Genomic DNA, 461373 nt, shown 5'->3' on the forward strand with positions numbered 1-461373 from the left:
CGGCGTGGCGCCCCGCCGACCGGGGACGGCTCACCGAGCAGCTCGGCGAGCACGGCATCGTGCACGTCCGCCCGCCACGGCAACCCGGCGGCGGCCATCTCGACGGCGATCAGCCCGCCGGCCGACTCGGCGGCGACCAACAGCCGGAACCGGCCGGGATGCCCGGTTGCCGAGATCCGGGTGACCTGGTCGGCGTACACCCGGGTCAACGCCTCGACGCCGGGGCCCGGCGGGCCCGGCAGCGTCTCGAAGAGCGCGCCCTGGCCGTGGCCGGGTGGCTCGGCCACCCGGGGTGGCGGGTCCGCCGGGACCGGCGTGCCGGTGAGCCGCGCCCAGGCGGCAGCCGCCGCGCGGGGCTCGCCCCACCGGCCGGCGTGGCCGAGCAGCAGCGCCTCGGTCAACTCCACGTCGTGGCAGCGGTCGACGCGGACCCCAGCGCGCATCAGTGCCGGGTAGATCGTCGCCGCCGACGCCCAGACCCACCGGGGGCGACCAGCCCGCTCCCGGTCGGCCACGGCCGCGGCCAGGTTGGCGACCGGCTCGGGCGGCGCGGTCGGCCGCCCGGCGGCGTCGAGGAGTTGCAGCACACCCCCGCCGAGTTCGTCCGCCACCACCGCCACCAGCACGAACGTGATTCTGCCTCGCCGGTGCGACACTCACCGGAGCGACACCCACGGGAGGCCAGCTCAGCAGCCACTCACGCGAAGGCGAATGGTTACTTGCCGACTCCGGCGGTGAGGCCGGACTGCACCTGTCGCTGGAAGACGATGTACACGACCAGCACCGGCAGCATCGCCATGGTGACCCCGGCGAACAGACCGGACCAGTCGGACTTGTAGCCCTGGTTGACCGACAGGTCGATCAGGCCCTGGGCGATGACCTGGTTCTTCGGTTCACCGGCGACGGACTGCATCAGCAGCGTCGGCAGGTACCACTGGTTCCACTGGCCGAGGACGTTGAAGATGCCGATGCTGATCAGGCCCGGCTTGGCCATCGGCAGCATCACGCTGAAGAACAGCCGGCTGTGCGAGGCACCGTCGACCAGGCCCGCCTCGGCGATCGCGGTGGGCAGGGTCCGGAAGAACGAGTGCATGAAGAAGACCGTGAACGCCAGCGACCAGGCAACGTAGACCAGGACCAACATGAGGTGCTTGTTCGGCCCGAGCGGCGAAAAGACCACACCGGTGTTGTAGACGCCCTTGAACAGCGGGACGGCGGCGAGGTAGACCGGCAGGGTGAGCCCGGACAGGAACATGTAGTAGATCAGCCGGTTGCCCGGGAACTCGTACCGGGCCAGCACGTACGCGGCCATCGAGCCGAGCAGCATCGTCAGGAAGACGCTGCCCGCCAGCACCAGTCCGGTGTTGAGGAAGAAGGAGCCGAGCTGCCCCTCGGTCCAGGCCCGGCCGAAGTTCTCCCAGCGCAGGCTGTCCGGGATCAGCGACAGCGGCTCCCGGATGACCTCCGAGTCACTCTTCAGGGCCGACATCAGCACCCAGACCAGCGGGTAGACGACCATGATCGCCCACACCAGCAGGAACACGTGGGAGAACCCGTTGAAGATCCGCGCGCCCGCGCCCCGGCCGGCCGGCTCGGAGCGCCGGGCGGACGGCGGGACCTGGTCGGGCCGGGTCCGGTCGGAGCTGTGGATCGCCGTACTCATCGTCACCAGTCTCCTCAGAACTCGATCCGCTCGCGGCGGGTGATCCTCAGCTGCGCCGCGGCCAGCATGATCGTGAAGATCGCCAGCGCCACACCCATCGCGCAGGCGTAGCCGAACTGGCCCTTCTGGAACGCGGTGAAGTTGAGCACGGACGCGAAGATCTCGCTGGCGTGGTTGGGGCCACCCTGGCTGGGCGTCATCACGAAGACCAGGGCGTACATGTCGAGGGCGATGAAGCCCAGGTAGACCCAGGCGACCGAGACCGTGTCCCGCAGCAGCGGCAGGGTGATGCGGAAGAAGGTGTGGAACCGACCGGCGCCGTCGAGGATCGCCGCCTCGTAGATGTCCTTCGGAATCGACTGCATCGCCGCGGAGAAGAGCACCATGTAGAAGCCGGCGCCGCTCCACACCGCGATCAGCAGCAGCCACCACAGCACCGCGGGGACACCGAGGAACGGTTCGGGGTCGTTGGTGAAGGCGATCGGGTTGTCGGCGTCGACCAGCCCGATCTTCATCAGGATTCCGTTGACCAGGCCCTGGCCGTCGGCCCGGTAGATCTGCTGCCACATGACCGCGATGACGACCAGGGACAACACCTGCGGGAAGAAGAAGATGACCTTGTACAACCCGGAGCCGAAGACGCCCCGGATGCCGGCCCTGTCCTCGCGTCCGCCCACGTTGAGCAGGAACGCGAGGAACAGGGCCAGCGCGATCGTGAACAGCGGCACGGTGATCAGGAAGAACACGTTGTGCCAGAACGCCTTCCTGATCAGCTCGTCGGAGAACAGCCGGACGTAGTTGTCCAGCCCGACGAACTGCTGCCGGTCGGAGTAGCCGCCCCAGTCGGTCAGCGAGTAGCCGGCCGCCTGTGCGAAGGGCCACACCACGTAGAAGAGGTACAGCGCGACGGGCAGGGCCAGGAAGCCTGTGACGAAACGCGCGACACCGTGCCGCATTGGACTCACTCTTTCCGTTCTGATCAGGCCGTACGGGTCTGCTTCGTGATCGACGAGTCCTGGGCGACCTTGTCGGCGGCCGCCTGCATCTTGTCGACGAACTGCTGGGCGGTCAGCCGGCCGGCCATCAGCTCCTCGGAGAGGTTCTGGCTCTCCTTGTCCAGATCGGCATAGAAGTTCCCGAACTTGACCGAGATGAGGTCCTGCGGAGCGTTCTTCATCAGCTCGTTCGCGCTGGCCAGCGCCGCGTCCTGGACGTTGTCCCCGGAACCCTTGGTGGAGGCGAGCGACTTGGTCAGCTCGGCGAACTTCGCCGAGCCGGCCTTGGAGAGCACCGCCCGCAGGAACTCCTTGGCGGCGGCCTTGTTCGGTGCCTTCGCCGGGACGACGATGCCCTCACCGGCACCGGCGTAGACGTCGTTCGGCGCCTTGTCGCTCGCCCCCAGGCCCCAGTAGTCCGACAGCTTCATCTCGAAACCCGGCGGAATGGTCGCCGCCATCTCGTTCTTGAGCCAGGTGCCGACCTGGATGAACGCGGCCTTGCCGTCCAGCCACGCCTGCTGCGACTGGGTGTGGTCGAGCTTGCCGGGCAGCAGCAGCTTGTCCTTGACCAGTTTCTCCCACGCCTGCAGGGCCGGCAGCACGCCGTCGGCCTTCCAGGCGTTCTCCTTGAGATTGTCGATGTCGATCACAGCCTGTTTGCCGGCGGACTTCCAGATCGTCGCCATCAGCGCCCACCGCGGGTAGTAGCCGTGCACGGCATCGTGGACGTACGGGGCCATGCCCTTCGCCTTGATCTTCGGCGCGAGGGCGAAGAAGTCGTCGAAGGTCTTCGGCGGCTGCCAACCCTCCTTGTCGAACAGGGCGGCGTTGTACCAGTTACCCCAGACGGTGTAGGCGATGTTCACCACGTAGAACTTGTTTTGGAAGGTGCCGTCGTTGACGGTGCCCGGCAGCAGCGTGTCCGCCACCGTGCCCTCGCTGTCCCACGCCGGGGCGGTGAGCAGGTCGTCCAGCGGCTCGATCGCGCCCTCGTTGACCAGCGTGCTGATGTCCATCATGTCGGCGCCGGAGTTCATGACGACGTCGCTGGGCTGAGTCGCCATCTTCGGCTGTTCTTCGGTCTTGATCTTCTGGGTGGAGCTCATGTTGACCGTGACGTTCGGGTGCTTGGCCTTGAAGATCACCTCGTCTTCCTTGGCCCACTGGTCACCCAGGCCGCCGTTGAAGATGACCACCTTGACCGCGCTGCCGTCCTGCACGCCGAACGGGTTGTCCTTGCTCTTCGTGCCGCCGGTGTCGTCGTTCTTGGCCGGCTCGCTGCCGGCGCAGGCGCTGAGCAGACCGGCGGCGGGGGTGACCAGCAGACCCGCGGCCGCGGCGCGACGCAGCAGGGTCCGGCGATTGAGATCAGGGGAAACGGACATGTGCGACTCTCCTTGGGATTCGGGTCAGGCGGTCCGCCGGAGGCGCCCGGCGTACCGCGACTCGAGGGCGTGGTTGTGCTCGTCCCCGCCGGGGACACTGGCGGAGAGGTAGATGGGCGGCACCTCCCCGGCCTGGTGGAACCGTCGTACGACCTCGGCGGTCAGCAGCTGCGCCAACAGCGCCGCGGTGACCGAGGAGACCGCACAGACCGCGCCGCCGCCCTCGAGCGGCAGCAGTGCGTCGCCGTACGGCGCGCCGTTGTCCAACACGACGTCGGCGAGATCGGCGAGCCGGCGGCCCGACGGGTGCCGGGAGGCGACCCGCGCCGTGTGCTCGGCCGAGGTGACCGCGATCAACGGGTGACCGCGCCCGGTGGCCAGCGTCGCCAGCTCGACCACCGAGCCGTTGATGCCGGACTGGGACGCCACCACGAACACGTCCGGCGGCTGCGGGGCCGCGAGGGCGTAGATCTGGTGGGCGATGGAGGGGTCGCGCTCCAGCTTCGGATCGGCGAGCACGCCGCGCGGCGCGTCCCCGTGCAGCACCAGGTCGTGGATGGTGAGCCGGTTGGTGGGGACCAGCCCGCCGGCACGAGCGACCAGATCAGCGGCGAACGCCTCGGAGTGCCCCGCCCCGAAGGCTTGCAGTACTCCGCCGGCCCGCAGGCTGGCGGCGACCAGGTCGGCGGCGGCGGCGAGCGCGTCGGCGCTGGTGTCGAGCAGCCGGTCGAGCACCGGCCGGACGGCCTCGGCGTACCGCTGAGCGCTGATCATGCGGTGGCCCCCTTCGCGGCCTTGTGCCCGTCGACGGCCTGGGCGGTGCGTCGGAAGGCCGCGTGCGCGCGGTCGTGGGTGCGCTGGGCGACCGCGATGTAGAGCAGGTCGAGCACGACGAGTTGGGGGTGCCGGGCCGACAGCGCGTCGGGCCGGAAGGTGGTGGCCTGGCTGGCCGTCAACAGCACGAGGTCGGCCAGTTCGGCCAGCGGCGAGCGGGGGAAACCGGTCACGGCGACCGTGGTCGCGCCGCGGCTGCCGGCCTCCGCGAGCATCTCGATGGTCTCCCTGGTCTGGCCGCTGTGCGAGACGCCGAGCGCGACGTCGCCGCCGCGCAGCAGCGCCGCGGAGGCCAGCCCCTCGTGGACGTCGTTCCAGGCCCAGGCGGCGACCCCGATGCGGTGCAGCATGAACTGCATCTCCTCGCCGACCAGGGCACTGCCGCTGGCGCCGAAGATGTTCACCCGACTCGCCCCGGCGATGGCCACCGCGGCGCGCTCCACCTCGGCGAGGTCGAGCAGCGCGGCGGTGTCGTGCATGGCCCGGGTGTCGGCGGCGATGATCTGGTCGAGCACCCGCCGCAGCGGGTCGTTGGGCTGGATCTCGCGCCCGATGTCGACGGTCCAGCCCGCCGAGCGGGCCCGCCCGGTCTCGGCGGCGATGCCCAGGCGCAGGTCCGCGTACCCTTCGAAGCCCATCGCCCGGCAGAAGCGGGTGATGGTGGCCGGTGAGGTCCCGCTGCGCTCGGCCAGCTCCACGATCGTCGCGCGGGCGGCGGCCTCCGGGTCGCTGAGCACGTGTTCGGCGACCCGCCGCAGCGCCCCGGTCAGGTCGCCGGCACCGGCCCGGACCCGGGCCAGCACACCGTCGGCTGCGCTCCCGACGACGCCCCGCCGGTCGGATCCGTCGGTGTCGACCATCGCGGTCCCCGCGGCGGTGTCCACCTCGTGATCAACCATCGGACGCCCTTTCGAAAGACTGTTAACTGTTAGTGGTAAAAGTTCTTACTGAAGGCCCCTCCGTGTCAAGGCCGTGGGCGAAGTTTTCAAACTGTTACCTGGCGCACAGCCGGACGCGAGGCGCCGCCCCCGTTACCTTTTTGATCGTCCCCAGCCGGGGACTGCTCGGTCGCCCGGCTCGGTATGACTAACCGCCCCTGTCGTACGCATGATCCGGGGGGTGTTGTCGCCGGGCCGGGTGGCGTCGGCGGACCGCTGATAGGGACCCGGCCGCCCCGCGTGCGGGGTAGGTCTCTTCGTAACGTGGATGCCGGCAGTCCGACGCTGACCAGCGGCCGAGCCACGGTAGCAGTTGGGGAGGCACAGCGTTGTACGACGAGTACGGCGTCTTTATCGGACTGGATGTCGGCAAGGAAGGACACCATGCGGTCGCGCTAACCCCGGAAGGGAAGCGGCTGCACGACGCTACGCTGCCCAATACCGAGGCCGGCCTGCGGAAACTGTTCGACAAGCTCGCCCGGCACGGCCGGGTCCTGATGGTGGTCGACCAGCCCGCATCGATCGGCGCGCTGCCCGTGGCGGTGGCCCGCGTGTGTGGGCATCAGGTGGCCTACCTGCCCGGCCTGGTCATGCGCCGACTGGCCGACCTGCACCCCGGCACCGCGAAGACCGACGCCCGCGACGCCTACGTGATCGCCGACGCCGCCCGCACCCTGCCGCACACGCTGCGCCGCGTCGACGCCGGCGACGACGCCCTCGCTGAGCTGGAAGTCCTGGTCGGCTACGACGACGACCTCGCCGGCGAGGTCACCCGGATCTCCAACCGGATTCGTGGTCTGCTCACCCAGATCCACCCGCCGCTGGAGCGGGTCCTGGGCCCGAAACTGCAGCATCCAGCCGTGCTGGAGCTGCTGTCGCAGTGCGGTGGACCAGCCGGGCTGCGCAAGGCCGGCCGGACGAAACTGGTCGAGATGGTCAAGAAGCGTGCGCCACGCATAGGCGTACGCCTGGTCGCGCAGATCCTCACCGCGCTCGACGCGCAGACCGTCGTCGTGCCTGGCACCGCGGCGGCCGAGACCGTCCTGCCGCGACTGGCTGACAACCTGCGTGACCTGCTGCACCAGCGTGACCAAGTCGCCGAACAGGTTGAGGGGATGCTTGATGCGCACCCTCTTGCCGGGGTCCTGACCTCGATGCCCGGCATCGGCGTCAGGACCGCAGCCCGCATCCTGCTCGAAGTCGGCGACGGCACCACCTTCCCCACCTCCGGCCACCTCGCCGCCTACGCCGGCCTGGCCCCAGTCACCCGCCGCTCCGGCACCAGCATCCGCGGCGAGCACCCACCCAAGGGCGGCAACAAGCAGCTCAAACGCGCGTTCTTCCTGTCCGCGTTCGCCGCCCTGACCGACCCGACCAGCCGCACCTACTACGACCGGAAACGCGCCGAGGGCAAGAAACACAACGCCGCCCTCATCTGCCTCGCCCGACGCCGCGTCGACGTCCTACACGCCATGCTGCGCACCAAGACCCCATACCAGCCGAAACCGGCGGACGAACCCCGCCTCGCGGCTTGACAAAACCCATAGGGACACCCCCCCGACACTTCCGGGCCCGGCCAGCATGAACGCACGTTGATCAAGGAGGTGGGCCAGCGCCCGACACCGTCGTGGTCGGTCTCCACGTCGGAGGTACGTCCACCCGTGCGACCGCCGCACCCCCGGGCGCCGAACCGGTCAAGGCCGGTCGAGCCCGTCCCGCCCGACGCTCTCGGGGATCAAACGGAGTCGGATACGGGAGGCTTGACGAGCCGCGCAACCGCAACCGCGGCGCGGTCGAGAGCTACGAGGCCAACTGCTCACCGGCGCAGGGAGCTGGCCTTGCGAGATCGACCCACCCGTCGGACTGGTTGATCTCCGACCACACCGCGTCGAGGGAAAGGCCGAGCACGTCGGCGATCGCAGCGATGGTCGGAAAGGCGGGGGTGGCCACGCGACCGGACTCGATCTTCCGAAGAGTCTCCGGCGAGACGCCCGCGTCCAGCGCGGTGCTGAGCATCGATCTCTGCCCCCTGGCGCGACGCAGGACGAGGCCGAGGCGCCGTCCGCGCTCGACCTCCGCGGGAGTGAGCGGCAACCTGACCATGGCTCCAATTCTAATACCGGGATACTATGGCCGGGATACTTATTGGCTACCCGAGTAGGGCGACGCGTGATCGAGATCCTGAACCCCACCGACCTGCCGCGAGCCAGGGAGTCAGGCGCCCTGGTCGCCGACATTCTGCAGACGCTGAGGAGTCGCTGCGGGGTGGGCACGAACCTCCTGGACATCAACCGGTGGGCGCAGGCCATGATCATTGATGCCGGGGCGCAGTCCTGCTATGTCGACTACGAGCCCTCCTTCGGACGCGGGCCGTTCGGTCACTACATCTGCACGTCAGTCAACGACGCCGTGCTGCACGGACGGCCCCGTGACTACACGCTCGTCAACGGCGACCTGTTGACGCTCGACCTCGCCGTCTCCCGAGGTGGAGTTGTCGCCGACTCCGCCATCAGCTTCATCGTGGGCGACGTGGAGCCCCCGGAGAGCGTCGCGTTGATCGACGCGACCGAGCGCGCGCTGAGCGCCGGGATCGCCGCGGCGGAACCGGGGGCTCGCGTCGGTGACATCTCCCATGCCATCGGCTCGGTCCTCAGCGAGGCGGGATATCTGATCAACACCGAGTTCGGTGGTCATGGCGTCGGATCGACGATGCACCAGGACCCGCACGTCTCGAACACGGGCCGGCCCGGTCGCGGATACCGGCTGCGCCCCGGGCTGCTGCTGGCGTTGGAGCCGTGGGTCATGGCGGACACCGTCGAGCTCGTCACCGATGCCGACGGCTGGACGCTCCGAAGTGCGACCGGCTGTCGGACAGCGCACAGTGAGCACACGATCGCCATCACCAGCGACGGAGCCGAGGTTCTCACCGTGCCGCGGTAGGCGCGACCGCGAGGTGAAGCATCGCCCCTATTCGACCATTGGCACCTGAACCCTGTTTCGCGAATACTTGGTCGTCAGTTCACTCGCGCCACCGCCACGGACATCGACACCGCGCCGGACGCCGGAGAGCCCACCGCCCGCTCCACCGGCATCACACGCTGACCGCGGCCCTCGATCCCGTGGCCCATGAATCCGTGGAGCGGGAGCCCGGTGGTCCAGCCCCTCGCGCTGCAGGCCGCACACCAGCTGCTGTCCGGCACCGGCACCCCCGCCCTGCCTGCTATGGCAGAATTGCAGGGCACGGCTCGATGGAACTGTGGTGGCCGGTTGAGCAAGGGAGGGCCGTGGCGGAATTGGCCGAGAAGTGTGCAGCCACAAACCGGTCCCGGGAGAAGTGGTAGTGGGCTCGGCCACGTCCTTTCGCAAGAAGGGTGTGATCCCTGGCTGTGTGGCGGCAGCTCTCGGTATCGCGGGTTTCCTGTACCGGGCGATTCTGATGGCGCTGGACGTGCCGCCGGCAAATAGCGACGAGGGCACCGCCGGGTTGGCTGCCCTGCACATCGGAGCAGGCCAGCACTGGCCGACGTTTTTCTATGGCCAGGACTACATGGGCACGTTCCACTCCTACGTTGCAGCCCCCCTGGTTCAGGTCCTCGGCACACAGTGGTGGGTGCTTCGTCTACCAGCGCTCGCCATGTATGTCGTTTTCCTTCTTCTCGTCTTCCGGCTGACGCGCACGCTCTACACACCGTGGTTCGCCGTCTTCACCATGGCGGTTCTGGCGCTCGGGTCCGATCGGGTTGTCAAGGATCAGATCATCGGAGCCGGTGGCTATTCCGATGTAGCTACCGCCACCGCCGGTCTCATGCTGGCATCTACCCTTCTTGCCCTGCAGCCGGAGAAGCGGCAGGTGACATTCGCGGTGTGGGGCGGGCTGGCCGGTTACATCGTCTGGACCCACTGGCTTGCGCTGCCGTACGTGGCCGCCGCGGTGCTGCTCGTGGTGTGGATGAGCCGATCAGAGTTGACGATGCGACGGGTGTCCCTGGCAGTTGCCGGATTTGTCGTCGGCGCAGCCCCGTTGATCTGGTTCAACATTCGCTCCGACCATCGCAACTCGATTTCCGTGTTGCTGTCCCTCAGCGGCACGACCGAGCCGGCCGCATGGTCGGACCGGCTGCATGGCGCGGTCATCCTCGGGCTGCCGCTCAGTTCCGGGATGTGCGCGCCGAGTCGCTGCGCGACCTGGCAGTTGTGGTGGGGGCCGACCTACCTGATCCTTATGGTCACGGCGGCGGCGATCGCGGTCTTGGCGATGCGCAACGCCGACCGGGACGAGCGTCGTTTGCATGCCGGTCGGCTCGCTCTCGTCGCCGGTGCTGCGATGACCCTGGCCGCGTACACCGCGAGCTCCTCGTCGGCGGCAGCACCGATCGAAAGCGCCCGCTACCTCCACTACGGGCTGGTGTCCCTGCCGGCTGTTCTCTGGCCGCTGTGGATCGGCGTCAGGTCCGCGGTCGGCCGCGTGGGGGCCGACAAGGCCGACGGCAGGAGCTCACCTCGACCCGGTGTGCCTGGCCCGAGCCGGAGGGGCGTCGTCCTGGCCGCCGGGTGTGTTGCGCTCACCGGCGCGGTTCTCGCTGGTCTGCTGGTCGCTACCGGGCAGCTTGTCGCCCATCGGTCGGTGTACGCGGCCAAAGCTGACGGGGAGCAGCAGCTGCTGGATCATCTGCAGGGCAACGGCATCAGGCAGATCTATTCCGAGTACTGGACGTGCAACCGACTCGCCTACCGAAGCGGGGAACAGATTCGCTGTGCGGTCCTCGACGAGAACCTCACGCCAGGTCTCGATCGGTACCGGCCGTACCGTGATCAGGTCCGGCAGTCGGAACAGGTTGCCTACGTCCTGCCCGCCTCGAGCGCCATGACGGACCGCTTTGCCCGATCCACCCCACCGGCGGTCGACGTTGTTTCGGTGCGCGACATCGCGGGCTATCAGATGTATCTCTGCCGCCAGACCCCGGAGCAGAACTGATTGAACCCGACGTGGTGAGGTCACCCGACGCGCCGGACGGCGGACGGCGGTTCAGGGCTGGCACCGCGCCACTGACCAGGCGGGCTAGGGTAGGGCTGACACATCGGCGCCACCGTGGAGATCCCCGTGAAGCTCTCGATCCTCATGCCGGTCTACAACGAGGAAGAACGCATCGCGGATGCCCTGAAGCAGGCATTGGCGGTCGACTACCCGTGCGAGATCGAACTGGTCGTGGTCGACGACGGCAGTCGGGACGGCACCGGGGAGATCCTCGGGCGGGCCGACGACTCGCGGCTGCGGGTGATCAGCCACCAGCGCAACGCGGGCAAGGGCGCGGCCATCAAGACGGCGGTGGACGAGGCCGAGGGTGAGTACATGGTCATCCTCGACGCCGACCTGGAGTACGACCCGCAGGACATTCCCCGCCTGCTCGCCCCGGTCCTCGACGGCCGCGCCAACGTGGTCTACGGAAATCGGACCTTCGGCAGCCACAGCGCCTACAGCTTCTGGTATGTGATGGGCAACAAGGGCGTCACGATGGTCGCCAACGTGCTCTTCAACTCCTACATCGGCGACCTGGAGACCTGCTTCAAGCTGATGCCGGTCGAGCTCTACCGCTCGCTGGGGATCCGGTCGCGCGGCTTCGGGATGGAGGCGGAGGTGACCGGCAAGCTGCTGCGCCAGCGGATCCGCCCCTACGAGGTACCGATCAGCTACCGGGCCCGCGGGCGCGAAGAGGGCAAGAAGATCACCTGGAAGGACGGCGTCGAGGCGCTCTGGATCCTCGGTCGGGAGCGCACCCGCCGCCGCCCCGACCCGCTGACCCACCGCTGAGACCGACCCGCCCCGCCGCCCCGCCGCGGGCTCGGCGGTCCGCCGGCGGTGGACGGCGTGGGTGGTGCGTCGCCCGAAGACCGACAGGCCACCGCCGCGGTCGCCTAGGCTGACCGCTATGGGCCGACTACGCCGGCTCGCCGACGCCACACCGCCGAGTCGGAACCGCTACGTCGACCTGCTGCGGGCGCTCGCCATCATCCTGGTCGTTCTCGGTCACTGGACGGTCACCGCCATCGGGCACGACGCCGCCGGCCAGCCGACCGGGCGTTCCGCGCTGCCCGACCTGTCCTGGGCGTACCCGCTGACCTGGGCGTTCCAGGTCATGCCGGTCTTCTTCCTGGTCGGCGGCTACGCCAACGCCGCCTCGCTGACCGCCCACCGCAGCCGGGGCGGTGACGCCACCGGCTGGCTGCTCGGTCGCAGCGCTCGGCTGCTGCGGCCGACCACCGTGCTGATCATCGTGCTCGCCACCGCGGCCCTGGTCGCCCGAGTCCTCGGCGCCGACCCGTCGCTGATCCGGACGGTCGTCTGGTCCGCCACCATCCCGGTGTGGTTTCTCGCCGCGTATCTGGCCGTGGTGCCGCTGACCCCACTGATGTACGGGCTGCACCGGCGCTACGGGCTGCGCGTACCAGTGGTGCTGGCCTTCCTGGTGGCGGTGGGCGACCTGGGGCGTCTGCTCGGCTCGGACGCCTCGGCCCTGTCGAACTACCTGTTCGGGTGGCTGGCCGTGCACCAGCTCGGCTTCGCCTGGTACGACGTCCACGCCGAAGGGCTGCGGCCACCGGGAGCGGGCGGCCGGGCGGCGCCAACGCCCGACGCGCCACCGGCGCCGCGCGGCGACCCCGGCGGACCGCCGCCGTCGGTCCGGTCGGCCGGTCTCCGGTCCCCGCGGCTCCCGTTGTCCCGGCGCGCCGGCTGGACCGCCATGCTCGGCGGAACCGCGGTGACGGTGCTGCTCACCGGGCCGGGTCCGTACCCGGTCACCATGATCAACGTGCCGGGCGAGCCGCTGAACAACGCCGCGCCGCCCAGCCTGGCGCTGCTCGCGGTGGCCACCGCGCAGGTCGGGCTGATCGTGCTGCTGCGTGGCCCCGCCGGTCGCTGGCTGCGCCGCGACCGCCCCTGGATGGCGGTGATCGCGGTCAACTCCGTCGTGCTGACCGTCTTCCTGTGGCACCTGAGCGCCACGATCCTCCTGATCGGGGCGCTGGACGCGGTGGGCCTGCTGCCGACCCCCGCGGCCGGCTCCGCCGCGTGGCTGGCCTGGCGGATCCCGTGGGTGCTGATGCTGACGGTGATACTGGCCGCCCTCGTCGCCGTCTTCGGCCCGGTGGAGGCCCGCACCGGCCGGCCACCGGCCGCCGAGTCGGCTGGCGGTGCCCCGTGGCGGCCCGCGCTCACCGTCGCCGGCTTCACCGCCGTGGTGTTCGCGCTGGTCGACAACGCGGTCGTGGCACCCACGGACGCGGAGCCGCTCGGGCTGCCCGTCCCGGCGCTGGTGGCGTACCTGGCCGGGGCCGGCATCCTGCGGCTGCTCAGGTCTGGGTGGGGAAGCCGAGGTTGACCCCGCCGTGACGCGGGTCCAGCCAGCGGCTGGTGACCACCTTGCCCCGGGTGAAGAACCGCACCCCGTCCTCGCCGTGCGCGTGCAGGTCGCCGAAGAGGGAGGACTTCCAGCCGCCGAAGGAGTAGTAGGCCATCGGAACCGGGATCGGCACGTTGATCCCGACCATGCCGACCTCCACCTCGTGCTGGTAGCGCCGGGCGGCACCACCGTCGTTGGTGAAGATCGCCGTACCGTTGCCGTACGGGCTGGCGTTCACCAGGTCCACCGCCTCGGCGTACGAGCCGACGCGGAGCACGGACAGCACCGGCCCGAAGATCTCGTCGGTGTAGATCGACATGTTCGGAGTGACCCGGTCGAACAGCGTCGGGCCGAGCCAGAAGCCGCCCGGCTCGCCGTCGGGCCGCACGTCCCGCCCGTCGACCACCGGCACCGCTCCGGCCGCCACGCCGGCCGCCACGTACGACCGGACCCGCTCGGCGTGCGCGGCGGTGACCAGCGGGCCCATGTCGCAGCCCCGCCGGCCGTCGCCGGTGCGCAGCCCCGCCACCCGCTCGGTGATCTTCGCAACCAGGGCGTCGGCGACCGGTTCGACCGCGACCAGCGCGGAGATCGCCATGCACCGCTCCCCCGCCGACCCGAACCCGGAGTTCACCGCGGCGTCGGCGGCCAGGTCCAGGTCGGCGTCGGGCAGCACCACCATGTGGTTCTTCGCGCCGCCCAGCGCCTGCACCCGCTTGCCCGCGGCCGACCCGCGCTGGTGGACGTACCGGGCGACCGGGGTGGAGCCGACGAACGACACCGCCCGCACCACCGGGTGGTCCAGCAGCGCGTCGACGGCCTCCTTGTCGCCGTTGACCACGTTGAACACCCCGTCGGGCAGGCCGGCCTCGACGAACCACTCGGCCAGCAGCAGCGCGGCACTCGGGTCCCGCTCGCTGGGCTTGAGCACCACCGCGTTGCCGGCGGCCACCGCGACCGGGACGAACCACAGTGGCACCATCACCGGGAAGTTGAACGGGCTGATCACCGCGACCACGCCCAGCGGCTGCCGGAGACTGTACGAGTCGACCTCGGTGGAGACGTTCGCACTGAACCCGCCGCGCAACGCCGACGGGATGCCGCAGGCGTACTCGATGACCTCCAGGCCGCGCTGCACCTCACCGGCGGCGTCGGCGAGCACCTTGCCGTGCTCGGCGGTGATCACCTCGGCGAGCCGGTCCCGCCTCGCGTGGACCAGCTCGCGGAAGGCGAACAGCACGGCCGTCCGCCTCGCCAGGGAGGCGTCCCGCCAGGTCCGCGCGGCGCACCCGGCGGCCTCCACGGCGACCGCGACGTCCGCGGCGCAGGCCAGTTCGACCTGGCCGGTCCGCGCTCCGCTGGCCGGGTCGAAGACATCCCCCCGCCGGGTGCACGCGCCGGAGAACCGTTTCCCGTCGACGAAGTGCCCGATCAGGTTCACGCCGTCACCTCGGCGGCGCACGAGCGGATCGCGTCGACCAGGATGGCCAGGCCCTCACGGGCCTCGTCCTCGGTCAGCGTGAGCGGCGGTCCCATCCGCAGCACGTTGCCGTACAGGCCGCCCTTGCCGGCGAGCAGCCCCCCGGCCCGGCACGCCTCGAAGACCCGGTTGGTCAGCGCCGGATCGGGCTCGCCGGTGCCCGGCCGCACGAGCTCGACGCCGAGCATCAGCCCCTTGCCGCGTATCTCGGCGACCGCCGGGAGGTCGCCCACCCCGGCACGCAGGCCGTCGGCGAGGATCGCCCCGGTGCGGGCGGCGTTGGCCTGTAGGTCGTGGTCGAGCAGGTAGTCCAGGACGGCGTTGCCGGCTGCGGTGGAGACCGGGTTGCCGCCGAAGGTGGAGAAGCTGATCGCCGGCACCGACTCGACCACCTCGGCCCGGCCGACCACCCCGGCCAGGGCGAAACCGTTGCCGATGCCCTTGGCGAAGGTGAGCAGGTCCGGCGTCACCCCGTGGGCCTGGTAGCCCCAGCGGTGCTCGCCGGTGCGGCCCCAGCCGGTCTGCACCTCGTCGGAGACGAGCAGGATGCCGTGCTCGTCGAGCACCTTCTTCCAGGCGGCGAGGAGCCCGTCCGGGCCGTGCACGAACCCGCCGACGCCCTGGATCGGCTCGGCGATCAGGCAGGCCACGTCGCCGGCGGTCTGCGTGGCGAGCACCTCACGCAGGTCCTCCACCGCCGCGTCGACCTGGTCCGCCTCGGGCAGCCGGGCGAGCAGGCCGCGCAGCCGCTCGCCGGAGTGCAGCCAGGCCACCTGCAACGGGTTCAGCGGGCTGGCCGACCAGCCCCGGTTGCCGGTGACGCCCATCGCCGCGTACGACCGGCCGTGGTAGCTGTTGCGCACGGCGAGGATCTGGTGCGAGCGGCGGCGGTTGGTGGCCATCAGCAGTGCCGCCTCGTTGGCCTCGGTGCCGGAGTTGGTGAAGAAGACCCGCGCGTCCGGGATGCCGGAGAGCCGGGCCACCTTCTCGGCCAGCTCCACCTGCTGCCGGATCACATAGAGGGTCGAGGTGTGTACGATGCCGGTCCGCAGCTGCCGCTCCACCGCCTCGCGGATCTCCGGGATGTCGTAGCCGATCATGTTGGTCAGCACACCGCCGAAGAAGTCCAGGTAGGTGCGGCCCTGCGCGTCGGTGACCCGACGACCCGAGCCGGCGACGAGTTCGATCGGCTCGGCGTAGTACAGCGGCATCCAGGACGGGAGTACGGCCCGGTGCCGGGCCAGCAGGTTGTCGGCGGTCATCGTGGCACCTCTCAGCGGTCGCGGTTACCGCACGGTCTCATCCGGCCACGCGAGGGACAACTGTCACTGTGCGGCGCACGACCCCGGCGGCCTGACAGCACGTCACCGGATCCACGCCGGACGCCGACCGGCGCGGGTGTCGGTCAGCACGTCACCGGATCCACGCCGGACGCCGACCGGCCCCGGGTGCTGGGCAGCACGTCAACGGATTCCACACCGGACGCCGACCGGCCCGGGTGCGTTTCAGCCGACGGCGGTGTCCCGGACCGCCTGGGCGAACACCTCGGAGCGGTGCTCGAAGTTGCGGAACCGCCCGTAGCTCGGCGCGGCCGGCGACAGCAGCACCACCCCGCCCGCCGGGGTGGTCTCGCGCGCCAGCCGGACCGCGTCGACCAGGTCGTCGACCACCTCGCCGCGCACCTTCGGCAGCCCGTCCAGCGCGGCCACGATGCGCGGCCCGCTGTCCGGGATGCCGATGACGGTCAGCTCCCGCTCGGCCAGGTGTTCCCGCAACGGGGTGTAGTCCAGCCCCCGGTCGCTGCCGCCGACGATCACCGTCAGCGGCCGTCCGTCGTACGCGTCGATCGCGTGCATGGCCGCGTACGGGCTGGTGGCGAGCGTGTCGTCGACGAAGGTGAGCCCGGACGGGTCGACGATCTCGGTGAGCCGGTGGGCGAGGCCCTGGAACCCGGCGACCGCCACCGCGAGGGTGTCCCGGCGGGCGACCACGTCGATACCGAGCGCGTCGAGCACGGCGAGCGCCACGCAGAGGTTGCCCTCGTTGTGCCGGCCGACCAGCGGCAGCGTCGTTCGCGGGAAGAGGGACCGGTCGCCGAGGTGGAACCAGGGCGTTCCGTCCGGGCCGGTCGCCACGTGGGTGGTGTCCGGGGCGCCGGCACGAACCGCGGCCCGGTCACCGAGCTCGGCGGCGAGCCGCGGGTCGGCGCCGTTGACGACGACCGTCTCCGGGCCGTGCGCCAGCAGGTTGAGCTTGTCCCGGTAGTACTCCCGCTCGCCGCCGTGCGCGTCCAGGTGCTCGGGGAAGAGCGCGGTCACCACGGCGACCCGGGGTGAGTCGACCAGGTCGCTGCACTGGTAGCTGGACAGCTCCAGCACGTACAGTCCGGCCTCCGGCAGGTCCAGGGTCGGCACGCCGATGTTGCCGCCGAAGACGTTGGGTTGGTCCACCGCGGCGAGCAGGTGGCTGATCAGGCTGGACGTGGTGCTCTTGCCCTTGCTCCCGGTGACGCCCACGGTGCGTTCCGCGTGGTCGGCCATCCACAGGGCGGTGCCCTGGGTGACCGGTACGCCCCGCCCACGCAGCTCGGCCCGCCACGGATGTGTGTTCGGCACCCCGGGCGAGCGGACCACCACGTCGGCGGCGGCCAGCCGGTCGAAGCCCGCCTCGCCGGTGACCAGTGGCGCCGCCTCCGCGAGCGGACCGTCCCAGGGCAGGCTGAGAGACGAGCCGCTGTCGTCGACGACCGCGACCAGGTCCGCCGGGCCGTGCGCGGCGATCGCGGTCACCGCGGCGCGGCCCTCCCGGCCGGCGCCCCAGACGGCGACTTTGCGTCCGCGCAGGTCAGACAGGCGCACGGGCTCTCCTCCGGGTCGTTGTCGGTCGACGGGCGGGGTCCGGCGCACTCGGGCACGGCGGACGAACCAGGGCCTAGTATGGCGTGTGCCCAACGAGCAGCTTCGGCGGATGGACGCCTTCACCTTCCCGTCCTACTCCATCGACCTCTCCACCGGGGAGGTGTTGTTCGACTACGCCCTGACCGGGCCCGACGGCGGGCAGCGCTTCACCGAGGTGGTCACCCTCCCGCTGCCCGACGCGCCGCCGCCGGACGAGGTGGTGGCCACCCTGGGGCGGGTTCTGGAGCTCCTGCACGTGGTCGCGGGCGTCAGCTACTACAAGACCGCCGCGCCGCGCCGGCTGGTGCTGCCGGCGCCGCTGGGGGCGGCAGCCGTCGAGCTGGTCACGGCCGTCTACACCAGGGGCCTCGGGGAGTACGCGTACCGCAACGCGCTGCCGCACGTGCTGGAGTTGCGGCCCGAGGTGCCGGCCGGCGAGGTCACACCGGCGGTCGGGTACGACACCTACGGCCGGCGACCGCTGTCGGCGGTCGGCGGCGGCAAGGACTCGATCGTCAGCCTGGAGGCGCTGCGCCGGGGTGGTTTCGACCCGGTGCCGTTCTCGGTCAACCCGAACCGGGTGATCGAGTCGGTGAACGTGGCGTCGGGGCTGCCGGCGCTGGCCGCGCGGCGGCGGATCGACCCGGTGCTGTTCGACCTGAACGATAACGGTGCGCTCAACGGTCACATCCCGGTCACCGCGATCAACTCGCTGATCGCGGTCGCCACTGCCGTGCTGAACGGGCTCGGCCCGGTGGTGATGTCCAACGAGCGCTCGGCCTCGGATCCGAACCTGGTCTGGAACGGTCACGAGATCAACCACCAGTGGTCCAAGGGTGTCGAGGCCGAGGGGCTGCTGCGGGCGGCACTCGCCGAGCACGCCGGGCTCACCGATCCGTACTTCTCCCTGCTGCGCCCGCTGTCGGAGCTGCACATCGCCCGGTTGTTCGCCACCGTCGACCGGTACGACGACGTGGTGACCAGTTGCAACGCGGCGTTCAAGCTACGCGGCGCGAGCGAGCGCTGGTGCCGGAACTGCCCGAAGTGTCGGTTCGTCTTCCTCGCCCTGGCACCCTTCATGCCGCGCGAGCGAGTCACGCGCATCTTCGGCGGGAATCTGCTCGAAGACCCGGCGCAGCTGCCCGGTTACCGGGAGTTGCTCGGCGTGGACGGGCACAAGCCGTTCGAGTGTGTCGGCGAGGTCGAGGAGTCGTTGGTGGCGCTCAGCCTGCTCGCCGAGCAGGACCGGTGGCGTGCCGCCCCGGTGGTCCGCGCCCTGGTCGACGCCGTGCCGGAGACCGCCTGGCCCGCCGCGGCCACCTCGGACGTCTTCACCCCGGGTGGCCCCTCCCACGTTCCCACCGGCTACGCGAAATCCCTGGACACCCTCACCTGACCGGGGGCCACGCTGATCGGTGTTTCCCGCACCTTGCGTGGTCGTGCCCGCGGCGGTCGCGCCAGGGCCTCGCCGCCCGCCGGACGCCGTTCCGGCGAACAGTCACGGCACCGGGGGTCGGACGAGCTGACCCGACCGCGCCACATACTTGGTCGCATGTGGTGCGGTCGGCGTCTCCACTGATGGTGACCGTTCTCGAGTCACTCGAGGGCGGTGGCGCGGCAACGCCCCGGTGAGGGTGGGGGCGCCCCGGTGAGGGTGGGGGCGCCCCGGTGGTCGGGCGCCCCCACTCCGTGGTGCGGGTGTTGGTCAGGCGAAGCAGTCCGGGACGGCGTTGGCGCCGGCGCAGTTGTTCGGCCTGTTGTTGGTGATGAGGGTCTTGCCGGCCACGGTGACCGTGCCGTCGTTGAACACTCCTCCACCGTCACCGCCGGCGACGTTCTTGGTGATCTTCGTGTCGGTGAGGGCCACCGTGTTACCCGCGTCGACGTAGACGCCGCCGCCGTCGCCGACGGCGTTGTTGGCGGCGATGAGGGTACGGGTGACGAACACGTCGTCATCGGCGTTGATGCCGCCGCCGTTGCCGCCCGCGGTGTTGTTGACGATCTTGCTGTCTTCCACGGTGGCGGTGCCACCGTCGGTATCGATGCCGCCGCCCTCTCCGTTGACCGTGTTGTTGCTGATGGTCGTGTGCCGCACGATGAGGGTGCTGTCGACCTCGACGCCGCCGCCCTCGCTGCTGTTGGCGGTGTTTCCGGTGATGGCACTGTGGGAGACGGTGGTCATCGTCCCCGACGCCAGCAGTCCGCCGCCGTCCAGTCCGGCCACATTGTTGCCGATCACACTGTAGGTGATCGTCGCGGTGCCGTCGTTGTAGAGGCCGCCACCGTCGTTGTCGGAGGTGTTGTCGGTCAGGTTGGACCTGGTGATCGACAGTGTGCCCGCGTCGTTGGAGATGGCGCCACCCTCGCCAGCGGCGACGTTGCGACTGAGAGTACTGCGGGTGACCTTGACGATGCCCTCGTTGGAAGAGATCGCCCCGCCGCCGCCCGCGCCCTGGGTGGTGTTCTTGGTCAGGGTGGTCTTGTCCAGGCGTAGTTGCCCGCTGGTGTCGACGCGGATCGCCCCGCCGCCCTGGTTGGTGGGGGGTCGGCCGCCGGTCAGGGTGAGCTGGGTCAGGGTCAGGTTGCCGCCGGCGCCGACCTCGAAGAACCGGAACTCGCCCGCGCTCGCCGGCCGTACGATCTTCGCCCCGTTACCCTTCACCGTGATGGTCGTGGTGATCACCGGGAAGGCGTTGTCGTCCTGGGACACCGTGACCGAGTAGGTGCACTTCTCGGCCAGGCTCACCACACCACCCGAACCCGCGTTCAACAGGGTGACCGCGGCCTGGAGCTTCTCCGCGTTGCACGGCACCCGGATCACCGTGCCACCCTTCTTCCCGCCGTATCTCTGGCCGTCGTATTTCTTGCCGTCGCCCTTGCGGTCGTCGTGGTCGTGCTCGCCGTTGTCGGTTTCGTCGCCCTTGTCTTCGTGGTGGTCGTCGTGGGTGTCGGTGGGCCAGCCGGGGTCACCGGCCACCCCCCAGTCACCACCCCAGTAGCCGCCACCCATCTCCCGCCACAGCGCCCCGGCGGCACCGGCCGACACGGTCACCGCCTGCTGGTCGCCGACGGCCACCTGACCACCGGCGGCCACCGCCACCGATCGTGGGGCGTCGCCGGCGGACAGCGCGGGCAGCCCCCACGGGCCGGCCGCCCCCGCCACCGTACCCAGGGCCAACACCCCGACCCCCGCCACCCCGGCCCGGTGACTTCCCGGGCGTCAGCGCCTCGGCGCGGCCGGGCTGATCGTGTTGCCTGCTCATCTGGGTGCCCCCGATCTGGTTCGCCTGGTGTTCCGGAGTCCCGAAACATGAACGGTCCAACCAACCGCCCAACCTGACACTAACTACGTGAACAGATCTAACGATCCGATGGTCGCCTTATCACCCAGAAGGGTGGCACCGTGGTCATAACTGCGCGATCTGCGGATGTAGCGGACATGGGTCCGCTGCGATGCCGGCTGCCTGGTCACGAACCACGAACCGACATCGATTCTCCGGCCGATCACCGGGGCGCGGCGGCTGCCCAACCAGTGCCCACCGAGCATCGGTCAGGTCCAAGGGGTAGCGACGCCCACGTGAAACGCGACCACTATGGACCGGTGATCATGGGTCAAGACCGAGACACGCCACCCATAGTGAAGGCTTCTCGGAAACCTACTGGCCTGGCCTCCACGCTTTCGAGGGATCCTCACTGGAATGTGAGAACCCGCCCGGAGAAGCGACGATAGTTCTGAACGCACCTGTGCGGTCTAGCTATTTTGTTGGAGAGGAGCACGTAGATGAAGCAGGCAGGTAAGCGTTCTCGACTGGGTCCACTACCCCGCACCACGGTGGGGATGGTGATCGCCGGAACAGCCGTCCTGGGCGCGGTGTCGGTCCATGCCGCCGCCCCGGCTTTCGCCACGTCCGAGCCGATCGCCTCCACCGAGCAGGAGGGCGATCACGGCAACGGCTGGAAAGGCGACCCCGGGGACGGGTTCACGGGCGGCTACGGGAAAGAGTCGATCGGCGATCACAAGGCCGAACGGAAGGACGATCACAGGAAGGACACGTGCATCGACATCGACTCCGTGTTCCAACAAAACGATGGATCTGGAGCTGAAGACCGCCAGTTCAACATCGTCGCCAAGGGCGGGAAGGTCCTGGTGGGCGAGCAGGACAAGGGCGAAGCAAATGGCCAGGGCTTCACGTGGGTCGACCTCAGCGTCCTCCCCGGTTTCCCCAAGGGCGCCTGCGCGGTCTCCATCACCGTAGATGAATCCACCGCGTACGCCGAACTGATCACCACCAACGGCACGGTGTTCCAGACCGAAGGCGAGGTCGATGGGGACGACTTCACCTGGAACACCCAATGGTTCAAGGTGTTCCAACAGCCATGGGTCGCTTTGCCGTAGCCGGTGCCGCGGAAACCCGGGCAACGGGCGGCTCCGCGTCCGCAGCCCGCGGGTTCCAGGGTCGTCGCAACACCGGTTGTGTTTGATCAGGCCGTGAGTGGGTTGATGCAAGCGCTCGGCTGGGAAACCCCAGCCGAGCGCTTGCGCGCGCGTCGGTCGAGTTGGTCGGCGACAAGGGCCACGTCTCGAGACGGTGGACGGACAGATCGGCTCCTTCGGCGAGCTCTGCCGTAGCAGGCCGTCGGTGTGCACCGGTGAGGGCTCGACGGGCAGGCGTTCGGACGCGCCGGGGTCCGCTCAGCCGTCGAGCACGGACAACTCCAGGCCCTGGATCACGATCACCCGCCGGTACCCGGGACGGAGCACGGTCACCGACACCAGGTCGTCGTGGTAGTCGCCCAGCAGCGGGGGCCGCGGCCCCAGCACGGTTGCCAGCGGGATCATGCCCGACGGCGAGGGCTCGTAGCCGTCGGAGTCCCGTACCAGTGCGGGCACCCTGCTGACTCCCCGCCGCAGCAGTGCGGCGGCACGGTGGTAGCCGTCCCGGAGAACGTAGCGCCCCTGACAGCGGGCCACCTCCACGAACGAGACCCCGGTGCCGACCGCGAAGCCGAAACCCCCCACGCCGCTGGCGCCGCGCAGCGGTGCCGAGATGTTGCCCAGCACCTTCAGGTTCGGATTCGTGGACGTGAAGGTGTAGATGCGCCGCTGCTCGTCGTAGTGCTGCGTGAAAGCTGCCTCCGCAGCGGCATCCGGTGGCTCGACGGGGAGGGTCAACTCGGCGACGGCACGTGGGCTTTCCGTGTCCACATTCGCGATGTGGCCGTCGGCCACGTCGCTGAACACGTGTGGCTGGTGGGCCACCACCCGGCTCAGGTCGACCATGCGGACCCGGCAACCACGCTGCAGCTTCTCCGCGCCGGCGGCTGTCGCGCGCAGCCGGGAGATGTGGTCCGCCAATCCCACTGGCGGCTCCGACAGCAGGTCGGACTGGTCCACGCCAGGCGCGCGGGCCGCTACCGCTTCACGGGCCCGAAGCAGCATGCTCCGCCGCTCCGCGGGAAGCGACGGAACGTTCGGGGCCGACGCGAGGAGCTCCTCGGCCCGGTCCGGGGGCAGCCAGCCCAGCAGGACGCGGGCCGTCACCTGCCGACCGGAGCGCGGCGGGGCGGCCAGCCCGACACCGCTCCCGTCGCCTGGCGGTCCACCCGCGCGCCGGGCGCTGTCGATCATGATTTCGCTCAACGTGACTCTCCCTGTCTCGTGCCTCGATCTCCGCGGGTTCCCCACTCACGACACACGCCCCGACCAACGACCCGGTCACCCGTCCACGAAGCCGGACGACCGCTACCTCGCGCTCCGTCGTGACTCCGAGGTCCCGGTCCTACTCGACGGCTTCCTCGGCAACGCCACCCGATTGGTCACCGTTCTACCGCTCCGGGAGCACGCGACAGGCCGTAACGCAGATACCAGTGGACCGCGAGCAGGATCGGCTCGCCCGCCGGACCGGCCTCGCTCGTGGTCAACCTGGGCCGTACGGGTGAGCGTCACGGGGTGCGGATGGCGTCCAGGGCGAGCAGAGCCACGTGCAACGACAGGCAGGCGTCGACCGAGTCGAGGTCGACGTCAAGGACCCGGCCGATCCGGGCCAGGCGCTCGTAGAACGCCGGGCGGGACAGGTGCGCCGCCGCCGCGCCCGCCGACTTGTTCCGGCCCTGCTCCAGGTATGCCCGAAGGGTGCCGAGCAATCGCTCCCGGGGATGCTGCGCGTCGTACGCCAGGAGGGCGCCCAGCTCCCGCTCGACGAAGATCTGCAGGCGTGGCTCGTCCCGCAGCAGGTGCAGCAGGCCGGCGAGCCCGACGTGCGGCAGCCGGAAGATCGGCAGGTCTCGGCGGTCCCGGCGGGCGGCATCGGCGATCTGCCGCGCCTCGACCAGGGAGCGCCGCGCCTCCCGCAGGCTGTCCACACCGGAGCCGGCAGCGACGACGAGCGCGCTGACCGGCGTGCCGGCCGCCCGCGCGGCCTCGATCGGTCGCGGTACGAACGCGTCGGGGCGGACGCGTCGCAGCGCCGCGGCGAAGGCGGTCAACGCCCGCTGCTCGGCCGCCGCGTCCGGCAGCGCGAGCAGGGCACCCACCGCGTGGTCGTCGAGCGCACTGGTCAACGCCGTCAACCTGGCGTCCCGCAACGCGTGGCCGACCGCCTCGGCGAGGTCCCGCAGCCGGGCCGGCCCGGCCGCCGGGTTGGCCGCCGCGAGGCCGCCGTCACCCGGGCCGCCCTCGACGGCCGGGTCGTCGCCGCGGTATCGGACCACCACGCCCACCAGGTGCCGGCGTTCCAGCAGCACGCCGAGGGCCCGGGCCCGCAGCGCCACCTCGTCCACCGGGTGGGCGTGGTCGAGCAGGGCGGTGAGCAGGGTGCGGTGCAGCTGCCGTTCCAGGCCCTCCGCGTCACGGCGGATGAGCCGGCCCAGCGCCAGGGTCGACGCCGCCCGTTCCACCAGGATCGTCAGCCGGGTCGGCGGGGTGTCCGGGCGACCACGCCTCGTCGCCGGCGCGCCGGCCTCGGCCCCGCCCGTGCGGGCGTCCGCCACCACCGGCCCGCCCGCGGCCGGCCCGCCCACCGGCGGGTCGCCCTCGCCCGGAACGTCCGCCGGTCGCCGCGTCGCCCCCGTGGTCAACTCGCCGTCGCCGGGCCAGCGCAGCAGCAGCCGCCCCCAGTCCTGCCCCCGGGCGCCGACCACGGTGACCAACCAGCCGCTGTCCACGTCGTACGCGGTCCGCCCGGCCGGCCGGATCCGGCGCGAGTGCTGCTCCCAGCCGTCGAGCAGCAGTTCGGCGCTCTCCCCAGCCGGATCGTACGCGAGCACCTGCCGGGACAGGTTCTCCAGCACCACCGGGCAGCCGGACAGTTCGGCCGCCTGCCGGACCACCTCACCCGGGTCGGCGCCCTCCACCGACAGCTCGGTAAAGCGCTGGTGGATTTCCTCGGTGGCCCGCAGCTCGGTCAGCTGGGCGTCGACGATCAACGCGTGCACGGCCTCGGTGATCCGCACGAACGGCGTGGCACGCCGCAGCTCGGCCAGGGGTAGCCCGCGCCGCTCGGCGGCGGCGGCCATCACCCGGGGCACTCCGCCGACATACCGGCGGCCCAGCTCGACCACCAGGCCGGACACCCCGACGTCGGCCAGGTCGCCGATGAACGCCCGCAGCCCGGCGTCGTCGGCCGGCAGCCCGATCCCGGTGGTCAGCACCAGTTCGCCCCCGCCGAGTAGGGTGGCGATGTCGGGCACCTCCGCCACGTGCACCCACCGCACCAGCCGGTCCAACCCGGCGTCACCGGCGACCAGGCGCGGCGCACCGTGGCGCACCGGCTCCAGCGCGAGGACCTCACGGACGGTGGGAAACACGGCCGCCAAGATACCGCCCGCCACCTCGATCGCTCGCCCCGCCGGCCTCCGGCGGTGGGGGTGCAGCAGATCGGTGCAGGGTGTCCGGGCCCGCGGCGGCGCCGGGGATCCGTCGCCACCGGTCATCAGGCGACGGCATCGGCGCCATGCGTTGTTCCTGCACCTGGATTTCCAGGCGGGAGCGGTGAGCGCCCGGATTGTAGATCTCATCGATCGGGCCCATGAGTCCGCCGCCGATGCCTCGGCGACGTATGCGGGTGCCCAGCCACGCGACCGCACCCAACACGGCGGCGAAACCGCCAGCGAACGCTACGAACGTCAGGACGTCTCCCACGGCAGCAAGCCTACGGCCGAGCACAACTCCGGCGGGGTCGACGGGGATCCTGCCGCCTACAACCGTCGGCCCACCGCCGCGGAGCCGGTCATCGATCAAGTGGCGGCCGTGCGGTCGATCCCACCGGTCAGGGTCCGGATCGACCCGGTCAGCCTGGTCGAGCTGCGGCGCGACGGCAACACGTACGCCTGGCGGCAGCAGATCACGGCCGTGCCGCTGGCGGGTGCGGGGTAGCGCACCGGCGTCCGGCGACTCACTCCCGCATTTCCACAGCAGGTCGGCGGTAGGGCCCCGGGCGACGAAACGCTCGAACAGGTCGCGCGGACTCGGTCCGTCGTGGGGGTTCAGGGGATAGAGGTCGTGCATCGCCTCGTGCATCAGGCCGACGAGGTAGATCGACAGGGTCACATGGCTCCGGTCGAATTCGGCCTTCGGCAGGAGGCGGGCGAGGGCGCACGGCCACGGATGGCCACACGCCCGGCACGACCACGTCGGCCGTAGCGGCGTGTGCGGTGGCACGCTCTCGGTGCGGTAGCGAGGGTGCTCCGGTTCGGGGCCGGCGGATGGTGCCCGCAGCATGGTCGAGATCCGCCACCACTGTCCAACCGGCCCACGTCGTGGTGTCGTCGGCCATCACAGCGCCCGGAGCGTCGCGAGTAGGGCCTCCAGACAGTCGACGAGAGCGTCGTCGTCCGCGTGGACGGGGTGGGCGACGCGGGCCCGGCCGACGGCGCGCCCGCCCGTCAGCAGGTGTTCCAGGTCCTCCGCGGACACCAGGGCGGGGTGACGGGCTCGATTCAGCCGGCGATCCGGATTGATGTCGTCAGCGAGGGCCGCTCGGGGCTTTCGCTGCGGTAGCTGCTCGGCGGTGGCTGTCGGCATGGCTGGGCGCCCGGCTGGTGGACGTGGACAGGGCCACCCCCACCAGCGCCCCGGACAGGGGCGGCCCCGACAGCGCGGCCAGCGGGTTCACCTCCGCAGCCGGCTCACGCCGTCTCTGTTCTTCACCATTCCGACAGTTGCGGAACCAACACACCACCTAGCCAACCGCTACGCAGAATGAAAGTAGCTCACTACTGACGGTTGTCATGTGGTGCGGGCGTGGTCGATGTGGAGGATGACCAGGGCTGCGGCGACGATCTTCCGATCTGCCAGGGGCTGAGGCTGACGTTACGCAGGGCCTTGAAGGGCATCTTGAGCAGGGAGTTTCCGCGTTCGCCGATGGCGCGCAAACGATTGTTGGCCCTGTTGAGCTGCTGCTGGGCGAGGGTCAGCTGGACGTTCTTCGGTCTCTTGAACGCGACGGTGACGGTGTCGGCCAGTCCCTCGTAGCCGAGGTCGCCCAGGATGCGCAGGTCGGTTGCGGCTTCGGTGAGGGTGGGCATGATCTCGGTGTGGGTGCGGGCGGCGGTGGTGTCGTGTTCGCGGCCTGGTCGAACGTCGGAGGTCCAGATCGGCCAGCCGTCGGGCACGGTGACGACTTGGATGTCGCCGCCGTGGTTGTCGTGTTTGCCGGACCACCAGAGGTCGACGCCGGCGGTGGGACCAGGCGTTCTGCATCTGTCGGTCGCTACGAGGATCCCGTCGATGTTCACGTGGTCGTTGCCGGCGGCCTTCGCGGCGAGCAGGGCTGCGTGCAGGCTCGGCGATCGGGTGGCGAGGACATCGATCCCTTCGTGCAGGTAGTCGTAGCCGGTCGAGGCGCTGACCTGGTTGTAACGGGCGAGTTGCCGCTTGCGGGTGCCGTCGAGGAGCCAGCGCAGGACCAGGATTGCCTGGTCACGGCATTCCAGAGCGCGGGTACCGGCACGTGTGCCGCGGCGGACTCGTTCAGTGGCGAGCAGGCCGGTGAGCACGTCCACGGTGTGCTCGCGTACGGGCAGGACAGCGGCTTATGTGACACCCATCGTCGGCGCATGACCCTTGTGTGAGGCCACCTTCTTGCCGGGTTCTGCGCCGTTTCTACGTAGCCACCATCACGTGGCGCGTTTCGGACTTTCGGGGCACCCGATTGACCACGGAAAGCAACCAGGCCGTTGCGCGGCATGGCTCAATGTCATAGCTACGTGCTGGGCGCATTCGAGGCGCACGGACTCTCGGGTCGCCCTTTGCTAACTCGCGCGCGAGAAGCCGGTTACTCCCGGCGCCGGGCAGCCGCCAGGATTTTGTGTGTTAGGAATCACAGGGTGTCGACCGCAATTTGGTGCAGATCAGACGTCGTGTCATACCAAAAGCGCACGTTCAGTCCGGAGTTATCCACTACTGCTCCCGGAGGGCGATAAGGCGGGGGCATACCTCATGCCTCGCCGGTGATAAATTGCAGGGCCTCCGTCGCCGGTTGGTTACGGTTCCTACCCCGAAAGAAGCTCATCGATGGCTCGGATCCATCGACGCCTGGCGCTTGGCCTGCTGGCCGGCGGCGCCTCCGCGGCAGCCCTCGGTGCGGGGTACGTCGTCGGCCGGCCCCACGCTGACGCACTGTTCGAATGGCCTCGGCCGCAGGAGGATCGCCAGCCCGGCGACGACTGGTGGCCGGCGGACGGCCCGCCCGCGGCGGACGACGAGCGCCGGCAGATTCAGGGATACGCCTCCGCGACCAGCGTCGCCCCCGGCGACCCCCTGGACTTCCACGTCTCGGTCAACCCGGGCGGCAGGTACCGGATCTCCATTTACCGGCTGGGCTGGCATGGTGGAGTCGGTGCCCGCCGGATGCTGACCAGCCCCGAGCTCAGCGGCATCGGTCAACCCGTGCCGCCGGCCGACCCGAGCAACGGCGTCATCGCCTGCCGCTGGCCCGTGTCCTGGTCCCTGCGGGTGCCAAGCGACTGGACCTCCGGTCTTTACCAGGCGGTCTTCACCTCGGCCGGCGGCTGGCGTGCCTGCACTCCGTTCGTCGTGCGGGACGACCGCCGGGCGGCCGCGATCTGCGTGGTATTGCCGGTGACCACCTGGCAGGCATACAACCAGTGGCCGCTCGACCAGCGAAACGGCACGAGCCTCTACCCCGGCTTCGACGGTTGGCGGGCATGCGGCGGTGGCGGATCTGCGGGTTGACCTGGGGCGATGGGCGTGGGGAGGCTTCGGGGCCGTTTGCCCACGGCTCCGGATCCTGTTTTCCCAGCTCAGCGGCTATTCGGCGGTCTTGAGGCTGCTCATCTTTGGCGGGAGCGGGACACCGCAGTCGGTGAAGAGTTTGGTCTGGGTGTCGGTGAGCCGGGTGGTCTGCTGGAGGCTGCCGGCCGGGCCGGAGAGGGTGACCTGGTGGATCCGGCCGAGTTCGGCGGCGATCTTGGGCCAGGACTGCTGGGTGCGGCGCTCAGCGACGCGGATCAGTAGCAAGGCGAGCCAGCACAGCAGCACGTGAGCGCGTATCCGCTCGTCGAGGCGGTGGTAGACCGGCCGCAGGTCGAGGGTGGATTTCAGGGTGCGGAAGGCGCGTTCGGCTTCGAGGAGGTTCTTGTAGCCGAGCGCGATGTCCTCGGCGGACAGGTCGGGGTCGCTGGTGGCGAGGAGGTACTTGCCGTCCAGGCGGGCCTCGGCGGCGACCTTGGCGGTGTCGATGGACAGCCGTCCGGTGGTGGGGTGCTGCTTGAGCCAGCGGCCGAGGGCAGGGTGGTCGCGCAGCGCGCACTCGGCCTTGCGGTGCGGGGCGTCCGAGGGGGCCGTGGGGCGCTTGCCGGTCTTGGCGGCCTTGGCCTTCGCCTTGGTCGCGTCGGCTTCCCGGGCGGTCTTGATGCGCGTCAACTCCTCGCGGATCGCGGTGAGTTGGTCTTCGCGTCGGGCGGCATCGCGTTCGGCCTCGGTGGGGTTGTGGCAGATGATGAAGCGTCTGCCCTCGTCGCCGTCGAGGCGGACCTCTTTGACGCGCAGGTTGTCGCGTACTTCCTGGTAGCGGCCCTGGCGGGCCAGGGCCTGGTCGGCGCGGTGGGAGCCTTCGCGCATCTTGATGCCGGTGATGTAGTGGCCGCCGGCCCGGCGCAGGTAGGACTGGTTGGCCTCGGAGGAGAATCCGGTGTCGCAGACGGTGACCACCCGGCCGAGCCGCCAGTCGCGCAGGCCGTCCTTGACCTCGGTGATCACGGTCTGGTCGTTGGTGCCGCCGGGCCAGGTCCAGCAGCGCACGGGGATGCCCTCGCGGGTGACGGCCAGTCCGATGACGATCTGGGGCAGGTCCTTGCGGTGGTCCTTGGAGTGCCCGTACTGGCGCAGGCTGGAGCTCTCGCCGTCCGGGTCGTCCGCAGTGTCGCGTTCGAAGTAGGTGGAGGTGGTGTCGAAGAAGACCAGGTCGACTTCGAGGTTGAGCAGGTGTGCGGCGGAGAAGAACACCGCTTCCTGCACGGCGGCGTGGACATCGGCGGCGACGAGCAGGTCCATGGCGCGGTAGGCGTGCTGCTCGGCCAGTGCGTCCAGGCCGGGGATGACCTGGTCGCGGGTGGCCCACTCGGCGGCGGCGAGCTTGGAGGCGGGGGCGATGGCCCGGTTGGCGACCAGCGCGAAGATCGTGCGCTCGACGTCGGTGCGGAACTTGCGCCCGTCGATGCGGGAGGCCAGGGCGGTGTCGATGCCCAACAGTTTCCACAGCCCGTCGAGCAGCCAGCTCGCCCCGAGCGGCCGGGAGAACTCCACCGTCAGCGGCCCGGCCTCCTCGGCGCCCAGCGACGCGGCGACCTCGTCCTCCTCGCCGAGGTAGCGGTTGATGGAGGCGACCAGGCGGCGCAACCCGTCGACGTCCAGACGGTCCTCGCGGCCGAAGTTGACCAGCACCTCGGCCTGCGTGGTGCCGCCGACCCGTCGGTTGTGGGCGAGTTGGAGGTATCGCACCACCGACCCGTCCTTGTTCCGCCGTTGGATCTTCCGCAAGTACATGCCCGCATCATCAGACAACAAGCCTGGCCAGAACAAGACCCACGGCAAATCCGTTTGCCCACGCCTCTGGACAGTCTCCGATGGGTGCCAGCCCTCTCACCTGCACGGATCCGCCGCCGATCCGCCCCGCATGCCCACCAACTGTCGAACTCGGGTCTACAACGGCTATACGCCCGACGGCCGCCGGGACAGCAGCCTGCGTGCGAGTCAGGTCTCCTTCGACCGACCGTATGCCAACCTCGTCCGTTCAGAGCGGATTTGATTCATCGAGGGTCATGAAGGAAAGGTGCGCCTGGCCTGCAAGGATGTGAGTGTCTACGTCATGTCCACAGCAGAGTCGGGTGCACCTTTCTGGTGAGTAAGAGTAGCGGGTGGGATCAGCGGCTGCAGGTCGCGGCGGGTGGGAAGGGTTTGGTCGGGCATGCCGGCGCGGTTTTGCTGCGGCGGTGCGCGGACCGGACCGGGCTGGCCTGGGCGTTGAACGCGGTGCTGCCTCGCGGTGCGGGGCCGGGGTGGTGGGACCGGGGCACGGTCTTGATCTGCCTGGCGACCGCGATCGTGCTCGGCGCGACCAGCATGTCCGACATCGGGCTGCTCGCCCATCAGGCGCTGGTGTTCGCCGAGCCACCGTCGGAAGCGACCGTGCGCCGTGCTCTGGCCGGCCTCGACGAGACCGCCCTGCGCCGGATCGCCAAGGCGCGGGCGAAGGCCCGCGCCCGGGTCTGGGAGCTTCTCGAGCGCCGGCCGCAGGGGTTTCCGTGGCTGCTGGTGGCGGGCAAGCTGCTGACCGGGTGGGTGGTCATCGATCTGGACGCCACCCTGATCACCGCTCACTCCGACAAGCAGGGCGCGGCGGCCACGTTCAAGAAAGGCTTCGGGTTCCACCCCCTCGGGGCGTGGTGCGCGAACACCAGTGAGAGCCTGGCCATGCTGCTGCGGCCGGGCAACGCCGGCTCGAACACCGTGGTTGATCACATCCGGGTGTTGGGTGAGGCGGTCGCCCAACTGCCGGTCAGATACCGGCGCAAGATCCTGGTGCGGGTCGACGGGGCCGGCGCCACCCACGACCTGGTGACCCACCTGGAGCAGATGAACCGGCTGTGGCGCAGCGTGAAGTTCACTGTCGGCTGGACGATCACCGACGCCGACGAGACCGCGATCGCCGTGCTGCCCGCCGATGCCTGGACCAGCAGCCTCGAACCCGACGGTAATGCCACCGATCAGGCGCAGGTCGCCGAGCTGACCGGCCTCAACCAGCGGGTCGGCAACTGGATCGACGGGCTACGGCTGATCGTGCGGCGGACCAGACCGTCCACCCGACACGTCAGGAACCTAACCGACCTGGAGAAACGTACCGGCTGGCGGTACGCGATCGTCGCCACCAACATCCGCCGCATCCACGGCGTGGCCGGCTCTCACCAGCCGCAATGGCTCGACGTGCTGCACCGTTCGCACGCCGGAGTGGAAGATCAGGTGCGCACGAACAAGGCCATGGGCCTGCGAAACCTGCCCTCGAAGGCCTGGACCGTCAACCGCGGCTGGGTCCTAGCCGCGAACATCGCCGCCGATCTGGCCGCCTGGACCCGACTGCTCGGCCTGCACGACCAGCCCGACCTCGCCGACGCCGAACCCGGCACCCTGCGCTACCGGCTGCTGCACCTACCCGCCAAGCTGGCCAGCCACGCCCGCCGGAAGATCCTGTCCATCCCCGACACCTGGCCCTGGGCTGAGGCGTTCCAACTCTGCTGGCACCGCCTAGTACTGCAACGGCGGGTCGTAGCTTCGGGTGCTGATCATTCGTTGGTTGGTTGTGGTGGATGCGCGGGTGGTCGGGTCGTGGGATGCCGGGTTGGAGGAGTTGTTCTTCCGGTTCGCGCATCGGTTTGAGCGGGTGGAGCCGCGGCGGCGGGCATGGGCGTATGTGCGGGGGCTACTGGCACCGTTGGAGCGGCGTAACGGCTGGACCCTCGCGGAGCAGGCTGGGCATGTGTCGCCGGACGGGTTGCAGGGCATGTTGTGCAGCGCGGCGTGGGATCGGGACGCGGTCCGCGATGACGTGCGCGATTACGTGGTGGACCAGATCGGCGATGCGGCCGGGGTGCTCATCGCTGACGAGACGGGGTTCGTCAAGAAGGGCCGTGCGTCGGCGGGGGTCCAACGGCAGTATTCGGGTACGGCGGGCAAGACCGAGAACTGCCAGATCGGCACGTTCCTGTGCTACGCCACGCCGCGGGGTCGGGCGTTGATCGATCGGGAGTTGTACCTGCCGAAGTCGTGGACCGGTGATCGGGACCGGTGCCGGCGCTCGGCGATCCCGGACGCCGTCGGGTTCGCGACCAAGCCGCAGCAGGCGCAGGCCATGCTGGAGCGGGCGGTCACCGCGGGGGTGCCGTTTTCGTGGTTCACGGCCGATGAGGCCTACGGGCAGAACCCTGGCCTGCGGGGCTGGTTGGAGGATCGGGACATCGCGTACGTGATGGCCACCCGACGCGACGATCGGGTGCCCTCCGGGCTGCACACCACCACCGGTGTCGACGAGCTGATCGGCAGGGTGCGTGCGGGCGCGTGGCAACGACTGTCGTGTGGTGACGGCGCGCACGGGCCGCGCCGCTACGACTGGGCTCGGCTGCCGATCCGCCGCACCTTTGCCCACGGCCGCCGCGGCTGGGTCCTGGCCCGACGCTCGATCACGGATCCCGGCGACATCGCCTACTACGTCTGCTTCGGCCCCCGCGGCACCCGACTACGCGACCTGGTGCGGGTCGCCGGTAGCCGTTGGTCGGTGGAGGAATCGTTCCAGACCGCGAAGAACGAGGTCGGCCTGGACCAGTACCAGGTCCGCCGCTACGACGCCTGGTACGCCCACATCACCCTCGCGATGGCCGCCGCCGCGTTCCTCGTCGTCACCCGCGCCCTCGAAGCCGCAAAGGGGGCACCACCGCAAACGAGCGCAGCCAGATCCCGCTGAGCAGCAACGAAATCCGCCGCCTGTTCGCCCACCTCGTCCTGACCACCCGCCGTCGAGCCGACCACATCCTGCGCTGGTCCGACTTCCGCCGTCGCCGCCAGGAACAAGCCCGAGCCGCCCACTACCGCAAACGACTCAAACCGCCATAAGTCACGACCCGCCGTTGCAGTACTAGGCCTGATACCCCCGCCGACCTGACCCGTCCCCCCGGCCCTACCAGCAGAGAAACCACCCGGACCTGGAGAACCGGCGCCCGCGCAGCGACACGCGCCGACCCCGACCCCCAACCGCATGGAACAAAACGGTCAAACCGAAACGGACGGCGAGGGATCAAAACCCTCTGACGAATCGAGGCCAACGACGGCATGCCCGCCCACATCGAGGACGATATCGACGCCATTCAGTGGTTGGAACGCTCTGGCTACGACGTTTCCTATGCCACCATCCTCGACCTGCACGCCGGCCGACTCGATCCGAGTCGTCACCAGGGGATCGTGTTCTGTGGACACGACGAGTACTGGTCGACCGAGATGCGGCGAGCGGTGGAGCAGGCGGTTACTGGCGGAACGAGCCTCGCTCTCTTCGGCGCGAACAGCATCTACTGGCGAATCCTGGTCGGGGCGGCTGGCGACGGCAGGCCGGAGCGGACCATCACCTGCACCAAGTTGCAACCACAGCCGGGCGAGGCGGCTAGTGCGGCCACCTGCCGCTGGCGCGACCTCGGCGCCCCCGAGGCGGACCTGCTCGGCATCCAATACAACGGCATCGTGGGTAAAGCGGTGCCGCTGGTCGTGCGGCAGGCGGATCACTGGTTCTGGGCGGGCTCCGGGGTGACCGATGGGGACCAGATCCCTCGTGTCGTCGGCGGCGAGGCGGACGGCCATTTTGCCGGTATCACGCCCCCCCCCGCGGCGTGCGCGCCGCCACTCTCAGCGCCTCCCCATACCAGACCCGTCAAGGTACACGAAAGACCCAGAACACCCATCTGTACGAGACGGCGAATGGGGCTGTCGTCTTCGCCTCGGGAACCCTGTGTTGGACCCGGGCGCTCAACCGGCGCGGTTGGCGGGACAAGCGAATCGAGGTAGCTACCACAAACCTGCTGGATCGGATCATCGGGGAGTCTGCCGCCACGGCCATCAGTGTGGAATGACGGCCGCCAGGTCGGTACGGTGGCGGCGAGCGCAGGGTTGTGTCAAAAAGCGCGCTGCGGGGCGCGGCGACGGTACGGACTGGCGGGCCTCTGAGTGAGGCGGAGGTTCGCCGGAGTATCCCATTTTCGGGCAATAGGTTCCGAAAGCCTGCGCACACAAAGCACTACTAACCTCAGTCTTTCGCTAACTGTTGATCAAGGCCCTGTTTGCATTTGTTGATCTTCATTTGGTGATCGATCGGGGTATGGGCACGGCGAGGACCCGACGCGGTGGCCGGGTTCCTCCATGGGGGTACTCGTCGGGGCGTGGGGTTGGGGTTCAGGTGACGGGCTGGGGCAGCACGGCCAGCCGGTCGAACGCGGTGACGAGCTGGTCGGCCCAGGGCCAGCCTTCGGCGATGCGCAGCTTCGTGCGGCGGGCCGAGCGGGTGATGCGGGCGGCGACGTGCAGCAGTCGGTAGCGCAGTGTCTTGGGTTCGGCGGTGGCGAGGTCGCCGTCGAGCAGCAGGTGTTGGGTCCAGGCAAGCAGGTCGATGGCGCACAAGGCGAGTTCCAGCCAGGCGGCGTTGATGGCGAACACCCGGGATGGGAAGCGGCCGAACCCGGTGTCCTTGCCCGTGCGGATGCGGTCCTCGACGCGGGCGTGAGCGCGGTGGCGGGCCTCCAGATGCTGGATGGATCCGTTGCCGGGGCCGGTGTCGGTGGCCATCACCTGGTGGCGGAAGCCTTCGATGGTGTCGAACAGCGACAGTTGTGCGCCGGGGTGCGGGCGTTCCCGGCGCACGATGAACCGGGTGCCGTCGGGGTAGTTGGCCCGCAGGTCGGCCGGTAGTAGGCCGGTGATCTCGCATACCTGGGCGCCGTCGCGTGGCTGGCCGTCGGCGTTCAGGGCCGGTACCCACTGCTCGGGGTGCCCCGCAGCCTGCTTGATCGCGTCGCGGATCGCCTCCCCGATGGCCACCCCGACGGAGAAGAACGTGTTCATACCGTGCTCACGCAACGACCGGATATGGCGCAGGAACCCGTACGTGCAGCCGGCCGAATCCGAGCGGACGAGGATGTCGGTGCCGTACCGGTGGACGTCGGGGATCTGCGCCAGGGCGTCGTCGAGAACGCTGATGTGATCGGCGGTGGTGTTCGACCCCGCCCGCCCGGCGCGCAGCAGCCCGGACAACGCCTCCCGGGTGTTGTCCAGGAAGCAGAACAACGGGTGATATCCGAAGGTCTTCTTCCACGTCTTGGACGCCTGCTCCTTCTCCGAGTGGCAGATCACGATCGAGGCGTCCAGATCCAGCACCAGCCCAGACACCGGCGCACCAGCCGCCATCGACACCGGCAGCCCGTCGCGGGTCTCGGCCGACTGCGCCCACGCCAACTCCCGCGCGGCAGCGCGGGCCATCCGCAGCCTGGCCAGAACAGCATCATCCACACCAGACAGCACCCGCCACGCGGTAGGATCCGAGGCGACCGCGCCGAACAGCCCCGCTTGGTCCCGCAGCACCGCCAGATCGCTGATCGCCTCACCACCGTCGGCGATCATCACCGCGAGGTCCACGGCGACCCGACCCGGGTCATGCCCGCCCTGCCGCTGCCGCAGCCTGGCCAGGGCCTCGCTGAACCCGCCGGTCAACCCGGTTACGTCCGCGATGTCGGCCAGCAAACGGGCACCCGCGTGGCCGACCACGCCACGTCCATCGCTACTGACGATGATCTTCGGTCGTGTTCCGGTACTCTTCACCTGACAGGTGCCTTCCCTCGGGATAGATGAGACCCTCAGCAAGTCCTATCTTGCCAGGTCAGAAGGCACCTTTCCTTTCATGATCCACGATGTGGACCGCCCTTAACGAAGGGCCCAGGCTAATCCGAAAATGACCGTGCCTGGACGCGCGGCAGCATCCCGGCGAAGCGCAGCGTAGCCGGGATGAGGGTTGCGTTTGTGGTTATGCGGCGGGTTGGAGGGTGACCTGGTAGCCGAGGGCGTTAAGGCCGCGGATGTGGTTGCGGATGGCGCGTTGGGTGCCGGCGCGGTTACCGAGGCCTACGCGCGGGCGACGCTCGCCGGGGAGACGCTCGGCGCCGAGGAGGTCGACCAGCTCATCACGGCGCGCGTCCAGCGTCAGACCATCCTGCGCCGGGACCACGCGCCCATGTTCGTCGCGGTGCTCGACGAGCTGATCCTCCGCCGGTCCGCATACGGGGACCGCGCGCTCATGCGTGAGCAGTGCGAGCACGTAGCGGCGTACGCAGAGCTACCGAACGTCTCCGTTCACGTCGTTCCGGCGTCGGCCGGCATGTACCCGGGTCTCGGCGGACCGTTCACGCTCACAGAGCTGGACAACGGTACGACGGTGGCTCAAGTGGACGGCCAGGCCCAGGCGCAACTGGTCGACGGCATCACGGATGTTGCTACGCTGGGTCGACGGTGGGAACGCATCCGCGGGGAAGCTCTCTCGCGGTCGCAGTCCCTAGACATGCCCAGGGAAGCGGCAAGATCATGGACCTGACCGGGGCGCGGTGGCGCAAGAGCACCAAGAGCGGAAACAACGGCGGTGACTGCGTCGAAGTTGCCGACAACCTGCCCGACGTCGTGGGCGTCCGGGACTCGAAGGACCCGACCGGGCCGGCGCTGGTGTTCGGCCCGACGGCGTGGCGGGCGTTCGTCGGCTTCGCCAAGCAGTCCTGACCCAGGATTCCACGAAGGCCCGGTCCCGCGGGGAACCGGGCCTTCGTCCTTGTGCGGCACCGCGCGGACACCCCGCACCACCGTCCAGAGCCCTTCGGCGGTGGCGGGTCAGGCCCACAGTCGACGGTTGACGGGGGCGGGGCCGGCCGGTCGCCGTGCCGGACTCGCACAGAGAATGTAAGACCCACGTCGGGCTCCCTTCACGCCGCGTTCATCCTCGCGTATCCCGCTACCAGATCATCGTCGGACATGAAGAGACTTCGAAGTCTGCTGCTCGCCGGCGTCCTCGCCGCGACTGGGCTACTCGCCCCCGCCGCACCCGCCACCGCCGCGCCGGTGCCACTGAAGGTGCTCACACACAACGTGATGTTCCTGCCGCAGTCGCTCTTCCCGAACTGGGGCCAGGTCAAGCGGGCAGATCTGATCGCCGAGGCCGCCTACGTCACCGGCCAGGACGTGGTCGTCCTACAGGAGATGTTCGACAACGAGGCGTCCGACCGGCTCAAGGAAAGCCTCTCCGGGCAGTATCCCCATCAGACGCCCGTCCTCGGCCGGTCACGGTCGGGCTGGGACGCCACCATGGGCGCCTACTCCAGTGCCACCCCGGAGGACGGCGGGGTCACGATCCTGAGCAAGTGGCCCATCCTCGAGAAGGTCCAGTACGTGTATGCCGATGGCTGCGGGGCGGACTGGTTCTCCAACAAGGGCTTCGTGTACGCCCGGCTGAACGTTGACGGAAGCCCGGTACACGTCGTGGGCACCCATGCCCAAGCGGCCGACACCGGCTGCGCCGACGGCACCGGCGCCAACGTGCGGGCGGCACAGTTCGACGAACTCGACGCCTTCCTCGACGCTCGTTCCATCCCGACCGGCGAGCAGGTCGTCATCGCCGGCGACCTCAATGTCGACCGCTACTCCGCCGAATACGCCACCATGCTGACCCAGCTCGACGTCGGCGGACCCTCGTTCACCGGCCACCCGTACTCCTGGGACGCCCAGCACAACGACATGGCCGACTACAACGACGACAAGGACAGCCGTCAGCAGCTGGACTACGTTCTGCGGCGCAACGGCCACGCGAGTCACGGCTCAGGCGACAACGAAACGCTGGCCGTGGAAGCGCCGAAATGGTGCGTGACCAGCTGGTTCGTCCGCTACTGCTACACCGACTACGCCGACCACTATCCGGTCGCGGCAGCTGTCTGACGCGCCCGGGGCGAGGTGACGTAGCCACTCTCGCGTCGTGGTCAGAGTGGGTCGGTGCGGCCAAGCTCCCAGCAGGCGACGGCGACGGCGCAGGTGGGCGAGAGCAGCACCGCGTCGACGCCGAGCCCGGCCACGGCCCGGAAGATCGCGCCGAGGTTCGTGGACAACTCCAAACTGCACCCATCTCGGGTGAGCGGCGTGACCTGTGGGGTGCTGACAGACAGCGGGGAGCTGGCCCAGCTCCCCGGCGGCCCGGTCGTCAGCCGGGTACCCCCGACAGGTCCGTTCCCGTGGAGATGTCCGCCGCGTCCGGGCTACCCGGCCATGCGGGCCAGCCTGATCGAGGCTGGCCCGCTTCCCTGCCTACTACGCCCGATGGGCCGCCCACTTACAGGTCCAGGCCGCGAGGTCGTGCACCCAACCCAACGTGCTCTGCCGCGACTTGCTGGCCCACTTCGAGGCGTTGCGTGCCGCGAAGTCGTCCAGCACCTCGGGATCCGTCTCAGCCCAGGCGGGGAACTGAGCCAACCAGTCTTCCGCCTGCTCGGGGCTGTGGCCGCCGCCAATCAACCACTGGACGAGCAACGCCAGCTCGACCCACGGTGCCGCCTTGGTTGCGTACGCCCAGTCGACAATCCGTAGGCCGTGCGTGGTGACGATCAGGTTGGCCGGGTTCAGGTCGGAGTGGATGAGCGTGTCGCCGTCCGCCTGACGGGTGAAGCCGAGCCGCGTCTCCGGCGTGAACCACGCCCCGGGCGGGGCTACGCTCTCCTGGAGCCCCTTGAGCGCCACGCCCAGCAGGTCGAGATCCGCGCCTCCGGGCGAGAGGTCGGCGTGGGAGCCGGCAAGAAGCTCGGCCCCCACTACCAACCATCCGTCGCGCTCGACATGCCAGAGGGTGGCCGGCGGGAACCGGTCGACAGCCCCGGTCGCCGCCAGCTCGTAGCGAAGTGACCGGACGCCCAGATCGCCCGAAGCCGCCTTGACGAAGGCCTTGCTGGTCGAGCCGATGACGGCCGACGCGATCTCCGCATGGTTGCCACTCGGCGCCGGGTAGACGCCGACGATGCCGCCGACTCGCTCGGCCACCTCCGCTGCGACAGCGTCGGGCAGGGCGATCCAGTCACTACGCATGGTTACCTCTCTGTCACTTGCTGCCTGGCGTCGGCGGGTTCGGCGGGCAGCACGACTCGGCCTCGCCGTACCAGAACTCCATGTCGACCCGGTAGCCCGTCGCGTGCAGTGCCGCGAGCGTGAAGGTTACGGCAGTCCCGTCCATCATCCCCTCCGTGAGGATCGGGATATGGTGGACGAAGCCCCCGGCGATTTGGTCGCAGGCGGCGGCGTACGGCTTCGTGTGCTGGAGTACGGAGTGCCACACCGCGTCGACCGGGAGGGTCGGCACGACGCGACCGATCGACCCGTCCGGCAGGGGCATCCCGAAGTCCGGGTTGTTGACGTTGTCGGCGTGTGCCTTGATGAATACCAAGAACTGCTCGACGGCCCGCTCGGCGTAGTGCTTGGTGACGTGCCGGTCGGCCGCGAAGTAGTCGACCAGCTTGCCGAACGTCTCGGGGTCGACGAGGGTTCGGGGTTCCTCGGCGGTCTTGCTCGGGGTGTTGACGGCGATACTCAAGTCTCCTCCTTCAATCGGTGCGAAGAGGGGTTCTCCGCTCTGGTGGTGCCGTGCGCCCGTCAGTCGCCGCTTGGCCAGGGCGACGACCCGCGGGAATCTATGAGCTGCCGGCCACCTCTGGGTGGTCGACAGCGGGCCTTCGGAACGGGCCCCAGGCAACGAAGCGCTCGAACACCTCGCGCGGACTCGGTCCGTCGTGGGGGTTCAGGTGATAGAGGTCGTGCATCGCCTCGTGCATCAGGCCGGCGAGGTAGATCGAGAGCGTTGCGTACTTTCCGTCGAACTCGACCTTCAGCAGGAGACGGGCTTCGGCGCACGGCCACGGATGGCCGCATGACCGGCACGACCACATCGGCCGTAGCGGCGTGTGCGGCGGCACGCTCTCGGTGCGGTAACGAGGGTGCTCCGGCCTAGGGCCTACGGATGCTGACGGCAGCATGGTCGAGATCGCCACTACTCCCCGATTAGCCCGCATCATGGGATCGCCGGCCATCACAGCGCCCGGAGCGTCGCTAGTAGGGCCTCCAGGTAGTCGACGAGAGCGTCGTCGTCTGCGTGGACGGGGTAGATGACCCGGGCACGGCCGACAACGCGCCCGCCAGACAGCAGGCGCTCTAGTTCCTCCTCGGACACCCAGGCGGCATGACAGGCTCGATTCAGCCGGCGATTCGGATTGATGTCGTCAGCGAGAGCCACTCGGGGCTTTCGCTGCGGTAGCTGCTGCGCTATAGCTGTCGGCATGGCTGGGCTCCCGGCTGGTGGACGTGGACAGGGCCGCCCCGCTCGCACCCCCTGCACCGGGGCGGCCCCGACAGCGCGACCGGTGGGGTTCGGGTCCCTCGGGCCGGCTCACGCCGCGTCCTTCCACCCTGACCCGTAGCCGCCTAGTCTCGGAAGTCGTTCGGCCATGTTGGAGAGAGGCTGAAGCCCCACGTTTCCGCCGTTCCCGTGGAGATGTCCGCCGCGTCCGGGCTACCCGGCCATCACCCGGCGGGACTCACCCGATGATCTCGGTGGGGTTGTTGAGCCACACCTGTTGCCCGGCGGCGGTGAGCGTGACGCCGATCTGCGGGCGGCCGGGCTTGCCGTGCGCGGTCCACCGGCTGTGGAGGTCCTCCACCTCGGTCCACAGCCGGCGGGGTCCGCCCTGTTCGACGGTGCGGGTGGGGGTGTGGTGGTAGGCCCAGGAGCCGTCGGGGTGGACGAGCCATTGCACCGCGCCGTCGGGGCGGTCGATGTCGAGTCGGGCCACGTCGGGGAGCATCAGCGCCACCAGCGCGGTCCACGCCTCCCCGTCGTCGGCCAGCGGGGCGGGAAGGTGGGTTTCGTGGGTGTCGCCGGTGGCCTGCGACGCGGCGCGCACGAGCGCCGAGGTCTGTGCGGTGGGGCAGGAACGCAGCGGCATGAACGAGCCGTAGTCGTCGAGCGGGTGCCCGCTGCCCGCGCCAGTCTCGTCCACGGTCAGCCGCAGCAGCAGCCCGCCGCCGATCTCGCGGTGCAGGTTGGTCAGGATCACCCCGCCGGGGCGGGTCTGCCCGAGCCAACTGCGCGGCACCGCCGGCACGGCACACGTAGCAATGACCCGGTCATAGGGGGCGTTGCCGGGGTAGCCGGCCGCGCCGTCGGTGGCGGCCACCGTAGGGGCGTATCCGACGGCGGTCAACGCAGTGCGCGCCCGCTCGACCAACCCGGCGTCGATGTCGACGGTGGTGACCAGCGGCGAGCCGAGCCGGTGGGCGAGGAGCGCGGCGTTGTACCCGGTGCCGGTGCCGATTTCCAACACCCGGTGCCCGTCGGCCACGTCCAGCGCGTGCAGCATGATCGCCATAAGGGCAGGTTGGGTGCTGGAACAGGTCGGCACGCCGTCGATCGGGCCGTCGCGGCGGGACGCTTCCCATCGGGCGTCGTCGCCGTCGAGTTGGGTGGGGAGCACGCTGTTGGAGTAGATCAGCTCCAACGCCCCGGGGGCGCCCGCGGCGACCGCCTCGTACCGGCTGCGGTCGGGGGTCTGGCGGAAGAAGCGGGACAGGAAGGCGTGGCGGGGCACGGTGGTGAACGCCGGCCGCCACTCCTCGGTGAGCCAGCCGTGGCCGGTCAGCTCGTCCACGAGGCGGTTGCGTAGTTGTTCGGCGGTAGCGGTCATGTCGTCTCCTTGGTCAGAGCGTCGGCTATCGCGGCGGCGATGGGTAGGCCGGTGGCGTCTTGCAGCCACGCCCATTGCCCGTTGGGGTTGATCTCCAGGAAGATCCATTCGTCGTGTGGGGTGACGATGAAGTCCAGCGCGCCGAAGCGCAGCCGCAGCCGGGCCAGCAGCCGCGACACGGCCGCGCGGATCGCCTCGGGCACGGTCACCACCGAGTACGACAGGGCGTCGTAATCGGTGCGCCAGTCCAGCCCCGTCGCCTGCGAGGCGCCGTCGATGCGTACGGCGAACCACGCATCATCAACGACCGTCAGCCGCACCTCGTACGCCTTGTCCACCTGCTGTTGGAACAGGTGCGCGGTGCCGGCAACGGTGTGGTCGATCTCCTCGGCGCACACCCGGTTGGTGTAGATCAGTTTCGCGGTGCCGGCCTCGGCGATCACACCGGAGCCGAGCGGCTTGACCACGGCGCCGCCGTGCTCGCGCACGAACCGCTCCGCCGCCGCCGGCTCGTTCGTGATCAACGTCGGGGGCGCGGACAGTCCGACCGTGCCGGCAGCGGCGAGCTGGACCGGCTTGTACTCGGCACGGGCGATGTCGTGCGGGTGGTTGAGCCACAATGGATGCGCCGCGAGCACCCCGCCGAGGCCCATGCGCGCCTCACGGGTGGCCCAGCGGCGTTCTTCGTCGGTCAGGTGCGCCGGCAGCTCGAACGCGGTCGGGCGTCGGTAGTAGGCGCACCCTAAGTCGTGCAGCGCGGCACGGCGGCCGGGTAGGCGGAGGCTGCCGCGCCAGCCTCCGCCCGACTGCGCGACGAGCGTCAACGTCCGCGGGAAGTCGCCGGGGTCGCACCGGAATATCGGCACGTCCCGTGCTGCCAGTTCCGCGACCACGTAGTCGGCGGTCACGTCGTACGGCTGGGTCAGCACAAGCACCGTGCGCTCGTCGCCCACCGGCTCAGTCCTCGGTATGGTCGATGTCGGAATCCATGCTCTTGTACCCGTCGGACGTCTTGGTGCTGGTCTGCCCGGTCGAGTGTTTGCCGTAGACCGGGACTCCGGTCGTGTTGACCGACATCTGACGGTCGGCGTCGTAGTGCACCGTCGTCAGGTCGACCGGGATCGACGTGGGCGCGGTGGCGAACCGCAGCCCGAACGGCCGCCGGTCGGCGGCCGTCGGCGCACTGCCGTCGCTGACGACGGCTCCCAGCGGACGGCCCAGGGGCAGGTACGAGGCGACCGGGAACAGCGGGTCATCGAGCGTCGGACGGGATACGGCGGGGGTGGTCGGGGACATGAATCCTCCTGATGGGGAGTCGGGAGCGCTGGGGCGGGGAACCGCGCCATGCGGGCTTGGCGAGGGTAGGGCGAGACGACCTGCGGAACGGGCCAGGCCGGGAGGAGCACGCGCCGGGCGAGTCCATCGGTCACAGAATCGGATCATCGAGGCACCCGAGGTCACACCGCAGCGTCCGGCGGCGGGCCGTACTAGGCGAGTACCTTCTACTGATCGATCGTGTGGGCTGGGAGCGTTCGCGTAGTGGAGCGACGCGACGGCGGCCCCCTCACCCTCGGCGTTCGGCAGCTCACTCCCGCACCTCCACAGCAGGTCGGCGGTAGGGACCCCAAGCGACGAAACGCTCGAACAGATCGCGCGGGCTCGGTCCGTCGTGGGGGTTCAGGTGATAGAGGTCGTGCATCGCCTCGTACATCAGGCCGGCGAGATAGATCGAGAGGGCCGGGCACCTTCGGTCGAACTCGACCTTCAGCAGGAGACGGGCTTCGGCGCACGGCCACGGATGGCCACACGCCCGGCACGACCACATCGGCCGTAGCGGCGTGTGCGGTGGCATGTTCTCGGTGCGGTAGCGGGGGTACTCCGGCATGGGGCCGGCGGATGCTGATGGCAGCATGGTCGAGATCGCCGATACTCCCCGATTAGCCCGCATCCCGGTGTCGTCGGCCATCACAGCGCCCGCAGGCCCGCTAGCACAGCCTCAAGGACGTCATCGGCCGGGCGGGTGTAGACGACGCGGGCCCGGCCGACGGCACGCCCGCCAGACAGCAGCCGCTCTAGCGCCCCTTCGGACACCCGGGCGGGCGCCGCTCGGCGACAAGGATCGATCAAGGTAACCAGCGCCACCCGGCGCTGTCGCTGCGGTAGTTGCTCGACTATCACAATCGACTCCCGTTGGTCTGCGGCATTGCTAGGGAGGTGCGGCCATGGCCGCGTGGACAGCGGAGCGGGTCACCGCACGTCGGGCACCAGGTGCCCACGCGATTCATGGTCAGCAGACCCGCAAGCAGGCCAAGCGCGACGCAGCAAGAGCGGCAATGGCAGTAGTCATGGATGTCCCCAGCGTCGGATGGTCCACCAATCCCCCGTCCGGGGGCGCCGGCTAGTGGGTGATCGCTGTCGTGCCGGCGGAGGATTTGAGCATCACTTGCCACACTCGACATCGCAACGGTTCTAAGTGAGATTAGCAGATAAATATTTACATCAGTCCGACTAGCGCACATGATGTGTCTCAGGCGAGACAACCTGGCGGCGCGACCGAGACGAGAATGTGAGGTGACCCTTGGCAAGCACTGGATCTAGCGTCCCGAGGCGACAACTTGGCCGATTGCTGCGGCAGGCCCGCGACGAAGCCGGGATGCCGCTTGAGGCTGCGGCGAAGCAGCTTGAGTGGAGCCGAGCGCGCATGTATCGGATCGAAGGCGCGCAAACCTCCGTACGCACCCATGATGTTGAGCTGATGTGCCGAATCTATGGCACATCGGACGAAATGCGCTCGGTCCTGGTGGCGCTGGCCGCCGAAAGCAAGTCGCGCGGCTGGTGGCACGCGTACGGCGACGCCATCCCCGAATGGTTCGAGCTATACGTCGGACTTGAGGCCGCAGCCTCCGACCTCCGGCAGTATGAGCCCGCACTGATCCCCGGCCTACTACAAACCCCGGAGTACATGGTCGCCGTGTTCCAAACCAAGCCGGGACGAACCCCAGACGAGATTGCTCGCAACGTGGCGTTGCGGATGGAGCGTCAGAGGTTGCTCACCAGGCGGGCACCGGCAGCACCCCGCCTTGAAGTCGTAATTGATGAGTCAGTGATCCGCCGACCCATCGGAGAGATGGAGGGCTGGCGACAGCAACTCGCCCACCTGGCGAACGTGAACCAATCCCTCCCCAACGTTTCCGTTCGGGTGCTCCCTATGGGCGTCGGCCCGCATCGAGCGTCCGTTGCCGGCGCGTTCGTTGTGCTGGACTTTCCCCGGATCAGCACCCGCCCCGCTGAGCCGTCTACCGTATACAGCGAGTCACTGACCGGCAGCCTGTACCTTGACCGCCCAGGCGAGGTTGCTACATACATTGAGGTCTGGTCTACCCTCTGGGGGGCGGCGCTTGACGAGCGAGCGTCAGAGGACTTGCTAAGCAACGTGATAAAGGAGAGTTACAATGAGTGATCTATCGCAGGCCCTCTGGCGCAAGAGCAGCAGGAGCGGCAACGAGGGCAACTGTGTGGAGGTTGCCGACAATCTTTCCGGCGTCGTAGGCGTCCGGGACTCGAAGGACCGGACCGGGCCGGCGCTGGTGTTCGGCCCGACGGCGTGGCGGGCGTTCGTCGGCTTCGCCAAGTCGACTAGCTGACGCTTGCCTCCCGCCGAGTAGTGGCCACCCCTGGCCGGGGTGGCCGGTTGGCGTTCGCCCAGCGGCGAGCACGAAAGGCCCGGCTCCCCATTCACGGGAGCCGGGCCTTCACTCTTTCCGCGTCAGCGCGGGCGACCCCGCACCAGCGCCCAGAGTCCACAGGTTCGTCGCCTTGGCCTTCGCTTGCGTGTACCTGCCGCACGCCCCGTGTCGCCCGCAGACGACGCAGTGGCCGCGCGACGAGCCGGCCATGCTGTGTGCGTACGCGGGGTGGGTGTCGACACCCTCGTTGCTACAGAAGCCGAAGCCTCCGCCCGAGCGTTCCCCGGCGGTGCCGCCGAGCCCCTTGACCTTCACGACCCCCCACTTCGAGGGGTCGCCCTGGAGTAGTGTGCCCTGCCACCTGGCGCCGAGAGATGTGGCCTCGGCCCCACTGGCGAACGGACCGAACGTGACGGCGTTCCCGTCGGCGTTCACGACCAGGACGTACCAGGCCCGAAACCAGAGCAGATCCGCGACGCTCAGGATCAGGGCATGCATTCGCCATCTCCTCGGCGCTGTCGAAGTCGTCGGACTCCAGGATGTCCACCACCGGCTGGATTTCGTCCTTTCGGGGGGTGATTCTCATGGCGCACGATCTTGGACAGGCGGCATGTGCATGGCCAGATCCTTCTCGGCTACTTCAGCTCGCAGCGCTGTACCGAAGTCCTCAATCAGCCAGACGCGCTGCTCTCGGTAGCTCGGGTCGACGCGTAGCAAAACGACCCGGGTACCGCGAGGCAGTTCGTGCATTAGCTCGGCGGTGTCGCCCGTGACGAAGGCCGCGTCGCCGGTGGCGAACGCCGAGGTGACTTCGGCATCAGCGTCCATCTTCCACCGCACGAGTTCCCCCAGCGCCAGGTTGAACATGACGGCGGCGGCGTGGTCCTCGTCGTCCTCGTCGCACAGCCACTGCATCAGGTGCCGGAATGCGCTGGCCTTCGCGCGATCCAGTTCCTCCTTTCCTCGGGCCTTCTCCCAATTGCGGTCGCTGTACTTCTGCGCGCCGCGTGCCAGCAGCAAAGCGAGCCGAGTGAGCATCTGCTCCTCGTACGGGATGCCCTCCGGCAGTAGTAGGTCGAACCGCGGCTTGCCCTCCTGGGCGTCGCGCACCATGCCGGAGTCAAACTCCTGGCGCTCGCCGCACCCGCCACCGCCGCGCCGGTGCCACTGAAGGTGCTCACACACAACGTGATGTTCCTGCCGCAGTCGCTCTTCCCGAACTGGGGCCAGGTCAAGCGGGCAGATCTGATCGCCGAGGCCGCCTACGTCACCGGCCAGGACGTGGTCGTCCTACAGGAGATGTTCGACAACGAGACATCCGACCGGCTCAAGGAAAGCCTCTCCGGGCAGTATCCCCATCAGACGCCCGTCCTCGGCCGGTCACGGTCGGGCTGGGACGCCACCATGGGCGCCTACTCCAGTGCCACCCCGGAGGACGGCGGGGTCACGATCCTGAGCAAGTGACCCATCCTCGAGAAGGTCCAGTATCCGGTCGCGGCAGCTCTCTGACGCGCCCGGGGTGAGGTGACGTAGCCACTCTCGCGTCGTGGTCAGAGTGGGTCGGTGCGGCCTAGCTCCCAGCAGGCGACGGCGGTGGCGGCGGCGACGTTGAGCGAGTCGACGCCGCGCCGCATCGGAATCACCACCCGGACGTCGCTGGCGTCCATCGCCGCCCGGGTCAGGCCCGCGCCCTCCGCGCCGAGCAGCAACGCCGAGCGCCCCCGCTGACCCGGGTCGAGACGCTGGATCGGCACCGCGTCCGGGGCGGGAGTCATCGCCAGCACGGTGAACCCCGCCGCACGGACCTTGGCGAGCGCACCCGGCCACGGGTCCAGTCTCGCGTACGGCACCGCGAACACCTCGCCCATGCTCACCCGTACGCTGCGCCGGTAGAGCGGGTCGGCGCAGGTGGGCGAGAGCAGCACCGCGTCGACGCCGAGCCCGGCCACGGCCCGGAAGATCGCGCCGAGGTTGGTGTGGTTGTTGACGTCCTCGAGGACCACCACGCGGCGGGCGCCGGCGAGCACCTCCGCCGGCGCCGGCAGCGACCGGCGCCGGAACGACGCCAACACTCCCCGGTGCACGTGAAAACCAGTGGCCTGGTGCAGAACCTCCGGCGTCGCCGCGTAGATCGGTGTGTCCCCGGTGTCCAGGTCGGCGAGCTGGTCGACCCGCTTGGCGTCCACCAGGTACGACCGGGCCGGGTAGCCCGCCCGCAACGCGCGGCGGAGCACCAGCTCCCCCTCGGCGATGAACAGGCCGTGCGGTGGCTCCCACCGGGTCCGCAGCTCCACGTCGGTCAGCGCGCGGTAGTCGGCGATCCGGTCGTCGTCGGGTTCGGTGATGAGGTGGACGGGCACCCGCCGATTCTGCCGGACGGCGTCCGAGCCCCCGGCGGGCGCCGTCCGGCGGCCCGATCCCGACGGCACCGGCGACCCCGATCCGGTCGGCACCGGCGGCCCGGTCCCGACGGCTGAGGGGGTTGGCCCCGGTACGACGCCCGGCGTCGCGATGGGTTCCCTCGCTGTCACCCGCGGCGGTCGAGCCAGCGGCGGAAGTCGGCGAGCGGGTCGTCCGCCGGGTCCCGCTCCGGCCGACGGCGGTCGAGTTCCGGGCGCTCGACCCGACGGTGTGGGTCGCCCACCAGCTCGGGGCTGGGCGCGGCGAACGCCTTTTCCGGCTGCCCGTCGACCGCGGTGGCGATCACCCGCGCCACCGCGTCGATCACCTCGGCCTGCACGGCGGCGCCCACCGCGTCGGTCGCGTCGTCGGGGTTGGCGGCGATCCCCGCCACCGCCACCTGCGGGGTGAAGCCGACGAACGTCTCGGTGGCGTTCCCCTCGGAACTACCGGTCTTGCCGGCGACCGGGCGGCCGTCGAGAATCCGGTTCACGGAGGTGGCGGTGCCGCCGTTGCACTGGCCGAACGGCGACTGCTGGCCGACCGGGCAGCGGGCCGCGTCGGTGGCGGCGCGGGCCACGTCCGCGTCGAGCACCCGCTTGCAGGACGGCTCCACCGGCACCGTCGAGCCGTCCGGCGCGGTCACCGAGACCACCGGCAGCGGCTCGCAGTAGATTCCCTCGGCGGCCACGGTGGCGTACGCGTTGGCCAGATCCAGTGGGGTGGTCGCGGCCACGCCGAGGGTGAACGAGCCCCAGTTCTCGGCGGCGTCGGCGGCGAAGGCGGCGTCGGCGTCGGCCCGGAAGGTGATGCCGAGCCGCTGGGCCATCTCGACCACCTTCTCCGGCCCCACCTGCTCGGCCAGCCACACGAAGTAGGTGTTCACCGAACGGCCGAAGCCGTCCCACATCATCCGGTAGCCGTCCATCCACTCGGGGTTGGCGTTGGCTGGGCACCACCGGTCGCCGCAGGCGGCATCGCCCTCCGCGGCGTACCGGGTCGGCAGGCGGCTCGGCGCGTCGAAGCCGGTGGACAGCGGTTTGCCGGCCTCCAGCGCGGCGAGCATGGTGAACAGCTTGAACGTCGACCCGGCCTGGTAGCCCTGGACACTGTCACCGCCGGAGATCAGCGGGTTGACCGTGTTCGGCCGGTTGTTCGCGCCGTCCGGGTTCGCGTCCAGGCTGTAGTGCCGGTTGACGGCCATCGCCAGGACCCGACCGGTGCCGGGCTCGACGGCGGCGATCGGCAGCGCCCGTTTGCTGTCGTACCCGTAGACGCCGGTGGCCTGCTGCTGCGCGGTGGCCTGGACCTGCGGGTCCAGCGAGGTGACCACGGTGTAGCCGCCGCGGCGCAGCGTCTGCTCCCGCTCCTCGACGGTCTCGCCGAAGGCCGGCTGGTCGAGCCACCACCGGCGCAGGTAGTCGCAGAAGAAACCCCAGTCGTCGTGGCCGTCGGCCAGCGCGGTGCACCCGTTGGGCTGGGCCGTCGGGCGCAGGGCGAGCTTCTCGGCCTTCGCCGCCGCGGCCTGGTCCGCGGTGATCGCGCCGGTGGCGGCCATCGCGTCGAGCACGTACGCCCGCCGGGCGAGCGCCGCGTCGGTGTCGCCGTCGATCGGGTTGTACGCCTCGGGCGACTGCACCAGACCGGCGAGCAGGGACGCCTCGGCGAGGGTCAGATCCGCGGGTGTCTTGGCGAAGTAACGCTGGCTGGCCGCAGCGATGCCGTACGCCCCGGAGCCGAAGTACGCGATGTTCAGGTAGCGGTTGAGGATCTCGTCCTTGCTCAGGCGCTGCTCCAGCGCCTTGGCGTACCGGATCTCCTGGAGTTTGCGCCCGGCGGTCTGCTCGGTGGCGGCGGCGCGCTCCTCGGCGGTGCGGCTCGGGTCGGTCTTGAGCACGTTGCGGACGTACTGCATGGTCAGCGTCGAACCGCCCTGCGTGGTCTCGCCGGTGGCGTTGGCGACCAGCGCGCGGGCCATCCCCCGCAGGTCGACGCCGCTGTGGTCGTAGAAGCGGCGGTCCTCGGCCGCGACGATCGCCGCCCGCATCGTCGGGGCGATCTCGTCCAGCGGCACGTCGGTGCGGTTGACGTCGTAGAACGTCGTGATCAACGTCTTGCCGTCGTTGGCGTAGACGTAGGAGCGCTGGGGGGTGGCGGGGGTGCGCAACGCGTCCGGCAGGGCCGCGTAGCCCCCGAGCGCCGCACGGGTGGCGAGCCCGAGCAGCAGGTTCCCCGGCAGCGCCACGACCGCCAGGAGCAGCCCGGCGAGCACGCCGGCGAGCAGCACGGTGAACAGCCGCGACAGCGGAGCACGGGAGGCCATGCCGCCCAGGATTGCCGCCCGAGCGGCCAACCGACCACCCTCAGCGCCCTCTTGTCAGCAACCTCACCACCCATGACCAGCAGATTCCCAGCCAGCCCAGCTGTCTCGGCCGCGCCTGGGCCCGGCGGCGGCGCTGCTCGCTTCGCGGTCACCTGCCCCGGTCGACGGGTGGCGGGCGGGTGGGTGGGGATCAGGTGGGGAGGGGACCCTGGGGGGTGGTGGGAGCGGTGGGGGCTCCGGGGGTGGTGAGGCTCGCGTTGGTGGCGTCGCGGATGATGTCGCGCGGGAGCAGGCGGCCGGAGCGGTATCCGATGCCGATACCGGCGATCAGCACGAAGATCGCACCGAAGGTCTGCAACGAGCCGATCAGCGAGCCAGCCAGGCCGAGCAACGGCGCCGCGATCATCAGCATGGCGCCGTCACCGATGCTGAACATGCCCGAGCGGGCGACTCCCCATCCGATCGCGAGCCACCCCACGCTGTAGCAGGCGGAGCCCACGAGCACGAGCGTGCGGGCGGTGGTGCCGAAGACCGGCGTCTGCTCGGCGAAGCCGGCGAACGGCAGCATGAGGACCGTCCCGGCGAGGCTCAGCAGCAGCCCGGTCACCGCGGCACGCCGGCTGCGGGTCGCCACGAGCAGCCCGGTCAGGGCGAGCACCGCGAGCAGCCCGAGCCACACGGCCGCCACCCACCCCACCAGGTAGAGGGGTCGGCCGTCGGCCGGGTACGGGTCGTTGCCGATCCCGCCGTCGCTGGCCATCGACACCAGGCCGAGAAGGATCGCGTACGTGGGAAGCAGCCAGACCGCGGCACGGGCCAGCCGCCGCAGCGACCAGGCCCAGGTGGCGTTGGTGGCCGGCGGGGCCGGCGGCGGCTCCCCGACGAACGGCAGCACCCCGAAGCCGCCGCCGGTACGCCGCGTGCCGAGCGGGCCGGCCGGGTCGTGCGCGCCGGGCACCGCCGCCGAGGATCGGAACCGCTTCGCCGGGTCGTTCATGCGTCACCTCGCTCCCACCCGAGCGGTGCGACACGCCGGGGTGCCCCGGCGCCTGGTCACCGCCCGTCTCCTAGGACCGATGGTGGCAGGCGCCGGAGCACCTCATGAGAAGTTCTCGTATTTGGCTCGAGGGCGCCCGCTCAGCCCCGCTCGCGCTGATCGGCCGGATCAGCGAGCAGGCTGGACGGGGAGACCGGCTCCGGCGCGGGCAGCCCCTGCGGCCCCTTTCCGCCGCTGGCCTGCGCCTCCGCGACGCGAACCTCGTCGTGGATCTCCTGGGCCGCGGCGGCCGCCGCCTGCGCGGCCTCGGCGGCCTCCCGCTCGACCTGGCTGGCGCCGTCGGACGCCTCCGGCGACGGCACGTCGCCGGCCATCCGACTCAAGCCGCCCAGCGCGCCGCCCATACCCTCCAGGGCCTTGGTCAACTCGGCCGGGACGATCCAGACCTTGTTGGCGGAGCCGTTGGCGATCTGCGGCAGCGCCTGAAGGTACTGGTAGGCGAGCACCTTCTGGCTCGGGTTCGCCTGGTGGATGGCGTCGAAGACGGTGCGGACCGCCTTCGCCTGCCCCTCGGCCTGGAGGATCCGGGCCTGCCGGTCACCGTCGGCGCGCAACACCGCCGCCTGCTTCTCACCCTCGGCGGTGAGGATCTGCGACTGCTTGTGCCCCTCGGCGTTGAGGATGGCGGCGCGGCGGTCCCGCTCGGCGCGCATCTGCTTCTCCATCGAGTCGCGGATGCTCGGCGGCGGCTCGATCGCCTTGATCTCCACCCGGGTGACCTTGATGCCCCACCGGCCGGTGGTCTCGTCGAGCACGCCGGAGAGGTGTCGGTTGATCTCCTCACGGCTGGTCAGCGCCCGCTCCAGGTCGAGCGACCCGATCACGTTGCGCAGCGTGGTGACGGTGAGCTGTTCGATGGCCTGGAGGAAGTTCGAGATCTCGTACGTCGCCCGGACCGAGTCGACCACCTTGAAGTAGAGGACAGTGTCGATCGAGACGACCAGGTTGTCCGAGGTGATCACCGGCTGGGGTGGGAAGCTGACCACCTGTTCCCGCATGTCGACCTTGGTACGCACCGAGTCGACGAACGGCACCAGCAGGTTGAGCCCCGGATCCAGGGTGCGCTTGTACCGACCGAGCCGCTCCACCACGTCCTGGCGCTGCTGCGGCACGATCCGCACCGACTTCGCCAGGGTCACCACCGCGATCACCGCAACGGCTATCAGCAGGACCGGAAACACAATTTCCATTCGTTCACCTTTTCGCTTCGGGAAGCTCGCCGGGGAAGAAATGTCATCCCGCCACACCAGGGCGGTGGCGCCGCGCACCTGGATCACCTGCACCCGGTCACCCGGAGCGAAGACCTGGGTCGCGTCGTAGGGGCGGGCCTGCCACATCTCGCCGTCGATCTTGACAAGGCCGTGGTCGGTGTCGACCCGCTCCAGCACGGTGGCGGTCGACCCCTCGATCGCCCCGACGCCGAACGACTGCTCGTCGCCCGCCGCGAGTGAGGTGCGGCGGCGCAGCGTCGGTCGGACACCCACCACGGTCAGCGCCGACACCACGGCGAAGACGACCGCCTGGATCTCCACGGGGGCGCCGAGCGAGGCGGCGCCCGCGGCGGCGAACGCACCGACCGCAAACATGATCAGGAAAAGCGTCGTCGTGAAGATCTCGGCGATGGCGAGCACCACGCCGAGCACGATCCACAGCACCGCGTCCACCCTACGATCGTGACACGGCAGTGCACCTGTCATCGAACCGACATGATCAGTGAGGCTCCCGGCGCGACGGCGCCGGCACCACGACGCCGCGGACGTCGCCACCCTCGGCCTCACCCGCGACCTGGACGACGAGCCGCGACGACACCCGGCGGGCCGGCCGGAGCGACCCGCGCGGACGCGGACCAACAGCGGCCGGGCCGGCTGCCGGGGGCTGACGACGGGGTGGTTCACGTCTGCCGGGGTGGCTCAGTCCTCGGCGTCGCCCGCCGAGGCGGTGACAAAGTCGATCAGGCGCTCCATCGCGTTGATCAGCGGCGTCTCCACATCGGCGAAGCTGGTGACCCGGGAGAGGATGTGCCGCCACATGTCGGCGGGCTCGGCCACGCCGAGGGCGGCGCAGACCCCCTCCTTCCAGGGCTGTCCGGGTGGCACCACCGGCCAGGCCGGGATGCCCAGCGCCACCGGCCGGACCGCCTGCCACACGTCCACATAGGGATGCCCGGTCACCAGCACGTGCGGGGACGCCACCCGGGCCACGATCCGGCTCTCCTTGGAGCCGGTCACGAGGTGGTCGACGAGCACGCCGAGCCGCCGTCCGGGCCCGGGAGCGAAGTCGCGTACCTGCGTGTCGAGGGCGTCGATCCCGTCCAGCTGTTCCACGACGACGCCCTCGACCCGCAGGTCGTCGCCCCAGATCCGCTCGACCAGCGCGGCGTCGTGGACGCCCTCCACCCAGATCCGGCTGGCCTTGGCGACCCTGGCCCGGACGTCGTCGACCGCGATCGAGCCGGAGGCGGTCCGCCGTCGGGCCGCCGGCACCGCGGCGCGCGCCGGGCGGCGCAGCGTCACCGGCCGGCCGTCGAGCAGGAACGCCGCCGGCAACAGGGGAAAGTTGCGCCGCCGCCCGTGCCGGTCCGCCAACACCACGGCTCCGGACTCGAACCCGACGACCGCACCGCAGAATCCCGAGTCGGCGTCCTCGACCACCAGGTCGATCTCCGCGTCCACCTCCGGGGTGACCCGACGCCGCCGCCAGTCCCCTGCCAACACATCGTCCGTGTACCGCCCCGCCATGTCGATCACGCTATCTTCGCCGCCCGGACCCGCAGCGCACGACGCGCCGCCCCGTCTTCGCCGAGCTTGCGCCGTTGATCCGGGTGAATGCGCACAAAGGCGATGAAAAGCTGACTTCAGCTCCGTGATCGGTGTGGCTGGGGCGTGGGGGTGCGAGTCGGGCAGGCGGGGCGGCAGTCGAGACAGGGCGGGGCGTCAGCACGTACCCTTTTCGGCATGTCCACCCCCGCAGCGGGCGCGGCCATTCTCGCGCCGCGCCGGTCCAGCCGGTTCGTTGCCTGGGTACGCGCGTGGCGCGCCGGGCTGGTGCCCTTCGACGAAGTCGCCGACGCCATCGCCGGCACCGAGGAACACCTCGTCGCCGACGCCCCCGGCACCTGGACCGACGTCCCGCTGCCCGAGGCACTGCCGGCCCTCGCCAAAGTCTCGCCCGACGACATCCGCCTGGTGCTGCCTGCCCCGGGAGACCCCCGCGGGCTGCCCGGGCCGGGTGACTTCGCCGGCGCGGCGTTGCTCGCGGGGGAGGCGGTGGTCGCCGGCGCTCTCGGGCTCATCCCGCAGGTGCGCACACACACCTCCGGCTCCGGCGACACCTTCGAGACCGTGCTGTGGCGGGTCTATCCGCTGCCCGCGGACGCGCCGGCGGCATCGCTCACGCTGCCCGGCGCGGCGGAGGCGGAGGCGGAGCTGGCCGCCGCCCTGGCCGAGACCACCACGGCGCTGACCCGGCTGGACGTGGCGCAGTGGCGCCCCGAGCTGGCCGGAGCGCTGGAGGCGCTGCGCCGTCCCGACAGCACCACCGACCTGCCGCCCGGCTTCGATCCGCGGGCCCGCCGGCTCTTCGCCCGCGCCGCCGTGCTGGACCGGGTGCTCGCCCTGGCCGGGCACGCGGCGCCCGGAGGCGCGATCAACAACTACGAGGCCCAACAGCGTGACGCCGCGTTGCGCCCACTGACCACCGCATGCCGACAGGCGCTGGTCGCCGCGTGCAACGCCCCGCTGCGCCCCTAGCGACACCCGCCGCAACCGGCGAGAGCCTCGCCGGTTGTCACGGGAGGCCGGTGGCGAAGCTCTCGACGGGCCGGCCGAACCCGTCGCCTCCCGACCCGGTGCCGGGGGTCAGATCTCGTCGATCAGGTCGGCCACGGAGTCGACGATCCGGGACGGGCGGTACGGGTACCGCTCAGCCTCGACACGATTGCTGATCCCGGTGAGCACCAGGATGGTCTCCAGCCCGGCCTCCAGGCCGCAGAGGATGTCGGTGTCCATCCGATCGCCGATCATCGCCGTGCTCTCCGAGTGGGCGTTGATGGTGTTCAACGCGGAACGCATCATCATCGGGTTCGGCTTGCCGACGAAGTACGGCTCCACACCGGTCGCCTTCGAGATCATCGCGGCGACCGAACCGGCGGCCGGCAGCGCGCCCTCGACCGAGGGGCCGGTGGCGTCGGGGTTGGTGCAGATGAACCGAGCCCCGTCGTTGATCAGTCGGACCGCCTTGGTGATCGCCTCGAAGCTGTAGGTACGGGTCTCCCCCAGCACCACGTAGTCCGGCGCGAAGTCGCTGAGCACGTAGCCGACCGCGTGCAGCGCCGTGGTCAGCCCGGCCTCCCCGATCACGTACGCGGTGCCGCTCGGCCGCTGGTCCACCAGGAACTGCGCGGTGGCCAGCGCGGACGACCAGATCGCGGACTCCGGGACGTCCAGTCCCATCCGGGCCAACCGCGCCTGCAGGTCACGTGGCGTGTAGATCGAGTTGTTGGTCAGCACCAGGAACGGCTTGCCGGAGGCACGCAGCCTCGCGATGAACTCCGGCGCACCGGGTACCGGCTGGCCCTCGTGGACCAGGACCCCGTCCATGTCGGTGAGCCAGCTCTCGACGGGCTTGCGGTCATGCATCAATCCATCCCAAGGGGTGTCGGGCGGCGGCGGTCAGGCGGGGCGGCCGACCGGGACGCAGCAGACCGTCGGGCAGGTGTCCCACATCGGCAGCTCGCCGAGGCGGCGACGCAACGTCGCGCCCTCCGGCTCGGTGCGCTCCCGGACCAGTTCACGGACCATCGCCACGAAACGCGGGTCGGTGCCGGGCGTGCCGGCACGGACGAAGTCCAGGCCGAGCCGCTTGGCCGTCTCGAGAGCCTCGGTGTCGAGGTCCCACACCACCTCGAGATGGTCGGAGACGAAGCCGATCGGGCTGACCACCACGCTGCTGACACCCTGCTCGGCGAGTGCGCCCAGGTGGTCGTTGACGTCCGGCTCCAGCCACGGCACCTGCGGCGGACCGGACCGACTCTGCCAGACCAGGTCGTACGGCAGGTCCGGCGCGGCGGCCGCGTGCACCAGCCGGACGGTCTCGGCCAGTTGGGCGGTGTACCGGCCGCCGTGCGGCCCGGCACCGGCCGCCATCGACGTCGGGATCGAGTGGGCGGTGAACACGACGCGGGTGCCGTCCCGCTTCGCCGGATCGAGGTGGGCCAGCGCCGCCCGCAGCGCGTCGGCGTGCGGCTCGACGAACCCGGGGTGGTCCCAGAACTGCCGCAGCTTCTCGATGACCGGGGCGTCCGGGCCGACCGCGGCCCGGGCGGCGGCGATGTCCTCCTGATACTGCCGGCAGGACGAGTAACCGCCGTACGCGCTGGTCACGAACGCCAACGCTCGGGTGACCCCGTCGTCGCGCATCCGCGCCACGGTGTCGGCGAGCATCGGGTCCCAGTTCCGGTTGCCCCAGTAGACCGGCAGGTCGACACCGTTGGCGGCGAAGTCCTCCCGGACCGCGGCGAGCAGCTCCCGGCACTGCTGGTTGATCGGCGAGACCCCGCCGAAGCGCAGGTAGTGCTCGGCGACCTCGGTCAGCCGCTCCGGCGGCACGCCCCGCCCCCGGTCACGTTCTGCAGGAACGGCATCACGTCCTCGGGCCGCTCCGGCCCGCCGAAGGAAACCAGCACCACCGCGTCGTACGTCATGGTCCTATTGTTGCCCGCCACCCCGGTCCGGCCGGCGACGGCCCCGATCCCGGGGACGTCAGGAAGAGGCCTGCCCCGTGCTCAGGCGCCGATGGCGTGGTAGCCGCCGTCGACGTGGACGATCTCGCCCGTGGTGGCCGGGAACCAGTCCGACAGCAGGGCCAGGCAGGCCCGGGCGGCCGGCTCGGAGTCGGTCAGGTTCCAGCCCAGCGGCGCCCGCTCCGACCAGGCGTCCTCGAACTGCTCGAAGCCGGGAATCGACTTGGCGGCGATGGTGCGCAACGGACCGGCCGCGACCAGATTGCTGCGGATGCCCTTCGGCCCGAGGTGCAGCGCGAGGTACCGGCTGGCGGACTCCAGACCCGCCTTGGCGACACCCATCCAGTCGTAGACCGGCCAGGCTTTGGTGGCGTCGAACGTGAGGCCGACCACGGCGCCGCCCGCGGACATCAGCGGCAGCGCCGCCATCGCGAGGGACTTGTACGAGTAGGTGGAGACGTGCACCGCGGTCGCCACGTCCTCCCAGGGTGCGTCGAGGAAGCCACCGCCGAGGCAGCTCGGCGGGGCGAACCCGATCGAGTGGACCACGCCGTCGAGGCCGTCGACGTGCTCGCGGACCCGGTCGGCGAGGCCGGCGAGGTGTTCGGTGTTGGTCGCGTCCAGCTCGATCACCGGCGCCGGCTCGGGCAGCCGCTTGGCGATGCGCTCGACCAGGGAGAGTCGGCCGTAGCCGGTGAGCACGACCTGCGCGCCGTTCTCCTGGGCGAGCCGCGCCACCGAGAAGGCGATCGACGCCTCGGTGATCACCCCGGTCACCAGCAGCCGCTTGCCGGCCAGCAGTCCTGACATGTCGGTGTTTCCTCCGTGCTCTCTCAGTGCCCCATGCCCAGGCCGCCGTCGACCGGGATGATCGCACCGCTGATGTAGGCCGCCGTGTCCCCGGCCAGCCAGGTGACCACGCCGGCGACCTCGTCGGGGCTCGCGAATCGGCCCGCCGGGATGGCCTTGCGGTACTCGGTGCGGCGCTCCTCGGGCAGCGCGGCGGTCATGTCGGTGTCGATGAAGCCGGGGGCGACGACGTTCGCGGTGATGTTGCGGCTGCCCAGTTCCCGGGTGATCGAGCGGGCGACACCGACCAGGCCCGCCTTGCTGGCCGCGTAGTTGACCTGGCCCGGTCCGCCGTACAGGCCGACCACCGACGAGATGAAGACCATGCGTCCCCACTTGGCGCGCAGCATCCGCCGGGAGGCGCGCTTGGCACAGCGGAACGCACCGGCGAGGTTGGTGTCCACGACGCGGCTGAACTGCTCCTCCGACATCCGCGTCAGCAACGTGTCGTCGGTGATGCCGGCGTTGGAGACCAGCACCTCCACCGCGCCCAGCTCGGCCTCGACCGTGGTGAACGCGGCATCCACCGAGTCGGCGTCGGTGACGTCGCAACGGACACCGAACAGCCCCTCGGGCGCGTCGCCGCTGCGGTGGGTCACCGCCACCCGGTCGCCCTGCTTGGCGAAGGCCTGCGCGATCGCCAGGCCGATCCCCCGGTTGCCACCGGTCACCAGCACGGTACGGGCCACGGTTCCCCCTTGCTCAGCCGATCTCTTCGGTCGCGTCGGAGCCTAGGGGTTACCGGCGGGTAAGCGCTAACGCCCGGCATGTCATTCCAGGGGACGAGATCCGGTCCGTCCATGGCGGGAACGGGCCCTGGCGCTCGGCGTCAGCCGCCTGCTTCCTGGGCGCCGCGAACGATCGCCAGGGGTCTTGTGGGGGCTCAGGCCCACCGACGGCACGCTGGTCGGCCCGGCGTAGGTGGGCCGCCTGCGCACGCTGGTCGGTCAGGCGTCAGGTTGATCGCGCCGCGCACCGAGCACCGCGCGGACGACGGCATCGGCATCCCGGAGGTTGGGAAGCACCACGTTGGCCCCCTTGGCGGTCAGCGACTCCACGTCGTACTCGCCCGTGGCCACGCCCACCACGTAGGCGCCACCGCCCAGGCCGGCTTCGATGTCCCGCGGGGTGTCTCCGATCAGCACCGTGGTATCCGGTTCGAACCTGATGCCGTACTTCGCGGCGGCCTTCGTCCGCGCGACCCGCACCAGATCGGTACGTACCTCGGAATCCGAGCCGTACGCGCCCACCTCGTAGTCGAGACCGCCGTCCAGGCCGAAGACGGAGGTCTTGACCCGGGCGTTGTGCACGGTGTTGCCGGTCAGCACCGACTGGACCACGTTGCCCTGCCGGCCCAGCGCCGCGATCGCCGCCGGCGCCCCCGGCTCGGTGTGTCCGCGTTCACGCAACCGCGGCACGAGCGACTCGAACACCGCCGCCATCGTCTGTACCGCCCGGTCCAAAAGCGCGGGCGTGGCTTCGATGCCGTGCTGTCGCAGCATCGATCTCAGGACCGCGGGGTCGGTCTTCCCGTCCGTTGTGACCGGGCGTTGCAGCGGCCTCCCGGTCAGCCGGGTGAACGTCAACGCGTACGCCTCCTTGCTCACCCCACCGTTGTCGATCAGGGTGCCATCGATGTCCCAGAGCACCAGCAGCGGGCGCGACGCGAAACGGTCAGCCATGACGCGGCCGGGCCTGCACCGTCAGCGACGTCGGGACGGTCGCCGTGCCACGCGCCCGCGCCGTCCGGTCGGGACGGAGACTGTGGTCGAGGCCGAGGGCGCCGGGACGCGGAGGGCGGGCCGACGCAACGCGGTGCGCCGATCCGCTGCCGGCGTGCCCGACCCGTCGGGCGCGGTTGCCCCGGTGTGTCACGTGGACCTTTGTAGCATCAGTCCCTCCACGGGACAGGCCGATGACGGCAGCTGCTGCCTGTTCGGTACGACCACGGACACCGGGTTCCGCCGAGGTCAGGTCGGGTCAGGCCCGTCGGGACGCCCCGGCCAGTAGCGCCACAGCCACGGCGCTACCGGCCGCCGTTCCCAGCAGGACACGCGTGACCGCCACCGCCAGGTCCGATTGCTCGATCAGCGTGCCGGCGGCCGCGACGGCGATGCCGGAGCCCGTGAGCAGGACCGCGAGGGTGACACCGGAGGCCTCACCTGCCCGCTCGGCCGGCACCATGGCCTGGGTGCCCAGGTTGGTCAGGGTGAACCCGGTGCGGTAGCCGAGCCCGGTCACCGCCAGGCCGAGCAGATACGGACCGAGGTCGCCACCGAAGGAAACCACGAGCAGACCGCACGCCCCAACCATCGTGGCCGTGGCGATCAGAAGAGGAACGCCGAGACGCTCGCTGAGGCGGCCCGCGAGCGGGCCCGAAACTCCGCCGCTGATGGACGCGGCGAGCACGGCCACGCCCGCGACGAACGGCGAGTAGTCCCTCACCTGCTGCAGGTGGATGGTCGTCGCGAACACCGCGACGACGAAGGCGATGTTGGCGATCATTCCCATCAGGGTCACGATCACGTACCGCCTGTCGTGGAACAGGTCGAGCCTGACCAATGGGTTCGTTGTTCTCTGCTCGCGCAGGACGAACACGGCCAGCAGCAGGAGACCGCCGACGGCGAGGGCTGGTGGCGCCGCCGGCGGCCAGGCACGCACGCGGTCGACGGCGATGGTTACCGCCGCTATCGCGAGCACCACCGCGACAAGACCGGGCAGGTCGATCGACCGCGGCACGGTGGGGTCGCGCGACTCCCGCAGCCATCCGGCGACGGCCGCGAGGGCGACGACGCTCAGCGGGAGGTTCACCAGAAGCACGCTCCGCCAGCCGATCAGCTCGGTGACGCCGCCACCGAGCAGGGGCCCCAGTGCCAGTGACACCGCTCCGATGCCGTAGGCGTTGCCGATCGCTCGTTTCGCCTGCCGCCCCGGGAACACGTCGGTGATGACGGCGAAGGCGAGCGGGTACACGATGCCGGCGCCGCCACCCTGCACGATCCGGAAGGCGATCACGACCGGCGCGGTGGGGGCCAGGCCCGCTCCGAGCGAGGCCACGCCGAAGACCACCAATCCGGCGAGGAGTACGCGCTTGCGGCCGAGGATGTCGCCGAGCTTCCCGCCGGGAACGAGGAACGCCGCCTGCGCGAGGATGTAGCCACTGACGACCCACTGCAGGTCCGTGGTGGACGTGCCCAGTTCCGCGGCCATCGCGGGCAGTGCGAGGTTCAGCGCGTAGAAGTCGAGCTGGACGACGAAGATGCACAACGACGCGGCGATCAGCGTCAGATTGCGGCGAGGCGGGGCGGTCCCACCGGCCTCGGTGCCGCCACGATCGGGGCGCCTGTGGTGGCGTGGGCGAAACGACACGCCAGATATTACCATTCATCACGTTTCCGCCCGGTTTTCTCCCTGGTCCGCGCGGCGTCGATCCGCTCCCGCAACGCGGTGCGCGGCAGCCCGCTCCGCGTCCCGGCACCCGGCGGACGCCGGCTGGCCCCGCCGACGGTGGCACTGCTCCGCGCGGCCGTACCAGGCCGCCAGCCACGCCGCGTCGGCCACGGGGGCGGGGTGCGTCCGCCCGTGTCGGCGGATGTATGATGACTCGCGTTTGCGAGCCGGTGTCCGGCTCGCCGCCCAGGCCCGCCGAACGCAGGAGGTGATCGCTGTGCGAGATAGCGATCCTCCCAGTCGTGGCCGGGCCGACCGTCAGTCCCGCTGAGCCCTGACCCGCCAGCCCGGCTGACCAGCCCCCGCTCCCCCGCACCACCCAACCCGGCTTCCGGCCGCGTCGACCAGTGGGGTGCGGCCGGAGCCGCCCGGTCACGACTTCGTGTGCGCGTTCTGACCCATCCCCGCGGGCTGTCCACCGCGCCCAGTCGCCACCGGAGCCAATCCCATGAGCCGTTACGTCGCCCCGTTGGGCTTCACCCTGGCCGCCGTCTGGGTGGCCGTCCTGTTCGTCCTGGCCAACGGCGGTCACTGACCTGGTCGCGGCGTGACCAGGTCAGCGGATCCGTCAGAGGATCCGGGACGACCACAGCAAACTGGCCGCCCCGGCGCAGAGCGCGAGCAGCAGGGCCACTCCCGCGTACCACTGGATGATCTCGCGGGGTTCGGTCCGAAACCCGATCGAGGAGCCCATGTCCTGGTAGACCTGCTTCAGCTCGGTCACCGAGGCCGCCTCGTAGTAGAACCCCTCGGTCGTCTCCGCCAGCTCCGCCAACGCCAGCCGGTCCACCGGCACCCGCTGCAACTGGCCGCCGATGTCGACCCGGCCACCGTCGGTGCCGAACGCGATGGTGGAAACCGGCACGTTGGCCGCCTGCGCCGCCGCGGCCGCCTCCTCGACCGACCTGCCGGAGGTGCGGTAGCCGTCGGAGAGCAGCACGATCCGCGCCGGCGGGATTCCCTGGGCTCCGTCGGCCGGCACCGAACGGATCGCCTCCAGGCAGGTGAAGACCGCCTCTCCGGTCGCCGTGGACTCGGCCAGTGTCAGCCCGTCGATGGCGGCGACCACGGCCGGCCGGTCCTTCGTCGGGGAGACCAGCACGTTGGCCGCCTTGGCGAACGAGACCAGGCCGAGGTTGTAGCTCTCCGGCAGCTCGTCGACGAACTGCTTCGCCGCCTCCTGGGCCGCCTCCAGCCGGTTCGGCGGCACGTCGTCGGCCTGCATGGACAGCGACACGTCGACGGCCAGCATGACCGTGGCCCGTTCCAGCGGCTCCCGGGTGTCGACCGCCGGCCGGGCCAGCGCGGTCGCCAGCACCAGCAGGCAGAGCAGGAACGCGGTCGCCGACACGTGCCGGCGCCAACCCAGGCCCTTCGGCGCGAGCGTCCGCAGCAGGTCCACGTTGGTGAAGCGCATCGCGTACGCGCGGCGGTGCAGCTGACGCCACACGTAGAGCGCGGCCAGGGCGAACACCGGCAGCACGGCCAGCAGCCACCACGGTTGCAGAAAACGGATCATCGTGTCGTCCCCCGGGTGCGGGCGTGCCGCTGCGCGGCGACGAAACGCACCATGTCCAGCAGCCAGTCTCGGTCGGTGCGCAGTCGTAGCTGGGCGGCACCGGCGGCGCGCAGCGCGGTGGCGATGCCGGCCCGCTGCTCGGCCGCCGCCTCGGCGTACCGGTGCCGTAGCCGCGGGTCGGCGGTCTGCACCTCGTGCAGCTCGCCGGTCTCCGGGTCGACCACCGGCAGGACGCCGACGTCGGGCAGCTCCAGCTCGCGCGGGTCGACCACCTCCACGGCCAGCACGTCGTGCCGTACCCGCAGCTTCCGCAGCGGGCGCGCCCACTGCGCCGGCGGCGCCAGGAAGTCGGAGACGACCACCGCCAAACCCCGCCGGCGGGGCGGGCGGTTCAGCATGTCCACGAGAACACCGAGGTCACTGCGACCGGGGCGGATCTCGGTGCCGGCGATCGCCCGCACCAGACCCTGCGCCTCCTTGCGTCCCGAGCGAGCGGGTAGCCGGGTGAACGCGCCCGGCCCGGAAGCCGGTGGCCGGCGCCGCCAGCCACTCCCACCGGGCTCGCCACCGGTGCCGATCACCGCGCCGATCCGGTTGCCGCCGCGCACGGTCAGGTGGGTCAGCGCCGCGGCAGTCGCCACCACCAGGTCCCGCTTCAACCAGCCGCCGGTGCCGAAGTCCAGGCTCGCCGAGAGGTCCACCGCGAGCCACGTCTCCAGCTCCCGGTCGGCTACCGTACGCCGAACGTGCGGCAGGGTCGTCCGAGCCGTCACCGGCCAGTCCATCCGGCGTACGTCGTCGCCGGGCCGGTACTCGCGAGACTCTCCGGCCTCGCTACCGGGACCGGGCAGCAGGCCGACGTAGTCGCCCTGAAGCAGACCGTCGAGCTTGCGGGTGACGAGCAGTTGCAGGCGGGACAGGACGGCTTCGGTGCGGTCGCGGGGGGCGGCGTCGGGGGGCCGACGGGTGGGTGGGGTCACGGCCGCTGCCCGGGCCAGCCGGTGCCCGGTGGCGCGGCGGCCGGTGGCGCGGCGGCCGGTGAGGGGATGGCCTGCTGCCGGGGCGTGACCGACGGCAGCGGGATCGTCGACATCACCCGGTACACAACGTGGTCGGGCGGAACGTCGTCGGCGAGCGCGTCGTAGCTGAGCACCAACCGGTGCCGCAGGATGTCGGGCGCGATGTCCTGCACGTCCTGCGGCAGCGCGTAGTCCCGCCCGCGCAGCAGCGCCAGGGCCCGCGTGGCCCGGACCAGGCCGAGTGACGCGCGGGGGCTGGCGCCGTACTGGATGAGCTGGGCGACGTCCGGCATGCCGTGCTCGGCCGGGCTCCGGGTAGCCAGCACCAGCCGGACCGCGTAGTCGACCAGGGCGTTGTGCACGAACACCTGGTCGGCCTTGCGCTGCAGGGCGGTCAGGTCGCTGGTGGTGAACACCGGCATGGGCTCCGGCGGCGCCACGCCCATCCGGTAGACGATCTCCCGCTCCTCGATGTCGGTCGGATACCCAACAATGATCTTCATGAGAAAGCGGTCCCGCTGCGCCTCCGGCAACGGGTAGACACCCTCCTGTTCGATCGGGTTCTGGGTGGCCATCACCAGGAACGGGTCCGGCACCCGGTGGGTTTCCCCACCGATCGACACCTGCCGCTCACTCATCACCTCCAGCAGCGCCGACTGCACCTTGGCCGGCGCCCGGTTGATCTCGTCGGCGAGCAGGAAGTTGACGAACACCGGCCCCAGCTCGACGTCGAACTTCTCGCTCGACTGCCGATAGATCCGGGTGCCCATGATGTCGGCCGGCACCAGGTCGGGGGTGAACTGCACCCGCGCGAACGAGCCGCCGACAACCTTGGCCAGCGTCTCCACGGCGAGCGTCTTCGCCACCCCCGGGACGCCCTCCAGCAGGCAGTGGCCCCGGGCGAGTAGCGCGACCACCAGCCGCTCCACCATCCGGTCCTGCCCGACGATCACCCGCTTGATCTCGAACAGCGCCCGCTCCAACAGCGTGGCGTCCTCGGCCGGCGTGGTCGCCGGAGCGGGTCTCTCCGGGCTCGACCCGTCAGGGGTCGCGCCGTCGGGCGTGGTCGGCTGGGCCACCGGTCCTCCACAGCATGATCGGTTGTCGGGCGTAGTCGGTTGTCGGGCGTAGTCGGTTGTCGGGCGTAGTCGGTTGTCGGGCGTAGTCGGTTGTCGGGCGTAGTCGGTTGTCGGGCGTAGTCGGTTGTCGGGCGTAGTCGGTTGTCGGGCGTAGTCGGTTGTCGGGCGTAGTCGGTTGTCGGGCGTAGTCGGTTGTCGGGCGTAGTCGGTTGTCGGGCGTAGTCGGTTGTCGGGCGTGGTGCGTTACAAGACTGACATGCCCGGCCGCGCACCGAGGTAGCGAGAACCCGATTCTTGCCACGGCGTCCCGCACCGGGAATCGCCGATCACGGGGCTGGAAGAACCCGACCGGTACGTGTACGATTCACCCCGTCGCCGGGCGGCTCCCCCCGTGGCCGCCCGGCGCTCTTCACTTCTCCCCCTCGCCCTAGAATGGCCGGGATGGACGACCCCGCAATCGACGCCCTGACCTGCTCGGCCCGTGGCTGCCGTGCTCCCGCGGAGTGGGCACTGCGGTGGAACAATCCCCGCCGGCACGAGACCGACCGACGCAAGACCTGGCTGGCCTGCGGCGAGCACCGCCCCTCACTCGGCGACTTCCTCGACGTACGTGGCTTCCTGCGGGAGGTCGTACCGGTCGCCGGATCGCCTACCCTCGAGTCGTGAGCGAGCACAAGGGATTCCCGTGGTGAGTGGTGACGACCTCGCCGGACCGCCGCCCGCGCCGCCGCCGGTCGGTCCGCCGCCGGTCGGTCCGCCGCCGGTCGGTCCGCCGCCGGTCGGTCCGCCGCCGGTCGGACCACCGCCGACCGGGCCGCTCGACCCGTGGCCGGAGGCCATCCGGTGGCAGCCCGTCTCGTCGGACCTGATCTGGGTCGAGCTGCTGCGGTTGGCCGCCTTCCTGCTCGTCGTCGTGCTCGGGCTCGCCGTCGGCTGGGCGGTCAGCGGCAGCGGACTGTTCGGGGTGGCACTCGCCGGGGTGGCCCTGGTGGGCGTGCTGCGCACGATCACCATCGTGCGGGCCGTGCACGCCTGGGGGTACGCCGAACGCGAGGACGACCTGCTGGTCCGGCATGGTCTGCTGGTCCGCCGGCTGTCGATCGTCCCGTACTCGCGGATGCAGTTCGTCGACGTCAGCGCCGGTCCGTTGGAGCGCGCTTTCGGTCTGGCCACCGTGCAGCTGCACACCGCCGCGGCGGCCAGCGACGCCCGGGTGCCGGGACTGCGCCCCGCCGAGGCGTCCCGACTGCGCGACCGACTCACCGCGCTCGGCCGGGACCGGGCGGAGGGCCTGTGAGCGAACCGGTCAGGCGGGACCCGGACGAGGTCGGGCCGACCGCCCCACAGCCACACCCGGGCCCGTACCCGCCCGCCGGGGCGACCCCCTTCTCCCCGCCCCCGCCGTACCCAGCCCCGGGGCCGGGCACGCAGCCCGGCGGGTACGGCACTCAGCCGGGCGGGCACGGCACGCAGCCGGGCGGGCACGGCACGCAGCCCGGCGGGCACCCGCAACCACCACACCCGGCCAACCCGCCCCACCCCGGTGCGGCGTTCCCCCCGCAATACCCACCCGGCGTGCCCTACCCGCCGACCCCGCGCTCCGACCTCCCGCCCGGCGCGGAACCCCGGCAGCGACTGCATCCGCTCTCCCCGGCGCTGCACGGCGCCAAGTCACTGGTGGTGGTGATCGCCGGGCTCTCCTGGTCGACGTTGTCCCGGGTGGGGTTCGGCTGGTTCGCGGTGATGGCGGCGATACTCGCCCTGGGCGCCACCGTGCTGGCGGTGATCAGCTGGTACAACACCGGCTACCACGTGGTCGGCCGCGAGCTGCGGGTGTACGAGGGGCTGCTGTGGCGGCGCTCCAGGGCCATCCCGCTGGAACGGCTCCAGGCCGTCGAGGTGGTCCGGCCGTTGCTCGCTCAGCTCACCGGCCTCGCCGAGCTGCGGCTGGAGGTGGTCGGCGGCGGCAAGACCGAGGCGCCGCTGGCGTACCTCGGCGTGGCCGACGCGATCGCCCTTCGGCAGCGGCTGCTCGCCCTGGCCGGGCGTACCCCGCCGGACCCCGCCACGCCGGCGGCCCCGGCGGCGGACGCGGCGCCAGCCGGAGCCGCCGCCGTCCCGCCCGGCCGTCCGCTGCACGCCGTCCGCAACAAAGACCTGCTGCTCAGCCAACTGCTCACCCCGCAGGCGTTCCTGATCCCGTTCGGCGTGGCGTTCGTGGCGACGCAGTTCCTCTCCACCGGGTCCTGGTCGTTCATCGCCATGGCGAGCACGCTGACCGCCATGGCCGGCGTGCTGCTGCAACCGATCCGCCGGGTGCTCGACGACTGGGACTTCCGGTTGGCCCGCGACGCCGACACGCTGCGCATCCGCAACGGGCTGCTGGAGACCCGCGCGCAGACCGTGCCGCTGCACCGGGTGCAGACGGTCGGGGTGACCTGGCCGCTGCTGTGGCGGGTCAAGGGGTGGCTGCGGCTGCGGCTGGAGGTCGCCGGCTACTCCGCCGGCGAGGTCGACGAGCGCAACCGTCCCGACCGGCTGCTCCCGGTCGGCGACCTGCAAACGGCCGAGGCGATCCTCACCGAGGTGCTGCCCGGGGTGCACCTCGGTGAGCTGCCGCTGACCGCACCGCCGACACGCGCACGCTGGCTGAATCCGCTCAGCCGGCGGGTGCTCGGCGCGGGGCTGCACGAGAAGGTCTTCACCGTCCGCTCCGGCCTGCTCACCCGGCAGGTGGCCGTGGTGCCGTACGCCCGCATCCAGAGCGTGCGGGTGGTGCAGGGGCCAGTCCAGCGGTGGCTGCGGCTGGCAACGGTGCACGCCGACACGGCCGGCGGCGCCGGTGCCGCGGCGAGCGACCGGGACCTGGCCGAGGCGTGGGGCCTGGCGGCCGAGCTGACATCCCGCGCGCACGCCGCGCGCCGCGCCAGCTGACCACCCGCGGTCAGCGGGCGGTAGGTTTCGGCGATCACAATCCTTCCGGGCGGCGCACCGGTTCGCTGGCCGGATACCTGCGTTACCTCCTCCCACGGCCCGTTCCGCGTCCCACCAGCGCACCCCGGGCTGATAACGGTGGCAGGCCGATGGAGAGTCGGCGGTTCGGCGCAGGCGTGGCCCGGGGATGGCGGAGCGCTTAGGCTGTGGCCATGCAGGAGCAGCCCTTCACCGCGGGGTTGGCCGCCCGGGTCGAGCTGACCGTCACCGAAGCCGACACCGCCCAGGCAGTCGGCTCCGGGGACGTGCCGGTGCTCGGCACGCCGCGGGTCCTCGCGCTGGTCGAGGCGGCGACGGTCGCGGCGACCGCCACCCGGACGCCGATCGACACGACGACTGTCGGCGTACACGTCGAGCTGGCCCACCGGGCCGCCACCCCGGTCGGGCGCACCGTCGTGGCGCGGGCCAACCTCGTCAAGGTCGACGGGCGGCGGCTGCTGTTCGAGGTGTCGGTCACCGACGGCGACACGACGGTCGCCGACGGACGGGTGGAGCGACTGGTGGTCGACCGGCAGCGCTTCGTGGAGCGCGCCACGCGGTCGTCATGACCGGCGGCTTCGGCACCGGCCGCTTCGTCGAGGTCGCCGACCGGGTACACGTCCTGCGCGAGCCGCTGCTGCGGGTCAACGTCACCCTGGTCGTCGGCGACGGCGAGGCGCTGCTGGTCGACACCCTTTCCACGGCCCGCCAGGCCGCGGAGCTGGCTGAGGCCGCCCGGGCGGTCACCGCCCACGCGTGGACGGTGGTGAACACCCACCACCACTTCGACCACTGCTTCGGCAACGCCACGCTCGCCGGCGACCCGCCCCGGCCGGTGTACGCCCACGAGCACGCCTCCGCCGCCCTGCGCGATCCGGACCGGCTGCGCCGGCAAGCGCACGCCGAGATGCGCGACGATCAGCCGACGCTGGCGGACGAGCTGGCCCGCACCGAGCTGCTGGCGCCGACGCACACCGTGCACACCAGCACCACGCTCGACGTGGGCGGCCGGCAGGTGGTGTTGCGCCATCCGGGTCGTGGGCACACCGCCGGGGATCTGGTGGTACGGATACCCGACGCCGACGTGCTCGTCGCCGGTGACCTCGTCGAGCAAGGCGGGTCGCCGGCGTTCGAGGAGTCGTACCCGTTGCAGTGGCCGGAGGCGGTCGCCGAGCTGCTACGGATGACCACCCCGTCGACGGTGGTCGTGCCCGGCCACGGTGAGCTGGTCGACGCCGACTTCGTCCGCGCCCAGCATGCCCAGCTCGCCGACCTCGCGTGGCTCATCCGCGCCGGCCACACCGGCGGTGCACCACCGGAGCGGGTGGCGGCGGAAGCCCCTTTCGGCGCCCGCCCCGCCCTGACCGCGGCCCGCCGCGGCTACGCCGAACTGGACGGCACCCACTGACACGCGAGCCGCCCCGGCGCAACCCCGTTCGGGTGCTGCCGCGGGCAGCGGGTGACCACGCCACGGCCGAACCGAACACACCGTCGCATCCTCGGTCGGCACCGTGTCGCCCACCTCACCGCCGCAAGACTCTCGCCGGGTACAGCGTTAAGGTCACCCGGACAGTCAGCCGGACCTGGGGGACCTCGTGGTGCACACCGCTTCGCCGACCGCGCCCGGGGCAACGCCGACGGACCTGCCGGAGGGCGCCCGCGGCGGCCTCGGGCTGCTGCTCCTGCTCGGGTCGCTGACCGCGATCGGGCCGCTGTCGCTGGACATGTACCTGCCCGCGTTCCCGGCCATGACCAACGACCTCGGCGCCAATCCGGCGCAGATCCAACTCTCCCTGACCACCTGCCTGGTCGGGCTGGCCCTCGGACAGTTCGTCACCGGCCCGCTCAGCGACCGGTGGGGCCGGCGCCGTCCGGTGCTGGTGGGCCTGCTGGCGTACGCCCTGCTGGCGCTGGTCAGCGCCGCGGCGCCGAATGCCCCCGCGCTGGCCGTGGCCCGCTTCGCGCAGGGCTTCGCCGGCGGCATGGCCGCCGTGGTGGCCCGGGCGATCGTCCGGGACCTGTACGCGGGCCGCGCGGCGGCCAAGTACTTCTCCCGTCTCACCCTGGTCTTCGGCCTCGCCCCGATCGCCGCGCCCGGCCTCGGCAGCCTGGTGCTGCGGGTCGGGTCCTGGCGAGTGGTGTTCGTCACCCTGGCCGCGTTCGCCGCGCTGCTGACCGTCGCGGTTGCGGCGCGCCTACCCGAGACGCTGCCCACCCACCGGCGCAATTCGGGCGGACTCGGTGGGATCGTTCGGGCGATGCGCCCGCTCGTCGCCGACCAGGTCTACCTCGGTTACACACTCACCCAGGGGCTCGCGTTCGCCGGGCTGTTCGCGTACATCTCCGGCTCGTCGTTCGTGTTCCAGGACGTGTTCGGCGTCTCGGCGGGCACGTTCAGCCTGCTGTTCGGCGTCAACGCGCTGGCATTCGTGGCGGTCGGGCAACTCAACGCGCGGCTGCTGGACCGGTTCGGACCACGCACCCTGCTGGTCGGCACGCTGGTGGTGAGCACGGCCGCCGCGGCGGGGGTGCTGACCGGGGCGCTGGCCGGCGGCCCGGCGGTCGTCGCGGCCGCGCTCGCCGTCTTCGTCGGCTCGCTCGGCATGGTGATGCCGAACGGCACCGCCCTCGCCCTGGACCGGCACCCGAGCCACGCCGGCACCGCCGCCGCGTTGATGGGTGCGCTGCAAGCGATGGTCGGATCACTCGCCGCACCCCTGGTCGGGCTGGGTGGCGAGGGCAGCGCCGTGCCGATGGCCACCGTGCTGGCCGCGTCGGCAGCGCTCTCGCTCACCGCCGTGCTCACTCTGGCCAGGCCGGGACGCACCACCGTCGGCACGCACTGAGGGATCGCCGCCGGCGCGCACCCCGGCCGGGCAGGCATCCGCCCGGGGTGCCACGCCTCCGGGCAACGGCGGCGTGGCTCAGCCGGCGAAGCGACGGACCACCTCCGCCCGGGTCGGCATCGCCGTGGCGCTCCCCGGCGACTCGCACACCAGACCGGCGACCCGCAACGCGAACGCCACCCGCTCGTGCCACCCGGCGGGCTCCACCGGCTCGCCGTCGGTGAGCAGATCCGCGACGAGCGCCGCCGTCACCGCGTCACCGGCCCCGGTGGCGTCCACCGCGTCGACCTTCGGTGCCGGCACGCGTACCGGATCGCCGCCGGCGACAGCGACCACCGCGCCGTCGGCACCGAGGGTGATCACGACGGCCCCGGCGCCGAGCTCGCGTAGATGCGCGGCGACCCCCTCGATCGGCTCGCCCCGGTACAGCTGACCGGCGTTGACACCGCTGAGCTTGACCAGATGGGCGCCGGCGGCGAACTCGGCCACCACCGCCCGCAGCGAGTTCGGCGCCGGTGCCCCGCCCAGCATCCGAGGCGGTACGTCGTGATCGAACACCCGCAGCCCGGTACTGGCCGACCAGGCCCGGCGGACAGCGGCCAGCGTCGCCGGGTGCAGCAGGAGGAGCGAGCCGCAGTAGAGGACGTCCGCGCCGGCGATCAGGTCGGCGTCCAGCTCGTCGGCGGCGAGCAGCGCGTACGAACGCGGCTCGCCGTAGCAGCGGAAGTCCGGCTCGGGAGCGGTGTGGGTCGACACCGCGAGCGCGGTCGGCGCCGACACGGTGACCGCGCCCGCCAAGCCGACACCGACCCGGGTGAGGAAATCCCTGATCCGGTTGGCCAACGCGTCGTCGCCCAGCGAGCCGACGAACTGCACCTCGCCGCCGAGCCGGGCCACGCCGACCGCCACGTTCAGCGGGCCACCGCCGATGGTCTGCCGGTAGACCGGCTCACCCGCGCATTCGGCGTCAAGAAGGTCGACCAGCGCCTCGCCGAGCACGACGGCGTATCCCATCCCGGTCCCCTTCCGCCGACCCTCCGCACGCCCACCGTAACCGTTTGGAGGGAAGGGCCCCCTGGGAACGCCCGCGGCCCCCACATCCGCCGCGTACGCCCGCGACGACGACCGTCGTGACCGCTCGCCGCAGCGCACCGGCCTCCCGGATCTACTTGGTGGCGGCCTCCGGGTCAACCGCGCGGGCACCGCCGGCGACGGTCGGCCGGACGCCGACCGCTGACCGCGCGGAGGACGTGGCGTCAAGGCGGAGGACGTGGCGTCAAGAAAGGCCCTGTGCCACGCACCAACCGCGTCGACAGGGCCTTCCCGACCGCTCTCAGCGGACCATGCTACCGACGACGGGCTTGGTGAGCAGGGCGGACTGGTTGCGCTGGATGCCCGGATCGAGGGTCTTGGCGACGAAGATCGCGTGCCAGATGCAGAAGATCAGCACCGTCCACACCTTGCGCGAGTGGTCGGCCTCCTCCCTCTTGTGCTCCTCGAGCAGTCGTAGCGCGTACGACAGGTCGAGCAGGTCACCCGCGCCGGAGGTGGCCAACACGTGCCGAGCCCACTCGTACATCTCGCCACGCAGCCAGACCCGGGTCGGCGTCGGGAAACCCAGCTTTCTGCGATTGACGATGGCCGGCGGCACGACCCCCTGCAACGCCTGACGCATCGCGTACTTGGTGGCGTCGGAACGCGGCGGTAGCTTCAGGTCCACCGGAACCTTCGCCGCCACGTCGAAGACCTCGCGGTCGAGGAAGGGCACCCGCACCTCCAGCGAGTGCGCCATCGAGATCCGGTCGGCCTTGACCAGGATGTCGCCGCGCAGCCACGTGTACAGATCGACGTACTGCATCCGGGTGACGTCGTCGAGCTCGGTGCACTCGGCGTAGATCGGGGCGGTGACGTCGGTGTAGCGGACCGAAGGGTCGTACCGGCGCAGCAGCTGCTGCTTCTCCTCCTCGGTGAACATCCGCGCGTTGCCGTAGTACCGCTCCTCGATCGGGGTGGTGCCGCGCTCCAGGAAGCTCTTGCCCTTGACCCCCTGGGGGATGGCCTTCGACACCGCCCGCAGGCCCTTCTGCATCCCGCCGGGCAGGTTGTTGACCGCGCTCAGCGACAACGGCTCGCGGTAGATGGTGTACCCGCCGAAGAACTCGTCGGCGCCCTCACCGGAGAGCACCACGGTGACGTGTTCGGCGGCCTTCTTCGCCACGAAGTACAGCGGCACCAGCGCCGGGTCGGCGACCGGGTCGTCCAGGTGCCAGACGATCTTCGGCAGCGCCTCGATCATGTCCTGCGGCCCGATCTTCGTCGGGATCGTGGTCACGTCGAGGTGGCGGGCCGACTCCTGGGCGACGTCGATCTCCGAGTACCCGGGGACGTCGTAGCCGACCGTGAAGGTCAGGATGTTCGGGTTGAACTCCCGGGCCAGCGCGACCACAGCGGTCGAGTCGATGCCGCTGGACAGGAAGGAGCCGACCGGCACGTCCGAGCGCATGTGCATCCGGACGCTCTCCCGCAGCGTCTCCCGGATCTCGTGGTAGAGCTTCTGCTCGTCGGAGACCGGGGCGGGCCGGAACACCGGCCGGAACCACCGGCGGACGTCGATACGCCCGCCCGGTGTCCAGGTGAGGTACTCGCCGGAGCCGATCCGACCGATCCCCCTGTGCAGGGTGCCGGGCTCGGGGACGTACTGCAGGGTCAGATAGTGGCTGAGGCTGGCCGGATCGACGCCGGCGTCGCCGGCGAACGCCGACTGCGCGAAGGGCAGCAGCGCCTTCTTCTCCGAAGCGAGGTAGAGACCGTCGGCGGTCTCCAGATAGTGCAGCGGCTTGATGCCGAAGTAGTCGCGGCCGCCGAACGCACGCCGCTCCTGACGGTCCCAGATGACGAACGCGAACATCCCGCGCAACCGGGTGAGCACCTGCTCGCCCCAGTAGTGGTAGCCGGCGACGATCACCTCGCCATCGCCCGCCGTGGCGAACTGCGCGCCGAAGTCGCGGGCCAGTTCCTCCCGCAGCTCGATGTAGTTGTAGATCTCCCCGTTGAAGGTCAGCAGGTAACGCCCGTTCGCGTAGGGCAGCGGCTCGTGGCTGGAGGCCACATCGATGATCGCCAACCGCTTGTGGGCGAACACCCCGTCCGCATACCGGCCGGACGCGTCGCCGACCACCTCGACCCCGGTCTCGTCCGGGCCGCGATGGTGCAGGCATTCCAACGCCCCGGCGATGTGGTCGCGGTGGGCGGCGGCGTCGCCGCGCGCACTGAAGAAGGCCAGGAGTCCGCACATGGCCGTCATCTTTCCACGCGCCCGTCGGGGCGTCGCGGCCGTGTGGTGAACGGGCCGGACCACCGGCAGACCCCGCCGGCACCGCCGCGCGGTACCGTCGGCACCAGCAACGACGCGAAGGGAGCGGCGCATGGCCGAGGAGCGCGCCGGCAGCAGGCCGGCGGACGGCACCGAGTCGCACGATCCGGACTTTCCGGAGGCGTTCTTGGCGTTCATGCGGCAGGGCTGGCAGGACACACCGTTGCCGATCGGCCCCCGCCCGGAGGTGCCGAACCACGCCAAGCGCCGGGCCGCGCTCTCGGCAGCCTTCCCCGGCGAGACCCTGGTGATCCCCAGCGGTGGTGAGAAGGTGCGGGCCAACGACACCGCCTACCGGTTCCGCCCGGGCAGCGACTTCGTGTACCTGACCGGCGATCACGACCCGGACAGCGTGCTGGTGCTACGCCCGAACGGGTCGAGCCACGACGCCATGCTGTACCTGCGGCCCCGTTCCTCCCGGCTGACCGACGAGTTCTTCCGCAGCCGCCACGGCGAGTTGTGGGTCGGCCGGCGGCACACCCTCAGCGAGAAGTCGACCGAGCTGGGCCTGCCCACCGCGGACCTGACCGAACTGGACGCGGTGCTGGCCGACCTCGCGCCGGCGCGCACCAGGGTGCTGCGCGGCTTCGACGCCCGGGTCGACACGGCGGTGCGCCCCTACGACGGGCCGCGCGAGGAGGGCCAGCCCGCCCGCGACCGAGAGCTGGCCATCGCCATCTCGGAGCTGAAGCTGGTCAAGGACGAGTGGGAGATCGCACAGCTCCAGGACGCGATCGACGCGACCGTGCGCGGCTTCGAGGACGTGGCCCGGGCGCTGCCGGCCGACCGGGGCGTCTCCGAGCGGCTGCTGGAGGGGATCTTCGCCCTGCGGGCTCGGCACGACGGCAACGACGTGGGCTACGGCTCCATCGTCGGCGCGGGCGAGCACGCCACGATCCTGCACTGGGTACACAACCACGGCACCACCCGCCCCGGTGAGCTGTTGCTGATGGACATGGGCGTGGAGAATCGCCACCTCTACACGGCCGACGTGACCCGGGTGCTACCGGTGGACGGCCGGTTCACCGCCCTCCAGCGCCAGGTCTACGACGTCGTGTACGCCGCGCAGCAGGCCGGCATCGAGTTCATCGCGCCCGGCGTGACGTTCAAGGATGTCCACCTCACCTGCATGCGGGTGCTCGCCGAGGGCCTGGCCGACCTGGGTCTGCTGCCGGTGAGCGTGGACGAGGCGATGGACGAGAAGTCGACCGTCTACCGGCGCTGGACCCTGCACGGCTTCGGCCACATGCTCGGTATTGACGTTCATGACTGTGCGAACGCCCGCAAGGAGACATACCGGGACGGCACCCTGGGCGAGGGTTACGTGCTCACCGTCGAGCCGGGCCTGTACTTCCAGCCCGAGGACGAGTTGGTCCCGACGGAGCTGCGCGGCACCGGAATCCGGATCGAGGACGACATCCTGGTCACCGCGACCGGCGCGGTGAACCTGTCCGCCGGGCTGCCTCGTACCGCCGAGGCCGTGGAACGTTGGCTGGCCGAGCAGCGCGAGGCCGGCCCCCGACTGCCGGGCTGACCGGAACCGGCCCAACGGGCCCCTTCACCCGCGCTGCGACCTGCCGTCTCGGTTCGGGCCAGGGGGCCCGTTTGCGCAGGCCAGGACGCCATTCGGACGTGGCCGACCCGGACCCGCTCACAGCTCCCGAGGTGGGCGGAATGCGGGCTTTTCTCAGATAAGGCCTCGACGCGAGGATCCTTCCCATACGGTGACCATCAGAGCCTGCAACCGGTTTACCGCTGGCCGCACCACCTTCGGATGCACCATCGTCCTTGAGCTGGAGAGGGCGGAGCGCTCAGATGATCAGCCAACCGGCAATTCCGCCCGATGGGCCGTGGGCACCCGCCAACAGCACGAACGGGTTGTGGATGGCCACCGGCATGGCCGGGTCGACCGGGCGGAGCGCGCCCAACCATCACCGTTGACCCCCTGCGGTCGCCCACGCGTGCTTTCCTCCGCCAGCCAGGCCCCCGACGTCCCCGCGAGCTTTCCTCCGCCGGGAGCACCGTGGGGGGTCCGTCAACTTTCCGTCCACCGACCGGGTCTCGGCACCGATCATGCCGAGCCGGGCGGGACATCCGCACTCCCGCTGTCCGCACCACCGTGTACCTAATGTGGGTTTTTCTCAGATACGCCCGCATAGTGAATAGGTTTCTCATACGGTGTTGTTCAGCCGCTACAACCGATTTGTGGCGGAGGCCGCCTCGCCACGGCGAAGCGACCTTGTCGGTACAAGGAGAGGGCAGAGAGTTCCGATGTCCAGCAACCTTCGCAGCAACGACGACCCGACCCGCGACAAGAACTCCCCGTTCCGCCGACGCCGGCTCTGGCTCGTCACGGGCGTCGCCGGCCTCACGGGTGCGGTCAGCCTCGCGGGCGTCGCCTACGCCACCACAGGCGTGACCGGTGCGCACCGGCTGGCCGACGTCAAGTGGTCGACCGCCCAGCTGGTTGACGGCAAGGACGACAAGGGCAAGGACGACAAGGACCACAAGGGCAAGGACGACAAGGACCACAAGGGCAAGGACGACAAGGACCACAAGGGCAAGGACGACAAGGACCACAAGGGCAAGGACTGGGACGACGACGGCCGGGTGCGGGAGGTGCCCTGCGACGACAACAAGTTGATCGAATCTCTCGACTGGGCCAACCGCCACGACGGCGGCACGCTGAAGTTGTCCAAGGACTGCACCTACGAGCTGGACGAGTTCGACAAGAAGTCGGAGACGGGCACGCCAACGATCAAGGAAAAGATCAAGATCGAGGGCAACGGCTCGACGATCAAGCGTGACTCGAAGCACGGCTTCCGGATCTTCCGGGTGGCCGACGGCGGTGACCTGAAGCTGAAGGACCTCGAAATCAAGAACGGCGCCGCCGGCGACGTCGAGCGGCGCAAGCACGACAAGGACGACGCGCGCGAGTCGTGGGGGTCCCACGGCGACTGGTCCAGGAGCGGCGACGGCGCTCCGGCCCCGGCGCCCGCCCTGCGGGCAGCCGCCCCGCTACCGGCCGCCCCACCAGCGCCCGCCCCGCTACCGGCCGCCCCGCTACCGGCCGCCCCGCTACCGGCCGCCGCACCAGCGGTCGCCGCACAGGCCGCCCCGCAGGTAGCCGCCCGACGGGCCGCCGCCCCGCAGGCCGCCGCCCCGCTGGACGCCGCCCGGGCCGCCGTCCAGCAGGCCGCCCCGCTAAGGGCCGCGGTTGGGGGGGTAGCCGCCCCGGCCGGGAACAACCAGGCGCCGGGCGGCAACGGCTGGCACGGCGACAACGGCGGCAACGGCTGGCACGGCGACAACGGCGGCAACGGCTGGCACGGCGACAACGGCGGCAACGGCTGGCACGGCGACGACGACGGGCACGGCTGGGACGGCAAGGACGACCGGGAGCACAAGGGCGACGGCGGTGGTCTGCTGGTCGAACGGGGCGGCAGCGCAACCCTCGTGAACACCACGTGGTTCCTCAACAGCGCCGAGAACAACGGCGGCGCGGTCGCCAACTTCGGCCGGCTCGACGTCGAGAGCAGCACGTTCGACAACAACCACGCCGGCAGCGACGGCGGCGCCATCTTCAATGCCGGTGTCCTCGATGTCTCGGGATCCCACGACGGCAAGGGCGGCGAATCCCGCATCACCAACAACACCGCCGGCAAGAACGGCGGCGGCGTGGCCAACGGCCACGGCGACAGGGACAAGAAGAAGGACGACTGGGACGACAAAAAGAACGACTGGGACAAGGAGTACGACTCGCGCGACAGCCGCCACGAGCGCCACGACAAGGGCAACCGGGCCGGCACCGTCGATATCGAGAAGACCACCATCGAGGGCAACGCCGCCAAGAAGAACGGCGGTGGCCTGTTCAGCAACGACGGCTTCGTCGAGGTCAGGTGGACCTACGTCAAGGACAACACCGCCGGCGAGCACGGCGGCGGCATCTACGCCGTCGACACCGTCCTGACGGTGAAGGACAGCCACATCAAGAAGAACAAGGCCCACAAGGACGGCGGCGGCATCTACAACGTCGACGGCTACAAGGGCGACAAGAAGGAGCGCGACGCCGCCTGGTCCAACGGTGGGTACGACCACGAGGACAAGCGCGCCACGGCCACCGTGTCCGACAGCGAGATCCTCGAGAACAGCGCCGGTCGCTTCGGTGGTGGCGTCTTCAACGGCGAGCCCATCGAAGAGCACAACGGCGAGCCGGCCGCGAGCAACTGGTCCAAGGACAAGAACAACGGCGACGACTTCGGAGCCTCCCTGGTCCTGCGGCACAGCAAGGTCAAGGAGAACTTCGCCGGCAAGAACGGCGGCGGCATCTACAACAACGAAGGCAAGGTCACCCTGACCAAGACGAAGGTCACGAAGAACAAGGCCGACAACGGCGACACACACAACATGATCGCCGGTGGTGTCTTCAACAACGATGGCAAGGTCAAGTTCGACGAGGACTCCACCATCACCGACAACGACCCCACCAACTGCGCCAAGACCGTCGACGAATGCTACAACTGAGCCCCTGCTAAGGGTTCTGGGAGACAGCCAGACGGAAAGGTCGGCCCCCTGCCATCTCCGGTGGCAGGGGGCCGCATCCTGTGCACCGACGCTGGACGAAGACGACCACGCTGCGGGCCATGGCGAAGGGCAGATCGGGCCGCGGCAGCGCGGAGACCGTGCCGCCCGGCGGGCCGCGGCGTCGCCGCGGCCCGGCCGGCATCGACGGTTGGAGCCGGCCCGAAGCTCAACACGGCGGGGTGTGCACCTCGATCTCCGTCCCCAGCCGCGCCCCACCGGCGAGGCCGAGGTCGTCGCCGCTCCAGAATCGGCCTGGGTCGTACCAGCTCGGACGCCGGCCGGACGGCAGCAAGCCCATGGCCTCGTAGGTGACCGCGACGACCTCCGCGCAGTACGCCGTCTCCAGTCGATGCTCCGACACGCCGTCGCCCGCCCCATCGGTCGAGAAGCCCACCCGGGCGGCCGGTCCCCGTCGGCCCGGGGCCGGCAGCCGCACCGCCGGCAGCCGCACCGCCGGGAGCCGGCCCCGCAGCCACCGCCACGCGAGTTGGGTGGTGGACGGGAAGGGGGTGCCGTCGAGGCGCGCGATCGTGCGCAGCACCGCCTTCTCCATCTCCGCGTCGGCCGGCGGGTCCAGCTGGCGCAGCCAGGCCCGCTGTCCGTACCGGTTGGCCCAGACGCGGACCGCGTCCCGCAGGTCGTGCAGTTGCACGCCGCGCTGGTGCGTGCCCGACCACAGGTCCGGCAGCGAACGGCCGAGTTCGGCATGCCACATCAGGGGCGGCAAATCGTCCAGGACCACGGCCATGCCGACGTGGTTCACCGGGCTGTTGGTGGTGAACCGGATGGCTCGGTCCGGCGCGCTTCGGCCGCGGAACACCCACACGTCGCCCGTGCGGGTCAGGGTCACGGCCTCGTCCAGGCTCAGACTCATGCCGGCGCTCCGCTCCACGCCGCGCCGGCAGGCGACACCCCGGGACCGTGCCGGCGATCAACCTGCCCACGCCCGCTCATAACCGCCTATCCTAGGCCGATGCGGCGACGGACACGATGGTGGAAGGTGCTCGGGCTGGCCGGCCTGGCCGGCGTGGCGGCATCCGGTGTGGTCATCGCCCGGGCGGAACGGCGGCGGCGGGCGTACACCCCGGACGAGATCCGCGCCCGGCTGCGTGACCGGCACGCGGAGGCCACGGCCACGGCCGCCGACCGGTTTTGAGTCGCACCGGGTTGCCGGGCCGGTCAGTTGGCCGACGCCAGGAACTCCAGCCGGTTGCCGTGCACGTCCCGCGTGTGGAAGCGGCGCATCCCGGGCAGCTGGTCGTCTCCCCAGGTCACCGGGTATCCGGCGACACTCAGCCGCCCGGCGAGGGCCTCCAGGTCGGGCCAGACCAGGGCCGGGTGCGCCTTGCGGGCCGGGAGGAAGTCGTCCTCGACGCCCAAGTGCAGTTCCACGCCGTACCCGACGAACCAGCACCCGCCGCGGGCGGCGAGCGCCGGCGGTTTCGGTCTCTCGGCGAGGCCGAGGATCCCGACGTAGAAGGCCCGGGACGCGTCCTCGGAGCCGCGCGGACAGGCCGGCTGCACATGATGGATCATGAACACCTCCTCGTTCCGAACGATGGCACGAGGTTGCACGGATAGCAAGACGGACGTACGGTTTTGTTCGACATCCGGCCGCGGGTAAGTGTCGCCTAAGCACGGCACAGCCCCAGCCGGTGCGACAGACTGCTCAGGACTACTCACAGTCGCTGGTGTGAAGGAGTACGACGTGGCGAGCCTCGACACCTTCGGTGCGAAGACCCAGCTACGCGTCAAGGACGCGAGCTACGAGATTTTCAAGATCAGCAAGGTGGAGGGCCACGCCCGGCTCCCCTACAGCCTGAAGATCCTGCTGGAGAACCTGCTCCGGAACGAGGACGGCGCGAACATCACCGCCGGCCACGTCCGGCAGCTCGGCGCGTGGGAGCCGACCGCCGACCCGAGCGTGGAGATCCAGTTCACCCCGGCGCGGGTGCTCATGCAGGACTTCACCGGTGTACCGTGCGTGGTCGACCTGGCCACCATGCGCGAGGCTGTCCGCGACCTCGGCGGCGACCCCACGAAGGTGAACCCACTCGCCCCGGCCGAGCTGGTCATCGACCACTCGGTCATCGCCGACCTGTTCGGCCGCGAGGACGCCTTCGCGCGTAACGTCGAGCTGGAGTACCAGCGCAACAAGGAGCGCTACCAGTTCCTGCGCTGGGGCCAGACCGCGTTCAACGAGTTCAAAGTCGTCCCGCCGGGCACCGGCATCGTGCACCAGGTCAACATCGAGTACCTGGCCCGTACGATCATGGAGCGCAACGGCCAGGCCTACCCGGACACCGTGGTGGGGACCGACTCACACACCACCATGGTCAACGGCCTGGGCGTGCTCGGCTGGGGCGTCGGCGGCATCGAGGCCGAGGCCGCGATGCTCGGCCAGCCGGTCAGCATGCTGATCCCCCGGTCGTCGGCTTCAAGCTCGCCGGCTCGATGCCGGCCGGCACCACCGCCACCGACCTGGTGCTCACCATCACCGAGATGCTGCGCGAGCACGGCGTGGTCGGCAAGTTCGTCGAGTTCTACGGTCCGGGCGTGAGCGCCGTGCCGCTGGCCAACCGGGCCACCATCGGCAACATGTCCCCGGAGTACGGCTCCACCGTCGCGATCTTCCCGATCGACGCCGAGACCGTCCGCTACCTGGAGCTGACCGGCCGCGACCCACAGCAGGTCGCACTCGTCGAGGCGTACGCGAAGGAACAGGGCCTCTGGCACGACCCAACTGCCGAGCCGGAGTACTCGGAACGCCTGGAGCTCGACCTGAGCACCATCGAGCCGTCGCTGGCCGGCCCGAAGCGCCCGCAGGACCGGGTGCCGCTGGGCAGCGCCAAGACACTGTTCCGCTCCGCGCTCACCGACTACGTGGCCGCTCACGAGACCGGCGGCGACCCCGGCCGTAAGCCGGGCGTTCCGCAGCAGGAGCAGCCGTTCGGCGTGATCGGGCACGCCGACGAGGCCAGCGCCGAGTCCTTCCCGGCCAGCGACTCCCCGGCGAACGGGGTCAGCGACCCGGCCGACGCCCCGCGCGACCTGGCGACCGCCGCGGTCGGGGCCGGCGGACGCGCCACCGCCCCGATCCGGGTGACCGGCGCCGACGGTACCGAGTTCGAGCTGGACCACGGCGCGGTGGTGATCGCGGCGATCACCTCGTGCACCAACACCTCCAACCCGCAGGTGATGATCGGCGCCGCGCTGCTGGCCCGCAACGCGGTCGACAAGGGCCTGTCCCGCAAGCCGTGGGTGAAGACCACCCTCGCGCCGGGCTCCAAGGTGGTCATGGACTACTACGAGCGGGCCGGTCTCACCCCGTACCTGGAGAAGCTCGGCTTCCACCTGGTCGGCTACGGCTGCACCACCTGCATCGGCAACTCGGGTCCGCTGCCGGAGGAGATCTCCGCCGCCGTCAACGAGAACGACCTCGCGGCCGTCTCGGTGCTCTCCGGCAACCGGAACTTCGAGGGCCGGATCAACCCGGACGTCAAGATGAACTACCTGGCGTCCCCGCCACTAGTGGTGGCCTACGCGCTCGCCGGCACCATGGACATCGACCTCGCCAACGAGCCGATCGGCGAGGACCGCCAGGGCAACCCGGTGTTCCTGCGCGACATCTGGCCGAGCACCGCCGAGATTCAGGACGTCATCGCCTCGGCCATCGGCGCCACGGGCTTCAGCTCGGCGTACGCCGACGTGTTCGCCGGCGACGAGCGGTGGCGGTCGCTGCCGACGCCGACCGGTGACACGTTCGCCTGGGACGGCGACTCCACCTACGTCCGCAAGCCCCCCTACTTCGAGGGCATGGAGCGCAAGCCACAGGCGGTGCGGGACATCTCCGGCGCCCGGGTGTTGGCCAAGCTGGGCGATTCGGTGACCACCGACCACATCTCGCCGGCCGGCTCGATCAAGGCGGACTCCCCCGCCGGCAGGTATCTCGCCGAGCACGGCGTCGCCCGGCACGAGTTCAACTCCTACGGTTCCCGGCGGGGTAACCACGAGGTGATGATCCGGGGCACCTTCGCCAACATCCGGCTGCGCAACCAGCTCGTCCCGGGGGTGGAGGGTGGCGTCACCGTCAACCACCTGACCGGTGAGCAGACCAGCATCTACGACGCCTCGATGGCGTACCAGGCGGCGGGTGTCCCGCTGGTCGTCCTGGCCGGCAAGGAGTACGGTTCCGGCTCGTCCCGGGACTGGGCGGCCAAGGGCACGATGCTGCTGGGCGTCAAGGCGGTCGTCGCCGAGTCGTACGAGCGGATCCACCGCTCGAACCTGATCGGCATGGGCGTCCTGCCACTGCAGTTCCCGGCCGGCGAGACCGCCGAGTCGCTGGGCCTCACCGGCACCGAGACCTTCTCAATCGCCGGGGTGACCGCGCTGAACGACGGCGAGACCCCGCGGACCGTCAAGGTCACCACCGACTCCGGTGTCGAGTTCGACGCGGTGGTCCGCATCGACACGCCGGGGGAGGCCGACTACTACCGGCACGGCGGCATCCTGCAGTACGTGCTGCGGCGGATGATTGCCAGCTGAGGTACCACCCCGTGGGGCCCCTTCCCGTTGCCGGGAAGGGGCCCCACGCGTCAGCTTGGCCGCACGCGGTAGCCCGGCACACCCGCCGGCCCACCGACCTGGCTCGGCCACGCCGGCGCCCGTCGCAGGTGAACCCGGGCGCTTCCGCGCGCCCTGTGCCAGGCTCGTGGTCATGGACGACACGAGCATCCTGAGGCGGATCTCCGAGCTGGTCGACGAGGAGCGCCGGCTCCGCGCCGACGCCCAGACCAACGAGGTGGGCACCAACGAGGAGGCCCGCGACCGCCTGCGCGAGCTGGAAGAGTCCCTGGACCAGTGCTGGGACCTGCTGCGCCGCCGGCGCGCCGCGCGGGCGACGCACGGCGACCCCGACGCGCAGGGCGCACGCCCGACACCGGAGGTCGAGCGCTACCTGCAGTGAGCGGCCGGCAGCTCAGCGGCCGACGCCGCCCTCGTGGGCGGCGCCGGCGCGCGGTTCCGGACGGCCCGTCAGTCAACACCCGTCGCGGTCAGCACAGGCCCGCCTCCCGCAGCAGCAGCTCGGTCAGGGCCGTCGGATCGGCCTGCGCCGCCGGCAGCCCGCGCGCGACGAACCAGGTGGCGACCACCCGTACGTCCCGGGCCAGGAACTCCGGCCCCTGCGGGTTGGCGACCAGGTCGACGATCTGGGGCAGGTCGATGAGCACCAGCCGCCCCGCGTGCACCAGCAGGTTGTACGGCGAGAGGTCACCGTGCGTCTGCCCGGCTCGGGCAAGTACGAGCAGCGCATCGATGAGCTGCTCCCACAGGTCGAGCAGCTCGCCGCGCTCCGGCCGGAGCTGGGCCAGCCGCGGCGCGGCGCGGCCGTCCTCGGCGTCGCCGAGGAACTCCAGCATGAGTTCGGTGCCGCGCAGCTGCACCGGATACGGCACCGCGATCGTGCCGTACCGGGCGCCGATCTCCCAGAGCCGGCTCAGCGCGGCGAACTCGGCCGCCGCCCACTGCCCGGCGATCATCTGGCGGCCGAACGCGGTCCGCCCGGCCATCGCCCGCATCTCCCGGGACCGGCGCACGCGGCGTCCCTCCAGATAGCCGGCGTCCCGGTGGAACAGCCGGTGGTCGGCGTCCCGATACCGCTTGGCCGCGAGCAGGCAGGACCGGTCGGTACCGGGCACCGCCCGCCGGACCAGGTGAACGTCGGCCTCCTTGCCGGTCTTGAGCACCCCCAGCTCGGTGTCCTTGGCGGCCAGCTCGGTGACCAGCCAGTCCGGGTGCGGCTCGGGGCCGTGGACGGCGTCGTCCCAGGAGGACCAGTGCTCTCCCGTTTCCAGGTCTGGCTCGGCGTCGGGGTCGGCGAGCAGCGGCTCGGTGGACCGGCCGCGCTTCAGGAGGAGTGGTTCGTCGTCGTCGAAGCGGCGCCTGCCGCGGCTGCGGCGCTCGGGCGCCGGAAAATCGTGATCGCGCACTGCGGTGAAGATCCCTTGGTCGAGGTTACTGAAGGCGGCTGGAAGCGACCTGCGAGGACAGCCATGACGCGACCCCTCTCCTCGACCGGGCGTCCGCCCGGGTGCACGATGCGGGACCATGGTCTCCGGGGGCGCCCAGCGGCGCAACCGCATTAGCCCGAGGGGCCGGCTCGAGGCCCCGGCCGGGCCACCGCGGGTCAGGCGCCGAGGACGGTGGCGACGGCGGCGATCAGGCCGTCGACGGTGTAGGTGGGGGTGAACCGGGGGTCCGCCCAGGGCCGTCCCCGGTGCAGCCACACGCTCGGCAGGCCGATCGCCGCCGCACCACCGATGTCCGCCTCCGGGCCGTCGCCGACCACCCAGGCTCCGGACAGGGGCATCCGGACCCGCTGGGCGGCCAGCGCGAAGATCCGTGGGTTCGGCTTGCTCACGCCGGCCTCTTCGGAGATGACCCAGTCAGCGATGTACCGGTCCAGCCCGGTTCGCCGGATCTTGGCGTCCTGCTGCCGTACCGCACCGTTGGTCACCACCACCGGCAGCCAGCCGGCGTCGTCGGCGATCCGCAGCGCGCACGCCACGAGCGGATCCAGGCGGGTGTACGCCACCATCACGTCGTGCAGTTCGTCGACCAGCTCGATGGAGGGGGTCCGCAGCACATACCGGTCGCGGATCGCGTCGGCCACGTCCCACCGGTCGGTGAGCCCGTCGGCGTCGATGGCGAGCAGCCAGTCGATGTCGGTGGCCGGCGCGCCGATGTTGGCCAGGAAGCGCTCACCCCAGGCGCGGAACGGACCCTCCCTGTCGAGCAGGGTGTTGTCCAGATCGAGCAGGAGCAGCGGCACTTGGGAACCCTACGGGACCGGCGTCTCCGCCGACAGGGCCTGACGGCCCGTCACTGACCACCAGTCGGCAACGAGCGGGTGAGTCCCTGGTCGGCGAGTTGGTCGAGCAGCGTGGAGCGTACCGGCCACGGCACGGACCGGCTCGGACCGCACCACAGCGTCGGCCGACGGTGCGGTGGGGACGCGGGCACGGTGCGCCCTTCGCCGAGGCGGCCCCAGGCGCGAATCCTGTCTGGAGGACCGACGGTGAGCAGCCAAGCCGTACGTACGGTTTGCGAGACGGCGGGGTGACCTGACACGATCGTCCTGTGCCCAGAGTAAGCCAGGACCAGCTCGACGCGCGCCGGCAGGAGATCCTCGCCGCCGCGCGGGCCTGTTTCGCCCGGCACGGGTACGAGGGCGCGACCGTGCGCCGGCTCGAGGAGGCGACCGGGCTCTCCCGGGGCGCGATCTTCCACCACTTCCGTGACAAGGACTCGCTCTTCCTCGCCGTCGCCGAGGACGACGCGGCGACGATGGTCGAGACAGTCGCCCGCAACGGCCTGGTCCAGGTGATGCGTGACCTGCTGGCCCGCGCGGTCTCCCCGGACACGACCGGCTGGCTGGGCAGTCAGCTGGAGGTCTCGCGCCGGCTGCGGACCGACCCCGCCTTCGCCAAGCGGTGGGCACAGCGGTCGGCGGCGATCGCGGAGGCGACCCGCGACCGTCTCCTGCGGCAGCGGGAGGCGGGCGTCCTGCGCGACGATATCCCGATCGCCGTGCTGGCCCAGTTCCTCGAGCTGGCGTACGACGGACTGGTCCTGCATCTGGCGATGGGCCGGCCGGCTGGCGACCTGGGGCCGGTGCTCGACCTCGTCGAGGAGGCGGTCCGCCGCCGCTGACCCGCCGAGCTGGACGCCCTCGCCGCCGTGTCGGGCTTCCCGGCGGTCACGTGAGCGCCGACGCCCTCGCCGCCCGGCAGGCCGCATTGGTCGCCGCGCTGGTCGCCGGCGCCCCGACGCCCGCAGGCCTCGCTCCGGAGCCGCTGGCCGCGGCGCGTACCGCGCTGCTGCGCAAGCGGGCCGGCGAGGTGGCCCGGCACTGGCCGCTGCTCGCCGCTGGCCTCGGCCCCGACTGGCCGGAGGCCTTTTCACGCTGGGCCGCGGGCCGCCCCACCGTGGGCTCGCTGCGCGACGGCCGGGACCTCGCCCGCGACCTTCGTGCCGCGGGCGTCCTGGCACCGCTGGGCGCGCAGGAGTTGGCCGTCCGCGAGGCGGTCCACCGCTACGACGGGCGGGGCGCGCCCCGCCCGCGCCGGCTGCCGGCCTGGGGGCGCGCGGGCAGCGCCATCGCGGTCCAGGTCGCCGGTCGGGCACGTCTGCTGCGCCCCGCCCGCTGATCACCCACTCGCTGATCACCCACCCGCACCGTGCGGCCCGTCTCAGCGATGCAGGGTCGGAGGGCCGACCGACCCACAGCGGCGCAGACCCGAACGCGAACGCGGTGGCCGCCGGTCGGATCCCGTCGGTGGGTCTCGACCGCCGCAGCCGGGCAGCCGGGCAGCCGGGCAGCCGGGCAGCCGGGCAGCCGGGCAGCCGGGCAGCCGGGCAGCCGGGCAGCCGGGAACGATCCTGCCGCACCGGTGCGGCAGGATCGACCTCATGGATCTCGGACTGAGCGATCGCGTGTACGTACTGACGGGCGCCTCCCGGGGGCTCGGCTACGCCACCGCCGAGGCGCTCGTCGCCGACGGCGCCCGGGTGGTCCTCGCCGCCCGGGACGCGGGTGCGGTCGAGGCCGCCGCCCGGCGCCTCGGCGGCCCGGCGCACGCGGTGGCAGTGGCCGCCGATCTCACCAACCCGGAAGCACCGCAACGTCTGGTGGCGACAGCCCACAGCACCTACGGCCGGCTCGACGGCGCGCTGGTCTCGGTGGGCGGTCCACCGCTGGGCAGCGCGGCCTCGGTGACCGACGAGCAGTGGCGCCGCTCCTTCGAGACGGTCTTCCTCGGCACCGTCCGGACGGTGCGCACCGTCGCCGCCGCGTTGACCACCGGCGGAGCGATCGGGCTGGTCCTGTCCACCTCCGCGCGGAGCCCGCTGACCGGACTGGGAATCTCCAACGGCCTGCGGCCCGGCCTGGCCGGCGTGGCCAAGGACGTCGCGGACGAGTACGGCCCCCGCGGCGTCCGCGTGGTGGGACTGCTGCCGGGGCGGATCCTGACCGACCGGAACGTGTCGCTCCTCGCCGCGAGCGGCGACCCGAACCGGGCCCGGGCCGAGGCGGAGGCACTGATCCCGCTGCGCCGGCTCGGCGACCCGGCCGAGTTCGGCCGGGTCGCCGCATTCGTGCTCTCCCCTGCCGCCAGCTACCTGACCGGGATCACACTGCCGGTCGACGGCGGCGCGCTGCGGGGGCTGTGATGGTCACACTGGGCCGGCCGACGCGGGCCGAACTAGCGGCAGCGACCGGCCGTCTCCTCCCGGACGTCATCGCACCCGGGCTGGACGTGCTGTTTGTCGGCATCAACCCCGGCCTGTGGTCGGCCGCCACCGGATGGCACTTCGCCCGTCCGGGGAACCGGTTCTGGCCAGCCCTGCATCGGGGCGGTTTCACGCGCCGGTTGCTGCACCCCAGCGAGCAGGATGAGCTACCCGGACACGGGCTCGGCATCACCAACCTGGTGGCGCGCGCCAACGCCCGGGCCGACGAGCTGGCCCCGGCGGAACTCGTCTCCGGCGCGGAGATCCTCACCTGCAAGGTGGCGCGCTACCGGCCGCGGTGGGTGGCAGTGGTCGGGGTGACCGCGTACCGGATCGGGTTCGCCCGGTCGAAGGCGGGCTTCGGCCCGCAGGCGGAACCGCTGGCCGGCGCCCGGCTCTGGGTGCTACCCAACCCCAGCGGGCTGAACGCGCACTTCACCCCCGAATCGCTCGGCGCCGCCTTCGGCGAGCTGCGAACCGCCGTTGCGGCCGGCTGAGCGGTCAGTTGGCGGCAGCCGGCGGCAGGGCCTCGTCGGCGAGGTAGGTGCGCATCGGCAACGCCACCGGCTCCGAGCCGGTCATGCCCTGGAACGGCGCCGGCGAGTCGGCGACGGCGAACTGCGTCCGGTACAGCTCGGCGTAGAGCCCTCCGACGGCAACCAGTTCCTCGTGCCGGCCCCGCTCGACGATCCGTCCCTGGTCGAGCACGAGGATCTGGTCGGCGTCGCGGACGGTGGAGAGCCGGTGCGCGATCACCAGGGCGGTACGCCCGGTCAACGCCACCGAGAGCGCTCGCTGCACCGCGGCCTCACTCTCCGAGTCGAGGTGGGCGGTGGCCTCGTCGAGGATGACGATCGACGGTGCCTTGAGCAACAGCCGGGCGATCGCGATGCGCTGCTTCTCGCCCCCGGAGAAGCGGTAGCCGCGCTCACCGACGACGGTGTCGAGGCCTTCCGGCAGGGCACGCACGAGATCCGCGACCTGCGCCCCGGCCAGGGCCGCCCAGAGCTCGTCGTCGGTGGCCTCCGGCTTGGCGTAACGCAGGTTCTCCGCGATGGTCTCGTGAAACAGGTGTGAGTCCTGCGTGACCACGCCGATCTCGTCGCGCAGCGAGTCGAGGGTCGCGTCACGGACGTCGACGCCGCCGACCAGAACCTGGCCGTCGGTCACGTCGTAGATGCGGGAGATCAGCGTGGACAGCGTCGACTTGCCCGCGCCGGAGGGCCCGACGAGGGCGACCATCTGCCCCGGCTCGACGGTGAACGAGACGCCCTTGAGCACCGGCTCGGCGAACGTACGGTCGAGGGTGGCGACCTCCTCGAGGGAGGCGAGCGAACTCTCGGCCGCGCTCGGATAACGGAAACGTACGTCCCGGAACTCGACCCGGCCGGCACCCCGGGGCACCGGGACAGCCGCCGGATCCTCCGTGATCGCCGGACTCAGGTCGAGCACCTCGAAGACCCGATCGAAGGAGACGAGCGCGCTCATCACGTCCACCCGGACGTTGGACAGCGCGGTGAGCGGGCCGTAGAGGCGGGTGAGCAGCAGCGCGAGCGTCACCACCGTGCCGGCGCTGACGCTGCCAGTCACCGCCAGCCACCCGCCCAGCCCGTAGGTGAGCGCCTGCGCGAGCGACGCCACCAGCAGCATGGCGACGAAGAACGTCCGCGAGTACATCGCGGACTGGATACCGATGTCACGGACCCGCTGGGCCCGGTCGGCGAACCGGTCCGCCTCGGCCTCCGGCCGGCCGAAGAGCTTGACCAGCAGCGCCCCGGCGACGTTGAACCGCTCGGTCATCGTCGCGTTCATCTTCGCGTCGAGGTTGTACGCCTCGCGGGTGATGTCGGCGAGACGCCGGCCGACCCGACGTGCCGGGATGATGAAGACCGGGAGCAGGACCAGCGACAGCGCGGTGATCTGCCAGGAGAGGGTGAACATCACCGCGGCGGTGAGCACCAACTGGATGACGTTGCTGACCACGCCGGACAGCGTGGACGTGAAGGCTCGCTGCGCGCCGAGCACGTCGTTGTTGAGTCGGCTGACCAGCGCACCGGTCTGCGTCCGGGTGAAGAACTGCAGCGGCATCCGCTGGACGTGGTCATAGACCCGGGTGCGCAGGTCGAGGATGATGCCTTCGCCGATGCGCGCCGAATACCACCGCTGGACGAGGGAGAGCAGGGCATCGGCCACCGCCAGGGCGGCGATCACCAGCGCCAGCCGGACCACCAGGGCTCCGGCCTCGGTGCCGCCCCGGGTGATCGCGTCGATGACGTCGCCGGCGAGCACCGGCGTGGCGACGCCGATCACCGCGGCCAGCACCACGGTGACGAGGAAGACGACGATGTCGCGTCGGTACGGTCGGGCGAAGGCCACGATCCGTCGCGCGACCCCCCGCTGGAGCCGGTGGGTGGAGATCTCGTCCCGGCTGCGCAACGACCGGAGCATGCTCCACCCGGCCATGCCGCCACCGGCCATCGGATTTGACACACTCACCTCCGGGTCGTCGGGTCGACCGCACCGCCTGAAGCCAATTCTCCCGACGACTGTGACAACCCCGGCCGTAACCCGGATCTTCCCGAACGGTCCTTACAAACTACTCTCCTCGCCCGGCGAGATCCCGCAACCGCCGGGTCTGGGCCTCCCGCTCCGCCCGCTGTTGGTCGGCGTGTGATCGGCCGACGGCGCCGGCGAGCAGCGCCTTGATCTCCACGACCGCGGCCCGGTTACCGGCGAGCACACCGGCGGTCAGATCACGGACGGCGTTGTCCAGCTCAGCGGTCGGCACGACCAGAGTCGCCAGGCCGATCCGGTCGGCCTCGGCGGCGTCCATCCGGCGCCCCGTGGCACAGATCTCCAGAGCACGCGAATACCCCACCAACTCGACCAGGCGCTTGGTGCCGGCGAGGTCCGGGACCAGGCCGAGCGTCACCTCGGCCATGGAGAGCTTGGCGTCGTCGGCGAGCACCCGCAGGTCGCAGGCGAGCGCCAGCTGGAAACCGGCGCCGATCGCGTGGCCCCGCACGGCCGCCACCGAGATGAGGTCGGGCCGATGCAGCCAGGTGAAACCGGCTTGGAACTCCGCGATGCGGTCCGCGCACGCCTGCTCGGGCAGGGCGGACAGCTCGGCGAACGAACCCGGCCCGGACGCGCCGGCCACCGACAGATCGAGGCCGGCGGAGAACGCGCGGCCCTCGCCTCGGACGACCACGACGCGCACATCGCCGGGCAGGTCCCGGGAGAAGTCGTTCATCGCGCGCCACATCGCCGGGGTCTGGGCGTTGAGCACGTCGGGCCGACACAACGTGACCGTCGCGATCGGCCCGTCGCATTCCAGCCGTACCCCGGTCGCCTCGGCGGTCACCGGGCGGCCCGGGGCGCGGCGCTGACGAACGACGCCGCCGAGCGGGTCACGCCTTCTTGCGGCGCCGGGCGCCGCCACGCTGGCGCAGCTGCACCCCGGACTCGGTGAGCACCCGGTGGATGAACCCGTAGGATCGGCCGGTCGAGGCCGCGAGTGCGCGGATGCTCTCCCCCGAGGTGTACCGCTTGACCAGGTCCTTGGCGAGCGTCTGACGCTCGGCTCCGACGATCCGGCGACCCTTCTCAGTGCTGGTGGCTGTGCCGGTGGCTGCCATACTGTGTCCTCACGTCCCAGACTGTGCGCTTCGGATACGGTCCCACCTATTAGACCGCCTCGAACGATCATGCGCCAGATATCAACTATTCGCCAACCGACACGCTAAGCGATGTCAGCTTCCCGATAGGTGATGCCGCCGATCCGAACGGGTCGGCCGGCCGAAGGTGCGGGCACCGATCGAGTGGGCGGCGGCGACACCCGACCGGGCGTACCCCTGCCGGGCGTGACCGGTCTTCCCGGCCCCCGGGGGTGCGCCGCCCGAGGCGTGGCAGGGCGGCCACCTGATCGACCTGACCGGCGCAACCCGCTCCCCGCCCCGACGTGCGGCCAGGGTCCGTCAGGCCAGTTCGACCAGTTCGAGGAGATCATCGCTCCAGGCGTCCTCGTCGCCGTCGGGCAGCAGGATGGCACGATCCGGCTTGAGCGCGGCCACCGCGCCGGGATCGTGGGTGACCAGCACGATCGCCCCCGGGTAGCGGGCGATCGCGTCGAGCACCTGCTCACGGCTGATCGGGTCAAGGTTGTTCGTCGGCTCGTCCAGCAGCAGCACGTTCGCACCCGAACAGACCAGGGTGGCCAGGGCGAGCCGGGTCTTCTCGCCACCGGAGAGCACCCCGGCGGGCTTGTCCACGTCCTCGCCGGAGAAGAGGAAGGCGCCGAGGATCTTGCGCAGGTCGGTGTCGCTCTGGTCGGGCGCCGCGCTGCGCATGTGCTCGAGGATGGTCCGCTCCACGTCCAGGGTCTCGTGCTCCTGGGCGTAGTAGCCCAGGAGCAGCCCGTGCCCCGGCCGCACCTCGCCGGTGTCCGCCTCCAGCAGGCCGCCGAGGATCCGCAGCAGCGTGGTCTTCCCGGCCCCGTTGAGACCGAGAATCGCCACTCGCGAGCCCCGGTCCACCGCGACGTCGACGTCGGTGAAGATCTCCAGCGACCCGTACGACTTGGACAGGCCGGCGGCGGTCAGCGGGGTCTTGCCGCACGGCGCGGGCGTCGGGAAACGCACCTTCGCCACCTTGTCGGCGACGCGCACCTCGTCCAGGCCGGACAGCAGCCGCTCGGCACGGCGGGCCATGTTCTGCGCGGCCACCGTCTTGGTGGCCTTGGCCCGCATCTTGTCGGCCTGGGCCATCAGCGCGCCGGCCTTCTTCTCGGCGTTGGCCCGCTCCCGGCGGCGGCGCCGCTCGTCGGTCTCCCGCGCCTCCAGGTACGCCTTCCAGCCCAGGTTGTACGTGTCGACCACGGACCTGGTGGCGTCGAGGAACCAGACCTTGTTGACCACAGCCGCCAGCAGCGACGCGTCGTGCGAGATCACGATCAGGCCGCCCTTGTGGTTGGCGAGGAAGCCGCGCAACCAGGTGATCGAGTCGGCGTCGAGGTGGTTGGTCGGCTCGTCGAGCAGCAGGATGCCGCCGCCGTTCTCGCCGGCGTCGCGGAACAGGATCCGAGCCAGCTCGATGCGGCGCCGCTGGCCGCCGGAGAGGGTGCCGATGGTTTGGGCGAGGGCCCGGTCGGGCAGGCCGAGGTTGGCGCAGATCCGGGCGGCCTCCGCCTCGGCGGCGTACCCACCGAGGGAGGCGAACTGGTCCTCGAGCGCACCGTAGCGGCGGACCAACCTCTCGTCCGCGCTCTCGGCCAGCTTGGCCTCCAGCTCCTTCATCTGGGCCATCAGCACGTCCAGGCCACGGGCGGAGAGGACCCGGTCCCGCCCGGTCACCTCGAGGTCGCCGGTGCGCGGGTCCTGCGGCAGGTAGCCGATGTTGCTCCGCCGGTCGATCTGGCCGGCGTACGGCTGGCCCTCACCGGCCAGGACCTTGAGCGTGGTGGTCTTGCCGGCTCCGTTGCGGCCGACCAGGCCGATGCGGTCACCGGGCTGCACCCGCAACGTGGTATCGGACAGCAGGATCCGGGCGCCGGCACGGAGTTCCAGGCCGGTGGCAGTGATCATGTCGGAGGACTCGCTCTCGGGGTCTGGAAGGGCTGACTCAGGGCACGCGAAAGCGCCGGCGGGTTCGAGGCCCGTCGGCGCGGGGCGGTTCAGCCTTCGCAGCGCAGCACCCACCAAGTGTACCGGGCGGCGGCGGACCGCCCAGCCGGATAGCCGGCCAAGATCACGGCTCGTCGGCGCGCCGCCGCGAGTGGTTCACCCGGTGTTGCTCCAGCGACGGCCTGGTGCCCTCCGACCCGCTCGACGGGGCGGGCCTGATCGCGGCGTCCAGCGCCCTGATCGCGGCGTCTTGCGGCTCCCTACTGGCGTGGCGGGAGACCCTTCACGTCTCCGGGTCCCGAATCAGGACGTGCACGGCCCGGGCTGCGGCAACGGCGGCGTCGAGGACCGCGCGCCGGGGTTCCGGGACGTCGAGCAGGCGCTCGGCGCGCAGCCCCGCAAGCGGCGCGAGTCGGCGGTCGGCCAGCACGGCGTCGACCGCCCGCCGGTCGCCGCCGCAGACCAGCGCGGCCAACACCGCCACCTCCGGCAGCAGCAGGCGTACGGCCAGCTCGACCGCGTCCGCCGTGGCCGCCTTCGCCTGGTTGTCCCGCCGCCGGGCGAACCGCTGCTGGGACCAGCCGCCGGCCGCCGTGCGCCCCTGCACGTAGCGGGTGTCAACTTTCGACGCCGTCAGCTTCTCCCCCACGGCGACGCCTACCGCCACCGCTCCCTTGCGGGCGAGGAGCAGGCCAAGCCGCCGGGGCGCCTTTGCCGCGGCCACGAACCCGCCGAGGTCGCCGGCGCCGGGCGCGCCGGGCGGGCTGTGCAGCTCGGCGGTCGCACCGTCCGGGGCACTGAGCAGCAGGCCGTAGTCCCGCGGGGTCGTCTCCGGCGGACCGTGCCGCTCGGCGAAGCCGGCGACCCAGCGCGTCACCCGGCCCGGGTCCACATCGACCCAACGACCACCGCCGGCTGCCGGCCACCTGCTCACGCACCCGAACCTACGTCCCCCACCCCGCCCCGTCCCCACTGCCCCTTCCCCTTTTCACGATCTTGCGGCGTGAGCAGCGCGACGTGGCTACGGTCGTCTGTATTGCCCGTTTGCTGTGGGCGGCCGATACTGGTTGTGGTCCGGTCGTCGCTCTCGTGGTGGTTGGCCGGGGCTCGTGGGCGCTGGCGTCGACGCCCATGCGCTCACGTCGGCGTCGATCGTTATGGTGACGGCCGGTCGGACCTACGATCCTGAACGCAATGCGGGACGGCGCATCGAATGGTGTTGGGGGAGGCTCGCGACCGAGACCGGCGGCTGGTGGCTCGACTTCGTGCGGGTGACGAGTCGGCGTTCGCGTCGATCTACGAGTCGCACGGTGACGCCGTGTTCGCCACGGCGCTGTGGATGACTGAGGATCGCCAACTCGCGGCCGACGTGACCCAGGAGGTGTTCATCGCCTTGTGGGAGCGCCCAGACCGTTACGAGCCGGAACGCGGCGCGCTGCGGCTGTTCCTGATCGTGGTGACCAGGCGTCGAGCGATCGATCTGCTGCGTAGCCGCGTTGCCGCACGCCAGCGGGAGGCACGCCACGGGCTCGCTGAGGTCTCGGGTCCCGATCCCAGCGAACAGGTCGAGGCACGGCTGAAGTCGGCTGCGGTGCGCGCCGCGGTGGAGCAACTGCCAGACGAGCAGCGCCGGGTGGTCGAACTGGTGTATTACGGAGGGCTGAGTCACCGTCAGGTGGCGGCCCGGTTGGGTATCCCCGAGGGCACCGCGAAGTCCCGGGTACGGCTTGCCCTGGCGCGGCTACGCGGGACACTGCACCAGCGGGAGGGTGTGTCGTGGATCTGACCCCGCGGGATCTGGGTGCGCGCATCATGTCGGCCGCGCGGGCCCGCCGCGCTCCCGGCTTCTCGATCGAGTCGGGTGAGACCGTGGCGGACGGCCCGCAGGTGTACGAGGAACTGACCGATGTGGTCGCCGCGGTGCTTCACGGTCTGCCCAACGAGGGGTGGGCTCAGCCTGCACGGCCGTATCGCTGGTCGGTGCATGACCTGCTGGGCCATCTGCTCGCGGTGGAGCGCTACACGGCGACGCGGCTCGGTGTCCCCGGCATGGGTGGTATCCCGGAACCCGGGGACGACCACCATCTCACCTTCGCCGACGCGGTGATCGCGTTCGAGCGGACCCGTGCCCCCACCAACACGCTGGCCGATTGGTGGGAGGTGGTCGGCAGGGTGCGCGACATCGCCCGGCCCGGGCTGTTGCCCGATCGGCCGGTGGCCCTGCACGGCTTGCGGCTGCACCCGCCCGCATTGCTGGTGTTGCGCGGATTCGAGCTGTGGATCCACGCCGAAGACATCAGCCGGGCTGTGCACGCGCCACCCACGATTCCATCGGCAGGGGCGGTGCGCGCGATGGCCGAGCTGTCGATCGGGAAGCTGGTGCCGTTGGCACTGCCGGCCGTGCGCGTGGCGCCGGCGCGCGATGTGCGGGTCGTGCTCACCGGCGCCGGCGGCGGTACCTGGAACCTGGCATTGGGTGATGGGCAGGCGTCAGCGCTGCTGGTTCTGGACGTTGTCGAGTACTGCCGCTACGCGGCGGGCCGCCACGACCGCGCCGATCTGGACGTGCATATCGAGGGCGATGCCGCGTTGGTCGAGGACGTGTTGGCCGCCAGCCGTCTTCTGGCCGTCTGACGCGCCTCGCCGTTGTGTCGTTCGCGGACGGCGGCCTGACGGCAGCCAACCAGTTTCGCGACGGTGGTGATCCGGTGCGGTCGGTGGTTCCGAACCCTCGTCAACCGCCCACCAGGACCGGTGGGTATCTCGGGACGAGGAGACCGACATGCTTTCCAGATCATCACGCACCCGCCGCTTCGAGGTCGTCCTGGCCGCCGCTGGGCTGCTCACCGTCGTGCTGGCTGCTTCCCCCGCGGTCGCGCTCCAGGCCGACATGCCCGACCCGACACGCTCACCGGTACCGCTGTCCAACAAGCCTGTCGCGTCCAGCCTGCCGCCGAGTGACATCACGTACCGGCCGACCGACCCGACCGACGAGCCACGGGTTCCCGCGTACTGCTACCGGATCGCCAGCGGGCGGTTCATCGTCGGTACACCCGGTGACGACACAATCGTGGGCACGGCCGCGGACGACGTCATCATCAGCCTCGAAGGCGTCGACACCATCGATGGAGGCGGTGGCAACGACCTCATCTGCGCCGGAGAGGGCAACGACATCGTGTCCGGCGGTGCTGGCGACGACACGATCTACGGCCAGAACGGAGCCGACACCGTCGACGGCGGTGCTGGCGACGACACGATCTACGGCCAGGCCGGCAGCGACAGGATCGACGGCGGACCCGGCGGGGACACGATCGAGGGTGGCGGCGACCCCGACATCATCCGGGGCGGGGCCGGCGACGACACGGTCGACGGATTGACCGCCCGGGGCCGCGATCTCATCAGCCTGACCTACTCGACCTGCTTCCTCCGCAACCGCACCGGCCCTGCCGGTGATGCCGACCAGATCTACGGTGGACCTGGCAACGACCTCCTCTACGGGGGCCCAGGTAACGACTGCATCAGCGGTGACGACAACGACGACCGCGTGTACGGCGGGCATGGACAGGACCGGCTCGCCGGCGGCACCGGAGCGGACCTGGTGTTCGGCGAAATCGGGAGTGACACGCTGTACAGCGGCCCGCGACAGTTCATCTTCCAGCGGGGTGCGCCCCCGCTGCTCGACAACGCAGTCGATCGCCTCGTTGGCGGAGCCGATCACGACGCACTCCACGGCACGGCTGAGGACATCCTCGCCCAGTAGGTGCTGCGGGACACCCCACCGCGGCGCTGACCCAGCCTGAGGGTGGGGCAGCGCCACTCGCCCACCTGGACGTCGGCATGTCGTGACGACGGGGAGACCCCGTCCCCAGCCACATCGAGTAGATCTTGTCTGGGTGTCCCCGAAACGCGTCGGGCGCGGCGCCCACGGCTGCCGCGCCCGATCTCCGAACGGTCCAGGTCAGACGTTGAAACCGAGGGAGCGGAGCTGGTCACGCCCCTCGTCAGTGATCTTGTCCGGCCCCCACGGCGGCAGCCAGACCCAGTTGATCCGGATGTCGTTGACCAGCCCGCCACCGGGGCCGGTGGTCAGCGCCTGTCGCGCCTGGTCCTCGATGACGTCGGTCAGCGGGCAGGCCGCCGAGGTGAGCGTCATGTCCAGGGTGGCGACGTTCTCGTCGTCGACGTGGACGCCGTACACCAGGCCCAGGTCGACCACGTTGATGCCCAACTCGGGGTCGACGACGTCCTTCATCGCCTCCTCGACGTCGGCGACGGCGGCCTTGCCGCCGCCGGTCGCCGGTCCCTCGGTGGTCGCACCACCGGTGGCCGCGGCACCGGCCGCCGGGCCCTCGGCGGCAACCGGGGTCGCCTCGGTCGCGGTGTTCTCGCTCATGCCTTCACCTCCGTCGGGCTCACGCCCACGCCGGCGCGCGCCGCGGCGTCCTTGAACGCCATCCACGGCAACAGCGCGCACTTCACCCGGGCGGGGTAGCGGGCGACGCCCGCGAACGCGACCCCGTCACCGAGCACGTCCTCGTCCGGCGTGACCTGGCCACGGCCGGACATCAACTCCACGAACGCCTCGTGCACCACGAACGCGTCGCCGACCTCGCGGCCGGCGAGCAGTTCGTGCAGCACGCTCGCCGAGGCCTGGCTGATCGAGCAGCCCATCCCGTCGTACGACACGTCGTGCAGCACCTCGCCGTCGGTGGCCACGCGTACGGTGACCTCGTCACCGCAGGTCGGGTTGACGTGGTGCGCCTCGGCGACCGTCGCCGCCGAATCGTCCGCGTCGCGCAGGCCACGGCCGTGCGGGTGCTTGTAGTGGTCCAGGATGATCTCCTGGTAGAGCTGGTCGAGCTGCATCAGTCGAACACCTTCCGCACCTGCTCCAGGCCCGCCACCAGCACGTCGATCTCCTCCTTGGTGGTGTAGAGGTAGAACGACGCACGGGTCGTCGCCGGCACTCCGAACCGGGTGCAGACCGGGCGGGCACAGTGGTGGCCCACCCGCACCTGCACGCCGAGCGAGTCGAGGACCTGCCCAACGTCGTGCGGGTGAATGTCACCGAGCGCGAACGAGATCGTGCCGCCCCGGCCGACCGGCACGGTCGGACCGAAGATCCGCAGCCCGGGCACGGTGGCCAGGGCGTCCAGGGCGTACGCGGTCAGCTGCTTCTCATGCCACTGGATGGCCCGCATGCCGATCCGGGAGAGGTAGTCCACGGCCGCGCCGAGCGCCACCGCCTCGGCGATCGGCGGGGTGCCCGCCTCGAACCGGGCCGGCGGCGCGGCGAAGGTCGAGCCCGCCATCGCCACCGTCTCGATCATCGACCCGCCACCGAGCACCGGCGGCATCGCCGCCAGCAGCTCCGAGCGGCCCCAGAGCACGCCGATGCCGGTCGGGCCGCACATCTTGTGCCCGGTGAAGACGATGAAGTCGGCGTCGTAGTCGACCACGTCCATCGGCATGTGTGGCACCGACTGCGAGCAGTCGAGCAGCAGCAGGGCGCCCACCTCGCGAACCCGCTGGGTGATCCGCGAGGTGGCGTTGACGGTGCCCAGGATGTTGGACATGTGCACCAGCGAGACGATCTTCGTCCGCTCGGTGACCAGGTCCGCCAGGCCGGACTCGTCGAGACGCCCGTTGTCGGTGACCGGGAACCAGCGCAGGGTCGCGCCGGTGCGCTCACAGAGCAGCTGCCACGGAACGATGTTCGAATGGTGCTCCATCTCGGAGATCACCACCTCGTCACCGGGCCCGAGACGGAACCGCGGGTCGGCGTCCGGCCGCAGCGAGGCGTTCGAGAACGCGTACGCCACGATGTTGATCGCCTCGGTGGAGTTCTTCGTGAACACCACCTCGTCCACACTCGGGGCGTTGACGAACGCGGCGACCTTGGCCCGCGCGTCCTCGTACGCCTCGGTCGCCTCGGTGCCCAGGGTGTGCACCGAGCGCGACACGTTGGCGTTGTGCCGCTCGTAGTGCTCGCGCAGCGCGTCGAGCACCTGGCGCGGCTTGTGCGAGGTGTTCGCGCTGTCCAGGTAGACCAACCGGTTGCCGTTGACCTCCCGGTCGAGGATCGGGAAGTCGGCGCGCACGGCGGCCACGTCGTAGCGCGGCACGTCGTCGTACTGCGGCATGCCGGCCGGGATCACGATGGAACTCATGCCAGCACTCCGCTCCGCTCCGTGCGGCCCTCCGGCGCGCCCGGACCGGGCCGATGCTTCGCTCGCTGCCGCTCACTCATCGCCGGTCAGGCCCGCGCCGAACCGGCCCCGGCGACGTACCGCTCGTAGCCGGAGTCCTCGAGCTTGTCGGCCAACTCCGGGCCGCCCTGCTCGACGATCCGGCCAGCCACGAAGACGTGCACGTGGTCGGGCTTGATGTAACGCAGGATGCGCGTGTAGTGGGTGATCAGCAGCAGACCGGTGTCGCCGGTCTCACGTACCCGGTTCACGCCCTCGCTGACCACGCGCAGCGCGTCCACGTCGAGGCCGGAGTCGGTCTCGTCGAGGATCGCCATCTTCGGCTTCAGCAGCTCCAGCTGCACGATCTCGTGCCGCTTCTTCTCCCCGCCGGAGAAGCCCTCGTTGACGTTCCGCTGGGCGAACGCCGGGTCCATCTGCAGCCGCTCCATGGCGCCGCGCAGCTCGCCCCCCCAGGTGCGCAGCTTCGGCGCCGCACCGTCGACGGCGGTCTTGGCGGTACGCAGGAAGTTCGCCACCGACACGCCCGGGACCTCGACCGGGTACTGCATGGCCAGGAAGAGGCCGGCGCGGGCCCGCTCGTCAACGGACATCGCCAGGACGTCCTCGCCGTCGAGGGTCACCAGGCCGCCGGTGATCTCGTACTTCGGGTGGCCGGCGATCGAGTACGCCAGGGTGGACTTGCCCGAGCCGTTCGGGCCCATGATGGCGTGCGTCTCCCCCGAGCGCACGGTCAGGTCGACGCCGTGCAGGATCGGCTTGAGCTCACCCTCGGGCAGCTTCACCGACACCTGCAGGTCGCGGATCTCCAGGGTGCTCATTATCGGGTCACTCCATTGCTCGGCGTCAGGTCGACGTAGATGTCACCGTCGCGGATCTCGACGGGGTAGACGGGGACGGGTTCGGTGGCGGGCAGCCCGGTCGGCTCGCCGGTACGCAGGTCGAACCGGGAACCGTGCAGCCAGCACTCCAGCGTGCAGCCCTCCACCTCCCCCTCGGAGAGGGGCACCGCGGCGTGCGAGCACTCGTCGTGGACAGCGTAGAACCGGCCGTCCTCGCCGTGCACCAGCGCGATCTGCGTGCCGTCCACGTCCGCGCTGATCGCGGTGCCCTTCGGCACGTCCTCGGTGGAGCAGAGCCGGATCACCAGGCACCGCCCTTCGCGGTGACGGTGGGGCTCGCGAACTCACTCTTCCCGCTCGCGGCGACGTCCTCGCTCGCGAGTGCGGGGCTCGCGAACTCACTCCTGCCGCTCGCCAGCCGGGCCTCGATCGCATCGCCGAGGCGCTCGCGCAGGGCCTCCACGGGGATCTTGTTGAGCAGCTCGGCGAAGAATCCACGGACCACCAGGCGGCGCGCCTCGGCCTCCGGGATGCCCCGGGTCATCAGGTAGAACAGCTGCTCGTCGTCGAAGCGGCCGGTCGCGCTCGCGTGGCCGGCGCCGGCGATCTCACCGGTCTCGATCTCCAGATTGGGTATGGAGTCAGCCCGCGCGCCGTCGGTCAGCAGCAGGTTCCGGTTGATCTCGTATGTGTCGGTACCGGTCGCCTCGGCACGGATCAGCACGTCGCCGACCCAGACGGTGCGGGCACTCTCGCCCTGCAACGCGCCGCGGTATCCGACGTTGCTGCGGCAGTCCGGAACGCTGTGGTCGACCAGCTGCCGGTGCTCCAGATGCTGACCGGAGTCGGCGAAGTAGAGGCCGTACAGCTCGGCCTCGCCGCCGCGCTCGGTGTACTCGACGGTCGTGTACTGGCGGACCAGATCGCCACCGAGGGTCACCTGCACGTGCAGGACGCGCGCGTCGCGACCCAGCTTCACCTTCAGGTGCTGCGCCTGCACCGCGTCGTCGGCCCAGTCGGCCACCGTGACCAGGGTCAGCTTCGCGCCGTCGGCGATCGTGACCTCGACGTTGTCGGCGAGGGTCGCCGAGCCGACGTGCTCCAGCACCAGGGTCGCCTCGGCGAACCGGCCCACCTCGACGAAGGTGTGCCCGAGCGCCAGGCCGTCCGCACCCTGGCCGACCACCCGCAGGGTCACCGGCTCGGCCACCACGGCCTCGCGGGCGACCTGCACCAGCAGCACCTCGTCGGCACCCCCGTAGGCGAGCGCGCTGACCCGGTCGACCGGGGTGAGCACGCTGCCGACCCGGGGGTCGTCCTTCGCGATCCGCTCGACGGTGACGCCGGCCGGTGGGTCGTCGTGCTCGTGCCGGACCGTGCCGGTCGCGGCCGGTACTCCGGCGGTGAGGCCCCGCAGCCGCTTGAGCGGGGTGAATCGCCACTCCTCCTCCAGGCCCGTGAGGGCCGGGAAGTCGGCGACGTCGTACGAGCGGAGCGCCTGCGACTTGGTGCTGGGCGGCGCGGAAGCCTGGGTAGTCATCTCTTCCTTGGTCTGTTCTGCGACGACGATGTCTGGTGCTCGGTGCGGCGGGCCGGAAGCGCCGGCCCGCCGCTCGGGTAGGGCCGGCGTCAGCCGACCGCGCCCTCCATCTGCAGCTCGATCAGGCGGTTGAGCTCCAGGGCGTACTCCATCGGCAGTTCCTTGGCGATCGGCTCGATGAAGCCGCGCACGATCATCGCCATCGCCTCGTCCTCGCTCAGACCGCGGCTCATCAGGTAGAAGAGCTGGTCGTCGCTGACCTTGGAGACGGTCGCCTCGTGCCCCATCGACACGTCGTCCTCGCGGATGTCGACGTACGGGTACGTGTCGGAGCGGGAGACGGTGTCGACCAGCAACGCGTCGCACTTGACCGTGCTGGCGCTGCTGTGCGACCCCTCCAGCACCTGCACCAGGCCCCGGTACGAGGTACGACCGCCGCCGCGGGCGATCGACTTCGACACGATGGTGGAGCTGGTGTGCGGCGCGGCGTGCACCATCTTGGCGCCGGCGTCCTGGTGCTGGCCCTCGCCGGCCATGGCCACCGAGAGCACCTCGCCCTTGGCGTGCTCGCCGGTCAGGTAGACCGCCGGGTACTTCATGGTGACCTTGGAGCCGATGTTGCCGTCGATCCACTCCATGGTCGCGCCCTCGTGGCAGACGGCGCGCTTGGTGACCAGGTTGTAGACGTTGTTCGACCAGTTCTGGATGGTCGTGTACCGGCAGCGGGCGTTCTTCTTGACGACGATCTCCACCACGGCGCTGTGTAGCGAGTCCGAGGAGTAGATGGGCGCGGTGCAGCCCTCGACGTAGTGCACGTACGCACCCTCGTCGACGACGATCAGCGTCCGCTCGAACTGGCCCATGTTCTCCGTGTTGATCCGGAAGTAGGCCTGCAACGGGATCTCCACGTGCACGCCCTTCGGCACGTAGATGAACGAGCCACCGGACCACACGGAGGTGTTCAGCGCGGCGAACTTGTTGTCACCGACCGGGATCACCGTGCCGAAGTACTCCTTGAACAGGTCCTCGTGCTCGCGCAGCGCGGTGTCGGTGTCGAGGAAGACGACTCCCTGCTCCTCGAGGTCCTCGCGGATCTTGTGGTAGACCACCTCGGACTCGTACTGGGCCGCGACGCCGGCGATCAGCCGCTGCTTCTCCGCTTCCGGGATGCCCAGCTTGTCGTAGGTGTTCTTGATGTCCTCGGGCAGGTCCTCCCAGCTGGTGGCCTGCTTCTCGGTGGAGCGGACGAAGTACTTGATGTTGTCGAAGTCGATCCCGGTGAGGTCGGCACCCCAGGCCGGCATCGGCTTTCGGTCGAACAGCCGCAGGCCCTTCAGCCGCAGGTCGAGCATCCACGCCGGCTCGTTCTTCCTGGCCGAGATGTCCCGCACCACCGCCTCGTTGAGGCCGCGCTGGGCGGAGGCCCCGGCGACGTCCGGGTCGGCCCAGCCGTACTCGTAGCGGCCCAGGGCGGCGAGCTGCTCCTCCTGGGTCAGGGGCTGGACGATCTGCTCGGTCATCTATCTGTCCTCACAGTGGTGACGGTGTTACCGGACTGGGCACGCCCCGGCTGGGCCGGGATGTGTGTGGTGCACACCCCGTCGCCGTGCGCGATGGTGGCCAGGCGCTGCACGTGGGTGCCGACCAGCCGGGAGATCACCCCGGTCTCGGCCTCGCACAGCTGGGGAAACTCGGCGGCCACGTGCGCCACCGGGCAGTGGTGTTGGCACAGCTGGCCGCCGGAGGCGATCGTGGACGCGCTGGCAGCGTAGCCCTCGGCGGTCAGCGCACCCGCCAGTGCCTCCGCCCGCGCGAGCGGATCGTCGCCGGCGTTCTCCATGGCGGCCCGGCACCGGGCCTCCAGGGCGGCGACCTGGTCGGCGGCGAACGCCGCCACCGCCTGCGGGCCCCCGCTGCGGGCGATCCAACGCAGCGCGGCGGTCGCCATGTTGTCGTAGTGGTGGGTGCCGCAGCGGCCCCGGGCCGAATCGGTCAGCAGGAACACCTTGGCGGGTCGGCCCCGGCGCCGGTGGCCCCGCACGGCCGGCTCGCGGGTGACCACGTCACCGTCGGTGAGCATCGCGTCGAGGTGCCGGCGGATCGCGGCCGGGCTGAGCCCGAGGGCCTCGCCGAGCTGCGCCGCGGTGGTAGCACCCCGTTCCAGCAGCAGCTGGGTGACCCGGTCCCGGGTCGACAGGTCGGACGCGGCAGACTGACCGGCGGCCGCAACGAGCGCCGGCCGGTACCCGGAGACCCCCGCCGCGTTTTTCACAACGCCAACGTTACGTAATTCGTCAGAGGGCCGCAAACCCGGGGTCCGGTGATCCGAACCACCGCGCGGACGGAGTCACCCGATCGGGTTCCACTACGGTGCGTAGGATTTGCGCCGTGACTCCCGCCGTCCGGTTCCCGGTTTCCACCAGCCTGCTGCGCCGTTTGGCGTTCGCCAACATCGTCGCGAACGTCGCGATCGTCGTCACCGGCGGGGCGGTCCGGTTGACCGCCTCCGGTCTGGGTTGCCCCACCTGGCCCCGGTGCACCGACGAGTCGTACACCACCACGCCCGAGATGGGCGTACACGGCATGATCGAGTACGGCAACCGCCTGCTCACCTTCGTACTGGTGCTGATCGCCGGCGCCGCGCTGCTGGCCGCCCTGCTGCACCGGCCACGGCGGCGCAGCGTGACGCTGCTGGCGGCGTCGGTGGTGTTGGGGATCCTGGCGCAGGCGGTGATCGGCGGGATCACCGTACGAACCCAACTACACCCGTCGATCGTCGGCATTCACTTCGTGGTCTCGATGCTGCTGCTGCTCGTGTCGTACGCCCTCTGGCGCCGGATCGGCGAGCCGGACAGCCCCGCGCGCCTCCTCGTACCGGTGCCGCTGCGGACGCTGGTCCGGATCACCAGCGCGGCCAGCGCGGCGGTGATCGTCGCCGGTGTCGCGGTGACCGGCAGCGGCCCGCACGCCGGTGACGCCGACGCGGTCCGCAACGGGTTGGACCCGGAGTCGATCTCACAGGTGCACGCGGACCTCGTCTTCCTGCTCGTGGGCCTCAGCCTGGCGCTGTGGCTGGCCCTGCGGGCCGTCGGGGCGCCCGCCGCGGCGCGCCGCGCGGCCGGCCTGCTGCTCGCCGCCGAACTGGCGCAGGGGGTCGTCGGCTTCGTGCAGTACGTCACCAACCTGCCGGCGGTGCTCGTCGGCGCCCACATGCTCGGCTCCTGCCTGGTCTGGCTGGCCACCCTGTCGATGCTCTGGTCGATCCGGGACCGCCACCCGGCCACCTCGCCGGTCCACGCCCCGCCGAATCCCACCCGCACCGCCGACGTCGCACCCGCCGCGATCTGATCCTCGGCCCCGTGCTGGATCCCGCAGCCGCCGCGAGGGGTGGCCCGACGCCGGCCCCGCTTGACGTGTTTGCCCGGTTCGCGATCCGGACGCCGGTTCAGACGCGGCGGGACAGGTGCGTGACGATGGCGTCGGCGAGGCGGTCGGCAGCGCCGTCGGCGTACCCCAGGAACAGGGACGGCTCGGTGAGCTCCAGCTCGACCAGGACCGGCGCGCCGTCGGCGCCGGGAATCAGGTCGACCCGGGCGTAGAGCAGCCGGTCCGCGCCGCCCGGCACCGCCGTGAGGGTCTTCTCCGCCACCGCCAGCTGCGCCTCGGTGGCGGTACGGGTAGTGATCTCCTCCGGCCGGTAGAGCCCGTCGGGGCCGACGTCGGGACCGGTCAGCATCGGCCCCTTGCGGACAGCGTGGCTGAACGTGAGCCCGGTCGGGCCGGCGACGAACAGCAGCGCGGTCTCGCCGGCGGTGTCGACGGCCGCGAGGTACGGCTGCACCATGGTGACCCGGCCAGCCGCGCCGAGCCGTCGGACGTGGGACCGGGCGAGATCCCGGTGCTCCGGGTCGGCCAGGTCGTACCGTCCGGTCTCCTGGCTGCCCGCGCCGACCGAGGGCTTGAGGACGTACTCCCCGCGGTCGGCGGGAAACTCCCACTCGTCGCCGGGGGCGACCCATGCCGTGGGCACCGTGGGCACCCCGGCGGCGGACAGCTCGTCGAGGTACCGCTTGTCGGTGTTCCAGGCGACGACGTCCGCGGGGTTGGCCAGCGCCGGGACCCGCGCGGCCCAGGCGACGAACTCGTCCCGGCGGGCCGGGTAGTCCCAGGGCGAGCGGAGCACCGCGAGGTCGTAGCCGGCCCAGTCGACGGCCGGCTCGTCCCAGACGACGGGTTCGCCGGTGACGCCCCGGGCCGCGAGGGGAGCAACGACGAGGCGGTCGTCGTCCTCGAGGTCGGGTAAGGCCGCGCAGGTGACGAGAGCCACCCGGAGCCCCCCGGGACGCGGCCGGTCGTGCCGGGTCATCAGTGTCAACGGGCCATCGTGCGCCGGGCCATCGACCGCCAGAGGTCGTTGCTCGGCCGCATCTGGTCCATGAGCTCACGCTCCCAGGCGTTCTCGACGGCAACTCCCGCCTCGGCGCACGCCTGCCGGGCGACGACGGTGTCGTCCGCGAAATGGTCGCCCCAGGCGCCGTCGGCGCCGACGAGGACGATGCGCGCGCCGCGCTTGCCGACGTACTCGATGACCGCCGTCGCCCCGCCGTGTCCGGCGGCGAACGACTTGATGCCGGCGACCAGGCCGCTGGGAGCCTGGTCGGTGGCGGTCTGCTCAGCCGTCAGCGTCGTATCGGAACCATCTGCCATGACGCGAAGCCTAAGCAGACTTGCCCCCGTCCGGGCGAGTTCCATGAACCTTTTGTGATGCCAATTACCCGACCATTAAGGAAAACCACAGGCAACTTGCCCGGATTTATCCATATTTTCCTCACGAATCAAGGACAACAAGGTTGCTCAGATATGAACGAGAGGGGCAACCGCCAACCTGAGAGAAATTTCCTCGACCGAATAGAAAAGCCGGACAACTCATCCATGATGATGACTTGTCCGGCCTTGAGCGGAGAGTCAGATCAGCGCGTCCAGCGCCACCGCCGCGAACACGATGGTCAGATAGGTCGTGGACCAGTGGAAGAGCCGCATCGGTCGGACCGCCTCGCCCCGCGCCGCCCGGCCGCAGAGCCTGTGCGCCTCCACCAGGAGGGCGACTCCGACCGCCAGGGTCGGCAGCCCGTAGACCATGCTCATCCCGAGCGGCCAGACCGCGAGCGAGCTCAGAACGGTCAGCCAGGCGAAGACCAGGATCTCCGCGTTGACCCGTCGGGTGGACGCCACCACCGGCAGCATGGGGATACCCGCGCGCGCGTAGTCGTCCCGGTACTTCATCGCCAACGGGTAGAAGTGCGGCATCTGCCAGAAGAAGACGACCGCGAACAGTGCCCAGGCAGCCGGCGCGAGCGAGCCGGTCACCGCGGCCCAGCCGATCAGCACCGGCGCGGCCCCGCACGCCCCGCCCCAGAACGTGTTCGCCGGGGTGGTCCGCTTGAGCCAGGCGGTGTAGACGAGGTCGTAGTAGACGATCGCGGCCAGGGTGAGGCCGGCGGCCAGCGGGTTGGTGAACACGGCCATCAGGCCGACCGAGACCACCGCCAGCACCAGGCCGAAGACCAGCGCGTTGCGCGGCGACACGGTGTGCGCCGGCAGCGGCCGACGCTTGGTCCGCCGCATCAGCTGGTCGATGTCCCGGTCGATGTAGCAGTTGAGGACGCTGGCCGCCCCGGCGGCCAGCGAGCCGCCGACCAGGACCACGGCGACCAGCCAGAGAGACGGCATCCCACCGTGGGCCAGCATCATCGCCGGCACGGTGGTGACCAACAGCAGCTCGACGATCCGGGGCTTGGTCAACGCCACGTACGCCGCGACGACGGCGCGCGCGTCCCGCCGCGAGGTGGCCGACTCGGTCGCCGCCGTGCGCACCGGCTGCCCGGCAGGGTTACTGGCCGGGCGCTCGGTGATCATGCTCACGGATTGCCACCTTCCGGCGTCGGCTGGGGAGGTCGGATCGGCCTGGACCCGCATCGGGGTCCACAGACCGACCCACACACTACGCGCTGTCGTTTTGGCTGCCCGGGCGACCCGGCAACGGTGCGAGCTGTCACACCTCGGTCGAACGGCGCGACCACCAGGACACGTACAGGACAGCATGCAGTGATCCCCGGGCGGACGTTTAGGACCGCTCGATAGGGTCACCAGTGAGGGTTCCGCCCATCTGCCGAGGAGCACATCGATAGTGGCTGCCAACCGACCCGAGCATCCCGCACTGAACTGGTCCGACCTCGACCGCCGGGCCGTGGACACGGCCCGCGTGCTGGCCATGGACGCCGTGGAGAAATCCGGCAACGGCCACCCAGGCACCGCGATGAGCCTCGCGCCCGCGGCCTACCTGCTCTTCAACCGGGTCATGCGGCACAACCCCGCCGACCCGACGTGGCCCGGCCGGGACCGCTTCGTCCTCTCCGCCGGCCACTCCAGCCTCACCCTCTACATCCAGCTGTTCCTGTCCGGCTACCCGCTAGGCCTGGACGACCTGAAGGCGCTGCGGCAGTGGGGCTCGCTCACCCCGGGCCACCCGGAGCACGGGCACACCCCGGGTGTGGAGACCACGACCGGCCCGCTCGGGCAGGGCCTCGGCAACGCTGTCGGGATGGCGATGGCGGCCCGCCGCGAGCGTGGCCTGTTCGACCCGGAGACCGAGCCGGGCACCTCGGTCTTCGACCACGACATCTGGTGCATCGCCTCCGACGGCGACATCGAGGAGGGCATCTCGCACGAGGCGAGCGCCCTCGCCGGGCACCAGCAACTGGGCAACCTCTGCGTGATCTACGACGACAACGAGATCTCGATCGAGGACGACACCCGCATCGCCAAGAGTGAGGACGTGGCGGCCCGCTACGCGGCGTACGGGTGGCACGTCCAGACGGTGGACTGGCGCCGCGGCGACGCCGACCAGGGCGACTACCACGAGGACGTGGCGGCGCTGTACCAGGCGCTGCTGGCCGCCCGGGCGGAGAACGGTCGCCCGTCCCTCATCTCACTGCGCACCATCATCGGCTGGCCCGCACCGAACAAGCAGAACACCGGCAAGATCCACGGGTCGGCGCTCGGCGCGGACGAGGTGGCAGCCACCAAGCAGATCCTCGGCCTCGACCCGGCGCAGACCTTCGAGGTGGCCGACGAGGTTCTCGCTCACGCCCGCCAGGCGTTGGGCCGCGGTGAGGCCGCCCAGCGGGAGTGGACGACCGCCTTCGACGGCTGGGCGGCGGCCAACCCGCAGCGCCGGGCGCTGTACGACCGCATCGCCGGGCGGGTGCTGCCGGAGGGCTGGACGGACGCGCTACCGGAGTTCCCAGCCGACGCCAAGGGCATCGCCACCCGCGCCGCCTCCGGCAAGGTCCTGGGGGCACTCGCGCCGGTGCTGCCGGAGCTGTGGGGCGGCTCGGCGGACCTGGCCGAGAGCAACAACACCACCATGAAGGGCGAGCCGTCGTTCGTCCCGGCCGGGCACGCCACGAAGGACTTCCCCGGTCACGAGTACGGCCGCACGCTGCACTTCGGCATCCGCGAGCACGCCATGGGCGCGATCCTCAACGGCATCGCCCTACACGGCGGCACCCGCCCGTACGGCGGCACGTTCCTCGTCTTCAGCGACTACATGCGACCCTCGGTGCGGCTGGCGGCGCTGATGAAGTTGCCGGTGATCTACGTCTGGACGCACGACTCGATCGGTCTCGGCGAGGACGGCCCGACGCACCAGCCGGTGGAGCACCTGACGGCGCTGCGGGCCATTCCCGGCCTGGACGTGGTCCGCCCGGCCGACGCCAACGAGACCGTTTGGGCGTGGCGGCAGGCGCTGAAGCACACCGACCGGCCGACCGCGCTGGCGCTCAGCCGGCAGGCGCTGCCGGTGCTGGACCGCTCGACCCTGGCCGACGCCGAGGGCGTGGCCCGCGGCGGATACGTGCTGGCCGAGGCGTCCGGCGGCAAGCCGCACGTGATCCTCGTCGGCACCGGCTCCGAGGTGCAGCTCTGCCTGACCGCACGGGAGCGGCTGGAGGCCGACGGCACCCCCACCCGGGTGGTGTCGATGCCGTGCCAGGAGTGGTTCGCCGAGCAGGACGAGGCATACCGCGAGTCCGTCCTCCCCCGGGGGGTAAAGGCACGGGTGAGCGTGGAGGCGGGCATCGCCATGTCGTGGCGCGGCATCGTCGGTGACAGCGGCGAGAGCGTCAGCATCGAGCACTACGGGGCGAGCGCCCCGCATACCGTGCTCTTCGAGCAGTTCGGGTTCACCCCCGACCGGATCATGGCCGCCGCACACGCGGCACTGACCCGGGTGGGGGAGATCACCGGCAACCCAACAGGCAACTGAGGGAGCGTAAACGGCATGACGGACAGGCTGGGTGAGCTCACCGCCGCGGGCGTGGCGGTCTGGCTCGACGATCTTTCGCGGGTACGGCTCAGCTCCGGCGGGCTGGATCAGCTGCGCCGGGAGAAACACCTGGTCGGGGTGACCAGCAACCCGACGATCTTCGCCAAGGCGCTGAGCGACGCCGACGAGTACGACTGGCAGCTGCGTGACCTCGCCACCCGGGGGGTCGACGTCGAGGAGGCGGTGCGCAACCTCACCGCGTACGACGTGCGGTGGGCGTGCGACGTGATGCGCCCCGCCTACGACTCCACCGCCGGGGTGGACGGCCGGGTCTCCCTGGAGGTCGACCCGCGGCTGGCGTACGAGACCGAGAAAACCGTCGCCGAGGCCAAGGCGCTCTGGTGGCTGGTCGACCGGCCGAACCTGTTCATCAAGATCCCGGCCACCGAGGCCGGCCTGCCGGCGATCACCGCCGCCCTGGCCGAGGGCATCAGCGTCAACGTCACGCTGATCTTCGGCCTGGACCGGTACTCGGCGGTCATGGACGCCTTCCTCGCCGGCATGGAGCAGGCGAAGGCGAACGGCCACGACCTGTCGAAGATCGGCTCGGTGGCGTCCTTCTTCGTCTCCCGGGTCGACACCGAGGTCGACAGGCGCCTGGAGAAGATCGGCTCGGATGCGGCGAAGGCACTGCGCGGCAGGGCCGCCGTGGCCAACGCGCGGCTGGCCTACGAACGCTACGGCGAGGTCTTCGCCTCCGACCGCTGGCAGGCCCTCGCCGACGCCGGGGCACACCCGCAACGACCGCTGTGGGCGTCCACCTCGACGAAGAACCCGGACTACCGGGACGTGATCTACGTGGAGAAGCTGGTCGCCCCCGGCACGGTCAACACCATGCCGGAGTCGGTGATCGACGCGTACGCCGACCACGGCGAGACCCGCGGCGACACCGTCACCGGCGCGTACGACGACGCCCGGCAGGTCTTCGCGGACCTGGATTCGGTGGGTGTCGACATGGCCGACGTGATCGCCACCCTGGAACGGGAGGGCGTCGAGAAGTTCGAGGCGAGCTGGACCGAGCTGCTCAACGGCGTCCGCAAGTCGCTCGCCGCCGCCGGGCGCGGGAACGGTCACCCCGGCAACGCCGCCAAGGCCAACGCGCGGGCCGCCGAACAGGCGGGAGGCAACGCGTGAGCGAGCTGTTCGCCGGCCCGGCGGAGGCCGCCGCGGGGCTGACGGTGCACGGAGCGGACGCGGTCGACAAGGCCGCCGCCGCCTCCACCCGCGATGCGCTGGTCTCCGCCGGCGTGCCCGGCAAGCTGGCCGCGAAGAACCCGACGCTGTGGGGCCCGGAGGCGGAGACGGAGGCGAAGATCCGGCTGGGCTGGGTGGACACCCACCGCCGCAGCCGGGACCTGCTCCCCCAGCTCGCCGAGCTGAAAGCGGAACTGGGCGACCTCGACCACGTCGTGCTCGCCGGGATGGGCGGTTCGTCGCTGGCCCCCGAGGTGATCGCCCGGACCCTCGGCCGGCCGCTGACCGTGCTGGACACCACCGACCCGGGCCAGGTCCGGGCAGCGCTGGCCGACCGGCTGGAGCGCACCGTCGTCGTGGTGGCCAGCAAGTCCGGCTCCACGGTGGAGACCGACAGCCACCGGCGGGCGTACTGGCAGGCGTTCCTGGACGCGGGGATGACCGAGGCGGAGGCCGGCCGGCACTTCGTCGTCGTCACCGACCCGGGCTCCCCGCTGGAGGCCACCGCCGCCGAGATGGGCGCGTTCACCGTGCTCGCCGATCCCAACGTGGGCGGGCGGTACTCCGCCCTCACCGCGTTCGGCCTGGTCCCGTCCGCGCTGGCTGGCGTCGAGGTGGTCGAACTGCTGGACCAGGCCGACGCGCTCGCCGCGTCGCTGGGCGGTGAGCGGGACAATCCGGCGCTCGCGCTGGGCGCCGCCCTGGGCGCGGCGGCCACCATGGGACGGGACAAGGTCGCGCTGGTCCCCGACGGCACCGGCATCGACGGGCTCGGCGACTGGGCGGAGCAGCTCATCGCCGAGTCGACCGGCAAGTCCGGCGTCGGCATCCTGCCGATCGTGGTCGAGTCGCCCACCAGCCCGGGCGCCGCCGGGGACGATGTACTCACCGTGTCATACGGCGGCGCGCTGACCGCCGGCGACGTCCCCGGTGGCGGGTCCGAGCCGGACGTGGCGGTCAGTGGTCCGCTCGGTGCGCAGTTCCTCACCTGGGAGTACGCCACCGCGGTCGCGGGCGTGGTGCTCGGCATCGACCCGTTCGACCAACCGAACGTCACCGAGAGCAAGGAGAACACCAACAAGATCTTCGCCTCGGGCCCGCCGGCGGAGACGCCGTCGTTCACCGAGGGCGCGATCGAGGTGTACGCGCCGACCGGCGCGCCGGGTGACCTGGCGGGCGTGCTGCGGTGGCTGATCGACGGGCTCGGCGACGACGGCTACCTCGCGGTGATGGCCTACCTCGACCGGTTCGCGGACGCGGACGCGGCCCGGCTACGGCCGGCGCTGGCCGAGGCGACCGGCCGGCCGGTGACCTTCGGCTGGGGGCCGCGCTTCCTGCACTCCACCGGGCAGTACCACAAGGGCGGCCCGCAGGTCGGCGGTTTCCTCCAGCTCACCGGCGCGGTTGACGTTGATCTGCCGGTGCCCGGCCGACCGTACACCTTCGGGGAACTGCAGGCGGCGCAGGCCGCCGGCGACCGGCAGGCCCTGGCCGGCCGGGCACGCCCCCTGCTACGGCTGCACCTGGCCGACCGGTCCACGGGCCTGGTCCAACTGCTCGATGCGGTTGGGGCACTGCGCGCGTGACGATGACGACGACGAGGCGGAGCGAGGAGGCGGTGTGACGAACCCGCTACGCGACCCGCAGGATCGGCGGCTGCCGAGGATTCCGGAGCCCTGCGCGCTGGTGATCTTCGGCGTCACCGGGGACCTGGCCCGCAAGAAGCTGCTACCGGCCGTGTACGACCTCGCGAACCGGGGGCTGCTGCCCCCGGGCTTCGTAGTGCTGGGCTTCGCCCGCCGCGACTGGGGCGACGGCGACTTCGAGTCGCTGGCCTACGAGGCGGCGAAGTCGCACGCCCGCACCCCCTGGCGCGAGGAGGTGTGGGCCCGGCTGGCCGGCAACATCAAGTTTGTCGGCGGGGCGTTCGACGACGACGACGCCTTCGACCGTCTGGCGGCGACCCTGGATGAGCTGCGACGCACCCACGGCATCCCGGGCAACGCGGCGTTCTACTTCTCCATCCCCCCGGCGGCGTTCCCGGTGGTCCTCAAACAGCTCGCCCGGACCGGCATGGCCGACAACGCCAGGTCCGGCGGGTGGCGTCGGGTCGTGGTGGAGAAGCCGTTCGGCAACGACCTGCCCTCGGCGAAGTCGCTCAACGACCTGGTCGACGACGTCTTCACCCGGCAGGACGTCTTCCGGATCGACCACTACCTGGGCAAGGAGACGGTCCAGAACATCCTGGCTCTCCGGTTCGCCAACAACCTCTTCGAGCCGTTGTGGAACTCGAAGTACGTCGACTCGGTGCAGATCACCATGGCCGAGGACGTCGGCATCGGCACCCGGGCCGCCTTCTACGACTCGGTCGGCACCGCCCGGGACGTGCTTCAGAACCACCTGCTCCAGTTACTCGCCCTGGTCGCGATGGAGGAGCCGACCAGCTTCGACGCCGACGAGATCCGCGCCGAGAAGCTGAAGGTGCTCAAGGCCATCACGCTGCCGAGGGACGTCTCCCGGGACACCGTCCGGGGCCAGTACCTGCCTGGCTGGGTCGGCGGCGAGCGCGCCCGCGGTTACCTCGAGGAGGAAGGGGTCCCGGGAGACTCCACCACCGAGACGTACGTGGCGGTGCAGCTGGGCATCCAGAACCGACGCTGGGCGGGGGTACCGTTCTACATCCGGGCCGGCAAGCGGCTACCCCGGCGGGTCACCGAGGTGGCCATCATGTTCAAGAAGGCGCCGCACCTGCCGTTCAACCCGGCCGACATGGAGTCGCTCGGCCCCAACCAGCTGGTCATCCGGGTCCAGCCGGACGAGGGCGTGGTGCTGAAGTTCGGTTCCAAGGTGCCCGGCACCACGATGGAGGTCCGCGACATCGCGATGGACTTCCAGTACGGCGAGGCGTTCACCGAGTCCAGCCCCGAGGCGTACGAACGGCTGGTGCTGGACGTGCTGATCGGTGACCGGACGCTCTTCCCGGACGCCGCCGAGGTCGAGCAGAGCTGGGCGGTGGTGGACCCGCTGGAGCTCGCCTGGGCCGGCTCGAAACCGGAGCCGTACCGGGCCGGTGAGTGGGGTCCCCGCGCCGCCGACGAGATGCTGGCCGGCGACGGCCGGGCCTGGCGGCGGGCGTGACGAGCCAGCGACACGAACAGACCGGGAGGCTCCTGTGATCGGCCTGTGGGACACCACCGGCAACGAGGTGGTCAAGGCGCTCGCCGCCGAGCGGCGCAGTGCCGGCGGGGTGGCCAGCGGCATGGCGCTCACCCTGATCGTCGTGGTGGACGAGAAGCGGGTCCGGGACGCCGAGGCGGCGGCGACGATCGCCGCCGCCGCCCACCCGTGCCGGCTGTTGGTCGTCGTTCGCTCGGACGTCGAGCGGGACCGCAACCGGTTGGACGCGGAGATCGTCGTCGGGGGCCGACTCGGTCCCTGCGAAGCGGTGGTCACCCGGATGTACGGGCGACTGGCCCTGCACGCCGAGTCGGTGGTGATGCCGCTGCTGGTACCGGACGTCCCGGTGGTGACGTGGTGGCACGGGGACCCGCCGGCGGAGATCGCCACCGACTTCCTCGGCGTGGTCGCCGATCGACGGATCACCGACGCCGCTCAGGCCACCGACCCGATCGAGGCGCTGCGGCAGCGGGCCCGGGACTACGCCCCCGGCGACACCGACCTGGCATGGACCCGGATCACCCTGTGGCGCACGCTGGTGGCGGGCGCGTTCGACACCACCGAGGCACGGATCACCGAGGCGACCGTGGTCGCGCCGCGGACCGACCCGACTGCCGCACTGATGCGGGGCTGGTTGGCCGCCCGGCTCGGGATCGACCCGCAGTGGCAGCACACCGACCAGCACCCGCGGATGCACGAGGTCCAGCTGCGCTGCGCCAACGGCGACGAGCTGACGTTGACCCGCGACGACAGCATGGCGATCTTCCGGCGCACCGGCCAGGAGGACCGGCACCTGCCGCTGGTCCGCCGGCCGCTCGGCGACGAACTGGCCGAGGAGTTGCGTCGGCTCGACGCCGACCAGGTGTACGCGGAGGCCCTGGGCGCCGCGGCGGGGATCACCGGGCTGGATCAGCGCGCGGCCCGACGGGTGCACGTCTGGAAGGATCCGGCGGAGGCCCAGCGGGCCGAGGCCGGAATCACCGCGCACACCGCGACCAGCGGGCAGTACTGAAGCCCGGCGACGGGCACGATGCGGCACCGGCCAGACGGCCGGAGAAACGAAGGCACACCAGATGAGCGAGGCGAGTGTCGCCGTCCACGCCGACGCTGACCTACTGGCGCAGGCGGTGGCGGCCCGGCTGCTGGTCCGGCTCCTCGACGCGCAGGCCGAACGAGGCCAGGCGTCGGTGGTGCTGACCGGCGGGCGGGTCGCCACGGCCGTGTACCGGGCGGTGGCGGCGCTGCCGGCCCGGGACGCGGTCGACTGGTCACGGGTGGACGTCTGGTGGGGCGACGAACGTTTCCTGCCGGCCGGCGATCCGGACCGCAACGAAACCCAGGCCCGCGCGGCGCTGCTCGACACGGTGCCGCTGGACCCGGCGCGGGTGCATCCGATGCCGGCTGCCGGCGGCCCGGTCGGGGGCGACCCCGAGGAGGCCGCCGCCCGCTACGCCGCCGAGCTGGCCCGGGCGGCCCGCCCCGGCACCGCCGCCCTCCCCCACTTCGACGTGCTCCTCCTCGGCGTGGGCGAAGACGGGCACGTGGCGTCGGTCTTCCCGGAGCACCCGGTGCACTACGAGAGCCGACCGGTCAGCGCTGTCCGGGGCAGCCCGAAGCCGCCGCCGGTCCGTACCACTCTCACCCTGCCGGCGATCAACACCGCCGAAGAGGTGTGGCTGGTGGCCACCGGCACCGGCAAGGCCCGCGCCGTCGGCATGGCGTTCGCCGGGGCGGGCCCGGTGCAGCTGCCGGCCGCCGGCGTACAGGGCACCAGTCGTACCCTCTGGCTGCTGGACCGGGGGGCGGCGGCCGACGTGCCGGCCCGCTTCCGCAGCCTGCGCTGAGTGACTGGCGGCAGGTCCCCGTGTTCGAGGTCCCTCGTTGAGGCCTTGGCGTCAACCACCGGACCATTCCGAACAGCGGCTCGGCCGGCGGCTGGTGAACGCTCGGCGGGCGGGGTGGACCACCGTCGAGTGGCGGCCGGGCGACGCGGTACAGCGGCCCGAACACACAGCGCGCGGCCCGTCGGGGACGGACCGCGCGCAGATCGTACGACTCGGCGGGGGCTCGCTCAGACGACGCCGCTGGCCTGCTGGAGACGCAGCCAGAGCCCGAGCCCGACGATGCAGGCGAACCAGACGATGCCCACCAGCACGGTGTAGCGGTCAAGGTTCTTCTCGGCGACCGACGACCCGGCCAGGCTTGAGCTGACGCCACCGCCGAACATGCTGGACAGCCCGCCGCCCTTACCACGGTGCAGCAGGATCAGCAGGGTGAGCATGACGCTCGTGATGACCAGCAACACGATCAACGTGTATGCGAACCAGATCGGCATGGCTGGGGACAGTCCTCTCGTTGCGATCCTCGCCCGGGCAGATCGGGCACGGTGGCGCCGGTCGGCGGACGGGCGGACTCAAGGATAGCGAGCGATCAGCGGGCGATGTGCTCCGGGAACCGACAGATCTTGGCGAACTCCTCGGCGTCCAGGCTGGCGCCGCCGACCAGGGCCCCGTCCACGTCCGGCTGGGCCATGATCGCCGCCACGTTCGACGACTTGACCGACCCGCCGTAGAGGATCCGGACCTGGTCCGCGGTCTCCCGACCGAAGTTCTCGGCCAGCCGCTGGCGGACCGCCCCGCACACCTCCTGGGCGTCCTCCGGCGTGGCCGTCTTGCCGGTGCCGATCGCCCAGACCGGCTCGTACGCGACGACCACCCTGATCACCTGCTCGGCGGAGAGCCCCCTGAGGGCGCCGTCGAGCTGGTCGCCGCAGTGGGCCACGTGGGTGCCCTGCTCGCGCACGTCCACCCCCTCCCCCACGCAGAGGATCGGGATGAGCCCATGGGTCAGCGCCGCCCGCACCTTCGCGTTGACAACCGCGTCGTCCTCGTGGTGGTACGCCCGCCGCTCGGAGTGGCCGACCGTTACGTAGGTGCAGCCCAGCTTCGCCAGCATCGGGCCGGAGATGTCCCCGGTGTAGGCGCCCGACGGGTACGGCGACAGGTCCTGCGCGCCGTACCCGATGAGCAGCCGGTCGCCGTCCACGGCGGTCTGCACCGTCCGCACATCGGTGAACGGCGGCAGCACCACCGTCTCGACGTCCGTGAGCTGCTTCTCGGTGAGGCTCGCGGCGAGCTTCTGCACCAGCAGGTTCGCCTCGAGGTGGTTGAGGTTCATCTTCCAGTTGCCGGCCATCAACGGCCGACGCGTGGTACTCGCCATTCAGTTCTCCAGGGCCGCGATGCCGGGGAGGGTCTTGCCCTCCAGGTATTCCAGCGAGGCGCCACCGCCGGTGGAAATGTGCCCGAAGGACGACTCGTCCAGCCCGAGCACCCGCACAGCCGCGGCGGAGTCACCGCCGCCGACGACGGAGAACGCGTCGGCCTTGGTGATCGCCTCGGCGACGCCCCGGGTGCCGCCCGCGAACGCCGGCATCTCGAACACACCCATCGGGCCATTCCAGAAGATGGTCTTCGCCTGCGACAGGACGGCGGCGAAGCCGGCCACCGTCTCCGGGCCGATGTCCAGGCCCAGCCGGTGGCTCGGGATGCCGTCCGCGCGCACGGTGTCGTGCGCGGCGTCCGGCGCGAAGGCGTCGGCGGCCACCACGTCCACCGGGAGCAGGATCTTGCCGGGGGCGCCCTCCATGAGGTTGCGGCACGTCTCGACCATCTCCTTCTCCAGCAGCGAGGTGCCCACCTCGTGGCCCTGCGCCCTGAGGAAGGTGAAGCACATACCCCCGCCGATCAGCAGTCGGTCGACCGTCGGCAGCAGGGCCTCGATCACCGCCAGCTTGTCGGAGACCTTGGAGCCGCCGAGCACCACCACGTACGGCCGTTCCGGGTTCCCGGTGAGCGTGGACAGCACCTCCACCTCACGCAACACCAGCCGGCCGGCCACGTGCGGCAGCCGCGCCGGCACGTCGTACACGCTGGCGTGCTTGCGGTGCACGGCCCCGAACGCGTCGTCGACGTACGCGTCGGCGAGCGCGGCGAGCTGGTCGGCGAACGCCCCCCGCTCGGCCTCCTCCTTGCTGGTCTCACCGGCGTTGAAGCGCAGATTCTCGAGGACGGCAACCTGGCCGTCGGCCAAGGCGTCCACGGTGGACCGGGCCGAGTCGCCCACGGTGTCCTCGGCGAACCGGACCTCGGCGCCGAGTAGCTCACCGAGCCGCCCGGCCACCGGGCGGAGGCTGAACGCCGGGTCCGGTGCGCCCTTCGGTCGACCCAGGTGCGAGCAGACGATCACCTTGGCGCCGGCCTCGACCAAGGCGCCGAGGGTCGGCAGGACGGCCCGGATCCGGCCGTCGTCGGTGATGTCACCGGTCTGCTTGTCGAGCGGGACGTTCAGGTCGGCGCGCACCAGCACACGCCGGCCCGACACCCCCTCGACGAGCAGATCGTCGACGGTGCGGATGCTCACCGCGCCAGCCCTCCGTTCGTGACTGCGGGGCTCGCAAGCTCACTCCTCGCACTCACCGCGACTTCCCCACCAGCTTGACCAGGTCAACCAGGCGGTTGGAGTAGCCCCACTCGTTGTCGTACCAGCCGACGACCTTGACCTGGTTGCCGATGACCTTGGTCAGCGGCGCGTCGAAGATGCAGGACGCCGGATCGGTGACGATGTCGGCCGACACGATCGGGTCGTCGTTGTAGACCAGGATGCCCTTGAGCGGGCCGTCCGCGGCGGCCTTCATCGCGGCGTTGACCTCGTCCACCGTGGTCTCCCGGCCGACGGTGACGGTCAGGTCGGTGGTGGAGCCGGTGGGGATCGGCACTCGCAGCGCGTAGCCGTCCAGCTTGCCCTTCAGGTCCGGCAACACCAGGCCGATCGCCTTCGCCGCACCGGTCGAGGTCGGCACGATGTTCAGCGCGGCGGCCCGGGCACGGCGCAGGTCCTTGTGCGGGGCGTCCTGCAGGTTCTGGTCCTGGGTGTACGCGTGGATGGTGGTCATCAGACCCTGCTTGACGCCGAACGTGTCGTGCAGGACCTTCGCCATCGGCGCCAGGCAGTTGGTGGTGCAGGAGGCGTTCGAGATGATCGTGTGCTTGGCCGGATCGTACTCGTCCTGGTTGACGCCCATGACGACCGTGACGTCCTCGTTCTTCGCCGGCGCGGAGATGATGACCTTCTTGGCCCCGCCGTCGATGTGCGCCTTCGCCTTGGTGGCGTCGGTGAAGAAGCCGGTGGACTCGATGACCACGTCCACGCCGACCTCACCCCACGGCAGTGCCGCCGGGTCCTTCTCGGCGTACGCCTTGATGGTCCGGCCACCCACGGTGATCTCGTCCGCGGTGGCCTTGACCTCGTGTGGCAGGCGGCCGAGGATGCTGTCGTACTTGACAAGGTGGGCGAGCGTCGCGTTGTCGGTCAGGTCGTTGACCGCCACGACCTCGATGTCAGCACCGGACGCCAGCACTGCCCGGAAGAAGTTGCGGCCGATCCGGCCGAAGCCGTTGATGCCAACCCGGATGGTCACAGGTCCCATCTCCTCGCGTTCTGGTCCGCCGGCGTGTTGACCCGCGGCCGGCGGAGTGGTGTGCGCCGACCGTTGGAGCCGGCCGTCGACGGTTCATCTCGGCCGCCCCGCCGCGGTCTTCACGGACCTGACCGCCCGAGGCGGTGAGCACGACGAGGAGTGCCGGTGCCGGCCCCCTTGCCGTACGCAGCGACCATATCCGAGCGCGTGGGGTCGTGCTGCGGCGGGTGGTGATCCCGGCCGCGTCGTGAACCCGCCACCGTCCTATCAGACCACGAGCATGTCCGGCGTGACGGCCGCTTCCGTATCCGGAATGCCCAGGTCACGCGCCCGCTTGTCGGCGAGCGCGAGCAGCCGTCGGATCCGGCCGGCGATGGCGTCCTTGGTCAGCGGCGGGTCGGCGAGTGCGCCCAGCTCCTCCAGGGAGGCCTGGCGGTGCTCCAAGCGCAGGCGACCGGCCGAGGTGAGATGGTTCGGCGCGTCGTCGGCGAGGATCTCCAGGGCTCGGGTGACCCGGGCGGCGGCGGCGACCGCGGCGCGCGCCGAGCGACGCAGGTTCGCGTCGTCGAAGTTGGCCAGCCGGTTGGCGGTGGCCCGCACCTCCCGCCGGACGCGGCGCTCCTCCCAGGCGAGGACGCTTGCGTGGGCGCCGATGCGGGTGAGCAGGGCGGCGATGGCGTCGCCGTCCTTGACGACCACCCGGTCCACGCCGCGGACCTCCCGGTTCTTCGCGGTGATGCCGATCCGGCGGGCCGCGCCGACCAGCGCGAGCGCCGACTCGGGGCCGGGACAGGTGATCTCCAGCGCGCTGGAGCGGCCGGGCTCGGTCAGCGAGCCGTGCGCCATGAACGCCCCCCGCCACGCCGAGACCGCACAGCAGACGTTGGCGGCCACCACGTGCGGCGGCAGGCCCCGCACCGGGCGGCCCCGAACGTCGAGCAGACCGGTCTGCCGGGCGAGCGACTCACCGTCCTTGACGACCCGGACGATGAAGTGGCTGCCCTTGCGCAGGCCACCGGAGGCGAGCACATGGATCTCGCTGGAATAGCCATACACCTCGGCGACCTCGCGCCGCAGCCGCCGGGCCACCGCGCCCGTGTCCAGCTCGGCCTCCACCACCACCCGGCCGGAGACGATGTGCAAGCCGCCGGCGAAGCGCAGCAGCGCCGCCATCTCCGCCCTCCGACAGCAGGGCTTGGGCACGTCGACCCGACTCAGCTCGTCCTTGACCGCCGCCGTCATCGCCATTGTGCGCCCCCTCACGGACCGGTTCCGGCGTGTCGCCGGAGATTACGTACGTGTCTAACGAGCGGCGCCCAGGACCGGCACCAGAGCGGCGCCGAGGGCGGTCGGATCATGACGGGGAGTGCCGTCGGTGACCGCGACGGGGGCGAGGACCAGTCGGGCACCCAGCGACTCCGCCGCACGTTCGACCGGTTCCGGGTCACCCACCGCCTTGGCATCCCCGAGCACGACGTCCACCTTCAGCTCCGGGAGGTACCACCGCAGCTCGGCCAGGTGGTCGGCGACGGACAATCCAGATGTTTCCTTCTCCGCGGCGAGGTTCAGCGTGACCAGCCGGCGGGCCGGGCTGGCTACGATCGCGGCGGCCAGCTCCGGGACCAGCAGGTGCGGCAGCACGCTCGTATACCAGCTGCCCGGCCCGAAGAGCAACCAGTCGGCCGCCTCGATCGCGGCCAGCGCCTGCGGGCAGGCCTCCGGCGCGTCCGGGTTGAGCCGCAGCGACTCGACCCGTCCGGTGGTGACGGCCACCTGGTGCTGGCCCGTGACGGTGTCCACCTGGCCGGGGCGGGCCGGGTCGGCACCGCGGACCCGCGCCTCGATCCCCACCGGCCGGCAGGACATCGGCAGCACCCGACCGACCGCGCCGAGCATGGCCCCGGCGTGATCCAGCGCAGCCACCGGATCGCCGAGCAGCTCCATCAGCCCACAGAGGACGAGGTTGCCCACCGCATGCCCGCCCAGCCCATCGCGCTGCGGGGCGCCGCCGTCGGCGGAAACGGTCCCGCCGCAACCGGATCGCCCGGTCGGCGCCGACGACCCGGCGCCGGTGACGCCGGACGTGACGGCGCCGGTCGCCGACACCTCGACGAAGCGGTGCTGGAACAACCCCGCACTACGCCGGGTCGACGGGTGGTCTCCGGCCAGGGCCACAAGTGCCTGGCGTAGGTCCCCCGGCGGCAGGCCGCCCCGCTCGGCGCGCAGCCGACCGCTCGATCCGCCGTCGTCGCCGACGGTGACCACCGCGGTGATGTCCAGGTCGAGTTCCGGAGCGCAGCGCCGCAACGCGCGCAACGCCGCGGAGAGACCGTGCCCGCCGCCGAAGGCGACCATCCGGGTAACCGTCATTCGCGCCCCAGGTCCCGGTGCTGCGCGTTGGCGGCGATGCCGGACTGCCGCAGCCGCGCGGCCAGCTCCTCGGCGATGGCGACGCTGCGGTGCTTGCCTCCGGTGCACCCGACGGCCACGGTCAGGTAGCGCTTGCCCTCCCGCTCGAAGCCGGCGGTGGTGGCGTTGACCAGGTCGGCGTACGTGGCCACGAAGCCGTCCGCCCCCTCCTGGCCCAGCACGTACGAGCTGACCGCCTCCTCCCGCCCGGTGTGCTCCCGCAACTCCGGTACCCAGTACGGGTTCGGCAGGAAACGGGCATCGCACACGAAGTCGGCATCCGGCGGCAGCCCGTACTTGAAGCCGAAGGAGAGCACGGTGACCCGCAGCCGGCGGGCGTCCTCCCCGCCGAACAGCTCCTCGATGCGCCGGCGCAACTGGTTGACGTTCAGGTGACTGGTGTCGATGATCACGTCGGCTTGGTCGCGGGCCTCCTCCAGCAGCCCGCGCTCGACGGCGATGCCGTCGGCGAGCCGTCCCTCACCCTGCAGCGGGTGCGAGCGCCGGACGCTCTCGAACCGTCGGATCAACACCTCGTCGTCGGCGTCGACGAAGACCACCCGGGGCGAGAAGCCGCGCTCCCTGAGCTCCCGGATCGCACCGACCAGATCGGTGGAGAACGCCCGGGAGCGCACGTCCAGCACCATCGCCGTCCGCCGTGCGGCGCCGCCCGCCTTCATCGCCAGCTCGGCCATGTCGAGCATGAGCGCCTGCGGCAGATTGTCCACCACGTAGTAGCCGACATTCTCCAGGGCCCGGGCGACGGTGCTGCGACCCCCGCCGGAGACGCCGGTCACCACCACGAGCGTGGTATCGGTGTCCGCCGCCGGGTCGGCCCCGTTGGGCACGCTCGTCCGCCCCTCGCTCACCTAGTACCCCCAAGACGCGTGACACCGCGGCCGACCGGTGGGCCGCGGGTGGTCGAACAGCGACTCTAACCCGCCGACCCGACAGGCTCGCGGCTGCGCCCGCCCGACCGGTCACCACAGGTCACTCCCGTCACACTTCCGACACAGGGAAACCTCGACGACCTTCGGTCGCCGAACCTGCTTCGAGGCGCACTCGGCCCCGGTCGGAGCCGGTGTTCGGCGACCGGGGTCGGTCCGGACGGTGCGGTCTGCCTGGACGTCACCGGGCACCCCGGCACCAGCGCCCCTCAGCTACCGGTGCCGGACCGCCCCGACGGACTCCGAGGTTCGTACGCCGACCCGAGTCGCCGGCGGGATGCCGAAGCCCGGCCGAAGCCCGCCCGGGCGTGGGCTACCGCGTCGGAGGTCGCTCGTAGACTGCGCCAATGCCCTCCTCCACCGATCAGCGGGCCGCCGCCGTCGAGACGCTGCACCGGGTGTTCGGCTACTCCGCCTTCCGCGGCTGCCAACAGGAGGTCGTCGACCACGTGGTGGCCGGCGGCGACGCCCTGGTGCTCATGCCGACCGGCGGCGGGAAGTCGCTCTGCTACCAGATCCCGGCGCTGGTTCGCGACGGTGCGGCGGTGGTGGTCTCTCCGCTGATCGCCCTCATGCAGGATCAGGTCGACGCGCTGACCGCGGTCGGTGTCCGGGCCGGGTTCCTCAACTCGACGCAGGATCCACCGGCCCGGCGCCGGGTGGAGGCCGCGTTCCTCGCCGGCGAGCTGGACCTGCTCTACCTGGCCCCCGAAGCGCTGGCCGGCCGGGGCACGGTGCAGTTGCTGGAGCGGGGGCGGATCGCGTTGTTCGCGATCGACGAGGCGCACTGCGTGTCGCAGTGGGGGCACGACTTCCGCCCCGACTACCTCGGTCTTTCGATGGTGCACGAACGCTGGCCGGACGTGCCCCGCATCGCACTGACCGCCACCGCGACCACCGCCACCCGAGCCGAGATCGCCACCCGGCTGGGGCTGACCGACGCCCGGCACTTCGTCTCCAGCTTCGACCGGCCCAACATCCAGTACCGGATCGTCCCGAAACGGGAGCCGCGCCGGCAGCTGCTGAGCCTGCTCCGGGACGAGCACCCCGGCGACGCGGGCATCGTCTACTGCCTGTCCCGCGCCTCGGTGGAGAAGACGGCCGAGTTCCTGGTCGGGAACGGAATCCCCGCCCTGCCGTACCACGCCGGCCTGGACGCGGCCACCCGCGCCACCCACCAGCAGCGGTTCCTGCGGGAGGACGGGCTGGTCATGGTCGCGACGATCGCCTTCGGCATGGGCATCGACAAGCCGGACGTCCGCTTCGTCGCCCACCTCGACCTGCCAAAGTCCGTCGAGGGTTACTACCAGGAGACCGGCCGCGCCGGCCGGGACGGCCTGCCGTCGACGGCCTGGCTCGCCTACGGCCTGCAGGATGTGGTGCAGCAGCGCCGGCTGATCGAGACCTCCGAGGGTGACCTGGCCCACCGCCGCAACCTCGCCGCCCACCTGGACGCGATGCTCGCGCTCTGTGAGACGGTCCGCTGCCGGCGGGTCCAGCTGCTGGAGTACTTCGGCGAGAGTTCCGCCGCCTGCGGCAACTGCGACACCTGCCTCGACCCGCCGGAGTCGTGGGATGGGACGGTCGCCGCGCAGAAGCTGCTCTCCACCGTGTTCCGGCTCGACCGGGAACGCAACCAGCGGTTCGGCACCGGGCACTGTGTCGACATCCTGCTCGGCCGCGACACGGAGAAGATCCGGCAGTATCGTCACGACGCGCTCACGGTCTTCGGCGTCGGCGGCGAGCTCAGCGAGGCGGAGTGGCGGGGCGTGGTCCGCCAGTTGTTGGCCGAGGGATTGCTGGCGGTCGAGGGTGACTACGGCACCCTCGCCCTCACCGACACCAGCAGCGACGTGCTGGGCCGGCGCCGCACCGTCATGCTGCGCCGCGAGCCGGTCCGCGCGCCGGCCCGGTCGGTGAAGCCGCGTGGCGCGGCCACCGTCGTCGCCGAGCTGGCACCGGCCGCCGCCAACGCCTTCGAGCGGTTGCGGTCCTGGCGGGCCGCCACGGCGAAGGAACAGGGCGTGCCGGCATACGTGGTCTTCCACGACGCCACCCTGCGTCAGATCGCCACCGACGCGCCGGCCGCACTGGCCGATCTGTCCCAGGTCAGTGGGGTGGGCGAGGCCAAGCTCGCGAAGTATGGCGAGCAGATCCTCGCGGTCCTCGCCGAAGGCTGACCGTGGGCAGCGGGTGCCTCAGCCCGCCGGGGTCCTGGTGTCGCCCTCGAGGGCGGCCAGGATCGCCTCGGCGGTCCGCTTGCCGACGCCGGGCACCGCGGTGATCTCCTCGACGGTGGCGGCCGAAAGCCGCTTGAGCGAGCCGAAGTGCCGCAGCAGCGCCTTGCGCCGCACCTCACCCAGGCCGGGCACTGTGTCCAGCACCGACTCGGTCATCCGCTTCGAGCGCCGCTGCCGGTGGAACGTGATGGCGAACCGGTGCGCCTCGTCGCGGATACGTTGCAGCAGGTAGAGTCCCTCGGAGGTGCGCGGAAGGACGACCGGGAAGTCGTCGTCGGGCAGCCACACCTCCTCCAGCCGCTTCGCCAGCCCGCACAGTGCCACGTCGTCGACCCCCAGCTCCGCGAGCGCCTGGGCCGCTGCCGCTACCTGTGGCGCGCCGCCGTCCACCACCACCAGTTGCGGGGGGTACGCGAACGTGCGTGGTCGCCCGGTCGTCGGGTCGACCAGGGTGCCGACCCGCGGCTCGTCGGGAACCGCCTGCCCGGCCGGGACATCCGGGTCGTCGGCCGACTCGACGCCCGCCTCACCGGTCTCCGCGCGGGCGTCGAGGTAGCGAGCGAAGCGACGGCGAAGTACCTCCGACATCGCCGAGAGGTCGTCGGTGGCGCCCCGGATGATGAACCGCCGATACTCGCTCTTGCGGGGCAGCCCGTCCTCGAAGACGACCATGCTCGCCACCACGTCGGTACCCTGGATCTGGGAGATGTCGAAGCACTCGATACGCAGCGGCGACGCGCGCAGGCCAAGCGTCTCGCCGATCTCGTCAAGGGCCCTGCTCCGGGTGGTGAGGTCACCCGCCCGCTTGAGCTTGTGCCGGGCGAGCGCGTCCCTGGCGTTGCGCTCCACCGTCTCGAGCAGAGCACGCTTGTCGCCGCGTTGCGGCACCCGCAGCGCCACCCGGCTGCCCCGCCGGGTGGACAGCCAGTCGGCGAGCGCGTCGGCGTCGGCGGGCAGGTCGGGGACGAGCAGTTCCCGGGGGACGTCGGCCTCGCCGTGCTCCCCGCCGTACACCTGCGTGCAGAAGTGATGCACCAGGTCGCCGGTGCTCAGTTCCTCGGTCTTCTCGACCACCCAACCCCGCTGGCCACGCACCCGGCCGGCACGGACGCGGAACACCTGGACTGCCGCCTCCAGCGGGTCGTCGGCAAAGGCGACCACGTCGGCGTCGGTGCCGTCGCCGAACACCACCGTCTGCTTCTCCATGGCCCGACGCAGCGCCGCCAGGTCGTCGCGCAGCCGGGCGGCCCGCTCGAACTCCAGCTCCGCGCTGGCCTCGCCCATCTCACGCTCCAGTCTGCGAACCACCGCGTCCGTCCGACCGGCCATGAAGTCGCAGAAGCCGTCGACGATGACCCGGTGTTCCTCGGCGGAGACGCTGCCGACGCACGGCGCGGAGCACTTGCCGATGTAGCCCAGCAGGCACGGCCGGCCGACCTGACCGGCCCGCCGGAACACGCCGGACGAGCAGGTGCGGGCGGGGAACACGCGTAGCAGCAGGTCCAGCGTCTCGCGGATCGCCCAGGCGTGTGAGTACGGCCCGAAGTAGCGCACCCCCTTGCGCTTCCCGCCGCGCATCACCTGCAGGCGCGGGAACTCCTCGTCGAGCGTGACGGCGAGGTACGGGTAGGACTTGTCGTCCCGGTAGCGGACGTTGAACTTCGGGTCGTACTGCTTGATCCAGGTGAACTCCTGCTGAAGCGCCTCGACCTCGGTGGCGACCGAGATCCAGTCGACCGATTCGGCGGTGAAGACCATCTGCCGGGTGCGCTGGTGCAGGTTGATCGGGTCAGCGAAGTACGAGTTGAGCCTGCTGCGCAGGTTCTTCGCCTTGCCGACGTAGATCACCCGACCGGTGCCGTCGCGGAAGCGGTAGACCCCCGGCGACTCCGGGATCGTGCCGGGCGCGGGACGGTAGGTCGAGGGGTCAGCCACGGCAGCAAGCCTAGTCCGCGCCCCCGACACGACCGGGCCGCCGCCCGACCGGGACCGTTCGGGCGGCGAGAAGGGGCCTCCCCGGTTCGGCGCTGTCGGGTGTCCGGCCCCCGGCAACCAGGGCCGGGGGCGAAGCCGGAGGACGGTCGGCCTCAGGCCAGCGAAATCCGATCGCCGGTGACCTTGACGTCCCGGGGCGCAAGCGGCGTGGTGGCCGGGCCCGCCTTCACCGAGCCGTCCTCGATCGAGAACCTGCTGCCGTGACAGGTGCAGTTGATCGTGCCACCATCGACGTTGGACACCGGGCAGCCCTGGTGGGTGCAGATCGGGTCGAATCCCCTGAACTCGCCGGGTGACGGCTGCGTGACCACGACCCCCTGGGCCGCGAAGACCGCGCCACCGCCGAGCGGGACGTCGGTCGTCCTGGCGAGGGACTGAGCGCCCTGCCGGTCACCGCCACCGGCGTCGCCGGTGTTGGACACCTCCGGGCCCGGGCTGGTCGGCGCCGCGCCGTCGCCGGAGCCCTCGCTGCCGCAGGCGGCCAGGACGACCGCCGCGCCGGCGGCACCCGCACCAGCCAGCAGTGCCCGCCGGGTCTGCGGGACCCCTCCGGTCAGCACCTGGTCGTCACTCATGCCTCGCCCTCTCACCGACAACGCCGCCTGCCATGATCCGCGGCCTTACCCTGGTACACGGATCGCTCCGACCGACGGTTCACCCGATCGGCGACCGAACCGCCGGGTGATCGCGGTCGCCCCGCATGTCTCAGCGGGCACCGGCGGGTACCTTCCGCGCCGTGCGGGACTTCGCGCCGTTGGCCTTCGCCGCCCGCGAGGTGGCCGCCGCGGCTCCCTTCGCCTCGCCGTCGAGCTTGAGCACCTGGCGCAGGAACCGGCCGGTGTGGCTCTCGGGCACCTCGGCGACCTCCTCCGGAGTGCCGGTGGCGAGCACCGTGCCGCCACGGTGGCCGCCCTCCGGACCCATGTCGATGATCCAGTCGGCCGTCTTGATCACGTCCAGGTTGTGCTCGATGGTGATCACCGTGTTGCCCTTGTCGACCAGCCCCTCAAGGACCATCAGCAGCTTGCGGATGTCCTCGAAGTGCAGGCCGGTGGTCGGTTCGTCGAGCACGTAGACCGTCCGCCCGGTGGACCGCTTCTGCAACTCGGAGGCGAGCTTCACGCGCTGCGCCTCCCCGCCGGAGAGGGTGGGCGCGGGCTGGCCCAGCCGGACGTAGCCGAGCCCAACGTCGACCAGTGTCCTCAGGTGCCGGTGGATGGCCGGGATGGCCGAGAAGAAATCGGCCGCCTCCTCGATCGGCATGTCCAGCACCTCGGCGACCGTCCTGCCCTTGTAGTGCACCTCCAGGGTCTCCCGGTTGTACCGGGCGCCCTTGCAGACCTCGCACGGGACGTACACGTCGGGCAGGAAGTTCATTTCGATCTTGAGGGTGCCGTCGCCGGAACAGGCCTCGCAGCGGCCGCCCTTGACGTTGAACGAGAACCGGCCCGGGCCGTAGCCCCGGACCTTCGCCTCCGTCGTCTCGGCGAAAAGCTTGCGGATGTGGTCCCAGACGCCGGTGTAGGTAGCCGGGTTGGAACGCGGAGTCCGGCCGATCGGCGACTGGTCGACGCCGACGACCTTGTCGACGTGGTCCAGACCCGCAACCCGCGTGTGCCGGCCGGGCACCAGGCGGGCACCGTTGATCTGGTTGGCCAGAACGGCGTGCAGGATGTCGTTGACCAGGGTCGACTTGCCGGAGCCGCTGACTCCGGTGACCGCGATCAGCTGACCGAGGGGGAAGCTCACCGTCAGGTTGCGCAGATTGTGCTCGCGAGCCCCCTGCACCACCAGCTCCCGCCCCGGTGTCTGGGGGCGGCGCTGCCGAGGCGTGGGGATCGCCTTGCGACCGGACAGGTACGCCCCGGTGACCGAGTCCGCGTTCTCCAGCAGCGCCGGCACCGAACCGCTGTGCACGATCCGGCCACCGTGTTCCCCGGCGCCGGGGCCGATGTCGACGATCCAGTCGGCGGTACGGATGGTGTCCTCGTCGTGCTCGACCACGATCAGCGTGTTACCCAGCCCGCGTAGCCGAATCAGCGTCTCGATCAGGCGGTGGTTGTCCCGCTGGTGCAGACCGATTGACGGCTCGTCCAGCACGTACAGCACGCCGACCAGGCCGGACCCGATCTGGGTGGCGAGCCGGATCCGCTGCGCCTCACCGCCGGAGAGGGTGCCGGCGGGACGGTCGAGGGAGAGGTAGTCCAGGCCGACGTCGAGCAGGAACCGCAGCCGGGCGTTGATCTCCTTGAGGACCCGCTCGGCGATCAGCTTCTGCCGGTCGGTCAGCTCGATGCCGGCCAGCAACTCGGCGCACTCGCCGACGGACAGGCCGCACAGCGCGGCGATGCTCTTGCCGGCCAGGGTGACCGCGAGCACCTCAGGCTTGAGCCGGGCCCCACCACAGGCCGCGCACGGCACGTCCCGCATGTAACCCTCGTACTTCTCCCGCGACCACTCCGACTCGGTGTCCGAGTGGCGGCGCTCGATCCACTGCATCACGCCCTCGAAGCCGGTGTAGTACGAACGCTCGCGGCCGTACTTGTTGCGGTAGCGTACGTGCACCTGGTCGTCGGAGCCGTGCAGGATGGTCTTCTGCGCCCGCGACGGCAGCGCCCGCCACGGTGTGTCGACGTCGAAGCGCTCCGCCTCGCCGAGCGCCTCCAGCAGGCGCAGGAAGTATTCCAGGTTGTGGCCGCCGGACCAGGGCTGGATCGCGCCCTCACGCAGGGTGCGCTCCGGGTCGGGGATCACCAGCTCCGGGTCGACCTCCTTCTTGGTGCCGAGACCGGTGCACTCCGGGCAGGCGCCGTACGGCGCGTTGAAGGAGAAGACCCGGGGCTCCAGGTCCTCGATGGCGAGGGGGTGGTCGTTGGGGCAGGCCAACTGCTCCGAGTAACGACGTTCCCGGCCCGGGTCGTCCTCGGGTAGGTCGACGAAGTCGAGCAACACCAAGCCGCCGGAGAGCCCGAGCGCGGCCTCGACCGAGTCGGTCAGCCGCTGCTTGGCGCTCGGCTTGACGGTGAGCCGGTCGATGACCACCTCGATGGTGTGCTTCTCCTGCTTCTTGAGCTTCGGCGGCTCGGTCAGTGGGTGCACGACGCCGTCGACGCGGGCCCGCGCATAGCCCTTGGCCTGCAGCTCGGCGAAGAGGTCCAGGTACTCCCCCTTGCGGCCACGGACGACCGGGGCGAGCACCATGAACCGGGTGCCCTCGGGCATGGCGAGGACCCGGTCGACGATCTGCTGCGGACTCTGCCGGGAGATCCGCTCCCCGCAGACCGGGCAGTGCGGCTCGCCGACGCGGGCGAAGAGCAGGCGGAGGTAGTCGTAGACCTCGGTGATGGTGCCCACGGTCGACCGCGGGTTGCGCGAGGTCGACTTCTGGTCGATGGACACCGCCGGGCTGAGGCCCTCGATGAAGTCGACGTCCGGCTTGTCCATCTGCCCGAGGAACTGCCGAGCGTATGACGAAAGCGACTCGACGTAGCGCCGCTGCCCCTCGGCGAAGATCGTATCGAAGGCCAGGCTCGACTTACCCGACCCGGAGAGCCCGGTGAACACGATCAGAGCGTCCCGGGGCAGGTCGAGACTGACGTCACGCAAGTTGTGCTCGCGCGCGCCACGGATGATCAGTCGGTCGGCCACTGTCCGTGCACTCCCGGGTGAAAGAAGATCAGTATCTGTCCCGCTCCGATCCGGTATGAGCCGCCTGGTCGGTTCGGGGCGATTTTCGGGCTGTTGTCAGGGCGGTTGTCTGGGCGGGCTGCTGGGCGGGCTGCTGAGCGGGCCGCTGGGCGCGGGAATAGCGCCCCGGCAACTCTAGCCGTCGGCAACTCTAGCCCCGCGGTGCGACAATTCTCCGTACCCGAACATTTCCCCAGCTCAGCGCGGTTAGCCGCGCCGCGATGGTGACCATACGCCGAGCAGTGGCGGGTCAGCACCCCCCGGGCGCCGGTGGCCGGGACGGCCGGCTCGCCCGTCGGCGCGCACCGTGCCGCTCGGCGGCCAGGCGCACGCCCCGGCGCCGGGTCTCGTACGCCACCTCCCGTTGCAGTCGCCGCCAGCTCTCGTAGCGACGTGCGGGCAGTTCCCCGGAGTCCAGCGCCTCCCGCACCGCGCACGCCGGTTCCGCGTCATGACCGCAGTCGGCGTAGCGGCAGCCGGCGGCCAGCTCGGCGATGTCGGCGAACGCCCGGTGGAGGCCGACAACGCCGTCAAGCAGGCCCACCGCCCGGACCCCCGGGGTGTCCAGCACCGCACCGCCGCCCGGCACCGGGACCAACGCCCGCCAGGTCGTGGTGTGCCGACCCCTGCCGTCGACCCGGCGGACCCCCTGGGCCGGCATCACCACCGCTGTCGCCAGTGCGTTCACCAGGCTCGACTTACCCGCCCCCGACGGACCGAGCAGGCCCAGGGTGCGGCCCGACACCACCTCGGCTCGCAGCGGGTCGAGCCCCGCGCCGCGCGCCGCGCTCACCGGTAGCACGGGCACGCCGGGTGCCACGGCGGCAAGCTGCCGAGCCAGCGCCGCCGGGTCGGGGGCGAGGTCGATCTTGGTCAGCACCACCAGCGGCCGGGCGCCCGACTCGTGGGCGAGGGCGAGCAGACGCTCGATCCGCCCGGTGTCCGGCTCCGGGTGCACCGGCTCGACCACCGCAGCGGCAGTCAGGTTGGCGGCCAGCACCTGTCCACGAGCGTCCTTACCGGCGGTACGCCGGATCAGCGCGGTGCGCCGGGGAAGCACCGCCTCGACCGTGACGTTCCGGTCCGGCCAGGTGGCGAGCAGCACCCAGTCACCCGCGCAGGGCAGACGGGTCGGATCGTGGGCGGCAGCGGCCAACACGGCCCCGCCAAGAGTGGCGCGGACCGGGCCGTCCACGCCGAGGACGGTGCACACACCCCGGTCGACCCGGGCCACCCGGCCCGGTCGGTGGTCGGTGCGGTGTCGTACGTCGTGCGCCCGGTCGGCGTCCCAGCCGAGGGCGGTCAGGTCGATCGTCATGGCGTCCTCACGGGCGTGGGTTCGGGTGGCTCGTTGGTGCTCCGACCGGCACGATCACCACCCCCTCCGACCTCCGGTGCCGCGGTTCGCCGCCGACGGTAGGACGCGTTGCGACGCGCCGAAAGCGATTTCCCCGGCGACGCGGCAGCCGCTGGACCGCTAGGGTCGAGCCGTGACCACGGATCCGCTTCTGCTGACCGGCGAGGTGGGCGAATCCACCGCACGGCTCCTACGCACGGCGGCCACCTTCGACGAGGCGGACCTCGCCACCCCGTCCCTGCTGCCCGGCTGGACGCGGGGGCACGTGCTGGCCCACCTCGCCCGCAACGCCGACGGGCTGGTCAACCTGCTGACCGCCGCGCGCACCGGAGAGCGGATTCCGATGTACGCGAGCGCGGCCGCCCGGACCGCGGACATCGAGGCGGGGGCGTTCCGCCCGCCGGCCACCCACCTGGACGACCTGCGGCGCACCGCCGACCGGTTCGCCGCTGCCGTCACGGCGATGCCGGTCGAGGCGTGGGGTGCCACCGTCGAGACCCGGCGTGGGCCCTGGCCGGCCGCGATGCTCGTCTGGGGTCGGCTGCGGGAGATCGAGGTGCACCACGTGGACCTGGCCGCTGGTTACCGGCCCGCGGACTGGCCGGAGGCCTTCGGTCACCGGCTCCTGCACGAGGTCGCCACCGGCCTGGCCGGACGCGCCGACGCGCCGCCGATGGTGCTGCGCTTCGACGGCAGCCGGCACGAGCTGGCGATCGGCGACCGCTCGGCCGCCCCCACGGTGACCGGCGCCGCCCCGGAACTCGCCGCCTGGCTGATCGGTCGAAACGCCGGCACCGTGCTCACCGTCACCCCCGACGGTCCCCTGCCGACCCCACCAGATTGGATATAGGCGACCCATGACCTACACCGGAGACGTCACGCCGGGTGGCACGCCGGCCGTCCGCGACCTCGACCGGCTCACCGTCACCAAGATGTCGGTGGGCCCGATGGACAACAACGCCTACCTGCTGCGCTGCCGGGCCACCGGCGATCAGGTGCTGATCGACGCGGCGAACGAGGCGCCCCGGCTACTCGACCTGATCGGTGGCGGAGGGCTGGCAGCCGTGGTCACCACCCACCAGCACATGGACCACTGGATGGCCCTGGAGGAGGTGGTGGCCACGACCGGCGCCCGTGCCCTGGTGCACATCGAGGACGCCCCGGGGCTGCCGATCGGTGCGGAGACCCTGGCCGACGGCGACACGGTGCCGGTCGGCGACTGCGCGCTCCAGGTCATCCACCTGCGGGGGCACACGCCCGGCTCGATCGCGCTGCTCTACCGCGACCCCGCCGGCACTCCGCATCTCTTCACCGGCGACAGCCTGTTCCCGGGCGGCGTCGGCAACACCGACCGGGACCCGGAGCGATTCGGCCAGCTCATCGACAACGTCGAGCACAAGCTCTTCGACCGGCTACCCGACGAGACGTGGTTCTATCCGGGCCACGGCAAGGACGGCACCCTGGGCGCCGAACGCCCCGCCCTCCCCCAGTGGCGAGCCCGCGGCTGGTGACCACGCCCAAGACAGATCCACACTCGCCCCGCCGGCGTCGTGCCGACACCGACCGCCGGCGGGGACCACGTCAGGCTGGACCCGACCGGGACCGGCGGAGGGAACGAGCCCGAGCTTCCGGCCCGGACTCGGGTCGTCGCTGCTGCCATCAGCCGGGTCGCAGCACCTGCACCCGACGCACCGGCGGTCCGCTGGCGGGTTCGGTGATCCGCACCGGGTAGTCCGCGACGACCGCCAGCCCGTCCGTCGGCTGGTGGCCCCGGTCGGGGTCACCGACCAGCACGTCGACACCCGCGGACGCGACGCGGAACAGGAACGGCAGCATCCGGGCCGCCGTCGCCCGGTCGTAGAGGACGTCGCCGGCGACAACGAGGTCCACTCCGGCCGGCGTGGAGTCGAGCAGATCCTCCCCGGTGACCTCGACCGTCACATTGTTGGCGCGGGAGTTGACGGTGACGGCCGCCACGGCGTACGGGTCGACGTCGTCGGCGACCACGCGGGCCGCACCGGCCAGCGCCGCGGCGATGCCGACCACGCCGGAGCCGGCGGCCAGATCGAGCACCCGGCGGCCGACCACCAGGTCGGGGTGGTCCAGCAGATGCCGGGCGAGGGCCTGCCCACCGGCCCAGACCGACGCCCAGTACGGCGGCGGCAAGGCGTGGCCGGCCCCGGCCTCCATCCGAGCCCACCAGACGATCGGGTCCTCGGCCAGGTGCAGTCGTACCTCGGGGACGAATGGGGTGGGCGCCAGCCGCAGCCGGTCCAGGCCGCCACCGGGCGTGCCGATCTCCCGTTCCAGGTCGACCAACGCGGCCTCGGTTCCGCTCATCGACGCAAGCCTGCCGTAGTCGGCGGATCGGCGCGCCGGGTTCGGCGGGGCCGGCCGAGAGTTCACCACACCGCCTGCGGCACTTCACCCGGCAGATCGCGGTTTGGCCGGTTACTGTCGAGAAGGCACCGGGCGATCATCGGCCTACGGTCGGCGGTCGCCTGCTTGGAACAGGGAGAGATGCATGGCAACCGGCACCGTCAAGTGGTTCAACGCGGAAAAGGGCTTCGGCTTCATCGAGCAGGACGGCGGGGGGCCGGACGTCTTCGTCCACTACTCCGCGATTCAGACGAGCGGTTACCGGGAGTTGACCGAGGGCCAGAAGGTCGAGTTCGACGTGGTCCAGGGACAGAAGGGCCCGCAGGCGGACAACGTCAGCCCGGTGTGACCCGCGGGCGCCGACGGCGGCCGGAGCCCGGCCGCCGTCGCGGCTGTGGCGGTCCCGCGGCAACCGACGCCCGACCGTCCGGCTTTCACTCGGCGAGACGACGAGCCAGCTCGTCAGCCACGTCCCTGGCCAGGGCGGGCGGGATCGCGGCGACGATCTTCTCCGGGGTGAGAGCGGCGAGGATCCCCGAGACCACCTGCTCCTCGCTCACCAGGTCCTTCGCGGCGAGCGCGGAGAGCACCGGTGCGACGGTCAGCGCCTGCAGGTTGGTCCGGATGGCCTTGCCAATGGAACCGGGCCCGGTGTAGGTCAGGTCGCGGTAGGGCTCGCCTTGGGCGGCCACCCACAGGGCGTCGTAGATGCCCCTGGCGGTCGCTGACCGCACCTTGTCGAGGTCTTCGGCGGACAGGGCCATGTCATCCTCCAGCAGGCCGATGTGGATGAGGTAGCGGCGGAACAGCGGAGTCTGGTCCCGGCCCGCCTTGATCGAGTCGCGGAAGAAGCTGACGTGCGTGTGCCACAGGTGCGACAGGTCCCCGGTCGATCGCCGGCGGAGCCGGTCCCAGCGGCGGACGTTCCTGCCGTCGGGGCTGTAGATGATCTCACGGATGTCCCGGGTGTCCGGGGCGTTGGCGGCACACTGCTGGACGCACCAGGTCGAGAAGGTGTACAGGGTGTGCGTGGCCGCTCCGGAGCGGACTCGGAAGAGCCCCACGTCGAGCGCCGCGGCGTCGAGAGTCAGACCGGACGAGTCCCGTGGCGACTCCACCACCGAGTAGTCCTCGTTGACGATCCGGTCCGAGCCGGCGTGGTAGCCGCCCAGATGGTTGGCGTCGCCGACGATGCCGACCTCGGCCGGTTCGAGGTCGGCATCGCGGACGACGTTCGGGTCGACGTTGAGATGGGAGAGAAGCAGGGCACGGACGGCCAGCAGATTTTCCGGAGCCCGCGTCATGGGTCCCCCTAGCGGGTGGTGAGGGGCCGGACCCGACGGTGACACCACGTGTGCGACTCGAGGCTGCACAAGCGGGCCCGGCCGAGGTATGCACAGCGCCGGGCGTTGCTTCAACAGTAGCCCGTCCAACCGGCATATGCACAGCTCAGAGCAGCACCGTTTATCGTGGATGCAGCTTGGTACCCGAGTGGACGGCAGGTAGGACCACGGCGGACGGATGCTCGGGATCGTGCAGGATCTCCCGCCATCCAGCACGAAGAGTAATCGCTGTACCGAGGGGTTCGCCGGTACCGGGGTTGCGCGCGTACCGCGGATGCGCACCGCCGGAGACCTGGACCCGCAGCCGGTGACCGGGCCCGAACCGGTGAGCGGTGGGCCACAACTCCACCGGGACCCGCCGCACGTTGCTCGCCGCGCCGGGAAGCCCGTCCAGGGTCACCCGGACGAGGCCGTCGCACACGTTCCAGGACCGTCCCCGCTGATCCACGTCGCACAGTCGCACGAAGACGTCGAGATAGGGCAGATCACTTCGGACGAAAATCTCCGCCCGGACCGGCCCGACGACCTCCACCGGCGTCAGCAACGCGGCGCTGGTCCAGATGAGCACGTCGGGGCGAGCCTCGACCGGACGGTTGTCCACCGGACCCGCCCGCTGGGCCACGAGCAGCGGACCGCCCAGCGACGGCGTAGGGTCAGCCGGGTCGTACCAGAAGCCGTCGGGCGCCGACGCCACCGGCTGGGCGGGGCTCAGCTCACCACACGGATGCAGGTGCCAGGCGGTCGGTGTCGTGGGCGGAGGCCAGTCCGGCAGGTCACGCCAGCCCCCGCCGACTCCGCCGACGTGCACCCGCACCGGAGCGTGCCGGGGTGCCCGGCCCGCGCCCAGGTGCTCGTCGAGCCAGTCGAGGCCGTCGCGCAGAGCGGCCACGAAGAGCCCCGGGCTGCCGTGCGTCCAAGGGCCCACGGTGAGCCGGGGCCGGGCGCCGGCGGCGCGTAGTGCCGCGAAGTCGCGCAGCTGCGCGGGCAGGAAGATGTCGTGCCACCCGCTGATCATGGACACCGGGGCGCGCACCTGGGCGACCCGGTCGCCGAACACCCGGGCACGCCAGTACCCGGCGTCGGGGGTGTGGTGGCGCAGCCACTCCTGGAAGAAGGGCACGGTGACGCCGGTGGCCACCCGGTCCGCCTCCGCCAGCGGCAGGTGGGCGAGCGCGGCGGCGAGCCGGGGCTGCCCCCGCTTGAGTTCCCACTGCCGGGCGAGCCACGGCACGGTCTGCGCCTGGAGCAACTCGGCCCAGGTGAGCACGGTGTCCAGCGCGAAGGACTCCCCCGCGTACGTCGAGTCGCGGGTGCCGGAGGCGGTGACCACGGCGACCATCGCGCGCAGCTCCTCCCCGGCGTCGGCCGCCAGCGCCCACTGGACGAAGCCCTGGTAGCTGGCGCCGAACATACCGAAGGCACCATTCCACCAGGGCTGACGGCGCAGCCAGTCGAGGGTGTCGAGACCATCGTCGCGCTCATGCACAAGGGGATCGAATACCCCGCCGGAGTCGTGGGTTCCCCGGCAGGACTGGATCACCACGTGGTAGCCGCGCTCGGCGGCGAGCCGACCGAGTAGGCGCATCGGTCCGCCCCGGCCGTACGGAGTGCGGATCAGCACGGCGGGCGCGCCGGGCAGGTCCGGCGCGTGGTGGTCGGTACGGAGCGTGACGCCGTCCCGGACCCGGACCGGGATGTTCCGGGTGAGAGTGACCCGCCGCGTCCGGGGTGGTGGAAGCCGCAGCGCCGCGGTGGCCAGCCGGGTCGCCAACGCCGCCAGCATGCTCGGCTCAGCCGTTCGTCCGCCGCGGCGGCTCGGCGCCGACGGCCTCGCGGTGCCACCGCAGTGAGGCGCTCGTCGCCGTCGTGAGTCGGTGGACGGCCCTCAGCTCGCCGTCGGTGACGTCGGTCATCACCGCATCGGTGCTCCGCCCGAGCGGCGGGACGAACACGGCCACCGCGGCACCGTGATCGGCACGGTGCAGGCCGGCGGAGGCGTGACCGATGTGCTGGCGGGCGTCCGTCGCGTACCGCCGGAGGTTGTTGGTGATCTCCACGATCAGGTGCTCACGTCGCGGTTCGCACCGCCGGCACATGCCATGACCTGCCATGTGTCCCGCCGCATCTCCTTGTCCGCTCTCGGTTACCGCACAGCGACCGGCGATCGCGTTGGCCATGCTCTCGGCGTTGCCCGCGCTCCCGGCGGCCCACCCTCGCCCGCGTGGACCGGACGGGCCACGCCCTAGTACGCCAGGCAGGCGCAGTCGGTCATCAGGGCGCGGACGTTCCGCACGTACTGCGGGTTGGGAATGCTGAGCGGCTCGCCCTCGCGGGCGACCGCCCCATGCCCGTAGTTGTAGCCGGCGATCACCGCGTTGAGCAGACATGAGTCCAGCTCGCGGGTGCACAGTGCGGCGTCCAGCCGGTAGTCGGCCTCGAAGTACATGTCGCCGATGTACTTCGTCAGCCAGGCCAGGTAGGTGGCGCCGAGGTAGGCGTTGCCGCGGTAGTCGTGCACATCGTAGCTCTGCCCGAACCGCTGGTTCATCCAGTCGGCCGTCGCGGGCATCACCTGCATCAGCCCGATGCCGCCGTCGCAGGCGACGATGTTCGACTGCCAACCGCTCTCCTGCCAGGCGGTGGCCTTCACCAGGTCCGGTGGGATCCGGATGTCCGGCGCGGAGGTCGGCCAGTACGTCTTCGCCGCGGCGTCGGCGAGCGCCACCTTCACCTGGGGCCGGCCGGTCTGGGTGCCCTCGTAGCGGGGGGTGCAGGCGGTCGACGACGGCTTCGGTGGCAGCGGCGGCGTCTGGGTCTCCGCCGGCGGCTTCGCCACCGGCCGCGGGGCGGTGGCCCGGGTCGGCTTCGACATCGGTTTGGCGCTGGGGCTGGGGCTGGAAGACACGCTGCGCCGGGGTGCCGCTCCCATCGACTCCCGTGCGGCCGGTGTCGTGGCGGCGACGGGAATCTCCGTGGCCGCCACGCCGGCCGTATCGGCGGTCGCCCCGAACGGGGCAGCGGCCTCCGGCGCGGCGGCGCGGTCCCCGGCGCAGCCGGCGAGCGCAGCGAGCACCAGCACCGCCGCGAGCGCGAGTGCGCCGGCTCGACCTACCCCCATGTCGTCTCCTCCCCTTGATTGACCGCCGCACCGTAACAGGGATCAACGGTCCGGCGCCGCCCCGTGACGGACCGGTACGTCGGCCCGCGCCGCCCGGCCCGGAACGGGGTCGCGTCGCGTTCAGACGTCGTCGGTGTTGGCGCGGGCCGACGGCTCCGGGGCGGCCCGGGCGACCGGCAGACCCTCGGTAGGGGCCGCGGGTGACAGGTCGACGGTGGCCGGGTCAGGACCGACCGCCCGGTCCCGGGTCGCCCACGCCACCACGAACACAGCCGTCCACGCCGCGCCGAGCAGCACCCCGGTCAGGGCGCTGCTGGCGGTGCTCAAACCCAGGTAGAGCCAGGCGCCACCGACCCCGACGACCCCGGCGGCGGCAACCGTCCACGCCATGACCGCCACCGGCCACCGGGCCCCCCGGGAGAGCAGCCACGCGAGAGTGCACAGGCTGGCGGTGACCACCGCGCTCCGCGTCGGAAACAGTACCGGCGGGCCGGACCCGGTGGGCCGGACCAGGTCGGCCGCCACCGCCAGCACCACCAGCGGCACGAACGCGCCAGCGGTCCCGAGCACGCTGAGCAGGTCGGCCCGCCAGGGGCGCTGGCGCCAGGCCACCAGGGCCGCCACCACCGCCACCACCACGATCAGCACCGGGCCGCGCAGCACCGACACCACCGCGAGGGCCACCTCGACGGCCTCCGGGGTGCGACGGGCGGCGAACCAGTCGGCGATCGCGCCGTCGACCACCGACAGTCCGCTGCGTCGGACGACCGCACCGAGCGTCCAGGCGACGACGACCCCGGCCAGCAGGAGCAGCAGCAACCCGGCGACCAGGTTGAGCAGCAGCGTCCACGCCGATCCGATGTGTATGGCGAGCAGGAAGAACAGCAGGCCGTACCGCCCCGTCAGCCAGCGCACCGGCGGAAGCGCAGCTGCCCGGGCCAGCAGCACCCGCACCGGATCCGGGTTGCGGCCCAGCCAGCGCCCGGTCAGCAGCACCGCGACCATCGCGCCCAGCAGCACCAGTACCGCGCCGGTGGCCCTGCCGAGCAGGTGCGACACGGTCTCGTAGGACTCGCCGGCCAGGTTCCCGGCGATCACCGAGCCGGCCACCCAGGTCGCCCCGCCGGTGAGGTTCCACGGCGCGAACCGCCGGTACGGCATGTTCGCCGCGCCCGCCAGCCGGGGCACGAGGGTGCGGGCGAACGCCACCCACCGGGCGGTGAGCACGCCCCGGCCACCGAGCTTCCCGAGCATCGCGTCGGCGCGACGCCACCGATGCGGGCCGATCCGGGCACCAAACCGGCTGGCGCGCAGCCGCGGCCCGTACCGCCGGCCCGCGCGGAACGCCGCCGCGTCGCCCGCCGCCGCTGCGATTATCATCACCAGCAGCGTCGGTCCGAGCCGGAGGGTTCCGGTGTAGGTGAGGAAACCGACCAGCAGCAGGGTGGCCTCCCCCGGCATCACCAACCCGACGATGAGCGCTGTCTCCGCTGCGACGATCAACGCGGCGACCAGCAGGATCAGCCCGGACGGCAGCTCCTGCAGCGCGCTCAGCAGCTCGTGCACCAAGGCCCCCGGGTCACAAGGGCCAGCTTGCCAGCGACGGGACGCGAGTGACAGGAGTTTCCGCCCCGATCGGGGGCAACCCCGGGGGTGACCCCGACGCCGCCCCGGATCGGCGCAGGCGGGAGGATGGAGCCCATGCAGCTGCGCACCGATCTCCGCAACGTCGCCATCATCGCTCACGTCGACCATGGCAAGACCACCCTGGTCGACGCCATGTTGCGGCAGGCCGGCGCCTACGGCGCCCGGGGTGAGGTGACCGAGCGGGTGATGGACTCGATGGACCTCGAGCGGGAGAAGGGCATCACCATCCTCGCCAAGAACACAGGTGTGCGGTACCTGCCGGCAGACGGCTCCGACCCGGTGACGATCAACATCATCGACACCCCCGGGCACGCCGACTTCGGTGGCGAGGTGGAACGCGGTCTCACCATGGTCGACGGCGTGGTGTTGCTGGTCGACTCCAGCGAGGGACCGCTGCCGCAGACCCGGTTCGTGCTGCGCAAGGCCCTCAAGGCGCGGATGCCCATCATCCTGGTGATCAACAAGGTGGACCGCCCGGATGCTCGGATCAAGGAGGTCGTGGACGACACCTACGAGCTCTTCCTCGACCTGGACGCCGACGAGGAGCAGATCGACTTCCCGATCGTCTACGCCTGCGCCCGCGACGGCATCGCCTCGCTGACCCAGCCGGCGGACGGCTCGGTGCCCAGTGACAGCCACAACCTCGAGCCACTGTTCCGCACCCTGCTCGACACCATCCCGCCGCCCGCCTACGACGAGAACGCCTCGCTGCAGGCGCACGTCACCAACCTGGACGCCTCGCCGTTCCTCGGTCGGCTCGCGCTCTGCCGGGTGCGGCAGGGCACCATCAGCAAGGGCCAGACCGTGGCCTGGTGCCGCACCGACGGCAGCAACCAGCGGGTACGCATCTCCGAGCTGCTGATGACCGAGGGCCTCGAGCGCAAGCCGGCCGAGTCCGCCGGTCCGGGCGACATCATCGCCGTCGCCGGCATCCCCGAGATCATGATCGGCGAGACGCTCGCCGACGCGGACGATCCGCGGCCACTGCCGTTGATCACCGTCGACGAGCCGGCCATCTCGATGACCATCGGCACCAACACCTCGCCACTGGTCGGCCGGGTCAAGGGCGCCAAGGTCACCGCCCGGATGGTCAAGGACCGGCTCGACAAGGAACTGATCGGCAACGTGTCGCTGCGGGTCCTGCCCACCGAGCGTCCCGACGCCTGGGAGGTGCAGGGCCGTGGCGAACTGGCGCTGGCGATCCTGGTCGAGCAGATGCGCCGCGAGTCGTACGAGCTGACCGTCGGCAAGCCGCAGGTGGTCACCAGGGAGATCGACGGACGGACCTGCGAGCCGGTGGAGCGGCTGACCATCGACGCGCCCGAGGAGTACCTGGGCGCGATCACCCAGCTGCTGGCCACCCGCAAGGGCCGGATGGAGCAGTTGGTCAACCACGGCACCGGCTGGATCCGGATGGAGTGGCTGGTGCCGGCCCGGGGCCTGATCGGATTCCGCACCGAGTTCCTCACCGAGACCCGGGGCACCGGCATCCTGCACCACGTCTTCGAGTCCTACGAGCCGTGGTTCGGCGAGCTGCGGACGCGCCCCAACGGCTCGCTGGTAGCCGACCGGTCCGGCGCCGCCACCGCGTTCGCGATGACCAACCTCCAGGAGCGCGGCCAGCTCTTCGTCGAGCCCGGCACCGAGGTTTACGAAGGCATGATCGTCGGGGAGAACTCCCGCTCCGACGACATGGACGTCAATATCACCAAGGAGAAGAAGCTCACCAACATGCGCTCCTCCACGGCGGAGGAGACCGAGAAGCTGATCCCGCCACGAAAGCTGTCGCTGGAACAGGCGCTCGAGTTCTGCCGGGAGGACGAGTGCGTCGAGGTGACCCCGGCCGCGGTTCGTATCCGCAAGGTGCTGCTCGACCAGACGCAGCGGGCCCGCGCCGCCGCCCGCCGCAAGCACACCGGCTGAGCCGTCGGGCCGGCGATCGCCAGAAGGGGCCTCCGCACGCCCGTGCGGCGTCGCGAAGGGGCCCCTCGTCACCGGCTACCCTCGGTGGGTGATCTTCGACGAGCTCGACGCGGAGCTGGACCGGGTGCCCCGCACGGTCTCGGCGTACGTCGGCCGGCTCGACGCTGCCCCCACGTGGACGCGGCACCCGGACGCCACCCACTACGCGGCGAGCACGATCAAGGTGGGAGTGCTGGTGGCGCTGCACCGCGCCGCCGAGGCCGGCCACCTCGACCTGGACGCCCCGGTGCCCGTGCGCAACGAGTTCGACTCCGCGCTGCCCGGCGCGCCCCGCTTCTCCTGCAACCACGACAACGACGAGGCTGTCTGGGCCCGGGTGGGGGGCACGGCCCGCCTGCGGTGGCTCGCCGAACGCATGATCGTGCGCTCCAGCAACCTCGCCACCAACCTGGTCATCGACCATGTCGGCCTGCCCGCCGTGGCCGACGTGTGGCCCCGCGCCGGCGCCCGGCACAGCTGCACCGGGCGCGGCATCGAGGACTTCGCGGCCCGCGACGCCGGCATCACCAACCTGGTCACCGCCGCCGACCTGGCCGCCCTACTCACCCGCCTGGCGCACGGCGCCATCCGGCCGGGCCCGCTGGCCACACCGCGGAGTTGCACCGCGATGCTCGACACCCTTGCCGCCCAGGAACACCGCGAGGACCTCGCCGCCGGGCTGCCCCGGGGCACCCGCGTCGCGCACAAGAACGGTTGGGTCCGCGGCGTCCGGCACGCGGCCGGCGTCGTCTACCCCGGCGACGCCGCCCCGTACGCCGTCGTCGTCTGCACCACCACCGACCCCGCCGACGGCGGACCGAGCGGCATGAAGATCGAGGACGACGCCTGCCGCATCATCGTCGACATCTCGGCCCGCGTCTGGGCCGCCCGGCACGACCTGCGCTGATCCCCGGCCGGGATGGCAGAAGCGGCCGGCGCCGCCTACGCTACTGCCCACCCCCGGCCGCGAGGAGAGCCACCCATGCCGTCCCGCCGTGCCTTGCTGGTCGCGTTCGCCGTCGTCACCACCGGTAACCTCGTCGCCAACGCCACCGGCGACGCCACCGGAGAGCTGCTGACCAAGCCGCTGCTGATGCCACTGCTCGCCGCGTACCTCTGGCGCTGCGGAGCCGACCGCGGCGGCCGACCCGACCGCCTGATCCTCGCCGCGCTGGCCTTCTCCACCGGCGGCGACGTGGCGCTACTCGGCGACGGCGACGCCTTCCTCGTCGGGATGGCGCTCTTTCTCGCCGCCCACCTCTGCTACGTCGCCGCCTTCACCCGCGGCGGCGCCGCCAGGCTGCTCCGCCCGCCGCTGGTCGCCGTGTGGGTGGGGTACGCGACGCTGACCGTCGCCGCGCTCGGCTGGGTGTGGCCGGGGCTCGCCGACGCAGGTCTCGCGCTGCCGGTGGCGGGATACGCGGTGGCGCTGGCCACGATGGCCGGCACCGCAGCCGCACACGGCTGGCGTGTCGGTCTCGGCGGCGCCCTGTTCCTCGGCTCCGACCTGCTCATCGCCACCGGCATCGCCGGGGTGGGTACCGTGCCCGGCCCACCGATCTGGGTGATGGCCAGCTACGCCGCCGGTCAGGCCCTGATCGTCACCGGCTGGGCCGCCCGCGGCTCCACCCCGACGGCGTTCACTCCAGCAGCCGCGTCCGCAGCCCCGTGACGACCTCCTCGTCCAGCCCGAGCCCGTCGCGCAGGTACGCCTCGAACGAGCCGTGTACCCGCCGCACCTCGTCGTACGCGGCGTCGAGGTACTCGCCGCGCACCTCCAGCACCGGGCGCACCGCGTCGACGTCCCGCTCCGGCTGTCGCCGACGCATCGCAGTCACGATCACCTCGCGCAGGCTGTCGGTCAGCGGATTGTTGGCCAGGTAGTCGGCGCGGATCGCCGCCTCATCCACCCCGAGTGCGTGCAGCAGCACCACGGTCAGCCAGCCGGTGCGGTCCTTACCCGCCGAGCAGTGGTAGAGCAGGGGCAGATTCTCCGCCCGCGCGGCCAGCCGCACGGCCGTGCCGAAGCCGACCCGCGCCGACTCCCCGGTTACGAACCAGCGGTAGATCGCCGCCATCGCCGCCGGGGTGCCCTGCCCGGCCAGCTCCGCGTACGCCCCGAGGTCGTGGCCCAGCAGCACCGCCGACACGTAGGTGAAGACCGGGTGCGCCGCGTCGTAGACCGGTAGGTGCACGACCCGCGGTTCCTCCGGCAGCCGGTCCGGCGGTGCGACCGCCTGTTCCGAGCTGTCCCGCAGATCCACCACGCAGGCCGGCCCGAGCTTGGCCAGCACCGGCAGGTCCTCGTCGGTCAACCGGCCCAGCGCCGGAGTGCGGAGGAGCACTCCGGGGCGCACCCGCCGTCCGTCCACCCCCACCAGTCCGCCGAGGTCACGTGCGTTCGGCGCGCCCACCAGCTGCCAGTCACGGGCCCTCATGCCACCGCCTCGTCGCGCTCGGCGGCGGGCCGGCCCGGCCGTTCTGGTGACCTGCTCGCTCATTCCGGCCTCCCCATCGCCGACGTGTCACCTTACAGGGTGCCCGACATGACGATCGTCGCGATACACGCGTACCGGGCTCTTGACGCCCCGGCACAGCCCGTGAGCCGTGCCCGCGTATCCGACGGCCCGGTACGCTACCCGGCCTCGCTCGGCCCGACCGGCCACCGGCCGACCGGGGCGCCGACCGCCCCACCGGCGTGCTCCGCCGCTCGGACGCCTCAGCCGCGGGCCCTGACCAGCTCCCGACGGCGGTCCCGGGACGACTTGGCCAGACTCGCCGCGGTCGCCAGCAGCAGGGTGCCCAGGATGACGGTCAGCGAGAGCCAGATCGGGATGTGCGGCGCCCAGGCGACGGGCTCGCCGCCGTTGACGAACGGCAGGCGGTTGTCCGCGAGGGCCTCCAGCACCAGCTTGACACCGATGAAGCCGAGCACCACCGCGAGGCCGTAGCTGAGGTAGATCAACCGTTCCAGCAGGCCACCGAGGAGGAAGTAGAGCTGCCGCAGCCCCATCAGCGCGAACACGTTTGCGGTGAAGACCAGATACGGCTCCTGGGTGATGCCGAAGATGGCCGGGATCGAGTCCAGCGCGAAGATCAGGTCGGTCGTGCCAATCGCGATCATCACGATCAGCATCGGGGTGAAGAGCCGCCGCCCGTTCTCGTGCGTGGTGAGCCTCGCGCTGTCGTAGTCCTGGGAGATCGGCAGTGCCCGGCGGCTCCACCGGATCAGCACGTTCTCGGTGAACTCATCCTCCTCCGGCTCGCCCTGCCGAGCGAGGTTGACCGCGGTGTAGATGAGGAACGCGCCGAAGATGTAGAAGACCCAGGAGAACTGCGAGATCAGCGCCGCGCCGGCGGCGATGAAGCCGCCGCGCATGACGAGCGCGAGCGCGATGCCGACGAGCAGCACCTTCTGCTGGTACTGCCGGGGCACACCGAAGCGGGCCATGATTATCACGAAGACGAAGAGATTGTCGACCGAGAGGCTGTATTCGGTGAGCCAGCCGGTGTAGAACTGCCCCGCCGCGCTCCCCCCGGACACCAGCCAGAGACCGGCGCCGAAGAGCAGGGCCAGGCCGACGTAGAAGCCGACCCACAGGCTCGACTCGCGCACACTGGGCTCGTGCGGACGCCGACCGATGATCAGCAGGTCCACGACCAGGATCGCGGTCAGTACGACGAGCGTCCCCGCCCAGACCAGTCCGGACACGTACACGGTTCATTCCTCCGGCAGACACGCAACGTCCGGCACACCGTACGCGCTCGGTGGGCTCGGCGTGCCGGCGACGTTGACTCTGGTGGCTGTCGGAGGTCTCTTCCGCCACCGTCCCGGATGGGGCGGCGACCGACGGGGCCGGGTCGTGCCGGCGGGACCGGCGGGACCGTGCTGACGACTCCATCGCGGGGGAGTACTCCCCTCCGTCCCGGTATTCTCCCCCACCGCGCGCGGCGACCGCACCTCGGGCGGCACGTGTCCCTCCCCACCAGTACGGGCGGGAACAGCGTGCCACATCTCCTACGGTGTCCTAGGAGGCTAACTCGGTCACTCGCGGCTCGCCTTCATTCGATCAAGCTAGCCCAACGGGAACCGGGCCCCGGGGTGACGGCTGCGCGGAGCACCGTGGGAGGCTGCGCGCATGGTGCTTGAGGTCGCGTTGATCGACGTGCTGCCGGGACACGAGGACGAGTTCGCCGCCGCGTACGCGAAGGGGCATCCGGTGCTCGCCGGCACGCCCGGCTGCCGTTCGGTGCGGATGACCCGGGGCGTGGAATCCCCGTCGCGGTTCGTGCTGCTGGTCGAGTGGGACTCGGTCGAGGCACACGACGAGAACTTCCGCGGCACCGAACGGTTCGCCCGGTGGCGCGAGCTCATCGGCCCGCACTTCGCCGACCCGCCGCTGGTCGAGCACTTCGTCGACCTGCCGGCCTGAATCTTTGTCGCACCTACCGCCTATGGTCCTGTCCGTAGCGTGCCGGCGGCCGGTCCCGACGGGCTCGGGGGTGCCGGGCCCGGCCGGCCGCGCGCTGCCCGCCCGTCCGACCGTTGCCGGCCGCGAGTGGCCGGTGCCTGGCTCCGGGGCCCCCGGAGTCAGGCACCGATCCGCCGGCCCAGCGCCGCGACCGTCTCGTCCTGGGTCAGCGCGGCCTCCAGCAGCCACCCGGTGAGCCGCTCGTAGCGGTCCACATCCGCCGGGGCGACCAGCCGGACGTCGGTGGTCAACGCCTCCAGCATCACCGTCCGGGGATCGGCCGGATCCGGGAACGAATAGCAGGAGTACGGCGTCAACGGCTGCACCGCGCCGCGCGCGGCGCGGTGCGGGGGCAGCAGGCGGACCGTCACGTTCGGCAACTCGGCCAAGTCGATGAGGTGACGCAACTGCTCACGCCACACCTCGGGCGGCGTCTCGCCGGGGTCGCAGGCGGCCTCGGCGAGCACCGCCGTATAGCGGGGCGGATCCTCTCGTCGCAACACGTCGTGCCGGATCAGCCGCGCCCGGACGTCCCCCTCCACATCCACCGTCGGGTCCACGAGGTGGCCGGCCATGATCCGCAGCCGGGCGTACGCCGGGGTCTGCAACAGCCCGGGCACGACGGCCGGCTGCCAGTCCACAATGCTCGCCGCACCCGCCTCCAGCTCGGCGTACGTGCGTTGCCGCTCCCCCATCTCGCCGAGGGCCCGCCACCAGCCCCGGCTGGTCGCAGCGTCCCGGGCGATGACGATGAGCAGGTCCCGCTGGGCCGGTGGCACCTGGTAGACGTCGAGCAGGTCCAGCACGTCGGCGAGGTCCGGGCGACTCTGGCCCAGCTCGATGCGTGAGAGCTTCGAGGTGGACGCCCACCCCAGCCGGTCGCAGACCTGCTCCAGGGTGAGCGCCTCCTGTCGGCGTAGTTGACGCAGCTCTGCGCCGAGTCGCGCACGTCGGATGACCGGACTTGTTGGCAACGGCATTCCCGCCTCCCCACCGAGGGAGAGTACGCAGGACGATCACCCAGCGCAATACAAACCTTGCGGAAAGCGACGACCCCTCGCCGGTAGCCCCAAACCCGGGACAGGTCGTCACCGAATCCATCCGCCCCGTGACAGGTCCACCGTCCCCACGGGACACCCCGTCGCGCAACCACCTGGGTCCCCACCCGAGCCCTCGTCGCCCGCCACACCGGACGCACCACCCGCACTTCCGTGGGTGCCACGAATGGTGGCGGGGACGGTCACCGGAGCTCACGTCACCCCGGCGGCGTCCATGCCCCGCAGCTCCTTCTTCAGCTCAGTGATCTCGTCGCGGATCCGGGCCGCGAGCTCGAACTGCAGCTCCCGGGCGGCGGCGAGCATCTGATCGTTGAGCTCCTGGATCAGCTCGGCCAACTCGGCCCGGGCCATCCCCTGCCGGGCCGGGTCGGCGGCCCGAGCCCGGCTGCGGGTCTCCTTGACCGGCGCCTTGCCCCGCGAGAGTTGCCGCACCGCACCGCCGACCCGGGTGTCGGTGTCCTCCGCCTCGCGATAGATGTCGTCGAGGATGTCGTGAATCTTCTTGCGCAGTGGCTCCGGGCTGATGCCGTACGCCTCGTTGTGCGCGATCTGCTTGGCCCGCCGCCGGTTGGTCTCCTCGATCGCCTCGGCCATCGACGGAGTTATCTTGTCCGCGTACATGTGCACCTGGCCAGAGACGTTCCGTGCCGCGCGACCGATCGTCTGGATCAGCGATCGACCGCTGCGCAGGAAGCCCTCCTTGTCCGCGTCCAGGATGGCCACCAGCGACACCTCGGGCAGGTCAAGGCCCTCACGCAGCAGATTGATGCCGACCAGCACGTCGTAGTCGCCCTTGCGGAGCTCGCGCAGCAGCTCGACCCGGCGCAGCGTGTCCACCTCGGAGTGGAGGTAGCGCACGCGGATGCCGTTCTCCAGCAGGTAGTCCGACAGGTCCTCGGCCATCTTCTTGGTCAACGTGGTGACCAGCACCCGCTCGTCCCGCTCGGTGCGCAGCTTGATTTCGTGCATGAGATCGTCGATTTGGCCCTTGGTCGGCTTGATGACCACCTCGGGATCGACCAGCCCGGTCGGGCGGATCACCTGCTCGACGTACTCCCCCTGGGCGTGCTCCAGTTCCCACGGGCCGGGGGTGGCCGACAGGAAGACCATCTGGCCGACCCGCTCCAGGAACTCGTCGAACCGCAGCGGCCGGTTGTCGGCGGCGCTGGGCAGCCGGAAGCCGTGGTCGATGAGCATCCGCTTGCGGGATGCGTCACCCTCGTACATGCCGCCGACCTGCGGGATGGTCACGTGCGACTCGTCGACCACGATGAGGAAGTCGTCCGGGAAGTAGTCGAGCAGACAGTGCGGCGGGCTGCCCGGCAGCCGGCCGTCGATGTGCATGGAGTAGTTCTCGATGCCGGAGCAGAACCCGACCTGCCGCATCATCTCGATGTCGTACGTGGTACGCATCCGCAGCCGCTGTGCCTCCAGCAGCCTGCCCTGCCGCTCCAGCTCGGCCAGCCGCTCGCCCAGCTCGGCCTCGATGTCGCGGATCGCCCGCTCCATCCGCTCCGGACCGGCCGCGTAGTGTGTCGCCGGGAAGATCAACAGGTGGTCCACCTCACGGACCACGTCGCCGGTGAGCGGGTTGAGGTAGTAGAGCTTCTCCACCTCGTCGCCGAACAACTCGATCCGGACCGCCAGCTCCTCGTAGGCGGGAATGATCTCCAGCGTGTCGCCCCGGACCCGAAACGTGCCCCGTTGGAAGGCCATGTCGTTACGCGTGTACTGGATGTCGACGAGGCGGCGCAGCAGTTGGTCGCGGTCCAGCTCCTGGCCGACAGCCACCCGGACCGCACGGTCCAGGTACTCCTCGGGAGTGCCCAGGCCGTAGATGGCCGAGACGGTGGCGACCACCACCACATCCCGGCGGGTGAGCAGCGACATCGTCGCGGAGTGCCGCAGCCGCTCCACCTCCTCGTTGATCGAGGAGTCCTTCTCGATGTACGTATCGGTCTGCGGAATATACGCCTCGGGCTGGTAGTAGTCGTAGTAGGAGACGAAGTACTCCACCGCGTTGTGCGGCAGCAGCTCGCTGAACTCCTTCGCCAACTGGGCGCAGAGCGTCTTGTTGGGGGCCAGCACCAGCGTCGGGCGCTGTAACCGCTCGATCAACCACGCCGTGGTGGCGCTCTTGCCGGTGCCGGTCGCACCGAGCAGCACCGTGTGGCGGTCGCCACGCCGGATCCGCCGTTCCAGGTCGTCGATCGCCGCCGGCTGGTCGCCGGCCGGCTGGAACTCGCTGACGACCTGGAAACGGCCGTCGAGCCGGGGAATGTCGAGCGCCATGACCTCCACGGTACGCCCGGGGTCCGACACTCCGGGCGGACTACCGATGTCCCTGATCAGCTTCGATATTCCCATTGAATGCCCCATCCAAGCGGGCTACGCTTTTTCGCGTAGGCCGCTCGCGGCGGCCGACCGGGCCGGTGGCCGGGCCGATCGACGGCCGGCCGCCCCCGGCGCAGCGGTAGCAGCACCCGTTTCCGGCGTGCGCACCGTGTGGTCGCGCTGACGCGCTGACCGGCCGCCGCGAGCGCCCCACTCGTCACCCCAGCCTGATGAATCCGTTCAACCTCGCGTGGAGTTCCCCACCCGTCCCCGCCGCACGCCCCCCGAGCGCAGCCGCCGACCGGAGACCAACGGCCGCGGTCCGCGCGCGGTCGAGCCCGATCCGGCCGCCCCGGAGCCACCGCCGCCCGGCGCCGGCCGCGCCCCGACGCCCGCCGCCGCGCCGGCCGCCGACGCCTGCCCGCTCCGGGCACCCGGCAAGCCCCCACCCCCACCCCCACCCCCACCCCCGGCCCCGCACCGCCCGCTGCCCGACGGCACCCACACGGGTGCACTGCCCCGGGTGGTCACCGGCCGCCTCCGCACCACCCTGGTGCTGCTCGCGGCGGTGGCGACGGTCTCCGCCACCGCCCTGGTCGTCGGGCTGTCGAGCCGGGCGCCCGAGCCGCCCCGCGCGCTGACCTCGGAGGAACGCACCCGGCTCGCCGCGGTGCGGGTCACGAACTACCGCGACCTGCGGGCCGGGGTGCACCTGACAGCCGGCATCGACGCCGAGCGGATCGAGCTGATCGGCTGGGTGGACTGGTCCCGCCCGCTGCTCTATCTGGACGTGGGGGGCCCGGGCGCGGGCACCAACCGGGGGCTGCTCCAGGCCACGCCGACGGTGGTGGTGCTGCGGCCGGATCCGGCAGCCGCGCCGATCCCGGCGGCTCCGCCCCTGGTACCGCCCGCCGACCGTTGGCGCCTGGCCACCCTGCCCGCCGACGGCCGCCTCGCCCCGGTGCTCGACCTCCTGTCCGAACTCACGGCCGACCGGCCCGACCCGCTGGTCGGCGACCGGGCACGCTGGACCGGACGCACCGAGGTGACGGCCGAGCCGGTGGACGTCCTCGAGGCGCCGTTGCCGCCGTTGCGGCCCGACGCCGACGCATTGACGGTCGCCGACGGTCTGCCACGCTGGTGGGTGGATCGGGACGCCCGGGTGCACCGGCTCGAACTCCGGCTGCCCGGTGTCGGCCCGGTCACCGTACGGTTCAACCGCACCGACCGGCCGACGCTACGCCCGGTGGACGCGCTCGGCGGCCGGCCCGGAACGGCCCGGTCGCTCACTGCCGTCGAACAGCTTCGGCTGGCGCGGCTTCCCACCCGGCTGCGCGCGGTGGCCGGGGCGAGCGCCACCTTGACCGCTCCGCTCGCGCCGGGCACCAACCTGCGCGGACTGGGCTGGCTCAGCTGGCGCCAGCGGGCAGCGTATCTCGCGGTCACCGATTCCGACGCTCCGGGCCGCCGGACGCTCCTGCGGCACGACGACGGCCGGACGCACCGGATGGACGTGCCCGCGTCCACCGTGGCCGGAACTGTCGGGGCACCCGCGCGACCACCCCTGCCGGCGCCGGCCCGCGGCTGGCAGGCGTCCCCCGCCGACGAGCTCACCACGCTGGTGGACGCCGCCGTGCGGGCCGCCGCCGTCGGCCCCACCGGCACGGCCCGGCGGATCCGCGGCGACAGCCTCGCCGGGACCGCCGTGGACGTGCTGGAGCTGCGCGCGTCCGGCCCGCCACGGCGTTACTGGATCGACAAGTCGGGCCTGCTGCACCGGCTGGAACTGCGGAGCCGGGCCGGGACATGGGCGCAGCTGGACCTGACACCTGGGTCGGTGCCCCGGCTGGGCTCCGCACCGGAGGGACGGTGACCGGTCAGGGACGCCAGCCGGTCCGCGCCGCCCACCCCTCGGCCCGCAGGTGCGCCTCGTCGAACCACCTGTCCGTCGCGGTCAAAGGCCCCTCGGCGTCCGGCGGCGAAGCAGCCAGCTCCCGCTTGGACAGCAGGTACGCGGCCCGCTGGTCCGCCTCCGCCCGCAGGTGGTCCCGCAGCAGCAGCGCGTACCGCCAACCGGGCGAAGCGGTCTCGCGGATGTGCAGACGCACCGGTCGGGCCGGGTCGGCGCCGCCGTGCAGCCGCTTCGCCCACCGGCCGTCCCCGGACGGCCGGTGCGTGTCCCACCACTCGCCGGGCAGGCGTGGGAAGCCCGCGTCGCCGAGACGCTCGGCGAGGGGCCCGTCGGCGTCGGCGAGCCGCGGCACGGTGAGCTGGATGTCGATCACGTCCCTGGCGGCGAGGCCGGGGACCGCCGTCGAGCCGATGTGGTCGATCCGCAGGTCGGCCGGCGCGACGGCGTGCCGGATCCGGGCGGCCAGGCGCGCGTACTGCTGCGGCCACGTCGGGTCGGCCTCGATCAGCTCGACCCGGGGCGGCGGGACCGAGCGCCGCTCGCGCACGTTCGCCTCGTACGGCAGCAGCCGGTCCGCCCAGAGCGCATCGATCGCGGTGTTCAGCTCGTCGAGGGCGCCGTCGTTGGTGAGCACCGCGTCGGCGACCTCCCGACGGCGGACGTCGTCGGCCTGCGCGGCGATCCGCCGCCGCGCCTCCGCCCGGTTCATCCCCCGATACCGGGCCAGCCGCTGCAACCGGGTGGTCACGGCCGTCTGTACCACGATGACCAGGTGGTAGGTGGGGGCTAGCCCCACCTCCACCAGCAGCGGCACGTCGTTGACCACGATCGCGTCCGGCGGTGCCGCGGCGACCAGCTCGGCGGTGCGGGCTCGCACCCGCGGATGGATGATCGTCTCCAGCGTCCGGCGAGCCGTTTGGTCGGCGAAGACCACGGCCCCCAGCGCCGCCCGGTCAAGGGCGCCATCCGCCCCGAGCACCCGTTCGGAGAAGGCGGCGACGATCTCGGCGAGCCCCTCGGTGCCGGGTGCGACCACCTCGCGGGAGACCCGGTCGGCGTCGACGAGCACCGCACCACACCGCGCCAGCCGAGCCGCGACCGCGCTCTTGCCGGAGCCGATCCCGCCGGTCAAACCCACCGTCAGCACGGCACCAGTCAACCGGATCACGCGCCGACCCGCCATCCGGCCCCCGCCCCCGGCCACTCCGAGACGTGATGGAGTGGGCGACGCCGCGGTGGGCCAGCACCACCAGCCACCGGACGAGGTGATCCGAGCCCGATTCACACCGCCCCCAGCAGGGTCGACGTTTCGCGACGTCGGTTTACGCAACGCCGACCGTCGGGGTTGACCGGATTCTCCCCGCGTCAGCCCGGGAGGATCACCCCAAGCCGCGGGAGAAGAGATCATGGTGAACGTTGGCTACAGCCTCATGTGCGAGCAGGCTGGCCCGAGGCAACTGGTGACCACGCCGTGCACGCCGAAACGGCCGGATTCGACCACCTCGTCGTATCGGGCCACTGGCACTCGCCCCCGTACCCGCATCCCAACCGCGATCATGCGGTTCCTGCCCTAGAGGTGCACCTCTTGCGGCTCGCGTCGAGGCCAAAAGTACAAGATCGCGGTGGGGTTGGGGATAGGTATGGGGCTGGGTGGGGTAGGGGAACGAGAAGGCCCCGCCCCCGGGATCAGTGTGATCGCGGGGACGGGGCCCGTCGTCAGCGACGACTCCAGCTGTCGGGCTGGATACGCAGGGTCACTTGCCGCCGGCGAGCTTCTCCCGCAGCGCGGCGAGCGCCTCGTCGGTGGCGAGGGTGCCGGACGGCTCCTCGGCCTGCCGACTCGGGGCCGGGCTGGTCGAGGTGGTGGTGCCGGTGGCCGGAGCCGGGTTCGCGGCGGCCTCGGCGTCGGCGGCGCGAGAGGTCTGCACCTGCTTCTGGTGGGCCTCCCAACGCAGGCGCGCCTCGGCGTACTGCTGCTCCCACGTCTCGCGCTGCTTCTCGTACCCCTCGAGCCACTCGCCCGTCTCCGGGTCGAAGCCCTCCGGGTAGATGTAGTTGCCCTCGGCGTCGTAGGTCGCGGCCATGCCGTAGAGGGTCGGGTCGAAGTGCTCCTCGCCCTCGACGAAGCCCTCGTTGGCCTGCTTGAGCGAGAGCGAGATCCGGCGGCGCTCCAGGTCGATGTCGATGACCTTGACCATGACCTCGGAACCGACCTGCACGACCTGCTCCGGGATCTCCACGTGGCGCTCGGCCAGCTCGGAGATGTGGACCAGGCCCTCGATGCCGTCGTCGACCCGGACGAACGCACCGAACGGCACCAGCTTGGTGACCTTACCGGGCACGATCTGCTGGATCGCGTGGGTGCGGGCGAACTGCCGCCACGGGTCTTCCTGGGTCGCCTTCAGCGACAGCGAGACCCGCTCGCGGTCCAGGTCGACGTCCAGGACCTCGACCTCGACCTCCTGGCCCACCTCGACGACCTCGGACGGGTGGTCGATGTGCTTCCAGGACAGCTCGGAGACGTGTACCAGGCCGTCCACGCCGCCGAGGTCGACGAACGCGCCGAAGTTGACGATCGAGGACACGACGCCCTTACGGACCTGGCCCTTCTGCAGCTTGTTGAGGAACTCGGTGCGCACCTCGGACTGCGTCTGCTCGAGCCAGGCCCGGCGGGACAGGACCACGTTGTTACGGTTCTTGTCCAGCTCGATGATCTTGGCCTCGAGCTCGCGGCCCACGTACGGCTGGAGGTCACGCACCCGCCGCATCTCGACCAGGGAGGCCGGCAGGAAGCCGCGCAGACCGATGTCGAGGATCAGGCCACCCTTGACCACCTCGATGACCGAACCGCGGACGACGCCGTCCTCGTCCTTGATCTTCTCGATCGTGCCCCAGGCACGCTCGTACTGGGCGCGCTTCTTCGAGAGGATCAGACGCCCCTCCTTGTCCTCCTTCTGGAGGACAAGGGCCTCGATGTGGTCGCCGACCGACACCACCTCGGCCGGGTCCACGTCGTGCTTGATCGACAACTCCCGAGAGGGAATGACACCCTCGGTCTTGTAGCCGATGTCGAGCAGGACCTCGTCCCGATCGACCTTGACGACGGTGCCTTCGACAATGTCGCCGTCGTTGAAGTACTTGATGGTCTCGTCGATCGCGGCGAGGAAAGCCTCCTCGGAACCGAGATCGTCGACGGTGACCTTGGTGGCGCTCGAGGGGGCCTCGATGCTGCTCGTCATGTGGGCGGTTGCTCCGGTCGGATGGGTTGTCATCACGGACGTGGGCCGCGGTGACCTGTTCGCGCCAGCGGATCCGCCACCGGGCACACCGAACGATCACTGACTAGGATCATAACGATCACTGACTGGATCATGATGTGGCTCCGTCGACCGCGCACCTGCTCCCTGCCGAGGCACACCATCCGCGAGCGCATCGTCTAGCCTACCCGCTGCATTACCACAGCGTGCAAGCCCTCCCACCTCCTCGCCACCTCATCAGCTGCGAAAGCGGAGATTTCGACCGGAAGTCCGCCCCTGGTATCACGCAGGTCACAGCCGCCCCACCGGCCAAGGGTAACGCCGGTCGGCCGGGCATCGAGCCGGGGCGAGGCCCGGGACGGCCCCGCCGGTCGCCGGCACCAGATCGCCACCTAGCGTGGGCGAATGGACGATGACAGCCGGGTCACCCGCCGCACCGTCGGCAACGCCGAGGCGCGCCGCGCCAATCGCCACTGGTGGGACGCCGACGCCGACGCGTACCAGGCCGAGCACGGGGCGTTCCTGGGTGACGTCGACTTCGTCTGGTGCCCGGAAGGGCTACGCGAGTCCGACGCGCGCCTCCTCGGCGACCTGGCCGGACGACGCGTGCTGGAACTGGGCGCCGGGGCCGCCGCCGCGGCCCGCTGGCTGGCCACCCAGGACGCCTGGCCGGTCGCCCTGGACCTGTCCGCCAGCATGTTGCGGCACGCCGCGCTCACCGCCGACCGCACCGGGGTACGCGTCCCGCTGATGCAGGCCGACGCGCTCGCCCTACCGTTCACCGACGCCGCGTTCGACGTGGTGTGCACGGCGTTCGGGGCGGTACCGTTCGTCGCCGACTCGGCGGCCGTCATGCGAGAGGTCGCCCGGGTGCTGCGTCCCGGGGGCCGCTGGGTGTTCTCGGTGACCCACCCGATGCGCTGGATCTTTCTCGACGATCCCGGCGAGGCCGGGCTGACCGCCGTGCACTCGTACTTCGACCGCTCTCCGTACGTGGAGCAGGACGAGCACGGCGTCGCCACGTACGTCGAGCAGCACCGCACGCTCGGTGACCGGATCCGGGAACTGGTGGGCGCGGGCTTTCGGCTGGTCGATCTGGTCGAGCCGGAGTGGCCGGCGGGCCACCAGGGGACCTGGGGCCAGTGGGGCCCGCTGCGCGGCCGTCTCTTCCCCGGCACCGCCATCTTCGTCGCCGAGAAGCCGGCGTCCCGGTAACGGCCGTTTCTGTCGGGGCGAGCCGGGTACCCGAACGGCATGGCCAAGCAGGAATTCGACAGGGGCGACCACGTGTCCTGGGCCAGTCACAGCGGCCGGGCCCACGGAGTGGTCAAGGAGAAGCTCGTCGACCGGACGCACGTACGCGGGCACCCCGTCGACGCGTCACCGGAGGATCCGCAGTACCGGATCCGCAACGACCACTCGGGACGGGACGTCGCCCACCGACCGGAGGCGCTCCGCCATGAGCCGCGATGACCAGGGACGGGACACATACCACGAGTTCACCGAGGCGGTGAACATGAGGCCCCGCGAGCTGTCCAGGTGGCTGGAGACCGAGGAGTCCAAGCAGGTCGGCTGGCACAGGGGGGGCCGCACCGGCGGCGGCGAGTCGGTCGGACACGAGTCCGGCCGAAGGATCGTCGACCTCCTGCGCAGCAAGCGCGGCGACCTCGACGACGCCGACTACCGGCACATGCGCAAAGTGGTCGGCTACGTCCGGCGGCACCTTGCCCAGCGCCCGAGCGGCGAGATCCGCGACACCAGATGGCGCTGGTCACTCATGAACTGGGGCCACGACCCCCTCAAGTGAACGCACCGGTCGGTGCCGGTTCGGCTGGCCACGACCAGTTGCAGCCACCCCACGAGGACTGTCCATGAAGCAGACCAACACGGTCGTCGCCGCGCTCATCGCCGCTCTTCTCCTGCCCCCGGTCCTCGCACCCGCCACCGGGGCAGCCCACCGCCCCCCGCAGTATTGCGCGTCCACATCGCATCCCGAGTTGGCGGACCGACTATCCCGCGAATTGACCGCCCCCGCCCGCGGGCGGGACACCACACTGGCTTTTGCGATCTGGGATGAGCAGACGGGCCTGACCTGCGCTCACCACCCCACCATGCCGTATCAGGCGGCAAGCATCATCAAGGTGTCGATCATGACCGGCGTACTGCGTCGGGCCCAGGAGGAGAACAGGCGGCCGACCCCGCAGGAAGAGGCGGAGGTCCGGTCCATGATCGTCGATTCGGACGACCAGGCCACGACAACCTTGTACAACAGCCTCGGGCCGGCCTTCATGAAACGCACTCTCGAAGTCTCGGGTATGGACGACAGCCGCCTCGGCCCCGACGACAGGTGGGGCCGGACCCAGGTCACCGCGGCCGACGCGATGAAACAGTTGGACGTGTACTCGAACAGGTCGGACGTGCTCTCCCCCGAACACCGGGCGGACGGGCTGCGGCTCATGGGCGAGGTGGCTCCCGATCAACGCTGGGGAACCCCGCACGGCGCACCGCACGGGGTGACGGTGTATGTCAAGAATGGCTGGGCCCAGTTTCCGGACAAGACGTGGCAAATCAACAGTCTCGGCATCTTCACGGCAACGGGCAGGCGATATCAGATGGCTGTGCTGACGGATCAGAACCCGACCGAAACCGCCGGCATCGCGACTATCGAACAGCTGGCCCAGCACGTACACCACGCCCTGGAATAGCGGGTCCGCAACGACGGATGGCAGATCCGACGGGAGAAGCCTTCGCCGGCGGAAACGACATCCGAGGGAGCGGCGAGGTCCGGTCTCACGACGCAGGCAACCACCGAGGCCGGTTCCGGCCACCGCCCGGGAGGATCGATGCCGCACCCCGCGATGAAGAGCCGCACGTTCCAGCAGGCCACCTGGGACAGCCGAGATGGCGGTTTCTCCCGGACGTGGCACTCGAGATGGCGCTTGCGCCAGTTCCGTGAGAAGTTCCTCGGCGTGGCGTCGATGAATCTCGGGGACTGCGGATCTAACGGTGTTTTCGGCGCGTACCCGGCTCGCGGAAGCCGCGTAGCAGGAGCAGCAGGACGAGTGCGGCGAGGGTTGCGCCGAGGCCGAGGCTGAGTTGGATGCCCTGGGTGAAGGCCTTGTCGGCGGCGGCCCGGATCGCGCTTTCCTGTGCTGGGTTGGGGGCGGTGATGGGTCGTCCCGGGCCGACCTCGGCGACGTAGGCGTGGGGGTTGGCCTCGTCGATGATCTGCTGGACGACGGCGGTCCGCTGGGCGGGGTTGGGGATGGCGGCGGTGAGGTCGGTGTTGAGGGTGCCGCCGATCCAGGTGACCAGTACGGTGCCGAGGACGGCGTAGCCGATGCTCGATCCGAGGCCCCGCTGCGTGTTCAGCATGCCCGAGGCCATCCCTGCCCGGTCCACCGGAACCGCGTTCATGGCCATACCCGTGACCGGTGTGACGATGAGCGCGATGCCGCCGCCCGCCAGTGCCAGGCCCACGACCATCACGGCGACGCTGAAGGACACCCCGGCCAGGATGACGACCAGTCCGGTGAGGATAAGAAGTTGACCGGCGATGACGGGCCTACGGGGTCCGTGTCGGGCGGCGAGCCGACCGGCCACCGGGGCCATGATCATTTCCGTCGCGGCGAGTGACAGGAGCAGCAGGCCGGTGTCGAGCGGAGAGAACTGCCTGACGTTCTGGAGATACTGCGTGGTCACCAGCAGCATGCCGTAGATGCTGAAAAAACAGAAAAAGATGGCCACGATCCCGAGCCGGTAGACGCGATGACCGAACAGCCGCAGGTCCATCATCGGCGAGGGTGTGTGCAGTTCACGGGCGATGAACCCCGCGAGTGCCAGGCCGAAAACGGCGAACAGGCCGAGGATCACCGGTGAGGTCCAGCCGAGTCGTTGACCCTCGATCACCGCGTACACGAGGGCGCCAACGGTGATCACGAACAGCGCCTGCCCCGGTGGGTCCAGACTGCTGCGGGTGGAGGTTTCGCGGGACTCGGCCACGAACCGCAGGCTCAGCCCGATGATCGAGACGACCACCGGGATGTTGACGAGGAAGACCGCCCGCCAGCTGACGAGATCGGTGAGCACGCCCCCGACGGTCGGACCGAGCGCCAGGCCCATGGTTCCGATGGCCGTCCAGAAGCCGATAGCGCGAACCCGCTGCCGCTGGTCGGGAAACGCCGCCGACACCAAAGCCAGCGAGGCGACGTTCATCACGGCGGCGGCCAGGCCCTGCGCGCCACGCGCCACCACCAGGATGTCGAGACTGGGCGTCAGCCCGCAGATCGCGGAGGTCAGGCCGAACATGGACACCGCGATCAGGTACAGCCGCCGCCGCCCGAACCGGTCGACGAGCGTCGCCCCCGCCATCACGATCACGGCCAGACCGAGGCTGTACGTGTCGACGACCCACTGAAGATCCGCCTCGCCCACCCCGAAGTGGGCCTGGATGTCCGGCAGCGCCACGTTCACGATCAGCACGTCCAGGAAGAGCATGAGCACGCCGAGCCCGGCAGCGACGATCGTCATCTTCTGTCTGACGGTCCATCCGGGCGCGCCCTCGTGTTCGGCTTCAGGCGTGTCTCCCACCAGCTCACCGTACTGACCGAATGTGGACTTCCGGCACATCAGGCCGTTTTCTTCACGAACCGGCCCGAAGTCATTCGCTGATCGTGGCGGTGTACACGGTTGGCGGGTGGCGCACGGCGCGTCTGTCGTGGCGGTGGCCAGGGCGCGGTGGCGGTTGGGCTGGTTGGCGCCGCACTCCACACCGTGGCACCGCCGACAGGTCATCGGTCGAAAGGCGGGTGGCCAGCCCCCTGGGAGCCCTTCTCACGCCGGTGCGCGGCCCTGGTCAGCCTTGACAGGGACAGTCGCGGTGATGCCTCGACGGCACACCTTCATCGAGAACCTACGCCCCCCGGGCCGCGAGGCCACTTGGGACGAGGGCCACGTCGCCCGAGAACCTGCACCAGACTCAGTGATCCGCGCTGTTCCAGTCCCGCCCCTCGCCGATGGACACCTCGAGCGGCACCGACAGCGCGTACGCCCCACCCATTTCCCGCCGCACCAGCTCCTCCAGCGCATCCCGCTCGCCGGGGGCCACCTCGAAGACCAACTCGTCGTGCACCTGGAGCAGCATCCGAGAGCGCAGCCCGGCGTCGCGCAGCGCCGGGTCGACGTGCAGCATCGCCACCTTGATGATGTCGGCGGCGGACCCCTGGATGGGGGCGTTGAGCGCCATCCGCTCGGCCATCTCCCGGCGCTGCCGGTTGTCGCTGACCAGGTCGGGCAGGTAGCGGCGGCGACCGAGAATGGTCGACGTGTAGCCGTCGTGGCGGGCGCGGGCCACCACCTCCTGGAGGTAGTCGCGTACCCCGCCGAACCCGGCGAAGTAGTCCTCCATCAGACCGCGCGACTCCTCGGCGGTGATGCCCAGCTGCTGGGACAGGCCGAAGGCGCTCAGCCCGTACGCCAGGCCGTAGTTCATCGCCTTGATCTTGCGCCGCTGGTCGGCGGTGACCGCGTCGACCGGCACCTGGAACACCGACGAGGCGGTGGCCGCGTGGAAGTCACGGCCCGAGTTGAACGCCTCGATCAACGCGTCGTCCGACGACAGGTGGGCCATGATCCGCATCTCGATCTGGCTGTAGTCGGCCGTGAGCAGGCATTCGTACCCCTCGCCGACCACGAAGGCCCGACGGATCCGCCGCCCCTCCTCGGTTCGGATCGGGATGTTCTGCAGATTCGGCTCGGTGGACGAGAGTCGCCCGGTCGCCGCCACCGTCTGGTTGAAGGTGGTGTGGATGCGCCCGTCGTCGGAGACCGACTTGAGCAGGCCGTCCACGGTGGTCTTCAGCTTGGCCACGTCGCGGTGGCGCAGCAGGTGCGCGAGCACCGGGTGCGGGGTCTGCGCGTAGAGCCACTGCAGGGCGTCGGCGTCGGTCGTGTAGCCAGTCTTGATCCGCTTGGTCTTCGGCAGGCCCAGCTCGCCGAAGAGGATCTCCTGAAGCTGCTTCGGCGAACCCAGGTTGAACTCCCGCCCCACCGCCTCGTACGCCCCCTGCGCGGCGGCCTTGACCTCGGCGGCGAAGTGCGCCTCCAGCTCCGACAGGTAGGCGGTGTCGGCGGCGATGCCGGTGCGCTCCATGGCCGCGAGGACCCGCATCAGCGGCAGCTCCACGCCGGCCATCAGCCGGGCGGACTGTTCCCCGTCCCGGGACAGCTCGGCGTCGATGGCGTCGGCCAGGTCGAGGGTGGCGCGGGCGCGGAGCATCAGGTTCTGCTCGGCCTCGCCGTCGTTGCCGAGGCCGTCGAAGGTGAGCTGGCCGGTGTCCGGCGTGTCGACCCGCAACTCGCGGTGCAGATAGCGCAGGGCCAGGTCGGTCAGGTCGTACGACCGTTGGTCCGGACGGGCCAGGTAGGCGGCGATCTGAGTGTCGCGGGCGATGCCCGCAAGCTGCCAGCCGTGCGCCGCGGACGCGAGCACCGCCGGCTTGCTGTCGTGCAGCAGCTTGGGCCGGGTCTCGTCGGCCAGCCACGCGGCCAGCGTGCTCTCGTCGGCGGCGGCCAGCCGGGCTGGGTCGAACCAGGCCGCCGCCCCGGCGGCGGTGGCCAGCGCCATCCCGGTCACCGCGGCGGTGTGCCGCCGGCTCGGGCCGGTGTCCAGCGTGACGGCGACCCCGACCGGCGCACCGGCCAGCGCGTGGGTGCCCAGCCAGGCGGCGAGCGCGCCCGGCTCGGTGAGCACCTCACCGGTGAGGTCGAAACCGGCCTCGGCCTCCGGCTCGACCGCCTCCAGGTACTGGTACAGCCGATCGCGGAGGATACGGAACTCCAGGGTGTCGAAGACCTGGTGCACCGCCTCCCGGTCCCACCCGGCCCAGCGGGCGTCCGCCGGTCCCAGCGGCAGCTCCAGGTCGGAAACCAGGAAGTTGATCTCGTAGTTGCGGATCACGTCGGCCAACCGCTCGCGCAGGCTGTCACCGGCCTTGCCCTTGATCTCGTCGGCCCGGGCGACGACCCCGTCCACACCACCGTAGGTGGTGATCCACTTGGCGGCGGTCTTCGGCCCGACACCGGGAACGCCGGGCAGGTTGTCGCTGGTCTCGCCGACCAGCGCGGCGAGGTCCCGGTACCGCTGCGGGGGGACACCGTACTTCGCCTCGACCGCCGCCGGGTCCATCCGGGCCAGGTCGGAGACGCCCTTGCGCGGGTACAGCACGGTGATCCCGTCGCCGACCAGCTGGAACGCGTCCCGGTCGCCGGTGGTGATCAGCACCTCCAGGCCCTGGTCGCGGGCCTGGCAGGCGAGTGTGGCGATGACGTCGTCGGCCTCGTAACCCTCCTTCTCCACCACCGGGACACGCAGCGCCGCGAGGACCTCCTTGACCAGGCTGACCTGGCCCTTGAAGTCGGTCGGGGTCTCACTGCGGCCGGCCTTGTACTCCGCGTACAGCTCGGTGCGGAAGGAACGCCGGGACACGTCGAACGCCACCGCGATGTGCGTGGGCCGCTCGTCACGCAGCACGTTGATCAACATTGAGGTGAAGCCGTAGACCGCGTTGGTCGGCTGGCCCGTCGTCGTGGAGAAGTTCTCCACCGGCAGGGCGAAGAACGCCCGGTAGGCCAGGGAGTGTCCGTCGACGAGGAGCAGGCGCGGCGTCGTAGCTGTCACGCAGGCGACTCTAGTCCGTACGCCTGACAAGCTCCGCCCCGACGTGGCGGGCCCGCGGCCGACGGCCCGGCCGGCCCTCCCGGCGAAACCGCAGCCTGGCAGGAAGGTCGCCCGCCTCCCCGCGTGCTCCCATGTCTCGCGCCCGATGGGCTGCGGCCGTCAAGCGGTGCGGGTGAACCGTCGCCGTGACCGCTACCCTTGCGCACGCGACATGCGGTGGCGGCGCCCGCTCGGCGGCGGCCCGCACCGGACGCCGCCGCCGCGCACGTGGCAGGTTATCGGGCGGCGCTTGGCTGGCCTACCGTCTTCCGGTGGGTCGCCCGCTGACGCTCCGCCGCCGTGAAAACACGACGATCATGACCACCACCGCGGCGGCGGCGGTGAGGCCGAGGCCGGCCAGCAACGCCGAGGGGCTCTTCCTGTCCTCTGGGCCGACGAGGCGGCCGGCGGAAACGTCGGCAGGCAGGGTGAAGCCCCAGTCGAGCAGGGCTACCGCCTCTCCCATCCGGCCCAGCGGCTCGGTCTCGGCTCCGAGCAGGGTCACGGCGAGCCGTCGGCCGTCGCGTTCGGCCACGCCCACGTACGTCTCACGAGCCAGTGCGGTGAAGCCCGTCTTCCCGCCCAGGAAGCCCGTCTTCCCGCCCAGCATTCCCGGATAGCGGTCGAGCAACGTGTTGTTGTTGGTGATCTCGAAGGCAGGCTTTCCTCGTTGTGCCGGCACCGTCGCCACCCTGGTTTCTACGTAGCGCCGGAAGTCTTCTCGAGCGAAGGTAGCGCGGGCGATGAGCGCGAGGTCGTAGGCGCTGGTGTACTGGCCGGGAGCATCCAGGCCGGAGGGCGTCACCGCGTGGGTCTGGTTCGCACGCAGGCGCTGCGCTTCGTCGTTCATCGCGTCGACCCCGCCCTGCCGTCTGCCGTCGCCACCCACACGGGCCAGGACGTTGGCGGCGTCGTTGCCCGACACGAGGAGAACCCCCTGCCACAGATTCTCGATGGAATACCGGCCACCCTCGACTACCCCCATCAGCGAGCTGTCTGGATCGAGGTCGGCCAGGTCCTCGCGTTCGACCTCAACGACCTGTTGTGGATCGAGGTCCGGCATCAGGGCGGCTGCCAGGAGCAACTTCTGGACGCTGGCGGGCCTTCGACGCTCATGAGGGGCGCATCCACCGAGAACCCCACCACCGTTGAGATCCGCCACCACCCAGGCGGTCGCGGTCACCGCCGGCGGCGTGGGCACATCGGGCGGAACAGCCAATCCTGCCGTTGCCAGCGCGTCGCCTCCGACTGTGCGCTCCGCGAGGTCCACGGGGGGCGGAGCCGGCGTGGCGGGCGGGGGCACCGGCGGCGCCACCCTCGGGCACGGCACCTCCTGCGCGGCTGCCGTGCGCGTCGGCGGCACAACGGCCACGGCGGGCACCACCAATGCCACACCCAATGCCGTGGCCACGATACGAGAGGTGCTCACTTCCTGGACGATAGTCCTTGGGGCCTGGCGAGTAAGGATTTCAGGTCGGTTGGTGGCAGGCGAATCGGCGGGCCATCACGATGGCCACGGAACATGGTCGTCGTGGCGAGGCACGCCGACGGAGATGCGCCGGCTGGCATCGACGGCGACGTTGGTGGCGGTTGCCCACCCTGACGCACCGCCCGTCGCCTCTCGGCGGTGCGGGCAACCGGTCGTGGTACGACGCGGCCAGCCGCTGTGCGGCGACCGGGGTGGTCCCGCGTGATCGGCACGCTCGCGAGCCTGGGCGCGTCCAGCCTGGGTCGGACGTCACCGGTGTCTGGTTGATGCCTGGTTGACGTGTGATCCGGGACACGGCGATGACCAAATCGGCGAGGGTACAGGGGACGCCACACTGGGTAAACGACTTGGCTAAGGAAGCGCCCCGCCGAGGAGGGCGCGAGCCCCGACACGATGGTGGGCCGCCGGTCGTTGCCGCACCGCGCGCCCGGCGTTCGGGTTGTCGATGTTCTTCTCCCCGAGTCTGCGCCGGACGGCGCTCGCGCTGTGCCCCTCCCATCGGTCGTGGCGTCGACCCACCGAACGGAGCATCCCATGAACACGATCTTCCGTCGTAGCGTCCTTGGTATCGCTTGTCTGGCCCTGAGCGCCGGTGTGGCCGCGGGTCCGTTGGCCACCCCCACCGGCACCTCCCCCGCCTCGACCGAGGCTGGCGTGGCCCAAGCCGGCAAGCCGGACATCGGCACGCTGATCCCGCACGGCACACAGGGTGAGCAGTCCCGCATCGACCTGGGCGACGAACAGACCGCGAACACGAAGGCGGTCATCGCCGCGACCAAGAAGGCCGGCATGGACGAACGCGCCGCCGTGCTGGCGATCGCGACCGCCTTACAGGAGTCGAAGCTGAAGAACCAGGGTCACCTGGGTGAACACAACGACGAAGACTCGCAGGGTCTGTTCCAGCAACGTCCGTCCTCGGGTTGGGGCACGGTGGAGCAGATCACCGACCCGGAACACGCGACCACCGCGTTCCTCGAGGCACTGAAGCAGGTCGACGGTTGGGAGGACATGCCGCTGACCCAGGCCGCACAGAAGGTGCAAGAGTCGGCCCACCCCGACCGCTACGCGCAGTGGGAGACCCAGGCCGCCGACCTGGTCGCCGAGCACTGGAACAGCTGATCACCACAGAACCGACCGCAGGGGAACGAGCCGTTGGCCGCGCACCCGCTGGCCCCGAAGTCGAGTAGCCGGGAGGGATCGCACCTCCCGGCTCGCACAGGCCCGGGCGCAACAGTCCCCGCCACCCGGTGGCTGGTCGGCTCGAAGGACAGCAGGTCCACCTCGAGATCGAGCGGGTCGGCCCGGTGGTGAGGCCCTTCCCTGCGCGGGCGGGTTCGATCTACGGCAGCCCGTCGATCGCCCGGGAGCGGGCCGGCCTCGACCGGGGCGAACCGCGGATCGACGCCCGCGTCGCCCGACAGGTCGGCTACGCCGTTGTGGGCCGGGACAGCGGCCAGCACACCGCCCGCCGTGCCGGCGCCGAGGATGGCCACGCCGTACTGTTCCGCCGCCTGTCTGGTGCCTGCAGCCTTCATCGCCGCTCCTTCGTGTGGATCCGCCCATCCACGCACCGGCCGGAGGTGCCGGTCGGGGGCACGCGGCACAGCCGAAGACCGGCCCGGTGGCGAGGTCGGTGGGGTGCGACAGGCCCCGAAGGGCAGGCCCGGCTCGACGCCGACCACAACCGAACGCGGACGCGTCACAGGCCGGCGCACCGGTCCCGGACGGCGAGGACCGGCCGGTGGTCGTCGCCACCGGCCGGTCCGTCGCGCGGGTTAGGCCACGCCCAGGTACGCCTCCTTGACCGACGGGTCGTGCAGCAGGTCCTGACCGGTGCCCTCCTTGACGATCCGGCCGGTCTCCAACACGTACGCCCGGTGTGCACGGGAGAGCGCCTGCTGGGCGTTCTGCTCGACCAGCAGGATGGTGGTGCCCTGCTGGTTGATCTCCGTGATGATGTCGAAGATCTGCTGGATGATCATCGGGGCGAGCCCCATCGACGGTTCGTCCAGCAACAGCAGCTTGGGCCGGCTCATCAGGGCCCGGCCTACCGCCAGCATCTGCTGCTCACCGCCGGAGAGCGTGCCGCCGTGCTGCTTGCGCCGCTCTCGCAGGCGTGGAAACAGCTCCAGCACCCGCTCCAGGTCGGCGGCGATCCCGGCGTGGTCGCGTCGGGTGTACGCGCCCATGTCCAGGTTCTCCAACACCGTCATACCGGGAAAGATCTGCCGCCCCTCGGGCGACAGGCACAAGCCCCGGACCACCCGCAGGTCGGCCCGCAGCTTGCTGATGTCCTGCCCGTTGAAGACGATCCGGCCGCCGGACAGCGACCGGGTGCCGGAAATGGCCCGCATGGTGGTGGTCTTGCCGGCGCCGTTGGCACCGATCAGCGCCACCACCTCACCCTCGTTCACGGTCAGGCTGATGCCGTGCAGGGCCTCGATCCGGCCGTACGACACAGTGACATTGTCCAGCTCAAGCAGCATCGGCGGACTCCCCCAGGTACGCGGCGATCACCCGCGGGTCTCGACTGACCTCGGCCGGCGCGCCATCGGCGATCTTGCTGCCGAACTCCAACACGACGATCCGGTCGGTGACCCCCATGACCAGGCGCATGTCGTGCTCGATCAACAGCACGGTCACGCCCATGTCGCGAATCTTCCGGATCAGGTCGAGTAGCTCCTCCTTCTCCGCCGGGTTGAAGCCGGCCGCCGGCTCGTCCAGGCAGATCAGCTTCGGTTCGGTGCCGAGCGCACGGGCGATCTCCAGCCGGCGTTGGTAGCCGTACGGAAGGTTGCGCGCCGCGTCGTTGGCCCGGTCGGCGATCCCGACGAAGCGCAGCAGCTCCATCGCCTTCTCCTCGGCCGCCCGCTCCTCCAGCACGTGCCGGGACAGTCCGAACGTGCCGGCGAAGGCTCGCCGGATCTGCTGCCAGGTGCGCAGCGGGCCGGACTCGGCAGTGACCTGCGGCAGCTCCGCCGGCCCGGGCCGCCTGCGCGGGATCCGGAACAGCGCGCCGGGTACGCTGGTCCGGTGCCGGGAGTCCGTGCCGACGATGACGTTCTCCAGTGCCGACATCTCCGGGAAGAGCCGGATGTTCTGGAACGTCCGGGAGATGCCCAGCCTGCTGATCTGGTGGGGCTTGCGGCCGGTTACCCGCTGATCGCGGAACCGCACCGCACCGGCGGTCGGCTTGTAGACGCCGGTCATCACGTTGAAGCAGGTCGTCTTGCCGGCACCGTTCGGGCCGATCAGGCCGAGGATCTCCCCCTCGTGGATCTCGAAGCTGATCCCGTCGAGGGCGACCACGCCGCCGAAGCGGAGCGTGACGTCGTCGATCTGGAGCAGCGGCGTGCGGGGACCGGGCTGCGCCGGAATCTTCGGCGCCGCCGCACCGGTGGTCTCGTCAGACATGAGCGGGCGCCTCCTCTGCCTCGGTCGCACGGTCCTTCAGCTCGCGGGTGCGCCGCCGGCTCGGGATCAGACCCTGCGGCCGCAGGATCATCACCATCACCATCGCCAGACCGAACGCCAGCCACCGGTAGTCGGCGATCTCCCGGAACCGCTCCGGCAGGTACGCCAGCAGCACCGCGCCCAGCGAAACGCCCACCATGTTGCCCGAGCCGCCGACGACGACCATCGCGACGAAGAGGATCGACAGATTCACGTTGAACTGGGTCGGGTCGATGAACGCGTACCGGCTGGCGAAGAGCAGACCTGCCAGGCCACCCAGGGCAGCCCCGATCGCGAACGCCCATAGCTTGTACTTGAACGGGTAGACGCCCATCACCGCCGCGGCGTCCTCGTCCTCGCGGATCGCCAGCCAGGCCCGACCGACCCGGCTGTGCTCCAGCCGGCGCACCGCGAACACCATCACCAGGACGACGGTGATCGCCAGCCAATACCACGGCTTCACGTCGACCAAGCCGAAGAGCTCGTTGTCCGCCGACGGTGGCCCCTCCGGACCGGGGATCGCCGAGATGCCCTGCGGGCCGTTGGTGACGTTCTCGGAGTTACGGGCCACGATCCGGATGATCTCGCCGAAGCCGAGCGTCACGATGGCCAGGTAGTCGCCGCGCAGCCGCAGCGTCGGCCAGCCGAGCAGGACGCCTGAGATCAGCGTGAGCACCAGCGCGATGAACGCGCACACCGCCCAGGTCACCGCCCACGTCTCCGGCAGGTCGAACTCCCGCTGGAACCATTTGACCACCGGGGAGTTCACCGAACCGAACAGGGCGACGCTGTACGCGCCGATGGCGAAGAAGCCGATGTATCCCAGGTCGAGCAGACCGGCGAGGCCGATCACGACGTTGAGGCCGATCGCCACCAGCACGTAGACGGCACAGGTGAAGAGCACGCCGGCCCAGTTGCTGCCGCCCTCGATCGAGTCGGTCCGCAGCCAGGTCAGGCCGGGGATGCCGAGCAGCGGCAGGTAGTACAGGAAGACCACGAAGGCGGCGAAGCCCAGCGCCCGCTGCCACTTCGGCAGGGCACGCCAACGGTCACCGACAGCACGCAGGGCGTTGACCCGTCCGCGGTCCAGGTTCCTGATCTTGTCGATCATGCCCGTGCCCTCCCCAGCGACTCGCCCAAGATCCCGGTGGGACGGAACATCAGCACCACGACCAGCACGACGAAGGCGATGACGTCCTCCCAGTTGGAGGCGAAGAGGGTCGCGCCGTAGACCTCGACGATGCCGAGCAGCATGCCACCCACCAGCGCGCCGCGTAGGTTGCCGATGCCGCCGAGCACCGCCGCGGTGAACGCCTTGAGACCGAGCACGAAGCCGACGGTGTTCAGCGTGAAGCCGAACCGCATGCTCCACAGCAACGCCGCCGCGCCGGCCATGATGCCGCCGAGCACGAAGATCAGCATGATCACGCGCTCCTGGTTGACGCCCATCAGGGCCGCCGTCTCCGGGTTCTGCGCCACCGCCCGCACCCCGCGCCCGTACCGGGTCTTGTTGATGAACCAGTCCAGGGCGGCCATCATCCCCACGGCCGCGACGAAGACGATCACCTGGACGTTCGTGATGCTGGTGTTCGCGATCGTGAGGAGCGTCTCCTGCTCAATGATCGTCGGCATGCCCACGATCTGCCGGGCCCGCCCGAACATCGACGGCAACACGCCGCCGAGCAGCTTCGGCAACACCAGCCCGAAGACCTCGATCAGCACCAGCGACAGGCCGATGGCGGTGATCAGGAAGATCAGGGGTGGGGCGTTCTTGCGCCGCAGCGGACGGTATGCGATTCGCTCGATGGCGAGCGCGGTACCGCCGGAGGCAAGGGCCGCGACGATCAGGCCGAGGACCAGGAACAGCACCGCCTGGCCGATCGGCGGATTGTTCTCCACGCCGAACGCGGTCCACAGGCCGAGCACCGCGAACGTGCCGACCATGAACACCTCAGAATGCGCAAAGTTGATCAGACGCAGGACGCCGTAGACGAGGGTGTAGCCAAGGGCGATCAGGGCGTAGATCGCCCCCTTTGACAGCCCGTCGACGGTGTGCTGGCCGATGTGGCCGAAGAGGTCGTCGAAATTCACCGGGGTCTCCTTGCATCGAGTGCGGCCGGGGCGAACACCCCGGCCGCACTCCCAGTGCTGGTCATCAGCTGAGCTTGAGCTCCTGCAACGGTTCGAACGTCGTGCCCTTGATCTCGTAGGCCCAGATGACGACCTTCGACGGGTCGACGTCGCCGTTGTCAGCGAACTTGATGTACTTCGAGACGCCCTGCTTGTCGTACGACTTCACGTACTCCAGGATCTCGGCGCGGCTCTTCTTGCCGTCCTTGAAGGCGTCCGCGAAGACCTGCGCGGCGTCGAAGCCCTCCGCACCGTAGGCGCCCGGCGCCTGGCCGTACTCCTTCTGGTAGTCGGCCGTGAAGGTGCCGCCGGCCTTGTCCGCCGGGAGGCAGGGGCACGTGATGATGGCGCCGTCGGCGCCGCCGGAGGCACCCTGCGGGAAGGCCGGGTCGTAGAGACCGTCCGGGCCGACGAACTTCGCCTGCACGCCGGCGGCCCGCAACTGGCGGACCAGCGGAGCGGCCTCCCGGGTGTAGCCGCCGTGGAAGACGTAGTCGGCGTTCGCAGCCTTGATCTTGGAGATGGTCGCGTCGAACTGCGCCTGCTTCTCCTGGATCTTGTCGCTGCCGACAAGCGCGCCGCCGAGGTTCTTGCCCAGCTCGGCGACGATACCGGCGCCATAGGCGCTGCCGTCGTCGATGGTGAACACCCGCTGCGCGTTCTGCGACTTCAGGTACGTCGAGACCGCGCCTGCCTGGGTACCGTCGTTGCCGACCACCCGGAAGAACGACTTGTTGCCCTTCTGGGTCAGGTCGATCCGGGTCGCAGACGGGCTGACCATGGCCAGACCGGCGGCCTCGTAGACCGGCATCGTCGCGTCGGTCTCACCAGAGAAGTGACCACCGATGACGCCGAGGAACGACTCGTCGCCGGCAACCTGGTTGGCGACCGGGGTGGCCTGGGCCGGGTCGCCCTGGGTGTCGAACTCCTGCATAGTAATCTTGCAGTCGGGGTTCGCGTCGTTGTGCTGCTTGATCGCCAGCTTCGCGCCATTCAGCGACGGCAGCACCAGACCGGCGTTGTCACCACTGAACGCGCCGAAGATCGCGATCTTGCCGCCACAGTCGCCGGACGCGGCACCGCCGTCACCGCCACCGGAGTCCTGGCAACCCGCGGCGGCCACCAGCACCGCGGCGAGCGCGGCAGTTCCCAGCACTCTTGAATAGCTACGCCTCACGGCTATTGACCTCCTCCAGATGCAGGGGCCCGGCGCACCCTGGGCGGCGGCGCGGCGCCAGCTCGGCACCACCGTCCGGGTGAAAATCCGTACACCTGCGTTACGGCTCGTGATGGCGGAGCGTACCGACACTCATACAGTCTCGGAAGAGCCTCGCGCAGGGTCTGCGAAACCGTTACGAAGACGTGCACGATTGAGCGGAGGCCGTAACAGGTCAATCCCCTGACCGGTCCTTAGACCAGCGGCCGCCCAACAGGTGAGATGATGATCGACGCTTGAATCCCAAACTCCGACACGATCCGGGGTAGTCCGTCGACCCTCCCCGGGGCCCGTGACAACCACCCACCCGCGCCATCACCTATTGTCACCCATCAGTGGTCACCACCACGTCCCGATCGACGCCGCTGACTGCAGCGAACGACCGTGCCACCTCACTCCGGGACCCGACCGATCCGCCGACAACCCCAGGCGGTGCCGCGCCCCGTCGTGGACCGCCGCGTCGGACGACACCCACACCCGCACCGCTGGACCGGTCGCCCACCATCCGCGGACACCACCGGCTTCGGCTCGTACGGCTCGAACGACGGCGCCGTCACCTCCACCAACGCGCCGTCCGGACGCTGTCGCCCGGCGCTCACCCGGCGACCCGCTCACCACGTACCAGGGCCCACCGCAGGCGACCGCGTCCCGCCGACCCGCAACACCCGACCCGGCACGGCGGACCGCGCGACCGGCGACCACACGGGACGGATTTAGGGCGTCACGTCCACGGTGGTGGCCCGCTCACCGCCCGGCACAGCGGCACCACGACAACCGCGAGCGCCGCCGTCCACCGCCGTATCCGCACGGGATCCGACGCCATCGACCAGACCACGGTTCGCGAGGGCCACATCCGCTCAGGTGGCCGGGCGCGCTCAGGTGGCCGGGCGCGTCACCTCGCCGCCGGCGGTCTCGGCGAGGATCCGCTCGGCGACCTCCTTCATGGTCATCCGATGGTCCATCGCGGTGCGCTGGATCCACTTGAAGGCCTGCGGCTCGGTCATCCCGTACGTCGTCATCAGCGCGCCCTTGGCACGCTCGACGGTCTTGCGGACCTCCAGGCGGTCGGTCAGGCCGGCGACCTCGGACTCCAGCGCGGCGATCTCCGAGTAGCGGGACAGCGCGATCTCCACCGCCGGAACCAGGTCAGTCTTCTGGAAGGGCTTGACCAGGTAGGCCATCGCGCCCGCCGCCCGCGCCCGCTCCACCAGGTCCCGCTGGCTGAACGCGGTCAGGATGATCACCGGAGCGATCCGGGCACCGGCAATCCGCTCGGCGGCTGCCAGCCCGTCCATGATCGGCATCTTGATGTCGAGGATGACCAGGTCGGGCTTCAACTCCTCGGCGAGGCGGACCGCGGCCTCCCCGTCGCCGGCCTCGCCGACGACCTCGTAGCCCTCCTCGACGAGCATCTCGGCGAGGTCCAGCCGGATGAGCGCCTCGTCCTCGGCGATCAGTACCCGCCTGCGCTCGGCATCCGTCTGCGTCTCGGCCACGAGCCACTCCCACCAGTCCGTACCCGACACCCGACCGGCCGGGTGCCACGGCCCTTAGCCTAGTGGGTACTCTATGAGGCGCCACTGAGGCGTTCCGCGAGGATGTCCCCGTATTCCAACCGGTAGAGAAACGGAGCTCAAACCTCCGACAGTGTGGGTTCGAATCCCACCGGGGACACCACCTGCTGCACGACCGCCCGACCTGTTGCCCGAACGCCCGACGAGAAGTCGGGCGCCGACCGGTCAGACCACCGTGGCGAGCGCCACCTCGAGGTCCGCGCGCAGGTCCTCCGGGTCCTCCAGGCCGACGGAGACGCGCAGCAGGCCGCCGACCGGCTTGGCCTCGCCCGCCACCGGCCGGTGGGTGAGCGACGCGGGGTGCTGGATCAGCGTGTCCACCCCGCCCAACGACACCGCGTGGGTGATCAGTCGGCAGGCGCCGGCGACGGCGGCCGCGGCGGGCGCGCCGCCGACCACCTCGAAGGCGAGAAGGCTGCCCGGGCCGGACATCTGGCGGCCGACGAGCCCGGCGGGGTCGTGCAGCGACGGGTGGTGCACACGCGCGACGGCCGGGTGTTCGGCGAGCCAGGCGGCGAGTTTCTCGGCGCCGGCCTGCTGGGCACGCACCCGCAGCGGCAGGGTCTGCAGGCCGCGGTGGGCGAGGTACGCGCCGAGCGGGTGCAGGATCGCGCCGGTGAGCGCCCGCACCTGCCGCAGCCGGGCAGCCCAGCCGGTGTCGCAGGCGACGACCCCGGCCAGCACGTCGCCGTGGCCGCCGATGCTCTTGGTGGCGCTGTGCAGGACGAGGGCCGCACCGTGCCGGGCGGGTTGCTGGAGTACGGGGGTGGCGACGGTGTTGTCGACCAGCAGCGGCACGTGGCCGGCGGCGCGGGCGAGTGCGGCGATGTCGACGAGGTCGAGGGTGGGGTTGGCGGGCGTCTCGACGATGACGAGCGCGGTGTCCGGCCGGACGGTGGCGGCGACCTCGTCCGGGTGGGCCCAGGTTACCTCGGTGCCGAGCAGGCCGGTGGCGAGGACGTGGTCGGTGCCGCCGTAGAGCGGGCGGACGGCGACGAGGTGCCGCTTCCCGTCCCGGGTGGCGGCGAGCAGGGCGGCGGTGACGGCGGCCATGCCGCTGCCGAAGGCGACAGCGTCGGTCGTGCCCTCGAGGTCGGCGAGGGCGGTCTCGAAGCGGGCCACGGTCGGGTTCCAGAGCCGCTGGTAGACGGCAGTGCCGCCGGCCGGGAGGGTGCCGCCGGTGGCGAGGGTCTCGTACGCGTCGCCGCCGGCGTCGACCGAGGGCAGCGGATTGGTGGTGGACAGGTCAATGGGCGGCGCGTGGACGCCGAGGGCGGCGAGGTCGTCGCGGCCGGCGTGCACGGCTCGGGTGTCCACGGTCGTCATGCCGGAAGGATCGAATATCTGGCCCCATCGACGCAAGAGTAGCGAATATCATTCGGTATAGACGCCTAGCAGGGCAATCCGATTCGGGAGAGGATGTCGGTATGCCCGTCACACCGAACGATCTTCGGCCGTACGCGAGCCTGGACGACACCGATCGCGCGATCCTGGCGGAGCTGGCCGCGGACGGCCGGCTGCCGAACAACGCCCTCGCCGAGCGGGTGGGGGTGGCACCGTCGACCTGCCTGGCGCGGACCCGGGCGCTGCGGGAGTGCGGGGCCATCCGCGGGTTCCACGCCGAGGTCGACCCGGCGGCGATGGGCCTGCCGTTGCAGGCACTGGTGTCGGTCCGGCTCTCGGCGCACGACCGGGCGGTGGTGGACGCGTTCCGGGCCCGGTCGGTACGGCTCCCGGGGGTGGTGTCGGTGTTCCACGTGGCCGGCGCGGAGGACTATGTGCTGCACCTGCGGGCAGCCTCGGCGGACGCGCTGCGGGACTTCGTGCTCGACCATCTGGCGGTGGACCCGGCGGTGCAGCACACCCAGACCAGTCTGATCTTCGAGCAGGCACGGGGCGTGGGGTAGGGCACGAACCGGAACAGACCCGGGCTGCGGCGGGTTGGCCAGAATTATGATCGACGTACCGATGTCCGTTCTTGATCTTGCTCCGGTGGCGCGCGACGCCGGCACCGGGGAGGCACTGCGGCACACCACCGAGCTGGCCCGGCGGGTGGAGGAACTGGGCTACCACCGGTTCTGGGTGGCCGAGCACCACAACATGCCGGCGATCGCGTCGTCGGCGCCGGCGGTACTGCTGGCGCATCTGGCGGCGCACACCACCACCATCCGGATGGGGATGCTCCTATGGATGTCAAGCGGCGAGTTCAAGATCGTTGGCTGTGATGATCTGGTAGAGCTCGCGGGCGATGTAGCGCTTCAAGCACCGGATGATCTCTTTCTTGGACAGGCCTTCTTTGGTGCGTCGTTCGGTGTAGGCGCGGGTGCGGGGGTCCCAGCGCAGGCGGCAGAGCACGACGCGGTAGATGGCGGCATTGGCCTGCCGGTCGCCGCCGCGGTTGAGGCGGTGCCGGGTGGTCTTGCCGGACGAGGCGGGGATCGGGGCGACGCCGCAGAGCATGGCGAACCCGGCCTCGGAGGTGAGCCGGTCGTGGTTCTCGCCGGCGCTGACCAGCAGTTGGCCGGCGGTGTCGGCGCCGAGGCCGTTGGCGGCCAGTAGGCCGGGGTTGATGGCGGCGACGAGGGGCTGCAGTAGTTCGTCCAGGTCGGCGATCTCGGTGGCGAGCTGCTGGTGGCGGCGAGCGAGGGAGCGTAGGGCGATCTTGACGGCGGTGGCCGGGGTCGCGGCGTCGGCCCGGTCGGGGCGCAGGTTCGCGCAGGTGGCGATCAGCTGTTTGACGGTCAGGCCGCGCAGCCGGGCACGCAGCTCGTCGGGGGCGGTGACGATCAGGGACTTGATCTGGCGTTGGGTGTCAGCGCGCTGCTCGACCGCACTGCGCCGGGCCACCCGCAGGTTACGCAGGGCCTCGACGCGGCCGTCACGCTGCTTGGGGGTGCCGGTGCGTTCTCCGGCCAGGGCCGCCCTGGCGGCTTGGATGGCGTCGATCGGGTCGGATTTGCCCTGGAACCGGCGGGTCTTGCGGTCCGGGCGGTCGACCTCGATCACGTCGACGTGGTCGTCGCGCAGCACGCGGGCGAGCCCCGCTCCGTAGGCGCCGGTGCCCTCGACCCCGACCCGGCTCAGCCGGCCGTGTCCGTGCATCCAGGCCAGCAGGGCGGCGTAGCCGGCCCGCGTGGCGGGGAACTGCTGGGTGCCCAGCACCCGTCCGACCAGGTCGATCACCGCCGCGGTGTGCGTGTCCTGATGGGTGTCGACTCCACCGACGACCTCGATCGCGGCTTCATCGGGTGTAATGGGAGGCATCGTCGTCCTGTCGTTCGTGACTGGGGGCAGGGCGGCACGCACCAGCCGGGCAACGCGGACAAGACAGAGATGGGGCCTCTGGCCAGGCTCCTATTAGGTCACAACGCCACGTCCAGTGAGTGCACGAGCACCTCCCGACCGAGGCCGACAAATCCCGTTAAGGACCCGAAGTCAGTCAGGTGGTGGGTCAGACCCCGGGCGGGAGGTGCTCATGAACATCATCTCTGTCAGGTGGGGTGATGCTGCCCAATCACGCGCCGCTCGTGGTGGCCGAGCAGTTCGGCACCCTGGAGGCGCTGCACCCGGGCCGGATCGATGTGGGTATCGGGCGGGCGCCCGGCACCGACCAGGTCACCGCGCTGGCGCTGCGGCGGACGGTGGAGGGGTTGTCGGCTGAGGGCTTCCCCCGGGAACTGGCGGACCTGGTGAACTACTTCACCGGCGAGGACCCGGGGCCGATCACGGCCACCCCGGGCCTGGGCCAACGGCCGGCGGTCTGGCTGCTGGGGTCCAGCGGGTTCAGCGCGCAGTTGGCCGGGCTGCTCGGCCTGCCGTTCTCGTTCGCGCACCACTTCAGCGCGCAGAACACGCTGCCAGCGCTGGCGCTGTACCGGCAGAGCTTCCGGCCGTCGCGGTGGCTGGACCGGCCATACGCGATGGTGGCGGTCAACGCGGGCGTTTCCGATGGCGGCCCCGATGGCATCTCGGCTGTCGGTTCCGTTGGGTTACGAGTGTGCGCGGAGACCGACGAGCGGGCGGAGTGGCTGGCCGGGCCGGCCGGACTGTCGTTCCTGAAGCTGCGCTCGGGCCAGCCGGAGCCCCTCGCCACGCCGGCGGAGGCAGCGGCGTACCCGTACACGGACGTGGAGCGGGCGTTCGTCGCGCAGCGCCGGGAGGGGCAGGCGACGGGCTCGCCGGAGACGGTCCGCCGGCAGCTCGGCGACCTGCTGGCGCGCACCGGCGCGGACGAGCTGATGCTCACCACGCTGGTGTACGACGTAACCGACCGGGTGCGCTCGTTCGAGCTGATCGCCGAACACGTCGCCGGCGGCCTACGCCGGAGCGTCTGAAACACGATCTTTACGCCGCCGTCACTCCGGGGACTCGCGGGGCGCATAGCTTTGGTTCCGGTGGTGGTACGGCAACCCCGGTCGGGACGGGTCGGGAGTGCCGCGGTGTGGCGCACCGGGTCGGAGCTGGCGGATTCCGCGGCCCCGACCCGGTGCCTTCCCCGACACGATCGATCGCCCTCCTTGCCTCCGCCCCGCATTCTTGATCCACTCGCCGGGTGGCTGCGCACATGACCCCGGAGGAGTTCCGCCACGCCGGGTACGCCGTGGTGGACTGGATCGCCGACTACTGGACCACGCTCCCGCAGCGGCGTGTCACGTCGCCGGCCCCGCCCGGGACGGTGGCCGCCGCCCTGCCGGTCGGCCCGCCGGAGCAGGGCGAGCCGATCGAGGCGGTACTCGCTGACCTCGACACGCTGGTCACGCCGAACCTGACGCACTGGCAGCACCCGGGCTTCTTCGGCTACTTCCCGGCCAACACGTCCGGCCCCAGCGTTCTCGGCGACCTGGTCAGCTCGGGGCTGGGGGTGCAGGGGATGCTCTGGGCGACCGGGCCGGCCTGCACCGAGCTGGAGACCGCGGTGCTCGACTGGCTCGCCGACCTGCTGGATCTGCCGAGGCGGTTCCGGTCGGCCGGCGCCGGCGGCGGGGTCATCCAGGACTCCGCCTCCTCGGCGACGCTGGTCGCCACCCTGGTCGCGGTGCACCGGGCGAGCGGGGGCCGGTGGCGGGAGGTTGGCGTGGATCGGCGCTACCGCGCGTACAGCTCCACCCAGGGCCACTCTTCGATCGAGAAGGCCGCGCGGATCGTCGGACTGGGCGCCGAGGGCGTCCGGGCCGTCGAGGTGGACCCGACCACCCTCGCCATGTCGCCGCGGGCGCTGCGGGCGGCGATCCAGGCTGACCTGGCCGCCGGGCTGGTGCCGGCCATCGTGGTGGCCACCGTGGGGAGCACCTCGACCACGGCGGTCGACCCACTGCCAGAAATCGGTGCGATCTGCGCCGAGTACGGGATCTTCCTGCACGTCGACGCCGCCTACGCGGGCGCCGCGGCGGTCTGCCCCGAGCTGCGCTCCGGGCACGCCGGGCTGGAGTACGCCGACTCGTACTGTTCGACCCGCACAAGTGGCTGCTCACCGGGTTCGACTGCGACGCGTTCTGGGTGGCCGACTCCGGGGAGTTGGTCGAGGCGCTGACGGTACTGCCGGAGTACCTGCGCAACGCCGCCTCCGAGTCCGGCGCGGTGCTCGACTACCGGGATTGGCAGGTGCCGCTGGGCCGTCGGTTCCGGGCGTTGAAGCTGTGGTTCGTGCTGCGCTGGTACGGCGTGGCGGGCCTGCGCGCGCACATCCGGTCGGGGGTGGCACTCGCCGCCCGCTTCGCCGGCCGGGTAGCCGCCGACGAGCGCTTCGAGCTGGCCGCGCCGCACCCGTACGCGCTGGTCTGCTTCCGGTTGCGGGCCGACGACACGGTCAACGCCGAGCTGCTGGCCAGGGTGAACGCGACCGGTCGGGTCCACCTCACCCACACCCGGGTCGCGGGCCGGTACACGCTTCGGCTGGCGGTCGGCGCGCCGCAGACCACCGAGATCCACGTCGACGAGGCCTGGGCCCTGCTCACCGACGCCGCGAACGTCCTCCTTCCGGACCGCTGATCTCCGGACCGCTGATCTCCGGTCCCACGCCGGGCGCCGCTGACCCGAAAGCGCTTCGCGGATGTCGGTGCCGCCCGGAGCCGTTTTCTCCCAGGATCTCGCGGTGCGCCCAACGGAAGCCGGATCCGTCGGCGCGTTACTGTCGGTGGCTGTCCGGCGGCGCGGATCACCGGCTCGGCGCGGCGACCGACTCGGCGGTGACGCCGGCCGGGGTGGACGTCGGGGCGCTCAGCGCGGTGGCGGCGACGGCCCGGGCGCGCAGCAGGGCCCGGACGGCGAACGCGAGGGCGGCGGCCCAGGCGAGCACCAGCAGTGTGTAGGCGGCCGGCCGAATCCCGCCCCCGACCTCGGCGGCACGCATCAGCGTACGGGCGTTGGTCAGCACGATCACGCCGCCGATCGCCGCGCCGAGCAGTTGGGCGGGGACGACGCGGACCAGCCACGCTGCCAGCGGCGCGGCGACCAGGCCACCGACCAGCAACGCGGTCACGATCGGCAGCAGGAAGCCCTGTGTGCCCAGACCGACGAGGAACCCGACGCTGGCCGCGCCGGCGACCAGGAACTCGGCGGTGTCCACCGAGCCGATCACCCTGCGCGGCTCCATCCGGCCACTGGCCAGCAGGGCGGGAGTGGCGACCGGCCCCCAGCCCCCGCCGCCGGTGGCGTCGACGAAGCCGGCGACCAGACCGAGCGGGCCGAGAAACCGCCCACGCGGGCGGCCGGCCCGCCGCTCGGCGCGCAGCGGCCGGGAGAAGCGCACCAGCAGGTACACGCCGAGCGTGAACAGGATGGCTGCCATCCAGGGCGCGGCGGCTTCGGTGGAGACGGCGCTGAGGAAGGTCGCGCCGGCGAACGCGCCGAGCGCACCCGGCAGTGCGATGCGGCCGACCACCCGCCAGTCGACGTTGCCGAACCGCCAGTGCGCCGCCCCCGCGGCCAGCGTGGTGCCCATCTCGGCAAGGTGCACCGATGCCGAGGCGGCGGCCGGCGCGACGCCGGCGAGCAGCAGCAGTGTCGAGGAGGTGAGCCCGTACGCCATGCCGAGCGCACCGTCGACGAGTTGCGCGGCGAGTCCGACGAGAGCGAGGACGAGCAGCCTGCGCACGGCACCCTCCCGATTATCTAAATATCTCCTATCGACTTGGTCGACAATGCGGGACCGGTGGGCGCCGGGTCAAGTCCCTGTTCGGTCGGTGGGACGCGGTCAGGTCCAGGCGCGCGGATCGGCGGCCAGCTCGGTGACCCGCTGCGGAAGCCTCTCATCGGCCACGTCCGCGATGGTGACCAGTTCGAGGATCTGCCGCTCGCTGGCCCGTAACGCGATCCACACGTCCTGCAGGGCCCGCGCCGCGCCGTGGTAGCCGAGTTCCTCCGGCCGCCGCCCCCGTACGTGCGCGAGGGGTCCGTCGATCACCCGGATCACCTCGGCGAGGGAGATCTCCTCCGCCGGCCGGGCCAGCCAGTAGCCGCCCTCCGGGCCCCGTTGGGCGTGCACGATTCCGCCCCGCCGCAGTTGCAGCAGAATGCTCTCCAGGAACTTCGGGGGGATATCCTGGGCGCGGGCGATCTGGTCCGCGGTGACCGGCCGACTACGCCCGGCGGTGGCGTCACCGGTCACCGACGCGAGTTCGGCGACCGAGCGGAGGGCGTAGTCGACCCGGGCGGAGAGACGCATGCCGGACAGGCTATCCGCCCGGTCGATCGCCCTGGCCGATCGGGCCGGGCCGCGGTCGCTCACCGGGCAGATCGACGCAGGTCAGGTGCCGACGCGCCGCACCAGCCCCTCCTGAACGGCGCTGGCGATCTGCCGCCCGTCCCGGGTGAACATCCGGCCGGTCGCCAGCCCCCGCGCGCCGGAGGCCGACGGGCTCCAGCAGTCGTACAGGAACCACTCGTCGGCGCGGAACGGCCGGTGAAACCACAGTGCGTGGTCGAGGCTCGCGCCCGCCACGCCGCCGGGGCCCCAGACCTCGCCGTGCACCGACAGCACCGAGTCCAGCAGGGTCAGATCGGAGGCGTACGTCAGTGCGCAGGCGTGCAGCAGCGGATCGTCGGGCAGCTTGCCGTCGATCCGCATCCACACTCGCTGGTACGGGTCGGCAGGGCGGTCACCAGGGCGAACCCAGCCCGGCTCGCCGACATAGCGGACGTCGATCGGACGCGGGATCTGCCCCCAGATACCGAGCCGCTCGGGGTAGCGGGCGAGCCGATCGATCATCCTCGGCACCTCCTCCGGCCCTGGCACGTCCGGCGGGGCCGGCGCTTGGTGGTCCAGCCCCTCCTCCACGCGCTGGAACGACGCGGACATGAAGAAGATCGGCTTGTCGTGCTGGAACGCGACCGAGCGGCGTACCGAGAAGGACAGTCCGTCGCGCACATTCTCCACCTGGTACTCGATCGACTCGGCCGGGTCGCCGGGACGGACGAAGTAACCGTGCAGCGAGTGCACGACGCGCTCCGGGTCCACTGTCCGGCCGGCGGCGACCAGGGCCTGACCGGCCACCTGTCCGCCGAACACCCGCTGTAGTCCGATCTGCGGGCTCGTCCCCCGAAAGGCCATCTCGCCGGTGATGGTGAGGTCCAGGACCTCCAGCAGCTTGTCGACAGCGGCCTGGCCGACGACGGTCTCCGCCGCGCTCACCGCAGCGACCGCGCGGACGCGACATCGACCAGCGAACCCAGCTGGTGCACGCGCAGCGTGTTGGTCGAGCCGGGGGTGCCGGGCGGACTGCCGGCGACGATCACGACGTGGTCACCGGGGTTGGCCCTGCCCAGGCCGAGCAGCGCCTCGTCGACCTGCCGGAACATGTCGTCGGTGTGCTCGACGAACGGCATCAGGAAGGTCTGGACGCCCCAGGAGAGCGCGAGTTGGTTGCGCACCTCCGGCACCGGGGTGAAGGCGAGCAACGGCAGGTCGCAGTGCAGCCGGGACAGCCGGCGAACGGTGTCGCCGGTCTGCGAGAACGCGACCAGGGCCTTGGCGCCGATGGCCCGAGCGATCGACGAGGCGGCGATGGTGAGCGCACCACCGTGCGTCCGCGGGTCGTGCTGGAGCCGGGGCACCCCGATCGAGCCGGACTCGGTGGTAGTGACGATCTTGGCCATGGTGCTGACGGTCAGCACCGGGTACTTGCCAACGCTGGTCTCGCCGGAGAGCATCACCGCGTCGGCGCCGTCGAGGACCGCGTTGGCCACGTCGGAGGCCTCGGCGCGGGTCGGCCGCGAATTCTCGATCATCGAGTCGAGCATCTGCGTGGCCACGATGACCGGCTTGGCGTTCTCCCGGCAGAGCTGCACCGCGCGCTTCTGCACCAGGGGGACCTGATCCAGCGGCAGCTCCACGCCGAGATCACCGCGGGCCACCATGACGCCGTCGAACGCCAGCACGATCGCCTCGAGCTGGTCGACCGCCTCCGGCTTCTCGACCTTGGCCAGGACCGGCCGGTGCACGCCCTCCTCGGCCATGATGGCGTGGACCAACTTGATGTCGTCGGCGGAGCGGACGAAGGACAGAGCCACCAGGTCGACGCCGAGACCGAGGGCGAATCGCAGGTCCTCGGCATCCTTGTCGGACAGCGCGGGGACGCTGACCGCCACGTTCGGTAGCGACACGCCCTTGTTGTTGGAGACCGGGCCGCCCTCGGTGACCAGGCAGCGGATGTCGTTGCCGGTGACGTCGGTGGCCTCGACCGCGACCCGACCGTCGTCGATCAGCAGCCGGTCGCCGGGCTTCACCTCGTGCGGCAGCTTGCGGTAGGTGCAGGAGACCCGGTCCTTGGTGCCGACGACGTCGTCGCCGGTGATCACCACGGAGTCGCCGGTACGCCACTCGTGCGGACCGTCGGCGAAACGACCGAGCCGGATCTTCGGGCCCTGCAGATCGGCGAGGACGGCGACCGGGTGGCCGGCCGCCTCGGCCGCCTCCCGGACGAGGCGGAGGACCGCCTCGTGGTCGGCGTGGCTACCGTGACTGAAGTTGAGTCTCGCCACGTTCATGCCCGCCTCGACGAGCCCCCGGATGCGCTCGGGTGAGGAGGTAGCGGGACCAAGTGTGCAGACGATCTTCGCGCGGCGTGTCACGCCCATCAGGCTAGTCTCTCTCCCGGGCCGGACCGCGGGCCGACCCCTGTCGCACTGCGAACAAGTTGTCCGACGACGCGCGGTAGCGCGGCCGGCGGCGTGAACCCCGCCGGGAAACGTCGTGCGGGCGGGCATCGGCGACCGCGCGCCCGGAATCGTACCGTCCAGGGGTCAGCCGGACCGACAGGCCCGGGTGAACGACAACCAGGCGGTCGACGAACGTCGCTTGATCCGCGCTCAGCCCCGGCTGGTCGGCGAGGTCACCGCGGAACAGATCCGCCGCGGCGCGGCGAGGGGGAAACGGGGCATCGAACACGTGGCGGACCTGGCGGGTAACGCACCTGCCGATATCTTCCGAAACGTGCACAAATTAGCCTATAAGCGGCTAGGTTGGTCTGAAACGACACATGACATTGGAGACACCAGGCGATGGCGAACGACGGGGGCACACCACCCGCGAAGGCCTCCGGCACGTACCGGATCGGCGGCGATCTCCAAGTCGACCGGCTCGGCTACGGAGCCATGCAGATCACCGGCCCCGGAGTCTGGGGCGATCCGAAGGATCCGGCCGAGGCGGTCCGTGTCCTACGCCGGGCCATCGACCTCGGAGTGACCTTCATCGACACCGCCGACTCGTACGGCCCGTTCGTCAGCGAGATGCTGATCCGGCAGGCCCTGCACCCGTACGCCGACGACCTGGTCATCGCGACCAAGGCCGGGCTGACCCGCCCGGGTCCGAGCGACTGGCGGCCGGTCGGCCGCCCGGAGTACCTGCGCCAACAGTGCGAGCTGAGCCTTCGCCACCTCGGCCTGGACTGCATCCCGCTCTACCAGCTACACCGGGTCGACCCGACGGTACCGCTGGCGGACCAGCTCGGCGAGTTGGCGCTGCTCAGGCAGGAGGGCAAGGTCCGGCACATCGGCCTGTCCGAGGTGACCGTCGAGCAGATCGAGGCCGCCCGCGCGATCACCCCGATCGTCAGCGTGCAGAACCTCTACAACCTGACCGACCGCGGTGCCGAGGACGTGCTCGACCACTGCGAGCGCAACGACCTCGCGTTCATCCCGTGGTTCCCGATCGCCACCGGCGACCTGGCGCGCCCCGGCGGCCCGCTGGACGCCGTCAGCACCGAGCACGGCGCGACCCCCGCGCAGCTCGCCGTGGCCTGGCTGTTGCGCCGGTCGCCGGTGATGCTCCCGATCCCGGGCACGTCCTCGGTGGCGCATCTGGAGGAGAACGTCGCGGCGGCCCTGGTGCGGCTCACCGACGACGAGTTCGCGACCCTGGCCAAGGCGACCCTCGCCAAGGCGACCTGAGACGTCGGCCCGGGGCGGCCGGCGGACGCCGGCCGCCCCGGGTGGGTGTCCGCTACACCGCGAAGCAGTTGGGTCGGATGGCCGAGTCGCGCAGCGCCTGCCGGATCACCGTGTAGGTGGTGCCGTCCAGCGCGAGCCCGAGGTGCCCGACCAGTCGCAGCGGGCACCACGCCTGGATCAGCACGTTGGTCGCGCCGTCGGCCAACGCCGCGTTACCCACCGGACGGACCGCTTCGTCCTGCCAGGTGCGCACCGTCGTGTACCGGACCGCGCCGGGAGTGTCGTCACCCGCGTTGAGGTCGGCGAGAAAGTCCGAGCCGATCGCCATCTGCTGACAGGCGACCACCCCCGCGCAGCTGCCGAGCCCGAGAAAGGCGAGGATGTTCGCCAGGTACGTCCCGTACTGCGGGGCTCCGAGGCTGACGTACCGGCCGATGGCACCGGTGCCGCCCAGCCGCTTCAGGTAGTAGCGGGCCACCAGGCCGCCCTGCGAGTGGCCCACGACGTCCACCGCCGTCGCCCCGGTAACGGCGCGGACCTGGTCGACGTACCCGGCGAAGTCGCGGGCGGAGGTCGGGATGTCGCCGAAGCCGAGCCCCGGCAGTTCGTAGATGAAGGTTCGGAAGCCGTCGCCACGCAGGCGGGCGGCGAGCGGCTCGTAGGCGAACGCGAAGCCACTCGTGCCACCGACGATGATCACCGGGTTGGCGACGGCGACGCCCACGGATCGGTCGGGCACGGCGACCTCACCGGCGGGCGCCGCGGTGGCGGCCGCCGGGACGGCGAGCGCCGCGGCGAGTGCGGTGGCGAGCACGGCAGCGGTCTTTCGGAGCAGCATGGCTGCACCTCCAGGTGATGGTGGTGGGTGCGGGTGCGGGTGTGTCCGATCGACCGGTGCGAACGATGATGCGTCCTTTGATTCAGATTCGTCAATGCCAAGTTACGCATCAGTAACCCGTTGTTCCATCAGAGGTGCATTCCGGCATTCCGGCTGCCACTCGTCCACAACCGAGAGTTGGGCGCCCGGGCATGCCTTGCCCGGTACCCTCGGCGGGCCGCCGCCGTCCTCAGACCCGGATCCACGGATAGCGGAGGCGTGATCGCTACGCATCGGTGATAGGCGATGGGTGGTGTGGTGTTTCGGTGGGTGGGCATGCCGGTTTCCCGGGTGGCGCCGGGTTCGCTGGTCTCCGTGGGCTGGGACATGGCCGATGGGCCGAGTGGTCAGGTCCAGATGGGTAGCCGGCGGAGCCGGGCCAGGACCTGAGCCAGTAACTGTTGCCTCGGGGGTAGCCGTAGGGTGACCTGCCGGGCGTGGCGGACCAGCCGGGCGGGCACGGTGATCAGCCGGTGGCGCAGGGTGCCGAGGTGGTTGCGGCCTCGTCCGTCGCCGTCGTCGAGGCCGGCCAGTTCCTGCAGCCAGGCGGACAGGTTGACGGCCAGCAGCGCCCCCCACATCCACACCGTGTTGGCCGCCCGGCTGCCGGAGGGCAGGTGCCGCAGCGCGGCGCCGTGCTTGGCATCCCGGATGCGATCTTCGATGTCGGTGCGCATCCGGTGCCAGGCCTCCACCGCGACCGTCTTCGCCGGGGTGGACACATCCAGGTTGGTGGCGATGAACGAGTACGCGTACACGTGCCCGACCAGGCCGTCCAGGGCGAGCGTGAGTTGAGCTTTGGGGATGGTGCGCCGGCGGCGGGCGCGTGGGTCGGCCGAGATATCGGTAGCGTGGACCTTGACCCGCCGCACCACGGTCATGGTGGCGGGTGGCCAGCCGGCCGGTGCGTAGTCGCACACGGCGACCTGGGCGCCTTTCATCCGTTCGGCTTTGCGCCATGCATCGTCGGGGATCGCGGCCGCGGCTCGCCAGACCGCGGGGTTGCGGGTCACTCCGAGGGAAAAGTCGCAGCCGGCCTCCACCGCGGCCTGCGCGATGTCCTTGGCGAAGTAGCCCACATCGCCGCGGACCTTCGGCCGGGCGGTGACCCCGGCCGCGTTGAGGGTGGCCACGCTGCGTTCGATCAGCGAGCCCGCTCCCGGGCGGGGGTCTTCATCACCGGCGAGGAGGTCCGCGGCGGTCACCACCCCGGCCTCCGCCCACGTGGCCACGTGCGGGCGCCCGGCCCGGGCGCCCTTGTAGCTGTAGGCGATCCCTTCCTTCTTGGCCCCGTACACCTCGACGTCGGTGCCGTCCAGGTCGATGGTGGCCCCACCGGTGCGCAGCACCGCCCGCCGGGCGGCCGGCAGCAAACCGACAACCCGGCAGGCGATCTCCCCGATGCCTTCCTCGATACCAGCCACCTGCGCCGGACCGAACCGAGACGCCAACTCCACCGCGGTGCTCGCCGCCGGCGTGGGCACCGCGGACAACGCCTCACCCGCCGTATCGGCGCGGCGGCGATCCAGACCCACCCAAAACTGCGCGCCGCACATCTGCGCCTGCGCCACCGCGACCAGGAACTCTCCGCCGGACAATCCTCGATCCCGCTGCTTGATTCGGCCCACGGCGTCGTCCAGCGCGGCGGTCACGCCCAGCCGGCCGACCAACTCGGCCACCGCCACCACACCCGAGACCGGCGTCAGCGACGCGTCCGGTGCGCCAACACGGACACGACCTGCCAAACCAGGTATCTTCTTCACCGAACGGGTGTCCTTCCCACAGCGGCGGATTGGTGTCTCGACAACCCCAATCGTCCCTGCTGGCAAGGCATCCGTTCATCTATGCCACGCGGTGGCATATCCCTATCCGCGGATCCGGGTCAGAAGACGGCGCGGAAGAGCAGCAGGTAGCCGCAGTAGGCGAGCGGAAGGGCGAGGAAGCAGACCAGGATGCCCAGCACGGGGTAGCGGGCCGGCATCCCGGCCGCGATGGCGGGCCTTCCCCAGCGGCCGAGTACCAGCCAGCCGGCGATCAGCGACACCGCGGGCAGCCCGGCACACGTCCAGGCGTACAGCGTGCCCAGGTCGACCACCCCGACACCGGAGGCGAACACCATGACCAGCATCAGAACCACGCTCACGCTGGCGCAGCCGAGGTAGACCGCCGTCGCCCGCGCCACGGGCGACCAGGTCGGCAGCAGCGGCGGCCGCTGGGCCAACAGCTCGGCCTGCCGGCCGTACCGGTCGGCCTCGTCGGCGTAGCGCCGGGCCCGCTCCAACTCCGTCGCCGGGTCGACCGCACCGGCGCGCGGGCCGGGCACCCCGCCCGCCCCCGGCATCGCCAGCGCCGTCTCCCCGCCCGGGCCGCCCCCCGGCCGCCCGGGCGTGGTGGCTGTGCCGGTCGCCCCCGCCCCCGGTCCGGCGTGAGCGCCCCGGTGCGCGGCCGGCCACCCGGGATCGGGCGACGCCGGCGGGCCGCCTGTCCCCGGCGGCGACGCCCACGCGTCCGCGGTCGACCCCGGCGGCCCCACACGTCGCCCGGCGGCCGATGCCGGGTCCGGCGGCCCGCCGGCCGACCCATTCCCTGGTGCGACCGGTGAGCCCCGGTACGGCGGCTCGGCCGGTGGTACGACGCCGATCGCGCGGCCGAGTTGGTCGAGGCGCTGTCCCTGCGCGGTGAGCCGGTGCTGGAGCGAGTCGACGGCGGCGTGCAGGTCCCGTCGGCGCTCCGCCTCCACGGCGGCGCCTCGCTCACCGGCCCGGCGCTGCTCGGCGAGCAGCCGGGCCAGCGCGGCGTAGTCGGCGAAGGCGGGCACGCTCAGCCCTCCCCGTCGTCGTCGGCGGGCTGACCGTCCCGCGCGAACGGCACGATCAGCCGGGTGCGCTGGTCGTGCCGGTCGACCAGCAACGCCCGGTCAGCGCGCGGCTGGTAGCTCAGGTCAGGCACACCCAGGTGCAGCCCGAGGTCGGCGCCGGGCACGTTCAGCGCGACCAGGCAGGTCACGTCGTCGCGATTCTGCGTGCCGCCCAGGTCGTCGGCGAGCCGACGCAGCCCGCGCCACCAGCCGAGCAGGTGCACCCCCTGCGCGGGTCCCTGTCGCAGCAGCTGCCGCAGCTCGTCGTGCCCGCTGCGGAAGGTCGCCGGGTCGGTGCTGCCGAGCACGGTGCTGGCGGCGTCCATCCCGAACCCCACAAGGTAGGTGCGGGCGCCGGACGACGCGCCGCCGCCGTCGGTCGACGCTGCCGCCAGCTCGGTGATCCGGTCCCGCAGGGCGGGTGCGTCGACACGGTCGACCGGATGACCGGCGGCGGCGAGCACGGCGGCGGTGTCCTCGGCGGCCGGATCGGCGGCGGCGACCAGCGGGGCGAGCAGGAACCGCGCGGTGCCCGGGGCGTGCTGGCGGGCCAGGCTCAGGGTTGCCGCGCGCAACACCTCGGCGCCGGTGGCGGCGGTGCCGAGGACAGCGAGGTGGCGGCCGGGCGTGGCGTCCAACAGGAACAGCGCGGAGGTGCCGGCCACGTCGACCGTGCGGCCGACCAGGGCGAGGGGTCTCCGGCCACCGGGGCGCAGCCCGGTGAAGGTGGGATCGTCCTCCAGCCGTGCGGTGTCGTACCCCTTGAACACCGACGGGGGCCGTGCGCCGGCGGGGCGGGCCCGCCACAGCTCGTGGCGCAGCTGGGCCAGGTCAGCGGCGGCGGCGTGGGCGTCGGGGAAGCGCACGACGGTGTCGGCGCCGGGCGCCCCGGCGGCAGTGTTCAGCACGGCCGACCCGACCGGCAGGGTGGCCGCTGCGTCGTTGCGCGGGTCAAGCACGCCACTCCCCCCGGGCAGCGCCGCCCGGAGCGCGAACTGACCGAAGATCGCCTCGGCCCGGCCGTAGAGCGCCTCGATGCCGGTCGTGCTCTGGCTGGCCAGCACCAGGTGCACGCCGTACGAGCGGCCCTTGCGGGCCAGTTCCTCCAGCAGGTCGACCGACTCGCGGGCGATGGCGTCGTTGCCGGTGAGCAGCACATGGAACTCGTCGACCACGGTGACGATCCGGGGCAGGGGCGACTCACGGGGCAGGTCGGCGAGCTTGGTGACGCCGTGCCGCTTGAACGTGCCGGCCCGAAGGTGCAGCTCCCGGCGCAGTTCGCGGAGCACCGCCACGCCGTACTCCCGGTCGGACTCGATGCCGACTGCCCGCGCGTGCGGCAGCCACGACGGGTCCCGTCCGGTGGGAACGAACTCGGTGAAGCTCACCCCCTCCTTGAAGTCGAGCAGGTAGAGCTGCAGTTCCGCCGGGGAGTAGCGGGCGGCCAGCCCGTAGAGCACGTCGAGCAGGAAGACCGTCTTGCCGGCGCCGGTGCGCCCGCCCACCAACCAGTGCGGGGTGGCGTCGTCGAAGGCCACGGTGACCGGGTCCCGGCCGGCCCAGCCCAGCTGGGTACGCAGTCCGGACGCGGACGACCCGACCCAGCGCCGCTCGGGCAGCAGATCCGCGAAGCGCAGCGCGGCGCCCTGCCGGACGGCGGCGCCCAGGTGCTCGGCGAGGGCGGCCACCGACGCGGCCGGCGGGTCGCCGTCGAGGCGAACGGGTACGGCCAGGCCACTGCCGTCGGCGCTGAACGCCGCGCCGGGCGGATCTCCGACGTGGGCGTGCTCCCCGGTCATCCGGACGGTGGTGGTGGCACCCAGCGTCGGTGCCTGCGCACTCCCGGCGAGCAGGACGCACACCGCGGCGGCCGGTCCGGCGTGGGTGAGCGCGGCGAGCCGGGCCGCCTCGCGGGGCGGTGGCAGGGACGCGGCAACCACCAGCAGCAGCTCCTGGTCCGCCCGGTCGGCGGCGCGGGCCGCCCGGGCATGCGCCTCGGCGGCGTCGAGCACCGCGGTGACCTCGGCCTCGGTGGTCGCCGGCGGGTCGAGCACGCCGGCGTCGAGCAGCGGGCGCAACGGCCCGAAGGTGGCGCCGAGCGCGGCCGTGTCGAGACCGGCCACCCGAACCCCGGCGGGCGGGGCGGTGGCCAGCAGGCGGAGCACGACGGCGCGCAGCAGCCCGGCGACACGCGGGTCGCGGGCGTCGACGTCGACCGCGAGGTGGTGGCCGCTGCCCAACGGGACGACAACCGGGAAGGCACCGTCCGGCTCGGCCGCGTCCCCGAGCCGTACCGGCGCCGGGCCGGCGACGAGCGGGGCGGCGCCGGGGGTCGGGGTGGCCAGTGTGTCGCCGAGCCGCGCGAGCCGGGCGAGCAGGTCGGCGACGCCGGCCGGGGCGGCCGGGGCGGCCGGGGCGGGGGCCGCGGCACGACGGGCGGTGTCGAGGTGCGCGCGGGCCGCGCGGTGCGCCGCGACCGCCCGACCGTACGCCGACGTGAGTCTGCCCACCCTCGTTGTCGCTCCCGTCGCCTCGCCCGTCCGGTCCGCCGAAACCCTAACCGACCTCGGTGACGAGGGGACAGTCCGAACGGGACGCGGCCCGGCGACGCGGCGCCACCGCCCGGACCGTCGTCACCGCGTCATACCGAGGCTCACCCCGGTTCCGACGGGATGGGGCCGGCGAATCCGAGCCACTCGGTGGCGGACCAGGTTCGCCGTTCGAATTCGCCGCGTGTGTCGGACCGGCCGCTGGCCGGGCGGCCGGGTTGCCCGGAACGGACCCACCGGCGGCCCGGGGTGCGGTCAGCTGGTGACGGCGTTCAGCGCCGGCAGGTAGCCGTGGCGGTAGCCGTCGGCGTCCGGGTGGTACGCCTCGATGACCCGGGTGACGTCCCAGATCCACGGGTCGGAAGCGCAGACGCCGTGGCCGGCGAAGTAGGGGCGGGTGTCGGCGAAGGTGGCCCCGGCGGCGGTGGCGCGGTCGGCGATGACGGCGGCCAGCACGTCGGCGGCCTCGTTGAGGAGGGTCCGCTTGTAGGTGCTCATCGCGAACAGTCCGCAGTAGGTGGTCTCGAACAGGCGCGGGTAGCCCAGCACGATCAAGCGGGCGTTCGGCGCGCGGGTGCGGATCGCCGCGTACGTCGCGTCCAGCCGCCCCGGCAGGGTGGTGGTGGCGAACGACTTGGCGTTGTTGACGGCGTTGGTGCAGCTCGACGTACTGCCGAACCTACAGGTGATCATCACGTCGACGAAGCCGGCGTCGTTACCGCCGATCGTGATGGTCACCAGAGTGGTGCTGGTGCTCAGCGCGTCCACCTGGCTGTTGATGACGTCGCCGGTGACCGCACCGCCGCAGGCCGGGAAGGCGAAGCTGGTCACCGAGTTGGCGGCGGCCCACAGCGGGGCGTACGACTTCTGGCTGCGCAGGCAGCCGGACCAGTCGTAGGGACCAGCGCCGACGCCGGAGGAGTACGAGTCGCCGAGCGCGACGTAGTTGATTGTCGCGGCCTGCGCGGTGCCGGGGACGAGCACCGCGCCGGCGACGGCGGTGAGGACGGTGACCAGCGCGGCCAGGGCGCGGGCCAGCGGACGGTGTGGCATGGGGGACCTCCACAGGACAGGGGTGGTGGAACCCGACGACCGCGCGCGTGGCCAGGGGTACAACGGTTGTTACCAGTCAGTAATGCTATCGAGATGTCTGGATAAAGTGAACAGTTGTGGGGAGACGACGATCGGGAACAGCCCTCCGTCACCGCCGCGGCGGTCGAACCCCCTCCGTCACCGGCCCGGAAGCGACCGGCCAGCGCCGGCACCGGCCCGGTTGCGGGGGCGCGACGTCGCCGGCCGGCGCAACGCCCACCGGGATCCCGCGCCCCGCATGGACGGGACGATGCGCAGCACCGCCGGACGCACGACCCGCGGCACCGGACGGACGACCCGGGCTGCGGACGTGACCACCCGGCGAGCCGGACGCCGCGCCACCGAGACGGCCAGCACCCGCGCGACCCGATGCCGCAGTCGGCGCTCCCGCAGGCGGTCGAGGACCACCCCCGCCACGACGGTGGCCAGCACCGTGACGACACCGGCCAGCACCAGGGTCTGCCGGGGGCCGACGTGCTCGGAGAGCCAACCGAGCAGCGGCGCCCCGACGGCGGCGGACACAGAGCCGGTCACCGCCAGCGCGCCGAGCACCCGCCCACGCATCGCGTAGTCGGTGTCGAGCTGGGCGCGGGTACCGACGGTGGTGTCGATGACCACCGCGGCGGCGGCCACCGGGAGGATCACGGCGGCGAAGCTCAGGGTGCTCGGTGCCAGCCCGGCACCGACCTGCAGCACGCTGGCCAGCAGCCCGGCGCCGATCAGCACGCCGTAGCCCAGATGACGACGGCGCGCGGCCACGAGCGCACCGAGCACCGTACCGACGGCGAATGCGGTGGACAGCAGCCCGTACCCGGCGGCGCCGCCGCCGAGCGGCCCGTCACTCATCGCGGCCATCGTCACCTGGTAGTTGCGGCCGAGGCTGCCCAACACGAAGGAGAGGGCCAGCGCCACCAGCACCACCGGTTGCCGCAGCAGGTAGCGGAAGCCGGCTCGGATCCCGCCGACGCCGGGTGTCGCCTCGACCGGCTCCACGGCGTACCGGTCCCGCTCGTGAACCGCGCACAGGGCCACCACCACCGCGACGAAGCTCACGGCGTTGACGGCGAACAGCAACGCGGGCCCGGCGACGGCGACCACGACCGCGCCGGCGCTCATGCCCAGGATGCGCCCGGCGGAATTGCTGAGCGAGCCGAGGGCCAACGCGTTGCCGAGGGTCTCCCGGTCCACCAACGTCGAGGCCCAGCGGCCCATCATCGGGCCCTCGACCGCGGACACCGCGCCGGAGGCCAGCGAGATCGCGTAGATGGCTGGAAGCCCGCCGGCACCGGTCACGGCCACCAGGGCGAGCCCGGCCGCGAGCGCCGCGTGGGCAGCCTGCGCGGCGATCAGCAACGGGCGGGCCGGCAGCCGGTCGGCCAACGCCCCGCCCCACGCGCTGAGCAGCAGGGTCGGGACCGCCTGGAGCAGGATGGCGAACCCCATCGAGGTCGCCGAACCGGTCTCGGCAAGCACGTACCAGTTGACCCCGAGCACCTGCATCCAGGTGCCGATCACGGAGACGAGCCCGGCGACCGCCCAGATCCGGTAGTTGCGGTGGCGCAGCGCCGCGAAGGTGGCTCCGAACGCCACGAAGACCTCCCGACCAGGACAGCGGCAAACGAAAACCGGACCCACACAGGTCCGGCCGGCCACAAGTCTGACCGGCGTGAACCGCCTCCGCCCGGGTTCGTGAGGGGGTTCACCAGCGGGGTCGGACAGGCCACCGCACTCGGGCCGGAACCGGATGCCTGACGACGCCCCGGTCCGCCGGAACCCGGGCGTCGGTCAGCTCAGCGGGCGGCCAGCGGCTGCGCGCCCGGGTGCACCGGTGCAGGCAACGACCCCGCACCGCCCAGATACGCGTGGATGGCGGCGGCCGCCGCCCGGCCCTCGGCGATCGCCCACACGATCAGCGAGGCGCCGCGGTGCATGTCGCCGGCGACGAAGACCCCATCGGCGTCGGTCTGCCAGTCCGGGCGGGCATCCACCGCGCCGCGCACGTTGCGGGACACCCCCAGCTGGTCGAGCAACGGCTGCTCCTCGGTGCCCTCGAAGCCGATCGCCAGCAGCACCAGGTCGGCCGGCAGCTCCCGCTCGGTGCCCGGCAGCACGGTGACGACGCGCCGGCCGTCCCGCTTCTCCACGGTCACCTCCGCGATGCGAACCGCCCGCACGGTGCCGGTGCCGTCGTCGACGAACTCCTGCACGGCGACGGCGAAGATCCGCTCACCGCCCTCCTCGTGGGCCGGGTACTCACGCAGAACCCAGGGCCAGGTCGGCCACGGGTCGCGGGCCTCGTCCCGGGCCCCGGGCGGCTGCGGGTAGAGGTCGAGCTGGTGGACGCCGGCCGCGCCCTGCCGGTGGGCGACGCCCAGGCAGTCCGCCGCCGTGTCGCCACCGCCGATGATGACGACGTGCCGGCCGGCCGCGTCGATCGGCGTGCCGTCGGGGAGCGTCGCCGGTGCCGGGCGGCTTTCCCCGGCGGCGGCGACCACCCGGTTGGCGGCGACGAGGTGCTCCATCGCCTGGTGGACACCGCGCAGTGCCCGGCCCGGCGTCTGCGGGGTTTCCCGGCCCGCGAGCGCGCCGCAGGCAAGCAGCAGCGCGTCGTGCTCGGCGCGCAGCTGCGCCGCGGTCACGTCGACGCCGACGTTCACCCCGGCACGGAAGCGCACGCCCTCCGCGACCAGCTGAGCCAACCGGGCGTCGACGTGCCGCTTCTCCAGCTTGAAGTCGGGTATGCCGTAGCGCAGCAGGCCACCCAGGGCGTCGTCGCGCTCGTACACGGTGACGGCGTGACCGGCGCGGGCCAGTTGCTGTGCGGCGGCGAGCCCGGCGGGACCGGAGCCGACCACCGCGACGGACCGTCCGGACGGCGCCGGCGCCGGGCGGGGCCGAAGGCCACCACGGGCCACCGCCGCGTTCGCGATCTCCACCTCGACCTGCTTGATGGTCACCGGCCGCTGCCCGCCGAGGCCGAGCACGCAGGCCGCCTCACAGGGCGCCGGGCAGAGCCGACCGGTGAACTCCGGGAAGTTGTTGGTGGCGTGCAGCGACTCCACCGCGGCGTCCCAGTTGCCGGTACGGACCAGGTCGTTCCAGTCCGGGATGCGATTACCGAGCGGGCAGCCGGCTACGTCGCTGTGGCAGAACGGGATGCCGCAGTCCATGCAGCGGGTGGCCTGCTCGCGGATCAGCTCCTCGCCGGCCGGCGGGTACACCTCGCGCCAATCCATGATCCGCACTGGCACCGGCCGACGCGCCGGCAGTCGCCGGTCGTAGCGCAGGAAACCGTTCGGGTCAGGCACGAGCCACCTCCTGAGCGGCCCCCCGCGGGACGGGCGGCACCGGCACGGACGAATCGGACGGCGCCGAGTGCGCCGCTGAGGCGGCCGGTGCCGCCAGTGCGTTCATCACCGCGTCGTCGACGTCGTGGCCGGCGGCTTCGGCGGCCCGCATGATCTCCAGCACCCGACGGTAGTCCCGGGGCACCACAGCCGTGAACTCCTCCACCGCCTCCGGCCAGCGCTTGAGCAGTTCCTCGGCGACCGCCGAGTCGGTCTCGGCGAAGTGTCGCTGCACCAGCCCGTGCAGCACCGCCCGCTCCTGTTCGCGCAGCGGCGTCAGGTCGACCAGCTCCGTGTTCACCCGGCGGCGGTCCAACCGCCACACGAACGCGCTTCCCCCGGACATGCCGGCGGCGAAGTTACGCCCGGTTGGACCGAGTACCACGACCGTGCCGCCGGTCATGTACTCGCAGCCGTGGTCGCCGACGCCCTCGACGACCGCCACCGCGCCGGAGTTGCGCACCGCGAAACGCTCCCCCACCCGACCGCGCAGGAACACCTCGCCCGCCGTCGCGCCGTACAGGATGGTGTTGCCGGCGATGATCTGGTCCTCGGCCCCGGAACCCGGGCGGGCGTCAGCGCCCGCGAACGGCGCGGCCTCGTCCGGTCGGACCACCAGCCGGCCACCGGAGAGGCCCTTCCCGACGTAGTCGTTGGCGTCGCCGTACAGCCGGAGGGTCACCCCGCGCGGCAGGAACGCGCCGAACGACTGGCCGGCGGTGCCGCTGAGATCGAACTCGATGGTGTCGGCGGGCAGACCGGCGCCGCCGTGCCGCCGGACCACCGCGCCGCCGAGCATCGCGCCGACGCTGCGGTGCTCGTTGCGCACCGGCACCTCGACGCGGACCCGGGTGACCTGTCCGACGTCCCTCGGCTCGGCACCGGCCGCCTCGTCCTGGGACCCCGCGGCGCGCAGCGCGGGCTCGGCGAGCGCGATCAGCTCGTTGTCCAGCGCCAGCTCCAGGCCGTGGTCCTGGGCGCGGACGCCGCGCCGGGCGGTGCCGGCGGGCAGGTGCGGCAGGTGCAACACCGGAGCAAGATCGAGACCGGCGGCCTTCCAGTGGTCGATCGCCGGGGTGACGTCCAGCAGCTCGGTCCGCCCGATCGCCTCGTCGATCGAGTGTAGGCCCAGCTCGGCCAGGTATCCGCGGATTTCCTCGGCAAGGAAGAGGAAGAAGTTCTCCACGAACTCCGGCCTGCCGGTGAACCGCTCACGCAGCACCGGGTTCTGGGTGGCGATGCCGACCGGACAGGTGTCCAGGTGGCAGACCCGCATCATCACGCAGCCCTCGACGATCAACGGCGCGGTGGCGAAACCGAACTCCTCGGCCCCGAGCAGCGCCGCGATCAGCACGTCCCGGCCGGTCTTGAGCTGGCCGTCGACCTGCACCGTGACCCGGTCCCGGAGCTTGTTCAGCAGCAACGTCTGCTGTGCCTCCGCCAGACCCAGCTCCCACGGCGTACCGGCGTGCTTGAGCGAGTTCAGCGGGGACGCGCCGGTGCCGCCGTCATGGCCCGAGATGAGGATGACGTCGGCCTTGAGCTTCGCCACGCCCGCCGCGACGGTGCCCACGCCGACCTCGCTGACCAGCTTGACGTGCACCCGCGCGGACGGGTTGACGCACTTCAGGTCGTGTACGAGCTGAGCCAGGTCCTCGATGGAGTAGATGTCGTGGTGCGGCGGTGGGGAGATCAGGCCGACCCCCGGCGTGGCGTGCCGGGTCCGCGCGATCCACGGCCAGACCTTGTTGCCAGGCAGTTGGCCGCCCTCGCCGGGCTTCGCGCCCTGCGCCATCTTGATCTGAAGGTCGTCGGCGTTGACCAGGTACTCGGTCGTCACGCCGAAGCGACCGCTGGCGATCTGCTTGACCGCCGAACGGCGCTCGGGGTCGGACAGCCGCTCGACGTCCTCGCCGCCCTCGCCGGTGTTGGACTTGCCGCCGAGGCGGTTCATCGCGATCGCGAGGGTCTCGTGCGCCTCGGCCGAGATCGACCCGTACGACATGGCGCCGGTGGCGAACCGCTTGACGATCTCGGCGGCCGGCTCGACCTCCTCGATCGGCACCGGCGGGCGGACCCCGGCGCGCAGGGTGAACAGACCCCGCAGCGAGCCCGCCTTCGCGGCCAGCTCGTCGACCTTCGCCGTGTACTGCCGGAAGATGTCGTACTGGCGGCTGCGGGTGGCGTGCTGGAGCAGGAAGACGGTCTGCGGGTTGAACAGGTGCAGCTCGCCCTCGCGCCGCCACTGGTACTCGCCGCCAACCTCCAGCCCGTCGGTGGCCACCGCGCCCGGCGCCGGCCAGGCGCGGGAGTGCCGGGCGGCCACCTCGGCGTGGATCTCCCCCAGCCCGATGCCACCGATCTTGCTCGGGGTACCTCGGAAGTAGCGCTCGACCAGGCGGGCGTCCAGCCCGACCGCCTCGAAGACCTGCGCGCCGCAGTACGAGGAGACCGTCGAGATGCCCATCTTGGACATGATCTTCAAGACGCCCTTGCCGAGCGCCTTGACGTAGTTACGCACGGCCTTCGCGGGTTCCACCCCGGCCAGCTTCCCGGTGGAGATCATGTCCTCCACCGACTCGAAGGCCAGGTACGGGTTGACCGCCGCCGCGCCGTACCCGATCAGCACAGCCGCGTGGTGCACCTCCCGACAGTCACCCGACTCGACGATCAGCTCCACCTGGGTACGGGTCTGCTCACGGATCAGGTGCTGGTGCACCGCCGCGGTGAGCAGCAGCGCCGGAATCGGCGCGAGGTCGGCGTTGGAATCCCGGTCGGAGAGCACCAGGATCCGGACGCCGTCCTCGATCGCCTCGGAGACGTGCCGGCAGATCTCGGTCAGCCGGGCCTTGATGCCGGCCCCGCCCTCACGGACCCGGTACAGACCGGAGACCCGGACCGCCTTGAAGCCGGGCAGGTCCCCGTCCTCGTCGATGGAGAGGATCTTCGCCAGCTCGTCGTTGTCGATCACCGGGTACGGCAGCACGATCTGCCGGCAGCTCGCCGGGCCCGGGTCGAGCAGGTTGCCCTCCGGGCCGATGGTCGACGCCAGGCTGGTCACCAGCTCCTCGCGGATGGCATCCAGCGGTGGGTTGGTGACCTGGGCGAAGAGCTGGTGGAAGTAGTCGTAGAGCAGCCGCGGCCGGGTGGACAGCGGCGCGATCGGCGTGTCGGTGCCCATCGAGCCGATCGGCTCGGCACCGGCGCGCGCCATCGGCGCGAGGAGGATCTTCAGCTCCTCCTCGGTGTAACCGAAGGTCTGTTGGCGGCGCCGGACCGAGTCGTGGGTGTAGACGATGTGCTCGCGGGCCGGCAGGTCGGTCAGCTCGATCAGGCCGGCGTGCAGCCAGTCGGCGTACGGCCGCGCGGCGGCCAGCTCGGCCTTGATCTCGTCGTCGTGCACGATCCGGCCGGCGGTGGTGTCGACCAGGAACATCCGTCCCGGCTGGAGGCGCCCCTTGGCGACCACGGTGGCCGGGTCCAGGTCGAGCACGCCCGCCTCGCTACCGAGCACGACGAGTCCGTCCGAGGTCTGCCACCAACGGCCCGGCCGTAGGCCGTTGCGGTCCAGCACCGCGCCGACGATCTCGCCGTCGGTGAACGCCACCGACGCCGGTCCGTCCCAGGGCTCCATCAGGCTGGCGTGGAACCGGTAGAAGGCGCGCTTGTCGGCACCCATGTCCGGGTCGTTCTCCCACGCCTCCGGGATCATCATCAGCACCGCGTGCGGCAGGCTGCGCCCGGACAGGTGCAGCAGCTCCAGGACCTCGTCGAAGTTGGCCGAGTCGGACGCGGCCGGGGTGCACACCGGGAAGATTCGGCGGAGGTTGCCGGGCAGGTGACCGCCGGCTACGCCGACGGCTGAGGAGGCACCGGTGAGCATCGACTCTCTTGCCTGCATCCAGTTGCGGTTGCCCCGGATGGTGTTGATCTCACCGTTGTGTGCGATGAAGCGGTACGGGTGCGCCAGCGGCCAGGACGGAAAGGTGTTGGTGGAGAAGCGGGAGTGCACCAGCGCGATCGCGCTGGCCACGCGCTCGTCGGTCAGGTCCGGGTAGAACTCGGGCAGTTGGTCCGGGGTGAGCATGCCCTTCCAGACCATCGTCCGAGCGGACAACGACGGGAAGTACGCCGGCACGCCACGCTCGTCGGACTCCCGTTCGGCCTGCTTGCGGATGCAGAACGCCACCCGATCCAGCTCGATGCCGGCCAGCCGCGAGCCGGCCGGGCCGGCCGGCGAGTCGGTGAGCCGGTGCGCGGTGAGGAAGAGCTGCCGCACCCGCGGCATCGCCGCGAGGGCCGTCGCTCCGAGGCCGGACGGGTCGACCGGCACGTCCCGCCACCCGAGCACATCGGCGCCCTCCACCAGGGCGTACTTCTCGACCACCCGACGGGCACGGGCCTCCGCGCCGGCGTCGTCCGGAAAGAAGACCAGGCCGGTCGCGTACTCGCCGGCCGGCGGGAGCGGAAAGTCCACCGCCGCGCGCAGGAACGCGTCCGGCACCTGGATCATGATCCCCGCACCGTCACCCGTGTTCGGCTCCCCGCCCCGGGCACCCCGGTGGTCCAGCCGGCAGAGCGCGGCGAGCCCGTTCGCCACGACAGTGTGCGACCGCCGGCCCCGCAGATCCGCCACGAAGGCCACCCCGCACGCGTCGTGTTCGTACGCGGGGTCGTAGAGACCGACTGCGGGCGCTCCCGGGCCGCCGTGCTGGACCTGCTGCGAAGTGTTGTGCGGGTACGGAAAGGCCACCGGGCCTCCTGTCGTCACTCAGGTTGAATCTCGGTGGGGGACGACGTCGGCCCTCGGGGGTCACTTGAGTCTACGTTAGGGGGGACGGCGCAAGGCCAGTGCAGATTGATCACACCTTCCAGAGTCTGGGACGTGTAGTCTCGCGCGGTGGATCCGCTGCACAAGGACAGGTTCGCGCGGCTGGAGCGCTTCTACGACGCGGTGCCCCGCGACGCCGCCCGACCCGAACAGCACGGCGCCCTGGTGCTGTTCGTCCGCGATGGCACCGGTTGGCCGTTCTACGCCCGCCCCCGGCTCGACACCACCACGTCGCCCGCCCTCGCCGACGTCGCGGCCGTCCGCGAGCGCCAGCGGGAGCTCGGGCTGCCGGAAGCGTTCGAGTGGGTGCACGAGACCACCCCCGAGTTGCTCGCCGTGGCCCGCTCCGCGGGCCTGTCCGTGCTCGAGGCGCCGTTGATGGTGCTCGATCCGGCCGCCCTGCCGGAAGCGGCCACGCTCAGCAGCGTGCCGGTACGACTGCTGGACCCGACGGACGAGGACTTCGCGGCCGCGGTGGCCGCCCGCCGAGCCGTCGCCGCGGTCGGGTTCTCCGCCGCCGGCACCGACCGCGGGCCGGCCGGGCCGGCCGAGCGCGACGCCGCGCTCACCGGGCTGGACGTCGCCGCCCTGGACGAGGAGGCGACCCGGGTCGCCGACGGCCGGCGGCTGTCGGCGCTGGCCGGCACGCCCGGCGACGGGGCACTGGCCAGCGGGATGGCGATGCGGGTCGGCGACGTCGCCGAGATAGCCGGGGTGGCCACCCTGCCGGCCGCCCGCCGCCGCGGTCTCGGTGCCGCGGTCACCGCCGCGCTGGCCCACGCGCTGCTCGCGGCCGGCACCGGCCTGGTCTTCCTCTCCGCCGGCAGCGAGGAGATCGCCCGGGTCTACCTGCGCGTCGGCTTCCGTCGCATCGGCACCGCCTGCATCGCCGAACCCGCTCCGGTCGTCCCCTGACCGCAGGCGTGCCCGTGGTGGCCGCTTCTCCTCACCGCCCGCTCTCTCCCATCGCCCGGCTTCCGGCGGCGCCGACATCCCTGTGGGTGGGTCAAGCAGCGCAACAGGGGCGATTCCTCCCTCGCGAAGCGGACGGCCCCCGCGGTGTCCGGCGCGGCGCGCGCCGGACGACGTCAGGTCGGGGGACGCCATTGCGCCGCGCTGACGGCGGCGGACGCGCGCAGGCGGGGACTCAGCGCGCCGAGGGCGACGTCGCGGGCGCGCAGGGCAAGCCGGCCCCGGGCCTGGAGCACCGCAGACATCCGGCGGCTCTGTCGGACCATAGCGGCAACCCGCGGCCGGCGCACCCGGTCGTACCCGGACACGGCGTCCGGCAGCCGGGACTCGCGCAGGAGCGCGGCCAGCGTGGCGGCGTCCTCGAAGGCGAGGCAGGCGCCCTGCCCGAGGTGCGGCGGCATGGCGTGCGCGGCGTCACCGAGCAGCGCCACCCCGCCCGGCCCGGCCGGGAGCCCGTACGCGCGGGGCAACGGACGCAGCTCACGGATCTCCTGCTGCACCAGGTCCGCCGGGTCGGTGGCGTCGAGCAGGTCGGCGATCGGCGCGGGCCAGCCCGCGTACCAGCGGCGCAACAGGGCGAGCTGGGTTTCCGGCGGCTCCGGCCGGGCGGCGCCGGCGGCGGTGGCCACCCAGTAGATGCCGCCGCGGTTGGACGTCCCCGACGAGCCCCACTCACCCAACGACGCGGACACGAAGCGGTAGCCTGCGCCGAGCACCTCGCCGGTCGACGACGTTTCGGCGGACAGCCGTGGCGCCCGGTACCAGGGGATCACCGCTCGCCAGGCGACGGATCCGGAGCTGGCCACGGCCGCCTCGGGCGCCAGCTGCCGGCGGACCACACTGTCGATGCCGTCGGCGGCGACCACCAGATCGGCCTCGATCGTGTGTCGGCCGTCGTCGACCGACGGGCGGGAACCTGGCTCGGCACGGACGGTACGCACGGTCATACCGGTCCGCAGCTCGACCGCGTCCCCAAGCCCGGCGACAAGCGCGTCGTGCAGGTCCTCCCGGTGCACCAGCACCGGCATCCGGTCCGCCGGGGCGGGACGCGGCTGCACCAGCCAGTGGCCGTCCGGTCGGCGCACGCCCCCGTCGGGCAGCGGTGTCGCGATCGTGTCCAGGCCCGCCCCGAGGCCGAGGGCGTGCAGCGCGCGGACCCCGTTGGGCCAGAGCACCACGGCCGTGGGCGCTGGACGGATCCGGTCGGCCTGCTCGAGCAGGGTGACTCGCCAGCCCGAACGGGCCAGCGCGCCGGCAACGGCGAGACCGCCGATGCCGGCACCGACCACGACCGCGCTGCGCATGCGGCGCTCCCGCTCAGCTGTCGCGGTCGGCGGGACGGGCGGCGTCCGTCCCCACGTCCCCGGCTGCCGCATCACCGGCCGCCCGGTGGGCCGGCTCGGGCGCCCGACCGGGTGGGTCGCCCGCCGCAGTCCCGTCGGGCCGGTCGGCGGCGGCACCCGTGGTCTCGGCGTCCCCGGGCCGGTCGGCGGCGGCACCCGTGGTCTCGGCGTCCCCGGCGCGGTCGGCTGGCGTCTCGGCGGGCACCTCGCCGGTTTCCCGCCAGTGCCGGTACTGCTCCTCGGTGACCACCCGATACCCCTCCGGCGCCACGGGCCGGGATCCCGCCTCCCGGGCGGACAGGTCGACCTGGGAGACATCCGAGTCGGGAGCGGGGGTTCCGGTCGCGCCCACCGGGATCAGGTACTCCCGGGGGCCGCGCACCCGCACGAAGTAGAGCAGCGCGCCGAGGAAGACCACCGCCGCCGTCCAGACGTTCAACCGCACGCCGACAATCGTGTTCGCCTCGTCGGTGCGCATCATCTCGATCCAGAACCGGCCGACCGTGTAGCCCATCACGTAGAGCGCGAAGGCCCGGCCACGCCCAAGCCTGAGCCGGCGGTCGAGGACGAGGACCAGGGCGGCGACGCCCAGATTCCACAACAACTCGTAGGCGAACGTCGGGTGGTAGAGGCCCTCCTCGAGGATGGGCCGCCCGGCGTCGTCCCGCAGCGCCTGGCCCGGGTTGTCCGGGTCCATCCGGTGGATCTCCAGCCCCCACGGCAGGGTGGTGCGGCCACCGTACAACTCGTTGTTGAACCAGTTGCCGAGCCGGCCGATCGCCTGGGCCAGCGGCAGCCCCGGGGCGAGCGCGTCGGCCACCACCGCGAACGGGATGCCGAGTTGCCGGGCGGCGATCCACGCGCCGACCGCGCCGCCGGCCACGGCACCCCAGATACCGAGACCGCCCTCCCAGATCGCGAACGCCTTCAGCGGGTCGCCGCCGGTGCCGAAGTACTTTTCCGGGGAGGTGATCACGTGGTACAGCCGGGCACCGATGATTCCCGCGGGCACCGCCCAGACGGCGATATCGAGCACCGCTCCGGGGGCCACCCCGCGCTGGCGCAGCCGCCGCTCGGTGACCCAGCAGGCCACCACGATCCCGACGATGATGCAGAGCGCGTACGCCCGGATCGGCACCGGCCCCAACTGCCACACGGCGGTGGTCGGGCTAGGCAGGGCCGCCAGGGGGGTCTGCGAGGCGAGGGTCACGGGTGCACAGGCTACCTCCGACTGCCCCTTTCGTGGCACCCCGGGCCGGGCAGGGTGTGGTGCGATGACTTCTGGTGGCCGTCGCCGTAGGCTCCGGTCTCATGAGCGCGCTCACCTGGGCGGTCGCCGCGGTCGTCACCGACGGCGCCGGTCAGGTGCTGCTCTGTCGGCAGGGCCGGGGTGAGCGCCGGCACGCGCTGCCCGGCGGACGGCTGCGCCCGGGCGAGAGCCCGGCACGGGCGGTAGGTCGGGACATCCGGGCCGAGACCGGCTGGGAGGTCGAGTTGGTCGACCTGGTCGGGCTGTACCACCTCGCGGAGCCGGCGGCGCGGCCGGCGGGTCGGGGCGGCCCGTTACCCGACGTACTCGTGCACGTCTTCCGGGCGCGCACCCGGGGCACGCGCCCGCACGACACGCCTGCCGGCGGCTGTCGGCTCTCCTGGCACGATCCCGCCGCGTTGCCCGAGGCGCTCACGCCGACCACCCGCGCCGCCCTCGCCGACGCCCTCGCCGGCCGCAGCGGCGTCATCCGCGACTGCCCCCCGGCGCCACCTCCCCCGACCCCCCGTACACCTTCCCCGACGACCCACCCAGCCCACCCCTGACACGTAAGCCGCCGGCTCGCCCCCCTTGGGGTGCGTGCTGCCGCGGGCAGCCGAGTCACCAACCCCCGACACCCGCGATCCCGCGCTCTGCGTCGCGATGGATGGGGCATCGTCCACGAAGGGGAACAGGAGGAAGCTCGGGATCGGCGCTGGGGGCTGTGGGCGGGCTGGGTCAGCGGGTCGGGGTACGGACTCCTTCCGCCAGCTCACCGGACAGGGCGCGGAGGGCGGACAACCCGGCGTCCTGGTCAGGTGCGTCGAGCAGGCAACGGATCAGCGCGCTGCCGACGATGACACCGTCGGCGTACCCGGCGACCGTGCCGGCCTGCGCACCGGAGCCAACCCCGAGACCGACACCAACCGGCAGGTCGGTGACCTGCCGGACCCGGGAGACCAGGACCGGCGCCGCCGCGGAGGTCTGCGCCCGGGCGCCGGTGACGCCCATGATGGCCGTGGCGTAGACGAACCCTCGGCAGTGGGTGGCGGTCATCCGCAGCCGGGCGTCGGTGGAGGACGGCGAGACCAGGAACGTCCGGTCCAACCCGTACGCGTCCGATGCGGCCAGCCACTCGTCGGCCTCGTCGGGGATCAGATCGGGAGTGATCAGACCGGTGCCGCCGGCGGCGGCGAGATCCCGGGCGAAGGTGTCGACGCCGTACTGCTCGACCGGGTTCCAGTAGGTCATGGTGACCACCGGGGCGCCGGCCGCCGCGACCGCCTCGACGATCCTCAGGGTGTCCGCGATCCGGACGCCGCCGGCCAGGGCGATGTCACTCGCCCGCTGGATGACGGGGCCGTCCATCACCGGGTCGGAGTACGGGATCTCCACCTCGACGACGTCCACGCCGGCCTCGACCATGGCGGTCATCGCGGCGATGCTGCCCTCGACCGTGGGAAACCCGGCCGGCATGCAGCCGACGAGCACCGCCCGGCCGTCGGCGCGGGCCTTGTCGAAGGCGGCCCCGATGCGGCTCATGCCACCGCCCCCCGTCGGACGGCAACGACACGAGGCCCACCGGCGAAAAATCTGACGATCCGCTCGCTGCGCTCGCTCATGCCCGTCACTCCTTGTCGAGGATCCCGAAGTACTCGCCGGCGGTGTGGACATCCTTGTCGCCCCGCCCGGAGAGGTTGACCACCACCACCGGCTCGCGCCCCAACTCCACGGCGAGTTTCGGGGCGATCGCGACCGTGCCGGCGAGCGCGTGCGCGCTCTCGATCGCCGGAATGACCCCCTCGGTGCGGCAGAGCAGCTCGAACGCGGCCATCGCCTCGGCGTCGGTGACGGGCAGATAGGTCGCCCGGCCGGTTTCGTGCAGCCAGGCGTGCTCCGGCCCGACGCCCGGGTAGTCCAGCCCGGCGGAGATCGAGTGCGACTCGACGGTCTGGCCGTCGGTGTCCTGGAGCACGTACGTCCGGGTGCCGTGCAGCACCCCGGACGAGCCACCGGTGATGCTCGCCGCATGCCGGCCGGTCGCCACCCCGTCTCCCCCGGCCTCGAAGCCGTACAGACGCACGTCCGGGTCGCCGGCGAAGGCGTGGAAGATGCCCAGCGCGTTCGAACCGCCACCGACACAGGCGGTGACCGCGTCGGGCAGCGCGCCGGTCAGGTCGAGACACTGCTGCCGGGCCTCGTCGCCGATGCCACGGACGAAATCGCGGACCATCGCGGGGAACGGGTGCGGGCCGGCGGCGGTGCCGATCAGGTAGTGGGTGCTGTCGACGTTGGCCACCCAGTCCCGCATCGCCTCGTTCATCGCGTCCTTGAGCGTGCGCGACCCGGTGGTGACCGGCACCACGGTGGCGCCGAGCATCCGCATCCGCGCCACGTTCAGCGCCTGCCGCTGCGTGTCGACCTCACCCATGTAGACCACGCACTCGAGGTCGAACAGGGCGGCGGCGGTGGCGGTGGCGACCCCGTGCTGACCGGCGCCGGTCTCGGCGATCACGCGCCGCTTGCCCATCCGCTTCGTCAGCAGCGCCTGACCGAGCACGTTGCGCACCTTGTGCGCGCCCGTGTGGTTGAGGTCCTCCCGCTTGAGCAGCACCCGCGCGCCGGCCCGGGCGGAGAATCGTCGGGCCTCGTACAGCAGCGACGGGACGCCGGCGTAGTCCCGCAGCAGAGCGGCGAACCCAGCGCGGAACGACTCGTCGGTCATCGCGGTGCGCCACGCGTCGTCCAGCTCGTCGAGCGCGGCCACCAGGGCCTCGGGGACGAATCGGCCACCGAACCGGCCGAAGTGGCCGGCGGCGTCGGGGTACGGACCGGCCGGGGCGGCCAGCGCGTCGGCGCTCATCGCGGTTCCTCTCGCTACGGCTGTCTCCCGGCGCGGTCAGCGCGCCGGGCGGGGCGTCGCCGGGTGGTTGCCGGCGTTGACCAGCTCAGCCACCGCCTCGCGGGGACTCTTCTGGGTGACCAGGCCCTCGCCCACCAGGACCGCGTCGGCGCCGGCCGAGGCGTACCGGATGAGGTCGTGCGGACCCCGCACACCAGACTCGGCGATCTTGACGACGCTGCTGGGCAGGCCGGGCGCGATCCGCTCGAAGACCGAACGGTCGACCTCCAGGGTGCGCAGGTCGCGGGCGTTGACCCCGATCACCTGCGCGCCCGCCTCGAGCGCCCGGTCGGCCTCCTCCTCGTCGTGCACCTCGACCAGCGCGGTCATCCCCAACGACTCGATCCGCTCGAGCAGGCCCACCAGCACGTTCTGCTCCAAGGCCGCCACGATCAGCAGGACCAGGTCGGCCCCGTGCGCCCGGGCCTCGTGCACCTGGTAGCTGGAGACCACGAAGTCCTTGCGGAGGACCGGGACGTTCACCGCGGCGCGGACGGCGGCGAGGTCGTCCAGCGAGCCGCCGAACCAGCGCCCCTCGGTGAGGACGCTGATCGCCCGGGCACCGCCGGCCGCGTAGTCGCCGGCCAGGTCGGCCGGATCGGCGATCTCGGCCAGCCGGCCCTTCGACGGCGACGAGCGCTTGACCTCGGCGATCACCGCCACACCCGGCTTGCGCAGGGCGGCGTACGCGTCCGCCGGCGGCGGGGCGGCGGATGCCAGCTCCCGGATGCGCTCCAGCGGAACCTGCTTCTGCCGCCGGGCCACGTCGTCGCGTACGCCGGCCAGAATCTCGTCGAGCACGCTGACAGGCTTCGCCGAACCGGCGTCGTCGCCCTCCGCGTGCGCACGCTCAGCAGTCACCAACGGACTCCCCTCTCCGGGTGTCATGGACCGATGCTAGGGGGCACCACCCGAACCGGACCGCCGGGGGTATGGCGCTACTCACGAAACGGGCTGCGGCATAATGCCCGACTTCCGGTGAAGGCCGAGTCACGCAGGGCCACCGCGTCCCGTCGACGGCAGCGCTGCCGCCACCTGACGGCCGGACCACCCCCGGCATCGACACGATGCTATCCGCCAAGCTCCGCACCCGCCCGGTCGAGGCGACAACACGGCGCCTGTCGATGCTGTGAGCAAGCTCAAGGCCGAACGGCCCTTCCCAGGTCAGGCCGGCGGACCGAGAGTTGACGTGTCGGTCACGACCGCGAAACGTGAGCGGGTGAGCATCTATCTCGGGCAGACTCGACGGGGCGTCTACCGAGTCAACACACGATCTCCGCACGAGGTTGATCATGAGCATTGCCGGACCGCACCAGACCATCGGCCTCACCACCATCTCCCGTACCGTCGCGTCGCTCGCCGTCGGTGTCGTGCACACCCTCGAGCGCGCCGTCATCGGCGAGGGCCGCACGCGCACCGCCCGAGGCAACGCGTGGGAGGCCGTCTGCGCCGACCGGGCCCGGGCAAACCAGCGGGCGGAGCTCGACCGCCTGGTGGCGGAGCTGGCGACGACCCGCGACCACCAGCCGGTAGGCTGATCCGGATTCGGCCACGCACCGCCCCGAACCACCCGTGGGCGCCGGGCCGACGTCAGTCCGCAGTCGGATCCTCGCCCCGGTCCAGCGCGTCCCACGCCTCGGTGGTCCGCCGGCCGGTCACCTGGCCGCCCCACGACCGGGGTGCGGCCACGCTCCGGGCGGACCGCTCGTACCGGGCGCCCATCGCCGGCCACCGCCGGGCGCGCAGCGCGGTCAACAGCCCGCCCGCCATCGCAAGCAGGCCACCGACCAGGCACAGCAGCGGCCACTGTCGGCTGACCACCCCGTCGAAACCGGCGAGAGACCCGTAGCCGCCGCCAGCCGCCACCGCGCCCCCGAGCAGCACCAGCAAGACACCGAACAACCGCCGTAACCGCCCCCGGGTGGCCAGCACCGCGCCCCCACCGGCCAGCGCGACCAGGGCCAGCGCCGGCAACCAGGGGAGCAGGTCGGCCCCGGTTCGGCCGACGCGGACCGGCGGCAGCGGGGTGGGGCGCGGGGTCAGTTCCACCGTCCAGGTGCGGGTCGCCGCCCACACCGCGAGGCCCGCGCCCGCCACGCAGAGCAGCACCGCGTACGTCAGTTCGCGCCGACCCGCCATGACCGGAGCCCCGGATTCGGGGCGGGTCATCCAGCGCACCCGCCGCCGGGCAGCGCCGGCGGGCGGCTCACCACACCACTCACCGGGCCGCCCGCAGCGTCTCCGCGGCGGCGATCGCGGCCAGCACGGCGGCAGCCTTGTTCCGCGTCTCCTGATCCTCGGCGGCCGGGTCGGAGTCAGCCACGACGCCCGCGCCGGCCTGTACGTACGCCCGCCCGTCGCGGAGCAGCGCGGTGCGGATCGCGATCGCCATGTCGAGATCCCCGCCGAAGCCGAAGTAGCCCACCGTGCCGCCGTAGAGCCCCCGCCGGACCGGCTCCAGTTCCTCGATGATCTCCATGGCCCGCACCTTCGGAGCGCCGGAGAGCGTACCCGCCGGGAAGGTCGCGGCCAGCGCGTCGAACGCGGTGCAATCGTCCCGCAGCGCGCCGACGACGGTGGAGACGATGTGCATGACGTGGCTGTACCGCTCGATGGTGGCGAACTCGGGCACCTCGACGGTGCCCGGCCGGCAGACCCGGCCCAGGTCGTTGCGGCCCAGGTCGACCAGCATCACGTGCTCGGCCCGCTCCTTCGGGTCGGTGAGCAGCTCGGCGGCGAGCCGGCCGTCGGCCGCGGGGGTGCCGCCCCGGGGACGGGTGCCGGCGATGGGGTGCAGCAGGGCGCGCCGCTGCCCGTCGCCGTCGGCGGTGACCTTGAGGTGTGCCTCCGGAGACGAGCCGACGATGTCGAAGCCGTCGAAGCGCAGCAGGTACATGTACGGGCTGGGGTTGGTGGTTCGCAGCACCCGGTAGACGTCCAGCGGGTCGGCACGGGTCGGCCGCTCGAAGCGCTGCGCCAGCACGATCTGGAAGCACTCGCCGGCCCGGATCGCCTCCTTGGCCTCCTCAACCGCCTTCAGATACCCCCCCTCGGGGGTGCGGCAGAGCACGTCACCGGCGGGCACGCGATCGACTGTGGAAATCATCGGTGGGATCGGCCGGGACAGTGCGGTGGTCATCGCGTCGAGCCGGCCGACCGCTTGGTGGTACGCCGCGGCGACCGCCGCCGCCCGGTCCGGCTCATCCGGCGCCGGCAGGATCGCGTTGGCCACCAGGATCGCCGAGCCGTCGTAGTGGTCGAGCACCACCAGGTCGGTGGCGAGCATCATCCCCAGCTCGGGTATGCCGAGGTCGTCCTCGGCATACCCGGGTAGCCGCTCGAAGCGCCGGACCAGGTCGTACCCGAGATAGCCGACCATGCCCCCGGTCAGCGGCGGCAACCCGGCGTCGGCGTCGGCGGCCGGACCGGCCAGGGCCGCCACGGTCTCCCGGAGCACCGCGACCGGATCGCCGGTGGTGGGCAGTCCGGCGGGCGGCCGACCCGCCCAGACCGCGGCGCCGCCGCGCTCGGTCAGCGTGGCGACGCTGCGGACGCCGATGAACGAATACCGGGACCAGGCCAGGCCCGCCGAGCCGACGCCCTGCTCGGCGGACTCCAGCAGGAAGGTGCCCGGGCCGCCGCCGAGCTTGCGGTAGACACCGACCGGAGTCTCCGCGTCGGCGAGCAGCCGCCGGGTGACCGGGACGACCCGCCAGCGCGCAGCCAGCTCGGCGAAGGTCGCCGCGTCGGGGCTCACCGTACCGTCGGTCATGGCTGGACCTGCCTCTCGTCTCCAGGACCTGCTGCCCCGGTCAGGCCGAGCCGGCGTCCATCCGCCGTCCGGCCGAAGGGCGAAGACCGGCCAGCACGTGCGGAACGGACGCCGACCTCGCTCACGGCACCTCGCCGCCGCTGACCGGCAGGTCGGTGTGGAAGCACGTGCGCTGCCCGGTGTGGCATGCCGGGCCGACCTGGTCGACGCTGACCAGTAGGGCATCGCCGTCGCAGTCGAGGGCGACCGACCGGACGTACTGGTGGTGGCCGGAGGTGGCGCCCTTGACCCAGTACTCGGCCCGGCTGCGGGACCAGTAGGTGGCCCGGCCGGTGGTCAGCGTGCGGTGCAGCGCCTCGTCGTCCATCCAGGCGACCATCAGCACCTCGCCGGAATCGTGCTGACGGATCACGGCGGCGACCAGGCCGTCCGGCGTTCGCCGCAGCCGTGCGGCGATGACCGGGTCGAGGCGGGACGGCCGAGCGGGGCCACCCGTCGGGTCCGGGCCGGGATGGGCGCCGGTGACGGGCGCGTCGGGTACGGGCACAGTCATCCATTCTCCTGCACGCCGTGGGGGAACCGACGAGGGCTCCCGCCGTCGTCCGCGCCTGACGGCCGGAGCAGCCGCGCGGGACGGCCGTCCAGGCGGTCGGCGACCGCGCCGTCCGCCAAGGTTCGGACCATGCGGACCCGGTCGTCGGAGAGGCCCGGACCGGGTGACACAACGTGCGGCACCGCGCCATCGTGCCGTACGTCCCATCAGAGCGCAATGTCCAGTGCATCCCTGTCGGTTGGTTCACACCGTGGTTGATCGATCCAGGTTCCGGAGGCCGTTTCGCCGCGGCGGCGATGGGCGCTTGCCAGCCCGGTCGAATCTCATCTAGCGTTGAGTTCATTAGTTGATGAGTTTGGGGAGGTAAGCGATGGAGGACGCCATCGCCGTCCGCGACCTGGTGGTGGACCGGGGCGGGCGGCGGGTGCTGTACGGGATCGGCGCGGCGGTGCCGCGCGGCACCGTCACCGGCCTGCTCGGCCCGAGCGGCAGCGGCAAGACCACCCTCATCCGGGCCGTGGTCGGAGTTCAGCTGATCGCGTCCGGCACGGTGACCGTGCTGGGACGTCCCGCCGGAAGCCCGGAGCTGCGCCGGCGGGTGGGCTACCTGACCCAGGCGCCGAGTGTGTACGCGGACCTGACCGTCCAGGAGAACGCCCGCTACTTCGCGGCCCTGCACGGGCGGCGACACACCGAGGCGGACCGGGCCGTCGCCGACGTCGGCCTGCAGGACGCGGCCAGCCAACTGGTCGGCACCCTCTCCGGTGGCCAGCGCAGCCGGGCATCGCTGGCCTGCGCCCTGGTGGGCGAGCCCGAACTGCTCGTGCTCGACGAACCGACCGTCGGGCAGGACCCCGTCCTGCGGGCCGAGCTGTGGGCCCGGTTCCATGCGTTGGCCGCCACCGGCACCACCCTGCTGGTCTCCAGCCACGTCATGGACGAGGCAGCCCGCTGCGACCGGCTGCTGCTGATCCGCGAGGGGCGGCTGATCGCCGACGACACCCCGGACGCGGTGCGCGCGGCGACCGGTGTCGACGACCTGGAGGAGGCGTTCCTGCGAATGATCCGCGCGAGCGAGGCCGGCCCGGCCGGACGGGAGGCGTCGTGAACCCCCGGATCCTCGCGGCCACCACCGGCCGCATCCTGCGCCAACTGCGCCACGACCCGCGTACGGTGGCGCTGCTCGTGGTCGTGCCCGCGGTGCTGCTCGCCCTGATCTACTACATGTTCGTCGACCAGCCGTCGCCGCCGGGCCAGCCGTCGTCCTTCGACCGGATCGCGCTGGTGATGCTGGGGTTCTTCCCGTTCATCATCATGTTCCTGGTGACCAGCATCGCGATGCTCCGCGAGCGCACCACCGGCACGCTGGAACGTCTGCTCACCACCCCGCTCGGCAAGCTCGACCTGCTCTTCGCTTACGGCATCGCGTTCGGTCTGGCCGGTGTCGTGCAGGCGGCGGTGGCGGCGGCCGTGGCGTACTGGCTGTTCGACCTCGACACCGCCGGCAGCAGCGGACTGGTCATCCTCATCGCGGCCGTCAACGCGGTGCTCGCCGTCGCGCTCGGGCTGTTCTGCAGCGCGTTCGCCCGCACCGAGTTCCAGGCCGTACAGTTCATGCCGGTCGTGGTGGCCCCGCAACTGCTGCTCTGCGGCCTCTTCGTACCCCGGGACGAGATGGCCGGCTGGCTCCAGGCGGTCAGCGACGTGCTGCCCCTGTCGTACGCGGTAGAGGCGTTGCAGGAGGTCGGCGTCAACGCCGAGCCGACCGGCACGATGTGGCGTGACCTGGTGATCGTTGCCGGTGCCGCGGTCCTGGCACTGGTGCTCGCCGCGGCCACCCTGCGCCGACGCGGCGGCTGAGCGGGGCGGAGCGTCACCCGGGCGGCAGCGGGCCGACGACGGGGCGGCGACGGGGCGGACCGCACGGAGAGCGAAGGGTGGCGATGGCGCGACGGACCGGACGACGACCCGGTAACCCGGACACCCGCGAGACGATCCTCGCGGCGGCACGGACAGCGTTCGCCGACCGCGGCTACGACGCGGCCTCGATCCGCGCCATCGCCACCGCGGCCGGAGTGGACCCGGCGCTGGTACACCACTACTTCGGCAGCAAGGACAAGCTCTTCCTCGCCGCGATGAACGCGCCGGCCGACCCGGGCGTGCTGGTCCCGGCCGTCATCACCGGCGACCCGGACCGGATCGGCGAACGGTTGGTGCGCACCTTCCTCAGGGTGTGGGACGCGCCGAGCGGCGCGGCGGCGGTGGCGCTGCTGCGTTCGGCGGTGAGCAACGAGTGGACCGCCAGACTGCTCCGGGAGTTCCTGACCACACAGGTGCTGCGCCGGGTGCTGGAACACCTCGACATCCCCCCGGCGGAGCTGTCCCTGCGCGGGGCGCTGGTGGCCAGCCAGCTCATCGGGCTGGCCATGACCCGGTACGTGGTCCGGCTGGAGCCGGTCGCCTCGGCGCCGCCGGAGACGCTGGTCGCCACGGTGGGGCCCACCGTCCAGCGGTACCTCACCGCACCGCTGGCGGGTAAGGAGGGGCCTCTTGTCAACGCCTCGTGAGTGACGGGGTCCCCGCCCAGCTGGCCGATCGAACGCCGTGCCGGGCGCCGGCCACCGGCGGCAGGTCGAGCACGATCGCCACGTCGGAGCCATCGGTCAGCCGCAACGCAGCGGCGCGGTCGCTGACAACCGGCACCGGCAGCAACACCCTGCCACGCCTACCAGCAGGCACCCAGTTACGTGGAATACCAGCAGCACCCCCGGCCACGCCTACCTGGTCTGCTCCAACCAGGAGGCGTAGAGCAGCCCGTACACCGACTCGGGGTCGCGGACCAGCTCCTCGTGCGGGCCGCGCTGCACGATTCGGCCCCGATCCACCACGATCACCTCGTCGGCGGCCTGCGCGGTGGAGAGCCGGTGCGCGATGGCGAGCGTGGTCCGGCCCCGGGTCACCGCGTCCAACGTCCGTTGCAGCCGTACCTCGGTGGCCGGATCGACCGCGCTGGTAGCCTCGTCGAGCACCAACAGGTCCGGGTCCGCGACGTACGCCCGGGCCAGCGCGACCAGCTGACGCTCGCCGACGCTCAGCGCCTCGCCGCGCTCCCCCACCGGCGTGTGAAGGCCGGCCGGCAGCCCGTCCAACCAGTCGACCAACCCCAACTCGGTGAACGCGGCGACCAACTGCTCGTCGGTCAGTTCCGGGCGGGCGAAGCGGACGTTCTCCGCGACCGTGGCGTCGAACAGGAACCCGTCCTGCGGCACCATCACCACCCGCGAGCGCAGCGAGGCGAACCGCACCTGCCGCAGCGGCACCCCGGAGAGCAGCACAGCCCCCTCGGTCGGGTCCATCAGGCGGGTGAGCAGCTTCGCGAACGTGGTCTTGCCGCTGCCGGTCTCGCCGACCACCGCCACCCGGCTCTTCGCCGGGATTTCCACGTCGATGGCGTGCAACACCGGCGCCCCACCCGGGTACGTGAACCCGACACCGGCGAAGCGGATGTCCAGCGGGCCCGCTGGCAGGTCCCGCCCCTGCTCGGCCGGGTCGGCGACGTCCGGCGCGACATCCAGCACATCGAGCACCCGACGCCAGCCGGCGATCGCGTTCTGCGCCTCGTTGAGCACCTCGGTGGCGATCTGCACCGGCTGGATGAAGAGGGTGACCAGGAACAGGAACGCGGTCACCTCGCCGATGCTGAGCGTACGATCGGCACCGAGCAGCACCCCGAGCACCACCACGCCGGCCAGGGCCAGCCCCGCCGCGATCTCCCCGGTCGAGCTGCCCAGGACGCTGATTCGGATGGCCCGCTGCTGAGCTCGCCGCTGGTTGTCGATCGCGTCGTCGAGCCGCCCGGCGGTCCGCCCGGCGATCCCGTACGCCCGGATCACCGGCGCGCCCACCACACTCTCGGCGATCACGCCGAGCAGCGTGCCCGTGCGCTGCCGCACCACTGCGTACGCCCCGGCGAGGCGCCGCTGGAGGCCTCGGATCACGAACACCGCCGGGCCGAAGGCGGCGAACACCACCAAGGTCAGCTGCCAGGAGTACGCGAGCATGACGGCCGTGGTCACCACCAGCTGGCCGAGGTTGATCAGAAGGATCACGCCGCCCCACTGGAGGAACTGGGTGATCTGGTCGACGTCACTGGTCACCCGGGAGACCAGCGAGCCCCGCCGCTCGGACTGCTGGTGCAGCATCGACAGGTCGTGCACGTGCCGGAAGGCCCGCACCCGCACATTGGCCAGCGCGGTCTCGCTGACCGTGAACAGCCGGCGCATCATCAGATAGCCGCAGGTGGTGGTCACGGCGAGCACCGCGGTGGTGACGGCCACGACCGTCCACACCACGCCCAGCCGGAGACCGCCGGCGATGCCGTTGTCGATGCCCTGCTGCACCGCTACCGGCACGGCCGCCCGGCCGACCATGTAGACGAGGGCCAGACCGAGCGTGCCGGTCAGGCCGACCCGCAGCTCCGGGGAGAGCGCGAGACCGCGACGCAGCGTCCGCCAGGTTGACTCGGTCGCGTCCGGCGCCTCCAGCGCTGCGCTCACCGGGCTCCCCTTTCGTTCGCGCCCGCGGGGCTCGCAAGCTCGCTCCTCGCGCTCACCGGGCTCCCCTTTCGTTCGCGCCCGCGGGGCTCGCAAGCTCGCTCCTCGCGCTCACCGGGCTCCCCTTTTCGTTCGCGCCCGCGGGGCTCGATCACCGGTCCACCTCCATCTCCAGGCCGGAGGTCACCGGCGGCATGACCTCGCCGTCGTACGTGCGCTGCTGGTCTTGCTCGGCCTCGGCCTGCTCGTACGCGGTGACCAGGTCGGCGTAGCCGGGAACGGTGGCGAGCAGCTCGGCGTGGGTGCCCCGGGCTACCACCCGCCCGTGCTGCAGGTAGATCACCTCGTCGGCGAGTGCGATCGTCGCCTGTCGGTACGCGACCACGAGGATGGACGCGGCCGCCGTCCCCCGCTCGCCCGGCGCGGCGCGCAGCCCGGCGAGGATCGCCGCCTCCACCCTCGGGTCGACCGCGCTGGTGGCATCGTCGAGCACGAGCAGGCGCGGCCGGCCAGCGAGGGCACGGGCCAGGGTGAGCCGCTGCCGCTGGCCGCCCGAGAGCGACGTGCCCCGCTCCCCCACCCGGGTGTCCAGCCCATCGGGAAGGGCGGCGACGAAGCCGTCCGCCTCGGCCAGGCGCAGCGCCGCCCAGACCTCGTCGTCGCCGATGCTCGGACGGTCCAGGGTGATGTTCGCCCGGACGGTGTCGTCGAAGACGAACGGCACCTGCGCGACCAGCGCCGCCGTTCGGGCGAGCGAGTCGGCGGTGAGGTCCCGCACGTCCACCCCGTCGATGGCGACCCTGCCGGCGCGCGGGTCGACCAGTCGGACGGCGAGGGAGGCGATCGTCGACTTGCCGGCGCCGGTCGGCCCGACCAGCGCCACCGTCGTCCCGGCCGGGACGGTGAAGCTGACCTCGCCGAGCACCTCGGCACCCGGCAGGTGCGCCTCAGCCGGCTCGTAGCCGAAGTGGACGTCGGTGAAGGTGAGCGGGGCCGGTCGGGGATCGACCGGATCGAGGACGCTGTGGCCGTACGGCATCTCGCCGGTGGCGTCGAGGACCCGCCGGACCCGGTCCCAGCCGGCGACGCTGCGCGGCAGCTCGGCCAGTACCCAGCCGATCGCCCGCACCGGGAACGCCAGCACGGTGAACAGGAACGCCACGCTGACCAGCTCGGCGACGCTGATCGCCCCCTGCCGCAGTCGGACTGTGCCGACCACCAGTACCGCGAGGGTGCCGAGGCTCGGCAGGGTCTCCAGCATCGGATCGAAGATTCCACGCAGCCGCCCGACCGACACCAGCGCGTCCCGCAGCTCCCGGGCGCGGCTGCCGAACCGGTTGGTCTCCTGCGCCTCGCGCCCCATGGTCTTGACCACCAGAGCGCCGTCGAAACTCTCGTGGGCGATGCCGCTCACCTCCGCGCGCAGCCGCTGCGCGTGGGCCTGGCGGGGAGCCATCCGGCGGGAATAGACCACGTTGAGCGCGAACAACGCCGGGAAGACGGCGAGACCGACCAGCGCGAGCGCCCAGTCGGTGACGAACAGCGACACCACCGCACCGACCAGCATCACCAGGGTGCCGACCGCGAAGGGCAGGGGCGCGATCGGATGCCAGGCGGCCTCGACGTCGGAGTTGGCGTTGGACAGCAGCGTGCCGGTGGCGTTGCGGTGATGCCAGGACAGTGGCAGGTCGAGGTAACGCCGGGTGACCCGGCGACGGTAGGCGGCCTGAAGCCGGAACTGCATGTAACCGGCGCCGAGCCGGCGGCCGAAGATGCCGACCACCCGCAGCACGCTGATGCCGAAGAGCGCGACGGCGGCCAGGGCGAGCGCACCGGTCTCCACCGACCCGTCCTCGACCGCTGGCACGACCACGTCACCGACCACCGCGCCGACCACGTACGCGCTGGCGACGACCATCAGCCCGAACAGCACGCTGCCGGCCACCGCCACCGCGAAGATCCGCGGCTGTTCCCGGATCGCCCGGCCGAGGACGGCCAGCCCCCGCCAAACCACGTCCCGACTCGCCCTGCTCGCCACGCCATCCCCCGCCGTAGGCCACGGTTGTCCCTCCCATCCTTACGCGTCGGGGCGTGCTCCGCCGACCCGGGGAAGGACCTGTGACCCGACGGCCGTGACCCGTCGTCCGCGCCCCGCCCGCGACGGTGCGCCCTCGGCCGTCGACGCATACCATCGAGCCATGCCGCGCTACGCCCGATCGGAGCGCCAGGCGCTCGCCGACCTTTTCCAGACGCTCGGACCGGACGCACCGACGCTCAACGACGGCTGGACGACCCGTGACCTCGCCGCCCACCTGGTGCTCCGGGAGCGGCGCCCCGACGCGGCCGGGGGCATAGCGCTTCCGCCGCTACGGGGGTACGCGGAACGGGTCCGCCTCCGGATCGCCGCCCGGCCCTGGCCCAGCCTGGTCGACCAGGTACGCCGGCCGCCGGCGTGGAGCCCGGTCAGCAACCCGCTGACCGACGAGTTGGCCAACACGATGGAGTTCTTCGTCCACCACGAGGACGTCCGGCGCGGGCGGCCGGACTGGCTGCCCCGCGACCTGCCGGCCGGGCTGCACCGGGCACTCTGGAAGCGGGCGACCGCGCTGGCCCGGGTGATGCTCCGCCGCTTTCCGGCCGACGTGCTGATCCAGGCACCCGAGTATGGGGAACTGTCGGCCGGGCGGGGCGGGGAACCGGTCCGGGTGGTGGGACCGCCGGGCGAGCTGGCGCTGTTTCTCACCGGCCGGCAGCGGGCGGCGCGCGTCCAGGTCGACGGGCCGGCCTTGCTGGCAGACCGACTCCGGGCCGCCCGGCTGGGCATCTGACCCGCTGCGCGGAATCGGTGACTCGTCGCGGACGATCCACTAACCGGACCGTCACCTTCCTCCCGTACGCTGTGCCGCGTCGCCCGCCCGGGGCGGCGCGACAGGGGGGCACCATGCGGACCTTCGCGGTCTCGGCGCTTCGTGAACCCCCCTTTCCCGCCGGGCGGCACGGGGAAACCGCGCGGGTGGGGCGGGAGAGCATCGCCTGGGCGCAACGCCTCGGTCTGGTCACGAGCGGGAAACGGCTCAGCCGGGCGGACGCCGCCGGCCTCGCCGGACGTGTCTGCCCCGCCGCGCCGGTCGAGCGGATGCGCCTGCTGGCCGATCTGATCTCCTGGCTGTTCGTCATGGACGACGCCTGTGACGAGGACGGCCTCGGCGTGGCGCCCACCCGGCTGGCCCCGACCGTCGCCGCGCTGCTCGACGTGCTGGACCGGCACGGCGACCCGCGGGCGACGCCGGCGACCGAGAGCGGGCCGCTGGGCGAGGCGCTGGCGGACCTGTGCCGGCGGGTCCGCCTTTTCGGACCGCCCGGGCTGCTGCTGCGCTTCACCAGCCAGGTCCGCGACTACCTGCTCGCGTTGCTGTGGGAGGCGGTCAACCGAGAGCACGGCCGGGTGCCGGCGGTCGACGAGTACGTGCAGATGCGCCGGCACACCGGCGGGGTCCAGCCCAGTTTCACCCTCACCGACCTCGCCGCCGGCGGGCTGCCGGGGCCCGGGCGGCGCGCCGACCCGGGGCTGGTCGCCCTCGAGTTACTCGCCGCCGACCTGGTGTGCTGGTGCAACGACCTGTTCTCCTACGACAAGGAGAACCGCGCCGGCCCGGACTCGCACAATCTGGTCACCGTGCTGGCCGAGGGGTCGGGCGGGGACGAGGAGGCCGCGCTGCGCGCAGCGGCGGACCGGTTCAACCGGGGACTGTCGGCGTACCTGGCAGCGGAGGAGGCGCTCTCGGCGCGCGGGGACGACGCGCTGCGGACCGTGCTGCGGAGCCGCCGCAACTGGATCCGGGCCACCTACGACTGGTCGCAGACGGCCGCCCGGTACGCCTGACCGGAGGCGTTTCACGTCGCGAGACACCGGCCGGCGCCCGCGTGGAGGGCTAGCCGACGCCCGGGGGCAGACAATACCCTTCGGTAACACCTATGGAGTGACAGCCGTCACGCCATCACCCCCGAAGGCGGTTGCAGCGATGGCTCTCGATGTACCGTACCGTTCCATTCCTGACATGTTCCTGAAGCGTGTCGCGGCGACCCCCGACCGCCGCGCCTTCGCCTACCCGTCCCCGGACGATTCGGGACCGGTCTGGTTGACCTGGGAGCAGGTGGCCCACCGCGCCAAGGCGATCGCCGCCGGCCTGCACGGCCTGGGCATCCGCCAGGAGAACCCGGTGGCGATCCTGGCGAGCACCCGACTCGAGTGGGTGCTCGCCGACTTCGGCATCATGTGCGCCGGCGGCGCGACCACCACCGTCTACCCCACCACGGAGCCGGAAGACGCGACCTACATCGTCGCGGACTCGGGTTCCAGGGTGTTGTTCGCGGAGAACCCGGCGCAGGCGGCAAAGCTCAGCGGCGCGGACCTGCCCGCACTGACCCACGTGGTGCTCTTCGACGGCGAGGCAGACCCCACGGCGGCGATCCCGCAGCTGACCCTCCCCGAGTTGGAGGAACGCGGCCACGCGGCGCTCGCCGCCGAGCCCGACCTGATCGACATGCTGGTCGCCGGGATCGGTCCGGAGCAGCTGGCCACGTTGATCTACACCTCCGGCACCACCGGGCAGCCGAAGGGCGTCGAGCTGCTGCACGGCGGCTGGTGTTGGGAGGGCGTCGCGCAGGCTGAGGTCGGCCTGCTGCGCGACGACGACATGCAGTACCTGTGGCTCCCGCTGTCCCACTCGTTCGGCAAGACGCTGCTCTGTGGCACCACCCACGTGGCCCTGCCGACCTACGTCGACGGCCGGGCGGACAAGCTCGTCGACCTGCTCGGTGTGGTCAGGCCGACGGTGATGTGCGCCGCGCCGCGGGTCTTCGAGAAGGTCTACAACCGCGCGGTCACCACCGCCCAGGACGCCGGCGGCGCGAAGGCCAAGATCTTCGCCTGGGGCGTCGGGGTCGGCAAGGAGAAGGTCACGCTGGAGCAGGCGGGCAAACCGGTTCCGCTCGGCCTCAGACTCAAGTACGCGATAGCCGAGAAGCTGGTCTTCAGCAAGCTCCAGGCGCGGCTCGGCGGCCGGATCCGAGTACTCGTGTCGGGCGCGGCCCCGCTCAGCCCCGAGATCGCCACCTTCTTCGCCGCCGCCAACCTGCCGATCTCCGAGGGGTACGGCCTCACCGAGACCAGTGCCGGCAACTTCGTCAACCCGCCAGACGGGCAGCTGCGCATCGGCACGGTCGGCAGGGCGCTCGGCGACCTGGAGTGCCGGATCGACACCGACGGCGAGATCCTGGTCAAGGGCCGGCCTGTCATGCGTGGCTACCACAACCTGCCGGAGGAGACCGCCGCGGCGTTCACCGAGGACGGCTTCTTCCGCACCGGTGACATCGGCACCCTCGAAGACGGCTACCTGCGAATCACCGACCGCAAGAAGGACCTGGTGAAGACGTCGGGTGGCAAGTACGTCGCCCCATCGCACATCGAGGGGATGTTCAAGGCGACCTGTCCGTACACGTCGCAGGCGGTGGTGATCGGGCAGGCCCGCAACTACTGCACGATGGTGGTCACCCTCGACCCGGAAGCGATCAGCGGCTGGGCGGCCGGCACTCCGCTGGAGGGCCGCAGCTACGCCGAGATCGTCGCCTCCCCGCAGGCGCAGGCCATGGTCGAAGAGTACGTCGCGCAGCTCAACACCAAACTGAACCGGTGGGAGACGGTCAAGAAGGTCACCATCCTGCCCCGCGACCTGACGATCGAGGACGGCGAGATCACCCCGTCGCTGAAGATCAAACGCCGCGGCGTGGAGAAGAACTTCGCCACCGAGATCGACAAGATGTACGAGGGCACGCTCGCCGAGCTCTGACCGGTCCGACCGACGGCCCCGCACCAGGGGTACGGGGCCGCCACCGGTCACAGGTAGCGCCGGCGCCATTCGGTCTGTTCGGCCTCGGCGGCCAGCTGCTCCTGCAGTGCCGTCTCGCGCACGGTCCGCCGGTTCGGCGCGTCGGCGACCAACTGCACGACCAACAGCAGCGCGCACACCGTCGCCAGCAGCACCAGGGCCACCAGCCCCGGCAGCCGGTGGGCCAGGGTGATCAGTGGAATGAGCACCGCGACCGCGGTGACCGGCGGCCAGCGGACGTTCCGCGTCGCCACGGCGCCCAGCACCGCGAGAGCGGCCAGATAGAGAATCACCCCGCCGTACAGGCTCACCACCTCGATGACCGGCAGGGACGCTCCCCACGGCGGCGTGTCCGGGTCCGACACGGTGTGCAGCAGCCGCTTGAGGGCCAGGGCGAACAGGATGACGCCAGCCACCATCGGCAGGTGCAGGTAGGTGTAGGCGTTCCGGGCGAGTGCCGCGCGGGCAGCGGGCATCCGGGCGCGGTGCAGTGCCTGCTCCACCCCGAGGGCCAGACTGTCGAAGTACGCCCACCACAGCACCGCGACGATCGCGATTCCCACCACCGCGGCGACGACGACCGGCGCGGTCAACGGTAGGCCGGAGACCAGTTCCGGTCCGAGCCCCAAGGAGATGATCGACTCGCCCAACGCGATCAGCACGATCAACGCGTGTCGCTCCGCCCAGTGACCAGCGGAGATCACCGTCCAACCGGTACCGGGTAGCGCGAGCCCCGCACCGTACTCGACCCCGATCGCCACGAGCCAGATGACGAGTCGGAGGGGCCGCTCCGCCCCGCCGTCGGCGACGCGCTGCGGCACCAGCCCCGCGACGACCAGCAGGGCGGTCGCGATCAGCACCGGGCCGAGCAACAGCAGCCAGCGTTGACGCAGGTCCGGATCCGACCGCACCACCCAGCCGAACACCCCTACCTGGAGGACGCGGACGAGGAAGTAACACGCGGCGAAGACCACCGGACCGTGCAGCCCGCCGGGAATCTCGACGAACGCCGACGGGATGGCCAGCGCGAGCACGAAGACCGCGGCCGTGGTGACGAACCCGACCAGCGGGATGGTCCCCTGGTCGGTGCGGACCGCGTTGCCCAGTGCGGCGAAGCCGGACCAGCACCACCAGAGCAGGGCCAGCACCAGCACGCACCGGAACAACGCCTGCCAGCTGAGATCGGCGGCGGTCAGGTCGGTGACGTTGAGGAACGCGAAGACGAAGACGAGGTCGTAGAAGAGCTCCAGCCGGGTCGTTCGGGAACCCGGTGCGCCCGGTCGCACCGCACGCGACCAACGGATCTTGTCTTCCCGCTCCACCTGGGCAGTTTCGCAGCCCGCCCGGTGGGCGCAGGCGACTTCCGGTTACCCGCTCATCCGCGCCGGCGCCACCACCGCTGCTGATCGGCCTCCAGAGCCACCTGCTCCGTCAGCGCTTCCGTGCGAGCCTGCTCGCGAAACCGGGGCGGGTGCCAGAGCAGGCTGAGCGTCACGGCGACCGTGATCAGCGCCAGCAGGCCCAGCGCGGCCAGGGCCGGCACCCGGGCAGCCAGCGGTACGGCGGCGACGATCAGGACCAATGCCGTGACGGGGCGGGCTGTCAGCTGGCGGAACGTGCGGGCCGCGAGGCCAAGGTAGGCGGCGAGGTAGAGCAGGATGCCGCCGTAGAGGGTGGCGAGGTCGACCCCACCCAACCGGCCGCCCAGTTCGGGGCTCCGCGGGTCCGAGATGTCGGCCAGGAAGCGCTTCAGGCCGAGCGCGAACACGAGGATCCCGGCGATCACCGGCAGGTGCAGGTAGGTGTACGTGTCGCGGGCCAGGGCACCCCGCTCGGCGCCACGGGCCCGGTGCAGCGCCTGCTCCAAACGCAGGACCAGAGAGTCGAAGTAGCTCCACCAGATCGCCGCGACGACGGCCAAACCGAGCACCGCGCCGAGCAGGACCGGCCAGGTGATCGGCAGATCACCGCCGAGGTTCGGACCGAGACCGAGCGAAATGATCGACTCGCCGAGTGCGATCAGCACGATCAGCGCGTGCCGTTCGGCCCAGTGCCCCGGGGAGACGAGGCGCCAGCCGGCCCGCTGCACCAGCCCGCCGCTGGCGTACTCCAGCGCGACGGCCACCGACCACAGGGCGAGTCGCACGACGGTCTCGGCGCCGCCGGAGGCCACCCGCTGCGGCACCACCGCGGCCAGCACCAAGAGCGCAGCGCTCGCCAGGACGGGCGCGGCCAGCAGCACCATGCGGCGCCGGGGGCACGGCCCGGCCCGGATCACCAGCCACAGCACCGCCACCTGGAGGCCACGGACCGCGGCGTAGGCGGCCACGAAGACGACCGGGCCGAACAGGCCTCCGGGAACGTCGGTGTACGCCTCCGAAACGGCCAGCGCCATCACGATCACCGCCGCCATCGTGGCGAACCCGACCAGCGGAATCACCCCCTGGTCGGCGCGGACCGCGTTGCCCAGGTTGGTGAAGCTGCTCCAGCACCACCACAGCAGCGCGAGCACCAGCATCGACTGCGCCAGCGCGCCGAAGTCGAGGTCCGCGGCACCCAGCGTGGTGACGTTCAGAAAGGCGAATACGAAGACAAGATCGTAGAAGAGTTCCAGGCGGGTCACCCTCGCCCCGGGCGTACCCGGCCGAATCGGATACATCCACTGGACGCCGCTACCTCCGCCCACCAGCCGAGTCTGTCAACTCCCGTCGGACGCCGGCGGAACTTTCACCGGCCGCGACGGCCCGGCTCACGCGATGACCGCGGGCTCCGGCCACCGGGGCAACCCGGACCGGTCCAGGTCGTAGCGGACCGCGGCGATTCGGCCAACGGCCTCCACCAGGTCGACGGCGGGCAGTGTGAAGGGCAGCCGCAGGAAGCGCTCCAGTGTCCCGTCCAGGCCGAACCGGGGGCCGGGCGCCAGTCGTACACCGACCTCCTCGGCGGCCCGGGCAAGGGCGCTGGAGATTGGCCCGTCGAGCTCGGCCCAGAGCGTGACCCCGCCGTGCGGCACGGTCACCCGCCAGTCGGGGAGTCGCTCGGCGAGGACGCCGAGCAGTGCGTCGCGCTGGACGGTGAGCTGGGCTCGGCGGGCCGCCACGATCGTCGGGGCCTGGGCGAGCAGGTGGACGGCGACCAGTTGGTCGAGCACCGGGCTGGCCATGTCGACCCCCACCCGGGCGGCGGCGAGCCGCTGCACCTGCGGCGCGGACGCGCGGATCCAGCCGATGCGCAGGCCGCCCCAGAACGGCTTGCTCATCCCACCGACGGTGATTACCCGGGAGTGCCGGTCGAAGCTCGCCGTCGGCGGCGGCAGCACCGTGCCGTCCAGCGGCAGATCCACGAAGGACTCGTCGACGACCAGGTCGGTGCCCACGGCATGGGCGGTGGCGACCAGCCGCTCCCGCAGCTGGGCGGACATCAGGTGACCGGTCGGGTTCTGGAAGTCCGGAATCAGGTAGGCAAGCTTGGGGCGGGCCTGGCGCAGGGTGCCGAGCAGCAGGTCGGCGTCCCAGCCGGGCTCGTCCAGGGCGAGCCCGTGGGTGGTTATCCGCGCCCGGCGGGCCGAGAGGGCGGCGAGTGCGTTCGGGTAGCTGGGCGCCTCGACCAGGACGCTGCTGCCGGGGCTGTGCGCGAGCCGGAGCACCAGGTCCAGAGCGTGCTGGGCGCCGTTGGTGACCATGATCTGCTCCGCCGAGGTGGGCAGGCCCCGCTCGCCGAACGCGCGGGCGACGGCCTCCCGCAGCTCGATGACGCCGGTCGGGTGGTATCCCGCCCCGACGAGGTAGCGGGGAAGGTCCTCGGCGGCGGCCCGGGCAGCCGGTAGCAGCTCGGGTGGGGCGGCCAGCGCGGCTACCCCGAGGTCGATCACGTCGCGGTCGTCCAGCGGGGTCCACAGCCCGGTGCCGGCCATCCGGTGGTTGCCGGGGAGCATGGTCCAGCTACCGGCACCGCGTCGGCTGGCCAGGTGGCCGCTCTCCCGCAGCTCCCGGTACGCGGCGGTGACCGTCGTCCGGCTGATCCGCAGCGCCTCGGCCAGCTCGCGTTCGGCCGGCAGGCGTACGCCCAGCGGCAGACGGCCGTCGGCGAGCAGGCCCCGAACCGCGGCGGCCAGTGCCGCGTAGTCGGGGCTACGCCGACGGCCGGGCAGTGCATGCCACTGGCCCAGCAGCCGCGCCAATTGGACTCCCCGAACCTGACTGCTCATGGCCACCCCTCAAATATTGGCACTTCCTGCTCGCCAATTGGACCCTAGGGTGGCATGCGTGACATCAATTGGCAATCTCCGGTACCGACCGATACGGCGCCTGACCCAGCTCTACGTGGGGTTGGCCCTCTACGGCGCGAGCATGGCTCTGATGATCCGCTCCGGGCTTGGCCTCGACCCCTGGGACGTCTTCCACCAGGGGCTCTCGGACCGAACCGGGCTCTCCTTCGGGGCCGTGACCATCGCGGTCGGCGCCCTGGTGCTGCTCCTGTGGATCCCGCTGCGCCAGCGGCCGGGCATCGGCACGGTCAGCAACATCGTGGTGATCGGCCTGGCGGTCGACGCCACCCTGCGGGCGCTGCCCGCGAACCTGCCGTTCGCCGCCCGGGCGACCCTGCTGGCCGCCGGGATCGTCGCCAACGGCGCGGCGACCGGCCTCTACATCGGGGCGCGGCTCGGCCCGGGACCCCGGGACGGCCTGATGACCGGGTTCGTCGCCCGACGGCCGGGCCGCTCGATCCGGCTCGTCCGCACGGCCATCGAGATAACCGTGCTGACGCTGGGCTGGCTGCTCGGCGGCACGGTCGGCGTCGGCACCGTGGCATACGCCCTGACCATCGGCCCGCTGACCCAGCTGTTCCTCACCCGCACCACGATCCCCATCCCCAACCCATCCCGCCTCACCACCTCCTGACCCGGCATCCCGCCATGCGCGATCTCGCGAACGTGGTCAGCCGATGACCTGTTTCATGCGCCTGTACCGGGATCAACGGCGCACGTCGACATCTCAGGAGCAGCGGGCGGAGAGTGACGAGGAGATGACGCGAGGGTGGTAGCAGCGGCCAGGGTGTTTCCTTTCACGCCGACGATCGGCAGAATCTGGCCATGGGGGAGAACCGATGGCGGTGGACCGACGCCTGGATCTTCGTCTCGCTGGTGATCGCGAGCGGTGCGGGCCGGCACCGCCGCGCGGCGGCCAGCCGTCGGCCCGAAGGGGTCCGCCTCGCCGACGTGCTCTCCACCGCCGACCACCTCAACCAGGCGATCCCGGAGCGGCACGAGGTCGAGGTGGCCGTCCGCCGGCTGGTCGGGGCAGGGCTGATCACCGTCACCGACGGCTGGTTCCGGATCACGCCGGACGGCGAACACCTGTGGCGCACCCGCCCCAGCGCCGGCCTGGCCACGACCGTCGACACCGTCCACAGCGTGCTCAGCCGCCGCCACGTCCCCGGCGACGCGGCCTGGCACCTGGACGAGGCCGATCACGCGGCGGCCGTCCAGGAGTACGCGGTGCGGTCGATCCCGGCGCCACGGCGTTCCCCGGAGAACCACGTCCGCCAGAACTGACTACACGGCGATCGACATACCTGGATCGGCACGCCGGGCCGCTACGTCCCGGTCAACGGACGGAGTGCCCCGCCCCACGTAGCGCGTCCTTGACCTGCGCCACGGTCAGCTCGCCGAAGTGGAAGACGCTCGCGGCGAGCACCGCGTCCGCGCCGGCGCCGATCGCCGGCGGAAAGTGGCGCACCTCGCCCGCGCCGCCACTGGCGACCACCGGGACGTCGACCGCCTGCCGTACGGCGTGGATCAGCGGCAGGTCGAAGCCAGCCTTGGTGCCATCGGCATCCATCGAATTGAGCAGGATCTCGCCCGCACCCAGTTCGGCGGCACGTCGGGCCCACTCGACGGCGTCGGTGCCGGTGCCGCGCCGGCCGCCATGGGTGGTCACCTCGAACCCGCTTGGCGTGGTGCCGACCGGGGCGCGCCGCACATCGAGGGAGAGCACCAGCACCTGCCGGCCGAACCGGTCGGCGATCTCGGCGATCAACTCCGGGCGGGCGATGGCCGCGGTGTTGACGCCCACCTTGTCCGCACCGGCGCGCAGCAGCGTGTCGACGTCACCGACCTGCCGAACCCCGCCGCCGACGGTCAGCGGGATGAAGACCGATTCCGCCGTCCGCCGGACCACGTCGAGCGTCGTGCCACGGTCGCTGGCCGAGGCGGTGACGTCGAGGAAGGTCAACTCGTCGGCACCCGCCCGGTCGTACGCCGCGGCCAGTTCCACCGGGTCGCCGGCGTCCCTCAGGTCGAGGAAGTTGACGCCCTTGACCACCCGTCCGGCGTCCACGTCCAGACAGGGGATGACTCGTACCGCGACCGTCATGCCGCGAGCCTATCCAACCGGGCAGCCGCCGGCGGCCGACGCGTGGCCGGCCACCGGCGGCTGCCCCACCCGGACGGGGCCTTGCCGGATCCGCCAATCCTCTGCCGGATCCGTCAAGGAGAGCCGTTCCTCACACCTTCACGAGCATCTTGCCGAGATTCTCGCCGCGGAGCAGGCCGAGGAACGCCGCCGGGGCGTTCTCGATGCCGTCGACGACCGTCTCGTCGTAATCGATCTTCCCGTCCCGCAGCCAGCCGGCCATCTCCCGCACGAACTGGTCGCCGAGGTGACCGTAGCCGCCGACCAGGAAACCGCGCAGGGTGAGCTGCTTGCCGATGAGCATCGCCAGGTTGCGCGGCGCGGCCGGCGGCTCGGTGGCGTTGTACTGCGCGATCATGCCGCAGAGGGCGGCCCGGCCGTTCGGGCGCAGCGCATCGATCGCGGCCTCCAGGTGCTCGCCACCGACATTGTCGAAGTAGACGTCGATCCCGTCCGGGGCCGCGGACCGCAGCTGCTCCCGCACCGGACCGTCGTGGTAGTCGAAGGCGGCGTCGAAGCCGAGCGCCACCAGCCGGTCGACCTTCGCCGACGAGCCGGCGCTGCCGACCACCCGGGCGGCACCCTTGAGCTTGGCGATCTGACCCACCACGCTGCCCACCGCACCGGCCGCGCCGGAGACGAAGACGGTCTCCCCCGGCTGCATCGCCGCCACGTCGAGCAGCCCCGCGTACGCGGTGAGGCCGGTCATCCCGAGCACGCCCAGGTACGCGGTGACCGGTGCGAGGCCGGGGTCCACCTTCCGGGCGGCCTTGGCGTCGAGCAGCGCGTACTCCCGCCAGCCGAGCCCGTGCAGCACGGTGTCACCGGGGGCGAACCCCTCCGCCTCGCTGGCGACCACCTCGCCGACGGCCCCGCCGTCGAGCGGTGCGTCCAGCGCGAACGGCGGAACGTACGACTTCACGTCGTTCATCCGCGCCCGCATGTACGGGTCGACGGACAGGTAGGTGTTGCGAACCACAAGCTGCCCCGGCGCGGGGGTGGGGACGTCGTTGGTGACGAGTCGGAAGTTCTTCTCGGTCGGCCAGCCCTGCGGGCGGGAGGCCAGGTGGATCTCACGGTTGGTGGTCACGGGTGTCCTTTCGTCAGACCAAAGGGATGGTGCGGCCTCACGCCGCGAGCGTCTCGCGGACACGCAACGCGACCTCGATGTTCCCTCGGGTCGCGTTGGAGTACGGGCAGACCTGGTGCGTCTTGGCGACCAGGCCCTCGGCGACCGCGCGCGGCACGGCGGGCAGGTCGACCACGAGGGCCACGGTCAGTTGGAACCCGCCCCCGCCGTTCGGCGCGACGCCGACCTCCGCCTCGACCACCGAGCCGGTGACGTCGGCCTTCGCCCGGCGGCCCGCCAGCCGCAAGGAGGAGTGGAAGCAGGCCGCGTAGCCGGCGGCGAACAGCTGCTCCGGGTTGGCCGCGTCACCCGCCCCACCCATCTCCTTCGGCACCGCGAGATCCAGGTCGAGGATGGCGTCGGAGGTGCGCACGTGGCCGTCCCGGCCGTCACCGGTGGCGGTGGCGTGCGCGGTGTAGAGCACCTGCATGGTGGTCACTGCTCCTTCTGTCGATGAATCGTCTCGGTGAGCCGGGTGAGCGTGTCGCGTAGCTCGACGAGGTCCGCGGCGGTGAGCCCGGTCGCCTGGGTCACCGCCTGCGGCACGTCCGCCAATCGCCCGCGCAGGGCCCGGCCCTGCGCGGTCAGCTCGACCACCACCCGCCGCTCGTCGGCCGCGGACCGCCGACGAGCCACCAGACCCGCCGCCGCCAGCCGCTTGAGCAGCGGGGAGAGGGTGCCGGAGTCCAGGTGCAGCCGCTCGCCCAGCACGGAGACGGTGGGCGGCTCCTCGTACTCCCCCAGCACCAGAAGTACCAGGTACTGCGGATAGGTGAGGCCGAACCCGTCGAGGATGGGCCGGTAGACATCGGTCAGGGCACGCGACGCGGCGTAGAGCGCGAAGCACACCTGCCGCCGCAGCACCAGATCATCGGTCACCGACAGACCATAGCGCGCGATTAAATCGCGCGCAATTCAATCGCGCACAATACATCTGGACCGGGCACTCCCGTGGGCCGGACCCGGCAACGCCCGGACAGCGCCGCCGCCCGACGCGACGGCGCCGCGCCCGCGGACCGAGTACCGCTCAGCCGGCGACGAGTACCGCTCAGCCGGCGGCCAGCGTCTCCAGCGCCTCGGCCACGGTGAACGCACCCGCGTAGAGCGCCTTACCGGCGATCACACCCTCCACGCCGACCGGCTCCAACCCCGCGAGGGCACGCAGGTCGTCAAGGGTGGACACCCCGCCGGAGGCGATCACCGGGGCGGCGGTGCGGGCGCAGACGTCCCGCAGCAACTCCAGGTTCGGCCCACGCATGGTGCCGTCCTTGGTGATGTCGGTGACCACATACCGCGACGCGCCGGCCTTGTCGAGACGCTCCAGCACCTCCCAGAGGTCACCGCCGTCCCGGGTCCAACCCCGGGCGGACAGGGTACGCCCGCGCACGTCGAGGCCGATCGCGACGCGGTCGCCGTACTCGCCGCAGACCCGGTCGCACCACTCGGGATCCTCCAGGGCCGCGGTGCCGATGTTCACCCGGGCGGCCCCGGTGGTGAGCGCGGCACGCAACGACGCGTCGTCCCGGATACCGCCGGACAGCTCGACCCTGGCGTCGAGCCGGCCCACCACCTCGGCGAGCAGGGCGGCGTTGGAGCCGCGGCCGAAGGCCGCGTCGAGATCGACCAGGTGGATCCACCCGGCACCGTCTCGCTGCCAGGCGAGCGCGGCCTCCAGCGGGTCGCCATAGGTGGTCTCGCTGCCGGCGGCGCCCTGCACGAGGCGGACGGCCTGGCCGTCGGCGACATCAACGGCGGGCAACAGGGTGAGGCTCACGGTCTCTCCTCGAATCAGGTACGACGGTCCAGGGCGATCACCACGATCGCCGGCAGTACGAGCAGCAGGAGTGCCACCAGCGCGATCCGCAGCGCCAGATCGTCCACGAAAGACCAGATCAGCAGGATCGCCGCCACCGTCAGCAGCACGATCGCGGCGCGCTCCCCCCGGCTGTGTCGAGGCAACCGGCCGGTCCGCCCCCGGCGCAGGGTGGGCGTCAGGCGGCGGACCAGCGCCCGCCGGCGGGCCCGCCGGGCGAGCTGCCGCTCGCGGGCCACCCGGTTGCGCGCCGCCTCCGCTTCCCGGGCCGCCCGGCGCCGCGCCCGTTCCTTGCTCACCGGGCACCGCCAGCGGAAGCGCCACCGATCGGCTCAGCCATCAGCGGGAAGGGTGGCCAGCCAGTTACGCAGCAACGCGGCACCGGTGTCGGCGGACTTCTCCGGGTGGAACTGCGCGGCACAGAGCGGGCCGCGTTCCACCGCGGCGACGAAGTCCGCCTCGTGGTGGGCGGTGGTCACCGTGGCGCCGGCAGCGGCCAGCCCGGCCACGTCACGCACGGCGTACGAGTGGACGAAGTAGAACCGGCTGCCCTCGGCCAGGCCGGCGAAGAGCACCGAGCCGGCGGGCGGACGCACCGTGTTCCACCCCATGTGCGGCAGCCGCCGGGCCGGCAACCGCGTCACCCCGCCGGGCAGCAGCCCGAGGCCCTTGGACACCACCCCGTGCTCGTCGCCATGCTCGAAGAGCACCTGCATCCCGACGCAGACGCCGAGCACCGGCCGACCGGCGGCGACCCGCTCGACGATCACCGGGCCGGCACCGAGCGTCTCGATCCCCGCCATGCAGGCGGCGAAGGCGCCCACGCCGGGCACCACCAGTCCGTCCGCGGCGGCCGCGGCGGCCAGATCGTCGGTGACCGTCACGTCGGCGCCGGCGGCCGCGAGCGCCCGCTCCGCCGAGCGCAGGTTGCCCGACCCGTAGTCGAGCACCACGACCCTGCTCATGAGCCCTCCCCCGGAAGCAGCCACAGCCCGCCGGCGACGGCCGCCAGCACGGCGAGCAGCGCGGTGACCACGACGGCACCGCGCGGGGCCGCTTGCCGGTACAGCGACAGCACCCCGCCGGCCAGCACCCCGGCCAGGATCAGCAGCAGGATCGGCAGTAGACCGCCCATCAGCGCCATCCTCCGGTCGCGAGCGCGGTGCTCCGCCGCGCCGTGTTCCGCGCGCTCGTCACAGCGCCCCCTTCGTGCTGGGCACCATCCCGGAGGAACGCGGGTCGATCGAGGTCGCCTCGCGCAGGGCCCGGGAGACGGCCTTGAACTGGGCCTCGACCACGTGGTGGGCATCCGGGTGCCCGCCGGGCCGGGCCGCCCGCAGCACGTCGACGTGCAGGGTGATCCGGGCCGCCTGGCCGAACGACTCCCAGACGTGCCGGGTCATGCTGGTCGGGTAGACCGGGCCGATGTACGGGGCGAGCGCCGGCTCGTCGTGCACCACGTACGGGCGGCCGGACAGGTCGACGGCGGCGCGGACCAGCACCTCGTCCATCGGGACGGTGGCCGAGCCGTACCGTCGGATGCCGGCCTTGTTTCCCAGTGCCTGGTCGAACGCGGCGCCGAGGGCGAGCGCGGTGTCCTCCATCGTGTGGTGGGCGTCGATCTCCAGGTCACCGACGGTGTGCACGGTGAGGTCCATGCCGCCGTGCCGGGCGATCTGGTGCAGCATGTGGTCGTAGAAGCCGACGCCGGTCTCGATGTCAGCCTTGCCGGTCCCGTCGAGATCGATCTCGACGAGCACCTTGGTCTCCTTGGTGACCCGCTCGATCCGGGCGGTGCGGTTCATTGCCTTGCCTTTCGGTCGCGCCTGCGGGGTTCGCGAACTCACTCCACGCGCCCCCACTAGAGCTTCTCCATCGTCAGCTTGTCCATCGCCGAGAGAAAGGCGTCGGTCTCGGCGGGGGTTCCGGCGGTGACCCGCAGCCAGCCGGGCAGGCCGACGTCGCGGACGAGAACCCCGGCACCGAGCAGGGTGCGCCAGGCGGCGGCCTGGTCACCGCCGGTGGCGAAGAGCACGAAGTTGGCGTCGCTGTCCGCCACCCGGTGGCCCCGGGCCCGTAGCTCGGCCACGATCCGATCCCGCTGGCTCATGATCGCCGAAACCGTGCCGAGCAGGGCGTCCCGCGACGCGAGGGCCGCGCGGGCGGCGGCCTGGGTGAGCGCCGACAGGTGGTACGGCAGCCGCACCAGCTGCACGGCCGCCACCACCGCCGGGTCTGCGGCGAGGTAGCCCAGCCGCCCACCCGCGAACCCGAACGCCTTGCTCATCGTGCGGGTGACCACCAGCCGGGGGTGCCCGCACAGTACCGTGAGGGCGCTCGCCGTGCCGGGCCGGGCGAACTCGGCGTACGCCTCGTCCACCACCACCATGCCGGGTGCGGTGTCAAGCACCGCCGCCACCACCGCCGGGTCGAGCGCGGTCCCGGTCGGGTTGTTGGGCGAGCAGAGGAACACCACGTCGGGCCGGTGCTCCCGGACCTGGGCCACCGCCTCGTCGGCGGTCAGTCCGAAGTCGACCCCGCGTCGGGCGGGCACCCATGTGGTGCCGGTCCCGAGCGCCAGCAGCGGGTGCATCGAGTACGCCGGCGTGAAGCCGAGCGCGGTGCGTCCCGGCCCACCGAAGACCTGCAACAGCTGCTGCTGGACCTCGTTGGAGCCATTCGCCGCCCACACGTGGTCACCGGTGAGCCCATGCCCCAGATAGGCCGCCAGGTCAGCGCGGAGCGCCACCGCGTCGCGGTCCGGGTAGCGGTTCAGGTCACGCAGCTGGGCCGCGAGCGCCTTCGCGATCGCCTCGGCCACCGGCTCGGGCACCGGGTACGAGTTCTCGTTGGTGTTCAACCGGACCGGCACGTCCAGCTGCGGCGCCCCGTACGGGGACAGCCCCCGCAGGTCGTCGCGGATCGGCAGGTCGTCGAGCGTGGTCACGGCGCGTCCCCTGGGAACCGCACGCCGACCGCCTGGCCGTGGGCCGGGAGGTCCTCGGCGGTGGCCAGGGCGACCACGTGCGGGGCCACCTCGCGCAGCGCCTCCCGGGAGTAGTCCACCAGGTGGATGCCGCGCAGGAACGACTGCACCGACAGGCCCGACGAGTGTCGGGCGCAGCCGCCGGTGGGCAGCACGTGGTTGGAGCCGGCGCAGTAGTCGCCGAGCGACACCGGTGACCAGGCGCCGACGAAGATCGCGCCGGCGTTGCGCACCCGCAGTGCCCACTCCCGCGCGTCCCGGGTCTGGATCTCCAGGTGCTCGGCCGCGTAGGCGTCGACCACCCGCAGCCCGGCCGTCACGTCGTCGACGAGCACGATGCCACTCTGCTCCCCTGACAGCGCCGTGGTGACCCGCTCGGCGTGTTTGGTCGCCGGGACCTGGCGGGCCAGTTCCCGGTCGACCGCGTCGGCCAGCTCGACCGACGAGGTGACCAGCACGCTCGCCGCGAGCGGGTCGTGCTCGGCCTGGCTGATCAGATCGGCGGCGACGTGCGTCGGATCGGCGGTGTCGTCGGCCAGGATGGCGATCTCGGTGGGGCCGGCCTCAGCGTCGATACCGACCACGCCGCGCAGCAGCCGCTTGGCGGCGGTGACCCAGATGTTGCCCGGACCGGTGATCATGTCGACCGGGTCGCAGCGCAGCGTTTCCGTCGGGTCCACCGCCGCGCCGTACGCGAGCATCGCCACCGCCTGCGCGCCACCGACGGCGTAGACCTCGTCCACCCCGAGCAGGGCACAGGCCGCCAGCACCCGCCGGTCGGGCAGGCCCCCGTTTTCCTGCTGCGGCGGGCTGACCACAACCAGCGAGCGCACCCCGGCGGCCTGGGCGGGCACCACGTTCATCACCACCGTCGACGGATACGTCGCCAGGCCGCCGGGGACGTAGAGGCCCACCCGGTCGACCGGCACCCAACGCTCGGTGACCGCGCCGCCCGGCACCACCTGGGTGGTGTGGTCGGTGCGACGCTGATCGGCGTGCACCCGTCGGGCCCGGCTGATCGACTCCAGCAGCGCGGCGCGCACCTGCGCGTCGAGCGTCCCCTCGGCCCCGGCGATCGCCTCCGCGGGCACCCGCAGCACCTCCGGGGAGACACCGTCGAACCGCTCGCTCGCCTCCCGGATCGCCGGGTAGCCACGCTCCCGCACCGCCTCCACCAACGGACGGATCCGCTCGACGGCCACGGACACGTCGAGCTGGGCACGGGGCAGCAGGTGGCGGGGGTCACCGACGCCACCGCGCAGGTCGATCCGGTTCAGCACGCTTGCGAGTCTAGGCGGATCCGTCCGACGCCGGCCGGCACCGCCCGCACGGCGGGACGGTGAACCGGGACACGCCGCCGAGACGAGATCGGGCTACGCTCAACGCGTGACTGCGCGGCTGCCGGTGTTTCCGCTCGGAACCGTCCTCTTCCCCGGTCTGGTGCTGCCGCTGCACATCTTCGAGGAGCGCTACCGCGCTCTGGTCCGGCACCTGGTCGATCTCCCCGAGGGGTCGCCACGCGAGTTCGGCGTGGTGGCGATCCGGTCTGGCTGGGAGGTGGCCCCGAAGGCGCCGGACGGCCGCCCGTTGCCCGGCGGCGGAGACCTCACGCTGCACGACGTGGGCTGCACGGCCGAGCTGCGGCAGGTGACCGAGTTGCCAGACGGAGGATTCGACATCGTCACCGTGGGCCGACGGCGGTTCCGGCTGGGCGAGGTCGACCGAGCCGCCGCGCCCTACCTGACCGCCGAGGTCGAGTGGCTGCCCGAGCCGGACAGCCCGGACGAGGCCGCCGACCTGCTCGCCGCCCGCGTGATCGCAGTGTTCCGGCAGTACCTGAGCCTGATCCGGGCCGACCCGACGGAACTCTCCGAACAGCTCCCGGAGGACCCGACGGTGCTGTCGCACCTGGTCGCCGCGACCGCCGCGCTGACCGTCGCCGACCGGCAGCGGCTGCTCGCCATCGGCGACACCGCGGCCCGGCTCCGCGCCGAGCTGCGGCTGCTCAACCGCGAGGCGGCCCTGCTGCGCCAGGTGCGGGCGGTTCCGGTTCCGCTGGGGGAGTTGGCCTCACCGCCGACCCCCAACTGACGCCCGGCCCGCCGGGTAGCTCCGGCTCCGGATGCAGCGACGGCCACCGGGACCAGCCGGCCAGCAGGGTGTACGCGACGGCTGCCCCGAACGCGGGTAACAGCACGTTGCCGTACGGCACGGGTAGCACGCCCAGCACCCACTCGACGCCGCCGGCCCGCAGGTCAGCCGGCTTGCCGAAGGCCCGGCCCTCCGGCGCGGTCGCCAACAGCCGCTCGTAGTCGGCGAGCCCCACCCGGCGGCCGACCTGCCAGGCGACCAGTGCGGCGCCGAGCCCGCCGAGCACTGCGGCGACCAGTCCAACCGGCCCGCGCGCCCGGCGCAGCACGAACCAGAGCAGGGCCGCCGCCAGGAGACCGAAGCCGAGGCCGAGCAGGCTGAACCACCCGTCCGCGGCGATCGGCTGCTCGGGCTGCGGCTCGCCGTAGATGGCGCCCGCAGCGGTCTTCACCACCGGCGTGTCCGGCGCGACCGCGGCCCAGAGCAGCCCGAGTGGCACGCCGAGCACGACCAGTCCGAGCGCCGCCGCCACGGCCCGCACGATCCGTGGCCGGCGCGGCGCCGCCGGCCAGGTCGGGGGCGGTCCGCCGTACCAGGCCGTCGGGTACGGCGGGTCGGGCGTCTCGCTCGCGGAGGGCGCCACCGGGCCGGCGGGCCCGGCCGGTGCGATCGGGGCCGTCGGGTCAGGCGCGTGCCCGGGGGGCGGGGTGGCCTGCGCCGGCGGACCGGCGAACGGCGGCACGGCCGCGGGACGGGGCCGGTCGGGATCGGGGGTGTCCGCGCTCACCCCGTGATCCTCCCAGGCGCGACGACCCCGCGGGGCGCCGGTGGGCGACACCCCCTCAGCGGGCGAACGGCTCCAGCATCACGGCGGCCGCGGCCAGCCATGCCTCCCGGGTCGCCGAATGGAGCTGGTAATACTCGATCGAGGAGCCGGACTCCAGCACCGGGTCGTACGGCACCACGGTCACCGCCCGGGTTCGGGTAGCGAAGTGACGCTCCAGGTCGGCCTGGAGGTCGGTGCGGCCCGGGGTGGGGCAGGAAATCAGCGTCACCGCGTTGTCGGCGAGCTCACCCATCCCCACCTCGTGCAGCAGATCAAGCATCCAGTCCGCGCTGAACGCGGCGTCCTCCCGGGGCACCGTGGTCACCACGAGTTGGTCGGCGGCCTGCATGACGGTACGCCAGTTGGCACTCTCCACGTTGTTGCCGGTGTCCACGCAAACCACGTCGTGGGTCCGCCGAAGCAGCTCCAGCACCCGCCGCACGGTGAACTGGTCGAGGCGCTGGGCGAAGCGCGGGCTCTCCTCGCCGGCCAGCACGTCGTACGAACCGTCCGAGGCGTGCCTGAGGTAGTCGTCCAGGACGTCCAGCAGCTCCGGCCCGTCCTTGATCTCGATGTGCGCGAGGTCGCCGATCAGGTGCCGGATGGTGCGCGCGTGCCGGGCGCTGCCCGCGCGCAACCCCAGCGTGCCGCGCAGCTCGTTGTCGTCCCAGGCCAGGACACCGCGTCCGCGCACGCCACCGACGGTCGCCGCGGCCAGCACGGTCGCGGTGGTCTTGTGCACACCGCCCTTGGGGTTGGCGAACGCGAGCACCCGGGGGCCGCCCAGGTCGCGCCGAAGCACCGAGGCGGCCCGCTCCCGCTCGCTCTCCACCGCCTGCGCGCGCCACTCCACCCGTGCATAGCCCCGGTCGACGGCCGACGGAGCGTACGCGGGCTCGGGCTGGTACCCGTTCCCCGCCGGCGCGTGATGCTGCTCGGCCGGCGCGTGCCGGTAGCCGTTGTCGAGCAGTGCGTACCGCGACTGCACAGGCGGCGGCTCGGGCTCGCCGTACCGTGGTTCCGGGGCCGGCGCCCGATACGCAGGGTCCGCCCGATACGCAGGGTCCGCCCGATACGCAGGGTCCGGCCGGTAGGTCGCCTCGGCGCGGTGGCCCACGTCGCCCCGCGGGTTCGTCTCGTAGGGCGGGGCCGCCGCGCCGTACGACAGCTCGGCGGGGGGTCCGCCAGCCGGTGCCCGGCCGGCGTGGCCGGCACCGCGCCGTCGCGCCGGCTCGGGCGGCGAGGCGTCGGCCCGCCGGTCCGGCTCGCCCTGCTCGGCGGAGCGGCCACCCAGCCGCGCCCGGTCGAGCAGCGCCCGCCACCTCGGTGCCGGTTCGGCCGGCCGTCCCCAGCCGGTCTCGCTGCCCTCCACGGCTCGCCCTCCCGACGCCATCCTGCTCCGCCTGACAGGCTACGAACGAAATCCGATTCGGGCTACACCGACCTACGCATTCGCCGGGCCGCCCACTGTCCGCAGGTGGGCTCCAACGGCCCGCCGTCACCGACGTTCGTCGAGGTCACTGCCGGGGCAGGGTGCCCGGCGGCAAGGTCGGATCCAACGGAACTGGTGATGAATCCGTCACCTCCGGTGCCGGTCCGGAGCGAGTACCGACACCGGGCGCCGACCCGACGGGTGGGGTCGGGGCCGGATCCACCGACGGTGACGCGGGTGTCAGCACCGGTGCGGGCAGGGCACTGTCGGTCGGTGGACTCACGATCTCCTCCTGCTCCGGTAACGGCGGTGTGAAGACCGTGCGGTCGAGCCGACGCACCTCCGGCGCTGGGTCCACCACCCGCACCCCCGGTCGAGACGCCACCCGGCGCAGGGCGGCCGGTTCCGCACGGACCACCGCGGCGTAGACGCAGGCGCACCCCGCGCGGAATGCGGCGGCCTCCGCCGCCACCTGGGCGCCGCTGACGTACAACCGGCGCAGCTCGCGGATCTCGGGCCCGCTGCCGGTCAACGCGGCTGCCCGGGTCCGGTAGTCGGCCGCCTTCCGGTCCTTGCGGTCAGCGACGTCGGCCATCGCGGCGACCGCGTCGTCCGGCAGCCGCTGCACGTCGATGCGAAGGAGTTCGGTCTGCCACTCGGGCAACGGCACCCGCCCGAAGACGGCGGCGACCGGCACGTCGCCGAGGACGGCGGCGGTCGACTGCGGGATCAGATACGCCGAGAGCGACACCAGCGCGTACATGCCGTCGCCGGCCGGCGGGTGGGGGCCGACAGAGCCGCCAGGTCGGTGGCGGCGGCCCGGACGTAGCCCGGGATGGATTCCCCGCCGACCACCCCGACCCTGGTAACCTCGCCCACCGTTCGGTCGCCCACCATTCGGTCGCCCACCATTCGGTCGCTGACCGGCCGGTCGGCGGTGACCCACCCGGCAGCCAGCAACACGGCGACGCAGGAGAGCAACGCGGCCGTGGGCAGCATCGGGGGCCGGGTCCGGCCGTGGCCCGGCCGACCCACGGCACCGACCAGGCGGGGCGGCGGCTGCTGGTCCACCTGACGCAGGTCACCGGCGCGCACGGGCGAAGGTCCCCCTCGTCGGATCGGCTGGGCGGTCGCCGCCGCGGTCAGTCCCGCAGGAGCGCCAGCGCGCGGCCCAGATCGTCTGGATAGTCGCTGACGAAGCGCACCTCGTCCCCCGTCCCGGGATGACGGAACCCCAACTCCCGCGCGTGCAGCCATTGCCGATCCAGGCCGAGTCGGACGGCGAGGGTGGGATCGGCGCCATACGTGAGGTCGCCCACGCAGGGGTGACGCAAGGTCGAGAAGTGCACCCGGATCTGGTGGGTACGGCCGGTCTCCAGCCGGACGTCGACGAGGCTCGCCGCCGGGAACGCCTCCAGGGTGTCGTAGTGGGTGATGCTCGGCTTGCCCCCGGAGACCACCGCCCAGCGGTAGTCGTGGTGCGGGTGCCGATCGATCGGGGCGTCGACGGTGCCGCGCAGCGGGTCCAGATGACCCTGCACCACCGCGTGGTAGCGCTTCTCCACCTCGCGGTACTTGAACGCCCGTTTCAACACCGTGTACGCCTGCTCGCTCTTGGCCACCACCATGATGCCCGTGGTGCCCACGTCGAGGCGGTGCACGACGCCCTGCCGCTCGGCCGCACCGCTGGTCGAGATGCGGTGGCCGATCGCGGCGAGCCCGCCGACCACGGTCGGGCCGGTCCAACCGGGGCTGGGGTGGGCGGCGACGCCGACCGGCTTGTCCACCACGACGATGTCGCCGTCGGCGTACACCACCCGCAGGCCGGGCACCGCGCGCGGCACCACCGCGGGGGGTGCTGCCGGCGCGGGCAGTGTCACCTCCAGCCAGGACCCGGCCCGGACCTTGTGCGAGTTGGCCCGGACCACGCCGTCCACCAGCGCGGCGCCGGCGTCGACCAGCGCCGCGGCGGTCGTCCGGGAGAGTCCGAAGAGCCGGGCGACGGCCTGGTCGAGCCGCAGGCCGTCCAGGCCGTCCGGCACCGGCAGCGAGCGGTGGTCGCCGCCAGTCGCGTAGGCCGAGGTCACGGCCGCCCCTGCGGCTGTTCGCCGGCCGGCGAGGGCCCGTCACCGGCCGGGAGGGCCGGATCACCGGCCGTCGTGGGGCGCCCGTCCCGGCCAAGCCGGCTGCCGTCCCGCTGTCGACCGGTCAGCTCGAGCAGCACCGCGAGGATCACCCCGCAGACCAGGGCACTGTCAGCCACGTTGAACACCGGCCACACCCGCCCGTACGGATCGAAAAGGCTAACCATGTCGACCACATGGCCGACGAACCAACCCGGGGCGCGGAAGATCCGGTCGGTCAGGTTGCCGAGGGCCCCGCCGAGCACCAGGCCGAGCGAGATCGCCCAGGGCAGGGAGCGCAGTCGTAGCGCCATCCAGAGGATCCAGCCGACCACCCCGACGGTGATCAGCGGGAAGACCCAGGTGTAGTCGGCACCGATACTCCACGCCGCGCCGCTGTTGCGGGTGAGGCTGAGGTAGACCAGGCCGCCGAGCAGCTCGACCGGCTCCCGGTCCTCCAGCGTCCGCAGCGCCAGATGCTTGGTGAACAGGTCGACGGCGAAGGCCGTCAGCCCCACGCCGAGCAGGACCGCCACGGCACGCCGCCGTGGCGGGCGCCTGCCCTGCGGGTCCGACGGATCGGCCGGATCGGCGGGCCCGGCGTCACCGGCGGGCCCGTGCTGGCCGGCCGTCTCGGCGCGACCGGATCCGGGGGTCGGTCCTGCGGTCATCTGCTCCCCATCGACGCTCGCGGCGGCGCCGGGCGCCGCCTTCTCTCCGCCGCTGGGCAGCGGGCCTCAACGCCGCTCCGCCAGCTGCTTGCAGGTCACGCAGAGGGTGGCCGACGGGAAAGCGGCGAGCCGCTCCACCGGGATCGGCGTGCCGCACCGCTCGCACCAGCCGTAACCACCCTCGTCGAGCCGCTCCAGCGCCCGCTCGACCTGCGTGATCCGTTCCAGGATGCTGTTGGCGAGGGAGATCTCCTGCTCCCGCTCGAACGTTTTGGTGCCGGTGTCGGCCTGGTCGTCCCCGGCCGAGTCGGTCAGCCGGTCGCGCTGCAGCTCGGTGATCTCACTCAGCGTCTGATCGTACTCGGCGCGCAGCTCGTCGCGCCGCGCCGCCAGGGCCGCTCGGATCTTCTCGGTCTCCGCCGCGCTGCGGGTGGCCTTGACCACCGGCTTACGGCCGGCGGTCCTGGTGTCGGCTGGCTTCGCCATCGTCGCTCCCTCGGCCGCGGAGCCGCGGCGGACCGCGGCACCTGGACAGGGGTCGCCGCGTTCGGCGCCCCCAGGTACGAAACGGGCGCGCCACCACAGGCGACGCACTCCGGAGGTTGGCAAGGATACGGAACGTACAGGCGTCCGACAACGTGCCGCACCGACGCCTCGCCGCACGACCCTGCGTTATGCCATTTCAGGGCAAAAGGAACGCTAGCAGATCAAGTATCGTGATCCGCGCCGTACTCACCAAACCACCGGCCAGGCGGTCCTACCGGCTGACCGCACGCAGCCGTCGCTCCGATTCGTCCCGCACCCGTGCGTCCACGATCAGCAGGCTGTCACCGGTCCCGGGTGTCCAGCCCCGACACGAACCCCGCTCCGTCGCGCAGCATTAGCGTCACCGCCACGCCCAGCGGCAGCCACAGCTCAACCACGCGCACCCCGGCCAGCCGGTATACCAGCTGCCTGGATCAGGTCCATGCCGGGCGTCACGGGCGGTCCGCGTCGGCCGCACTCATCCGTCGCGGAGGCGGCGCAGCACCCCGATCAGGTCCCGGGTGACTCCGTCGACGAGGAACAGCTTGTCGCGGCTGGCCGCACCGGCGCGCAACGCGACCGCCGCTGGGCGAACGCCCAACGCGTCGGCCACCGCCCGCCGGGCCGCCTCGGTGGCTCGGCCGTCCACCGCGGGGGCGGTCACCGCGACGACGAGGGCGGGACCGTGCGGGCCGTCGAAACGGCCACCGACACGGGCACGGGCGGAGCCCGGCTTGACCCGGACCGCGACGGTAAGCGGCTCACCGGAATCCGGCGCGGCGCGGCCGGCCCGCGGGTCAGCCACCCGCACCGCCGCTGGGGAGCCACCCACCCTCGGCCAGCGGGGCGGCGGCCGGTCCACAGCTGGCGCAGGGCGTGAAGCCGAGCTCGACGGCCTCGGCCACCGGTAGCGGCTCGTGCGCCCACCCGTCGAGGTTCGGACACCCGTCACGGTGGTACCGGGGGCGCCCATCGATCACCCGCACCTGATGGTCGAGGCGGGCCAGCCGCGCGGCGTTCTGTGGAGGGACCTCCTGCACGGCCGGCTCGTCACCGGTCGGTCGGCCCGAGGGCGGGGTGTCGGCAGCCGGCGGATCGGGTGGTTGCCGCCACCCGACGCCGCCGTCGTCCGTTGCTTGAGGAACGGGTGGGGCGGGGATGCTCGAGCCCGGGCCGGTCCCGTGCCCGTCGGCCGTGGTGGGCTGGCGGGTGCGGGACCGGATCCGCTCCGCCGTCGCCCGCGCCGCGGCCACCTGGCGGGCACCCGCGACCAGCGCGACGGCGGCCAGCAGGCTGGCCGCGATGGAGACGACCAGCAACAGGCTGGTGCCGCTGGCCAGGCCGATCACCAGCAGCACCACCGCGAGAAGGATGAGCAGGAGACTGGCGATTATCACGGCTCACCCCCGCCGCGTCGCACCGATGCGCCGAGGCCGACGACCGTCGCCGGCCGGTGATCAGCGACCGGATTCCAGGGCGCCGGAACGACCGCCACCGTAGGAGTTAGCGAGACCGGCCGTGGCGAGGCCGTTGCCGCCAGCGACACGACCGCCACTGTCGGTCCGGTTCATCTCGACATCCAAGCCCTGGCCACGACCGTCGAGGTCACGCAACTGACTCTCGAGGTAGGCCTTGAGGCGGGTGCGGTACTCGCGCTCGAACTGCTTGAGCTCCTCGATGTGCTTCTGCAGGGCGGTGCGCTTGGCGTCGAGACCACCCATGGCCTCCTGGTGCCGCTGCCGGGCGTCACGCTCGAGGGCGTCGGCCTTGGCGCGCGCCTCACGGGTGACCTCCTCGGCCTTGGTACGGGCCTCGGAGAGCAGCTGGTCAGCCTCGCGGCGGGCGTCGGAAACGTGGTCGTCTGCCGTCCGCTGAGCCATCATCAGCACCCTCAGCGCCTGCTGCTCGCCGTCGGCACCCGCCGCCGGGCCACCGCCGGCGCGGACCTGCTCCAGCTCCGCCTGCATCGCACGGGCAGCCTGCTCGGCGGCGGCCTTGTCCCGCTGCACCCGGTCGAGCTGGGTCTTGACCTCGTTGAGCTCGGCGGCGAGCCGGGCATCGCCACCGGGACCGGCGGGGGCGCCGCCGCGGCCGCCGCGCTCCACCTGGGCGCGCAGTTCGTTGTTCTCCTCGATGAGACGGGCGAGCTCGCGCTCGACCTCGTCCAGGAAGGCGTCGACCTCCTCCTCGTCATACCCCCGCTTGCCGATCGGCGGTTTCTTGAAGGCGACGTTGTGTACGTCGGCCGGGGTCAGCGGCATCGAAACTCCTCGGGTCAGTTGCGGCCGCGAAAGCGCGTCGGTCATCAGGCGGTCCTGATGATCGCCGGTTCTAACACAAACCTCATCAGCACGAACAGGATAACCAGGAGCACAAGGGAGGCCAGGTCGATGCTCACGGTACCAATTCGCAGCGGAGGGATCACACGCCTCAACGCGTGGAGAGGGGGATCAGTGACGCTCCACACGGTTTCCAGTCCGGCCGAGGCGCCACGTCCCGGTTGCCACCGCCGGCCGTACTGAAGAACGGCGCTCAACACGAATCGGGACAGAAGAAGCAAAAGGAAGACATATAGGATCAGGTACAGAACCTGGAACACGATCGACAACACGACAGGCGACGTCCCTTGCACTCGGGCGGGATCAACTGAGACTGAAAAAGCCGCCCTCAGCGATCTTGGCCTTGTCCTCCGCAGTGACCTGGACGTTGGCCGGTGAGAGCAGGAACACCCGATTGGTCACGCGCTCGATGGTACCGCGCAGCCCGAAGGCCAGACCCGCGGCGAAATCGACCAGCCGCCGGGCGTCCGCTTCGTCCATCTCGGTGAGGTTGATGATCACCGGAACGCCGTCGCGGAAGTGCTCGCCGATGGTGCGCGCCTCGCGGTAGGTGGTGGGGTGCAGCGTGGTGATCTGGTACCGCTGCTCCTCGTCCGCCGCGGCCATGCGCTCACGGACCTGCGTCTGCGGTGCCAGGGCCAGGCTGTCGCGGGTGTGGTAGGTCAGGGCACCCGACGTCTCGGAGCCGACGGACCGGGTGATGGACCGGACGCTGGACCGCTCCATCCGCTCCGACCGCTCGGCCTCGGCCCGCTCGCCGTCACCCGACCGCGCGGCCCGCTCGGTGAGCCGGCCCCGGTCACCGAGCCGCGGCCGGGGCGCCGGGGGATCCTCGGCGTCGTCCTCGTCCTCGTCGGCGAACTCCTCGGCGTACCGGCTCGACCGGTACCGCGAGTCGCGGTAGCCGCCCTTGTCGTAGCCACCGTCGTCGTATGCCCGCTCGTCGTCCTCCTCGACCAGACCGAGCCAGACCCCCGCCTTGCGCAGCGCACCCATCCCGCGCCCTTCCCGTCCGCCGTGCGGCACGCGCCCCCGTGCCGTGTCGCCTGTCGCAAGTGGATCATCTCTGCCCACCGGACCGAACCGGCAATCCCACAGCGCGCGATTCGCGTCGCCCGCCACGACCCCCGATCCGGGATGCCGCCCTCACCAAACAACACCGTTGTAATTTGCTCCTCCGGCGGCCAGGCTACCGCAGCGTGGAACGCATTCCGAGCAACGCGCTGCCCACCCGGACTTGTGTCGCGCCGTACCTGATCGCCGTTTCCAGGTCACCGCTCATTCCCGCCGAAAGCGCCGTCGCCGCCGGATACTGAGCGCGGAATCCGGCGGCCACCTCCGCCAGCCGGGCGAACGCCCGCTCCGGTTCCCAGCCCTGCGGCGCCACCGCCATCAGGCCGCCGAGCCGCAGCCCGGAGGCGCCGACCACCGCCTCGGCCACCGGGTCGAGCCCGACGTCGGGGTCGGCGGACCCGGGCAGCGCGCCGCCGCGGGCAGCTGCACCGTCGATGCTGACCTGGACGAGTACATCCACCGGCCGATCCCGGCCGGCCGCCGATGCCGCATCCAGTGCCCGCGCCAGCCGGACACTGTCGACAGACTGCACCACGTCGGCGTACCGGACCACCGACTTCGCCTTGTTGCGCTGCAGCTGGCCGATGAAGTGCCACCGGGGCGCCGCCCCGGCCGCCGCCACCTCGGCCGCCTTGGCGGACGCCTCCTGGTCGCGGTTCTCCCCCACATCGGTGACCCCGAGCCCGGCCAGCGCGACCACGTCGCCGGCCGGGTACGTCTTGGTCACCGCGATCATGGTCACCTCGTCGCGGTCCCGGCCCGCGGCGGCACAGGCGTCGGCGATCCGGGCGCGGACCCGGGCGAGGCCGGCGGCGAGTTCGACCCGCCGGTCGGGGCGTACCGGGGCGGAGCTGTCGGTCATCAGCAGGACTCAGGATCCGTTCTTGAGGAAATCGGGAACGTCGACATCGTCGAAGAGGACCCGGCGGGGTGACGGCTGCGGGGCTGGTACGGCGACCGGTGGCGGGACCGGTGTGGCAGGCTGCGCTGGCTGGTTCTGGTTGGTCTTGCGCGCCGGCTCGGTCGCCTTGTACGCGGGAGCACCGCCGTCGAAGCCGGCCGCGATGACGGTGACCCGCACCTCGTCGCCGAGCGCGTCGTCGATGACCGCGCCGAAGATGATGTTCGCGTCCGGGTGCGCCGCGTCGGTGACCAACTGAGCGGCATCGTTGATCTCGAACAGGCCGAGGTCGGAACCGCCGGCGATGGAGAGCAGAACGCCCCGCGCACCGTCCATACTCTGCTCCAGCAGTGGACTCGAGATGGCCGCCTCGGCCGCCTCCACCGCACGGTTCTCCCCGCGGGCGCTGCCGATGCCCATGAGGGCGCTGCCGGCGCCGCTCATGACGCTCTTGACGTCGGCGAAGTCCAGATTGATCAGACCCGGGGTGGTGATCAGGTCGGTGATCCCCTGAACGCCGGAGAGAAGCACCTGGTCCGCCGTCCGGAAGGCGTCCATCATGGAGATGTTGCGGTCGCCGAGTGCGAGCAGCCGGTCGTTCGGGATCACGATCAGCGTGTCGCACTGGTTACGCAACTCGTCGATGCCGGCCTCGGCCTGCACCTGGCGGCGCTTGCCCTCGAAGGAGAACGGCCGGGTGACCACACCGATGGTGAGCGCGCCGAGCTTGCGGGCGATGTTCGCCACCACGGGCGCCCCACCGGTACCCGTGCCGCCGCCCTCGCCGCAGGTCACGAAGACCATGTCGGCTCCCTTGAGGACCTCCTCGATCTCGTCACGGTGGTCCTCGGCGGCGTTCTTGCCGACATCCGGATTGGCCCCGGCGCCCAGACCACGGGTCAGCTCCCGGCCGACGTCGAGCTTGACGTCGGCGTCGCTCATCAGCAGCGCCTGCGCATCGGTGTTGATCGCGATGAACTCGACGCCCTTGAGCCCAACCTCGATCATTCGGTTGACGGCGTTCACGCCACCGCCCCCGATGCCGACGACCTTGATGACCGCCAGGTAGTTGTGCGGAGGTGTCATCTGAAGGTCCTTTCCCCCTCGAGATTGGCATGGGCGGGCCCACACGGCTTGGCCGGATAGCGGTCGACGGGCGCTGTTCACCAGCAGGGGCTCGGGCCTAAACCCTCACCCTCTACTAGAGGGTTACAGTTATGTCAACCACTGATCCTCTTCGGGGCAAGGTAAGCGCCCCGGCCCGATGAGCCAAGCAACCACGCGGCGTGTCGTCGCCTTCGGACACCTCACACCTCACCGGAAGGTCACCACGTCGGGAGCACTGACGTCGATCGTCGCCGCCTCCCGGTCCAGCAACGCGGTGGTCACCCGCGCCTTGTCCTCTCCCCGGGTCGCGTCACCCCACACGACCCGCCGCTCCCCACGCAGGTGCAGCGTGATCCGGGCAATACCCTCGACGGTCACGTCCACCAGCTCGGCGCGCAACCGCGGGGTGAGCGCGGCGAGCACTTCCAGAGCCGCCTGGGTGTCCGAATCCGCCGGACCGGGTGCCGCCAGCCGGACCAGCGGCAGGCCCTCGGGGCGTTGCGACAGGGTCCGGAAGACCACCCCCGCCCGGTCGACGACGACGAACCGCCCGCCCCGCGGCACCGCCGCCACGCCGGTCCGCTCGGTCACCCGCACCACCAGCACGTCCGGCCAGTCCCGAGTGACCTCCGCCCGCTCGACCGCAGGCAGATCCCCGATCCGCCCGGCGGTGCCGGCCAGGTCGACCCGCGCCAGCGGCGTCCCGTCGGCCACCCCGGCGGCGTCCCGCACCTGCACCGGCGTGACCAGCTCCGCGCCCTCCACCCGCACCTCGCGCACCCCGAACAACCCGGTCCCGAGCAACGTCCACACGACGAAACCGGCAAACGCGAGCACGCCGGCCGCGACCGCCCAGGGCAGCGCCGCCCGCATCCGGCGCTGCCGGGCGCGGGCCATGAACCGGCGGGTGGACGCGGGTACGGCGTCGCTGCCGGCCCTGACCAGCTGCCAGCGGCGGGTCGGGCCCCGACGGCCGGAACCACCGTCGGCGCCGGTCGTGCGCCCGCGGGCGGGCCCCGGACTCATCCGGCGGAGGCGTCCGGCACCGCGCCACCCGCGGAACCGGGAACGGTGCCTCCGATCGTTGTCGCGCCACCGGCCTCGCTGCCCGGCACCGTGCCGACGGACAAGCCCTCGCCCCGCACCGACAAGGCGTCGAGGAGCTGGTCGCCCATGAGCGAGATGGGCGGAGCACCCATCGTCACCACCACGTCGCCCGGCCGGGCCCGCTGGGCGACCTCCGCCGGCACCGCGTCCCACGAGTCGACGAAGACCTTCCGGTCGCCCGGCAGCCGCACCACCTCGATCAGCGCCGCCGAACCCTCCCCCGGCCCGCGCAGCTCGCCTGGGCCGAAGACCTCCAGCAGCACCAGCTCGTCGGCGACGGCGAGGGCCTCGGCGATCTCCGCCTGCAGATCCCGGGTCCGGTAGAGCCGGTACGGCTGGAACACCACGATCAGTCGGCCGTCGCCGGCCACCTCGCGCAGGGTCCGCAACGCGAGCGTCATCGACGTCGGGTGATAGGCGTACTCGTCGTAGACCAGGACGTCGTCCGCGACACCCTTGCGCTCGAAGCGCCGCCGAACGCCGGGGAAAGCCGCCAGCGCGGCCTCCGCCGCTGACAGCGGCAGGTCCAGCACATACGCGGCGAGCACCGCCGAAGCACTGTTGAGCCCCATGTGCCGGCCGGGCACCGGCAGCCGGAACTCGCCCAACGACCGGCCGTCGGTCTCGGCGAGGTAGCGGACCCCCTTGGCCGAAGACGCCATCTCGGTCAGCCGCAGGTCGGCGTCGGCCGACGTGCCGTACGTGTACACCCGCCGGCCCTCGGCGCGCAGCGTCTCGGCCAGCCGCCGGCCGCCCGCGTCGTCGGCGCAGGTGATGATGAACCCGTCCGGGTCGGTGAGCCGGGCGAACTCGGCGAACGCCGCTTCCAGGGCGGCCAGGTCCCCGTACGTGTTGAGGTGATCCGCCTCGACATTGGTGATGATCGAGACAAACGGCCGGTAGATGAGGAAAGACCGGTCGCTCTCGTCAGCCTCCACCACGAAGTACTCGCCCGTGCCGTGGTGCGCGCCGGAGCCGACCTCGGAGATCTCCCCACCGATCACGAAGGACGGGTCCACGCCGGCCTGCTGGAGCACCATGGTCACCATCGACGTGGTGGTGGTCTTGCCGTGGGTGCCCGCCACCGCGACGGTCCGGCGGCCGGTCATCGCCGCGGCGAGCGCCTCGGAGCGGTGCAACACCCGCAGGCCACGGCGGCGTGCCTCGACCATCTCCAGGTGGTCCTGCGGGATCGCCGAGGAGTAGACGACCGTGTCCACACCGTCGAGGTTGGCCGCCTCGTGGCTCATGTGGATCGTGCCGCCCAACGCGCGCAGGCCGGTCAGGGACGGCCACTCGCGCAGCTCGCTGCCGGAGACCGGGATGCCGCGGGTCAGGAAGAGCCGGGCCAGGCCGCTCATGCCGACCCCGCCCACCCCGATCAGGTGGATCGTGCCCAGGTCCTCGGCGGTCAGCGTGCCGGCCGGGGTGAACTGCATGGTCACCGGACCAGCCCTTCGTTCGCGACTGCGGGGCTCCGCTGCGCTGCACTCCTCGCGCTCACCCGACCAGCCTTTCGTTCGCGACTGCGGAGCTCCGCTGCGCTGCACTCCTCGCGCTCACCCGACCAGCCTTTCGTTCGCGACTGCGGAGCTCCGCTGCGCTGCACTCCTCGCGCTCACCCGACCAGCCTTTCGTTCGCGACTGCGGGGCTCCGCTGCGCTGCACTCCTCGCGCTCACCGGACCACCGCCTCGTAGACGAAGTTGAGTAGCGCCTCGTCGCCGTCGCGGCGGCCGTACCCCGCCGCTGCGGCACCCATCGCGGCCAGCCGCTGCGGGTCGCGGATCAGCGGGATCACCGTGCGCTCGACCCAGTCCGGTGTCAGCTCGGCATCATCGACGAGCAGCCCGCCGCCGGCCTCCACCACCGGCAGAGCGTTACGCTTCTGCTCCTGATTACTGTAGGGGTAGGGCACGTAGATCGTGGGCAGCCCGATCGCGGCCACCTCCGCGCAGGTCATCGCCCCGCCCCGCCCGAGCATCAGGTCGGCCGCGGCGTAGCCCAGCTCCATCTGCGACAGATAGGGCAGGGTCACGTACGGCACCGGCAGGTCGGTCGGTACCGATACCGACTCGTTGCGCGCGCCGATCACATGCAGCACCTGCACGCCGTTGCGGGCCAGTTCCTTGGCCGCGCCGGAGACGGCGAGGTTGATCGAACGGGCGCCCTGCGATCCGCCGGCGACGAAGAGCACCGGAAGGTCGGGGCGGAGACCGAACTGGGCGCGGGCGGCGTTGCGCAGCGCGTACCGGTCGAGCCCGGCGATACCCCGACGCAGCGGAACCCCGACCACCCGGGCGGCGCGTAGCGCCTCGGCCTGGGCTGGCTGGTGCGGAAAGCCGACCGCGACGTGCTTGGTGAACTTCATGCCCAGCCGGTTGGCCACCCCCGGCGGCACGTTGACCTCGTGGATGACGATCGGCAGCTCGCGTCGCCACGCCGCGAGATAGGCCGGAACCGAGACGTACCCACCGAAACCCACCACCACGTCGGCGCGCACCTCGTCGATCACCCGGCCCGCGGCCCGGGCCGCGGTCCACATCCGGCCCGGGGTCTTGACCAGGTTCAGGTTGACCGACCGGGGCAGCTGGTACGCGGGAATCTGGCGCAGGTCGTACCCGGCCGACGGGATGAGCTCGTTCTCCAGGCCCTTCGGGGTGCCCAGACAGGTGATCCGGACACCGGGGTCGTGCCGGCGCAGGCAGTCGGCGAAGGCGAGCAACGGGTAGATGTGCCCCCCGGTGCCGCCTCCCGAGAGCACCACCGAACGCAGCGGACCCATCACCGTCTCCTCTCGTCCACCGACCCGTGCCGGGCCCGGTCCCTCCGGACGCCGCGCGGGGCGGCCTGGTCGTCTCCGCGCCGCCCCCGCGATTCCCGGCCGCGGGCGGCTGGTGGAGCCGCCCGACGCCGGCCAGGAAGCGGCGGCAACGGTGCCCACACTAGTCGGACCCACCGGGCCGGTGGACGGGCATGCAGGGCTTGCGCCGCATCAGGTTCGGCGCGGGCAAACGAGGCGAGCATTCCGACCGCGGCGAGCGTGGCGACCAGGGCGCTGCCGCCGTCCGAGATGAACGGCAGCGGCACCCCGGTCAACGGCAACAGCCCGACCACCCCACCGATATTGATCACCGCTTGGCCAACCAGCCAGGCGATCGCCGCGGCTGCGGCGAGCCGGCGGAACGGGTCGGCCACCCGGCGGGCGATCCGCAGCCCGGTGTAGGCGAGCACCGCGAAGAGCGCGACGACCACGGCACAGCCGACCACGCCCAGTTCCTCGGCGATGACGGCGAAGATGAAGTCGTTCTCCGCCGCCGGCAGGTAGCTCCACTTCAGCGAACTCTTGCCCAGGCCGGTGCCGAACCAGCCGCCGTTCTCGATCGCGTACCGAGCCTGGACCATCTGGTAGCAGTCGAGGAGCTTGCACTCGGTCGGCGGGGGCGGGTCGATGAACATGGTCAACCGCGTCAACCGGTAGTTCTCCGCGCCCCGCACGCCCGAGCCTGCGCCGAGCGAGGCGACCGCCACCAGCAGACCGATGCCGAGCAGGCCGACCGCGGTCAGGGTCGCGAAGACCCGCAGCCGTACCCCGGCCGCCCAGAGCAGCCCGACCACCAGCGCGAGCAGACAGAGCATGGTGCCCAGGTCGTTGTAGCCGACCAGCACGAACAGCAGCCCCACCACCGGGAACAACGGCGTGGCGAGTTCCCGCCACCAGCCGAGCTTGGCACCCTTGCGGGCGACCACGTCCGCGCCCCACAGCACCAGGGCGAACTTCGCCAGTTCCGAGGGCTGGAGCTGGACGGGGCCGAGGTGCAGCCAGTTCAGGTCCGCGTAGAACGGCCCGAGCTGGTCGACGTCGGCCAGCGACTGGAGCGCCATCAACGAGTTCAGCAGGAGCAACAACGCCACCGAAACACCGAGCGCCGGCCAGGCGACCGCCCGGAAGGTGCGGGCGGGCAGCCGCTGGCATGCCCAGAACGCCCCGACGCCGACCACCGCGAAGATGGCCTGCTTGGTCAGCGACGTGGTGGCGTCGCCGCCCTTGGCGAAGTCCCGCACGCTGGTCGCCGAGAAGACCATGGTGAGGCCGATCAGCAGCAACAGGCCGGCGCTCGACAGCAGCAGGTAGTACGAGGCGAGCGGCCGGTCGAGCAGACCGCGCAGGGCGGCCAGCCCGCTGGCGGCGTCCAGCCCGCGCAGCGCCGCCGACCCGCTTGGCTCCTCCGGCGGTCGCGCCCCGCCGGGTGTCTCCGGTGCACGCGCGCCACCCCGCCGCCGGGTCGTGGCCTCCGTCGTCACCTCGGTGCGTCGCGCCTCCCCCACCGTGACATCATGGCCGCTGCCCGCCGCCACCCCCACGACCGCCGCCCTCGGCGTGTCGGCGACGAACGACCGGCCCGGTCGACGCGCGGTGTCGGCGGGCTCCCCCTCGACGCCACCGGCGGGCGCACCACCGCGGGACGGCCGCCGCCGCGATCCCGCGACGGCGGCCGTCCGCCACGGCTCAGCCGACGTGGGCGAGGAACTCGCTGTAGAACAGGCCCAGCGCGATCGCCACTCCGATCCCGGCGACGATCCAGAAGCGCACCACGATGTTGACCTCGCTCCAGCCGGCGAGCTCGAAGTGGTGCTGCAACGGCGACATCCGGAATACCCGCTTACCGGTGGTCCGGAACGAGATGATCTGGATGACCACGGACATCGTGATGATCACAAAGAGCCCGCCGATGATCGGCAGCAACAGGATGGTCCGGGTCGACATCGCCATACCGGCGATCAGGCCGCCGAGACCGAGCGCTCCCGTGTCGCCCATGAAGATCCGCGCCGGCGACGTGTTCCACCAGAGGAACCCCACACAGGCGCCGGCCGCCGCGCCGGCGATAAGCGCGATCTCCAGCGGATCCCGCACCGTGTAGCAGTAGTCCTGGGTGTAGTTCGGGTCCGCGCACCAGTGCCGATACTGCCAGAAGGCGATCAACGCGTACGCCGCGAGCACCATCACCGACGCGCCGGTCGCCAGCCCGTCCAGGCCGTCGGTGAGGTTGACGCCGTTGGTCGCCGCCATCACCACGAAGATGAAGACGATCACCGCACCGACCTTGGTGAGTTCCAGCGCGGGGATGTCCCGGATGAAGCTCAGCGTGGTGCTGCCCACGGTCTCGGTGTTGGTCGCCTGCCCCAGCTCGTCGGTCATGCTGCTCGGGAAGTACAGGGCGATCACGCCGAAGACCGCCCCGACCAGGATCTGACCGAGTAGCTTTCCCCGTTTGTTGAGACCGCCGCTGTGCCGTTTGCGGACCTTGAGGAAGTCGTCGACGAAACCGACCGCCCCGGAGAAGACCATCAACCCGAGCAGCACCAGCGCCGTGATGGTCGGTTCGACCTGGGCGATCTGTGCGTCCGGCAGCGTGGTCAGGGCCAGGTGGCCGGCGACGTACGCGATGACCGTGGCCAGGATGAAGACCACCCCGCCCATCGTCGGGGTGCCCTTCTTGCCCTGGTGCATCGCCGGGCCCTCGGCCCGGATCGGCTGGCCGGCCTTCAGCCGGGTGAATACCTTGATCGCGATCGGGGTGCAGAAAAGCGAGATCAGAAAGGCGACCCCGACAGCGACGATCACCGCCCTCATGCGGTGTCCCCCTCGGTCGCGGCGTTCCCGCCGCGCTCCGCGGAGTCAGCGCGCAACGCGTCCGCGATCTCCCAGGTGCGATACCGCGAGCCCTTCACCAGGACGACGTCGCCCGGTCGCAGTTCGCGTCGCAGCACCTCGACCGCGCCCGCCTGATCGGTGAGCAGCACCGATTCTCCTCCCCAGTCACCTACCGATATGGCGCCCTCGTGGATCGGCGCCGCCGCGTCGCCCACCACGAGCAGTCGGTCAACGCCCAGTTCGGCCGCCAGCCGACCGACCTCGACATGCCCGTCGTGCTCGTACGGACCCAGCTCGGCCATGTAGCCGAGCACCGCCACCCGACGCCGCCGCTGCCCGATGCCGGTCAGCGCGTGCAGCGCCGCGGCCATCGAGCCGGGGTTGGCGTTGTACGAGTCGTCGATGACGGTGACCCCGTCGGTCCGCTCGAACACGTCCATCCGGCGAGTGGACACCAGCCCCAGCTCACCCAGCGCGATCGCCAGCTCGGTCAGCGGCATGCCCAGTTCCCGGGCCACCGCCGCGGCGGCGAGCGAGTTGGAGACCTGGTGTCGCCCGGTCAGCCCGAGCCGGACCGGCGCGTCGCCCTCCGGCGTCACCAGGGTGTACGCCGGCCGGCCATGCTCGTCCAGCGTCACGTCGACCGCCCGGACGTCGGCGTCCGGCGCCTCGCCGTACCGGACCACCCGCGCCGCCGTCCGGGTCGCCATCGCGGAGACAAGGTCGTCGTCGGCGTTGAGCACGGCGAGCCCGTCGGCAGGAAGCGCCTCGACCAGTTCCCCCTTCGCCAGGGCGATGGTCTCCCGGGAGCCGAACTCGCCGAGGTGTGCGACCCCGACGTTGAGCACCACGGAGATGCGCGGCGGCACCACGTCGCACAGGTAGCGGACGTGCCCCACCCCTCGGGCGCCCTTCTCCATCACCAGATAGCGGGTCTCCGGCCCAGCCCGCAACGCCGTGTACGGGTGCCCCAGCTCGTTGTTGAACGACCCGGGCGGCGCGACGGTCGGTCCGAGCCGTGTGGTGAGCTGGGCGATCAGATCCTTGGTGGTGGTCTTGCCCGAGGATCCGGTGAGCCCGACGACGGTCAGCCCGGGCAGCCGGTCCATCACCGCGCGGGCCAGCCGGCCCATCGCTACGAGGGCGTCGTCGACCAGCACCGTCGGCACGCCGGGCACCGCACGGGTGCCGAGCACCGCCACCACGCCCGCCTCGACCGCCGCGGCGGCGTAGTCGTGCCCGTCCACCCGCTCCCCGGGGAAGGCGACGAAGATCCCACCGGGACCCACCTTGCGGGAGTCGAACTCGACCGAGCCGGTGACCGTGGCCGCTGGGTCGGCGGCCACCAGCCGCCCGTCCACGGCCGCCGCCAGCTCGGCCAGGCGCAGCGGGATCACGGCTGCCTCTCCGGTTCGCCGAACCGGGCACGCAGTGCGGCGGCCAGCTCGGTTCGGTCGTCGAAGGGGTACACCTCCCCGGCGACCTCCTGCCCCTGCTCGTGCCCCTTGCCGAGCAGCGCCACCACGTCGCCGGGCCGGGCCAGCCGGACCGCCTCCGCGATGGCCGCGCGCCGGCCGGGAACCTCCAGGATCTGGGCGTCGGAGTCGGCGTGGCACGCCCCGGCGAGTACCTCGGCCCGGATCGCCGCCGGGTCCTCGGTACGCGGGTTGTCGTCGGTCACCAGCACCACGTCCGCCCACCGTGCGGAGGCTGCGCCCATCAGCGGCCGCTTACCCCGGTCCCGGTCGCCGCCGGCGCCGATCAGGCAGATGAGCCGGCCGGTGCTGAGCTCGCGCAGGGCGGCCAGCGCAGCGACGATCGCGTCGGTCTTGTGCGCGTAGTCGACCACGCCGCGCACCGGGCCGGGAGCTCGGACCAGCTCCAGCCGACCGGGCACGCCACCGCACGCGGCCACCCCCTCGGCAGCGGTCTTCGGGTCGACCCGGGCCGCGACCAGGACGGCGACCGCGAGCAACGCGTTGGCCACGTTGTGCCGACCGGGCAGGGCCACCCCCGCGGGCAGGGTCAGGCCGTCCGGGCCGTGCAGGGTGAAGCGCTGTGCGTACCCCTCGCCGCCGACCTCGTCGGCCCACCAGGTGGCGGACGGGTCGCCGGCCGCCGAGTACGTCACCGTGGCCGGCCGGTACAGCGGTCGCAGCGCCGGGTCGTCGTGGTTGAGTACCTCCACCGCGCAACGGCCGTCGAACAGCTTCGCCTTCGCGGCGAAGTAGTCCGCCGCGTCGGCGTGGAAGTCCAGGTGGTCGGAGCCGAAGTTGGTGTAGCCGCCGACGGTGAACCGGACACCGCCGACCCGCCCCATCGCGAGGGCGTGGCTGGACACCTCCATGACGACCGCGGTCACGCCGCGTTCCCGGGCCGCGGCGAGCATGGCGTGCAGGTCGGTCGCCTCGGGCGTGGTGCGGACGCTGTCGATCACCAGGTCGCCGAGGCGGGTCTCGACGGTGCCGATCAGACCGGTGGTGTGCCCGGCGGCCCGCAGCCCCGACTCGACCAGGTACGCGGTGGAGGTCTTGCCGGCGGTGCCGGTCACCCCGATCACCGTCAGCCCCGCGGTCGGGTCGCCGTACACGGCGCTGGCGAGGTCGCCGAGCACCGCGCGGGGGTCGGGCACCACCAGCGCCGGCAGGCCGGCTTCCGCCGCCGCCGGGGCGCCAGCCGGGTCGGTGAGCACGGCCACCGCGCCGGCAGCCGTGGCGCCCGGAATGAAGTCGGCACCGTGTCGGCGGGCGCCGGGCAGGGCGGCGTACAGGTCGCCGGGGCGGACCTCCTGGCTGGCGTGGGTCACCCCGGTGACCACCGGCTCCGCGGCGTCCGCCCGGGGGCCGGCGACTCCGGTGTCGGGCTCGGTGGCCAGCCGGGCGGCGAGGTCGCCGAGCGCGACGCCGGTCACGGTGCGGGGACGAGGATTGCCGGGCACGGCGTCAGACCCTACCCGGTCGTCCGGTTCCGGCCGCACAGCCGCCCCGGTGGTTCGTCCGCACTCACCGATGATGTCCTCATCCCGCTCGTCAGGGCAGAAAGACCTCGAAGTTCGGCGCGGCGGTGGCCGACGGCGGCACCCGGTAGTGCCGCAGGGCGAACTGCATCATGTCCCGGAACGCGGGGGCGGCGATGTCGCCTCCGCCGCCTGCCGGCGTGTGCGCGAACACCGCGATCACGTACCGCGGCTCCTCCGCCGGTGCCATGCCGATGAACGACGCGACCTCGCCGGGCTGCTGACGCCCGTCGACCAGCCGCGAGCCGGTGCCGGTCTTGCCGGCCACCCGGTATTCGGGGACGGCAGCCGCCAGGCCGGTGGCCTGATCGACGGTGGTCACCGCCTCGAGGATGGTGCGCAGCTCGGCGGCGGTGTCCGGGCTGAGCACCGACCGACGCGTCGGCGGATCGGGCTTCGTCCGCTCGCCGTCCGGGCCGATGATCTCCTTGACCAGGCGCGGCGCGACGTAGGTGCCGTCGTTGGCGATCGCGGCGAAGGCGGCGGCCATCTGCAACGGGGTGGCGTCGACGCTGTGCCCGATCGGCACCGACCCGTAGGACGACCCGCTCCACTCGTCGGCGGGCAGCACCCGTCCGCTCGCCTCGCCGGGCACCCCCACGCCGGTCGGCTCGCCGAGCCCGAACCGCTTCTGGTAGTCGATGAGCCGGTCCCGGCCCAGCATGTCGGCGATGGCGATGGTGCCCACGTTCGACGAGTACGCCATCATCCCGGCCAGGCTCATCCGCCGGCCGTGCGCCTTGTGCGAATCGGTGAACGGGGTGTCACCCTTGCGGACGGTGTTCGGGACGGGCAGCGTCGTGTCCGGCGTGACGACCCCCTCCTGCAGGGCCGCCCCGAAGGTGATCGCCTTGTGCACCGAACCCGGATCGACCACGAAGCTGGTCGCCACGTCCTCCCGGTCGGCCGGGTCGCTTTCGACCGGTTTGGCCGCGTCGTAGGTGGGGTACGCGGCCTGGGCCAACACCTCGCCGGTGTCGACCTCCAGCACGATCGCCGCGCCGGTGGACCCCTTGACCTGCTCCATCCGCTTCTTCAGCAGGACCTGCACCATGTACTGGAGGTCGCGGTCGATGGTCAGTTGCAGCGAACGGCCCGGTTCCGCCCTCGTCGTCTCGCTGTACCCACCCGGGATGGCCGCCGCCGTGTCACCCAGGCCGACCTCGTAGACGCGCTTGCCGTCCACCCCGCGCAGCACGTCGTCGTAGCGCGCCTCCAGCCCCTCCAGGCCGTTCATGTCCACGCTGGTGAAGCCGAGCAGGTTAGCGGCCAGGTCCCCGCCGGGCACCTCGCGCCGCTCGTCCCGATGGATGTTGATACCCGGCAGCTTCAGGGCCAGGATCTGCTTGGCCCGGTCGACGTCGACGCCCCGGGCCAGGTACTCGAACTGGGATTCGATGCCACCCGGCAACATGCGCGACTTCATCTTCTCCGCCAGCGCCGAGGCGGGAATGCCGAGCAGCGGCGACAGGGCCTTGGCGGTCGCCGTCCGATCCTTGATCTGGGTGGGGTCGGCGTAGACGTAGGACGCCTCGACGCTGTGCACGAGCGCCGCGCCTGAGCGGTCGTAGATGGCACCACGGGGCGCCGGCAGCTTCACCGTCCGCAGTCGGTCCGGCAGTCCGGCGTCGGCGTACGCCGAGCTCTCCACAGCCTGAAGACCGACCAGCCGGATGCCGATGACGGCGAACAGGGTGAGGGTGAGCGCGGTGCCGAGCCGCAGCCGGCGACCGGGATCCGCCAGCCGCGGCGGCTTCGGTGGTCTCCGCGCCGGACGACGGCGCGGCGGCGGCTCTTCGCGCGCGCCCCGCTCCGGGACGTTCCGCACCACGCCGGAACGGCGCGACGGTGGCTCCCGCCGGGCCGCGCGCGCGGCACCGGCCCGCCCGCCGTCGAGCACCTGGAGGGCGGGGCGGAACGGGTCGCCGGAGCGGCTACCCCGCGACACCCGGCGCTGCTCGGCGCGGGCCGCGCGGGCGTCGTCCAGCCGGTCCTGGCCGATGGTTCGCCCCCGCGGGGTGTACGCACGGGCGCCGGAGATGCCGCCGCCCCCCGGCTCGCCCGGACGCGGATCGGCGGTCCCCTCGGCGCGGGACGGACCGCGCCGGGAGCCCGTGGCGTCCCGGCGCGGGTCGTCCGACCTCGGCGGCACGGCCTACCCCCCGGCACCCTGCTGGCTGGTGACCGAGGGCTGCCCGCTGGCCGGCTGCGGCACGCCGATGGTCTTGCCGTCCGGCAGCCGGATGTACCCTGGCTCGCCGGCCTCCACGAGACCGAGCTTGCGGGCGGCGGCGGCCAGGGTGCCCGGGGTCTCCGCATCGGCGATCTGCTTGTTCAGCTGCTGTTGCTCCAAGTCCAGCTTGGCCTGCTGCTGCTGGAGGTTGTCCAGCCGAAAGGCATTCTCGTTGATTTTGGTGTTGACCAGCAAGATGCCGAGCACACCGCCTACCACCAGCACCACGATCAGCGCCGCGAACGGCGCACGCGGCACCGACACCGGCGCCGGCGGCGCCACCCGCAGCCGGGGCGGGCTGACGTCGCTCCGCTCGGCCGGCCGCAACGCCGCGGTGCCCTGGACGGGGAACTCACGCGCCCCCCGCACGCGGTTCTCCGCCGGCCGAGCCGCTCGCGGCGTGCCCGACCCGACGCGCGTGGCCCGCTCCGCCGCGGTCCGGCCCCCCGACCGCGGTGCGCGCTGCCCGCCGCCGGTCACGTTCCGGCGGTCGCGCTTGTCAATCATGTCCCTCCCCCTCTTCTTCCGTCCCTGTCCCGTCCCCCGGGGTCGGCCGCCGCGCGGTCGACCCCGCCCCCGGTTGGTGCATCGCCCGGACCCGCCGGCGGTACCGTTCGCGGTCGGTACGCCGGTGCTGCTCCGCGGCCGGGTCAAGCCGCTCCGCGGCCCGCAGCCGCACCGAGGCGGCTCGCGGGTTCCCCGCGACCTCCACCTCGCTCGGCAGTTCCGCGCCCCGGCTGAGTAGCCGGAACGTCGGACCGGACCCGGGCAGTTCGACCGGAAGGTCGACCGGGCCCGTGCTGCGGACCCGGTCGGCCAGCGCCGCCTTGGTAAGCCGGTCCTCCAGCGAGTGGTAGGACAGAACCACCAGGCGGCCCCCCACCGTGAGCCGGTCGAGCGCCGCCGGCAACGCCGCCTCCAGCGCCGCCAGCTCTTTGTTTACCTCTATCCGTAAAGCCTGGAACGTTCTCTTTGCCGGGTGACCGCCGGTCCGTCGGGCTGGCGCCGGGATACTCTCCCGGACCAGCTCGGCCAACCGCGCCGACGAGGTGATCGGAGCGCCCTCCCGCTCGCGGACGATCGCCGACGCGATCCGGGTCGCGAACTTCTCCTCGCCGTAGACCCGCAACACTCGGGCCAACTGCGGATGGGAGTAGGTGTTGACCACCTCCTCGGCGGTCACCCCCGGGTCTGGTCCATCCGCATGTCCAGCGGGGCGTCCTGCGCGTACGCGAACCCGCGGTCGGGCGCGTCGAGCTGTAACGAGGAGACGCCGAGGTCGAACAGGACCGCGTCGACAGCTGGAAGGCCGAGCCGGTCCAGCACCTCGGGCAGCTCGTCGTAGACCGCGTGCTCCAGGTGGATCCGGTCGGCGAAGCGCGCCAGCCGTACCCGTGCGTGCGCCAGCGCCTCGGTGTCCCGGTCGAGCCCGACCAGAACGGTGTGCGGGTGCGTCGCCAGCACCGCCTCGGCGTGTCCGCCGAGGCCCAGCGTGGCGTCGACATGGACCGTCCGCTCGCCCCGGCCCAGCGCGGGAGCCAGCAGCTCGAGACACCGCTCGAGCAGCACCGGCACGTGCGTACCGCGTAGCTCCCCCATGTCGACCCCCACTGTTCAGATCCGTCCGTCGTCTAGCGCCTGTCGTCGGACGACGCCGTACCGTCGTACCGCCAGATCCCCATCCGCTCCCGCCCGCCTTCCGGCCACGGCCCCCCATCGGATCGTGCGCCTGGCACCGGGGAAGGGATGCCAGGAACTCGAAAGCGGCTGGAGATCTCGCAGTACGCCGGGCGCCGTCACGCCCTACAGACCGCCGGGCAGCACCCCCTCCTCGATGTCGGCGAAGCCGTCTTCGCTCTCCGCGAGGTAGGTCTCCCAGGCGACCTTGTCCCAGATCTCCACTCGGGTGTGCGCGCCGATCACAACCAGATCGCGGTCGAGGGCGGCATACTCCCGCAGGTGGGCCGGGATGGTGACCCGCCCCTGCTTGTCGGGAACCTCGTCGTGCGCGCTGGCGAAGAAGACCCGACCGTAAGCCCGGGCCGCCTTGTGTGTCATGGGTTGGGCGCGCAGCTGATCCGCGATTCGGTGGAACTCGGGCGTCGGAAAAACGTAGAGGCAGCGCTCCTGCCCTTTGGTGATCACGACACCCCCCGCCAGCTCGTCCCGGAACTTCGCCGGAAGGATCAACCGGCCCTTGTCGTCCAGACGCGGGGTGTGGGTGCCGAGGAACATCGACCCACCCCCTCGCCCTTCTAGCGGCGTTCGCGGCGCCGCTAACCCCCCGGGCCGGTGGGCCCCTCCCGGCCTCACCATCGCGCCCCACTCTACTCCACTTCCCTCCACCTGCAACCAGATTTGCCCGCGCGGCGCGCGTCCTCGCCGACCAAAACCGCACGTCAGGAGGGGTGGAGCAGAGTGGAGGGCCGGACCGGCCGCACGGCCGGCGTCCGCTTTCCGACATAGATCGACTCCGTCCGGCCGATGCCGGTCCGACCGGCCGCCGCGGCAGAACCGCACGAACGGTTCGCCGTCGGCGGCGATCTGGCGGGTCCGCCGGTGGAGTAACCTCGCTCGCGTGACGGACGCGAAGATGCCCCTACGGGCGAAGGTGGCCAGCTCCGTGTCGCGAACGGCCGCGGCGTTGTCGCGGGCCGCGGGTCGCGGCGACGGCTCGGTCATCGGCGGCTGGATCGGACTCAAGATCGACCCGGACCTGCTCGCCCACCTCGCCGCCGGTCGCACCATCGCCCTGATCTCCGGCACCAACGGCAAGACAACCACCACTCGGCTGGCCACAGCCGCCGTCGGCGTGCTCGGCCGGGTCGCCACCAACTCGTTCGGTGCGAACATGCCCAGCGGGCACACCTCCGCCCTGGCCAAGGCCGGCAGCACTCCGTACGCGGTGCTCGAGGTCGACGAGCACTACCTGGCGCAGGTGCTCGACGCCACCGACGCCCACGTGGTGGCGCTGCTCAACCTCTCCCGCGACCAGCTCGACCGGGCCAAGGAGGTCGCCATGATGGCGCAGCTCTGGCGCGCGGCGCTGGTCCGGCACCCGAGCCTTCGGGTCGTCGCCAACGCCGACGACCCGATGGTGGTGTGGGCGGCCAGCCCTCCGCCGAACCACGACCACCGGATCACGCCACCGCGGGTCACCTGGTTCAGCGCGGGCCAGCGCTGGCACGACGACTCGTGGGTCTGCCCGGAGTGCGGCTCCACCATCGTCCGCGAGGGCGAGCAGTGGTGGTGCACCGGCTGCCCGCTACGCCGCCCCCAGCCCCAGTGGATGGTGGAGGACGACGGCGTCGTCGACCCGACCGGCGCCTGGCACAAGATCCAGCTCCTGCTCCCCGGCAAGGTCAACCTCGGCAACGCCGCCACCGCCCTGGCCGTCGCGGCGGAGTTCGGCGCACGCCCCGTCGACGCGGTGCTCAAGCTCGGCACGGTCTCCTCGATCGCCGGACGGTACGCGCAGGTCGAGCGTGACGGGCGGTTGATCCGGCTGCTGCTGGCGAAGAACCCGGCCAGCTGGCTGGAAGCGTTCGACATGGCCGACGAGGCACCGACCCTGCTCTCGATCAACGCCCGCGATCCCGACGGGCTGGACACCTCCTGGCTCTTCGACGTCGACTTCAGCCCACTCCGCGGCCGGCAGGTGCTCATCACCGGTGATCGGGCGTACGACCTGGCGGTCCGGCTCGACGTCAACGACGTGCCGTTCCAGCACGTCCGCACGTTCGCCGAGGCCGTCCGGACCGCCCCACCGGGCCGACTGGAGGTCATCGCGAACTACACCGCGTTCCAGGACATCCGAGCGGAGTTGGACCGTGTCAACTGAAAGCCTACGTATCGTCTGGGTCTACCCTGATCTGCTGTCCACCTACGGCGACCGCGGCAACGCGCTGATCCTGGCCCGCCGCGCCCAGCAGCGCGGCTTCCCGGTCGAGGTGCTGGAGGTCCGTTCCGACCAGCCCCTGCCGGCCACCGCGGACATCTATCTCATCGGCGGTGGTGAGGACGGGCCGCAGGCGCTGGGCGCACAGCGGTTGATCGCCGACGGCGGCCTGCACCGGGCTGTCGCCCAGGGGTCGGTGGTGCTCGGTGTCTGCGCCGGCTACCAACTGCTCGGCGCCTCCTTCTTCGCCAAGGGCACGCGGTGCGCCGGGCTGGAGCTGCTCGACCTCTCGTCGGACCGGGGCCCCACCCGGGCTGTCGGCGAGGTGGCCGGCGACGTCGACCCCCGGCTAGGGCTTCCGCCGCTGAGCGGCTTCGAGAACCACGGCGGGCGTACCCACGTCGGCCCCGAGGCGGCACCGCTGGCCCGGGTCACCGCCGGCGTCGGCAACGACGGGGCGACCGAGGGCGCGTGGCGCGGCAAGCTGCTCGGCACCTACGTGCACGGCCCGGCACTGGCCCGCAACCCGGCCCTGGCCGACCTGCTGCTGCGCTGGGCCACCGGTGTCAACCAACTCCCCCCGCTGGACGACACCTGGTCCGACCGCCTCCGTGCCGAGCGCCGCGCCGCGGTGGCCGCCGCCGCGCGGCCGTGACCCGCGGTGGCAACCGTCCAGCCACGACCCGCGACGGCCGCCGCCCGATCCTGATCCCCACCCGCCGGCGGCTGGTACCCGATGCCGCGGCCGTCCGGTTCGGCGGGCTGCTGCTCCTGCTGGTGGTCCTCGCCCCGGTCGCGCTGCTGGCCCCCCGTCCGGAGCTGGCGGACCTGCCGGGGCTCGCCGACCGGCTGGGTGGGTACGCCCCGGTGGCCGCGGTCGTCGGCGGTGCGCTGCTGCTCGTCGCGCTGGTCCCGCGGACCTTCGTCACGCTGGCCTCCGGTGCGCTCTTCGGCGCGCTGGACGGGGCCGCGTACGCGCTCGGCGCGGCGCTGCTGGCCGCCGCGATCGGCTTCACGATCGGCCGGGTCCTCGGCCGGGAGTTCGTCGCCGCCCGGGTACGTGGGCGGCTGGCCCGGTTGGACGGCTGGTTCGCCCGGCAGAGCGTGCTCGGCGTGGTCACCGTCCGGCTGCTGCCGATCGCCGGGTTCGGGCTGGTCAGCTACGGCTACGGCACCACCGGCGCGCGGGTGCTGCCGTTCCTGGCCGGCAGCGTCGTCGCCTCCGCGCCGACCGCCTTCGGGTACGCGGCGATCGGCGCCGCAGTGACCTCCCCCGACGAGGTCACCTGGTTCGCCGCCGCCCCCGCCGGACTCGGCCTGATCGCCAGCGGGGTGCTCATCTATCGCTGGTGGCGCACCGAACGCATCCGCCGCCACGCCCCCACCTAACCCGCCCGCCCACCCGTCCGTGCCCTCGCGCCAACGTCCGCGCGCTGTTCGGGGACGGTGTGCCGTCCGGCGCCTGGCGCACGTACGCCGCCTGGCCGTGGTCGCCGCGCTGATCACCACCCTGGCACTGCGCCACCGCGACCCGTAGACCAGCTTTGTCCCATCTCGCCGATCATGGCAGTTGTGGTGGGGATCGGCCGCTCGTCGCGGGCGATCCGGGCACCACCACTCCATGATCGACGGGGGGCGTCAGGCGACGACGGAGACCATTCGGCCGGGGACGACGATGACCTTGCGGGGCGCCTTGCCAGCCAGGAACGCGGCGACCGCGTCCAGAGCTTCCGCGCGCACGTCGTCCTGGGTGGCGTCGACGGGCACCTCGACCCGGCCGCGCACCTTCCCGTTGACCTGCACCGGGTAGGTCACCGTCTCGGCCACCAGCAGGGCCGGGTCCGCCACCGGGAAGTCCGCGTACGTCAGCGAGGTCTGGTGCCCCATCCGGCGCCACAGCTCCTCCGCCACGTGCGGGGCGAACGGGGCCAGCATCAGCACCAGCGGCTCGGCCACCTCGCGCGGGGTCTCCGGCAGCCGGGTCAGCGCGTTGGTCAGCTCGATCAGCTTGGCGATCGCGGTGTTGAACCGGATCCCCTCCATGTCGGCCCGGACACCGTCGACCACCTTGTGCAGCAGCCGGCGGGTCGCCTCGTCGGCCGGGGTGTCGACCACCCGTAGCGCGCCGCTCCGCTCGTCCACGACCGCCCGCCACACCCGCTGCAGGAACCGGAACGAGCCGACCACCGCCCGGGTCTCCCACGGACGGGAGACCTCCAACGGGCCCATCGACATCTCGTACACCCGGAAGGTGTCCGCCCCGTACGCGGCGCACATCTCGTCCGGGGTCACCACGTTCTTCAGGGACTTGCCCATCTTGCCGTACTCGCGGTTGACCTGGACGTCGCCCAGCCAGTGGCCGCCGTCCCGCTCGGCCACCTCCTCCGCCGGCACGTACGCCCCACGCGCGTCGGTGTACGCGTACGCCTGGATGTAGCCCTGGTTGAACAGCTTCCGGAACGGCTCCAACGAGGACACGTGGCCCAGGTCGTACAGCACCTTGTGCCAGAAGCGGGCGTACAGCAGGTGTAGTACCGCGTGCTCGGCGCCGCCGACGTACAGGTCGGTGCCCCCGCAGTCGCCCTCGCCGCGCGGTCCCATCCAGTACCGCTCGTTCTCCGGGTCGACGAAGCGGTCGGCGTTGGTCGGGTCCAGGTAACGCAGCTCGTACCAGCAGGAGCCGGCCCACTGCGGCATCACGTTGGTCTCGCGGGTGTACCGCTTCGGCCCGTCGCCCAGGTCCAGCTCGACCTCGACCCAGTCGCGGCGGCGGGACAGCGGCGTCTCCGGGTTCGACGCCGCGTCCTGCGGGTCGAACGTGCGCGGCGAGAAGTCGTCCACCTCGGGCAGTTCGACCGGCAGCAGCTCCGCCGGCAGCGCGACCGCCGCGCCGGTGGAGTCGTACACGATCGGGAACGGCTCGCCCCAGTAGCGCTGCCGGCTGAACAGCCAGTCCCGCAGCCGGTAGGTCACCGCGCCCCGGCCACGCCCGTTCGCCTCCAGCCAGGCGATGATCCGCGCCTTGGCCTCGGCGATCCCCAGGCCGTTCAGGTCCAGGCCACGGCCGGGCGCGGCGCTGTTGATCGCCGGCCCCTCCCCCGCGTACGCCTTGCCGTCGAAGCCCTCGGCCGGCTGCACGGTCCGCACGATCGGCAGCTCGAAGACCTCGGCGAACGCCCAGTCCCGCTCGTCCTGCGCGGGTACCGCCATGATCGCGCCGGTGCCGTAGCCGGCCAGCACGTAGTCGGCAATGAAGATCGGGATCTGCGTGTCGGCGACCGGATTGGTGGCGTACGCGCCGATGAACACGCCGGTCTTGGCCTTTGTGTCGGCCTGCCGCTCGACGTCGGTCTTGGCGGCGGCGGCCTTGCGGTACGCCTGGACCGCCGCGCGGGGAGTGGCGTGCCCACCGGTCCAGGCGTCCTTCGTCCCCGCCGGCCACTGCACCGGCACCAGCTCGTCCACCAGCTCGTGCTCTGGCGCCAGCACCATGTAGGTGGCGCCGAAGATGGTGTCCGGCCGGGTGGTGAAGACCCGGATCGGCTCGCCGGTCGTCGGAAAGTCGATGTGCGCGCCGGTGGAGCGGCCGATCCAGTTACGCTGCATCAGCTTGATCGGCTCGGGCCAGTCCAGGGTGTCCAGGTCGTCCAGCAGCCGGTCGCCGTACGCGGTGATCCGCATCATCCACTGCTTCAGGTTTCGCTTGAAGACCGGGTAGTTCCCCCGCTCGGAGCGCCCGTCGGCGGTGACCTCCTCGTTGGCCAGGACGGTGCCCAGCCCCGGGCACCAGTTGACGGGGGCCTCCGAGACGTACGCCAGCCGGTGGTCGTCGACGATGCCGCGACGCTCCGCCTCGGTCAGCTCGGCCCACGGCCGCCCGTCCGGGGTGCGCCGCGTCCCGCCGGTGAACTCGGCGATCAGCTCGGCGACCGGGCGGGCCCGCTTCGCGCCGACGTCGTACCAGGAGTTGTAGATCTGCAGGAAGATCCACTGGGTCCAGCGGTAGAAGTCGGTGTCGATGGTGGCCACCGAGCGCCGCTCGTCGTGGGCCAGTCCCAGCCGGCGCAGCTGCGCCTTGTACCGGGTGATGTTCTCCTCGGTGGTGGTACGCGGGTGGGTGCCGGTCTGCACCGCGTACTGCTCGGCGGGCAGCCCGAACGCGTCGAAGCCCATCGCGTGGAGCACGTTGCGACCGGCCATCCGCTGGTAGCGGGCGAAACAGTCGGTGCCGATGTAGCCCAGCGGGTGCCCGACGTGCAGGCCGGCGCCCGACGGGTACGGGAACATGTCCAGCACGTACAGCTTCTCCGCGCCCGCGCGGGGATGGTCGGGGTCGGCCAGTGGGCCGGTCGGGTTGGGGGCGTGGAAGGTGCCCTCGCGTTCCCAGATGTCCTGCCAGCGGTTCTCGATCTCGTCGGCCAGGGCCGCCGTGTACCGGAACGGGGGGATGTCGCTGGCCGGTGCCGCTACCTCAGTCATGGCTCTCCTCGCTTCGCTCGGCGCGGTCGTCTCGTGCGGTGTCGGTCGGTGCTCGCCGCCCGCCTGACGGAACCGGCCGACGACGGGCACAAAAAAGCCCCTCGCACAGGAGGGGCCGCCGTGCTGTCGCGCGTTCAGCGCATCAGCACGGCCCGGTAAGAAGCAGGAAGACTCCGGCCATGTCCGGGAGTGTACCCCGGCCGCCCCGGCGGCCGGCCCCGGCGGCCGGCCCCGGCCGGCCCCGGCGGGCGGCCCCGGCCGGCCCCGGCGGGCGGCCCCGGCCGGCCCCGGCGGGCGGCCCCGGCCGGCCCCGGCGGGCGGGCCCGAGGTCACCGGTCGGGGACCAGCGCCCCGCGCCCGCCGCGCTCCGACCGTCCGCCGCCCGGGCACCCGTCCGCGTCGTCACGCCTCCCCCCAGCGGGCGGATAATCGGGGCGTAAGCGACGGAGTTCCTGCGGCTGTCGGCGGAGACGACAAACATGGTTAGCCTGAAGGCCAGTGAGATTCCTGCGGCAGACGTGGCTCGCGTGCGACCCCCCTACAGCGGGCCCAGGTGCTCTGCGAAGCTGCCGTCCAGGCGACGAGGAGGAGCCCGTGAGTCAACAGACCTGGGACGAGGTCGGCGGTCTGCTGCCACACGACAAGTTCCGCGCCGCCAGTGACGCCATCGTGGCGAACATCGAACAGGTCATCGAGGGCAAGACGGCCACCGTCCGGCTTGCCCTGGCGGTGCTGCTCGCCGAGGGTCATCTACTCATCGAGGACGTGCCCGGGGTGGGCAAGACCAAGCTGGCCAAGGCCCTCGCACGGTCGATCGACTGTTCGGTCCGGCGCATCCAGTTCACCCCCGACCTGCTGCCCAGCGACGTGACCGGGGTCAGCGTCTACAACCAGGAGACGCACGACTTCGAGTTCCGCCCCGGTGCCGTCTTCGCCAACCTGGTCGTCGGCGACGAGATCAACCGGGCCTCGCCGAAGACCCAGTCGGCGCTGCTGGAGTGTATGGAGGAGCGACAGGTCACCGTCGACGGGGTGACCTACCAGCTCCAGACGCCGTTCATGGTGATCGCGACGCAGAACCCGATCGAGATGGAGGGCACGTACCCGCTACCCGAGGCGCAACGGGACCGGTTCACCGCCCGGATCGCCATGGGGTACCCGGACGCCGGCGCCGAGCTGGCGATGCTCGACGGGCACGGCGCCACCGACCCGATGCAGGGGCTGCGGCCGGTCTCCGACGCCGACACGGTCCGGCAGCTCATCGGGCACGTCCGGCAGGTGCACGTCGCCGACGCGGTCAAGCAGTACGCGGTGGATCTGGTCACCGCCACCCGCGAGGCACCCGACCTGCGCCTCGGCGCCTCCCCGCGGGCCACCCTCCAGCTGTTGCGCACCGCCCGCGCGGTCGCCGCGCTCGATGGGCGCGACTACGTCCTCCCCGACGACCTGCAGGTGCTGGCCGTGCCGGTGCTGGCACACCGGATCATCCCGACCGCCGACGCGCAGCTGGCCCGGCGGACCACCGACGCGATCGTCTCCGACCTGGTGCACCGCCTGCCGTTGCCACACGAGCGGCGGCGTTCACCGTACGACACCCGGCCGGCCACCGGCAGCGCTCGCGCCCCGTACGAGCCGCGGAGGCCGTGACGTGCGCGACGGGCTGCGCGGGCTGACCACCCGCGGCCGTTCGTTCTTCGCGGCAGCGGTCGCCGCGGCGATCTCGGCCGCGATTCTCGGTGAGAAGGACCTGCTGCGGGTGGCCGTGCTGCTCGCCGTTCTTCCGCTGCTAGCCGCGTGGTATGTGGGGCGCAGCCGCTACAAGCTGGCCTGCCACCGGTCGCTGGACCCACACCGGGTGCCGGTCGGCGCCAGCTCCCGGGTGGTGCTGCGTTTGCAGAACCTGTCCCGGCTGCCCACCGGCACCCTGCTGTTGGAGGATCGGCTGCCGTACGCGCTGGGCAGCCGCCCCCGGGTGGTGCTCGACCGGCTCGGCGCCAACCAGGCCAGCTCGGTGGCGTACACGGTGCGGGCCGACGTGCGCGGGCGGTACGAGGTCGGCCCGCTGGTGGTCCGGATGACCGACCCGTTCGGCCTGTGCGAGCTGACCCGATCCTTCCCCAGCACCGACCGGCTGACGGTGATCCCGCAGGTCACCCCGCTACCCATGATCCGTCTCCCCGGCGAGTACGCGGGCAGCGGCGACAGCCGGGCCCGGTCCGTGGCGGTGCACGGCGAGGACGACACGGCCACCCGGGAGTACCGGATGGGTGACGACCTGCGCCGGGTGCACTGGAAGTCGACCGCCCGCACCGGTGAGTTGATGGTGCGCCGCGAGGAGCAGCCCTGGGAGAGTCGGGCCACCGTCCTGCTCGACACCCGGGCGTACGGGCACTGCGGCGACGGTCCCACTGCCAGCTTCGAGTGGGCGGTCTCGGCCGCCGCGAGCATCGCCGTACACCTGCGTCAGGGCGGTTACAAGCTGCGGCTGGTGACCGGCTCCGGCACCGACATCGACGCGACGGAGGTGACCGGCGGCGGCCTACTCCTCGATCACCTCGCCGACGTACGTCTCGACCAGCGCGTCGAGATCGCCACGCTGGTGCAGCGGGTCCGGCAGCGCTCCGACGGCGGCCTGATCATCGGCCTGTTCGGGTCGCTGAGCACCACCGAGGCCGAGCTGCTGGCCGCGCTACGCGGCAACGGGGCGACCTGCGTCGCGTTCCTGCTGGACAGCTCGACCTGGCTCAACCTGCCCACCAAGGCCCGGGCCGAGGCCGACCACGCCCACGGCATCGCCGCGCTCGCGCTGTTGCAGAGTGGGTGGCGGGTGGTCGGCGTTGACCACGGTGCCCGGCTGCCCGCACTGTGGCCACAGGCCGCGCGAGGTTCGCAGGGCTTCGCCGTCCGGGCGGCCCTCGCCGAGACGGTTGCCGGCGGCATGCGATGAACGGACGGTTCCCCTCATGATCGCCCACCGGAACCTGGGCCTTGTCGCGGCCGCCGCGACGCTACTCGCCGCGGCGCCGCTGTCGGCCATCTTCGAGCGCTGGACGTGGCTGGTCCAGTCGACCATCGCGGTCGCGGTGGTGGCCACGGTGGCGGCGCTGACCCGGCTGGGCCGGCTGCCGCTGTGGGGGCAGACGCTCGGCATGCTGGCCGGTCTGACGCTCGCCCTGGGGTGGCTCTTCCCCTCCGGCTCCGAACTGTTCAAGGTCGTACCCACCCCGGCCACCTTCGGGTACTTCGCTTCACTGGCCGACGCCTCGCTGGTGGACATCCGTTCGTACGGGGTCAAGGTGCCGGACACCGACCCGCTGCTGTTCATCACGGTGCTCGGGGTCGGCGGGGTCGCGGTGCTGGTCGATCTGGTGGCGGTCGGGCTGCGCCGGCCGGCGCTCGCCGGCCTGCCGATGCTGGCCATCTACTCGGTGCCGGTGGCGGTCTACGTCGACAGCGTTCCGCCCGTGCCGTTCGTCGTCGGCGCGGCCGGTTACCTGTGGCTCCTGGTCACCGACAACGTCGACCGGGTCCGCCGGTTCGGCCGACGGTTCACCGGCGACGGCCGGGGTGTCGACGTCTGGGAGTCCTCCCCACTGTCCGCTGCCGGCCGCCGGCTCGCGGCGGTAGGCGTCGTGCTGGCCGTCGTGGTGCCGCTGGCCCCGCTGCCGGGGATGAACGCCAGCCTGCTCGACACGCTCGGCTCCGGTACCGGTGCCGGCACCGACCGGCCGGGCCAGGGCAACTCGCCCGACCGGATCGACCTCTTCGCCACGCTGAGCGGTCAGCTCAACCAGAGCGAGGTCGCCGACCTGGTGAAGGTCACCACCGACGAGCCGAACCCGTTCTACCTGCGCTTCGGCGTCGCCGACAAACTGCGGCCCGACGGTTTCCGGGCGAGCAACCCCACCGGCCGTGCGGTACTGCCCGACCCGCCGGAACGGACCCGGCCGGGCGTCGAGCGCAACACCTACTCGGCCACCGTCGAGGTGACGAAGAACCTCGCGATGCCGTATCTCCCCGTGTACCGTGAGCCCCTGCGCGTCGAGGGCCTGAGCGGCAACTGGTACTACGACAAGAACCTCCAGGTGTTCTTCTCCAACCGGGAGTCCTCGCGGGACAGGCGCTACGCGTTCGAGTACGTCCGGACGGCGTACACCCCGGCGGCGCTGCGGCAGGCGCGGCCGCTGCCGCCCGACCACAGCCTGCGCCGGCAGACGGTCACCCCGCATGTGCCGGAGGTGGACGCGCTGGTCGAAACCCTCCTCCGGGGCAAGACCACCGAGTACGACAAGGTCCGCGCCGTCTACGACTACTTCTCCGCGGAGAACGGGTTCAGCTACGCCCTGAGCACCGAGGGCGGCACCAGCGGCGAGGACATCGTCAACTTCCTCACCAACAAGGCCGGCTTCTGCCAGCAGTACGCCGCCGCGATGGCGTGGCTGGTCCGCGCCGCCGACGTCCCGGCACGGGTGGCCTTCGGCTTCACCAACGGCGTCAACTCCGGTGGCGGCACGTACACCCTGACCAACCGCAACCTGCACGCCTGGACCGAGGTCTACTTCGACGGGTTCGGCTGGGTTCCCTTCGACGCCACCCCCGCCTACGGAGTTCAGGGTGCCGCCCGCTCGGCCTGGGCGCCGGACACCGATGCCCCGGAGGGGACCGCCCCGGGGCCGAGCACCGCCGGCGGCCCCGCCGGTCCGGAGTCCACGGCCGGTCCGGAGCGTCGTCTCGACGGGCAGGAGGACGTGTCCTCCGGGCTGTCGGCCACCCCCGGCACGCCGATCCGGTCGACGCCGATCTGGGTGTGGTGGGCCGCTGGCGTCCTGGCGCTGCTCGCGCTGCTCGCCGTCCCGGCGCTGCGGCGACTCGCCCTGCGCCGCCGGCGCAGCGGTGGGCGGGCACCGGCGCCGGTCACCGGCGCCGCCGCGGCGCCGGCCGGCGGGCGGCGGATGGTGGTTCTGGCCGACGCGGACCGTGCCCGCGTCGACGCGCACACCGCCTGGGACGAACTGCTCGACACGCTGGTGGACTTCCGGGTACGAATCGACCGGGCGGAGACGCCCCGGGCGACCGCCGACCGGCTGGCCCGGGAGACGCTCGCGGGCGACACCGCCGCGACGGCGGCGGTACGCCTACTCGGCCAGGCAGAGGAGCGGGCCCGCTACGCCCGGGACCCGCTCACCGGTGAGCCGTTGCCGCGCGCTCTCCGCCACGTCCGTGCCGCGCTCGCTACCCGGGCCGATCGACGGACCCGCCTGCTGGCGGCTACTCTCCCCCCGTCGGTGCTGCTGCGCTGGCGTGTTGCCACGACGGACCGGTCAGCCCGACTGGTGACGATGCACGGCCGACTCCGATACGCGGTCCTACGGTGGAATCCCCGACGGCTGCTCGCCAACCGCTTCGCCCGCTGACCCGGTGTTACCTTCGAGACAGGTAGGCACCGGCCCGCCGGAACGGTGGTAGTCGGCGGGTTCGCGGCCGGTCGCCGAGATGTTCCAACCGGCGGGCGCGCGGAAGTGCCGGACGAGGGCCAGTTCTCGATGGAGCTGTGGGGTCCAACCGGCGGGCGCGCGGAAGTGCCACATGTCGCCGCCGATGCGGCGGCGCAGCCCCGCCGTCGAGCGCGAACCCGACCGGTCCGGAGAGGGTCAGCGATGCCCCTCCGGGCGCTGCCGCCAGCGGTCCTCCATCCGGTCCAGGAGCGACGACCGCCGGCCGGCCCGTCCGCGGGGACGGCGTGCCGTCGTCGTCCCGCCCACGACGTGCAGGTCAGGTGACTGCGCCCGCCGGTGCGACTGCACCCCGAAGCCCAGCGCGGCCAGCATGACGACGAATCCCGCCACTGCCAGCGGCGGAGTCTTGATCACCGCGCCGTAGACCAGTAGGGCCAAACCGACGACGGCGACGCCGGCAGCGACGAGCAGGCGACGCCGCGCGTGGAAACGCGGGTCGCTGGCGCGCACGGCCGAGGCGAATTTGGGGTCCTCGGCAAGCGACCGCTCGATCTGATCGAACAGCCGCTGCTCGTGCTCCGAGAGCGGCACGGCACTCCTCCCCGGTCACGTGGGTCGGCCCGGTCGGGCCGACAGACCGTGGCAGCCAACCGGCTGCTTACCCGCAAGTCTACGAGGGGCCTCGCGCGTCGGAAAGCGGGACGACCTATGGTCGACTCTGATTTTCGTCTGGACGTGGATCCCGGACTCGGAGCAGACTTGCGGGACCTATGACGGACCGCCCGAAACGGGCAGCAGCGGCGTCAGCGGCAGCTTCCGCCTCCCGCCAGCCCCGTTCCGGCGCGCCGAGGGCGAGTTGCCGCGGGGTCTCCCGCGCCGCCGAAAGACCCTCGGCCCGGACGCCGACCAGCCGGATCGGCTCCGTCGGGTCGAGGGCGGTCCAGAGCGCCCAAGCCGTGTCGAACATCTCCCGACCGACATCGGTGGGCACGTCAAGGGTACGGGAGCGGCTGACGGTGCGAAAGTCTGCCAGGCGCACCTTCAGCGAGACCGTCCGGCCCACCTGCCCGGCGCGGCGCAGCCGGCCGCCGACCCTCTCGGCGAGCCCGAGCAGAGCCCGCCGGATCTCCTGGGGGTCGACCACGTCGACGTCGAACGTCACCTCGGCGCCGATCGACTTCTCCACCTGCTCGAGGGCGATCCGGCGCGCGTCCCGCCCCCATGCCAGCTCGCGCAGGTGACGGGCGGCCGCCTCGCCGAGCGCCTGCCGCAGCATCCCGATCGGTGCCCGCGCCAGCTCACCGACGGTGGTCAGACCGAGCCGGTGCAACGTCTCGGCGGAGCGCTCCCCCACCCCCCACAGCGCCGCCACCGGCAGCGGGTGCAGGAAGTCGAGCACCCGGGCGGTCGGGACGACCAGCAGGCCGTCCGGTTTGGCCCGGGTCGAGCCGAGCTTCGCCACGAACTTGCTCGGCGCCACCCCGACCGAACAGGTGAGCTCCTGCTCCCGCGCCACCCGCTCGCGGACCAGCCGGGCGATCACGGCCGGTGGGCCGAACAGCCGCCGGGCACCGGCCACGTCGAGGAACGCCTCGTCCAGGGAGAGCGGCTCGACCAGCGGGGTGACCTCCCGGAAGATCTGCATGACAGCTCTGGAGGCGGCCGTGTACGCGGGCAAGTCGGGCGGCAGGAACACCGCCTGCGGGCAGAGCGCCCGGGCCCGCATGATCGGCATGGCGCTGCGTACGCCGTATCGCCGAGCCTCGTAGCTCGCCGAACTGACCACCCCGCGCGGCCCGGCCCCGCCGACCACGACCGGCCGCCCGCGCAGCTCCGGTCGGCGGCGCACCTCCACCGAGGCGAAGAACGCGTCCATGTCGACGTGCAGCATCGAGCAGCCGGAATCGTCGGCGTCCGACCCGAAGCGCGGATCGCCGCCCCGGGGCAACGACTGGCTGCGGCCCATGCCGGAGAGGCTAGCGGCCAGGTCCGACGAAACCGCCGGGTCAGCCCCGCACCACCAGCAGCGGGATCGTCATCTCCGCCGCGGTGTCCGCCCCGTGGTACGCGACCAGCCGGCTCGCCATCGGCGGCTCCGACCGGGTGGCCAGCACGGCGTAGGTGGTGTTGCAGACCACCACCACGTCCCCGATCCGGCTCAGATGCGCCTCGGGCACCGGACCGAACCAGCCGGCAGCCACGAACTGCTCGCGCGTGCGCACGCGCGCCGCGCCGCCGAGCACCGCGGACCAGGTGGCCAGCACGTCGTCCCGGGCACCCGGCGCCACGTGCAGGTAACGGACGCGGGGTTCACCGGCGACCACGGCCACCCCGTCCCGCAGGCGCGGGTCGGTGTCCAGGTCGAACCGGTGCGCGGCGGGCACGTCGAGCTGCCCGTGGTCGGCGGTGACCAGCAGCGCGGCGTCCGGCGGCAGGCCGTCCACGAGGTGGGCCAGCAGCTGGTCCACCTCGGCGGCGGCGGCCCGCCAGGGCATCGAGTCGACGCCACTGAGATGGCCGTGCCGGTCCAGGTCGGGATGGTAGCCGGAGACCAGGGTGGGCCCGGCGCCGGCGGCCAGGGCGGCGAGCATCTCCCGGCCCAGCGCGTCGACGCCGGCTGCCCCCCGGTAGTCGCCGCCACGATTGGCCGCCAGGGTCAACCCGCTGCCGCCGAACTCGGGCCGGCTCACCACCGTCACGTGGACGCCGGCGGCCCGCGCCCGCTCCAACTGGGTGGGGACCGGCTGCCAGCGCAGCGGCTCCGGCTCGCCGGCCCAGTCGATGTGGTTGAGCACCCGGTCGGTCCCGGGTACCCGCAGGGTGAACCCGAGCACGCCGTGCACGCCGGGCGCGGCGCCGGTGCCCAGGGTCACCAGGCTGGTCGGGGTCGTGGAGGGGAAACCGGAGGTAAGCGGCCGGCCCACGGTCGCGGCAAGGCCGGCCAGGGTCGGCGCGTACGGTGCGGCGGTCGGTATCTGGTACCAACCGAGGCCGTCGACGAGCAGCACCGCGATCCGACGCACGCCGGCCAGCGCCCCGGTGAGACCGAGCACGTCGGTGGCACCGGGCACCCCGAGCACGGCGAGCGCCGCGGGCAGGACGTCGGCGAGGCTCGCCGCGCCGTACCGGGGGGCGACGGTCTCCAGCGGCCTGACGCCGGTCATGCCGGGCGACGGGCGAACAGATGCAGCTGGGCGGCGAGGTCCCGCCAGGGCGCGCGGGCGGCGAGCGCCCGCTCCAGCTCCAGCAGGGCGGCCGGCTGGCCGTCGGCGACCGTCGCGGGCAGCAGGTCGGCGAGGACGCGGACGCCGTGGATCTCCTCCACCGTCAGCCCGGCGGCGGCGAGCAGCGCGGCGGCGTTCCCGGTGTCGTAACGCCGGCGCAGGGTGTCCCGCGCCCCGGCGGTGCCGCCGAGGTCGGCGGCCAGCGCGGCGGCCACGTCCAGGTGCCCGTTCATCGCCCGGCCGAGGACCGCGGCGGCCCGCCCGGCCACCAACACGCTCGCGGCCCCGCCTGGGCGCAGGGCACCGGCCAGCGCGGTGACCACCGGGACCGGGTCGTCGACCACCTCGAGGACGGCGTGGCAGAGCACCAAGTCCACGCTGGCCGGCTCGACCAGCCCGGTGAGCGCGTCACCGTCACCCTGGACGGCCCGTACCTGGTCGGCGACTCCCGCCTCGGCGGCCCGGCGGGTCAGTGCGGCGAGCGCGTCGGGATTGGCGTCGACCACGGTGACCCGGTGCCCGGCCCGGGCCAGCGGCACGGCGAAGCCGCCGGTGCCGCCACCCACGTCGAGCACGGCGAGTTCGGTGTCACCGCGGCGGTCCAGCTCGGCGGCCAGCACCGACCAGATCACGGCGGTCCGGGGGGTCAGCGGCGGCCCGGCGAGGCGGCCTCGGGTCTGCTCCACCCGGACGAGCCTAGTCATTCGGTCCAGCTCCGCCAGGGACGCCGCCCGGTGGCCCTCAGGCCTCACCGCCGGCGGTGCCCTCCTCATCGTTGCGGGAGCGCACCGAGTTCGCCACGGGCCCGTCGGTGACCTCGTACTCGCGGACCTCGGTGTGGTGCGTGGGCACCCATCCGGCGCCCAGCCGGGTCCGCCGGGTGTTTGCCACTCCACCGTGGTACGTGTGATTCCCCGTCATCGGCTCGTTCCCCTCATGACACGCGGGCCACCCTGCCCACGACACGTGGGCCACCCTGCCCACGCGGGCATGGAGTCTCCCGCCATCCGGGACGGAAATCCGTAACGCAGATCACGTCCGGTCAACGGAAGTCACGCGACGCGGGGCTGACCGGCGGGTCGATCACGTCCAACCGATCGGCCGTGAGGTTGATCACCCCCTCGTGACGCTGCAACCGCCCGCGGACCACCAGCGCGACGCTGGTCCTGGCCACCCGCCGGTAACGCTGCCACAGCCCGGGCGAGCAGGTGACGTTGAGCATCCCGGTCTCGTCCTCCAGGTTGAGGAAGGTGACGCCACCCGCCGTCGCCGGACGCTGCCGGTGGGTGACGATCCCGCCGACCCGGATCCGCCGACCCGGCTCCACCCGACCGAGCCGGGCGATCGGCACCGCGCCCAGCGCGTCGAGCTGGTCCCGGACAAACCTGGCCGGGTGGCTCTCCGGCGACAGCCCGGTCGCCCACACGTCCGCAACGAGGCGGTCGACCGCCTCCATCCCAGGCAGGGTCGGCGCGGTCGCGCCGGTCACCGTGGCGGGCAGGCGACCCGGCCGGTCCTGGGCCGCAGCCCCGGCCGCCCAGAGCGCCTGCCGCCGGGTCAGGCCGAAGCACGCGAAGGCGTCCGCGGTGGCGAGCGCCTCCAGCTGCGCGGCGGTGAGACCCACCCGGCGGGCCAGATCCGGCATGTCCCGGTACGGCCCGTGTGCCACGCGTTCGGCCTCGATCCGTTCGGCCACCTCCGCGCCGAGGGTACGCACGCCGGACAGCCCAAGGCGGACGGCCGGCCCGCCCAGCCCCCAGGCGTGTGGCGGCTCCCCCGCCACGCTGCCCCACCGGGTGTCCGGGGTGGACTCCAGGACGGCCTTGGCGCCGCTGGCGTTGATATCCGGCCGGCGCACCTCCACCCCGTGCCGGCGGGCGTCGTCGACCAGGGTCTGCGGCGAGTAGAAACCCATCGGCTGGGCACCCAGCAGCGCGGCCAGGAACGGGCCCGGGTGGTAGCGCTTGAGCCAGGAGCTGGCGTACACCAGGTAGGCGAAACTCATCGCGTGGCTCTCCGGGAAGCCGTAGCTGGCGAACGCGGTGAGCTTGCGGTAGACGTCGTCGGCCAGCTCACCGGTGATGCCCCGCTCGGCCATCCCGGCGTAGAGCCGGTCGGCGATCCGTGCCATCCGCTCCACCGAGCGCTTGGCGCCCATCGCCCGGCGCAGTTGGTCGGCCTCGGCCGCGTCGAAGCCGGCCAGGTCCATGGCGAGCTGCATCAGCTGCTCCTGGAACAACGGTACGCCGAGGGTCTTCTCCAGCGCGTTGCGCATCAGCGGGTGCGGGAAGGTGACCGGCTCCTGGCCGTTCTTGCGCCGGATGTACGGGTGCACCGAGCCACCCTGGATCGGGCCGGGGCGGATCAGCGCCACCTCCACCACCAGGTCGTAGAACTCACGGGGCTTGAGCCGGGGCAGGGTGGCCATCTGGGCGCGGCTCTCCACCTGGAACACCCCGACCGAGTCGGCCCGGCAGAGCATGTCGTAGACCTCGGGGTCGTTCAGGGTCATGTCGCCCAGATCGAGCCTGGACCCGATCATGTCGTAGCCGTAGCGCAGCGCCGAGAGCATGCCGAGGCCGAGCAGGTCGAACTTGACCAGCCCGACCGAGGCGCAGTCGTCCTTGTCCCACTGAAGCACGCTGCGGCCGGGCATCCGGGCCCACTCCACCGGGCAGACCTCGATCACCGGCCGGTCGCAGATCACCATGCCGCCGGAGTGGATCCCCAGGTGCCTCGGGAACGTCTGGAGTTCGTTCGCGTACGCGACCACCTGCTCGGGGATGTCCGCCACGTCGACCGCGGCCACCGACCCCCAACGGTCGATCTGCTTGCTCCAGGCGTCCTGCTGGCCGGGCGAGAAGCCGAACGCCTTCGCCACGTCCCGCACCGCCGACCGGGGTCGATACGAGATGACGTTGGCGACCTGGGCGGTGTGCTCCCGGCCGTACCGGGCGTAGACGTGCTGGATGACCTCCTCCCGGCGGTCGGACTCGATGTCCACGTCGATGTCCGGCGGCCCGTCGCGTTCCGGTGCGAGGAAGCGTTCGAAGAGCAGCCGGTGCCGCACGGCGTCCACATTGGTGATCCGCAGCGCGTAGCAGACCGCCGAGTTGGCTGCCGAGCCCCGGCCCTGGCAGTAGATGTCCCGCTCCCGGCAGAACGTGACGATGTCGTAGACCACCAGGAAGTAGCCGGGGAAACCCAGCTCCTCGATCATGTTCAGCTCGTGTTCCAGTTGCGCGTACGCCTCGGGGTGCGCCTCCGGCGGGCCGTACCGTTCCCCCGCGCCCTGCCCGGTCAGGTGGCGCAGCCAGCTCATCTCGGTGTGCCCCGGCGGCACCGGGTACGCCGGCAGCTCCGGCGCCACGAGCTGCAGATCGAAGGCGAGCTCCGCGCCGAACTCGGCGGCTCGGGCCACGGCCCCCGGGTACCCGGCGAACCGAGCCGCCATCTCGGCGCCGCTGCGCAGATGGGCGGTGCCGGCGGCGGGCAGCCAGCCGTCGATCTCGTCCAGGCTGCGCCGGGCCCGGACCGCGGCGAGCGTCGTGGCCAGCCGGCGCCGGCCGGGGGTGGCATAGTGCACGTTGTTGGTGGCCACCGTCGGTAGCCCGGCGGCGGCGGCCAGCTCGGCGAGGGCGTCGTTGCGGTCGGCGTCGACCGGGTGCCCGTGGTCGGTCAGCTCCACCGCCACCGTCTCGGCGCCGAAGAGCGCGGTCAGCCGGTCCAACTCCCGGGCCGCCGCGTCGACACCCCCGGTGAGCAGGGCTGCCGGCACGTGGCCCTTGCGGCATCCGGTGAGCACCAGTACGTGGTCACGCAGCTCGGCGGCGACCTCCGCCAGCTCCCCGTAGACCGGGCGCCCCTTCTCACCGCCGCGCAGCTGGGCGCGGGAGATGGTGGCGGCCAGCCGCGCGTACCCCTCGTGGCCGTGCGCGAGCAGCAGCAGGTGCCGCCCGAGCGGATCCGGTTCGCCGCTCTGCGGGCCGGGCAGGTCGAGGGAGAGTTCCGCGCCGAAGACCGTCGGCAGGTGCAGGGCGCGGGCCGCCTCGGCGAAGCGCACCACGCCGTGGAAGCCGTCGTGGTCGGTCACCGCGAGAGCGGTGAGCCCGAGCCGGGCGGCCTCCTCGGCCAGTTCCTCCGGATGGCTGGCGCCGTCGAGGAAGCTGAAGTTGGTGTGCGTGTGCAGCTCCGCGTACGGCACCGCACCGTACGGGCGACTCAACGCGGGCGGCTCGTAGTGCTGGCGCTTGCGGGTCCACACCGGGGCGTCCCCGCCGTCGGCATCCACCGTTAGGGGGTCCACCACGTGCAGATGCCGCCCCCGCCGGCCGCTCCCGCCCCGGCCTCCCCGACCGGAGCCGGACAGCGGGGCGCCGGACCCCTGGCCCTCACCCCGACCGGAGAGCACGCGCTCCAGCTCGGACCAGGGAAGATCCGGGTTGTGGAAGCTCATCCGACGCCTCCCGGGCCGGTCGGGCCGGTCGGACAACTCTGGAGAAGAAGAACTGTCAGTGAGCGATATGACTGCCAGCCATAGATATGCCGGACCGTCATATCGCTCACCGAAGCATTCGCTTCCCTCGGCCGTGACGGCCCGTAGCCGCCGTCCCCGACGGGTCGCGGACCGACCGGATGGACGGTGGACGGGGCGGTGGACGGGGCGGTGGCTAGCCGGACGACGCGATCGTCAGTCATAGATCGCCTCCACCAACCACCGGCCGCCCTCGACCGCCAGCAGCAGGGCGGCGCCGTCGGCGAGGCACGCCTGGAACCGGGCCCGCCGCCGGGCCTCCGCCGGCGCCCACCAGCGCTCGTCGACCGGCCATGGGCCGGTCCACCCGATGATCTCCGCCGATTGGCCGGCCCCGACGGCGAGCCGTGCCGGTGCCGCGCTCACCGCCAGGCGGGCACTGACCACGACCAGCTCGCCGGTCGCGTCGCGCACGGTAGCGGCAAGCGGTTCGGGGAACACCACCGCCGGGGCCGGCGGCGGAAGCCGGCCCGGCCACGGCGGATCCCCCACCCGGCCCCCCGGCCGGGCGGGGACGCGCTCGTCGCCCCACGGCACCAGACGCACCTGGTCGGGCAGGGAACGCCCGCCGCCGAGCACCGCCGTCACCACCGCCTCGGGGCCGAGGATTCCCTGGACCCGACTCAACGCCCGGTGGGCCCGCTCCCGCTCCTCACCGGCCTCCCCCCACAGACCCGGTTGCAGAGCACCCTGGGCGATCACCCCGTCGGGGACCAGCCGCAGTCGGGTGATGCCGGCGGTCGGCCGGGCCGGGCGGGCGCCCGCCCGGCCCGGCCGACCGCCGGAGAGCCAGCCGTCGAGCTGCCACCGCACCCGGTCGGCGATCGCGGCGGCGGTGAGCAGACCGTCGTGCCGCCAGACCCGGTGCAGCTCCTGGCCGTGCGCGGTCACCGCCTCGATGCCGAGCCGGGTGCAGGCCAGTCCGTGCGCGGCGAGGCGGTCGTGCAGCCGCTCGGCCAGCGCGCGGGCAACAAAGGCCGCCGCGTCGACCCGGTCCAGGGGGTCGTCCTGATCGGCGGTGACGGCAAGGTCGGCCGGAGGCTGCCGGACCGCGAGCGGCCGGTGATCCCGCCCCGCCGCCAGCCGGTGGGCCAGCGCACCGTCGAAGCCGAACCGGGCCAGCACGTCGCCGGCGGGCAGCGCGGCGAAGCCGCCGAGGGTACGCACGCCGAGCCGGCGCAGCAGGTCGGCCAGCGCGGGACGACCGAGTGCCTCGACCGGCAGGTCGACGAGGAACCGCGGCGTCCCGCCCGGCGGCACGACCCGACCGGAGCGGGCGGCCAGCCCTGCGGCGAAGACCCCGTCGGCGACGCCGACCTGGCTCTCCACCACGCAGGCCTGGGCGACGTGTTCGACGATCCGCTCCGCCGCCGCCTCCTCGCCACCGAGGAAGCGGCTGGGCCCACGAGCCGCCACCGCGCACGCCCCCGGGCGGACCACCTCGACGCCGGCCACCAGCTCCTCGACCGCGGCCACCACCGGTTCGAACGCCCGGGCGTCCCGCACGGGGTCATGGTCGACGACGGTGAGCCGAGGGCACCTGCCCTGCGCCTCCCGCTTACGCAGCCCCCGGCGCACCCCCTCGGCGCGGGCCTGCTCCGAACACGCGACCACCCGGTTGGCGTGCAGCACCGCGACCAGGCCGGTGGCCGGTACCCCGTCGACGATCTCGGCGGCGATCACCGGCCAGTCCGGGCACCAGAGCACCAGCGTCCGGACCGGTACGGCGGTCATGCCGGCCCGACCAGGGTGAGCGCTCGTGGAGACGGCTCGGCGGCGGAGGTCGGCGGCACCGCACGGAGCCGACCGGCGGCCGACCGACCGGTGACCGAGGCGACCGAGGGGCCGAGGGCCGGACGCGGGATGACCCGGGTCAGCGCGTCACCGGGCAGCCAGACCGTCGCCTCTCGGGGGCGCGCGGCAGCGCCCCGGCCCCGTGCCGAGACGGTGAGCTCCCGACGCCGCAGTCGGCCCCTCCCGGCGCCGAGTCCCTCCCAGACCCCCCGGATCACCTCGAGGGTCACGTCGGCACCGTCCCATCGCCCGTACGGGACGAGGACGCTGCCTCGCTGCCGGGCCCGGGCGGCCAGCCGGATGGCGGCCGAGGCGGATACCGCGGCCGGCACCGCGGCGACCACGACGTCCACCCCGTCGATCAGCGCGGCGACCACGGTGGCCCACTCCGGCCCCGGATGCGGCACCAGGGCGAGCCGATCCAGGGCGACGCCGAGCTCGGCGGCGGCACCCGCCCCGAAGGTCGGCACCCCGACCACGGCGCACCACGAGCCGGCTCGGGACGCCTCGGCGAGCAGCGCCAACACCAGGGAGGTGGCGCCGCCATGTCGGGGCTGGCCGGCGGCGACCGCGACCGTGCTGCCGCGGCGTAACCCCCGGTTGGGCAGCAGGCCGGTCAGCTCGGGGGCCACCGGCAGCACCCGGTGGCCACCCGCCGGATCCGATGCGCTCGCCGGGCGCACCAGGCCCGCCAGTGCGGCGGAACCGACCACCATGCGGCCCGCCATCGGACCTACCCCCTGTCGTGCTGCTGTGCGCTGTGCTGCTGTCAACCGAACCGGAGATCAGGCCGCGAGGTCGTCGAGTGCCGGTTGGTGGACCACGCCGAGCGCGGTCTCCACCACCGTCACGAACTCCTCCGCGGCGCGCAGCAGGTCGTCGGCCTCCCGGGCGGTGACGACCCGCGGGATACCGGCCTCGGCGGCGGCACGCTTGCTGGCGCCGAGGGCGAAGAACCGGGCCCACTCGTCGAGCTCGGGGGCGACACCGGAGAGCAGGACCCAGACGCTGGTGACCCGGTTCCGCCGGGCCGGTGCGGGACGGGCGCGCGCGGCGAGCAGGGCCGCGGCGGCGCGCAGGGCGGCCACGTGGGCCGCCGCGTAGCGGAGCCCGTCCGGACCGGTCCGGACGGCCTCGGCCAGCCCCTGGCGGGCGACCGCGAGAAGCTGGGCGGGAGTGCGGTGCGGCAGCGCATGCGCCGGCACCGTCGGTGCCTGAGCCGGGTTGGTCGGCATGGTCTGTCTCCTCCACATGGCCGAGGCGCACGCCCGCGACGGAAACCGATCCGCCGGCGGGACCGCCGGGACGAGTGGTGCGGAGGAAGACGCACCGGTGTGGGGCCGGCCGGGTGTGGACGCTTCCCCACACCACGCCCGGCCGGCCGGACCGGCGGGTTCGCCGCCCGCCGCCGGGGGTCGAGGGCGACGGGCGACGCTCCTGCCTGACGGGATCCGGACTCGCGACTGCCCGGAACCCTGGCGCGACCCGCGGAGCCGCACCCGCCCGGACCAGCGCCGCGAAACACCGCTCCGGACTGCTGGAACGAGTGTACGAGACAATCGAACACTCGTTCTAACTACTGCCGACAGTACACCCTCCTCCCGACGAAAACGCAACGTGTGACGCGCCGGAGGTACGTCCGACGCCGGTACCGGGCCACCGCACGGCGTGGCCGGCTGAACCTGCGGTGAGCGAACCGGGAAGAATGGCGGCATGCAGCCTCACCCGAACATTCAGGCGGTGCGGGAAGCGCTCGAGCGTGCGGGCGTGCGTGACGGCTCCGACGCGCCCAGCGCCGTCCGCCTGCTGCCCGACGCGGTGCACACCGCCGCGGCCGCCGCCCAGGCGCTCGGCGTCGAGGTCGGCCAGATCGCCAACTCGCTGGTCTTCGAGGCCGACGGCGCGCCCCTGCTGGTGCTGACCTCCGGGGCGCACCGGGTGGACACCGCCGGCCTCGCCGCGTCGATCGGCGTCACCCGGCTGCGCCGGGCCACCCCGGAGTTCGTCCGCGCGCACACCGGACAGGTGATCGGCGGGGTCGCCCCGATCGGCCACCCGCGGTCGCTACGCACCCTGGTGGACACCGCCCTGGAGAAGTACGACGAGATCTGGGCCGCCGGGGGCGTACCCCGGGCGGTCTTCCCCACCACCTATCCCGAACTGCTGCGGGTCACCGGCGGCGCTCCGGCCGAGGTCGCGTGAGCGAGCTCGGCGAGCCGGCCGACCGACTCGGCCCGGCACCCCCCGCCACCGCTGGACACAGCGGGGTGGGCATGCTCCAGACCGGCCGCGGGGAGCCCGTCCCCGAGCTGGTCACCCTGCACGTGTGGCGCATCGCTCCGGGCAGGCTGCCCGGGGCGCTGGTCCGGATGGCGCGCGACCCGCGCCGGCTGCGCGCGCTGCCCGGCGTCAGTTTCGCCAAGCTGCTCGGCACCGGCACCGGCACCGGCTTCGGGCCGGGCGACACGGACCTGACCCGATGGGCGGCGCTGACGGTGTGGGACTCCCCCGCCGCAGCCATCAGCTTCGACAGCTCCCCGGTGGGACGGGCCTGGACGCGCATCGCCCATACCGCCGTCCGGGTCGACCTGCACCCGCTCACCAGTCGCGGCGAGTGGTCCGGCCGTCGGCCGTTCGGTGACCCGCCCGGCGGGCAGGCCCGCGGACCGGTACTCGCGCTGACCCGGGCCCGGCTGCGCCCGACTCGTGCGGTCACCTTCTGGCGGGCGGTCCCTCCGGTGGCCGCCGCGTTGCCCGCCGCGCCCGGCCTGCTCGCCCGGTTCGGCGTCGGCGAGGCTCCGCTGGGCTGGCAGGGCACGGTCAGTGTGTGGCGCGATCCGGTGGACCTGGTCGCGTTCGCGTACCGTCACCCGGAGCACCGCGCCGCGATCATCCGGACGCCCGCCGAGGGGTGGTATGCGGAGGAACTCTTCGCGCGGTTCGAGGTACGCGACGTGGTCGGTGACCGGACGGTGCTGGGATGGGTCGCCGACGGCGACGCGGGTACGGCGAAGGGTGCGGAATGAGACTGGTGCGGTGGACACCGGACGATCTCGTCCGACGGCTGGACGACGTGATGGCCGTCTACGGCGAGGCGATGGGGTACCGCACCGACCTGCTGGAGGCCCGCCGCGGCTACGTCGCCACCCACGTCCGCCGGCCCGGCTTCCGCGCCATCGCCAGCCTCACCACCGAGGGACACCTGGCCGGCTTCGGCTACGGCTACCTCGGCACGGCGGGCCAGTGGTGGCACGACCAGGTGTGGCGGGCGCTGGACCCGGTGGCCCGGCGGCGCTGGCTGAGCACCTGCTTCGAGGTGGTCGAGCTGCACGTCCGGCCGCCCGCGCAGGGGCACGGCCTCGGCGCGGGCCAGCTGCGTGCGCTGCTCACCATGGCCGAGGGGACAACCACCCTGCTGTCCACGCCGGAGGCCGACGAGCAGCGGTCCCGCGCCTGGCGGCTGTATCGCCGCTTCGGCTTCGTCGACATCCTGCGCAACTTCCACTTCCCGGGCGACGAACGCCCGTTCGGGGTGCTCGGCCGGGATCTGCCACTGCCCGCCTCCAACTCCTCCGGGCCGCCCGCGGCGTGACCCGTCCCGTCCTCTCCGCACCGCCGGCCCGCGTGACCCGCCCGGCCTGGGCGTTGCTGGCCGTGCTGGTGCTGGCGCAGATCTGCTACCCGCTGACCGCCGGGGAGACCCGGGCCCGGCTCACCATCGCCACGGTGTTGCTCGGCTGCCTACTCTCGGTCAGCCACGCGTTGCTCAGCCGCGGCCCGCGGACGGCGGTGGCGTTGGTGGTGGTGGCCACCGGCGGCGGCCTCGCCATCGAGGCGCTCGGTGTGGCCACCGGCTTCCCGTTCGGCAGCTACGACTACTCCGGCCAGCTCGGCCCGAAACTGGTCGGGGTGCCGCTGGTCATCCCGCTCGCCTGGACCTGGATGGCCTGGCCGGCCTGGCTGGCGGCGGTCCGGCTCACCGGTGGGGCCGGCGGCGGGCCGACCCGCACGGCCGGCGGCGCCTCCCGGGTCGGGGCGGCGGCCCGGCGGATCGCGTTGGCGGCGCTCGGGCTGGCCACCTGGGACCTTTTCCTCGACCCGCAGATGGTCGCCGAGGGCCACTGGGTCTGGCGGGACGCCACCCCCGCGCTGCCCGGCCTGGCCGGCATCCCGGCCAGCAACTACCTGGGCTGGCTGCTCTTCGCGGTGCTGATGATGAGCGCCCTACGTCCACTGGCCGGGTCGGCCGTCGTCGCCACCGACGGCCGCGACGACCCGATGCTCGCGCTCTACCTGTGGACGTACGCATCCAGTGTGCTGGCCCACGCCGTCTTCCTCGATCTGCCCGCCTCTGCGCTGTGGGGCGCTGCCGGCATGGCGGTGACCGCCGTGCCGCTGGCGGTGACGCTGCTGCGCGACCGACGTCGGCCGGGCCCGGCCGTCCGGCGCCCCCGACCCCGCGTCGACGCGCAAGCATGACCGGACGGCACCCGTGAGCGCCGCCCTGCTGGCGCTGTTGCTCGGCGTTGCGGCGCTGACCGCGCACACCCTGGTCAACACCGGCCGTTGGCTGCGCCGCCCCACCGGGGCGCCAGTGCCGGTGACCGAGACGGTGGCGGTGCTGCTGCCGCTGCGCGACGAGGCGGCCCGCGTCGGCCCGTGCCTGCGTGCGCTGCTGGCTCAACGGGGCGTGCCGGAGCTGCGGATCGTGGTACTCGACGACGGGTCGACGGACGGAACCGCCGGCGTGGTCCGCGCGATAGCCGGGGGCGACCCGCGGGTCACCCTGCTCGACGGGGTCGCTCCACCGCCCGGCTGGCTGGGCAAACCGCACGCCTGCTGGCAACTCGCCAGCCGCGCCGACCAGGCCGCCACCGTGCTGGCGTTCGTCGACGCCGACGTTGTCCTCACCCCGGACGCGGTGGCGGCGGCGGTCGGCGAGCTACGCGCCGCCCGGGTGACGCTGCTGTCGCCGTACCCCCGGATCCTGGTGTCGACGGCAGCCGACCGGCTGGTCCAACCGCTGCTCCAGTGGCTGTGGCTGACGTTCCTGCCGCTGCGCGCGATGGAACGCTCCGCACGGCCGTCCCTGGCGGCGGCCGGCGGGCAGTTTCTGGTGGTGGAGCGGACCGGCTACACAGAAGCGGGTGGGCACGCGGCGGTGGCCGACCGAGTCCTGGAGGACGTCGAGCTGGCCCGCGCGGTCAAACGGGCCGGCGGCCGGATCGCGCTCGCCGACGGTTCGCGGTTGGCCGCCTGCCAGATGTACGACGACTGGCCGCAGCTGCGCGACGGCTACACCAAGTCGCTCTGGGCCACGTTCGGGCACCCCACGGTCGCCGGTGCGGTGGTGGCCCTGCTTCTCCTGCTCTACACCGCTCCCCCGCTGGTCGCCGTGCTCGCACTGGCCGCCGGCGCGCCGGGGGTGGCCGCCGGCGCGGCCGCGACGTACGTGCTGGGGGTCGCCGGTCGGGTGGTCACCGCGCGGGCGACCGGCGGGCGGTGGTGGCCCGACGCGCTGGCACACCCCGTGTCGGTCGCGATCCTCGGCTGGCTGACCCTGCGGTCGTACCATCTGCGGAAGCGGCGACGCCTCACCTGGCGCGGCCGCCCGGTCGTCTAGGGAGGAGCGGCATGGCGCGGATCGTGGTCGTCGGCGCCGGAGTGGGTGGCCTCGCCGCCGCCGCCCGGCTGGCCACCACCGGACACGAGGTCACTGTCTTCGAGCAGGGTGGCACGGTGGGCGGCAAGCTCGGCCGGTACGTGCACGACACCCCCGCCGGCCCGTTCCACTTCGACACCGGGCCCAGCCTGCTGACCCTGCCCCAGGTCTTCCACGACCTGTTCGAGGCCACCGGCGCGAAGCTCGACGAGTACCTCGACCTGGTCCCGCTGGACCCGATCGTGCGGCACGTCTTCCCCGGCGGGGGGCCGACGCTGGACTCCTGCCCCGACCCGGTCGAGTTCTCCGCCCGGATCGGCGCGGCCTTCGGCGACCGGGCCTCGGCGGACTGGCGGCGCCTGTGGCGGCACGCCGAGCGGGTCTGGACGGCCTCGGAACGGGACGTCCTGCGACGCCGCGTCGACTCGCCCCGGGACCTGGCCGCGCTGGCCTGGCGACTGGGTGACCTGGCCGCGATCGGGCCGGGCCGCACCCTGCGCGGGCTGGGCCGCCGGCACCTGACCGATCCCCGGTTGCGGATGCTGCTCGACCGGTACGCGACCTACACCGGCGCCGACCCCCGGCGGGCGCCGGCCGCGCTGGTCGCCGTGCCGTACGCCGAGCTGGCCTTCGGCGGCTGGTATCTGCGCGGCGGGCTGGGCACCGTGGCCGACGCGCTGCTGACCCGCTGCCTGGACCTCGGCGTGGTGGTACGGACCGGTGCTCGGGTCACCCGGGTCGACGCGGCGGGCGGGCGGGTGCACGGGGTACGCCTCGCCGGGGTGACCGCCCCGGTCCCCACCGACGTGGTGGTGGCCAACGTCGACGCGCTCACCGTCTACCGGGACCTGCTTCCCTCGCCACGTCGGCTGGCCGGGCTGGCCGACCGCAGCCTCGCCGGCTTCGTGCTGCTGCTCGGGGTACGCGGCGATTCCGGGCTGGCTCACCACACGGTCTTCTTCCCCGGTGACCACGACGCCGAGTTCGACGCGGTGTTCGGGGCGCCGGGGCGGGGCGTCCGGGCCCGCCCCGCCCCGGACCCGACGGTCTTCGTCACCGTCGCGGCCGACGAGACGACCCGCCCGGCCGGGCACGAGGCATGGTTCGTGCTGGTCAACGCCGCCCGGCACGGCACCGCCGCCGGCGCGGTGGACTGGCGGCGGCCCGACCTCGCCGAGGCGTACGCGGACCGTGTCCTCGACGTGCTCGCCGAGCGGGGCGCGGACGTACGGGACCGGCTGGTGTTCCGGGAGGTCCGCACTCCGGCGGACCTGGCCGCCGCGACGGGCGCGCCGGGCGGGACGATCTACGGCACCGCCGGTGGCCTGCTGCGCCCGCCCAACCGGGGACCAGCCCGGGGGCTGTGGCTGGTCGGCGGCTCCAGCCACCCCGGCGGCGGCCTGCCGATGGTCGCCCTCTCCGCGCAGATCGTCGCCGACTCCATCGGCCCCGCCTGGTGAGGCGGGGCCCCGCAGCAACGCCTGCGGTGGAAGGGCCCGTGTCGACACCACGCCCCGCACACCTTGCGGGGGTGACCGGACGAGGCCTCAGCCGGCGTCGATCAGGGTACGGCGGACGGCGGCGAGCAGCTGCCCCAGGCCGAAGCCGGCCAGCAACGTCCAGACAGCGGTCGCCATGGTGATGGTGCCGGCGGCCAGGTCCGGCTCGATCAACCCGGTCAGCCCGGCCAACAGCAGCCCGACCAGGGCCACCGAGACCCGGATCGGGCGCTCCCCCACGGTCACCGCACCGATCCCCCGCATCCCCGCGGCGACCGCCCGCGCCCGGACGTACTCGTGCAGCCAGGAGAGCCCACCGGCGGCGGCCACCAGCGCGCCGGGCGCGCCGATCAGCCAGAACGCGACCAGCCAGGCCGCTTCGCCGAGCCGGTCGGCCACCGAGTCGTAGACGTACCCGAGCCGGGTGGTGCGGTTGGTCACCACCGCCACCGCCCCGTCGACGCTGTCCGCCACCGAGGCGAGCAGCACGAACAGCGCGCCGAGGAAGGGGCCGTCCTGGGGCCGTACGGCGAGCAGCGGCACGCAGAAGCAGAGCAGCGCTCCGGCCACGGTGACCGCGGTCGGGGTGACCCGCAGCCGACCCAGCACGTAGCCCGCGTGGTAGGCGAACCGCAGCCAGGCGCGGACGACCGGGGCCGCCGCGCGCGGGTCGAAACCACCGTGCAGGCGCGCCCAGGCCGTCGCGTAGTCGTCCCAGTTCAGCTGTGTGCCCACCACGGATCAACCGTCGCACCGGTCGCGAGGTGTCGCGCCCGACCGGTCACATCCGGGCACCGACTCGCAGGTTCTGCCAGATCTCCCGGGTGGCCGTGGACCGGTTGAAGGTGATGAAGTGGATCCCCGGCACGCCCTCGTCGAGCAGCCGCCGGCACATCTCGCTGGCCTGCTCGACGCCGAGCCGGCGGACCGCCTCCGGGTCGTCGGCGACCCGCTCGAAGCGCGCGGCCAGGGCCGGCGGGAAGGGGGCGCCGGACAGCTGCACCGACCGCTCGATGGTGCCGATCCGGGTCACCGGCATCACGCCGGGCAGGACCGGGGTGTCGCAGCCCGCTGCGGCCACCCGGTCCCGTAGCCGCAGGTACTCCTCCGCGTCGAAGAACATCTGGGTGATCGCGAACTCGGCGCCGGCTCGGCACTTGCGGACGAAGTGCGCCGTGTCGGTGGCGATGTCGGGCGAGCGGGGGTGCTTGTAGGGGAAGGCGGCGACACCGACGCTGAAGTCGCCGGACTCGCGGACCAGCCGGACCAGGTCCGCCGCGTAGTGCACGCCCTCTGGGTGCGGGATCCACTCGCCGGTCGGGTCGCCCGGCGGGTCGCCACGCACCGCGAGCACGTTGCGCACACCCGCCGCGGCCAGCCGCCCGATCACGTGGCGCAACTCGGCGACCGAGTGGTTGACCGCGGTCAGGTGCGCCATCGGCAGCAGCGTGGTCTCGGTGGCGATCCGCTCGGTGACCGCGACCGTCGTGTCCCGGGTCGACCCGCCGGCGCCGTAGGTGATCGAGACGAACGACGGGCGCAGCGACTCCAGCTCCCGGATGGCCTGCCAGAGCTGCCGCTCGCCCTCCGCCGTCTTCGGCGGCATGAACTCGAAGGAGAACGTCGGCCGGTGATCGCGGATCAGCGCCCCGATCGCCGGCTGGGGATTGGGGAGGACCGAGGGGAGACCGAGCGCCACGTCCCGACTCTAGCGGTGGATGCCAGCCGGACCCATGCCCTTCCCACGCCCCGGACAGGTCACGGGCACCCCGCCCGGCGGCCGGAAAGCGTCGTACCGCGGCGGTAGAACGGGTCCGCGCGGGTCGGGCCGGCCGGAGACGCCGGCCCAGCCGGGGGGCACGCGCGGGGGTCAGGCCGATCGGCGGCGCAGCGGTTCTGCCGGCGTCGCCGCCACACCGACCGCCGGAGAGGCCCGATGCCATCCACGTTGTCAGAATCCACCCAGCTCGGACCGTTGCTCGCCCGGCTCCGCCGGGCCCAGGGCTGGAGCCAGACGCGGCTGGCCACGGCCCTCTGCGCCGCCTCGGGCGTGCCCACCCTCAGCCGGCACGAGGTGTCCCGCTGGGAGCGGCAACGTCGCGTTCCCGGCGGCTTCTGGCTCGGCTGGCTCGCCGTCGTCCTCTCGGTGCCGGTGGAGGTGCTGGTCCGCGCCGCGGCCCGCACCCGCGGCCCCGGCGCCTCGCCGGACGGCCGCGTCCGCACCCGACCGGGCGGGACGCGGCGGCCTCCGGCCGGCCCGGCGCGCCGAGCCCCCGGTGGATACGCCACGGGTGGCGGACCGGCTAGCGTCGGGGGGTGACCCACGCTGCTCCCGTTTCCCCGGTCGACCGAGCCGGGCTGCGTCAGCGCGTCGACAAGGCGCTGACCGAGTTCCTGACCGCCCAGCGCACCTGGATGACCGGTGTCGACGACGCCCTGGTCCCGGTCGCCGAGGCGATTGAGGCATTCGTCCTCGGCGGCGGCAAGCGGCTGCGACCGGCGTTCGCGTACTGGGGGTTCCGGGGTGCCGGCGGGGTGGACACCGACCAGGTCGTCACCTCCCTGGCCGCGCTGGAGTTCGTCCAGGCCAGCGCCCTGATCCACGACGACCTGATGGACCGCTCCGACACCCGGCGGGGCGAGCCGGCCGTGCACCGTCGGTTCGCGGCCCGGCACCGGACGTCTGGCTGGGGCGGGGACGCGGACTCCTTCGGCGACGCCGCGGCGATCCTGCTGGGCGACCTCTGCCTGGTCTGGTCCGACGAGCTGCTGCACTCCGCCGGGCTGGATCCGCGCACGGTGGCCCGGGCTCGGCCGGTCTTCGACGAGATGCGCACCGAGGTCACCGTCGGTCAGTACCTCGACGTGCTGACCCAGGCCACCGGGGACACCTCGCTGGAGCGGGCGGGTAAGGTCGCCCGCTACAAGTCGGCGAAGTACACGGTCGAGCGTCCGCTGCTGCTCGGCGCCGCCCTGGCCGACGCGTCGGCGGACGTCCGGGCGGCCTACTCGGCGTACGGGCTGCCGCTGGGCGAGGCGTTCCAGCTCCGCGACGACGTGCTGGGCGTCTTCGGCGACCCGGCGCAGACCGGCAAGCCGGCCGGCGACGACCTGCGCGAGGGGAAACGCACCTATCTGCTGGCGGCGGCCTTGGAGGCGGCGAACGACACCGACCGGGCGGTGCTGCTCGGCGGTCTCGGGGATCCGGCGCTCGACGAGGCGGGGGTGGCGCGGCTGCGGGAGCTGATCTGGGCCAGCGGGGCGCTGGCCCGCACCGAGCAGCGGATCGGCGTGCTCACCGACGCCGCACTGGCCGCGTTGGCCACGGTCGACCTGGACACCGAGGCCCATCAGGCCCTGGTTGATTTGGCCATCGCCGCCACCCGCCGCCCCGCCTGACCCACCTGTGTCTGCTGCCCACCTGTCTGCTGCCCGCCTGTTCCCCGCTCGTGCCGGATTCCCCGTTCGCGCCGGACCCGCCGACAACCACGGCGCAGAAGGCAGAGTGGGGCCGGAAGCGCTCGATCGCCGGGGCACGGAGGAACGGGTCAGAAACCCAGGGCCTGGGCGCGGCGCTTGATCTCGCGGGCCTGGTCGCCGGCGAGGGCGGCGGCCGCGGTGCCACCGGGCAGCGAGTCGTCGGGCAGGTAGAGCCAGCGCAGCGACTCCTCGTCGTCGTAGCCGGCGTCGGCGAGGAGGTTGAGCACCCCCGGCAGGTGTTTGAGGGTGCCTTGGTCGCCCACCAGGTCCGCGGGCACCCGGCGGATGCCGTCGCGGCGCACCGCGATCAGCTCCCGCTCCCGGATCATCTGGTGGACCTTGCTGATCGGTAGGTCGAGGTGCTCGGCGACCTCCGGCAGGGTCAGCCAGCCGGCCGGTTCGGCGGCGTGGTCGTCGGCGGGTGCGGAGTCGGTCACCCGACTACCCTGCCACGTCGCCCCGGCCTCCCGCGACGGGACCCCACGGTGATCCGGGTCCACTACGAACAGCGTCGCCGACGTGCCACGACGCGTGTGTCGACGTTGCCGGACGCGGGCCGTCGAACCGGCATGTAGCATCCTGTTCAAACTTCGCCCCCCGGACACATAGACTGCCTGCCGATGGACACACAGGTCGCCGACACGTTGCTGGGCTCGCTGATCGACAAGCGCTACCGCATCCGCGGTCGCGTGGCCCGGGGCGGCATGGCGACCGTGTACACAGCCACCGACGAGCGTCTCGAACGCACCGTGGCGGTCAAGATCATCCACCCGATCCAGGGTCCGGAGGCCCGGGCCGGGCAGCGGGCTTCGTCGCGCGGTTCACCGATGAGGCGAAGACGATCGCCCGACTCACCCATCCCAACGTCGTCGCGGTCTACGACCAGGGCACCCACGCCGGCCGGCCATACCTGGTGATGGAGTACGTGCGGGGTCGCACGCTGCGCGACGTGCTCGCCGAGCGGCGCCGGCTCAACCCCGACGAGGCGCTCGCGATCGCCGAGCAGATGCTCGCCGCGGTCGCCGCGGCGCACCGGGCGGGGCTGGTCCACCGCGATGTCAAGCCCGAGAACGTGCTGGTCGCCGAAGCCCCGACCGGCGGGGTGGCCAACCTGGTCGACAGCGTGGTGAAGGTCGCCGACTTCGGGCTGGCCCAGGCGGTCGCGGCGAGTGCCGACGACGAACGGAGCGGCCAGCTCATGGCCACCGTCGCCTACGTCGCACCGGAGTTGGTCACCGACGGCCACGCCGACCCGCGTACGGACGTCTACTCGGCCGGCATCGTGCTGTTCGAGATGCTGACCGGCCGGGTGCCATACGACGGGGATCGGCCGGTCGAGGTGGCCTGGCAGCACGTGGACCGGGACGTGCCCGCACCGTCGACCCTGGTGCCGGGGCTGCCGAAGGCGCTCGACGACCTGGTCGCGCGGGCCACCCGGCGGGAGCCGGGCGCACGGCCGGCCGACGCCGGCGCACTGCTGGCGGAGGTGCAGGTGGCCCGGGAGAACCTGGGCAACCCGAACACCCGGACGGCGGTGCTGCGGCGGGTGACCGACGAACCGCCGGCGGCCCAGCCCACCATGATGGTGGCGGCTGTCGCGCCGGCGGCACGGCCGTCCTGGGCGCGGCTCCCCGAGGACCGCCCCCAGCCGGGCCGGCGGCGCGCGGCACGCGAGGAGACCGACGTCTGGTCCCGGCCGGGCACCCTGTGGACGCAGGTGACGGGTGACCGCCGGGGCCGGTTGGCGGTCGCCGCGGTCGTCGTGGTGTTCGGCCTGCTGGCCGCGGTGGGCGGCTGGTGGGTGGGCATCGGCCGGTACACGGTGGCCCCGCAGCTGGTGAGCCTCAGCAAGGCCGAGGCGGAGGCACAGGCGACGCGGGCCGGCCTCACCCTGCGGTACGCCGACCCCCGCCACGACGAGCAGGTACCGAAGGACGCCGTCCTGGGCCAGGAGCCGGTGTCCACCACCCGGATCAAGAAGGGGGGCACGATAACGCTCACCCTCTCCCTGGGCCCGGAGCGGTTCCCGGTGCCGGACGTGGTCGGCAAGGAATTCGAGCTGGCCGAGACCGACCTGACCGACGCGAAGCTCGAGGTGGTCAAGGGTCCCGCCCGCTACGACGACAGCCTGCCGGCGGGCGTGGTGGTGGCCACCGATCCGACGGTGGGGGCCGAGGTCAAACCGGGCGACAAGGTCACCGTCGTCCTGAGCAAGGGCAAGGCCCCGATCTCGGTTCCGAACCTGGTCGGCAAGCACCTCGACGAGGCTCGGGGAATCCTGGACCGGCTCGGGCTGAAGCTCGTCGAACCACCCACGGTGAAGGAGTCCGACAAACCCAGGGACGAGGTCATCGGGCAGAGCCCGGCGGACGGCGTCGGCGTCGAGAAGGGAGCCGAGGTGCGGTTGGAGATCAGCCAGGGTCCGCCGCAGGTGGTCGTCCCGCGCGTGATCGACCTGCCGTGCCCGCAGGCGCAGCAGCTCCTGCAGAGCCAGGGCTTCCCGGTGTCGGTGCAGTTCAACCCGAACGGCACCGTCCGGTTCCAGAGCCCGGGCGAGAACTCGCAGGTGCCTCCGGGCACCGAGGTCACCCTCGGATGCCTGTGACGACCCCGGCGCCACGCCGGCCGGTCGGCGCGCACACGCCGACCTCGGGCGGGCTGGCGAAGGCGGCCCTGCCGTACGTCGACGCGACGGCCTCGGAAGTCGTCCAGATCTACGTGTCCAACTCGCGCGGCTGGGCGCTGCCGGCCGGTGACCCGGCCCAGGACGAGCTGTTCCGGGTCGGCTGCGCCGAGCGTGGCCTCCCGGTCTTCGTCCACGCGTCGCTGCTGGTCAACCTCGGCTCCCCCACCGCCGCGACGGTTGAGCGGTCGGCTCTGACGTTGGCGCACGCGCTGCGGCGAGGCTCGGCGGTCGGCGCGCGGGGGGTGGTATTCCACGCCGGCAGCGCGGTGGACGCCGGGCGCGCCGACGCGGCGCTGCGGCAGGTCCGCGAGACGCTGCTGCCGCTGCTGGACACCACGGCCGAGGCGGGCGGACCGATGCTGCTGGTCGAACCGAGCGCGGGCGGCGGGCGGTCGCTCGCCGCCCGGGTGGAGCAGCTCGGCCCCTACCTTGACCTGGTGGACGGGCACCCGTGGCTCGGCGTCTGCTTCGACACCTGCCACGCCTGGGCGGCCGGGCACGACCTGGCCGCCGAGGGCGGCATGACGGCGACGCTGGACACGTTGCTGGCCACCGTTGGAGCGGGCCGGCTGCGCCTGGTGCACGCGAACGACTCGAAGGACCTCTGCGGCTCCACCCGCGACCGGCACGAGAACATCGGCAAGGGCACCATCGGTGAGCCGGCGTTCGCCGAGCTGATGCGCCACCCGGCCACCGCGGGAGTGCCGGTGGTGGTGGAGACGCCAACCGAGAGGCACCTGGGCCACGCTGCCGACGTGGCCGCCCTCAAGCGCCTGCGCGCCTGACCCTCGGCCGGGTCAGCCGCGCAGGACGCGGGCGAGCACGTCGACGGCGTGCGCGACGGCGGTGTCGTCGACGTCCAGGTGGGTGACCAGCCGGGCGGTGCGGGGGCCGAGCACCGAGACCAGCACCCCCTCCGCCCGCGCGGCGGCGGCGAGGGCGTGCGCGTCCAGCGACGCCTTCGTCAGGTCCAGCGGGACCAGGTTGGTGCGCACGTCGGTGGCCAGCACCCCGAACGGGGCGACCGCCTCGGCGAGCCGGGCCGCCTTCGCGTGGTCGTCGGCGAGCCGCTCGACGTGGTGCGCGAGGGCATACCGGCCGGCTGCGGCGAGGACTCCCGCCTGCCGCATCCCGCCACCCATCCGCTTGCGGAGGAAGCGGGCCCGCTCGATCCGGTCCGCGCCACCCACCACCAGCGAGCCGACCGGCGCGCCGAGACCCTTGGACAGACACACCGACAGGGTGTCGAAGAGTCCGCCGTAGGTGGCCAGCGGCACCCCGTCGGCGATGTGGGCGTGCCAGATGCGGGCGCCGTCGCAGTGCAGCGCGACCTGCCCGGCGTCAGCGACCCGCCGCAGCTCGCGGAGGGTGTCGAGGGGGATCACCGCGCCGCCGCCCCGGTTGTGGGTCTGCTCCAGGGCGATGGCGCGGGTGGGTACCGCCCAGTAGCCGTCGGGTCGGATCATGCCGGCGACCGCGTCGGGGTCGATGTCCGCGCCGACCGCCGGCCAGGTCCGCGAGGAGATGCCGCCGTACGCGGCGGCGGCGCCGATCTCGTACGTCACGACGTGCGCGTCGGCGTCGCAGAGCAGCTCGTTGCCGGGCGGCACCAGCAGTTGCAGGGCGATCTGGTTTGCCATCGACCCGGTCGGGCAGAACAGCGCCGCCTCGTGCCCGAACAGCGCGGCGACCTCGGCCTCCAGCGCGTTGACCGTCGGGTCCTCGCCGTACACGTCGTCGCCGACGTCGGCGGTCGCCATCGCCTCGCGCATGCCGACGGTCGGCCGGGTGACGGTGTCCGAACGGAGGTCGACGATCATGTCTTCACGCGCGACCGCGGGGCCCGTCGGCCCACTCGTGGCGCTTGTGGGAGTGTCAGCCACGCAGCATCTCCGCAACTAGGAAGGCCAGTTCCAGCGACTGCTGGGTGTTCAGCCGTGGGTCGCAGGCGGTCTCGTACCGGTCGGGCAGGTCGAGGTCCTCGATGCCCTGGGCTCCACCGAGACACTCGGTGACATCCTCGCCGGTCAGCTCGACGTGCAGGCCGCCGGGGTGGGTGTCCAGGTTCCGGTGCACCTCGAAGTAGCCGAGCACCTCGTCGACGATGCGGTCGAAGTGCCGGGTCTTGTAGCCGTTGGATGACTCGTGGGTGTTGCCGTGCATCGGGTCGCACTGCCACACCACCTTCGCCCCGGCCGCGGTGACCTTGGCGACGATCGGCGGCAGCGTCTCCCGGACCCGGTGGTTGCCCATCCGGCTGATCAGGGTGAGCCGGCCCGGGATGTTGTCCGGATTGAGCTTCTCGCACAGCTCGATCGCCTCGTCCGGCGTGGTGGTCGGGCCGAGCTTGACGCCGATCGGGTTGGCGATGCGGGAGACGAAGTCGACGTGGGCGCCGTCGAGCTGCCGGGTGCGCTCGCCGACCCACAGGAAGTGCCCGGCCAGGCCGTACGCCCGGTTGTCGGAGACCCGGGTCAGCGCCCGGTCGTACTCCAGGGCGAGCGCCTCGTGGGAGCAGTAGAGGGTGACGCTGCGCAGCGCCTCGTCGTTGGTCATCCCGCAGGCCCGGATGAAGGCCAACGCCCGGTCGATCTCGCGGGCGATCGCCTCGTACCGCTCACCGGCCGGCGAGTTGCGCACGAAGCCCTTGTTCCAGTCGTGCACCGCGTGCAGGTCGGCCAGGCCGCCGGCCAGGTACGCCCGGAGCATGTTCATCGCGGCGGCGGAGTTCGCGTACGCCCGGATCATGCGCTGCGGGTCTGCGACCCGCGCCTCCGGCGTGGCCTCCAACGAGTTGATCATATCGCCGCGGTAGGCCGGCAGGCCGCGCGCGTCGGTCGGGAGCGACCGGGGCTTGGTGTACTGCCCCGCGACCCGGGCGACCTTGACCACCGGCAGCGAGGCACCGTAGGTCAGCACGATCGCCATCTGCAGCAGCGTGCGGGCGTTGGCCAGCAGGTGGCTCTCGGTGTTGTCGGCGAAGGTCTCCGCGCAGTCGCCGCCCTGGAGCAGGAAGGCCTTGCCCTCGCAGACGAGCGCGAGCTTCTGCCGCAGTTGGTCGACCTCGTAGGGCGCCACGACCGACGGCACGTTCTCCAGCACCTTGCAGACCTCGGCGACCGGCGCCGGATCCGGCCAGGGCGGCGTCTGCGCGCGGGGTAGGTCCCGCCAGAGGTCCAGGCCGAGGGCCGTGTCCTCGGCGGAGTCGACGGTCGGCCGGCTGGTCTGCAGCACGGGGCTGCCGACGGCGGGATGGCTCAGCTGATGCCACTCTTGGCGCATGACAGAAAGCGTACGGCGACCGGCCAAGCGGCCTGCCGGCGAGGGGGATCGTTCCGGTTGGTGAGAGCTCCCGCACCGGCCTCGGTCAGGGGGTGGTGGCGGGGCCGGGCGTGTTCCCGCCGGGCAACTCGCCCGCGATGCACCAGTCAGCCCCGTCCCGGGTGACCGTGAACACCAGCGGACGGGTGATCTTGCGGGTACCGGTGGTCACCGACATCGACGTGCTCACCTCGAGGCCCCGCGATCCGGGGCGGACGTCGGTGATCTTCGCCTCCGGCACCTCGAAGTGGTCGGCGAAGTCCCCGTTCGGTCCGGTGGCGGCGCCGTCGAACGTCTTGTGCATCGCCGCGCAGAGCTGGCTGCGCCCGGCGGCCACGTCCTTGGCCGTCACCGCGTCGAGGTATGCCTGCACCCGCTCCCGGGCCTTGGCCGACGCCTCCTCGGCGGACGCCTGTTCGGGGCGCTCCGCCGGTTGGTCGCTGCCGAACCCGCAGCCGAGCAGGACCGATGGCAGGGCCGCGACGAGGGCACCGACCGCCAGCCTCCGGCACGTACGCATGTCGTCTCCGAACGTCCACGGACAACGAACCCCCGTCGAGTGGCGAGTCTGTCACATCGGCCCCGCACCAGCCCGTAATGACAGACCCTCTTCGGACGCTTGGATGGTCGTCGACGCACTACCGCGGGCGTTGATGGGGTCCTTCCGCACACCCGGCGGGGAGGGACCGGTGTGTGGTCCCTCCCCGCCGGGTGGGTGGTGCGTCGGGCCGCGGGCTAGCCGAGACCGCCCTTGATGGCGCCGATCAGCTCACCGTTGGTGGTGTCGCCGGAGAGTTCCCAGAAGAACGCGCCACCGAGACCCTGGTCCTTCGCGTACGTCATCTTGCCGCCGATGGTGGACGGGGTGTCGTAGCTCCACCAGTTGCTGCCGCACTTGGCGTACGCCGTGCCGCCGACGGTGCCGGTGGCCGGGCAGGTGTCCTTCAGGACCTTGTAGTCCTCGATGCCCTGCTCGTAGGTGCCCGGGGCCGGTCCGGTGGCGGTGCCGCCCGGCCCGTCCTGGGTCACCCCGGTCCAGCCCCGGCCGTAGAAACCGATGCCGAGCAGCAGCTTGTCAGCCGGGATGCCCTTGCTCTTGAGTTTCTGGATCGCCGCGTCGGACCAGAAGCCCTGCTGCGGGATGCCGGGGTACGACTCGAGCGCGGAGTGCGGGGCGGTCGGCCCCTGCGCGTTGAAGGCACCGAAGTAGTCGTAGGTCATCGGCATGATCCAGTTAAGGTTCGCCGCGGCGCCGGCGTAGTCGGTGGCGTCGATCTTGCCGCCGTTGCTGCCGTCGGCGGTGATCGCGGCGGTGACCAGCGCCGACGACCCGAACCTCGTCCGCAGCGCGCTCACCACGTCCTTGAACGCGTTCGGGCCGCTGGAGTCGCAGGTGAGACCGCAGGCGTTCGGGTACTCCCAGTCGATGTCGATGCCGTCGAAGACGTCCGCCCAGCGCGGGTCCTCGACCAGGTTGTAGCAGCTCTCCGCGAACGCGGTCGGGTCCTGCGCCGCCTGGGTGAACCCGCCGGACCAGGTCCAACCGCCGAAGGACCAGATCACCTTCAGGTGCGGGTACATCTCCTTGAGCTTGCGCAGCTGGTTGAAGCTGCCTCGCAGTGGCTGGTCCCAGGTGTCGGCGACGCCGTCCACGCTGTCCGCCGCGGTGTACGCCTTCTCGTAGTCGGCGTAGCTGTCACCGATCGTGCAGCGCCCGCCGGTGGTGTTGCCGAACGCGTACAGAATGTGGGTCAACTTCTCCGCAGAGCCGCTGGTGTGGATGTTCTTCACGTGATAGTTGCGTTGATAGACACCCCACTGCGCGAAGTAGCCGACGACCTTACGGTCGCCGCTGGGCGGTGTCGTCGTCGGAGGCGGCGCGGTGGTGGGCGGCGCGGTGGTCGGTGGCGCGGTGGTCGGTGGCGCCGTGGTCGGTGGCGCCGTGGTCGGTGGCGCCGTGGTGGGCAGGGGGCCGCCGCCGCAGGCCGCCCCGTTGATGGTGCAGTTCAGTGGCGCCTTGTACGGACCGACGCCGACGTAGCCCCAGTTGAAGCTGGCACCCGGGGCAAGCGGGCCGGCCCAGCTCTTCTTAACCGCAACGTAATGGTCGCCGGTACGGGTGACATCGGCGTCCCAGAAGGAGCTGATGCTGGCACCCGCGGGCAGGTCGAACTCGATGCGCCAGGTGCTCACCGACGCGTCCGAGCCGTTGGTGACCGTCACCCGCGCCTCGTGGCCGGTCCCCCAGTCCTGCGTCTTCGTGAATGTGGCGGTGACACTGCCCGCCCCGAACGCCGAGGCCATCGGGACGGTCGCGGCCGTCAACGCGACCACGGCGCCGACCCAGAGGGCTCGGCGGAGCGATCTCTTCATGTGGCGCCTCTCCAAACAGTTAGGAAACTTTCCAAATGATTGCTGAGACGCTACTCACAATGTCGCCAGTTCGTCAAGATACGGATGTAAGGATTTCGTGAGGCGTGAAGCCGGGCCGTACCGCACCACGACCACCGCCGACAGGTCCGGCGACCCTGCGCGCGGCCACCGCCCGGAGTACGGCCCGCGCGGGCCGGTTCACCCCCGCGTAGCCTTCGCCCATGACCGTCTTCGACACCGCGATCGACGCCCTCACCGGCGGCCCCGCCGACCTCGCCCGTTACCGCGGGCGCGCCCTGCTGGTGGTCAACGTCGCGTCCCGCTGCGGCCTCACCCCGCAGTACGCCAACCTCCAGGCGCTGCACGACGAGTACGCCGACCGCGGCCTGGTGGTGCTCGGTGTGCCGTGCAACCAGTTCGCCGACCAGGAGCCCGGCAGCGCCGCGGAGATCAACGACTTCTGCCAGGTGAACTACGGCGTGACCTTCCCGCTCACCGAGAAGGTCGACGTGAACGGCCCCGACCGGCACCCGCTCTACGCCGAGCTGGTGTCCACCCCGGACGCCGAGGGGCACACCGGCGACGTCCGGTGGAACTTCGAGAAGTTCCTCGTCGCGCCGGACGGCACGGTGGCGGCCCGGTTCGCCCCAGAGGTCACCCCCGACTCCCCGGAGCTGCGCTCCGCGGTCGAAAAGGTGCTGCCCACCCAAAGCCAGCACCAGGTAGACGATTGATTACGTTCGATCACGTGCGGTAGTCGCCCGTCAGCCGGCCACCTCGCCGGGCAGGTGGATCCGCCGGTCCCCGGGACGTACCGCATGGACCAGGGCGCGGGAGACGGAAGCGACCGCCCGGACGTGGAACTCGAGGGTGCCGTCGGGGCGCGGGGCGTTGGGCCCAAGCCGCCGCCAGCTCCGGCGACCACGACGCGCGGCGAGCGACAGCGGCGACCAGCGCGGCCTCGATGGTGCGCTGGTGCGGCAGCAGCCCGTAACAGCGACAGGCCCGGCCGATCACGGCCAGCAGCGCCGCCCGTCCCGCCGGATCGTCACCGCCGCTGGCCAGCCCCCGAGCACGGCCAGGAACACCGCCGCCTCCCGCTCCGGCAGCAGCCCCTGGCAGCGAACCTCGACACAGCACCAGAAGTCGTCGGCCGCCGCGCGGGCGTACCGCATGGTGACGGACCACGACGCGGTGAGTGTCGGGAAGTCGTCCACCGCCGCCGTCGACAGTCTCCGTCGAGATCGCGAAACTGGAGTGGCACCCGGACGGGCGGAGACGGCACAGACACGATCGGGAACCCACCGGAGCCCAACACCCGCCCCGGGCCATACGTCCAGGTTCGCGGTGCTCTACCGCCAGCTACATGACCACCAACACATGACCCGATATCCACACAGGGAATGCGAGCGGCTTCGATATGCACGTGACGTATGCCGACCACTCGTGCAGCGCGTTGAATGGATGAACTCCGCACAGGACACCACGGACGGAGACGCCCGATCATGGCGAGGACGCCGGGAAGCAACGCCCTGTCTGCCAGGGTGAGTTGAGGCCAGCGGTTCATAGCAAGTCCGCCGGACCGGAAGGTGTCAACCTTTTTGGGGCGGTCGGTTCAGGGGTTCGTTGACTGAGTCGTGGTGTCCTCGGGCTTGTTGATCCACGCGGTGGTGGGCAGGGCGGGTGGTTGCGGGATGCCGCGGACGAATCGTTCGGGGTTGCGGGTGTAGGCGGCGGTCAGGACGTCGGCGCGGACATCGCGGACCTGCCGGGCGTGGCCGTGGTGGACGTCGTGTGGGGTGTGCCAGCCGATGCCGGAGTGCCGGTGGATGGTGTTGTACCAGGTGAAGAAGGCGCGGCAGTGAGCTCGGGCGTCCTGGACGCTGCCGAAGCGGTCGGGGAAGTCGGGCCGGTACTTCAGGGTCTTGAACTGGGCCTCGGAGAACGGGTTGTCGTTGCTGCACCTGGGCCGGGAGTGGGACTTGGTCACGCCGAGGTCGGCCATCATCTGCGCGACCGTCTTGGACGCCATTGAGGTGCCGCGGTCGGCGTGGATGGTCAACTGCTCACGCGCGACGCCCTGCTTGGTGATCGCGTCGGACAGCAGCCGTTCGGCCAGGGCGGCGTCCTCGCGCTCGGCGAGCAGCCACGCGACGGTGTAACGGCTGTAGATGTCGATCACGCTGTAGAGGTGGTAGAAGTCCCGCTTGGCCGGGCCGCGCAGCTTGGTGATGTCCCACGACCACACGCGATTGGGGGCGTCGGCGATCAGTTCGGGCTTGACCTTCGGCGGGTGCACCGCGTGACGGCGGCGCTCCCTGACTTCGCCGTGGGCACGCAGGATCCGGTACATGCTCGACACCGACGCCACGTACACGCCCTCGTCGAGGAGGGTGTGGTAGACGGCCGCGGGGGCCATGTCGGCGAAGTCCGGGCTGTTGAGCAACGCCCGGACGCTGTCACGCTCGGCCGCGCTCAGGGCACGTGGCTGCGGCCTGGGTTCACGCCCCGGCCGCGGTGGCGCAGGCGTCTGGCGGTGCCGGCGGTAATGGTTGGCCTGCGGCCGGCCGGTGGCTCGGCACGCCGTCCGGATGCCGATCAGCGGCGTCAGTTCGGTGATCGCAGCGTCGATCATGGTGTCGGCTCGCTCCCGCTGTGCTGGCTGTCGGTCGCGAGTTGCCCCAACAGCGCGGAGAGTTTTCCCTGCACCTCGATCACCTTGCGGGCCTTGTCCAACTCGGCGCGCAGCCGCTCGTTGTCTGCCCGCAACCGGGCTGCCTCCAGCACCGCCGGATCGGTCTTCGGCCGCCCGGCCGGCTTGGCCAGGGCCTCGCGGGCGCCGGCGGGACTGTACAAATAACGGCTGATCGACCGATCAAGGGAGAGACGCCAGATGACGACCGAGACCACCGTGGGACAGCCGGCCGTGGAGCCGGTGGGTGCGGTCACGGATGAGCAGTTGATCGCGATGCTGGTCGATCGGGCTCGTGGTGACGGGTTGAAGCTGACCGGCGAGGGTGGGCTGCTGCAGCAGCTGACGAAGCGGGTCCTCGAGTCGGCGTTGGATGGGGAGATCACCGACCACGTCGGCTACGACAAGCACGACCCGGCGGGTCGGGGTAGCGGGAACACCCGTAACGGCAGCCGGACCAAGACGGTGCTCACCGACGTCGGGCCGGTCGAGGTGCGGGTCCCACGCGACGCCGCCGGGACGTTCGAGCCGCAGATCGTGCGTAAGCGGCAGCGGCGTCTGACCGGCGTCGACGACATGGTCCTGTCGCTGTCGGCCAAGGGCCTGACCCACGGCGAGATCGCCGCGCACCTGGCTGAGGTCTACGGCGCTGAGGTGTCGAAGCAGACCATCTCCACGATCACCGACAAGGTCATGGACGGCATGGCCGAGTGGCAGAACCGGCCCCTGGACCGGGTCTACCCGGTCGTGTTCATCGACGCCATCAACGTCAAGATCAGGGACGGTCAGGTCGCGAACCGGCCGATCTACCTCGCGATGGCGGTCACCGTCGACGGCCACCGCGACATCCTCGGTATCTGGGCCGGTGACGGCGGCGAGGGCGCCAAGTACTGGCTGCACGTGCTCACCGAGTTGAAGAACCGCGGCGTGGCCGACGTGCTGATGCTGGTCTGTGACGGGCTCAAGGGACTGCCGGAGACGGTGGAGACGGTGTGGCCGCGCACGATCGTGCAGACGTGTGTGGTGCACCTGCTGCGCAACTCGTTCCGCTACGCCGCCCGGCAGGACTGGGACAAGATCGCCAAAGCGCTGCGGCCGGTCTACACCGCGGCGACCGAGGACGCCGCCACCGAGCGGTTCCTCGAGTTCGCCGAGGCGTGGGGCCGTAAGTATCCGGCGATCGTGAAGCTGTGGGAGAACGCGTGGGCGGAGTTCGTGCCGTTCCTCGCCTTCGACGTGGAGATCCGCAAGGTCATCTGCTCCACGAACGCGATCGAGTCCGTCAACGCCCGTATCCGCAGGGCCGTGCGAGCTCGTGGCCACTTCCCGAACGAGCAGGCCGCACTCAAGTGCGTCTACATGGCCTTGATGAGCCTCGACCCGACCGGAGCCGGCCGCCGACGCTGGACCATGCGCTGGAAAGCACCACTGAACGCCTTCCAGATCGCCTTCGAAGGCCGGCTCACCCCGGCCAACAACTGACCACCTCAACAACCAAGATCAGCCGTTAACTTGACACTCCCGCGCCGGCGTCACGCTGATGCTTCCACGCCGCGAGCAGCGACGTGTACAGGCCTTCCCGACGAAGCAGGGCGCCCTTGCCGGCCTTATCGAGGGTCTCGTACTCGGCCAGGATCCGCGCCTTGTACGCGGCGGTGTATGTCCTTGTTCGGGGCTTTGCTGGTACCTCGGGGTCGGGCACCGGGTGATGCGATGTCACGGGGGTGGATCTCCTTGCACGCCCTCACGGGTCAGAGTTTCAGCAGGTCAACCTGCCTTCCCCAAGGATGACACAGAGGGGACAGGGCGAGTTCAGGATCGAGAAGCGTTGGATGCTGCTGTTGACGTCGTGACGGCCCAGGATGGGGTCATGAGTGGCAAGAAGGGTCCGCGTTCAGGCGGGCCGCGGGCACGTCGGTCGTTCACGCCGGGGCAGAAGTTGGAGTTGCTGGCCGGGTATGAGCAGGCCGTCGCGGCTGGTGAGGGTGGTGCGTTCCTGCGGCGTGAGGGTTTGTACTCGTCGTTGATGTCGGAGTGGCGCCGGGCCCGTGATGCCGGGCTGTTGCAGGGCAAGCCGGCGGGTGAGACGGTCGGGAGGCCGTCGGTGGAGCAGGCCGAGATCGCCCGGTTGCGGCGTGAGCTGGAGCTGGCGCAGGCGAAGCTGGCGCGGACCGAGACGGCGTTGACGATCATGGGAAAAGCGCGAGAGCTCTTGGAGGACATCTCCAGGAGCGAGCCGGACGGTCCGGACGTGTTCGGGCTCGGCAGGCGCTGATGGCCGCCTATCACGAGCTGACCAGTGCGAGGATCACGACGCGGGACGCGAAGCGGTTGACCGGGATCGCCCGGTCCAGCGCGGACCGGGACCGGCGGCGGCCGACACGGGCGGCGCCGGTGCGGCGGACACCGGCGAACGCGCTCACCCCGGCCGAACGTGAGCAGGTCCTGCGCCTGGTGAACAGTGCGGAGTTCGTCGACGCGGCCCCGGCCCAGATCTACGCGGCGCTGCTGGACCAGGGCGTGTACGTCGGTTCGATCGCCACTATGTATCGGGTTCTGCGCGAGCACGCACAGGCGCGCGAGCGGCGCAGGCTGGCCCGGCACCCGGCCCGCCGGCGTCCCGAGCTGGTCGCTGACGCCCCGCGGCAGGTCTACAGCTGGGACATCACGAAGTTGGCCGGACCTGCGAAGGGCGTCTACTACGACGCCTACGTGATGATCGACATCTACTCCCGGTACATCGTCGGTGCCCGTGTGCACGCCCGCGAGTCCGGCCCCCTCGCGGAGTCGATGATGCGCGAGGTGTTCGGTGTCCATGGCGTCCCGCACGTCGTGCACGCCGACCGCGGCACGTCGATGACGTCGAAATCGGTGGCTGACCTGCTCGAAGACCTCGACGTGACCCGCTCGCACTCCCGGCCGAAGGTGTCCAACGACAACCCGTACAGCGAGGCCTGGTTCAAGACGTTGAAGTACGCGCCGGTCTTCCCGGACCGATTCGCGTCCCTCGCCCAGGCGCGAGCGTTCATGAACGACTTCGTGACCTGGTACAACCACGCCCACCGGCACTCCGGGATCGGCCTACACACCCCCGCCGACGTCCACCACGACCGTCACCACACCGTCCGCGCCAACCGCGAGGACACCCTCGCCGCAGCCCGCACGGCGCACCCGGAACGGTTCGGCACCACCCGGCCCCTGCCCAAAATCCTCGACCTGCCCGGACAGGTCTGGATCAACAAGCCCGAGCCACAACGACAAGCCGCTTAACTCCCGTTGGCCTCAATCCCTTGACACGTTCCGACGCAAGCTGCCCCGCTGCGGCGGGAGGCTCGCCCGAGACAACACCACCGGGCGCTGCGGGCCATGCCGAGCCGCCGAACGAGATCGGATCACCTCACCGCCTGCCCTGCCAGCTTCCTTCTGGGACCACGGGCCTGTCCAGCAAGCGTTGACCAAACGCAATTTGGGGCTGACTATTCGGGCTTACCGATGTCACCCGTACCACGGTCGGCACCCACTGCCGCAGGAGATCGTGGCCCGTTGGCTCGGCATCTCGCAGGCTCAGCTCAGCCGAGTCGAGAACGGTCCCGCGATCGTCCACCTTGACCGCCTCACCCACTGGGCACAGCTTCTACAGATCCCTGCCCACCTGCTGTGGTTCGCCCTGCCCGCGGTCTACGAGGACGGCTATGCCACCGACAGCGCCGGTGCGATCAGGCCAGGCATCGCATCGACGACAAGTCTCAGATCGACGGACAGTCGGTATGTCGTCAATGCCGGCGCGGGTTCGCCTGCTACCCGGGGCCGCCGACAACCGGCATCGCGGGACGCCCACCTGCACTTCGTGCGGTCGCTACGGCTGGCTGACCGCCGAGTCGGCGGTGGCCACCTGTACGCCAGTGTTGCGACATACCTTGCTGACCGGATCGGCGAACCGGTAGTTGGTGGGAGCAGCGGGCAAGAAGGATCGGCGCTTGCCGCTGCCGCGTCGCTCAACGAGATGGCAGGGTGGATGGCGCATGATTCTGGTGCCGCAGGACGCGCTCGCCAGCACCTCGGCGAGGCCCTCGCCTTGGCCCACCGGAGCAGCAACCAACACCTCGTCGCGCAGGTGTACGCAGGCCTGAGTCATCTCGCCAGCCATCGCGGCGACGCAGGCAAGGCGCTGTCCCATGCCCGGAGCGGGTTGAGACATCTTCGGCAGGCTCCATCGCATGGTCGGCTCCAATCCCGGCTCCTGGCAATGCAGGCACGTGGTTTCGCCCTCGCCGGCCAACCGCTCGAGGCCACGCGGGCGCTCTCCGATGCGGAGGCGGCGCTGCACGAGCCGATCGCTGCGGCCTCTGAGTGGCTAAGCCCCTTCGACACCGCATCACTTGCCGTCGAGACCGGCCGCTGCCTTCTTCACATCGGTGATCTCTTCGAAGCCCAGCGCCGACTCCAATGCGCGCTGGCTGTCCGCCGAGGCGATCGGGTCAGAAGTCGAGCTTTCGCCCACCTCATGCTGGTCACGGTGCTACTTGGCAAGGGCCAGATCGACGAGGCGTGCGCAGTAACCCACCGCACCCTTGACGAGATCGCGAGTCTCGGCTCAGGCATCATCGTCGACCAACTGCAACACGCTTCGGTACTCTTCACATCTCACGCCAAGGCATGCACCGAGGTCCCGCGGCTTCTCCCTCTGTGTCATCCTTGGGGAAGGCAGGTTGACCTGCTGAAACTCTGACCCGTGAGGGCGTGCAAGGAGATCCACCCCCGTGACATCGCATCACCCGGTGCCCGACCCCGAGGTACCAGCAAAGCCCCGAACAAGGACATACACCGCCGCGTACAAGGCGCGGATCCTGGCCGAGTACGAGACCCTCGATAAGGCCGGCAAGGGCGCCCTGCTTCGTCGGGAAGGCCTGTACACGTCGCTGCTCGCGGCGTGGAAGCATCAGCGTGACGCCGGCGCCCGCGAGGCCCTGGCCAAGCCGGCCGGGCGGCCGAAGACCGATCCGGCGGTGCTGGAGGCAGCCCGGTTGCGGGCAGACAACGAGCGGCTGCGCGCCGAGTTGGACAAGGCCCGCAAGGTGATCGAGGTGCAGGGAAAACTCTCCGCGCTGTTGGGGCAACTCGCGACCGACAGCCAGCACAGCGGGAGCGAGCCGACACCATGATCGACGCTGCGATCACCGAACTGACGCCGCTGATCGGCATCCGGACGGCGTGCCGAGCCACCGGCCGGCCGCAGGCCAACCATTACCGCCGGCACCGCCAGACGCCTGCGCCACCGCGGCCGGGGCGTGAACCCAGGCCGCAGCCACGTGCCCTGAGCGCGGCCGAGCGTGACAGCGTCCGGGCGTTGCTCAACAGCCCGGACTTCGCCGACATGGCCCCCGCGGCCGTCTACCACACCCTCCTCGACGAGGGCGTGTACGTGGCGTCGGTGTCGAGCATGTACCGGATCCTGCGTGCCCACGGCGAAGTCAGGGAGCGCCGCCGTCACGCGGTGCACCCGCCGAAGGTCAAGCCCGAACTGATCGCCGACGCCCCCAATCGCGTGTGGTCGTGGGACATCACCAAGCTGCGCGGCCCGGCCAAGCGGGACTTCTACCACCTCTACAGCGTGATCGACATCTACAGCCGTTACACCGTCGCGTGGCTGCTCGCCGAGCGCGAGGACGCCGCCCTGGCCGAACGGCTGCTGTCCGACGCGATCACCAAGCAGGGCGTCGCGCGTGAGCAGTTGACCATCCACGCCGACCGCGGCACCTCAATGGCGTCCAAGACGGTCGCGCAGATGATGGCCGACCTCGGCGTGACCAAGTCCCACTCCCGGCCCAGGTGCAGCAACGACAACCCGTTCTCCGAGGCCCAGTTCAAGACCCTGAAGTACCGGCCCGACTTCCCCGACCGCTTCGGCAGCGTCCAGGACGCCCGAGCTCACTGCCGCGCCTTCTTCACCTGGTACAACACCATCCACCGGCACTCCGGCATCGGCTGGCACACCCCACACGACGTCCACCACGGCCACGCCCGGCAGGTCCGCGATGTCCGCGCCGACGTCCTGACCGCCGCCTACACCCGCAACCCCGAACGATTCGTCCGCGGCATCCCGCAACCACCCGCCCTGCCCACCACCGCGTGGATCAACAAGCCCGAGGACACCACGACTCAGTCAACGAACCCCTGAACCGACCGCCCCAAAAAGGTTGACACCTTCCGTCTCGACCGCCTGCACGACACGATCCGCGAGCAATCATGGATCCGTACGGTGGGTGCGCTACGGGTAGGAGCAGTCGGTGCCAGACAACTCGATGGCGGATGACCGCCCGCTCTACGAGCGGGATCCCGATGCGTGGCAGGCGTACCTCGCAGAAGGCAACGCAAAGCAGGCACGCAAGCGAGTCGGCGCAGATGCCCTGATCAGAAACGAGCAAGGCCATGTGTTGCTCGTCAACCCCCGGTATAAGCCGGATTGGGACCTACCTGGCGGCATGGCCGAGGCGAACGAGCCGCCTCATCAGGCCGCGGAGCGCGAGATCCGCGAGGAACTCGGTCTCGAGCTGAAGGTCAACAAGCTTCTGGTGGTCGATTGGGTGCCCCCGCACGGCCCTGGGCCTGACCCTGTTTGACGGACATCCCAGCTCAGAGGGGCTGTGTGCTCCTCGGGAGGATGTTCATCATGGAAGGCATGGGCAAGAAACCACGCCGGCCGCGCAGAGCGTTCACGCCGGAGTTCAAGGCGGAGATCGTCGAGGTGTGCCGGCGGGGTGACCGATCGGTGGCGCAGGTCGTGAGGGACTTCGACCTGACCGAGACCGCGGTCCGTGAGTGGGTCAGGCAGGCCGACATCGACGCCGGCACCCGCAGCGACGGGTTGACCAGCGACGAGCGCGACGAGCTGGCGCGGCTGCGGCGGGAGAACCGCCGGCTCCGCGAGGACGTCGACATCCTGAAACGGGCCACGGCTTTCTTCGTGAGGGAGACCCGGTGAACGTGTACCCGTTCATCGAGGCGGAGAAGGCGCGGCCCGACGGGAACGTGAAGCGTTCCTGTGAGCTGCTGGAGGTCTCCCGGTCCGCCTACTACCAGCACCGTGCCGGGCCGTCGCGGCGGGAACGCGACGACGCAGACCTCGCCGCCCGCATCGCGCAGATCCACGCCGACTCGGCCGGCACCTACGGCGCACCCCGGGTCCGCGCCGAACTCGCCGCCCAGGGGCGGCGGCACTCCGGCAAGCGGGTCGCCCGGCTGATGCGGGGCGCCGGGTTGTGCGGCCGCACGCCGAAGCGGTGGCGCACCACGACCGTGCCCGACCCGGGGGCGGCGTTGTCGGCGGACCTGATCCGCCGGGACTTCGACGTCGCCGCCGGCCGGGTCGACACCCGCTGGTGCGGCGACATCACCTACATCCACACGTGGGAGGGCTGGCTGTACCTCGCCACCGTCATCGACATCGCCTCACGCCGGGTTGTGGGCTGGGCGACCGCCGACCACCTACGGACCGATCTGCCCGCTCAGGCGTTGTCCAACGCGATCGCCGTCCGACGCCCGACCGGGCCGGTGATCTTCCACAGCGACCGGGGTTGCCAGTACACGAGTGCGCAGTACGCCCGGCTGGCCGACCGCAACGGGGTGCGGTTGTCGGTCGGTGGGCGGGGTCAGTGCTGGGACAACGCCGTCGCGGAGTCGTTCTTCGCCACGATCAAGACCGAACTGCTCGACCGGAGGGCGTGGCCGACCCGGGCCGCCGCCCGTGCGGCGATCTTCGAGTGGATCGAGGGGTGGTACAACACCCGCCGCCGCCATTCCACCCTGGACTACATGAGCCCGGCCGAGTATGAGGCGACGGCCTATTCCCGCAGGCCAACGAGCAAGGTAGCGTGAGATCAACTTACCGACCCTGTCCGTCAAACCGGGTCAACCCCAGCCCATGGGACGACAGCCTCATGTTCATCTTCGACGTCGGCGCCCTTACCCCGCAGCAGACGAGAGCCCTTCGTCTCAGAGATGATGAGTTGCTGGCCTACAAGTTCTGCCGTCGTGAGGAAGCACAAGCCCTCCTCCGACCGTACGTCTGGAGTCGGCTCGCGCAGGCAATAACCGCTGCGGTGGATGGAGTTCCCGGATATTTGGTGCATGGGCTTCTGTCCCGTGTGTGAGCAGATCTTCAACGCACAGTGGGAACGGCGCTCGTGGTGTTCGGGATTTGCTCGGGTGTGGCTTGATCCCGTCCGGCTGTGCCGCGGGCGGCCCCGTGTGGGGCCGCCCGCGGTGGGGTGGTGCTGGTGGTGGGTTGGTCAGCCGAAGCAGCCGGGGACGGGGTTGCCACCGTTGGCGCAGTTGGTGGGCACGTTGTCGACGATGATGACCTTACCGGTGCTGGTGACGGTGCCGTTGTTCTCGACGCCGCCGGCGGGGTCCGTGGCGGTGTTGTTGGTGATCTTGACGTCGGTGAGCGCGACGACACCGGTGGCGGCTTCGATGTGGATGCCGCCGCCCGTGCTGTCGGCACCGAGGGCCTGGTTGCCGCTGATCACCGTGCGCCGGAACGCCGCCGTGTCGCCGATGACGTAGAAGACGTAGACGCCTCCGCCGTCTCCGTCGGCTGCGGTGTTGTTGAGGATCTTGCTCTCTGTGATGTTCGCCCCATCGTCGTCGAGGAACATGCCGCCGCCATCGTCGGCGGCGAGGTTACCGGCGATGGTGCTCTTGAACACGAATATCGAGTCCTCATTCTTGAAGATGCCGCCGCCGTCGAATCCCGCGGTGTTGTGGGTGACGGCGCTGCGGTCGATCTTTAGTGCACCCTCGAAGCTGTAGATTCCGCCACCATCGGAGCCGGCGTGGTTGTGGCTGATCCGGCTCTTGCTGACCGTGACGGTGTCCAAGTCGCCGTAGATGGCGCCGCCGTCGAGGTCGGAGGTGTTGGAGATGAGTTTCGACGTGGTGACGGTGAGCTCGCCGACTCCGGTGAAGATGGCGCCACCCAGGGAGGCGGAGTTGTTCTTCAGGGTGCTGGAGCGGATGGTGACGATGCCACCGTCGTTGAAGACCGCCCCGCCGTCGTCCGAACCGACGTCGTCGACGGTGTTGTTGTCCAGGGTGGTGTGGTCGAGGTCGAGTTTCCCACCGACGTTGACGTAGACGGCGCCACCGTCATCGTCCTCGGCGGTCTTGCCGCGGGTGAGGGTGAGGTGCTTCAGCCGCAGGATACCGCCGGAGTCGATCTCGAAGAAGCGGAACTGGTCGGCGTTGGCGGCGCGGGCGATGGTGGACCCGTTCCCCTTGATCGTGATCGGCTGAACGATCACGGGTAGTCCGTTGCCGTCCTGGTTGGCGGTGAGGGTGTAGGTGCACTTACGGGCCAGGTCCAGGGTGCCGCCACCCGCACTGTTGGCGGTGGTGATCGCCGCGATCAACGCGTTCGGATCACACGGCACCGACACACCCTTACCCCCGTGGTCCCCATCCCGGTGATCGCCATCCGCGCCCCGCTTACCGGCCGAATCCAGCTTGCCCTTCCCACCGGGCTTGCCCTTCCCACCGGGCATACCCTTCCCGTCGGGCTTGCCGTCCTCGAGGGGCTCGGCGTCGACCGCGGACGCACCGGCCCCGGCAGGCGCTGAGACGACCGACGCGACGGGCACCATCCGAACCCCCCGGCACCGTCCTGCGCACTTCCGCCGGCAGCCTTGGCGGCCTCCTTCACGGCGCCGGCCGCATTCCCCCCGGCAGCACCAGCCGCCTTCGCGCCCGCCGCCTTCTCGGCCTGCCGCTTCGCCCGCTCGGCCGCCTTCTCGGCGTTCCGCTTCGCCCGCTCCGCCTCCTTCTCCGCCTCCTTCTCGGCATCCCGCTTCGCCCGCTCCGCCGCCTTCTCGGCATCCCGCTTCGCCCGCTCCGCCTCCTTCTCCGCCTCCTTCTCGGCATCCCGCTTCGCCCGCTCCGCCGCCTTCTCGGCGTCCCGCTTCGCCTCCTTCTCCGCCTCCTTCTCGGCATCCCGCTTCGCCCGCTCCGCCGCCTTCTCGGCGTCCCGCTTCGCCTCCTTCTCGGCGTCCCGCTTCGCCCGCTCAGCCGCCTTCTCCGCCTTCTCCGCGGCCTTCTCGGCGTTCCGCTTCGCCCGCTCCGCCTCCTTCTCCGCCTTCTCCGCGGCCTTCTCGGCTTTGATCGCCTTGGCGTCCTTGGCGTCCTTGGCGGTCTTGGCGTCCTTGGCGTCCTTGGCGGTCTTGGCGTCCTTGGCGGTCTTGGCGTCCTTGGCGGTCTTGGCGTCCTTGGCGGTCTTGCTGGTCTTGGCGGTCTTGCTGGTCTTGGATGTCCTGGCCTGCGTGGTCGCGCCTACGGCCCCCCCAGCCGAAGCGAACCCGGCAGGACCCTCGTCCGCCATGACAGGGGCCTCATCCACGTCATCCGGGTTCCCGGCACGCGCGGCCCAGTAATCACCATCCCCGTCACCAGGGTCAGCGGCCCCATCGCCGCCAGGGCTCCCCTGACCAGCCGTCGCCAAACCCGCGACACCCAGGTCCTTCGCCACGGTGCCACCGGGAACCGCCGACACCGGTGGACCCGCACCAGCCCCACCACTGGCACCGACAGCCGTCGACGCGCCGACCAACGCGGCCACCCCCGCCGCGGCCAGCACCGCCTGCTTCCAGTACCGACGTGACACCGGCGAGCGCACCAAACCCGACACCCGCTCACGATCCGACTCGAGCATTCCACCTACCCCTTCATGCGCGATGACGCCCCCACCTCAGCGACGGTGAAAGCGGATTAACCTCACGCTAGACGGACATGAGGAACATATAGCGCTATTTCGGAAGATACCTCGCACGGATAATGAATGCCGGATAATCCTCATGCCCCGAACGTCAAAGCCGACAGGTGGAGCCAAGACACTCGAGGCCAGACACCGCCAACCCCGGCAGTCAAGATCAATCCGACCGGACGGAGGAGCCGCGACCCAAGCGGCCCACCAACGGCCACCCATCGACGACCCATCGACGACCGCCGACCCACGCCGCCCCGGCGGACTGCGACCCGGCAACTTCGTGCCGAGCGGCGCAACGACAGGCAGTGCCACGCCGGCCTCGAACCACGGGGACTATTGCCCGCTCTTGCACAACGAGAGTGGCGTGACGGCGTACGTCGACACCACGACCGACCTCAGTCCGCCTGGGCGGCGAGCTCACGAGCGCGGTCGCGGGCCGCCTCCAGCGCGGCCAACAGCGCCGCCCGCACACCGTGGTGCTCCAGCTCGCGGATGGCGGAAATGGTGGTGCCGGCCGGCGAGGTGACCGCCTCGCGGAGCTTGACCGGGTGCTCGCCGGAGTCGCGCAGCATCACCGCGGAGCCGATGGCGGTCTGCACGATCAGCTCGTGCGCCACCTGCCGGGGCAGGCCGAGCAAAATCCCCGCGTCGATCATGGCCTCGACCAGCAGATAGAAGTACGCCGGGCCGGAGCCGGACAGCGCGGTCACCGCGTCCTGCTGCGACTCCGGCACCCGGATGGTGGTGCCGAGCGGGGAGAACATCTCCTCGGCCAGCGCCAGGTGCGCTCCGGTGGCGTGTGCCCCGGCGGAGATCGCGGTCATCGCCTCGTCGACCAGCGCCGGGGTGTTGGTCATCACCCGCACCACCGGGGTACCCTCCGGCAACCGGCGACTGAAGAAGGCGGTCGGCAGACCGGCGCAGAGCGAGATGACCAGCTTGTCGGCGGGCACCTTGGGCCCGATCTCCGCCAGCAGCGCGTCGGCGTCCTGCGGCTTGACCGCGACCGCCAGCACCTCGGCCTCGCCCACTGCGGTCAGGTTGTCGACCACCCGGACGCCGTAGCGGGCCGCGAGTTCCTCCGCCCGGACCGGTCGGCGGGCGGTGGCCAGGAGGCGGTCCACCGGCCAGCCCGAACGCAGCAGACCGGAGAGCATCAGCTCGCCGATCTTGCCCGCCCCGATGACCGCGACCGTGTGCACCGAACCCGCCATCGGGCGTACCCCCTCGCCGTGAGCCGGCGCGCGGCGGGGCCGGAGCACCCGCCGCGCGCCGTGGATGTCAGATCAGCTGCCGAAGAAGACCTCGGCCTCGGCGTACCGCTCCAGCGGCACGGTCTTCAGCTCGCGGGTCGCCTCGGCGAGCGGGACCCGGACGATGTCCGTGCCCTGCATGGCGACCATCCTGCCCCAGTCACCCTCGTGCGCCGCGTCGATCGCGTGCAGGCCCAGCCGGGTGGCGAGCACCCGGTCGAAGGCGGTCGGGGTGCCACCGCGCTGGATGTGGCCGAGCACGACCGTGCGGGCCTCCTTGCCGGTCCTGGCCTCCAACTGCTCGGCCAGCCACTGGCCGACGCCGCCGAGCCGGACGTGGCCGAACGCGTCCAGCTCCTGGTTGTGCAGGACCATCTGCCCCTCGAGCGGGTGGGCGCCCTCGGCGACCACGACAATCGGGGCGTACTGGTGCTGGAAGCGCTTCTCGACGTACCCGGCGACCTGCTCGACGTCGAACTGCCGCTCCGGGAGCAGGATCACGTTGGCGCCCCCGGCGAGACCGGCGTGCAGGGCGATCCAGCCGGCGTGCCGGCCCATCACCTCGACGACCAGGGTGCGGTGGTGGCTCTCGGCGGTGGTGTGCAGCCGGTCGATCGCCTCCATGGCGATGTTCACCGCGGTGTCGAAGCCGAAGGTGTAGTCGGTGGCACCGAGATCGTTGTCGATGGTCTTCGGCACGCCGACCACGTTGACGCCCAGCTCGTGCAGCTTGGTCGCCACGCCGAGGGTGTCCTCACCGCCGATCGCGATGAGCGCGTCCACGCCCTGGGCGGCGAGGTTCTCCTTGATCCGCTCGACCCCGTTTTCGATCTTGAACGGGTTGGTCCGTGACGAGCCGAGGATGGTGCCGCCTCGCGGCAGGATGCCGCGGACCTCGGCGATGCCCAGCGGGCGGGACAGCCCCTCCAGCGGGCCCTTCCAACCATCCCGGAAGCCCACGAACTCGTGGTTGTAGTTGGTGACGCCCTTGCGGACCACCGACCGGATCACCGCGTTGAGACCTGGGCAGTCGCCACCGCCGGTGAGCACGCCGATACGCATGTCTGCTCATCCTCCTGGAGCATTGGGTGAAGCCCGGTAAGCCCCAGGATATGTGTCAGATCAGACCATCGGCGCCGTTGCCGGCCCGGGGCGGGCCGTCCCTGCGCACTGTAGTCCGCGCGGGCGCGCCCCGACAGCGCGACCCGGCTACCGTCCAGTAGCCACCCGCGGGCTCTCGGCCCGACCGGCCAGCTCCCCAACCCGGATCAGCGCTGCCCCGAACCGGTCATCGCCCGCCAGCGCGCAAGGTTGTGCCGCGCGTCAACCAGGGCGTCGTGCCGCGCCGCGTCGGCGTCCGGCAGCGACGGACGACCCCGGTCGTCCCAGAGTTGACGCAGTTCCTTGGTGAACCGGGGGATCTCTCGGGGCAACGCCGGCATCGCCCCCCACAACTGGGCGAGGGCCACGTGGTCGTACGCGGCGTACCAGGCCCAGAGCTCCAACTGCTCGCCGGGCCGGTCGCGGACCGGCTCGAGGAAGAAGTCCAGCAGGTCGTCGCGGATCCGCTCCCGGGAGCGCCAGGCCCGGTCGGCGGGCGACGGCAGCTTGTCGAGCACGTTGCGGCGCACCCACGGCACGGCCCGGGCGTCGTCGAACTCGGTGGAGACGGCGTAGAACTCGCGTCCGTACTCGTCGACGACGCCGATCGACACCAGCTCGACGATGTGACCATCCTCGATGAATTCGCAGTCGTAGAAGTAGCGGTAGACCATCACCGCCATCCTGACGCACGCCGCCGCCACCGCGTCGGGCGGGTACCGGCAGCCCCGGCGATCACCATGTTCTCGCAGGTCAGAGTGATCGTGATGGGCGACTTCGAGCAGGCCTCGGACGTCACGGAGGTGAATTCAGGGGTGTACAGCAAGCGACCGGACCGTCATGATCTGATGTGTAGCGCTACCGGACGCCGAACGAGGTGTCAGTGCCCTCGGGCGGAGACCCGTACAGGTTCACCCGGTGAGCGAGTTGAGGTTTTCGACCGGGGAGGGATTGGCCGTGGAGGTGCGCCTGCCGGAGCCGGGTGACGCGCTCACGGGTGTCGAGATGTTCGCCGGGCTCGAGCCGGAGGTGCGGCAGCGGGTGATCGCCGCCGCCGTCCCGCGTACCTACCGTAAGGGTCAATTGCTCTTCGTGGAGAACGATCCCGGCGAGTCGCTGATCGTGCTGCGGCGGGGTGCGGTGGCCGTGTTCCGGACGGCACCGACCGGCGAGCGAGCCATCCTGACCGTGATGCGACCGCCGGACGTGCTGGGTGAGGTGTCACTGCTGGACGCCTCGACCCGCTCGACCTCCGCCGAGGCCATCGAGGACACGGCGGCGCTGGCGCTGAGCCGGGGCGCGTTCATGGACCTGGTCCATTCCAACCCGCGGATCCTGGACGCGGTGATGCGTTCTCTCGGCGGGCTGATCCGTCGGCTCACCGAGCAGAACGCCGACCACGTCTTCCTCGACCTGCCCGGCCGGGTGGCCAAGACGCTGGTGCGGCTGGCCGGCGAGAGCCAGGCCCCGATGATCACAATCGAGCTCAACCAGAGCCAGCTCGCCGAGATGGCCGGCGGCTCCCGACAGAGCGTCAACCAGGCGATCGGCTCCTTCGCCAGCCGGGGCTGGCTGCGCACCGAGGGCCGCCGCATCGTGGTCACCGACGTGGCGTCGCTGCGCCGCCGTGCCGGCATGAGCGATCGCTGACCACCGTCAGGCCGCGACCGCTTCCCGGGCGGCGGGGGTGGGCGGCGGAAGCTGCTTCTTGGCCTTCTGGGCGTACATGTCGATGTACTCCCGGCCGGACAGCTCCATCAGCTCGTACATGATCTCGTCGGTGACCGCACGCTCGACGAACCGGTCCCCAGCCATCCCCGTGTAGCGGGAGAAGCCCAGCGGCGAGCCGAAACGGATCCGGACCCGCTGGACCCTTGGAATGATCTTTCCCGGGGGCTGGATCTCGTCGAGGTTGAGCATCACCACCGGCACCACCGGGGCACCGCTCTCCAACGCGAGCCGGGCCACGCCGGTCTTACCCCGGTAGAGCCGCCCGTCCGGCGAGCGGGTGCCCTCCGGATAGATGCCGGCCACGCCGCCGGCCCGCAGGATCGTGAGCTGGGTGTCCAGCGCCGCCCGGGCCGCCCGACCACCCGAGCGGTCCACCGGGATGGTGCCGGTGCCGACGAAGAACATCTTCGTCAGCCAACCCTTGATCCCCCGGCCGGTGAAGTACTCCGCCTTGGCGACAAAGGTGACCTTCCTCGGCACGATCAGCGGCGTGAAGATCGAGTCGGAGAAGGAGAGATGGTTGCTGGCCAGGATCACCGGGCCGGCCGCCGGCACGTGGTGCAGACCCTCCACCTGCGGACGGAAGATCAGCCTCAACAGCGGCCCAAGGATGACGTACTTCAGCAGCCAGTACAGCACCGGCGTCCTTTCCGTGGGGTTCGCCGCGGCACCGCCCGTCGCCGGGAGCGCTGCCGTCTTCGACGAGCCTACGGAGCGGGAGCCCTCCGCCACAACGGACGACCGATCATCCTCCCGTCACCCACCCGGCGCCGCGGTCCGAGGCACCTGACACAACAGCCACCGTCCTCCCAACCACCCGGGAGGCCCGGTCCGCCGACGACGCCGCGCGGCCCCGCACCCGCGGCAGTTCTCCGGCCACGTCCCACCACACGAACGGGCGACCTATCTGACGAGTTCCTTTCGCATCTCCTCGAACGGGGCCGGCGAGACGCTCATGGTCCCTTCGAACGGGCCGTCCATTGCCTCGACGACGAACAGCAGTAGGGCGATGATGACCGCGATGGCGGCGGAGACGACCAGATGGGCCCTGCGCGTCTGGGCCGACAGGAACCAGGTAAGCGTGACGACGAACGCTGCGCCGACGAGGAGTACGGCCCACAAGAAGCCTGGCAGCTCAGTGGATGCGAAACTTCGTCGGAGCTGACGGTTCTCGTTGAACTTCTCGAGTTCCGCCAAGGCGATCCTACTCTGCGCCTTTTCCTCGTCGCTCTCCGGCTTGTGCACGTGCAGGACCCCGTTGATCCTAGCCGCCAAATCGTTGTCACCCCGCACGGCGGCGCGCTGCTGGTAGGCGGGCCATGCCTCATTTGTCATATAGTCGACATAGTCACGCATGAGGCCCTGCAATTCACTCCGCGTGGGCTCCGGATAGTCGGACACCGCCTGGGAGAGCGTGGCCAAGGAAGCCGCTTCGGCTGAAACCGCCTTACGGGCCTCAGCATACGTCTCATACGCGGAGGCGGCGGTGAGGGTGAGAAGGAGCCCGTAGAAGGTCACCACCGAACGCAGTGCAGTCGTCATGAGGTCATGTCGTTTGGGCTCGGACTCGAACACTCGTTGGATCGGAGAACGCACCAGCAGCACACCAAGCGCCGCCAGGCCAGTGAAGGCAAAGATCAGAAGCACACTCAAGAGCCAACCGGGTACCGCGTTACTCCAGCCAAGCATTTCCGCCTCCTCGACCCATCGCGTCACAGGCATTGACATCTGTCCGGATTATTCCGGCCTCCGGGCCGGAACGAGCCAGACCCGCGTGTGCGTGTTCCGACCGACCGATCGCGATCACGCCGCCGGGCACACCCCGTGGCTCCTTCGGGTGAACCGGCCGCGTCGCTACGGCAGGCGGCCAACCCTCGCCCTCCCGCCCCGGCCGCCGGGGCCCCGGGGTCCCTCCCGCGGCCGTGTGCCACCCGGGACCGCCGGCCTCCGGCGGCCTGCGCCGCGCCAACCGCTCCGCCGCACTCGACCCGTGGGTGCCGGTGGACGTGCGGCTGGATCGACTTTCCGCCGCTCATCCGGGCCTGCCGGTCGAACACCTGGCCGGCCGGGAGCACCAACCCACCAGAGAGTGTCCCCACAGGAGTGAGGTCTGCCAGCGTGTCCAGGTGTCCAGTTTCCGGAGACGTACCAGGTACAGGCCCGGCGACGCGCAGATCATCGTCGACGCGCTGTGGGGGCGGCTCGCCGCCAGGCTCCGGCGACGATGCGGGACGACAGCGACGGCACCATGACCATCTGGAAACGGACCTCCACCGGATCCGTGGCGCCGGCGGACCGTTGACGGGGACCCGGCCACCCGTCTGTTGGGGTAGATCTCTTCGTCACGTGGGTGCCGGCAGGCGACGCCAGGTTGACGACCGGACCGCTGACGAGGTCGTGGGAAGGCGATGGAGGTGCACGACCGCGAGAGAGCCGACGGCAAACGCCACCGACGGCCGCGACGCCATACCGGCGGCCGGTGATCCGCTCCCGTCCCGGGGCACTCGACCCGGCCGGCGGGTGGCCCGCCGCCGGGGTGGCGACCCGCGGAGCAGGTCGACGGGCAAACGACGCACTCCGTGCACAAAAGGACAAACAACCCTACCTACGAGCAGCGAGTCGACCGCGAGCGGGCAAGACGCGACACAACGCACTCCCGGAACGGGGTGCCGACGTGTCACGATTCATGGCACGGCGCGGGGAACGCCGAGGGGGCTCAGACGGCGCGTCACCAGCGCGCGATGAGGAGGTTGTCCGGTGTCAGCGGGTGGGTCCCGCCGGGGACGGCGGGACAACGGGCTCGACGCGACCGAGTACGCGGTCGCCGGTGACGTGGATCCCCGGGTCGGCGAACACCTACTCGACGTGCTGGCCGCCGGAGGCATCGCCGCCTACCTGCAACCCTCCGCCGATCTGAACCCGGTCACCCGCACCACCACCGTCCCGTCGCGACCGGTCGACCGGCTGTACGTCGACCGGTCGCACCTGACCACCGCCCGGGACTACTTGACCCAGCTCGCCGACGAGAGCGCCGACCGCGCCCGGGACAACGAGCCCGACGTCGACGCCGAGTGGGCCCGCATCGTCGCCGGTTTCCACGCGACCGCACCCGTCGGCGACAACCCGTGGCCCGCCGCCGAGGACGTGGACGACGCCCGGCCGGGCCGGGCCGGCACCGACCCCGGGCTGACCGTCACCGAGGTCCGGCCGCTGCCGTCCGCGGCCGACATCTCCGGGGTGACCGTCGGGCGGGGCCGGGACGATGAGCCTTCGCTGCTGGACGGGCTGGACACCTTCGGGGCGGACCTGCCCGACGAGGAGGACGACGAGCGGTACACCCCGCCCCCGCCCCCACCACTGCCCCGGATCTCCAAGTACGCCGCGGTCGGCACGCTCGCGATCGTGCTCGGCTTCGTGCTGTTCCTATTCCCCTCGGTGTTCCCGGCCGACCCGGGGATCGTCACCCTGCTCGGCTTCACCAGCATCCTGGCGGGCTTCGTCACGCTGATCTGGCGATTGCGCCCCGGCGACCGCGACGACCACGACCCGGACGACGGCGCCGTCGTCTGACCTGGTGACGCCGGCCGCCACGAGGCGCCTCGTCGGCCACTATCACTGAGGTCACGGCCCCGGACGACCACCCCCCGGCGGCGGGGTAACAGTGGTGTAACTTACGGTCAGTAGGAATACCGCTGTGGGTCATGTCCCCTCCGCTGACTGCCGGTGGTTCCTCCCGTCACCGGCGGTCGCCTCCCGGCAGATCGGAACGCCCGAGATGCGACAAAGTTCCCTGTTGGTGGTTGCCAACCGCCTCCCCATCGACGACAGTGTGGCGCCGGACGGTGCCTGCGAGTGGCGACGCAGCCCCGGCGGCCTGGTGAGCGCGCTGCACCCGCTGCTGCGGCACACACCCGCCACGTGGGTGGGCTGGGCCGGCGGCACCGGCCCGGCACCGGCCCTGCCCGACATCGACGGCGTACGCATGCACGCCGTACCCCTGAGCGCCGAGGACCTGCGCGATCACTACGAAGGCTTCGCCAACGCAACCCTGTGGCCGCTCTACCACGACGCGGTCGAGCAGCCGGAGTACCACCGCCGGTGGTGGGAGGCGTACCAGCGGGTCAACCGACGCTTCGCGGAGGCGACCGCCGAGGTGGCCGAGACCGACGCGGTGGTATGGGTGCAGGACTACCACCTCCAGCTCGTGCCCGGCCTGCTCCGGGCGCTGCGACCAGACCTGCGGATCGGCTTCTTCCTGCACGTCGCCTTCCCGCCACCGGAGCTGTTCATGCAACTCCCCCGTCGGGCCGAGTTGCTGCGCGGCATGCTCGGAGCCGATCTGGTCGGCTTCCAGCGGGCACAGGCCACGCACAACTTCGCCCAGCTCGCGGTGAAGGTACTCGGGCTGCCGGCCACCGACCGCCGGATCGCCGTCGACGACCGGATGGTGCGCATCGGCTCCTTTCCGGTCTCCATCGACACCGCCGAGATGGCCGCCCTGGCCACCCGGCCAGACGTCGCCGACCGGGCGAACCGGCTGCGCCGCGACCTCGGCAGCCCCGACCAGGTGATCCTCAGTGTCGACCGGATGGACTACACCAAGGGCATCGAGCAGCGGCTGAAGGCGTACAGCGAACTGATCGCCGACGGCCACGTCAAGATGCGGGACACGGTGCTGGTGCAGGTGGCGGTGCCAAGCCGGGAGCGGGTCGGGCAATACCAGATCCTCCGCGAACGCGTCGAACGCGAGGTCGGCCGGATCAACGGCGAGTTCGGCCGGGTCGGAGAACCGGCCATCCACTACCTGACCCAGCCATTCGACCGCGCCGAGTTGGCGGCACTGTACCGGGTGGCCGACGTGATGGCGGTGACCCCGCTGCGCGACGGCATGAACCTCGTGGCCAAGGAGTACGTCGCCGCCCGGGCCGACGACACCGGGGCGCTGCTGCTGAGCGAATTCGCCGGTGCCGCCGCCGAGCTGTCCCAGGCGTACCTGGTGAACCCGCACGACCTGGAAGGCCTCAAGCAGGGCCTGCTCGCGGCGCTGCGGGCCGGGCCCGACGACGTCCGCGACCGGATGCGAGCCATGCGAACGCACCTGCACCGGCACGACATCCGCGCCTGGGCCCGCTCCTACCTCTCCGCGCTCGACGCGGACGGCTCGCTGGTCAGCCGGTTCAACGCCACCGGCTGACGGACGCCACGGTCAGCTCCGGCCGGGCTCCTTCTCCAACCAGTCCAGGATCGCGTCGACCGGCTCCCGCCACCGGGCATCGAGCATCAAGTCGTGGCCCATGCCGGGGAAGAGCAGCGGCGCGCAGCCGAACCGCCGGGCAGCCCGGGTGAGCGCCGCCGCCGGCACCACCCGGTCGTCCGGGCTGCCGAGCACCAGCACCGGCGGATCGCCCACCGGCGGCTCGGGCTCCCGGCCCAGCAGCAGCTGCCACTGGGCACGCCGCCCGGCGCGACCGAGCCGGGCGGCGTACCGCCGGGCGTCCGCCTCGGGCAGCTCCGGGCTGAACAGTTGGGCGCGGCTCAGCCGCAACCGGCCGCCGGCCAGGACGGACAGCGTTCCGAACGGGTTACGGCGCACCGCGGTCGCCGCCGTGCCCCAGCCGCCAAGCACCGGCGCCACCAGCACGGCGGCCCGGGCCGGGTAGCGCGCCATGGCGTGCCCGACCACCAGGGCCCCGGCGCCGTGCCCCACCAGCACCGCCTGGCGCGGCAGGCCCGCCGCCACCTGAACGACGTCGTGGGCGTACGCCCGCAGCGTCGCCTCCGGCGCCGGGCCGCTGCCGCCGTGGCCGCGCAGGCTCACCGCGTACGCGGAGAAGCCGCGCGCGGCGGCGTGTCCCAGCCAGTGCTCGGCGAACGCCCACGCGCCGTGCCCGAAACCCGGCACCAAGAGCAGTGGCGGGCGGCCCTGTTCGACCTCCGGCGTGGCGCTGACAACCTCACGGCGGACCGGGCGGACGGGCCGGGCCCACTCCCATCCCCGCATGATCCGTAGCTGGGTCACCGCGCCTCCAATGCGTTCACGACTGCGGGGCTCCGCTCCGCTGCACTCCTCGCGCTCACCGAACTGACCCTCCGCTCGCGACTGCGGGGCTCCGCTCCGCTGCACTCCTCGCGCTCACCGAACTGACCCTCCGCTCGCGACTGCGGGGCTCCGCTCCGCTGCACTCCTCGCGCTCACCGAACTGACCCTCCGCTCGCGACTGCGGGGCTCCGCTCCGCTGCACTCCTCGCGCTCACCGAACTGACCCTCCGCTCGCGACTGCGGGGCTCCGCTCCGCTGCACTCCTCGCGCTCACCGAACTGACCCTCCGCTCGCGACTGCGGGGCTCCGCTCCGCTGCACTCCTCGCGCTCACCGGGGCTTCTCCAGGTCGTGCAGGGCGCGCTGGACCGCGCGTAGGTAGTCGGCGTGGCCGACCTCGAACCAGTGCCGGCTGCTGTCCTTGACCGGCCCGGAGTAGCGCTCCCCGGCCCGCGCGCCGACGGTGGTGGCGAAGGCCGCCACGCGATCGGGTCGGGTCACGCGCAGCCGCAGCAGCCGGGCGAACAGCACCATCTGCCAGTGCGACAGGGGGAAGACGCCGGAATCCGGCTGCACCAGGCCGGCCACCGCGAGCGTCGGGTGACCCGGCGGGAAGGCGTTGAGCCACAACGTCGGCCGGCCGGTCCCGGCGTCGTCGCCGAGGATCCTGGGGTCGAGGAACTCGAAGCGCGGCAGGTATCCGGTGGCGAAGACGACCAGTTCGGGCTCGATCTCCCGGCCGTCGGCCAGCTCCACCCCGTAAGGGTGGAAACGGGCGACGTCGGCCACCGGGGTGATCCGGCCGTGGCCCACCTGATCCACGAGCTGACTGTTGGCGATCGGATGGGTCTCGTACACCCGGTGGTCGGGCTCGGGCAGCCCGAAGCGGGTGAGGTCGCCGACGGTCAGCCGCATCGTCAGGTGGTGGAGCCACTGACGGACCCGCCGCGGCACCCGCAACGCCAGCAGCGTGTCGTCGACCTGGTCGGCGGGGCGGCCGAAGACGTACTTCGGCGCGTACCAGTAGCCGCGGCGGGTGGAGTGCCAGCAGCGGGACGCCTGCTGGGCGGCCTCGACCGCGATGTCACAGCCGGTGTTGCCCGCGCCGACCACCAGGACCCGCTTGCCGCGCAGCTGCGCCGGGTCCTGGTAGGACGAGGCGTGCATGACCTCGCCACGGAACTCGGCGAGACCCTCGTAGCTCGACAGCTTCGGGGACCAGTTGTGGCCGTTTGCGACCACGACGGCCGCATACCGGGAGGTGCGTTCCGGACCGTAGCCGCCGGTGCTGCGGGTGGTGACGTCCCAGCGGTCCCCCGCCACCGGATCGACCCGCGCCACCTCGGTGCCGAACCAGATGTGCCGGCGCAGGTCGAAGTGGTCGGCGTACCGCTCGAGGTAGCCGAGCAACTGGCTGTGGTGCGGGTAGTCGGGCCAGTCGTCCGGCATCGGGAAGTCGGGGAACTGGGTGAACGGCCGCGACGAGACCAGATGGGTGCTCGCGTACACCGGGCTGCGGTCGTGTCGCCAGTTCCAGGCACCGCCGACGCCGGTCTCCCGCTCGTAGCAGTCCACTCCGAACCCTTGCTCGGTGAGGTTCTTGATCGCGGTCAACCCGCTCGCGCCGGCGCCGATGACGCAGACCGTGTCACCCCGATCGGAGACCGGGCGGCCGTCGCGCGTCCGGGCGGGGGCGCCCGACTCCGGGTCGGACCGGCCATGGTCGGTGGAGATGGACACCGAGGGATCTCCTTTGTGCGGCACGGGCGCCGGGTCGCGCAGCATCCTGCCCGCATCGAGCGGTCCGTGTCCAGCCCCTGATCCAGCCACCCGATCAGCCCGAGGCGGGCAGCTTCAGGTCGACCAGCACCGGGAAGTGGTCGCTGGCACGGCGGGTCTGTGGGGTGTCCACCACGTCGTAGTCGACCACGGTGATCCGTGGGTCGACGAAGAGCGCGTCGATCCGGCGGCGGGGGCTGGCGCAGGAGAAGGTGAGCCGGTCCGCCCGGTCCATCGCCAGCGCCGCGTCGGCGCGGCCGGCCGCCACGGTCGCCCAGGCAGGCCCGTCCGGCCCCTCGTTGAGGTCGGCACCGATGATCACGGGTGCGGTTGCCGCGGCCAGCCCGCGGGCGAACAGCGCGGCCTGCACCGGCCGCTCGGCCGGATCCGTGGACAGATGCGACCCGGCGACCGTGAACCGAGCCCCGTCACCCACCACACAGTCCGCGTACGCCGCGCCGCGCAGGTGCCGGCCGGGGGTGAGCGGGAACCGCTGGCACCGCAAGGCGGTCACCCCGACGCGGAGGCTGGTCAGCAGCAGATTGCCCAGGGCGGGCAGCCCACCGGCCGCGACCACCAGCCCGAACGACTCGGCGAGCGCCGCCGACCTCTGCCGCCAACGGAACCGGCGCGGCCCCTCCTGCACGATCACCACGTCCGGTGCGGTGGCGCGGACCACCGCCGCCAGCGCCGCGGTGTCGTCCCGCTGGCTGTGGATGTTGTATGACATGACGCGCAGCGGTACGCCGGCGCCCGGTGCCGCCACGTCAGATCCGGCGGGCAAGGTCGGCGGCCCCGATGACGCCCGCGGTGTTACCCAGTTCGGCCGAACGGATCTCGGCCACCGGCAGCCGGCTACGCTGTGCGAGGGCTTCGGTGAAGGAGCGGCGGGTCGGGCCCATCAGCAGGTCGCCGGCGTCGATGACGCCGCCGCCGACGATCAGCACCTGCGGGTCGAGGATCTGCGCCAGGTCGGCGAGACTGGCGCCGAGCCAGCGGCCGACCTGGGCGAACGCCTCGGCGGAGACCGGGTCGCCGCCCTTCGCGGCGGCGGTCACCATCGGCCCGGTGATCGCCTCGGCCTCCCCGTCGGCCAGCTCCAGCAGGGCGCCGGCACGGTGCGGCTCCTGGCGGGCGGACGCCCGGGCGAAGCGGACCAGCGCGCTGCCGCTGGCGTACTGCTCGATGCAGCCCAACCGGCCGCAGCCACACCGGTGCCCGTCCGGCACGGTGAGCATGTGCCCCAGCTCGCCGGCGATGCCGTTCGCGCCACGGACCAGCTCGCCACCGAGGACGATGCCGCCCCCCACGCCGGTGCCGATGGTGAGCATCACCATCGAGTCGTCGGCGTCGCGCGCCGCGCCGTGCCGGAACTCGGCCCACGCGGCGACGTTGCCGTCGTTCTCGACGATCACCGGCAGGTTCACCGCCGCGCTGACGTAGTCACGCAGTGGCTCGTTGCGCCAGGCGAGGTTCGGCGCGAAGAGCACCGTGGAGCGGCCGGCGTTGATCCAGCCCGCCGCGCCGATGCCGACCGCCTCGATCGTCCGCCCGTTCGCCAGTTCGCCGACCACCTCGATGATGACGTCCCGGGTCTTGCCGACATCCTCGGCGGGAGTGTCCCGTCGGACCTGAACGAGGACCCTGCCGGCACCATCCACGACGCCCCCGGCCACCTTCGTGCCACCGACGTCGACTCCGATGGTCAGCGTCACCGCTGCCGCTCCCCTCTGCTGTGCTGCCCCGGCCCCACCGGTGGGTGTCGGGAGGTACTGGTCAGACCCCCCGGGCGTCCTCGCCCGCCTCGGCGGGCGCCCGGGAGGCGGGCACCCCAACACGGTCGGTCTTCGCCCGCGTGGTCTCCAGCGTGGCCGGCCCGGCGACGTCGGCGGGCGGTGCGACGGCCGGGACGACGGTCTCCCTCGCACGGGTGGCGGCGGACCAGACGTCCGCCTCGGGCGCTGGCGGAGAATCCTGCGCCTCGGGCACTGGCGGAGAACCCTGCCCGTTTCGGGTGGCCTCGCGCCACACGTGGTCCTCGGTCCGCTCGTCCCGGGTGGCGGACGCGGACGCGTCGGCCCGTTCGTGGGGCGGCTCGGCCGAGGCGAACGCTCGCAGCAGGCTGGCCACTCCGGCGGCCAGGTCGCCGGCGCCGGTGGCGAGCCGCTCGGCGAACTCCGGGCTCGGGTCCCGTAACGCGGCGATCGCGCGGCAGACCGGACAGATGCAACACTCGGCCGTACCGGTGGCCAAACCGCCCCCACCCGCCACGCTCGGGGCGGTGCTGTGACCGAGGACACTCGACACGATCCCACCGAGCGGGCCCCACGGCCCCGTCCCGTCACCGGCTGACCGCGCGGTGGCCAACAGGGTGGCGACCAGTCGTTCCGCCTCTTCCCGGGCCGAACCCGGATCCGTTGCCACCATGGTCGGCTCCTCTACCCGCGTGCCGCCAGCCGCGTCACTGCGCCGCACCGAGGGCTTCTACCCGGCGCTTGAGCTGCTTCAACGCGGCGTCCATGATCATTTTTTCGGCTTTGCGGCGGAACATCCCGAGCATTCCGACCGACAGCTCGACCTCCAGCGTGTAGGTCACCGTGGTCGTGCCATCGGCGTTACCCACGAGATCGTACGAGCCGCGCTGGGACCGCTGCATCTTCGACGGCGCCACCAGGTGCCACTCGATGCGGGTTAGGCCCGCCGCGTACTCGTAGGCCAGCACATACTCGTCGACCAGCACGCTCGCGTCGATGGTGAACCGCACCTGGCTGGCGTAGCCGTTGTCGAACTCCTCGACCTCCACCCGCTGCACCGCGTCCGTCCACTCGGGGTAACGGGGAAAGTCGCAGATGACCGCAGCCACCCGCTCCGGTGGCGCACCGATGATGATCGACTGGGTGGAGGAGTCCGCCATGGGGGGAGGTTACCGGCCCGCGACCGAACCTGCCCGTGCCACCCTCCCGGCTGGCCGGGTAGGTTTCGACAGAGCCGACCCGAGGTGGCGGCCGGCCCGGCCCGCGAGAGCACGAGGAGAGTGCAGGTGCGCGAGTTCTCCGTCCCGCCGATCGTCACCGTCGGCGACTCGGCCAACCTCACCGACCCGGTCTGGGACAACGCCGAGGTCGCCCCGGACGCTGTGCAGTTCGTCCGCCCTGGCCCCGACGGCGCCCGAACCGAGGTGACCTGCCGACAGTTCCGTGACGAGGTGGTGGCGGTGGCCCGAGGCCTGGTCGCTGCCGGCGTGCAGCCAGGAGCCCGGGTCGCCCTGATGAGCCGGACGCGCTACGAGTGGACGCTGTTCGATTACGCCATCTGGACCGCCGGCGCCGTCACCGTGCCGATCTACGAGACGTCCAGCGCTGAGCAGGCCGCCTGGATCCTCTCCGACTCGGGCGCCACCGCCGCGCTGGTGGAGACCGACGCGCACGCCGCGCTGGTCGCCGGGGTCCGGGACCGGGCGCCCGAGCTGGAGAACGTGTGGCAGATCGACCTCGGCGCGGTGAACGAGCTGGTCGCGGCGGGCGCCGCGGTCGACCCGGCGGAGATCGAGCGGCGCCGCGCGGCGGCGCGCTCAACCGACCTCGCCACCATCATCTACACCAGCGGCACCACCGGTCGACCGAAGGGGTGCGTGCTCACCCACCGCAACATGTACGCCGACGTCACCAACGCGGTACCGGTCCTGCCGAACCTGTTCGGCGAGGGTGCCTCCACCCTGCTGTTCCTGCCGCTGGCGCACGCCTTCGCCCGGCTCATCCAGGTCGGTGTGGTGCAGGCCCGCGCCCCCATGGCGCACTGCGCGGACACGAAGAACCTGGTCACCGAACTCCAGGAGTTCCGCCCCACGTTCGTGCTGTCCGTGCCGCGGGTCTTCGAGAAGGTCTACAACTCCGCCAAGCAGAAGGCCGAGGCCGACGGCAAGGGCAGGATCTTCGCCCGCGCCGAGGCGGTCGCCATCGCGTACAGCGAGGCCCTGGAGACCTCGGACGGCCCGGGCCTGCTGCTACGCGCACAGCACGCGCTCTTCGACAAGCTCGTCTACCGCAAACTCCGCGCGGCGCTCGGCGGCCGGTGCCACAGCGCCATCTCCGGCGGCGCGCCGCTCGGCGCCCGGCTGGGGCACTTCTTCCGTGGCGTCGGCGTGGCCATCTGCGAGGGCTACGGGCTGACCGAGACGTCTCCCGCGGCCGCCGCCAACCTGCCCGGCGCCACCCGGGTCGGCACCGTCGGCCGGCCGCTACCCGGCGTCACCATCCGGATCGACGACGACGGGGAGGTCCTCATCGCCGGCGACATCGTCTTCTCCGGCTACTGGCGCAACGAGACCGCCACCGCGGAGGCGCTGGCCGACGGCTGGTTCCACACCGGCGACCTGGGACAGCTGGACAACGACGGCTACCTGAGCATCACCGGCCGCAAGAAGGAGATCATCGTTACCGCCGGCGGTAAGAACGTCGCCCCGGCGGTGCTGGAGGACCAGGTCCGGGCACACCCGTTGGTCAGCCAGTGCGTCGTGGTCGGTGACCGGCAGCCGTTCATCGCCGCGCTGGTCACCGTCGACGAGGAGGCGCTGCCGGGGTGGCTTGGGTCGGCCGACATGCCGACGGACACCCCGGTCGAGCGGCTACGCGAGCACGACGCGCTACGAGCCGAGATCCAGGGCGCGATCGACGTCGCCAACCAGGCGGTCTCCAAGGCCGAGGCGATCAAGGTCTTCGTGATCCTGCCCCGGGACTTCACCGAGGCGACCGGGGAACTGACCCCGTCGCTCAAGGTCAAGCGGCAGGTCGTACACAAGACGTACGCTGCGGAGATCGCCGAGATCTACCGCGGCTGACTACGATCCGTCACGTGCCCGCCTCCACACCTGCCCTGTCGCACCCGCACCCCCTCGCCACCGCGGCGCGGGTGGTCATGCTGGCGCTGGTCGCGGTCCTGACCCTGTTCGCGACACGCGACATCACGCAGCTGTGGTGGATCGCGCTGCTGGCGGTGGCGGGCCTGCCGGCGTCGCTGACGCCGACGCACCGCCTGCTCGGGCCGCTCAGCCGGGTGGCTGAGGTGGTCGTGCTCGGGTTGGCCGCGAGCCAGGTCGGCGCGGTGGCCATGCTCGGCGGCAAGATCGGCGGGCTGGGCGCCTCCGCGGTGCTGCCGTACCTGGCGGTGCCGGTCACCGTCACCGCGCTGCGTCGGCGGTTCCGTGAGGGCGGCGGGTTGCTCGCGATCACCGCGGTCACCCTGCTCGTGGCGGGCGCGCTGACCGAGGTCGACGGCGAGCGGCAGCTCACCCAGATCGGCTACCTCGCCGTCTGCGCTCAGTGGCTGATCCTCGCCGCCCTCGGTCTCTACGCGGCGGGCACGCTGCACCGGATGATGCTGGCGCGCGGCGACGGCACGCCCCAACCGTACGCCGAGGCGACCCGGCTGCTCACCCAGCTCCGCACGGTGGCCCGGCAACTGCCGGGTGCCACCCTCGACCCGGGCGGCATCTCGGAGCACCTGCTGGAGGAGCTGCGCGCGGTGGCTCGCGCGGACCGGGCGGCGGTGCTGTCGGCCAGTGCCGGCGGCCGGCTGGTGGTGCTGGTCCAGTCGTGCGTCGACCGGATGGACTGGGAGACGACGCTGGACGCGGATTCGGCCATCGCCGACGCGTGGGCCAGCCAACAGCCGCAGACCGCGGCCCGCTCCCAGACCCGCTCGCAGCCCGACGGCGACGTGTCGGCGCTGATCGTCCCGCTGGTCGCCGGGGTGCGCACGGTGGGGCTGGTGGTGCTGGAGGCGGACGCCGCGCAGGCGTACCCGCCCGACGTCGTGTCCCGGGTGACGGGGCTGACCAGCCCGGCGGCGCTGCGGTTGGAGGCGGCGCTGCTCTTCGACGAGGTACGGTCGTTGGCCACCAACGAGGAGCGGCAGCGGCTGGCCCGGGAGATCCACGACGGGGTGGCCCAGGAGCTGGTGATGGTCGGCTACGGCATCGACAATGCCCTGGCCACGGTGCACGACGACGCCGAGGAGACCGCCGAGAGCCTGCGCACGCTACGCCAGGAGGTGACCCGGGTGATCACCGAGCTGCGGCTGAGCCTGTTCGAGCTGCGCAGCGAGGTGGACCGGCACGGCGGCCTGGCCGCCGCGATCGCCGAGTACGCCCGCACCGTCGGTGCCTCCGGCGGGCTGCGGGTGCACCTGTCGCTGGACGAGTCGACCGCGCGGTTGCCCGCCGCCACGGAGGCCGAGCTGCTGCGCATCGCGCAGGAGGCGGTGACCAACGCGCGCAAGCACGCCGGCGCTTCGAACCTCTGGGTCACCTGTGCGGTGGACCCCCCGTACGCCCAGATCGAAGTGTCGGATGACGGTCACGGGATGGGTGAGCAGCGCTCAGACGGGCACTACGGTCTTGCGATCATGGCGGAGAGGGCGGAACGTATCCGGGGCCGGTTGGAGATCAGGCCGCGACAGCCGAGCGGTACGACCGTGGCGGTGGTACTGGGTTCGTCGCCTCGGCGCGATAACCTGCATGGCAGCGCAGCAGCAGAAGGGGAGTAACCCGAGGATGACCATCAGCCCGACACCGGCCGCCCGCACCAAGGTCCTCCTTGTCGACGACCACGACCTGATCCGTAAGGGTCTCCGGCACGCCTTCGAGCGCGACCGACAGTTCGAGGTCGTCGGCGAGGCCGCGACGGCGGCCGAGGGCGTCCGCCAGGCCGGCGCGCTCCAGCCGGATGTGGTGATCATGGATCTGCGGCTGCCCGACGGCAGCGGCCTGGAGGCCACCCGGGCGCTGCGGAAAGCCAGCGCCACCATGGGCATCGTCGTGCTGACCATGTACGCCGGGGACGACCAGCTCTTCGGCGCGCTGGAGGCGGGTGCGAGCGCCTTCGTGCCGAAGACCGCCCCGGCCGACGAGGTGGTCGCGGCGGCCCGGCACGCCGCCTCCTCCCCCAGCGCCTTCACCGCCGCCGACCTCGCCGAGGCGATGAAGCGCCGGCTGGCGCCCTCCGGCCCGCAGCTCTCCCCTCGCGAGGGTCAGGTGCTGCGGCTACTCGCCGACGGCATGAGCGTCGCCGGCATCGCCAAGCAGCTCTTCGTCAGCGAGTCCACCGCCAAGACCCACATCTCCAAGCTCTACGAGAAGCTGGGCGCCGCCAACCGCGCCCAGGCGCTGATGACGGCGCTGCGGCTCGGCCTACTCGAGGCGCCGGACGCGCCGAAGTTCTGACCCTGCCGCGGCGACGCACCGCTGCCGGGCCCACGCCCGTCCACCCGACGGGCGTGGGCCGCTTCATCGAGTCTCGTATTCTTCATCGAGTCTCGTATTCGACCCCGCACGGCCGCACACGCTATGGTCTCCCCCGGCGGAGGGGCGGTCCGCGGGCGGCGCGGCCCGCGCTCGGTGAAGAGGTGAGGCATGGGACGGCCGAACTGGGCACCCGACGACATCGACATCGAACGTCCCAGCGTGGCCCGCATGTACGACTACTACCTCGGCGGCTCCCACAACTTCGCGGTGGACCGCGCGGCGGCGCAGGCCATGGTGACGGCGGTGCCCGAGGCGCCGCTGATGGCCCAGGCAAACCGAGCGTTTCTGCGGCGGGCCGTGCAGTTTCTGGTCGACGCCGGCGTCCGGCAGTTCCTCGACATCGGCTCAGGCATCCCCACGGTGGGCAACGTGCACGAGATCGCCCAGCGCCACGCCCCCGACTCCCGGGTGGTGTATGTCGACATCGACCCGGTGGCCGTTGCGCACAGTCAGGAAATTCTCGCCGGCAACGACCGGACGACGGTGGTGCAGGAGGATCTGCGCCACCCCGAGCGCATCCTCGGCCATCCCGAGGTACGGCGGCTGCTCGACCTCGACCGGCCGGTCGCCGTGCTCGTCGTCGCGGTTCTGCACTTCGTCGCCGCCGACGACCGGCCGGGCGAGCTGCTGCGGACGCTGCGCGACGCCGTCGCCCCCGGAAGCTGGCTGGTGTTGTCGCAGGCCAGCGCCGACGGACGCGACGACGACGAGCGGGCCGAGGCGGAGGCCATCTACCGACGCACCGACAACCCGCTGTGGCTGCGCAGCCGCGCCGAGTTGACCGCCCTCTTCGACGGCTTCGAGTTGGTGGAGCCAGGTGTCGTCTGGGTGCCGCAATGGCGCCCGGAGTTCTCGGAGAACACCGAGGACGCCGAGCAGTCGGGGTTCATCGGCGGCGTGGGACGGTCCGGTGGCTGAGCCGCCCGGAGCGGCGCCCGGCCTCAGCGGTCGCACCGGGGCCGGCAGGGCAGCTCGGACCGCGACGGACCTCCGGACACCACCCCGGCCGGAGCCGGATGCCGACGCCGCATCCCGATCCGGCGCGCTGACCTTCGCCCACGCTTGGGCGAAAGCGGTCACCGGGACGAGCTACCTGCCGATGGCGCAGGCCCAGCTCGAGGGGTTGCTGTGCCGCCTCACCGGGGAACTGGCGGCGGCGCTGCGCGCCGAGCCCTTCGACCTGCGCGCCGGTCAGCGGGTGGGTGCGGAGCTGGTGGCCGCGCACATCGCATCCGCCGAAGGGCTCGGGCGCACCGTCGAGGTCATCCAGCTGCGGCTGGTGCGCGACCTGGGGCTGGTCACCGAGGACGCGGAGGATCGGATGGCCCGGCTTCTCGCCGCGGTGACCACCGGGTACGCGCGAGCGTTGCGTGACCGCACCCTGGACGAACAGGAGTCGATCCGGCGGGCCGCGTTGACCGCGCGGGTGCAGGCGGAGCGGGCGCTGCGGGCCAGCGAGGCCCGCTTCCGGCACCAGGCCACCCACGACCCCCTCACCGACCTGCCGAACCGGACACTGTTCACCGAGCGGCTCGCCACGGCCGTCAACGCCCCCGGCCGAGGCGTCGACCGTGTCGGGCTCTGCTTCCTCGATTTGGACCGGTTCAAGCGGGTCAACGACTCGCACGGGCACCAGGTCGGCGACGTTGTGCTCACCACTGTGGCCGAGCGCCTGCGGACAGCCCTCGACAGCCACCTGGTCGCCCGTCTCGGCGGTGACGCGTTCGTCGTCCTGGTCGAGGGCACCGGCGGCACCCGGGACGTGATCGCGGTCGCCGAGGCGGCCCTGGCTGCCGTGCGTGAACCGGCCGTGGTGGCGGAGCAGGAAGTGGCCGTCACGGCGAGCATCGGGATCGTGGAGCGGCCGGTCGCCGACACCTCTCCGGGGGAGTTGATGCGGGCGGCCGACTGCACCATGCACTGGGCCAAGGCGGCCGGTGGTGGGCGCTGGGAGCTGTACGACGCCGACCGCCACCACCGACAACTGGACCGGCAGGCGCTGTCGGCGGCGATCCCGGTCGCGCTGGACCGGGGCGAGTTCTACCTCGACTACCAACCGCTGACCTCGCTGCGCGACGGCCGTGTGCTCGGGGCGGAGGCGCTGGTGCGCTGGCGGCACCCGGAGCTGGGCGTGCTGCGCCCCGACCGCTTCATCGACCTGGCCGAGGAGACGGGCCTGATCGTGCCGCTCGGCTACTGGGTGCTCGCCGAAGCGTGCCGGGCGGCGGGAAGCTGGCCGGCGACCGGCGGGGCACCGTTCGTGAGCGTCAACCTGGCCGTCCGGCAGGTGCACCGCCCCGGGCTGGTCCAGGAGGTCCGCGCCCTGCTGCGGCGCACCGGGCTGCCGCCGGAGCGTCTCCAGCTGGAAATCACCGAGAGCACCATGATGAGCACCGCCGAGGAACCCGTCCGGGCGCTGCGGGCCCTCGCGGACCTCGGCGTCCGGATCGCGATCGACGACTTCGGCACCGGCTACAGCAACCTGGCGTACCTGCGGGCCCTGCCGGTGACCGAGCTGAAGGTGGCCGGGGAGTTCGTGGCCGGTCTGCGTACCCGCCAGGCCCAGGCCGACGAACGGATCCTCGCCAGCCTGGTGTCGCTGGCGCACGCGCTGGATCTGACCGTCACCGCCGAGGGCGTGGAGACGGCCGGGCAGGCCGAGCGGCTACGCGCGATCGGCTGCGACGCCGGGCAGGGCTGGCACTTCGGCCGCCCCGAACCCGCCGACCGGATCCGGGCCCGACTTCGCTGACCGCCGCCCGTCGGGTCAACCCGCGAGGAGGGCGGCCATCCGCCGGGCCTGGTGCTCCCAGCGCCACTCCCGCTCGACCCAGGCGCGGCCCGCCGCGCCGAACTGCCGGGCCAGGTCCCGGTCGGCGAGCAGCGTCGCCACCCGGTCGGCGAGCTGGGCCACGTCCCGCCCGCGGACCACGAAGCCCGTCTCCCCGTCCCGGACCGCGTCGGGCGCGCCGCCCGAGTCACCGGCGACCACGGGCAGACCGGTCGCCGAGGCCTCCAGGTAGACGATGCCGAGCCCTTCCACGTCCAGGCCACGGTTGCGGGTGCGACAGGGCATCGCGTACACGTCACCGGCCGCGTAGTGGGCGGGCAGCTCGACCGCCGGCACCGTGCCGGTGAACACCACATCCCGTTCGACCCCGGCCTGCCGGGCCAGCTTCTCCAACGCCGCTCGGTACGGGCCGCCGCCCACGACGAGCAGCGCGGCGTCCGGGACGCGGCGGCGGATCTCCGGCAAGGCCCGGATCAGCATGTCCTGCCCCTTGCGCGGCACCAGCCGGGACACACAGACCACCACCGGGCGGTCGGCCACGCCGAGCCGCGCGCGCACCGGCTCCCCGTCGACCGACGGATGGTAGGCGTCCACGTCGACCCCGGGCGCGAGGCGGCGTAACTCGGTGACCCCGTGCAACGCCCGCTCCAGCCGGATCCGGGTGTACTCCCCCAGGTAGGTCGTCACGTCGACGCCCCGCCCGATGCGGCGCAACGCCGTCCGGGCTCCGGGCAGCGCAGCCCAGCCGACCTCGTGGCCGTGGGTCTGCGCCACGACCCGCCGGATTCCGGCCCGCCGACGTAGTCCCGCGGCGAGCAGCCCGAGCGGGGCCGCGGCGCCGAACCACACGGTGTCGCAGTCGTACGACCGGGCCAGCCGCGCCGCCCGCCGGGCCACCGGCGGGGTGGGCAGGAGCACCCGGGTCCGTTCGCGCACCACCTCGAAGGGCTGGTCGGCGTCGAACGTCTCGGCGCCCCGCCAGTTGGAGGCGTAGACCACCACCGAGCCCGGGGGCTGGCGGACGGCGAGGTTGTGCACGAAGGACTGGATGCCACCGGGACGGGGCGGGAAGTCGTTCGTGACCAGCAACGTCCTGCTCATGCCGGCCCCACCATGCCCAACGGTGACAGGTCGCTTGCTCGCTGACGCTCGCTCATGGGCCGGTCTTTCTGGCGTAGGCGCGGGCGGCGGCGATCCGCTCCACGGTCGACGGGTGGGAGGCGGAGTACAGGTACTCCAGGCGGGGTGGATCGGGGTCGGCGAGGTTGATGCCGGCGAGCCGGCGCTGCATCGCCTCGAAGGCGACCGGGTCGCCGGTGAGCGCGAGCGAATGGGCGTCGGCGCGGGCCTCGACCCGCCGCGACATCAGCGCCTGCGCCGGCGTCCAGACCAGCCCGGCCACCGTCACCAGCGCCATCAGCAGCGGGAACGCGCGGGGCTGGGCAACCGAGTCGACGCCGGCCAATCGCAGCAGCGGGCCGGAGGAGCCGAGCAGGTAGAGCGCCACGACCGCCGCCGCCGCGCCCAGCGCGCCGGTGAACGTGCCGACCGCCACGTCCCGGTCCTTCGCGTGGCCCAGCTCGTGTGCCACCACCGCGGTCACCTCGGCCGGGGTGGCTTCCCGGAGCAGGGTGTCGTACACGACGATCCGCCGGGTCGGCCCGATTCCGGAGACGTACGCGTTGACCGCCCGGGTGCGGCGGGACGCGTCGGCCACCAGCACGTCGCGGACCGGCACCCCGTCGCGGGCCGCCAGCTCTGTCAGCTGGGTACGCAGCGGACCCGGCTCCATCGGGGTGAACCGGTTGAACACGGGCTCCACCAGCACCGGCAGCGCGAACGACAGCAGCACCACCAGGCCGGCCGCGCCGGCCGCGCCCAACGCCCACCACCAGCGCGGTGCCAGCCGGATCACGGTGTAGAAGCCGAGCAGCGCCACCGCCCCGATGACGGCGCTGACGGCGTACGACTTGAGCAGGTCGACCGTCCAACCGCCCCAGCCGTTGGTGGCCAGCCCGTAGCGGGTCAGCACGACGTGCCGCCACGCGGCGAACGGCAGGGTGACCAGATCGGCGACGAGCACCACGGCGAGCCCGCCGAGCACCGCCTGCGCGGCCCAGTGCCCGCCGAAGGGGCGCCCGGCCAGCTCGACCAGGCGGCTGCCCAGCGGGGTGAGGCCGAGGGCGAGCGCCACCAGCAACCCGACGCCGAGGACGGCCCAACCGGCGGGCCGAAGCGCGGCGCGGAACTCGCGGCCCCGCGCCACCTGATCGACCGGCAGGTCCCGCAGGGCGGCGAGCTGGTCGGCGCGGGGGGCCGGCGGACGCTGCCACGGGATCAGCAGGGCTGCGGCGACCGCCAGCGCGACGACCAGCCCGGCCAGTGTCAGCGCCGCCCAACCGCGTGGGCTCACCGGGCCGCCTCCCGGCCCGGGGCGCCGGCCACCGCGACGGGCCCGCCGGCACCGCACCGCTCTCGCGTCATAGGCGTTCCTCCCGTCGTGAGCGCCCATCGTAGTGGTCCGCCCGAGGCGGCGCCGGGGTGCCCACGAGGTGTGGCCACACCTTGACCCGTCTTGCGGGGGCGTCGTCGTCGCGGTGTCCACCCATCCTGAGCCACACTGAGCCAATCTGCCTTTCCTTTGTGCCACTATGGCTCTATCATGGCACCATGAACCTCAACCCGTATGTCGAACTGCTCCGGCGGGAACTGGCCGTCGCCGCGGCGGCCGGGGGGACGAGGCGCGGGCGCTCGCCGAGCGCCTCACCGCTCCCCTCGAATCGGCGATCCGGCTCACCCTGCTGGAGGCACTGTCCGCAGCCAGCGCAGAGATCACCCGCGACCTCGCCCCCGGCTCGGTCCACCTGCGCCTCACCGGGCGGGACCCGGACTTCGTGGTGACGTCTCCACCGATCGAGCAGCCACCGGCAGCCGACCAGATGACAGACGCCCCCACGCCCCCGATCGACGAGACCACCACGCCCGGCGACAAGGGCGCGACATCCCGGATCAACCTCCGCCTGCCCGAGGACCTCAAGTCCCGGGTCGAGGAGGCCGCCGCCCGCGAGCGGCTCTCGGTCAACTCCTGGCTCGTCCGGGCCGCCGCCGCCGCGCTCGGGCCCGGCGCCACCAGCACCCGCGCCGCCAGCACCGGCCAACGCTTCACCGGCTGGGTGCACTGACCCCCGACCGCAGCCACCCCATCCCTGGACCAGAATCGACCCGAAGGATCAGAAATGCCGACCTTTGCCACCTCCCACCCGATATCCGTCACGGTCAGTCTCGGTTTCGTCGTCGGCAACGTACGGATCAGAGCCAGCGATCGCACCGATACCGTCATCGACGTACGACCGATCGACGAATCCAGCAAAGCCGACCTGAAGGTCGCCGAACAAACCCGCGTCGAGTACGCGGACGGTGCGCTGACCGTCGCGGCAACAAAGCAACTCAGCTCTGTGTTCGGCCGGACCGGCGGGATCGACGTCACGATCGAACTGCCGTCCGGCTCCCAGGTGCGGGGCAATACCGGCATGGGCGAACTCGACTGCGACGGCCGGCTCGGCGAGTGCCAGTTCAAGACCGGCTTCGGACAGATCCGGCTCGACCGATCCGGCGTGGTGAGACTGAGTAGCGGCAGCGGGGACGTCCTGGTGACGCATGCCGACGGCGATGTCGAGGTCACCACCGGCAGCGGCGCCATTCGCATCGACCGGGTCGACGGACCAGCGAAGCTCAAGAACTCCAACGGCGACAGCTGGATCGGTACGGTCACCGGCGAGCTACGCGTCAACGCGGCGAACGGCAACATCACCGTCGACCGGGCACATGCCGGCGTCTCCGCGAAGACCGCCAACGGCGGCGTGCGGATCGGCGAGGTCACCCGGGGCGCGGCAACCCTGCAATCCGCGGCCGGCTCCCTCGAGGTCGGCATCAGCGCGGGCACCGCCGCCTGGCTCGACCTCGACACCAAGGCCGGACACGTGCGCAACGACCTTGCCACCGGCCCCGCACCGCAGAACACCGACGAGACCGTCGCAGTCCGGGCCCGCACCTGGGTCGGCGACATCGTCGTTCGCCGGGCCTGACGGGCACACCGCAGAAGAGGAGACAACCATGTCCACGCCCCAACCGGCGATCCGGACCACCGGGCTGCGCAAGTCGTACGGCGAGAAGGTCGTACTCGACGGCATCGACCTGACCGTGCCAGCAGGAACGGTCTTCGCTCTGCTCGGCCCCAACGGCGCCGGCAAGACCACCACCGTGCAGATCCTCTCCACCCTGATCAGCGCCGATGCCGGCGAGATCCGGGTCGCCGGCCACGACCCGGCCCGCGAGCCCGACGCGGTCCGCGCGGCGATCGGCGTGACCGGGCAGTTCTCCGCGGTGGACGGACTGCTGACCGGCGAGGAGAACCTGCTCCTCATGGCCGACCTGCACCACCTGCCACGGCGGGAGGGTCGGCGACGCGCCCAGGGGCTGCTCCGGCTGTTCGACCTGACGGAGGCGGCCGGCAAGCCCGCCACCGCCTACTCCGGCGGGATGCGTCGCCGGCTGGACCTCGCGATGGGCCTGGTTGGTCAGCCCCGGGTGGTCTTCCTCGACGAGCCCACCACCGGCCTCGACCCGCGCAGCCGGCACGCCATGTGGCAGATCGTCCGGGACCTCGTCGCCGACGGCGTGACCATCTTCCTGACCACGCAGTACCTTGAGGAGGCGGATCAGCTCGCCGACCGGATCGCGGTGCTCGACCACGGCCGGCTGGTGGCCGACGGCACCCCGGCCGAGCTCAAGCGTCTCGTCCCCGGCGGACACGTGATCCTGCGTTTCGGCGACGAGGTGGCCTACCGGTCGGCCGTCACTGCCCTCCCGGACGCCACCCGGGACGACGGACAACTCACCCTGCACGTGCCCAGCGACGGCAGCGTCCGGTCGCTACGGTCGCTGCTGGAGCGGCTCGACAGCCTGGCGATCACCGTCGACTCGTTCTCCGTGCACACCCCTGACCTGGACGACGTCTTCCTGGCCCTCACCGGCCAGCCCGAGACGGCGGGGAGCCTGCGCCGATGACCACCATCTCGTACGCCGTCCGTGACTCGACCACCATGTTGCGGCGCAACCTGCGCCGAGTGGTTCGCTATCCGTCCATGACGGTGCTGATCGTCGGCCTGCCCGTGCTGTTCCTGCTGCTCTTCGTCTACGTCTTCGGCGGCACGCTGGGCGCCGGCCTGAGCGGTAGCCCGGGTGGACGCGCCGACTACGTCGATTACGTCACGCCGGGGATCCTGCTGATGACCGTCGGTGTAGCCGCCACCGGCACGGCGGTGTCGGTGGCGATGGACATGACGGAAGGCATCATCGGCCGGTTCCGCACCATGGCCATCGCCCGCGTCTCGGTGCTGACCGGGCACGTCATCGGGGCCATGGTCCAGACCATGCTCAGCGTCGCCGTGGTGCTCGGTGTCGCACTGCTCGTCGGCTTCCGCCCCCGGCGGATCCAGCCGGCTGGTTCGGGGCGGTCGGAGTGTTGGCGATGACCACGTTCGCGCTCGCCTGGCTGTCGGTGGCGTTCGGCCTGGTGTCGCGCAGCGTCGAGACGGCGAGCAACCTGCCCACGCCGCTGACCTTCCTGCCCTGCGTCAGCAGCGGGTTCGTGCCGACGGACTCGATGCCGGCCGGGCTCCGCCAGTTCGCCGAACACCAGCCCTTCACCCCGATCATCGACACCCTGCGCGGCCTGCTCGCCGGCGCCCCGGTGGGCACGGACGCCATGGTCGCCGCCGCCTGGTGTGCCGGTATCGCCCTGGTCGGCTACCTGTGGGCGAAGCGTCTCTACAACCGGGACCCGTCCCGTTGAGCGGACATCCCGCCGCACCGGGCCGGCTACCCGCCGCGACCTGACGGGTGGCCGGCCCGGATCCGCCACCACGCCGGGGGCCGATGCCGGCCGTGTGTCGGTGCCGGCCGGTCGCCAGCCGGCCGTCGGCCGGTCACGCACGGGCCAGGCGGCGCAGCAGCGCGTCGGCCCCGAGCGGGTACGCGCCGTGCCGACGGACACCGTCGGCCACCTCGCGGTCCGAGGAGACCACCACCACCGGGCGGCCCGGCGGCTCGGCCCGAACCAGGCGTCGGATCAGCTCGTCGGCGGTCTCCCCCTTGCGGGAGAAGAGCACCCGGACGCCCCGCGGGTTCGGTGGCAGGCCGTGCATCCGCTCGGCGCCGTCGAAGACCACCGTCACCTCGTCACCGGTCTGCGCGGCGATCCCGCCCAGCCCGGTGATGAGCCGCTTGCGCTGCTGTTCCAGCGACATCTCGCCGAAACCGCGTTTGGTGACGTTGTAGCCGTCCACCAGAAGGTGCGCCCGGGGCAGGGCGAGCAGCTGGTCCAGCCGGGCCGGGTCGTCGGTGTCCCGGGCTCGGGCCGCCGCGCCGGCCGCGGTGGTGCCGGACTGGTCGGCGAAGGCGCCGGCGACGAAGTCGGCCGGCAGCCGATCCACCGGGTCGAGCGCCAGCTCCCGTCGCAGCCCGACGGCGGCCTGCCCGATCGTCTCCAGCAGCAACCACAGCCGGGCGTCGTCGACCGCCCGGGCCTCCTTGGTACTGGCCCGGGCGACCCCCGCCGCCGCCTCGGCCTCGGCCAGCCGGGCCCGGGCCCGACGCCGCTCGGCCTCGGCGTCCGCCGCCGCTCGGGCAGCCCGGCCGCGCTCGGTGGCGAGCAGCTCGGACGCTTTCCGTTCCCGGGCCTGCGTCTCGCGCAGCGACCGCGCGAGCTGCCGCGCCTCCTCGCGGAGCTGCCCGAGCTCGTCCCGGACCCGGGCCAGCTCGTCCCGGAGCTTGTCCGCCTCGACCCGAGCGACCGCGCGGTCGTGCTCGGCACGGGTGGCGCGCTGTTCGGCTTCCCGGACCAGCTCCGCCACGACCGCACTGTCCGCCTCGGCGCGGACCGCCGCGCCGCTGGCCTCGATCAGCTCCCGCCAGCCGCGGGGGCGGGCCAGGTACGCCAACGCGGCCACCTCGACCGGGTCGGCGACGGCCGGCGCGGTGCCCTCGACCACCGCCGCGCCGAGGTCGCCGGCGTCGGCCAGGACCCGGGCGGTGACCCGCTGACGGAACAGCGGATCGCCGGTCAGCTGCGCCGCGATCGCCGGCGCGCCCAGGCGTGCGCGGCGGTTGGGCGCGAACTTGGCCACCCGCCGCAGTGGGACCGGCACCTCGTCGGCGGGCAGGCCAGGCAGCACCGCGGCGGCGAGCGTCACGATCCGCTGGCGGACCGGCTCGGGCAGCACGGGCTCCGGCTCCGGCCCGCCCTCCTCGGCGGGATCCTCCGGCCGGCCATCCGCCTGATGGCCCGGCGGACCGGTGGTCCGGACCGGTGCGCCGGCCGCGACGGGGTCGTCGAGGGTGCCCCCCGTACCCTCGACACCCGCGTCGGGCACGGCGGCGACCGAATCTTCCCCGGGAATTGGTCGTCGTGCGGCTCGGCGAGGGGCATGTGTCAAGTCTCCCACCGCGACCGGTCCCGCCGCCCAGCGAGTGTGCCGATCTCTCCGCACGGCCGGGTTCCGCGCCGCCAAGGGACGCCTGGGAGCTTCCGGGAGTGGCTCGTGGTGCCGGCGGGGCGAGGAGTGTCGGACCAGGCCGCTAGCGTGCCGCCGATGGCCCGACAGGAGTATGTCCAGGAGTCGCTGGCCGGTCTCGATCCGACCGTCGGCGGCGTCGACCCGGAGCTGCCGCTTCACGCGACCACGTTCGTGGTGGTCGACCTGGAGACCACCGGCGGCGCGCCGGGCGGGGGCGGCATCACCGAGATCGGTGCGGTGAAGGTCCGCGGCGGCGAACAGCTGGGGGTGCTCGCCACCCTGGTCAACCCGGGCACGCCGATCCCACCCTTCATCACCGTGCTCACCGGCATCACGCAGGCGATGCTGCTGCCCGCCCCACCGATCGAGCAGGTCCTACCGAGCTTCCTGGAGTTCCTCTCGACCGACGCGGTCTTGGTCGCCCACAACGCTCCGTACGACGTCGGGTTCCTCAAGGCCGCCTGCGCCGCGCACGGCTACCGCTGGCCCGGCCCCCGGGTGCTGGACACCGCCGCACTGGCCCGGCGGGTGCTGACCCGTGACGACGTGCCCAACCGCAAGCTCGGCACCCTCGCGGCGTACTTTCGCACGGCCACCCAGCCGACGCACCGGGCCCTGGACGACGCGAAGGCCACCGTCGACGTGCTGCACGGTCTGATCGCCCGGCTCGGCGGCCACAACGTCCACTGCGTCGGCGAGGCGATCGAGTTCGCCCGCGCGGTCAGCCCGACCCAGCGCCGCAAGCGGCACCTCGCCCACGGGTTGCCGAAGTCCCCTGGCGTCTACATCTTCCGCGGCGCCGACGACCGGCCACTCTACGTCGGCACGTCGGTCGACGTCGCCACCCGGGTACGCAGCTACTTCACCGCGGCGGAGAAGCGGGCTCGCATCTCGGAGATGCTCGCCGCCGCCGAGCGGGTTCAGGCGGTGGAGTGCGCCCACTCACTGGAGGCCGAGGTACGGGAGCTGCGGTTGATCGCTGCGCACGCCCCGCCGTACAACCGGCGGTCGACGTTCCCGGAGCGGGCGGTGTGGCTGAAGCTCACCGACGAGCCGTACCCGCGATTGTCGGTCGTCCGTGCCCTGGCCCCCGGTGACGAGGCTTACCTCGGGCCGTTCACCTCCCGTCGGGCCGCGGAGCTGGCCGCCGCCGGCTTCCACGACGCCGTGCCGCTGCGGCAGTGCACGCACCGGCTCTCGCGGCGCACGGCTACGCCGGCTTGCGCGCTGGCCGAGCTGGGGCGCTGCCCGGCACCCTGCGAGCACCGGATCACGCCGCAGGAGTACGCGGCGCGCGCGGTCACGCCGTTCCGCACCGCCGTCGCCAGCGACCCGCAGGTGGTGGTGGACGCCCTGCTCACCCGGATCGAGGGGCTCGCCCACGCCCAGCGGTACGAGGAGGCAGCCGTGGTGCGGTCCCGGCTGGCCGCGGTGCTCCGCGCCGCGGCGCGTATGCAGCGGCTCGCCGCGCTCACCGGCATCGCCGAGCTGGCCGCGGCCCGCCCGGCCGCGCGTGGGGGCTGGGAGCTGGCGCTGGTCCGGTACGGGCGGCTCGCCGGCGCCGGTGTGTCGCCGCCCGGCGTCCACCCACGACCGACCATCGTCGCGATCCGGACCACCGCGGAGACCGTGCTGCCGGGCGACGGGCCGGTCCCCCGCGCCTCCGCCGAGGAGACCGAACGCATCCTGTCCTGGTTGGAGCGTCCGGAGACCCGACTGGTCGAGATCTCCTCCGGCTGGGCCTCCCCGGTGGCCGGTGCGGGCCGCTTCCGGGACCTGCTGACCAAGGCGGAGAGCGCGGCGTCGCGTCAAACTCTCGACCGAAAGCTCATGACCAAGTGACCGATCGGACGACGCCGACTCGCTTACTCTGTTAGGGAAGTGCAGTCCTGCCCGTTTCATCGGCCTGCTTCCGGTTGCCGGGTCACGGCGGCCGTGGAGCCGGGGTGAGGAGGTGTCCCACGTGGACGTCGACGCCGGACACGGCGCCGCCCTGGGAGGCGCGCTTCCGACCCAGCCGGGTGACCTGCCGCTGACCCGTCGCCTGCGCTCGCTGCTGTCCTGGCCCGTCGCCGAGGCCGAGCCGGTCAGCCGTCTGGTCCGAACGCACCGGAACATCCACTCCGGTACCGATCCGTCGGTGCTACGCCGGGCGTACTCGATCGCCGAGACCATGCACCGCGGGCAGTTCCGCAAGAGCGGCGAGCCGTACATCACCCACCCCCTCGCGGTCGCCCAGATCTGCGCCGACCTCGGTATGGACACGGTGACCCTGGTCGCGGCGCTGCTGCACGACACCGTCGAGGACACCCGCTACACCCTCCAGGCGCTCGCCGACGACTTCGGGCGGGAGGTCGCCCACCTGGTCGACGGCGTGACGAAGTTCGACAAGGCGTTCTACGGCCAGGCGGCCGAGGCGGAGACGATCCGCAAGATGATCATCGCAGCCGGCAAGGACGTCCGAGTGCTGATCATCAAGCTGGCCGACCGCCTGCACAACATGCGGACCCTCGGCGTCCGCTCGGCCGCGTCCCGCGAGCGGATCGCCCGCAAGACGCAGGAGGTGCTGGTCCCGCTCTGCGACCGGCTGGGGATCCAGACCCTCAAGCGTGAACTCGACGACGTGGTGCTGCTGCACCTGGAGCCGGAGGAACACGCCCGCATCGACCGGCACGTGCACGAACGGGCGGGCTGGGACGCGTACCTCGGAGAGGTCGTGGCGCGGGCACGGACGGCGCTGCGCCGCAGCCGGGTGGACGCCGAGGTGACTCCCCGTCCACGCCACCTGTACTCGATCTGGAAGGACACCGTCTCGGGCGGCCACACCGTGCCGTACGACCTGCCCCGCATCGCGGTCGTCGTGGACGGTTCCGCCACCGACTGCTACGCGGCCCTGGGCGCGATCCACGGCGTCTGGCGCCCGGTGCCCGGCCGGTTCAAGGACTACATCGCGTCCCCGAAGAACAACCTCTACCGATCTCTGCACACCAGCGTCTGTGGCCCGAGGGACCACACGATCGAGGTGCTGATCCGCACCGCGGAGATGCACCGGTCGGCCGAGTACGGCGTCGCCACGAGCTACCGCTTCCCCCGTGCCGGCGCCGCCGTCCACGCGGAACAGCTGGACTGGCTACGGCGCGTCCTGGACTGGGAGCAGGAGACCGCCGACCCGGCCCAGTTCCTGGAATCGCTGCGCTGCGACCTCGCCGAGGCGCAGATCCAGGTCTTCGCCGACGGGCGGCAGGTGGTGCTACCCGCCGGCGCCACCCCGGTCGACCTGGCGTACGAACTCGACACCGAGTGCGGCGACCACTGTCTGGCCGCCCGGATCAACGGCCGGCTCGCCCCGCTGTCCTCCTGCCTGGCGGAGGGCGACGTGGTAGAGATCTTCACCGAGACGGACGCGGCCAACGGATTCGATGCCGAAGCCGCCCCGCCCGGCCCACGCCGGGAGTGGCTCGGCTTCGTCAAGTCACCACAAGCACAGATGCAGATCAATCGATGGTTTGCCGACCACACCGAGCCGGGCATCTCGATCAGCGACAAGGTCCGGCTCGGTCGCGCCACCATCGGCCTTGCCCTGCGCAGGCACAACCGCGGGCTCGCCAGCGACCTGCCCCTGCTGCGGCTCTCCGAGGAACTGGGCTACCCCGACCTGGAGACGATGCTGGTGGCGGTCTTCGACCGGGTCATCGAACCGGACGCGGTGGTCCAGCAGCTCATCGACCTCGTCGACCACCGGCAGTGAGCGGGTACGCCCCGGGCCGTCCGATGCCTCGTCAGGAGCATTAGCCTGGTCCCATGATCCCCCGCTCGCGCTTCACCGTACGCGCCGTCGCGTACCAGGTCTTCTACCGGCTGCCACTGCCGGTGCGACGCCGCCTGGTCCGGCTGGCCGTGCCGAAGTACATCGTCGGCGCGGTGACCCTGGTGCGTGACGCCGAGGCCGACGGGGCCGGCCGGTTGCTGCTGCTGCGCCAGCCACCGGGCAACGGATGGACGTTGCCGGCGGGCCTGCTGCAGAAGCGGGAGGCGCCGGCGACAGGCGCGGCCCGTGAACTGTACGAGGAGTCCGGCATCCAGCTGTCGCCCCGCGACCTGCGCCCGGCCGTGCCGAACGCGATCATCCACGCCAAGGGCTGGGTCGACGTCGTGTTCACCGCCGAGGTGCCGGCGTCGACCACCGCGCTGAGGGTGGACGGGGCGGAGGTCTTCGAGGCCGCCTGGCACCCGCTGGACGCCCTGCCCCGGCTGACCTGGCCGACGGCGCGCCTGCTCGCCTACTACCACATCGGGCCGCTGGCCGGGCAGTTCCCGCCGCCGGTGCCCGACGTGCGGCCATGACCGCGGTGGGTTGGCCACCACTCTGCGCGGTGGTCCTCGCCGCGGGCGAGGGCACCCGGCTGCGCCCGCTGACCGAGCGGCGGCCCAAGGCGCTCTGCCCGGTCGGGAACGTGCCGCTGCTCGACCTGGTGCTCGACCGGCTGGCCGGGCTCGGCCTGACCGGCCCCCGGCGGGTGGCGGTCAACGCCAGCTACCTCGCCGGGCAGGTAATCCGCCACGTCGGCGCCCGAGCCCAGCTGTCGGTGGAGCCGGACGGCCCGCTCGGCACCGCCGGTGGGGTGGCGAACCTGCGGGGCTGGATCGACGGGCGGGGCGTCCTGGTGGGCAACGCCGATGCGTACCTCGCCGACCCGGCCCGCCGGCCCGGGCCGGACATCGCCGCGCTGCTGGACGGCTGGGATGGCGAGACCGTACGCCTGCTCGGTCAGCCCGCCCCGGATTCGTCGGCGCCGGGCACATTCGCCGGTCACGCGTTCACCGGGTTCTCGCTGCTGCCGTGGCGGCGCGTCCGGGAACTACCGGTCGAGTTCGGCGACCTGGTCCGGTCGGTGTGGCGGCCCGCCGAGGCGGACGGGGAACTGACCGTGGTCCGCTACGCCGGCATGTTCTACGACACCGGCACCCCCGCCGACTACCTCGCCGCCAACCTGCACGCCGTGGGCGGCGGCACGCTGGTCGACCGCACCGCCGTCGTGACCGGCAGGTGCCGGGAGGCGGTCGTGGGCGCGGGCGCGGTGGTGCACGGCGACGTCACCCGCGCCGTGGTCTGGCCCGGCGGCACGGTACACCCGGGCGAACTGCTCCGGGACGCGGTCCGCGCGGGCGCCGACCTCACCGTCGGCATCGGCCAGCCGCCCCGGGCGGAAGCATCTAGCATGAGCGACGACGCCGACGAACGGAGAACCATCCAGTGATCACCGCGATCGTGCTGATCGACTGCGCCACCGACTCGATCCCCGAGGTGGCCGAGGCCCTGGCCGCGCTGCCCGGCGTCAGCGAGGTCTACTCGGTCGCCGGGCACGTCGACCTGATCGCCATGGTCCGGGTGCGCGACTTCGAACAGATCGCCCCGGTCATCGCCGGGAGCATCTCCAAGGTGCCGGGCGTGCTGAACACCGAGTCACACATCGCGTTCCGCGCGCACTCCCAGCACGACCTGGAGGCGACCTTCGCGATCGGCCTCGCGAACGCGGACTGACCACCGCGCCCCGGGGCTGAGCGCGGGCACGCGACGGCCGGCCCACCCTGACCTGGACCGGCCGTCGTGCTACCTGCCGCTCGGCGTCAGCTCACGCCTGGAGCCGGCTGCTGGGTGGTGCCGCCCGGAGCCGGCTGCTGGGTGGTGCCGCCCGGAGCTGGCTGCTCGGTGGTGCCGCTGGGAGCCGGGACGGTCGCACCCGGGCTCGCCGTGCCGGTGCCGGTCGCCTGCGGGACCGGGATGCCCAGCTCGTTGGCCAGCTGCACCAGCTCGTCGTAGTGCGTCTGCAGGATCGGCAGCGCGGTCTGCGCCAACTGGATCACCGTCTGGTCGGAGCCCTGCGAGATTTCCGTCTGGGTGGCCTGGATGGCCTGGACGTGGCCGCTCAGCTCACTGGTCACCCAGAGCCGGTCGAACTCCGCGCCGCTGGCGTTGTTGAGCTGATCGATCACGTCCTGCTGGTCCGTGGTGGGCGCGCTCGGCAGCTCGACACCGAGCTGCGTGGCGACCTCCTGGACCGACTGGTCCAGCTGGGTGTGGTCCGTCACGAACATCTGACCCAGGTTCTTGACCTGTTGGTTCTGGCCCTTCTGCTGGGCCAGCTCACCGGTGGTGATCTCGAAAAGGTTCACCTGGTGGATCGCCTGCAGGTACTGGCTGTCCTGCTGTGACGGCTGCACCGCGGCCTGGGCGGCCGCGGCGGGCGCGATGCCGACCAGCACCAGCGCGGCCAGCAGGCCCAGGCGTCTGATTCCCAACATGCTTCCCCCCCCTTGAGACGTTGGACCGCACGGATACCCGGCTGGCCGGGGTTATTCCTGCGGTTTCGCCCGCGGGCGGCAGGCCGTGGCGCCCGCCGGACGAATCCGGCGGGCGCCACGTGACGGTGCTGGGGTGGGTCAGGTGCTGGGTGGGGTCAGCGACGCTCGCCGCTGCCGATCTCCTCCCGCTCGCTGCGGGGCTCGACCGGCGGGTGCCCCGGCGAGACCGGCGCCTCGGCGGGCCTCTCGATCGGGTAGAAGAAGCCCCGGATGGCCGGGCCGAGGGCGCCGAGCCGGTTCATCTTCTTCGGGACGACCCAGCCGACGTACTCCAGCGCGCCGTGCTCGTCGTGCTCGGCCGCGCTGAGCGGCTGGTGGACCTCGACGAACCGACCGTCGGGCAGCCGCCGGATGATGCCGGTCTCGACACCGTGGGTGAGCACCTCCCGGTCGTGTTGCTGGAGACCCAGGCAGATCCGGTAGGTCAGGTAGTACGCGAGCGGCGGGACGATCAGCAGTCCGATCCGGCCGGCCCAGGTCATCGCGTTCAGGCTGATGTAGAACTTGTCGGCGATGACGTCGTTCGCGCCGGAAAGGGTGAGCACCAGATAGAACGAGACGGCCATGGCGCCCAGTGCGGTGCGGAACGGGACGTCCCGGGGACGCTGGAGCAGGTTGTGGCTCTTGTGGTCCTTGAAGTGCCGCGCCTCGATGAACGGGTAGAACACCGCCATCGCCACCAGGATGCCGGGAAGGACGACCGTCGGCCAGAACAGCGGCGGAATCACGTATCCGTCGCCGATCGGGATGTCGATCTGCCAGGCCGGCATCAGTCGGGTGGATCCGTCCAGGAACATGACGTACCAGTCCGGCTGGCTGGCGGCCGAGACCACCCACGACTCGTACGGACCGAACAGCCAGATCGGGTTGATCTGGAACAGACCGGCCATCAGTGCGATCACGCCGAAGACGACCATGAAGAAGCCGCCCTGTTTGATCGCGTACCGGGGGAACATCCGCTCGCCGACCACGTTGTCGTTGGTCCGGCCGGGGCCGGGCCACTGGGTGTGCTTCTGCTTGAAGACCAAGCCCAGGTGGGCACTGATCAGCGCGACCAGCAGACCCGGGATGAGCAGCACGTGGGCGATGTAGAAACGGCTGACGATGATCGTCCCCGGGAACTCCCCGTCGAAGATCGACGAGGTGACCCAGGAGCCGACCACCGGGATCGACAGCATGATCGCCGAGGCGATCCGCAGGCCGGTGCCGGACAGGCCGTCGTCCGGCAGCGAGTACCCGGTGAAGCCGGCGAGGAAGCCGACCCAGAACAGCAGCGAGCCAATGATCCAGTTGGTCTCCCGGGGCTTGCGGAACGCGCCGGTGAAGAAGATCCGCATCATGTGCACGACGATGGCGGCCATGAACAGCAGGGCCGACCAGTGGTGCATCTGCCGGATGACCAGACCACCGCGGACGTCGAAGGAGATGTCCAGGCTGGAGGCGTACGCGGCCGACATCGGCGCGCCCCGCAACGGGGCGTAGCTGCCGTTGTAGATGACCTCGGTCATCGCCGGCTCGAAGAAGAAGGTCAGGAAGACCCCGGTCAGCAGCAGGATGACGAACGAGAAGAGCGCGATCTCGCCCAGCAGGAAGGACCAGTGGTCCGGGAAGACCTTGTTCAGCAGCCGCCGCAGCGGGGTGGCCACCTGGAAGCGGTCGTCCACCCCCCGGGCGACGTTGCCCGGGACGGCTGCCATGTCAAACTTTCGCCGCTTCACGGCCGCTCCCAGAAGTCGGGCCCGACCGTCTCGGTGTAGTCGGACTTCGCCACGAAGTAGCCCTCGGCGTCGACCTCGATCGGCAGCTGGGGCAGCCGCCGGCTGGCCGGGCCGAAGATGGGCTTAGCGTTGTCGATGATGTGGAACTGCGACTGGTGGCACGGGCAGAGCAGCCGGTTGGTCTGCTGCTCGTACAGGCTCGCGGGGCATCCGGCGTGCGTGCAGATCTTGGAGTAGGCCGCGTAGTTGCCCCACATGTAGTCGCCGTGGCCCACGCGCTCGTTGTTGCGGCGCGACTCCTGCGCGTCCGAGTCACGCAGATGGATCAGCAGCGTGGGCGAGTCGGCGTGCAGGTTGCTCACCCCGTGCTCGATGCCGGGGAACACGGTGATCTGGCCACCGGCACTGATGTCCGCCGGGCGGATCGGGCGGCCGTCCTCACGGACCAGCCGCACCTTGGCGCCGTCCGCCTGCGGGGCGAAGCCCGTCCTGAACATCTGGTTCTTCTTGTGTGGATTCGAGATCAGCCCACCCACGATCGGGGCGGCGGCCACCGCGCCGACCGGCGCGAGACCGGCCAGCAGCGAGATACCCAGCAGCGGCCGACGCTTCACGCCCAACTCGTCGGCCATGTAGAGCATCGTCTGGCCGGTGAGGGTACGGTCCTCCGCGCTGACCGCGCCCTCGTGCCGATCCTGGACCGAGACCTCCTTCGGCAGCAGCTTCTTGCCCCAGGTGAGGATGCCGATGCCGATACCGAGCAGGGCGATGCCCAGGGTCACGCCGAGCAGCGGCGTGTAGAACTTGTCGCCACCGCGGCCAGGAGCGTACTCCCACGGCCACCAGATGTAGATCGCCAGGAACGCGGTCGCGGCCAGACCGGTCAGGAGGAACAACGAGGCGACCGTACGGGTCAGCCGACGCTCGGCCTTGCTGCCCGGCACGACCTGCGGCTCGTAGTGGAGGATCTCGATGTCGTCCCGGCGGGCGCCCTCGCGGACGATGTCGAAGCGGCTCAGCCTGGGGTCGTTCACGTCGAGCGGGTCCCGGCCCGGCTGGGCCTGGTGCTCGGTGTGGGTGGTCATGCCGTCACCTCGCTACGGTCGGTGTCGACACGCGACACCAGCGCATTGTTCTTCACGGGAAGCCCGGTCACGACTTGCCCGCAATCCACAGGCTGGCGAAGACCAGCGCGACGATGCCCACCAGGAAGATCGCCAGGCCCTCGGTCGAGGGGCCGTAGCGGCCGAGGTTGAAGAAGCCGCCCGGGTCCCGGTCGGTCTTGAGGGTCTGGATGTAGGCGATGATGTCCGCCTTCTGTTCCGGCGTGATCTGGTTGTCACCGAAGACCGGCATGTTCTGCGGGCCGCTCAACATCGCCGCGTAGATCTGCCGGTCGGTGGCCGGCATCAGGCTCGGCGCGTACTTGCCCGAGGAGAGGGCACCGCCACCGCCACCGAAGGCGTGGCACTGCGAGCAGTTGATCCGGAACAGTTCGCCACCGACGGCGATGTTCCCGCCCTCGTGGAGGTTGTCTCCCTCCGGCACGACCGGGCCACCGCCGAGTTCCTGGATGTACTGGCCGAGCTGGCGGATCTCCTCGTCGGTGAAGACCTTCGGCTTGCGCGGCGCCTGGGCCTCCTGCCGGGCCATGGGCATCCGGCCGGTGGCGACCTGGAACTCGACGGATGCGGCGCCGACGCCGATCAGGCTCGGCCCACGCCCCTCGATACCCTGCGCGTTGCGACCGTGACAGGTCACACAGCTCACGTCGAACAGCGCCTTGCCCTCTGCGGCGGCGCCGGACAGCGGCGGGTTGTCCTGCGCCTGCACGCCGGGGGCGAAGACCGTGTAGGCGCCGCCGGCCAGCATCAGCGCGGCCAGCAGCCGGACCGCGGCACCCAGCCGGCGGCGGCCCCTGCTGCGCGCCGCGGGCCGCCCGCGCAGCCGCGCGAGCAGACCGCGTCGGCGGTCGTTGTCAGAAGTCATGACCTGTGTCCTTAACCGGTTGGACCTTGCCTGGGAGGGACGGAGCAGCGACGCGGTTCGTGACGCGCCAAGATCACTGGAGCCAGTAGATCATGGCGTAGAGACCGATCCACACCACGTCGACGAAGTGCCAGTAGTACGACACGACGATCGCCGAGGTGGCCTGCGCCGGCGTGAACCGGCCCATGGTGGTGCGGATCATGAAGATGATGAACGCGATCAGACCGCCGGTCACGTGCAGACCGTGGAATCCGGTGGTCAGGTAGAACATCGACCCGTACCCGTCTTCATTGATCTTGACGCCCGCGTGTACCAGCTCGCGGTACTCGTTGACCTGACCGAGCACGAAGATCAGGCCCATCACGAAGGTGATCGTGAACCAGCGCCGCAGCGCGAACACGTCGCCCTTCTCCGCCGCGAACACGCCGAGCTGGCAGGTCACCGACGAGAGCACCAGGATCACCGTGAACGTCGTCGCGTACGGGATGTTCAGGTGCGGGGTGTGCTCCGCCCACTGCTCCGGCGCGGCGGCGCGGATGGAGAAGTACATCGCGAACAACGCCGCGAAGAACATGAGTTCGCTGGAGAGCCAGACGATCGTCCCGACACTGACCATGTTGGGTCGGGTCAGGGAATGGATCCGGCTCTTGTCAATGGCTGGGGCCGCAGTCACGCGGTCATTATTGCCGCTAACCGGGGCCGGCGATCAGCGGGGGGCCAAACCAGAGGTTCAAGCAGCCCGATCGGGGGGGTCCGGTTCGCCTGACCTAGGCTGAAAAGCGTGCTGCACGTCGATCCGATCTCCACCGCGACCTCGGTCGCCGCACCGGCGGTGGCCGCGGCCACCCCACCTCCGTTCACCGTCACCTCGGTGTTCACCGAAATCCGGTTGAACAGCTGGCTGGCCGTGGGCCTGGTGCTCGCGGCCGGGCTCTACCTCTACGGGGTGCACCGGCTTCGGATGCGCGGCGACCGGTGGCCGGTCGCCCGCACGGTGTTCTTCCTCGGGCCCGGCCTCGGCGGCATCGCGGCGGTCACGGTCAGCGGACTGGAGGCGTACGACACCGCCCTGCTGTCGGTGCACATGGTCCAGCACATGGTGCTGTCCATGATCTCGCCGATCTTCCTGGCCCTGGGCGCGCCGGTGACGTTGGCGCTGCGAACCCTGCCGCCGCGTCCCCGTAGGCGGCTGCTGGCAATCGTGCACAGCCGGATCGCCCGGATCTACAGCTTCCCGCTGGTCGCCTTCACGATCTTCGTGGTCAACCCGTTCGTGCTCTACTTCACGGACCTGTACCGCTACACGCTCGAACACACCTGGGCGCACGAGCTGGTGCACGCGCACTTCATCATGACGGGCTGTGTGTTCTTCTGGCCGCTGCTCGGCCTGGACCCGTTGCCGGGACGCTGGCCGTACCCCGGCCGGGCACTGCTGATGTTGCTCTCGGTGCCGTTCCACACCGTGCTCGGGCTCACCGTGATGCAGTCGACCACGCTTTTCGGCGGTGACTGGTACCCCTCGCTCGGCCTGACCTGGACCGACCCCTGGGAGGACCAGGTCGTCGCCGGCGGCATCCTGTGGGCCGGTGGCGAGTTCGTCAGCGTCACCATGCTGGCCGTGCTGGTGGTGCAGTGGATGCGCCAGGCCGAACGGGAGGCCCGCCGGATCGACCGAGACCTGGATCGCCAGGAGGCCCGCCAGCGCGCCGCGGAACGCACGACCTGATCCGCTCCGGTGGATACCGCCCCGGGCGGGGGGTCGCGCTCCTCACCCCGACCGGTACGATCAGCGAGCAGCTAAGAGGTGGGAGCCCGTTCAACCATGAGCGATCGTCAGTGCACCGTTCTGCTCTACAGCGACGACCCGCAGGTCCGGGACCGGATGCGGCTGGCTGTCGGCACCCGGCCCGCGCCCGGCCTACAGGTCGAGTTCGTCGAGGCATCGGCCTACGCCGAATGCGTCCGCCTCGTTGACGACTACGAGATCGACCTGATGCTTCTCGACGGCGAGGCGACTCCAGGCGGCGGCATCGGCATCGCCCGGCAGATCAAGGACGACCGGGACGACGCTCCCCCGACCTGCGTGGTGATCGCCCGGGCCGCCGACCGATGGCTCGCGGCGTACGCCGAGGTCGACGCCACCCTGGTGCATCCACTCGACCCGGTGACCACCGGGACCACGGTGGCCGAGTTGCTGCGGACGCACGCCCCAGCCTGACGTCCCACTCCGGCACCACCTCGGCGCCGGACCCCCCGGCGCCGTTCCCCACCCACCTGGACCGCTCGGGAGGCCCACCATGGGCGATCGGACCTGGCCGCACCTGCTCTCCGCGCTGCTGCGCGGCGACGAGCTCTCCACCGCCGACACCGCCTGGGCCATGGGCGAGATCATGTCCGGCTCGGCCGGCCCGGGACAGATCGCGGGGTTCGCGGTGGCGCTGCGCGCCAAGGGCGAGACCCCCGCCGAGGTGTCCGGCCTGGTGGAGGCGATGCTCGGGCACGCGGTCCCGGTCCAGCTCCCCGACGAACTGCGCGACACCGCGCTGGACGTGGTCGGCACCGGCGGTGACCTCGCCCATACCGTCAACATCTCCACGATGGCCTCGCTGGTGGTGGCGGGCGCCGGCGTCCGGGTGGTCAAGCACGGCAACCGTGCCGCGTCCTCCTCCTGCGGCACGGCCGACGTGCTGGAGTACCTCGGCCTGCCCCTCGACCTCGGCCCCGAGGCGGTGGCGACGTGCGTGGCCGAGGCGGGCATCGGTTTCTGCTTCGCCGCCCGGTTCCACCCCGGCATGCGGCACGCCGGTCCGGTCCGCCGCGAGCTCGGCGTGCCGACCGCCTTCAACTTCCTCGGCCCGCTCACCAACCCGGCACGACCGCGGGCAGCCGCGGTCGGCTGCTTCGACGCACGCATGGCGCCGGTGATGGCCGACGTCTTCGCCGCACGCGGCGACTCGGTCCTCGTCATCCGCGGCGAGGACGGGTTGGACGAGTTCACCACCGCCGCACCGACCCGGGTCTGGGCGGCGCAGGGCGGCACGGTCCGACAGGCCCTGCTGGACTCCGCCGACCTCGGGATACCCCGGGCCACCCTGGCCGACCTGCGGGGCGGTGACGCCGCGTACAACGGCGGGGTGGTGCGCCGCCTGCTGGCCGGCGAGACCGGCCCGATACGCGACGCGGTGCTGGTCAACGCGGCCGCCGCGCTGGCGACGCAGGGTCCACTCGACGGGGACCTGACCGGGGCGCTGCGTGGCGGCCTGGCCCGCGCCGCGGAGTCCATCGACTCCGGCGCCGCCGCCCGTACGCTCGACCGCTGGATCGAGGTCGCCCGCTCCCTCTGACGGCCCGCTCAGGTCTCCCCGCGACAGTGCTGCCACCGCGCTCCTGCAGGCGCATCGCGGGCAGGCCGATACCACGGTGCGGGTCCGCTCCCCCCGGGGGGAGCGGACCCGCACCGTGGTATCGGTGTCGGCTCAGTGCTCGGCGGTGCGGCGAGTGCCGGTGTAGTACTCGAAGAGCAGGCCGCAGGCGGCGAAGACGACCGCCACCAGGCCGACGCCCAACAGCCAGAGCTGCCAGAACACCAGGCCCAGGCCGGCGATCGAGGCCGAGAGCGCCAGACCGAAGGGCCAGTAGCTGCCCGGGCTGAAGAAGCCGACCTCGCCCGCGCCGTCGGCGATCTCCCCATCCGGCCGGTCCTCCGGCCGCAGGTCGATCCGGCGGGACACGAACCAGAAGAATCCGCCACACATCAGGCAGAGCAGGAAGCTCAGTAACAGGCCGATCGTGCCGACCCACTCGACATGGCCACCGGAGTCGGCGATGGTCCAGCCCGCGTACAGGAACATGGCGAAGAGCAGGAACCCGGCGATGACGAGGAAGATGCGCCACTCGGTCTTCATAGCTGTCCCCTCAGCTGTCCGCGCCGACGGACGCGTTGTCCGGGTTGAAGTTGGCCTCGGTCCGGCGCGTGTTGAACGGCTCGGTGGTCTCCGCGTACGGCTGTTCGCCGATGGCGGTCAGCGCCTCCTGCGTGGACCGGCCGGCCTGCTTGGCGGCGAGGAACTGGTCGTACCGCTCCGGCGAGACGACCCGCAACTCGAAGTTCATGAAGGCGTGGTAGCTGCCGCACAGCTCGGCACAGCGGCCCACGTACGCGCCCTCGCTCTCCAGCCGGGAGACCTCGAAGACGTTACGGATCTTGCCCGGGAAGACGTCCCGCTTGAACAGCATCTCCGGCACCCAGAAGGAGTGGATGACGTCGCGGCTGGTCTCCTCGAAGCGGATGGACCGATCGGTCGGCAGCACGAGGATCGGGATGACCTCGCTGGTACCGAGGACCGAGGCGACCGTGTTGGCCTCCACGCCCTGCCCATCGCGGTAGTTGAACTGCCAGTTCCACTTGAAGGCGACCACCTCGACGGTGACGTCGGGGTTGTTCGTCGTCTTCACCACGTCCGTCTGCACGACCGCCGTGTAGTAGAAGAGCACGGAGACGATCAGGATCGGCGCGATGGTGTAGAGGAACTCCATCGGCATGTTGTAGCGGGTCTGCACCGGCAGCTCGTTGCCCCGCTTCCGGTACCGCACCACGCACCAGAAGATCAGGCCCCACACGAACACACCGACCGCGAGCGCCGCGATGCACGAGGCGATCCACAGGTCGTACATCCGGTTGGCCTCAGGTGTGATGCCGCCCTGCGGCCAGCCGAAGCCGCCGAACGCGGCACCGACGTCGCACCCCGTGAGCAGGACCAGCAGCGCCACTCCGCCGAGACCGAGCCCGGCAAGCCGACCGGCACCCCGCACCCGGCGCCCACCGGCTCCCGGGGATGCGCTGCGCCGTACGGCCGACGGCCGTACCTCCGAACTCCTTGCGACCACCTGGTCCTGCCTCCCTAGCGCGCCGCGGTGTGTGTCTTCTCGGTTGGTCTCCGCCAAGCGGAGCGACAGCACCGGCGGCAAAGGCGTCACCGACGGTCGCAGATTACTCGACCATGACGAGCTGGACCGTGTTGGGGTCACTGTCCGCCCCCGATCGGGGAGGTCGCGAGCCCGGCGACGCGATAGCGTGGCCTTCCGTGAGCGCGAGGAGCGAGCCGGGGTCGCGAGCCCCGCAGCCGCAAACAACAGGTAGCGCCGTGAGCGCGAGGAGCGAGCCGGGGTCGCGAGCCCCGCAGCCGCGAACAACGGTGTCGCCGTGAGCGCGTCCCCGGTCTACCTGGACGCGGCGACCGCCGCGCCACTGCACCCGGTCGCCCGGCAGGCGCTGCTGGCCGCGCTCGACGACGGTTGGGCCGATCCTGCCCGGTTGTACACCCAGGCGCGCCGCGCGCGCCTGCTCCTCGACGCCGCTCGGGAGGCGACCGCGGCCACGCTCGGTGTCCGGCCGGATGAGCTCTCCTTCACCCCCAGCGGTACGACCGCCGTGCACGCCGCCGTGCTCGGCGGCCTCACCGGCCGACGCCGCGTCGGGGCCGGCCTGGTGCACTCCGTCATCGAGCACTCGGCGGTGCTGCACGCGGCCGAGAAGCACGCGGCCGGTGGTGGTACGACGACGCCGGTGCCGGTGGACCGGCTCGGCCGGATCGACCTCGACGCCTGGTCGGAGGCGGTCCACGCGCCCGGGGTGGCGCTCGCCGTGCTGATCGCGGCGAGCCACGAGGTCGGCACGGTGCAACCGGTGGCCGAGGCCGCCGCCGCCTGTGCCGACGCCGGGGTTCCGCTCGCCGTCGACGCAGCTCAGGTGGTGGGCCGTGCACCGGTGCCCGCGGGCTGGTCGGTGCTCACCGCTAGCGCCCACAAGTGGGGCGGGCCGCCCGGCGTCGGGCTGCTGGTCGTCCGCAAGGGCACCCGCTGGGTGTCGCCCTGGCCGGCGGACGACCGCGAGTCCGGGCGCACCCCGGGGGCGGTGAACCTGCCGGGGGTCGTGGCGGCGGCGGCGAGCCTCCGTGCGGCGGCGACCGACGCGGCGGCGGAGGCGGCCCGGCTCGCGCCGCTGGTCGACCGGATCCGGGCGCGGGTGGCGGCCGAGGTGCCGGACGTGGAGGTGGTGGGTGATCCCGAACGCCGGCTTCCCCACCTGGTGACGTTCTCCTGCCTGTACGTTGACGGCGAGGCGTTGTTGCACGCGCTGGACCGGCGGGGCTTCGCCGTCTCGTCCGGATCCTCCTGCACGTCGTCGACGCTGCGCCCGTCCCATGTGCTGGAGGCGATGGGGGTGCTGTCGCACGGCAACGTGCGGATCTCGCTGCACCGGGAGACGACCGAGGCGGATGTGGAGCGGTTCCTCGCTGAGCTGCCGGGGATCGTGGCGGGGCTACGCGCCGACGCGGGAGTCGTGGGGCTGTGACGATGCCGGAACAGGTGCTCGACTGCCGCGGGCAACGCTGCCCGCTGCCGGTGATCACGGTGGCGCGGCGGCTGCCCGAACTCCCGGTCGGCACGGTGGTCCGGGTGCTCGCGGACGATCCGGCGGCGGCGGTCGACATTCCGGCCTGGTGCCGGATGCGGGGCCAGGAGTTCGTCGGCAGCATCCCGGGCCCGGACGGCCCCGCCTACGACGTCCGCCGCCGACACTGACCCCGCGCTACCGCGATCTTGCAGTTTCTGCCCCGGTATCCGCGAGACAAGCCGCAGAGTGCCGTCACGTCGGCAGGACCGGCCGCCCCGCGGCCACCCCGGCGGGGAAGCCGACCAGGCCCTGCCGGGTCAGCGCCCGCTCGAACGGATCGCCCGGCAGCCCGGGCGCCCGAAGAGCCGCGCCCGCCCGGACCGCCCGGTCCTCGTCGCCACCGCGGGTCGCCCCGCGAACGCGACCAGCACGCGGCTCATGGCAGCAGGTGCGCTCTGACGTCCTCAGCGGCCGCGTCGCCGTACGACTCGGCGAGGCGCTTGACGAACAGGTCCCGGCCGACCTGGTACTCCTGCGTACCGATGGTCTCCAGCACCAGCGTGGCCAGCAGTGACCCAACCTGGGCGGCCCGCTCCAGCCCGAGGCCCCAGGAGCGGGCGGTGAAGAAGCCGGCCCGGAAGCCGTCGCCGACACCGGTGGGGTCGACCGCGCGAGCCTCCCGGGCGATCGGCACGTGGATCGGGTCGATGTCGTGGCCGACGATTTCCACACCGTGCTTGCCGAGCGTGGTGACCCGCACCTTCACCATGTCGAGCAACTGCCCGTCGCTGAGGCCGGCCTTGCTCTGCAGCAGCGACTTCTCGTAGTCGTTGGTCATCAGGTACTCGGCGCCGTCGATCAGCGCGACGACGTCCTCGCCGGGCATCCGGGCGAGCTGCTGGGAGGGGTCGGCCGCGAAGGCGTACCCCCGTTCCCGGCACTCGGCGGAGTGCCGCAGCATCGCCTCGGGGTCGTTGGCGCCGACCAGCACCAGGTCGAGCCCGTTCAGCCGGCGGACGACCGGCTCCAACTCGATGTTGCGCGCCTCGCTCATCGCGCCGGCGTAGAAGGACGCGATCTGGCACATCTCGGTGTCCGTGGTGCAGACGAACCGGGCGGTGTGCGCGACCTCGCTGACATGCACCGAGTCGCAGTCCACGCCGTGCCGCTCCAACCAGGAGCGATAGTCGGCGAAGTCGGCGCCAACCGCGCCGACCAGGACCGGGCGCAGACCGAGCTGCCCCATGCCGAAGGCGATGTTGGCGGCCACCCCGCCACGACGCAGCACGAGGTCGTCCACCAGGAAGGAGAGCGACACCTTGTGTAGCTGGTCGGCGATGAACTGGTCGGCGAACCGGCCGGGGAAGCTCATCAGATGGTCGGTGGCGATCGAGCCGGTTACGGCGATCTTCATGGCAACCCCTCGGGGGTCGGGAGCGGGGCGCGGTCAGCCTACCGCTCCGGCCACCGCGCAGCGACCGGTCGGTCGGACAGCCGCCACCTCTCGCACAACCGGCGGACACGCGCCGGCGGGGCCGCCCCCTCCGTCGTGGAGGCGGCGGCCCCGCCGGCGGGAAGGCTCAGCTGAACGAGTCGCCGCAGGCGCAGGAGTTGCCCGCGTTCGGGTTGTCGATCGTGAAGCCCTGGGCGTCGATCCGGTCGGCGAAGTCGATGGTGGCGCCGGCCAGGTAGGGGCCGCTCATCCGGTCGACGACGACCTCGACGCCGTCGAAGTCGGTGACGATGTCGCCGTCGAGCGACCGCTCGTCGAAGAAGAGCTGGTACCGCAGGCCGGAACAGCCGCCCGGCTGCACCGCGACGCGGAGCCGCAGGTCGTCACGGCCCTCCTGCTCGATCAGAGCCTTGACCTTCTGCGCCGCGACGTCGGTGAGGATGACGGTCGTGGGGGCCTTGGCCTCGGTCGACTCGGTCTGCGCTGGCGTGGTCACGTGGAAATCTCCCTGCGCGGTATCGGTCCGGACGCACTGACCAACGCGCCGCGTCGCTCAGTATTCCCGGTGTGGTCCAGCTCCGATCGTACGCCGCCCGCGCCGCCACGGCCCGCGTGGCGTGACCGTCGCCGCAGGTTGTGCCATCGCCCGGGCCGCACACATCCGGGTACGGGCCCCGCCCGGACCAGCCGGGCGTGCGGCCCACGGGCGTCAGCGACTCCACTGCCGGGCCAGCCGGGCACCCAACGCCCGCAGCCCCTCGACCGGCCGCCCCAGCGCCGCCTCGACCCCGCCGCGTTCCTCCCCGCCGAAGTACTCCACCAGGCTGTACGCCTCGGTGACGCCGGCCACGGCGGCCTCCCGGCGGCCGGTACTCACCCGTCCCGCAAGCAGCACGCAGGGTACCCCCCGGTCGCGGGCGGCGCCGGCCACCCCGGTGACGACCTTGCCGCGCAGCGACTGGTGGTCGAACGATCCCTCACCGGTGATCACCAGGTCGACGGTGTCCAGCGCGGCGTCCAGCCGGACGGCGCGGGAGACCAGGCCGATACCGGACTCGCACCGGCCGCCGAGGGCCAGCACGGCCGCGCCCAGGCCGCCCGCCGCCCCGCCGCCGGGCAGCGCGCCCAGCCCGGTCGGGCAACCGGGCAGGTCCCGTTCCAGGACCCCGGCGAAGCGCTCCAGCGCGGCGTCCAGCAGCAGCACGTCAACCCGGTCGGCGCCCTTCTGCGGCCCGAAGACGTTACTGGCCCCGTGCAGCCCGAGCAGTGGGTTGTCCACGTCGGTGGCGGCCACCAAACGGACGTCACGCAGCCGGGGTGCGCCGTCCAGCGCGGTGACGGCGGCCAGCGCCGCGCCCCCGTACGGCAGGGCCCGACCGGCCTCGTCCAGTGGCGTGACGCCGAGCGCGGTGAGCATGCCGGCACCCGCGTCGTTGGTGGCCGAGCCGCCGAGCCCGATCACCACCTGGCGCGCGCCCTGCTCCACGGCGGCGGCGACCAGCAGCCCCAGCCCGTACGAGGTGGTGCTCTTCGGGTCGCGCTCGGCGAGGGTGAGCAGATGCAGACCGCACGCCTGGGCGCTCTCCAGGTAGCCGGAGCCGTCCGCAGTGATCAGGATCTCAGCGGTCACCGGCCGACCGTACGGGTCGACGGTCGGCACCGGCACCCGACGGGCGTCCAGCGCGTCGGCGAGCACGTCCAGGAACCCGGGCCCGCCGTCGGCGAGCGGCCGCACGAGCAGGTCGTCACCGCCGGCCACCTCCCGCCAGCCGTCCGCCACGGCGGCGGCCACGTCCGGGGCGGACAGGCTGCCGCCGAACTTGTCGGGGCAGAGCAGCACGCGCATGTCGTGCAGTGTGGCAGCACACACCAGCGGAGGCGGCGGCGCGCCCGCGCTGTGGAACCATGGGGTGCGTGACGTCGACCTGGGTTGAACCTTCCAACACCGCCACCGCGCTGCTCCTGCTCGGCCGGGGCAGCGACCCCGCCACCGAGCGGGGCGTGGAGTGTCCGGGTGACCTGCCGGCACCGAGCGACCCGGACCTGGTGGCCCGGGCGGCGGCGGCGAAGGCGAAGCTGGGCAGCAAGGTGTTCGTGCTGGGCCACCACTACCAGCGCGACGAGGTGATCCGGTTCGCCGACGTGACGGGCGACTCGTTCAAGCTGGCCCGGGAGGCCGCGGCGCGGCCGGCGGCGGAGTACATCGTCTTCTGCGGCGTGCACTTCATGGCCGAGAGCGCCGACATCCTCACCTCGGACGCGCAGCGGGTGATCCTGCCCGACCTGGCCGCCGGTTGCTCGATGGCGGACATGGCGGTGCTGTCGCAGGTCGAAACGGCCTGGGACACGCTCACCGAGCTGGGCATCGCGGAGCAGACCGTCCCGGTGACGTACATGAACTCCTCGGCGGACATCAAGGGTTTCGTCGGGCGCACCGGCGGCGTGGTCTGCACCTCGTCGAACGCGAAGCGAGCCCTCGAATGGGCGTACCAGCAGGGTGAGAAGGTGCTCTTCCTGCCCGACCAGCACCTGGGCCGGAACACCGCCGTGCTGGAGATGGGTTTCTCACTGGACGACTGCGTCACCTACGACCCGCACAAGCCGGGCGGCGGGCTCAACCCGGACCAGCTGCGCGACGCGAAGATGATCCTGTGGCGGGGACACTGTTCGGTGCACGGCCGGTTCACCCTCGACAGCGTCGACGACGTCCGGGAGCGGGTGCCGGACGTCAACGTACTGGTGCACCCGGAGTGCCGGCACGAGGTGGTGAGGGCCGCCGACTTCGTCGGGTCGACCGAGTACATCATCCGGACGATCGAGGCCGCTCCGGCCGGTTCGGCGTGGGCGGTCGGAACCGAGCTGAACCTGGTCCGCCGGCTCGCGCTGGCGAACCCGGACAAGCAGATCATGTTCCTGGACAAAGCGGTCTGCTACTGCTCGACGATGAACCGGATCGACCTGCCCCACCTGGTGTGGGCGCTGGAGGAACTGGTCGCCGGCCGGGTGGTCAACCAGATCACGGTCGACCCGGGCACCGCGCACCACGCGCGGGTGGCGCTGGACCAGATGCTTGCCCTCCCCGGAGCGGACGCCCCGCCGCCGAACGCGAGCTGAGCACTGTCCGTAACTCCCTTGGTACGGAAAAGTGCCAGATCACCGATAGATTCCCCTGCGGGTGATGTGACCGATCCAATCTCGTCACAGAGGGCTATGCTGCCGGGGCAACGACGCACGGGGACACCCGTTGCGGCCGCCGCCGCAGCGGGTCGCGGGGCATCCGCCCCATCAACGACACACGGCACCACCCGACGCGCTGGAGGTTGCGTTGACCGACGACGTCCTGGTCGTACACGGAGGCACTCCGCTGGAAGGGCGGATCCGCGTGCGCGGCGCGAAGAACCTGGTCTCCAAGGCGATGGTCGCCGCCCTGCTCGGCGACAGCCCGAGCCGGCTGTACGACGTGCCGAAGATCCGGGACGTCGAGGTGGTCCGCGGGCTGCTCGGCCTGCACGGGGTCAAGGTCACCGACGGCGACGAGGACGGCGGGTTGGTCTTCGACCCCGCCAACGTGGAGAGCGCCAGCACCGACCAGATCAACGTGCACGCCGGCTCCAGTCGGATCCCGATCCTGCTCTGCGGGCCACTGCTGCACCGGCTGGGGCACGCGTTCATCCCGGACCTGGGTGGCTGCCACATCGGCCCCCGCCCGATCGACTTCCACCTGCAGGCGCTGCGGGAGTTCGGCGCCACCGTCGACAAGCGGCCGGAGGGTCTGCACCTGTCGGCGCCGAACGGTCTGCACGGCACCAAGTTCGCCCTGCCGTACCCGAGCGTCGGTGCCACCGAGCAGGTGCTTCTCACCGCCGTGCTCGCCGAAGGGGTCACCGAGCTGCGCAACGCGGCGGTCGAGCCGGAGATCATCGACCTGATCTGCGTGCTGCAGAAGATGGGCGCGATCATCAAGGTGCACACCGACCGGGTGATCGAGATCCAGGGCGTGCCGAAGCTGCACGGGTATTCGCACCGGCCCATCCCCGACCGGATCGAGGCGGCGAGCTGGGCGGCGGCCGCCCTGGCGACCCGCGGCCACGTCGAGGTGCTCGGCGCCCAGCAGGCCGACATGATGACCTTCCTCAACATCTTCCGCTCGGTCGGCGGCGAGTACGAGGTCACCGACGTGCGGCCGCCACGGCTGGGCGACCCCGGGCAGGAGGGCGGCATCCGGTTCTGGCACCCGGGCGGCGAGCTGAAGTCGGTCGCGCTGGAGACCGACGTGCACCCCGGCTTCATGACCGACTGGCAGCAGCCACTCGTGGTGGCGCTGACCCAGGCGCGGGGCCTGTCGATCGTCCACGAGACGGTGTACGAGCAGCGGCTCGGCTACACCGAGGCACTCAACTCGATGGGTGCCAACATCCAGGTCTACCGGGACTGCCTCGGCGGCACCCCCTGTCGCTTCGGCCGGCGCAACTTCAAGCACTCGGCGGTCATCGCCGGGCCCAGCAAACTACACGCCGCCGACCTGGTCATCCCCGACCTGCGGGCCGGGTTCAGCCACCTGATCGCCGCGCTCGCCGCCGAGGGCACCTCCCGGGTGTACGGCGTCGACCTGATCGATCGCGGCTACGAGGACTTCGAGGCCAAGCTCGCCGACCTCGGCGCGCACGTCGAGCGCCCGTAACGAGCGCCGGTAAGCAGCCTCACCCGCGCCCGGGGCACCCACGATGTGCACCGGGCGCCATGATGTGGCTACCCTTGCCGCGTGCTGTCGCTGTTTCGCCGTAAGTCCACCGACCTCGTCGAGGAGTCCGCCAACCCGGCGGCGCCCGAGGAGGAGATCGCCGCCCGCTCCCGGAGCTACACGCCCGGCAAGGGACGCGAGACGCCGAAACGCCCCGGCGGCGGCCGGCGGCCCCCGGCGGCGACCAAGCCGCTGACCAAGGAGGAGCAGCGGGAGCGGCGGCGCCAGCTGCGCGCCGATGCGGCGACGGAGTTCCGGCGCGAGGGCGGCCCCCGCGACCGGGGGCCGGAGCGGCTGCTCGCCCGCAACGTGGTCGACTCCCGGCGTACGGTCGGGACATGGTTCTTCGGCGGCGCGCTGGTCGTGCTGATCGGCTCGAACCAGGCGATGCCCCCGGTGATCCAGCTGGCATCCAACATCGTCTGGGCCGCGCTCGCGTTCGGCGTGATCGTCGACTCGATCCTGATCTCGCGGAAGATCAGGAAGCTGGTCCGGGAACGCTTCCCGGACACCGGTCAGCGGATGGGGTCGCTCTACCTTTACGCGATCATGCGCTCGATCACCTTCCGCCGGATGCGGGCTCCCCAGCCGCGCGTCAACATCGGCGACCCGGTCTGACCCTCGACGGGCGGTCCCTCGCCGCGCCCGGGCGGGACCGCCCGTCGTGGCCTCCCTGGTCGGCCGGACCGCCGACGGTTCCCGCTCCGACGCGCCGGCGTCGAACACCGCCGCGGTCCCGGTGACGGCGGGCTCCCAGGCCTGACGCCGCCCGGCTCGCGTCCCGGAGCAGGGCGTCCAGAGATTCCTGACGCCTCGGGCGTGTGCGGCCAGGGACGTCGCGTTGACCAGGAAGCGGCACCCGACACAGAGCGCCACGGCGGCGAGCACGGACACCGCGGGGCGCGGCACGGTGGTCCACCGCGGGGCCAGCCGCACGTCGAGGCGGAGCACGCTGGTGACCAGCGCAGCGACCAAAGCCTGTCGGTCGGTGGCGTAACGTCGGCAGCCCGATCCGGTTATAGCCTTAAATGTCCGGAACCATGGGATAACGTTTGGGGCCCGGGGCGGTGCCACAGTGGCGGTGACCGAGCCCACGCCGCTACCCTCCTTCCGCAGCTACGCCCTACCGGAACGGGGTACATTGCCTGCCGGCGGGGCACCGAGCGTGACAATGTGCAACGAGGTGACAATCGCCGTGAGCGAGCGGACGCGAGCCGGCCACCGGGGCGCGGCCGTGAGCGAGCGGACGCGAGCCGGCCACCGGGGCGCGGCCGTGAGCGAGCGGACGCGAGCCGGCCGGTCCGGCATGCCCGTCCGGGCGGGGCAGCTCCCCGCCGTCGCGCGCACCGGCGACGGGTCGTACGGATGAGTCGCGGCTACGTCGACCGGTGGCACGACCCCGCCGAGCCGTCCTGGGTGGTCGAGCCGACCACCGAGTGGCACCCCCAGTTCCCCGGCCAGCGCTACCCCGGTGACATCGGCATCGGGCACTCCCCGCCACCCGCTCCGCGTGGCCGGGCCGCCGCGGTCGGGCGAGCGGAGGTGCCGCCGCTCGCACCCACGCGTCCCGACGGGACGTACCTCGGCCGCTCCTGGGACGACGAACCGGATGGCCGGCGCGGTTACCACGACGACCGGCGCTCCGCCGGCGAGGTGTACCGTCGCCCGCCCGGCGACCCGATCCGGGCGGACGATCAGCCGTGGGGCCACCGGCCGGAACCGCGCAACGGCCGGTCCGGCGGTGAGCCCGGGCGGAGCGACGGCCCCCGACCCGACCGCTCGGGCCGGGGCCGCTACGAGGCCCCTGGCCGCCACGACGACCGGCGCCCCCGGCACGAGCCGGGCCGACCCGTCTCCCCCGCCGGCCAGGTGGAACCCGGCTGGCTGGCGGAACCCGAGGAGGATCATTCCAGGAGGCACGCGCACCCCGACGCCGGACGCTGGGCCGGCCCACAGCCGCGCCGGCCGCGCTACCCGCGGCGGCGTTCGGGGACCGAGGACGAGAGCCAGCCCGCCGCGGAGTTCCCGGACCGCCGCGACGGCGAGCTGCGCGAGCGGGGCGTGGACGATCTCCGTGACCGCGACGTCGATGCTGCCCGCGACCGTGGGGGGGACCGTTCCTGGGACCGTGCCTCGGGGCCACGCCGATCGGCCCGCCGACGGCGGGCCGCCGTTGCCGACGGGCCGTGGGGCCACCCCGACGACGGGCCGCGGTACCACCACGCCGATCGCCGGCCGCACCCCGACCGGGCACCCGGAGGGCAGCCGCTCCGGGACGGAGGTCGCCCGGAGCCGGACGATTCGCGAGGCGGACGCGAGGCGACGGCGCACGCGGGAACTTATCCGCAGCGCCGCCCCGCAGAGCCGGGCCGCCCAACCGGTCGCCGGGATCCGGACCTCCACCGCGCAGGCGAGCCCGGCCGGGACGGTCCGGCGGACCGGCACCGTGCCGAGCGGCGACCCGACCGCGGGCTGCCCTGGCCGCCGACCGGCCCGCTCCGCCCCGGCCTCGACCGCGACGCCCCCGGGCACGGCGAACCCCGCCCGGAGCACCAGCCGCACCCCGCGCCCGTGGACCGGCCGCGCCACGAGGGTCGGCCAGCCCGGTTCGACGAGGTACGGCCCGCCAACGGACACCGCCCCGCCGGCGCACCGGCGTCCTTCCCGCCGTACCCAGCGCCTGAGCGGTCGGTGTCCGACCCGCCCGACCGCTCCGTGTTCCCCGGTCCCGGCGCACCCGCCCCACCGCCCCCGACTCACCCCGTTCCGGAGGTTCCCGGTCGGCCCATGTCCCCCGGCGCGCAGGTCCCGCCGTCGGCGCGGCCGGTGCCGCCGGCGCCGGTAGCGGCACGCCACGACCGCCGGGCCGACCGTCCCGTCTCGCCGGCGGCTGACCCCGGCGGGCGCGACCAGCGGCTGTCGGACCTTCCGTTCCCGCCCACCAACGGGCCGGAACGACCGCCGGTGTCCCCCACACCGCGCCACGATCTCACGACGCCCGCCGCGCCGGTGTCGCCGGCGCGTCCCGGTTCCCCCGAGGACACGCCGGCAGCCGACCGGCTCACCACGCCCGACACCGCCCCGCGCACGGAACCGGCGATCGCGCCCTGGAACCCACGCCGGTACGTCCCACCACCGCCCGCGGACCAGCCCAGCGTCACGCCACCCACGCAGACATCGACCCAGGTCGACCCGGGCGCCTGGTTCGGGGCGACGGCACGGCCCGCCGACCCGGCTCCGACCCCGCCTGCCGGGGCCACCGCATCCGAGCCGGATCCCGGGCCGGGCACAGTGGAGCCGCCGCCTCCCGGCACCGGCCCGGCCGAGCCGTCCACACCGGCTGACAGCGACCGTGCCGCCGACGAGCCGCCACCGGTCCGACCCGGCGCACCGGATCCGGCGCCGGCGGCCGAACGCCTGCCCGCCCCGACGTTCGCCGTCGAGCCCGCACCCGCTCCGCAGCTGGCGGACCCGGTCCCCGCGCCGACAACTCCACCGCACCGGGCCGCGAGCGAGGCACCGACGGCCTCCCCGCCGGCGGCGCCGACGGCCACCCGCCCAGTAGGCGCCCCGACCGCCGAACCGGAGCCGCCCCCGATCCGGCCGGTCTCCGCGCCGCCTGACCGGGATGACGTCCGGCCGGGCACACCGGTCTCGGCGCCACCGGCCGCACCCGTCCCGACACCGGTCTCCCCAGCCGAGTCCGCTGCGGCGGCACCCACGGACCCGGCACCGGCCGCCCCGACGGTTCGACCGGTCTCCGCGCCCCCGGAGCAGTCGGGGCCGACGGCCACCGAGGCCCACGCGCCGGTCACGCCGGTCTCCGCGCCCCCGGAGCAGTCGGGCACCCGCTCGGCGACGCCGACCACGCCCCCGATCACGACGACCGACGACGTGACCGCTCCGGGCACCGAGCCGACACCGCCCCCTGCCACGGGCGACGTCGAGGTGACACGACCCGGACAGGAACCGGCTGCCGACGGAGCCGACGGCCTTCCCGATCCGGCGACCACCGCCGGCCCCGACGTACCGCGCGGGGAGCAGGGCGATCCCGAACAGGTCCTCGCGAGCTACCGCTGGGAGCTGGACCCGGTGACGCTGCGGGAGAGCGTCGCCGATCCCGCGCGGTTCCGCACGATCCGGCACCGTCTCACCGAGAAGCTCGGCAAAGCCGTCGACAACAAGTCGCGGGCCCGCCTGCTCAGCCTTCGGGCGGTGGTCTCGCGGATCGTCGGCGACCTGGACGACGCGCTCGCCGACGGTCGCCTCGCGCTGACCTACGCGGAGGCGACCGCAGAGTTGCGGCGGACCGCCCTGGCCCAGGCCCGGCTGGCGCACGTGCTGCGCTGGCGGGGTGAGTACGCCGAGGCCGACCGGCTCTTCGCCGAGGCGAACTCACCGGAGCTGCCCGACCGGCTGCGGGCGGCGCTGCACGAGCACGCCGGCCGGTGCTGCTTCGACCAGGGCCGGCTGATGGAGGCGTGCGTCGAGTTCGAGCGTGCGCTGAACCTGCGCGGGGCCGCCGACCCCGATCTGCTGACCCGAGTCCGGACGAGCCTGGACGCGGTCGCCGAACGGGCCGCGGCGGCCGGCTTCGGGCCGTACCCGCGCAGCCGGACGGAGCTGCTGGAGCCAGACCGCCCGCCGGTGCCCGCGCGCGACGGCGAACGCTGGGGTTTCGCCGACCCCGGCGGCGACCTGGTGATCGCGGCGGAGTACGCGCAGGCGCAACCTTTCCATGAGGGCGTGGCCTGGGTACGCCGACCGACGACGGACCGGTGGTCCCTTATCGACCTCGCCGGCGCCACCGTGCTGGAACCGTCCTGGCCGGCCGTCCGCCCGTTCTCCGACGGGCTGGCGTGGGTGTCGCACGGCGAGCCCGGCGGCTGGCAGGCGGTCGACCAGAACGGCGGGGTGGCCGTGTCACCTGGCTTCGCCGAGACACGCCCGTTCCGGCGCGGTGTCGCCGCGGTTCGCCGTGAGGGCTGGGGCGCGGTCGACCGCACCGGACGGCTGGTGGTGCCGACTCGCTACCACGGGTTCGCCACCACGCTGGCCAACGGCCGGCACATCGACGGCTTCACCGACGAGGGACTGGCCGTCATGGACGTGGCGGGCCGGTACGGCGTGGTGGACCGGACCGGGCGGATGGTCGTACCACCGGTCCATCCAGCGCTGGCCATCCACCCCGTCGCGTTCTTGGTCGCCGTGAGCACCGGTCGCTGGGGCGCGCTGGACCGGCGGGGCGAACCGCTGATCGACCCGGTGCACCGCGACCGCGACGACGTACTCGCCGAGATCGACCGACTGCTCACCGACACCATGCCCGTACTCTGACCGGGACCGCGGCCCGGCGGTCGCCCGGGCGGCCGTCTCCGTTCCCGGTCCGCCCCGGCCGGGAAGCCACCGCGCCCCGACCGGACGGGGAGCGCGGGCTAGGGTCGGGGAATGGAATTCCGACACCTGGGCCGCTCCGGCCTGATGGTCAGCGAGATCGCGTACGGCAACTGGATCACCCACGGGTCGCAGGTCGAGGAGGAGGCGGCGTTCGCCTGCGTCCAGGCGGCCCTGGACGCCGGCATCACCACCTTCGACACCGCCGACGTGTACGCCGGCACCCGCGCCGAGGACGTCCTCGGCCGAGCGTTGCGGAACGTGCGGCGCGAGGGTATCGAGCTGTTCACCAAGGTGTACTGGGCGACCGGACCGGGTCGTAACGACCGTAGCCTGTCCCGCAAGCACATCATGGAGGCGATCAACGGCTCGCTGCGCCGGCTGCGCACCGACTACGTCGACCTCTACCAGGCCCACCGATACGACTACAGCACGCCGCTGGAGGAGACGATGGAGGCGTTCGCCGACGTCGTCCACTCCGGCAAGGCGCTCTACATCGGCGTCTCGGAGTGGAAGGCGTCGCAGCTACGCGAGGCGCACAAGCTCGCCCGCGAGCTACGGATCCCGCTGATCTCCAACCAGCCGCAGTACTCGATGCTCTGGCGGGTCATCGAGAGCGAGGTGGTGCCGACCAGCGAGGAACTGGGCATCGGGCAGATCGTCTGGTCCCCGATGGCGCAGGGCGTGCTGTCCGGCAAGTACCAGCCGGGCCAGCCGCCGCCGGCCGGGTCCCGCGCCACGGACGAGAAGTCCGGCGCGGGCTTCATCGCGAAGTGGCTGACCGACGACGTGCTGACCCGGGTGCAGCGGCTCAGGCCCCTCGCCGATCAGGCCGGGCTCAGCATGGCCCAGCTCGCCCTGGCGTGGGTGTTGCAGAACCCGAACGTCTCCTCGGCGATCATCGGCGCGTCCCGCCCCGAGCAGGTGCACGACAACGTCAGGGCGGCCGGCGTGAAGCTCGACGCCGCCCTGCTCAAGGAGATCGACAAGATCGTCGAGCCGGTCACCGAGCGCGACCCGGCCCGTACGGAGTCCCCGACGCAGCGTCCGTGACCGTCCCGTGGTGGCCGGCGCGGGACGCGCCGGCCACCACAGCCGGGCACCGTACGCAGCGCGCCGGGCCGGGCGGGCCGACGTCAGCCCCGCCAGAAGCGGATCAGGTCCAGCCCGAGGGCGTACAGCCCCGGCGGCAGGCCGAGCACGTCGCCGGTGGCGAAGACCACGCCGAAGAACCAACCGCCGATGGCCGGATTCCACAGCAGAGCGAAGAGCAGGAGGAAGCCGTACGGCGCGAAGAGGTCGTACATCCGCCGGTACGGGGGGCTCAGCCACGGCTGGATCATGTTGCCGCCGTCCAGGCCGGGCACCGGGAGCAGGTTGAGCAGGCTCGCGGTGAGCTGGAGAAAGGCGAGCAGCGCCACGGCGGCCCAGAACTCGACCGGTCCCCCGCCGGGTACACCGAGGCGGAGCGCGGCCACCAACACCAGCGTGAACACCACGTTGGTGGCCGGCCCGGCGAGACTGACCAGGGTGTGCCGCAGCCGCCCGGGAATGGCGTGCCGGTCCACCCAGACCGCGCCGCCGGGCAAACCGATGCCGCCGAGCAGCACCACCAGTACCGGCAGCGCGACGGACAGCAGCGGGTGGCTGTACTTCAACGGGTTGAGCGTCAGGTAACCCTGGTGGGCGACACCGCGGTCGCCGGCCCGGAACGCGACGAGGGCGTGCGCGTACTCGTGCAGGCAGAGCGAGACCAACCAGCCCGAGACGACGAAGAGGAACACGTCGAACCGGACGTTGCCGAACCCGCGCCAGGTCAGCACCCCACTGGTGACGAAGAGCCCCACCAGCCCGAGGAAGACCGGGCTGGGCTGAAACGCCGCCCGGGGCACGCCGAGCAGCAGCGGCTCACCTCCCGAGCGGTCGCCGGCCATCACTGCGCCGGGGGCAGCAGGCTCATCCGGTACTCCACGCGGTCGTCCTCGTTGAGCACGACCGAGGCAACGCCGGACGCCGCGAGATCCCGCCAGGTCTGGCCGATCCAGGATTCGGCGTCCGCCTGGCTGCCGAACGACTCCCCCGGCCCCGGCGCCGGCTCGCCGTTCGCGCCCTCGTACCGCCAGCTCCACGCCATGTGCGCGTCTCCCCTCGCCGCTGATCTCCCGCCAGCGTAGTCGGCCCACCGGAGAACGACCGCGCCTCGGGTGTGCGCTTGATCGATCCGCTGCCACCGGCGGTACCGTGATCCGGTGTTGACCTGAGGTGTGCTCAGCGACCCGGTACCGGTCGACCGAGCGGGTGGCGGCCGGCGGCATGGGCATGGTCTGGGTCAGCCGCCAGGCGCAGACGCGGGCCGGGGGGCGCCGGGACGCCGGGGCGCCTTAAGGTACGGGCATGTCCGTTGACGGGTGGAACACGGTCCTGGTGCTCGGCGGTATCCGGTCCGGCAAATCCGAGTTCGCCGAGTCCCTGGTAGCCGACACGCCCACGGTCCGTTACCTGGCCACCGCCGCCGACAACACCGACGACGAGGAGTGGGCGGCCCGGTTGACCGCGCACCGGGACCGCCGCCCGGAGACCTGGACCACCGAGGAGACGGCGACCGACCCACGCCGGCTGGCGGAGGCGATCGCCGCCGCGCAACCGTACGAGACGCTGCTCGTCGACGACCTGGGTGGCTGGGTGACGGTTCTGCTCGACCCGGCCCACCAGCCGGCCGACGACACCGCCACCATCGCGGAGTTGGCTGCGGCGGTGCGTTCCTGCGCGGCCCGGCTGGTGCTGGTCAGTCCCGAGGTCGGGCTCACCCTGGTACCGACCACCGCCCTCGGCCGGGCCTTCACCGACGCGCTCGGGGCGGCGAACCGCGCGGTCGCCGACGCCTGCGACGCGGTCGTCCTGGTGGTCGCCGGCCAACCGGCCTGGCTCAAGCCCGCCGCGCCGCCGGCCGTCGTCGCGACGACGGGGGTCGCCGCGGATGGCCTCCCCGGTGCCGACGGAGCAGCCGGAGCCCCGGTCGGGGTGACCGACGTGCCGCCGGCCCCCGCGCCGCGGATGGCCTCCCCGGTGCCGACGGAGCAGCCGGAGCCGCTGCCCGCGGTGCTGACGCCGGCCGTCTCGCCCCCGGCGACCGTCCCACCCCCGTCGGACGACCCGGCGGGCGACGGCGGCACCCCGTGGTCGACGCCGACGATGGCGCTACCGATGGTCACCACCGGCCTGGTGATCCAGCCCGGCATGGAACTGCCCATGCCCGACGAGCACGCGGGCCCGCAGGCCGTGGACCGGCTCGCCATCCTGGACGTTCCCGGCGCCGGGTTCGGCGCACTCGACCGGGTGGTCGCGTTCGCCGCCGCCACCCAGGGCACCCCGACGCCCGCGCCCTGGGATTCGGTGCGCGTGCTGCTGGTGTACGGCGACCATGCGGGCGGTGCCGCCGCCGGCACGACACCTGGCGAATCCGCCCACCGTGCCCGCCAGGCCCGCGCCGGCCAAGGTCCGCTGGCCCGGCTCGCCGCCGAGGCCGGTGCCAGCCTCCAGGTGATCGACGCGCCGCCGGCCGGCCCGATCGAGGCCGAGCCGGCGCTGCCCCTGGACCAGGTGGAGTCGGCGCTGCGACAGGGCTGGCGGCTCGCCGAGCAGGCTGCCGACGCCGGCGTCCGGCTGCTGGTGCTGGGCGCGTGCGGCGCCGGCTCCGAGACGGCCGCCGCGGCGGTGCTGGCCGCCACGGCCGGCGCCGAGCCGCCCACCGTGCTCGGCCGGGTCGTCACCGACTCGGGTGAGTACGACGACCCCGCCTGGATGGTCCGCTGCGCGGCCGTCCGGGACGCGCTGCACCGCAGCCGCCGCTCGCCGCGCGGGGCAACGGACATCCTGGCCGAGCTCGGCGGCGGCGACATCGCCGTGGCGACGGGCGTGCTGCTCGGCGCGACCGCGCGGCGGCTGCCGGTCCTGCTGGACGGGCCGGTCGGCGTGGCCGCCGGCCTGGTCAGCCGGGACCTGGCCGGGCAGGCCCGGCACTGGTGTCTGCTGGCCGACCACGGCGGGCACCCGGCGGTGCGGCTGGCCGCCGACGTGCTCGGCCTGACCCCGCTGCTCGACCTCCGGCTGGACCTCGGGGAGGGCGCGAACGCGCTGGTGGCGTTGCCGCTGCTGCGTTCGGTGCTGGGGCTGGCCGGCGCGTTGCCGGCACGCCCGTCGCGGGGCGGCGCGGCGGAGGCCGCCGAGCCGGAGACGGGCGAACCGGAGACGGGCGAACCGGAGACGGGCGAGCCGGACTTCCGCGAGCCGGAGCCGGCCGGTCCGGGGCCGACCACCACCGAGCCGGAGTCCGCGTCCCTGGACCCGTCCGGCTGGCGTGCCGGCTGAGTCACGGCTCGCCGCCGGGACCCGGCTGGCGGTGACCACGTTCACCACGCTGCCGGTACGCCCCGGCCGGATCGACCGGGCGGTGGCGGCCACCGCGATGGCGCTCGCCCCGGCCGTCGGGGCGTTGCTCGGGGCCGTTCTCGCCGGGGTGTTGCTGCTCGCGGGCGCGCTCGCGCCGCCGCTGGTGGCGGCAGGGGTGACGGTCGCCGCGGGCGCGCTACTCACCCGGGGCTGCACCTCGACGGGCTGGCCGACACCGTGGACGCGCTCGGGTCGTACCGGCGGGGGTCCGCCGCGCTGGAGGTCATGAGGAAGCCGGACGTCGGCCCGTTCGGGGTGGTCGCGCTGGTGGTCGTGCTCCTGGTGCAGGCGGCGGTGCTCGCGGAGCTGGTCGGACGGTCGGCGCCGGCCGTGCTCGCGGCGGTGGTGACCGCGACCGCCGCGGGTCGGCTCGGGGTCGCGGTGGCCTGCCGGCGTGGGGTGCCGGCGGCCCGACCGGAGGGCTTGGGCGCGCTGGTCGCCGGAAGCGTCGGGCCGCTCGCGCTGGCCGCCGGGGCGGCCGTCGTCGCGCTGGTGGCGGTCGCCGCCGTGCCGGGCCGCCCGTGGCAGGGGCCGCTCGCCGTGGCCGCCGCCCTCGCCGTCGTGGTGGGGCTGCTGCGGCACCTGGTACGCCGCCTCGGCGGCGTCACCGGTGACGTGCTCGGCGCGACCGTGGAGGTGGTCACCACACTGGTCTACCTCGGACTCATCTTGTCCGGCTGAGTTCCGCCCGACCCGGCGGGTAGCGTTCGGATCGACAGCACCGACGCGGCCACCCCCGGGGGACGACATGCTCATCACGGACGACTTCCTGCCCGTACCGGTCCCGGAGTCGCTGAGCGCGACCTACCTGGTGCCGATGGCCGGGCTGCCGGCCGTGGGCACGAAGACCGCGGTGCGGCGGCTCACCGGAAGGCTGGCCGCGCCGGTGCACGCGCTGGCCGGGCAGATGCTGGACAGCCCGCTGATGAGCGTGGACACCCGGCCGATCGGCGAGTTCCCCGAGCTGCCCCCCGACCTGCTGACCGCGTTCGGCGCGACCCAGGCGCAGCTGGCCCGGCTCGCGGCGGCGACCCACCTGGTGGTGGTGCAGGCCGAGTACCGGCCGGGGTGGCCGCCGGCGCACGAGTGGGCGGCGCGGGCGGTGGCCGCCGCGGTGGCCGACACTGTCGGCGGGGACGTGGTCGACGTCTTCGGCCTCCAGTTCCTGGATCCAGCTACCGCGCTGCGCTCGCTGCCGGACCAGCAGGGGCGGATCCGGTTGGTCGACTGGGTGCTGGTGCCCTATTCCTCGGACGCCGACGGGCTGTGGTTCACCACGAAGGGGCTGCGCCGCTTCGGCCTGCTGGAACTCCAGACGCAGGCGGTTCCCGACCAGCTGACCCGGGCGTGGGGCGCGGTGATGACCGGTACGGCGAGACGGCTGCTGCGCACCTGGACCGACGGCCTGGCCGGCGAGGAGGTGCCCGCGTTCGTCCAGCTGCCGGTGCTGGCCACGGTCACCGGCCACGACATCGCGGTGGCGTACGGCAACCCGGAACAGCACGGGGCGACGGCACCGGTGCTGCTGCGGCTGGAGCTGGACCCGGCGACCGACCCGGAGGCCGACTCGTTCCTCAGCCTGCGCCCGCCGGCCGGGCACCCGGGGTCCGCCGGCCGCTACTTCGCCGCCGCCTGCGCCACCCTCTTCAACGGCATCCAACCGGACGTGCGGTACGCCCGCCCCGGCGACGCGATGAGCCGGGCGGTCGCCACCGCCCGTTCCTCGCTGGGTGACATCCGGACCCGGTTCCTCGCCGGACAGCTCCCGCCGGAGACGCAGCTCGTGGTCAAGTACGGGCTGCCCGGCGACGACGGTCCGGAGTACGTGTGGGCGGGGGTGACCTCCTGGGACGCCGCCGAGCGGATCGAGGGGGCGAGCGCCAGCGACGCGAACACCGATCCCACCGTTCGGATCGGCTCCCGGGTGGTGGTGGAGGCGACCGACGTGGTCGACTGGGCGGTTCTCGACGGAACCGGCGTCATCGAGGGCGGCTGGACCCAGGCCGTCCTGGACGCCGGCGAACGCCCCGCCCCACCCCGCTGACGGACACCTCGCGGCTGGCCGCCAACCTCCCGTCGGTCGTCTCCCATCGGTCGTCTCGCGTCGGATCGACTCACCGTCGGTGTGCGGCGCGGTCCCGACGCGGCCGGCTGGACCGATCTCCGGACCGCTCGACAGGGTCCATGATCGACGTTGGTCAGCGGACCGACGGCCGGACGAAGGGGGGCGGGTCAGGCGCATGGGGGTGCGGCGACCGCGGATGTCGACCTCCACCTCGGCGCCGTCGGCGAGGGCTGGCGCGGTGTCGATCAGGGCCAGGGCGATGCCCTGTTTGCGGGTCGGGCTGAAGGTGCCGCTGGTGATGGTGCCGACCAGGGCGTCGCCGGAGTACACCGCCATGCCGGGGCGCGGGATCGCGCGCTCGACCGCCGCCAGCCCGCGCAGCGTACGCCGAGGACCGGCGGCCTTCTCCGCGAGCAGCGCGTCCCGACCCCAGAAGGCAGGCTTGTCCCAGCCGACGGCCCAGCCCGAGCGGGCCTGCACCGGGGTGATGTCCAGCGACAGGTCCTGCCCGTGCAGTGGGTAACCCATCTCGGTGCGCAGCGTGTCCCGCGCGGCCAGGCCGCAGGCGCGCAACTCGTACGCCTCCCCCGCGGCGAAGAGCGCGTCCCACACGGCGACCGCGGACGCGGTCGGCACGACCAGTTCGTAGCCCAGCTCACCGGTGTATCCGGTGCGGCACACGGTCAACTCGGCACCGGCCACCGAGCCGCCCGAGAAGCTCATGTACCCGTGCTCCGTGGGCAGGCCCAGCGCGCCGAGCAGTTCCGGCGAGCGCGGGCCCTGCACCGCGAGGACCGCGTACGCCTCGTGCTCGTCGGTGACCGTGACCGACGACGGCGCCGCGGCGCGCAGCCGGCGCACCACCTCCGCGGTGTTCGCGGCGTTCGGGACCAGGAAGACGTGGTCGTCGCCGTGCAGGTAGGCGATGATGTCGTCGACCACACCGCCGGCGGCGTCGTCGCAGCAGAGCGTGTACTGCGCCCGGCCCGGTCCGATCCGGCCCAGGTCGTTGCTGAGACAGGCGTTGACGAAGTCCGCCGCGCCCGGCCCCGTCACCCGGGCCTTGCCCAGGTGGGACACGTCGAAGACACCGGCCGCGGTGCGGACCGCCGCGTGCTCCTTGAGCACCCCACCTCCGGCGTACTCCAGCGGCATCTCCCACCCGCCGAACGGGGCGAACTTGGCGCCGGCGGCGGTGTGCCGGTCGTGCAGCGGGGAACGTCGCAGCCGGGACTCGGCGGGGCTGGCGGTCACGTCGGTCATGGGTGGCAACTTACCGGGGACTGAACGGCTCGTTAGCATCGGCGGGACCCGCCGGAGCCGTCGGCGGGACAGCCCCGGTCTGCGGCGGGTACGGTCCGCCGGAGACCTTCACCGCCGGTACGCGACGACGCGGCCGGCCCGGCCCGCCCGGAGTAGCTTCAGTGACATCGCCCAGCACCACCCTCAGCCTGGTCGACACCGACCCCGCCGAACTCGCCGTCGACGCGATCGTCATCGGCGTGCACAGCCAGACCGGCGAGCCGGGGGCCACCGGTGGCCCCACTGGCACCCTGCTGCTGGCCACTGGCGCGGAGAGCATTGCCGCGGCTTTCGACGGAAAGCTGACCGAGACGCTGGCGCTGCTCGGCGCGACCGGCGGCCCTGGCGAGGTGATCAAACTCGCCACGCTCGGCACGGTCACCGCCCCCGTGGTCGCCGTGGTGGGCCTCGGGCCGGAGCCGACCGGCGCCGCCCCCGCCCCGGAGACGCTGCGCCGGGCGGCCGGCGCGGCCGTCCGGGCCCTGGCCGGCGCGGCCCGGGTCGCGCTGGCCCTGCCGTTGCCCGACGACGCCGACGCGCCGACCGCGCTGCGCGCGGTCGCCGAGGGTGCCCTGCTCGGCGGCTACCGGTTCGCCGGCTACAAGACCCGCCCGCAGCCCGCTCGCCGAGAGCCGGTGGCGGAGGTGCTGGTGGCGGTGCCGGACGCGGCCGACGCGGTCGCCACGGCCGAGGTGACCCGGGCGCAGGCGGTGGCCGACGCGGTGCGCCGCAGCCGGGACTGGGTGAACACCGCCCCGAACGATTTGCGTCCGCCGGCCTTCGCCGAGGCGGTGGGCGCCGCCGCGCGGGAGGCCGGCCTGACGGTCGAGGTGCTCGACGAGGCCGCGCTACGCGAGGGCGGATACGGCGGCATCATCGCCGTCGGGCAGGGCTCGGAGGCCCCGCCGCGGCTGGTGCGGATCAGTTACACCCCAGCCGGCGGTGGCACCGGCAAGCGGGTCGCGCTGGTCGGCAAGGGCATCACCTTCGACACCGGCGGCATCTCGATCAAGCCGGCGCAGGGCATGTGGGAGATGAAGTCCGACATGGCCGGCGCGGCCGCGGTGGGCGCCACGATGCTGGCGGTCGCCGCGCTCAAGCCGGCGGTGCCGGTGACCGCGTACCTGCCGATGGCGGAGAACATGCCCTCGGGCACGTCATACCGGCCGGGTGACGTGATCACCATGTTCGACGGCAAGCGGGTGGAGGTGCTCAACACCGACGCCGAGGGCCGGATGGTCCTCGCCGACGCGATCGCCCGCGCCTGCGCCGACGGCTGCGACTACCTGTTCGAGACCTCCACCCTGACCGGCGGCCAGGTGGTGGCGCTGGGCAAGAGGGTGTCCGGCGTGATGGGCACCGACGAGTTGTGCGAGCGGGTCCGGGTGGCCGGCGACGCGGTCGGCGAGCCGGCCTGGCCGATGCCGTTGCCGGAGGACGTACGCAAGGGCATGGACTCCGACGTCGCGGACATCTCCCAGGTCAACGCCGGCATGGACCGGGCCGGTCACATGCTCCAGGGCGGGGTGTTCCTGCGCGAGTTCGTCAGCGGGGACGTCGCCTGGGCGCACATCGACATCGCCGGCCCCAGCTACCACTCCGGCGAGCCGACCGGCTACTGGACCAAGGGTGGCACCGGCGTCCCCGTCCGCACCCTGCTCCACCTGATCGACGACGTCGCCAGCAACGGCTGACGCCAGGCCCCACCCGCACCCAAGGTCCGCCCTCAGCTGCGCCCCAAGATCAGCGCAGATGCGCGGAAGGAGTGGCCGTCCCACGCCGGGGTGGCCGCTCCTTTCCTTTCCGTGACAGTGGCCTTCGACACGAGCGGGTGGGTGGGTGGGTGGGTGGGGCACCGTCAAAACAGTTCGGGGCGGCGTTTGCGGCGTTCGTTGTAGTCGCGCATCCGCTGCGGGTAGCCCATCAGGCGGACGTCGTACACCGGGATACCCAGCCGGTACGCGAAGCGGCGGGCGCCGTCGGGGCCGTCGATCCGGCGGCGGGTCCACTCCCCGTCGTCGGCGATCAGCATGACCGTGGTCTCGGTGACGGTCGTCCGGGGTTCGATGAACGCCTCGACCCCCTTCCGGGTGCGGACAAAGTTCTCAAGATGCTCCAGATCGGCACGGTCGGCGGCGCGATCGAGGCTGACCGCGCGTACCTTCTTACGTCGTCGGAACAGTCCCACCAGCAGTCTCCCCCACCCGCGTCATCGAAGCCGGTGCCAAGCGTACGTGCCACCGACGTGTCGTTGGGCACCTCGTTACGCGGGCGGAGCCCGGTGGTGACAAGATGACCGAGGTGGGGTGTGTCCGCATTACCCCGCCGTGACCCCCGATGCAGTGACGCGACCTGGGAGTTGGACGTGAGCGAGCCGAACGACGCAACCTTCGACATCGTCATCCTCGGAGGTGGTAGCGGCGGCTACGCGGCGGCGCTGCGTGCCGCCCAGCTGGGTTTGACCGTCGCACTGGTCGAGAAAAGCAAGCTCGGCGGCACCTGCCTGCACAACGGCTGCATCCCGACCAAGGCGCTGCTGCACGCGGCCGAGATCGCCGACCAGACCCGCGAGTCGGAGCAGTTCGGCGTCAAGGCCGAGCTGGTCGGCATCGACATGCCGGCGGTCAACTCGTACAAGGACGGCGTGATCGCCCGCCTGTACAAGGGCCTGCAGGGGATGCTGAAGAGCAACAAGGCGATCACCGTCGTCGAGGGCCACGGCAGGCTGGTCGCCCCGAACACCGTCGAGGTGAACGGCAAACGCTACACCGGCCGCAACATCGTCCTGGCCTCCGGCTCGTACGCCAAGAGCCTGCCCGGCCTGGAGATCGACGGCGAGCGGGTCATCACCAGCGACCACGCGCTGGTCCTGGACCGCGTCCCGGCATCGGCGATCGTGCTGGGCGGCGGCGTGATCGGCGTCGAGTTCGCGAGCGTGTGGAAGTCCTTCGGGGTGGACGTCACGATCATCGAGGCGCTGCCCCGGCTGGTCGCCGCCGAGGACGAGGAGTCGTCGAAGGCGCTGGAGCGGGCCTTCCGCAAGCGGAAGATCAACTTTAGGGTCGGCAAACCGTTCGAGAAGGTCGAGAAGACCGACAACGGCGTCAAGGTCACCATCGCCGGCGGTGCGACCGTCGAGGCCGAGCTACTGCTGGTCGCCGTCGGCCGCGGCCCCAACACCGCCGACCTCGGATACGAGGAACAGGGCGTGCGGATGGACCGCGGCTACGTACTGACCGACGAGCGGCTGCGCACCAGCGTGCCCAACGTCTACGCGGTCGGCGACATCGTGCCCGGCCTGCAGCTCGCCCACCGCGGCTTCCAGCAGGGCATCTTCGTCGCCGAGGAGATCGCCGGACAGAACCCGGCCGTGATCGACGAGGCCGGCATCCCCCGGGTCACCTACTCGGACCCGGAGTTGGCGTCGGTCGGCCTGACCGAGGCGAAGGCCAAGGAGCGGTACGGCGCCGACAAGGTCAAGAGCTACAACTACAACCTGGGCGGCAACGGCAAGAGCCAGATCCTCAAGACCGCCGGCTTCGTCAAGCTGGTGCGCGTCGAGGACGGACCGGTCGTCGGCGTACACATGGTCGGCGCCCGGGTCGGTGAGCTGGTCGGCGAGGCCCAGCTCATCTACAACTGGGAGGCCTACCCGGCCGAGGTGGCGCAGCTCGTGCACGCCCACCCGACGCAGACCGAGGCCCTGGGCGAGGCGCACCTGGCCCTCGCCGGCAAGCCGCTACACGCGCACGCCTGAGACGAAAGCCAACACCGCGGCGTCCGGCGGCAGACGGGCGAGATCGCACCAGGGGAATAAGGAGTCGTAAGAGATGCCGGTATCGGTCACCATGCCCCGGCTCGGCGAGAGCGTCACCGAGGGCACCGTCACGCGCTGGCTCAAGCAGGAGGGCGACACCGTCGAGGCCGACGAGCCGCTGCTCGAGGTGTCGACCGACAAGGTCGACACCGAGATCCCGTCCCCGGCGGCCGGCGTGCTGACCCGAATCGTGGTCGGCGAGGACGAGACCGCCGAGGTCGGCAGCGAACTGGCGGTGATCGACGGCGCGGGTGGCGCGGCGGGCGGCGAGGCCGCCCCACAGCAGCAGGCCGCGCCGGTGCCCGAGCCGACGGCCGGCCCGGAGCCCGAGCGGGAGACGCCGGCCCAGGAGCAGCCGGCGGCCCCGGCAGCGTCGGGCGGGGGCACCCCGGTGACGATGCCCGCCCTCGGCGAGAGCGTCACGGAGGGCACGGTCACCCGCTGGCTCAAGCAGGTCGGCGAGAGCGTCGAGGTGGACGAGCCGCTACTGGAGGTCTCCACCGACAAGGTGGACACCGAGATCCCGTCGCCGGTAGCCGGCACCGTCCTGGAGATCTCCGTCGCCGAGGACGAGACGGCCGAGGTCGGCGCGACCCTGGCGGTCGTCGGCGCGGCTGGTGCCGCCCCGGCCGAGGCGAGGCCGCAGCCCGAGCCGCCGGCGGAGGCCAAGCCGGAGCCGGCCCCGACGGCCGAGCCGGAGCCCAGGGTCGAGGAGCCGACGCCAGGCACGTCGTACAACGAGCCGGCCGCCGAGGCCGAGGTCGCGCAGCAGCCGGCCAAGGCCGAGGCGGCGGCGCAGCCGACCGCCCCCGCGCAGGCACCGCAGCGCCCGACCGCCCCGGTGCAGGGCAGCGGCGGGGAGGCCGCCGGCTACGTGACCCCGCTGGTCCGTAAGCTGGCCGCCGAGCACGGCGTGGACCTCTCCTCACTCAACGGCACGGGTGTCGGCGGGCGGATCCGCAAGCAGGACGTGCTGGAGGCGGCGGAGAAGGCCAAGGCGGCCAAGGCCGCGCCGGCCCCCGCCGCGCAGCCGGCCCCCGCGGCCAAACCGACCGCGAGGCCGCAGCCGAGCGGTAAGCGGGGCAGCACGGAGAAGCTGACCCGGATCCGCGCGGCCATCGCCAACCGGATGCAGGAGTCGCTGCACGAGATGGCGCAGCTCACCACGGTGATCGAGGTGGACGTCACCAAGATCGCCAAGCTGCGGGCGCAGGCGAAGGACTCCTTCCAGCAGCGGCATGGGGTGAAGCTGTCCTTCCTGCCGTTCTTCGCCCTCGCCGCCGTCGAGGCGCTGCAGACGTATCCGATCGTCAACGCCCGGATGGACCTGGCGGCAGGGACGATCACCTATCCCGAAGCCGAGCACCTCGGCATCGCGGTGGACACCGAGCGCGGGCTCCTGGTGCCGGTCATCCACAACGCCGGCGACCTCAACCTCGGCGGCATCGCCAAGCGGGTCGCCGACCTCGCCGAGCGCACCCGGACCAACAAGATCAGCCCGGACGAGATCGCCGGTGCGACGTTCACGCTGACCAACACCGGCAGCCGGGGTGCCCTCTTCGACACCCCGATCGTCCCGTCGCCGCAGTCGGCGATGCTCGGCACGGGTGCCGTGGTCAAGCGTCCGGTCGTGGTCAACGACCCGGAGCTGGGCGAGGTCGTAGCCGTCCGGTCGATGGTCTACCTGGCTCTGTCATACGACCACCGGCTGATCGACGGCGCCGACGCGGCGCGTTTCCTGGTCGCGGTCAAGGAGCGGCTGGAGGCCGGCAGCTTCGAGGCCGAGCTGGGCCTGTAGCGCGAACGGCAAGCCCGGTGATGGGGCGCGCGGCGACCGCCGCGCGCCCCATCACCGTCAGTAAGGACTGCGGCCCCTCGGCGTCCGCCTCCGCTGGATGTCAGTGGTGATCTCGAAGGGCCGACCGGTGCGGGCGGACGCCATCGCCAGGGACGCGGGCGTCGGCATCGGCACCCTCTACCGGCACTTCCCCACCCGGGAGGCGCTGGTGGAGGCGACCTACCGCAACGAGTTGGCCAAGCTCTGCGACGCCGCCGAGGAACTGCTGGAGCGGCTACCGCCGGCCGAGGCGACCCGCGCCTGGATGGACCGGTTCATCGAGTATCTGTCCGCCAAGCGGGGCATGGCCGACGCGCTGCGGATGGTGATCGCCGCTGGCGCCAATCCGTACGCGCAGACCCGCGACCGCCTGGTCACCGCCATGACCCGGCTGCTGGTCGCCGGCGCGGCGGCCGGGACGGTCCGCGCCGACGTCGACCCCGCCGACGTGCTGGCCGGGCTGAGCGGCGTCTCGCTCGTCGCCGGCGACCCCGAGCACCGCGACCAGGCCCACCGGCTGCTGGACCTGCTGATGGACGGACTACGGCACCGCTCCGCCGGCTGAGCCGTCCGAACCCGGCCCGCCCCACCAGCTTCTGTCCGGAACCCGCCCCAATCGGGGTGTGATCCGCTCAACGCATCCGGATCGTCATCCGTATCCGAAGATATGAGCATGCGGATCCTCATGGCCGGCGCGTCCGGCTTCCTCGGCACCCGGCTGGCCGGCCTGCTCACTGCCGACGGGCACGAGGTCACCCGGCTGGTCCGCCGACCACCACGGGGGCCCGACGAGCGGCGGTGGAACCCGCCCGCCGCGCAGCTCGACCCGGCGGTGGTGGCGGCGGCGGACGCGGTGGTCAACCTGGCCGGCGCCGGCGTCGGGGACCGGCGGTGGACCGACGAGTACCGGCGGATCATCCGGACCAGCCGGGTGGACACCACCACCACGCTGGCCATCACCATCGCCGGGCTGCCCGCCGCAGACCGACCGGAGGTGCTGGTCAACTCGTCGGCAGTCGGGTGGTACGGCAACACCGGCGACCGCGTGGTCGAGGAGGACGCGCCGGCCGGGGAGGGCTTCCTCGCCGACGTGTGCCGGGTGTGGGAGGCCGCCACCCGGCCGGCGGAGGACGCCGGCGTACGGGTGGTGCGGCTGCGCACCGGCCTGCCGCTGCACCGCGACGGTGGGCTGCTCAAGCCACAGTTGCTGCCGTTCAAGCTCGGCGTCGCGGGCCGGTTGGGCAGCGGCCGGCAGTGGCTGCCGTGGATCTCGATGACCGACTGGCTGACCGCCGCCGCATTCACGCTCGCCCGGGCCGATCTCGCCGGCCCGGTCAACGCGGTGGGGCCAGCGCCGGTGACCAACGCCGAGTTCACCCGGGAGTTGGCCCGGCAGCTACACCGACCGGCGGTCGTCCCGATCCCGGCCCTGGCCCTGAAAGTGGCGCTCGGCGGCTTCGCCCAGGAGGCCCTGACCAGTGCCCGGGTGCTGCCCGGTGTGCTCACGCAGGCCGGCTTCACCTGGCGCCACCCGGACCTCGCCAGCGCCCTGCACGCCGCGCTGAACGGGTAGCGCAGGGTCGCCAGTGAAGCCGGCTGGTCAGCGGAGGCACCCGGAAAGTGCCCTTCCTATGGGTCTGATCGGCCTGCCCAGTTCCGATTGGTAACGTCCGCTGCGTGCCGACCTCCCCGTCCGTGGCGCCCGCGCCCGTTCCGCCGTCCCGGGTCGTCCGCGACCGCCGGGCCGACCTGGTCGTGGCGCTCATCGCGCTCGCCCTGGCAGGGTGGGTGACCAGCGGCCTGTGGTGGGACCCGAACGGCCGCGCCATCCTGGTCAACTCCAGCGACCAGGCGCTGTTCGAGTGGCTGCTGGCCTTCGGCGGGCACACCCTCACCAACGGTCAGAACCCGCTCTTCACCGACCTGCTCAACGTCCCGGACGGGGTCAACCTCGCGGTCAACACGTCGATCACCGTGTACGCGGCCGTCTTCGCGCCACTGACCTACCTGATCGGACCACCGGCGACCTTCCTGGTGATCCTCACCCTCAACCTCGCCGCCACCGCGCTGGCCTGGCACCTCCTGCTCAACCGCCAGTTCCGCCGCAGCCCGCTCGCCGCCGGCCTGGGCGGCCTGTTCATCGCGTTCTCCCCGGGCATGGTGTCGCACGCCAACGCCCACCTGAACTGGACCGCCGGCTGGCTGGTGCCGCTACTGATCTGGCGGTTGTTCGCGCTGCGCCGGCCCGAGCACACGATCCGCAACGGAGTGGTCCTCGGTGTCGTGGTCGCGGTGGCGTTCTCCATCGCCGCCGAGGGCCTCTTCTTCACCGCGCTCGCCCTCGGCCTCTTCGTCATCGTCTGGGCGGTGCACCCGTCCAACCGGGCCGAGGCCCGAGCGGTGCTGCCAGGCTTCCTCGGCGGGCTGGGGGTGACGGCCGTGGTCGCCGGCGCGCTGCTGGCGTACCCGCTCTGGCTGCACTTCGCCGGACCGCAGCGCTTCGACGGCACCGGCTTCGACCCCGTGATCCACTCCGAGGACATCGCCGCGTACGCCGCTTACCCGAGCCGTTCGCTCGCCGGCGCGGCCGGGCTGCGCACCAGCCTGGCCCCGAACCCGACCGAGGAGAACTCGTTCTTCGGAATCCCGCTGCTGTTGCTCGCCGTCGCCGCGTTCGTCCTGCTGTGGCGCCGGGCCCGATACCCGCACCGGGCCACCGTCTGGGCGCTCGGCGTGGTGGCGGTGGTCTTCACGGCGCTCTCGTTCGGGCCGGTGGCCAAGGTTGACGGCCACCGTACCGACCTGCCCATGCCCTTCGACCTACTGGCGCACCTTCCGGTGGTGAACGCCGCGCTGCCGGCCCGGCTGGCGCTGGTGGTGGCGCCGGTGATCGGCATACTGCTCGCGTACCTGGTCGACGCCCTACGGTCCGACCCACCGCGGTCCCGGCCAGCCCGGGCGACGTGGGTGGTGGCGTTCGCCGTCGCCCTGGTGCCGCTGCTACCGACCCCGCTGCTGACGATCAAACGGGAGCCGATCCCCCGCTTCTTCACCTCCGGCACGTGGCGGGAGTACGTGTCGCCCGGCGGGGTACTCACACCCGTGCCACTGGCCCTCGACGTCTACCCGGACGGGCAACGCTGGCAGGCGTACGCCCTCTCCCACCGGCAGGGTGAGTTCGCCATCCCGTCCGGATTCTTCCTCGGACCCGGAGGACCGGACGGGCGGGGCCGAATCGGCCCACCGCCCCGGCCGCTGAGCGCCCTGATGGACCAGGCGGCCCGGTACGGGACGGTGCCGATCGTCACCGAGGGCACCATGAAGGACGTCCAGGCTGACCTGCGGCACTGGCGGATCGAGGCGGTGGTGCTCCCCGACCAGGTGCACGGCGCGAAGTGGGCGGTCGATGTGGAGGCGGTCCGCCGCACCGGCACCGCACTGTTCGGCGAGCCGGAGCGCGTCGAGGACGTCTGGGTCTGGCGGATCCGGCAGGGCTGAACTGACCGCGCCCCGCGCCGAGGCATTGGCCACCGGAAGCGGTATTCCTGACAGGCATCTTTATGTCTGTCAGGAATACCGCTCGACCGGAACAGGTGCCTGGTCGGGGGCTCGGTGTCGCGGCGGATGTCGGGGGCTCGGTGTCGGGGGCTCGGTGTCGGGGCGGATGTCGGGCGCTCGGTGTCGCGGCGGATGTCGGGCGCTCGGTGTCGGGGCGGATGTCGGGGGCTCCGTGTCGCAGCGGACGCGGGCCGACTCGGTCGTGGTGAGCCGGCTCACGCACCGGGGTGACCGGCAGGTACGGGACTAGGCTAGATCCCGTGACCACGACAACCTCCGGCCTGACGGCCGTCCGCGCCGGTGTCCTCGACTACGAGGCCGCCTGGGAGGAGCAGCGACGGCTGCACGAGTCGGTGGTGGCAGGCGAGCGTGGCGACACCGTGCTCCTGCTGGAGCACCCGAGCGTCTACACGGCGGGCAAGCGCACAGAGCCGTGGGACCGACCGATGGACGGCACCCCGGTCATCGACGTCGATCGCGGAGGCAAGATCACCTGGCACGGTCCGGGACAGTTGGTCGGATACCCGATCCTGCGCCTGCCCGACCCGGTCGACGTGGTGGCGTACGTGCGGCGCACCGAGCAGATGCTGATCGACGTATGCGCCGGATTCGGGCTGACCGTCGGTCGGGTCGACGGGCGTAGCGGCGTGTGGGTTCCGGAGGACGACCGGGGTCCGGCCCGCAAGGTCGCCGCCATCGGCATCCGGGTCGCCCGCGGGGTCACCCTGCACGGTTTCTCCATCAACTGCGACTGCGACCTCGGGCACTTCGACCGAATCGTCCCCTGCGGCATCCGCGACGCCGGGGTCACCTCACTCACCGCGGAGTTGGGGCGCCCGGTGCCGGTGGCGGACGTCCTCGCCGTTGTGGAGCACCAGCTGCCCGCCCTGCTCGGCTGAGCCGGGCCACGCCGGTCGGCCAAGCCACGCCGGTCAGCCGCGCGCCACAACGCGTTCCAAGCCGATGGCCACACCGCGCGGCGGCACACCGGGTGACCAGTTCCAAGCCACGGAACAGCAGATCGGACCCGTTTGAGTAGGCCGGCCGCTCCGGATCCGGGTGGCTGCGGCAGAGGCGCTCGAGGGTGCGTTCCTCGCACCGCACACGTGCACCGGACCGACCGCCCGAGCGTGACGCGGGCACAGTCGTCCGGGTGTCCGGCGTCACGACCTTCCTGGCGTGACGGCGGTCGCCCGACGGGCATCGACCGTCGCCGACGGGCGTAGGCTCGGTTTGTGACGATCGAGCACTCCGCGCCGACGACCGGCCAGGCAACGCAGCCCGCGACGCCCTCCCCCGAGGGGCGGCGGCTCCTGCGGATCGAGGCGCGCAACGCCGAGACGCCGATCGAGCGCAAGCCGCCGTGGATCAAGGTCAAGGCCAAGATGGGCCCGGAATACACCCAGCTGCGCGGCCTCGTCTCGCGCGAAGGGCTGCACACCGTCTGCCAGGAGGCCGGCTGCCCCAACATCTACGAGTGCTGGGAGGACCGGGAGGCCACCTTCCTCATCGGCGGTGACCAGTGCACCAGGCGCTGCGACTTCTGCCAGATCGACACCGGCAAGCCGGCCGAGTTCGACGCCGACGAGCCGCGCCGGGTCGCCGAGTCGGTGCTGTCGATGGGGCTGCGCTACGCCACCATCACCGGTGTCGCCCGTGACGATTTGCCCGACGGTGGCGCCTGGCTCTACGCCGAGACCGTCCGGCAGATCCACGCCCTTCAGCCAGGCTGCGGCGTCGAGCTGCTGATCCCCGACTTCAACGCCGCCTCCGAGCAGCTCGCCGAGGTCTTCGGAGCGCGGCCGGAGGTGCTCGCGCACAACATAGAGACCGTGCCGCGGATCTTCAAGCGGATCCGGCCCGCGTTCCGCTACGAACGCTCCCTCGACGTGATCCGGCAGGCCCGCACCGCCGGCCTGGTCACCAAGAGCAACCTCATCCTGGGAATGGGTGAGGAGCGCGCCGAGATCATCCAGGCCCTGCGCGACCTCCACGAAGCGGGCTGCGAGCTGATCACCATCACGCAGTACCTGCGCCCCTCCCCCCGGCACCACCCGGTGACCCGCTGGGTCAAGCCGGAGGAGTTCGTCGAGCTTCGCGACGAGGCCGAGGAGATCGGCTTCGCCGGCGTGCTGAGCGGCCCACTGGTCCGCTCGTCGTACCGGGCCGGCCGGCTCTACCGTCAGGCCCTGGCGGCCCGCGGGGCCGCTCCGGTCGTCGCCGCCGGCTGACGACACCGACCGTGTCCGGCCGAGACGCGCGGGGCGGGGCGGGCCGGCACGCTGGCCCTGATCGGGGCCGGGCGAACGTGCCTAGCGGGCGGCCGGATCGGCGAGCAGACCCAGGCGGTGGGCCAGGGCAGCGGCCTCGACACGGTTGTGCACGTCCAACTTGGCGATGATGCGGGAGACGTGCACGCTCGCCGTCTTCGGCGAGATGAACAGCTGCTCGGCTATCCGGCTGTTGCTGTGCCCCTCCGCGACCAGTCGCAGCACCTCCCGCTCCCGCCCGGTGAGCAGGTCGGCGCCCGGGCGGCCCCGGGTCGCGCCGCGCAGCCCCACCCGGCGGGCCAGTGTCGCGGCCTGCTCGGCCAGCGGCGCCGCGCCGAGCAGGTCGGCGAGGGCGGCCGCCTCGGCGACGGCCGCCGCCACCTCGTCCCGCTCCGCCCCCGCAGCCGCAGCCTCGGCCAGCGCGAGGAGCGCCCGACCCAACGGGTACGGCCGCCCGTCGGCCCGCCACGCCGCCACGGCGGCCCGCCACCGAACGAGCTCGTCCGCGTCACCGCCGCCGTCGCGCAGGCTGGGCCCGACCGGTGGCGCTGCCGTACCCGCCGACGGACAGGCATCGGCTACGGCGGTCGGCAACGGCACCGACAGGGTCGCGGCGACCTGGGCCGCGTACGCGAGTTCGGCCGGAAACCGCGCCGGGACGGTGGCGGCGAGCACGGCGGTCCGGGTGGCCAACCCACCGTCCCCGAGGTGTCGGGCGAGGCGGGCGAGGGCGGCAAGGACGGGCCAGCCGTACCGGGGGTTGCCGGCGACGTCGACGTCGGCCAGCGCGGCCTCGGCAGCACGTCGCGCCTCGGGCCGGTCGTCAGTGGCGAGGGCGGCCTCCAACCACAGCTCGACCAGCGGCAGCCGCTGGTGCGGGTGCAGGTATGGCTTGCTGAGGAAGCTCAGCGACCGGCCGACCGTCTCGTCCGCCGCCGGGTGCCCCTGGGCCAGCCGCAGCCCGGCGCGCAGTTGCAGCCAGTGCGAGCCGGTGACGCCGGGCGGGTCGATCCGCGCGGCGTCGGCGAGCACGGCCGCCGCCTCCACCCAGCGCCCCAGGGCGAGCAGCGCCTCTGCCCGGTTCGACAGCAGGTACGCCCCGGTGGAGCGGCTGATCCCCACCCGGAGCGCCTCGGTCACCCCGTCCGCGGCGGCGCGGGCCGACTCCTCGTAGCGGCCCAGCTCGAACAGCACGTCGGAGATGCTCACCAGGGCACTGACCAGCGCCGGCGCCGCCCCGCTGGCCCGGGCCAGCGCCTCGGTGCGACGCAGCTCCCCCAGGCCCAGGTCCGGCGCTCCCTCGCTGCGGCGCAGTGCCGCGAGCGGCACCGGTAGCTGCGCCACGTCGACACCGGCGGACCGCGCCGCCGCCAGCACCTCGGCGGCGAGCCGGGTCCCCTCCGCCCAGTCCACGCGGGCCAGGTGGGTGGCGACGTCGGCGAGCAGGCGCAGCCGCTCCGGGCCGTCCGGCACGCCGGATGCCAGCCGGTACGCCTCCCGCAGTTCGGCGGCGCCGTCGCTCTTGCCGAGCATGGCCAGCATCCGGCCGCGCCGGTCGAGCAGCCGGGCGGCCCGCAGCGGCTCCGCCGCACGGTCGACCTCGGCCAGCGCGGCCCGAGTCAGGGTGAACGCCCGGTGGTAGTCCCCGGCGGTGGTGGCCGCCGGGACCGTCTCCTCCAGCAGCGCGAGATGGTCCATGCCGAGCCGCTCCGCCGCGTCCGGGACCAGCTCCCACAGCTCCAGCACCCGCTCCAGCAGCCGGCTCTGCTCGGCGTACGCGTACCGGTCGGCCGCGGCGCACGCGGCGGTCCGGGCGGCCACCAACGCGCGGGGGTGGTCGTGCGCGGCGTACCAGTGGTGGGCGATCTCGGCCGGCGCACGCCCGGCGGCCACCAGGTGCGGCTGCGCCTCGATCGCTGCGGCCCAGCGCGCGTGCAGCCGGGCGTGCTCTCCGGGTAGCAGCTCGTCGTGGACCGCCTCGCGGACCAGCGCGTGCCGGAACTCGTAGTCGCCCTCCGGGTCGGCCACCACAAGTTGGGCGGTGACGGCGGCGCGCAGCGCGTCCTCCAGCTCGGCGTCGGGCAGCCCGGCGACCTCGGCAAGCAGCTGGTGGGCGAACCGGGTGCCGCCGGCGGCGGCGATGCGCAGCACCCGCTGCGCCGGCTCGGGTAGCCGGTCCACCCGGGCAAGCAGCAGGTCGCGCAGCGTCTCCGGCAGGGCGGCGCAGCCGATCGGGTCACCGGCCGCGGCCAGCTCCTCGATGAACAGCGGGTTGCCCTGCGTACGGTCGTGGATGTCGTCGACCGCGCGGGCGGACGGCTCGACGCCGAGCAGCCCGGCCAGGACCGCGCCGGTGCCGTCCCGGTCCAGCCGGGACAGCTCGATCCGCTCCACACCACGGGCCCGGTCCAGCTCGGCCAGGAATGGCCGCAGCGGGTGTCCCCGGTGCAGCTCGTCGGACCGGTAGGTGCAGACCAACAGCAACCGGTCGGCGACGGCCGCCCGGACCAGGACGCCGATCAGGTCGCGGGTGGAGCGGTCGGCCCAGTGCAGGTCCTCGATGACCAGCACCAGCGGTTGAGCCGCGGCAAGCCGCCCGAACAGCCCGGCGACCAGGTCGAACAGGTAGCCGCGTGGAGCGTCGGAGACCGTGGGCGGCACGGTGCCGAGCGGTCCCCGGGCCAGCTCCGGCAGGAGTCGGGCGAACTCCGCCTCGTACCCGTCGAAGACGGCGGGTCCGTCGCGGCGCAGCACCGCCCGCAGCACCGCGGCGATCGGCGCGAACGGCAGGCCCGCCTCGCCGAGTTCGAGGCACTGCCCGACGAGCAGCCGGGCGCCGTCGACCCGGTCCCCGAACTCCTCCAGCAGCCGGGTCTTGCCGACCCCCGCCTCGCCGCCGACCAGGACGGTGGTCGGCTCTCCGGCCCCGGTCCGGGCCAGCGCGTCCCGCAGCGCGGCCAGTTCACGCTGGCGGCCGACGAGGACGGGGCGGGGTCGGACGGTCACGGCACCGAGCATGCCATGCCCGCCGCTGTCCCTGGTTCCGCCGGTCGGCGCGACCGTGCCGGGATGGTCCGAGGCCGCTACGGACACCCCGTCGGCGCTGCGGACGCCCGCTGCCCCAGCGGTGGGGTGCGCCCACACCCCCGTGGTGGGCGCACCCCCCGCCGCCGATCGGGACGGACGCCCCGGGTTGATCGGACCGCCGGCGTGGTCGGCGGGGGCGGTCACCGACGGGTGTCGCCGGGACGGCCGGCGTGCTGCCGCCGGCTCAGCCAGCCGCGGGCGGAGCGGTGCGGCAGGCTCCGGGCCAGCCGGTCGGCGGCGGCGGCGCCGCGTAGCTCGGCGGCGTGCGTACGGTGGACGGAGAGCAGGAATTCCGCGTCGTGGGCGAGCATCTCGGGCTCCTCGTGGTCGGCGTCAACTGCCGACACTGACTCTCCGCCGGAAGGTGGCCCCCGGGCGTGGGTGCGCCGCCTGATCTTTGCCTGCGGGGCCTCCTTACCTCCGCCCGCACCGGCCGGTACGGCGGCGTAAGGTACTCAGCCGCCCGCCGATCAACGGCGGGATACGCCGACCACTAGACTCAGCGGCATGGCAAAGCCCCAGGAGAAGGTGTCGTTCGGCCAGCGGCTGAAGCAGATCGGAATGGTCTTTCGGTTCACCGCCAAGCAGGACCGGTGGTTCGCACCCCTGGCTTTCGCCGCGGTGGTCATCCCGCTGGCGCTCACCGTGGTCGCGTTCTTCGCCTGGGGTTGGTTCTGGATCCCGCTGGGCATCCTGCTTGCCCTGCTCTGCCTGCTGATCGTGCTCAACCTCCGGTCCAACCGGGCGATGATGAACGCGGCCGAGGGCCAGCCGGGCGCGGCGGCGCAGATCATGGAGAACATGCGCGGCGACTGGCGGGTCACCCCGGCCGTCAGCTCGACCACCCAGATGGACATGGTGCACCTGGTCATCGGCCGGCCCGGCGTGATCCTGCTGGCGGAGGGCAACCCGCAGCGCGTGCGCGGCCTGCTCGGGCAGGAGAAGCGTCGGCTGGCCAAGGTGATCGGCTCTGCACCGCTCTACGACTACGTGATCGGCCAGGAGGAGGGCGAGCTGCCGATCCGCAAGCTGCGGATGACGCTGATGCGACTGCCGCGCGACCTCAACGGCCGGGATGTCAACGCGCTGGACAAGCGCCTCAAGGCGCTCAGCGCCCGGCCGCAGCTGCCGAAGGGTGCGATCCCGAAGAACATGCGTCCCCCGCGTGGGGCGTTCCGGCAGACCCGCGGCCGCTGACCACGGCGTTCCGGGAGCCGGCCCGCCAGCGCTGGCGGTTGTCGCCGGACTATGCGGGCAATGGGTTGGCGGATGCGTGGGCGATGACGGATCCGGCGACGCGGTCGTGCAGGCCACGGCGGGCCGGGTCCATGATCAAGGCAGGTATCACCAGGGCGAGCAGCACGCCGCGCAGTAGCGCGGCGACCACGCCGATCCGACCGCCGTCGGCCCAGGAGACACAGCGGATCCGCGTGATGAACATGCCGGGGGTCTGCGCGAACAGGCCAAGGAAGAATCCGTACTCGAGGATCAGGACCAGCACCGGCGCCCAGCCGTCCCGGGCCGGGTCGGCGAAGATGTTCGCGACCAGCAGGCAGAGCACCCAGTCGATCACCAAGGCGCCGAAGCGTCGACCCAGGCCGGGCGGGGTGAAGGCGGGGTCCGAGGCGGGCGGAACGGCGCGGTCGGCGGGGAGCGTCACAGCGGTCAAGGGTATCCAAAGACCCTGGAAGACACCGGGCGACCCGGCGGGGAGAAACGGACAAGCACCTCAGAACTCACTACAATGGCACAGCCGGTTGCGGCCCACCGGCCAACCGGCCCGGTTGCGCTGAGCGGATGACGCTCCGCGAGGGACGTAACACGGCAGAAACACTGAAGACATGGCCGGGCAACGGCCCGGCCATAGCGTCGCCAGAAGCCCAGCCACCCAGTGGACGTGCCAGGAGGACGAGTGTTCGCCAATCCCGAGGAACTCCTGCGTTACCTCAAGAACGAGGACGTGAAGTTCGTCGACGTACGATTCTGTGACCTGCCCGGCGTGATGCAGCACTTCAACCTGCCGGTCGAGTCGGTCGACGATGACCTCTTCACCGACGGCCTCGCTTTCGACGGGTCGTCCATCCGCGGTTTCCAGGCGATCCACGAGTCGGACATGCTCCTGCTCCCGGACGTCGCCACCGCCTTCGTCGACCCCTTCCGCGCGCAGAAGACGCTCGCGCTGAACTTCTTCATCCACGACCCGTTCACCCGGGAGCCCTACACCCGGGACCCGCGCAACGTGGCGAAGAAGGCCGAGGCTTACCTCGCCGCGAGCGGCATCGCCGACACCGCGTACTTCGGTCCGGAGGCCGAGTTCTACATCTTCGACTCGATCCGCCACGAAACCTCGGCGAACCGGGCGTTCTACTACATCGACTCGATCGAGGGCGCGTGGAACACCGGCCGCGAGGAGGAAGGCGGCAACCGCGGCTACAAGACCGCGTACAAGGGTGGCTACTTCCCGGTCCCGCCGGTCGACCACTACGCCGACCTGCGCGACAAGATCGTGCGCCGGCTGGTCGACACCGGCTTCACCGTGGAGCGCTCGCACCACGAGGTGGGCACCGCCGGCCAGGCTGAGATCAACTACCGGTTCTCCACCTTGCTGCACGCCGGTGACCAGCTTCAACTCTTCAAGTACATCGTGAAGAACGAGGCCTGGGCAAACGGCAAGACCGCCACCTTCATGCCGAAGCCGCTGTTCGGCGACAACGGCTCGGGCATGCACACCCACCAGAGCCTGTGGTTGAACGGCGAGCCGCTGTTCTACGACGAGACCGGCTACGCCGGCCTGTCCGAGACCGCACGCTGGTACATCGGCGGCCTGCTGCACCACGCCCCGTCGCTGCTGGCCTTCACCAACCCGACGGTCAACTCGTACCGCCGCCTGGTGCCGGGGTTCGAGGCGCCGGTCAACCTGGTCTACTCGCAGCGCAACCGCTCCGCCTGCACCCGGATCCCGGTGACCGGCAGCAACCCGCAGGCCAAGCGGGTCGAATTCCGCGTGCCGGACCCGTCGGCGAACGTCTACCTGGCCTTCTCGGCGATGCTGATGGCCGGCCTGGACGGCATCAAGAACAAGATCGAGCCGCCGACGCCGATCGACAAGGACCTGTACGACCTGCCGCCGGAGGAGTGGGGCGACGTCAAGCAGGTGCCGGGCTCGCTGCCGGCCGTGCTCGACTCGCTCGAGGCCGACCACGACTACCTGCTCGACGGTGGCGTGTTCACGCCGGACCTGATCTCGACGTGGATCGACTGGAAGCGGACCAACGAGGTCGACCCGGTGCGCCTGCGCCCGACCCCGCACGAGTTCGCGATGTACTTCGACTGCTGAGCAGCGGCGTCAGCAACTCCGGCCGGGCCGGCTCCGCGACACCGCGGGGCCGGCCCGGCCATGTGGGCCTCCTGCGGAGGACGCCGGTTACGGGATCACCGTCCGACCGGCTCACCCGGATCGAACCATCGAGGCCAGCCGGTTCCACCCCGGCGGGCGTGGCGGAGCCGGGCCCCACCCCGCACCGCGACCGCGACGACCAGCGCCGTCATCGCCACCGCGCCCGGCGCTTTCACCAGCCGGGCAAGGTTGGTGCCGTCCGGCAGGGTGAGGAAGGCCGCCACCGCGCAGGGCACCACGAACCAGCCGGTCCGCGCCGCCGCGACCGCGAGCACGGCCAACGGCCAGGTCGCGTACCAGGGGTGGAACACCGGAGCCAGGACGACCGTGGCGGCCAGCGCGAGCCCGGCGCCGAGCAGCGCCACCCGCGGACGGGCCGCGCCCATCCGTAGCACCCGCTGCCGGACATCGTTCAGGTCACGCAACGCCGACCAGGCCCGCCACCACAGCAGCGCCAGCAGCACCACCAGCACCGCCAGCGCCACCGCCCGGGTCACCGGGACCGCGGCGGGCTGCCGGCCGAGCAGTTCACCCAGATAGTCGAGGACCATGCCGACGGCCGTCGAAGGCGACGTCCACTGCTCCGAGTCGCCGCTGCGGGTCAGCCCGCGTACCCAGCCGAGGCCGAGACCCGAGGACACCGACGCGCCGGCGAGCGCGGCGAACACCCCGGCGGCCAGCCAGCCACCGTCGCGCAGCAGCGACCGTACGGTGTAGCGGCCGAGCACCGCCGCGAGGGCCGCGAACGGCACCACCACCAGGGCGGTGACCTTCACGCCCACCGCCAGGCCCAGTAACGCCCCGGCGACCAGCAGCGGGCGGGGCTTGCCGGGGAACCGGACGAGCACCAGCAGGCCGAGCAGCAGCAGCCCGAGCATCACGCCGTCGTTGTGGGCACCGGCCACCAGGTGCACGCCGACCAGCGGGCAGGCCAGCGCCAGCCAGGCCGCCCGGCGGGTCGGCACGCCCGCCGCCCGGGCCAGCCCGAGCAGGCACAACGCCGCGAGCAGCACCCCGGCGACCGCGACCAACCGCAGCACCACCACCGTGCCGACCAGCCCGCCGCCGAGCGTCACCGCCAGCCCCGCGAGCAGGACGAAGACCGGCCCGTACGGCGCGGGGGTGTCCCGCCAGATCGGGGCGACCGCGTCCACCCAGGGGCAGCCGGCCGCCGCCACCCCGGTCGCGTACGGGTCGACGCCGTGCGCGTACGCCCAGCCCTGGCAGGCGTACGAGTACACGTCGCGGCTGCCCATCGGCGGCGCCACCAGCAGCGGCGCAGCCCACAGCGCCGCCGTCCGGTACGCCCAGCCGGTCGACGGCGCCCCGGCGCGCAACGCCCACCAGGCACCGACCAGCAGGCCGGTACCGAGCAGCCAGAGCACGACAGTCAGCGGACCATCGTCCGAGTGCCACACCCGCGCGGCGGTGGACCCGGGCAGCGCCCCGCCCACATAGCCCGAGACGGCCAGCAGCGCGGCACCGACCAGACCGGCGTACCGCGCGGCGAGCGCCCGACCGGGCGCGGCCCGGTACCTGCCCGGCGGCACGCCGGTTTCCGTCACCGGCGCACCCCTCCCGACTCGTCGGTGACCGTTCGGCGGGCCGTCCGAGCCGACCGTAACAAGCGGATCGTCACCACGATGACCAGCAGGGTCATCAGGGGCGCCCCGGCGGTCTTGGTGTACCGGGGCAGGGTGGTGCCGTCCGGCAGCACCAGGAACGACGAGACCAGCGCGACCAGGGCGGCCCAGTCGGTCCGGCGGGCGGTCGCCGCGAGCACGGCCAACGGCCAGGTCCAAATACCACGGGTGGAAGATCGGGGCGAGCGCGACGGTGGCGGTGAGCGCCAGGCCGGCGTGCCACAGCGGCTCCCGGGTCCGCGCCCGCCACCACAGCCAGGGCAGCGTCAGCAGGAGCGCCGCCAGGCCGATCCACCGGGTGACCGGCAGCGCGTCGACGTGCCAGCCGAAGGGCAACACCAGGTACCCGAAGGTCTGCCCCACGGCGGTCGGCGGCGAGCTCCAGGCGACCAGCAGACCACCCTGCCGCAGCCCACCGATCCAGCCGAGGTCCAGTCCGGTGGCGAACGTGAGCCCGACGACGGTGGCGACGGCGCCGCCGACCACCCACCCACCCTCACGGACCAGGCGCCGCGTCGAGTACGCCCCGGTCAGCGCGGCCAGCGCCGCGAACGGCACCACGACCAGCGCGGTCACCTTGATCCCGGTGGCCAGGCCGAGCAGGACCCCACCGGCCAGCAGCGGGCCGGGGCGTCCTGGCCGGGACGCCACCACGGCCAACCCGGCGACGAGCAGCCCGACCATCAGGGCGTCGTTGTGCGCGCCGGAGACCAGGTGCACCCCGACCAGCGGGGAGCCGAGCGCCAGCCAGAGCGCCCGCTTCGGCGCCACCCCGCACCTGCGGGCGAGCACCGGTAGACAGGCCGCCGCGAGGCCGACCCCGGCCACCGCGAGTAGCCGGAACAGCACGATGCTGCGGACCAGCGAGTCGGCCGCCGCCACCACCGCACCGGAGACCAGGACGAACAGCGGCCCGTACGGCGCCGGGGTGTCCCGCCAGATCGGCGAGATCGTGTCCAGCCACGGGCAGGGCAGGACGGACACCCCCTGCTCGTACGGGCTGAACCCGGCCGCGTACGTGGCGCCCTGGCAGGCGTACGCGTAGACGTCCCGGCTGCCCAGCGGCGGGGCGACCAGCAGCGGGACCAGCCAGAGCCCGACGGTGACCAGCGCCCACCGCGCCGAGGGCACCCGGTCGCGCAGTGTCCACCACGCCCCGGCGAGCAGCCCCAGCCCGGCCACCCACAGCGCGATGAGCACGGGCCCGTTCGGGCCCTGCCAGATTCCGACGGGGGTGACCGAGTGCGGCGAGGAGGGCAGCGCGCCGCCGAGGACGGCGGCGACGGCGAGCATCGTCGAGCCGGCCAGGCCGGTCCAGCGCGCGAGATGGTGAGGCACGGAAACACATGTTGCCAGCACCGTGGCCGCGGTCCGAGGTAGGCACGCGGGGCAGCCGGTGGCAGCGCCTGGGGCCGGCCCTGACCTACATCTCCAGCACCCGCTCCATCGCCGCCCGGGAGCGCCGGCCGGTGCGCAGGTACTCGTCGAGGAACTCACCTGGGTCGTCGCGCCCGAGCAGCCGCACCACGCCGGCCAGTTCCACCCCGTGCCGGGGCAGCTGGTCGCCGGCCCGGCCCCGCACCAGCATCAGCGCGTTGCGGACCTGGGCGGCAAGGGTCCAGCCGGCCGACATCGCCTCGGCGTCCGCCGGATCGACCAGGCCCGCGTTCCGCGCGGCCGCCAGGGCGTCGAGCGTACGCGTGCCGCGCAGCTCCGGCAGCCGTCCGGCGTGCCGGAGCTGGAGCAACTGCACCGCCCATTCGACATCGGCCAGGCCGCCCCGGCCCAGCTTCGTGTGGGTGGCCGGGTCTGCGCCCCGTGGCAGCCGCTCGGTCTCCACCCGCGCCTTGATCCGGAGGATCTCGACGATCTGCTCGCGGGTCAGCCCGTCCGCCGGATACCGCACCGGGTCGATCATCGCCTCGAACTCGGCGCCCAGGTCGGCGTCGCCGCAGACGAACCGGCCGCGCAGCAACGCCTGTGCCTCCCACACCCGCGACCAGCGGGCGTAGTACCGGGCGTAGGCGGCGAGGCTGCGAACAAGTGGCCCCTGCCGGCCCTCGGGACGCAGGTCGGCGTCGACACCCAACGGCGGGTCGGGAGCGGGCATGCCGAGCAGCCGCCGCAGCTCCTCGGCGATCCCGTGGGCGGCGGTGCTGGCGGCGCTCTCGCCCGCCCCCGCCGGCAGGTCGTAGACGAACAGCACATCGGCGTCGGAGAGGTAGTTCGACTCGTACCCGCCGAGCCGACCCATGCCGATCACCGCGAACCGCAGGCCCGGCACCGACGGTTGGCCCGCGCGGGCGGTCCGCAGGGCGGCGGCCAGCGTGGCGTCGGTGACATCCGCCAGCGCGGTGCCGACGGCGGTGACGTCGGCGAGGCCGGACGGGGCACGTCCCTCGACGCGGGGCGGCGACGGGGCCAACGACCCGGCGCGGCTCAGCACATCGGCGCACGCCAGCCGGACCAGCTCCCGCCGCCGCAGCGCGCGGACGGCCCGGGTCGCCTCCACCGGGTCGTCGGCGTGCCGGGCCGCCGCCGCAGCGAAGCCCTCGCAGAGCACGCCCCGGGGTCGCGGGGTCAACTCGCTTTCCTCGGCGAGCAGGCGCAGCGCCTCCGGCTCGCGGGCGAGCAGGTCGGCCCCGTACCGGGAGGACGAGAGCACCCGGGCCAGCCGGCGGGCGACCGGCCCCGAGTCGCGCAGCAACCGCAGATACCAGGGGGTGCTGCCGAGCTTCTCGGAGACCTGGCGGTAGTTGAGCAGCCCGCGATCCGGCTCGGGAGCGTCGGCGAACTCGCTGAGCAGCACCGGCAGCAGGGTGCGCTGGATCGCGGCGGTGCGGCTCACCCCGCCGGTCAGGGCCTGGAGGTGCCGCAACGCCCCGGCCGGGTCGGCGAACCCGAGGATCTCCAGCCGGTTGCGGGCGGCCGCCGGGGTGAGCCGCAGCCCGTCGGCGGGCACCCGGGCGACCGATTCGAGGAGCGGCCGGTACAGCAGCTTGGCGTGCAGCCGGCGGACCTCGGCGACGTGGGTGACCCACTCGGCGCGGAACTCCTCGACGGCGCTCCGTCCCGGGGTCGCCGCGTAGCCGAGCGCGGCGGCCAGCCAGCGCAGCGCGGCCGGGTCGGTTGGCACGGTGTGGGTCCGGCGCAGTCCCTGGAGCTGGAGCCGGTGCTCGACGGACCGGAGGAAGCGGTACCCGCGCAGGAGCGCCTCCCCGTCGGCCCGCCCCACGTAGCCACCGGCGACCAGCGCGCGCAACGCCGGGATCGTGCCCGCCGCCCGCAGCGCCTCGTCGCCGCGGCCGTGCACCAGTTGCAGCAGCTGCACCGCGAACTCGATGTCGCGCAGCCCGCCGGGGCCGCGTTTGATCTCGCGGTCCAGCTCCCTCGGCGGGATGTGATCGATGATCTTGCGGCGCATCGCCCGGACGTCCTCGACCGCCTCCGGCCGCTCGGCGGCCCGCCAGAGCAGTGGGGCGAGTTGGTCGACCCACTCGCGGCCCAGCGCCAGGTCCCCGGCCGCCGGCCGGGCCTTGAGCAGTGCCTGGAACTCCCAGGTGCGGGCCCAGCGCCGGTAGTAGGCCAGGTGACTGGCGAGCGTCCGGACCAGCGGCCCCCGGTTGCCCTCCGGCCGCAGCGCGGCGTCGACCGGCCAGGCGACCAGCCCGCAGACGTGGATCAGCCGGGTGGCGACCGTGGTGGCCGCGGGCAGGTCGTCGTCCTCGGCCGCTACGAAGATCACGTCGACGTCGGAGACGTAGTTCAGCTCGTCGCCGCCGCACTTGCCCAGCGCCACCACGGCGAGCCGCGGCCGGGGGGTGCCCGCCGGCAGCTCCCCCAGCGCGATCTCGAACGCCGCGGCGAGCGTCGCGTCGGCCAGCGTGGAGAGCGTGGCCATCGTCTGCTCCAGCCCGCGAGCGCCGGTCAGGTCGGCCGCCGCGATCCGCAGCAGCGCCAGACGGTACGCCGTCCGCAGCACCACGATCGGCTGGCCGTCGCCGGTCAGCTCGAGCCGCCCGTCGGCGGGCGGCGCCAGCCCGTCCGCCGCGGTCCGCAGGGCCGCCCACTGGTCGGGGTTGGCGACCAGATGGTCGCCGAGCGCCGAGGAGGCACCGAGCACCGCGACCAGGCGCCGGCGCAGCCCCGGATCGTCGTGCAGCGCGGCGAGCAGGGCTGAACCGCTGCCGATCCCGGGTGGGGTGACGCCGTGCGGCGCGGCCGGACCGATCCGGCCGCCGGTCGTCCCGGTCGTCCCGGTCGTCGCGCCACGCGCCGCCGGCACGCCGCCGGCGCCCGGCCGCACCGCGCCGTTGCCGCCGGCGGTCGCGCGGCGCTCGGCTTCGACCAGCCGATGCAGCTGCCGTAGCGCCAGGTCCGGTTCGGCGGCGCGGGACAGCGCCGTCAGCAGCTCCGCAGCCGCCTCGTCGGCTGGCTCCTGGGTGTCCGGCCGCCACAGGCCCAGGCCCTCGGGGCCGAGCAGGTCGGCGGCGCGGGAACCACCGTCACCGGTGCCGAAACCGTACCGGGCGAGCCGTTTCGCGGCCCTGGTCGGCCGACTCATCACTGCCCGAGCAGGGGCAGACTGCGGCGGGCACCCTCGTCCAGCTCACCGAGGGCCAGCGCGGCGAACCGCGCCGCGAAGGGCTGCCAGACCTCCTCGACGTCGACCATCACCGCGTCGCACGCGGCCACCACCACCTCCGGGTCGTAGCCCAGTTCGGCGAGGAGCGCGGAGTCGGTGGCCCAGTCGGCGATCATCGCCGTGTCACACTCGATGTGAAACTGCACGCCCCACGCCCGGTCGCCGAGGCGGAACGCCTGGTGGGGGTAGCGGGTGGAGGCGGCCAGCAGGGTCGCGCCGGCGGGCAGCTCGGTGATCTCGTCGGAGTGCCAGTGGAACACGTCCGGAATCAGCGGAACGTACCGGAAGAGCGGGTCCGCCTCGGCGGCGTCGCGTCGACCCACCACCCCGGGGCCGATCTCCGGGCCGGACGGACTGCGCTCGACGGTCCCGGCGTGCGCGGTGGCGAGCAGTTGCGCGCCGAGGCAGACGGCCAGGGTGGGCACCCGGTGTCGGACGGCCTTGCGCAGCAGCGCCTCCACCCGGGGGAACCAGGGTGCCCCCGGCGAGCCGTCCGGCAGCGGGTGGGCCTGCTGCTCGCCACCGAGCACCACCAGCGCCGACCACCCCTGAAGGTCCGCCGGCAGCTCGTCACCGGCGTGCGGCCGGACCACCCACAGCTCCAGGCCAGCCTCGGCGAGCCACTCCCCCAACCGGCGTGCATCGTCGGTCGGGTCATTCTCGATCACCAACGCGGTTGCCACATCGTCGAGGCTATCCGGTACGCCCGCCCGGCAGCTGGATAGGCTCGGGCACTGTGATCACGGAGGAGATCGTCCGCCCGCCGGTGCTGTGTCCCGGCGACACGGTCATGCTGGTCTCGCCGTCCGGGCCCACCCGGCCCGAGCGGGTGGCCCGGGGCGTCGACCTGCTCACCAATTGGGGCCTTCGGCCGGTTCCCGCTCCGCACGTGTACGCCCGGCAGGGCTACCTGGCCGGCTCCGACGAGCTACGCGCGGCGGATCTGAACGCCGCGTTCGCCGACCCGCGGGTGCGCGGGATCATCTGCACCCGGGGCGGCTACGGCGCCCAGCGGATGGTGGACGCCGTCGACATGGCCGCCGTCCGCCGAGACCCGAAGGTGGTGGCCGGGTTCTCCGACATCACCGCCCTGCAGTTCGCGCTGTGGCGGGGCGCCCGGCTGGCCGGGGTGCACGGACCCGGGGCGGCCTGGCGGGACGAGCGGACCACGCTGGATTCGGCGGAGTCGCTGCACGCCGCGCTGATGACCACCGGGCCGGTGACCGTGGCCGCCCGTGCCGGCGAGGAGACCTTCGGCGTCCGGGTGCCGGGCCGGGCCACCGGTCGGCTGCTCGGCGGCAACCTCTGCCTGATCGTGGCGTCGCTCGGCACCCTGGACATGCCGGATCTGACGGGCGCGGTGCTGCTCGTCGAGGAGGTGCAGGAACCGCCGTACAAGGTCGACCGGATGCTCACCCAGCTGCGGCGGGCCGGTGCGCTGGACGGGGTGGCGGGAGTGGCGGTCGGGCAGTTCACCGGCTGCGCCGACGGGTGGGCGGTGGACGTCGCCGACGTCCTCGCCGACCGCCTCGGCGACCTGGGCGTCCCGGTTCTCGGGGGTTTGCCGGTCGGTCACGGAGTCGGCCAGCTCACCGTCCCGGTCGGCCCGGACGCGGTCCTCGACGCCGATGCCGGCACCCTCACGGTCGCTCCCGCCGTCCGTGAACGCTGACCTCCAGCGCGCCGGGATGGGCGGTCTGCCCCATCGCCAGCCCGGATTGCCAGCTGGCTGACAGGATCGCCACGGGTTGCCCCCAGCTTCCAAGGTCACCGTCGATCAGGTCATCGCACCACCGACGAGTTGGAGGACGACATGTCCCGCACGATTCGCAAGAAGCACCTGCTGGCCGGGCTGGCCGCCGCCGGCGTACTCAGCGTCGGGATCGCGGCGCCGACCATGGCGCTGGCCGCCGACAACGCCTCGCCGTCGCCGAGCGCCAGTGCCGACGAGGGCACCGACCGACAGCAACAGCGGGAGGACCGGCGGGAGGACCGGCAGCAGCAGCGGGAAGACCGGCAGGCGAAGTTCGCCGAGGCGCTCGCGGAGGAGCTGGGCGTCGACACCGACAAGGTGACCGCAGCGCTGGCGAAGCTACGGGAGGAGCGCAAGGCCGACCGGCCGGAGCGGCCGGAGCGGCCGAACGCCGCCGACCGGCAGGCCGCGCTGGAGGAGCGGCTGGACCAGGCGGTCGAGGACGGCAAGCTCACCCAGGAGCAGGCCGACGCGATCACCGCGGCGGTCGAGGCTGGCGTCTTCCCCGCTGGCGGCCGGGGCGGCCACGGCGGTCCGGGCGGCTCCGGCGGTAAGTGACCGGTCGTCCGCCCGGCGGATTCGGCGTCCGGTGACCCGGCGCCGCCCGTCCCGCGTCCTCGTCGGGGTGAGCGGCCCGGGTCACTCGGAACCATCCGGCTGCGCCGCGCTCCGGCCGCGGGTCTGGCCGGCCCGGCCACCCGGCACCAGGCCACCGGCGGGCGTTGCCGAGGAAGTCCAACGGCTCGACGGCGCGCCGCGAGCCGACGCCCACGAGCCGCCGTTCAGGGTGAGAGCTAGTCGTTCAGAGCGAGAGATAGTGCTGCCGCTCGTACGCGGTGACCTCGCGACGGTACTGCTCCCACTCGGCGCGCTTGTTCCGCAGGAAGAAGTCGAAGACGTGCTCGCCCAGCACTTCGGCGACCAACTCCGAGCCGGCCATCACGTCGATCGCCTCGGACAGGTTCTCGGGCAGCGGTTCGTACCCCATCGCACGCCGCTCGGCGCTGGTCAGCGACCAGACGTCGTCCTCGGCACCCGGCGGTAGCTCGTACCCCTCCTCGATGCCCTTCATCCCGGCGCCGAGCAGCACCGCGAAGGCCAGGTACGGGTTGGTCGCCGAGTCGGGCGACCGGACCTCCACCCGGGCCGAGTTCGGCTTGCCGTACGCCGGGACCCGGACCAGCGCGGACCGGTTCAGGTGACCCCAGCAGACGTAGGCGGGGCTCTCGGTGACCCGGTCCGGCAGCGCCTGCGGGAAGAGTCGCTTGTACGAGTTGACCCACTGGTTGGTGACCGCGGTGTACTCGCGGGCGTGCGTCAACAGGCCGGCGATGAACGCGCGGGCCACTTTGGACAGCTTCATCGGGTCGCCGGCGTCGTGGAACGCGTTGCGCTCCCCCTCGAACAACGACAGGTGGGTGTGCATGCCGCTGCCCGGCTGGTCGGTGAACGGCTTCGGCATGAAGGTCGCCTGCACCCCGGTGGAGAGTGCCACCTCCTTGACCACGTGCCGGAAAGTCATGATGTTGTCGGCGGTGGTCAGCGCGTCCGCGTAGCGCAGATCGATCTCCTGCTGGCCGGGGGCCACCTCGTGGTGGCTGAACTCCACCGAGATGCCGATCCGCTCCAGCGCCAGCACCGCCTGGCGGCGGAAGTCCCGGGCGACCGCGTGCGTGGTGTGCTCGAAGTACCCGCCGGTGTCGACCGGGACGGGCACCGAGCCGTCCATCGGGCCGTCCTCCAGCAGGAAGAACTCGATCTCCGGGTGGGTGTAGAAGGTGAAGCCCTCCTCCGCCGCCCTGGACAGCGCCCGGCGCAGCACGTGCCGCGGATCCGCCCAGGACGGGCCGCCGTCGGGGAGCAGGATGTCGCAGAACATCCGGGCGCTCTCACCGCTGACCCCACCCTCGAACGGAAAGACCTGGAAGGTGGTCGGGTCGGGCATCGCTACCATGTCGGACTCGACGACCCGGGCGAAGCCCTCGATCGCCGAGCCGTCGAACCCGATGCCCTCCTCGAAGGCCGCCTCCAGCTCGGCGGGCGCCACCGACACGCTCTTGAGGGTGCCGAGCACGTCGGTGAACCACAGCCGGACAAACCGGATGTCCCGCTCTTCCAGCGTACGGAGGACGAACTCCTGCTGACGGTCCACTTCCACCCCTCGCGACCCGGTTGTCCGCAATCGGCCGGGGGAGCCCCGGCCTGACCGATCAGTCTGCACCGGCCTCGTTACACCGACGTTACGCCACCGGGCTGGCGCACGTCGTGCCCAGCTCCGCGCCCGGCCGAACGTCGTCGAGGGTGGCCGCCGTCTCCCGCCGGCCGCCGTATCCGGCGCGGGCGGCTGGGGCAAGATGAAGGCATGCCCACCCTGCGTCTCGCCCTCTGCCAGGTCAACCCGACCGCCGGAGACCTCACCGGCAACGCCGCCATCATCCGCTCCTGGACCCGGTGCGCCGCCGACGCCGGCGCCCAACTGGTCGCGTTCCCGGAAATGACGCTCACCGGCTACCCGGTCGAGGACCTGGTCTTCCGACCGTCGTTCGTGGCGGCATCGAGGGCGGCGCTGGCGCGACTCGCAGCCGACCTCGCCACGGACGGCCTGGGTGAGCTGCCGGTGCTGGTGGGTTACCTGGACGCGGACGGACCGCCCCGGGTCAGCGTCGACGCCAAGCCCGGTCACGGAGCGCGCAACGCCGCCGCCCTGCTCTCCGACGGCCGGATCGTCGCCACCTACTTCAAGCACCATTTGCCGAACTACGGGGTCTTCGACGAGGACCGCTACTTCGTCCCCGGCGACAAGCTGACCGTGGTGCGGATCGGCGGCGTGGACGTGGCGCTGACCATCTGCGAGGACCTGTGGCAGGCCGGCGGCCCGTTCACCGCTGCCCGCCAGGCCGGCGTCGGACTGGTACTCAATATCAACGGCTCGCCGTACGAGCTGAACAAGGACGACGTCCGGCTGCCGTTGGTCCGCCGCCGGGCCGCCGAGGCCGGGGCCCCGATCGCGTACGTCAACATGGTCGGTGGCCAGGACGAGTTGGTCTTCGAGGGCGACTCGATGATCGTCGCGGCGGACGGGACACTGCTGGCCCGGGCCCCGCAGTTCGTCGAGCACCTGCTGGTGCACGACGTCGACCTGCCCGAGGTGGCACCGCGCGCCCGCGACGACGAGGAACTGGCCGACGGCCTGCGGGTGGTCCGTTGCGCCGTCGGACCGGTGCCGGCCGCGCCGGCGGCCCCGACGGCGACGGGCGGGGTCGTCGAACCGGTGGCCGACGAGGCCGAGGTGTGGCAGGCACTGGTGCTGGGCCTGCGCGACTACGTCAACAAGAACCGGTTCCCCTCGGTGGTGCTCGCCCTCTCCGGCGGCATCGACTCGGCGGTCGTCGCGGCCCTCGCGGTCGACGCGCTCGGCGCCGACCGGGTGGTCGCGGTGTCGCTGCCGAGCCAGCACTCCTCGGAACACTCCCGGGAGGACGCGGCGGACCTGGCCAAGCGCACCGGGCTGGACTACCGGGTCGAGCTGATCCAGCCGATGGTGGACACGTTCCTGGCCAACCTGTCACTCTCCGGCGTCGCGGTGGAGAACCTTCAGGCCCGGGTCCGCGGCATCATCCTGATGGCTTTGTCGAACCAGGAGGGCCACCTGGTGCTGACCACCGGCAACAAGAGCGAACTCGCGGTCGGTTACTCCACCCTCTACGGCGACTCGGTGGGCGGCTTCAACCCGGTCAAGGACGTCTGGAAGACGCTGATCTGGCGGCTGGCCATCTGGCGCAACGCCGACGCCGCCCGCCGCGGGCAGACGGCGCCGATCCCGGAGAGTTCGATCAGCAAGCCCCCGTCGGCCGAGCTGAGCCCCGGGCAGCTCGACACCGACACGCTGCCCGAGTACAACGTGCTCGACCCGATCCTGATCGGGTACATCGACGGCGACGTCGGCCGCGACGGGCTCGTCGAATCCGGCCACGACCCGGTGATCGTCGACCGGGTGCTACGGATGGTGGATACCGCCGAGTACAAGCGCCGGCAGTCCGCTCCGGGCACGAAGATCTCCACGAAGGCGTTCGGACGGGACCGCCGGCTGCCGATCACCAACCGCTGGCGGGAGGGCGGCTGATGCGACGCGAGGCAGGCACGCGCGGGCCGAAGTGAAATCCTCCACTGACCTCTGCCGCCACCCGCCGTCCGGTGCGACGATCGCGGCGGAACCCGGGGACCGCGTACGCGGCCTCGAGGAAGGAGAGAACCATGGTGGAGTCCACCCCGGTCGAGGTGACCGCCCTGTACGGCGGTCCGGCGACGCGACGGGTCCGCACCCGTGATCTCATCGCCGCCAAGGAGCGCGGCGAGCGGTGGCCGATGCTCACCTCCTACGACCAGTACACAGCGTCGATCTTCGATCAGGCCGGGATTCCGGTGCTGCTGGTCGGTGACTCGGCCGCGAACAACGTCTTCGGTTACGAGACGACTCTGCCGGTGACCGCCGAGGAGTTGCTGCCGCTGGTCCGGGCGGTCGTCCGGACCACCCGTCAGGCGCTGATCGTGGGCGATCTGCCGTTCGGCTCGTACGAGGAGGGGCCGACGCAGGCCCTGCGCACCGCCGTCCGGTTCATGAAGGAGGGCGGCTGCCACGCGGTGAAGCTGGAAGGCGGTCGGCGCTGCGCCGAGCAGATCGCGGCGATCGTCGGGGCCGGTATCCCGGTGATGGCGCACATCGGGTTCACCCCACAGAGCGAGCACACCCTGGGCGGCTACCGGGTGCAGGGGCGCGGTGACGCTGCCGACGAGGTGCTCGCCGACGCCCGGGCGGTGGCCGAGGCGGGCGCCTTCGCGGTGGTGCTGGAGATGGTGCCCGGCGAGGTGGCCAAGCGGATCACCCACGAGCTGAGCATCCCGACGGTGGGCATCGGTGCCGGCCCGGACACGGACGCCCAGGTGCTGGTCTGGCAGGACATGGCCGGCCTGCGCACCGGAAAGGCGCCGCGCTTCGTGAAGCGGTACGCCGACCTGGCACGCACCCTGACCGACGCGACCCGCCGTTTCGCCGACGAGGTCCGCGGCGGTGGGTTCCCCGCCGCCGAGCACACCTTCTGAGTTCACCGGACGGCGGTCCGCCCGATGACGGGACCGCCGTCCACCTGGACCGCAGGATCACGGGTAGGGTTCCCGCTGGTGATCAGAGCGGCGGCGGCCCGGCAGGGCGCGGCAGACGACCGACGCGACGCCCGGCGGACCGGGGCGGGGCCAGCCGGGCGACGGCGCGCCGCTCAGAGATCGGTGACGCGGATGCCGGCGTGGGCCTTGTAGCGCTTGTTGATGGCGATCAGGTTCGCGGTGAGCGCCTCGACCTGATGGGCGTTACGGAGGCGACCGGCGTAGATGCCGCGCATCCCGGGGATCCGGGCGGCGAGAGCGCCGACGATGTCGACGAGTTCCCGGTCCTCGGTGCAGATCAGTACGTCCAGCTCGATCCGGTCGATCTCCGGGTCGGCCAACAACGGGGCGCTCACGTGGTTGAACGCGGCGCACACCCGCGAGTCGGGCAGCAGCGCCGCGGCCTGCTGGACAGCGCTGCCCTCCTCGACGGGCAGAGCGTACGGGCCCTGCCGGTCGAAGCCCAGCGGATTGACGCAGTCCACCACGATCTTGCCGGCGAGGGCCTCGGCGAGCGAGGCCACGGTGGCGGCGTGTCCATCCCACGGCACCGCGATGATGACCACGTCACTGCGCCGGGCGACCTCGTCGTTGCCGGCTCCGGAGACGCTGGCGCCGGCGGCGACTCCGGGCAGGCCGGCGATCTCCTCGGCGGATCGGGCGGCCCGCTCGGCAGCACGAGACCCGATCAGCACCGTATGACCGGCCCGGGCGAACCGGTAGGCAAGCCCCCGCCCCTGGTCGCCGGTGCCACCGACAACGCCGACGGTGAGCCCGGACACGTCGGGCAGGTTGCTCGCGTCGTATGCCATGGCAACATCCTCGCAAACAGGCCGGCGGGCCAGCAGTGGTGGGCGCTGTGACATTTCCACTACCGACTCGCGGGCGGCACCACCCGGGACCACACCGCTCACGACGCCACGATGGCGACGGGCACCTCGATCCAGGCTCAGGCAGCACGGCGATCCAGGCTGAGGCAGCACGGCGGGTCGTCCACGGCCACCGTGCCGCCCGGCGGGTGACGGGCCGGGACCGACCGTTCCGGGGGCGACATCCAGCACCGCCGCGTCCGGGGGGTGTGGCACAGCGGCGAGCGCGGCCGGCGGCCGGGCCGTCCGGTGGGGTCGGTCGGTGGGGTCGTGGTCAGCCGGCCGCCCTGCGAGCCACGGACCGGGTACCCCGAGTGGTGGTGGCCCGGGCGGCGGCGGGCCGGACCGTGGTCTTGCCGGCCGTCGCCTTCCGCGCCGGCGCCTTCTTCGCCACCGTGGCCGGCTGCTTGGCGGTGGCCTTCTTGGCCGGCTTCGCCGGAGCCTTCTTGACCGGAGCCTTCTTCGCCGGCGCCTTCTTCGCCGCGGCGGTCCGCGTGCTGACGGTGGGACGGGTCGGGGCAGTCTTCCTCGCCGGAGCCGTGTTGGCCGGGGTCTTCCTCGCCGGAGCCTGCTTGGCCCTGGCGGTCGTCGCGGTTTTCCTGGCCGTCGCGGTGGTCCGCTTCGCGGTCGAGGTCGCCTTGCGGGCCGCGGCTGCGGTCTTCGCGGGAGCCCTTCTCACCGCGGCGGCGGTCTTCGTCGCCGCCCGGCGGGCCGGCGTCCGCGGCGGACGTGGCTTGCCTCGCGGCTGCGCTCCTCGCCGCCGCGGTCGTCTTCCGTGCCGCGGCGGGGGCCTTCTTCGCGGCCGGGGCCTTCTTCGCCGCCGGAGCCTTCTTCGCCGCGGCGGTCCTCTTCGCCCCCGGAGCCTTCTTCGCGGCCGGAGCCTTCTTCGCCGCGGCGGTCCTCTTCGCCGCCGGAGCCTTCTTCGCCGCGGCGGTCCTCTTCGCCGCCGGAGCCTTCTTCGCCGCGGCGGTCCTCTTCGCCGCCGGGGCCTTCTTCGCCGCGGCGGTCCTCGCGGCGGTGGCCTTCTTCGCCGGGGCCCGGCCGGCGCCGCCGGCCGCCTTGGCGGTCGGCGCCTTCTTCGCGGTGGTCGAGGACGTACGCGCCGTCCGCGTCGCCCCCGCGGTGCGTTCCGTCGCGACGGTTCTCTTCGCGGCGGAACGACGGGCGGCCGGGCGGGTGGCCTGCCGTGCTTCGGCCATTTCGGTTCCCTCCTTGGGGACGTGCTCTCGCGTGCCTCCTCGCGGCGCACGAAGTACCTCGACGCGGGCCGTCCCGCGCCGCCTATCTGTTCTCCCCGGCCCAGCGGGCGTCCTCGGCTTCCCACGCTTCATTGCGCTCCTGCACCTGCTGCAGTGCGTTCTCCGCGTCGGCGGCTGAGGCGTAGGGCCCGAGAACGTGCTGGGCGGGACACACGTCGGCACCGGTCTCGGCCCTGTGGTGTCGGGTGCACCAGTAGTAGCGCCTCCCGATCCCGCTGTCGCTCATGGGATCACTGTGCACCGCGATCCGCCGGCTCGCCACCGGAACAGCGCAAATCGCCACAGATCTCCACAATAGACATCCAGCGGCAGGGGGTGCGTTTAGCGAAAGCCGCCGCCGACGGGCCGTCGGGTGCGGCAGTTGGCCGCCGACAGGACGGATCAGGCCGATCGGGCGGTACCGCGAGCTGACGTCGGTCGGCACAATCGGCGCTCATGATCGACACGACGGTCACCGGCGGGGCGTGCCCGCGGTGCGGCACCGCCACGGTCTCTCCGCTCCACACCGTGCCATGGTGCCCGGCCTGTGAGTGGAACCTCGAAGCGTACGACGCTGAGCGCATCGGCCCGCTCTTCGGCTGGCGGTGGCTGGACCGGCGAGTCCACGACATCGGGTACCGGATGACCCGTCGCCAGTTCGACCGACTGCTGGGGAGACCGCTGGGCGCCACCGGCGCCGGAGCGGCCACCATCGTCACCGCCGCCGCCTCAGGGCTACTGTTCCTCGGCGTGGTGGCCCTCGCTGTCACCGGGCTCTGGTTGCTCGTCGCCTTTCCCTTCCCGGGCCCGTCGCTTCTGGTGGCGGTGCCGCTGCTCGCCCTCGCCGTCGGGCTGCGGCCCCGCTTCGGTCGGCTCGACCCGCACGCTGACGTCCTACGCCGGGACCGGACACCAGAGCTGTTCGCCCTGGTCGACGAGGTGGCACAGGCGGTGGGGGCGCCGGCTCCCGACGTGGTTGCCGTCAACGACGAGCTGAACGCGTACGCGGCGACGGTGGGCTTCCGCCGCCGCCGGGTGCTGTGTCTCGGGCTGCCGTACTGGGGATCCCTCGCACCGCAGGAACGCGTCGCCCTGCTCGGGCACGAGTTCGGCCACTTCGTCAACGGCGACCCGCGGCGGATGCTGCTCACCCAACCGGCGTTCACCACCCTCGGCTCAGCGGCGGATCTGCTCCGCCCCGCGCCGTCGACCGCACCCGGTTTCATCGAGATGGTCGGAACGGCCCTCGGGTGGATCATCCAGTACCCGCTGTCCCGCCTGCTGTTCGCGCTGCATGCGGTGCTCGTGTGCGTCGCGCTGCGGGACATTCAACGGGCCGAATACCTGGCCGACGAGATGTCCGCGAAGGCAGCGGGGACGGCGGCCGCGACAGACCTGCTGGATGCCACACTGCGGGTCGAGTCGATGGCGCTCGCCGTGCGCCGGGAGGCCCGGGCGGGGCACGGGCCCCAGCGGTGGCAGGCGGCGGTCGCCGAGTCGTGGGCGGCCAACGCCGACCAGCTGCCGCGGTTACGCCAGTTGTCGGCGCGCGAGGAGGCCTCGCTGTTCTCCTCCCATCCGCCCACCGGTCTGCGCCAGCTGATGCTCGACGGCGCGAAGCGGCACGAACCGGCGGTGGTGCTCACCGAGGACCGGTCGGCCCGCATCGACACGGAGCTGGCCAGGGAGTACGAGGCCGTCCGCCGGACCTTGGCCTGGTGAGCCCGGCTGACGTCGGCGCCTGGACATCCGGTGCCCCGAGGCGCCACCTGGGCAGGTGGCCGCGAGCCCGGCGCGATCAGCCCACCACCCGCTCCACCGGGATCCACAGCTCGGCGTCGGCGGTCCCGCCGTCGACCGAGATCCGGGTACGAGAAATCTCCGGCCCCGGACGGCTGCGATACGGGTTGGACGGAAACCACTGGGTGAACACGTCCCGCCACAGGTACTGGACGGCCTGTGGGAACGGCCCGGAGGTGGCGAAGACCGCCCAGGTGCCGGCCGGCACGGCCACCCCGTCCAGGTCCTCCGGTGCGTCCGCGCCGGTCACCACGCCGTGCCAGTAGTCCAGCTCGGTGCCCTCCGCCCGGTCCGCGGCGACGTCGGCGCTGGCGTTGACGATGCCCCGTGGTTCCTGGTCGGACAGTGCCTCCAGCCGACCCGCCGTCGCCGGGTCGATGCTTCGGACGAACTCGACGATCGCCGGGTTCATCCCCTCGTGCACCAGCGGCACCCGGGCCCGGCGGCCCACCAGCTGGAAGCTGCCCTTCTCGACGATCCGGTACTCCATGCTGCTACTCCCTTCGACGGTGAGACGGAAGGACATCCGAGGCTGGGCGCGCAGCTTGGCCCCCGTACGCCGGGCCTCGCCCGGACCCACCCGGTGGACGGCCTGGAACGCCCGGGCGAACGCCTCCGCCGAGCCGTAACCGTGCCGGACCGCGATGTCGAGCAGCGTCCGCTCTCCCGCGACCACCTCCGCCGCCGCGACGGTCAGCCGCCGGCGCCGGACGTACTCGGACAGGCCGATCCCGGCGAGCGCGGAGAACAGCCGCCGCAGGTGGTACTCCGATGTCGCGACGATTCGCGCCAGCTCGGCCACGTCGACCGGTTGGTCGAGATGCCGCTCGATGTGGTCCATGACCTGGTTGAGCCGTTCCAGCACCCAGCTTCTCCTTCCCTCGCCCCACAGCACGCTAGGGCGGGCCCGGCAGCCCCGACCCGACAGACTGTGCCCGATCCGGTCGGGTGGTCCGTCACCCTGGCACGCTCCCGGTGGACTCGCTGCGGGCCGTACCCACGTCGACGCTGGTCGACGGCGGTATCAGGCTCCCCGACACCACCTGCCGGACGTTCCGGCTAGACGGTGCGCGCTGGGAGACGCCCGGCCCCGACAACGCCGACGCCCTGGGCGAGGGTCTCGTCCGGGCCGGGATCGTGGTCCGTGACCGGCTCGTCGCCGAGGTGCTGCGGGGCAACCGCCCGGCGGTCTCGGGGCGCACGGTCGAGCGCCGGTTCCGCGCTGCGACTGGACTGGCCCGAGGCGCGGTCCGGCGGATCGAGCGGGCCCGCGCGGCGGCGGAGTTGCTGGCTGCCGGCGGCCCGGCCGCCGACATCGTTGCCAAGCTCGACTACTTCGACGAGCCGCACCTGGCCCGAGCGCTGCGCTCCTATGTCGGACACACCGCCAGGCAGCGGCGCGAGGGCGCAGGCGGCGCGATCGGCCTCGACCTGGATCAGCGCTTGATGTCGTAGACCAGCTTCAGGATCCCGTTCGAGTAGCTGTCCGACTCCCGCAGCGTCAGCATCTGCTTGTCTCGGTCGGCGCGGCCGAACAGGCTCTTCCCGGCACCTAGCAGCACAGGGAAGACAAGCAGGTTGTACTGGTCGATCAGACCCGCGTCCGACAGCCGCCGGGCCAGCTCCGCGCTCCCGTGGATGAAGATCGCACCGCCCTCGCCCTTCTTGAGCGCGGCGACGTCCTGGGTCGAGCGCAGGATCGTCGTCGGTCCCCACCCGTTGACGAGGGTGTCGTCAGACAGCGTGGTCGACACCACATACTTGGGCAGCCTCTGGTAGCCGGCGTGGTCCTCCGAGCCGGGCCAGACCGGCGCGAACGCCTCGTAGCTGCGGCGGCCGAACATCAGCGCCGTCGTGTCGGTGAGCTCCTCGCCCTTCAGCGACCAGGCTTCCGGGACGAACTCGAGGTCCTTGACCACCCAACCGCCGCTGCGATGCTCCTCCCCCGGCCCACCGCCAGGCGAGTCGACGACGCCGTCGAGCGACATGAAACCGGTGTAGACCAGGTTACGCATTGTGCTGTCTCCTCAGGTTCGGGCAAGCCGCTGGATCCACGCTAGGTCACGGCCGCGGCGGCCGTCTTGGACGGGAACGACAGTGGACCCAGGACCCGTACCGGAGACGGCGTACTCCCCGCGGGCCAACCGGGCCTACCTAGGCCGCCGCGGGATCCGGGCGACGATCCCCGAACACCCGGACCAGATCCGCACTCCCGACCGCAGCCGCGGGATCCTGACCGACATGAACTACCACGCCGCTGCGGCGAGTCGCCGAGTTCCGCATGGTTTTCGATCTTGAGACCGAGACCGAGACCGAGACCGAACGCCCGAGCTGGCGGAGCACCGACGGACGCTGCTGAACGAAGAAGCCGGCGAAGCCGCCGAGGCATCGCGACCGTGGCGGAGGACCTGCGAACCGGCGATGACCCGGTCACCGCATACCAGGGCGGCAGCCAGGACCTGACCGACGGTCGAGATTCACGTCGTGGATGTGCCACCCGCCGCGCGGCGGAACCTCGTCGCGAGGCGGTCGAACGCCACCGCGAGCTCGTCTCCGTCGATCACCTCGATGTCGACGTCGAGCTGTGTCATCCACAGCGCTAGCCGGTCTGGGTCGTCGGACCCCAGCTCGACATGGCACGTGGACTCGTCGACCACCTCGATGTCGACCGGGATGGGGATCTTCGCGGCGACCTTGGCGGCGGGAGCACGCACGAGTACCCGGGCCCGGTACTTCCAGGCCGCCTTGCTGACGCGTCCGACGACGTACTCGACGACATTGTCCTCCGGGATCACGCGCGGCTGGAACCGCGCACCCGTCGGTGCGTACGGAACCATGCGGTCGACACGGAAGACCCGCCAGTCGGCACGGTCGAGATCCCACGCGAGCAGGTACCAGAGCGGCCCCCAGCTCACCAGCCGTTGCGGTTCGGTGTGGCGGACCCCTTCCCTGCCCCCGGGCTTCGTGTATCCGAACCGTAGCCGTTCGTGGCCGCGGATCGCGGCAGCGACCGCGCCGAGAACCGAAAGATCGAGCGGCGGTTCGGCCCCTGGAACGACGCTCGTCGCCTCGCGTACCGCCTCGACGCGCCGACGTAGGCGCGAGGGAAGCACTTGCTCCAGCTTCGCGAGCGCGGTGAGCGATGTCTCTTCGACGCCGAGCCTTTGGGTCGCGACCGCGCCCAGTCCGACCGCGACGGCGACGGCCTCGTCGTCATCGAGCAGCAGTGGGGGCATCGCCGTCCCGGCGGCCAGCCGGTACCCGCCCGCGACGCCGGGGCGCGCGTCCACGGGATAGCCGAGCGACCGCAGCTTGCCGATGTCGGCGCGCACGGTCCTCGTGCTCACATCGAGCCGGCCGGCGAGCTCGGCGCTCGTCCAGTCGCGCTTGAGCTGCAGCAACGACAGCAGTTCGAGCAGGCGGGCCGAGGTCTCCAACATGTTCTCCATTCTCCCGCAATCGCGGAAGCTAACCTGCCGCATTGCCTGGGATCGTCGGTGTCATGAACGAGAACAACGCACTCACACCGTTCCGCATCGACATCCCGCAGGCCGACATCGACGACCTGCGTAACCGGCTGGCGCACACGCGCTGGCCGATCCCCGTGCCGGGCCGAGACGATCGCACCGACTTCAGCCGCGGCATCCCGCTGGTGTACCTCAAGGAGCTCGCCGAGTACTGGCGCGACCGGTTCGACTGGCGCACGCAGGAGGAGAAGCTCAACGAGTACGAACAGTTCACGACGGTCGTCGACGGCCAGACGTTCCACGTCGTCCACGCGCGATCGACGAACCCGGAGGCCACCCCGCTGATCCTGAACCACGGCTGGCCGGGCTCGTTCGTCGAGTACCAGCGACTCGTCCCGCTGCTGACCGACGAGTTCCACGCGGTCATCCCGTCGCTGCCCGGCTTCGGGTTCTCCACCCCGCTGTCAGGGACCGGCTGGGAGCTGGCGCGGACGACGGAGGCCTACGCCGAGATCATGACGCGTCTCGGCTACGAGAGGTTCGCGGCCCACGGCACCGACATCGGTGCGGGCACCGCCGGCCGCCTCGCGGCGGTCTACCCGGAGCGCGTCATCGGCACGCATTTCGGCATCGACCCCCACCTGCTCGGGTTGGTCGGCGACAAGTTCCCCTACCCCGACGGTCTGTCCGATGACGAGATCGCCCAGATCGAGGCAGTGCGCACCGAGGATGCGGCCGACCGCGGGTATCTCGTGATGCAGAACCACCGTCCCGACACGATCGGCGCGGCGCTCACCGACTCGCCGGTCGGTCAGCTCGCGTGGATCGCCGAGAAGTTCAAGACCAGGACCAGCGGCGCCTACCGGACGCCGGACGAGTCGGTCGACCGCGACCAGCTCCTCACGAACATCAGCCTGTACTGGTTCACCCGCAGCGGCGCGTCGAGCGCGCAGTTCTACTACGAGTCCGAGCACTCCGGACTCGACTTGGTCATGGCCTCCGGCGTGCCGTCCGGATGGGCCGTGTTCGACACCCACCCGCTCGTGCGCCGCGCGATGGACCCGTGGAAGGCGATCGGCCACTGGAGCGAGTTCGCCGAGGGCGGTCACTTCCCCGCGATGGAGGAGACGGAGCTCCTCGCGGACGACATCCACACCTTCTTCCGCGGCCGTTCCTGACCCCGCGTCAGGGCCCTGGTCGACGACTCCATGACACGCGAGGAAATCACCGCGGCCTGCACCGCCCAGCCCACGCCGTACGGCCGAGAGGTCATCGTCGCCGCCCGGCAGACAGGCCGCCGGGTCGCCATCGTCTCGAACAACCCGACCGAGTCCGTCCACGCCTACCTGACCGCCCGCCGGCTGACCAGCTACGTACACCCGCTCGTCGGCCGGCCCGAGGCGGCGCCAGAGCGGATGAAGCCGGGCCCAGTGCTGGCACGCTGCGGGGCGGCAAGCCCGGCCCGGCCGTCTACGGCACCAGGGAGGTAAGCCGCCGACGGCCGCCGGGACACCACCCCAGCAACCAGAGGGACCAAGGACGACCATCGACGCCCGGACATTGAGCCAGCTCAGAGCCTTGATCGTGGCTCTGAGCTGGTGGGCGACGGACGAGTCGACCTGTACGCCGGATTTTGAACCTCATACATGCCTTGAGCAGGGGCTTTGGTCTCCGGATAGCCGCTCAGGGCGTCTGAACTCTCCGACTGGACGCTGGCGCCCCCTCGACGGGAGGGCAGGCCAGGACGGGTCGCCAGTCAGGCGCCGCACTCGCATCACAGCACTCTGATCACCGTTGGTGGCAGCCCCGACCAGCCTTTCAAGCTCGACGAACCGAACGTAGGCATCGCGCAACAGCTTCGCCTTGAAGGGTGGGTTGGGAAAGTCAGCGCTTGCTCCGAATGCTCCATCTGTGTACAGCTGCCACCAGCAGCTCTTACGAACACCCTCAGAGACGTAGGAGATCGCAGCCCGCCTGCAAGAGAATTCGGGCATGATGTCGTGGCATTGCCGGCAGAGGGGACCAAGTTCTCAGGTTCATTCGAGCCGCCGAGCGCCCGGTCATGCAGATGCGCTCTCGTCGATGGCGTCGAGAGCTTCCGTCCAGGTGGTCAACGGGTGACGGGGTGTCCGATCACCCACAGCCGCACCAAGCCCGACGTGATGCCACCCGCCAGCGACCGCACCAGCGACCACAGGACCGAACCCTTACCGGAACGGGTGGCCCCACCGGTCAACACATGGGTGGCGAGCAGGTGCAGCGGCCAGGTCCCCAGGTCCTCCCGCCGCGCCAACGGCAACGCCGTGAAGTCGGGGACGGCCGGGGTGTCGAACGGCGGCACCACCGGCCGCAGCGCGTCGGTGCGGACGAGGACCAGGTACACCAACGTGGGCCGGTCCCGGAACCGCAGCCGGCGCACCACCGCCACCAGGACGCCTCATCGCGCCACCGCCACACCGCCGACACCCGCACCAGCGGCACCACCAGGCCCGGCCAACCGTGCTCGACGTAGAGGACGACGGCAGCCACGACCAGGCCCACGGCGACCGGGTGACGCAGGCACCACCAGCAGAACCGGGCGGCCCAGCGCAGCACCAGGCCGAGCACCACCGCCCACATCGGCAGGTCGAAGGTGAAGCTACGCCAGATCTAGATGGCGTCGCCGCCATGGCCGCGAATTGGGAAGGCCGCGGCGCCATCAGCCCATCGGCAGTTTTGGTGGCGTTCTGCTGCGCCCGCCCTGGAGTTTGTACCGGGGCGGGCGCCGTCGTCAGTGGCTTCGCATCAGGCGGCTTTTTGCCTCTCGGAAGGCCGGGCTTCACGAATGCCGATCGGCAGGTCCGGGCGCAGCAGTATGGCGAGCCGGATCCGCTGCTCAGGTGTCAGTGGAGGCCAGTCGGCAACCAGACGGCGGGCGTATTCGCGCCCGGGAGACGCGAGGGACTCGGCAGTAGATACAAGACGCTTCTTAGGCGTCGTCATGGGCGGGGTCCTCCCTCGGGGTGGCGTCGAGGTAGATGCGGTGCCAGGTAGATGGGGGCCGGTCGGGGTAGTGCCGGCTGACCTGCTGGATATGCAGCACTTGGGCGATGGCGGGGAGTGCTGCGGCTGTTTCAGCGGGTGTGCCGTGCAGCCTGATTCGCATCGTGGGAGCCTTCCGGTCGTGGGCGGTTTTTCGGCGGTGGGTTCGCAGGGTGTTGCGGGAGGAACGCGTAGAACGGCCCGCTGAGAGCGACGTAGACGCAAGATCCCGGGTGGGTCGGGTAAAGGCGTCAATGTCTCTGTGTGGCTCTCAGCGGGCTGTTCTCTGCGGGTCGGTGGCGGTTGTTTGCGCTCGTTGTGGGAGGGGCTGAACCATCTCCGCATCTCCGCATCTCCGCAAACAGGGCTGTGAGCTGCGGAAACAGGTGCGGAGATTGACGGTCGGTGGTGGTGGCCATCTCCGCAAACTCTGGTGATCTCCGCATGATCGTGCGGAGATGCGGAGATGGGTTTGGTTCTATGGGTTGGATCTCCGCAGGGTGTTTGGGCTGGTGGGCCGGGTTTTGTGCGGAGATGCGGAGATGCGGAGATGGTTCAGCGGGTTCTATCTGTCGTCCTGCTTGACCCAGAACAGGCCCCGGTCGCCTCGTTCGGTTTTGCCGGCGCGCAGGACGTGATCGCCGCGCCACCGGCCTGCTTGTCCGGTGAGCATGCGGCCGAGTTGCAGTGCGTTGGGGAGGCGGCCGGCTTGGGTGGTGATGAACTGGCCGTTCCATGGGTCGTTGATGTCGCTGCCGAGGTGCAGGGGTTCGGCGTCGCGGCGTAGTTCGGCGGCGGTCATCTGCCGGTCGCCGTGGCGGTCGTGCCAGCAGGTGAGGAACGCGCGCCAGCGCGTTTCGTCTTCATCGATTTCCCGGACGTCGGCGGCGTTGGTGAGGAACCCGGCGATGTCGTGGTGGGCGAGGAACCCGCCGAGGTATTGCGCCCACGGGGTGAACTGCCGCATCGTCACCCCGGTCACGCGGGGTGCTCCTTGGCGGGTCCAGTCGAGTACGAGCACGAGCAGGTGCCACAGGACGGTGAGTTGGTTGGCGGGGGCGGTGATCCACTGGTCGAGGTGGGGGATGCCGAACCCGGATTGGTCGCGGAGTTCGGGGCGGGGCATGTCGGGGTCGAGGTGCACGCGCACGGTGCGGGAGGCCATGTCGCCTCCGACTTGGAGGTTGTTGCCGGTGGCCATCCACAGTCGGTCGTTGGTGGTGGCGATGTTGCGGGACGCGCCTAACTGGCGGTCGGACCAGGTGCCGGCGGTGACGAGTAGGGCGAGGGTGGGTGAGTCGATGACGGTTCCTTCGGCGAGGTTGTCCCAGATGACCACGCCGACCTGTTCGGCGAACACGGCGGTGATTGATTTGCGGAGTTCTTCTTCGGCGTAGGCCCAGGGCATGACGCGTTGGCCGTAGAGCATGCCGGGGCCGGCGGTGAGGATGGATTTGCCGGATGAGGGCATGGTGGCGTCGATGAGCGCGAACGGGGTCAGGGAGTGGGTGAAGTGCCGCAGGATCGGCGTGGCCAGCAGGGCGATGTAGTTGGCCCGGTCCGCGGCGCTGGCCCATGGGAAGTCGCGCAGGAACCGGCCGAGCAGGAACCGGCGGGCCTCCGCTACCTGCTCGCTGGTGGGCGCGTCCGGGACGGGTGGCAGCGCGACTTTTGAGGCGAGGTAGAAGCCGGTCGCGGGGTCGTAGCCGGGCTGTTGGAGCAGGGTGCCGTCTCGGCGGAGCACGGGAGCGCCGATCACGCCGCGTAGTACCGGCACGCCCGGCCATGTCTTTCCCGCCAGCACGGACGACAGCACCTCGCGCGAGGGGGTGGTTTCCTCGTCGTAGGGTTCCGGGTTGCCCTGGTCGTTCTTGCGGGTCCTGGTGCGGTACACCCGGGCGTACTCGGCGAGCAGCCCGGCCAGTCCCGCCGGAGTGATCACGCTGGCCGACACCGGCAGCGGGGAGTCCTCATCGGCGGCGGCGGCCAGCCCGCCGGAGACGGCTTCCATGTGCACTAGCGCCCCGGCGGAGACGTACGTGTCGGGCAGCAGGCCCTGCGCGAGTTCCTGCTTGAGGACGCGGATGGTTTCGGGGCCGGTGCCGATGTGCAGCTTTTTGATCACGCTGCCTCCTCTCGGTGGTGCGCCGGGTGTCGACCGGCCGCAGCTGCGAGCACGGCTGTTCGCCAGTGCAGGGCATAGGGCAGGCAGTTGGCGCAGTTGCGGTGCCGTGCGGCGCGTACGCATTCGGTGAGGGCGGGTCGGCGGAGTTTGCGGGCGTCGATGGACCAAGCGAGGGAGTCGGCGGAGGTGAGTAGGTGGCCGTACTCGGCCAGGCCGAGGGTTTTGAACCCGAAGCCGTGCAGCCGGCGCACGCCGCGCTGGTGCAGCCGGGTCAGGATCGGTGCGGCGGCGCGGGTTCCTTGTCGGCGGCACACGGAGCCGAGCCCGACCAGCGGCATCGTGGTCAGGTCGACGCGCAGCATCGTCCAGTACAGGTCGACGCAGCGTAGGTAGTCGTCGGCTTCCCACCCTTGCACGACGGGGATGATGGGCAGCTCGGGGGCGCGCTCGCGCAGCTGCGCGTAGTTCGCGACGGTGCGCCGCTGATGCTCGGCGACGGTGAGGTGGGTCCCGGCGAACCGCTGCCCGGCGGCGGTGCCGCCGTTGATGACGATCGGTTCGCACATCCAGTCCTGCGGGGCGGCCCACAACAGGCGGCCGATCTGGTCGCGGTAGCGGCGTAGCCGGTTGATGTAGTCGGTGGGGGTGACGGTCCACCGGCCGTACTGCTGGAGCTCGGTGAACCCGCCGGAGTCGCACGCCCACGCAGCCGCGGCGCGGGGCAGCGTCTTGTACACCCGTAGCCGCCGGTCGGACACGAACAACGGCACACCTGCCCGTGCCAGCCAGCCGGGCTGATGGGTGCCCAGCAGGAACAACGCCCCGCTCATGCGGCCCGCCCTGCGGCGTTCAGGTGGCGGGGCCGTCGCGCGCCGGCACGCAGGCCGGAGGCGATCGTGCGGGCCACCTCACGCGCCGACAGGCCGGTCGACAGGGCGGCCGGCTCCAACGCGGCGGACACGTCGTCCTCGGTGAGCACGCCTCCAGCGACCAGCTCACCGAGTACCGCCGCGCTGATGAACAGCACGTTGTTCCGCTCTCCTTCGGGGGCGGTGGTGAGGTGGTCGACTTGGCGGCGGATCGCGGCGGCGACATATCGGCCGTGCCGGTCCGGCGGCAGCGCCACCGCGGCGGGCCGGTAGGCGGGCCGTACGGCCGGAGTGAGCAGCGACGCGAGCCATCCGGGCAGCGGGCAGGGGTCGCAGTCCAGGGCGACGGTGTAGGGGCGGGCGTTGATGGTGGAGCCGGCGGCCACGACGTAACCGCCGTGTGACTTGGTGTCGACCTTCCAGCCGAGCCCGCCCCGCTCGCCTACGGTGTTGCCCAGGCGGGGGCCGGTGTCGGGGTGGCGGTAGAACAGGTGGCTTCCGCCCCGCCCAGTGCTCTGCGTGTACGTGGCATCAACGGTGCCGCCGTGGCGGGCGGCCAGGGCGGCGAGCACGTCCACGCCGTCCCGCATGCCGGCCCACTCGGCCGGCGGGGTGTCGTCGGGATGCTTGGGCACGTCTAGGTCGACCACCAGCAGCCCGGACGGCCCGCACGCGATGCCGACACCGTAGGGCCGGTGCGTCCACGCCCGCCGGATACGGGTCGGGTCGGTGGTGGCGCGGTCTTCCCACCCGACGTGCCGCTCGGCCGCCCGGCAGCGGGGGTCGGTGCGGTCGCAGCGGGCGGCGGTGCACCGGTTCGGGAATGCCGGTCGTTTCGCCTCGTCCTCGGCGGCGTGCGGGTGGTCGGGGCGTAGGGGGAACACGTGCCAGCCGCGCGCCGCACAGGTGAGCGCGGCGGCCAGCAACACGGAAGCCTCAGGCATGAGATTCCTTCCAGGCAGCGGCGAGCGATGGCCAGCGCCGGACGGGCGCTGGCCACCAGGTGGTGAGCGCGCGAAGCGCGCCGGTCAGGGGTTCGGGGCTATCCGCTGTGGTGCCGGTGGCGGTAGACGTTGTTGCAGGTGGTCGCCGGATTGGCGGTGTTGGACGCATCGTTCGGTCTTCTTCGCCCGGTCCTGTGGGGTAGCCACGATGGACACTCATAGCTATCGTTTGATTACTCAGGGATTCGGTGTATGGGGAGGCCGGGTGTCGAGCAACGATGACTTTTTTGCCACGAAGAAGGCGGCAGCGGTTTTCAAGCACGGCATTCTGTCCCGGTATCCCGTGGTGTTCGCCGCGAAAGCGGGCATGAACGTGCGCGACCATCGAGTGACGTTCCTGGACGGCTACGCTGGGCAAGGTCGCTACGGCGACGGTGAACCTGGTTCGCCGTTGCTGTTGGTCGAGTCAGCCCGCCAGGTCGAGAGTTTCCGGTCGGTACGCGGAATTTTCGTTGAGCGGAATGACGCGAATTTCGAGAACTTGTCCCAAGTGCTCAGCGAGGTTGAGTGCGTCAGGAAGCCGGTGCTGTTTCACCGTTCTTTGGATGACTGCCTGCCGGAGATTCTGGATTTGGTGAAAGAGGACGCGTTGTTCGCGTTCCTGGACCCGTTCGGGCCGGCGTTGGATTTCAACCTGATACGGTCCGGTCTGCTGAGCCGTCCCGAGCGACCGCCAACAGAGGTGTTGCTACATATCAGCGTGTCGACGGTGGCCCGCATGGGAGGGCAACTGCGTACCGCACGCGCAGACGGTAAGCCGTTGACGGGATCGCCGTTGGCCACGGCGCAACGCCTGAACCGGTTCCTCGGTGGCGACTGGTGGCAGGAGCATTTCGCTACCGTCTCCGACAAGCACGATGATTATCAGGCGACGCAGGCCGCGCTGACGGTCGCCGACAAGTACCGCGACATGATCGCCGCGGGGACAGGTTTCATGTCGATGAGCATGCCGGTACGGCCCCGACCGGATCTGCTACCCAAGTATGTGCTGGCGTTGTTCACCCGCCACGTCGAGGGGGTATGGTGCTTCGCTGACGCGTTAGGCAAGGCCGGTGCTGACTGGCGTCGCGCGTGCACGGCCGCGGCGTGGAACCGCGGCATCTCACCGGACCAGCCGACCCTGTTCGACTTGGAGATGCTGGCCCCGGGCGGCGATGTCACCGAGTCGGCCAACAATAGGGACTGGATCGCCACGATCGCCGCGAACATTCTGCATCTGGCAACGACCGTCGGCCCGTTCCGCATCGCGGACCGGGTAACCGACGTATACGGTGACACGCTCGGTTCGGCGTGGATTCCGCACGTGCGGTCCGCCGTGCAGGACCTGCACCGGCAGGGGCTCATCGCGAACGACGGAAAGGGCAAGCGCTTCCACTATGCCCTGATCCGTCGCTACTGACTCACACCGCTACCGCCACGAGGTCTCGCGCCGGCATCTGGTCCCAGGTGCGTCCGTCGAGGGTCCGCCCGCCGGCCTTCGGGGTACGGCCACCCCACTGCTTGAAGAAGAACGGCACACCACCCTCGACGCAGCGATCTCGCACAGTGCGTGCCCATGTCGGCGACATCGGCCGGGCGGACTGCCCGGACTCGCCTCCGACGATCACCCAATGCATCCCGGACAGGTCGATGCCCGGCAACGGGCCGAGCAGGGGCTCGGCCGAGACGAACCGCACCGCTGCGGGAACCTGACGCAGATAGTCCAGACGGGCAAGCTGGTCGGCGTCTTCCACGCTGACCCCCATCCACACGTTCGCCGGCCAGTCGAACAGGTGCGCGACCTTGGCCAGACGGGCAGCGCGTTTGGTCAGGATCTGGTAGGTGTGTTGCGGCGTCGCCGTCATCACGTCGAAGACCTGCTGGATGAACGAGGTTGGCACGCGGGCGTGGAACAGGTCCGACATCGAGTTCACGAACACCATCCGCGGCTGGTGCCACCGCAGCGGAAGTCTCACCGCGTCTGGGTGCACGGTCACCGCGAACCCGGGACCGGACGTACGGGGGTCACCGTCGTTTTGATACTTCGCCGAGCCCATCGCCTTCAAACGCTTGGCCAGCGTCAGGGCGTAGCAGTTGTCGCAACCAGCGGAGATACGGTCGCATCCGGTGGTGGGGTTCCACGTGGCCTCGGTCCACTCGATCGCACTGTGATCAGCCATGGCCATCCCCTTTCCTTTTATGATCGACATCCTGTCGCACATAGGTACGGCTCGAACAGAGAGCAAATCACATGCGTGTGACTCGCCGTCACCCTGTGTCCCGCAACGGGTAACGGCAGGTTTCGGGGCAACGACACGGCGCCAGCCGACACGCAGGCAGGCCGGCAGGCCATGACACGCCGGCAAACGATCAGAGGATTCACGCCGCGCCCCCGGCCAGCCGGTCGGGAAACGGCAGCATGGCCCCGCCGTCACCACTGGCCGTCCGGGTGGCCCGTCCGGCCTGCCGGGCGGGGGTGATGTTCAGGCGTAGGTAGAGCCGGGCGAGGCCGGCGTCGGCGCCGGTCAGCGGCCGACGCTGGCCGCGCTGCGCGATGTGGCCGGCGGCGGCCAGGGCGCGGGCGGCGGCGTCGAGTTCGGCCGGCGTGCCGATCAACCACACCTCCAAGCCGGACAACCGCGCGTCACGCAGCGACGGCCGGTCGCCGTAACCGCCGGTCATCAGACACCCTCGGGCGGGAAGCACGCCGGGCAGGCCAACGCGCCGAGGTGGTCGGCCCACCCGGCGGTGTACTCGGCCCACCCACGGCCGGCGTGCGGGTCGGCCGGGTCGGGGGCGGGGGCGGGTTGGCAGGCCGGGCCGATGACCCAGCGCCGGTCGGCGGTGAACACCAACCGCCCACCGGTCGGCGGGTTGCCCTCTGCGTCGATGCTGTGGTGCGCGGCCTTGTGCGCCAGCACGCCGGGGGCGAGGCGGATCGGGGCGCAGACGATGAGGGCAGCGCGCTGGCCGTTGGTGAAGCGGGCCGCCGTCGCGGTCGTGGCGGTGGTCATCGGTCTCCTTGTCGTGAAGGTCACGCAGGTGGTCGAGGGCGACGCGGCGGTGCTACCCGTGGTAGCGCCGGTCGGTGTCGTCGGCGGGCTCGCGTAGCGTGTCGGTGTAGGTGTTCGGGGTGAAGGGGCGTGCCGGGCGGGCGGCGGGCGCGGTGGGGGCGGTGTGGGTGGCGCGGCGGTAGGTGTTCATGACGGCGCGTCCCCACCGGATGCGGACGCCTCTGCCTCGGCAGGGGCGGCACGGGCGGGTGCGGCGGGTGTGGTGGTGGCCGCTGCCTTTGCATCGCAGGCACGGTGAGTAGGGGGTGCGGGAGCACTGTTCCCGGTAGATGAGCGCGCCAGCGGCGGCGGTCGTGAGGCCCCACCACGGGTGTCCGAGCCAGCCCGTGAGGCTACCGAGGGTGATCAATGTTAGTCCGGGTGTGGTGCGGGCGGTGAGCCAGAGCAGAGCGGCGAGCAGGGCGAACATTGCCCATAGCGGGTTGCGGGTGGGGGTGGTCACCAGGGCCTCCAGGGCGGTTTTTGGGTGTGCGGCACCTACCGGCCGCGAGGGTGCGAGTCGGCTGGTGGGGTTGCGGTTAGGGGGCGAGGGTGGGGCCTAGCGGACCCGCGAGGCCTCGCGGGTGATGCCGCGAGGCCTAGCGGCCCGTTCTTGATCGTTGGGGTGCCGGCCGGGCCGGTTTCGACTCGGCCGTCGGGTGTTACTGACCCTTCTTGTTGTCACGCTCGGTGATCGCGGTTTCGAGGTGGGCAAGGCGGATGCCCTTACGGGTCTTCTCGACCCCGGCGTCGACCGGGGCGTCGGCTGGGCGGAGCTGTCCGACGTCGACGGTGGGTGACTTCCACCCGGGCGCTTCGGCCTTCAGGGCGGCCGTCAGAGCGGCTTGGGACTTCCACCGGCCGGGGTGGCGGGTGTTGACGCGGGTGTAGATCACGTCGCCGTGCAGGGCGATGTCGTCGCCGATGAACACCGCCCGCACGTCGTCGAGCGCGCTGAACGCGGGGGCGGTTTCGGGCTGCTCGACGATGCCGGCCGCCGTGCCGATCAGTGTGCCGGCCTTGGTTCGCCCTGCGAGGGCGGTGGTGACGATCCGTTTGACGTCGGGGAGGACGAAGGTGGTGCGCACGCGGACGGGTTCGCCGCCTTCGGAGCCGATGTACCAGCAGGATCCCCGGTCGTCGGCGGCGCTGCCGGCGGCGCCGCGCCGGAACGCGGTGGCGTCGACGCCGCGCTTGTAGGCGCCGGTGCCGAGGATCATGTCGTTACCGGGCTGTCCGTTCTGGTGGAACGCGACCCGCACGATCGGCAGGGAACTGATCGAGGTTGGGATGGAGTCGGTGTCGGTGCGCTGCGAGGCGATCTCGACGTGGATGCCGCAGGCCCGGCCGATCTTCATCAGGTTCGTCAGCAGGGCGGCGATTTCTTTGCCGTATACCGGATCGGCGAGACCCTCGTGGATCTCATCGATGATGATCAGGATCCACGGCATGGTGTGTTTCTTCGACCGGGCGAGCCGGTCGGTGAGCGCGGCGGCGTTGTTGTCCAGCAGCTCGGAGCCGACTTTCTTCAGGTCGGTCAGGACCCGGCGGCGGCGGATGACCTCCCGCGTGGTGGCGTTGAGGAACTCGACCAGCATCCGGCCGGTCTCGGTCGGGTCGGCGTCCGCGCCGTAGGCGTAACAGACCGGTTCCAGTTCGGCGTAGTCGCCCATGCCCTTGAAATCGAAGATCGCGACCTGGGCGCCGTCCACGTCGGAGCAGCCCAGACACGCCAGCCCGATCAGGTAGGCGGTCTTCCCGGAGCCGGGGGTGCCGGTGGTGATGCCGTTCGCGCCGGGCAGCGGCCACCGCACCGGCCGGTTACGCGGGTCGTAGCCGATCGTGCATGGAGCGCCCACGTTGACCGGCTTGCCGAGGTAGGCGAACCGCTTCGGCTTGGTCTGCCCCGGGTCGATGTCCAACACCAGGATCTCCACATGCCCGGGGACGCCGGTGGGGGCCTGGGAGAGGTGCACCATCGCGGGCGGGCGTTTCAACCCACCGGCGATGACAATCGCTTTGGCCATCACCATCTGCGTGGTCACACCCGGGATCGGATGGGTTTCGGCGATCTTCCCGCCTGCGCTGTCATCGCGGAAGATCACATCGACCGGGGAGTGTCCGGCCTTCACCACCTCGCGGAACTGGCCGATGCCGGTGGCCAGCAGCGCCCCGGTCACGGTGTCGTTGGTGACCGGCGGATACGGCGACGGCTCCCGAAACTGCGGGAAGAACGGGGCGGTGCGGGCGCGGCCGTACCAGACCAGCCAGCACCCCAACCCCACCCACACCGCCACAGCGGCGCGGCCGGCGTTGCCCCGGATCACCTCACCCCGGCCGAGCCACAGCAGCACCCCGACCACTACGACCAGCCCGGCCAGTGGCAGGAGTGTGCGGGAGCGGACCACCTTCCGGCGGTCCTTGACCTCCCGGTGCCGCTCCGCGCGGGCCTTCAACCACGCGTCCACGTCGGCTTTGCCGTCCACGGCCCCGGCGGTCTGATCGGCCACCGTCAGGCCCTGCCGGTCATCAACGAACGCGAAGAAGTCCGTGACCGAGCGGGCCACGCCTCGGAACCACCAGCCGGACGCGCGCACCGACCACGCGCCGAGCACCACGAACGTGTTCCACACGTAGCGCCGCTTGTAGGTCCACAGCCGGCGGGCCTTGTGCCGCCACCCCACCGCCCACGCCCACTGCTTCAACTCCGGCGGCGCGTCGGTGACCTGCGCGGCCACGATGTCACCTTCCAACACTTCCCCCGCGTCCCCGGGCCGGCCGGTGGGCGCGGGCGGCGGGTTGTCCTGCACTGCGGGCGCAACGCCGGTCGAGTTGTCGCGCCGCTGCCGCGCGGCGTCGAGGTCGACCACCTCACCGAGGTCCTGCTCTGCGGCCTGCCAGTCGAAACGGTCCTCATTCGGGGACGTCATGATGGGGGCTCCTCCAACGGTCATGGAATCGGGTGGGGGCCGGCGGCACGGCACGGTTTGCGAGGCCAGGGCCGTGCCGCCGGGCGGGCGACGGGTCAGCGGGCGGTCAGTAGCCGTGTCGGCGGAGGGCGTCGTAGGCGGCGGCCTGGTCAGCCGGCGCGGCGGAACGGAACGCCCGCTCGAACGTGGTCTTGGCGTCGCGGAACTCGCGGCTGTCGATGTCACGATCAGCGGCGTCGGTCTCGGCCATGCCGAGCTTGAGCAGGGTGCGCACCGCATCCCGGTTGATCGGGGCGGGGGTGGGGGTGGGTTTCTTGCTGAACAGACCCATGACGGGTGCTCCCTTCCAACCGCCAGACGCTCTGGCAGCCACCACCCGGCACCGGGCAACCCGGTGCCGGACGGAGGCGGCCAGTTAGCGGCGGCGGCGCAACAGGCGGGTCAGGGGGCCTTCGGTGATCGTCTGGGTGGTGTACTCGTCGTATCCGCGCAGGTGACGCGGCAGGGTCGTCTCGACCACTTCCACCCGCCCGGAGCTGATCTGGTGGCTGTACTGGCGTTTCGTGCCGAACACGCGGGGTCCTCTCGTAGGGGGTGAGGGCAGGTGGGTTACCGGATGGTCAGGCCGCCCCGGATCTCGTCGGCCTGCCGGCCGACCGTGGCGCGGCCAGCACGGATGTTCTCGGTCCGGCCCGGTGTCGTGTCGCTGGTGTCCTTCGGGGTCTTGCTGCCGGTGTCACGGCGGCCGAAGACCTGCCCGGCCTGAACGGCGACGCGGTCGTTGCCGGATGCGCGGTTGGTGCGTCCCACGGTGGTTCTCCCTTGGTTGTGCCGTCAGCGGGTCTGGCGGCCACCGCACCCCACCGGACCGGCGACGATGATCCGGTGGGGGCGGAGGCGGTCAGGTCAGCGCCGCCACCACGGGACGTTCTTCTCCGCGTCGATGACCCGCCTGTTGGCGGCCAGGTACTCCGGCGTCACGTCCCGGCTTTTGCGACTGACCCGATCCAGCTCACGGCGGGCGTCACGGTGGCGTTGGATCGCGGCCTTCTTCTCGTCCTTGCTCTTGCCCATGTCGGGCGCTCCCTTCCGGCCGTCCAGACGGTCTGGCGGCCACCACCCGACACCAGCCCTCGGGGGTTGGTGCCGGACGGAGGCGGTCAGGTCAGCGGCGGGCGAGTCGGTCAGCCGCGGTACGGCCGGGACTGCCAGCGGGGAGTCGGGCCTCTCGGGTGGCGGTCACCGCGATGCTGGGGCAGTAGCCGCACCGGCCGGTGTTCGCGCAGGTGCAGGCAGGGGGGCGGGTATTCTTGGCCATTCGGATCGGACTCCTGTCCGTGAAGGGCCGGCGGCACAGCACTGGTTTCTGAGGCCGTTTGGGCTGTGCCGCCGGGCGGGGGGTTAGTTGGCCGGGCGGCGTACGCAGGTCGTCAGCGCTTCACAATCCGTGCGGTCGACCCCTTGGGGTACCCGCCCGTTTTCTCCACGCTGTTCTTGATTCGCTCGGCGTCTTTCAGGTCGCGCGCATCCGTGGCCCACGTGCACGTGCGGCCCGGGTGGTTCTCCGTCGCGACTACGTAGTACGGGTCCTTCTTCGCCATAGCTGGGGGTTCTCCTTCGTCTGGTCGCCGGGGTGGCGGCCTCCGCTGACCGCCCGGCCTGGTGCGGGTCCGGGCCGGGCGGCGTACGCAGGTCGTCAGCTCTGGCTGGCCTTGCGCTGCTGCGCGTTGGACGCCTTGCGCTGCTTGATGGCCTTGTCGCTCAACCACGACGGGTTGGCCTTCTGCGCCCGGCGGGACAGGTCGGTCATCTGCCGGTCGCTGATCGTGTTCGGGACGGTGGTCTTCTTGCCGAACATCGGTTCCTCCCGGTTCAGGCGGCGATCGGGGCGGGGGTGGCGGCGACCGGCGTCGCCGCAGCGTCCGGCGCGGATGGTGAACCGGTCACAGGGCGGGGCCGGTGGCGCTTGACGGTGCTCACGCTGACCTGCGCGAGCCGGGCGATGCGTTCGTGGTTGGCGGTCGGTTCGGTGGTGTGCGCGTCGATGACCCGCTCAGCGGCGGTCAGCGACCGGGCCGTGACCCGGGCCGGGTGAACCGGCTTACGAGCCGGGACGTGCGGGGTCGGGATGACCGGTTCAGCGTGGTCCCACGGGTCGGCCGGCATCTCGTCCGGCGTCGGGTCGACCGGCGGCGTGGTGACCTTCTGCGCCTGGTTGGCCTTCCGGGCGGCGGTGCGGGCGGCGCGTTCGGTGTGGTACCCGTCCCATGCTTTACGCGGGTCCCGCTCGTTGTGCTCGATCGACCAGCGGGCCGCCATCAGGGAACGGATCGGGAACATGCGCCGCCGTTTAGGGGAGAACTCCACCCCGGCGTCATCGATCAGGTCCGCGTCCTCAGCGAGGAGCTGCACGTGTTGGGCGCGGCGGGTGTGCAGTCCCCACAGCCACGGCGACAACAGCGACAGCAGCGCGAACGCCACCGCTGCGGCTGTGGGGGCGATGCCGTCGGCGAAGTGGGCGTAGTTGATGGCCGCGACCACCGCTGCGATCACCCACGCGGCGCGGCGCAGGCTGGCGGCGGTGGCGTGGGCCTTGAGCAGGAGGGCGTCGTGGGCGTGCCACTGCACGTAGACGGCGATGGACTCCAACGCTGCGGCGAACGCGATGGCGAACGCCACCCGAGAGGTCGTGTTCCAGTCGGCGGGGGCGATCTGGTTGTAGGCGTAGGCGGCCTGCGCGTACGCCGCGCCCCCGTTGATCAGCAGCAGCGGCAGCACCGGGCGCAGCTTCGCGGCGAACTCCGCCCGCGCCTTACGCTGCCGCTCCCGACGCTCGGCGCGCTCGACGCGGCGAGCGGCGTCGCGGCGGCGGCGCTCCTGCTCATCGGCGATAGCCTGGCGGCGGGCGTGCTCGGCGGCGGCCTCCTGCTGCTCCCGGTCGAGCTGCGCCATCAGCCGGGCGCGCTCCACCTCGGCAGCGGCGGACTCACGTTGGGCCGCCGCGCGGGCGGCCAGGATCGACGGGTCCTCCGGCGGGCGACGAAACATCGTCGGTGTCCTTCCTGGTCAGTCGGTGAGGATGTCGGCGAGCAGGGCACGGTGGGCGGCGAAAACCTTGCCGCGGTAGGCGTCGGCCAGGTGCCGCACGACGCAGCCGTAATCGACTGCGGGCACCCACACGGCGCGGCGGGCGTCGTCGGCGCCGGTGACGTCGGGCAGCGCTCCGACGTGGCTACCGAGGTCGATGCGGACGGGGACGGTGACCATCCACGCCTCATCGGAGGCGCGCGGGTCGGGCACGTAGCGGGCCGGCAGCGTCTTCGCCCACGGGGCGGTGTGGGTGGCGATCAGGCCGGTTTCCTCGGCCAGTTCCCGGAACGCCGCGTGGGTGGGGTTCTCGCCGGGGTCGACGTGCCCGCCGGGCAGCGCCCACCCGTGTCCGTCGCCGCGCTCGATCAGCAGCAGCCACCGCCACCCGTCCGGGTCGCACGCGGTGACGATCGCGTCGGCGGCCAGGGCCTCGCCCCAGTGGCCCAGCTCGTTACGCCCGTACCGGACGCCGGTCGGCGCGTACGGGTTGACCGGACGGCCGTCCACCAGGGGGAACGGGATCGCGGCGGCGGCCCGCCGTGCGGCCCAGTCGATGCGGGTCGGGTCCATCTCCGGGTCCGCCCACGATGCTCCGGCGGCGATGCCGGCCACCACGGACGGGTGGGTGAAGGTGCGGCCCGTCATCAGGCCACCGCCAGGGCGGTCAGTCGGTCGGCGGTGGCCGGATCGAGCGGCGCGGTGTCGGTGTACTCGCGGGCGTGGGCGTAGAACTCCCAGCCGTGCCAGGTCGGATAGGCGACCTGCGACCGGTACGGACGGCCGTCGCTGCTGGTGCCCTCGTGCTCGGCGGTCAACAGGTCCGGGTCGGTGAGTCCAGCCAGGTGCAGCCACGACGTCAGGTCGGCGATGCTGTCGAAGTCGACGGTCAGGGAGGTGCCATCCGAGTGGACGGCGATGCCGGTCGGGTTGGCCAGCAGGATCAGTTCGGCCAGGATCGCGCGGCGGTTCTTGCGGGTCATCGAACCAGCTCCATTCCGGAAGTGGGATGGTCAGCGGCGGGGGTGGCGCGGCGGATGGCGGTAGCCGTGCCGTCCGCGTGCTGCTCGACCAGCCGGCGGGCGACCAGCAGGGGCACGAGCATCGCCGGCGGGCCACCAGCCACGATCAACAGGACGTACCCGGCGGCGGTCACCGGGTACTCCCGGTCGACACGCACATGCCCGCCGCGCCGCTCTGGTCGGGGCGACACGGGTGTGTGGTGTGGTTGGAGTAGGCGGCCAGGGCGGCGAGCACGGCGCAGATCAGCACCGTCCGCTTCACCAGCCGGTCAACGAATACGCCCACAGCGGGCACCTCCCACGGTCATCGGTGTGGTCACCCGCGGGGTGGCGGTCATACGGCGGCCACCGCGGGCAGGAATTCCGTCGGCGTGGTGGCGGTCGGCTCGCAGCACCTCAGCCGCAGCCGGATGCCGCGCCAATCGCCGTGCACGTTGGTCAGTACCTTCGGCACGTCATCGCTGCGGTAGGGCTGGCTGCGCCGGTCCGTGTCCGACAGACACAGGAACCGCACCCAGCGGCGCAGGTCGGCGTGCGTGGCGAAGTCCAGCTCCAGACCCCACGCGTCGGACGCCTCGACCCTGGCCGGCAGCGGCAGACCGTCACAGGCCATCACCGCCGCGGCGGTGAACAGCACATCAGGCAGGCTCGGGGCCGTCACTGGCCACCCCCGGCGAGGGTGGCGGCGAACGTGCCGATCCCGGCCACGACCGACCGCACCATGTTGGCGGTGTCAGTCGGGTTGGTGACCGCGTAGAACACCACGAAAGCGGCCACCACCCAGCCAAGAAGCTTGCGCATCACTACCTCACAAGAAAGAAAAGAAGGGAACAAGGAGGTCAGGCCGCGTCACGACGCGGCACGGCATCACGCGACACGGCGCGGGCGGCCAGCAACGCGCAGGCCTCCCGCAACACCCGACGCCGCGCCCGGCGGACCTGCTGACGAGTCACCTCGGTCAGCCCATTGCGCAGCACCGCGATCTGCGCGTCCAGCAACAGCACCTCGGCGTCGATCAACGGCATCTCCCGCTCGATCTCCGCCAGGTCATCGACGCTCGGCCCGTCCGGGCCGGCGTCGGTCAGGTCGTAGCTGCTCACTTGCGGTTCCTCCCGGAACGACGGACACCCGACGCCGGACGGCGGCGGGCGGTGGACCGCTGCCGGCACAAGCGGCAGCGGTCCTCATCAGGAGCGAGGGGAGCGAGGGAGCCGCACCCGTTGCAGTCGCGCCACACGGCGTTGCTCTTGGTCGTAATCCGCACGGCGGCGGCGATGCTCACGGACATGACGGCTCACCTCTCCCCAGCTCGAATCAGGTCGGACGAACAGCCGGAGCGCCGCCAGGTCGGCGCGCTCCGGGTGGTAATCAGGGCGTGCCGTACTGGCACACCGGGCGACCCTCGGTTGGGCAAAGCGAGCGGACAGGTCTTGCGGCCGGACATGTCACGGCCGACACCCGCAGCCACCCCTAGGTCGCGTGCGTCGGGACCCAATCGGGGAGACGGATCTCCCTGCGCCCCGGACCTCTGTGCAGTTGTCAAGTGGAGCCATGCGCCACGGCGGTCCAGCAGATTCACGAGCGGCGCAGCCGAAGCCACCTCCGCCGGCTGTGGAGCCACCAGCCTGTAGCCTACGTGTTCTATGTGCCATAGAACACGTATACATGCGACCTGTCAAGCACTGCGCCGTGCTCTGTCTGGAAGGTCGCAACTCTCGTGCTTGGTGCTGAGAACCAGCTAAGCCGCTATCGACGCAGGTCAACAGGGAGATCAAGGGGGTTCATTGGAGCGGCCGGGGGGTTCACTGGGGGAGCACTTGCCTCGGCATGGCCTTGACCTTGCGCCTCAGTACACACTTGACTGCGGAGTGCGTTCGACCATCGGGGAGGTAGCGTGCCGAACGAGCTGCTTGCGCAGGCGCTCGGACGAGCTGGTTGGTCCAACAAGGGCTGCGCAGCCCGGCTCCGGGCCTTTGGTGAGGCCAAGGGAGTTGCGGTCCGCTGCACCCATGTCGATGTACGCCGTTGGTTAGACGGTGTACAGCCTCGTCCTCAGACCGCCGTTCTCATCGCCGAAGCACTCAGTGACGCGGTAGGGGCGCTGCTGACGCCTTCCGCGCTCGGCTTTGACTATCAGTCGCACGGCGGACTATCAATCGATGCACTGCGGTATGCCGACGCGCTGCCCGACACCTATCGCAGCCTGACCAGCACCGCTGAGCACGACATTGCCGGCTCTATTGAGCTACAGAAGGCGGCAGCCGTTTCAACCGCATGGACCGGTCCACTCATGGCGTGGCTTCTGTCTCGACCCGAGCCTGTGCCCACCAATTCAACGGGTCTGCGAGTAGGAACGGCAGAGGTGGCTGCCATTTGCTCGACCATCAAACTATTCATGAATCTTGACTTCCAGTTCGGTGGCGGACACGCCAGAACGGCTCTCGCCCAGTACTTCCGGCATGACGTGCTGCCACTACTCGACGGCGGCTATTCCGAGGAAGTTGGACGCAAGTTGTTCTCGGCAGCGGCAGAGGTGGCACAGCTTCTCGGCTGGACAGCCTACGATCTCGGGCAACACGGCCTGGCGCAGCGCTACCTAATTCAGGGTCTTCGCCTTGCTCAGGCAGGCGGTGACCGCGTTATGGGAGGCCGTTTGCTCTCCAACATGAGCCATCAAGCGAACTATCTAGGGCAATACCAGGAGGCGGCCCAACTTGCGCGGGCCGCCCAAGAGGGCACACGAGGTGCAGCGAGCGGCACTGTCTCAGCCATGTTCCTTGCAATGGAAGCACGAGCACGTGCCGGGGCTGGTGACGGCCGTAGCTGTGCAAGCGTCCTACGTGAGGCGGAGAACGTGTTCAACCGTCGTGCTGTCTGCGACGATCCGCCCTGGATCTACTACTTTGATGAAGCCGAGATGGCAGGCGAGGCTGCTCACTGCTTCCGAGATTTACGCTCGCCCGGACTGGCGCTGGAATTCGTGACGCAGGCTATAGAGCTAACCGATCCTGCCTACGTTCGCACTCATGCCTTCATCAGGCTCGTGAACGCGGCAAGCTGTCTACACATAGCAAGGCCAGACGTGGGGAAAGCGGCTGAAGTGGCGCTTGAGGCAATACAGCTCGCCGGGGCGCTCAAGTCGGAGCGCTATCTACGATACGTAAGGGATCTCCGGTCCGACTTCACGCCGCATGCCGGCAGCGCCGAGGCAAAGCGAGCGCTCGACGCCTTCGACGCGGTACTAGCGCCTCAGCGCTAAACTCCCTAAAAGGGCTGCCACCCCGATGTTATGGCTGACTGCCGTAAGCTGGTCAATCGTCTGTCGAATTCCTCAGCGTGTAGGTTGCTTTCGCCTACGTTCTGCATTAGCCAGGTCGTCATTTTGAACAGGTTGATATCCCGAAGCACCTGGAAGCCGTTCCATTCCCGTACGTCCGCCCCGTACGCCTCACAGAACGCCTCATAGTCGGCCGGGCTGTGCCAACCGACCTCGTGCTCTGTAGCCGTCACGGCCAGGTCTACCTCGGGCGGTCCGAAACAGAATGCCTCGAAGTCAATCAGGATTGCCTCCTTGTTGGGAGTGCAAATCAGATTCTTGACGTGGGCGTCTCCGTGAAGCGCGACGGAGGGGCTCGGAAACGAGAGTGCCGCGTACGCCGTTCTCAGGTCGCTTAAGCGAGAGCGGAGGAAATCGACGGCTTCCGGCGGCACGTCCGTGGCCTTATCCAGGCGGGCACCAACCCTGCCGAAAATGTCGAGTTTTGGAAGCGCGACAGCACCATCAATTTCGCAGTTGTGAACGGAGCGAAGCGCTGAGCCGAGGTCGCTGGTGGAAGCCTTCTCGCCGCTGTCGGCCACTTTGAGCCAAAACGTCACGGGATGGTCGTTTATCATAAGCGGTTGCTCTGCCGGATAGAGGCGAACGGCCGGCACGTCACAACGCTCTAGCCAGCGAGCGACACGAACCTCTTTCTCTGCATCCTTCAAGTGCTCCTTGCCGCGAGCAATTCGAACGACTAGAGAGGGATGCTCAACGCAGAAGATTGCGTTCTCTCCAAGCCTCATCAGTCTCACATTGACCGACGAAGCGCCGACGACGGAACAGGCTTCCTTAAGAACCAGTGTTGCTGCTGTTGAGCTGAACGGCTGGGATGCCTTCTTAGTCGCCAATTTGCCCATCCGAGGTGATGTCGCTCGATAGAACCACGCGAGGCTTTCCCGGTAGTCTCGCGATTAAGCCACTGGACTCTAGGATTTCTAGTGCGCGGCGCACTGTGCTACGCGCCGCACTATGGCGCTCGGCTATGGTCTTCTCCCCTGGAAGTTCAGCGCCGACCGGCAGATTGCCGCTACGAATTTCCTCTTGCAGGGAGCGCGCGATTTCTTCCGCTCGACTCCTTGTCTCGTCACCTCCCTGAGGTGAGGCGACGAAGCGGCCCCGACCGGGGATAGTGGCAGTAAAACCCCCTCTGTCGAGGATTAGAAGCGCTTGACGAGAGGTGCCACGCGCAACCCCGTATTGCGTGCTCAGCGACGCCTCGCTGTCCACTCGCATACCGGCCGCTAGTCGGCCGCTTTGGATGGCTTCTCGAATCTCCGCAGCAATCGACTCGGCGCGACTGGCGGCGCGTGGCTGTTCCTGATCCCCCGCCTTCACGAACCGGCCTCGGCCAGCAATCGATTCGATCAGCCCGTCAGCCTCCAACGCGGCCAGTGCCCGACGTGCGGTCACTCTGGATACAGACCAGCGCCTGCATACCTCCGACTCGGGCGGCAATGCCGCTCCGGGCGCTAGCTCCCCGGTGCGGATCGACTCCCGCAGCGTCTGAGCGATCTCGCGATAGCCGGCACCTGAGATGCCTCCGGTTTTCACAGGTCTCCTCGCCGTCGTCGTCTACAGCTCAGGCTAGGCCCCTGCCGGCATCGCGGCCACCGCCAGGGCGGAGACCGGAGTGGTCTCAGTTGCGGTCTCATTCGGGGCCGTACGCGGGGGTTCACCGGAGCATCGACAGTGTTCCGGCCGCAGCTCACGTACGGTGTCGACCCATCCTGTACTGGTGAGCGCAGACCTCGAAAGCGTGTGACTCCCGTGCCAGAAGATGCCCGACAGGACGTCAGGGGGCATCGGGGAGACGCCGGAGACTCGCGGTAGATGCCCGGGTCCCGGAGCAGACCATGAGCGTGCCAGATCAGGCGGCGGCGCCGTGCTGCAAACGGGGCTATCTCGCCGCAAAGTAGCCACACATGATCACTTCGGGATGATCTGTACCGTTCTCGGATCAAAGTACGACTGGCCGGACTTCCAGCCCTTCGGCCTGCCCCTGCCGGCCCGTTTGATTCTGATCGTCATCAACGCATCGACGATCGCACGGCGGCGGTCGAGATCCTTGACGTCCAGATACGCCCTGGCCGGGTTATCAGCGAGAAGAATCGCGACGAGCGCACCATCGGCACCAGACGCCACCGAGGCCGCATCCAGCTCCGCGATGCGCTCATCGAGTCGCCTCGCGTCGCGGCGTACCTCGTCCTCCGTCAACACACCTTCGGTGAGCAGGGTGGACAGGCTCCGGCGCCGCTTGCGTAGCGCGTGCAGCTCGTCATTCACCTTCCCCCCGTCCGCCTTCGAGCGGACGAGTAGGTCGGCGGCATCCTTTCTCGACAGCCGCTCGACCACCACGGCGTCGACGTACTCGTCGAGCTCGGCGGCGTTGCGCACGACGTGCCGGCCCTTGCGGCAGGTGTAGGAGGGTTTCAGTCTCGAGCCGCCGACCTGGGTACACAGCACCGGGGCGCCGCAGACATCACACAGCGCAATCCCGGACAGCAACCAGCGTCGAGCCGATGACCATTGGGTGCGGCGTCCGGGGTCTTCGAGGATCGCCACGCATGCCCGCCAACGGTCCTCATCGACGATTGCCGGCCACGATGCCGGGCCGATGACCTGACCCCGATGCTCCATCAGGCCGGCGTTGCGTGGGCGGATCAGCACTTTCCGTACGGTGTCCTGCCGCCATGGCTTCCCGGTCGACGTGACGAGGCCGCCGCGGTTCCACTCGGCGGCCAGTCCGCGCAGGCTGCCTCCGGCGATCACGGCATCAGTGCCGGTGTCGATCACTGCGGCTTCGGACTCGCGGACCGTCATGCCGTCATCTTCGTAGCCGTACGGCCGCCGGCCGCCCTTCCACAGGCCAGCGGCGGCGGCCTGGTCCTTCTGCCGCTGGACGCGTTCGGCGATGTCTTCGGCTTCCCCGGCGTCGTTCGCGGCAAGGATCCGGGCGATCCGGCGGCCGGCGGACGTGTTGAGGTCGAAGCTGGGCGATCGCATGTATTCGAAGGTGATGCCGTGCTGCTCGGCCAGCTCGATCAGGTCCTCGTTCTCTCGTGGCCGGCGGGTGATACGGCCGGATGTGTACGCGAGGATGACGTCGAAGCGACCGGCGCGAGCGTCGGCGAGCATGCGCCGGTAGTCGGGCCGTGGCTTGCGGGAGCGTGTGGAGGCGCCAAGGTCGTTGTCGCAATAGTCGGCGACCACAACCAGGTCGAGGCGGTCGGCGAGCGCGTCGAGGTCTTCGTCTTGGCGCTCCACGCCGAGGGCCAGGCCTTCACGGTCGCGTGAGATCCGCTTGTACTTCGCCGCGCGTTTCGACATGTGCTTAGTATGTCACAGCGGTACTTTCGCCAGGACGAACCGCTTCGGCCGGATCACCATCAGATCCCCGGCGGTCACCATCACTACCTCGCCACGAGGCCGGCGCGTCATCGTGCACCCCGCAGCGACACGAACCGGCCCGATGCATCCCGGACCGGGGGAAACGGAAGAACGAGCTGCCCGACGCAGCCGGCACACCGACCGTCGGCACCGGTGGCCGGGTCGAACCGGGACTGACACACCTCGCACCGAGGCGAAGCCGGGGCAGCCGAACGCCTACGCTTGGACACGTCACTACCTCTCTCGACAGAGCAGGGGAAAGAGACACCAAGGGGGCGGGGCTGCCGTCCGCCAAGACCAGACAGCCCCGCCCCCAACCTTCAGCGGTTATGCCGCCGCCTTCTTCGCCACGCCCGCCGGGCACGCATCCCGGTCGCCCGCAGCGAGTACGCCATCCGGTTGTTGTTGGTCACGTACGGCGTGACCGTCATCCCGTCGAACTCCACCGCCTCGAACGGGGCACCCGTCGGCGGCACCGGCTGGTAGTCAGCCGAGATCTTGACCATCGTCTCCCAGGACCGCTTGCCAAGCTCCGGGTCCAGGTCCATCACCCGCACCTGCCACACCCGCTGACCGGTCAACTTGTCCTTCGCCGGGCTACGCCGGCCGGTCTTCTCGTCGTAGTCCTCGACCTCACCCAGGGACTCGGGGACCAGGGCGCACCCCGCCGGGAAGACGTCCTCACAACGCACGGCGAATCTCGTACCGCCACGCAGAGCCATCGCTCAACCTCCAAGTTGTTGGCATGTCTGCCACGTGGGGACTCCCAGGTAGACGCCACTTGGCAGACAAGTCGACAGGCGTCAGGAAGCTCGATCTTTCCGCCCACGGTGCGGCGGCCAAGGTCTGGGTGATCTACCCCTGCTTGCCAGCCAGCAGAGGTAGGCCGTCAGAGGCCACTATCCTGGGTTGCGTCACGAATGTATGCCTTAAGAGCCTGGCTGAACTTTTGGCCATAAACGCTGGCGGAATCGATTCGGCCATCCCCTCCGACCTCTTCCTCCAAGTATGCGGAACGAGCGAATCCATCCGCGAGCGTTGCGGCGTATTCGGTGAAGTCCTGAAAAAAGGAAGCTGACGCCCGCAGCCCTACCGCTTCAGCTAGGGTCTGATACACCGGCTTCCAATAGTTCCTGTGCTGCCCATCTCGCCATCGTTCAACCCTGACCACTTCGGGAACGAATTCTGGCTTAGTCAGCATGGAATCGAGGATGCGCGCCGTCTTTACCATGCGCATCCTCCGGCGAATATTGGCCTCCGCGAACATATCGATGGCGTCTGACAGCTTCATCTCACCCGCAACGAGAAGGTCCGCATACCGGCTCTTCGAACTTGAGCGGGGTTCGCGGCTGGAGTCGGCCCGAGTGTGAAGGGCTCGCAGCTCATCGGTGATCATCTGGGTGTCTGAGTCGGATGGTCACAAGTGAAGAGCTGCGAGCATGGTCAACGATACGACCCGGCTGCTGGGGCTGGACGGTCTGGTGGTCGAACGGGTCGAGGTGGACGTCGAGGGCGTCCCGGTGGTGGACCTGTCCACTGGTTGTGAGCAGGCCCGATGCTGTCCGCAGTGCGGGCGGCGGGCGGTCCGGGTGAAGCAGTGGACCACGACTCGGCCGCGGGACCTGCCGGTCGGTGGCCGGCCGGTGCGGCTGCGCTGGCGCAAACGACGCTGGTACTGCCCGACCCGGGCCTGTCCGCGCAAGTCGTTCACCGAGCAGGTTGCCCAGGTCCCGGCCCGGTCCCGACTGACTCACCGGCTGCGTGCGGCGGCAGGGGCGGCGGTGGCCGACGCCGGACGCACGATCGTGCAGGCCGCCCGTGACATGGGCATCTCGTGGCCGGTCGTCGCCGACGCGTTCACCGCCCACGCGAGCAGGGTGCTGCCAGCCGAGCCCGAGCCGGTCACCGTACTCGGCATCGACGAGGTCCGCCGCGGCAAGCCACGCTGGACCTGGGACGAGGAGGCCAACTCCTGGACCACCACCGCGGATCGGTGGCACGTCGGCTTCTGTGACCTGTCGGACGGACAGGGGCTGCTCGCCCAGGTCGAAGGCCGCACCACCGCTGCGGTCACCGGCTGGCTCGCGGCTCGTCCGCAGGCCTGGCGTGACCAGATCCGGGCGGTGGCGATCGACATGTGCACGGTGTTCAAGGCCGCAATCCGGCAGGTCCTGCCGCACGCGCTGCTGGTCGTCGACCACTTCCACATCGTGCAGCTGGCCAACCGGGCCGTCGCCGAAGTCCGCCGCCGGAGCACCCTGACTCAGCGCGGGCGCCGCGGCCGCGGCACCGACCCCGAATGGCGGATGCGCAAACGGCTGACCCGCTCCGCCGCCCGCATGCCCGGCAAGCACGTCGACCGCCTCGTCGACACCCTCGACGCCCTACCCGCGGCGATCGGCGCCCCGATCCTCACCGCGTGGAACGCCAAAGAAGACCTACTCGACCTGCTCGCGACCGCCCACACCCAGCCCGACCGCGAACACGTCCACCGGCTGTTACACCGCTTCTACACCCGCTGCGCCGCCTCCGACCTGCCCGAACTGCACCGCCTCGCCACCACGATCGAGACCTGGTGGCCGCAGATCCTCGCGTTCCTGACCACCGGGATCACCAACGCCGGCTCCGAAGGAACCAACCGCGTGATCAAGACCGTCTCCCGCGACGCCTACGGCTTCCGAAACCCCAAGAACCAACGCCTCCGCACCCGCACCGCCACCACCCGCCGCCACCGCGGACACCTCAACCCCGCTAAATTTCGAAGAGCCGTCAACGGTCGCCGACTTCGGGCTCTGGCACGAAGTTGGTGAAAGCCGGGATCGGCTCGACCCCGGCCGCCGGGTGTGATCCACTATGGACGATCATGTTCATGGTGTGATGATCATAGCTTGGGAGGGTTGCTGCCCCATCTCGCGGCCCTGCGGATCCGGCACGTGCGTGCCGAGGGACGGTCGGTTTGGCTGGAAGCTGACGTTTCGGCTGCTGACGCAGGGTGCCCGGCCTGTGAGTCGAGGTCGGTGCGGGTGCACAGCCGCTACCAGCGTGTCCTGGCCGACCCGGCGATCGGTGGCCGGCCGACGCTGCTACGCGTACGTGTCCGCAGGTTCTTCTGCGACAACACCGTCTGTGAACGGCAGACCTTCGCCGAACAGGTGCCGGAGCTGACCACACCGTATGCTCGCCGCACTCCGCTGCTGCGCGGTGTCCTGGAGAAGATCGCCTTGGCGTTGGGTGGCCGGCCGGGCGCGCGGATGACCCGTCTGCTGGCCGTGGAGGTGTCCCGCACGACCATGTTGCGGCTGGCCCGGGCGCTGCCAGTGCCGGATCCCGGCACTATCGCGGTGGTCGGGGTCGACGATTTCGCGTTCCGTAAGGGCAACACCTACGGCACCGTCATCGTCGACATGCACACCGGTCGACCCGTCGACCTGCTGCCCGGACCGCCACGCCGACACGTTCGCCGACTGGCTGCGCGCACACCCGGGTGCTCAGGTGATTTGTCGTGATAGGGCCAGCGGCTATGCCGAGGGTGCCCGGCTCGGTGCGCCGGACGCGATCCAGGTCGCCGACCGTTTCCACCTGCTGCAGAACCTCACCCAGGCGGTCGACCGGGTCGTTCGTGCCCACCGTGCCTGCCTCAAGGACCGACCCGAGGCCGACGCCGTCGCGCAGCCGCGCCCGTCCACCGAGGGTGAGCCGGGCCGCCGGGCCGAGGTGACCCGGCAACGGCACGCCGAGATCCATGCCCTGCACACCACCGGCATCGGCACCACCGCGATCAGCCGCGCGTTGAACCTCGACGGCAAGACGATACGCCGCTACCTACGCGCGGCGACCGCGGACGAGCTGCTCACCGAGACCGTCCCACGACCCCGTGACCTCGACGAGCACACCGCCTACCTCGTCTCCCGGTGGGGAGCAGGGCTGCACCAACGCGGTCCGGCTGACCACCGAACTGCGCGAACGCGGCTACCGCGGCAGCGCCCGCACGGTGCGCCGACTGCTGCAGACCTGGCGCGACGGCACAATCAAACCGACCGCCGTGACCGCGGTCGCGCCGAAACCCAGGCAAGTGACCGGCTGGATCATCCGGCCCGCCGGCGATCGCACCGAAGATGAGCAGTGCGGCCTGACCCGGATCCTTGAGCGGTGTGACAGCCTGCGCACCGTCGACCGGCTGGTCAGCGACTTCGCCGGGATGCTGCGCCAACGTCAGGGCCAGCACCTGGACACCTGGATCGCCCAGGCCAAGGAAAGCGGCGTCGCGCAGCTGGCCGGCTTCGCCGCCGGCCTGTTCAAGGACTACGACGCCGTCCGCAACGGCCTCACCCTGCCCTACAGCAGCGGCGCAGTAGAGGGCAACGTTTGTCGATTGAAAGCGATCAAAAGGCAGATGTACGGCCGTGCGAACTTCGACCTCCTCCGGCTCCGCGTCGTCCTCGCCGAATAGCCACCGCAGATGAGGCGGAATCACGAACTTCGTGCCAGAGCCCGACTTCGTCGATACCTGGGTCACGCTGGAGGAAGGGCCGATGCTCCTGGCTCTCGTCGGCGTATGGCTGCTCACCTGCCTGCTGTTTGCCGGGCGGGGGCGCGGGACGGTGCCGGCAGGCAGCGCCGCTGGACGGCTACGGCGCATGCGCTACGGCCTGGCACGAGGTCTCAACTGGGTTGCCAAAGCGTACGGCCGGTGGGTCGGACCAGTCGCCGCGACCGTGGCGACCGTGGCCTCGTTCACCTTCCTCACCACCGTGCCGAGCGCTCTCGGCACCCAGCTGCGGCTACAGGCGGTGGCCAGGACCGACGACTACACGTTCGCCGCCGAGAAGATCGAAGCCGATCTCGCCGCCCAGGTAGTGTCTGAGCTGTATGGGCAGATCAAGGAGGAAATGCCGCCCGACTACCAGCAGGCCTTGACAATTCGGCTCCCGGCGCAGGTAGTGCGGACCCGGCAACAGGCGGACCGGCTCGTGGTGCCGCTGAAGGAGAGCGACCCGGCCGCAGCGCGGCGCTTGGCGAGAGAAGAAAGCCGCATCCAGCAGGTCCGGGACCTGCCCGACCGATCGGTCGTTGACGCTCCCCGCGGGAGCGACCCGGTCGACATCCCGACCGACCTGACCGCCGGACAGGCTGCCGCCGCCCGAGAACAGGCCGAGGCGAAGCCGCCGGACAACCATGCCGAGATCATCAACGACAGCGGCAAGGAGATCCTTCTGCAACTGGAGAAGGTCGCCTCCGAACCGGGTTGGAGCGGCCTGCAGGACCTCGTGGGCAGCCGGTTTCCGCTGGCAGCACCGATGATCGACGCTCTTGCCGACGCATGTGACAAGCAACTCCAAGAGGTGTTGCGCCGCAAGGTTCCGGCCCTCGTCCAGCAGCTCATGGACAAGACCACTGACATCAGATCGTCGATCGCCGCGGCCGCGAAGGACATCGTCGCGAGTGTCGACGTCCCGCGTGTGGTGGGCGACCACGTGACGGACGCGGCGCGCCTGGCGGCAGATCGGCAGGCCACACTGGCGTACCTGGATGGCCTGGAGGACCGCCTCAAACGCCGTGCCGACATCGTCGACGGCCTGATCCGGCCGACCGATGACGCGGAGTTCGGTCGCAATCTCAATCGTGTGCTCGGGTCATCGGACAAGCCTCTGCAAACAGGTGTTGTCGACGACCTGCGAAGGACGATGCTCAATCCTGGCAGTCCAAACCGGAATGCCACGATCGTCAAACACAACGCGGCCGTGGCGATCCACTCACTGGGCGTACGTGGCCTGCCGATGATCACCAAGGCTGACATCCGGGCGGCCCTTCCTCTCTGCGGATGCCCCCGCGGCTAGGTCGTCGTCGCGTCCGGTCTGGGGTAGCCCGGCGGCAGCCGCGATGGCCTGGACGGCCTCGTCCAGGGTGGTGGTCTCGGGTAGGACGAGTTCGCCGGGCCAGCCCAGGACGTCGTGAGCGGCGTACCAGCCGCTCATGTACTCGGCGGTGAACTCACTGGCCTGCCGGCGGGTGCGATGCCGGCGCAGGGTCTCGGTCAGGGACACGTCGAGGTAGCAGAACAGCGACCGCCCTCGGTGGCCCTCGCAGGGAGGTCAGCATGCTGCGGTAGCAGCTGCCGTGCATGATGCCGTCCAGCAGCACGTGATCGCCGTGGTCCAGCGCGAACCGGACGGTCTGCGCGATCAGCGAAGACGCGATGCCGCCGGACAGGTCCCGGGGGTGGGCCAGGGGTGGGCCCGGCGCCGGCCGTCAGACGTACCACTCGACCCACATCGCGTTCCCAGTTTCTCCCGTCGTTCCGGGGGTGATGCCGACCTCGCGCAGGCCCTCGCCGATCCCTCCAGAGGCCGGTCGGAGACCGACCGGTACGCCACCTGAGCGCGTCGAGGTGGACGGCACGGAGAGGGCTGGGGTGCGGCTCAGTCCGAGAACTCCGCCAGCGTTGTGAACAATGTTTACAGAGTGCATTTCGGCTGCCGCCCTTCTGCTAGCCTCGTCCGGTCGCACTTCGTGTAAACGCTCTCACGAGCTGCTGAGGTGCATGCGACGCATCTCCGGCTCGTGGATCCCATCGGCTTCGAAGGACAGAGGATGCGTCTCGCATACTCCATCAACGCCCGACATGTCCGACTCGATCGATTGCTGACCGGTCTCATAGCGAGCATCACAGCTGTCTCCCTGCTGCTCTGGAGCACCGACCCGCTTCCGGCGCAGGCCCGGTCGGCGGCTGGGGACCAGGTCGTCACCCACGACTTCGGGGACCCGCAACTGGCCGACCAGTTCCGCCAGGCATTCGCTGAGATCGACAAAGCGGGAATGCGGCTCGACGATGCGTTGCGGGACCGGACCAAGGGCCACCTGCACGATGTCATGCCCGACCTGAAGTTCGTCGACTTCGATCACGAGTGGAAGGTCGAGGGCACCGTCGCCACCATCACCATCAGGGCGCCCGAGGTCGAGGTGGACGCGACCTGGTGGCAGGGTGCGCTGATCACGGCGAGTGCCATCATGATCGGTTTCGCCGCGGGTATCGGCTGCACGAGATTGGGCGGGCCGCCCACCGCGTGTGCCGGTTTCGGCGGGTTCGTCGGGGAGTTCACGAACGGTGCGCTCACCCAGTTGGCCGATGGCAAGCTGGGCGACGCGGAGGAGTGGGGCGCCACCATGGCGAAGTCCGTCGCCGCGGGCTTGGCGACCTTTCTGGTCGCCTGGCTCACGACGGCGGGGGCGCTCGACCTCTTCCAGTCGGTCAGCCAGTCAATCGTCAGATTCACTCGAACTGTCGAGATCTTCTTCGGTGGTCCGGGAGTTGCCGACAGGTTGCAGGGGTACCTCGACGTGCTGGAGAGGTACCTTCCGCGATGGATGGACTCCGCCAGCACGGCCACCGGTGTCTGCCGTGATCCGGCCGGCGAGGGCCCGGCGGGCGAGTGGACGGCACTGGGCCAGGTCGTGCGCAGCGCGGATGGTACGCAGACCCGGTTCACGGATCTCGACGGCGACGGTGACGGCGATCGCGCTGTCAGTTCTGGTGGCCGGCTCTACACCTGGCTGAACGGCGGGTGCGGTTCGGACGGTGAGCGGGTGTGGTTCCCGCTGGGCGACACCGCGCCGGCCACCGCCGCCCAGTTGCCGAAGCCGGCGTTCTTCGGCGATCTCGACCGCGACGGCCGCGACGAGTTGGTCAACTTCCTGACCGCGGCCGAATCGCCGACCGGTGTCGCGGCCATGCGGGTCTGGCGCAACCTGTCCAGCGGCACCGAGGTCCGGTGGGCGAACGCGGTCATCGTCGCGAACGACCTGGGCTATGTCGGGAATCCGGTGTTCGCCGACCTCGACGGCGACACCGACGACGACCTGCTGATCGTGGACCGGAACAACTTCGTCACCGCCTGGGAGAACAAGGCGACCGGGCTTCCGAGTCCTGGCGACTGGGACAAGATCGAGGGATTCTCGCACCCGGCCGAGGGTCCGGTCGGGCAGCTCTTCTTCACCGACATCACCGGCGACGGCCGTGCCGACGTGGTGGTCGTCCAGTACATGACGGGCGACGTGGTTGCGTGGGAGAACCTCGGCCGCACCGGGGGCGCCGCGTCCTCGGAATCGGTCAAGGCGGTCGCGGCGGCCGGGGCGGCCGGCTGGGAATCGCTCGGCACCATTCGCTCCGGCGACGCGTTCAACGGCGCCATCGGTGCCTTCTCCGATCTCGACGTCGACCGGGTTTCGGACTTCCTGCTGTTCAACAGCACCAGCCGGGGTGTCGACGCCTGGCGGTTGCCCGGTGACACCAGTGTCGAGGACCTCGACTGGGACGAGTCGGGCGCCGAGGCGGGCGTGCCGAGCGAGCGGGTGGCGTACTTCAACTCCTGGTCGATCTACGCCAACAACTACTACCTGAAGACGCTGGACCAGAACGGTACCGCCAGCAGGCTGACCAAGCTCAACTACGCCTTCCAGAACATCGACCCGGTGAACCTGACCTGCATGGCGGCGAACAAGCCCGGTTCGAGCGACGAGAGCGACCCGGACGGTAACGACGGCGCGGGTGACGCCTGGGCCGACTACCAGAAGGGCTTCACCGCTGAGCAGAGCGTCGACGGTGTCGCCGACCAGTGGACCGATCCGCTGAAGGGCAACTTCAACCAGATCAAGAAGCTCAAGCAGAAGCACCCGAACCTGAAGGTCCTGGTCTCGATCGGCGGCTGGACGTATTCGAAGTTCTTCTCGGACGCGGCCGCGACCGACGCCTCCCGGAAGAAGTTCGTCAAGTCGTGTGTCGACATGTTCATCAAGGGTGACCTACCCAAGCTCGGTGACGATCCCGCCGGTGGTCCCGGCGCCGCCGCGGGCGTGTTCGACGGCATCGACATCGACTGGGAATTCCCGGCCAGTCCCGACGGCCACACCGGCAATCACCACGGTCCGCAGGACACGGCCAACTTCACCGCACTGCTGGCCGAGTTCCGCGCCCAGCTGGGGGCCGGCAAGCTACTCACCGCCGCGCTGCCGGCCGGCCCGAACAAGATCAGCAAGATCGAGGTGACGCAGATCGCGTCGTACCTGGATCTGGGCAACATCATGACCTACGACATGCACGGCGCCTGGGAGGGCAGCGGACCGACCAACTTCAACGACCCGCTGTACCGTTCCGCGCAGGACCCAGCCGACGGGACCGGCCTGACCGCGGACGACGCCATCACGACGTACCTCGGCAAGGGCTTCCCGGCCGGCAAGATCACCCTCGGCGTGCCCTTCTACGCCCGCGGGTGGACCGGGGTGCAGAACGGCGGCAAGAACGGGCTCTACCAGCCGGCCACCGGCGCTCCGCCGGCATACCCCTTGTCGCAGGCTCCGGGCGTCGCCTTCTACAAGGAGCTCAAGGCGGCGAACAAGCTGACCGACGAGACGATCTTCTGGGACAGCAGGACGAAGACCACCTGGATGTACGACGGCAGCACGTTCTTCAGCATCGAAACTCCGAAGTCGATGACCGCCAGGCGGCAGTACATCAAGAACAAGGGCCTGGCCGGTGTGATGATCTACTCCCTCGAGGGAGATGACGCGCAGACCAGTCTGCTCAAGGCGTCGACCGGCTTGAACTGAGCATGTCGCCTATTGAGCGTGGATCAACCGTGTTTCCGTAGGTAGTGCCGGGTCGGCAGGGTGGACGTCGATGGTCCGGGGCAGGTTGTCAATAAGCCCCAACGCCTTCCACACCCTGCCGACCGTGGGCTGAGGTTGCCCGGGGTGTGGACACCGGGCTATGCCGCGATCTGGTGCAGGGTAGTCGAGCCGAGGGTCCGTTCGTCGTCGGCGGGACTGAGGTAGCCGAGAGCCCGTACGCCCGGCGGCCCCGCCCGTGCGGCCAATCGGTCCGTATTCCGGAACGACCGGTGCTACAACGGTTCACGTGACATTCAGGGGCGAGGGGGCGCCGCCCGTCGGGCACACCGCCCGCGCGGGGCAGGAATTCGCCCGCCCGGATGGCCTCGGTGGATCGGGCCCACTGCTGGTTCTCTGGGACATCGACAGCACCCTGATCGACAACGGCGGGGTAAGCAAGGAGGCGTACGCGCTGACCTTCACCCGGCTGACCGGCCGGCCACTGCGTCACCCGGTAGTCACCGACGGAAAGGCCGACCCCGCGATCCTGCACTCGATGTTGCGGCAGCACGGCATCGAGGCCACACCCGAGCTGGTGGAGCAGGCGGTACGGATGATGTCCGTCGTGTTCGAGTCGCTCGCGTCGCGGATGCGTGAGCGTGGACACGCCGAGCCGGGGGCCCGCGCGGCCATCGCGGCGCTGGCCCGGCAGGGCGACGTCGTCCAGTCCGTGCTGGCTGGCAACACCTGGCACAACGCCCAGGTCAAGATCTCCGCCTTCGGCCTCACCGGTGACCTCGACTACGAGGTGGGCGCGTCCGGCTCGGACGCCGAGGTACGTGCCGACCTGGTACGGGTCGCGCGAACGAAAGCCACGGCGAAGTGCGGCACCACGTTTCCGCCGGCTTCCACGGTGCTGATCGGAAACACCCCGCGCGATATCGAGGCCGGCCGCTTTAGCGGCGCCTCCGTGGTGGGCGTGGCCTCGGGCGAGTACCGCGTGGAGTCGCTGGCCGCGACCGGAGCCGACCCGGTGCCGCCCGACCTCCGGGACGCCGACGCGCTGGTCGGCGCGGTGCTCGGGGCACGGCGCAGACGTCCGGGGAAGCCCACCGATGACATCCCCTGACCACAGTTGGGACGGCTCGGGCGAACTCGAGTACCCGCGGTCGGACTGGGACCAATATCGACAGCTGGACCGGCTCGTCGACCACTGGAAGCGGCCGGGCTGGGGCGGTGGCCGGCGCTCCTACCATTGGATCATCCGGTTCGACGACAGCCCCGAAGTCCAGCGGCTCGCCGCACGCTGCCAGGCCCGGCTGGGGCACCTCCGTACCCTGGATCTGGCCCCCGTCAGCAGCCTGCACATGACCCTGCAACGCGTGTCTTTCACCGATGAGATCACCAGCGCGCAGGCTCTCGCGGTGGCCGCCGCCGCCAACGACCGGAACGCGGGCCTGCCGCCGTTCGCCGCCATCGTCGGCCCACTCACCGGGTCGGCAGATTCGGTCCACTTCAGCGTCGGCCCACACCGGCCCTTTCAACTCCTCCGGCACGCCGCGGCCGCCGCGACCGCGGATGTGCGGGGCGTCGCGGCCGTGCCCGCCCAACCCACAAACTTCGACCCGCACATCAGCATCGCCTACAACCATCGGCCCACCGCCGCGAAACCGGTCATCGAGCAGGTGGCGACCGTGCGGTCGATCCCCCCGGTCACGGTCCGGATCGACGCGGTCAGCCTGGTCGAGCTGCGGCGCGATGGCCACACGTACGCCTGGCGGCAGATCGCGGCTGTGCCGCTGGCGGGCGAGGGGTAGCACACCGGAGCCGAGGATCCCGGTCACCTGACGTCGAGGCGGCAGCCGTTCGGGCGTCGGGTCAGGCTTCACCTGCTTCGCCACCGCATCCTCCTCGGCCAAACTCCATCAACTGTGCCGCGCTCCCGCCCAGGTAGCCGGACGGCCGAACCATGGACGGTGCCCGCCACGAACAGGGCCGCCCGCTCGGTGTCGCGGCCACTGTCCCGGAGGCCGATAGCACCAGCGTCAACGGTTGCGGCCGCCCGCCGCGTCGGCGCGGACGTCGATGCTCAGGGCGTCGACGGCCATCCGGGTCAAGTCGGGAAGCTGGTCCTCGGTGAGGGCGATGCCCTGCAGGTTGTCCAGTGCTGTCGCAAAGGCGTGCAGCCGACTGCCCCGCAGATCGGCGCCGTCGAGACGGCAGGCGTCCAGTTCTAGATGGCTCAGGTCGCACGATCGCAACGCCACTCCAGACAAGCGGCAGGATGACCAGGTGCCGTGCACCAGGGCGCAGTCGGTGAAGGCCACCGAACCGGCGGCGCTGACCCGGCTGAGGGTGGCGTAGTCGAACCGGCAGTTGTCGAACAGAACATCCTTCAGCCGGACGTCGATGAGTCGGGTTCCGGTGAAGCGGGAGCCGGTCACGGAGCACCGCTCGATGCTGACGCCGGTGAGGGCCGCTCCGGACAGGTCCGTCCGAGCGACCTCGCAGCCATAAAGGGCGCCGCCCTCCCAGGTGATCTCGCCGAGATCCGAGGCGGTGATCCGGCAGCCTCGGATGCCCTGGTCCTCGATCTGTCGACCCCGCCAGGAAACCTCCTCCACAAGGCCGTCGCGGAGGTCGTCGTCGGTCAGGTCGGTGACCGGGTCGAGTTCTTCCGGGTCGAGGTCGGGCAGGAGGATTGTCACGTCGCCCGCCGTGGTGGTCCGCATGTCTTTCCAACCTGTTCGGGCGCGGGGTGGGCACGCCACCCCGCGCGTCGAAGCGACCGCCGGTCGGGGGAGTGTCAAGTTAACGGCCCTGTCTCACTTTCGGTGGTGACGGAGGGTGGCGGGTGTCGTTGTTCCTATGTGGAGGATGTCAACAGACTTGTACAGACGGTGTTCTCGGGGCTGTCCCCGCTGGTCATCGAGGACGTGACCGACGAGGGTGAGCGGATCGTGGTGCGGGCCCGGACGCCGCGTGACACTGCGGTCTGCCCGAGGTGCGGGGCCTCGTCCGGACGGGTGCACGGCTATCACTGGCGGACGGTCGCCGACGTTCCGGTCGACGGGCGCCGGGTGGTGGTCCGTGTGCGGGTGCGGCGTCTGGTGTGCCCCACGCGCGGCTGCCGCCACACCTTCCGTGAACAGGTTCCCGGGGTGCTGGAGCGATACCAGCGCCGCACAGCCCGTTTGAACAGGCAGGTCAAAGCCGTCGTCAAGGAGTTAGCGGGCCGGGCAGGGTCGCGTCTGCTGGCGATACTCGCCATGGGCCTGTCCCGTCACACGGCCCTACGCGCCCTGCTGTGCATCCCGCTGCCCAATGAGCGGACGCCTCGGGTGATCGGCGTTGACGATTTCGCTCTACGCCGGCGGCACCGCTACGCCACCGTGGTGATCGACGCCGAGACCCATGAGCGGATCGACGTGCTACCCGACCGCACCGCCGACACCCTCGAAGCGTGGTTACGCGCACATCCCGGCGTCGAGGTCGTATGCCGCGACGGCTCGGCGACCTACGCCGAGGCCATTCGCCGCGCCCTGCCCGCCCTCTGTGTCATCCTTGGGGAAGGCAGGTTGACCTGCTGAAACTCTGACCCGTGAGGGCGTGCAAGGAGATCCACCCCCGTGACATCGCATCACCCGGTGCCCGACCCCGAGGTACCAGCAAAGCCCCGAACAAGGACATACACCGCCGCGTACAAGGCGCGGATCCTGGCCGAGTACGAGACCCTCGATAAGGCCGGCAAGGGCGCCCTGCTTCGTCGGGAAGGCCTGTACACGTCGCTGCTCGCGGCGTGGAAGCATCAGCGTGACGCCGGCGCCCGCGAGGCCCTGGCCAAGCCGGCCGGGCGGCCGAAGACCGATCCGGCGGTGCTGGAGGCAGCCCGGTTGCGGGCAGACAACGAGCGGCTGCGCGCCGAGTTGGACAAGGCCCGCAAGGTGATCGAGGTGCAGGGAAAACTCTCCGCGCTGTTGGGGCAACTCGCGACCGACAGCCAGCACAGCGGGAGCGAGCCGACACCATGATCGACGCTGCGATCACCGAACTGACGTCGCTGATCGGCATCCGGGCGGCGTGCCGAGCCACCGGCCGGCCGCAGGCCAACCATTACCGCCGGCACCGCCAGACGCCTGCGCCACCGCGGCCGGGGCGTGAACCCAGGCCGCAGCCACGTGCCCTGAGCGCGGCCGAGCGTGACAGCGTCCGGGCGTTGCTCAACAGCCCGGACTTCGCCGACATGGCCCCCGCGGCCGTCTACCACACCCTCCTCGACGAGGGCGTGTACGTGGCGTCGGTGTCGAGCATGTACCGGATCCTGCGTGCCCACGGCGAAGTCAGGGAGCGCCGCCGTCACGCGGTGCACCCGCCGAAGGTCAAGCCCGAACTGATCGCCGACGCCCCCAATCGCGTGTGGTCGTGGGACATCACCAAGCTGCGCGGCCCGGCCAAGCGGGACTTCTACCACCTCTACAGCGTGATCGACATCTACAGCCGTTACACCGTCGCGTGGCTGCTCGCCGAGCGCGAGGACGCCGCCCTGGCCGAACGGCTGCTGTCCGACGCGATCACCAAGCAGGGCGTCGCGCGTGAGCAGTTGACCATCCACGCCGACCGCGGCACCTCAATGGCGTCCAAGACGGTCGCGCAGATGATGGCCGACCTCGGCGTGACCAAGTCCCACTCCCGGCCCAGGTGCAGCAACGACAACCCGTTCTCCGAGGCCCAGTTCAAGACCCTGAAGTACCGGCCCGACTTCCCCGACCGCTTCGGCAGCGTCCAGGACGCCCGAGCTCACTGCCGCGCCTTCTTCACCTGGTACAACACCATCCACCGGCACTCCGGCATCGGCTGGCACACCCCACACGACGTCCACCACGGCCACGCCCGGCAGGTCCGCGATGTCCGCGCCGACGTCCTGACCGCCGCCTACACCCGCAACCCCGAACGATTCGTCCGCGGCATCCCGCAACCACCCGCCCTGCCCACCACCGCGTGGATCAACAAGCCCGAGGACACCACGACTCAGTCAACGAACCCCTGAACCGACCGCCCCAAAAAGGTTGACACCTTCCGCCGACGCGGTGCAGGTCGCAGACCGGTGGCACCTGTGGCACAACCTCTGTGAAGCCGCCCTCAGCGAGGTGAAGGCGCACAGTACCTGCTGGGCCCCCGTCCTGGACGCACCCATCTACGACGGCCCCCGCGCGCAGACGACCCAGCAACGCTGGCACCAGGTCCATGACCTGCTCGACCAAGGCGTGGGCCTGCTGGAGTGCGCCCGCCGTCTGCAGTTGACCCTGAACACCGTCAAGCGCTACGCGCGAGCCGACCGGCCCGAGCGGATGCTCCGCGTCCCCAAATACCGTGCCAGCCTCGTCGACCCCTACCGCCAACACCTACGCAAACGTCGAGCCGAGGACCCCAGCGTCGGCGTCAAGCACCTCTTCGACGAGATCAAGACCCTCGGCTTCACCGGCTGCCTCAACCTCCTGCACAAGTACATCAACCAAGGCCGCGCGGACGCCGACCACAGCCACATCTCCCCACGCCGCCTCGCCCGGATGATCCTCACCAGACCCGACAACCTCAAACCCGAGCGCCGAGATCTACTGGCACGGCTCACCGCAGCCTGCCCAGAGATGACCCAACTCGCCGCCGCTGTCGGACGCTTCGCCGAGCTCCTGACGCCTCAACCCGCAAACACCGACCGGCTCTCGCACTGGATCCTGCAGGTTCGCACGGTCGATCTACCTCATCTGCACGCCTTCACCCGAGGCCTGGAACGCGACCGCGACGCCGTGAACGCCGCGCTCACGCTCCCCTACAGCAACGGCCCCACCGAAGGCGTCAACACCAAGACCAAACGAATCGCACGTCAAATGCACGGACGAGCAGGCTTCACCCTGCTCCGCCACCGCATCCTCCTCGGATAACAGCACCCACCGTCACCACCGAAAGTGAGACAGGGCCGTTATTTGTACAGTCCCCAGCATGGATGACCCGATCGAGCTGCGACTCGACCTCGCCACCGCCGAGGACCTTCGCAATGCGCTGTACGACCTGGGCGAGCATCAGGCCGCCGGCAGGCCGATCCCCTACATGGACACCGAGACCAGCACACGGCTCGGCGCCCTCCTGCGAGACCTGGACATCCGGTTGGGCGGCACCGGCAGATTCGCCTAGCCGGCTTGCCAGCGAGCGGTACGGAAGCCGGCACATCAGCCGCCGTCGAGGTCGGGGCTTCCGCCTGCCGCGCCAGTCCAACCCCGGGACTGGCTTGCCACCGGATCACCGGGTCGCGGCACCAACTCCACCGCGAGGACGTGCCCGACCCCTCCCCACAGCCGCCGGCCCCACGCCGGAACCATCGAGCGCGGGCCCCCTCAGACGGCCTACATCGGCACAGCGAGCCCGACCCGAGGAGAAGTCGACTGAGCCGGCGCTCAGGGCGTCTCCAGGGCGTCAGGGCGTCGTCAGGGCGTCAAACGCCGGCCAACGTTGACCAAGAACGACCATCGGCGCCCGGACATAGAACCAGCTCAGAGCCTTGATCACGGCTCTGAGCTGGTGGGCGACGGACGAGTCGACCTGTACGCCGGATTCTGTCCCGGCGGGCACCCGGAGGTGTCCGCCATCGGCGGTCATCCATCTCGGCCTGCCGTCACCGACAGGCTCCAGCGGCCTACCCGCAGACATCGGGCGGGCCGCCCTCGATCGTCTGCGCGGATCGTCCCCTCACGGCGACGATCCTTTCTTGGCCTTGCTCCGGGTGGGGTTTACCGAGCCACCCCGGTCACCCGGGGTGCTGGTGGGCTCTTACCCCACCGTTTCACCCTTACCGTCCCCGATGGGGCCGGCGGTCTGTTTTCTGTGGCACTGTCCCGCGGGTCACCCCGGGTTGCCGTTAGCAACCACCCTGCCCTGTGGAGTCCGGACGTTCCTCGGCGGCGGGCCGCAGCCCGCCGACGCGACCGCCCGGTCGACTCGTCCGTCGCGTCCTCATCCTAACGACGCGAGGGCCGCCCCCGATTCCGGCCCAAGCGGGTGATCGACTTGATGCTGCCGGCATCGCTCCACCAATGCAACATCCGGCCGACGGCCCGCGATGGATCAGAACGCCCCGATCTCAACTCACGGTGATCGTCACGACGCGTCCGCAGCGTACGACGGGCGGTAGCCCACCGGGCGCCCGACTCGACGGCGGGCGGGCCGTACTAGCCTCAACGCCGTTCAGTTAGGGCGGTGGCTGGTTCGTCAAGGGTCGTTGGTGATGACGTTGATGCTGGTGGTGGCTTTGTAGGTGCGGCGGTCGACGTTGGGTCCTCGGGCTTGGCACTTGGAGTTCGAGCGTTTGATCATGCGGGCCTTGGTCCGGATGCGGCGCTCGGGCAGCAGGTTGGCCAGGACGCGTTCGCCGATGGCGCCGACGAGGTCGATGACGGTGTCGGCGATGACACCGGCGGCCTGGGTGATCTGGTCGCGGGCGGCGTGCAGGGCGGTGGTGAAGCTGGCCCGGTCTGGGTCGAGGCCGGGCCTGCTGTCGGTGGCGTCGACCATGGCGGTGCGCAGCACCTGGTAGACGATCAGCAGGGCGTGGATCTCTTGGTCGATGCCCTCGGGGGTACGGGCGCGCAGCACCCGGCCGCCGAGGATGGTGGACTTGAGTTCCAGGTAGGCGGTCTCGATCTCCCACCGCTGGTGGTAGAGGCCGACGAGGTCGGCGGCGGGGTAGCGACGTGGGTCGAGCAGGGTGGTGATGAGTCGGTAGTCGCCGGTGTGGCTGCCGGT

The 461373-nt window shown here is 71.6% G+C and carries 399 protein-coding genes, 1 tRNA gene, 1 other RNA gene and 26 pseudogenes (2 of these 427 only partly in view); 164 read left to right on the plus strand and 263 right to left on the minus strand.

What is annotated here, in order from left to right; genetic code table 11:
• The 6 genes in view from QTQ03_RS09305 to QTQ03_RS09330 are tightly spaced (at most 59 nt apart) and all read right to left on the minus strand, a layout consistent with a single transcriptional unit that may run on beyond the window.
• Positions 1-656, minus strand: the 5' end (the start) of a protein-coding gene (locus QTQ03_RS09305) for a bifunctional 3'-5' exonuclease/DNA polymerase (RefSeq protein WP_289277633.1). It extends 1030 nt beyond the left edge of the window; the window shows 656 of its 1686 coding nt (coding positions 1-656); it begins with the start codon at positions 654-656; its stop codon lies off the left edge, out of view.
• Between the two features lie 59 nt (positions 657-715).
• On the minus strand, positions 716-1663 hold the full coding sequence (locus tag QTQ03_RS09310) for a carbohydrate ABC transporter permease (protein ID WP_289280745.1): 948 nt from the start codon (positions 1661-1663) through the stop codon (positions 716-718).
• A gap of 14 nt (positions 1664-1677) precedes the next feature.
• Entirely contained in the window at positions 1678-2619 is a 942-nt protein-coding gene (locus QTQ03_RS09315; RefSeq protein ID WP_289277634.1) for a carbohydrate ABC transporter permease, read from the minus strand.
• Between the two features lie 23 nt (positions 2620-2642).
• Positions 2643-4046 (minus strand): N-acetylglucosamine/diacetylchitobiose ABC transporter substrate-binding protein, encoded by a 1404-nt coding sequence (ngcE, locus tag QTQ03_RS09320; RefSeq protein WP_289277635.1) that lies wholly within the window; start codon positions 4044-4046, stop codon positions 2643-2645.
• Positions 4047-4070: 24 nt separating this feature from the next.
• Complete coding sequence (locus QTQ03_RS09325; protein ID WP_289277636.1) at positions 4071-4820, minus strand: sugar isomerase domain-containing protein; 750 nt, start codon at positions 4818-4820, stop codon at positions 4071-4073.
• On the minus strand, positions 4817-5779 hold the full coding sequence (locus QTQ03_RS09330; protein ID WP_289277637.1) for a MurR/RpiR family transcriptional regulator: 963 nt from the start codon (positions 5777-5779) through the stop codon (positions 4817-4819). The genes QTQ03_RS09325 and QTQ03_RS09330 overlap by 4 nt, the downstream gene beginning before the upstream one ends.
• Before the next feature lie 368 nt (positions 5780-6147).
• On the opposite strand from QTQ03_RS09330, the gene QTQ03_RS09335 reads away from it, so the two are divergent.
• Positions 6148-7353, plus strand: a complete 1206-nt coding sequence (locus tag QTQ03_RS09335; protein WP_289277638.1) for an IS110 family RNA-guided transposase — start codon at positions 6148-6150, stop codon at positions 7351-7353.
• A gap of 265 nt (positions 7354-7618) precedes the next feature.
• On the opposite strand, the gene QTQ03_RS09340 is transcribed toward QTQ03_RS09335, so the two are convergent.
• Positions 7619-7921, minus strand: coding sequence for a helix-turn-helix transcriptional regulator (locus QTQ03_RS09340; protein ID WP_289277639.1), 303 nt, complete (start codon positions 7919-7921; stop codon positions 7619-7621).
• 66 nt (positions 7922-7987) lie between these two features.
• Between QTQ03_RS09340 and map the strand changes: the two genes are divergently transcribed.
• The 4 genes from map to QTQ03_RS09360 all read left to right on the plus strand — a co-directional run bounded on the left by map (position 7988) and on the right by QTQ03_RS09360 (position 13197).
• Positions 7988-8758: a type I methionyl aminopeptidase gene (gene map / locus QTQ03_RS09345; RefSeq protein WP_289277640.1), complete on the plus strand. Its 771-nt coding sequence runs from the start codon at positions 7988-7990 to the stop codon at positions 8756-8758.
• A 400-nt stretch (positions 8759-9158) separates the two neighbouring features.
• Positions 9159-10793 carry an ArnT family glycosyltransferase gene (locus QTQ03_RS09350; protein ID WP_289277641.1) on the plus strand — a complete coding sequence of 545 codons (1635 nt, stop codon included), beginning with the start codon at positions 9159-9161 and terminating at the stop codon, positions 10791-10793.
• A 126-nt stretch (positions 10794-10919) separates the two neighbouring features.
• Positions 10920-11627 carry a glycosyltransferase family 2 protein gene (locus QTQ03_RS09355; protein ID WP_289277642.1) on the plus strand — a complete coding sequence of 236 codons (708 nt, stop codon included), beginning with the start codon at positions 10920-10922 and terminating at the stop codon, positions 11625-11627.
• A 118-nt stretch (positions 11628-11745) separates the two neighbouring features.
• Positions 11746-13197, plus strand: a complete 1452-nt coding sequence (locus QTQ03_RS09360; protein ID WP_289277643.1) for an acyltransferase family protein — start codon at positions 11746-11748, stop codon at positions 13195-13197.
• Here QTQ03_RS09360 and QTQ03_RS09365 read toward each other — a convergent pair.
• The 3 genes from QTQ03_RS09365 to murD form a co-directional block, all read right to left on the minus strand.
• On the minus strand, positions 13169-14659 hold the full coding sequence (locus QTQ03_RS09365) for a CoA-acylating methylmalonate-semialdehyde dehydrogenase (RefSeq protein ID WP_289277644.1): 1491 nt from the start codon (positions 14657-14659) through the stop codon (positions 13169-13171). The genes QTQ03_RS09360 and QTQ03_RS09365 overlap by 29 nt on opposite strands.
• Positions 14656-15960, minus strand: a complete 1305-nt coding sequence (locus QTQ03_RS09370; RefSeq protein WP_289277645.1) for an aspartate aminotransferase family protein — start codon at positions 15958-15960, stop codon at positions 14656-14658. Before QTQ03_RS09370 ends, QTQ03_RS09365 begins: the two co-directional genes overlap by 4 nt.
• A 243-nt stretch (positions 15961-16203) precedes the next feature.
• The gene (gene murD, locus QTQ03_RS09375) at positions 16204-17556 is read right to left on the minus strand and encodes a UDP-N-acetylmuramoyl-L-alanine--D-glutamate ligase (RefSeq protein ID WP_289277646.1); all 1353 of its coding nucleotides are present in this window, start codon (positions 17554-17556) and stop codon (positions 16204-16206) included.
• 85 nt (positions 17557-17641) lie between these two features.
• Between murD and QTQ03_RS09380 the strand changes: the two genes are divergently transcribed.
• Positions 17642-18991: a MurL-like N-terminal domain-containing gene (locus tag QTQ03_RS09380; RefSeq protein ID WP_289277647.1), complete on the plus strand. Its 1350-nt coding sequence runs from the start codon at positions 17642-17644 to the stop codon at positions 18989-18991.
• Positions 18992-19300: 309 nt separating this feature from the next.
• On the opposite strand, the gene QTQ03_RS09385 is transcribed toward QTQ03_RS09380, so the two are convergent.
• Entirely contained in the window at positions 19301-20791 is a 1491-nt protein-coding gene (locus QTQ03_RS09385; protein WP_289277648.1) for an autotransporter outer membrane beta-barrel domain-containing protein, read from the minus strand.
• Between the two features lie 585 nt (positions 20792-21376).
• On the opposite strand from QTQ03_RS09385, the gene QTQ03_RS09390 reads away from it, so the two are divergent.
• Positions 21377-21991 carry a hypothetical protein gene (locus QTQ03_RS09390; RefSeq protein WP_289277649.1) on the plus strand — a complete coding sequence of 205 codons (615 nt, stop codon included), beginning with the start codon at positions 21377-21379 and terminating at the stop codon, positions 21989-21991.
• Positions 21992-22288: 297 nt separating this feature from the next.
• Here the strand turns inward: QTQ03_RS09390 and QTQ03_RS09395 are convergent, their stop codons facing one another.
• The 3 genes and pseudogenes from QTQ03_RS09395 to QTQ03_RS30615 form a co-directional block, all read right to left on the minus strand.
• The gene (locus QTQ03_RS09395; protein WP_289277650.1) at positions 22289-23236 is read right to left on the minus strand and encodes a hypothetical protein; all 948 of its coding nucleotides are present in this window, start codon (positions 23234-23236) and stop codon (positions 22289-22291) included.
• 302 nt (positions 23237-23538) lie between these two features.
• Positions 23539-23979: pseudogene (locus tag QTQ03_RS30610) on the minus strand (PucR family transcriptional regulator); the annotation flags it as partial.
• 308 nt (positions 23980-24287) lie between these two features.
• Positions 24288-25401, minus strand: a pseudogene (locus QTQ03_RS30615) (PucR family transcriptional regulator ligand-binding domain-containing protein); the annotation flags it as partial.
• Between the two features lie 388 nt (positions 25402-25789).
• On the opposite strand from QTQ03_RS30615, the pseudogene QTQ03_RS09405 reads away from it, so the two are divergent.
• Positions 25790-25969, plus strand: a pseudogene (locus tag QTQ03_RS09405) (2'-5' RNA ligase family protein); the annotation flags it as partial.
• A 19-nt stretch (positions 25970-25988) separates the two neighbouring features.
• Here QTQ03_RS09405 and QTQ03_RS30620 read toward each other — a convergent pair.
• The 3 genes and pseudogenes from QTQ03_RS30620 to QTQ03_RS09415 all read right to left on the minus strand — a co-directional run bounded on the left by QTQ03_RS30620 (position 25989) and on the right by QTQ03_RS09415 (position 27618).
• Positions 25989-26314 (minus strand): annotated as a pseudogene (locus QTQ03_RS30620) (hypothetical protein).
• 54 nt (positions 26315-26368) lie between these two features.
• The gene (locus QTQ03_RS09410; protein ID WP_289277652.1) at positions 26369-26617 is read right to left on the minus strand and encodes a hypothetical protein; all 249 of its coding nucleotides are present in this window, start codon (positions 26615-26617) and stop codon (positions 26369-26371) included.
• 204 nt (positions 26618-26821) lie between these two features.
• Positions 26822-27618: pseudogene (locus QTQ03_RS09415) on the minus strand (transposase family protein).
• 490 nt (positions 27619-28108) lie between these two features.
• Here QTQ03_RS09415 and QTQ03_RS09420 point away from each other — a divergent pair.
• On the plus strand, positions 28109-28789 hold the full coding sequence (locus QTQ03_RS09420; RefSeq protein WP_289277653.1) for a N,N-dimethylformamidase beta subunit family domain-containing protein: 681 nt from the start codon (positions 28109-28111) through the stop codon (positions 28787-28789).
• A gap of 75 nt (positions 28790-28864) precedes the next feature.
• Here QTQ03_RS09420 and QTQ03_RS09425 read toward each other — a convergent pair whose 3' ends face one another.
• The gene (locus QTQ03_RS09425) at positions 28865-30601 is read right to left on the minus strand and encodes an IS1634 family transposase (protein WP_289276459.1); all 1737 of its coding nucleotides are present in this window, start codon (positions 30599-30601) and stop codon (positions 28865-28867) included.
• A gap of 354 nt (positions 30602-30955) precedes the next feature.
• On the opposite strand from QTQ03_RS09425, the gene QTQ03_RS09430 reads away from it, so the two are divergent.
• The 3 genes from QTQ03_RS09430 to QTQ03_RS30300 all read left to right on the plus strand — a co-directional run bounded on the left by QTQ03_RS09430 (position 30956) and on the right by QTQ03_RS30300 (position 34657).
• Complete coding sequence (locus tag QTQ03_RS09430) at positions 30956-32488, plus strand: IS1380 family transposase (RefSeq protein ID WP_289277654.1); 1533 nt, start codon at positions 30956-30958, stop codon at positions 32486-32488.
• Complete coding sequence (locus QTQ03_RS09435; RefSeq protein WP_289279559.1) at positions 32427-33569, plus strand: IS701 family transposase; 1143 nt, start codon at positions 32427-32429, stop codon at positions 33567-33569. Before QTQ03_RS09430 ends, QTQ03_RS09435 begins: the two co-directional genes overlap by 62 nt.
• Before the next feature lie 365 nt (positions 33570-33934).
• Entirely contained in the window at positions 33935-34657 is a 723-nt protein-coding gene (locus tag QTQ03_RS30300) for a N,N-dimethylformamidase beta subunit family domain-containing protein (RefSeq protein WP_502889723.1), read from the plus strand.
• A gap of 384 nt (positions 34658-35041) precedes the next feature.
• Here QTQ03_RS30300 and QTQ03_RS09445 read toward each other — a convergent pair whose 3' ends face one another.
• A complete protein-coding gene (locus QTQ03_RS09445; RefSeq protein ID WP_502889681.1) occupies positions 35042-36460 on the minus strand; it encodes an IS1380 family transposase in 1419 nt (472 codons plus the stop codon).
• A gap of 292 nt (positions 36461-36752) precedes the next feature.
• Here QTQ03_RS09445 and QTQ03_RS09450 point away from each other — a divergent pair.
• From QTQ03_RS09450 to sph, 3 genes and pseudogenes are all read left to right on the plus strand, one after another.
• Positions 36753-37226, plus strand: a pseudogene (locus QTQ03_RS09450) (DUF5753 domain-containing protein); the annotation flags it as partial.
• The gene (locus QTQ03_RS09455) at positions 37217-37405 is read left to right on the plus strand and encodes a DUF397 domain-containing protein (protein WP_289277656.1); all 189 of its coding nucleotides are present in this window, start codon (positions 37217-37219) and stop codon (positions 37403-37405) included. The pseudogene QTQ03_RS09450 and the gene QTQ03_RS09455, both read left to right, overlap by 10 nt.
• A gap of 249 nt (positions 37406-37654) precedes the next feature.
• Positions 37655-38611 carry a sphingomyelin phosphodiesterase gene (sph, locus tag QTQ03_RS09460; protein ID WP_289277657.1) on the plus strand — a complete coding sequence of 319 codons (957 nt, stop codon included), beginning with the start codon at positions 37655-37657 and terminating at the stop codon, positions 38609-38611.
• Between the two features lie 41 nt (positions 38612-38652).
• On the opposite strand, the gene QTQ03_RS09465 is transcribed toward sph, so the two are convergent.
• From QTQ03_RS09465 to QTQ03_RS30630, 10 genes are all read right to left on the minus strand, one after another.
• Complete coding sequence (locus QTQ03_RS09465; protein ID WP_289277658.1) at positions 38653-38784, minus strand: hypothetical protein; 132 nt, start codon at positions 38782-38784, stop codon at positions 38653-38655.
• A 193-nt stretch (positions 38785-38977) separates the two neighbouring features.
• Positions 38978-39745, minus strand: a complete 768-nt coding sequence (locus QTQ03_RS09470; protein ID WP_289277659.1) for a phosphotransferase — start codon at positions 39743-39745, stop codon at positions 38978-38980.
• Between the two features lie 13 nt (positions 39746-39758).
• Positions 39759-40247 carry a glycine-rich domain-containing protein gene (locus tag QTQ03_RS09475; RefSeq protein ID WP_289277660.1) on the minus strand — a complete coding sequence of 163 codons (489 nt, stop codon included), beginning with the start codon at positions 40245-40247 and terminating at the stop codon, positions 39759-39761.
• Between the two features lie 97 nt (positions 40248-40344).
• Entirely contained in the window at positions 40345-40686 is a 342-nt protein-coding gene (locus tag QTQ03_RS09480; RefSeq protein ID WP_289280746.1) for a hypothetical protein, read from the minus strand.
• A gap of 53 nt (positions 40687-40739) precedes the next feature.
• The gene (locus QTQ03_RS30625; protein ID WP_502889724.1) at positions 40740-40880 is read right to left on the minus strand and encodes a hypothetical protein; all 141 of its coding nucleotides are present in this window, start codon (positions 40878-40880) and stop codon (positions 40740-40742) included.
• A gap of 364 nt (positions 40881-41244) precedes the next feature.
• Positions 41245-42390: an ATP-grasp peptide maturase system methyltransferase gene (gene tgmC, locus QTQ03_RS09490; protein ID WP_289277662.1), complete on the minus strand. Its 1146-nt coding sequence runs from the start codon at positions 42388-42390 to the stop codon at positions 41245-41247.
• Positions 42387-43343: an ATP-grasp ribosomal peptide maturase gene (tgmB, locus tag QTQ03_RS09495; protein ID WP_289277663.1), complete on the minus strand. Its 957-nt coding sequence runs from the start codon at positions 43341-43343 to the stop codon at positions 42387-42389. The genes tgmC and tgmB overlap by 4 nt, the downstream gene beginning before the upstream one ends.
• Before the next feature lie 4 nt (positions 43344-43347).
• Positions 43348-43686, minus strand: coding sequence for a putative ATP-grasp-modified RiPP (tgmA, locus tag QTQ03_RS09500; protein ID WP_289277664.1), 339 nt, complete (start codon positions 43684-43686; stop codon positions 43348-43350).
• A 289-nt stretch (positions 43687-43975) separates the two neighbouring features.
• Positions 43976-44302 (minus strand): hypothetical protein, encoded by a 327-nt coding sequence (locus QTQ03_RS09505; protein WP_289280747.1) that lies wholly within the window; start codon positions 44300-44302, stop codon positions 43976-43978.
• A 53-nt stretch (positions 44303-44355) separates the two neighbouring features.
• On the minus strand, positions 44356-44571 hold the full coding sequence (locus QTQ03_RS30630; RefSeq protein WP_502889851.1) for a hypothetical protein: 216 nt from the start codon (positions 44569-44571) through the stop codon (positions 44356-44358).
• 397 nt (positions 44572-44968) lie between these two features.
• Here QTQ03_RS30630 and QTQ03_RS09510 point away from each other — a divergent pair, with 397 nt between their 5' ends.
• On the plus strand, positions 44969-45850 hold the full coding sequence (locus QTQ03_RS09510) for a helix-turn-helix domain-containing protein (RefSeq protein WP_289277665.1): 882 nt from the start codon (positions 44969-44971) through the stop codon (positions 45848-45850).
• On the plus strand, positions 45843-46034 hold the full coding sequence (locus QTQ03_RS09515; protein ID WP_289277666.1) for a DUF397 domain-containing protein: 192 nt from the start codon (positions 45843-45845) through the stop codon (positions 46032-46034). The genes QTQ03_RS09510 and QTQ03_RS09515 overlap by 8 nt, the downstream gene beginning before the upstream one ends.
• A gap of 108 nt (positions 46035-46142) precedes the next feature.
• On the opposite strand, the gene QTQ03_RS09520 is transcribed toward QTQ03_RS09515, so the two are convergent.
• The gene (locus QTQ03_RS09520; RefSeq protein WP_289277667.1) at positions 46143-46574 is read right to left on the minus strand and encodes a hypothetical protein; all 432 of its coding nucleotides are present in this window, start codon (positions 46572-46574) and stop codon (positions 46143-46145) included.
• 84 nt (positions 46575-46658) lie between these two features.
• Entirely contained in the window at positions 46659-47261 is a 603-nt protein-coding gene (locus QTQ03_RS09525; protein ID WP_289277668.1) for a dATP/dGTP diphosphohydrolase domain-containing protein, read from the minus strand.
• On the opposite strand from QTQ03_RS09525, the pseudogene QTQ03_RS09530 reads away from it, so the two are divergent.
• Positions 47172-47537: pseudogene (locus tag QTQ03_RS09530) on the plus strand (sphingomyelin phosphodiesterase); the annotation flags it as partial. The gene QTQ03_RS09525 and the pseudogene QTQ03_RS09530 sit on opposite strands and share 90 nt — an antisense overlap.
• Positions 47538-47626: 89 nt before the next feature.
• On the opposite strand, the gene QTQ03_RS09535 reads toward QTQ03_RS09530, so the two are convergent.
• The 6 genes and pseudogenes from QTQ03_RS09535 to QTQ03_RS09560 form a co-directional block, all read right to left on the minus strand.
• Positions 47627-48505, minus strand: coding sequence for a TrmH family RNA methyltransferase (locus tag QTQ03_RS09535; RefSeq protein ID WP_289277669.1), 879 nt, complete (start codon positions 48503-48505; stop codon positions 47627-47629).
• A 98-nt stretch (positions 48506-48603) separates the two neighbouring features.
• Complete coding sequence (locus QTQ03_RS09540; RefSeq protein ID WP_289277670.1) at positions 48604-50799, minus strand: transglycosylase domain-containing protein; 2196 nt, start codon at positions 50797-50799, stop codon at positions 48604-48606.
• A 190-nt stretch (positions 50800-50989) separates the two neighbouring features.
• Positions 50990-51796, minus strand: coding sequence for a hypothetical protein (locus tag QTQ03_RS09545; RefSeq protein WP_289277671.1), 807 nt, complete (start codon positions 51794-51796; stop codon positions 50990-50992).
• A 140-nt stretch (positions 51797-51936) separates the two neighbouring features.
• Positions 51937-53046, minus strand: a complete 1110-nt coding sequence (locus tag QTQ03_RS09550) for an SPFH domain-containing protein (protein ID WP_289280748.1) — start codon at positions 53044-53046, stop codon at positions 51937-51939.
• Between the two features lie 4 nt (positions 53047-53050).
• Positions 53051-53520: pseudogene (locus QTQ03_RS09555) on the minus strand (NfeD family protein).
• A 246-nt stretch (positions 53521-53766) separates the two neighbouring features.
• Positions 53767-54594 (minus strand): DUF3097 domain-containing protein, encoded by an 828-nt coding sequence (locus tag QTQ03_RS09560; RefSeq protein ID WP_289277672.1) that lies wholly within the window; start codon positions 54592-54594, stop codon positions 53767-53769.
• Between the two features lie 216 nt (positions 54595-54810).
• On the opposite strand from QTQ03_RS09560, the gene QTQ03_RS09565 reads away from it, so the two are divergent.
• Positions 54811-55605: an Rv1486c family protein gene (locus QTQ03_RS09565; protein ID WP_289277673.1), complete on the plus strand. Its 795-nt coding sequence runs from the start codon at positions 54811-54813 to the stop codon at positions 55603-55605.
• A gap of 108 nt (positions 55606-55713) precedes the next feature.
• Here QTQ03_RS09565 and QTQ03_RS09570 read toward each other — a convergent pair whose 3' ends face one another.
• The 9 genes and pseudogenes from QTQ03_RS09570 to QTQ03_RS09610 form a co-directional block, all read right to left on the minus strand.
• Entirely contained in the window at positions 55714-56493 is a 780-nt protein-coding gene (locus QTQ03_RS09570; protein WP_289277674.1) for an HAD-IIA family hydrolase, read from the minus strand.
• Positions 56494-56526: 33 nt separating this feature from the next.
• Positions 56527-57557, minus strand: a pseudogene (locus QTQ03_RS09575) (ferrochelatase).
• An 81-nt stretch (positions 57558-57638) separates the two neighbouring features.
• Positions 57639-58406: an enoyl-ACP reductase FabI gene (fabI, locus tag QTQ03_RS09580; protein ID WP_289277675.1), complete on the minus strand. Its 768-nt coding sequence runs from the start codon at positions 58404-58406 to the stop codon at positions 57639-57641.
• Between the two features lie 23 nt (positions 58407-58429).
• A complete protein-coding gene (gene fabG / locus QTQ03_RS09585) occupies positions 58430-59134 on the minus strand; it encodes a beta-ketoacyl-ACP reductase (RefSeq protein ID WP_289277676.1) in 705 nt (234 codons plus the stop codon).
• Between the two features lie 258 nt (positions 59135-59392).
• The gene (locus QTQ03_RS09590) at positions 59393-60127 is read right to left on the minus strand and encodes an HAD family hydrolase (protein WP_353890582.1); all 735 of its coding nucleotides are present in this window, start codon (positions 60125-60127) and stop codon (positions 59393-59395) included.
• A 298-nt stretch (positions 60128-60425) separates the two neighbouring features.
• Positions 60426-61829 (minus strand): MFS transporter, encoded by a 1404-nt coding sequence (locus tag QTQ03_RS09595; protein WP_289277677.1) that lies wholly within the window; start codon positions 61827-61829, stop codon positions 60426-60428.
• Between the two features lie 634 nt (positions 61830-62463).
• Positions 62464-63414 carry a VWA domain-containing protein gene (locus QTQ03_RS09600; RefSeq protein ID WP_289277678.1) on the minus strand — a complete coding sequence of 317 codons (951 nt, stop codon included), beginning with the start codon at positions 63412-63414 and terminating at the stop codon, positions 62464-62466.
• The gene (locus QTQ03_RS09605; RefSeq protein ID WP_289280750.1) at positions 63411-64412 is read right to left on the minus strand and encodes a DUF58 domain-containing protein; all 1002 of its coding nucleotides are present in this window, start codon (positions 64410-64412) and stop codon (positions 63411-63413) included. The genes QTQ03_RS09600 and QTQ03_RS09605 overlap by 4 nt, the downstream gene beginning before the upstream one ends.
• Positions 64391-65512, minus strand: coding sequence for an AAA family ATPase (locus tag QTQ03_RS09610; protein ID WP_289277679.1), 1122 nt, complete (start codon positions 65510-65512; stop codon positions 64391-64393). Before QTQ03_RS09610 ends, QTQ03_RS09605 begins: the two co-directional genes overlap by 22 nt.
• Positions 65513-65953: 441 nt before the next feature.
• Here QTQ03_RS09610 and QTQ03_RS09615 point away from each other — a divergent pair, with 441 nt between their 5' ends.
• The 6 genes from QTQ03_RS09615 (at position 65954) to QTQ03_RS09640 (ending at position 71331) form a co-directional block, all read left to right on the plus strand.
• Positions 65954-66178 carry a hypothetical protein gene (locus QTQ03_RS09615; protein WP_289277680.1) on the plus strand — a complete coding sequence of 75 codons (225 nt, stop codon included), beginning with the start codon at positions 65954-65956 and terminating at the stop codon, positions 66176-66178.
• Between the two features lie 172 nt (positions 66179-66350).
• The gene (locus QTQ03_RS09620) at positions 66351-66809 is read left to right on the plus strand and encodes a PH domain-containing protein (protein WP_289280751.1); all 459 of its coding nucleotides are present in this window, start codon (positions 66351-66353) and stop codon (positions 66807-66809) included.
• Positions 66806-68446: a PH domain-containing protein gene (locus QTQ03_RS09625; protein WP_502889725.1), complete on the plus strand. Its 1641-nt coding sequence runs from the start codon at positions 66806-66808 to the stop codon at positions 68444-68446. The genes QTQ03_RS09620 and QTQ03_RS09625 overlap by 4 nt, the downstream gene beginning before the upstream one ends.
• A gap of 212 nt (positions 68447-68658) precedes the next feature.
• Positions 68659-69054 (plus strand): thioesterase family protein, encoded by a 396-nt coding sequence (locus tag QTQ03_RS09630; RefSeq protein ID WP_289277682.1) that lies wholly within the window; start codon positions 68659-68661, stop codon positions 69052-69054.
• Positions 69051-69893, plus strand: coding sequence for an MBL fold metallo-hydrolase (locus tag QTQ03_RS09635; protein ID WP_289277683.1), 843 nt, complete (start codon positions 69051-69053; stop codon positions 69891-69893). The genes QTQ03_RS09630 and QTQ03_RS09635 overlap by 4 nt, the downstream gene beginning before the upstream one ends.
• Before the next feature lie 187 nt (positions 69894-70080).
• Positions 70081-71331, plus strand: coding sequence for a multidrug effflux MFS transporter (locus QTQ03_RS09640; RefSeq protein WP_289277684.1), 1251 nt, complete (start codon positions 70081-70083; stop codon positions 71329-71331).
• Between the two features lie 78 nt (positions 71332-71409).
• On the opposite strand, the gene QTQ03_RS09645 is transcribed toward QTQ03_RS09640, so the two are convergent.
• A complete protein-coding gene (locus QTQ03_RS09645; RefSeq protein WP_289277685.1) occupies positions 71410-72345 on the minus strand; it encodes a PfkB family carbohydrate kinase in 936 nt (311 codons plus the stop codon).
• Positions 72346-72664: 319 nt separating this feature from the next.
• The gene (asnB, locus tag QTQ03_RS09650; protein ID WP_289277686.1) at positions 72665-74626 is read right to left on the minus strand and encodes an asparagine synthase (glutamine-hydrolyzing); all 1962 of its coding nucleotides are present in this window, start codon (positions 74624-74626) and stop codon (positions 72665-72667) included.
• A 130-nt stretch (positions 74627-74756) separates the two neighbouring features.
• On the opposite strand from asnB, the gene QTQ03_RS09655 reads away from it, so the two are divergent.
• Positions 74757-76238: an aminopeptidase P family protein gene (locus tag QTQ03_RS09655; protein ID WP_289277687.1), complete on the plus strand. Its 1482-nt coding sequence runs from the start codon at positions 74757-74759 to the stop codon at positions 76236-76238.
• Between the two features lie 737 nt (positions 76239-76975).
• Positions 76976-79228, plus strand: coding sequence for a hypothetical protein (locus QTQ03_RS09660; protein WP_289277688.1), 2253 nt, complete (start codon positions 76976-76978; stop codon positions 79226-79228).
• A gap of 226 nt (positions 79229-79454) precedes the next feature.
• Here the strand turns inward: QTQ03_RS09660 and QTQ03_RS09665 are convergent, their stop codons facing one another.
• Complete coding sequence (locus tag QTQ03_RS09665; RefSeq protein ID WP_289277689.1) at positions 79455-80162, minus strand: hypothetical protein; 708 nt, start codon at positions 80160-80162, stop codon at positions 79455-79457.
• A 99-nt stretch (positions 80163-80261) separates the two neighbouring features.
• Between QTQ03_RS09665 and QTQ03_RS09670 the strand changes: the two genes are divergently transcribed.
• Positions 80262-80444 (plus strand): hypothetical protein, encoded by a 183-nt coding sequence (locus QTQ03_RS09670; RefSeq protein ID WP_289277690.1) that lies wholly within the window; start codon positions 80262-80264, stop codon positions 80442-80444.
• Between the two features lie 23 nt (positions 80445-80467).
• Here QTQ03_RS09670 and QTQ03_RS09675 read toward each other — a convergent pair whose 3' ends face one another.
• Complete coding sequence (locus QTQ03_RS09675; protein ID WP_289277691.1) at positions 80468-80824, minus strand: VOC family protein; 357 nt, start codon at positions 80822-80824, stop codon at positions 80468-80470.
• Between the two features lie 157 nt (positions 80825-80981).
• Between QTQ03_RS09675 and QTQ03_RS09680 the strand changes: the two are divergent.
• Positions 80982-83836, plus strand: a pseudogene (locus tag QTQ03_RS09680) (aconitate hydratase).
• 172 nt (positions 83837-84008) lie between these two features.
• Positions 84009-84257 carry a DUF2630 family protein gene (locus QTQ03_RS09685; RefSeq protein WP_289277692.1) on the plus strand — a complete coding sequence of 83 codons (249 nt, stop codon included), beginning with the start codon at positions 84009-84011 and terminating at the stop codon, positions 84255-84257.
• 88 nt (positions 84258-84345) lie between these two features.
• Here the strand turns inward: QTQ03_RS09685 and QTQ03_RS09690 are convergent, their stop codons facing one another.
• Both QTQ03_RS09690 and QTQ03_RS09695 read right to left on the minus strand, forming a co-directional pair.
• On the minus strand, positions 84346-85281 hold the full coding sequence (locus tag QTQ03_RS09690) for a serine protein kinase RIO (RefSeq protein ID WP_289277693.1): 936 nt from the start codon (positions 85279-85281) through the stop codon (positions 84346-84348).
• A gap of 197 nt (positions 85282-85478) precedes the next feature.
• Positions 85479-86123: an HAD family hydrolase gene (locus tag QTQ03_RS09695; protein ID WP_289277694.1), complete on the minus strand. Its 645-nt coding sequence runs from the start codon at positions 86121-86123 to the stop codon at positions 85479-85481.
• A gap of 308 nt (positions 86124-86431) precedes the next feature.
• Between QTQ03_RS09695 and QTQ03_RS09700 the strand changes: the two genes are divergently transcribed.
• From QTQ03_RS09700 to mug, 4 genes are all read left to right on the plus strand, one after another.
• Entirely contained in the window at positions 86432-87004 is a 573-nt protein-coding gene (locus QTQ03_RS09700) for a TetR/AcrR family transcriptional regulator (RefSeq protein ID WP_289277695.1), read from the plus strand.
• A 50-nt stretch (positions 87005-87054) separates the two neighbouring features.
• Entirely contained in the window at positions 87055-87501 is a 447-nt protein-coding gene (locus QTQ03_RS09705; RefSeq protein ID WP_289277696.1) for an SCO6045 C-terminal-like domain-containing protein, read from the plus strand.
• A 262-nt stretch (positions 87502-87763) separates the two neighbouring features.
• Positions 87764-88525: an SDR family oxidoreductase gene (locus QTQ03_RS09710; RefSeq protein WP_289277697.1), complete on the plus strand. Its 762-nt coding sequence runs from the start codon at positions 87764-87766 to the stop codon at positions 88523-88525.
• Positions 88525-89082 (plus strand): G/U mismatch-specific DNA glycosylase, encoded by a 558-nt coding sequence (mug, locus tag QTQ03_RS09715; RefSeq protein WP_289277698.1) that lies wholly within the window; start codon positions 88525-88527, stop codon positions 89080-89082. The genes QTQ03_RS09710 and mug overlap by 1 nt, the downstream gene beginning before the upstream one ends.
• Positions 89083-89086: 4 nt before the next feature.
• Here mug and QTQ03_RS09720 read toward each other — a convergent pair whose 3' ends face one another.
• The 5 genes from QTQ03_RS09720 to QTQ03_RS09740 form a co-directional block, all read right to left on the minus strand.
• A complete protein-coding gene (locus QTQ03_RS09720) occupies positions 89087-91063 on the minus strand; it encodes an ABC transporter ATP-binding protein (RefSeq protein WP_289280752.1) in 1977 nt (658 codons plus the stop codon).
• Positions 91064-91181: 118 nt separating this feature from the next.
• A complete protein-coding gene (locus QTQ03_RS09725; protein ID WP_289277699.1) occupies positions 91182-91949 on the minus strand; it encodes an enoyl-CoA hydratase/isomerase family protein in 768 nt (255 codons plus the stop codon).
• 46 nt (positions 91950-91995) lie between these two features.
• The gene (locus QTQ03_RS09730; RefSeq protein ID WP_007462679.1) at positions 91996-92223 is read right to left on the minus strand and encodes a helix-turn-helix domain-containing protein; all 228 of its coding nucleotides are present in this window, start codon (positions 92221-92223) and stop codon (positions 91996-91998) included.
• Between the two features lie 339 nt (positions 92224-92562).
• Positions 92563-94167, minus strand: a complete 1605-nt coding sequence (locus tag QTQ03_RS09735) for an ABC-F family ATP-binding cassette domain-containing protein (protein WP_289277700.1) — start codon at positions 94165-94167, stop codon at positions 92563-92565.
• 322 nt (positions 94168-94489) lie between these two features.
• Positions 94490-95140 (minus strand): acVLRF1 family peptidyl-tRNA hydrolase, encoded by a 651-nt coding sequence (locus tag QTQ03_RS09740; protein WP_289277701.1) that lies wholly within the window; start codon positions 95138-95140, stop codon positions 94490-94492.
• 318 nt (positions 95141-95458) lie between these two features.
• Between QTQ03_RS09740 and QTQ03_RS09745 the strand changes: the two genes are divergently transcribed.
• From QTQ03_RS09745 to QTQ03_RS09755, 3 genes are all read left to right on the plus strand, one after another.
• A complete protein-coding gene (locus QTQ03_RS09745) occupies positions 95459-95992 on the plus strand; it encodes a sigma-70 family RNA polymerase sigma factor (protein ID WP_289277702.1) in 534 nt (177 codons plus the stop codon).
• Positions 95983-96840: a maleylpyruvate isomerase family mycothiol-dependent enzyme gene (locus QTQ03_RS09750; RefSeq protein ID WP_289277703.1), complete on the plus strand. Its 858-nt coding sequence runs from the start codon at positions 95983-95985 to the stop codon at positions 96838-96840. Before QTQ03_RS09745 ends, QTQ03_RS09750 begins: the two co-directional genes overlap by 10 nt.
• Positions 96841-96988: 148 nt before the next feature.
• Entirely contained in the window at positions 96989-97966 is a 978-nt protein-coding gene (locus QTQ03_RS09755) for a calcium-binding protein (RefSeq protein WP_289277704.1), read from the plus strand.
• A gap of 198 nt (positions 97967-98164) precedes the next feature.
• Here QTQ03_RS09755 and QTQ03_RS09760 read toward each other — a convergent pair whose 3' ends face one another.
• From QTQ03_RS09760 to QTQ03_RS09795, 8 genes are all read right to left on the minus strand, one after another.
• A complete protein-coding gene (locus tag QTQ03_RS09760; protein ID WP_289277705.1) occupies positions 98165-98599 on the minus strand; it encodes a metal-sulfur cluster assembly factor in 435 nt (144 codons plus the stop codon).
• On the minus strand, positions 98596-99072 hold the full coding sequence (gene sufU, locus QTQ03_RS09765) for a Fe-S cluster assembly sulfur transfer protein SufU (protein WP_289277706.1): 477 nt from the start codon (positions 99070-99072) through the stop codon (positions 98596-98598). Before sufU ends, QTQ03_RS09760 begins: the two co-directional genes overlap by 4 nt.
• Entirely contained in the window at positions 99072-100376 is a 1305-nt protein-coding gene (locus QTQ03_RS09770; protein ID WP_289277707.1) for a cysteine desulfurase, read from the minus strand. The genes sufU and QTQ03_RS09770 overlap by 1 nt, the downstream gene beginning before the upstream one ends.
• Before the next feature lie 86 nt (positions 100377-100462).
• Complete coding sequence (gene sufC, locus QTQ03_RS09775; protein WP_289277708.1) at positions 100463-101236, minus strand: Fe-S cluster assembly ATPase SufC; 774 nt, start codon at positions 101234-101236, stop codon at positions 100463-100465.
• Complete coding sequence (locus QTQ03_RS09780; RefSeq protein ID WP_289277709.1) at positions 101236-101562, minus strand: non-heme iron oxygenase ferredoxin subunit; 327 nt, start codon at positions 101560-101562, stop codon at positions 101236-101238. Before QTQ03_RS09780 ends, sufC begins: the two co-directional genes overlap by 1 nt.
• Positions 101559-102797, minus strand: a complete 1239-nt coding sequence (gene sufD, locus QTQ03_RS09785) for a Fe-S cluster assembly protein SufD (protein WP_289277710.1) — start codon at positions 102795-102797, stop codon at positions 101559-101561. Before sufD ends, QTQ03_RS09780 begins: the two co-directional genes overlap by 4 nt.
• An 89-nt stretch (positions 102798-102886) precedes the next feature.
• Positions 102887-104317: a Fe-S cluster assembly protein SufB gene (sufB, locus tag QTQ03_RS09790; protein WP_289277711.1), complete on the minus strand. Its 1431-nt coding sequence runs from the start codon at positions 104315-104317 to the stop codon at positions 102887-102889.
• The gene (locus QTQ03_RS09795; RefSeq protein ID WP_289277712.1) at positions 104314-105069 is read right to left on the minus strand and encodes a helix-turn-helix transcriptional regulator; all 756 of its coding nucleotides are present in this window, start codon (positions 105067-105069) and stop codon (positions 104314-104316) included. The genes sufB and QTQ03_RS09795 overlap by 4 nt, the downstream gene beginning before the upstream one ends.
• A 98-nt stretch (positions 105070-105167) precedes the next feature.
• Between QTQ03_RS09795 and QTQ03_RS09800 the strand changes: the two genes are divergently transcribed.
• Entirely contained in the window at positions 105168-106145 is a 978-nt protein-coding gene (locus tag QTQ03_RS09800; RefSeq protein WP_289277713.1) for a COX15/CtaA family protein, read from the plus strand.
• Positions 106146-106242: 97 nt separating this feature from the next.
• On the opposite strand, the gene QTQ03_RS09805 is transcribed toward QTQ03_RS09800, so the two are convergent.
• The 3 genes from QTQ03_RS09805 to QTQ03_RS09815 form a co-directional block, all read right to left on the minus strand.
• Positions 106243-107163: an ATP-grasp domain-containing protein gene (locus QTQ03_RS09805; RefSeq protein WP_289280753.1), complete on the minus strand. Its 921-nt coding sequence runs from the start codon at positions 107161-107163 to the stop codon at positions 106243-106245.
• A gap of 5 nt (positions 107164-107168) precedes the next feature.
• Positions 107169-107504, minus strand: a complete 336-nt coding sequence (locus QTQ03_RS09810) for a hypothetical protein (RefSeq protein WP_289277714.1) — start codon at positions 107502-107504, stop codon at positions 107169-107171.
• 258 nt (positions 107505-107762) lie between these two features.
• Positions 107763-108719: a heme o synthase gene (locus QTQ03_RS09815; RefSeq protein ID WP_289277715.1), complete on the minus strand. Its 957-nt coding sequence runs from the start codon at positions 108717-108719 to the stop codon at positions 107763-107765.
• A 265-nt stretch (positions 108720-108984) separates the two neighbouring features.
• On the opposite strand from QTQ03_RS09815, the gene tkt reads away from it, so the two are divergent.
• The 6 genes from tkt to pgl all read left to right on the plus strand — a co-directional run bounded on the left by tkt (position 108985) and on the right by pgl (position 117398).
• Positions 108985-111123: a transketolase gene (gene tkt / locus QTQ03_RS09820; RefSeq protein WP_289277716.1), complete on the plus strand. Its 2139-nt coding sequence runs from the start codon at positions 108985-108987 to the stop codon at positions 111121-111123.
• Positions 111124-111138: 15 nt separating this feature from the next.
• Entirely contained in the window at positions 111139-112317 is a 1179-nt protein-coding gene (gene tal, locus QTQ03_RS09825; RefSeq protein WP_289277717.1) for a transaldolase, read from the plus strand.
• A complete protein-coding gene (locus QTQ03_RS09830) occupies positions 112314-113963 on the plus strand; it encodes a phosphoglucose isomerase-related protein (protein ID WP_289277718.1) in 1650 nt (549 codons plus the stop codon). The genes tal and QTQ03_RS09830 overlap by 4 nt, the downstream gene beginning before the upstream one ends.
• Before the next feature lie 34 nt (positions 113964-113997).
• Positions 113998-115515 carry a glucose-6-phosphate dehydrogenase gene (gene zwf / locus QTQ03_RS09835; RefSeq protein WP_289277719.1) on the plus strand — a complete coding sequence of 506 codons (1518 nt, stop codon included), beginning with the start codon at positions 113998-114000 and terminating at the stop codon, positions 115513-115515.
• Positions 115516-115549: 34 nt separating this feature from the next.
• Positions 115550-116566, plus strand: coding sequence for a glucose-6-phosphate dehydrogenase assembly protein OpcA (locus QTQ03_RS09840; protein WP_289277720.1), 1017 nt, complete (start codon positions 115550-115552; stop codon positions 116564-116566).
• A gap of 61 nt (positions 116567-116627) precedes the next feature.
• Entirely contained in the window at positions 116628-117398 is a 771-nt protein-coding gene (gene pgl, locus QTQ03_RS09845; protein ID WP_289277721.1) for a 6-phosphogluconolactonase, read from the plus strand.
• 227 nt (positions 117399-117625) lie between these two features.
• Here the strand turns inward: pgl and secG are convergent, their stop codons facing one another.
• From secG to rapZ, 7 genes are all read right to left on the minus strand, one after another.
• The gene (secG, locus tag QTQ03_RS09850; protein WP_289277722.1) at positions 117626-117889 is read right to left on the minus strand and encodes a preprotein translocase subunit SecG; all 264 of its coding nucleotides are present in this window, start codon (positions 117887-117889) and stop codon (positions 117626-117628) included.
• A 95-nt stretch (positions 117890-117984) separates the two neighbouring features.
• Positions 117985-118776, minus strand: a complete 792-nt coding sequence (gene tpiA / locus QTQ03_RS09855) for a triose-phosphate isomerase (protein WP_289277723.1) — start codon at positions 118774-118776, stop codon at positions 117985-117987.
• Positions 118777-119976: a phosphoglycerate kinase gene (locus QTQ03_RS09860; RefSeq protein WP_289277724.1), complete on the minus strand. Its 1200-nt coding sequence runs from the start codon at positions 119974-119976 to the stop codon at positions 118777-118779.
• A gap of 52 nt (positions 119977-120028) precedes the next feature.
• Positions 120029-121033, minus strand: coding sequence for a type I glyceraldehyde-3-phosphate dehydrogenase (gene gap, locus QTQ03_RS09865; RefSeq protein WP_289277725.1), 1005 nt, complete (start codon positions 121031-121033; stop codon positions 120029-120031).
• A 267-nt stretch (positions 121034-121300) separates the two neighbouring features.
• Positions 121301-122281, minus strand: coding sequence for a DNA-binding protein WhiA (gene whiA, locus QTQ03_RS09870; protein WP_289277726.1), 981 nt, complete (start codon positions 122279-122281; stop codon positions 121301-121303).
• A 54-nt stretch (positions 122282-122335) separates the two neighbouring features.
• Positions 122336-123403 (minus strand): gluconeogenesis factor YvcK family protein, encoded by a 1068-nt coding sequence (locus tag QTQ03_RS09875; RefSeq protein WP_289277727.1) that lies wholly within the window; start codon positions 123401-123403, stop codon positions 122336-122338.
• A complete protein-coding gene (rapZ, locus tag QTQ03_RS09880) occupies positions 123400-124311 on the minus strand; it encodes an RNase adapter RapZ (protein ID WP_289277728.1) in 912 nt (303 codons plus the stop codon). Before rapZ ends, QTQ03_RS09875 begins: the two co-directional genes overlap by 4 nt.
• Before the next feature lie 425 nt (positions 124312-124736).
• On the opposite strand from rapZ, the gene recQ reads away from it, so the two are divergent.
• Positions 124737-126569 carry a DNA helicase RecQ gene (gene recQ, locus QTQ03_RS09885; RefSeq protein WP_289277729.1) on the plus strand — a complete coding sequence of 611 codons (1833 nt, stop codon included), beginning with the start codon at positions 124737-124739 and terminating at the stop codon, positions 126567-126569.
• An 18-nt stretch (positions 126570-126587) separates the two neighbouring features.
• Here the strand turns inward: recQ and uvrC are convergent, their stop codons facing one another.
• The 4 genes from uvrC to rsgA form a co-directional block, all read right to left on the minus strand.
• Positions 126588-128564, minus strand: a complete 1977-nt coding sequence (uvrC, locus tag QTQ03_RS09890) for an excinuclease ABC subunit UvrC (protein ID WP_289277730.1) — start codon at positions 128562-128564, stop codon at positions 126588-126590.
• 152 nt (positions 128565-128716) lie between these two features.
• Complete coding sequence (locus tag QTQ03_RS09895) at positions 128717-129199, minus strand: Rieske (2Fe-2S) protein (protein ID WP_289277731.1); 483 nt, start codon at positions 129197-129199, stop codon at positions 128717-128719.
• A gap of 130 nt (positions 129200-129329) precedes the next feature.
• On the minus strand, positions 129330-132272 hold the full coding sequence (gene uvrA, locus QTQ03_RS09900) for an excinuclease ABC subunit UvrA (protein WP_289277732.1): 2943 nt from the start codon (positions 132270-132272) through the stop codon (positions 129330-129332).
• 289 nt (positions 132273-132561) lie between these two features.
• A complete protein-coding gene (gene rsgA / locus QTQ03_RS09905) occupies positions 132562-133629 on the minus strand; it encodes a ribosome small subunit-dependent GTPase A (protein WP_289277733.1) in 1068 nt (355 codons plus the stop codon).
• A gap of 172 nt (positions 133630-133801) precedes the next feature.
• Between rsgA and QTQ03_RS09910 the strand changes: the two genes are divergently transcribed.
• Both QTQ03_RS09910 and QTQ03_RS09915 read left to right on the plus strand, forming a co-directional pair.
• Positions 133802-134518, plus strand: a complete 717-nt coding sequence (locus QTQ03_RS09910) for a maleylpyruvate isomerase family mycothiol-dependent enzyme (protein ID WP_289277734.1) — start codon at positions 133802-133804, stop codon at positions 134516-134518.
• A gap of 7 nt (positions 134519-134525) precedes the next feature.
• Positions 134526-135179 (plus strand): MBL fold metallo-hydrolase, encoded by a 654-nt coding sequence (locus QTQ03_RS09915; protein WP_289277735.1) that lies wholly within the window; start codon positions 134526-134528, stop codon positions 135177-135179.
• Between the two features lie 148 nt (positions 135180-135327).
• On the opposite strand, the gene QTQ03_RS09920 is transcribed toward QTQ03_RS09915, so the two are convergent.
• Positions 135328-136008: a class I SAM-dependent methyltransferase gene (locus QTQ03_RS09920; RefSeq protein WP_289277736.1), complete on the minus strand. Its 681-nt coding sequence runs from the start codon at positions 136006-136008 to the stop codon at positions 135328-135330.
• Between the two features lie 184 nt (positions 136009-136192).
• Between QTQ03_RS09920 and QTQ03_RS09925 the strand changes: the two genes are divergently transcribed.
• Positions 136193-136396, plus strand: a complete 204-nt coding sequence (locus QTQ03_RS09925) for a cold-shock protein (RefSeq protein ID WP_289277737.1) — start codon at positions 136193-136195, stop codon at positions 136394-136396.
• An 85-nt stretch (positions 136397-136481) separates the two neighbouring features.
• Here QTQ03_RS09925 and QTQ03_RS09930 read toward each other — a convergent pair whose 3' ends face one another.
• The 5 genes from QTQ03_RS09930 to QTQ03_RS09950 form a co-directional block, all read right to left on the minus strand.
• The gene (locus tag QTQ03_RS09930) at positions 136482-137351 is read right to left on the minus strand and encodes a hypothetical protein (RefSeq protein ID WP_289277738.1); all 870 of its coding nucleotides are present in this window, start codon (positions 137349-137351) and stop codon (positions 136482-136484) included.
• Between the two features lie 160 nt (positions 137352-137511).
• The gene (locus QTQ03_RS09935) at positions 137512-139173 is read right to left on the minus strand and encodes a CocE/NonD family hydrolase (protein WP_289277739.1); all 1662 of its coding nucleotides are present in this window, start codon (positions 139171-139173) and stop codon (positions 137512-137514) included.
• A 7-nt stretch (positions 139174-139180) separates the two neighbouring features.
• Positions 139181-139501, minus strand: coding sequence for a hypothetical protein (locus tag QTQ03_RS09940; protein ID WP_289277740.1), 321 nt, complete (start codon positions 139499-139501; stop codon positions 139181-139183).
• Positions 139502-139632: 131 nt separating this feature from the next.
• Positions 139633-140508 carry a lytic transglycosylase domain-containing protein gene (locus QTQ03_RS09945; protein ID WP_289277741.1) on the minus strand — a complete coding sequence of 292 codons (876 nt, stop codon included), beginning with the start codon at positions 140506-140508 and terminating at the stop codon, positions 139633-139635.
• Positions 140509-140628: 120 nt separating this feature from the next.
• Positions 140629-142074, minus strand: coding sequence for a DedA family protein (locus QTQ03_RS09950; RefSeq protein WP_289277742.1), 1446 nt, complete (start codon positions 142072-142074; stop codon positions 140629-140631).
• Positions 142075-142209: 135 nt separating this feature from the next.
• Here QTQ03_RS09950 and typA point away from each other — a divergent pair, with 135 nt between their 5' ends.
• From typA to QTQ03_RS09965, 3 genes are all read left to right on the plus strand, one after another.
• Positions 142210-144078 (plus strand): translational GTPase TypA, encoded by a 1869-nt coding sequence (gene typA, locus QTQ03_RS09955; RefSeq protein WP_289277743.1) that lies wholly within the window; start codon positions 142210-142212, stop codon positions 144076-144078.
• Between the two features lie 88 nt (positions 144079-144166).
• Positions 144167-145024 carry a serine hydrolase gene (locus QTQ03_RS09960; RefSeq protein WP_289277744.1) on the plus strand — a complete coding sequence of 286 codons (858 nt, stop codon included), beginning with the start codon at positions 144167-144169 and terminating at the stop codon, positions 145022-145024.
• Positions 145025-145099: 75 nt separating this feature from the next.
• Positions 145100-145789: a lysoplasmalogenase gene (locus QTQ03_RS09965; RefSeq protein WP_289277745.1), complete on the plus strand. Its 690-nt coding sequence runs from the start codon at positions 145100-145102 to the stop codon at positions 145787-145789.
• Here QTQ03_RS09965 and QTQ03_RS09970 read toward each other — a convergent pair.
• A complete protein-coding gene (locus tag QTQ03_RS09970) occupies positions 145758-146555 on the minus strand; it encodes a tyrosine-protein phosphatase (protein ID WP_289280754.1) in 798 nt (265 codons plus the stop codon). The two genes, QTQ03_RS09965 and QTQ03_RS09970, sit on opposite strands and share 32 nt — an antisense overlap.
• A 281-nt stretch (positions 146556-146836) precedes the next feature.
• Positions 146837-147835: a TerC family protein gene (locus tag QTQ03_RS09975; RefSeq protein ID WP_289277746.1), complete on the minus strand. Its 999-nt coding sequence runs from the start codon at positions 147833-147835 to the stop codon at positions 146837-146839.
• Between the two features lie 421 nt (positions 147836-148256).
• Here QTQ03_RS09975 and QTQ03_RS09980 point away from each other — a divergent pair, with 421 nt between their 5' ends.
• Positions 148257-148550 carry an antibiotic biosynthesis monooxygenase family protein gene (locus QTQ03_RS09980; protein WP_289277747.1) on the plus strand — a complete coding sequence of 98 codons (294 nt, stop codon included), beginning with the start codon at positions 148257-148259 and terminating at the stop codon, positions 148548-148550.
• A gap of 158 nt (positions 148551-148708) precedes the next feature.
• Here QTQ03_RS09980 and QTQ03_RS09985 read toward each other — a convergent pair whose 3' ends face one another.
• On the minus strand, positions 148709-149569 hold the full coding sequence (locus QTQ03_RS09985; RefSeq protein WP_289277748.1) for a helix-turn-helix domain-containing protein: 861 nt from the start codon (positions 149567-149569) through the stop codon (positions 148709-148711).
• Between the two features lie 270 nt (positions 149570-149839).
• Positions 149840-151939: an excinuclease ABC subunit UvrB gene (gene uvrB / locus QTQ03_RS09990; protein WP_289277749.1), complete on the minus strand. Its 2100-nt coding sequence runs from the start codon at positions 151937-151939 to the stop codon at positions 149840-149842.
• Positions 151940-152231: 292 nt separating this feature from the next.
• Here uvrB and QTQ03_RS09995 point away from each other — a divergent pair, with 292 nt between their 5' ends.
• A complete protein-coding gene (locus QTQ03_RS09995) occupies positions 152232-153854 on the plus strand; it encodes a hypothetical protein (RefSeq protein WP_289277750.1) in 1623 nt (540 codons plus the stop codon).
• 4 nt (positions 153855-153858) lie between these two features.
• Here QTQ03_RS09995 and coaE read toward each other — a convergent pair whose 3' ends face one another.
• Together coaE and rpsA are read right to left on the minus strand one after the other, a co-directional pair.
• On the minus strand, positions 153859-155040 hold the full coding sequence (gene coaE / locus QTQ03_RS10000) for a dephospho-CoA kinase (RefSeq protein WP_289277751.1): 1182 nt from the start codon (positions 155038-155040) through the stop codon (positions 153859-153861).
• A gap of 607 nt (positions 155041-155647) precedes the next feature.
• Entirely contained in the window at positions 155648-157132 is a 1485-nt protein-coding gene (rpsA, locus tag QTQ03_RS10005; RefSeq protein WP_289277752.1) for a 30S ribosomal protein S1, read from the minus strand.
• 423 nt (positions 157133-157555) lie between these two features.
• Between rpsA and QTQ03_RS10010 the strand changes: the two genes are divergently transcribed.
• From QTQ03_RS10010 to QTQ03_RS10025, 4 genes and pseudogenes are all read left to right on the plus strand, one after another.
• Positions 157556-158365 carry a class I SAM-dependent methyltransferase gene (locus QTQ03_RS10010; RefSeq protein WP_289277753.1) on the plus strand — a complete coding sequence of 270 codons (810 nt, stop codon included), beginning with the start codon at positions 157556-157558 and terminating at the stop codon, positions 158363-158365.
• A 39-nt stretch (positions 158366-158404) separates the two neighbouring features.
• Positions 158405-158623: a hypervirulence associated TUDOR domain-containing protein gene (locus tag QTQ03_RS10015; RefSeq protein WP_289277754.1), complete on the plus strand. Its 219-nt coding sequence runs from the start codon at positions 158405-158407 to the stop codon at positions 158621-158623.
• Positions 158610-158954: pseudogene (locus QTQ03_RS10020) on the plus strand (DUF3140 domain-containing protein); the annotation flags it as partial. The gene QTQ03_RS10015 and the pseudogene QTQ03_RS10020, both read left to right, overlap by 14 nt.
• Before the next feature lie 67 nt (positions 158955-159021).
• The gene (locus QTQ03_RS10025; RefSeq protein ID WP_289277755.1) at positions 159022-159855 is read left to right on the plus strand and encodes a serine hydrolase; all 834 of its coding nucleotides are present in this window, start codon (positions 159022-159024) and stop codon (positions 159853-159855) included.
• A gap of 295 nt (positions 159856-160150) precedes the next feature.
• On the opposite strand, the gene QTQ03_RS10030 is transcribed toward QTQ03_RS10025, so the two are convergent.
• From QTQ03_RS10030 to QTQ03_RS10040, 3 genes are all read right to left on the minus strand, one after another.
• Positions 160151-161740, minus strand: a complete 1590-nt coding sequence (locus tag QTQ03_RS10030; protein WP_502889727.1) for an MFS transporter — start codon at positions 161738-161740, stop codon at positions 160151-160153.
• Between the two features lie 388 nt (positions 161741-162128).
• Entirely contained in the window at positions 162129-164828 is a 2700-nt protein-coding gene (polA, locus tag QTQ03_RS10035) for a DNA polymerase I (protein WP_289277756.1), read from the minus strand.
• A 298-nt stretch (positions 164829-165126) separates the two neighbouring features.
• The gene (locus tag QTQ03_RS10040; protein ID WP_289277757.1) at positions 165127-166296 is read right to left on the minus strand and encodes a D-alanyl-D-alanine carboxypeptidase family protein; all 1170 of its coding nucleotides are present in this window, start codon (positions 166294-166296) and stop codon (positions 165127-165129) included.
• 594 nt (positions 166297-166890) lie between these two features.
• Between QTQ03_RS10040 and QTQ03_RS10045 the strand changes: the two genes are divergently transcribed.
• Complete coding sequence (locus QTQ03_RS10045; protein ID WP_289277758.1) at positions 166891-167475, plus strand: hypothetical protein; 585 nt, start codon at positions 166891-166893, stop codon at positions 167473-167475.
• Positions 167476-168131: 656 nt separating this feature from the next.
• Here QTQ03_RS10045 and QTQ03_RS10050 read toward each other — a convergent pair.
• The 6 genes from QTQ03_RS10050 to QTQ03_RS10075 form a co-directional block, all read right to left on the minus strand.
• On the minus strand, positions 168132-168842 hold the full coding sequence (locus QTQ03_RS10050; protein WP_289277759.1) for an ABC transporter ATP-binding protein: 711 nt from the start codon (positions 168840-168842) through the stop codon (positions 168132-168134).
• On the minus strand, positions 168832-169770 hold the full coding sequence (locus QTQ03_RS10055) for an ABC transporter ATP-binding protein (protein ID WP_289277760.1): 939 nt from the start codon (positions 169768-169770) through the stop codon (positions 168832-168834). Before QTQ03_RS10055 ends, QTQ03_RS10050 begins: the two co-directional genes overlap by 11 nt.
• The gene (locus QTQ03_RS10060) at positions 169763-170920 is read right to left on the minus strand and encodes a branched-chain amino acid ABC transporter permease (protein ID WP_289277761.1); all 1158 of its coding nucleotides are present in this window, start codon (positions 170918-170920) and stop codon (positions 169763-169765) included. Before QTQ03_RS10060 ends, QTQ03_RS10055 begins: the two co-directional genes overlap by 8 nt.
• The gene (locus QTQ03_RS10065) at positions 170917-171900 is read right to left on the minus strand and encodes a branched-chain amino acid ABC transporter permease (RefSeq protein ID WP_289277762.1); all 984 of its coding nucleotides are present in this window, start codon (positions 171898-171900) and stop codon (positions 170917-170919) included. The genes QTQ03_RS10060 and QTQ03_RS10065 overlap by 4 nt, the downstream gene beginning before the upstream one ends.
• Positions 171901-171964: 64 nt before the next feature.
• Entirely contained in the window at positions 171965-173116 is a 1152-nt protein-coding gene (locus QTQ03_RS10070) for a branched-chain amino acid ABC transporter substrate-binding protein (protein WP_289277763.1), read from the minus strand.
• A 914-nt stretch (positions 173117-174030) separates the two neighbouring features.
• The gene (locus QTQ03_RS10075) at positions 174031-174651 is read right to left on the minus strand and encodes an ANTAR domain-containing response regulator (RefSeq protein WP_289277764.1); all 621 of its coding nucleotides are present in this window, start codon (positions 174649-174651) and stop codon (positions 174031-174033) included.
• Positions 174652-174755: 104 nt separating this feature from the next.
• On the opposite strand from QTQ03_RS10075, the gene QTQ03_RS10080 reads away from it, so the two are divergent.
• A tRNA-Leu gene (locus QTQ03_RS10080) sits at positions 174756-174832 on the plus strand.
• 62 nt (positions 174833-174894) lie between these two features.
• On the opposite strand, the gene QTQ03_RS10085 is transcribed toward QTQ03_RS10080, so the two are convergent.
• Positions 174895-176073 carry a trans-sulfuration enzyme family protein gene (locus tag QTQ03_RS10085; RefSeq protein ID WP_289280756.1) on the minus strand — a complete coding sequence of 393 codons (1179 nt, stop codon included), beginning with the start codon at positions 176071-176073 and terminating at the stop codon, positions 174895-174897.
• A gap of 83 nt (positions 176074-176156) precedes the next feature.
• On the opposite strand from QTQ03_RS10085, the gene QTQ03_RS10090 reads away from it, so the two are divergent.
• A complete protein-coding gene (locus tag QTQ03_RS10090; RefSeq protein WP_289277765.1) occupies positions 176157-176636 on the plus strand; it encodes an Lrp/AsnC family transcriptional regulator in 480 nt (159 codons plus the stop codon).
• Positions 176637-176697: 61 nt separating this feature from the next.
• Positions 176698-176895: pseudogene (locus QTQ03_RS10095) on the plus strand (LLM class flavin-dependent oxidoreductase); the annotation flags it as partial.
• 27 nt (positions 176896-176922) lie between these two features.
• Here QTQ03_RS10095 and QTQ03_RS10100 read toward each other — a convergent pair.
• A complete protein-coding gene (locus tag QTQ03_RS10100; protein WP_289277002.1) occupies positions 176923-177993 on the minus strand; it encodes an IS110 family RNA-guided transposase in 1071 nt (356 codons plus the stop codon).
• A gap of 239 nt (positions 177994-178232) precedes the next feature.
• On the opposite strand from QTQ03_RS10100, the gene QTQ03_RS10105 reads away from it, so the two are divergent.
• A complete protein-coding gene (locus QTQ03_RS10105) occupies positions 178233-179063 on the plus strand; it encodes an LLM class flavin-dependent oxidoreductase (protein ID WP_289277766.1) in 831 nt (276 codons plus the stop codon).
• A gap of 230 nt (positions 179064-179293) precedes the next feature.
• Positions 179294-180717 (plus strand): annotated as a pseudogene (locus tag QTQ03_RS10110) (pyridoxal-dependent decarboxylase).
• A gap of 166 nt (positions 180718-180883) precedes the next feature.
• Here QTQ03_RS10110 and QTQ03_RS10115 read toward each other — a convergent pair.
• From QTQ03_RS10115 to pyk, 4 genes are all read right to left on the minus strand, one after another.
• Complete coding sequence (locus tag QTQ03_RS10115; protein ID WP_289277767.1) at positions 180884-181822, minus strand: sulfite exporter TauE/SafE family protein; 939 nt, start codon at positions 181820-181822, stop codon at positions 180884-180886.
• A 99-nt stretch (positions 181823-181921) separates the two neighbouring features.
• Positions 181922-182392, minus strand: coding sequence for an RrF2 family transcriptional regulator (locus tag QTQ03_RS10120; protein WP_289277768.1), 471 nt, complete (start codon positions 182390-182392; stop codon positions 181922-181924).
• 81 nt (positions 182393-182473) lie between these two features.
• Complete coding sequence (locus QTQ03_RS10125) at positions 182474-183358, minus strand: acyl-CoA thioesterase (protein ID WP_289277769.1); 885 nt, start codon at positions 183356-183358, stop codon at positions 182474-182476.
• Complete coding sequence (gene pyk / locus QTQ03_RS10130) at positions 183355-184803, minus strand: pyruvate kinase (RefSeq protein ID WP_289277770.1); 1449 nt, start codon at positions 184801-184803, stop codon at positions 183355-183357. Before pyk ends, QTQ03_RS10125 begins: the two co-directional genes overlap by 4 nt.
• 423 nt (positions 184804-185226) lie before the next feature.
• On the opposite strand from pyk, the gene QTQ03_RS10135 reads away from it, so the two are divergent.
• On the plus strand, positions 185227-186114 hold the full coding sequence (locus QTQ03_RS10135) for an aldo/keto reductase (protein ID WP_289277771.1): 888 nt from the start codon (positions 185227-185229) through the stop codon (positions 186112-186114).
• Positions 186115-186166: 52 nt separating this feature from the next.
• On the opposite strand, the gene QTQ03_RS10140 is transcribed toward QTQ03_RS10135, so the two are convergent.
• From QTQ03_RS10140 to gltB, 8 genes are all read right to left on the minus strand, one after another.
• Entirely contained in the window at positions 186167-186952 is a 786-nt protein-coding gene (locus QTQ03_RS10140) for an esterase/lipase family protein (RefSeq protein WP_289277772.1), read from the minus strand.
• Between the two features lie 386 nt (positions 186953-187338).
• Positions 187339-188754, minus strand: coding sequence for an IS1380 family transposase (locus tag QTQ03_RS10145; RefSeq protein ID WP_289277416.1), 1416 nt, complete (start codon positions 188752-188754; stop codon positions 187339-187341).
• Between the two features lie 119 nt (positions 188755-188873).
• Positions 188874-189809, minus strand: a complete 936-nt coding sequence (locus QTQ03_RS10150; RefSeq protein ID WP_289277773.1) for a sensor histidine kinase — start codon at positions 189807-189809, stop codon at positions 188874-188876.
• A 2-nt stretch (positions 189810-189811) separates the two neighbouring features.
• A complete protein-coding gene (locus tag QTQ03_RS10155; RefSeq protein WP_289277774.1) occupies positions 189812-192358 on the minus strand; it encodes an FtsK/SpoIIIE domain-containing protein in 2547 nt (848 codons plus the stop codon).
• A 294-nt stretch (positions 192359-192652) separates the two neighbouring features.
• Complete coding sequence (locus tag QTQ03_RS10160) at positions 192653-193450, minus strand: SGNH/GDSL hydrolase family protein (protein WP_289277775.1); 798 nt, start codon at positions 193448-193450, stop codon at positions 192653-192655.
• Positions 193451-193627: 177 nt separating this feature from the next.
• Positions 193628-195079: an MFS transporter gene (locus QTQ03_RS10165; protein ID WP_289277776.1), complete on the minus strand. Its 1452-nt coding sequence runs from the start codon at positions 195077-195079 to the stop codon at positions 193628-193630.
• 200 nt (positions 195080-195279) lie between these two features.
• Positions 195280-196797 carry a glutamate synthase subunit beta gene (locus tag QTQ03_RS10170; RefSeq protein WP_289277777.1) on the minus strand — a complete coding sequence of 506 codons (1518 nt, stop codon included), beginning with the start codon at positions 196795-196797 and terminating at the stop codon, positions 195280-195282.
• Positions 196790-201589: a glutamate synthase large subunit gene (gltB, locus tag QTQ03_RS10175; protein ID WP_289277778.1), complete on the minus strand. Its 4800-nt coding sequence runs from the start codon at positions 201587-201589 to the stop codon at positions 196790-196792. The genes QTQ03_RS10170 and gltB overlap by 8 nt, the downstream gene beginning before the upstream one ends.
• Positions 201590-201736: 147 nt before the next feature.
• On the opposite strand from gltB, the gene QTQ03_RS10180 reads away from it, so the two are divergent.
• Entirely contained in the window at positions 201737-202582 is an 846-nt protein-coding gene (locus QTQ03_RS10180; protein ID WP_502889728.1) for a GNAT family N-acetyltransferase, read from the plus strand.
• 173 nt (positions 202583-202755) lie between these two features.
• Here the strand turns inward: QTQ03_RS10180 and QTQ03_RS10185 are convergent, their stop codons facing one another.
• Together QTQ03_RS10185 and lgt are read right to left on the minus strand one after the other, a co-directional pair.
• A complete protein-coding gene (locus QTQ03_RS10185) occupies positions 202756-203943 on the minus strand; it encodes an FAD-dependent oxidoreductase (RefSeq protein ID WP_289277779.1) in 1188 nt (395 codons plus the stop codon).
• A 13-nt stretch (positions 203944-203956) separates the two neighbouring features.
• Positions 203957-205192: a prolipoprotein diacylglyceryl transferase gene (lgt, locus tag QTQ03_RS10190; RefSeq protein WP_289277780.1), complete on the minus strand. Its 1236-nt coding sequence runs from the start codon at positions 205190-205192 to the stop codon at positions 203957-203959.
• 101 nt (positions 205193-205293) lie between these two features.
• Here lgt and QTQ03_RS10195 point away from each other — a divergent pair, with 101 nt between their 5' ends.
• The gene (locus tag QTQ03_RS10195) at positions 205294-205797 is read left to right on the plus strand and encodes an NUDIX hydrolase (protein WP_289277781.1); all 504 of its coding nucleotides are present in this window, start codon (positions 205294-205296) and stop codon (positions 205795-205797) included.
• Between the two features lie 172 nt (positions 205798-205969).
• Here QTQ03_RS10195 and trpA read toward each other — a convergent pair whose 3' ends face one another.
• The 3 genes from trpA to trpC all read right to left on the minus strand — a co-directional run bounded on the left by trpA (position 205970) and on the right by trpC (position 208934).
• The gene (trpA, locus tag QTQ03_RS10200) at positions 205970-206773 is read right to left on the minus strand and encodes a tryptophan synthase subunit alpha (protein WP_289277782.1); all 804 of its coding nucleotides are present in this window, start codon (positions 206771-206773) and stop codon (positions 205970-205972) included.
• A gap of 85 nt (positions 206774-206858) precedes the next feature.
• On the minus strand, positions 206859-208094 hold the full coding sequence (gene trpB / locus QTQ03_RS10205; RefSeq protein ID WP_289277783.1) for a tryptophan synthase subunit beta: 1236 nt from the start codon (positions 208092-208094) through the stop codon (positions 206859-206861).
• A gap of 36 nt (positions 208095-208130) precedes the next feature.
• Positions 208131-208934, minus strand: coding sequence for an indole-3-glycerol phosphate synthase TrpC (gene trpC, locus QTQ03_RS10210; RefSeq protein ID WP_289280758.1), 804 nt, complete (start codon positions 208932-208934; stop codon positions 208131-208133).
• Between the two features lie 491 nt (positions 208935-209425).
• Between trpC and QTQ03_RS10215 the strand changes: the two genes are divergently transcribed.
• The gene (locus QTQ03_RS10215; protein WP_289277784.1) at positions 209426-209671 is read left to right on the plus strand and encodes a hypothetical protein; all 246 of its coding nucleotides are present in this window, start codon (positions 209426-209428) and stop codon (positions 209669-209671) included.
• A 52-nt stretch (positions 209672-209723) separates the two neighbouring features.
• Here QTQ03_RS10215 and QTQ03_RS10220 read toward each other — a convergent pair whose 3' ends face one another.
• From QTQ03_RS10220 to hisI, 3 genes are all read right to left on the minus strand, one after another.
• Positions 209724-210302, minus strand: coding sequence for a Trp biosynthesis-associated membrane protein (locus QTQ03_RS10220; RefSeq protein WP_289277785.1), 579 nt, complete (start codon positions 210300-210302; stop codon positions 209724-209726).
• A gap of 49 nt (positions 210303-210351) precedes the next feature.
• Positions 210352-211905: an anthranilate synthase component I gene (locus QTQ03_RS10225; RefSeq protein WP_289277786.1), complete on the minus strand. Its 1554-nt coding sequence runs from the start codon at positions 211903-211905 to the stop codon at positions 210352-210354.
• Between the two features lie 121 nt (positions 211906-212026).
• A complete protein-coding gene (hisI, locus tag QTQ03_RS10230) occupies positions 212027-212452 on the minus strand; it encodes a phosphoribosyl-AMP cyclohydrolase (protein WP_289280759.1) in 426 nt (141 codons plus the stop codon).
• A gap of 376 nt (positions 212453-212828) precedes the next feature.
• On the opposite strand from hisI, the gene QTQ03_RS10235 reads away from it, so the two are divergent.
• The 3 genes from QTQ03_RS10235 to QTQ03_RS10245 all read left to right on the plus strand — a co-directional run bounded on the left by QTQ03_RS10235 (position 212829) and on the right by QTQ03_RS10245 (position 215025).
• Positions 212829-213566 carry an ABC transporter ATP-binding protein gene (locus tag QTQ03_RS10235; RefSeq protein WP_289277787.1) on the plus strand — a complete coding sequence of 246 codons (738 nt, stop codon included), beginning with the start codon at positions 212829-212831 and terminating at the stop codon, positions 213564-213566.
• A complete protein-coding gene (locus QTQ03_RS10240; protein ID WP_289277788.1) occupies positions 213563-214318 on the plus strand; it encodes an ABC transporter permease in 756 nt (251 codons plus the stop codon). Before QTQ03_RS10235 ends, QTQ03_RS10240 begins: the two co-directional genes overlap by 4 nt.
• Before the next feature lie 83 nt (positions 214319-214401).
• Positions 214402-215025: a TetR/AcrR family transcriptional regulator gene (locus QTQ03_RS10245; protein WP_289277789.1), complete on the plus strand. Its 624-nt coding sequence runs from the start codon at positions 214402-214404 to the stop codon at positions 215023-215025.
• Here the strand turns inward: QTQ03_RS10245 and QTQ03_RS10250 are convergent.
• The 3 genes from QTQ03_RS10250 to QTQ03_RS10260 all read right to left on the minus strand — a co-directional run bounded on the left by QTQ03_RS10250 (position 215012) and on the right by QTQ03_RS10260 (position 219049).
• Positions 215012-215161, minus strand: a complete 150-nt coding sequence (locus QTQ03_RS10250) for a hypothetical protein (RefSeq protein WP_289277790.1) — start codon at positions 215159-215161, stop codon at positions 215012-215014. The genes QTQ03_RS10245 and QTQ03_RS10250 overlap by 14 nt on opposite strands.
• Before the next feature lie 74 nt (positions 215162-215235).
• Positions 215236-217014, minus strand: a complete 1779-nt coding sequence (locus tag QTQ03_RS10255; protein WP_289277791.1) for an ABC transporter ATP-binding protein — start codon at positions 217012-217014, stop codon at positions 215236-215238.
• Positions 217015-217162: 148 nt separating this feature from the next.
• A complete protein-coding gene (locus QTQ03_RS10260) occupies positions 217163-219049 on the minus strand; it encodes an ABC transporter ATP-binding protein (protein ID WP_289277792.1) in 1887 nt (628 codons plus the stop codon).
• Between the two features lie 160 nt (positions 219050-219209).
• Here QTQ03_RS10260 and QTQ03_RS10265 point away from each other — a divergent pair, with 160 nt between their 5' ends.
• From QTQ03_RS10265 to QTQ03_RS10275, 3 genes are all read left to right on the plus strand, one after another.
• Entirely contained in the window at positions 219210-219839 is a 630-nt protein-coding gene (locus QTQ03_RS10265; protein ID WP_289277793.1) for a TIGR03085 family metal-binding protein, read from the plus strand.
• 113 nt (positions 219840-219952) lie between these two features.
• Positions 219953-220894 carry a terpene synthase family protein gene (locus QTQ03_RS10270; RefSeq protein ID WP_289277794.1) on the plus strand — a complete coding sequence of 314 codons (942 nt, stop codon included), beginning with the start codon at positions 219953-219955 and terminating at the stop codon, positions 220892-220894.
• Positions 220895-221033: 139 nt separating this feature from the next.
• Complete coding sequence (locus tag QTQ03_RS10275; protein WP_289277795.1) at positions 221034-222860, plus strand: AMP-dependent synthetase/ligase; 1827 nt, start codon at positions 221034-221036, stop codon at positions 222858-222860.
• A gap of 47 nt (positions 222861-222907) precedes the next feature.
• Here the strand turns inward: QTQ03_RS10275 and QTQ03_RS10280 are convergent, their stop codons facing one another.
• The 3 genes from QTQ03_RS10280 to yczR form a co-directional block, all read right to left on the minus strand.
• Entirely contained in the window at positions 222908-224221 is a 1314-nt protein-coding gene (locus QTQ03_RS10280; protein ID WP_289277796.1) for a low temperature requirement protein A, read from the minus strand.
• A 53-nt stretch (positions 224222-224274) separates the two neighbouring features.
• Complete coding sequence (locus QTQ03_RS10285; RefSeq protein WP_289277797.1) at positions 224275-225585, minus strand: low temperature requirement protein A; 1311 nt, start codon at positions 225583-225585, stop codon at positions 224275-224277.
• A gap of 63 nt (positions 225586-225648) precedes the next feature.
• Positions 225649-227106: a MocR-like transcription factor YczR gene (gene yczR / locus QTQ03_RS10290; protein WP_289277798.1), complete on the minus strand. Its 1458-nt coding sequence runs from the start codon at positions 227104-227106 to the stop codon at positions 225649-225651.
• Between the two features lie 58 nt (positions 227107-227164).
• Here yczR and yczE point away from each other — a divergent pair, with 58 nt between their 5' ends.
• Positions 227165-227800 (plus strand): membrane protein YczE, encoded by a 636-nt coding sequence (yczE, locus tag QTQ03_RS10295; protein ID WP_289277799.1) that lies wholly within the window; start codon positions 227165-227167, stop codon positions 227798-227800.
• A 191-nt stretch (positions 227801-227991) separates the two neighbouring features.
• Complete coding sequence (locus QTQ03_RS10300; protein WP_289277800.1) at positions 227992-228453, plus strand: hypothetical protein; 462 nt, start codon at positions 227992-227994, stop codon at positions 228451-228453.
• A gap of 52 nt (positions 228454-228505) precedes the next feature.
• On the opposite strand, the gene hisF is transcribed toward QTQ03_RS10300, so the two are convergent.
• From hisF to hisD, 11 genes are all read right to left on the minus strand, one after another.
• A complete protein-coding gene (gene hisF, locus QTQ03_RS10305; protein ID WP_289277801.1) occupies positions 228506-229273 on the minus strand; it encodes an imidazole glycerol phosphate synthase subunit HisF in 768 nt (255 codons plus the stop codon).
• A 130-nt stretch (positions 229274-229403) separates the two neighbouring features.
• Positions 229404-230402 carry an NADP-dependent oxidoreductase gene (locus QTQ03_RS10310; RefSeq protein WP_289277802.1) on the minus strand — a complete coding sequence of 333 codons (999 nt, stop codon included), beginning with the start codon at positions 230400-230402 and terminating at the stop codon, positions 229404-229406.
• A gap of 37 nt (positions 230403-230439) precedes the next feature.
• Positions 230440-230871, minus strand: a complete 432-nt coding sequence (locus tag QTQ03_RS10315; RefSeq protein ID WP_289280760.1) for an organic hydroperoxide resistance protein — start codon at positions 230869-230871, stop codon at positions 230440-230442.
• Between the two features lie 5 nt (positions 230872-230876).
• A complete protein-coding gene (locus QTQ03_RS10320; RefSeq protein WP_289277803.1) occupies positions 230877-231320 on the minus strand; it encodes a MarR family winged helix-turn-helix transcriptional regulator in 444 nt (147 codons plus the stop codon).
• Between the two features lie 169 nt (positions 231321-231489).
• Positions 231490-232215: a bifunctional 1-(5-phosphoribosyl)-5-((5-phosphoribosylamino)methylideneamino)imidazole-4-carboxamide isomerase/phosphoribosylanthranilate isomerase PriA gene (priA, locus tag QTQ03_RS10325; protein ID WP_289277804.1), complete on the minus strand. Its 726-nt coding sequence runs from the start codon at positions 232213-232215 to the stop codon at positions 231490-231492.
• Positions 232216-232229: 14 nt separating this feature from the next.
• Positions 232230-232553 (minus strand): hypothetical protein, encoded by a 324-nt coding sequence (locus QTQ03_RS10330; RefSeq protein ID WP_289277805.1) that lies wholly within the window; start codon positions 232551-232553, stop codon positions 232230-232232.
• A gap of 33 nt (positions 232554-232586) precedes the next feature.
• A complete protein-coding gene (gene hisH / locus QTQ03_RS10335; protein WP_289277806.1) occupies positions 232587-233219 on the minus strand; it encodes an imidazole glycerol phosphate synthase subunit HisH in 633 nt (210 codons plus the stop codon).
• A complete protein-coding gene (locus QTQ03_RS10340) occupies positions 233216-233389 on the minus strand; it encodes a CG2302 family histidine operon protein (protein WP_502889730.1) in 174 nt (57 codons plus the stop codon). Before QTQ03_RS10340 ends, hisH begins: the two co-directional genes overlap by 4 nt.
• 58 nt (positions 233390-233447) lie before the next feature.
• Positions 233448-234059: an imidazoleglycerol-phosphate dehydratase HisB gene (gene hisB / locus QTQ03_RS10345; RefSeq protein ID WP_289277808.1), complete on the minus strand. Its 612-nt coding sequence runs from the start codon at positions 234057-234059 to the stop codon at positions 233448-233450.
• 56 nt (positions 234060-234115) lie between these two features.
• On the minus strand, positions 234116-235201 hold the full coding sequence (locus QTQ03_RS10350) for a histidinol-phosphate transaminase (protein WP_289277809.1): 1086 nt from the start codon (positions 235199-235201) through the stop codon (positions 234116-234118).
• Positions 235198-236520: a histidinol dehydrogenase gene (hisD, locus tag QTQ03_RS10355; protein ID WP_289277810.1), complete on the minus strand. Its 1323-nt coding sequence runs from the start codon at positions 236518-236520 to the stop codon at positions 235198-235200. Before hisD ends, QTQ03_RS10350 begins: the two co-directional genes overlap by 4 nt.
• A 106-nt stretch (positions 236521-236626) precedes the next feature.
• On the opposite strand from hisD, the gene QTQ03_RS10360 reads away from it, so the two are divergent.
• Positions 236627-237331 (plus strand): LON peptidase substrate-binding domain-containing protein, encoded by a 705-nt coding sequence (locus QTQ03_RS10360; protein ID WP_289277811.1) that lies wholly within the window; start codon positions 236627-236629, stop codon positions 237329-237331.
• On the opposite strand, the gene QTQ03_RS10365 is transcribed toward QTQ03_RS10360, so the two are convergent.
• The 25 genes and pseudogenes from QTQ03_RS10365 to mraZ all read right to left on the minus strand — a co-directional run bounded on the left by QTQ03_RS10365 (position 237246) and on the right by mraZ (position 262575).
• Positions 237246-238118: a DUF2567 domain-containing protein gene (locus tag QTQ03_RS10365; RefSeq protein ID WP_289277812.1), complete on the minus strand. Its 873-nt coding sequence runs from the start codon at positions 238116-238118 to the stop codon at positions 237246-237248. The genes QTQ03_RS10360 and QTQ03_RS10365 overlap by 86 nt on opposite strands.
• A 55-nt stretch (positions 238119-238173) precedes the next feature.
• Positions 238174-239550 (minus strand): AAA family ATPase, encoded by a 1377-nt coding sequence (locus QTQ03_RS10370; RefSeq protein ID WP_289277813.1) that lies wholly within the window; start codon positions 239548-239550, stop codon positions 238174-238176.
• Between the two features lie 124 nt (positions 239551-239674).
• The gene (locus QTQ03_RS30635; protein ID WP_502889731.1) at positions 239675-240352 is read right to left on the minus strand and encodes a hypothetical protein; all 678 of its coding nucleotides are present in this window, start codon (positions 240350-240352) and stop codon (positions 239675-239677) included.
• On the minus strand, positions 240319-240684 hold the full coding sequence (locus tag QTQ03_RS30640) for a hypothetical protein (RefSeq protein WP_502889732.1): 366 nt from the start codon (positions 240682-240684) through the stop codon (positions 240319-240321). Before QTQ03_RS30640 ends, QTQ03_RS30635 begins: the two co-directional genes overlap by 34 nt.
• 47 nt (positions 240685-240731) lie before the next feature.
• The gene (locus QTQ03_RS10380) at positions 240732-241676 is read right to left on the minus strand and encodes an RluA family pseudouridine synthase (protein WP_289277814.1); all 945 of its coding nucleotides are present in this window, start codon (positions 241674-241676) and stop codon (positions 240732-240734) included.
• On the minus strand, positions 241673-242383 hold the full coding sequence (gene lspA / locus QTQ03_RS10385; RefSeq protein WP_289277815.1) for a signal peptidase II: 711 nt from the start codon (positions 242381-242383) through the stop codon (positions 241673-241675). The genes QTQ03_RS10380 and lspA overlap by 4 nt, the downstream gene beginning before the upstream one ends.
• A gap of 66 nt (positions 242384-242449) precedes the next feature.
• Positions 242450-242869 carry a TraR/DksA family transcriptional regulator gene (locus QTQ03_RS10390; protein ID WP_289277816.1) on the minus strand — a complete coding sequence of 140 codons (420 nt, stop codon included), beginning with the start codon at positions 242867-242869 and terminating at the stop codon, positions 242450-242452.
• A gap of 517 nt (positions 242870-243386) precedes the next feature.
• Positions 243387-243719, minus strand: a complete 333-nt coding sequence (locus tag QTQ03_RS10400; protein WP_502889733.1) for a DUF167 domain-containing protein — start codon at positions 243717-243719, stop codon at positions 243387-243389.
• A complete protein-coding gene (locus QTQ03_RS10405) occupies positions 243706-244305 on the minus strand; it encodes a hypothetical protein (RefSeq protein ID WP_289277818.1) in 600 nt (199 codons plus the stop codon). Before QTQ03_RS10405 ends, QTQ03_RS10400 begins: the two co-directional genes overlap by 14 nt.
• A gap of 60 nt (positions 244306-244365) precedes the next feature.
• Positions 244366-245169: a DivIVA domain-containing protein gene (locus QTQ03_RS10410; protein ID WP_289277819.1), complete on the minus strand. Its 804-nt coding sequence runs from the start codon at positions 245167-245169 to the stop codon at positions 244366-244368.
• Positions 245170-245213: 44 nt separating this feature from the next.
• Positions 245214-245519 (minus strand): YggT family protein, encoded by a 306-nt coding sequence (locus QTQ03_RS10415; protein WP_289277820.1) that lies wholly within the window; start codon positions 245517-245519, stop codon positions 245214-245216.
• 31 nt (positions 245520-245550) lie between these two features.
• Positions 245551-246243, minus strand: a complete 693-nt coding sequence (locus tag QTQ03_RS10420; protein ID WP_289277821.1) for a cell division protein SepF — start codon at positions 246241-246243, stop codon at positions 245551-245553.
• Between the two features lie 193 nt (positions 246244-246436).
• Positions 246437-247183: a YggS family pyridoxal phosphate-dependent enzyme gene (locus QTQ03_RS10425; RefSeq protein WP_289277822.1), complete on the minus strand. Its 747-nt coding sequence runs from the start codon at positions 247181-247183 to the stop codon at positions 246437-246439.
• A 9-nt stretch (positions 247184-247192) separates the two neighbouring features.
• A complete protein-coding gene (ftsZ, locus tag QTQ03_RS10430; protein ID WP_289277823.1) occupies positions 247193-248308 on the minus strand; it encodes a cell division protein FtsZ in 1116 nt (371 codons plus the stop codon).
• A 228-nt stretch (positions 248309-248536) separates the two neighbouring features.
• The gene (locus QTQ03_RS10435) at positions 248537-249355 is read right to left on the minus strand and encodes a cell division protein FtsQ/DivIB (RefSeq protein ID WP_289277824.1); all 819 of its coding nucleotides are present in this window, start codon (positions 249353-249355) and stop codon (positions 248537-248539) included.
• Complete coding sequence (murC, locus tag QTQ03_RS10440) at positions 249352-250875, minus strand: UDP-N-acetylmuramate--L-alanine ligase (RefSeq protein WP_289280761.1); 1524 nt, start codon at positions 250873-250875, stop codon at positions 249352-249354. The genes QTQ03_RS10435 and murC overlap by 4 nt, the downstream gene beginning before the upstream one ends.
• Before the next feature lie 238 nt (positions 250876-251113).
• Complete coding sequence (murG, locus tag QTQ03_RS10445; protein WP_289277825.1) at positions 251114-252220, minus strand: undecaprenyldiphospho-muramoylpentapeptide beta-N-acetylglucosaminyltransferase; 1107 nt, start codon at positions 252218-252220, stop codon at positions 251114-251116.
• A complete protein-coding gene (locus QTQ03_RS10450) occupies positions 252220-253641 on the minus strand; it encodes an FtsW/RodA/SpoVE family cell cycle protein (protein ID WP_289280762.1) in 1422 nt (473 codons plus the stop codon). The genes murG and QTQ03_RS10450 overlap by 1 nt, the downstream gene beginning before the upstream one ends.
• A 304-nt stretch (positions 253642-253945) precedes the next feature.
• Positions 253946-255070 carry a phospho-N-acetylmuramoyl-pentapeptide-transferase gene (mraY, locus tag QTQ03_RS10455; RefSeq protein ID WP_289277826.1) on the minus strand — a complete coding sequence of 375 codons (1125 nt, stop codon included), beginning with the start codon at positions 255068-255070 and terminating at the stop codon, positions 253946-253948.
• A complete protein-coding gene (locus QTQ03_RS10460) occupies positions 255067-256488 on the minus strand; it encodes a UDP-N-acetylmuramoyl-tripeptide--D-alanyl-D-alanine ligase (RefSeq protein WP_289277827.1) in 1422 nt (473 codons plus the stop codon). The genes mraY and QTQ03_RS10460 overlap by 4 nt, the downstream gene beginning before the upstream one ends.
• The gene (locus QTQ03_RS10465; RefSeq protein WP_502889735.1) at positions 256485-258068 is read right to left on the minus strand and encodes a UDP-N-acetylmuramoyl-L-alanyl-D-glutamate--2,6-diaminopimelate ligase; all 1584 of its coding nucleotides are present in this window, start codon (positions 258066-258068) and stop codon (positions 256485-256487) included. The genes QTQ03_RS10460 and QTQ03_RS10465 overlap by 4 nt, the downstream gene beginning before the upstream one ends.
• A gap of 52 nt (positions 258069-258120) precedes the next feature.
• Complete coding sequence (locus QTQ03_RS10470; protein WP_289277828.1) at positions 258121-260259, minus strand: peptidoglycan D,D-transpeptidase FtsI family protein; 2139 nt, start codon at positions 260257-260259, stop codon at positions 258121-258123.
• A gap of 3 nt (positions 260260-260262) precedes the next feature.
• Complete coding sequence (ftsL, locus tag QTQ03_RS10475; RefSeq protein WP_289277829.1) at positions 260263-260847, minus strand: cell division protein FtsL; 585 nt, start codon at positions 260845-260847, stop codon at positions 260263-260265.
• A pseudogene (rsmH, locus tag QTQ03_RS10480) lies at positions 260840-261939 on the minus strand (16S rRNA (cytosine(1402)-N(4))-methyltransferase RsmH). Before rsmH ends, ftsL begins: the two are co-directional and overlap by 8 nt.
• A gap of 204 nt (positions 261940-262143) precedes the next feature.
• On the minus strand, positions 262144-262575 hold the full coding sequence (gene mraZ, locus QTQ03_RS10485; protein ID WP_289277830.1) for a division/cell wall cluster transcriptional repressor MraZ: 432 nt from the start codon (positions 262573-262575) through the stop codon (positions 262144-262146).
• A gap of 358 nt (positions 262576-262933) precedes the next feature.
• On the opposite strand from mraZ, the gene QTQ03_RS10490 reads away from it, so the two are divergent.
• Genes QTQ03_RS10490 through QTQ03_RS10500 form a run of 3 tightly spaced genes read left to right on the plus strand, consistent with a single transcriptional unit; the run spans position 262934 to position 265627 of the window.
• Positions 262934-264181 (plus strand): MurT ligase domain-containing protein, encoded by a 1248-nt coding sequence (locus tag QTQ03_RS10490; protein WP_289280764.1) that lies wholly within the window; start codon positions 262934-262936, stop codon positions 264179-264181.
• Positions 264171-264893, plus strand: coding sequence for a type 1 glutamine amidotransferase (locus QTQ03_RS10495; RefSeq protein WP_289277831.1), 723 nt, complete (start codon positions 264171-264173; stop codon positions 264891-264893). Before QTQ03_RS10490 ends, QTQ03_RS10495 begins: the two co-directional genes overlap by 11 nt.
• On the plus strand, positions 264833-265627 hold the full coding sequence (locus tag QTQ03_RS10500; protein ID WP_502889852.1) for a TVP38/TMEM64 family protein: 795 nt from the start codon (positions 264833-264835) through the stop codon (positions 265625-265627). Before QTQ03_RS10495 ends, QTQ03_RS10500 begins: the two co-directional genes overlap by 61 nt.
• A 249-nt stretch (positions 265628-265876) precedes the next feature.
• Here the strand turns inward: QTQ03_RS10500 and leuS are convergent, their stop codons facing one another.
• The gene (gene leuS / locus QTQ03_RS10505) at positions 265877-268717 is read right to left on the minus strand and encodes a leucine--tRNA ligase (RefSeq protein ID WP_289277832.1); all 2841 of its coding nucleotides are present in this window, start codon (positions 268715-268717) and stop codon (positions 265877-265879) included.
• Positions 268718-269311: 594 nt separating this feature from the next.
• Here leuS and QTQ03_RS10510 point away from each other — a divergent pair.
• The 3 genes from QTQ03_RS10510 to QTQ03_RS10520 are packed head-to-tail and all read left to right on the plus strand — an operon-like array spanning position 269312 to position 274131.
• Positions 269312-270364, plus strand: coding sequence for an AAA family ATPase (locus QTQ03_RS10510; RefSeq protein ID WP_289277833.1), 1053 nt, complete (start codon positions 269312-269314; stop codon positions 270362-270364).
• Between the two features lies 1 nt (position 270365).
• On the plus strand, positions 270366-271664 hold the full coding sequence (locus QTQ03_RS10515) for a DUF58 domain-containing protein (protein WP_289277834.1): 1299 nt from the start codon (positions 270366-270368) through the stop codon (positions 271662-271664).
• A gap of 16 nt (positions 271665-271680) precedes the next feature.
• The gene (locus QTQ03_RS10520) at positions 271681-274131 is read left to right on the plus strand and encodes a transglutaminase TgpA family protein (RefSeq protein WP_289277835.1); all 2451 of its coding nucleotides are present in this window, start codon (positions 271681-271683) and stop codon (positions 274129-274131) included.
• 237 nt (positions 274132-274368) lie between these two features.
• Here QTQ03_RS10520 and QTQ03_RS10525 read toward each other — a convergent pair whose 3' ends face one another.
• The 9 genes from QTQ03_RS10525 to QTQ03_RS10565 all read right to left on the minus strand — a co-directional run bounded on the left by QTQ03_RS10525 (position 274369) and on the right by QTQ03_RS10565 (position 284960).
• On the minus strand, positions 274369-274764 hold the full coding sequence (locus tag QTQ03_RS10525; protein ID WP_289277836.1) for an SCO2097 family morphological protein: 396 nt from the start codon (positions 274762-274764) through the stop codon (positions 274369-274371).
• A 115-nt stretch (positions 274765-274879) separates the two neighbouring features.
• Positions 274880-276139: a DNA polymerase IV gene (locus QTQ03_RS10530; protein ID WP_289277837.1), complete on the minus strand. Its 1260-nt coding sequence runs from the start codon at positions 276137-276139 to the stop codon at positions 274880-274882.
• Between the two features lie 40 nt (positions 276140-276179).
• Positions 276180-277337: an alkaline phosphatase family protein gene (locus QTQ03_RS10535; RefSeq protein WP_289277838.1), complete on the minus strand. Its 1158-nt coding sequence runs from the start codon at positions 277335-277337 to the stop codon at positions 276180-276182.
• A complete protein-coding gene (locus tag QTQ03_RS10540) occupies positions 277334-278101 on the minus strand; it encodes a methyltransferase domain-containing protein (protein WP_289277839.1) in 768 nt (255 codons plus the stop codon). Before QTQ03_RS10540 ends, QTQ03_RS10535 begins: the two co-directional genes overlap by 4 nt.
• A 37-nt stretch (positions 278102-278138) precedes the next feature.
• Positions 278139-278318, minus strand: coding sequence for a hypothetical protein (locus QTQ03_RS10545; RefSeq protein ID WP_289277840.1), 180 nt, complete (start codon positions 278316-278318; stop codon positions 278139-278141).
• 121 nt (positions 278319-278439) lie between these two features.
• Positions 278440-281853: an error-prone DNA polymerase gene (locus QTQ03_RS10550; protein WP_289277841.1), complete on the minus strand. Its 3414-nt coding sequence runs from the start codon at positions 281851-281853 to the stop codon at positions 278440-278442.
• 234 nt (positions 281854-282087) lie between these two features.
• Positions 282088-283665, minus strand: coding sequence for a DNA polymerase Y family protein (locus tag QTQ03_RS10555; protein WP_289277842.1), 1578 nt, complete (start codon positions 283663-283665; stop codon positions 282088-282090).
• Positions 283662-284453: a DnaE2-dependent mutagenesis accessory factor ImuA' gene (gene imuA' / locus QTQ03_RS10560; protein ID WP_289277843.1), complete on the minus strand. Its 792-nt coding sequence runs from the start codon at positions 284451-284453 to the stop codon at positions 283662-283664. The genes QTQ03_RS10555 and imuA' overlap by 4 nt, the downstream gene beginning before the upstream one ends.
• Positions 284454-284510: 57 nt before the next feature.
• The gene (locus QTQ03_RS10565) at positions 284511-284960 is read right to left on the minus strand and encodes an SAV_6107 family HEPN domain-containing protein (protein ID WP_289277844.1); all 450 of its coding nucleotides are present in this window, start codon (positions 284958-284960) and stop codon (positions 284511-284513) included.
• 478 nt (positions 284961-285438) lie between these two features.
• Here QTQ03_RS10565 and QTQ03_RS10570 point away from each other — a divergent pair, with 478 nt between their 5' ends.
• The 6 genes from QTQ03_RS10570 (at position 285439) to QTQ03_RS10595 (ending at position 290847) form a co-directional block, all read left to right on the plus strand.
• On the plus strand, positions 285439-285927 hold the full coding sequence (locus tag QTQ03_RS10570; protein WP_289277845.1) for a YbaK/EbsC family protein: 489 nt from the start codon (positions 285439-285441) through the stop codon (positions 285925-285927).
• A 71-nt stretch (positions 285928-285998) separates the two neighbouring features.
• Positions 285999-286751, plus strand: coding sequence for a monooxygenase (locus tag QTQ03_RS10575; RefSeq protein ID WP_289280765.1), 753 nt, complete (start codon positions 285999-286001; stop codon positions 286749-286751).
• Positions 286748-287317 carry a GNAT family N-acetyltransferase gene (locus QTQ03_RS10580; protein ID WP_289277846.1) on the plus strand — a complete coding sequence of 190 codons (570 nt, stop codon included), beginning with the start codon at positions 286748-286750 and terminating at the stop codon, positions 287315-287317. Before QTQ03_RS10575 ends, QTQ03_RS10580 begins: the two co-directional genes overlap by 4 nt.
• On the plus strand, positions 287314-288204 hold the full coding sequence (locus QTQ03_RS10585; RefSeq protein ID WP_289277847.1) for a carotenoid biosynthesis protein: 891 nt from the start codon (positions 287314-287316) through the stop codon (positions 288202-288204). Before QTQ03_RS10580 ends, QTQ03_RS10585 begins: the two co-directional genes overlap by 4 nt.
• 13 nt (positions 288205-288217) lie before the next feature.
• Positions 288218-289348 carry a glycosyltransferase family 2 protein gene (locus QTQ03_RS10590; protein WP_289277848.1) on the plus strand — a complete coding sequence of 377 codons (1131 nt, stop codon included), beginning with the start codon at positions 288218-288220 and terminating at the stop codon, positions 289346-289348.
• 11 nt (positions 289349-289359) lie between these two features.
• On the plus strand, positions 289360-290847 hold the full coding sequence (locus QTQ03_RS10595) for a phytoene desaturase family protein (protein WP_289277849.1): 1488 nt from the start codon (positions 289360-289362) through the stop codon (positions 290845-290847).
• Positions 290848-290934: 87 nt separating this feature from the next.
• Here QTQ03_RS10595 and QTQ03_RS10600 read toward each other — a convergent pair whose 3' ends face one another.
• Together QTQ03_RS10600 and metF are read right to left on the minus strand one after the other, a co-directional pair.
• The gene (locus QTQ03_RS10600; protein ID WP_289277850.1) at positions 290935-291624 is read right to left on the minus strand and encodes a CDP-alcohol phosphatidyltransferase family protein; all 690 of its coding nucleotides are present in this window, start codon (positions 291622-291624) and stop codon (positions 290935-290937) included.
• Between the two features lie 43 nt (positions 291625-291667).
• Positions 291668-292585: a methylenetetrahydrofolate reductase [NAD(P)H] gene (gene metF / locus QTQ03_RS10605; protein ID WP_289277851.1), complete on the minus strand. Its 918-nt coding sequence runs from the start codon at positions 292583-292585 to the stop codon at positions 291668-291670.
• 237 nt (positions 292586-292822) lie between these two features.
• Here metF and QTQ03_RS10610 point away from each other — a divergent pair, with 237 nt between their 5' ends.
• The gene (locus tag QTQ03_RS10610) at positions 292823-293206 is read left to right on the plus strand and encodes a helix-turn-helix domain-containing protein (RefSeq protein ID WP_289277852.1); all 384 of its coding nucleotides are present in this window, start codon (positions 292823-292825) and stop codon (positions 293204-293206) included.
• On the plus strand, positions 293203-294285 hold the full coding sequence (locus QTQ03_RS10615) for a polyprenyl synthetase family protein (protein WP_289277853.1): 1083 nt from the start codon (positions 293203-293205) through the stop codon (positions 294283-294285). The genes QTQ03_RS10610 and QTQ03_RS10615 overlap by 4 nt, the downstream gene beginning before the upstream one ends.
• 149 nt (positions 294286-294434) lie before the next feature.
• Here the strand turns inward: QTQ03_RS10615 and QTQ03_RS10620 are convergent, their stop codons facing one another.
• Positions 294435-294803, minus strand: a complete 369-nt coding sequence (locus QTQ03_RS10620; RefSeq protein ID WP_289277854.1) for an Rv2175c family DNA-binding protein — start codon at positions 294801-294803, stop codon at positions 294435-294437.
• 183 nt (positions 294804-294986) lie between these two features.
• Here QTQ03_RS10620 and pknB point away from each other — a divergent pair.
• A pseudogene (pknB, locus tag QTQ03_RS10625) lies at positions 294987-296971 on the plus strand (Stk1 family PASTA domain-containing Ser/Thr kinase).
• Positions 296962-297837, plus strand: coding sequence for a deoxyribonuclease IV (locus QTQ03_RS10630; RefSeq protein WP_289277855.1), 876 nt, complete (start codon positions 296962-296964; stop codon positions 297835-297837). The pseudogene pknB and the gene QTQ03_RS10630 overlap by 10 nt, the downstream one beginning before the upstream one ends.
• Before the next feature lie 12 nt (positions 297838-297849).
• On the opposite strand, the gene QTQ03_RS10635 is transcribed toward QTQ03_RS10630, so the two are convergent.
• The 4 genes from QTQ03_RS10635 to QTQ03_RS10650 form a co-directional block, all read right to left on the minus strand.
• The gene (locus QTQ03_RS10635; protein WP_289277856.1) at positions 297850-298872 is read right to left on the minus strand and encodes a threonine aldolase family protein; all 1023 of its coding nucleotides are present in this window, start codon (positions 298870-298872) and stop codon (positions 297850-297852) included.
• 55 nt (positions 298873-298927) lie between these two features.
• Positions 298928-300334, minus strand: a complete 1407-nt coding sequence (locus QTQ03_RS10640; RefSeq protein WP_289277857.1) for a class II 3-deoxy-7-phosphoheptulonate synthase — start codon at positions 300332-300334, stop codon at positions 298928-298930.
• A gap of 85 nt (positions 300335-300419) precedes the next feature.
• Positions 300420-300893: a nuclear transport factor 2 family protein gene (locus QTQ03_RS10645; protein WP_289277858.1), complete on the minus strand. Its 474-nt coding sequence runs from the start codon at positions 300891-300893 to the stop codon at positions 300420-300422.
• A 215-nt stretch (positions 300894-301108) separates the two neighbouring features.
• Positions 301109-302746: a glycosyl hydrolase family 18 protein gene (locus QTQ03_RS10650; RefSeq protein WP_289277859.1), complete on the minus strand. Its 1638-nt coding sequence runs from the start codon at positions 302744-302746 to the stop codon at positions 301109-301111.
• A 221-nt stretch (positions 302747-302967) separates the two neighbouring features.
• Between QTQ03_RS10650 and QTQ03_RS10655 the strand changes: the two genes are divergently transcribed.
• Positions 302968-303480: a glutathione peroxidase gene (locus QTQ03_RS10655; protein WP_289277860.1), complete on the plus strand. Its 513-nt coding sequence runs from the start codon at positions 302968-302970 to the stop codon at positions 303478-303480.
• Between the two features lie 66 nt (positions 303481-303546).
• Here the strand turns inward: QTQ03_RS10655 and QTQ03_RS30645 are convergent.
• The 4 genes and pseudogenes from QTQ03_RS30645 to QTQ03_RS10670 all read right to left on the minus strand — a co-directional run.
• A pseudogene (locus tag QTQ03_RS30645) lies at positions 303547-303663 on the minus strand (globin domain-containing protein); the annotation flags it as partial.
• 96 nt (positions 303664-303759) lie between these two features.
• A complete protein-coding gene (locus tag QTQ03_RS10660) occupies positions 303760-303963 on the minus strand; it encodes a hypothetical protein (protein ID WP_289277861.1) in 204 nt (67 codons plus the stop codon).
• 398 nt (positions 303964-304361) lie between these two features.
• The gene (locus tag QTQ03_RS10665) at positions 304362-305381 is read right to left on the minus strand and encodes an IS3 family transposase (protein ID WP_289277862.1); all 1020 of its coding nucleotides are present in this window, start codon (positions 305379-305381) and stop codon (positions 304362-304364) included.
• Entirely contained in the window at positions 305378-305602 is a 225-nt protein-coding gene (locus QTQ03_RS10670; RefSeq protein ID WP_289277863.1) for a hypothetical protein, read from the minus strand. Before QTQ03_RS10670 ends, QTQ03_RS10665 begins: the two co-directional genes overlap by 4 nt.
• 112 nt (positions 305603-305714) lie before the next feature.
• Here QTQ03_RS10670 and QTQ03_RS10675 point away from each other — a divergent pair, with 112 nt between their 5' ends.
• Positions 305715-306920 (plus strand): IS256 family transposase, encoded by a 1206-nt coding sequence (locus tag QTQ03_RS10675; RefSeq protein ID WP_289280611.1) that lies wholly within the window; start codon positions 305715-305717, stop codon positions 306918-306920.
• A gap of 25 nt (positions 306921-306945) precedes the next feature.
• Here the strand turns inward: QTQ03_RS10675 and QTQ03_RS10680 are convergent, their stop codons facing one another.
• Entirely contained in the window at positions 306946-307158 is a 213-nt protein-coding gene (locus QTQ03_RS10680; protein ID WP_289277864.1) for a hypothetical protein, read from the minus strand.
• 150 nt (positions 307159-307308) lie between these two features.
• Between QTQ03_RS10680 and QTQ03_RS10685 the strand changes: the two genes are divergently transcribed.
• The 6 genes from QTQ03_RS10685 (at position 307309) to QTQ03_RS10715 (ending at position 313313) form a co-directional block, all read left to right on the plus strand.
• Positions 307309-308708 (plus strand): IS3 family transposase gene (locus QTQ03_RS10685; RefSeq protein ID WP_502889737.1). Its coding sequence is split into 2 segments (ribosomal slippage): positions 307309-307642 and positions 307642-308708, totalling 1401 coding nucleotides; the frame shifts between segments, so codons are not numbered across the junction.
• Positions 308709-308973: 265 nt separating this feature from the next.
• A complete protein-coding gene (locus tag QTQ03_RS30650) occupies positions 308974-310167 on the plus strand; it encodes an NsdA family TPR-like regulatory protein (protein ID WP_502889853.1) in 1194 nt (397 codons plus the stop codon).
• Between the two features lie 31 nt (positions 310168-310198).
• A protein-coding gene (locus tag QTQ03_RS10700; protein WP_502889673.1) for an IS3 family transposase occupies positions 310199-311616 on the plus strand; the annotation gives its coding sequence in 2 pieces (ribosomal slippage) (positions 310199-310529 and positions 310529-311616; 1419 coding nt in all).
• 109 nt (positions 311617-311725) lie between these two features.
• The gene (locus tag QTQ03_RS10705; protein WP_289277867.1) at positions 311726-312058 is read left to right on the plus strand and encodes an NUDIX domain-containing protein; all 333 of its coding nucleotides are present in this window, start codon (positions 311726-311728) and stop codon (positions 312056-312058) included.
• A gap of 41 nt (positions 312059-312099) precedes the next feature.
• A complete protein-coding gene (locus QTQ03_RS10710; RefSeq protein ID WP_502889683.1) occupies positions 312100-312420 on the plus strand; it encodes a transposase in 321 nt (106 codons plus the stop codon).
• Positions 312417-313313 (plus strand): IS3 family transposase, encoded by an 897-nt coding sequence (locus QTQ03_RS10715; protein WP_169600148.1) that lies wholly within the window; start codon positions 312417-312419, stop codon positions 313311-313313. Before QTQ03_RS10710 ends, QTQ03_RS10715 begins: the two co-directional genes overlap by 4 nt.
• Positions 313314-313726: 413 nt before the next feature.
• Here the strand turns inward: QTQ03_RS10715 and QTQ03_RS10720 are convergent, their stop codons facing one another.
• The 5 genes from QTQ03_RS10720 to QTQ03_RS10740 all read right to left on the minus strand — a co-directional run bounded on the left by QTQ03_RS10720 (position 313727) and on the right by QTQ03_RS10740 (position 319222).
• Positions 313727-314869: a right-handed parallel beta-helix repeat-containing protein gene (locus QTQ03_RS10720; RefSeq protein ID WP_289277868.1), complete on the minus strand. Its 1143-nt coding sequence runs from the start codon at positions 314867-314869 to the stop codon at positions 313727-313729.
• Entirely contained in the window at positions 314845-315810 is a 966-nt protein-coding gene (locus QTQ03_RS10725; protein ID WP_289277869.1) for a hypothetical protein, read from the minus strand. The genes QTQ03_RS10720 and QTQ03_RS10725 overlap by 25 nt, the downstream gene beginning before the upstream one ends.
• A 779-nt stretch (positions 315811-316589) precedes the next feature.
• Positions 316590-317408: a pyrroline-5-carboxylate reductase gene (proC, locus tag QTQ03_RS10730; protein WP_289277870.1), complete on the minus strand. Its 819-nt coding sequence runs from the start codon at positions 317406-317408 to the stop codon at positions 316590-316592.
• Between the two features lie 72 nt (positions 317409-317480).
• Positions 317481-318509: an ATP-dependent 6-phosphofructokinase gene (locus QTQ03_RS10735; protein ID WP_289277871.1), complete on the minus strand. Its 1029-nt coding sequence runs from the start codon at positions 318507-318509 to the stop codon at positions 317481-317483.
• Positions 318510-318715: 206 nt separating this feature from the next.
• The gene (locus tag QTQ03_RS10740) at positions 318716-319222 is read right to left on the minus strand and encodes a polyadenylate-specific 3'-exoribonuclease AS (protein ID WP_289277872.1); all 507 of its coding nucleotides are present in this window, start codon (positions 319220-319222) and stop codon (positions 318716-318718) included.
• A gap of 283 nt (positions 319223-319505) precedes the next feature.
• Between QTQ03_RS10740 and QTQ03_RS10745 the strand changes: the two genes are divergently transcribed.
• Positions 319506-320198 carry a Crp/Fnr family transcriptional regulator gene (locus QTQ03_RS10745; protein ID WP_289277873.1) on the plus strand — a complete coding sequence of 231 codons (693 nt, stop codon included), beginning with the start codon at positions 319506-319508 and terminating at the stop codon, positions 320196-320198.
• Positions 320199-320204: 6 nt separating this feature from the next.
• Here the strand turns inward: QTQ03_RS10745 and QTQ03_RS10750 are convergent, their stop codons facing one another.
• Positions 320205-320918, minus strand: a complete 714-nt coding sequence (locus QTQ03_RS10750; RefSeq protein ID WP_289277874.1) for a lysophospholipid acyltransferase family protein — start codon at positions 320916-320918, stop codon at positions 320205-320207.
• Positions 320919-321182: 264 nt separating this feature from the next.
• Complete coding sequence (locus QTQ03_RS10755; protein WP_353890630.1) at positions 321183-321968, minus strand: bestrophin-like domain; 786 nt, start codon at positions 321966-321968, stop codon at positions 321183-321185.
• A 1068-nt stretch (positions 321969-323036) separates the two neighbouring features.
• Here QTQ03_RS10755 and QTQ03_RS10760 point away from each other — a divergent pair.
• The gene (locus QTQ03_RS10760) at positions 323037-323849 is read left to right on the plus strand and encodes a DUF308 domain-containing protein (RefSeq protein WP_289277876.1); all 813 of its coding nucleotides are present in this window, start codon (positions 323037-323039) and stop codon (positions 323847-323849) included.
• Positions 323850-324054: 205 nt separating this feature from the next.
• Positions 324055-325473: an alpha,alpha-trehalose-phosphate synthase (UDP-forming) gene (locus QTQ03_RS10765; RefSeq protein ID WP_289277877.1), complete on the plus strand. Its 1419-nt coding sequence runs from the start codon at positions 324055-324057 to the stop codon at positions 325471-325473.
• Positions 325474-325485: 12 nt separating this feature from the next.
• On the opposite strand, the gene QTQ03_RS10770 is transcribed toward QTQ03_RS10765, so the two are convergent.
• The 6 genes from QTQ03_RS10770 to QTQ03_RS10795 all read right to left on the minus strand — a co-directional run bounded on the left by QTQ03_RS10770 (position 325486) and on the right by QTQ03_RS10795 (position 331011).
• Complete coding sequence (locus tag QTQ03_RS10770; protein ID WP_289280766.1) at positions 325486-326280, minus strand: alpha/beta hydrolase; 795 nt, start codon at positions 326278-326280, stop codon at positions 325486-325488.
• A 368-nt stretch (positions 326281-326648) separates the two neighbouring features.
• Positions 326649-328058, minus strand: coding sequence for a flavin-containing monooxygenase (locus QTQ03_RS10775; protein WP_289277878.1), 1410 nt, complete (start codon positions 328056-328058; stop codon positions 326649-326651).
• 94 nt (positions 328059-328152) lie between these two features.
• Entirely contained in the window at positions 328153-328863 is a 711-nt protein-coding gene (locus tag QTQ03_RS10780; RefSeq protein WP_289277879.1) for an endonuclease/exonuclease/phosphatase family protein, read from the minus strand.
• A gap of 1 nt (position 328864) precedes the next feature.
• A complete protein-coding gene (locus QTQ03_RS10785; RefSeq protein ID WP_289277880.1) occupies positions 328865-329812 on the minus strand; it encodes an ROK family glucokinase in 948 nt (315 codons plus the stop codon).
• Positions 329813-329873: 61 nt separating this feature from the next.
• Positions 329874-330524, minus strand: coding sequence for a hypothetical protein (locus QTQ03_RS10790; RefSeq protein WP_289277881.1), 651 nt, complete (start codon positions 330522-330524; stop codon positions 329874-329876).
• A gap of 34 nt (positions 330525-330558) precedes the next feature.
• A complete protein-coding gene (locus tag QTQ03_RS10795; protein WP_289277882.1) occupies positions 330559-331011 on the minus strand; it encodes an SRPBCC family protein in 453 nt (150 codons plus the stop codon).
• A 126-nt stretch (positions 331012-331137) separates the two neighbouring features.
• Here QTQ03_RS10795 and QTQ03_RS10800 point away from each other — a divergent pair, with 126 nt between their 5' ends.
• From QTQ03_RS10800 to QTQ03_RS10820, 5 genes are all read left to right on the plus strand, one after another.
• Positions 331138-332934: an AMP-dependent synthetase/ligase gene (locus tag QTQ03_RS10800; protein ID WP_289277883.1), complete on the plus strand. Its 1797-nt coding sequence runs from the start codon at positions 331138-331140 to the stop codon at positions 332932-332934.
• Positions 332935-332948: 14 nt separating this feature from the next.
• Positions 332949-334640 (plus strand): histidine kinase, encoded by a 1692-nt coding sequence (locus tag QTQ03_RS10805; protein ID WP_289277884.1) that lies wholly within the window; start codon positions 332949-332951, stop codon positions 334638-334640.
• 7 nt (positions 334641-334647) lie between these two features.
• Positions 334648-335316: a response regulator transcription factor gene (locus QTQ03_RS10810; RefSeq protein WP_289277885.1), complete on the plus strand. Its 669-nt coding sequence runs from the start codon at positions 334648-334650 to the stop codon at positions 335314-335316.
• 189 nt (positions 335317-335505) lie between these two features.
• On the plus strand, positions 335506-336315 hold the full coding sequence (locus tag QTQ03_RS10815; protein ID WP_289277886.1) for an SAM-dependent methyltransferase: 810 nt from the start codon (positions 335506-335508) through the stop codon (positions 336313-336315).
• Positions 336316-336496: 181 nt separating this feature from the next.
• The gene (locus QTQ03_RS10820; RefSeq protein ID WP_289280767.1) at positions 336497-338149 is read left to right on the plus strand and encodes a putative bifunctional diguanylate cyclase/phosphodiesterase; all 1653 of its coding nucleotides are present in this window, start codon (positions 336497-336499) and stop codon (positions 338147-338149) included.
• Between the two features lie 15 nt (positions 338150-338164).
• Here QTQ03_RS10820 and QTQ03_RS10825 read toward each other — a convergent pair whose 3' ends face one another.
• Both QTQ03_RS10825 and QTQ03_RS10830 read right to left on the minus strand, forming a co-directional pair.
• On the minus strand, positions 338165-339289 hold the full coding sequence (locus QTQ03_RS10825; protein WP_289277887.1) for a glycosyltransferase family 4 protein: 1125 nt from the start codon (positions 339287-339289) through the stop codon (positions 338165-338167).
• Between the two features lie 52 nt (positions 339290-339341).
• Positions 339342-340601 carry a M48 family metallopeptidase gene (locus QTQ03_RS10830; RefSeq protein WP_289277888.1) on the minus strand — a complete coding sequence of 420 codons (1260 nt, stop codon included), beginning with the start codon at positions 340599-340601 and terminating at the stop codon, positions 339342-339344.
• A 238-nt stretch (positions 340602-340839) separates the two neighbouring features.
• Between QTQ03_RS10830 and QTQ03_RS10835 the strand changes: the two genes are divergently transcribed.
• From QTQ03_RS10835 to QTQ03_RS30320, 5 genes are read left to right on the plus strand one after another with little or no spacing between them, the layout of a single operon-like run.
• A complete protein-coding gene (locus QTQ03_RS10835; RefSeq protein ID WP_289277889.1) occupies positions 340840-341370 on the plus strand; it encodes a toxin-antitoxin system HicB family antitoxin in 531 nt (176 codons plus the stop codon).
• A 54-nt stretch (positions 341371-341424) separates the two neighbouring features.
• Entirely contained in the window at positions 341425-342273 is an 849-nt protein-coding gene (locus QTQ03_RS10840; protein WP_289277890.1) for a DUF4097 family beta strand repeat-containing protein, read from the plus strand.
• A 28-nt stretch (positions 342274-342301) separates the two neighbouring features.
• Positions 342302-343255, plus strand: a complete 954-nt coding sequence (locus tag QTQ03_RS10845) for an ATP-binding cassette domain-containing protein (protein WP_289277891.1) — start codon at positions 342302-342304, stop codon at positions 343253-343255.
• Positions 343252-343722, plus strand: a complete 471-nt coding sequence (locus QTQ03_RS30315) for an ABC transporter permease (protein ID WP_353890584.1) — start codon at positions 343252-343254, stop codon at positions 343720-343722. The genes QTQ03_RS10845 and QTQ03_RS30315 overlap by 4 nt, the downstream gene beginning before the upstream one ends.
• On the plus strand, positions 343719-344042 hold the full coding sequence (locus QTQ03_RS30320; RefSeq protein WP_353890585.1) for an ABC transporter permease: 324 nt from the start codon (positions 343719-343721) through the stop codon (positions 344040-344042). The genes QTQ03_RS30315 and QTQ03_RS30320 overlap by 4 nt, the downstream gene beginning before the upstream one ends.
• 133 nt (positions 344043-344175) lie before the next feature.
• Here the strand turns inward: QTQ03_RS30320 and QTQ03_RS10855 are convergent.
• Positions 344176-345677, minus strand: a pseudogene (locus QTQ03_RS10855) (NYN domain-containing protein).
• Positions 345678-345840: 163 nt separating this feature from the next.
• Between QTQ03_RS10855 and QTQ03_RS10860 the strand changes: the two are divergent.
• The 5 genes from QTQ03_RS10860 (at position 345841) to QTQ03_RS10880 (ending at position 351307) form a co-directional block, all read left to right on the plus strand.
• Positions 345841-347607: a DEDD exonuclease domain-containing protein gene (locus QTQ03_RS10860; protein WP_289277892.1), complete on the plus strand. Its 1767-nt coding sequence runs from the start codon at positions 345841-345843 to the stop codon at positions 347605-347607.
• 121 nt (positions 347608-347728) lie between these two features.
• Entirely contained in the window at positions 347729-349513 is a 1785-nt protein-coding gene (locus tag QTQ03_RS10865) for a RelA/SpoT family protein (RefSeq protein WP_289277893.1), read from the plus strand.
• Positions 349514-349566: 53 nt separating this feature from the next.
• Positions 349567-350109, plus strand: a complete 543-nt coding sequence (locus QTQ03_RS10870; protein WP_289277894.1) for an NUDIX hydrolase — start codon at positions 349567-349569, stop codon at positions 350107-350109.
• Positions 350106-351023: a nucleotidyltransferase family protein gene (locus QTQ03_RS10875; protein WP_289277895.1), complete on the plus strand. Its 918-nt coding sequence runs from the start codon at positions 350106-350108 to the stop codon at positions 351021-351023. Before QTQ03_RS10870 ends, QTQ03_RS10875 begins: the two co-directional genes overlap by 4 nt.
• Positions 351020-351307 (plus strand): Lrp/AsnC family transcriptional regulator, encoded by a 288-nt coding sequence (locus QTQ03_RS10880; protein WP_289277896.1) that lies wholly within the window; start codon positions 351020-351022, stop codon positions 351305-351307. The genes QTQ03_RS10875 and QTQ03_RS10880 overlap by 4 nt, the downstream gene beginning before the upstream one ends.
• Positions 351308-351393: 86 nt before the next feature.
• Here the strand turns inward: QTQ03_RS10880 and QTQ03_RS10885 are convergent, their stop codons facing one another.
• From QTQ03_RS10885 to ctaE, 5 genes are all read right to left on the minus strand, one after another.
• Positions 351394-352068 carry a DUF4142 domain-containing protein gene (locus tag QTQ03_RS10885; RefSeq protein ID WP_289277897.1) on the minus strand — a complete coding sequence of 225 codons (675 nt, stop codon included), beginning with the start codon at positions 352066-352068 and terminating at the stop codon, positions 351394-351396.
• A gap of 155 nt (positions 352069-352223) precedes the next feature.
• The gene (qcrB, locus tag QTQ03_RS10890) at positions 352224-353846 is read right to left on the minus strand and encodes a cytochrome bc1 complex cytochrome b subunit (RefSeq protein WP_289277898.1); all 1623 of its coding nucleotides are present in this window, start codon (positions 353844-353846) and stop codon (positions 352224-352226) included.
• Complete coding sequence (gene qcrA, locus QTQ03_RS10895; protein ID WP_289277899.1) at positions 353843-354931, minus strand: cytochrome bc1 complex Rieske iron-sulfur subunit; 1089 nt, start codon at positions 354929-354931, stop codon at positions 353843-353845. The genes qcrB and qcrA overlap by 4 nt, the downstream gene beginning before the upstream one ends.
• A gap of 67 nt (positions 354932-354998) precedes the next feature.
• Positions 354999-355835 (minus strand): cytochrome bc1 complex diheme cytochrome c subunit, encoded by an 837-nt coding sequence (gene qcrC / locus QTQ03_RS10900; protein ID WP_289277900.1) that lies wholly within the window; start codon positions 355833-355835, stop codon positions 354999-355001.
• A gap of 73 nt (positions 355836-355908) precedes the next feature.
• On the minus strand, positions 355909-356508 hold the full coding sequence (ctaE, locus tag QTQ03_RS10905; RefSeq protein ID WP_289277901.1) for an aa3-type cytochrome oxidase subunit III: 600 nt from the start codon (positions 356506-356508) through the stop codon (positions 355909-355911).
• A gap of 108 nt (positions 356509-356616) precedes the next feature.
• On the opposite strand from ctaE, the gene QTQ03_RS10910 reads away from it, so the two are divergent.
• From QTQ03_RS10910 to trpD, 3 genes are all read left to right on the plus strand, one after another.
• Entirely contained in the window at positions 356617-357561 is a 945-nt protein-coding gene (locus tag QTQ03_RS10910; RefSeq protein WP_289277902.1) for a cytochrome c oxidase assembly protein, read from the plus strand.
• Positions 357562-357657: 96 nt separating this feature from the next.
• Positions 357658-358053 carry a response regulator gene (locus QTQ03_RS10915; RefSeq protein WP_289277903.1) on the plus strand — a complete coding sequence of 132 codons (396 nt, stop codon included), beginning with the start codon at positions 357658-357660 and terminating at the stop codon, positions 358051-358053.
• 79 nt (positions 358054-358132) lie between these two features.
• Positions 358133-359179: an anthranilate phosphoribosyltransferase gene (gene trpD / locus QTQ03_RS10920; protein ID WP_289277904.1), complete on the plus strand. Its 1047-nt coding sequence runs from the start codon at positions 358133-358135 to the stop codon at positions 359177-359179.
• Between the two features lie 132 nt (positions 359180-359311).
• Here trpD and QTQ03_RS10925 read toward each other — a convergent pair whose 3' ends face one another.
• Both QTQ03_RS10925 and ctaC read right to left on the minus strand, forming a co-directional pair.
• The gene (locus QTQ03_RS10925; protein WP_289277905.1) at positions 359312-359740 is read right to left on the minus strand and encodes a cytochrome c oxidase subunit 4; all 429 of its coding nucleotides are present in this window, start codon (positions 359738-359740) and stop codon (positions 359312-359314) included.
• 10 nt (positions 359741-359750) lie between these two features.
• The gene (ctaC, locus tag QTQ03_RS10930) at positions 359751-360722 is read right to left on the minus strand and encodes an aa3-type cytochrome oxidase subunit II (RefSeq protein WP_289277906.1); all 972 of its coding nucleotides are present in this window, start codon (positions 360720-360722) and stop codon (positions 359751-359753) included.
• Positions 360723-361038: 316 nt separating this feature from the next.
• On the opposite strand from ctaC, the gene QTQ03_RS10935 reads away from it, so the two are divergent.
• Together QTQ03_RS10935 and QTQ03_RS10940 are read left to right on the plus strand one after the other, a co-directional pair.
• The gene (locus QTQ03_RS10935; protein ID WP_289277907.1) at positions 361039-362190 is read left to right on the plus strand and encodes a cysteine desulfurase family protein; all 1152 of its coding nucleotides are present in this window, start codon (positions 361039-361041) and stop codon (positions 362188-362190) included.
• Positions 362187-362420, plus strand: coding sequence for a sulfurtransferase TusA family protein (locus QTQ03_RS10940; protein WP_289277908.1), 234 nt, complete (start codon positions 362187-362189; stop codon positions 362418-362420). The genes QTQ03_RS10935 and QTQ03_RS10940 overlap by 4 nt, the downstream gene beginning before the upstream one ends.
• A gap of 248 nt (positions 362421-362668) precedes the next feature.
• Here QTQ03_RS10940 and QTQ03_RS10945 read toward each other — a convergent pair whose 3' ends face one another.
• The 3 genes from QTQ03_RS10945 to QTQ03_RS10955 all read right to left on the minus strand — a co-directional run bounded on the left by QTQ03_RS10945 (position 362669) and on the right by QTQ03_RS10955 (position 365531).
• Positions 362669-363646, minus strand: coding sequence for a carbohydrate kinase family protein (locus tag QTQ03_RS10945; protein WP_289277909.1), 978 nt, complete (start codon positions 363644-363646; stop codon positions 362669-362671).
• Between the two features lie 166 nt (positions 363647-363812).
• Entirely contained in the window at positions 363813-364181 is a 369-nt protein-coding gene (gene erpA, locus QTQ03_RS10950) for an iron-sulfur cluster insertion protein ErpA (RefSeq protein WP_289277910.1), read from the minus strand.
• Positions 364182-364394: 213 nt separating this feature from the next.
• Positions 364395-365531 carry a glycerate kinase family protein gene (locus QTQ03_RS10955; RefSeq protein ID WP_289277911.1) on the minus strand — a complete coding sequence of 379 codons (1137 nt, stop codon included), beginning with the start codon at positions 365529-365531 and terminating at the stop codon, positions 364395-364397.
• Positions 365532-365599: 68 nt separating this feature from the next.
• Here QTQ03_RS10955 and nadA point away from each other — a divergent pair, with 68 nt between their 5' ends.
• From nadA to QTQ03_RS10970, 3 genes are all read left to right on the plus strand, one after another.
• A complete protein-coding gene (nadA, locus tag QTQ03_RS10960) occupies positions 365600-366799 on the plus strand; it encodes a quinolinate synthase NadA (RefSeq protein ID WP_289277912.1) in 1200 nt (399 codons plus the stop codon).
• A gap of 211 nt (positions 366800-367010) precedes the next feature.
• A complete protein-coding gene (gene murA / locus QTQ03_RS10965; protein ID WP_289277913.1) occupies positions 367011-368366 on the plus strand; it encodes a UDP-N-acetylglucosamine 1-carboxyvinyltransferase in 1356 nt (451 codons plus the stop codon).
• An 84-nt stretch (positions 368367-368450) separates the two neighbouring features.
• Positions 368451-369044 carry a DUF3043 domain-containing protein gene (locus tag QTQ03_RS10970; RefSeq protein WP_289280768.1) on the plus strand — a complete coding sequence of 198 codons (594 nt, stop codon included), beginning with the start codon at positions 368451-368453 and terminating at the stop codon, positions 369042-369044.
• A gap of 498 nt (positions 369045-369542) precedes the next feature.
• Here the strand turns inward: QTQ03_RS10970 and QTQ03_RS30655 are convergent, their stop codons facing one another.
• Positions 369543-371063, minus strand: coding sequence for a hypothetical protein (locus QTQ03_RS30655; RefSeq protein ID WP_502889739.1), 1521 nt, complete (start codon positions 371061-371063; stop codon positions 369543-369545).
• A 327-nt stretch (positions 371064-371390) separates the two neighbouring features.
• Between QTQ03_RS30655 and QTQ03_RS30660 the strand changes: the two genes are divergently transcribed.
• Together QTQ03_RS30660 and QTQ03_RS10985 are read left to right on the plus strand one after the other, a co-directional pair.
• Positions 371391-373763 carry a WG repeat-containing protein gene (locus QTQ03_RS30660; protein ID WP_502889740.1) on the plus strand — a complete coding sequence of 791 codons (2373 nt, stop codon included), beginning with the start codon at positions 371391-371393 and terminating at the stop codon, positions 373761-373763.
• Positions 373764-373874: 111 nt separating this feature from the next.
• A complete protein-coding gene (locus QTQ03_RS10985) occupies positions 373875-374873 on the plus strand; it encodes an aldo/keto reductase family protein (RefSeq protein ID WP_289277916.1) in 999 nt (332 codons plus the stop codon).
• A gap of 83 nt (positions 374874-374956) precedes the next feature.
• Here QTQ03_RS10985 and QTQ03_RS10990 read toward each other — a convergent pair whose 3' ends face one another.
• Both QTQ03_RS10990 and QTQ03_RS10995 read right to left on the minus strand, forming a co-directional pair.
• Complete coding sequence (locus tag QTQ03_RS10990) at positions 374957-375754, minus strand: site-2 protease family protein (RefSeq protein WP_289277917.1); 798 nt, start codon at positions 375752-375754, stop codon at positions 374957-374959.
• Entirely contained in the window at positions 375754-375954 is a 201-nt protein-coding gene (locus tag QTQ03_RS10995; RefSeq protein WP_289277918.1) for a hypothetical protein, read from the minus strand. Before QTQ03_RS10995 ends, QTQ03_RS10990 begins: the two co-directional genes overlap by 1 nt.
• A 260-nt stretch (positions 375955-376214) precedes the next feature.
• On the opposite strand from QTQ03_RS10995, the gene QTQ03_RS11000 reads away from it, so the two are divergent.
• The 3 genes and pseudogenes from QTQ03_RS11000 (at position 376215) to QTQ03_RS11010 (ending at position 380313) form a co-directional block, all read left to right on the plus strand.
• A complete protein-coding gene (locus tag QTQ03_RS11000) occupies positions 376215-378188 on the plus strand; it encodes a bifunctional adenosylcobinamide kinase/adenosylcobinamide-phosphate guanylyltransferase (protein ID WP_289277919.1) in 1974 nt (657 codons plus the stop codon).
• Positions 378178-378950 (plus strand): annotated as a pseudogene (locus QTQ03_RS11005) (adenosylcobinamide-GDP ribazoletransferase). Before QTQ03_RS11000 ends, QTQ03_RS11005 begins: the two are co-directional and overlap by 11 nt.
• A 67-nt stretch (positions 378951-379017) precedes the next feature.
• On the plus strand, positions 379018-380313 hold the full coding sequence (locus tag QTQ03_RS11010) for a DUF2314 domain-containing protein (RefSeq protein ID WP_289277920.1): 1296 nt from the start codon (positions 379018-379020) through the stop codon (positions 380311-380313).
• Between the two features lie 154 nt (positions 380314-380467).
• On the opposite strand, the pseudogene gcvT reads toward QTQ03_RS11010, so the two are convergent.
• Positions 380468-381597, minus strand: a pseudogene (gcvT, locus tag QTQ03_RS11015) (glycine cleavage system aminomethyltransferase GcvT).
• Between the two features lie 161 nt (positions 381598-381758).
• Here gcvT and QTQ03_RS11020 point away from each other — a divergent pair.
• Positions 381759-383330: a leucyl aminopeptidase gene (locus QTQ03_RS11020; protein ID WP_289277921.1), complete on the plus strand. Its 1572-nt coding sequence runs from the start codon at positions 381759-381761 to the stop codon at positions 383328-383330.
• A 164-nt stretch (positions 383331-383494) separates the two neighbouring features.
• Here the strand turns inward: QTQ03_RS11020 and QTQ03_RS11025 are convergent, their stop codons facing one another.
• The gene (locus QTQ03_RS11025; RefSeq protein ID WP_289277922.1) at positions 383495-383824 is read right to left on the minus strand and encodes a hypothetical protein; all 330 of its coding nucleotides are present in this window, start codon (positions 383822-383824) and stop codon (positions 383495-383497) included.
• 177 nt (positions 383825-384001) lie between these two features.
• Between QTQ03_RS11025 and lpdA the strand changes: the two genes are divergently transcribed.
• From lpdA to lipA, 7 genes and pseudogenes are all read left to right on the plus strand, one after another.
• A complete protein-coding gene (gene lpdA / locus QTQ03_RS11030) occupies positions 384002-385393 on the plus strand; it encodes a dihydrolipoyl dehydrogenase (RefSeq protein WP_289277923.1) in 1392 nt (463 codons plus the stop codon).
• Positions 385394-385466: 73 nt separating this feature from the next.
• A complete protein-coding gene (gene sucB, locus QTQ03_RS11035) occupies positions 385467-387251 on the plus strand; it encodes a 2-oxoglutarate dehydrogenase, E2 component, dihydrolipoamide succinyltransferase (protein ID WP_289277924.1) in 1785 nt (594 codons plus the stop codon).
• Between the two features lie 103 nt (positions 387252-387354).
• A complete protein-coding gene (locus QTQ03_RS11040) occupies positions 387355-387855 on the plus strand; it encodes a TetR/AcrR family transcriptional regulator (RefSeq protein ID WP_289277925.1) in 501 nt (166 codons plus the stop codon).
• A gap of 108 nt (positions 387856-387963) precedes the next feature.
• Complete coding sequence (locus QTQ03_RS11045) at positions 387964-388863, plus strand: TIGR01777 family oxidoreductase (RefSeq protein ID WP_289277926.1); 900 nt, start codon at positions 387964-387966, stop codon at positions 388861-388863.
• A gap of 104 nt (positions 388864-388967) precedes the next feature.
• On the plus strand, positions 388968-390788 hold the full coding sequence (locus QTQ03_RS11050; RefSeq protein ID WP_289277927.1) for a DUF6311 domain-containing protein: 1821 nt from the start codon (positions 388968-388970) through the stop codon (positions 390786-390788).
• Positions 390789-391108: 320 nt separating this feature from the next.
• Positions 391109-391747 (plus strand): lipoyl(octanoyl) transferase LipB, encoded by a 639-nt coding sequence (lipB, locus tag QTQ03_RS11055; RefSeq protein ID WP_289277928.1) that lies wholly within the window; start codon positions 391109-391111, stop codon positions 391745-391747.
• A 280-nt stretch (positions 391748-392027) separates the two neighbouring features.
• A pseudogene (gene lipA, locus QTQ03_RS11060) lies at positions 392028-393079 on the plus strand (lipoyl synthase).
• Between the two features lie 81 nt (positions 393080-393160).
• Here lipA and QTQ03_RS11065 read toward each other — a convergent pair.
• Together QTQ03_RS11065 and QTQ03_RS11070 are read right to left on the minus strand one after the other, a co-directional pair.
• Positions 393161-396124, minus strand: coding sequence for a helix-turn-helix transcriptional regulator (locus QTQ03_RS11065; protein WP_289277930.1), 2964 nt, complete (start codon positions 396122-396124; stop codon positions 393161-393163).
• Positions 396125-396345: 221 nt separating this feature from the next.
• Positions 396346-396552, minus strand: coding sequence for a hypothetical protein (locus QTQ03_RS11070; protein WP_289277931.1), 207 nt, complete (start codon positions 396550-396552; stop codon positions 396346-396348).
• Positions 396553-396712: 160 nt separating this feature from the next.
• Between QTQ03_RS11070 and QTQ03_RS11075 the strand changes: the two genes are divergently transcribed.
• Positions 396713-397402, plus strand: a complete 690-nt coding sequence (locus QTQ03_RS11075; protein WP_289277932.1) for a DUF4191 domain-containing protein — start codon at positions 396713-396715, stop codon at positions 397400-397402.
• A gap of 49 nt (positions 397403-397451) precedes the next feature.
• Here the strand turns inward: QTQ03_RS11075 and QTQ03_RS11080 are convergent, their stop codons facing one another.
• The gene (locus QTQ03_RS11080) at positions 397452-397865 is read right to left on the minus strand and encodes an RDD family protein (RefSeq protein ID WP_502889741.1); all 414 of its coding nucleotides are present in this window, start codon (positions 397863-397865) and stop codon (positions 397452-397454) included.
• 252 nt (positions 397866-398117) lie between these two features.
• On the opposite strand from QTQ03_RS11080, the gene glnA (QTQ03_RS11085) reads away from it, so the two are divergent.
• Complete coding sequence (gene glnA, locus QTQ03_RS11085) at positions 398118-399542, plus strand: type I glutamate--ammonia ligase (protein ID WP_289277933.1); 1425 nt, start codon at positions 398118-398120, stop codon at positions 399540-399542.
• 95 nt (positions 399543-399637) lie between these two features.
• Here the strand turns inward: glnA (QTQ03_RS11085) and mptB (QTQ03_RS11090) are convergent, their stop codons facing one another.
• The 4 genes and pseudogenes from mptB (QTQ03_RS11090) to QTQ03_RS11105 form a co-directional block, all read right to left on the minus strand.
• Complete coding sequence (gene mptB, locus QTQ03_RS11090) at positions 399638-401167, minus strand: polyprenol phosphomannose-dependent alpha 1,6 mannosyltransferase MptB (protein WP_502889742.1); 1530 nt, start codon at positions 401165-401167, stop codon at positions 399638-399640.
• Positions 401164-402583: pseudogene (gene mptB, locus QTQ03_RS11095) on the minus strand (polyprenol phosphomannose-dependent alpha 1,6 mannosyltransferase MptB). Before mptB (QTQ03_RS11095) ends, mptB (QTQ03_RS11090) begins: the two are co-directional and overlap by 4 nt.
• An 85-nt stretch (positions 402584-402668) precedes the next feature.
• Positions 402669-405809, minus strand: coding sequence for a bifunctional [glutamine synthetase] adenylyltransferase/[glutamine synthetase]-adenylyl-L-tyrosine phosphorylase (locus QTQ03_RS11100; protein ID WP_289277934.1), 3141 nt, complete (start codon positions 405807-405809; stop codon positions 402669-402671).
• Positions 405809-406573, minus strand: a complete 765-nt coding sequence (locus tag QTQ03_RS11105; protein ID WP_289277935.1) for a type 1 glutamine amidotransferase — start codon at positions 406571-406573, stop codon at positions 405809-405811. Before QTQ03_RS11105 ends, QTQ03_RS11100 begins: the two co-directional genes overlap by 1 nt.
• Positions 406574-406626: 53 nt before the next feature.
• Between QTQ03_RS11105 and QTQ03_RS11110 the strand changes: the two genes are divergently transcribed.
• A complete protein-coding gene (locus QTQ03_RS11110; RefSeq protein WP_289277936.1) occupies positions 406627-407562 on the plus strand; it encodes a S66 peptidase family protein in 936 nt (311 codons plus the stop codon).
• A gap of 141 nt (positions 407563-407703) precedes the next feature.
• Positions 407704-408201 carry a hypothetical protein gene (locus QTQ03_RS11115; protein ID WP_289277937.1) on the plus strand — a complete coding sequence of 166 codons (498 nt, stop codon included), beginning with the start codon at positions 407704-407706 and terminating at the stop codon, positions 408199-408201.
• Positions 408202-408445: 244 nt separating this feature from the next.
• On the opposite strand, the gene glnA (QTQ03_RS11120) is transcribed toward QTQ03_RS11115, so the two are convergent.
• Complete coding sequence (gene glnA / locus QTQ03_RS11120; protein ID WP_289280771.1) at positions 408446-409795, minus strand: type I glutamate--ammonia ligase; 1350 nt, start codon at positions 409793-409795, stop codon at positions 408446-408448.
• A gap of 210 nt (positions 409796-410005) precedes the next feature.
• Here glnA (QTQ03_RS11120) and QTQ03_RS11125 point away from each other — a divergent pair, with 210 nt between their 5' ends.
• Positions 410006-411766 carry an NAD+ synthase gene (locus QTQ03_RS11125; RefSeq protein WP_289277938.1) on the plus strand — a complete coding sequence of 587 codons (1761 nt, stop codon included), beginning with the start codon at positions 410006-410008 and terminating at the stop codon, positions 411764-411766.
• 131 nt (positions 411767-411897) lie between these two features.
• Complete coding sequence (panB, locus tag QTQ03_RS11130) at positions 411898-412743, plus strand: 3-methyl-2-oxobutanoate hydroxymethyltransferase (protein WP_289277939.1); 846 nt, start codon at positions 411898-411900, stop codon at positions 412741-412743.
• Positions 412744-412916: 173 nt separating this feature from the next.
• On the opposite strand, the gene npdG is transcribed toward panB, so the two are convergent.
• Positions 412917-413615, minus strand: coding sequence for an NADPH-dependent F420 reductase (npdG, locus tag QTQ03_RS11135; protein WP_289277940.1), 699 nt, complete (start codon positions 413613-413615; stop codon positions 412917-412919).
• Between the two features lie 331 nt (positions 413616-413946).
• Positions 413947-414351 carry a hypothetical protein gene (locus QTQ03_RS11140; RefSeq protein ID WP_289277941.1) on the minus strand — a complete coding sequence of 135 codons (405 nt, stop codon included), beginning with the start codon at positions 414349-414351 and terminating at the stop codon, positions 413947-413949.
• Positions 414352-414401: 50 nt separating this feature from the next.
• On the opposite strand from QTQ03_RS11140, the gene QTQ03_RS11145 reads away from it, so the two are divergent.
• Together QTQ03_RS11145 and QTQ03_RS11150 are read left to right on the plus strand one after the other, a co-directional pair.
• Entirely contained in the window at positions 414402-415049 is a 648-nt protein-coding gene (locus QTQ03_RS11145) for a hypothetical protein (RefSeq protein ID WP_289277942.1), read from the plus strand.
• 317 nt (positions 415050-415366) lie between these two features.
• Positions 415367-416632 carry a M48 family metalloprotease gene (locus QTQ03_RS11150; protein ID WP_289277943.1) on the plus strand — a complete coding sequence of 422 codons (1266 nt, stop codon included), beginning with the start codon at positions 415367-415369 and terminating at the stop codon, positions 416630-416632.
• Between the two features lie 76 nt (positions 416633-416708).
• Here the strand turns inward: QTQ03_RS11150 and QTQ03_RS11155 are convergent, their stop codons facing one another.
• A complete protein-coding gene (locus QTQ03_RS11155) occupies positions 416709-417575 on the minus strand; it encodes an AraC family transcriptional regulator (protein ID WP_289277944.1) in 867 nt (288 codons plus the stop codon).
• Positions 417576-417691: 116 nt separating this feature from the next.
• Between QTQ03_RS11155 and QTQ03_RS11160 the strand changes: the two are divergent.
• Positions 417692-418165 (plus strand): annotated as a pseudogene (locus QTQ03_RS11160) (helix-turn-helix domain-containing protein); the annotation flags it as partial.
• Here QTQ03_RS11160 and QTQ03_RS11165 read toward each other — a convergent pair.
• Positions 418147-418725, minus strand: coding sequence for a dihydrofolate reductase family protein (locus QTQ03_RS11165; protein WP_289277945.1), 579 nt, complete (start codon positions 418723-418725; stop codon positions 418147-418149). The pseudogene QTQ03_RS11160 and the gene QTQ03_RS11165 overlap by 19 nt on opposite strands.
• Positions 418726-419187: 462 nt before the next feature.
• Positions 419188-420150 carry a helix-turn-helix transcriptional regulator gene (locus QTQ03_RS11170; RefSeq protein ID WP_289277946.1) on the minus strand — a complete coding sequence of 321 codons (963 nt, stop codon included), beginning with the start codon at positions 420148-420150 and terminating at the stop codon, positions 419188-419190.
• A gap of 62 nt (positions 420151-420212) precedes the next feature.
• Here QTQ03_RS11170 and QTQ03_RS11175 point away from each other — a divergent pair, with 62 nt between their 5' ends.
• Together QTQ03_RS11175 and QTQ03_RS11180 are read left to right on the plus strand one after the other, a co-directional pair.
• Entirely contained in the window at positions 420213-421355 is a 1143-nt protein-coding gene (locus QTQ03_RS11175) for an epoxide hydrolase family protein (protein ID WP_289277947.1), read from the plus strand.
• Positions 421356-421385: 30 nt separating this feature from the next.
• Complete coding sequence (locus tag QTQ03_RS11180; RefSeq protein ID WP_289277948.1) at positions 421386-421667, plus strand: HAD family hydrolase; 282 nt, start codon at positions 421386-421388, stop codon at positions 421665-421667.
• Positions 421668-422287: 620 nt separating this feature from the next.
• On the opposite strand, the gene QTQ03_RS11185 is transcribed toward QTQ03_RS11180, so the two are convergent.
• The 5 genes from QTQ03_RS11185 to QTQ03_RS11205 all read right to left on the minus strand — a co-directional run bounded on the left by QTQ03_RS11185 (position 422288) and on the right by QTQ03_RS11205 (position 427136).
• Positions 422288-422605: a hypothetical protein gene (locus QTQ03_RS11185; protein WP_289277949.1), complete on the minus strand. Its 318-nt coding sequence runs from the start codon at positions 422603-422605 to the stop codon at positions 422288-422290.
• Positions 422606-423145: 540 nt separating this feature from the next.
• Positions 423146-423322: a hypothetical protein gene (locus QTQ03_RS11190; RefSeq protein ID WP_289277950.1), complete on the minus strand. Its 177-nt coding sequence runs from the start codon at positions 423320-423322 to the stop codon at positions 423146-423148.
• A 441-nt stretch (positions 423323-423763) separates the two neighbouring features.
• A complete protein-coding gene (locus tag QTQ03_RS11195; RefSeq protein WP_289277951.1) occupies positions 423764-425323 on the minus strand; it encodes a hypothetical protein in 1560 nt (519 codons plus the stop codon).
• Positions 425320-426153: a deazapurine DNA modification protein DpdA family protein gene (locus QTQ03_RS11200; protein WP_289277952.1), complete on the minus strand. Its 834-nt coding sequence runs from the start codon at positions 426151-426153 to the stop codon at positions 425320-425322. Before QTQ03_RS11200 ends, QTQ03_RS11195 begins: the two co-directional genes overlap by 4 nt.
• Entirely contained in the window at positions 426150-427136 is a 987-nt protein-coding gene (locus tag QTQ03_RS11205; RefSeq protein ID WP_289277953.1) for a bifunctional DNA primase/polymerase, read from the minus strand. The genes QTQ03_RS11200 and QTQ03_RS11205 overlap by 4 nt, the downstream gene beginning before the upstream one ends.
• 265 nt (positions 427137-427401) lie before the next feature.
• Between QTQ03_RS11205 and tcmP the strand changes: the two genes are divergently transcribed.
• On the plus strand, positions 427402-428595 hold the full coding sequence (tcmP, locus tag QTQ03_RS11210; RefSeq protein WP_289277954.1) for a three-Cys-motif partner protein TcmP: 1194 nt from the start codon (positions 427402-427404) through the stop codon (positions 428593-428595).
• 1 nt (position 428596) lies between these two features.
• Here tcmP and QTQ03_RS11215 read toward each other — a convergent pair whose 3' ends face one another.
• The 19 genes from QTQ03_RS11215 to QTQ03_RS11305 all read right to left on the minus strand — a co-directional run bounded on the left by QTQ03_RS11215 (position 428597) and on the right by QTQ03_RS11305 (position 438367).
• Positions 428597-429361, minus strand: a complete 765-nt coding sequence (locus QTQ03_RS11215) for a DUF5131 family protein (RefSeq protein ID WP_289277955.1) — start codon at positions 429359-429361, stop codon at positions 428597-428599.
• 193 nt (positions 429362-429554) lie between these two features.
• On the minus strand, positions 429555-429857 hold the full coding sequence (locus tag QTQ03_RS11220) for a hypothetical protein (RefSeq protein ID WP_289277956.1): 303 nt from the start codon (positions 429855-429857) through the stop codon (positions 429555-429557).
• Positions 429857-430189, minus strand: a complete 333-nt coding sequence (locus QTQ03_RS11225) for a hypothetical protein (protein WP_289277957.1) — start codon at positions 430187-430189, stop codon at positions 429857-429859. The genes QTQ03_RS11220 and QTQ03_RS11225 overlap by 1 nt, the downstream gene beginning before the upstream one ends.
• Before the next feature lie 52 nt (positions 430190-430241).
• Entirely contained in the window at positions 430242-430691 is a 450-nt protein-coding gene (locus tag QTQ03_RS11230) for a hypothetical protein (protein WP_289277958.1), read from the minus strand.
• Between the two features lie 199 nt (positions 430692-430890).
• The gene (locus QTQ03_RS11235) at positions 430891-433158 is read right to left on the minus strand and encodes a P-loop NTPase family protein (protein WP_289277959.1); all 2268 of its coding nucleotides are present in this window, start codon (positions 433156-433158) and stop codon (positions 430891-430893) included.
• A 106-nt stretch (positions 433159-433264) separates the two neighbouring features.
• Positions 433265-433489, minus strand: a complete 225-nt coding sequence (locus QTQ03_RS11240; protein ID WP_289277960.1) for a hypothetical protein — start codon at positions 433487-433489, stop codon at positions 433265-433267.
• Between the two features lie 84 nt (positions 433490-433573).
• On the minus strand, positions 433574-433732 hold the full coding sequence (locus QTQ03_RS11245; RefSeq protein ID WP_289277961.1) for a hypothetical protein: 159 nt from the start codon (positions 433730-433732) through the stop codon (positions 433574-433576).
• Positions 433733-433767: 35 nt separating this feature from the next.
• Complete coding sequence (locus QTQ03_RS11250; RefSeq protein WP_289277962.1) at positions 433768-433968, minus strand: hypothetical protein; 201 nt, start codon at positions 433966-433968, stop codon at positions 433768-433770.
• 96 nt (positions 433969-434064) lie between these two features.
• Positions 434065-434232 carry a hypothetical protein gene (locus tag QTQ03_RS11255; protein ID WP_289277963.1) on the minus strand — a complete coding sequence of 56 codons (168 nt, stop codon included), beginning with the start codon at positions 434230-434232 and terminating at the stop codon, positions 434065-434067.
• A gap of 356 nt (positions 434233-434588) precedes the next feature.
• Entirely contained in the window at positions 434589-434759 is a 171-nt protein-coding gene (locus QTQ03_RS11260) for a hypothetical protein (RefSeq protein ID WP_289277964.1), read from the minus strand.
• A gap of 95 nt (positions 434760-434854) precedes the next feature.
• Positions 434855-435016: a hypothetical protein gene (locus tag QTQ03_RS11265; protein ID WP_289277965.1), complete on the minus strand. Its 162-nt coding sequence runs from the start codon at positions 435014-435016 to the stop codon at positions 434855-434857.
• A 14-nt stretch (positions 435017-435030) separates the two neighbouring features.
• Positions 435031-436206, minus strand: coding sequence for a hypothetical protein (locus tag QTQ03_RS11270; RefSeq protein ID WP_289277966.1), 1176 nt, complete (start codon positions 436204-436206; stop codon positions 435031-435033).
• A gap of 18 nt (positions 436207-436224) precedes the next feature.
• The gene (locus QTQ03_RS11275; protein WP_289277967.1) at positions 436225-436893 is read right to left on the minus strand and encodes an NUDIX domain-containing protein; all 669 of its coding nucleotides are present in this window, start codon (positions 436891-436893) and stop codon (positions 436225-436227) included.
• Positions 436893-437201, minus strand: a complete 309-nt coding sequence (locus QTQ03_RS11280) for a hypothetical protein (protein ID WP_289280772.1) — start codon at positions 437199-437201, stop codon at positions 436893-436895. The genes QTQ03_RS11275 and QTQ03_RS11280 overlap by 1 nt, the downstream gene beginning before the upstream one ends.
• Before the next feature lie 23 nt (positions 437202-437224).
• Positions 437225-437401, minus strand: a complete 177-nt coding sequence (locus QTQ03_RS11285; protein ID WP_289277968.1) for a hypothetical protein — start codon at positions 437399-437401, stop codon at positions 437225-437227.
• A complete protein-coding gene (locus QTQ03_RS11290) occupies positions 437398-437553 on the minus strand; it encodes a hypothetical protein (protein WP_289277969.1) in 156 nt (51 codons plus the stop codon). Before QTQ03_RS11290 ends, QTQ03_RS11285 begins: the two co-directional genes overlap by 4 nt.
• Positions 437554-437601: 48 nt before the next feature.
• On the minus strand, positions 437602-437928 hold the full coding sequence (locus tag QTQ03_RS11295; protein WP_289277970.1) for a hypothetical protein: 327 nt from the start codon (positions 437926-437928) through the stop codon (positions 437602-437604).
• A complete protein-coding gene (locus QTQ03_RS11300) occupies positions 437925-438068 on the minus strand; it encodes a hypothetical protein (RefSeq protein WP_289277971.1) in 144 nt (47 codons plus the stop codon). The genes QTQ03_RS11295 and QTQ03_RS11300 overlap by 4 nt, the downstream gene beginning before the upstream one ends.
• A 38-nt stretch (positions 438069-438106) precedes the next feature.
• Positions 438107-438367, minus strand: coding sequence for a DUF6284 family protein (locus QTQ03_RS11305; protein WP_289277972.1), 261 nt, complete (start codon positions 438365-438367; stop codon positions 438107-438109).
• 794 nt (positions 438368-439161) lie between these two features.
• On the opposite strand from QTQ03_RS11305, the gene QTQ03_RS11310 reads away from it, so the two are divergent.
• Complete coding sequence (locus QTQ03_RS11310; RefSeq protein ID WP_289277973.1) at positions 439162-440526, plus strand: NsdA family TPR-like regulatory protein; 1365 nt, start codon at positions 439162-439164, stop codon at positions 440524-440526.
• A 5-nt stretch (positions 440527-440531) separates the two neighbouring features.
• Here the strand turns inward: QTQ03_RS11310 and QTQ03_RS11315 are convergent, their stop codons facing one another.
• The 5 genes and pseudogenes from QTQ03_RS11315 to QTQ03_RS11330 form a co-directional block, all read right to left on the minus strand.
• Positions 440532-441437 carry a phosphotransferase family protein gene (locus QTQ03_RS11315; RefSeq protein ID WP_289277974.1) on the minus strand — a complete coding sequence of 302 codons (906 nt, stop codon included), beginning with the start codon at positions 441435-441437 and terminating at the stop codon, positions 440532-440534.
• Positions 441427-442140: a GntR family transcriptional regulator gene (locus tag QTQ03_RS30325; RefSeq protein ID WP_353890586.1), complete on the minus strand. Its 714-nt coding sequence runs from the start codon at positions 442138-442140 to the stop codon at positions 441427-441429. Before QTQ03_RS30325 ends, QTQ03_RS11315 begins: the two co-directional genes overlap by 11 nt.
• A gap of 375 nt (positions 442141-442515) precedes the next feature.
• Positions 442516-443916: a recombinase family protein gene (locus tag QTQ03_RS11320; protein ID WP_289277975.1), complete on the minus strand. Its 1401-nt coding sequence runs from the start codon at positions 443914-443916 to the stop codon at positions 442516-442518.
• 387 nt (positions 443917-444303) lie between these two features.
• Positions 444304-444698: pseudogene (locus QTQ03_RS11325) on the minus strand (transcriptional regulator).
• Positions 444699-444865: 167 nt separating this feature from the next.
• A complete protein-coding gene (locus QTQ03_RS11330) occupies positions 444866-445372 on the minus strand; it encodes a hypothetical protein (RefSeq protein WP_289277977.1) in 507 nt (168 codons plus the stop codon).
• 43 nt (positions 445373-445415) lie between these two features.
• Between QTQ03_RS11330 and QTQ03_RS11335 the strand changes: the two genes are divergently transcribed.
• The 5 genes from QTQ03_RS11335 (at position 445416) to QTQ03_RS11355 (ending at position 449813) form a co-directional block, all read left to right on the plus strand.
• On the plus strand, positions 445416-446786 hold the full coding sequence (locus QTQ03_RS11335) for an ISL3 family transposase (RefSeq protein ID WP_289277978.1): 1371 nt from the start codon (positions 445416-445418) through the stop codon (positions 446784-446786).
• 123 nt (positions 446787-446909) lie between these two features.
• The gene (locus QTQ03_RS11340) at positions 446910-447482 is read left to right on the plus strand and encodes a transposase family protein (RefSeq protein ID WP_289280698.1); all 573 of its coding nucleotides are present in this window, start codon (positions 446910-446912) and stop codon (positions 447480-447482) included.
• Positions 447445-448095, plus strand: a complete 651-nt coding sequence (locus tag QTQ03_RS11345; protein ID WP_289280699.1) for a transposase — start codon at positions 447445-447447, stop codon at positions 448093-448095. The genes QTQ03_RS11340 and QTQ03_RS11345 overlap by 38 nt, the downstream gene beginning before the upstream one ends.
• Positions 448049-448426 carry a transposase gene (locus QTQ03_RS11350; protein WP_289277083.1) on the plus strand — a complete coding sequence of 126 codons (378 nt, stop codon included), beginning with the start codon at positions 448049-448051 and terminating at the stop codon, positions 448424-448426. The genes QTQ03_RS11345 and QTQ03_RS11350 overlap by 47 nt, the downstream gene beginning before the upstream one ends.
• A 31-nt stretch (positions 448427-448457) precedes the next feature.
• The gene (locus QTQ03_RS11355) at positions 448458-449813 is read left to right on the plus strand and encodes a hypothetical protein (protein ID WP_289277979.1); all 1356 of its coding nucleotides are present in this window, start codon (positions 448458-448460) and stop codon (positions 449811-449813) included.
• Here QTQ03_RS11355 and QTQ03_RS11360 read toward each other — a convergent pair.
• Positions 449811-450192, minus strand: a pseudogene (locus QTQ03_RS11360) (P-loop NTPase family protein); the annotation flags it as partial. The gene QTQ03_RS11355 and the pseudogene QTQ03_RS11360 overlap by 3 nt on opposite strands.
• A 375-nt stretch (positions 450193-450567) precedes the next feature.
• Between QTQ03_RS11360 and QTQ03_RS11365 the strand changes: the two are divergent.
• The 3 genes from QTQ03_RS11365 to QTQ03_RS11375 all read left to right on the plus strand — a co-directional run bounded on the left by QTQ03_RS11365 (position 450568) and on the right by QTQ03_RS11375 (position 455396).
• Complete coding sequence (locus tag QTQ03_RS11365) at positions 450568-453579, plus strand: glycoside hydrolase family 18 protein (RefSeq protein WP_289277980.1); 3012 nt, start codon at positions 450568-450570, stop codon at positions 453577-453579.
• A gap of 403 nt (positions 453580-453982) precedes the next feature.
• A complete protein-coding gene (locus QTQ03_RS11370; RefSeq protein ID WP_289280773.1) occupies positions 453983-454708 on the plus strand; it encodes an HAD family hydrolase in 726 nt (241 codons plus the stop codon).
• Positions 454695-455396, plus strand: coding sequence for a 2'-5' RNA ligase family protein (locus QTQ03_RS11375; protein WP_289277981.1), 702 nt, complete (start codon positions 454695-454697; stop codon positions 455394-455396). The genes QTQ03_RS11370 and QTQ03_RS11375 overlap by 14 nt, the downstream gene beginning before the upstream one ends.
• A gap of 228 nt (positions 455397-455624) precedes the next feature.
• Here the strand turns inward: QTQ03_RS11375 and QTQ03_RS11380 are convergent, their stop codons facing one another.
• Positions 455625-456311: a pentapeptide repeat-containing protein gene (locus QTQ03_RS11380; RefSeq protein ID WP_289277982.1), complete on the minus strand. Its 687-nt coding sequence runs from the start codon at positions 456309-456311 to the stop codon at positions 455625-455627.
• A 138-nt stretch (positions 456312-456449) separates the two neighbouring features.
• On the opposite strand from QTQ03_RS11380, the pseudogene QTQ03_RS11385 reads away from it, so the two are divergent.
• From QTQ03_RS11385 to QTQ03_RS11400, 4 genes and pseudogenes are all read left to right on the plus strand, one after another.
• Positions 456450-457127 (plus strand): annotated as a pseudogene (locus QTQ03_RS11385) (ISL3 family transposase); the annotation flags it as partial.
• Positions 457128-457208: 81 nt separating this feature from the next.
• Positions 457209-458626, plus strand: a protein-coding gene (locus tag QTQ03_RS11390; RefSeq protein ID WP_502889743.1) for an IS3 family transposase whose coding sequence is annotated in 2 segments (ribosomal slippage) — positions 457209-457539 and positions 457539-458626 — 1419 coding nt in all. Because the reading frame shifts where the segments join, the coding sequence is not laid out codon by codon here.
• 34 nt (positions 458627-458660) lie between these two features.
• Positions 458661-459518, plus strand: a pseudogene (locus QTQ03_RS11395) (transposase); the annotation flags it as partial.
• A 58-nt stretch (positions 459519-459576) separates the two neighbouring features.
• Positions 459577-459768 (plus strand): hypothetical protein, encoded by a 192-nt coding sequence (locus tag QTQ03_RS11400; RefSeq protein WP_289277983.1) that lies wholly within the window; start codon positions 459577-459579, stop codon positions 459766-459768.
• A gap of 392 nt (positions 459769-460160) precedes the next feature.
• Here QTQ03_RS11400 and rnpB read toward each other — a convergent pair.
• Positions 460161-460572: RNase P RNA component class A (rnpB, locus tag QTQ03_RS11405), an RNA gene on the minus strand.
• A 267-nt stretch (positions 460573-460839) separates the two neighbouring features.
• A protein-coding gene (locus QTQ03_RS11410; RefSeq protein ID WP_353890587.1) for an IS4 family transposase crosses the window boundary here: on the minus strand, positions 460840-461373 show its 3' portion. 678 nt of this gene lie beyond the right edge of the window; the window shows 534 of its 1212 coding nt (coding positions 679-1212); the start codon falls outside the window, past its right edge; its stop codon occupies positions 460840-460842.

Origin of the sequence: Micromonospora sp. WMMA1363, assembly GCF_030345795.1 — a bacterium.
Taxonomy (GTDB): Bacteria; Actinomycetota; Actinomycetes; order Mycobacteriales; family Micromonosporaceae; genus Micromonospora.

What these genes read in the sequence shown, in the direction of transcription:
- QTQ03_RS09310 (WP_289280745.1), bottom strand. Translation starts at nt 1,663, where the DNA reads ATGAGTACGGCGATCCACAGCTCCGACCGGACCCGGCCCGACCAGGTC.
- QTQ03_RS09315 (WP_289277634.1), bottom strand. Translation starts at nt 2,619, where the DNA reads ATGCGGCACGGTGTCGCGCGTTTCGTCACAGGCTTCCTGGCCCTGCCC.
- ngcE (WP_289277635.1), bottom strand. Translation starts at nt 4,046, where the DNA reads ATGTCCGTTTCCCCTGATCTCAATCGCCGGACCCTGCTGCGTCGCGCC.
- QTQ03_RS09325 (WP_289277636.1), bottom strand. Translation starts at nt 4,820, where the DNA reads ATGATCAGCGCTCAGCGGTACGCCGAGGCCGTCCGGCCGGTGCTCGAC.
- QTQ03_RS09330 (WP_289277637.1), bottom strand. Translation starts at nt 5,779, where the DNA reads ATGGTTGATCACGAGGTGGACACCGCCGCGGGGACCGCGATGGTCGAC.
- QTQ03_RS09340 (WP_289277639.1), bottom strand. Translation starts at nt 7,921, where the DNA reads ATGGTCAGGTTGCCGCTCACTCCCGCGGAGGTCGAGCGCGGACGGCGC.
- QTQ03_RS09360 (WP_289277643.1), top strand. Translation starts at nt 11,746, where the DNA reads ATGGGCCGACTACGCCGGCTCGCCGACGCCACACCGCCGAGTCGGAAC.
- QTQ03_RS09370 (WP_289277645.1), bottom strand. Translation starts at nt 15,960, where the DNA reads ATGACCGCCGACAACCTGCTGGCCCGGCACCGGGCCGTACTCCCGTCC.
- QTQ03_RS09390 (WP_289277649.1), top strand. Translation starts at nt 21,377, where the DNA reads ATGAAGCAGGCAGGTAAGCGTTCTCGACTGGGTCCACTACCCCGCACC.
- QTQ03_RS09410 (WP_289277652.1), bottom strand. Translation starts at nt 26,617, where the DNA reads ATGCCGACAGCCACCGCCGAGCAGCTACCGCAGCGAAAGCCCCGAGCG.
- QTQ03_RS09420 (WP_289277653.1), top strand. Translation starts at nt 28,109, where the DNA reads ATGGCTCGGATCCATCGACGCCTGGCGCTTGGCCTGCTGGCCGGCGGC.
- QTQ03_RS09425 (WP_289276459.1), bottom strand. Translation starts at nt 30,601, where the DNA reads ATGTACTTGCGGAAGATCCAACGGCGGAACAAGGACGGGTCGGTGGTG.
- QTQ03_RS30300 (WP_502889723.1), top strand. Translation starts at nt 33,935, where the DNA reads ATGCCCGCCCACATCGAGGACGATATCGACGCCATTCAGTGGTTGGAA.
- QTQ03_RS09455 (WP_289277656.1), top strand. Translation starts at nt 37,217, where the DNA reads ATGGACCTGACCGGGGCGCGGTGGCGCAAGAGCACCAAGAGCGGAAAC.
- sph (WP_289277657.1), top strand. Translation starts at nt 37,655, where the DNA reads ATGAAGAGACTTCGAAGTCTGCTGCTCGCCGGCGTCCTCGCCGCGACT.
- QTQ03_RS09470 (WP_289277659.1), bottom strand. Translation starts at nt 39,745, where the DNA reads ATGCGTAGTGACTGGATCGCCCTGCCCGACGCTGTCGCAGCGGAGGTG.
- QTQ03_RS09480 (WP_289280746.1), bottom strand. Translation starts at nt 40,686, where the DNA reads ATGCTGCCGTCAGCATCCGTAGGCCCTAGGCCGGAGCACCCTCGTTAC.
- tgmC (WP_289277662.1), bottom strand. Translation starts at nt 42,390, where the DNA reads ATGACCGCTACCGCCGAACAACTACGCAACCGCCTCGTGGACGAGCTG.
- tgmA (WP_289277664.1), bottom strand. Translation starts at nt 43,686, where the DNA reads ATGTCCCCGACCACCCCCGCCGTATCCCGTCCGACGCTCGATGACCCG.
- QTQ03_RS09505 (WP_289280747.1), bottom strand. Translation starts at nt 44,302, where the DNA reads ATGCTGCCATCAGCATCCGCCGGCCCCATGCCGGAGTACCCCCGCTAC.
- QTQ03_RS09515 (WP_289277666.1), top strand. Translation starts at nt 45,843, where the DNA reads ATGAGTGATCTATCGCAGGCCCTCTGGCGCAAGAGCAGCAGGAGCGGC.
- QTQ03_RS09520 (WP_289277667.1), bottom strand. Translation starts at nt 46,574, where the DNA reads ATGCATGCCCTGATCCTGAGCGTCGCGGATCTGCTCTGGTTTCGGGCC.
- QTQ03_RS09540 (WP_289277670.1), bottom strand. Translation starts at nt 50,799, where the DNA reads ATGGCCTCCCGTGCTCCGCTGTCGCGGCTGTTCACCGTGCTGCTCGCC.
- QTQ03_RS09545 (WP_289277671.1), bottom strand. Translation starts at nt 51,796, where the DNA reads ATGAACGACCCGGCGAAGCGGTTCCGATCCTCGGCGGCGGTGCCCGGC.
- QTQ03_RS09550 (WP_289280748.1), bottom strand. Translation starts at nt 53,046, where the DNA reads ATGGAAATTGTGTTTCCGGTCCTGCTGATAGCCGTTGCGGTGATCGCG.
- QTQ03_RS09560 (WP_289277672.1), bottom strand. Translation starts at nt 54,594, where the DNA reads ATGGCGGGGCGGTACACGGACGATGTGTTGGCAGGGGACTGGCGGCGG.
- QTQ03_RS09565 (WP_289277673.1), top strand. Translation starts at nt 54,811, where the DNA reads ATGTCCACCCCCGCAGCGGGCGCGGCCATTCTCGCGCCGCGCCGGTCC.
- QTQ03_RS09570 (WP_289277674.1), bottom strand. Translation starts at nt 56,493, where the DNA reads ATGCATGACCGCAAGCCCGTCGAGAGCTGGCTCACCGACATGGACGGG.
- fabI (WP_289277675.1), bottom strand. Translation starts at nt 58,406, where the DNA reads ATGTCAGGACTGCTGGCCGGCAAGCGGCTGCTGGTGACCGGGGTGATC.
- QTQ03_RS09590 (WP_353890582.1), bottom strand. Translation starts at nt 60,127, where the DNA reads ATGGCTGACCGTTTCGCGTCGCGCCCGCTGCTGGTGCTCTGGGACATC.
- QTQ03_RS09595 (WP_289277677.1), bottom strand. Translation starts at nt 61,829, where the DNA reads ATGGTAATATCTGGCGTGTCGTTTCGCCCACGCCACCACAGGCGCCCC.
- QTQ03_RS09600 (WP_289277678.1), bottom strand. Translation starts at nt 63,414, where the DNA reads ATGATCCGTTTTCTGCAACCGTGGTGGCTGCTGGCCGTGCTGCCGGTG.
- QTQ03_RS09615 (WP_289277680.1), top strand. Translation starts at nt 65,954, where the DNA reads ATGGACGACCCCGCAATCGACGCCCTGACCTGCTCGGCCCGTGGCTGC.
- QTQ03_RS09630 (WP_289277682.1), top strand. Translation starts at nt 68,659, where the DNA reads ATGCAGGAGCAGCCCTTCACCGCGGGGTTGGCCGCCCGGGTCGAGCTG.
- QTQ03_RS09635 (WP_289277683.1), top strand. Translation starts at nt 69,051, where the DNA reads ATGACCGGCGGCTTCGGCACCGGCCGCTTCGTCGAGGTCGCCGACCGG.
- QTQ03_RS09645 (WP_289277685.1), bottom strand. Translation starts at nt 72,345, where the DNA reads ATGGGATACGCCGTCGTGCTCGGCGAGGCGCTGGTCGACCTTCTTGAC.
- asnB (WP_289277686.1), bottom strand. Translation starts at nt 74,626, where the DNA reads ATGTGCGGACTCCTGGCCTTCTTCAGTGCGCGCGGCGACGCCGCCGCC.
- QTQ03_RS09655 (WP_289277687.1), top strand. Translation starts at nt 74,757, where the DNA reads ATGGCCGAGGAGCGCGCCGGCAGCAGGCCGGCGGACGGCACCGAGTCG.
- QTQ03_RS09660 (WP_289277688.1), top strand. Translation starts at nt 76,976, where the DNA reads ATGTCCAGCAACCTTCGCAGCAACGACGACCCGACCCGCGACAAGAAC.
- QTQ03_RS09665 (WP_289277689.1), bottom strand. Translation starts at nt 80,162, where the DNA reads ATGAGTCTGAGCCTGGACGAGGCCGTGACCCTGACCCGCACGGGCGAC.
- QTQ03_RS09670 (WP_289277690.1), top strand. Translation starts at nt 80,262, where the DNA reads ATGCGGCGACGGACACGATGGTGGAAGGTGCTCGGGCTGGCCGGCCTG.
- QTQ03_RS09675 (WP_289277691.1), bottom strand. Translation starts at nt 80,824, where the DNA reads ATGATCCATCATGTGCAGCCGGCCTGTCCGCGCGGCTCCGAGGACGCG.
- QTQ03_RS09685 (WP_289277692.1), top strand. Translation starts at nt 84,009, where the DNA reads ATGGACGACACGAGCATCCTGAGGCGGATCTCCGAGCTGGTCGACGAG.
- QTQ03_RS09710 (WP_289277697.1), top strand. Translation starts at nt 87,764, where the DNA reads ATGGATCTCGGACTGAGCGATCGCGTGTACGTACTGACGGGCGCCTCC.
- mug (WP_289277698.1), top strand. Translation starts at nt 88,525, where the DNA reads ATGGTCACACTGGGCCGGCCGACGCGGGCCGAACTAGCGGCAGCGACC.
- QTQ03_RS09720 (WP_289280752.1), bottom strand. Translation starts at nt 91,063, where the DNA reads ATGGCCGGTGGCGGCATGGCCGGGTGGAGCATGCTCCGGTCGTTGCGC.
- QTQ03_RS09730 (WP_007462679.1), bottom strand. Translation starts at nt 92,223, where the DNA reads ATGGCAGCCACCGGCACAGCCACCAGCACTGAGAAGGGTCGCCGGATC.
- QTQ03_RS09735 (WP_289277700.1), bottom strand. Translation starts at nt 94,167, where the DNA reads ATGATCACTGCCACCGGCCTGGAACTCCGTGCCGGCGCCCGGATCCTG.
- QTQ03_RS09755 (WP_289277704.1), top strand. Translation starts at nt 96,989, where the DNA reads ATGCTTTCCAGATCATCACGCACCCGCCGCTTCGAGGTCGTCCTGGCC.
- QTQ03_RS09760 (WP_289277705.1), bottom strand. Translation starts at nt 98,599, where the DNA reads ATGAGCGAGAACACCGCGACCGAGGCGACCCCGGTTGCCGCCGAGGGC.
- sufU (WP_289277706.1), bottom strand. Translation starts at nt 99,072, where the DNA reads ATGCAGCTCGACCAGCTCTACCAGGAGATCATCCTGGACCACTACAAG.
- QTQ03_RS09770 (WP_289277707.1), bottom strand. Translation starts at nt 100,376, where the DNA reads ATGAGTTCCATCGTGATCCCGGCCGGCATGCCGCAGTACGACGACGTG.
- sufC (WP_289277708.1), bottom strand. Translation starts at nt 101,236, where the DNA reads ATGAGCACCCTGGAGATCCGCGACCTGCAGGTGTCGGTGAAGCTGCCC.
- sufD (WP_289277710.1), bottom strand. Translation starts at nt 102,797, where the DNA reads ATGACTACCCAGGCTTCCGCGCCGCCCAGCACCAAGTCGCAGGCGCTC.
- sufB (WP_289277711.1), bottom strand. Translation starts at nt 104,317, where the DNA reads ATGACCGAGCAGATCGTCCAGCCCCTGACCCAGGAGGAGCAGCTCGCC.
- QTQ03_RS09805 (WP_289280753.1), bottom strand. Translation starts at nt 107,163, where the DNA reads ATGACCCGGCACGACCGGCCGCGTCCCGGGGGGCTCCGGGTGGCTCTC.
- QTQ03_RS09810 (WP_289277714.1), bottom strand. Translation starts at nt 107,504, where the DNA reads ATGGCAGATGGTTCCGATACGACGCTGACGGCTGAGCAGACCGCCACC.
- tal (WP_289277717.1), top strand. Translation starts at nt 111,139, where the DNA reads ATGACGGACAGGCTGGGTGAGCTCACCGCCGCGGGCGTGGCGGTCTGG.
- pgl (WP_289277721.1), top strand. Translation starts at nt 116,628, where the DNA reads ATGAGCGAGGCGAGTGTCGCCGTCCACGCCGACGCTGACCTACTGGCG.
- secG (WP_289277722.1), bottom strand. Translation starts at nt 117,889, where the DNA reads ATGCCGATCTGGTTCGCATACACGTTGATCGTGTTGCTGGTCATCACG.
- tpiA (WP_289277723.1), bottom strand. Translation starts at nt 118,776, where the DNA reads ATGGCGAGTACCACGCGTCGGCCGTTGATGGCCGGCAACTGGAAGATG.
- whiA (WP_289277726.1), bottom strand. Translation starts at nt 122,281, where the DNA reads ATGGCGATGACGGCGGCGGTCAAGGACGAGCTGAGTCGGGTCGACGTG.
- QTQ03_RS09875 (WP_289277727.1), bottom strand. Translation starts at nt 123,403, where the DNA reads ATGACGGTTACCCGGATGGTCGCCTTCGGCGGCGGGCACGGTCTCTCC.
- recQ (WP_289277729.1), top strand. Translation starts at nt 124,737, where the DNA reads ATGCCCTCCTCCACCGATCAGCGGGCCGCCGCCGTCGAGACGCTGCAC.
- QTQ03_RS09895 (WP_289277731.1), bottom strand. Translation starts at nt 129,199, where the DNA reads ATGAGTGACGACCAGGTGCTGACCGGAGGGGTCCCGCAGACCCGGCGG.
- rsgA (WP_289277733.1), bottom strand. Translation starts at nt 133,629, where the DNA reads ATGACGATCGACCTGACCGCCCTCGGCTGGGACGCCGACCGGGCGCAC.
- QTQ03_RS09915 (WP_289277735.1), top strand. Translation starts at nt 134,526, where the DNA reads ATGACCTACACCGGAGACGTCACGCCGGGTGGCACGCCGGCCGTCCGC.
- QTQ03_RS09920 (WP_289277736.1), bottom strand. Translation starts at nt 136,008, where the DNA reads ATGAGCGGAACCGAGGCCGCGTTGGTCGACCTGGAACGGGAGATCGGC.
- QTQ03_RS09925 (WP_289277737.1), top strand. Translation starts at nt 136,193, where the DNA reads ATGGCAACCGGCACCGTCAAGTGGTTCAACGCGGAAAAGGGCTTCGGC.
- QTQ03_RS09930 (WP_289277738.1), bottom strand. Translation starts at nt 137,351, where the DNA reads ATGACGCGGGCTCCGGAAAATCTGCTGGCCGTCCGTGCCCTGCTTCTC.
- QTQ03_RS09935 (WP_289277739.1), bottom strand. Translation starts at nt 139,173, where the DNA reads ATGCTGGCGGCGTTGGCGACCCGGCTGGCCACCGCGGCGCTGCGGCTT.
- QTQ03_RS09940 (WP_289277740.1), bottom strand. Translation starts at nt 139,501, where the DNA reads ATGGCAGGTCATGGCATGTGCCGGCGGTGCGAACCGCGACGTGAGCAC.
- QTQ03_RS09945 (WP_289277741.1), bottom strand. Translation starts at nt 140,508, where the DNA reads ATGGGGGTAGGTCGAGCCGGCGCACTCGCGCTCGCGGCGGTGCTGGTG.
- typA (WP_289277743.1), top strand. Translation starts at nt 142,210, where the DNA reads ATGCAGCTGCGCACCGATCTCCGCAACGTCGCCATCATCGCTCACGTC.
- QTQ03_RS09965 (WP_289277745.1), top strand. Translation starts at nt 145,100, where the DNA reads ATGCCGTCCCGCCGTGCCTTGCTGGTCGCGTTCGCCGTCGTCACCACC.
- QTQ03_RS09970 (WP_289280754.1), bottom strand. Translation starts at nt 146,555, where the DNA reads ATGAGGGCCCGTGACTGGCAGCTGGTGGGCGCGCCGAACGCACGTGAC.
- QTQ03_RS09980 (WP_289277747.1), top strand. Translation starts at nt 148,257, where the DNA reads ATGGTGCTTGAGGTCGCGTTGATCGACGTGCTGCCGGGACACGAGGAC.
- QTQ03_RS09985 (WP_289277748.1), bottom strand. Translation starts at nt 149,569, where the DNA reads ATGCCGTTGCCAACAAGTCCGGTCATCCGACGTGCGCGACTCGGCGCA.
- uvrB (WP_289277749.1), bottom strand. Translation starts at nt 151,939, where the DNA reads ATGGCGCTCGACATTCCCCGGCTCGACGGCCGTTTCCAGGTCGTCAGC.
- rpsA (WP_289277752.1), bottom strand. Translation starts at nt 157,132, where the DNA reads ATGACGAGCAGCATCGAGGCCCCCTCGAGCGCCACCAAGGTCACCGTC.
- QTQ03_RS10010 (WP_289277753.1), top strand. Translation starts at nt 157,556, where the DNA reads ATGGACGATGACAGCCGGGTCACCCGCCGCACCGTCGGCAACGCCGAG.
- QTQ03_RS10015 (WP_289277754.1), top strand. Translation starts at nt 158,405, where the DNA reads ATGGCCAAGCAGGAATTCGACAGGGGCGACCACGTGTCCTGGGCCAGT.
- QTQ03_RS10025 (WP_289277755.1), top strand. Translation starts at nt 159,022, where the DNA reads ATGAAGCAGACCAACACGGTCGTCGCCGCGCTCATCGCCGCTCTTCTC.
- QTQ03_RS10045 (WP_289277758.1), top strand. Translation starts at nt 166,891, where the DNA reads ATGAACACGATCTTCCGTCGTAGCGTCCTTGGTATCGCTTGTCTGGCC.
- QTQ03_RS10050 (WP_289277759.1), bottom strand. Translation starts at nt 168,842, where the DNA reads ATGCTGCTTGAGCTGGACAATGTCACTGTGTCGTACGGCCGGATCGAG.
- QTQ03_RS10055 (WP_289277760.1), bottom strand. Translation starts at nt 169,770, where the DNA reads ATGTCTGACGAGACCACCGGTGCGGCGGCGCCGAAGATTCCGGCGCAG.
- QTQ03_RS10060 (WP_289277761.1), bottom strand. Translation starts at nt 170,920, where the DNA reads ATGATCGACAAGATCAGGAACCTGGACCGCGGACGGGTCAACGCCCTG.
- QTQ03_RS10090 (WP_289277765.1), top strand. Translation starts at nt 176,157, where the DNA reads ATGCCCGTCACACCGAACGATCTTCGGCCGTACGCGAGCCTGGACGAC.
- QTQ03_RS10100 (WP_289277002.1), bottom strand. Translation starts at nt 177,993, where the DNA reads ATGCCTCCCATTACACCCGATGAAGCCGCGATCGAGGTCGTCGGTGGA.
- QTQ03_RS10105 (WP_289277766.1), top strand. Translation starts at nt 178,233, where the DNA reads ATGCTGCCCAATCACGCGCCGCTCGTGGTGGCCGAGCAGTTCGGCACC.
- QTQ03_RS10120 (WP_289277768.1), bottom strand. Translation starts at nt 182,392, where the DNA reads ATGCGTCTCTCCGCCCGGGTCGACTACGCCCTCCGCTCGGTCGCCGAA.
- pyk (WP_289277770.1), bottom strand. Translation starts at nt 184,803, where the DNA reads ATGGGCGTGACACGCCGCGCGAAGATCGTCTGCACACTTGGTCCCGCT.
- QTQ03_RS10135 (WP_289277771.1), top strand. Translation starts at nt 185,227, where the DNA reads ATGGCGAACGACGGGGGCACACCACCCGCGAAGGCCTCCGGCACGTAC.
- QTQ03_RS10140 (WP_289277772.1), bottom strand. Translation starts at nt 186,952, where the DNA reads ATGCTGCTCCGAAAGACCGCTGCCGTGCTCGCCACCGCACTCGCCGCG.
- QTQ03_RS10160 (WP_289277775.1), bottom strand. Translation starts at nt 193,450, where the DNA reads ATGCCACACCGTCCGCTGGCCCGCGCCCTGGCCGCGCTGGTCACCGTC.
- QTQ03_RS10185 (WP_289277779.1), bottom strand. Translation starts at nt 203,943, where the DNA reads ATGCGCAGCGCGGTCGTGGTCGGTGCCGGCATCGGCGGTCTCGCCGTT.
- QTQ03_RS10195 (WP_289277781.1), top strand. Translation starts at nt 205,294, where the DNA reads ATGAGCGCGCTCACCTGGGCGGTCGCCGCGGTCGTCACCGACGGCGCC.
- trpA (WP_289277782.1), bottom strand. Translation starts at nt 206,773, where the DNA reads ATGAGCCGCATCGGGGCCGCCTTCGACAAGGCCCGCGCCGACGGCCGG.
- trpB (WP_289277783.1), bottom strand. Translation starts at nt 208,094, where the DNA reads ATGAGCGCCGACGCGCTGGCCGCCCCGGCCGGTCCGTACCCCGACGCC.
- QTQ03_RS10215 (WP_289277784.1), top strand. Translation starts at nt 209,426, where the DNA reads ATGAGCATTGCCGGACCGCACCAGACCATCGGCCTCACCACCATCTCC.
- QTQ03_RS10220 (WP_289277785.1), bottom strand. Translation starts at nt 210,302, where the DNA reads ATGACCCGCCCCGAATCCGGGGCTCCGGTCATGGCGGGTCGGCGCGAA.
- QTQ03_RS10225 (WP_289277786.1), bottom strand. Translation starts at nt 211,905, where the DNA reads ATGACCGACGGTACGGTGAGCCCCGACGCGGCGACCTTCGCCGAGCTG.
- QTQ03_RS10235 (WP_289277787.1), top strand. Translation starts at nt 212,829, where the DNA reads ATGGAGGACGCCATCGCCGTCCGCGACCTGGTGGTGGACCGGGGCGGG.
- QTQ03_RS10245 (WP_289277789.1), top strand. Translation starts at nt 214,402, where the DNA reads ATGGCGCGACGGACCGGACGACGACCCGGTAACCCGGACACCCGCGAG.
- QTQ03_RS10265 (WP_289277793.1), top strand. Translation starts at nt 219,210, where the DNA reads ATGCCGCGCTACGCCCGATCGGAGCGCCAGGCGCTCGCCGACCTTTTC.
- QTQ03_RS10270 (WP_289277794.1), top strand. Translation starts at nt 219,953, where the DNA reads ATGCGGACCTTCGCGGTCTCGGCGCTTCGTGAACCCCCCTTTCCCGCC.
- QTQ03_RS10275 (WP_289277795.1), top strand. Translation starts at nt 221,034, where the DNA reads ATGGCTCTCGATGTACCGTACCGTTCCATTCCTGACATGTTCCTGAAG.
- yczR (WP_289277798.1), bottom strand. Translation starts at nt 227,106, where the DNA reads ATGAGCAGTCAGGTTCGGGGAGTCCAATTGGCGCGGCTGCTGGGCCAG.
- QTQ03_RS10300 (WP_289277800.1), top strand. Translation starts at nt 227,992, where the DNA reads ATGGGGGAGAACCGATGGCGGTGGACCGACGCCTGGATCTTCGTCTCG.
- hisF (WP_289277801.1), bottom strand. Translation starts at nt 229,273, where the DNA reads ATGACGGTCGCGGTACGAGTCATCCCCTGTCTGGACGTGGACGCCGGA.
- QTQ03_RS10315 (WP_289280760.1), bottom strand. Translation starts at nt 230,871, where the DNA reads ATGCAGGTGCTCTACACCGCGCACGCCACCGCCACCGGTGACGGCCGG.
- hisH (WP_289277806.1), bottom strand. Translation starts at nt 233,219, where the DNA reads ATGAGCAGGGTCGTGGTGCTCGACTACGGGTCGGGCAACCTGCGCTCG.
- QTQ03_RS10340 (WP_502889730.1), bottom strand. Translation starts at nt 233,389, where the DNA reads ATGGGCGGTCTACTGCCGATCCTGCTGCTGATCCTGGCCGGGGTGCTG.
- hisB (WP_289277808.1), bottom strand. Translation starts at nt 234,059, where the DNA reads ATGAACCGCACCGCCCGGATCGAGCGGGTCACCAAGGAGACCAAGGTG.
- QTQ03_RS10370 (WP_289277813.1), bottom strand. Translation starts at nt 239,550, where the DNA reads ATGGCGTCGGGAGGGCGAGCCGTGGAGGGCAGCGAGACCGGCTGGGGA.
- QTQ03_RS30635 (WP_502889731.1), bottom strand. Translation starts at nt 240,352, where the DNA reads ATGTACGCGCTGGTGTCGCTCTCGGCGTATCTGATCCCGCAGTCGACC.
- lspA (WP_289277815.1), bottom strand. Translation starts at nt 242,383, where the DNA reads ATGACCGCAGGACCGACCCCCGGATCCGGTCGCGCCGAGACGGCCGGC.
- QTQ03_RS10390 (WP_289277816.1), bottom strand. Translation starts at nt 242,869, where the DNA reads ATGGCGAAGCCAGCCGACACCAGGACCGCCGGCCGTAAGCCGGTGGTC.
- QTQ03_RS10410 (WP_289277819.1), bottom strand. Translation starts at nt 245,169, where the DNA reads ATGCCGCTGACCCCGGCCGACGTACACAACGTCGCCTTCAAGAAACCG.
- QTQ03_RS10420 (WP_289277821.1), bottom strand. Translation starts at nt 246,243, where the DNA reads ATGGGTGCGCTGCGCAAGGCGGGGGTCTGGCTCGGTCTGGTCGAGGAG.
- QTQ03_RS10425 (WP_289277822.1), bottom strand. Translation starts at nt 247,183, where the DNA reads ATGACCGACAGCTCCGCCCCGGTACGCCCCGACCGGCGGGTCGAACTC.
- ftsZ (WP_289277823.1), bottom strand. Translation starts at nt 248,308, where the DNA reads ATGACACCTCCGCACAACTACCTGGCGGTCATCAAGGTCGTCGGCATC.
- QTQ03_RS10435 (WP_289277824.1), bottom strand. Translation starts at nt 249,355, where the DNA reads ATGAGTCCGGGGCCCGCCCGCGGGCGCACGACCGGCGCCGACGGTGGT.
- murC (WP_289280761.1), bottom strand. Translation starts at nt 250,875, where the DNA reads ATGCAGTTCACCCCGGCCGGCACGCTGACCGCCGAGGACCTGGGCACG.
- murG (WP_289277825.1), bottom strand. Translation starts at nt 252,220, where the DNA reads ATGGGTCCGCTGCGTTCGGTGGTGCTCTCGGGAGGCGGCACCGGGGGG.
- mraY (WP_289277826.1), bottom strand. Translation starts at nt 255,070, where the DNA reads ATGAGGGCGGTGATCGTCGCTGTCGGGGTCGCCTTTCTGATCTCGCTT.
- ftsL (WP_289277829.1), bottom strand. Translation starts at nt 260,847, where the DNA reads ATGATTGACAAGCGCGACCGCCGGAACGTGACCGGCGGCGGGCAGCGC.
- mraZ (WP_289277830.1), bottom strand. Translation starts at nt 262,575, where the DNA reads ATGTTCCTCGGCACCCACACCCCGCGTCTGGACGACAAGGGCCGGTTG.
- QTQ03_RS10490 (WP_289280764.1), top strand. Translation starts at nt 262,934, where the DNA reads ATGCCCCTACGGGCGAAGGTGGCCAGCTCCGTGTCGCGAACGGCCGCG.
- leuS (WP_289277832.1), bottom strand. Translation starts at nt 268,717, where the DNA reads ATGACTGAGGTAGCGGCACCGGCCAGCGACATCCCCCCGTTCCGGTAC.
- QTQ03_RS10520 (WP_289277835.1), top strand. Translation starts at nt 271,681, where the DNA reads ATGATCGCCCACCGGAACCTGGGCCTTGTCGCGGCCGCCGCGACGCTA.
- QTQ03_RS10530 (WP_289277837.1), bottom strand. Translation starts at nt 276,139, where the DNA reads ATGGGCCGCAGCCAGTCGTTGCCCCGGGGCGGCGATCCGCGCTTCGGG.
- QTQ03_RS10535 (WP_289277838.1), bottom strand. Translation starts at nt 277,337, where the DNA reads ATGACCGGCGTCAGGCCGCTGGAGACCGTCGCCCCCCGGTACGGCGCG.
- QTQ03_RS10540 (WP_289277839.1), bottom strand. Translation starts at nt 278,101, where the DNA reads ATGACTAGGCTCGTCCGGGTGGAGCAGACCCGAGGCCGCCTCGCCGGG.
- QTQ03_RS10545 (WP_289277840.1), bottom strand. Translation starts at nt 278,318, where the DNA reads ATGACGGGGAATCACACGTACCACGGTGGAGTGGCAAACACCCGGCGG.
- QTQ03_RS10550 (WP_289277841.1), bottom strand. Translation starts at nt 281,853, where the DNA reads ATGAGCTTCCACAACCCGGATCTTCCCTGGTCCGAGCTGGAGCGCGTG.
- QTQ03_RS10555 (WP_289277842.1), bottom strand. Translation starts at nt 283,665, where the DNA reads ATGACCGCCGTACCGGTCCGGACGCTGGTGCTCTGGTGCCCGGACTGG.
- imuA' (WP_289277843.1), bottom strand. Translation starts at nt 284,453, where the DNA reads ATGGCGGGCCGCATGGTGGTCGGTTCCGCCGCACTGGCGGGCCTGGTG.
- QTQ03_RS10565 (WP_289277844.1), bottom strand. Translation starts at nt 284,960, where the DNA reads ATGCCGACCAACCCGGCTCAGGCACCGACGGTGCCGGCGCATGCGCTG.
- QTQ03_RS10570 (WP_289277845.1), top strand. Translation starts at nt 285,439, where the DNA reads ATGCAGCCTCACCCGAACATTCAGGCGGTGCGGGAAGCGCTCGAGCGT.
- QTQ03_RS10575 (WP_289280765.1), top strand. Translation starts at nt 285,999, where the DNA reads ATGCTCCAGACCGGCCGCGGGGAGCCCGTCCCCGAGCTGGTCACCCTG.
- QTQ03_RS10580 (WP_289277846.1), top strand. Translation starts at nt 286,748, where the DNA reads ATGAGACTGGTGCGGTGGACACCGGACGATCTCGTCCGACGGCTGGAC.
- QTQ03_RS10595 (WP_289277849.1), top strand. Translation starts at nt 289,360, where the DNA reads ATGGCGCGGATCGTGGTCGTCGGCGCCGGAGTGGGTGGCCTCGCCGCC.
- QTQ03_RS10610 (WP_289277852.1), top strand. Translation starts at nt 292,823, where the DNA reads ATGCCATCCACGTTGTCAGAATCCACCCAGCTCGGACCGTTGCTCGCC.
- QTQ03_RS10630 (WP_289277855.1), top strand. Translation starts at nt 296,962, where the DNA reads ATGCCTGTGACGACCCCGGCGCCACGCCGGCCGGTCGGCGCGCACACG.
- QTQ03_RS10635 (WP_289277856.1), bottom strand. Translation starts at nt 298,872, where the DNA reads ATGATCGTCGACCTCCGTTCGGACACCGTCACCCGGCCGACCGTCGGC.
- QTQ03_RS10640 (WP_289277857.1), bottom strand. Translation starts at nt 300,334, where the DNA reads ATGCGCCAAGAGTGGCATCAGCTGAGCCATCCCGCCGTCGGCAGCCCC.
- QTQ03_RS10645 (WP_289277858.1), bottom strand. Translation starts at nt 300,893, where the DNA reads ATGCGTACGTGCCGGAGGCTGGCGGTCGGTGCCCTCGTCGCGGCCCTG.
- QTQ03_RS10650 (WP_289277859.1), bottom strand. Translation starts at nt 302,746, where the DNA reads ATGAAGAGATCGCTCCGCCGAGCCCTCTGGGTCGGCGCCGTGGTCGCG.
- QTQ03_RS10655 (WP_289277860.1), top strand. Translation starts at nt 302,968, where the DNA reads ATGACCGTCTTCGACACCGCGATCGACGCCCTCACCGGCGGCCCCGCC.
- QTQ03_RS10665 (WP_289277862.1), bottom strand. Translation starts at nt 305,381, where the DNA reads ATGATCGACGCTGCGATCACCGAACTGACGCCGCTGATCGGCATCCGG.
- QTQ03_RS10675 (WP_289280611.1), top strand. Translation starts at nt 305,715, where the DNA reads ATGCTGGTCGATCGGGCTCGTGGTGACGGGTTGAAGCTGACCGGCGAG.
- QTQ03_RS10710 (WP_502889683.1), top strand. Translation starts at nt 312,100, where the DNA reads ATGTTCATCATGGAAGGCATGGGCAAGAAACCACGCCGGCCGCGCAGA.
- QTQ03_RS10725 (WP_289277869.1), bottom strand. Translation starts at nt 315,810, where the DNA reads ATGGCGGACGAGGGTCCTGCCGGGTTCGCTTCGGCTGGGGGGGCCGTA.
- proC (WP_289277870.1), bottom strand. Translation starts at nt 317,408, where the DNA reads ATGGCGGGTTCGGTGCACACGGTCGCGGTCATCGGGGCGGGCAAGATC.
- QTQ03_RS10735 (WP_289277871.1), bottom strand. Translation starts at nt 318,509, where the DNA reads ATGCGTATCGGCGTGCTCACCGGCGGTGGCGACTGCCCAGGTCTCAAC.
- QTQ03_RS10740 (WP_289277872.1), bottom strand. Translation starts at nt 319,222, where the DNA reads ATGGTCTACCGCTACTTCTACGACTGCGAATTCATCGAGGATGGTCAC.
- QTQ03_RS10755 (WP_353890630.1), bottom strand. Translation starts at nt 321,968, where the DNA reads ATGCTTGGCTGGAGTAACGCGGTACCCGGTTGGCTCTTGAGTGTGCTT.
- QTQ03_RS10765 (WP_289277877.1), top strand. Translation starts at nt 324,055, where the DNA reads ATGCGACAAAGTTCCCTGTTGGTGGTTGCCAACCGCCTCCCCATCGAC.
- QTQ03_RS10770 (WP_289280766.1), bottom strand. Translation starts at nt 326,280, where the DNA reads ATGCGGGGATGGGAGTGGGCCCGGCCCGTCCGCCCGGTCCGCCGTGAG.
- QTQ03_RS10790 (WP_289277881.1), bottom strand. Translation starts at nt 330,524, where the DNA reads ATGGTGGCAACGGATCCGGGTTCGGCCCGGGAAGAGGCGGAACGACTG.
- QTQ03_RS10795 (WP_289277882.1), bottom strand. Translation starts at nt 331,011, where the DNA reads ATGGCGGACTCCTCCACCCAGTCGATCATCATCGGTGCGCCACCGGAG.
- QTQ03_RS10810 (WP_289277885.1), top strand. Translation starts at nt 334,648, where the DNA reads ATGACCATCAGCCCGACACCGGCCGCCCGCACCAAGGTCCTCCTTGTC.
- QTQ03_RS10815 (WP_289277886.1), top strand. Translation starts at nt 335,506, where the DNA reads ATGGGACGGCCGAACTGGGCACCCGACGACATCGACATCGAACGTCCC.
- QTQ03_RS10820 (WP_289280767.1), top strand. Translation starts at nt 336,497, where the DNA reads ATGGCGCAGGCCCAGCTCGAGGGGTTGCTGTGCCGCCTCACCGGGGAA.
- QTQ03_RS10825 (WP_289277887.1), bottom strand. Translation starts at nt 339,289, where the DNA reads ATGAGCAGGACGTTGCTGGTCACGAACGACTTCCCGCCCCGTCCCGGT.
- QTQ03_RS10835 (WP_289277889.1), top strand. Translation starts at nt 340,840, where the DNA reads ATGGCTCTATCATGGCACCATGAACCTCAACCCGTATGTCGAACTGCT.
- QTQ03_RS10840 (WP_289277890.1), top strand. Translation starts at nt 341,425, where the DNA reads ATGCCGACCTTTGCCACCTCCCACCCGATATCCGTCACGGTCAGTCTC.
- QTQ03_RS10845 (WP_289277891.1), top strand. Translation starts at nt 342,302, where the DNA reads ATGTCCACGCCCCAACCGGCGATCCGGACCACCGGGCTGCGCAAGTCG.
- QTQ03_RS30315 (WP_353890584.1), top strand. Translation starts at nt 343,252, where the DNA reads ATGACCACCATCTCGTACGCCGTCCGTGACTCGACCACCATGTTGCGG.
- QTQ03_RS30320 (WP_353890585.1), top strand. Translation starts at nt 343,719, where the DNA reads ATGACCACGTTCGCGCTCGCCTGGCTGTCGGTGGCGTTCGGCCTGGTG.
- QTQ03_RS10860 (WP_289277892.1), top strand. Translation starts at nt 345,841, where the DNA reads ATGGCCCGACAGGAGTATGTCCAGGAGTCGCTGGCCGGTCTCGATCCG.
- QTQ03_RS10870 (WP_289277894.1), top strand. Translation starts at nt 349,567, where the DNA reads ATGATCCCCCGCTCGCGCTTCACCGTACGCGCCGTCGCGTACCAGGTC.
- QTQ03_RS10875 (WP_289277895.1), top strand. Translation starts at nt 350,106, where the DNA reads ATGACCGCGGTGGGTTGGCCACCACTCTGCGCGGTGGTCCTCGCCGCG.
- QTQ03_RS10885 (WP_289277897.1), bottom strand. Translation starts at nt 352,068, where the DNA reads ATGTTGGGAATCAGACGCCTGGGCCTGCTGGCCGCGCTGGTGCTGGTC.
- qcrA (WP_289277899.1), bottom strand. Translation starts at nt 354,931, where the DNA reads ATGACCACCCACACCGAGCACCAGGCCCAGCCGGGCCGGGACCCGCTC.
- qcrC (WP_289277900.1), bottom strand. Translation starts at nt 355,835, where the DNA reads ATGACTTCTGACAACGACCGCCGACGCGGTCTGCTCGCGCGGCTGCGC.
- QTQ03_RS10915 (WP_289277903.1), top strand. Translation starts at nt 357,658, where the DNA reads ATGAGCGATCGTCAGTGCACCGTTCTGCTCTACAGCGACGACCCGCAG.
- trpD (WP_289277904.1), top strand. Translation starts at nt 358,133, where the DNA reads ATGGGCGATCGGACCTGGCCGCACCTGCTCTCCGCGCTGCTGCGCGGC.
- QTQ03_RS10925 (WP_289277905.1), bottom strand. Translation starts at nt 359,740, where the DNA reads ATGAAGACCGAGTGGCGCATCTTCCTCGTCATCGCCGGGTTCCTGCTC.
- QTQ03_RS10945 (WP_289277909.1), bottom strand. Translation starts at nt 363,646, where the DNA reads ATGAAGATCGCCGTAACCGGCTCGATCGCCACCGACCATCTGATGAGC.
- QTQ03_RS10955 (WP_289277911.1), bottom strand. Translation starts at nt 365,531, where the DNA reads ATGCGCGTGCTGCTCTGCCCCGACAAGTTCGGCGGCAGCCTGTCCGCC.
- QTQ03_RS10985 (WP_289277916.1), top strand. Translation starts at nt 373,875, where the DNA reads ATGGAATTCCGACACCTGGGCCGCTCCGGCCTGATGGTCAGCGAGATC.
- QTQ03_RS10990 (WP_289277917.1), bottom strand. Translation starts at nt 375,754, where the DNA reads ATGGCCGGCGACCGCTCGGGAGGTGAGCCGCTGCTGCTCGGCGTGCCC.
- QTQ03_RS10995 (WP_289277918.1), bottom strand. Translation starts at nt 375,954, where the DNA reads ATGGCGTGGAGCTGGCGGTACGAGGGCGCGAACGGCGAGCCGGCGCCG.
- QTQ03_RS11000 (WP_289277919.1), top strand. Translation starts at nt 376,215, where the DNA reads ATGTCCGTTGACGGGTGGAACACGGTCCTGGTGCTCGGCGGTATCCGG.
- QTQ03_RS11010 (WP_289277920.1), top strand. Translation starts at nt 379,018, where the DNA reads ATGCTCATCACGGACGACTTCCTGCCCGTACCGGTCCCGGAGTCGCTG.
- sucB (WP_289277924.1), top strand. Translation starts at nt 385,467, where the DNA reads ATGCCGGTATCGGTCACCATGCCCCGGCTCGGCGAGAGCGTCACCGAG.
- QTQ03_RS11045 (WP_289277926.1), top strand. Translation starts at nt 387,964, where the DNA reads ATGCGGATCCTCATGGCCGGCGCGTCCGGCTTCCTCGGCACCCGGCTG.
- QTQ03_RS11075 (WP_289277932.1), top strand. Translation starts at nt 396,713, where the DNA reads ATGGCAAAGCCCCAGGAGAAGGTGTCGTTCGGCCAGCGGCTGAAGCAG.
- QTQ03_RS11100 (WP_289277934.1), bottom strand. Translation starts at nt 405,809, where the DNA reads ATGAGTCGGCCGACCAGGGCCGCGAAACGGCTCGCCCGGTACGGTTTC.
- QTQ03_RS11115 (WP_289277937.1), top strand. Translation starts at nt 407,704, where the DNA reads ATGTCCCGCACGATTCGCAAGAAGCACCTGCTGGCCGGGCTGGCCGCC.
- QTQ03_RS11125 (WP_289277938.1), top strand. Translation starts at nt 410,006, where the DNA reads ATGCCCACCCTGCGTCTCGCCCTCTGCCAGGTCAACCCGACCGCCGGA.
- panB (WP_289277939.1), top strand. Translation starts at nt 411,898, where the DNA reads ATGGTGGAGTCCACCCCGGTCGAGGTGACCGCCCTGTACGGCGGTCCG.
- npdG (WP_289277940.1), bottom strand. Translation starts at nt 413,615, where the DNA reads ATGGCATACGACGCGAGCAACCTGCCCGACGTGTCCGGGCTCACCGTC.
- QTQ03_RS11150 (WP_289277943.1), top strand. Translation starts at nt 415,367, where the DNA reads ATGATCGACACGACGGTCACCGGCGGGGCGTGCCCGCGGTGCGGCACC.
- QTQ03_RS11165 (WP_289277945.1), bottom strand. Translation starts at nt 418,725, where the DNA reads ATGCGTAACCTGGTCTACACCGGTTTCATGTCGCTCGACGGCGTCGTC.
- QTQ03_RS11170 (WP_289277946.1), bottom strand. Translation starts at nt 420,150, where the DNA reads ATGTTGGAGACCTCGGCCCGCCTGCTCGAACTGCTGTCGTTGCTGCAG.
- QTQ03_RS11175 (WP_289277947.1), top strand. Translation starts at nt 420,213, where the DNA reads ATGAACGAGAACAACGCACTCACACCGTTCCGCATCGACATCCCGCAG.
- QTQ03_RS11180 (WP_289277948.1), top strand. Translation starts at nt 421,386, where the DNA reads ATGACACGCGAGGAAATCACCGCGGCCTGCACCGCCCAGCCCACGCCG.
- QTQ03_RS11190 (WP_289277950.1), bottom strand. Translation starts at nt 423,322, where the DNA reads ATGCGAATCAGGCTGCACGGCACACCCGCTGAAACAGCCGCAGCACTC.
- QTQ03_RS11200 (WP_289277952.1), bottom strand. Translation starts at nt 426,153, where the DNA reads ATGAGCGGGGCGTTGTTCCTGCTGGGCACCCATCAGCCCGGCTGGCTG.
- QTQ03_RS11205 (WP_289277953.1), bottom strand. Translation starts at nt 427,136, where the DNA reads ATGCCTGAGGCTTCCGTGTTGCTGGCCGCCGCGCTCACCTGTGCGGCG.
- QTQ03_RS11215 (WP_289277955.1), bottom strand. Translation starts at nt 429,361, where the DNA reads ATGGCCATGGCTGATCACAGTGCGATCGAGTGGACCGAGGCCACGTGG.
- QTQ03_RS11220 (WP_289277956.1), bottom strand. Translation starts at nt 429,857, where the DNA reads ATGACCGGCGGTTACGGCGACCGGCCGTCGCTGCGTGACGCGCGGTTG.
- QTQ03_RS11225 (WP_289277957.1), bottom strand. Translation starts at nt 430,189, where the DNA reads ATGACCACCGCCACGACCGCGACGGCGGCCCGCTTCACCAACGGCCAG.
- QTQ03_RS11235 (WP_289277959.1), bottom strand. Translation starts at nt 433,158, where the DNA reads ATGACGTCCCCGAATGAGGACCGTTTCGACTGGCAGGCCGCAGAGCAG.
- QTQ03_RS11240 (WP_289277960.1), bottom strand. Translation starts at nt 433,489, where the DNA reads ATGGGTCTGTTCAGCAAGAAACCCACCCCCACCCCCGCCCCGATCAAC.
- QTQ03_RS11255 (WP_289277963.1), bottom strand. Translation starts at nt 434,232, where the DNA reads ATGGGCAAGAGCAAGGACGAGAAGAAGGCCGCGATCCAACGCCACCGT.
- QTQ03_RS11260 (WP_289277964.1), bottom strand. Translation starts at nt 434,759, where the DNA reads ATGGCGAAGAAGGACCCGTACTACGTAGTCGCGACGGAGAACCACCCG.
- QTQ03_RS11265 (WP_289277965.1), bottom strand. Translation starts at nt 435,016, where the DNA reads ATGTTCGGCAAGAAGACCACCGTCCCGAACACGATCAGCGACCGGCAG.
- QTQ03_RS11270 (WP_289277966.1), bottom strand. Translation starts at nt 436,206, where the DNA reads ATGTTTCGTCGCCCGCCGGAGGACCCGTCGATCCTGGCCGCCCGCGCG.
- QTQ03_RS11275 (WP_289277967.1), bottom strand. Translation starts at nt 436,893, where the DNA reads ATGACGGGCCGCACCTTCACCCACCCGTCCGTGGTGGCCGGCATCGCC.
- QTQ03_RS11300 (WP_289277971.1), bottom strand. Translation starts at nt 438,068, where the DNA reads ATGCGCAAGCTTCTTGGCTGGGTGGTGGCCGCTTTCGTGGTGTTCTAC.
- QTQ03_RS11320 (WP_289277975.1), bottom strand. Translation starts at nt 443,916, where the DNA reads ATGTCGAAACGCGCGGCGAAGTACAAGCGGATCTCACGCGACCGTGAA.
- QTQ03_RS11330 (WP_289277977.1), bottom strand. Translation starts at nt 445,372, where the DNA reads ATGATCACCGATGAGCTGCGAGCCCTTCACACTCGGGCCGACTCCAGC.
- QTQ03_RS11335 (WP_289277978.1), top strand. Translation starts at nt 445,416, where the DNA reads ATGGTCAACGATACGACCCGGCTGCTGGGGCTGGACGGTCTGGTGGTC.
- QTQ03_RS11365 (WP_289277980.1), top strand. Translation starts at nt 450,568, where the DNA reads ATGCGTCTCGCATACTCCATCAACGCCCGACATGTCCGACTCGATCGA.
- QTQ03_RS11375 (WP_289277981.1), top strand. Translation starts at nt 454,695, where the DNA reads ATGACATCCCCTGACCACAGTTGGGACGGCTCGGGCGAACTCGAGTAC.
- QTQ03_RS11380 (WP_289277982.1), bottom strand. Translation starts at nt 456,311, where the DNA reads ATGCGGACCACCACGGCGGGCGACGTGACAATCCTCCTGCCCGACCTC.
- QTQ03_RS11400 (WP_289277983.1), top strand. Translation starts at nt 459,577, where the DNA reads ATGGATGACCCGATCGAGCTGCGACTCGACCTCGCCACCGCCGAGGAC.